The sequence below is a fragment of the Runella sp. genome (assembly GCF_965279615.1).
In the GTDB taxonomy this organism is placed as follows: Bacteria; Bacteroidota; Bacteroidia; order Cytophagales; family Spirosomataceae; genus Runella.
Genome location: NZ_OZ257252.1, coordinates 2,635,515 through 3,096,887, shown reverse-complemented (window position 1 = coordinate 3,096,887; position 461,373 = coordinate 2,635,515). Strand labels below are relative to the sequence as shown.

Genomic DNA, 461,373 nt, shown 5'->3' with positions numbered 1-461,373 from the left:
GAAATTCGTTGCGGTACATAGTTGTAAAATCTGTTTTGGTTGGGTTATTGCTTCGCCTTTGCTACAGCAGTCATGTTCACGATTTTCCATTCGTTCCCGACTTTTTCTAAAAAACGCCCTTCTACGGTTTCGGCAACCTTATTTTTTTCAATATCTTCCGAACGCTGATTGAACGTAACATAGGCGGCATCGCCTTTAATGTGTATGTTCCAATCGCTACGGGTATTGTTCACTTTTCTTGGTTTGGCGTTGGCCCATCTTTCATCCATTGTTTTCCAGAGCGCATCGCCGGTAAGTAAAATGCCATTATAGAGAAACGAGGAGTAAGGGGCTTTGATCCATTGACTTAAATAAGCTTTGTAATCGCCCGCATCGCCGGCAGCTTTTTCGGCTTCGATGGTCTTTTTAATAGCTGTGATGTCAGCCGTTTGAGCAGAAGCCACTATACCGGAAAAAGCGATTACAGAGAGAGTCATCATTAATTTTTTCATGTGTTTGAAACGTTTGATGTTGGGTATAAAAATGATTTCATTCGTACATCGCCGCCGCGATTGTTGTCCAAAAGTGCCAAACATTTTTGGTGTGTTTCAAATGAACCGAAGTGAGCAGCGTAGGATATTGAGGGAAGTAAAGGGCTTATTGAGCGAGCATGTATTTCTCTGTACTTCAGGCTTTTTGAGACGTTCCCTCACCTTGCAGGGCCTTTCACTCAAAAAAATGGAGACTTCACCCATTCGCGGTAGTAGAGTTGGCAGTGGATATGCTACATTTAGGTATTAAAGAAAAGGGAATGAGAAAATGTAATTGGATATTGATGTGGCTGGTCGGAACACAACTGAGCTTCGGTCAGTCGGTCAATGTAGTCCGTTCCCATGACAGTTTGATGAAGCTCTTACCTACTTTAAAAGCAGATACCACACGTATTGATGTATTGAAAGAAATTGGAAAGACGTGGATTTCAAGAGATCCTGTCAAGGCGTTGCACTACGTTAATGAGTCCATAGCACTTGCCCGAAAAATTAAGGATACGCATCGAGTCAAGCTGGGTTTACTCAATTTGGGGTATCAATACAGTGTCTATGGTGAAAGCGTAAAAGCGATTGAAACCTTGCAGGAAACTAGCCAATTAGCCCAAAAAGATCTTGATTCTCATACTGCTATGGTGGCAGTGGCTTTTCTTTCTACAGCATATGCCAAACAGGGTGATTTAGACAATGCGCTTCATTATGCTTGGCAGCCTTACCTTTATTTTAAAAGTCATTACCCCCAAAATATAGCCTATCAGGAGCCTTTTATTGGTGCAACAATGAATATGGGTGAAATCTATTTACACATAGGACGTTTAGACTCTGCGCTGCACTACGTGCAAAGAAGCTACATCACCCTGAAAAAAGCCACAGAACCTAACCGCTATTTTGCCTTTCATATTCCCATGTTAATGGGTGAAATTCATCTTAAACTACAAAACAGAAAACAGGCGCTGCTTTTTATCAATGAGGGCCTGAAAAAAGCGTATGTACTTAGCGATAATACGGGGATTGTGGAAGGACACTTAAATTTGGCGAAGTATTATAAACAAGTCAATCAACCGGATTCTGTTCATAATAATGCTCTTTTGGTAGTAGAAAAGGCCTGGAGATTGAAAAAGTATGAAGCCGTCAGGGATGCCGGGATATTGTTGAAAGCCTGGTGTATTGAGCATAAAAACGCCGATAAGGCTTTGTATTACAGCGATTTGGTCAATGCTGCCAAAGACAGCTTAACCAGCATTGAGAAAGTAAAACAAGGGCAAAAATTGATGTTTAGAGAACAGCAATACCAACGAGACTTGGCTAACGTGCGAGCAGATTATCAAAACCGCTTGGTGAGGTATTGGCTCATGGCCGGATTGGGAATTGTTTTGCTGATCGTAGTGGTGTTGTATCTTAATAATCGTCGCAAACAGAAGGATAATTTGTTACTGAAAAATGAAATTAAACTGCAGGAAGCAGAATTTGCCGGCAAAATTGCCGAAACGGAAATGACGGCTTTGCGCGCGCAGATGAATCCGCATTTTATTTTCAACTGTCTCAATTCCATTAAGTTATATACTCTCGAAAACGACGCGCATACTGCATCGGAATACCTGACGCAGTTTTCAAGATTGATTCGATTGGTGTTGGAAAACTCACGTTCTGAAAAAGTGGCCCTTGCCAACGAATTGGAAACTTTGCAGTTGTACATTGAAATGGAAGCCATGCGTTTTAAGAATAAAGTCAACTATGAAATGGAAGTGGACGATGAAATTGATACCCACTATATTGATATTCCACCGCTATTGTTGCAGCCTTACGTTGAAAATGCGATTTGGCACGGGCTGATGCACAAAGAAGAAGGAGGGACAGTTATCATAAAACTGCATTTAGCCCAAGAGCATCTTTTGCAGGTCAGTATTGTTGACGACGGCATTGGTCGCGCGGCGGCTTCCGAACTCAAAAGTAAATCGGCCACTAAAAATAAGTCGTTTGGCTTGAAAATGACCTCGGAACGTATCGAGCTTATCAATCAACTCTACAAATCAACTACTCAAGTGCAGATAGAAGACTTGGTAGATTCAGATGGGAAGGCCGCCGGCACGAAGGTAATCGTAGAAATACCCGTTTAAATATGAAAGCAATCATCATCGACGACGAACCCGATTGTGTAAAGTTACTGGCTTTGCAGTTGAAAATGTACTGTTCGCAGGTAGATGTAGTAGCCGAATGCAGCAGCAGTGAAGAAGGGCTGAAAGCTATTCGGGCTCAACAGCCCGACGTTGTATTTTTGGATATTGAGATGCCCAAAATGAATGGTTTTCAACTTTTGGAGATGGTGGGAGACTTAAATTTTGCGGTTGTGTTTGTGACTGCTTACGATAAATTTGCAGTTAAAGCCTTTAAATTCAGCGCGATAGACTATTTGTTGAAACCAACTGACGCAAAAGACCTGCAAGCAGCGGTGCAAAAAGTGGAACGAAGTCGCCGTACCGACAGTCGTCAATTAGAATTGCTCAGACAACAGTTGCTTTCACCTCAAAATCCAACGAAGGTATTTCCTGAAAAAATCGCTCTGCCTCACCAAAACAGTGTGGTGTTTGTTGAACTCAAAAGTGTTCTTTATTGCGAAGCCGATAACAATTATACTTTATTTTTTCTGGAGGGAGGACAAAAATACTTAGTATCCAAGACGTTGCGCGATATTCAGGATACGTTAGAAGAACGTAATTTTCTGAGAGTGAGTCGTCAACATTTAGTAAATCTTGATCGAATTGTCAAATTTATGAAAGGAGAAGGTAATTATTTGGTCATGTCTGATGGTTTCACGGTTCCCGTTGCCCGGAGTCAAAAAGAAAAACTGATGGAGCGATTTGGGTGGTTATAAACAAAAAAGAAAAACCCCGATGCTCGGGGTTTTTCTACATATAATCGATCAGGTGATTCTATCCTTTTGATTTCGCAATGACGGTTTCCGCCAAGTTGTTTGGAAGGAACTCATAGTGCGAGAAGGTCAAGTGGCAGTAGCACGACCTGACGACATGGTGCGAAGGTCGGTTACATAACCAAACAACTCTGACAAAGGTACATCTGCCTTGATAACTTGTGAGCCTGCGCGTGAGTCCATGCCTTTCATGATCCCGCGACGACGGTTCAGGTCACCTGTAATAGGACCGGTGTATTCTTCAGGAGTCAATACTTCAACTGCCATGATAGGTTCCAACAATTTTGGACCTGCTAAACGAGCGGCTTCTTTGAAGCCTAATTTCGCGGCCAATTCAAACGACAATGAGTCGGAGTCAACATCGTGGTAAGAACCGTGGAAAAGACGCACTTTCATGCTTTCCAACTGGTAACCCGCCAATGGACCGTTAACCATTGCTGCTTCAAAACCTTTTTGTACAGGTTGGATAAATTCGCGCGGAATAGCCCCCCCTACGACTTCATTCACAAACTGCAGACCTTTTTTCACTTCCTGGCCCGGTTCGTGGTCATCGCGTGGTCCGAGTTCAAATACGATATCGGCAAATTTACCGCGACCACCCGTTTGTTTCTTATAAACTTCACGGTGCTCAATACTCTTCGTGATGGCTTCTTTGTAAGCTACCTGCGGCGCACCTTGGTTTACTTCTACTTTGAATTCACGACGCATACGGTCGATGATGATCTCCAAGTGAAGCTCACCCATCCCTTTGATGATGGTTTGGCCGGTCTCTTCGTTTGATTCCACCTGAAGGGTTGGATCTTCTTCGATGAGTTTACCAATGGCTTTCGAGAAGTTATCTTGATCAGCAGTTTTCTTAGGCTCGATCGCATAACCGATTACAGGCTCAGGGAATACCATTGATTCAAGAATGATAGGGTTTTTCTCATCAGAAAGGGTATCACCCGTTTTGATGTCTTTAAATCCTACTACTGCACCGATATCACCTGCTTCCAAACGTTCAATAGCGTTTTGTTTGTTAGCGTGCATTTGGAAGATACGTGAAATACGCTCTTTGTTTTCTGAACGGTTGTTCAATACATAAGAACCTGCTTCCAATACTCCTGAATACGCACGGATAAAGCACAAACGACCTACGTAAGGGTCAGTGGCAATTTTGAACGCCAGGGCGGAGAAAGGCTCGGTAACACTTGGTTTACGAGAGATTTCAGCACCGGTATCAGGATTGGTTCCTTTAATGCTTTCTTTATCCAACGGTGAAGGCAACAATGCCATCACGTAATCAAGCATGGTTTGGACACCTTTGTTTTTGAAAGAAGAACCACAAAGCATCGGAACAACTTTCATCGCAATAACGGCTTCACGGAGAGCTTTCAAAATCTCGTCTTCGGTGATGGATGTTGGATCTTCGAAGTATTTTTCCATCAACGTATCATCGAATTCAGCAACGGCTTCGAGGAGTTTTTCACGCCATTCGGTGGCTTCTTCAAGCATATCGTCAGGAATAGGTACTTCTTGGAAAGTCATTCCTTTGTCATGCTCGTTCCAAACCATCCCACGGAAATTCACCAAGTCAACCACTCCTTTGAAGTTATCTTCAGCACCGATCGGCAATTGCAAAGGCACCGCGTAGCTGCCCAACATTTCTTTTACCTGCTTACAAACGTTCAAAAAGTCAGCTCCTGAACGGTCCATTTTATTAACGAAGCCTAAACGAGCTACGTTATAGTTGTTGGCTAAACGCCAGTTGGTTTCTGATTGAGGTTCAACACCATCTACCGCACTAAACAAAAACACAAGACCATCCAATACCCGCAACGAACGGTTTACTTCTACCGTAAAGTCAACGTGACCCGGGGTATCAATGATGTTGATGTGGTATTTGTTATTTCTATACTGCCAATCTACCGTGGTAGCCGCAGATGTGATCGTAATACCGCGCTCCTGCTCCTGAGCCATCCAGTCCATTGTAGCGGCACCATCGTGTACCTCTCCAATTTTGTGGCTTACGCCCGCATAATAAAGAATCCGCTCCGTTGTGGTGGTCTTCCCAGCATCAATGTGAGCAGCAATCCCAATGTTTCTTGTGAATTTTAAATCACGTGCCATGGTTTTTGTGATTGTTATTAAATCTGTTAAGTCTAAGTTCCTTGATTTGTGTTGATAAGCAGAACGCTTTTTGCCTCAAAATTAGGCATATACGCACAAATTACGGTACCATTCTGAAAATCAGAGCGCAAAATTAGATGTTTTGCGTGGGAAAAGCAAACTTAGATTTATACAAATTTGTAATTTGGCAGCGTAGTTTAACCCTTGATTTGTATAATAGCTGAAAAGTTGCCCATTTTTGTAAACCGGTAACCTGTTGAATTCATAAACTTAAACGACAATTTCTCATGCCGTCCATATTTACACGTATTGTTAATGGGGAGATACCATCGTATAAAATTGCCGAAACCGATGAGTTTCTGGCCTTTCTGGATGTTTTTCCCTGCGCTCCGGGACACACCCTCGTCATTCCTAAAAAGGAAGTTGATTATATCTTTGATCTGGAAGAGAGCCTGTATGAAGGTTTGATGAAATTTTCAAAACAAGTGGCCGCCGCCGTTGAAAAAGCCGTTCCCTGCAAGCGCATCGGCGTTGCTGTCGTAGGTTTGGAAGTACCTCACGCGCACGTACACCTGATTCCAATGAACAGCATGGCGGATATGAACTTCAATAATAAACTGAAAATGAGTCAGGAGGAATTGGCGGAGATTGCAGAGAGGATTCGAAGGGAGTTGTAATGAATGCGAAGCTGTTAAGTCTTTTGCCTATTGAGCCCGTGGTTTCCTTCCGTAGCGAGTTTCCCCTTGCGGCACAAGGGGAGCGCTTGTAACGATAAAAAGGAAGTTCCTTCTAATTGTAATCACCCGGAGAGCTTTCACGCCAATAAAAATAAGTGTATTTTATGTTGTTCTCATTAAGCATGCGTTCAAATACATCAAATTTCATATTCAGAAGTTGCAGTTTGGCAGCGTCATAAATTTTTTGAAAATCTAACTCAACTTTTAACAGGCGGGCAAAAGCTTGTAAATCAGCTTCTGCTATAATAATAGACCGATCTGTATAATCCACTGCCTCCCTAAGATAGAATGAATTGTCTTCAGGTTTAAAATGGAAATCGCCCCCATTTACTGTATAAGGTTTGTTGTAGTCCATCATATTCGTATTAGGCTAAAACAAAAAAACTTCTCTACTAAGTCACAATAGTTGTCCATCTAAATAGACAAGCATCCTGAAATCGTAAAGTCTAAAAGGGTGCATTTCAAAACTACGCTGCATTCCTTAAAAGTTGCGAGACATCTTCCCAGCGTTTACTTTCCTTAATAACCCTAAGATTGATCATAGCCTGCGCGCCCGCAGTGGTCCATCGTTGTCCACTGCGTTTCATTCGGGTTTGAATTACGGTTCTGTGTGCGGCCTCCATTGGGCCGCTACCAATCATAAGTCCTTGATTGCGAAATACTTTATAATTCATCCGTTGAATATTGTTTTTATAATATTGCATCAGTTTGATTTGTTGCTCTTTGGCAGTTGTTGACAAGTTTCGCAATTGGGATAGGGTATCAATAACATTTTGAGTTGAACCTTCCAACAACTCTACTTTTTGACTTTCTACCCAATGCTTCGCCTTGACTGAATCTGAAAAATGTGATTTTGCAAAATCAGCCAAGTGCTCTACTGCGTGATAGTAATCCAGTATATGCGTTGATTCTGAGAAACTTTCAGCCAGATACTTTTGAATCCAAGCAGCTCCATCCGTAATAAAGACTAATTGCTCTTTATGATTTTTGTAGGTACCTAAACTTGCCTCAAACTTTGGAATAAAATCAGTATGGGAGCCCAAAGCCCCGCTATATATAGATTCGTCGAGCTTATAACGGATCTCCCCCTGCCCTTGAGTGCCATTTTCAAGTCGACTGTCTTCTCTGAAAACACGACCGAGTTTAATCTCCTGCCAACCCTGATCCATTTGAATCATACTCCCATCCATTGAGGCGTACACCCTTTGGTCTTCTTTCAAGGGTGGATGAGCAAGTGTTCCCCTTAGATTCGCAGTTAGCTGATGCCCAAGGCAGTCAGTAACCCTATATACTTGACTTTCACAGATATTGATACCTAAAAAAGCATTCAGCAAATCATTACTTTTAGAATATACATCGCTCACTCCAGCAAGAGCCATTAAGTTCTGCAGATATGGGCTTATAAAAAAGCCGTTGCATTTGGCTTTATAGCGATGGGTTTTTGATAATTCTATTTTCCCCAAGCGGGTTTGACACTCGTTTTTTTTCGCTTATCTGAGGGTACTTTATCAAGACTGGCTTGCAAGACTTGCCCTCCCAACTCCGTCCATATCTTCACAAAACCTTCCTCAAATGCATAAAAGCTCTCTTTTGCCTGTAAATCAGCCAGTTTATCGTATTGAGAATCCACTAAGGCATGTAATTCTTCGCGCGTCATCCTATTAATATTAGGTTATTTTTCCAAAAAAGAGTACTTCTACGCTTTATTACCCGTGTATTCCTTTTTTAGTAAGATAACACTTAATCGAAGTTTTGAAATGCACCCAGTCTAAAAGGAATTTAGTAAGAAAATCACTCAGTAAAGACTCACTTACAATCAGTATAAGTGAACGTCCGGCTTTAGTCCTAACACTAGAACCGTCTGAAAATCGAGTAAACGATTGCTCCGTCAGTGGAAATCCGTTAGTGTTGTAGGTGTAGGTATACGTAGTCTCGCTGAAAGCTTTTCCTGCCACATAATCAATACGTTTTACCGCATTACCCTAGAAAATATATAACATCTTGCCTTCTTATGAGAATTGATTATCTAATTAATTATATAGAATTACTAGGTGTTAAGTTTGAGAATTTTACTGAACTGTGCAATTTGTGCTATTAAATAGGCTTATAACTTTGTGTAAGCGATGTAAGAATCGCAAAATTTTAAGACGGTTTGAAGTCTTTGTATAAAGAGAAAGGCTTTGTTGCATTGCTATGTTAATTTCTTGCGAACTGTCCTGGGCCTGCCCAATTGCGTGAACCGATTCAGACAGGCTGCTTTTATTCTCACCTCATATTGCTGATTGGTTAGCTTCCGACTTTGCAAGCGCTCTCCAAAGGTAGACTTCCAGCGGAACATCAGCGTTTCAGCTAAACTGCGTTGATGATACCTACTGTGCTGTTTCCAACCCCAAAAGCCCAACTCGTCAATCACTTTAAGGGCCTCATTACGAGGATGCTCTAAGTCGACACCCGCTTCATCAGTCCACACTATCGCATTGCTACGGGGTGGAATTATGGGCGTGATCGTTCTTTCCTGCAGTGCATCGTACACCTGTAGTTGGTCATAGGCACCGTCACCACCAAACGTACTGATAGAGGCTGTAATCTGATCTAAAAGAGGCTCAACCGCTTGAGCATCAGTAATACTATTGGTAGTCAGTTCTACCGCTTCAATCATCCTGGTTGCTACATCGTCGGCCAGGTGCAGTTTGCGCCACACACGCCGTTTTGATGCTCCATGCTTTCGCACCTTCCATTCCCCCTCGCCATACACCTTTAAGTCTGTACTGTCAACAACGATGTGTAACCCTTCATCCCCTTGAACAGAAAATAGCAAAGGCTTAATGTCAGTACTTAACTGAGCCTGTCGCCGACATAATTGGGTGTAAGAAGGCACTTTCAAGTCAATCTTCATTATGGTTAACAGGCTCTGAATCAACCCTTGTGTCTGGCGGAAGGCTAGTTTTAGAACCGCTTTGAGCGAGAGCGCACACCGTATGCAGGCATCAGAATAGCGGTAGAGTCCGCCAAGTTTATTGATGCCGTTATGGTACCACTCAGTAATAGCCTGTTGGTCGATCCAAAGCATGAGGCTCCCGCGTTGAATGAGGGATTGATTGTACTCGGCCCAATTGGCAACCCGGTAGATAGTTTTTTGTGGTTGCTGTTCTTGTGCTGGATCAAAAAAGTGTAACTTTAACATCGCATCGGAGCCGAAAGGCGGCTATTTTGTAGGTTTGGCGATCTCAAAGTTAGCTTATCCGGTGCTTTTTTATGCCCTGATACCTACAATAGCTAGAGCTATGCAACAAAGCCATGGAGATGTATTGTTATAACCTTTTGGTTGGTTAGTAATTTCCAATATTCATTCATGTCTTCGTATTTTGATTGATAATGCTCATTATTCTCTTAAATTTTCTTGCGAATAGGTATTTATTGATGAATTTGAAATATTTAGGATTTTCCTTAGTGCTGATAGCCTGCTATAAATCTCGGAATCAGTTGTCGCTATAAGTCTTATATCTTTAGTTGAATTAATTCTTAATAAAAATTGGCGCAAATTATTGCTTGGCGTTAAATTACTTGTCACCAATCTACTCAATACTAAATGTTTATAGGCTAACTGATAATTTTTTTGTGCTAAATCATTAGATTTTAATTTTTGATAAATTTGGCCAATATGGTCAAGAGCAATTCCTGCATTAAACATAGATAAGTTATATTGATTTAATATATTTGATTTTGAAGTTATACTGTCTTTATGGTATACATTATAAGCTTCTTGATAAGCGATTAATGCTTTATCTAAAGTATTTGTTTTATCATATTCATTACCTATTTTTATTAAAGTAACTATTTGCATACGAACGTAAAGAGAAGTTTTTTGTTTTTGATACATATTTAATGCATTCTGTAAATCAGGCAAGGAATGGAGATTCGATGATGAATCTATAGAATTTAACCTGTTTTTTACATTTGCTATATCATATAATGTATTTGCAATTTGTAATGTATCTTTATTATTACTATAAAGTAGATGTGCAGTATTATAAGCCTCAATTGATTTTTTTAGATTAGTAGAATTATCATAAAGACTGTAAAGAACAGCAATTTTCCTGTAATTAAGTGCTCGCTGATTAATTTCCAGTTTAGTATTTCCTTTGTTTATTTGTAGGGCTCTATTGTAATATTCTATAGATTTACTCATTATTAGTGAATCACTTGATGCCAAAAGTTTATCTCCTAATTCCAGAAATTTCTTGCTTTTTTCAAGAGAATTAGACGATATATCGACAGCATAGTTATAGTATTTAACAGCATGATTTAGTCTAATTTGTGCAGAATTCTTCCTGCCTAAATCACTTAAAAGAGCATTGGCAATTTCCTTAAATATTTTAGACTTTTCAAGAGAATCCTTAGTAGAATGTCTTAATAAGGTTGCGGCTTCTTCAAAGTATTGTATGCCTTTTCTTTCAAACTCAGGTAGTAATTGATCTTCGACATCTAAAAATGTCCCACCTATATTCATTAAAATTTTAATTCTTTCATCTGGCTTTTTATTAGATTTTCCTAATAAAGCAGCCGCTTGATTATAATATTTTAAACCTTCCTCAGTTTTGTCGTCGTCAATTAACGCTTGGCCAATTAATAAATTAACAATCATCCGTTCATCATAAGATGATTGAGGCAGTTCTTTATAGACTTGAATAAGTTTCTTGTAATTGGATAATTCTTGATCAATATCTTCTTCCTGATTTGCCGAAGCTGCTTGTGCATAATATATTCCTATTTTTGCATATGTCTTGTTGACTAATACCATAGAGTCAGATGCTTTTTTGGCAATTTTTTCCTTATTTAATGCATAGGTTGCTTCTTCTAACGCTTTTTTTAAAGCAATTCTTGAGATAATTGATTTTGTTTCGCTACGTTTAGCGGTGGCCTTTTGACTATCAGCTTCTACACGACCTGCTTCTGCCTCCTTATAAAATATAAATGTTATAATAAATAAAGAAGCAAAAAATAAAACACCTAAAATTGCTGCCAATATATTCCTATTTTGTTTTCTTATACGTTTTTTTTCTGCAATATCACGTTGTTCTTTACTTTGATTAAGATAATTTATTGCTGTTTCGTAATCCGAATTATATCGATTCGCCCATGTCTGATTAGGATTGTTTTTATTATACCAATCTAATGCTAACTGTAATTCTGGATCTGTCAACAGATTTACTTCTCCTTTCGGGTAGCGTTGAGCATCATCCACAAGCCGGAGGTATATCTTTGCAGAGATAGATTCCTCCTCGGCCCAGCTTTTTAATCGATCCCAACCCCTGATCAAACTTTCATGTGAAATGTCAATTAGCGTATTACCTTGTAAAGAATTGGAAATCGGAGGCATGAGAAATGAGCGGCCTTCTTTTCGGAAAGCGTCAATGACCGGAAAGATTACTTCTTCTTCAACTTGAGCTATTTGCATTAAGTCGTTTACAGTTGCGGGAAGTCTGCCTTCGCTAATGCCTGTACCGGTTTCAGTTAAGCGCTTAAAAATTTTTTCGGCAATAAGCTGTTGTTCTTCGTTCAGTTCATGATAGGCTTCGTCAACATGAATCGACAAGGCCTTGTCCATCCCGCCAACCTTTTCATTTTCATAATGTTGAAGGTCAATTTGCTCGTTATCATTCGCCCTGTTTTTCGTCCAATAGTCCCATGTACGCATCAAAGCATGTTGTAGAATAGGCAATCGGTCAGGATCGTCGCCGGTATCATTGAGCAAACGATTCACTAACGGTGATGAAATCATCGCATCGAATATCCTTATCGGCCCAATAATGGCTTCCCGACGTTCATCATCATTCATTCTTGGAATAAGAAACTGCCCATTATTAATGGCTTCCGGTAAACCCCAAAATTGTGCACTTTTACCAAGATACTCTGAACGCATTGTAAGCACCACATAAATTGGTAAATCCGGATTACGGGTAGCTTCGAGGAGGAGTTTGATGAAACACGATGCTTGCTCTAACTGATCCGTATTGCCCGACTCAAAACGGTATAATTCTTCAAATTGGTCGACAACGATTAGTAAGTTTTCAAAATTTGTAAATTCAGCTTGCTGAACAACATCTATTAAGCCGAGAGAGCTTTTATGTAATGTTTCTTCAATTACTTTCGCTTGATTTTGTACTGTACTTTTTTTAGGAAATACTTGAGCCTCAAATAATGCTTGAGCTAAATTAAAAATAGGATTATTGATAGGGCGCATTACGGCGATTCGCCAGTTTGAACCTGCACTTACCATAAATCCACTTTTCATAGCAGGTAATAGTCCGGCTTTTACAAGGGATGACTTACCACTACCTGACGTTCCTACAACTGCAACAAAGCGTGTTGTACGAAGCTTTTTGAGTAATGTGTCGGTCAGACCATCGCGCCCGAAGAAGATATCACTCTCCTGTGTTTCGAATGGTCTTAGCCCGGGGAAGGGATTTTTTACTCTGCGTTCCTGCGAAACCATTATTTTAATTTACTAAAGTTAATTGTTAAAAGCCTGTTCAATATCATTTACAAATTCTGCTAATGAAGATTCAAGTGCATGACTGGGAATTTCTTCGTAACAGGGAGGGAGTAGTTTAGCTGATTGTATGAATAAATTCTGTTTTTCTTCTGTTTCAGGATTTGTTATAAAAATGGCTCTGCATAGAATAGCCTCCTCGCGGCCCCATCCTTTAACCCTGATTGTAGTGTCATAAAGCCTTTCATCAACCCACCCTTTGTGTGTTTTTCCATACAGAATCAGGGTAGCGTCACAATACATCAGGTGGCTTTTGTGGTGTTGCAATGTTTCATCTGTTCTTGAAAGTTGCATTACTTCATAGCCTTTGTTATACAGATATTTACCCACATATGGAATGTAATCAAAATCCGGTTTATCGCACATTAAGTATACACGAATCAGATTGTCATTAGGCTCATTTTTAGGCTTTGCGATTACTTGAAGCATTCTTGTTTTAAAACCTTCAAACAAACGTATCAATACTTCTGCTCCGTTTTGGGCTTCAGCGTTATTCTGCAACCACTCTAAAAAGCTTTTCTGACGTTCATCAATCTGTTCTAAGGTTTGTGGTATCCAGATCAGGCGTTTAAAGTTTCTATCTGATTTGCTGTGTTTAGCCGCCCAATTATTTTGTAAATGAATAATTGATTCCGTGGCACCATCTAAAATTGTTCCATAAGATTTTCCCAGCAAATGAATTGATAAAAAGGAACGTCGCAAATAACTCTCCACGGCTTCCTTATAGGTATCTATATGGTCTTTAGGGAGTGGGTTATCAGGTAATATAGTAAAGCCACGAGCAATCAATTCATTTTTTATCCTTTCGTATTCATCTCTTTTGTCAAAGGTTGTTTCTGCCAGAAAAACTGTCTTCCGAACGTCATCCGGTGATTCATCTCTGATTTGATTAACCGTATTAAAAATTGCCCAGACAACCTCATCCAGTTTAGTTTTGTAATCCTCATACCCTCTTTCACCTGATTCTTGGCCAAATTCTAAAGGTACACCTCCCAAGTTCTCATCAATTTTGTAAAATTCTTTATAGATGTAGTTTTGTATTTCTCTCGGGCGCTGTTCTATAGGCATGTATGTTTTTACGACCGGTATTATTCGGGAGTGTTCTCCAGTAATTAGGTTGCCACTTTGATTGGCTAAACGTAAAAACTCTCTTAGTTCGTTAAGGCACCACTTTGATTGAATGTAAGCAGGCGAAGTAACGCATAGAAAAACTTTGCTCTTACTAAGTTTATCATATATCTCATCGTTAAACGGTGCGCCAACTTGAAGCCTATTATCTCTCCAAATTCTCGCTTTTCGGCCTAATAAATTAGTAAGAAGTATACTGAGCCTATCATGAAATTTAGCTACCCAACCATTATAATTGTTATTGTCATCAATATTACTGATATGTGGATAGCTAATAAATACATCGTAATCAAATGTCATATTTGTAATAGCTTAATATTGATTGGGTAAAAAACTAGTTTAACTCTTAGCAAACAATAATTATATTATGCTTGTATTGTCAAGCCAACGCCTCTAAGATTGTCAAATGAATAGTATATATAGCTGTTGTTTTAATGTCATATTGCAATATATCAGGCAAAGCCATATTGTTTGTTGTTGCAACATGAAAACTCCTCTCAAATGTATTACCTGACTTATTCTATGATCTACTGAACTCCTCATCAAACTTGGCACTTCTACCGAAACACCTATAAATAGTGTTTTGTCTACAGTTAGTTTTATTTTGATTTCGTTTAAGTCGCTTATTGACACAATTTTAACATAAAAAATGCACTCTATATTATGTAGCGATGAGTTATTTATAAAATTATCTGATTAGGGCGTTTATACTGTCGTTGGAGAGTCGATTTTTTGAAATTCTCAACGGCCACAACTGCGTTCCTGAACTCTGAAACAGAAGCTGAAAGCCTGAATTTAACTAACTATATTTATATAGTTAGTTAAATTATTATTGGACGCACAGCTAACATAGTACTCTGGTTTGATTGTCAGCTAATTGACATATAATCTTCGTATAAATATATAAAACCGATAGATTGCTATACAAGTATCCTGAAATCGTTATTTTTTTGCAAGAAAAATTAGACAATATTATCAAGTGGTCATGCACAGAGAAAAAGGAAGAAAACCCAAGAAGAAATTTAGTGAAAATTGTGCTATGAAATTTCATTTACAATTGGTATAAGCAAACGTTCGGCCGTTGGTGCCAACCCCGGAACCGTCTGAAAATCGGGTGAAGGATTGCTCCGTCAGCGGAAAGCCGTTGCTTGTGTAAGTATACGTATAGGTAGTTTCACTGAAAGCTTTTCCTGCTACATAATCAATACGTTTTACCGCATTGCCGCCGGCACCCGTGGTAAAAAGCGGAAACTTGACATAGTCGGCATAATAGCTCAGTACGCTGAAGGACCAGCCCTTGAAGGAATCATAGACGGATTTTCGGTTGTCATAACCGCTCAATTCGATGCGATATAGTTCCTGGCCGGTTTTTGTATCAACCGTAAGCGTTTCTGTGATGTTTCCCTGAGCATCTCGTTTGATCGTCGTTTGTTTTCCCATCGAATCCATCACTTTTGTGATCCGTTGATTGGCATCAGTTTCAAAGTTGAGGGTATAATTAACGTAAGCGGGTTCAACGGTTTTGGCAACCGTAAGACGGGTTAATGCGCCGCCGGGGCTATATTCCAATACCTCTTCGACTGCACCGTCTACAACTTTCACCAATCTGCCGTTTTCGTAGGTATACCGCGCCGTACTTACCGGTTTTAATTGACCGTCAGCGGTGTTTTTGGTAGATATATTCACACCCTCCGGCGACCCGGAAGTGTTATACAGGTATTCCAGTTTATAGGAATTATTTACCCCGGTTTCACTGCTTATGTTACAGACCGGTGTGGCTACGGGTATCGGAGTAGGATCCTGATTTTTGTTGCAGGAAAAAACAGCGAGTAAAGACAATAGTGCAAATCTCTTCATTGAAAATGATGTGTCGATTCGGATACGTATCTGAGAATAACCTAAACAACAACGTTGCTGAAGCGGATTTTCGTTTTCAGGCAAGGAAATTTTCACCAACGCTCAGTCGGCGTCCTTTGGTTTAGGACGTAAAAATAGAATAATGATTATAGATGAATAGGCTACATTTTCAGGATGCTGAACTCCACCCTTCGGTTAAGTTTGCGGCTTTCTTCGTTGGTATTGGGAGCAATAGGACGCGTGGGACCGTAGCCTTTGGTCTGGATTCGCGCCGCACTGATGTTTTTGGTTGTAATATAACGCTTCACTTCCTCCACCCGATCTTTGGAAAGCTGAACGTTGGCGTCAAAATCGCCCACGTTGTCGGTGTGGCCTTCAAGCATGATTTCCATACTGCCGTTTTCAGCCATCATTTGCGCAAGGCGGTCCAATTCGGGCAAGGAAGAAGGCAGCAGGTCAAACTTGCTTTGGGCAAAACGAATGGTGTTAAGTGTTATTTTCTTCCCTATTTCAATAGGCGTCAAAGGGATTTCACGGCGTATTTCGCGGTATTGTTTTTCTTTTGTCAGGTCCACGATGGTGCCGGCGGCCTGATATCCTTTGCGTTGGGCGGTAAGACCGTATTGTTTTTGGGTATCCAACACAACTTTAAAATCGCCCACAGCAGGGTCATAATCAATGCGCTGGGGAGGTTGTTTTTGGTCCAGATCTTCCACGATCACTTCGGCGGCAACGGCTTGTTTCGTGAGGTCATCAACCACACTTCCCTGAAGCATCACGGTTGGAATAGGGCGTACGGATTCAGGAAGTTTGATGCGAAAAATATCAAATTCACCCAACGAATTTTCGGAAGAACAAAAATAGGCGTACGATCCCGAAGCAGGAATCGTAAAGTGGGCTTCGTAGTCTGAGGTATTAAAGGCGGGGCCCAAGTTCTCCGGCTCTGACCATTTGGTCCAACTTTCATCGAGACGACGGCTTACGTAAATATCCATTTCTCCGTAGCCACTGCGGCCGTTGGAGGTAAAATAAATGCTTTGATTATCAGTGGCTAAGAAGGGCGTAAATTCATCATCGGCGGTATTGAGGTCGGCACCCATGTTTGCGGGCGGTGACCAAGTGCCGTCATTTTGCAAACGGGATACATACAGATCGGCACCTCCTTTTGTATTGGCATCCTGCAACGAAAGTACCATTATTTTCCCATTTGGGCTAATGTAAAATCCCGAAAACGAATGTTCGTTCACGTAGCTTTGAAGGCGCAGTTCCTGCGGAAATGTCCAACCGTTTTTATTTTTGCGACTGATCGAAACTCCTTTGGACAGTGTGCCGTCAGGACGGTAAATGTTCATCAGCAACGCCGTACGGTCATCGGGTGAAATGTAGCAGATCGAATTTTCGGCGGTATTGTTTACGGGAGTGCCCATGTTACGGGCTTTTTGCCAAACACCGCCTTTTTCTTCCGCAAACCAAACGTCATAATCTTCTTTGGTTTTAAGGTTTTCCGGATGGTCATAGCGTGTATAATAAATGGTTTTGCCGTCGGGCGAAATGACGGGGGCTACTTCGTTGGCTTTAGAATTGACGTTAGGGCCGAGGTTCTCTTTTTTGAGTTCTTTCGGTACATTTTTTGCCAAATTGATTTGCGCTTCAATGGGCGTTTCAGAAGCAGAGATCGCAACGGCATCAATTTCATTCCAATCCTTAACGCGTTTGGTATCAAGGACTATTTTGAGAGAAGTGATCTTATAAGTTGTAAGTTGGGGAAGCCACACGCGCAACATTCCTGCGCCACGTTGGGTGGTTTCGGGCTTGCCTGTATAGACGTTATATTCTTTGTTTTGAGTATCATAGGCAAAAATAGTGGTAATGCAACCGGCGCCGCTATTCTCACCGATGGCGATCTGACGTACGGCAATGGGCGTTTCAAATCCTACTTTGATCCATTCTTCGCCTTTGTCGGGCTGTTCGGGTCGCCAGGCAGAAGCACCGCTTTCTCCCTGCGGAAGTTTATTGGGTTTCCCCAAGATTTGAATGGCACGGTATTGTTGGCCGTTGCCGGCCGTATATTCAGAAGAAACCCCTAAAACGTTGGAGGCCCATTGCTCGTTTTGAGCCTGTGCACACAAGCCGGCAAGTACTAATAAAAGGCACTGGATGAGACGCATAAAAAGACATTTTTTTTACCGTCCCTCATTATTCGTGCCATTTGCTGCAATTGATTCGGTTAAATTTTAGTAACTAAAATTAACTAATTGATTATGAAGAGATTAAATGGTTCGCTTTTTAAGTCTAAAGCAACTCCGAAGCAGGATCCCAGTATACTTTTTTGAAGTCAACAATTTTATCATTTTTTACCAAAACACCTTCTCTTTCCAGCAATTCCTGCATCGCGGTGGGGCTTCCGAAAAAGTGTTTTCCGGAAAGAACGCCATTGCGATTTACCACCCGATGCGCAGGCACATCCGGCATTCCGTGGCACGCATTCATGGCCCAACCCACCATCCGCGCACTGAGTTTGGAACCTAAAAAATTGGCAATGGAACCGTAAGAGGTGGCACGTCCGACGGGTATTTGCCGTACTACGTCGTAGACATCATTGAAGAAATTTTTTGATTCCAACGGATTAGCTGACAGTTTTTAAGAAGTCTGTTTATTTTCAATTTTATCCACCAACTCCTCGTACCAAGCCGGGCCGTATTTGGTAATGAGCGGGGCTTTCAGAAACTTATAAATAGGTACACCCAATTCACGTCCATTGTGGCAGGCAGGATTGCAAATGTGCCAACGGTCGTAGTTAAGGGCATCAAAATGGTCGTATTTGGTGACCCGGATCGGGTATAGATAGCATGAAATAGGTTTACGAAAAGTGATTTTCCCGTCCAGAAAAGCCTGCTCGATCCCGCATTTAAGAATACCTTTTCGGTCATAGATGGCATAGGCGCATTCTCTGCCGTTAACGGTTGTGGTCACAAAATCGCCGTCTAAGTCCTGCTCGTAAAGACCGGTTTTTTCAATGGCTTCAATGCCTTTTTTGTTTAAATACGGCTTTACATGCGGATATACTTCTTCCAATACGGCCAACTCTTCCTTCTCCAAAGGTGCGCCAAGGTCACCTTCCACACAACAGGCACCTTTGCATTTTCCCAAGTCACACACAAAAAAATGGTCGGCTACGTCATCACTGATAACGGTATTTTCAATCACTATCATTGTTTCTTAATCTTGAGTTGTTGCCCGATCTTAACTCCTGTATCCGGCAACTCATTCCATTCTTTGATTTCGTCCACTTTCACCCCGTATTTTTTAGAGATACTGAACATTGTTTCTCCCTGTGCTACGGTATGACTTGTAAACTCATCTGCTTTAGGTTGTTGTTGTGGTATAACAGTATTGCCCACGGGGCGAATGGTCAATTTCTGTCCGCTCAACAGTTTTGCATCCTGAGGAAGGTTGTTCCAGTAAAAAATGTCATTGACTGTTACGTCATACATCTTTGATATGCTGTAAAAGGTCTGTCCGGGCTCTACCGTGTGTGTCACCGACTTGTTATTGGCAGTAGTAACGGCCGGCGTAGTGGACGCAGGAGTGGTTGGTTTAGGCTTAGACGGTTCCTGTTTGATGACTATCGGCTCTTCAACCGGCTCTTTAGTTGCAGTTGTGTTTTTTACAACCGGTTGTTGCTTGGTAGGAGCAGGTTGGGTTGTGGTGGTTTTGGCCGGTTGCTTGGCGGGTTGTCTTACCGTTTCATCGTCATTTATGATCACCACTCGGTCATCATCGTTGGGGTTAAAAGATGGCGCTCTTTTGTTTGGTTTTGCCGTTTGTGCGGCGGTTGAAGAACCTTGTTTGGGTACGCTTGTGGCGTCTGTTATTTCTACGCCCAACGATTCATTGGTATCGGCAGTCGTTTTTGCAGGAGGTGTATCGGCCATTTTTGGGGTATACACTTTACGCTCCGAAGGATTTTGCGGGATTTTGTTGGAAGCCACCGGGGCGGCACTATTTCGGGTATTTTCCTGAACGGCAGGACGTGGTTGTGACTTCCCGCTGCCCGGAACCCACTCATCCTGTGGCATATCCACAACCTCGACCGGGGTGTTTCTTGGCCGTTTTTTGGTTAGCCAAAGTACCCGGCCCGTTTGTGGACGCTGATTGCGATTGTCGATCCGGTTGTTTTTTACAATGTATTTTAACCGCATCCCGTAAACCTGCGACACTTTCCAGAGCGACTCACCTTCCCGAACCGTGTGGAACGGAACTGCGGCGTGTTTGCCTTTCTTCGCTAAATAGTAAACATCGCCCGGAACAATGGGGTCACGCTCCGACATTTCATTGTAGCGTAGAAAACTGCTGAAACTAATTTTTGCCTTTTTAGCCAGTGATTCAATATTGTCATTGCCTCCGGCCATTATACCCGGCAAGCCATTGATCTCGTACAATAACAGGTCATTGCTGTATCCTTCGGCACGGACCAGTACCGGAAACCCAATGTCTTTTTGCGCAAAATTGTCTCGTTGATTGGGTTTTTGAACAGAAGAAAGACGAGTTTTGGTGGCGGAAAGCTGATCGTTGGCAACAGGGATAATCAATGCGTACTCTTTGTCTGAAGGAATGTCACTGCTGTTAAGCCAGCGATTTTCATTGCGCAGGGTAGCTTCATCAATGTTCAGTTCAGCAGCAATGCTTTGAATGGTGCGCCCTTTTGCCTGAGGATATTCCAATAATACCGTTTGAACAGGTGATTGATAACGGTCAATGGCTGATTCTACTGCGATCTTGTGCGCAAAAAAACGCAGGATATAACGATCCGATTTTCCGGTCAATTTAATTTCTTTAGCATACGACCATTCGGTCGGAATATTTTTGCTGATGCCTCCTGCGCCCAGATAATAAGAATACAAAGAAGCGATCCAATTGTTAAACAGCGTATTGCTCTTTTTGAGGTATTTGGCTGCTGCCCGCGTAGAAGCGGTAATGTTTTTACGTTCATCAATTACATCATCCACTCTCATTCCGTAATCAACGGCGGTTTCTTTTTTGAACTGCCAAAAACCAACGGCATTGGAAGCGGAAACCACGTCGGGTTGAAGGCCGCTTTCCTGCAAAGCCAGAAATTTGAAGTCAGTGGGAACATCTTCGTCGATCAGGATTCCTTCAATGATAGGGAAGTGCATTACGCAACGATCAAGTTTAGATTCCCAGTATTTGCGGTTGCCGAGCAATGCTTTTACATCCGATTGGATGATCGCGCGAGCATCTTCATCGATCTGAATGTTCATTCCTGCAAAACCAACGCTGGTTGGAACGGTTGGAATGGCAGGTGCCTGCGCCCAAAGGGCCGAGATGGCAAAAAAAGAAATGAAGGTGATAAGGGTTGAGGTTCGTTTCATTGCTTTTGGAATCGAAAGTTAATGTTTCCACACTACCATAAGGCCGTCGCGTACCGGCAACAACACATTGCTCACCCGAGGGTCATGGTGGATTTTTTGATTAAAGTCTAAAAGTGCCTGAGTATCCTTGTCCGGTTTCTTTTCGGTCTGAATAATTTTTCCGCTCCAAAGGACATTGTCGGCGATGATGACTCCGCCCGAACGGACTTTGTCAAACACCAGATCGTAGTACAAACCGTAGTTCAGTTTATCAGCATCAATAAACACTAAGTCAAACGTATCATTCAAAGTTGGAATGAGCGTAACCGCATTGGCGATGCGAAAATCAATCTTTTTGGCAAAAGGAGACTGCTCAAAATAGGAGCGTGTAAACGTTTCCAGTTCTTCGTTTACATCAATGGTTGTCAACACACCGTCATCCGTCAAACCCTCTGCCAAACACAATGCGGAATAACCTGTATAAGTGCCGATTTCCAATATTCGACGCGGCCGAAGCATAGTCGAAAGTAACGATAAAAGCCGCCCCTGTAAATGCCCCGAAAGCATTCTGGATTGGAGTACTTTTGCGTGAGTTTCTCGGTTAAGTTGCGCCAGTAGTGGGCTTTCGGCTGACGTGTGTGCCAGCGCGTAGGCTTCTATAGCTGCGGGAAGAAATTCCATTCAATCAAAGTTATTTCAACAAATATAAACGAAAAAACGGCTAAAAAGATATACTTAGGCCGTTTTTGTCGCTTAAAATGCCTTGCCGGTAGTGTGTAATAAAGAATATACTTATCAGGTTATTCCTTCTAAAATCACTCGTTTTCAGGGATAAATGCAAGGGTACTCCATTGACTTTCATCAAACATTTCCTGTGCAATATCCTGCAATTGCGGAGCCGTAACGGCATCTATTTCGGTAAATAACTCCGACAGCGAGTCTACTTTGCCCGTGTCCAAAATACTTTTGGCCATCATGAGCATAAAGCTTTGATTGCTTTCTTCCGACATAGCCAGTTGCCCCATCAACTGCTCTTTCAGATTACGTAATTGAATGGTAGTGAGCGGTTTTTCACGCAACAATCGCAGCTCTTTATTCACCAATTGCATGGCACGTTCGAGGTTATTGGGCTCTGTACCGAAATAAACCCCCAAAAAACCGGTGTCTAAGAAGGGTGCATAATTGGCCTCGATCGAGTAGACCAAACCGTATTTTTCGCGTAAAGTCATATTGAAGCGAGAATTCATTCCCGGGCCGCCAAGCAAATTGACCAACATAAAGAACGGCAAACGCTTTTCATCCATCAACGCGTAAGCAGGACGCCCCATTGCCACTTGGGCTTGGGTCATGCCGCGCGGTGTTTTGATGATCTGCGGCACATAGATCTCGGGCGATGTACGTACCCGTTGTGTGGTGCTGTACGGCAGATCGTATAGGTATTTTTCGGCTTGTTTTATCGCTTTCTTAAAAGGTAAATTGCTCACCAACGACACTACAATGCGTTGAGTATCAAGATTGGCGGCAATGAATGTCTGCAAATCATCGCGTCCGAAAGAGCGCACCGTTTCTGATGTTCCGAGGATATTTTTGCCCAATTGATGATTTTGAAAGACCACTTCATCAAACTCGTCCTGAATGGCATCTTCGGGTGAATCGTGGTACATGGCCATTTCTTCCAAAATTACGCCCCGTTCTTTCTCGATTTGTTTTTCGGGAAAGATCGAGTGAAACGAAATATCGGAAAGCAATTCAATGGCTTTGTCGCTGTGCGAGGCAAGCAGCGAAGCATGAAAGCAGACTTTCTCTTTGGTCGTGTAGGCGTTCAACTCCCCGCCAACAGTTTCGAGGCGATTGATGATGTGATATGATTTACGTTTTTGGGTGCCTTTAAAAGCCATGTGTTCCCAAAAATGCGCTAATCCCTGCTGATACGGCAACTCGTCGCGGCTACCGATGTCGAGCATGATGCCCCAGTGGGCAATCTGAGTATGAGGTACTTGTTTGTGTACGACACGAATGCCATTTGGCAGTGTGTGTAAGTTATATTCTTCCATTCGTAATTTTTGTCACTATACAAAGGTAACAGTTTTTAGTGGATGCCGGGTTCAATGATGTATATTCCGACTATTTTTGTGCTGATAATTTTTCATTTAATCTCCTGATTTCTTAATGATTACTCCGCGTAAATTGTCGATGGAAGAACTCAATCGACTTTCGGTTGATGAATATCATCTTGCTGCCAAACATTCTTTTGTATTTGTATTGGACGATATCCGAAGTTTAAACAATGTAGGCTCTATATTTCGGACCTCTGACGCCTTTCGGGCCGAGAAAATTTACCTTTGCGGCCTTACCGGAACGCCGCCTCATCGTGACATTACCAAAACCGCCTTAGGCGCTGACGAGTCGGTAGCTTGGGAACACGCAGCGGATGTGTTGGAACTCATTGAACGCCTGAAAGCAGAAGGATATACCATTGTGGCTTTGGAACAGGCCGACGGAAGCACAAAATTACAGGATTTTATGCCCGAGTTGACTCAAAAATATGCGTTTGTGCTTGGCAACGAAGTATTTGGCGTCAACGAAGAAGTAGTCAATCAGGCAGATATTTGCTTGGAAATTCCTCAGTTTGGTACCAAACATTCGCTCAATGTGTCGGTAAGTGCCGGAATCGTGGCATGGGATTTTATAGCTAAATTACTGAAATCTTAACATAAAAATAACGAACAATTTTTGTTTTAACGAAAATTTAGTTATGTATTTGTAGATTTTTTACTTTTTACACTCACAATACTTTTATTCAAATGAAATCAGAGAACAAAAAAGCCTCAAGCGAAATTGCGCAGAAAATTGCAGCCGTCGTAGTAGGGGAAACTGTTTCTAAAAAAATAGCAAAAGCGGTTAAAAAGGCGGCCGATAAACTTGCTAAGAAATTAGATAAGATCAAGAAAAAAGAAATAAAAGCGAAAGAAAAAGAAGACAAAGAAACGGCTAAAAAAGCAAAAAAGATAGCTGAGAAAGAGGCAAAAGCCGCTGAAAAAAAAGCGAAAAAGATAAGCAAGGATAAGAAAAGCGATAAAAAAGACAAATCAGATACTAAAGCACCGAAGGAAGTGAAGGTAGTGGTATTGCCGGAAGTAGTTAAAACTCCTGCGGCAGATAAACCCGTACCTCAGGCCAAAGCTCCTGCGAAAAAAGCAGCACCTGCTCCGGTTGCCAAAAGAGCCTACGTACGTAAACCGAAACCTGATTCGACTGGTACTCCGTCAGATACAACGGGCGCTTAATTACTCTTCTTTTTTTGGCCTCATGGTAGGCTTGAATATCGGTTTAGGCTTGGGTTGTACCTCGTCTAAGTCGATATTTTTGGTTTCGGGGGTTTCGGGTTCAGAAACTTCCGGTGGTAAACTTTCCTTTGTTGGCTGTGCCGCTGATTTTTTCGGAACAAAAAGAGGCTTTGTTTTTGCTGTCGGTGGGCTGATGATTTCTTCTTTTGATTCTATCGCTGATTTTTCAACACTTGGTGCTTGGTTTTCTGGAGGAGCAGCAGGTTTTTTAGGCATAAAAACAGGTTTTGGCCTTGCCGTCTGCGCTTCGGCAGGTTGTGTTTTCGGCTCTTCTTCTTCCGATTTTTCGATAATTGGGGCTTGATTTTCTACGGGAGCAACCGGCTTTTTAGGCGCAAAAATAGGTTTAGGCTTGGGAGTAGCTTCGATGTTTGCAACGGTCTGTGGACTTTCAGGTGCCACTTGCGGATTATCGGTAACGGGTTTTTTTGGGGCAAAGACAGGTTTGGGTTTTGGTGCAGGTGCACTGCTTTCCAGCGATTGCTGACTATCGGTAACAGGTTTTTTAGGTGCAAAAACAGGCTTCGGTTTTGGCTCAACGGCGCTGCTTTCTGCATTGGCAACAGGTTCCGGGCTTTCGATCGGTGTTTGTGGATTCTCAACGGCGGGCTTCTTGGGCGCAAAGGCAGGTTTCGGTTTGGCGATGGGTTCTGCAATTGCTTCAGTGGGTTGAGGCGCTGCTTTTTGTTTCTTTAACGCTTCTTTTTCGAGCAGGAATTGCTCATAAAGGGTTTTCTTTTCGGTGGCTACTTCAGGAGTAAGGTTTGCATAGTGATAATTCATGTCTTTGACATTAAATTCACTGTAATCAAATGTTTTGGTCATGGTCAAACACTCTGTGGGGCAAACCGTAGTGCAAAGGCCGCAGTAGCAGCACTTGGCCATGTCGATGTCAAATACGGCGGCGTAAAGTCGAATCGGAGAACCATCGGAAGCTTTACCTATCTCTTCGGTTGCTTTAATCGGCTCAATATCAATACAATCCACAGGACATACTTTGGCGCATTTGTCACAAACGATGCAGTCATCCATCTCGTTATGGAGGCGATAACGGCCGTTGTCAGGAATCGGCATTGTTTCGAAAGGGTACTGAAGCGTCACCATTCCGGTTTGTTCCTGAAAATAATCGTTTTCACGGATGTTATGATTGCTGCGCCGCTTGCGCGCATCCCACAAGTGTTTGAGCGTGAGTTTCATCCCGGCAAGTGTGGTGCGGATGCCTTCGTTTATATGTTGGAAGTAGGCGTTCACTTTCGTATGGTTAGCCTTCAAATATAGTTTAATTTTTTAATCGTGGTCTTCCCGCCTTATTTTCCAAACCGTTTAAACCATTCCATCAACCGGTCTACGTCGGCGCGCATAAAAAGTTGAGTGCCTTCATTCATGGTGGCGGCCGAACCGCAGGCCACGCCCCAACGAAGCATTTCGGGGTAAGAAAGCCCCTGCGTCAGCGCCCACGTCATGCCTGCTACCATGCTGTCGCCGGCGCCGACAGTGCTGCGTTTCTGTACGGGTGGCGCAGGAATATGTTCACAAAGGTCTTTGGTGACCAGAATAGCACCTTTGGGTCCCAGCGAAACAATGACCACTTCGCATTTTCCATCGCCGATGAGGGTGCGCGCGGCCTCGTCTACATCGTCCATTTCGAGGTTGGAAGTGCCAACCAATGCTTCCAATTCGCCGATGTTGGGTTTGAGTAAAAATACACCTTCGTCACAGGCGGCTTGAAGAGGTTCTCCCGAAGTATCAAGAATGAGTCGAGCACCGATTTTTTTGGAAATGGCCGCTACTTTTTCGTAGAAATTCACATCCATTTTTGGCGGTAAACTGCCACTGGCTACGATATAATTTGCTTCTGAATGTTCTAAAGCGTCTAAAACAGCTTGGGTCTCGGCATCACTAAGCGCCGCGCCGGGCATCCCGAAACGGTACTGGGCGTTGGTGGAGGTTTCAGCCACGACGAAGTTTTCCCGCGTCCATTGCTCGGTTTCGATGATTTTTGTGTCAATTTGTTCTCGGGTCACCAAATCAGCCAATAATTGCCCCGATGAACCTCCGGCCGTAAAAATAGCCAACGATTTTCCACCCAACCGCTTGATGGCTTTGGATACATTGATACCACCGCCACCTGCATCAAAACGAGGAGTGTCGCACCGAAGTTTTTGTTCGGGAATGAGGCGGTCGATCACCGTACTTTTGTCGATGGCCGGATTGACGGTCAGGGTGACTATGTTCATTTTTTTAGCTGATTCCATTCTTCAATTTGTTTCAAAACGTCTAATCGTCCTTGCTTTGATATTGCTGATGTGACAAACGTTAACGGCAGGTCTTGCCACGTTTCCAACAACGTCTTCTTGTAATTGGCCAGTTGAGTTTGTAACTGTGTAGCCGTCAACTTATCGGTTTTGGTAAAAATGAGTGCAAAAGGTACGCCATTGCTCCCGAGTTTTTCCATGAATTCCAAATCTACCTTTTGTGGCTCAATACGGCTGTCGATAAGCACAAACGTGCAGACCAGATTTTCCCGTTTGAACAGATAATTATTGATCATTTCTCCCCAAACTTTACGATCGGTCTGTGAGACCTTGGCGTAACCATAACCGGGCAAATCGACCAAATACCACGAGTCATTGATCAGAAAGTGGTTGATTACCTGAGTCTTGCCGGGCTTTGAGGAGGTTTTGGCTAAGTCGCGCCGTTCGGTGAGGGCATTGATTAACGACGATTTCCCCACGTTAGATCGCCCGATGAATGCGTATTCCGGTCGGTCGGGTTTGGGACATTGCTCGTTGGTAGCAGAGCTTTTGACGAAAACGGACGTTTTGATTTTCATGGGGCAAAATTACGAAGAAACCGGGCGGTATTGTTTAAATTTCGTAAAACTCAATGGGTAAATCATCCGGATCGGCAATAAAAAAGAATTTCTTTTGGGTAAACTCGTCGACCCGAATCGCTTCACATTCCACGTTATTTTGTCGTAAATAAGCATGCGTTTGCTCAACATCCACTACGCTAAATGCCAAATGCCGCAATCCCAAGGCTTCGGGACGTGAAGGGCGGGAGGGAGGATTGGGAAATGAAAACAGCTCAATTTGATAAAGTCCATTGACGGCCAAATCCAGTTTATACGAGTCGCGCGCTTCACGATATACTTCTGCCAGTACCGTAAGGCCCAGAATTTGAGTATAAAAATGCTTAGAACGTGCGTAATCGCGGCAAATGATGGCTACGTGGTGGACACCTTGGAGGGAGAGCATAAACGGGAATATTAATAATCGGTGATGTTGTAAAGTAAACCACTTTTGTTCAATGCTCAAAAATTGGGATGAATAAAAGGAGGTAGTAATGGTAGCGAGGGGATAGGGGGAATTATTGAAAATGTCCCGTAGGGACTACCTGTTTGTAGAATAAAAACGAAATGATATGCCCCGCGTGCCGTAAGTACGTAACGGTCGTGGTGTACCTACGGCACACTTTAATGAATAAATGCGAATGCTTTTGCTACAAACAGGTAGTCCCTATGGGACATTGCTTTATCTACTTTCCAAAAATACTTTATCGTCGTCGATATACCGGATTTTACTTAGCTGTTCATAAGATGATATGGCTGAAAATGGTTGGTCAATTGGTCATATATTGTGCCTGTATTTGGTTCGATTTGCAGAAAAAGGATTCAAATTTTCGTAGAAAGGCGTAGTTTTGACCACAGAAAAGAACTTATTCATTACTTACTATGCCCAAACGCATTATTTATTGGTTTCGCAACGATCTGCGTCTTCATGATAACGAAGGCTTTCTGAAAGCCATTCAGGACGCCGACGAAGTGATTCCTATCTACGTTTTTGATACTCGTCAATTTGAACAAATAGATCACCTTGGTTTTCATAAAACAGGCTCGTTTCGTGCCAAATTTTTATTGGAATCGGTCCAAAATCTGCGTGATAATCTTCGAAAAAAAGGGGCTAACCTAATCATAAAATTAGGGAAACCGGAAGTGGTTATCAGTGAACTGGCCCGTGAGTGGGAAGTGGCCGCTACATACACTACTAAGGAAGCAACGCAGGAAGAAACCGATGTGGAAACTTCTCTGTCTAAAAAGCTTAAAGTGTATAATATTGATTTTGAGGTTTTTTGGAGTTCAACGCTGTATCATCCGCGTGATCTGCCTTTTTGGGTTTCGCGTTTGCCTGATGTATTTACAGATTTTAGAAAAGCGGTAGAAGGAAAATCAGCGATTCGGACGACTTTTCAGGAACCGGTGGCTTTGCGTCTGCCTGAAGGTCTTGAATTTGGAAAAATGCCCGAGATTTACGAATTGATTCTGTTTTCTCAACTTCCCGAAGTGGACAAACGCGCTGCTTTTGTATTTAAAGGAGGAGAAACCCAAGCGCGTCAACGTCTCAATTCCTATCTATGGGAAACCGATCACATTAAATTTTACAAAGAAACCCGCAATGGACTTTTAGGCGCTAATTATTCGTCCAAGTTTTCGCCTTGGCTGGCGTATGGTTGCCTTTCGCCCCGCCAGATATACGAAGAAGTAAAAAAGTATGAAGCTCAACATGGTGCCAATGAATCAACGTATTGGCTTGTCTTTGAGTTGATATGGCGAGATTACTTTCGTTTTTTGGCGCTCAAATACGGCACCCGGCTGTTTAAAACGTCGGGCATTAAGTACAACCTCGAACTGCGCTGGAATCATAATCGTGAGTTGTTGGATAAGTGGATCAATGGGCAAACGGGCATTCCATTCATTGATGCCAACATGCAGGAATTAAAACGTACAGGCTTTATGTCGAATCGCGGGCGGCAAAATGTAGCAAGTTTTCTGGCCAAAGATCTACAGGTCGATTGGACGTGGGGAGCGGCCTATTTTGAAAGCCAACTGATCGATTATGACGTGTGCAGTAATTGGGGAAACTGGAATTACATCGCGGGCGTGGGCAATGACCCGCGCGAAAATCGCTACTTCAATATTCTGACGCAATCCAATAAATACGATGAAAAGGGAGAATACGTCAAAACATGGCTCCCGGAATTGGCCGCTATTCCTGCCGAATCCATTCATCAAGTGTGGGCGTTAACACCTGAGGCACAAAAGCAATACGGAGTGGTGTTGGGGGAAAAATATCCTTTGCCGATCATGGAGGCGGAAAAGTGGTTGGTGAAATAGTTTAACGTCGGCATGGTTTTAAATCATGCCGACGTTACTCAGCCCTCGCCGACGTTGAGTGTCGATTCCTATACACTCAAAATCACCTCTTCGATCAAATCACAGGCTTCGTGTAATTGTGTTTCGGTAATGACGAGGGGAGGAGCAAAGCGAATTTTATTGCCGTGGGTCTGCTTGCAAAGCAGGCCTTTTTCTTTAAGTTGAAGGCAGATTTGCCACGCCAAGGGGCTTTCTTCGTCGGTATTGATAACAATGGCATTCAACAATCCTTTGCCGCGAACTTCCTGAACCAACGCGGTTTTGTGTTGTAATTCACGCATTCTTTCGCGGAAAACCTCGCCCAATTTTTCGGCATTTTCGGCCAATTGCTCGTCTTTGACGACTGATAACGCCGCTACCGTGACCGCTGCCGCAAGCGGGTTGCCGCCGTACGTGGAGCCGTGTTGACCCGGCTTGATGGTCAGCATGATCTCGTCGCTTGCCAATACGCAGGAAACAGGGTATACGCCGCCCGAAAGTGCTTTTCCCAAAATCAGAATATCAGGTTTTACGTCTTCGTGATCGCAGGCGAGGCGTTTGCCCGTGCGACCAATACCCGTTTGAACCTCGTCGGCAATAAAAAGGACATTGTATTTTGTGCAAAGCTCACGCACGCCGCGCAGATAACCTTCGTCGGGCACTACTACGCCCGCTTCTCCCTGGATCGGTTCTACCATAAATCCGGCAATGTTAGGATCTGCTTGAAAGGCTTGCTCCAACGCCACCAGATCATTGTAAGGAATAATAATATATCCGGGTAAAAACGGCCCGTAATCATCAGTACTATCGGAGTCAGTGGAAGATGAAATGGCCGCCAGTGTGCGCCCCCAAAAATTGCCGGCCGCGTACACGGTTTTGGCTTCGTTTTTAGGAATACCTTTGACCAAATAACCCCATTTGCGCGTGAGTTTAAGGGCCGTTTCTCCACCTTCTGCGCCGGAGTTCATCATCAGAACTTTATCATAACCGAAGTACTCACACAGAAATTTCTCACATTCTCCCAGCACAGAGTTGTAAAATGCCCGTGAGGTAAGCGTTAGTTTTTGGGCTTGCGCCACGAGGGCTTCAACAATGCGCGGATGGCAATGCCCCTGATTGACGGCGCTGTAGGCCGACAGAAAATCAAAATAGCGTTTCCCGTCGATATCCCAAACAAAAACGCCCTCGCCCCGCTCGATCACTACGGGAACAGGTTTATAATTGTGCGCCCCGTAGCGTTTTTCGAGGCCAATTAAGTACTCTGATTGTGTGATTTCGGCGGTCATGAGCGTATAAGTTGAAGGTTAACTAATAAAAGAGTATACTACTCAAAAGTAAAATATAACTTATTTTCAATTATAAATAGGTCATATTTATTCTTTAGGTCAAAAATTAAAATTATTTATTGCCGAATAGTGTAACTTTTTTAGTTGTTTTGACTTTTAATTTTTCAACAAATAAAACCAAAAACCCGGCGGCTAAGGCGCCAATGAACAAATCTATAATTATGCTTAAATACCTAACATTGCTGTCCTCTTTTGTGGCGTTGACAGCAATTGCACAAGACAGAAGACCAACGACCCCAACCCCTTCTACCCCCACTACACCTCCTCCTGCCGCTGCCCCTGCTGCCGCAAAAACAGGCCCCAAATCGTATAAAGAGGTTATTACGGACAAAAGCAAAACCACGAAAGGGTTATTTATCGTTCATAAAATTGATGATAAGTATTTCTTTGAACTGCCCGACTCGCTGATGGGTAAAGAAATGATGGCCGTAACGCGGCTTTCACAGTCAAGCACTACGCCGGGCTCGGTGGGTTTACCCGCTTACGGAGGTGAGTTGCTGAATCGTCAGGTGGTGCGGTTTGAAAAAGGGCCGGAGAACAAAGTGTTTATGCGGGCCATTGCGTATATTAATGTCAGTGAGGATGTTAACTCCCCCATTTACAAAGCCGTTCGCAGCTCCAACGTTGACCCGATCGCGATGGCGTTTGATATCAAAGCTATCCGCAAAGATACATCGACGGTGATTGAAGTGACTGATTTTTTCAAAGGTGAAAATGCCGTTATTTCGATGTCACCTGTAGTAAAACAGGCGTATAAACTGACTGCTATTCAAACGGATCGTACCTACATTCAGAGCATCAAAACGTTTCCGATGAATACGGAGATCAAAGTAGTAAAAACGTACGGAGCCATTCCGCCAATGCCTACGATTCCGTCTCCTATTCCGAGCCCTATTCCTTCGGTTAACTTGCCTGCCTCTGCCATTGCGGGAGCCGTAACAATGGAGGTGAATACATCCTTTATTGCCTTGCCGGCGGTGCCCATGAAGCAGCGTTTGTTTGATATTCGTGTGGGTTATTTTGCCAATGGCTATAGTGTTTACGGGGAAAATTCACAACGTACCGATGACAAAACGTTTGTTGTTCGCTGGCGCTTGGAACCTAAAAACAAAGAAGACGAAGCGCGCCAACGGAAGGGTGAATTGATCGAACCTAAGAAGCCTATCGTGTATTATATTGACCCTGCTACTCCCAAAAAATGGCAAAAATACCTCAAAATGGGCGTTGATGACTGGAACGTGGCCTTTGAGAAAGCAGGTTGGAAAAACGCTATCCAAGGCGTGATCTTAGATGAAAAAGATACCACCATCAGCTTGGACGACGCGCGTAATTCGGCCATTCGCTATTTTGCTTCCGACGTTGAGAATGCTTACGGACCCAACGTGCACGACCCGCGTACGGGCGAAATTCTGGAAAGCCACATCGGTTGGTACCACAACGTCATGAAACTCCTCAAAAAGTGGTACATGACCCAAGCCGCTGCCGCTGATCCAAGGGCGCGCAAAAACAAATTTGACGACGAACTTATGGGTCAATTGATTCGGTTTGTGTCGTCGCATGAAGTAGGGCACACGCTGGGTTTGCGCCATAATTACGGAGCTTCAACTGCTACACCGGTGGAAAAACTGCGCGACAAAGAGTTTACCACCAAAAACGGACACACTTCTTCCATCATGGATTATGCCCGTTTTAACTACGTAGCCCAACCCGAAGACGGTGTTACGGATTTCTTCCCACGGATTGGCGATTATGATATTTGGGCCATTGAGTGGGCGTATAAGCCAATTTATGATACCAAAACGCCCGAAGAAGACAAAGTTATTCTGAATAAATGGTACAAAGAAAAAGCGCAGCCGAACCGTCGTCTGTGGTTTTTGACCGAAACCAATCCCTATGATCCACGCGCTCAAAACGAAGATGTGGGTGACAATGCCATGCTTTCGAGCGATTATGGCATCAGGAACCTGAAACGAATTGTGCCTAATTTGCTGACATGGACCACGCAGGAAGCCGAAGATTATGAGATGTTGGAAGAAGCATACAACGAGGTAGTAGGCCAATACCGCCGCTATTTGGGCCACGTGACCAAATACGTGGGTGGTATCTATGAAACGCCGAAATCCATGGACCAGGAAGGGGTGATCTACGAACCGACGCCTAAAAAGCTCCAAAAAGATGCAGTGGCTTTCTTAAATCAGCAACTGTACACTACGCCGACGTGGTTGTTGGATGCCAACGTGTTGCGCCGTATTCGTCCGGACATGGGTGTGGATTTTGTATCAAAAATTCAGGAAACAAATTTGACAAGTCTTTTCGCTCCCGACCGCCTGCAACGTCTCATAGAAGCTTCTGAAAAAACGACCGGGGCTTATAGTTTGGATGAACTGCTTACTGATGTGCGCGGAGGTATTTGGTCAGAACTTAAAACGCGCAAAGCCACTGATACTCACCGCCGCAATTTGCAAAAGATATTTGTTGAGCGAATGATCACACTGCTGAACTTGCCAAGTATTCCTTCTTTTGGCGCTACCGGTACGGCGAAAGTGTTCGGAGCCGTGTTGCCGCCATCCGCCGATCCACGTAAAAGCGATATCCAGACCCTGATCAGAGCGCATTTGACGATGCTTCAAAGTGAGATTCAGGCGGCTATCCCTACCACTACCGATAAGATGACCAAGTACCATTTACAGGATTGTCTTTTCCGAATCAAAAAAGCATTAGACCCTAAATAATCATTGCCGCCGTTGCTTTTTGGGATATGTGAATTATTCCAAAAAGCAACGCATTTTTTTATAACCCATGGAAGAACCGTTAGACGAATACGACCGACTTATTTTACAGCAACTCGAACGGGATGCGCGTAAAGCGTACTCGGCCATTGCCGACGATCTGGATATTTCCAATACCATGGTGCATCAGCGGGTGGGAAAGCTAAAGCGCATCGGTATATTGAAAAGCACAACTGTAGTGCTTGACGAGCGTAAGTTGGGATTTGAATGGGGAGCGTTTACCGGAATCATGCTCAAAGAAGATTCGGATTCGGAAAAGATCATTGATGCGCTTAAACAAATCCCCGAAGTGACTGAATGTTATTATATTACAGGGAAATATACCTTATACATTCGGATCGTGGCACGAAGCAATGAACACATGCGCCGTGTATTGTATGAGAAAATAGACCACATCCCGGGCGTGTTGAAGACCGAATCCCTGATTGATTTTGGGGCAGCTTTCAAACGAAACGTTCCCATAGAAGAATAAGATTTACAAACTAAATAACCCTTACTTCCGTGCAAAGTACCTGGATAGGAGTAGACATCGGAACCACCAATGTAAAAGCGGTGGCATTTGATGAAAACGGCAGTGTCGTGGCACACGCGACGGGCACTTGCGTGACGTATCATCCGCGTAACCGATTTGTGGAGCAAAATCCCGACGAGATTTACCGTCTGTTTCTCCACGTACTTCAACAGGTTACTGACCAATTGCGCCACAAAAATGCCACCGTAGAAGCAGTAAGCCTGTGTTCGGCCATGCACAGCGTGATTGCGCTTGATGAACAAAATCGTCGCCTCACGCGGTCGATTCTTTGGGCTGACAATCGCAGTGAAGTGCAGGCCGATGTACTTAAACAGGCGATTGTTTTTCCCAAATTATACACGCATGTAGGTATTCCCTCGCACCCGTATGCGCCCTTGACAAAGATGGTATGGTTTCGTGAAACCCAGCCTCAGCTTTTTAAACGCATCCGACGATTTGTGTCCCAAAAAGAATATATTTGGTATAAACTTTTCGGTCTGTTTCAAATTGATTATTCGATGGCTTCGGGAACGGCGCTTTTAAACAACCGTCGATTGAAATGGAGCGAGATGGCGTTGCAATATACGGGTATAAAATCCACGCATTTATCAGAAATTGTGCCGACGTATCACATTGAAAAAATCACAAACCCTTCGCTTTGTCGAAAGATCGGATTGCCTTCGGGTACACCCTTTGTGATCGGTGCCGGAGATGCGTGTTTGGCCAATTTGGGTTCGGGAGCGCTGGCGAAAGGCGTTTCTACGTTGACCATCGGCACCAGTGGTGCCATTCGTCAAACGGCGTCTATCCCTTCCCGCGACGAAAAAAGGAGGCTTTTTACCTATGTTTTGGATGAAACACATTATGTATCGGGTGGCCCTACCAACAACGGTGGAAACGTGCTGGAGTGGCTTTCAAAACACCTGCTGTTAAAAGACCCGAATGAGTTGCTGGCGTTGGCCGAAAATGCTCCTCCCGGTGCCGAAGATCTATTGTTTGTGCCTTATTTACTGGGCGAAAGAGCCCCCGTTTGGGATGCCCATGCGCGGGGAAGTTATCAGAATTTAAGTTGGCAACATACCCAGGCGCATTTGGTACGTGCTACCATTGAAGGTATTGTATTAAACCTGAACCAAACCCGGCAAATCATTGATAGTCAACTTTCCAAGACGCAGATACTCCATGCAAACGGCGGATTTACACAATCTAAATTTTGGGTGCAGCTTTTGGCCGATATTTTTGGGATAGCGGTCAAAGTCAATCAAAGCAGTGAGAGCGGATGTTTGGGTGCTATTATGCTGGCAATGAAATCTTTAGGGCAAATTGACAGCCTTGAAAAGGGCGTTCAGAATTGCGTGCATTTTGCCGAAACCTATCATCCTGATCCTTCCAACCGACTGATCTATCGGAAAGTCAATAAAAATTTCGGGAAACTCATCGGTCAGGGAAAAGGTTGAAATGAATTATCGGGGAAAAAGCTACATAATTATGTAATAATGAATACAGTTGGCGCGGTATTTGTTAGAGAACCAAATGAAACTCAAAACCGTTAACTACCCATACTAATCTTTACTGAGAACGATGAAAAAATTAGCAATAGTTACCCTTTCTGCGACGCTTTTGGTTAGCATGATGGCTCTTAAGCCGCAAACGCCCAAGGTTGAAGAATCTAAGATCAAATGGTTGACGTTGGATGAAGCCTATAAACTCAACCAAAAACAACCCCGTAAGGTATTTATTGACCTATACACTGATTGGTGCGGTTGGTGCAAAGTGATGGATAAAAATACCTTCAAAAACGCCGAAGTAGTCGACTTTGTCAATAAGAAATACTACGCCGTGAAGTTCAACCCCGAGAAAGACGCTGATGTGATGTTGGGAAAAGTTTCGTTTAAAAATATGCTGAACGGCAAAGTGACCGGCTATCCCACAACGGTTTTTATGAGTGAGAAAATGGCGCTTATTCAGCCTGTTTCGGGCTATTTAGAGCCGCGTATGTTCCATCAGGTATTGGCTTATTTTGGTGATAATAACCACGAAAAAGAGCCTTTCGAGCAGTTTAAAGAAAAGACCTATCCCGGCAAATACACGGCAAAAGCGCAATAAAAGCCGTTGTGATCCGTCGATTTCGAGGACCAAGGCTTTTAATGGCTTTAAAAATTAAAAATGTACTTAACGTTCATTTTGGGCATATTTTGACCTGATTTGTGCTGAATTTATCAAGCGGATTGTTTGAATTCAGGCATTTATCTAAAAGATTTATGGCTTAACAACGAACCCGCTCACTTTTGCTGATGTTTAGAAATTTGTACCAATTGATTTTATTATGCAATTTTCTATATACCAACTCGACGCTTTTACGAATCGTATCTTTGGAGGAAATCCGGCCGCCGTTGTCCCGCTGACTTCCTGGTTGCCTGATGAAACCCTGCAAGCCATTGCCTGCGAAAATAACCTTGCCGAAACTGCTTTTTATGTTCCGTCCGACCGCGGATTCCATATCCGTTGGTTTACTCCTACCATCGAAGTGGACCTATGCGGTCACGCTACCCTTGCCACTGCTTATGTGTTGTTTTTTCTTGAGAATTACGGGCAGGAACAAATAAGTTTTGACTCTCGCAGCGGCGTTTTGAACGTACGCAAAGAAGAAGATTGGCTTGTTTTGGATTTTCCCGTCGACACAATGCACAAACAGCTCGTTGCACCTCCTGCTTTATTGGAAGCATTGGGCGAAGTTACTCCCGTAGAAATTATAAGAGGGAAAACCGATTTCATGGCTGTTTTGGAAAGCGAAGAACAGGTACGTTCGATTCATCCTGACGTGATCATCCTTTCTACCCTGCCGGCAAGAGGTGTAATCATTACCGCTAAGGGCGAAGAAGTAGATTTTGTTTCCCGCTTTTTTGCGCCTCAGTCAGGAATCGCCGAAGATCCGGTGACCGGTTCGGCGCACACGACCCTGACGCCTTATTGGGCCGAAAAACTGGGAAAAACCGAATTGAGCGCCTTGCAGGTTTCGAAACGCGGAGGAGTCCTTAAAACAAAACTTAACGGCAACCGGGTAGAAATAGCCGGGCAGGTACGTTTGTACTTAAAAGGGACTATTGAGATTGAGTGAGATTCATGTTCTTAATTTAGATTTTTTCCCTAAGGATATGTCGATTATCGGTATTGATACAATAACGATAAAGTTCAATGCCTTTTAGTCAGGGTGTTAACTGTCTGAAAAGAGAGTAAGTAGATTTTTTATTTATTGGGTTTTATCAGGAACAAGCCATTTTTGGATACAGAAATAGACGCTTTGGTATATGATTTTTTGGAGAATAACCCGAATTAAAATATACCCCGTAACTAGTAACAAATACCAAAACATATCTTATATTCGCATTTTCCCTACAAGATGAAAATTAAACAACTCTCTTTTCAGAATAGTACATGGAACCCTATTTCCGAAACCCCGGCTTTTGATGCTTCGCATGCCCAATTGGTTTTAGCCTTTGGTGAGAGAAAATGTTTGGAAGATATTCGGCCTTATGAATACCTTCGAGATATGTTTCCGACGGCCGATATTGTCATCAATTCTACATCAGGCGAAATTTATCAAAATTCAGTGCATGAAGGGACAATCATTGTCACCGCCATTGAATTTGATAAAACCACTGTTCGTACTACCAATGTCGACATCGAAAACCATTTTCAAAGCGCTGAAGCGGGTGAAAAAGTCGCGCAGGCCTTATTGGCAGATGATCTGGTGGCGATCTTTATCATTTCTGACGGTGGGCGTGTAAATGGAAGTGAACTCATTGCAGGTTTGATTGAGCATACCGATAATAAGATTCCTATTTCCGGAGGTTTGGCCGGCGACGAAGCTCGTTTTGAGAAGACCCTTGTTGGTCTGAATGAAAATCCTCAAGAGGGAAAAATCGTAGGAATTGGCCTTTATGGTAATTCTTTGAACTTAGGACACGGAACAATGGGCGGATGGGATGTATTTGGCCCTGAACGGGAAGTGACCGAATCGGAGTATAATGTCCTTTATAAAATTGGAGATAAGGCCGCCCTTGATCTTTACAAAGATTACTTAGGTAAATACGCCGATGAATTGCCGGGAGCGGCGTTGTTGTTTCCGCTTTCCATGAGAGCTACTGCTGATTCTGAACCCGTTGTGCGTACCATTCTCTCCATTGATGAAGCCAAAAAGTCGATGACTTTTGCCGGAGAGTTGCCCAAAGGTGCTTTAGTGCGGTTCATGAAGGCTAACTTTGATCGTTTGATCGACGCTTCTGCCAGTGCAGCCCAATATTCTCTGTCACTTTTTGATACTCCGCCCGAATTAGCTATTTTAGTGAGCTGTGTAGGTAGAAAATTAGTATTAGGCTCTCGTACCGAAGAAGAAGTAGAAGCGGCGAGAGAAATATTTGGACCACTACCTGTCATGACGGGTTTCTATTCATACGGAGAAATTTCTCCATTGAATCCCAATGCTCGTTGTGGATTACACAATCAAACCATGACGATCACTACCCTATCCGAGAAATGAGCCCTATTGATATTACGAAGTTGCATCGCTTACTGAAAAAGCAAATTAATAAGTACCTGACAGAAGATAATTTAAAAGAAGAAGACATTACTAATTTTATCAAGGCAGTCAATGATTCTTATCTCAACTTTGAGCGGGACAAGGAATTGCTTGAACATTCTGCACAGTTGAATGACAGAGAGTATGCCGAAATAAATAATAAGCTTAAAGAAGAAATCAAACAACGTAAGATATCAGTTGAAAAGCTGATTGAAGCCATCCATTCCTTAGAGATACAGGAGGGAATTCAACCCAAATCCTTTGATTCAAATAATCTTTTAGGGTTAGTCGATTTTCTTCAGATACAGATTGAAAATCGTAAGCTGATTGAAGCAGAATTGCGTCAGGCAAAAGAGACGGCAGAGCAGGCAACAGATGCTAAATCGGAGTTCCTTTCGATGATGAGCCACGAAATCCGCACACCCTTGAACAGCATTGTGGGGCTTACATACCTTATGCAACAGGAGGAAGTGTCGCCGGCCATGTCTGAAAACCTCAAGATCCTTCAATTTTCTACGGATAATCTTTACGTGCTCATCAATGATATTCTCGATTTCAGTAAGATCGAGGCGGGCAAGGTAGAGTTGGAAAGAGTTCCTTTTGATATTAAACAACTTATTTCCAACATTAAAAAAGCCAATCAGGTCAAGGCAGAAGAGAAAGGCAATAAGATCAAATTGATGATCGACGATGACGTACCTGAGGTAGTCATTGGCGATGCATTGCGTTTGGGGCAGATCATTTCAAATTTAGTATCTAATGCCGTGAAATTTACGGCAAACGGAAGTATCACGGTAGAGTTGTCATTCATCCGAAAAAATGGCAATAACGCAGTGATGGATATTTCGGTCAGCGATACCGGGATCGGTATTGCTCAAAACAAACAGGCTTCTATTTTTGAGAAATTTACCCAAGCTAACTCAGAAACTACCCGTCAGTTTGGAGGAACGGGGCTGGGACTGGTGATCACCAAGAAGCTCCTTCATCTTTATAAGAGTGATATTCAGATTGAAAGTGAATTGGGAAGAGGGTCTAAATTCTTTTTTTCCATAGAATTGGAGATCGGAACAGCCCTTAAAAATAAGGCAAATGAAGCAAGCACTGAACTGCTGAATGAAAATACCTTAAAAGGCGTGAAGGTTTTGTTGGTGGAAGATTACCCCGTAAATGTAAAAGTAGCCACTAAATTTTTGGAAAGGTGGCAAATCATGCTGGACGTGGCTGAAAACGGGCAAATAGCCGTAGACAAGTATGAAACGGGGAAATATGATGTGATCCTGATGGATATTCAGATGCCGCAAATGGATGGCTACACGGCAACGGCAAAGATCAGAGAAAAAGATGCCAATATTCCCATCATTGCCCTGACGGCCTCGGCAACGCTCAGCAATCAGGACCGCGCGTTTCAGGTAGGAATGAATGATTATGTTACAAAGCCATTTAACCCCAAAGAATTATTTCAAAAAATAGCAAAATACAGTAATAGGATTTAATGTAACTTACCGAATAAACTTATAAGCCAAAAGCGCCCCGAAACCCGGGGCGCTTTTGGCTTATAAGTGCTTTGTTGCAACTTATAAAAAGAAAAAGCAGTGGCCTGAAAATCATTTTGATGCGTAGAGAAATAACGCGACGTCCTTACATGACCATAAGAATAAGACCGACATTTGGAAAATAAAGAATAAAACAAAACAGAATGGATTTTGGCCCAAACATTCCTTCATGTACTTTGGGAGTGCAAAGTAAATTTATCTAAAAGTTGGATAATGTATTGGTTATCAGTCTCAAAACAGAGAGAGCCTTGTTATGCACTTTTAAAAGCATAATTGAGCAGGTAGGTATAGGATAGTATTTAATACACTTTTTAGAAATATTTGAATATAGTTTTGACTCTTATTGAGATGTTGAAGCAAAAGCCCTCTAAGGCGGAAAACCCTGTCAGAATAGAAACACAAACCTTTCAACGACGAATTCAAATGATAAAAACACACAATCTCAATTATTTTCATGCAGGCTTGATTCTCTTGGTATTAGTATGCGGGAGTTGTAAAGTATCCTCCACAGCTCAAGGTAAGAAAGACGGATTTGTTCAGATATTTGACGGTAAAACGCTGAATGGATGGGAGGGTGATCCCGTTTATTGGCGAGTTGAAAACGGCAATTTAGTAGGCGAGATCACGCCAAGTACATTACTCAAGACCAACTCTTTCATCATTTGGAAAGGCGGAGAACCCGCCGATTTTGAGTTGAAAGGAGAGTTTAACATCACAAAAGCAGGTAACTCAGGCATCAATTACCGCAGCGACCGTTTGACGGATGTGCCTTTTGCGTTAAGAGGGTATCAGGCAGATATCGACGGAAATAACCGTTATACCGGCCAAAATTATGAAGAACGCAAAAGAACAACGTTGGCCTATCGTGGTCAAAAAACAACGATCAATCCTCAAACCGGCACTTTTACGCCTGAAGCAGTACGGGCAAAAGTAAAAAGCAATGCCTGGACCGATCTGAGCGTGACGGGTTCGTTGGGAAGTTCGGATTCGTTGAAGACCTTAATTAAAGGCGAAGATTGGAATGAGTTTCACCTGATTGTCAAAGGAAACCGCCTTCAGCATTATATAAATGGCGTTTTAATGAGCGATGTCACCGACAATGATGCAGTAAATGGCAAGTCAAAGGGACTTCTAGGGGTACAGGTACACGTGGGACCACCCATGAAAGTACAGTATCGTAATCTCCGTTTAAAGCAACTCTAGTGTCCCATGAATAAAATTGGATTTAATGTGCTGGCTTGGTCGGCCGGAATGTCAGATGAATTGTTCCCGATTATTGCTCGATTAAAAGAAGTTGGATATGATGGAGTCGAGTTTTTTGTAGGGTCGCCTGAAGAAGCAGCTTACAAAAAAGTGGGAGATTATAGTCGCGATTTGGGTCTGGAAGTGACGGCTGTCACGGTAGTTGGTGCCGCAGAGAACCCCATCAGTGAATCAGCAATAACCCGGACCAAAGGCTTGGATCGCATTAAATGGTCTATTGATCGTGCACACGATTTGAATGCCACCGTATTGTGTGGGCCTTTTCATTCGGCTCATGCCCATTTTGCGGCGCATCCGGCATTGGACGAAGAATATGCATGGGGTGCTGAAATATTACACGCAGCCGGGGAACACGCCGCACAGGCCAATATCGTTTTGGCGCTTGAAGCACTCAACCGTTTTGAGTGTTATTTGTGCAACACCATGTCGCAGCTGACTAAATTGGTGACAATGGCCGATCATTCGAACGTAAGAGCCATGTTTGATACGCACCACGCCAACATTGAAGAGAAAAAATATGCACTTGCACTTCAGACTGTTTCCCCCATATTGAGCCACGTACACATTAGTGAAAACGACCGCGGTACTCCCGGCGATGGTCACATTCCTTGGGATGATGCCTTTGCGGGATTAGCAGCTATCAACTACAAAGGCTGGCTGACAATCGAAGCTTTTTCCAGAAATGATCCGGGTTTTGCCAATAGCATTGGCGTATGGCGTGAGTACAACGACCCTTGGCACATTGCCGAAAACGGTCTCAAATTTATCCAAGAAATGTGCATCAGGCATAATCTGTGATCTAATCCTCTTTTCTGCCCCTTTATGAAGAATTTGGAGCATTTACTGCTGTTTGTTGGTATTATCTTTTTCAGCGTCGGTTTTACTTACAAAAGAGAATCGGTGTCGAAACAGGATGTAACTGATTATCGAATCGTTTACAAAGGAGAAAAAGGTCCGGGACTTGGGAAAAATATTGTTTTTATTACTTCCGATCACGAATACCGCAGCGAGGAGTCGTTACCTGCTTTGGCCAGAATTCTGGCCAAGCGTTACGGATTTACGTGTACGGTGGTTTTTGGACTTGACGATAATGGATACATATTGCCCGGCAGTTCTGATCTCAAAGGGTTGGATGTGTTGGACAAAGCTGATCTGATGGTGCTGTTCACCCGGTTTTCAAATTTTGGAGATGAGGAAATGCAGCATTTTGATAAATACATTCGGCGTGGAGGTCCGATTGTGGCTTTTCGCACGTCTACGCATGCCTTCAGCAATAAAGGAAATACGAAATGGGAGCATTATTCGTGGGATTATAAAGGCGAAAAAAGTGCTTGGAAAGACGGTTTCGGTGAATTGGTATTGGGTGAAACCTGGGTTTCTCACTACGGTACCAATCACAAACAGGCATCAAAAATTATTCCGGAAGAAGCCCAAAAAGACCATCCTATTTTGCGGGGCGTAAAAGACATGTCGACACAATCCGGCGGCTATACCGCTTACCCTAACGGAGCAACGGTGATCGCACGCGGCCAAGTCCTGAACGGCATGACCCCCGACGCCGAACCCGACAAAACCAAAGAGTTGCTGCCTGTGGCTTGGACACGCACTTATTCCGTGGAGTCGGGGCCTTCCGGTCGCGCTTTTGTTACTACTCACGGAGCTTCGGAAGATATATTAAACGAAGGTTTTCGGCGCATGGCGCTGAATGCGGCTTTTTGGGCAATGGGGATGGAAAAAGAGATCAAAGCCAATAACTCCATTGAGTTTGTGGGGCCGTACAAACCAACTACGTTCAACTTTAACGGGTATAAAGCCAACGTAAAACCGGCCGATCTGGCAGGATGGGACTCATTGATCATGCCCGGCGAAATTGTAAAGAAAAAATAAAAACCCATCATTTCAGCTTATAAACACACAATAACGAATATGTCAGAAAAACTTCCTTTTCGCTTTGGGTCTGAGGTCTATACTTGGTTCATGAGCGGTAACGGTACCACGCATCAGGGGCGTCTGGGCCACATGATCGAGATCATCGCACAGGCAGGTTTTACGGGAATTCAACCCATTTTTACCTGGATGGGAGAATTGGTTGACCCGGACCGTTTGGAAGCAAAATTGAAAGAACAGGGTATCGAATTGGCCGCCGTGGCCTTGGCATTGGAATGGAACGGAGCGGAAGAAACGCACAATGAGCGCCTGATTGCCAACAACGCCATCAGTTTGCTGGAACGCTTTCCCGGTGCAGTACTCAATACGGTACAAATACCAACGGGTCGTCATAATTTGGAAGAGCGCCGTCGCAGTTTGGTGAACATCGTAAATACAGTTTCGGCCCGGGCAAAAGAAAAGGGCGTGCCTTGCAGCTTTCACCCAAATTCTCCGCATACTTCCATTATTCGTACCGAAGAAGATTACAAAGTGGTGTTGGAATCATTGGATACGACCGTGACGGGGTGGACGCCTGACGTGGGTCACATCATCAACGGTGATATGGACCCGCTCTCAAAGATGAAAGAATACGCGTCGTTGATCAATCATGTGCATTACAAAGATTGGGACGGAAATCCTGAATTTACCCTTATGGGCAGTGGCAAAGTAGATCTTTTGTCGATTACGCAGTGGTTGAAAGACATCAATTATAGCGGCTGGATCATTTGTGAGGACGAAGGAAAAGAAGCACTGGACGATCCTGATTTTGTAACCTTGCACGATGGTCGTTGGATCATAAATGATTTAATTCCCGGCTTAAAATAAGACTCATTACCAAAACAGGTTTTAAATCCGAAAATCGTCATTCGTCAATCAGAAATAACATGCCTTTTGTACAAACCAACGGAATCAATTTCTATTACGAAGAACGCGGGCCAAGCTCGGCGGAGCCACTCCTGCTGATCATGGGTATCACTGCTCCGGGCTCGGTGTGGGAGCCGCACGCCTCGTATTGGGAAAAAGATTTTCGATGTATCATCGGGGATAATCGGGGCGTAGGCTTGTCGGATAAACCTTCCGGGCCGTATACCACTGAACAGATGGCCGATGATTATGCCGGATTATTGGATGCACTTCAACTGGAAAATGTGCATGTGATAGGTTGCTCTATGGGCAGTACCATTGCGCAGCAGTTGGCCATTCGTCACCCCGAAAAAGTGCGCTCTTTGGTGCTGATGTGCCCTTGGGCGCGTTGCGACAATGCCGCTAAAGCCATTTTTCAGCACATGATGCATTGCAAAGCCCGATTCCGACCCGAAGAATTCAGCCTGTATATTCAGCAATTGATCTATTCGAAAGCTTCCTGGGATAATGAACAGGTTGCGGCCGAATTGGAAGCGGGTCGAAATCAGGCGGCCGTTGACCCTTTCCCGCAACCTCTTCACGGATTGGAAGGGCAGGCAGCGGCGTGCATTACGCACAACGCCCTGACTCAACTCCCCGGCGTAACCCAACCGACGTTGGTCATTGGCGGCCGAGAAGATATATTCACCCCGGTCTGGATGGCGGAAGAAGTAACGGCGGCTATACCGAATGCCGAACTTTTCTTATACGAAAAAGCCGGCCATATCTTTCATTTTGAGCAATTGGAAGATTTTAATCCACGGGTCAAAAAGTGGTTATTGGAACATTAATTGGCATACAGTAAAAGCAAGATTTAAGTAAAAATTACATTAAAAACGGTTTTCGGAAGGCTTTTTCCAACGTTGATCGTTGAATTTAACTGCAATGACTTTCTATGAATCAGACAACTATAACGGCTCAACCTTGGACAAACAAACTTTCGAATGCGGCGCAATTGGGAGGGATTGAGACGTCTGTCATAGACAATGGTTTGGGCAAAGGAACCCGTATCGCCTGGATCAATACCGGAACGGGATTACGGTATAAAATAGTCATTGATCGTGCGATGGACATCGCTGATGCATTCTATAATCAGCATAGCTTGGCGTGGTTGAGTCATGCAGGAATCATGCCGCCGCAACCTTTTTCCAACCAAGGAATAGAATGGATTCGCACCTTTGGCGGCGGGCTCCTAACGACCTGCGGCTTATCGCACGTGGGTGGGCCGGAATCAGATGCCTATGGTGAACGAGGGCTGCACGGATTGGTGAGCAACATTCCCGCTGAAATAGAATCCATTATCCAACCCGACCCTGTAGCGGGAAAAATGGACATGAGCATCACGGGAATTATCAAACAGACGCAGGTTTTCGGACCGATATTGGAATTGAGAAGAACCATTTCAGGCACCTTGGGCGAGGCGAAAATTCGGATTCATGACGAAGTACTGAATCGGGCCAATACCGCAACGCCGCACATGATGCTGTACCACTGCAATTTTGGGTGGCCGTTGGTAGACGAAGGAACCGAGATCGTATGGCAAGGTTCGTGGAAATCACGAGATAATGATCCCAATAATCCTATTTTCAGGGAAGGAAATGATTTTAAAACGTGTCCTGCACCATTAGACGAGCACAGCGGAGGAGGAGAAGAAGCCGCCTTTATTGATATTGATGCAGATGCCGACGGAATATGCCATTGTGGTTTGCGAAACTCAACCCTTGGCCTTGAAGTCGGGCTGCGTTTTCAGAAAAGCCAACTGCCGTGGATGACCAATTGGCAACATTGGGGCAAAGGCGAATACGTAACGGGCATAGAACCCGGCACCAATCCGCCCATCGGGCAGGCGAAGGCAAGGGAACAAAATACGCTTATTCATTTAGCGCCCGGCGAACGCCGCAGCTATGATCTGGAAATTGAGGTTTTGACATTGTAACTCCGTAGGGGCCCCGCCCCTACAGGTTTTCGATTATCTGCCCCCAAGGTACGGGATCAAATGAAAATAATAACGAATAACAATCAACTCTTAACTTGTGCGTGAGCACTTTATGGAAAAAATGGCAAATGTAAGTTTAGCAGCGAAAGCCTTAGAACAGGGAAAAGGGATTTTACGCTTGGCACCTACGTGGGTTCCTCGCTCATTTTGCGTACCCGGACGACGAATCAAATTACACCCCGACGATTATTACGTGTTGGGAGGTGTGCGTGGTGGTATTGACGAACGTTGGTTGTCATCAACAACACCCGCTAAAAACGGTCCTCTGACGGGGGAGCATGAAGGCTTGAGCAAAGTAGTGTTGCAGGACGGTGATAAAACCGAGCAATTCTTATTAAAAGATGCCATTGATGAGCTCAAAGGCGAGATCATCGGCGACCGTCTGTGGGATGAGTACCAAAGTTGGCCAATGTATTCAAAATTCTTTGATAACATGGGGCCTCTTCCTCACCATATTCACCACAATGACGAAGAAGCGGCTAAGATCGGCCAATTGGGCAAGCCTGAGGCGTACTATTATCCACCGCAACTCAACAACCACGGCGGCGATTTTCCCTATACATTCTTCGGCATTGCGCCCGGTACCACCAAAGAGCAGATCAAAGAATGCCTGATGAACTTTACCAAAGGCGACAATAAAATCACGATGTATTCACAGGCCTTCCCGTTGATTCCGGGTACGGGCTGGGATGTGCCTCCGGGCATGCTCCACGCACCGGGAAGCTTATGTACGTATGAGCCGCAAAAAGCCTCTGACGTATTTGCGATGTATCAATCATTGGTCAATGAGGCCATTATTCCCGAAGAATTGTTGTGGAATGGTACACCTCCTGACCGCATCGGCGATTATGACCAATTGATGGAAGTCATTGACTGGGATCTCAACACGAATCCAAATTTGTTGGAAACACGGTTTATGCGCCCCAAACCGGTCAAAGATGTGGCAGAAATGGAAGCGGAAGGCTACAGCGAAGTGTGGGTTTGCTACCGTTCGGAGGCATTCAGTGCCAAAGAACTGACCGTATTCCCCGGACAGACCGTCACCATCAAAGACGCTGCGGCGTATGGCATCATTGTGATGCAGGGCCATGGCAAGTTCGGCGTTTGGGACATTGAAACACCGGCGCTGATACGCTACGGACAACTCACCAACGATGAGTTCTTTGTGAGCGAAGCCGCTGCCAAAGAAGGTGTTACCATCAGCAATCCGTCGGCCAATGACCCGATCGTGATCCTGAAACACTTTGGCCCAAATAACCCTGATCTGGTCCTGTAATTTTTAAAATTCAAGTTATCCGATAGCAGTTATTCGTATAATAAGAAGCTGTTTTATTAGCCACAAAGGACATAATGAATCGCGCAATGAGTAATACAGTAGAGTTTGCTTTGTGTTTTCTTAATGCTCTTTGTGGTGAATAGTACGGGTTAACACATACACAGATAACACTTAACTTCACTATTAACCTTTAATCTTTTAAACAACATGCCGGAGAATAATTATCCTAAACTCCACAATGCCACTTGGCCCGGTATTGTAGGAAAAGGCCCCGATTCAGAACCGCCTATTCCACTTGATACCATGTTGGAAATGACCGCCGCTGCGGAAGTAGACGGTGTAAAATTTGATGGAGTCGATCTTGGGCTTTTTGACCCACATTATGACCTTGATATTTCAGATGACGGCATCAAACGATTGGCCGATAAAGTAGCTGCTCACGGTCTTGAGATCGGCAGTTTGGTAGCTCCTATTTGGGGTGGCCCTGCCATGGGAAGCAAAGAAGAGCGCGCTCAATTTGTGGAAATGGTGCGTAAATCGTGCCATATCGGCCAAAAACTGCGTGAATTGGGCATTCGTCCCAACGGTATCGTTCGGGTTGATTCCGCAAGCAGCCCGCAGGCGTGGGCCGTTAATCCTGCCGGAAACACCAAACTTATCGCTGAAACCTTCCGCGAAGCCTGCGATATAGCCGCCGGATACGGTGAGCGCCTCGCTGCCGAAGGGGAAATTTGCTGGGGCGGAATGCACAGTTGGAAAGATATGCTTGATACGTTGGAAGCGGTAGACCGTCCTAACATGGGTTTTCAGGCCGATATGTCGCATACCACTTTGTATTTGCTGGGATACAATGCGCCTGAGCATCGTATCTTACCCGAAGACTTTCAATGGGGTGATCGCGAAACGTTCTTAGACGGTTTGAAAAAATTAACCGCTGCACTCCGTCCTTGGACCATTGATTTTCACGTAGCCCAAAACGACGGAACGGTACACGGAACCGGCTCTCACGATAAAACGGGCCGTCACTGCCTGGCGACTGACCCCAACGGAAAATTAGACGTTGTTCATGATGCCGGTCTTTGGCTTCGCGACGAAAGCGGCGAGTTGACCAAAGCCTTCAAACACATCTGTTGGGATGGCTGTATGTTTGCCAACGAGGTAATGACCAAGCAGCAAACCTGGAATGATATTCTGGCAGTGATGATCAAGGTGCGTAAAGCGCACGGCTGGTACGAAGCATAAAACTGTTTTGTCATGCCGGAGGCATCTAAAAGCGACGAATCAGTAGTTGTTTTCTATAAAAATTTGACAAAAAAACATTCATTATGTCAACTAAAAAAGAAATAAGAATTGGGTTGGTGGGAACAGGTCTTATGGGCCGTACTCATTCCAATGGCTATAATCGCATTGCAAATTTTTTCCCTGAATTGGAATATCGGCCGGTATTGAAGGCCGTTTGCTCACGCAATGCCGAAAAAGTACAGGCATTTGCCGAGCAGTGGGGTTTTGAATCGTTTGAAACGGATTGGAAAGCGCTCGTCGCCCGCGATGATATTGATGCCGTCGATATTTGTACGCCAAACGATAGCCACGCCGAAATTGCGCTTGCCGCCGCTGCCGCCGGGAAAATGATCCTCTGCGAAAAACCATTGGCCCGGACGTTGGCCGAAGGAGAAACAATGGTGGAAGCTGCCGAGAAAGCGGGCGTTAAAACAACCGTTTGGTACAACTACCGTCGTATTCCTGCCGTAACGTTGGCCAAACAGATCGTAGATTCGGGCAAATTGGGCAAGATATTTCACTATCGCGCCAACTTCTTGCAGGACTGGACCATCAATGCCGACTTGCCGCAGGGCGGAACGGGCTTGTGGCGTATGGACGTAGATTCGGCCGGTTCGGGCGTAACGGGCGATCTGCTCGCGCACTGTATCGACACAGCCATGTGGCTCAACGGCGCCATCACCGACGTTTCGGCCATGACCGAAACTTTTGTGAAGGAACGGATGCACCAGGTGACTGGTAAAGTACAGCCCGTGGGTATCGACGATGCCTGCCTTTTCCATTGCCATTTTGCCAATGGTTCTTTAGGTTTGTTTGAATCAACCCGTTATGCACGCGGCCACAAAGCACTTTATACCTTTGAGATCAACGGCGAACATGCGTCCATTCGTTGGGATTTGCATGATTTGAACCGGCTTGAATATTTCGACCACAACGATGAATCCATCGTACGCGGCTGGCGCTCCATTCACGTCACCGACGGCGATCAACCCTACATGAATCGTTGGTGGATTCCGGGCTGCGGCATCGGCTATGAGCACAGCTTTATTCACCAAGTGGCTGATTTCCTGAAAAGCTTAGAAACCGGCGAGCCTTGCGGCCCTACATTCAGAGATGCCTTACAAACCCAAAAAGTATGCGAAGCAGTGATTGATTCAGCGAATTCAAGAAGCTGGAAAGATACGGGTGCGGAAGCGATTGGGTAATATTTTAATGTCTTTTTATACACGAAGCGCGGGGCATTGCCTCGCGCTTTTTTTGTTTGAGAGCGCCGCTTGATAAGTTTTCGTATCTGGAAAAATGTTCCATTAAAAATGGTTATAGAACTTACACCTTAATTTCAATTATCAGTTTTTTATATGTACTTTTATTTTTTCAGATTAAAATGATTTAAAATCGAGCTTTTATTAAAAAAATAGATATTTTCCTAAAATGTATCAATCAAAACAATCATGTTATACTTAATTGGATTACTCTTATTTATAATAACTTTGTTTTATATATTAAGCAAGTCGAAAAAAAATAAACAAAATGTTTCGAAATATCTTATATATAAAAAAGAAGAAATTGCCAATTTGCCATCTAATAATTTAAACAGCTATTTTAGTTCTGGTTACCACAATAAAGATACAGAGGAATTGTTATCCCAAAGCAAATCGGAACCTATTTTAGAAAAAATAAAAGTAGATTTTAGTTTACAATCTAATAATGTAAACAGCCATTTTAATTCAGATTACTACAATAATCATATAGAAGAATTACTATACAAAACCATAGAGATTAGACATTTTGCTATTCGAGGGATACGTTTTAGAGAAAATATTACTGAGAGTGATACCGGCTTTTTTGTAGGCCATGCAATTTGTGAAGATAATTATCATGATAAATATGCAGTTGCTATTTTTAGAAACGATGGCAAACAATTAGGATATACGCCTAAAAACAACAAAAGATTAGATGATTCTATTAAAAAATGGCACAGTGGGAAAATATTATGTTGGGGAATAATAGGATATGATAATTATAATAACATTTGGGGAGGAGATGTTTATATACCAGTTGGGATGCCAGAAGACACAATTAACATGATACATGAAATTATAAGACGTAAAGAGCGCTTAAGTATCCTTCTAAAGGAAAAACCAGCATCAATAGAAAATTCATTAAATGCTCTAAAAATTCATCAAGAAATCAAAGAGTTAACCAAAATAACACCGAAATTTGATGGCTTAAACCATGTTTTTCCAAAAACTCTTATACCTTCTTTATCTAAACATTTAGAAAAAGAAAAGATGTGGAGTAAACTAATAGAATTAGAGCAATATAAAGACGAAATTCAAAATTTATCCAGTGTAATGGCCAGCAGTACATTACAAAGAATAAACAAAGCAAAAGAATTTCTAAATATAAAAGAATAGTAATAGAGCCAGCTAGATTAGGCTGTATCCCCGCAGTTGCTCGCGTCCCGCGAGTGATGAATATGACAAGGCTTCCGGCCGTTTTTGCTTATCTACATTTGCTTCTTTCTCCATGGGCTGCGTCCCACAGTACTTTCATTTTGGAGAAAAAAAGGATTTAGATGCCTACGGCATGACAAAGTAGGCCGAAGTCTTCCAAAGGGTGATTTGGACCTTTTGTAAACAAAGTGCTTTTAACACGAGGAGGGCTGGAAATGCTGTTTTTCGTGTAATGAGAGACTACTATTTATTCTTTATCTGATCTCTGAAAATAGCGATAGCCTCTTTAAAATCGGTGTAATATTCATTGTCATCACGTACCAAAACAGACATATAGGTATTATCAACTTTTAAGTTATAGGCTGTTATTTGCAAGCCAAACAGCGCTTTCGGGTCTTTCTCGCGTAACCATGCGCTGAATACTCTATTTCGTGCTGCTGATTGCCTGTCTCCACCCGATGAGCAGATGTACATTAATGCTATGTCCTTATCACCCTGTAATATCTTTCGCAGAATGTCTATAATGGTGTCTTTTACCCTTGGGTCAATTCCGGATTTTGGAGTCGGTGGTAGGAGAATAGAATGGTCAACCGATGGGCCAAATCCAAAGGTGTAAGTATGATTGTCTAAGTGGGGATGTGCCGGAAAATCGCCCTGAGAATGAATGAAGTAAACCTGATATTTGATTCCAAAGTCAGTAACAAAAGTATAATCTAAGGCATTCGTACTACTCTTTCCTTCGTACTTATAGGGGTTGTACGAACTTAATTCCTCTTGCATACAATTCTTCTAAGGTGATTTCCCCCCTGTAATACCTGTCAATAGCTTCTTTATCCTCCAACTTACGTTTCATTATATCGAAGACGGAAGGTGAGGCGTTTTTAGCTGTCGTTTTTTTATGTTTTGCCGGTACCGCGTTCATGTCTCTGTTCTGCATTATTCATACAAAGATGTCAATTATATGCTGACTTTTATTCATTTATTAATGAATATTTTAGTAACTTCCCCGTTGGTCGAAGTCTTCCAAAGGGTGACTTCGACCTTTCTATATAAAGCGTGTTTGTAACACGATGATTGCCATGAGCCTATTCTATTTCGTAGCTATTTGTCTATGGGCAATGCCGCTCAACTTTGCTATTCTCCAAATTAACGCAAATTCAGAGAATGATAGGTCGGTCGCTTATTGAAGTCTGAGCTGATAGAAAAGCCCAACTATTTTACTAAAACCTTCATTTCAGCCTTTGATAGTATTATCACCGCCAATCTAATCTTGTTTATCGTTGCTTCAATTTATGCTCCTGTAATGAGTAATTTGCCCTATTTTCATTCTTACTAAACTAATTTTACCATAAAGGGCTGCCTTTACATGACCCTATATCCTGATTACATCCTCCAAGTACACGGACTTACCAAAGCATTTTCGGGCGTAAAAGCGCTTGACAATGTGCAATTGAACGTGCGCAAAGGAGAAGTACATGCGCTGATGGGGGAGAATGGCGCCGGTAAGTCAACCTTCATGAAGATTTTGATCGGCCTGCTAACTCCCGATGCCGGCGAAATTCTTTTTGAAGGAAGCGAATTAAAAAATAACGATGTCAATGAGGTGTTGAAAAAAGGCATTTCGATGATTCATCAGGAAATTCTGATCGTACCTGAATTGACCGTTGCGCAGAATATCTTTTTGGGACGAGAATCTACCCAATGGCTCTCAACTTGGCTGAACGACAAAGACATTAACCGGCAGGCAGAAATACTTCTGCAACAGATGGGCGTGGCGATAAGCCCCACCACCAAGATGAAATACCTCAGTGTGGCCGAAATGCAAATGGTAGAGATCGCCAAAGCCATCTCTAACAATGCGAAGGTGATCATCATGGATGAACCCACATCGGCCATTTCAGATAGAGAAGTGACGATACTTTTTGAAATCATCAAAGACCTGAAAGCCAAAGGAGTAGCCGTTGTTTATATCTCTCATAAAATGGATGAGATCTTCCAAATCGCCGATACGATCACGGTATTGAGGGATGGGAAATACATCGGCACAAAGCCCGCAGCGGAACTCAATAAGGCTGACCTGATCAAAATGATGGTGGGCAGAGAAATTGATACTCTTTTTGCGGCAAATACAACGCCTAAAGGAAAGGTGCTGTTGTCCGTTAAAAACCTTGGGCGACGCGGTAGTTTTTCGAATATTACGTTTGACGTTCACGCGGGGGAAGTACTCGGGATTGCCGGATTGATGGGCGCCGGTCGCACCGAAATAGCCCGCGCCATTTTCGGATTGGATGTTTTTACCGACGGTGAGATTTTCATAAAACAAGAAAAGGTAACCATAAAATCGCCGCAGGACGCCATCAAAAACGGCATTGGCTACGTAAGCGAAGACCGAAAAGGATTGGGTTTTATCCCCGGCTTGTCGGTAAAGCACAACATCAGTTTGGCAAGCCTTTCGAATCATGCAAAAGGAGGATTTATTCAGAGCGGAAGCGAAAGCGCGATTGCCACTAAGATGATGAAGGACCTACGCATTAAAGCAACCGGCATGGACCAAAAAGTGACCTACCTAAGCGGAGGAAATCAACAGAAAGTGGTCATCGGGAAAGTGCTTCTTGCAGCGCCGGAGATCATTATTTTGGACGAACCTACGCGGGGAATCGATATCGGAGCCAAACATGAGATTTATAAATTGATCCATGAACTAACGGCCAAAGGCATTGCGGTCATCATGATTTCGTCAGAGTTGCCGGAAATAGTGGGAATGAGCGACCGAATTATGGTACTGTCCAAAGGGAAACAAACCGCTCTGCTTTCGAAAGAAAATGCCACCCAGGAAACAATCATGCAATTTGCAATGCAGCATTGACTTTGAGAAGGTTAGTTACTGTCGGTTATGAGTAACCGACCCCACTGTGCAGTCGGTTGCTCACAACCGACAGTTTTCGAAAAATTCAATGTTGAAATTTCCCAAAAAAGGGCAAAATCAAACTCTAAACCAAACACCAAGAGCATTTCAAACGCGGTAAAATGAATAAATACTTTACACAATTGGGAGATTCGACCAAACGACAGGCAAAAGGCTTAGGTCAATACGGGATTTTTATTGCTTTTGTGTTGATCTGTCTTGTTTTATCGTTTATCACACCCAAATTTCTGACCGTTTCCAATTGGACCATCATCATTACGCAGGTGTCTATCAACGCACTACTGGCGTTTGGGGTTACGTTTGTCATCATTACGGGTGGCATCGACCTTTCTTTGGGTTCAATGGTTGCCGTGACGGGAATTGTGGCATCGTTGTTAGCTCATCCGGACGATTATCCGGTCGTGGTGCCTGTTTTGGCGGGTTTATTGGCGGGTGTTTTCATGGGAGCGTTCAACGGAACGATCATTACGAAAAGTAAAGTGCCGCCGTTTATTGTCACGCTCGGCACCATGACGATTGGTCGGGGACTGGCGTTGATATTGAGCAAAGGTCGCCCTGTTTCCAACCTTTCCGATTCGTTCAATTTTATCGGTGGTGGTGCCCCTTTTGGGATTCCTGTTCCTATTATCATCCTCATTGTGGCGTTTATAATCTGTTCAGTGGTGCTTAAAAAGACTGTTTTAGGACGCTATATCTACGCTGTCGGGGGCAATGAGCAGGCCGCAAAAGCTTCGGGAATTCGAGTAAATAAAGTCAAAATGGCAGTTTATACGATATGCGGCGGACTGGCTGCTTTGGCGGGTATACTGTTAACTTCCCGAATTACGACGGGTCAGCCTAATGCAGGTGCCGGTTTTGAATTGGATGCCATTGCGGCGGCGATCATTGGTGGAACAAGCACTTCGGGCGGAACGGGCACCATGACCGGAACGCTCATTGGTGCTTTGTTGATCGGCGTGATCAGTAATGGCCTGGACTTGCTTAATGTTACATCGTATTATCAGCAGGTAGTAATGGGCGCTATTATCATTGGGGCGGTGGTATTGGATAGTTGGAATCAGTCGGCAGCGCAGCGATAAAATTTACCATATAAGGCGTATAAGTTAATATAGGAAAGCTGTTCTGAATTTTGCTTAATATGTTTGACCCCATCCGGGACGGCAAACATCAAGTGAGTGATTTAAAGTAATGTTGAAGAAGCAATTAAAATAATATCACCTAAGTAACTAAAGAGTTTAATTGATTATCAATAGTTTGTAAACAAAATGTAGAAAGCCTGTTTTGCTTAATTCCTTATATAGTTTAAGAAATGATATAAACCCGGTAAATAACTAAAAATGAAAAGAGTATATATTGGATTGATTGCTTTGGCATTGCTGTCGGGATGTAGCCAAACGAATGAGAAAGGGCAGGAGAGTGGTGAGAAAAAAATGGTTATTGGTGTCACGATGCTGAGTATGCAGAATGAATTTATCGTCAATGTCAGCGACGAGATGGAGAAAAAAGCCAAGGAATTGGGCGTTGAATTGATCACCGTCGATGCCGAACGCTCGGCTTTGAAGCAAATTGAGCAAGTCGAAAGCTTTATTGCCCAAAAAGTAGACGCTATTGTCATGAATCCCTGCGAAGTTGAAGCAAGCTCACCGGCGGTGACCAAAGCCTTGGCCGCTAAGATTCCCATTATCAATGTTAACTCAGAAACGGCCACAAAACCAACCGCTTTTGTAGGGTCAGACGATGTAGAATCGGGTAGGATCGCCATGAAATTTATTGCCGAAAAACTGGGGGGCAAAGGAAATGTGGTCATGATGCACGGTTATATGGGACAGGCAGCACAGATCAAACGCGAGCAGGGAGCGCGCGAAATCCTTAAACAATATCCCGGGTTGAAACTGATCGCTCACCAAACAGGAGAATGGGATCGTGCTAAGTCCATGTCATTAATGGAAAACTGGATACAATCTTACGGCAAAGACATCAATGCGGTATTTGCCCAAAACGATGAAATGGGCATGGGAGCAGTCAATGCCCTGACGGCGGCGGGTATGAAAGATAAGGTCGTTGTGGTCAGCATTGATGCGATCCCGGACGCTTTGCAGGCTGTCAAAAAAGGCACATTGGATGCCACTGTTTTTCAAAATGCGCAGCAACAGGGGGCTAAAGCGATAGAAACTGCCGTAAAAATTTCGAAAGGACAAGCCTTCGAAAAGGAGGTACTTATTCCTTTCCAACTGGTCACTAAAGACAATGTAGCGACTTTTATGAAGTAAATATAACGAAAAACAGCCCTAACCTGTGGAATACCATAAGAGCATATACCAATGATGTAAGGCGCTTTATTAAAAAAAATAAAAGAAAAAGGCCGAAAGTTACGAACAGTTTTAGGGTCGACTATTTCCTTGGCTACAGGCTTTAATACCTCTGTTCAGCAGGTATCAATAACTTCGGAGAGTAACGTAATTGTTTGATTTATAACTCTTTAAGGAAGGCGATTGCTTTCTTTAAAGGGCTTTTTTGCTTCAACTGAGCTGGGAAAAAGCTTTGAGTACAGCTTCTGCTTTCCAAATACAGTGTGGATGGATCTTGATAGACTTTCATCATTATTCTTCTCTAGGATAATTTAAGGGTAAGTTTTGACTTTTGCAGGATGGCATAGGATAGTTGTTTTGCAGGACTTTTAAATATTTGTACAATAGAAGGGATTTATATTTTTATTTTATGAGCCTCTCTACATATTATCTATCTACTTAACTTCTAAAATCATTTTCTTATGAAAAGAAAATTTATTCTGCACAAGAGTAAATTCCGGACCTATTGTTTACTGGCGCTGGTTTTACTTTTTACATCCACTTCTTTTGCACAACAACTACAATCGGTCAAGGGAAAAGTAACGGGTCAAGATGGCGAAGCATTGGTTGGTGTGAACGTATTCGTTAAAAGCACAACTCGCGGTACCACAACAGACTCTGAGGGTAGCTATAAGATAGATGCCCCAAGAAACGCAACATTGGTTTTCAGTTACATTGGCTATACCGCCAAAGAAATAGTGGTTGGTTCGCAGGAATCAGTGAATATTACCATGGAAGCCTCCGACAAGGTTTTGAATGAGATCGTGGTCGTGGGGTATGGTAATCAGGTGAAAAAAGAAGTGACCGGTGCTGTTCAGACCATTGGCAGCAAAGAGATCAAAGACATTCCGGCCTCTCAGGTTACTCAAAAATTGCAGGGACAGTTGGCGGGCGTTCAGATCAACCAAACTACCGGAAAACCCGGTCAGGGGATGTCGGTTCGTATCCGGGGTCAATTGTCAGTTTCGGCGGGTAGCGAGCCTTTATATGTCGTGGACGGTTTTCCGATCACGGGTAGTATCGGTGCCATCAACCCCGACGAAATCGAAGAAATTACTGTTCTTAAAGATGCTTCTTCAACTTCATTGTACGGTTCAAGAGCGGCCAACGGGGTTGTGCTGATCACGACCAAAAGAGGGAAAAGCGGCCAGACCAATGTTAGCTTTACCTCTTACGTTGGGGTTCAGCATGTGCCGGAAAGGGGAAGGATCAAGATGCTGAATGCTGTGGATTTTGCCCAATTCAAAAAAGAATACTACGAAGATGCAGGTCAGGCCGTACCGGTGGAATTTCAGAACCCATCGCAGTATGAAGGTAAAAACAATGACTGGTATGCTGCCCTGTTACGCAATGCTCCTATTCAAAGCTATAACCTGACACTGACTTCCAATAAAGAAAAAGTAAATACGGCGGTTGTAGCCGGGGTTTTTCAGCAGGATGGTGTAGTGCTGAACAATACATACAAACGGTATTCACTTCGTCTGAACACCGATTATACGGTATCGGATAAAATAAAGATCGGTTTCAACCTTGCTCCGCAGTATGTATTTGACAATACGCCCAGAACAGACGGCGACCGCGGAACAGGTATCCTTTTCAACGCCTTGCACACCTGGCCTATCATGCCGATCTATGATGCCAATGGTGAACTGACGAAATACAACCAACTTCCGGGCAGTACGGGTAACATTTTTGCCTATCCAAACTGGGTAAGAGCGGCCAACGAATTGGTGAATGAAACCAGAAACATCAACGTATTGACGAATGCGTATTTGCAGTACCAGCCCATCAAAGGATTGGTCTTGAAAACGACCTTCAATGCAGAACTTTTAAACTCTAAATTTTTCTTCTTCAACCCATCGACTGCTACCAGTGCGATCAACGTGCCGATTCCGACAACAGCCGTTTCGATTCGCCAAAGCACCGATAACCTTACTTGGTTGAACGAGAACCTGGCTACCTATACAAGAAGTTTCGGAGAACATAATTTTGAATTGTTGGGTGGTTTTACCAATCAACGCTTCCGTCAGGAATCAACACGTGTTCAGGCAGATACGTATGCCGATGACCGACTGCCAACCATTCAGGGAGCCCTCAATGTGAACCGTGGCGGTACGACCAACGGGGTAAACGAATGGGCATTGACTTCCTTTCTTTCACGGTTGACCTACAATTACAAAGGCAAGTACTTATTTACTGCGGCAGTACGGAGCGACGGTTCATCGCGCTTTGGGGCAAACAACCGCTGGGGTACTTTCCCGTCGGCTTCATTGGGCTGGGTAATATCAGACGAAGATTTTCTTAAAACTATTCCTAAAATATCATTCGCGAAAGTCAGAGCAAGTTATGGTGTGATCGGAAACAACAACATCGGTAACTATACTCCTTATGCGTTGATAAACAACACGATCAACTCTGTATTTGGAAATACAGTAGCCAGTGGTGCGGTAGTAACTTCATTGGCTAACCCTAATTTAGGCTGGGAAACCACCAAGCAAATCGACCTTGGTTTGGACTTAGGTTTATTCAATGATCGCATCTCGTTTGTGTATGACTTTTACACTAAGCGTACCACCAATTTGCTTTACAGCGTGCAAATCCCGCAGGAAGCAGGTTTCACTAACTTCAATGATAACATCGGTGAGATTAAATTCTGGGGACATGAGTTCTCTTTGAATACGCGTAATACTACCGGACGTCTGAAATGGTCAACCAATGCGAACATTTCATTCAACCGCAACAAAGTGATTGCCTTGGCTGATGGTATTGATCGCGTGTATGGAACCTTCCACATTACGCAGGTTGGACAACCGTTTGGTCAATTCTATGGTATGCAGGGACTTGGATTGTATAAAAACGCCGAAGACGTTAAAAACTCTCCGATCATTCCCGGTCGCTCGGCCCCGGGTACCATCAAATTTGCTGATATAAACGGTGATGGAGTTATTACCAACGGTGGTGATAAAGATGACCGTACCATTATCGGTAATCCCTTCCCTAAATTTACGTATGGAATTGTTAATAACTTAACCTATGGCAATTGGGATATGTCTATCGTAGGTTCCGGCTCGTTTGGCAACCAGTTGTTGGTACGCCACCTGTACAGCACTGCCAACCTTGACGGTGTATTTAACTTAGTGGAAGGTGTAAAAGATCGTTGGAGATCAGAAGCCAACCCCGGCAAAGGGATGTACGGTACAACAGTGGGCGGCGGTAACTATACAGGGATCGAGCGCGACTGGATGAGTACGCACTTTATTGCCGATGCGTCATTCTTTACCATCAAAAACATCACATTGGGGTACAATATTAATGTTCCGAATAAATTCTTCCGTTCGGCAAGGGTATATGCTTCGGCACAGCAAGTATATGTATTTACCAAATATTGGGGCGGACCAAATCCCGAAACCAGTGCGCAGGGTGATGGAAACGGTGACGGCGGTAACCTGAGCCAAGGAATTGATTTATCAAACTATCCTGTTCCACGTACCTATTCCATTGGTGTGAACCTGTATTTCTAACAGGTAAATTGTTCCTTTCCATTTACATCTTTAGCTTTCTATACAATGAAAAAGATACTGATAACGAGTTTATTTTTAGGTTTTACTTTTATAAGCTGCAAGGAGGATTTCCTAACCGTAGTGCCGGAAACGGCGCTGAGTTCGGCGACTTTCTTCACCAAAGAAGCAGACTTTGTGCAGGCAGTCAACGGAGCTTATGTACCGCTGCGTGCTATCTTCAATGAAAGAGCGTGGATCTTAGGAGAAATGCACTCCGACAATACGTATTATGCCCGTAATATCCTTTTTGGTGCGGTAGATGCCACGGAAAATATTGCCGATTTCGCGGTGCCTACTTCCGGTGGAGTAACGGCCAATGATAACGTACTTCAACAATACCGCTATGATTACCAGATCATTGCCCGCGCCAATCAGGTGTTGGATCTGATCGACAAGGTTGATTTTCCGGCTGCTTCAAAAAACAATTTGAAAGGCCAGGCCTTGTTTCTGAGAGCGTTTGCTTATTTTGAATTGGTACGTTATTTTGGAAAAGCGCCGCTGCATTTAACCCCGGTCACCAACCGTCAGGAAGCGGCATCGCCATTGGCTACTGCCGATCAGCTCTACACGCAGATTGAAAAAGATGCGCTTGAGGCGTCTAAATTGCTGTTGCCCAAAGCAACGCAGGAAGCAGGACGTGCTACTTCAGGAACGGCAAAAACGCTTTTGGCTAACCTTTATCTTACTCAGAAAAAATGGAGCAATGCAGAAGCGGTAATGAAGGAAGTGGTAAACAATGATGGCTATAAATTGATGCCTGACTATAACGATGCTTTCTCGACCACTACGGGCAATAAAAATAATGCTGAGTCGGTCTTCGAGGTACAATACCTGGAAGGTTCGGCGGGGTATAACGGCAATTTGATCTACCGTATGGTTCCTACACCTATCACTGCCGCTGAATTACAGCCTATTACGGGAACTTCCAACCCACAGTCGCTTTCGGGAGAAAACAATAACATTCCTACTCCTGACATTATTGCGGCGTACGAAGCAGGCGATAAACGGAAAGACATCTCCATTGGCTATGTGACATTGAGTCAAAGTCTACGCGAAAATAAATTGTATCCTTACGTCAAAAAATTCGCCAGAGCGCACTCTTTGCACAACAACACGGGTCAGAATTTTCCTGTCTATCGCTACGCTGAGGTATTATTATTCTTGGCCGAAGCCTTGAACGAACAGGGTAAAACAGCCGAAGCCGCTACTTTTTTAAATCAAATTCGTACTCGTGCGGGATTGGCTGCTACAAAAGCCGCAACTCAGGCAGATATGCGCACTGCTATTTATCAGGAGAGAAGGGTTGAGTTGGCTTTTGAAAACAAACGCTGGTTTGATCTGGTCAGAACCGGCCGTGCCAAAGATGTAATTACCGCTTACGGCGCGCGTATAAAAGCCAATCCTCAGGATTATTATTTCCCGAAAGGTGCCGTACCTCCTCCAAATGCCTTTACTGTGTTGGACGAAGTATATGGTCTTCCGGCGGTTGAGTCAGCATTGACACCAAATTTTTAGGTTAGTTTTCATTACAAGCCGGCTTCTAAGGAAGTCGGCTTGTAATAATAAGTTTATACGGATTCAGTAAAAAGCTATTTATACATGTGATTTGAAATTATCGACAAAATATAGGAGAGCATTTATCTACATAAGCTATTCGGGAATACTATCAATACATTAAACAACAATTACACCTTAACAGAACATCATTCCTATGTACCCTAATCACCGATCTATTCCAAAATTGCTGGCAGTGGCGGCATTGTTTGTGCTGGCAGCGTCATTCACTATATTGCAGAAGACTGAGCCGGCCGTCAATGGAAGAGACAACCCTAAGACCGAGAAGTTGAAAATGCAGCCGGGGTTTAAGGCCGAGCATTTATACAGCCCCTCGGAAAATAATCAGGGTTCCTGGGTTTCAATGACATTTGACGATAAAGGACGCATGATCGTTTCGGATCAATACGGTGGCTTATTTCGTTTGAAAATTCCTGCCATTGGTGCCGGTACTGCACCTACCGAAATCGAAAAGTTGAACATCGGCAAAGCTGTTGAAACTGACACGGTAGGCATGGGATATGCACAGGGGCTGTTGTACGCTTTCAATAGTCTGTATGTGATGATCAATAACCGCAGCAATGCCAAATTTTCGAGAGGAAGCGGCTTGTATCGCTTGCAGGATACCAACGGAGATGACCAATTTGATAAAGTGACGGTTTTAAGAACATTTAAAGGTGAGGGAGAACACGGGCCGCACAGTATTATTTTGTCGCCCGATAAACAATCATTATTTGTAGTGGCGGGTAACTTTACACAGCCGGGGACGATGGATACTTATCGCCTTCCACCCGTATGGCAGGATGATAACCTGTTGCCCATGATCAAAGACCCCCGTGGGCACGACGCCGAGCCAAAAGTGCCGGCGGGTTGGATAGCGAATATTGATCCTGAAGGAAAAAAATGGGAAATGGTGGCTTCCGGCTTCAGAAACCCTTACGATATTGCCTTTAACGAAGTAGGTGATCTGTTTACGTATGATTCAGATATGGAGTGGGATTTTGGTCTTCCGTGGTATCGCCCTACGCGTATTGCCCACGTGACGAGCGGATTGGAGTTTGGGTGGAGAACAGGAACGGCTAAGTGGTCGGCAACGTGGCCGGATAACCTTCCTGCCATTGTAAACATCGGACAAGGTTCACCTACCAACCTTATTCACCTGAAAGACGCTAAGTTTCCGGCCAAATACAAAAGAACGCTTTTGGCTTTCGACTGGAGCTTCGGAATTATGCACGCCATTAATCTTAAACCTTCCGGCTCAACGTATTCCGGCGAAAGAGAAGAATTTCTGTCAGGAATTCCGCTTCCTTTGACCGATGGAGCCATTGGCCCTGACGGTGCACTTTACTTCCTGACGGGAGGGCGTCGTTTGGAATCTGATTTATACCGGGTTTACTATGACGGTCCTGAATCTACGGCACCCGTAGCTGCGGCACCTGTTAACAAGGAAAACGAATTGAGAAAAAGTCTGGAACGCTTCCACGGTGCACCCAACAAAGAAGCTGTTGCCACAGCATGGCCTTATTTGAAGCATCCTGAGCGCCATATTCGTTATGCTGCCCGCGTGGCGGTAGAGAATCAGCCGGTAGCTGAATGGCAGGATCGCGCCCTCAGTGAAAAAGATCCCATTGCCTTGACCAACGCAATGATCGCCTTGGCCAGAGAAGGTAAACCGGACCAAAAAAGCGCCATCTTTAAGGCACTGATGACCATCAATTATAAAGCTCTTTCGGAATCTCAGCAAATAGACTTATTAAGGGCATTTGAACTGGTATTGCTGCGCATGGGAGCACCTGATGCTGCCCAAGCCACTCAGGTCGGTGCTTACCTGAATCCTTTTTATCCGGCAACTAATGCAGACATCAACCGGGGTTTAAGCAAAGTATTAATAACGTTGGAAACCCCGGGTGCAGTGGCTAAAACAATTGCATTGTTGGAGGCAAAAGAAGTTCCGGCCAACACAACGGCGGGAGGATCAACGGCAACCGCCTCTGCGGAGTTGATCATGCGTAATCCACAGTATGGGTTGGACATTGCTGACATGCTAAAACACATGCCGCCTGCACAACAAACTTTCTATGCGACCATGCTGAGCGTAGCCAAAACCGGTTGGACACCTGAACTGCACGAAAAGTATTTCAAATGGTTCAACAAAGCATTTAGCTATAAAGGCGGAAGAAGCTATATTGGATTTATTGAAAGGGCCCGTAAAATGGCGTTGAAAAACGTTCCCGAAAATAAAACGGCTTATTATGATAAACTTTCGGGTGGCGAATTGTTGAATAAAGCCGGTCTTGATTTAGTGAAATTGACGTATCCTAAAGGCCCGGGCAAACAGTGGAAAATGGAAACAGCACTTCCATTGATCGAAGCAGGATTGACCAATCGAAATTTCGAACAGGGGAAAAATATGTATAATGCCATAACCTGTAATCGTTGTCATACCATGCGCGGCGAAGGCGGAAGCATTGGGCCGGACCTGACACAGGTAGGTACCCGCTTTTCGGCAAAAGATATGCTGGAGGCCATTATTGATCCCAATAAAACTATCTCCGATCAATATGCCGCTACGCATTTCACCCTCAAAAACGGGCAAACCGTGGTTGGCCGATTGACCAATGAAGATGCCAATACGTACTTCGTTTCACAAAACCCTTATGAGCCTGAGACGGTAATCAAATTGGCTAAGAAAAGTGTGGCATCGCACAAGTATTCGCCGGTTTCTATCATGTTTGGCAACCTGATTACCAGCTTGAATGAAGAAGAATTAAAAGATCTGATGGCTTATCTGATGGCCGGAGGAAATGAAAAAAATCCGATTTTTACTCCTAAAACAGAAGTAAAACAAGGCGAGAAATAAATAAAAACAGATTGATGATAAATGATGGTACAGCTCTTTTGTACCATCATTTTTTTTTGTGATACATTGATCAGGTATCTTCCCAAAAATGATAACACAGTCGGGTATAAAAGCTGTATCGGTACGCTTGCCGGTAATTGTACTGCTCAAATAAACAAATTGATCATGACTTTTAAAACCTCTTCGTTGAAATGGCCCGTCAGATAGGCCGTCGAATAATTGCCCAATTGCTGTTGATCAGAGACACATTTTGATGTGCCACTGAAGATGATCGGAATATTCCTTTCACCCTCCTCACGGTGTTTGAAATCCGTTGCCGTTACGATTCCTTATCCGTTTTCAAGAAGCGTAATCGTAAAAACAATACTGTTTTTTTCTTATTTGTAAGAATTCGGTCTATAATCAGTACTAATGTGGTAAATAAACCGACCCATGACTGAAACTGAACAAAATCGTATTTTTAAAGAATGGCTTGGTCATTATAAGGCACTGATTTTTAAAATAGTACGGGCTTATACATTGGAAAGTATGGATCAGGATGATCTTTTTCAGGAGATCATTATTCAGCTTTGGCATTCCATTCCCACCTTCAAACACCAAGCTGCCAATACCACTTGGATCTATCGTATTGCGCTCAATACGGCGTTGAAATGGGTAAGCAAAGAACGAAAATACACGGAATCCCGGGAAACGCTCGAAAACGTACTGCCGATCTTACAGGAGACTAAAATTCAGGTTGACGAACGCCTGACATGGCTCTATGAAGAGATCCACAAACTTGATGAAATAGACCGTTCCCTTACCTTGTTGCTTCTCGACGGATTCAGTTATAAAGAAATGTCCGCTATAATGGGTATCTCCGAATCAAACGTTGGGGTGAAGATCAATCGAATTAAAAAACAGCTTATCATTAAATCAAAACATCGGAATTATCATGGAATTTGACGAACTGCAAAAAATCTGGGATTCCCAGACCAAGGAACCTCTTTGGGTGATCAATGAAGCCGCATTACACAAGCGTATTGTGTTAAAAAAGGATCAGATGAGCCATATTGCTGATTTCAGTGAGTTACTCTCTATTGTTGTGAATCTTGGTGCCGGAAGCTTTGTGTTTGGCATCAATTACTTCAAGCGTTCGGATAGCCTGTTTATGTATCTGATGGCAACTTGGATGTTGATAGCCGGCCTCTGTGTTTTGGTAAGTCGAATTCGTCGACTGAAAGGCAAAGACACGTTTGATCGTTCGGTTTTGGGCGAACTGAATTATGCCATCTCAATGGCAAGCTACCAAGTCCACCTTTCACGGTTAATGCGGTGGAACATAGTGCCCATTGTAATTCTTAGCCTGCTGAGTGTTTGGGAAGGGGGAAAGTCGATCTGGTTAGCAGTGGGATTGTTGGCGGTTTTTGCCTTAAGTTATTTTGCCGCAGGATGGGAACACCGCATTTATGTGGGTAAAGAAAGAGAACTGGAAGTTCTCCGAACGAAACTGCTGAATCAATAAAACGTCAGATAGTTAAGATGCAGCCTATTTACCCGGGTCTATAATTTGGCAGAAGGTCACAGAAAAATTTGTTAACTTATTTTATTGACCAATTAAAGGCAATAAAATAAGTTAACAGCAAAACGATTTGAGACAGCATTGAGCACCTGTCATTCGAATGTTTGTAGCCGTCGTAGAGGCAGCAAATTACGATTAAGACAGTGGACGGGTCAATAAAGTGTACAGAATTCCGAGACCAATGCCGGCAATAGCAAGTTAGCTTCTTTTCTTCACAAAATAATTCTGCATTAAATGACCCGCAAACGCAAATAGCAGCCCATTCAGTATCGCTGCAATAACTACTATTCACGGCGCGAGTTCATCTTCCGGAACCGGTTCAAAAGCCGGCAAAATTGCCATAACGACACCGTTACAGTTGCAGCGATTGAACCAGAGATCGAAAGATATCGCTTGATTTGCCTCTCCTACTGCGAAAAGACGACTGACCGGCCCACAGCGAAATCAAATCAACAAGATCGTACGTTCGGGCGTATGCCCGAAGGGGAGCCGTCAGGCTGTTTTGATATGTATAAGATGGAATAGGTATTCCGGAGGTTTTCATTCGCTCCATAAAATCATTTCTTATCCCTCTTGCCCATCTTCCTGAAAAAGCTCGCGTCAATTCAGTAGATGTTTCATTTGAATGTAAGACTGCTTCTTTATAGGCATCACTCGCCGCACTTTCATCTGAAGCGATGAAAATACTGCCTAATTGAACGACCTGTGCTCCAAGTGTAAAAGCTGCCTGAATCGTTCGCTTGTCAAATAAACCACCTGCTGCAATGACCGGTATCGAAATGGCATCGACAATTTGCGGTAGTAAGGACAACAGTCCAACTTGCGGTAAAGGTTTATCCGGAAGAAAAGAACCTCGATGGCCACCTGCTTCAATGCCCTGCGCAACGACCATATCAACTCCGGAATCTGCCAATACTTTCGCTTCATTGACGTCGGTCGCGGTACCGATGAGCACCGTACCCCGTCGCTTGAACCGATCAATAATATCGGGGTTTAACGTTCCGAATGTAAAACTTACAATGGGAATATTTTCATTGATTAAAATTTCAATCTGCTCTTCATAGCTGTAAAATGTAAAATCGGAGATTTCTTTTCGCTCAAACGGTATGTTATATTCCTGAAAAACGGTTTCAAGAAAGTCCTGCATGGTATTTAATTCAGCAATGTCGACGGAAGTCGTAATTTCATGCGCAAACAGATTGACTGAGAATGGTTTTGAGGTTTTGCTCTTTGTCTCCTTAATGAGTTGGAACGTTATTTCAGGAGACAGACCACCCACCGGTAAAGAACCCAGCCCTCCTTCTTTGGCAACGGCAGCGACCATGTCCGGGGTTGTAACACCCAACATCGGTGCCTGTATAATTGGGTAATCTATCCGAAGAAGTTTTGATGCAATAGTTTGAGCGCTCATAGTTATAAACGTAGGTCATCCATTGAATATATGCTGCTGAAAAGGAAGAGAATGCAAGCGTTTGAAAGGCAGTGGCAAAAATAGCCCCGAACGACCGCTTTTCCGAATGTTTTTTGGTAACTTACTGCCATAAGTGTTGCAAAAAAACGGCTTGATGTGTCGTATTCAGCTACTAAGATTGTCGCATTCACACTGCCGGGACTTACTGTATTTTAGCGAGATTTGTATCATAATAAAACACACGATAACATGAGAAAAATAATTGTTTTATCCATGATTACATTAGATGGCGTCATGCAGGCACCCGGCGGACCTCAGGAAGATACCTCAGGCGCTTTCAACTATGGCGGTTGGTGTGCGCCGTATGGGGACAAAGTTGAGGGAGAGGTGGTGCAAAAAGAGTTGAAACAGCCGGCAGATTATCTTTTAGGCAGGAAAACGTTTGAGATTTGGGCCTCCTACTGGCCTGAACATGCAGACATTTGGCCCGGCATCAATACCGGCACAAAATACGTCATGTCTAAAACCATGAAAAAGTCAGACTGGAAAAATACTTTATTTATCGAAACTTTGGAAGATATCAAAAATCTCAAAAATTCAGAAGGGGCTGATATTCAGGTTTGGGGGAGCAGTGAACTTATTGGATTGTTACTTACGAATGATTTAGTGGACGAGCTTCGGCTCAAAATTTACCCCTTGACTCTTGGTGAAGGAAAAAAGTGGCTTGACAATGGCACTATTCCCGCTGCGTTTACATTAACAGACAGCTTGGCTACACCAAGTGGGGTTATCATTGCCAACTACAGGCGAGCCGGAGAAATTAAGACGGGTACTATAGGAAGTTGAGAGAAATAAAAAGAGAAAAGAATATGTTGAACATCAAATACCGCCCTGTTTATGGTAATACACCCGTCATTATTTTAATGTGATATTGCATTCATAAGTTGATTTCTGCTTTAAGATATAATCAGTTTCTCTACCTTTAAATCGTCTCCTGCTAAAGCTCGTGACTTCGTTTTTAAAGATTTTTAAGCTTTTTTAGTCCACTTTAAAGCATTTACTTTTCGACCTATATTATACCCCATTCGAAGTCCTTCATCGCAATCCATTCGGTAGTGAACTCCCAATAAGATACGGGAAATAGCATTCTCCTGCGCCATTTCGTAGAAATTATTAAACGAACGAGGCTTGCCGTTGAACTCCAATCGAACCTCATGGCATTTATCGGTCATGGCATAATCATACCCGTATATGCCGGACAATACCTCCGCTGCTACCGCCCCGAAGGTAGAGTGTCCTGAAGGGTAAGCCGGAAAAGGAGGGGTAACACTTTTTACTTTTAGTACGGTGTTGTCGAGTAATGTTCTCCATTTGGCGTTAATGGCTCTGTTAATGAAAGAAACAGGGCGCTCTACATTATATAAATATTTAGAATTCCAACACGCCACGGCTCCATCGCTGAGGGCAATGGCCAGTTTAGCATAAGTATAGACCGCTTTTTCCAACCCGGCTTTTTCCGATCGAATTACTTGGTTGGCGATTGCCAACCAGCGGGCGGCGGGTTCAAACGTTTGCCCAAAAATATCATCGCTCCAAAATTCGCCGATCCAACGATTTTCGTAACTGTCCGGGTAAGAGCATACTTCCAGTGCCTGTGCAAAGAATTGAGAGTTCACTACCGAGCTATAGGCCAATGGAGCTCGAGCTACTTTATCCTCAGGACTGATCACAAACGTCCGGGTAAGCCCCCAATAGGGCAACAAAGCTCTGCTGAAATCGGGAGTAGTGGGTTGCCATTTCCCGGGCCCTACCGGAGGAAGATAAGACACCGGTTGGGCATTGAGATAGGCTTCATGTCCGTTTTTATCGGTTTTCGAATACTCAAACACGGCATCTGCCACTTTCTCTCCGTAGCTTTGAGAACGCTCAAAAACGTCCTTTTCTGCTTGATTTTTTAATTCCTGTGCTGTTTTATTTCCTAAAGCATCAATCTTGGCTTTATGAATATCAGCCACATGCGGGAAAAACTTTTTCATCATTACCCAATACGTTGCGTTGAGTACCGTAGGCCAATGGTAGGTTTGACCCGCTTCCGGTTTGGGAATGGTAAGGCCCGCAAAATTGGGTGCAACTGACTGATAATCCTGCATGCCGGTTATGACTGCTTCGTAACCGGCCAGAGCAATATACGCAAGCGCTCGAGCCGCTACCGGCGGGCGATAACCCGGAGCATATTGGTCAAGATCCAAAAACAGAACTCCCCAGTTCAGGAGTATTCCGGCATCGTATTCATTCAGGCTTTTTTGGGGAGTTATCTCTTGATTTCGGTTACAGGCCACCAAAGTAAATAAGAGAAAGAGTAATAACTGTCGGGTTATAGAGTTTTTCATAAGGTTCGAAATTTAAGTTATTAGTAAGAGTGTCCTTCTCCCTATTGCAGAGGTTGACCCCTTTAAGGATAAGAAGAACAATCGGTCATTTTCAGCAATAGGGGCTACATTTCGGTAGGCAACTTCAAAAGACAAAACCGTTACGGCCGCTCCAATAGTGTAGAGCAGTAACAGTCCCAAAGAGATAAGTTTTTCAATGACGATGCGCGAAATCTAAAATATCTGCGCAAATTCCATGCCATTTATTTGTATTTTGACAACCGTTTTTTGGTTACTATTAACCAATCGGTATATTTATAAGAGCCTTCCCAAGCTTTCTAACCCTATGTTTTCAAGGCTCGAATTGATGGGATCAATCCAAAGGTTGTAGAGCATTCCGGAATATGCATATACCTGAGTGAGTCAATACAGGAAGAATTCCACATTTTAACTCCCCGGAATTGATTTCTGAAGGCGTTGATTTTGACATGGTCCGTTGTAAGGTTGAAGGATTTGACAGATGCATTTGTACATTTGTTACCAAAATAGCGGGCTGCTGCCGTGATTGAGGATCGTCTCATACCGGTTTTGAATAGAACAAGCCACTGTATTGAAGGCTTGAATCCTGATTCGAAAGTAATTCCGGTTGGTAGAGATTTTTGGGCATTTTTGCTTGTTTAATAGCTTAATTTTCAGTCTCAATTGCTTGTCAACGATGCATGATTCGTCGTTATTTGCCTCGAAGAATAATTTCCTTTTTTAGATTTGCATGATATGATTATTCTAAGGAAATAACTACATTTCCAATTAACTATCACTCCTAACCTGCAATGGATAATAAGCTTACACCAAAATTTAAAGCAAGAGCATGGTTCATTTTTGCCGGTCTCTTACTGATTATAGTAATACTGATCTGCCTGCCAAAACACACTCCTGCACACTTATCATCTGAAGAACTGAAAAATGCCCGAAGAGATAGTTTACATTATTGTTATTTGTTGGCAGAAATGCAGATAAAGGAAAGCCTGAACGATCCTGAAAGTTACATAGAACTGGGCTCTCTGAGGGGATTTAACGACAGCACCGGCATCAATAATCGTATATGGGTCAATATTTGGTACAAGGCGAAAGAACCTTCGGGAAAGTATGTCTCTACCGGTCGATGTTTTAATTTCAACAAATCAATGACTATTGTCAGGGCGGTTAAGTGTCCTTAAAATAATAGCAGCAGATCAAAAATTTATTCTATAAAAATTGTATCGTTATGGAATAAGATGTTTACACAAAAAGAGTGAATAAACAGGAATGGCTTCTTAAATTCTCTTACATCGGCCCGGCACAATGTTTTTTCAGCCATTATGGGTATTCAGATTTTTCCAATCATTCTTTGCCATACAATCCGGGTAATCAGGAATTAAAATGAAACTTAAAGCCATTATTTTCATCCTTTTCAACGGGCTTTTCAGTGCCGGTTTATTAGATCTTTCTTTCCCGTCAGGCCTAAATTCTTCTATCGCCCCTTCCACCGCTGTAAAAGGAATCATTGTATATACCGACTCCGTGATTCGTGATTATTCCAACATCGGCATCGGTATAAGCCTGAACCCCTTTACTGAGCATGGTGGCATAGTTCGGACCAGGTCATTTTCGGAGGCAGCCATGGAAATGAAACTTAAATCCTTACGCTGGCCGGAGGGAGAATTGGGAGAAAGTATATTATGGTCTCTGCCGCCCTATAAAACCTCCAATCTTTCATCGACAATGAGAGGTGGAGTCTGGCCATACAACAACACTACCGTTTTTGATACGGTAACGGGTAAGCCTAAACCAATGCTTAATTTTGACCAATTTATCGGACTTTGCCGACAGATAGGAGCAGAACCGTTTGTGATCATCCCTATTGATGCCGTTCAAAAACCCGATGGAGTACATTCGTATGTCAGTGAAGAGGAGATTTTACGGAATGCAGTAGAAATGGTCCGGTATTCAAAAGCAAAAGGATATAAGGTAAAGTATTGGGAAATCGGCAATGAGAATGATTTGGAGGTGTCGGGCACCAAGTCAAAACAACGGTGGCAGGCTTCGGACTATGCCAATTTTGTGGCCAAAATTTCACGCCTTATGAAAGCTCAGGATTCGGAAATTTATATTGGCGCCAATGGAATGACAACGATGGCCTGGTGGGAAACCGTTCTTAAAACAGCCTCGGCAGAGATAGACTTTTTGGTCACTCATCAGTATTACAACAGTAAAGGGACGAAAATATTGAGCGATGGTAACTGGTATGACAATTATCGCATCGGTTTGTCCAAAAAATGGAATTTTATTCAAAATATAACCAATGCCGGCAGAGCAATTGATCAGTTTGCGCCTGAAAAGGACAAAAAACGCCTAAAAATTGCTGTCACGGAAACAAGTGCTTATAGCGGGGAGGGAGATATCGCTTATTATCCGGAAAAAAATAATTTTGGAGCGTCCCTGATTACCTTTGAAACAATGGGTGAAATGCTGGCTAATCCAAGAATGCTGTATGCTCATTATTGGACGAGCCATTGGTTTGGAAAAAGCTCGATTCACAATGCACTGGGACCGGATAATGAAATCCTGCCTACGGGTAGAGCTATCCAGTTATGGAATGAAGCCATTCTGAAAAATAGGGTCAAAGCCACCCTAAATGACTACAGTCTGCCGGAAGATAATTCGATTTATGCTTTTTGTGATGGGAGTAAATTAAATATTCTGCTCGTCAATCGTGGTGAGACCCCTGCATCAATCCCATTGCAATTCAAGAATTGGAATGGAAAAAACAAAAGTACCAAACGAATTGTGCAGTTTAAGGGCACAGGACCGGAAGATTCAACACCTTCTTATGGGCAAATTGCTGATTTGAAGACTGATATGAACGGCACTCTTGAAGTTAGTATTCCGCCTTATTCCATTACATTACTTAGCTTTTAAGCCTTTCTAATAATCACTTTTAATAAACTGTTTATGGTTATATTTTGGGATTAAGGCTAAAATTTGTAGAGGAACTTAGACTAAGCATATAACTGAGTAAGTCGGTAAAGATAGAATTCCGCCCTCCTTATCCCACTGAATTGAGCCCGAAAGACTATGGTTTTGGCGTGGTCTGTCGTACGATTGAAGGGCTCGACTAACGTATCTGTACTTCCATTATTAAAATTGCGTGCCGCCGCGGTTAAGGACTTTCTGATACCGGTGTTGAATAGAACGCGTTACTGTATTGAATGCTTTTAATCCTGATTGACGTACTTTTCGTTCTTTCGACTATGTCTGATTCTTCATAGTTCTTCTCTTGAAGGTAAACAAGAAGCACATCCCATACAGACTTCCCGGGCATCAATTCGTAATTAAGATAGTTCCGATACAATCAGGGAAGGGATACTCCACTAAATGCGGGAAACATTCCAAAATAAATCGGATTTGATTAGCAGCACCAATTTTGCACTTGACCCCCAATTCCCCAATTGAGATTGATTTGATTTTTATACGGTTTCTAAAAATGATTTTTATCATTTATTGCTTTGTATAATTCGCTGATATTGAAATTGATACTGTCTCTTTACTCTTCTTTCTCTCGTTATATAACTCAGTTCTGATGAATGAAATTACCCATGCGGATTTCTCTAAAGAAAAGCAATTAGCCGGTGCGTTTATGGGTCGACCCATAAAAAACAGTGCCGGAAAACTGACCGATTTATCCCTTTTTTGGCAAAATCCTCAATTTAAAAATGTACCCGAATTACCCTTTCTTTCGCCTAATGTACTTCCTGTACATTTGGAAGGTATCGGCCTTGGGCTACCGGCTCTTTTTTGGCAGAAGCTTCAGTCTGATGGAAGTGTTATCTGGGACCTGACCGTTGAAAGGTCCCGCTTTGAAATGCAGGTGGTGGCAATGCAGGAATATTACCTGCTTACACTCCAACGTATCATTACAGAAGCCGCTTGTGAAAGACAGCACAATACGGTGCTGCACAAGACTTTTTTTGAATATGCCGATGTCGGCATTGTCTTTATGGATACCAACGCCTTGATCAAAGAGGTGAATCCTGCCTTGGAAAAAATGACCGGCTACCGCGCCGACGAACTTGTAAATACTGTCACGGGAGCCGCTTTGCGGGTTTCGGAGATTCATCAGAGGCAAATGAATGAGTTGCTTCCCTTTATTAAAAATAAGAATCTCACCGGCGAAGCTATCATTCTGGCTTATCTTCAGGAAAATGGCATTTTGAAACGGGAAAATACCCTTTTGAGAAAAGACGGAACGCACCTGCCGGTGTTATCAACCACGACCAAAGCATATAATGAAGCGGGTAAGTGTTTGGGTTATATCAATTTCAGCGTTGATATTTCAGAACTTAAACAGACCCAAAGCCGCCTGGACCGGACCAATCAACGCCTCAAACTGGCTACTCAGGCAGGACATATAGGGATGTGGGAGTATAATATTCTGACAGATGAATACTATTGGGATGAAGAGACCTATAAAATACACGGCGTGTTGCCGGAAACAAAGACTACCGGGGACTTTTTCTTATCATTGGTACATCCGGAAGATAAGGATTATCTGCTTTCAAATTACACAAAACAAGATGGGCCGGATTTCAATTTGGAGCCGATTCGAATTCAAAGTCCGGACGGAAGGCTACGCTATATTAAATGTATCGGGCGGAAGCTATATGATGCTCAAAAAAATCTGACAGGCGTAATTGGTGTTGTCTCTGATGTGACAGAGAGTTATTTAGCCCAGCTGTCTCTTTCAGAAAGTGAAAAGAGGTACCGGTTTTTGGTTAATAACCTGAAGGAAGTAATTTTTCAAACCGATTTGCATGGGAACTTAACGTATCTGAACCCATCCTGGAAACAACTGACGGGTTTTGAAATTGAAGATACATTGGGAACTGATTGTATGGAATTTATTCATCCGGAAGACAGGCAACAAAACAGCAAAAGATTATCAGAGTTGGTCAATGAGCAAACTTCCGAAGTGCACCACGAAATCAGACATCTCACCAAAGGCGGCACTTATCGGTGGATTGAAATGTTTGCCTGTCTGACTTTTGATGAAGACAATCAACCCAACGGAAGTATAGGAACTCTATACGATATCAGTGGCCGAAAGCAAATGGAAGAATCACTGGCCGACAGTGAGAAACGCTTCAAAGCAATCTTCAATTCCACTTTTCAGTTTATGGCCCTGACCGACAGCAATGGTAATGTGCTTGAAATGAACGATACCGTTGTGGAAAGCCGTGGAATTATCAGGCATGAAGCGATTGGGAAACCGTTTTGGGAAGTTGCTCCGACAGAAAAATATATTACTCCGCAACAGGTACTTAAAGGATACTTTCAGGAAGCCGCAATAGAGAAGTCAATTCGGAATGAAATAGAAATATTGGACAAAAATGAGCAGCCAATGGTCATTGACTTTTCCATCAAACCCCTTAGGAATGAGGGAGGGAAAGTCAATTTATTACTTATTGAAGGCCGCAATATAACTGACCGAAAACGCGCCCAAAACGCTTTGTTGGAAAGTGAACAGCGCTTTAGAGATATTGCCGAAAATGTCGACGAGATTTTCTGGAGTCGTGCCGCTAATTCGACGACATTCCTTTATGTTAACCCCGCTTATGAACGGATCACAGGTAAAACCTGCCAAAGTCTTTACGATGACCCGGGTTCGTTCTTAGAAGTAGTAGCTGAAGAAGACAGAGCCGGCCTGCTGGCGTTGTTTTCCCATGAGATCTCGGATAATTACGCCATAAACTTTCGGGTAAAAGTCAGAGACGGGACATTTCATTGGTTTGCGGCGCGGGTTTTTGTGATAAGGGATGCTCAGGGAAAAGTAATAAGAAGAGTGGGTGTTGCCGGTGACATTTCTCTGCAAAAAGAAAGGGAGTTACTCCTGACGCAGTCCCTGGAAAAGGAAAAAGAATTGAATTTGTTTAAATCTCAATTTGTTTCCCACGTTTCGCATGAATTCAGAACTCCGTTGGCAATTGTACAATCCAGTATTGAGCTGCTAAAACATTATTTTTTCAACACCAACGATCATAACGCGCCTTCAAAATATGCCTCCAAAATCAATCACCACTTTTCGATTATTGACAACAAAATCAGGTTTTTTAACGAATTACTGACAGATATGCTGACGTTACAGCAAATTGAGATCGGTAAAATATCTTTTCAGCCTCAAGCCACAGATTTAGTCGTATTTGTGATTGATTTTTTAAATGAGTTTTTCGGTGAACGCCCGGATAAACGCAGGGTGGAGTTCCGTATGGAAGGTCTGCCACGAACCGTAAGTATAGATGAGAAACTCATGACCCGTGTATTGATTAATCTGATCTCTAACGCTTTTAAATTTTCAAAGACCGATCCTGAATTACGTCTGTTATTTCGTGATAAGGAGGTGAAAATAGAGATTATAGATCACGGTATCGGCATTCCTGCTGAAGATATTCCCCGCCTGTTTTCCACTTTTTTCCGCGCAGGTAATGTGGGGAAAATCAACGGCACAGGGCTTGGATTACAAATTTCAAAGCAACTCGTGGAGTTGCATAGCGGTTGCATAACTGTCAACAGTCGGCAAAATGAAGGCACAACGATGACAATTATCATGCCTTTAACTCCAATTAAGCTCTAATTGAAAATTTTATCTCCCGCCGCTGTGGTTTTCGCATTCGCTGAGCTGTATATGTAAAGACTGTAAAATTGTGGGTTTCAGTTGCGGTGGCAGAAAATGAAAATCGGTATATCCTTCTCTAATACCGGAATGAACATTTCGGTAAGAAGGTGTATACACGTCAAAAAAGCACTAAAACGGCGATTGTGCAGTAGCATTAAGATTTGACATCCGATATTTGATAGGGGGCAGTTTATAGAGATTTTTAAAGCTTCTTGAAAAGTAAGACAAACTGTTAAAACCGCATTGAAAGGCAATATCTTCAATACTTTTATCTGTTTTTATCAACAATCCGACGGCTTTATTCAGGCGAAATTCTTTCAACAAATCGCTGAAATTCTTTTCATAATAACGACTTAAGTGTCTTTGTAAAGCTGAAACGCTCATGTTCATTTTAAACGCTACCTCACCAATGGAAAGTTCTTGATTGGAAAATAACAGCTGTAATGTCTCCTCGATCAACATTTTAAATTGAATGGTTTCTTTGTTACCCAATGGCTCTGCAGAAGGAACCAACATCATAAGATTGGAACGAAGAGATGTAATGTTATCAATTTTTAAAATTAGCTCTTTGATTTGGAAAGGCTTTGTAATATAGTCGATTGCTCCAACTTCCAGACCCATTAGTTTCTGATTATTGGAAACATGAGAAGTTAAAAAAATCAACGGGATAGATTGGTAACCTTTATTCTTTTGCTTTTCTTTTAAAAACGTAATTCCATCCATTAACGGCATTTGAATATCGCAAATAATTATATCCGGGTTAAAAACAGACAAGGACTTTAAAGCATCACTACCATTTGGTGAATATGCTATTTGATGGCCGACAATTGTTAAATGCTCAATGATATTATTCCTCAGCTCATCATCATCTTCAACTACTAAAATTTTTGCCATATTGACTTTGAGGTTTTCTGTATAATCTAAAATGTCTTAGATACCGGTCTTTCTTTTATTCTTTAGTGGCAAAATGAACTCGCCAAATGTTATTCCGACCGGTAAATTATGGGGCCTGATAAAGCGACATCTCTGCCCTTTATAATCTCGACGAGCCGATAATTTTTCTATCGCATCTTTCTGATATAAAAATAGCTTGTTCGTCGCTGCGGTATACGTTTAAACATTCCTCTCAAAAACTACTTCATTAAGAGCTCCACACCGGTTGATTCAATAAAAGAGTTATCAGTAAAATTTTCTGAGCTTCAACAAGTCCGACACTGCATGATATTCGTGACACAATTTGTTCAGCACTTTAGAGTATATCGAAACCGAGCAGACTTGTTGGATTGTGTTCTGAACAGCTAAATGTACGAATAGAATGATTCACTGACTGCATCTGTCTTCCATTTTTGTGTATTTTTAAGCACCGGCGACCATAAAGATAGATAGCTATAATTTATAGCTACTACTAATTTCCTGATTTTGTACCTGTTAAGAAATCAATTCTGCAGGGTTTTACAGCAATGAATAGAAAAAGTAATGACCAAAACAGTCACTCCATTGCTACTTTCTATTGTTAACCTGCCGTTGTTGAGAGTAATTAATTCCTGAGCAATCCATAAGCCCAATCCAAGCCCCTGCTGTTCATATTTTTCTCTTTCAAATTGAATAAACGGCCCTATTTGGTGAATTTGGTCTTGTTTAAAACCTCTTCCCTGATTCTTAATGGTAAGTGTATAGGTGCTTATCTCTCGTTTTCCAACAATTTCTACACAACTGTTATCGTCAGAAAATTTGAAGGCGTTTTCAATCAATTCTTCCAGAATTTTTTTCAGATTCGTTTCTGAAATGTTGATGACAGCTGTTTCAATAACCAGATTAATGGCTGTTGTACGTGCAAAAGTGGTTTCATAGTGATGCGCCAGGGTCGAGGCCAATTGATTTATCCAAGGTTCTTCGATTGATGTATAACCTGATGTATATTGTTTATACCACTTACTTGAAGGTTCAAGATTCTGTAAAAACAGGTGAAATTTTGTATTATCCAATGTTTTTTTCAAACGAATACATGAAAACGTAACCAATTCAAGCATAGAAAGTATCTCTTCCTTATCAAAGGATGTATAATGTTCTGATAATAAACTCAAAAAGCCCAACATACTGCTTAACGGTGTATTGTATTCATGTATTGAAACTTTGTTGAGATGATGTTGATATTCTTTTATTTGCGCATTTAATTTCTCTTTTTGTATTTTTTCTCGTTTCAGCCTAATTTCAATAGCGGCTATCAGGTTAGGAAAACTAAAGGGCTTTGTTAAATAATCATCGGCACCTATCGACATTCCTTCACGAATATCCGCAGAATTAGCCATAGACGTTAAAAAAATAAATGGAGTGGTTGCCTGAGAATTGGAATTTCGAACGGTTTCGAGGACTTGATAACCATTCATGAGTGGCATCATAATATCACATACAATTACATCAGGTTTGAAGACCGAGGTTTGAGAAATACCTTCTATACCATTAGCCGCTGTTTCAACATGATACCCGGAAAGTGATAACATTTCAGCTATATTTTCTCTAATGGCATCCTCATCCTCTATGATCAAAATTTTAGTAGCCATAAATCTTTTGATTTGTTGTTGCAAAAAAGTTCAGTCCTGATTTGTAGAAGCGCAGGAAGAGAAAAATAACATTTGATAATTATTATACGTTAAAATTGTTATTTTTTTAATATAAAAAAATGGCTATTGTCATTTTTTCTGAATTTTCTGATTAATACAATTACTTATATTTGCCTAATAGTGCAATATGAAGTAACTTATAATGACAATTGATTGTCATATTCCGGAGAAATATCTCAGTTATACTGCCTATTATTAAAAGATTATTTAAGAAAAATCCACAAAATTATCAAGGGATGAACTGTTTTTAATAGAATAAATAACAATAAAATTTTTAAAAATTATATAAATGGAACACCTTGGGACATAAAAAAAATATAATACTTTCTCTAATGGAGAAAGTATTATGGTCACTTTACCCTACTTAAATATTTTTTATAACGTTGAGTATATTGTTTTACTGAAACTCAAATTTCCTATATTATAATTTCACATTGAAGTTAAATAGCTCTCAGCTGTTTTATCTCTATGAGAGATTCCTAAAGCAAGAATCTTTATCGAAGAAAAGTTTGTAATTTTTGTATCCGTTTCGACAAGACATAAAACATTGTAAAATGGTTGAGTATTCAAGATTTTTTTCTGATACATTATCGGGACATCTTTTCTGATCAAACACCATACTGTGTTTCCATCTTTTATTCTACTTATAACCTGAAAGTCGTTATTTTTTTCAATGAGCTCATTTACATTTATCCATATCATCTTATTTTTCATAAGAGTTAATTTAAAATAAAACCTTGATTTAAATTAAATATAAAGACCAGGCCTTATACTAATATAAGTAAGCTATAAGAATTAGTTTGCATTATTTAAGATAATGGCTATTATTAGCCGGTCTTCTATGTCTACCTAAAGTAGCATGTTTGAGTTGCCGAATTATTAATAGTTATCTCTGAAATTCTTATTGGCAAAGTAAAAGCATATAATTTGTATTATCAGGTCTGTTTTTTTAAAAATGACTCGATAAACCACCAAAATTGAGGTTTTGTTCAATTTTGGATATCAAAACCGGAGATTTTGAATTTCCTTTTTGACGACAAAAGCAATGTAAGTGTGCCTGAAAATCGTACATTTACTGTAGGGTTCCCTTATTATTTTATGTCAATCATGGCTTTAATTGACACATAAAAGTTGTGATTGGCCTTAATAAATATTTCAGGTTGAAGCTTTTTTCTTTGCCCTATTTCAATTCTTCAGCCTATGAAAGAAATATATTCTCTATTCATGAAACAGCCTTTACATTTCGAGATACGAACAAACCCGTTTAACCCTAATCGACTTCTAAAAATCCTCCTCGTTTTATTGACAGCAAGCTTATCATCATTGATCAGCCGAGCACTGCCTCCCGAAAGTATCTGCCCCATCGACCGCCCTTCATCACCACCTGGAAAACCGACAATCCGGGATTCTCTGACGCTACTTCCATTACGATCCCCACCGGTGGTTTTGTTACCGGCGACTTATTGGTTGTGGCAGCGGCTTACCAAGTTGGGGGTGAGAGTTTATTACCCATGGGATTCATCTTTTTTTTTACGAAAACTTCCACGCCGGTTCTTTGTTTCTTCTGTTTATTGTTCGCAATTTTACCCGCCAACAGAGCGGAAAAGCCGGCATTTATCGTTTCTTCATTCAACGCAATCAACAAATTAAGCGTCTTAAAATCAGTCGCTTACATTCAAGGTCAATCCCCGGCCTTCCCCCATGCCAAAGGCAAGTAAAACAGAGACAAATGCATATGGAAACAAACAAAGACAGTAAATCAATTGAGAATATTGAGTTGGTTTTTCTAAAACCGGAAGATTACCGGGAGATCAAAGAGATGATGATAGAGACCTATTCCGGTATGCCCAATGCCTATTGGAAAGAACATCACATCAAAACATTGATCACTCTTTTTCATGAGGGACAGGTGGGCATAAGAGTAGACAATGAACTGGCCGGGTGTGCATTATCCATTATTGTGGATTACGAAAAAGCCGACTCTAAACATACCTATAAAGCAATAACGGGAAATTACAGTTTCAACACCCATACCAACAAAGGAGATATTTTATACGGAATTGACGTATTTATACGACCCAAATTTCGCGGTCTGCGATTAGGAAGGCGTTTATACGATTATCGAAAAGAGCTTTGTGAGAAATTAAATCTAAAAGGAATTGTATTTGGGGGCCGTATCCCAAATTATCATCACTATTCCGCTACTATCTCCCCCAAAGAGTATATTGAAAAGGTACGAAACAAGGACATACATGACCCCGTTTTAAATTTTCAATTGTCGAACGACTTTCACCCTGCCCGAATCCTGCAAGGGTATCTTGAAGGCGATAAAGAATCCAATGAATATGCCGTACTGCTTGAGTGGGATAATGTTTACTATGAGAAAAGTTCAGACCGGGCTGCCTTTAAAAAGTCAATTATCCGATTGGGCTTAATACAATGGCAAATGAGACTGTACACTAATTTTGAGGAGCTTATGCAGCAGGTGGAATACTTTGTGGATGCGGTATCGGGCTATAGGTCTGATTTTGCCCTGTTTCCTGAGTTTTTCAATGCCCCTTTGATGTCTGATTATAATCATCTCTCCGAACCGGAAGCCATACGAAAATTAGCACAGTATACGGAGCGCATTGTTAATCGATTTTCTGAGCTTGCCATCTCCTACAATATTAACATTATCACCGGAAGTATGCCGGAGGTCGTTGATAACCGTCTGTACAATGTGGGGTATTTATGCAAAAGAGACGGAGGAATTGAACGGTTTGAAAAGGTGCACGTAACCCCGGATGAAGCAAAGATATGGGGCATGCAGGGCGGTAACACCCTAAAAACGTTTGATACCGATTGCGGGAAAATAGGAATTCTTATTTGCTATGATGTTGAGTTTCCCGAACTAAGCCGCATTTTAGCCGATGATGGAATGAATATTTTATTTGTACCCTTTCTGACCGATACCCAAAATGGTTATTCCAGGGTGAGAAACTGCGCTCAGGCCAGAGCCATTGAAAATGAATGTTATGTGGCCATCGCCGGCAGTGTCGGCAACTTGCCGAAAGTTCACAACATGGATATTCAATACGCCCAATCAATGGTTTTTACCCCCTGCGATTTTTCGTTTCCCACCAACGGAATAAAAGCGGAAGCTACCCCAAATACAGAAATGATTTTAATTGCCGACGTTGATATTGACTTGTTAAGGGAATTAAATCAGTTTGGAAGTGTTCGAAATTTAAAAGACAGAAGAACGGATATTTATTCCATTATTCATAAAAACGAGATCAAAGACAATTAGTATCGGTCCCTGACACGCACCGGGGGAAATGACAGGGAAAATAGGCAGTCAAAGTCTATAACCCGCAGCAGGGTTGATTAAGGCAGATACTGATGTCCTCCAAAAACCGCCGCCTGTTCTATTTCCAAGCGTTAGCAATGACAATGAAAACAGGTTGAAAGCCGGCGAAAGTAACTCAAAACAAAACGCTGATTTCTCAAAACTAAGTAAAAAAGCGATTTAACAGAGCCACCTGAACGGTTTTTTGCGTGTCTGTTGGCTTACTCAATTCTTACCTCGAATACTTGTACCTTACCGATGCCGCTGTAGCGGCATCGGTAACTGAGGAAGAAATAAATGCACCCCTATAGCTGTCTGCCGTGGACTAAAAGCGTGTTTTATAGCTGCTTCTCTTCATCCGGAATTTTATAAACAACCGCATTCATATTGACGCCGGCACCGAGCGAGGCAAAAACGATATGGCTATCCGGCTGTAAGGTCTGATTAATAAATTGCCCTTTACCCATAAGGTCGTACATCGTAGGTAAAGTCGCCACGGAGCTGTTGCCCGGCCCTGAAATTGCTATAGACATAATAGCCGAAGAGTACGCTTTTATTCCGTACAATTCAAACAAATGCCTCAGAATAGCTTCATCCATCAGAGATGGATGAGCAGCTTATTAATCGATAGAATAGGATAAAAACTGCAAAAACCGCCAACACTTTCAATCATTGCCGGTTATTACTTTATTCCGGACCATCTATCCAAAGACGGCAGATACAGTGTATAAAACCCGGGTGCTGTATTCAATCTCCTAGTACTGTTCATACCAATTAAATTTATCATGAACGATTTGTGACTTTCGCTTTTCTAAATGGTTTAAAAATGATAGAGAAACCGGAGAGTGCTTCTTGCCTTTTAGCCATATTAAGCTCCACGTAGTCTTAATCGGCAGACCATTAACAGGGATTATTTGCAGCTCTTTAGTATGCAACTCATTTTTAATTCCAATTAAAGGCATAATAGAATACCCCAAGCCTGCTAATACTGCCTGCTTTACGGCTTCATTAGACGTTAATTCCATCTTTTTTAAGACTGATAAACTATTATGCTCAATAAAACTTTCCATAGTTTGTCTGGTACCGGAGCCATGTTCTCTAAAAATTAAAGGCAAATCTTCGAATATTTTTTTTATAGTATTATCCTTCTTAAATTTTGTTTCAGTACTTCCAACCAAGTACAATTTATTTTGAAGCAAATCAAGTTTCTCAATATTTAATGTAGTTGGCAAAATAGAAACAAGGGCAAAATCAACTTCATTATTTCCCAAACACTCGATAACTTTATTTTTATTCGTTACATCCATTAATAATTCTATTCCCGAATGTTGCTGCATAAAATCAGCCAGAAAATAAGGCATTACATATTTTCCGGTTGACACCACTGAAATCTTCAATCTGCCGGTTAATTGGCCTTTATAAGCTAAGGTCTTATAGTTGATGGCATAAACTTGGTTAATAATATTTTCAGCAGCTACCGCAATCTCTCGCCCAAAATCTGTAATATAAATTTTCCTCCCAACCACTTCCGTTAAGGGTATATCAAACTGGTCTTGAAAATTTTTAAGCTGAATAGAAACAGCCGGTTGGGTTAAGTGCAACTCTTCAGAAGCCTTTGTAACACTCTGTGTTTGAACTACTTTTAAGAATATCTGTAATTGATTTAATGTGTAATTCATAAATTAATTTAATGATTTATATTACAAATATAAATAAAAACTTATGAATACAAATATAGAAATTTGTGGCATGAAAATTAAAACACAACAAAACACTAATACAGTATCGGGGATATTTGTATTACTGCCGGGAGGTCTGATTTCATCAGGTTTATTCCTTTTAAAGCACTTTAACATTCTTTATTTGGACTTTGAAGTAATCTTAGCTCCTTTTATAGTTATCACTTTACTGGCATATGGAGACAAACTCATCATTTATCTTTTAATAAGTCCAATCAGCTTTACTGCGAAATTAATTAACAAAGTACGAAATCTACTAAATAACAATTAGCCCTATAACAATCATAGCAATGAAAGAAAAAATAAACCTTCAATTATTATTGATATCAATATTACTAATAGTTGCAGGAACACTTTCGCCATCCAATGGTGTAGACGCCAAAAGTTATAAAACACCTTTAGAGTTAATTACAACCACACTAATAACAGTTTTAGCCGGAGTGGCAGTATACCTTGTATGGAATTGGACTAAAAGCACAGAAAAACGCCAAAATAAATCATAAACCAATCAATAAAAATAGAATACTCTCTAACTAAGCAGAAACCATATGACAAGAATAACTGTAGCAAAAGGAGATGGAATTGGCCCTGAAATAATGGAAGCCACACTGGAAATAATTTTAGCGGCAGGTGCCAAAATCGAAATTGATGAAATTGAAGTTGGTGAAAAAGTTTACCTGGCAGGTAACCCTTCGGGCATCGCATCAGAATCATGGGAAATCATCAGAAGAAACAAAATCTTCCTGAAAGCTCCTATCACCACCCCGCAGGGTGGCGGGTACAAAAGTTTAAATGTTACCACTCGTAAATTTCTCGGGCTATATTCAAACGTAAGACCCTGCATGAGTTTACATCCATTTGTAAGCACCAAGCACCCTGTGATGGATATTGTTATTGTAAGAGAGAATGAAGAGGATCTATATGCCGGTATTGAACACCAACAAACAGACGAGGTAGTACAATGCTTAAAACTGATCAGTAGACCCGGTTGTGAAAAAATAGTTCGATATGCTTTTGAATATGCTAAACAACAAAACCGCAAAAAAGTAACCTGTTTTACGAAGGACAATATCATGAAACAGACCGATGGTTTGTTTCATCAGGTATTTGATGAGATCGCCAAAGACTATCCCGAAATAGAAAACGAACATTGGATCATTGATATTGGAGCGGCAAAAATGGCAGATACGCCGGAAATGTTTGATGTAATTGTTCTGCCTAATTTATATGGGGATGTGCTGAGTGATGTGGCAGCGCAAATAACCGGTTCGGTAGGTTTAGCAGGTTCTGCTAATATAGGAGAAGAGTGTTCAATGTTTGAAGCCATACATGGTTCGGCCCCAAGAAGAGCGGGACAAAATGTAGCTAATCCATCCGGTTTATTGCAGGGAGCTATTATGATGTTGAACCATATCGGTCAAACAGAGATAGCAGAGAAAGTACAAAATGCCTGGCTTAAAACATTGGAAGACGGGATTCATACGTACGATATTTTTAAGCAGGGAACAAGCAAACAAAAAGTTGGAACCACTGAATTTGCAAAAGCAGTAATCGCAAATCTCGGTAAAAATCCATCTATTCTAAAACCGGTTTCTTATGCGAATAATTCAGCGTTAAATCTTCCAAAATATAAACGTAGATCTGCTGCTGAAAAGGAGTTAGAAGGCATTGATGTATTTGTTCACTGGACCGGCAATAATCCCGGTGAGCTGGCTGATAAAGTAAAAAAAATGGAAAACAAGGGAATAAAACTAACGATGATTACCAATAGAGGAATCAAGGTTTGGCCTGACGGATTTCAGGAAACATTTTGTACAGACCATTGGAGATGCCGATTTAAACCCATTGAAGGTACAGAAATAAATAAAAGAACCATTATTGAACTTTTAAACAATGCCGTCAACGAAAACATTGATTTCATTAAAACAGAACATCTATATTCTTTCGATGGTAAAACAGGATACTCTTTAGGACAAGGTCAATAAACATACGAACATGAATATAAAGCTCATACAAGGGGAGTTTGGCCCTAAGATACGTTAGAGCTTATAACTCAAATAATCAATGTAAAAATAAAGTTGTAAGTATCCCTGTGTAACAGACAGTTCAAAATTAAACATTTTTTTCTAATTTTAAACTGTCTGTTACACAGGGATACTTACACTATCATAGCGGGTATCATTAGGGCGTTTTGTAAGAAAACCAATATATTTCCTGTCAAGATCAATGCTAAAGGCAACGCTTCCATGAGAAGGTTCATCCATTACTGCCATATTCATTAGTATTTGTTTGGTAAGCTTCGTATGCCATGTACCAAACACAGACTTGTCATTATCAGAATAATATTGTTTACCAATTGCATCTTCTTTTGAGTACTCATATTCAAAAATTTCATCCCAAGTTTGTTTAGGTAAAATATTAAATAAAGAAGCACTAGAGCTGCTTACTACACCATCACCACCTAACGTGGAACCTGTGCCAAATCCACAAGAAACCGGAACAAAAGAAGGGAACTGCTTTTGATTCAATCCTACAACATTATCTAACTTACCATTACAATTTACATCAAAATTCAAGTAATTTATCAAAGCAAACCGGAGAATATTATTTTCATCACCACCAAATAAATAAACTCCTCTATCAACTAAGGGATTAGTGTATATTTCAGGGCTTCGCAAATCCCTGACAGCTTCAGACCTTTCCTGAAAACCTTTAAATGCATTAGATAAATTACCGGTAGTTGCCATACTTCCTCCATGAGGTGTTCCAATTGTAACCAACTTGGCAACATGATGATCTTTGCCATCAATGAGCCAATTTTCGGAATTTTGCAGATATTCTCTAATTGCAAGTCCACCCATGCTATGACCGACCAATATTACTTTTTGGGCCTTTGTCGCGTTTAAAACTTTTCTAACAGCAAGCCCGATTGCAAAACCTTGTTTTACTACACCGGCTTGATTGCTGTATTCTTTAACAGAAGATGTGTTAGGAAGTTTTTCATTGTCAAAATTTACAAAAAAAATATCGTTTTCAGGATTGATTATGGAGTTATAATCATAAACATCTCCGTAAAAAAATGGACCAAGTGATCGTTTCAACTCAGAATATGAATTATTCCCATCCGCATTTAGATGAAAATCAATCAGACTGCCATCACCGGCACGCTTGTTGGCCGAATTCAAATTAACGTTTAAACCTTGGTTTTTAAGCCAATCCCCCATCCCATACCAAGTACTGTCATTGCCAACCCACCCGTGAACAAAAATAATAGGATAAGGAATAGTACGTTGAGCTTGAGTAAATAATACTACAGTGAAAAACAAAAGAAACAGTACAAATTTTTTCATTAAAGTTATTGAATTGCCTGATTAACGATATTATAAATGGTATTACGGTTAACGGCATACGTTTTGGCAAGTTGGGTCACCGGTATACCACCCTTATTATAAACTTCAATAATTTCCTTTTTTTGTTTGGGCGTTAATTTCTCCTTTCGACCGCCGACCCGTCCTCTGGCTCTTGCCGCTTTCAAACCGGCATTCGTATTTTCCAGAATGATTGCCCGGTTAAACTCATTGATTGCGGCCACAAAACTTAGATGAAGTTTACCGGCAGGTTTGTCGCTGACAAAAATTCCGTCCTCGATGCTGAGAAACTCCACCCCCATTTCGCGTAACGTTTCCAGTTTTTCAAACAGATCCTTTTGCGAACGGGAGAAACGGGAAAGGTTATAAACCACTACCGCATCTCCTTTTCGGAGTTGGTCAAACAGTTTTTGTCGTTCCGGTCGATCATCCTTAGCCCCTGACTCCTTTTCCATAAAAATCTTTTCGCAGCCCTGAGCTTTAAGTGCATCCAACTGCATGGTAAGATTTTGGTCTTTCGTACTCACTCTGGCATACCCGAATTTCATAAGCATATCATTTTAGTTGAACAATCTGCGGCAAATTGCAGATTTCATTGTAAAGCGATTTCAAACACTAATTTATGCTCAAAAATCTAAAAATTATCGGGGTTTATTGAGCATTGATTTTTGGACGGAAATTTGAGCACTTTTTCTCTAAAAAAAATGAAAAAGTTATCAAACGGCAGCATTGTGCCCAATAAACGACCGTTTATTGAACAATCGAAGAATGGTGAGCCAGTGTAATAGATTTTTGACAAAACCTTAATTATATAACTCTATAGAAGCATATAGATGGGGGCTGATATATTATTTTATGTTGAATAGAATATCCGGAATGAGTAACAGGTGTACCGATTTAAACCCTAGTTTAAATCGGTACAGTTTTACTTTACACTAATAAAATCAAGAAGTTTTGCCTATCGAAGCAAGAATTTTATGAGAGTGCAAAACAAGTAATAAAGTGTTTTATTTGTGTCAATTAAAGTTGTGATTGACACAACTTAATCAAGTTGCAAAACCTGAAGACACAAAAAAAATAAGTACCCAATGTAACCTTTTGCAAACTTTATACATCTTATAAACTTTTACCAATCTATCTAATGAAGAAGAATATAATTTTAGCAATATTTAGCCTATCTCTTATTTCATACAAAGGAATTGCCCAGGATTTTTTAAACCTTGATTTTGAGTATGGTGTTTACAAAGCTCAACCAAGAAAATGGGCAATTGAAGGTGAAGGAGAAATGTATGATGCCCGATTAGACAGCACAACAGCCAAAAGCGGCAATAAAAGTCTTTATATAACTTTAAAAAATGGAGAAGTTTATACTTTTTTATCACTCCCGGGAAAATTGATTGCAGGAAAAAGTATACAAATTGAAGGTTATATTAAGTTTAAGAATGCTGATTCGCTGGTATCAATGTTAGCATTTCGTGACCCAATCGGTGGCAAACCAAATGTATCTCAACCAATAAAAGGTATTAACAACGAATGGACATTTATTTCACATACAGCATCTTTTCCAGATAATTATTCATCGGATAGATTACTGATTGCTTTGATTGGGAGTGGAACAGGAAGTTTTTGGTTTGACAATGTAAAAATAAAAATTAACGGACAAGAATATGGAAACGGAGCCCCTGATTTTAGAGAGCCAACCAACACGGAAATCATGGATTTGAATAAGATGGCAGCACCAATAAAATCATTAGCCTCTGATGCTGACCTTACAGATTTAGTCCCTCTTAACAAAATAATCGGAAATTCCAACATTGTGGCATTGGGCGAAAACTCTCATGGTTCTTCGACAATATATAAACTCAAATTGCGCATGGTAAAATATATGGTTGAGAAACAAGGTTTTTCAATTTTTGCATTAGAATCGCCAATTATAGAAGCTGACAGGATTAACGAGTATGTATTAAATGGCACAGGAACGTTGAATGATGTGATTAAATATTTAGCCTACCCAAGTTGGCAAACAGAGGAAATGATTGACATTATTCAATGGATAAAGTCTTATAACCAAACGACTAAGAAAAAAGTAGAATTTAAAGGATTCGATATGCAAAATGGTATGTCGGCTTTTGAAGCCGTTGAAGATTTTGCCAAAGTAAATGATACGGCTTTGTTGGTTAATCTTGCTGAACTTAAGAAATGGTACGATGATGCGACAAATGGAAAACAGCAATGGAATCAAGTCTATCAAAAGTCTGAAACGATATATCAGTATTTGTTATCTAAAAATAATTCGGCGTATGCTGGCGTTGAAGTCCAGAGTTTGGCAAGAATAAAACATTATATGAATATTTTTGTGCAAAGTCTATCTTCTCAATACAAATCAGAGAAAACAAGAAGCAGAGATGAATACATGGCACAAAACATAAACTGGTTAGTAAAAAACTATGAAGGAAGAAAAATAATTTTATCGGGGGACAACACACATGTTACAAAAGCCAGCGGCAAAATGGGGAGTTTTTTAAGCGATTGGTATGGTGAAAAATATATTGTATTCGGGTTTACTTATAATAATGGTTCATATTCAGCTTACGGTCCAGAAAAATACTACGAAGTGCATCCTTCATATGTGGGAACTTATGAATATTTTTTTTCAAAAAGTAAATTTAAAAATTTCTTGCTTGACATTAGAACTATTAATGACATTCCAATCCTTAATACAACTGCAGGGTTTCGTTCAATAGGCTCTCGACCACAGGAGACAACTCAGTTTACAGAAATAAATTTAAAAAAGCATTTTGACGTGATTGTATATATTGAGAACTCAATACATACTACTCCTCTGACTAAATAAAAAATGAATAATTTATGAGGTATAAGCTAAAAGGGTTTTTCGCAGACAACCCTGTTTGACAAAGAGTCACGAACGCACAACAGGCGGTTTGGCAATATGGCGGGGCGACGAATATATGCTCAACTTTTTGTTCGTTAATCGGCTTCAGTTCCAGCCGACGAATAAAGCCAAGCAGTAGAATAAAAAATGAACTTTTATTTATAAATTTAGCAGCGGTTACAGGCTGACGATTTTCAATGTGTCAATCATAACTAGGGGTGACAAAACAAAAATGCTTATTTTTTTCGAACCCTCCGCGGCGGCGGTCCGACCTTTAGGGTGAGGAGGGATTCGAAAAAAATAATTTTAATGAGTTACAAGAATCAACGGCGTCGGCCGTCCGATTTTCGCGTAAAACTTCATAAGGAGTCCGTCCTTGTAAAGCAGAGTGAGGTCGGTGGCAATTGTAAAAAATCTCCCATTGCTCCAACCTCTGATTAATATCTATATCATCTGTATAGTCAATTAATTGGTAAAACTCCTGTATATCACGGGGCCGATTTCTATGGTTTAAACAAGCATAGGTGTATAATTTTTGTCATATTTTTCGCCTCGTGCCACCACAGCATATAGACGATGAATAAGCTTATTTCGAATGGCATTGAGTACAAGCATTTTGTTTTTACCTTCGGCAACTTTTCGCTGATAATAATTTTGTAATTCACCCTTCATACGGATTGAGGACATCGCTGCTAAATGAAAAAGAGATTTCAGTCGTTTACGGGCATGATGACTTACTCCGGGGCGCCCGCGAACACTACTTCCTGATTCATAGTTAAAGGGAGCAACTCCGGCATGACATGCCATCTTTTTAGGATCAGTAATAGCTTTTAACTCATTTGTAGCGATCACTACCTCCGTTGCAGTGGTTGTACCTATACCCGGAACAGACGTAATTAAACCGAAGAGTTGAGCCAATTGTTCATCATTGGCAATGAGTTGATCAATCGCTTTGTCAATGGATTTTCGATCAGCTTCTAAAGCTTTTAACGATGCTTGGCAACTTTTTTGCAGTTGTTTTTGCAAAGTAGGAGTAATAAAGCCCTGTTGCTCCGCTAATGGGCCGGCCAACTGGTTATACACCCCAATAAGCCGTTGGCGAGCAGCACTTAGCATTGATAATTTTTGAATAATGCCCCTTGGCGGTTCCCACAACCGTAGGTGATCTCGGAAGCGGAAGGCATATTCAGCGATGCGTTGTGCGTCAATACTATCGGTTTTACCTCGTTGTAACCCTCCTGCTTTCTTAATTTGGAGAGATGATTCTAACCAAATGGGAAAGTGTAATTTATGAAGGAAATCAAGTAAGTGTGCATTGTAGATACCTGTATGTTCCATACAAAAAACAGTTTGATGTGGATTCCAACCCGGAAGTTTTTTAAGCAGTCGCACGGCAGTCTTGATACCGGCGACAGAATTAACAGTACTGGTTTGAAACACTACTTTTTTGCCATCATAAATAGCCCAGTCTAAACTGGTTTTAGCAATGTCAATTCCGATGAAATAAAGAATGTCCATGATTATTTGTAATTTAGAGGTACCCAAACTCTACTTGCTATGCGCTCAACACCTTGCTAATGGGTCTAAATCCCAAATTTCTATTCGATCCCTACAAGTAGTGACAGAGCAGGTCCTAAATCGGCCCATAGGTCGTTAACCTTGCCCAGCGATAGGGTAACCTGCTCTGTTTTTCTTCTTATGGCAAGTTATCCAAATCTTGGAATCTTACCAGTTAACAAATCTAAAGGCCCCGCAAGTGGTCTTTACCATACGTGTTTTTCTTCTAATCAATAAATTACTATCTCTCAATAAGTTAGCTAACTTATCTCTTCCAATCTTTATACCATGGCATTGTCGAAAACTCGTTAGTTGGTAATGTAAAACATCCACCCCTATACAGGGTAAATCCAGCCGTAATCTTCGAACTTCCGAGAGTAACATTAAGTTATGAAATTCTTCTTTTTCGACTTGCTTCTGAGCATCGTACCAAGCCTGGCGACTTTTCCCAAACAGTCCGCAGAGTATTTTAATACTCACTAAGGGGTGATGCCGATTTAGTTCGGTGACCGTTTGGGACCAGACTTTTTTCTTATCGGAATCTTTAATTCTTTTTCAGCAATATTAATCATCGTCTCGAAGGCTTCCCGTTTCAGCTTTTCCTGCTGAAGAAGTGCTTCTGTTTGGGCCAATTGAAGTTTAAGGCGAATAATTTCATCAGCCTCCTTTTTCATCTTTCTACTGTATTTAGATTTAGGATAATAGCGTCTAAGTCGATAGCGCTGGTAATCTCGATTCCAGACTCGAAGTGAATTTAGAGAAATATTAAGCTCAGTCAAAATTTGGGTTTGACTCACTAACTCCAGCCGATACAATTCAATGACATGCCATCGAAAGGCTCCTGTTTTGTACTTTTTCTTTAAATCAATGAAGCTGCCGCTTCGGCGGACCGATCACTTTCATAACTTTACACAATTAGTGTCAAGCTATTTCAGGGATATACACAAATGATCAACTTAGCTTTTGATGAATATAATCAAAGTGTTGATAATTCAGGAATAGGTTCAACACTGACAAATAAAATTACAAAGGCTTGGGATCCAATCCAAATTACATTCCCTTCCAATAACAATCCTGAAGAAGTAGATGCAAATTATAACACAGTCATAACGGCGCCAACGGCTGCGGCAAGGGTGAGAGATGAATCTCAGGTACAAACTTATCGGAATACCTACGATGCAGATTTGGTAGTATGCTTTGTAGGATTCATGTATGGAACCAACGTTGGTTCCGTTACACACATTCCTGCAAATAACTATGACAATTCTTTTATCGTAACAGCGCCTTTTGCCATCGGAACAGGTATTCACACTTTTGCCCATGAAATGGGCCATATGCTGGGAGCGCGTCACGAAACCGATGCCGGCTCACCTTCCTATTCACATGGGTATCTATTCACTTCGGGAATTTCCTCTTATCGAACAATAATGCATACCGATCAAAGTGGTTCTACTCGAATTATGTATTTTTCAAATCCGAATATAAATTATAATGGTGTTCCCACCGGTACGGTTTCCACTAATCATGAAGCGCGGGTAATTTCAGAAAACAGTCCCACTATTGTAAATTTAAAGCCTTCGACTACCCAATCATTTAATGCTGCTATTGTCGGGCCTACAGGTATCAACTCATCCGGCTATTATTCCTGGGAACTTTACACCTTTTGCAGAAACTTTCTGACAACGACTTGGCAGTTCAGCACAGATGGATTTAACTATGGTTCTCCGGTCGGCTCCGGCGATGCCGTTAATTTCTATTATCTGGATAATAACAACAACGGAACACTTTTTCTGCGCTGTACCATAACTACAGACCAATATCAAACCTATGTGACAACTTCTACCATTAATGTAAACATCTGCTCCGGATGCCGTACTGCCGTTGAAGAGCCAAAGGAAATTTCAGAAGTTGCATCTTCCATTAAAGCAATTTTTCCTAATCCTGCTTATGACCGTCTCACGGTAGAATATAATTTGAGAGAAAAAACGGATCTTCAATTTGAATTTGTTGACTATCTTGGTAGGTCGCGCGGAAAAAACATGATAAACCAAGTGGATCGGGGAGTACATAAGAGCGAAATTGATATTTCCTTATTGGAAGCAGGGCCTTATATATGCCGTATCTTATTAAACGGAATAGCCGTTAATAAACCTATTATAGTTTCAAAATAATCCATAGAATTATGAAACGTTTAATGTGTTATTTTCTTCTTATCCTTTCATTGGCTTGTAATAAGGAGGAGAAATTTGATAAATACTTCTATGATGGAGCTTATCCCAGAAATATGGATGGAAGTATTATCAAAACCTATGAACCGAAAGCGGTTGGCGGAGAGGTGGAAGCGGAATTTAATGGACATGTCTGGAACCATGCGCCTTTCATGGTAGTAAGTGCGTTTGTTACACTTTCACCAACAACTAATGAGAAGCTGATATCTGTCATTATTTCCCCTTATTTGACTTATCAGGGAGTAGGGGAAAGTTGTACTTTTGAAAGTTTTACCTTTAAAATCCCTCTGACAACAGAAAAAGTTTTGCTTAATGAATATACAAAAGCTGAATTACACGAGTATAATCTGGTTAGTTTCAGATCTATTAATTGTGATGCAATAAAAGATGATTATAAACTTGATAGAGAAAGAACCAATTGGGCATTTGTGCGCACTTATGACCCGGTGACAAAAGTGGTCCAAGTAGAATTTGATGCCGGCTTTAAGATAAGCAGTCGGAATTCAAATTTTGGCCCAATTTATCCGGAACATGTCAATGTTCGGGGCAAGGCTAAAATTAACTTTAAATGACCTAATCGACTTCACCATAAAATACATTGCTTTTATAACCGACTTTAACGCCAATTGCTTCTCAATTTCAAAGAGATTTGTCAAATCTCCCTGTTAACTGGCAGGGAGTATTTTCTTTTTATTCCTGAGTATATTATCTGTAATAATGAAGGGAAATTTCAAGTCCGAAATACACAAAAGAATTTCCTAAGCAACTCCTTATGAGACCTCCCTTGGCGACGGTTGCTATCTTGGACATGCATTTAGCGGCGATTAGTGAAGTAATTTAATTTAAAATTCCCTGATTTACAGTGTCCAAGATTAGGGAAAAGGTCACAGTCAATCGCAGCTTTATTTTTAGCTGTCTGCATTATAGAGACACTTAATAATCTTTGAGAATTGGGAATTATTTACGAAGTGTCTATATTGTCAGGCAAAGCTGTGATTGACACAGTTATATGTCATTTGCGCCGTTGCTCCATTTTTTCTTTTGTTAGCCGGTATTCGACAGTTATTTTGTGGTCAATCTCTTTTAGAAAACATGGAAGAAGACAATAATGACTATATTATTTCTCAGCCCCAAAAGCCATATATCGTTCAGTGGATAGGATTGATATTTTTTACGTATATCTTTTTAAGTCTTTTAAGTCTGTCAATTGCGGATGCAAGCTGGGCTGCATTTAGTATAACCATTATAGTTTTTATGTCTTTAGTAATTTCAATGGGATTTACTATGTTCTTTAAAAAAATATACTACTTGAGTGTTGACAAAATAATTATTGCCGATTATAAGAATGAATATATTACTGATTTGCCATTTAATGAAATTCATAAATGGAACCATTACTCCGAGAAAAAAGACGAATATTTAGTTGTGTCAGGTCAAGATACAGGAATTATAATTGATAAATACAATTATAAAAATTTTGACGAACTGGTAGCTTTTTTTGCAAAGACTAATTTGGTAAAAGATACCAGTCTAAAGAGTTCAGGGATTAAAAATGAGGCAACACAGAAAGTTGCCACACGCACCTTTTATCTCTATTTATCTACAGCTTTTATGCTAAGTCTCCTGTTCTGGATCATTACCTATTCGAAAAGCGATTCAACGGAAATGCAGTATTTTAAAGGGCATATCCAAACAATAAATACTTCATCAAAAAGTAGTACTGTCAGAATCGAGCTCAAAGAGTATCCAGCGATTTCCTTCAGGACAGAACCGGAAATTGTAAAAAAGTATAGATTAAGAAATAAGGCCGATTTAATAGAGAAGACAGTTAGGATCGGCGTTTTTAAAAGTGACTATGATTGGAAGATAAAGAATAAAAGAATCAGGATGCTTGATATGAATTCTATTCCTTACCTAAATGCAGTGAGTTTTGAGTTTACACAAAAGTGAACATTCTGAATCTAGGGAAGCCTACAGTGTCAATCATACTTCTATTGGCACTCATAAATATCTAACTAAATCCTGGATAATAGGGCTAGAAGCAGGTAATACTGCACGAAAACAGTTTTATCTTTTGCGTAGTAGAAAATTAAAAACGGTCGTTTTCCCAAAGTCTTTTGGTAAAACACCGACGGGGCCACCCAGCTGAATATACTGTCCGGCAGGATTTTCAATTAAAAGATCATGGGTTTTTCCCAAATCAAATGCCGTTGTATCTACCCCGATTAATTGAGCTATATCAGTCGATGAAGGGATTAAATAAGATAATTGATAATATCCTTCGCGGTTCGATTGCCCGGTAGTGTCAAATGTAAATTCCTGCTTAAAAACCCTGGTTTCCTTTACTCCGTAAAACTGAAATTTTACGCCTTCGACCGGTTGATTGTTTTCAGCCACCACTCTGCCTTTTACAATGGTATCCCACGAATCGTACTTTTTACAGCCAACCATCCAAGCTGTTGCAGGCAGAAGCAAAGCCGTAATAAATTTTCGTCTTTTCATAACGTTCAAAAGGACTTACCGTTTCTTTATAACTTGAAAATTAATTATCGTCGTTTCGCCATAGCTTCTTTTAGGGATTGTCAGGTAACTGATAAAATCTACATACTTTCCTTCCGACTCGCGGAGTAGATCGTGTGTTGTACCAAATTTAAATTTATCATTACCTGTCCCACCAAAAACGGCTTCATCAGTGGAAGATGGAATAAGAAAAGCTACTTCATACCTGCCTTCTGAATCGGATTGTGTGTGTATATCGAACGTCGTAAGCGTACCTAAGCCCTTCCTTTCATATCCCAGAAATTGAAAACTCATCCCTTCAACCGGCTGATTATTTTCATCTACCACTTTGCCCATAACAACGGTATTCCACGAATCATATTTCTTGCAGGCCGTAAGCATTGTGAAAGGTAATAGAACTGCTATATAAAAAAAGTCCCGGCGTTTCATTGACAACAAATGGATTATATTTAAGGAGTAAGATAATGAATTTGAATGGCTAATTGGTGAAAACACCAACTAAAGCGAAATACAATTTTTCTGTATAACTGTCTATCCAACGACTCTGGTGATTGATGATGAACAATTACTTGACCGAACAAAATTCGGTTGTACTTTTAGTAGATGGACGGCCTAATCTCCTCTGGGGCGGCCAGCGCCAGACAACCACCCACGAAAAAGTACCTCAACTGCTCTGATGCACTAAAGCAAATTTTCCTTAATGACCATTAAAGCTCCAAGATGTTGATCGTTACACCGGCTATTAAATTCAACATGCTTCTCATTATTCCAAAGGATGACCACTTCGCAAAGCGGGTCAAGTTGGATACAAAACAGACCATCTACATTTTGATAAAGTGCAAAACTATCTTCAGGCTGATGATTTGTGCTTTTAAAGAACCGAAGCTGTTTGAATACATCCGGAAGTTGTTCCTTTAGCAATTGGTAAAAATCTTCCCCGAATCCTGAGTATCGGAGCAAAAAGTCGTTGTACGACTCTTCAACAAAATTGAATCCTACATAACTTGAAAGAAGCATCAAATCCATAAGTTTTGATTATTCTTGAGTTCAACCTGTCATTTGTTTCAGAAAATTGTGTCAATCACAACTTCGCCTGACAATTAAGATTAATCTTTCAAAATAGTTTATAAGAGAAAATAGTCCCAAAAATGTTCGTTTTTAAAACAAAGTAAAGTTTATTAGGAGGCTTTGTTCTTCTTCCAACTCGGTAACTTCTTTCGGCTTCTCCATGTGGAAAACAAGGCAAGTGCCCTATTAGAATAAGGCAGCCCCATAGTTCTGAGCATTTCTCCCGGTTTCATGCCTTCTTCCAGCATTTTAAGGATATCCTCTCTGCGCTTATCAAACTCAACAGGCAACCCTTTACGCACTTTTTCGGGTAACAGTCCTTCTTTTTCCAACTCCCGCCGATAAATGCGAATAGTCGTTTTAGATAAATCTGTCTTCCTGACAATCTCGTCATAGGTGTTTCCTTTCCTGATCATATCAGCAACTTTTGGCTTCAAATGCTTCTTGTTGCCTATTCCGGGGTAGGATTCTTTTTTCAAAGACGATGCCATAAACTTTAATAGTAAATCATCGGTAAAAGAGTGAATTTAACCGCTTCTAATCTATAGAAGCATTTGTGAGACTCAAAAGCAGAACGTTGAAGTATGATAGTAAGGTGGATACCTGGCATTTGTTTCCGGAGCTTCAGCTTTCAAATTTTGCCGGCAAAAAATTTTGAAACTATCACTGAGCGGCAAGTTTGATCGTCCAACGTGAAAATTGACAGCAAAAAAGGATTGATGTTATGTGTATGAATCTACAAACTTTTTAACCGTTCGCCGGTCAACTTCCAACATTCGAGCGATCACAGAAGCAGGGACTTTTTTACTGACCAGTTGTTTAACTTCGTCCTCCTTGCCGTTCAGTTTTAAGTTTACATTCCGACTTCCGACAGGCCTGCCTAATTTCATTCCCTTGGCCTTGCGCATCTGTGCTGCCTCAGAGCTTCGATTACTGATACGATCCCTTTCGATACGTGCCGCAACAGAGAAACAAAATGCCATCATTTCGCTGGCCAAATCGTCTTTAAACTCATAACCTTCCTTAATGCTGAACAGCCTGACATTCTTCTCAATGATTCGTTGTAGGGCAATGAAAGTATCAAGACTGTTACGACCGAGGCGGGAAACTTCTCCAATGATTAAAATATCTCCGGACCTGAATCGGTCAATCAGTGGTCCCAACTTTCGGTCTTCACTCTTTTTGGTACCGCTTGCTTTCTCACGTACCCATTCGGTAATTGTTAATTTTCGTTCGTCAGCAAACTTCAAAATGCCAAATTCCTGATTTTCGGTCAATTGATTAAAGGTAGAGACCCGAACGAAGGCATAAACTCGTGGTTTTTCAGCCGAAATTACCTGATTTTTGCTGCTGTTTTTGGCCATGTACATTTTAAGTTCTAAGCAGAGTATTTATGTACAGTAAATATACAAAAAAACAGCCATTTTTAGGGTCACGATACGTACATGTTTAACGTTCGTTAAATATGTACGTATTAAAGAAACCCTTGCAAATGTCTTAACTTATCTAGCAGTAATATTACAATATATAATGGCATGAAAGAGTACTGCTTTGCTTTGTAAACTGTCTATTGTATTTTTCTAAAGCTTAATTTGTAAAAGCCCACTCTTAGCTGTTACTTTCTCTATCCGTTTGCCCATTCATCCTCACTAATACTTGTTACATAGTGATAAAGAGTCGGGTTTATTATTTTCCAATATGAAAATTCACCATGCAGAAACGATTTTAAGCCCTTAATGATTTGTAAAGTTAGTTTTTGAAATTCTTCAACCCATTCCGTCAAATCGCCTTCATAAAGTTCATAGTAATAAGTGTGTCCAAATTTTTCTCTACTTTTTTTCTTTAACTCTTGGATTGATGGTATTGCATTATCTAAGTTTAAGTAAATGCACAAAAATTTATAATTTCGATGCATAGCTTCAAAATAAATTAAATCAGAGCCTTGAATTCCAAGTTGACTTTCTCTATTGTAGTGATCAATTTGGAAGTCTTGAAAATGCAGAAGATTGGTAAGGAAAAATAATAGTTCATTTTCAAATTGCTGTCTATAGTATTCATAATAGAAGTCGAATTTGAAAGCAAAAACACCATGATTGCCTTCGAAAATCGAACTTTTTTTAAACTTGTAATTAAAAGTTGACTGTTGAATAAACTCGAAAAAATTTCTCTTTATCCAGTAGTCAACTGATAACATAAATACTTCCTCTTTTTCCAAGTCAGCAAGGAAAATAAAAACTGGTACTGCAAATTTGTACCAATAATTTGAAGTAGAAATATCAATTCCTGTTAAAGTATATGTATTGTCTTTTGCCCAAGGTATTGATTGACGTGATTTTAATTGTATAAGAACGAGCTCTCCAGTTAATTCATTGTCATCATTTACTAGTTCAAGGTAACAATCAATACCGTAATCTCTTTCAGTAACCTCTCGGATAATCCAACTTTCTGGTATTTTTGACGCAAATAATTTGAAGGATGCAGCTTCTGAAATATGTTGCTTTGGTCTTTTAGGTAATTTCATTTAAAAGCTTGTATCACAATAAATTTACAGAAAAATTTCAAGAAGCTATTAAAAATAAATTACCTTTTAATCCTCCAATACAATCTTATTTTCAATAATAATACTATTGAAAGGATTAATATTGCCAATTAAATTTTCAATAGGTAGTTGGGTAAGATTTATAATATAAATATTGCCATTTTTATAAATAATAGCGATGGTATCATTTGCCTTAGCTTTTTTGCCTAAATTTTTAAGCCAAATTCTTGCATCCCCTCTATTATGTGCTCTGTATAGCGATATTTCTAACTCTTCAACGCTGCTTTCAAGAATATATCTTGCTTTTTTTATTACTTTGTACTCTGGACCATATGATTGGCCTTCATAATTATGGATATTGTTTGTTTTTAAGAACTCTCGAATAGAAAAGGTTGCATCCATTATACTCTTTTCTAGACCTGTTTTTGTTGGTATGATAGTTGTAAAAAGCACCCCCATATCCAGAAGGATTTCGCTTCTTTTCTTTTCAATTGGCACTGGTTTATTTTCTTTAACTCCTAAAACTTTTAAACTCTTATGTAAGATATTTCTAATTACATTTCCTCTATGTATTCGAGCTGCTTTTTCATGGCTGCCTTGCCTTGCAACTTCAAAATATCTTTTTTCATCTTCAGTAATAGTTTTATCATCTTCATCGTCAGAGAAATGAATATCAACCTTGTTTTCAAGGTCTAATAAATTTCGCTCCAAATCTTCCAAATTTAAATCGGCTACATTAATTTTCGATAGCTCAATAATTAATGTAAAAAGGTTTGCTTTGTTATACCAATAGCTTCTATCTGACAAACCTAAATTAGCAATGACTCTTATTGATTGCAAAAGCATTTCGAAAGGAACTTCATATAACCCAAAAGAACTATTATACTTTTCTAAGTATTCATTCACTTTTGCACTTCTACCATAGTAGTCGCCCTCCAAAAAAGTTGATACAATAAGCATAATATATTGTACATCAAACATTCTGTTTTTGTCATTTTCACTAAAAATATTATTCTTGCTAAAGAAGTCGTTCAATTCTTTCTTTTTACCTGCGTCTAATATTATATCAGTTTCATCGTGAGTCGGGTTATAAGATGAATCAACTATTTGCTTACAAAAAACCGAAAATTCACCATCTCCATAAATTGCATTAGTCCTTTCAATTGCATTTAAAGCGTATTCTGTGCTGTTGATTCTCTGGAAAATATCTTTAATATTTTCCATATCCATATCTTTTAAGTCTTTTACTGTAACAAGATAATTTAAAAAACTTCTTTTCTCGTCAATTGATAAATTATCAAATGGAGTAATTCTACTTTGATCTTTAAAATCATTGATACCCTTTATATATTCTACAATTGCTGTTAATCTTTGCTTTCCATCTACTACTATTTCTTTTGATTTTAGACTTTCTACATCCATTTCAGCACTGGCGATATAAACTTCAGGAAAAGGATAATTAAAAAGTATAGTTTCAATAAAAGCATATTTGTGTTGCTTTTTCCATACTAATTTTCTTTGAAAATCAGGACTGGTATCTAGAATTTCAGAGTCAATTTTATTATATAAGTCGATTATTTTTACACCATTCGATGGAATACTCTCTTTTAATTTCATGAGCTTACTGAAATAAAATTTAATTGAATACTTTTAATATTATTTTGATGATAAGTTTCAAAGAAGTACCATGATTTGTAAATTCCAATACTAACCTTTCTTCCAAATTTGCGTTTATAATCATCTTGCACCTTAATTACTTCTGACGATATAGAGTAATCCCTTGGTACCATATCGGGGCGTAACCAGCCCTTTATAATATATTTCGCAAAGTCTACTTTTCTATTATAAGGATAAGTTTTGTCAGTATAGCCTCCTGTGTGTTTGTGAAGATTTATCAGTTGTTGGTCAAATAGACTGCTAGATACAATAGCTATATCTAAGTCAGATTTTTCATTTTCATTATTTTTTTCAAAATAATAATCAAATTTTTTAAATAGATACAAAGAAGGATTGTCTTTATCTGGCTTTATACTAAAGCCGAGTTTCCCTGAACCAACGATTACAATATCTCTAATATGCACGTCTAAGCTATTCGCTATATCTTTTTTAAATGCAAACTCTTCTCCTTCGGGAAGAGAACGAAAAAAAAAGCTTGAGCCGTCAATTAAATGCTTTTGAACAACTATGTCGGGATTTTGATGAATGCAATCTTCCTTGAATTTATTTAATTCCATTTTAATGGATATGTTTTAATATTTCTAGCGCAATTGCTTTGGCCATTAACGGTGGTACGGCATTACCTACAAGAGTATATTGAGGAACTGTATGTTTCCTGTCCTTGCCTCCTGTTGTTCTTTTTCCTTGAAAAACAAAAGAATCATCAAACGACTGTAACCTTGCCATTTCACGAACTGTTAATGCTCTTGGGCTAGCAAAATGTATATAGTCGTCGGGTATCGTCATCACTGTAGGGCTTTGTAAGTCAGGTTTTAATACGTTATAATTTCTTTTTTCAGAATCAAGGCCTACTTCTTTTAATCGCTTTTTTGCCTGTTCATAATCTCCAGCATTTTGAATAATTTCTAACCTCTTAAGCACATCTTCATTTTGCTTACTAGTTTTATGATTATGTAGCGGTGCAACTATGTGAGTTGAACAGTTACTCAATTCGCTAAAATTTTTAACATAAAATGGGTGTTTCATATTTAGAAAACGACCATTCAGACGCCCTTTTCTAGACCATTCGGCATAGGTCATACCTTGCTTATTATCTAACTTCCCGTCAATGGCTCTTTTCCTTATTAAAAGCTCCATTTTTTCTGTTTTTCCATTGTATTTCGACTTCAAATCAATATTCTCATATGTGAATTTTTCTTCATCATTGCCTATTATATCTAAGTCATAAAGTGCTTCAAAAACAGTAACTTTTTCTTTTCCTGATACAGTTACAGGAATATCTCTTATCACCTTTTGATCTTTACGGCATCCTATAAATAGAACTCTTTCTCTATTTTGTGGTACGCCATAGTTAGAAGCTAATGCTATAAAAGGTTGATCAATATTGTATAATCTTATATGTGACAATATATCGTCGAATTCATTCTCCACCTTTTTGTTTATTGCAAAAAATCTTAATCCTTGTATGCACTCATCAAATGAATAATTATAAATCTCTATTGCAGAAATTATTTCATCAATTTCAGATTGAAACTTTCCAGAAGATTGTAAATTTGAGAAGGCTATTTTAATTTGATCTATAATAGAATCTGATTCAATCGCACTTAAAAATTCATCAAATTTGTCAACAAAAAAGTCATTATCTAAATCATTTTGTGATTTTTCATTTATGATTTTTTTTCTTATATATGCTAATTCTTTATTTCTTTTTAATAAATCGAGTCCATGTCGAATTGTACTAATATTTTTATCTGTCCGACTTGTCTTGTAGCTTACGATTTTTGGGGTTAATATCCTGAATTTGTTTTCAATATTTCCAATGTAATTATTCCTTAGTTTCTCAATATCTTTTTCAGTTGAGCTTTCGAATTGAAGCCGTAAGCTATAACAATCTAAAGTAAATGCTTTTTCAGTCTCATTTTTTCTAAGCTTTGAAAGAAATGAAAGCAATAAGTGAAAATCATTTAAATCAACTATCGACTTGATTTCTTGTAAGATCATATCTTTAACTTTTCCTCCTTCCTTCGTTAAAATACCCTTTACATTTTCCATAATAAAATATTTAGGGCGAAGTGCTCTAATAACTGTCAGATAATGCGCAAATAAATCGTCTTTTTTATCGAACTTTTTACGCTTCCCTGCTAAGCTAAAACTCTGGCAAGGAGGCCCGCCACATATTACATCAACTTTTTTGTTTTTAAGTTTTTTTAGTAGAGTGTCCAAAAAATCAGGCTCTGTAATATCCTGACGTAAAAACTCTGCATCTATTCCCAATTGGTGATTATATCTGGCTACATGAGTAAGCTCACAGTTTTCATTTATATCACTTCCCAATAAAAAATCATAAATTCGATCCCCATATTCAGCCTGCAAAAAGCCTTCACTAAATCCTCCTGCACCAGCAAATAAATCTATAAAGGAGATTTTTTCTTTATTTTCATAGACACTATTTTCACCACAAACAATTTTTAATTCTGCATTTTCTTTTCGAATATTAACTAAGGACGATATCTTTTCTTTTATATTTTTTTCTGTAAGATTTAAATGTGGCTCAGTTGCTAAATAATTTTCAGCTTCTTTTTTTAGAAAAGCTAAAAATTTATTTATTGATTTATAGTTCTCCTCTGTTTCTAAAACAACTTGATTTTTCTTGTCCCAATCTTTTTCTAGAATTTTCTCTCCAGTTGCCACTTTTAAGTTGATTTTTTGCCTAATAAAAAGATGAATAGGAGACTTTTTATTTTTATCAGCTTTATCTAAGTAATATTTAATTCGTATCATAGTTGCGGACATATTTACGGACACGGACAAAATTACGGACAAAACTGTATCTTGCAAGCCTTTTTTGAAATATTTATTCAATGAAATATACAAGGTCAAGCTAATCATGCTAGCTGTAAGCATTTTAGGGAATCTAACACTGTTAGAAGGGATCGCTCAAAAGCCCTGTAAATGAAAGAAGAAGTTGATTTTTATCAAATCGGATATGTATCTTTCAAACTTAATAAGTTAGGCTGTGCCTAAACATTAGGCTTTTTAGATGTAAGGGGATAATGACCGTAATTTTACAAAAAAGGGAGTAACAAACCCTTTCATTGACGTTCCTATAAATATACTTAAAGTATGAAACAGCGAAAAGCTTCAAAATGCTGATTTTGAAGCTTTTGCGTTTGTGCATCATCTAAATTTGACCCACATTGGAACCCAAGTTTGTTTCTTTTTATTTGCTATTACATTGGAATCCACGTAGGGGCACTTGAGACTTAGTTCTAGTGAATCATGCCAAAGTATAGACATTAATGCTCATTTAGTTTATTTAATTCAGAGAGAACTCTTCTTCGTTTGATTTTTCGGTAGGCTCTCAGGTGCTTGGTAGTAGTATGCCCCATCAGATACATTAAAGCTTCGTCTGTTAAACCAATATCATTGGAACATACATTGGCATAGGTCTTTCGAGCCCGTTTAGATGTAAGCTTCTTAAACTCTACTCCGGCAATCCGAGCAGCCACTTTTATCACACGGTTCATTTCCGGGAGTGACATTCGGGGGAGCCTATTTACATCTTTCCCGTACTTCTTCCAAATATATAGTCCAAAATCAAGAACAAAGGGTATTGCATCAGGTTGATTAGGGCGGTGGGCATTCTTTTGTCTGGGATAAGTGATCCAATAACGATCATCTTCAAAAGATAGGCTCCAATAATCGTGCAGATAATCGCAATGGTCCATAGATGAAGCAGCCATGAATAAAAAGGCATCTACTACCTTTTGCTGTCTTTCAGTATAATGGCGACAGGTGAGTAATTTGACAACCTGCTCCGCTTCCAAACCTTCGGGGTCAAAATTACTTTCATAGGAATGGGTAATGGCTAGAAAAGGGTTCCATGTGGCAAATCCATCAATAATTGCTTTATTCATTACTTTTCTGGCCAATGTTATATGATTGGAGATATGGCTGTTACTTTTAATACGTTCCTGTAAAAACTCTATCAGCTTTTCACCCATTTTAGCAGTTATATCTCGGGCTGCAATTTTGAGTATTCCTTCCTTTAGGAGAAATGCTTTCCAGTTGTTTTTCCAGGTGTTGTTATTTTTGGAAGTATTAAATGCTTTATTTTTCGTTTTTTTTTTATAAATTCTTCCATAATCTTAAAGAAGGTAGGCTCATTGGATTTCTTTGCATTGGCTTCTTTTGCCAGTTGCAGTCGCTGCTTCTTGTAGGTAATATACTTGCTTTTCAGAATAGAGGCAGAAACGTACTGTTGTTTTTCCTCCATTTCTTCTTTGAGTCGCAGCAGTTTACGTTTTTCGTTTAGGATAGCCGTGTTAAGTTGTTCGGCCAGAGGATGAGCAAGATTAACCTCCTGTGACTTTGCATTCCAAAACTCAATTGGAATGGATAGGTCAACAGAGAAATCATTCGTATGGACCCCATTAATTCGAATGTGGCAATAAAGCGGAGCATTCGTTGCTTCAGGGTGTACACAATTGGTGCGGAGCCAAAAACGGATAGTCATTTTGTTGGTGTCAAACATTGTCTTATTTGGTTGGTTTGACCCGTGGTACTATGCCAAATAAGAAAAATGTAATTATTTAAAGGTTAAACAGGAGTATAGTTATCAAGCGGTCTTCAAAGCATAGAAATGCCACGAATTCCGCTGTAAGAAATTACTGTAAGAAAAATCCGGAGTGTCTGAAAATCAACGAGAAGCAAAAGGGCTTAAAACGCAAAAAGCCCAAAGTTTTCACTTTGAGCTAATCTTACTAGTGGTTAGATGTACCCGGGGCCGGAGTCGAACCGGCACGGGTGTGACCCCATTGGTGTTTGAGACCAACGCGTCTACCGATTCCGCCACCCGGGCATCTGATTGGAAACGGGACTGCAAAAGTAGTCTCTACAGAATACTATGCAAGTTTTTAAGTGATTTTTTTTGATAAAAATCGACTATTCATAGCGTAATGCCTCGATTGGGTCTAAGCGTGAGGCTTTTATGGCCGGATAAATTCCTGAAACAATTCCGACAATAATGCAAACCAATATGCCCATAAACATCCAAAACCAAGGCACAATAAAACTGGCATTTGCGCTGATGAGCTTGGAAATCACGTTTCCGATCCCAATTCCGAGGATGAGCCCGCCGATTCCACCCAAGATGCAAACAACAATGGCTTCGATCAAAAATTGAAGACGTATAAGCCGTGGGGTGGCACCGAGCGATTTTCGTATGCCGATTTCACGCGTACGCTCTGTTACCGAAACAAGCATGATATTCATTAAAGCAATGGCCGCACCTAACAAGGTAATGATTCCGATCCCAAATCCACCGATGCGTAAATAGCCCGAGATATTCTCGAAATCTTTGGCGATGGCATCGGCGCTTTCTATTTCAAACGAATCAGCTTTTCCGATGCGGTCTTTACGGATCCGTCGCATAATGCCGCGCGCTTCTTCAATGATAAGCGCTTGATCCTCGCCGCTGTTGACGGTGGTAGTGATATCAAAGGTAAGTTGTCGATTGGCGGCTAATGCTCTGCCGTTTTCTAACGGTACTAATAAAATACGGTCATCTCCCCCTCCTGTCAGTGAGCCTTTTTTCTCAAGCACACCTACAACTTTGTATTGATTCCCCCGCACGATCACTTCCTGATTAATGGGGTCGATTTTGCCTTCAAATAATTTTTGCGCAATTTCAGAACCGATGATGGCCACATTGAGCCCATTGTCCAGATCGGTTTGTGATAAGTTACGACCGCCACTAAGTTTATATCCTTTAATGGCCATGTAGTTATCATCAATCCCGATAATGCGCGAATTGGGGTTGGTTTTTTGCGAACGGTATTTGACCTGTACGGCGCCACCCACGTTGGATGAAATAGAGACCGTTGCATTATAAGTGTCTTTAATTTCACGCTTATATTGAAGTGCTTGTCGGTAGTTGACGGGCGGGAAATCTTTTTCACTGCGTCCTGCGGAGCGGCGTCTGAATGGGCGTGGACCCATAATATCAAAAGTATTCGCTCCCAGATCAGCAAAACTGTTGTTGACTGAGCTTTGCATGCCATCAATAGCGGTCAAGATCCCTACCAATGACGTGATCCCAATGGCTATAATAAGTGCCGTCAGGACGGTTCGGAGCATATTCGATTGAATCGAACGGAGCCCTTCGCGGATGTTTTCGAGGAGATTCATTTTTATAAGTTAGAAGTCGGCAGCGAAGAGTGAGAAGGCAGTATATCATTTATTTTTATACTCGCTTCCGAAATCTGTCTCCCGGTACTTTTTCTGCACGTTTTTTGTAGTATATTCGTTTATACAAAAGTCAACATCAAAAAGTAAATCCACAAACCGATGAAACGGTGCATCCTACCACTTATCATTTTTTTTGGCTTAGTTCAGGGAGCATGGGCTTCTAAAGTCTTTATTCCGATGGATGAAGCTCAAAAAAATCACTTGAAAGCTTACGGATTGGCCTATTGGGTTCTCCGTTCGTACGATACTGAAATTGATTGGCTACTCAATTATCGGGGCGGAAGTTTTATGCTTGATTGGAGCCAACGGGTTGTTAACGAATTGGTGATCAGAGGAATTAGTTATGACGTTATTTCAGACGCGCAAAGCACCGCTATTTTGAACGAAGTAGCACAGCCTGATGCGAATATGGACAATGTAAAACTGCATAAAGCGCCCAAAGTAGCTGTCTACTCCCCCAAAACAAAACAACCTTGGGACGATGCCGTGACGCTTGTAATGACCTATGCGGAAATTCCCTACGATATTATATATGACGATGATGTAATGCAGGGAAAACTGGCCGAATATGATTGGTTACACCTTCACCACGAGGATTTTACGGGGCAATACGGCAAATTCTTCCATTTTCGGGATTATCCCTGGTACCGTGCTCAAAAGCGGGAAGCGGAAGATATTGCGGCCAAATGGGGATTCACAAAAGTGTCTAAGTTAAAATTGGCGGTTGCCAAAAAAGTACAGGAATACGTAGCCGGGGGAGGATATATGTTTGCCATGTGCAATGCCACCGATACCTATGACGTGGCCTTGGCCGCGCAAAATACCGATATTGCCGATGTACTCTACGACGGTGACGGTACCGATCCTGCCGCCCAAAAGAAACTGGATTTTACACAAACTTTTGCGTTCCAAAACTTTCAGGTCGTAACAAATCCTTATGAGATTGAATTCTCAACAGTAGACAGCCAACCCAATGATCGTGGATTGACTGAAGCAAATGACTATTTCACATTGTTTCAGTTTTCGGCAAAGTGGGATCCTGTGCCTACGATGTTGACCCAAAATCACCAGCAAATCATTAAAGGATTTATGGGTCAAACCACGGCCTTTAAAAAGCAATATATTAAACCTGAAGTGATTATTTTGGCCGAAAATCGCGCAGCGGGTGAGGCTCGTTACATCCATAGTACGTTTGGAAAAGGCTTCTTCACGTTTTACGGAGGTCATGATCCTGAAGATTATCGTCATGAGATCAATGAAGAACCAACCGATTTAAATTTGCACCCCAATTCGGCGGGTTATCGGTTGATTTTGAATAATATTTTATTCCCCGCCGCAAAGAAGAAAAAGCTTAAAACGTAGGAAATTTTTTATTACAAATGAAGGAGGCGGATCTGTTGATACCAACAGATCCGCCTCCTTCATTTGTAATGATTTGTATTTTTATTTGCGTCCGCCAAAAGCCATACGCATTTTGATCTCGGTGAGTTTACGTTTGGTATCCAGCGGGAAATCCCCTTTCATCATCCAGTCGTAATAGGCAGGCTCTTGTGTGAGCACGTCCACTACGCGCTTGCCGCTGTGCTTGCCGAAGTTAATGATTTCTTCTCCTTTGGCATTGTAAGCCATCCGATTGGCAAAGTCGACAATTTTGGAGGCTGCCAAATTATGCAGGGCTTCCATGTCATTTTGCACCGGCTCAAACAATTCTCCTTTTTCGTTTTTGATCTTTACGCCTTCGTAGCGGTCAATTTGGGCGCATAATACCTCAAACGTAGCCATCGTATCGGCATAGGCGCTGTGGGCATTTTCCAAGTCTTTGCCGCAGTAAAACTTATAAGCAGCGCTTAAATTGCGGGGCTCCATCATGTGAAAAATGCGCTGAGCATCTACGAGTTTCCGATTTTTAATGTCAAAATCAACGTCGGCACGGAGAAATTCTTCCACTAACATCGGCACATCAAAACGGTTGGAGTTAAAGCCCGCTAAATCACATCCTATTAAAAACTGGGCCAATGTTTTAGCAAAATTTTTAAACGTAGGGCAATCCTTCACGTCTTCATCATAAATTCCGTGGATCAGGCTGGATTCTATTGGAATCGGCATTCCGGGATTGACGCGAAACGTCTTACTTTCTATTTCACCATTCATCAGGGCTTTGACCACGCTGATTTCTACAATGCGATCTTTCTGAATATTGATACCGGTGGTTTCTAAGTCGAAAACCGCTAAAGGTTTTTTGAGTTTGAGGTTATGTGCCATTCAACAATTGAAATTGAACCCCAAAATTAGCATTTATTCTAAAGGGATTCCTTCTTTTTCTAAGTAAGAAGGAATATTAAGCGTAATTCTATTGAAGATTTCAATGCCTTTGCGCCAATTCGATACCAACCAATCTTGGTTGGACTCAAAGGCAATCACTTGTTTGGTTTTGGTAATGACCCATACTACTTTATGATACCTACTATTTCACACAGTGCATCGCTGTCGCTTTCGGGCAGGGGATTGCGGGCTCTGAAAAAACCATGAGTTAAGCAGAAGAATAATGCTTGATAAATATATCTGATTTTAAGAAAAATTTGTACATTTCCTGAAAAACTAAACCTTTGACGGAGATGACTTTCGATTATATCATCATCGGTGCGGGCTCGGCGGGATGTGTCTTGGCGAATCGCCTTTCCGAAGACCCCGGCAATCATGTGTTGCTTCTGGAAGCGGGCGGACCCGATAAAAAGATGGAAATCCATATTCCTGCTGCCTATGGCAAACTGAATAGAACGGAAGTAGATTGGGGCTTTGAGACTGAGCCTCAACCACAGGTGTTAAATCGCAAATTGTACCTTCCAAGAGGTAAAGCACTGGGAGGGTGCAGTTCTACCAACGCTATGGCATACGTGCGCGGCAATCGCGCCGATTATGATGAATGGGCTGCTTTGGGCAACGAAGGTTGGGATTATGAGTCGGTATTGCCCTTTTTTACCAAGTCGGAGCACAATGAACAATTTAATGATCGCTACCACGGACAGCGCGGACCGCTGAATGTGACGCGTGCGCAGGTATATCGTACACCCGTAGCAGATGCGTTTGTAAAAGCATGTATCGAAAAAGGGATTCCTGAAAACAATGATTTCAACGGTGCAGAACAGGCAGGGGCGGGGCTGTTTCAGTTTACGATTAAAAACCAAAAAAGATGCAGTACGGCTGTGGCTTTTTTGCGCCCTGTTTTGCATCGACCCAACCTAAAGATCATTACAAAAGCTCATACAAATCGCATCTTGATCGAAAACGACCGTGCAGTGGGGGTTGAATTTCTGTCGGGTAAAAATACTGTCGAAAAAGTATATGCTGAAAAAGAGGTCATTCTGTCGGCAGGGGCATTTAATTCGCCTCAGTTACTGATGCTTTCCGGGATAGGAGAGAGCGAGGAATTGAAACGGCATCGGATTGAGGTAAAAAAGCACTTGTCGGGCGTGGGTAAAAACCTTCAAGACCATTTATTTACGGGCGTCAGTGCGCTTTCTACTATACCAACGGCCAACGATACGCTCAAGCCACTGAACCAAATCAAAGGAGCAATTCAATATTTATTGTTTAAAAAAGGGCCGTTGACCATCAGCCCGTTGGAAGCCAATGCTTTTTTGAAAATCAATGACGGTGTCGATCCTGTTGATTTACAGTTGCATTTTGCACCCGTACAAATCGGTAACGACGGAAAAGCTGATTTTTATAATCCTGATACATATCCGCACGTGAGTGGATTTACCATTTTACCAACACTTCTCAAACCCAAAAGTGTTGGTTATGTTGGGCTTCGTTCGGCAAATTCACTTGATGCACCACTTATTGATCCTCGATTTTTGACTGCCGAAGAAGACCTGCTTACGCTGGTAAAAGGTACTAAAAAAGCACTGGAAGTAATGGAGGCTACGGCTTTGGAGGCGTGTAGAAAAGAGATTATACTGCCGCTTCATCGGAGTTCGGATGACGATTTGGTTTTACATATTAAGTCATTGTTAGAAACAGTATATCATCCCGTAGGAACGTGCAAAATGGGGAAGGATGATATGGCGGTGGTAGACAGTCAGTTGCGGGTAAAAGGCATTGAAGGACTCAGAGTGGCCGATGCTTCGATCATGCCGCGTATCATTGCGGGCAATACTAATGCGACGTGTATTATGATCGGTGAAAAAGCAGCAGATATGATTTTGAACTCAAAAGTTGGTCAAAAACGCTCAATTCGGGGAGAGATAAGAGTTTGAACTGTAAGTCGATTACAATAATATCAGATTCTCCAATCTGATGTAATAGGTTTCTTAAAACCGAATGATGTATAGGTTTTGAGAAACCTATGATGTCGGTTATAAGTAACCGGCACCACACGCTACCACAGTATTAATTTTTAAGCGCTGAAGCTTTGATTGATTTTTTCTTTCTAAAGCAGAAAAACCGCAAAGCACTTTTGCGGTTTTTCTGTTGTAAATTTTATATTTTTCAGCTGAAATAACGACTACGCCACCACAACTTCACGAGCCAACTCAACCAGATCTTTATCGTTTACTTCTTTTTTAATGTCTGCTACGTCCAAAAATCTTTTGTAAAGCTCGTCCAATACCGATTTTTCAAACGCAAAACCCAGTAATTCCAAACGGTGTTTCAACGCGTGACGACCGCTGCGAGCAGTCAATACGATCATCGACTTGTCGACACCTACGTCGGTCGGACTCATGATCTCGTAATTGAGTGTATGCTTCAGAAAGCCATCTTGGTGAATACCCGACGAGTGTGCAAAAGCGTTGCGACCTACAATGGCCTTGTTGGCTTGTACGGGCATGCGCATCATTTTGGAGACCAATTGACTGGTAGGATATAGTAATTCGGCGTTGATGCCTGTGTCGTAGCCCAGCTCTTTGTGCACTCTGAGCGCCATTACGACCTCTTCCAACGAAGTATTTCCGGCACGTTCTCCGATGCCGTTCATCGTAACTTCTACCTGGCGTGCACCATTCATAACGCCCGCAAGGGTATTGGCCGTGGCCAGACCAAGGTCATTGTGGCAGTGAATGGAAATCGTTGCCAAATGAGCATTGGAAGCGTGCTCAAAAATATATTTGATTCGTTCGCCGTATTGGTGAGGTAGGCAATAACCCGTAGTGTCGGGAATATTTACCACCGTAGCACCGGCTTTGATCACTGATTCTACCAAATGCGCCAGAAAGGCCAAGTCGGCACGGCCCGCGTCTTCACAGTAAAATTCTACATCTTCTGCATAACTTTTGGCATGCTTTACAGCACCAATTGCCTGCTCAACGATCTTTTCGCGGGTACTGTTAAATTTATGTTGAATATGAATATCCGACGAGCCTAAACCTGTATGGATACGTTTGTATTTAGCGTAAGCGAGGGCTTCTCCTGCGGCATCAATATCACCTTTTACGGCGCGTGAGAGGGCACAAATGACGGGTCCGCGAACGGCCTTCGAAATTTCTACCACTGACCGAAAATCACCCGGGCTCGAAATCGGAAAACCTGCTTCGATCACGTCAACACCCAGCTTTTCGAGTTCCTTGGCAACAACAATCTTTTCATCGGTGGTTAATTGGCAACCGGGAACCTGCTCGCCGTCGCGCAATGTAGTGTCGAAAATTTGAACTCTCTGGCTCATTGTTTGTAAAGAGGGGTTGATTGTTGAGTTGTACTTTTTGGGTTAAACTTTGCCAAAATTAATGTAATTTCATAAAAAACCCTTTCTCGAAGGAGAAAGGGTTTTCCTTTTCGCAAAACCTTCCTCTCTCACACCGTTTTGGTGAGTTGCAGTCGGCTTTGTAAAATGGTATATTGTATGTTCATTTGTTGTTGCGAATTTTCGCTGAACGCGTATTTCTTCTACAAAAGTAGCGGAATAATTTTTCCATGCAAAAAGTTTTTGAAAAAAATCTGTGTGCATTGCGGAGAGTAGTTGAGGAGTACTATTGTCTTACTTTTCGATAGATTTATGATAAATAATTAGCTTTGCACAGCGTATGAAAAAATCAACAGATGAAACTTCACTCTTTGGGAATCCTTTATTTCGTGTTATTTATGCAAATCTCTTTTGCCCAAAATTCTGCTTTCAACCGGGAAGGCCATCGCGGTTGCCGCGGTTTGATGCCCGAAAATACCATTCCTGCATTTCTGAAAGCGTTGGACTTGGGTGTAAATACGCTTGAATTAGACGTAGTTATCTCCAAGGACCGACAAGTAGTGGTATCTCATGATCCCTATTTTCACTCCGATTTTTCCATTGATCCAAACGGGCAGCCGGTAGCAAAAGGAGCTAAAGTAATTTTGTATGAATTAAATTATGACGAGATAAAAAGATACGATGTAGGAAGCAACGGAAACCCGAATTTTCCGCAACAACAAAAATTGAAAACCTACAAGCCGCTCTTGAGTGAGATGATTCAGGTCGTTGAAGACTATCGAAAGAAGAACAATATCCCACTGTTTTGGTATAATATTGAAATAAAAAGCGAGGAAAAAGAATACGATAAATCACAGCCTCAACCGTCCGTTTTCTCCGATTTGGTCTATAAAGAAATCATTAAATTACTGCCTCCCGACCGTATTGTTCTCCAAAGCTTTGATTTCAATATCCTGAAATATTGGAAAAAACAAATGGATGCCGGAAACTACCAAAAAGTAACTTTGGCCGCATTGGTGAGTAATTTGAAGGGAATCGAAAAGAATTTAGCCGAATTAGGTTTTACCCCCGAGGTATACAGCCCTTATTTTCAATTGCTAAGCGCAGAGAAAGTGCAACAGCTTCATGCACTGGGCATAAAAGTGATTCCCTGGACCATAAACACGCCCGAAGAAATGAAGCGGATTAAAAATATGGGAGTGGATGGGATCATTACCGATTATCCGGATAGAATTCCTCAATAAATACCGGCATATATTTTTAGTCGAATCATAGGGTATGATTCATTCGGTTCTTTTCTTTATGTTTGATAAAATAAATCAGATCACTGCGTGCCACTTCTGAACGATATACTTCTTTTTTTTATGAAACGCCGTGCCGAACGCATTGAGCATTTCAAAGCCTATCCGATTGAAGTTCAACATCAGGTTTTTCACGAACTGATCGAAGCCGCGCGCTATACGGATTGGGGAATCAAGTACCGGTATGACAGTATTCAAAACATAAAACAGTACCAGGAACGCGTTCCTGTTTCTACCTACGAAGATTTTTACCCTCACATCGAACGAGTGTTGTGCGGCGAGCAAAACGTGCTTTGGCCGTCGGATGTGGAATGGTTTTCAAAATCGTCCGGTACGACCAATTCACGCAGTAAATACTTACCCATTACTCCTGAGTCGCTGGAAGATTGCCACTATCGCGGAGGTAAGGATGTAATGACGCTCTATGCCCAAAATCGCCCAAATTCACTGGTATTTGAAGGAAAAGGGCTTTCTATTGGCGGTAGTTTGCACGAAAATCCTTTTCACGCAGATGGAGGAATGGTAGGTGATGTATCGGCGGTAATTATGCGCAATTTACCGACATGGGCCGAATATCTGCGCACGCCACCGCTTGAGGTGGCGTTGATGGATAAATGGGAGGAAAAGTTGACCAAAATGGCCGATATCTGCGCTCCGGAAAATGTAACCAGTATATTAGGCGTGCCTACCTGGACCATTGTATTGCTGGATCGCATCATGGAAGAACGAGGTGCTAAAAATATGCTCGAAATTTGGCCTAATTTTGAGGTTTTCATTCATGGCGCAGTAGCGTTTCAGCCGTATCGGGAGTTGTTCATGAAAAAATACTTTCCGAGTGATAAGATTACCTATATGGAAACCTACAATGCTTCAGAAGGTTTTTTTGCTCTTCAGGATGATTTGGCCCATCCCGGTGAAATGTTACTGATGCTTGATTATGGCATTTTTTACGAATTTGTACCGGTAGAAGAATGGGAGAAACCCCACCCGCGAGCGTTGACGTTGGAAGAAGTGGAATTGGACAAAAATTACGCCCTTGTAATTTCAACCAACAGCGGATTGTGGCGGTATCAAATTGGAGATACCATAAAATTTACCTCTAAAAGCCCGTTTCGCATCAAAATAAGTGGTCGAACCAAGCATTTTATCAATGCCTTTGGTGAAGAACTGATCATCGAAAATGCTGATTCGGCTATTACGCATGCCTGCGAACAAACCGGTGCCGTGATCAATGATTATACAGCCGGGCCGGTCTACATGAATGACGGGAAAAAAGGTCGCCACGAATGGATCATTGAATTTAGCCGAATGCCTGCTGATTGGGATACTTTTTGCGCATTGTTGGACGGACGCCTTCGCGAATCCAATTCAGATTATGATGCTAAACGCTATATGGATCTGGCGTTATTAAATCCTTTGATTCACAACGTTCCTACGGGAACTTTCTATAGATGGATGGGGCAACGCGGCAAATTGGGCGGCCAAAATAAAGTACCGCGCCTGAGCAACTCCCGCGAATATTTGGAAGGAATTTTAGAAATGATTTATGAGACAAAGTAGGGGCGGGGTTTACCTCCGCCCGGCGTATCAAAAGGTATGGTTTTAACCGAGAAATGTAAAACCGAAAAACCGAGAAATGTAAAACCGAAAAACCGCAAAATGTAAAACCGAAAAATATAAAACTGAAAAAAGAGGTAGGGGCGGGGCTTGCCTCCGCCCGGTTATTCCCAAATCATTACAATCAGTTCCGGATAATTATAATGAAAGAGAAAAAAGGCATACTTGCAACGAAAACTAACCGCTTATATAAATGTTTCAACAAAACGTTTAGCTTTGGGCAAATTTGCATCCGTTAACTAAAATGTAAACATTACCATGTCAAAAACCACAATTATTGTCGTCGTTGTTATTCTTCTTTTTGGTGCATACGGTTGTAGTACCTACAATGGCCTCGTGGGTAAAGATGAAACCGTTAATAGTGCGTGGGCAAAAGTCCAAACGCAATATCAACGCCGTGCTGATTTGATTCCTAACTTGGTCAATACTGTAAAAGGAGCTGCTGATTTTGAAAAAAGTACGCTGTCTGCCGTAATGGAAGCTCGTTCTAAAGCCACTTCTATTAATCTTACGGCAGAGCAACTTACTCCCGAAAATATTCAGAAATTTCAGGCCGCCCAAGACCAACTGAGTGGAACGTTGTCGCGCCTTTTGGCCGTATCCGAGAATTACCCCAACCTGAAAGCGAACCAGAACTTTTTGGATCTTCAGGCTCAGTTGGAAGGCACAGAAAACCGAATCGGTGTAGCTCGTAATGATTTCAACGATGTAGTGAAAGAATACAACCAATCGGTTCGTACTTTCCCCGCAGCACTGTTTGCGGGTATGTTTGGATTCAAGCAAAAAGGGTATTTTGAAGCCTCTCAATCTGCCCAAACGGCCCCAACAGTAAAATTCTAACCGGTAACCGGTAGACAGTAATGAGTAGTAAAGCAATTATTTCTGCCCAATAGTCATTACTGTCTATTCACCACTTACTCATGCAAGACCTCTCTTTTTCTAAAACTGACCAAGAGCGAATTGTCGCTGCTATACATGCGGCTGAAATGGCAACCTCGGGTGAAGTACGTGTTCATATTGAAAAGAACTGCCCTGAAACCGACGTTATGGAACGCGCCAAACAGGTTTTTGCTCAATTGGGAATGCATCAAACAGCGCTGAAAAACGGAGTGTTGTTTTACCTGGCGGTTGGGGACCGAAAATTCGCCGTCTTAGGAGATAAAGGAATTGACGAAAGCGTTCCTACCGGATTTTGGGACTCTATTCGAGACCAAATGCGTGCTCATTTTGTAAATCAAGCGTTTTCTGAAGGTCTCAGCGTAGGAATAGAACAGGCGGGTCAACAGCTTAAAAAGTACTTTCCGCGCCAGGATAATGACACTAATGAGCTTTCAGATGATATTTCTTTTGGATAACCTTCAGTGAAGGTAACGAATAAATTTCCGCCTAATGCGTCAACTCCTTTTTATCGTATATTTTTCACTTCTGACCGTTGGTCTTTGGGCACAGGATATTCCTGAACCTATGTCACCAAAGCGATTGGTCAATGATTATGTCGGAATGCTTAACGCTACTGAGCGTGAAACTCTTGAACAAAAACTGCGCGCTTACAACGACTCAACGTCCAGTCAGATCACAGTAGTTATTGTGAAAACAACGGGAGACTATCCAATTGGGGATTATGCCTTTGAATTGGGCCGTCGTTGGGGCGTAGGGCAGAAAGACAAAGACAATGGATTGGTACTTCTTTGGGCGCCGCAGGATCGTAAGATATTCATCGCGACCGGCCGCGGACTGGAAGGCGCTATTCCGGACGTCATTGCCAAACGCATCATTCGGGAAGTGATTACCCCTGAATTTAAGGCAGAAATGTACTATCGCGGTCTCGACCGCGGTACCGACGAAATCATTAAATATGCTTCGGGCGAATACAAATCTGACGGAACCGAAGGCGGTGACGGTCTCTCGTTAGGAGTTATTATCTTCTTGGTCATCGTATTTATTATCATCATTGTCATTTTTTCCCGCTCCAATCGCGGTGGCGGTGGCGGAATGCGAAGCGGTGGTGGCTGGATTCCTTACACTACTTTCTCCGGTTGGGGAAGTTCATCAGGAAACTGGGGAGGTGGCAGTAGCGGAGGTGGCAGTAGTTTTGGTGGATTTGGCGGCGGTGATTTTGGCGGCGGAGGTGCCGGGGGAGATTATTAAGCAATTAGTAGAAAAATAGGCGTGAAATTTGATACAGAACGGGAAAAACAGTAAAATTGATAATCAGTTAAAAATCAAAGGTACTATCGAAAAAGTAGTATTCTGATTCGCTCTCGGTTCTAAATGATATGAAAGTACGCCCATCAGCATTAATTATTGAAAATAACCACGTTTTATTACTACGCTATAATTACAGTGGCAACGACGTATTTGCGTTGCCCGGCGGGAATCCTGATCCCGGTGAAACTCTGCCACAGGTCATTGAAAGAGAACTTAGTGAAGAGCTGGGGATAGAAACCGAAGTCGGTGAAATGCTGATGGTTGGCGAAGTCCTGTCATCGCCTGTGAAATCGGTCAAAGGTGATGTGCTTCATTGCATTTTTCGTGCCCAGATCGTTGGCGGAATTCCTATCATTAATCCTGCACAGACTACGGCGCTCGAAATTGTTTGGCAGCCAATTGCGGCCTTGCCTCACCTTAATCTCTATCCAAACATAGGCTCCTGCATCGCCTCCATGACAGGTGGATATGTTGGGAAAATTGATCAGCCTTTCTTCGGATAAGCATACGACCCTGCTGTCATGCCTGCCAAACTTGCTGAAATTCCATAGATCAGGGACGGAAATGTTGTTTCCCACACATACTCACACATAAACCATGCGCCTAATCCTAAAATCATAGAAGCCAGACAGCCGGCAGAAGTAGCTCGTTTCCAGTACAATCCGAACGTTAGCGGAACAAACAGCGACACTAAGCTTATAGACGACGATTCGGCCACCAATTCAAAAATATCCTGCCGGGATTGCGCCATCCAAATGGAAACGAGCGTAACCAATAACACTCCACCGCGAATAACGGTTAAGAGTTGACTGTCTGTAAGTTTAGGAAAATAAGGTTTGATCAAATTTTCCCCCAAAACCGCCGCCGGTGCCAAGATCGCGCCACTGCTTGTACTTAATAATGCAGAAATCAATGCGCCGAAAAACAGTATTTGTATCCATAGCGGCGCATGTTGAAGAACCATATTGGGAATAATCATTTTTGTGTCTCCCTGCATCAGCTCAGGATATAATGACTTGGATGCCAACGCAATAAAAAGGGGGAGCAAGGCCACCGTCAAATACAAAAAACCCGCCAGAATAGATGATCTTACGGCAGTATTGGCATCTTTGGAAGACATAACCCGCTGAAAAACATCTTGCTGAGGAATAGACCCCAAACCAATGGTAATCCAAGCCGCAAGGTACTCGGCGTAGCTTTGGAAAGTTACTTCTTTGGGCACAAAGCGAAAAAAATCAGCCGGTTGCTGCGACGTTACGGCCGTTATTCCTCCCGTTTTTGTGAATAAAATCACCGCTAATACGACCAGGCCGATGATGAGAATAATATTGTGAAGAAAATCAGTAATGGAAATTGACCACATTCCACCCGTCAATGTATATACGGCAACCAAAGCAGCCCCTACCCAAATTCCGGTGGTCAGTGGCAAGCCAAAAATTACTTGTCCTACAATGCCCATTGCCACAAATTGGGCAGCGATCCAACCAAAATACGATGGAATGATCATGATTGCAGAGACGAATTCGGACGCACGCCCGAAACGGATCAGGAAAAAATCACAAAAAGTGATGATATTCCAACGGTAAAATGTTCTAGCAAAAAAAACGCCGACCAGTACCAAACACAATGCTGCTCCGAAAGGCTCTTCAATGACGCTCAAAAATCCACCTTCCAGAAAATGCGAAGGCGCGCCCATCATGGTTTCGGAACCGAACCACGTTGCAAACGTGACCATTGTAGCCATTGCCATGGGAAGGCGACGACCGGCCAGTACAAAATCTTCAGTTGTATTAATTCGACGGGAAGCCCATAGTCCCACTACTACGTTGAGTAACAGATAAATACAAATGGCGGAAACAAGCATGTAAAGAATGATGTTAGGAAGTTGTCAAAAATAAACGGTTTTGCGAACTTTGGCAAAGTTCATTTATTCATTGGTCTTTCAATTTATGTAAACAAAAGGCCGTATTTGATCCAAAATCAATCTTCCAAACAATCCAAAAATCAATATGTATCGCGAATTAGACGGTTGGCACAGTCCTTCATTGAACAAGCATATGGAAATTGCCACGTACGGGCATTATGGTTTTGCCCTTTTGATGATCCCTACGGCAGCGGCAGATTACCTTGAATACGAGCGTTTTCAACTCATTGACAGTATTAGTAAACCAATCAATGAAGGTAAAGTCAAAGTATTTTCTGTCAACAGCATCAATACCGAAAGTTGGATGAATCCGCATATGAATGGTCGTGATAAGGGCATTCGTCATCAACAATTCAATGAATATATTTACAACGAAGTCATCCCTTATATCAAAAGTAAAACCGGTCCTACTACTCCGATCATTGCCACGGGAGCTTCGTTTGGGGCATTGCACTCCGCCAATTTGTTTTTTCGTCGCCCGGACCTTATTAACGGAGTCATTGCGATGAGTGGTTGTTATGACCTGACGGCATACACCAAAGGGCATTATGACGACAATGTTTATTTCAATTCGCCCGTTCATTATCTGCGCAATCTTCAGGATGAGGCCTATCTGTCAACGTATCGCTCAAGTGGGCATATTCATATCGTAACCGGTTCCGGCAGTTATGAAGATCCGGATTCTTCACGCTATTTATCAAGCATTCTTCACGCGAAGGGCATTGGTCATGAGTTGGATGTGTGGGGGCAGGATATTCCTCACGACTGGCCGTCCTGGCGAAAAATGTTACCATATTATTTAGAAACAAGATTTTAAGTTAACTTTAAGAGGTCAAAATAGTCAGCCGTGACGTTCCTTGAAAATAGATGCAACACCCTTTCTTTTATTTGCGTAACGTGTAATAGTTAGAAAAACCCCGGAACATACGATGAAAAGGTTGGCGAAGTTGATTGGACTTTTTATTTCTTTTACAACCCTTGTTTTTGGTCAACAAGTGGATTGCGCCAACATCGGTTTTGAGTCAGGTACGACCATGGGATGGGAGTTGTCGAATGGAGTATTGGGCGTTGATGGGACCGGAACCAATGCAAAAGTGTCTTACCTAAATGAGCAAGTTGGCTCGATTAATGCCAGACACTTCATTACCGGGGTCAGCAATGGCTTTGATCCTCTTATTACCAATGAAAAGATACCTATGGTTGCTCCGGGTAGTACCCATTCTATACGGATCGGTACCAATTATTCGATGGGAGGAGGTACGTTCGACCGTATCAAAACCTCTTTTGTCGTAACCCCTGACAATACCCTCTTTCAATATCAATTTGCCCTGGTACTTCAAAATGATAACTCACATGAGGATTATCAGAAATCCGGCTTTTCGATTCATATAACCGATAGTAACGATCAGGAATTGGCCTGTAATTATTTTGGAGTGCAACTTCAAAAAGGAGGAACAGGCTCCGGGCTTAAAACGCAGCAATACACAAATCAGGGGTATTTGGAATATAAGAACTGGACTACAGGAGCTATTGATTTACGAAACTATATAGGGAAAATCATTAAAATTGAAGTGACTGTACACGGATGTACGAGAAGAGAGCATTTTGGTTATGCCTATTTTGATGCCCAATGTGTCAAATCAGAAATTAAAGTGACATCGCAGTGTCCTGATGCGCAGGGGTATATGATCCTAAAAGCGCCGGAAGGTTTTGGTACCTATGTTTGGAATGATGGACAGACTACTGCTGATGCGAGGGTAAAGGCAAATTTAGGAGATATGTATACGGTGAAGCTTTCGCCGCTGGATAAGCTTGATGCTTCCTGTCAGTTGCAATTGGACTATAAAATAAAGTACTATCAACCGGACACGACGATCACCAGAACAATTTGTGAAGGTGAAGAGGTAAAAATTGATAACGTAAGTTTTAAAACCACCGGTACCCACGTCAGGGTAATTACGCGGGCCAATGTATGTGACAGTACTGTTCGACTTAAATTGACGGTAATTCCGGCGGTACACCATATCCAAACGTTAGCCATTTGTGCCGGAAAAAGCGTTAAGGTAGGCGACTCCACCTATTCAAAGACGGGAACCTACACAACTGCCGTGCACCGTCCTTCGGGCTGTGACAGCATGGTTACTACTCATTTGGTTGTGGAAAGTCTTCAATTTCAAGTAGTTGGCGATAAAGCTATTACACAGGGAGATAGTACACGGCTCGAAGTACAGGTACAACCTGCGGGTGGATTTACGGTAGAGTGGACTCCTGCCTTGGGGCTTGCGTGCGCCAATTGTCCTGCCACATGGGCGCATCCTTCCAAAACCACACAGTATACTGTTTCGGTCAAGAATGCAAGTCAGGCGTGTCAGCAATCCGAAAAAGTAAATTTATCGGTCTTGCCATGTAACATTTATATTCCCGACATATTTTCTCCAAACAGTGACCAACAAAACGACGTGTTTTTTGTCTATGGAAATTCCTGCGTCAAACAGATCAAGGAAATGGTTGTCTATAACCGTTGGGGGGAAGTGGTGTACCGCAATGCCAATTTTGCATTCGCTGACCCCAAGCAAGGTTGGGATGGGCGGTATTTGGATGCGTTTGCCAGTGGGGGAGTGTATGCATACAAGATAGAGGTAGAATTTACGAACGGTGAAATAAACAAGTATTTAGGTTCCGTAGTGTTGGTAAGATGAGTCCATCGAAACTACCGGCATTGACGGGTTTACGTGCTTTTGCGGCTTTGTTGGTTTACGTTCATCATTACAATCCTTTTCCGAAATCTACTTTTTTACATCAATTAGCCCAAGAAGGTTACGTAGGCGTAACCGTGTTTTTTGTATTGAGCAGCTTTCTTATCACTTGGAATTATGCTGATAAACTCCGCACAACTGAGGAACGAAAGCGGTTTTATCTTTTTCGTTTTGCACGAATTACCCCTCTTTATTGGTTGCTGCTGACGGGTTATTATCTTCTTCAATGGTTTACGAAAGGAAAAGCAGACGGTTTAGAGCAGCTTTCCAATTTTCTGCTTATCAAAGGACTCATTCCTTCGCAGGTTTTCAGCGGCATTCCTCAAAGTTGGTCATTGACGGTTGAAGTGTGTTTTTATGCACTTGCACCTCTGTGGATATTCTTCGTTGTCGAGCGGCGTTGGGCAGCATTGCTGTTATTATATGCTTTCTTTGGCTTGGGACTGGTATTTTTTTATAAGACTGCACTTTCTTTTGGCAGCTTCTATACACTCTTTGGGCGGTTTTTTGAATTTGGTGCGGGAATTTATGCGGCACTTTGGTTATATAAAAAACAAGAAGTATCTGATTTTCAATTTAAAACAGCTACTGCGTTGTTATTCTCCAGCATTTTGGTGATTGCTTATGTTTTGGCCATTCATTATTTCCATCTTTTGGCGTTTTATACGGAATGGCTTCTTTATAATCTCTTATTACCAATTGCCGTTGGTTTTGGATTAGTGGGGTTAGCTACCGAGAAAAGCCTCCTGATTAGCGTGTTATCAAGTTCATTATTTCAAACTTTGGGCAAAGCTTCTTATGCGTTTTATTTAATTCATATAGGGCCTGTCGCGATTGTGCTCCAACGGTACGTTTCCGACAATAATTTGGTATTGCTGATTCTGCTGTGGGGAGTTGCGTGTGGCTTGTATCGTTGGGTAGAGAGACCTGTTTTTAAGTACCTTACAGGCTTTTCACGCAAAGACGCGGAGGAGCAAAGAAATATAAGCGACTTTCAATAGAAACTTTGCTCCTCCGCGTCTTTGCGTGAAAAAAAAAGCTATCGAATCAAGACCAGCTTACCCGTTGTTTTTACACCTTCTCCCACCGAAAGTGCCTGCCCATTCTTCTTGACTGTAATTCGATACACATACGTGCCCATTGCCAAGCCCGCCGTTGGGCTCCACACCCATTCATTTACGCCTACGCGAGGTACAAGGTTGACTTCTTTTACAATTCGGCCTGCCAGGTCAGTTACAACGATGGAGGCTTCGGTAGGAGCTTCCGTTCCCGAAACGGTAAATACAAAACGCAGAATATCCTGAAAAGGATTAGGGTTGGCCTCGACAGCTAGGATGCGTTGTTCGTTAATTACCCTGAAGGTGATTTTATAAATTCCCGTGCGATTGTTGGTGGCATCAGCGCCTTGTACCTGCAATGTATACACCCCGTCGGGAAGTGTGCCCGGACGGTATTCAATGCGCACCACGTTTTGGTTGTCGGCGGGAGTGAATTTGAGCAATGGATTGGTAAATGCTATTCGTTGGAATGTACTTTGATTGGGACGTTGCAAAAACAGAGAAATGCCAACGGTATCTCGTTTGAACAGAATTTTGTTCTCATCTTTTAATTGTACCAAGATCACCGGATTGGCCGAAACCACTTCACCGTCCTTAATTCGTTGATTGTCAAATACTACATCCAACACAGGTGCGAATCGGTCGGGAACCACTGTAAAGGGAAGATTTACAATGTTGTTTGTGTAGTTTTGTTCAGGTTGTCGACGTGGGTTAAAATTGACTAACAAACGATTATCACCACTGCGACCTAAGGTTGGAAGCGTGACCGAGAAAGATGATTCCTGATTGGGGGCGAGTTTTCCCAGCTTTCGTTCCGTAATTTGAGGTTGACCGTTAGGACTGAAAACCGTTTGTTGAACCACGACTGAATCACGGAAAGCCACCGTGGATACATTTTTGAAAGCCACATTGACCGTAAGTTGTTCCCCTTCCTGACGTTCAATGACTCCGCTTAGATTGGAAGTGGCACTTCCTTCAGCTACAGGAGTGTAAGTGACGAGCCAATTACGCAATTGCGCAGGAGTGGTGGCAGTAACATCAGGATTTGTTAAATGCAATTGTAATCGTAAGAAAGGATAACGGATAGCATCAATGCTTTTCAGATCGACCGGTTTATTGGCCGATTGGTTGGTTAATAAAGGTGTTTCTTTTCCGTTCAGATCAACGCCCAGTAACGTTAACGCTGATTGCTGTCCATTCGTTAATACCTGTTGATTTTTAAGCGATGCCCAACTGCTTGCCGGACCGATAAGTGACGAGGTAATTTCTCCGGTTGACTTAGTACTTTTCAGGATATGGTTGTCCAAATTTAAAGTGCGGAGGCTGGGCGCAATATCGTTGGGGTCAGTAGCCAATTCCAGTGCAGGTTTCTTCGCCCCTTTTTGAAGGATCAAAAGATTGGGGCTTCGCAAAAGAGCTTCATTTACGCCCAATTCTTTCAATTTAGCAAGTTGAGAAGCCGGCCATTGGTCAAAACGAACGGCTCCTACCGACATAAGGACGATCCAATCACCGTTAGGAACCGCATCCACCCACCGGCTAAAGAGTTGATTATTGATTATTTCAGGCTGACGGAGTGTATTCATCGCATAAGGCGGATTGCCGCAATTACGACTCGGCATGATCGAATACGCCTGAAGATTGTCGCGGTGTAACGCCGTCACTACGATATTTGCTTCTGCATTGGCTCCTTGAAATGTACTGCAATTGCTGCCTGCAACGAATAAAATATCGCTGATGGTGAGTTGAGTAAACTGATGACCTTGGTTAAACCCACCGACCGAACTGCCCGCGACCACCGCTTTTATGGGCACGGCAAGTGGCGTATAGCTCCAAGTCGGCTGAGCAGTAAGTGAAAGATTAATATCAAGCGGAGTGGCTTTGGTAAATTGGGCAGTTTGTCGTTGCGTCCATCCTTCACCACCGTTTTGAATATGAGTAAATGAGCTTTCGCTCCAAAGGTTGTCATTGCCTTCGGGGCGGTCGGCGTAGCGAATTCGCCAGAAATAGGTTGTACTGTCACGGGGAAGAAGCGGAACTTTCCAACTTGGCAGCAAAGCGGCCGTGATGGTTTGAGTACGCTTAAAAGGACTGTTAAATTGGGTCGTGGTATCAAGTTCAATGGTATAATTTCGGCTTGCATTTTCAATGTTTTGAGCCAATAATTGCACCGTTGGCAATCCATTTTCTACCGAAGAAACAATGGCATATTCCGCAGGAATTAAGGGATACGCGCCCGCAACGGGGAGCGTAATTTCTACTGCGGCAGTATTATTGGGTTTATTCATTTCGACGAGTGTATTGGACGGGTCCAGCACAATTTCAAAACGATTGAGCCCATTTTGAGTACGGTCATTTGGGATGAGAAACCGCAATGTATCCTGATAGGCCACGGCAGGAAAAATAGCTTCGAAAATCTGCACAGCCCCGCCACCGGAGGTGCGTGAAAGACGAACAGGAAGCTTTTCACTGCGGTATAATCCTACATTCGAAACTACAACACGAACTTCCAACGAATCGCTCAACGGCCCGATATCGGTTCCGTTTTTGCCTTTTACACTGATTCCCTGACTCGTTACGACATAATCAGGTTGCTTGGTAGGAAACAAAACGATGGCCGGGTCGCCCTGCAATGTCATTTGCTGAGCATCGGCTTGGTAGATAGGGTCATTCGGAAATAGGGCCAATGTTTTGCGTATGATTTGTTGATGAATTTCTCCAAACGGGCGACTGAGGTTAAGGCTGTCGCCAAGTAATGTTTCGTAAAATGTTGTGGCAAAATCTTTAAGCGAATGAACAAATGCGTAGTTGGAATGCGCTAAAAATAAAATAGCGCCGCGATCTTTTGTTGCGATCCAGTCAATGGGAAATGTATTGGCTCCAAAGGTGAAATTGCCTAATACGCAACCATTTGCGTAGACCAACGGATAACGGCCTTTGTTCCGAAACCCTAACACATCGTTGGAAACGTTCCCAATATTAATATCAGTGTCCTGCAAACTGGAATGCCCGAAAAGCGTAATGATGCCCGCACCTTCGTTTACTTCGTTGGCAATACCGACGTATTCTACCGCTTCATCCGTTTTTTTAGTGATGGTTGTAACACGCGCCCCAAGGTATTGACGTTGGGCTTTTTGTTTGAAATTATTGACAATTTGCAAAAACTGACTCTGTTCAAATAAGTTTGTACCGCCGCTGAGGTGTAGGATATTTTTACGCCAAAGGGCGTTCATGGGAGTCGATTCGTGCTCCTTTACTTTTTCCAGATAGTTCAATACTGTTGGGGAGTTATCGGTCCAAAGCCGCCCGGTAGGAATGGCAGCGATAAGTTGCGGTTGCCCTTTCAGTCCGTGCGAAAATAAATTATCAGAGCCCGGCCAGCCGAACGATGGCACCATATCCACTTGACTGCGAGTGGGTTTTGTACGATTAAAATCTACTTGCTCCGTTCGACCGATGATAAACATAAAACGGGGATTTCCCTTCTCGGCCATGAATTGAACAAAACGTCGGATTGCTAATGGACTGAATTCGCCGTAGTTAAATTGATTCACCAAAAAATCGGTTTCGACGGTTAGCGTATCATACCGCCCGCCCACCGTTGAAGCTCGGTATCCGCCGAATTGTCTGGCGGCATTTGCCAGATTGCGATGGGTAATGATAAGGTAATTGGCTTTGGCAGCATCAATATTCCGAAAACCAACGCGCCGGATGCTTGGCACAGACAGAACAGTTCGCGTAGCAAAAAGCGTTTTTGCGGTATTTGTTGCACGAACAATGGCTTTTAAGGTATTGGCTTCAATGGTTGCCCCGATTCGGGTAATGTTCTTTTTATCGGTAATGTCAAACAACCGAACGTCGTTGGCTGCGTTGGGAATTTCAAGGTATGATTTGCCCGACGAACTTGTATTCAGGTAAAAATATTTCTGCGTTTTATTCAACAGATCAAAGCGTTGCGGATAGCGCAGTCGATAATATGTAATGCTGTATACATCTTCGGCCTGTTCAGCAAAAGTCCCGCGCGAAACGGTGGAGACGGAAATGCGATTACTGTCAAGTGATACGTCCGAGAAAGCAATCTCCCGTTGTACCAACAAGGCACTTTGATGATTAAAACGAACTGTATCGACCAAACGATTGGCTATAAGACTGCTCCCAACTTTGATTTCGACAAAATGCAAACGATGGTCACGCCCCATCAGGTGAATTTCAAGCTGAGGCTTTGGGCCTGTCCGAACAGGATTATCAAGCTGAATTCGCTTTGAGATCACCGCGTTTTTGGTAAGCTCGGGTCCGGTCCAGCCTTCGCCGTAATCGTAATAAGAATGTTGCGCACCCTGCGAAGTCCCCAGAGGATACATCAAACCTTCGGACATGCCTATATAATTGTAGCTTGCAATATTGGAAATCAGCAGGTCTTCGCGATGGTAGGCATCAGGCGTTAGGTTGGACGTATTTTGTTCCTGATAAAAAGGCATTCGCTTGCCTAACTGCCCATCCAAACGCCACGTAATAAAGTACGCTGTGGTGTCGGAATAAAGGTTATAAATTTTGTGCGGTTGAGCGCTGTGCGGAATATACAATAATGAATCTTGAGTGCCGTCGTTGCCTTCACCGTAAAATTCCAGATAGTCGGCATCATCCCACTTGCCATCGCTTTCACCCTGCACAAAAATAGCTTGTTCTTCGCCTCGAAAAAACAATTGAAGAGAGGCGGGGTTGGTTGTGGCCACAGGGAATCCTGCCTGACGCAACTCAGCCGTCGAAATTTTATAAAGCCCTTTTTGTGCAATCGGGATCTTGAAATACGTCTGTTGATAATTGATCCATTCGTTGCCGTAAATAGTTTGGGCGTGAGTGGGAAGGATGAAAAAGGTACTGAAAAATAAGCCAATAACGGCCGCTAACCTAACTCGCATCTGATTTTATTTTACGAATCTGCCTCTAATCGTAGAAGCGGATGCAATTTACTCCGGAAATAACAAAAACCCTGAATAATAGGGAGGATTTCAGTGATGTAAGTAAAGGAAGAATAGATGTACATATTCAGACTTCGGAGAAGTCCAGCCTTTGTAGGAAACCAAATGTTAAAAATAATATGTTATGCTTGCAGAGTATTTTTTGCAAAAAAAATGTTTGTTTTGTAGTGAATAATTGCAAACTGAGAAACAACGCTTAAACCATGAACGCATATATTGTAGCGGGATACCGCACGGCGGTGGGCAAAGCCCCCAAAGGCACTTTTCGTTTTACACGCCCCGACGATCTCGGTGCGGAAGTGATCAAACACATGATGGCGCAATTGCCGCAGCTGGACCCGGCCCGCGTCGATGACCTCATCGTTGGAAACGCTGTACCGGAAGCAGAGCAGGGAATGCAGATCGCCCGTTTCATTTCACTTCTGGCTTTACCTAAAAGCGTACCCGGATTTACGATCAACCGTTATTGCGGCTCAGGTGTAGAAGCCATCGCAATTGCGGCGGCTAAAATTCATGCCGGCTTTGCGGATTGTATTGTAGCGGGAGGGGTAGAATCCATGTCGATGGTGCCAACAACCGGTTGGAAGACAGCTCTGAACTATGAAATTGCCAAAGACCACGCTGATTATTACGTTGGAATGGGCTTAACGGCGGAGCAGGTAGCCAATCAATATAAAATCAGCCGTGAGGACCAAGATGCTTTTGCGCTGGCATCGCACCAAAAAGCACTTGCCGCACAGGCAGCCGGAAAATTCGCCGGTGAAATCGTGCCGATTACGGTCAAGGAAACCTATTTCGATGCCAATAGCGGGAAAAAGAAAAATAAAGAATACGTAGTAACCCAAGACGAAGGCCCACGGGCTGATACAACATTGGAGGCTTTGGGACGATTGAAGCCCGTTTTTGCGGCGGGTGGAAGTGTCACTGCCGGGAATTCTTCTCAAACTTCCGACGGTGCAGCTTTTGTGGTCGTAATGTCGGAACGGATGGTCAATGAATTGAACCTCAAACCGGTTGCGCGCATGATGTCTTATGCTTCGGCAGGAGTAGAGCCGCGTATTATGGGCATTGGACCGGTAGCTGCAATTCCAATTGCGCTGAAACAGGCAGGAATTCAATTGGCTGATATTGACCAAATTGAATTGAATGAAGCCTTTGCTGCACAGTCATTGGCCGTTATTCGGGAAGTAGGAATTGACCCAACAAAATTAAATCCAAACGGCGGAGCTATCGCACTTGGACACGCTTTAGGTTCGACGGGCGCACGCTTGTCGGTGCAATTGTTCAACGAAATGCGCCGTCGCGAACAAAAATATGGAATGGTCACCGCTTGCGTAGGAGGTGGACAAGGCGTAGCGGGGATCTATGAATTCTTGAATTAAAAAATGCAGACTTGGAAAGTTTATAAGTTGGCTCACTATTGAATGTTCCAGCCTAAAACTTTCCAAGTTTGCATTTGTCTTTTTTAATCCTTCACTGCAATTACTGATATTTCTACATTAACGTCTTTAGGCAAACGCGATACTTCAACGGTTTCCCGGGCAGGGTAATGGCCGATAAAAAAGTGCCCATACACTTCGTTGACTTTGGCGAAGTTGTTCATGTCTTTCAAAAAGATACTGGTCTTAATGATGTTGTGGTACGTAAGGCCGGCTTCTTTCAAAATCGCTCCGATGTTGAGCATGACCTGCCGCGCTTCGTGCTCTATATTGCCTGTGACCAGATCTCCATTGGCAGGGTCAATGGGAATTTGTCCTGAAACATACAAAGTATCTCCGACCATTACTGCCTGAGAATAAGGACCGATCGGCGAGGGAGCCGCGGTAGTAAAAATAATTTTTTTTGACATGACTTTTCTGCTTGATTATTGACAATGGGTTTTAGAAGTCGGCTTTAGCCCTTAGTGTTATTTTTTCTTCAATTATACCTCCAATTCCCGTAAATACATCTGAATGGTGTTTTCCAACCCAAAATACAGAGCATCGCAGATGAGCGCGTGGCCAATGGACACTTCATCCAAGTGAGGAATTTTTTCTTTCAGGAAACGCAAGTTTTCGAGACTTAAATCGTGACCGGCATTCAAGCCAAGACCGACTTCCTGAGCCACTTTAGCCGCTTTTACGTAAGAAGCTACCGCTTTTTCGGGGTCTTCGGGGTATTCGGTTGCGTAAGGCTCGGTATATAATTCTACGCGGTCAGCACCGCATATTTTGGCTCCTTCCACCATTTTTTCAATGGGGTCAACAAAGACAGAAACACGAATCCCGGCTCCTTTAAAAATCTGAACCAAATCAATAAGGCGGTCACGGTGCGTAATGGTATCCCAGCCGGCATTGGAGGTAATGGCACCCAACGCATCCGGAACCAAGGTCACTTGCGCGGGGCGAGTGGTTAAAACTAATTCAATAAATTTAGCTTCGGTAGGATTTCCTTCAATGTTGAATTCAGTCGTTACGACTTGCTTTAGATCCAACACATCCTGATAACGAATATGACGCTCATCGGGGCGTGGATGGACTGTAATGCCTTGGGCACCAAAGGCTTCGCAATCAAGGGCTGTTTTGACGACATTAGGATTATTGCCGCCGCGCGAATTACGCAAGGTGGCTATTTTATTGATATTTACGCTAAGGCGAGTCATTTTTTAAGTGTGCGGTTAGTGCCGATAAGTAATTGAACAGTAAAGAGTGGCACGCATTTAGTGTCACTCATCCTTGACTTTCTAACTTTTAACCCCTCATAATGGTTTCAAAAGTATGCGGAAATAGTCTTTTACACAATTTTTGAATCAGAATCTTGTTATTCTCGCTTTTTGTATATATTTCGACAAAATATTTCCACATTAAACACTTTATCAACCTTGAAAGAAACATATCAAAAGTGGTATTCGCCCACGCTGGGTCGGGATATCGAAATGCTCGTCTTCGGGCATTGGGGGTATCCCATTCTCCTGTTCCCGACGTCGATGGGAAGGTACTACCAAAATAAAGATTTTGGGTTGACTGATTCGGTCAAAGGATTTGTGGACGCGGGAAAAATAAAACTGTATCTGGTAGACGGAATCGACAAAGACAGTTGGTATGCCAAGCACTTACATCCATCGGTACGGGCGCATAATCATGCTATATATGACCGTTTTTTGAACGATGAACTTGTGCCTGCGATCCGCAATGAGGCCAATGTAGATAAGATTGGCGTGGCAGGGTGTAGCTTTGGCGGTTATCATGCACTTAATTTTGCTTTCAAACATCCTGATAAAGTAGCTTATATGTTCAGTATGAGCGGAGCATTTGACATCAGAAGCTTTCTGGAAGGTTACAACGACGATACAGTCTACTTCAACAATCCCGTTGATTTCATGCAAAACGAAGAAGCTTGGAAGTACAATCACATGAAAATTGTGCTGGGAACCTCAGAATGGGATATTTGCCTCAATGATAATATTCGGATGGCTAATATTTTAAGAGCACGCGGCATAAATCATTGGTTGGATATTCGAGGTTGGGAAAGCCACGATTGGCCGCTTTGGAATCGAATGTTTCCGGAATATGTGTCGCAAATGGGGCTGTAAATTCTGAAAATAAGTAAAATCAAACCTGTAATGAACCGATTGATGCAAGGGTATGAATTTCTTCGTCGGACGAAGCATGCGTACCATAATTACTTTACTGTAAAAGCATTATCCAAAACCACTGATTTTAACTTTACGACCAATTATATTGCCGGTAATGTTGAAAATTGGTCGCATTGGTTTGCAGAATACAGGGAAAAACCGGCAGTCAAATTTTTGGAGGTAGGCTCTTTTGAAGGACGTTCAACGATATGGTTTTTAGAAAATATTCTAACCAATCCAACCTCAACGATCACGTGTGTAGATGTTTTTTGGGGAGATGGACGAGAAGCTCGTTTTGACCATAATCTCAAACGTTTTGCCAAGCAAGTGATCAAATACAAAGGGCCTTCGGAAAGTGTATTACAAACATTGGAAAAAGAACTTTATGATATTATTTACATTGATGGTTCGCATCAAAGCCTGAATGTGTTGATGGATGCCCATTTGTGTTGGAAAATACTGAAAACCAATGGGTTGCTATTGTTTGATGACTATCTTTGGGAACTGAAAAAGCCGTCGGTGGAGCGTCCGCAATTGGCCATTGACCTATTTTTAGAAGCGTATCAACACAAGCTTACCATAATTCATAAAGGGTATCAGGTATTGGTACAAAAATTGTAAAAAACAGAATTGTTATTCACATAAAAACATATTTTACCATCCTTTATTATCGGATAAAACTAAATTCGAAGAGTTGGCAAGCACAAATCCAATCGTACCGACCGGTATTGAAAATGGCCAAAAATCATAACCAATAACACAAATAGTCATCTAACACACACTAACCGTACCGGCACTCCGGTTATTTAATTATGAAAAAAATAGGAATTCTTCACGGAATGGAAAATACATTCCCACAGGCTTTTGTTGAACGCGTGAATCAGTTGGATGGTAAAAATATTGTGGCAGAACCTGTTCTGATCGATCGGGTAATACAGGGCGAAGCCACCGATTATGCGGTTATCATCGACCGTATTTCCCAAGATGTTCCTTTTTACCGCGCTTTTCTCAAAAACGCGGCTATTTGCGGAACGGCCGTGATCAACAACCCTTTTTGGTGGAGCGCCGATGAGAAATTTTTCAACAACGCCTTGGCCGTAAAATTGGGCGTACCGGTTCCAAATACGATTTTAATGCCTTCAAAAGAGCGCCCGACCGATACGTCGGATACTTCTTTCAGAAACCTGAAAATGCCGATGGCATGGGGTGAAATGTTTGAGTACGTGGGTTTTCCCGCTTATATGAAGCCGCACGCCGGGGGAGGTTGGAAAAGTGTTTATAAAATACACGACATGGAAGATCTGTGGAACAAACATGCCGAAACAGAGCAGTTGGTGATGATGTTGCAAAGCGAAGTGACGTTTGAAGATTACTATCGTTGTTATTGTTTGGGCGGGAAGTACGTGCATATCATGCCATATGAGCCGCGCAATCCGCATCACCTGCGCTATGCTACTCAGCCCAAAACGACCGGGGAGGCCCATAAAAAATTGATCGCAACGATCACCGATTACGTATTGCGCCTTAACCATGCGCTTGGGTATGATTTTAACACGGTAGAGTTTGCCGTTCACGATGGCATTCCGTACGCGATTGATTTCTGCAACCCGGCACCTGATGCGGATATTCATTCGGTGGGGCAGGAAAATTTTGACTGGATCGTGGAAAACGCCGCAAAAATGGCCATTGAAAAAGCGCAGGCGCACCAAGAAGGAAAAACAAACCTTACTTGGGGGACTTTTGTACGTGATGCTGCTTTGGGTTTGCCGCTTTCGAATATGACCAATGAAGCGGCCGCACCAACCGAAGAAAAACCAAAAAAGGCCGCGCCCAAAAAGAAAGAAGAAGAACCGGCTAAAAAAGCTCCTAAGAAAAAATAAGTTTACTGTTTGTTGTTCATTTTAAGGCCGTTGGCTTTTAGAACGAACAACAAACGGCTTATTGTAAACTACTCTGATATGCAAACTTTCACACTCGGAATTGAGGAAGAATTCCAAACAATAGACCCTGAAACCCGTAGACTCCGTTCCCACATGTCGAAGATCGTTGAAGATGGTAAGATCATCCTCAAGGAACGAGTAACGGCCGAAATGCACCAATCGGTTGTGGAAGTGGGAACCAATATTTGTACCAATATTCAGGAAGCCCGTCAGGAGGTAACGTATCTGCGGAAAATGATCATTGATTTGGCGGCGCAGCAAAACCTTAAAATTGCGGCGGCCGGCACGCACCCTTTCTCCGATTGGCAGGACGAGCTGATCACGCCCAATCCGCGCTACGACAAACTCATTGATGAAATGCGTGATGTAGCCCGGGGTAATTTGATCTTTGGGTTGCACGTCCATATCGGCATTCCCGACCGCGACACCGGTATCAAGCTGATCAATTCATTGACCTACTTTTTGCCCCACATCTATGCCCTTTCGACCAATTCTCCCTTTTGGTGCGGTCGTAATACCGGTTTTAAATCGTATCGCTCCAAAGTGTTTGATAAGTTTCCACGGACAGGAATTCCCGAATATTTTGAAACGGCGCACGATTACGATGATTATATAAATCTGCTCGTCAAAACAGGTTGTATAGACAACGGCAAAAAGATATGGTGGGATCTTCGTCTGCATCCTTTCTATAATACGATCGAATTCCGGGTCTGTGATATTCCGATGCGGGCCGATGAAACCGTCTGCCTGGCGGCGCTCATGCAGGCGCTGGTTGTGAAGATTTATAAGTTGATGAGCAAAAATTTGAATTTCCAGCATTATCGCAAAATACTTATTAACGAGAACAAGTGGCGCGCCGCCCGTTACGGAATTCATGGAAAACTTATTGACTTTGGGCGTAAGGAAGAAGTACCTTATTATAACTTGGCTCAGGAGTTACTTGAATTTGTAGACGATGTGCTTGATGATCTTGGCAGTCGGAAGGAAGTGGAATACATTCACAAAATTTTGGAAATGGGAACCGGCGCCGACCGCCAACTGGCCGTATGGGAAGCTACCCAGGACTTTAATCAGGTAGTTGATTATATTGTTCAGGAAACCGCCTACGGATTATAGCATTCAGCAGTAAGTGATTTTCGGTCATTCTGTTTTCGCTCAAAATGAGTAAAACAGAATGACCGAAAAATTTATAAGCCGGTTAAAAACGCCATCGTATCTACTCCATCGGCGTAATCAAACAGCGTTGGCTTCTGTGCATCGCCCAATGGAAGGCTGGAAGGGTAATGGCCATCCTTTGAAACAATGCATTGAATTTTTTCCGAAGATGCTTCCAATTTTGAGGTTAGATCAGCGACACTTTCATAATATTCAAAAAATAACACCGAAATAGGAGATACCAAAGCGTCGGTTTCACGCAGAATCAAAAAACCATTGTCAAGATGCGGCTCGCGGTTGACCAAATAAATGGATTTATTGTATTCATAATTATTGAAATACTTGTGGTGGTTTCGAAAAACATCCAATTGCGACTCAATAGATTCATAAAAACTCGAAAAATCATACCCTTTTGGCACAAATACTTTGGAAACATTGCGGCATCCCAATCCAAAATAGGAAAAAACATCCCGCCCAAGTGCTTCCAGCTCGTCATTTGTTTCTTCTCCTGTAAGAATTCCCACTGAAGTACGATTGCGACGAATAAGGTGAGGTTTCTTAGAAAAATAATATTCAAAATAGCGAGCCGTATTGTCACTGCCTGTGGCAATGTAGGCATCGGCGGCATTTAAGCGTTCGACGAGTGTAATTCGTTGAGCGAGAGTAGGTTCTATTTGAATCAGTTTTTCAATCAGAAATAGCATCAGAACACGGTCATCATTACTGAGTTTGGCCAATAGATGGTGACCGCTGATAAGAACACTTAACAGATCATGAAAACCAACGGCCGGAATATTCCCTGCCATGACTACACCAACTTTTTTGGAAACGAAATCAGGATGAGCGGATTGCACCTGATAATTGCCTACCCAAGTCTTTAATTTTTCTTCGCTTAAGTATTCTTCCTTAATGGCATTCAGCGCTTTAGTGACAAACTCAGGAGTAAACCAATGATTCTGTAAATACGCTTTAAAGGCGATCTCTTCCACCACGTTGGGAGTGAGCATTTTACCCAGCTCAACAAAGGGCGCTATGTGTTTGGTGCTGTTATCCATTGAAATATTTATGGGAAAAGTACAAAAAATCAAAGATTTATGATTTTTATGACCCAACCGAAACTTTAAATAGTTAAATTTGTTTTTTGATTACAAGTGCAAATATCCCAAAACTAAACGATACAGTGCAATTATGGCAATCATGATTACTGACGAATGCATCAACTGCGGTGCATGTGAGCCAGAATGTCCGAATACTGCAATATACGAAGGTGGCGTAGAATGGACATACGCAGGTGGCACTCATTTGGAAGAAATAGATTACGGTGACGGTACCGTGGTCGATGCCAAAGTAAAACAAACGCCCGTTTCAAATGAATTTTATTACATTGTTACTGATAAGTGTACTGAATGTATGGGTTTTCATGAGGAGCCACAGTGTGCCGCCGTTTGTCCCGTAGATTGCTGTGTTCCGGATCCGGAAAATGTAGAAGACGAAGACACATTGCTTGCTAAAAAAGCATGGATGCACGGTGAATAATTCCCTAACGTCTTAAAAATAAGAAGAAAAATACTTCTTTCAGAAGCCCCTGAGATTTCTCAGGGGCTTTTTTTGTGCCCTTACAAACCCATATAATCTACTTATTCTAAGGGTTTTTTATAGTTTTGACTATTGATAAAATATGAATATTCGAATGTTTTGTTTATATAAATGATAAGTTGTAAAAGAATAATATTTTGAAATTATTTAATAATACAGAATAAAATTAAAAATTGTATTTTTTACATAAATAATTAAATTTATCATGAAATACAAGTAGAAAATTACAAAAAGATTAAATTTTTATGAAAAAATACTTAAAAACAGAACCAAAAATTTGGATTTTTATAAAAATAAGACAAAGTTTGTATCGGAAAACAAAACCACATATTGCCCACCTTAAACAAAATAATATTATGAAAAAATTCAATTTACTTGTTTTATGTTTGTTTGGAACCTTTTTGGCTTTTCCTAAGGGGAACGCTGAAGGAAAGACAGATGGTAAAAAAGAAGAAACTAAAACTGAAAGTAAAACTGAAGCTAAGGCAGAGGGAAAAAAAGAAGACGGCGAAGAGAAAAAGGGAACATTCACTTTTTCAGGATATGCTGACTCATATTATATTGGAAACTTCAACAAACCGGCTTCCCGCAAAAATTTGGGAGCAACCAACGCCCGTGCATTTGATCAGAAATCCGGACAGTTCTCGTTAGGTTTGATTCAAACCAAAATGCAATACAGCAACGAGAAATCAGATGTTGTGATTGATTTGACGTTCGGGCCAAACGCAGACCTTGGAAACTATGGTAACGTATTGGGTGCATTGGGAAGTAACACCAACACGGCATTGGCAATCAAGCAGGCGTATTTTAACTGGAAAGCTTCAAGCAAATTTACGTTGACTGCCGGTCAGTTTGGTACTCACATCGGTTATGAAGTAATTGATGCTCCCGTAAACTTCAACTATTCACTGTCAAACCTTTTCAATAACGGTCCTTTCTATCATATCGGGGTAAAAGGTACTTATGCTTTCTCAGATAAAGTATCATTAATGTTGGGGCTTGTAAACAATGTTGATAATTTGAATGATAACAACCGCAAAAAAGGACTTATCTCTCAATTGTTCATTAACCCTGCAAAAGGTTGGAATGTTTATTTGAACTTTATCAACAGCAACGAAGCCAACGCAGACGACAAAGGCAATACTCCTGACGCGTTTTATCGTGTATTTGACCTCACTACTTCTTTGCAGGCAACTGACAAACTTTTATTGGGACTGAACGCAGCGTATGGCGCACAGAAAGGTGAATATCAGGGCGTACCGGGTCCTTCAAGTTCAAAGACATGGGGTGGTGCAGCAGGTTATTTAAGCTATGCCGCCAGCGATCTATTCAGCATCGGAGCCCGTTATGAGTTTTTTGACAACAGCAGTGGTGTTCGTTCGCTTCTTAACAAAAAAGGATTGGGAACCAACGTAAACTCAGTAACACTTACAGGTAACTTTACATTGGCAGATGGTCACCTCTTAATTAAGCCTGAATTCCGTTTGGATGCCTACGAAAAAGTGGCAGGTGCTGCAGAAACTAAAAATCAGCAGTTTGAAGATTCTAACGGTGACTTTACTAAAAGCTCACAATCAACGTTTGGATTGGCTTTCATTTATAAGTTCTAATACTACTCGTCGGTACAGTGTAATAGGTAGTCAGCCTTGATTGTTTGCCAATCGGCTGACTACCCGCTACTAATTCCTACTACTTAATAAAACGTACAACCAAAACCAGTCAAGTATCTTTATGAAAAATTACATCCCACTCGTAATTTTGTTGGGCGTGGCCCTTTTGGGGATTCTGATGCCTGCCATCCCTACCCAAATTGTGACTGAAGGCCTAAACTCCGGTGACATCGCCTGGATGCTCGTCGCTACGGCTTTCGTATTGTTAATGACTCCCGGCTTGGCGTACTTCTACGGAGGTATGGTAAACCACAAAAACGTAATTTCGACCATGTTGCAAAGTTTTATTGCCATGGGTGTTATCAGTATTGTGTGGGTGGTTGTTGGATTCAGTCTTGCTTTCGGAGATTCTATCGGTGGCTGGGTTGGAAATCCAATGACGTTCTTCATGTTCAAAGGTGTATTGGATGGCAAACCTTGGTCATTGGCTCCTACCATTCCTTTGGCGTTGTTTGCGTTTTTCCAATTGAAATTTGCCGTTATTACGCCTGCGCTCGTTACAGGTTCTTTGGCCGAGCGTATCAAGTTCCGCTCTTACATTCTTTTTATGGTGCTTTTCAGCATTTTCGTTTATGCACCTTTAGCTCACTGGACTTGGCACCCTGACGGTTTCCTTTTCAAATTAGGCGTATTGGATTTTGCAGGTGGTACGGTTGTTCACATGTCTGCGGGTTGGGCTGCTTTGGCAGGTGCTTTGTACCTGAAACGTCGTCGTGCACACGTTGAGGCTAACTTCTTACCTCCGGCCAACATTCCTTATGTATTGTTAGGTACAGGTTTACTTTGGTTCGGATGGTTTGGTTTCAACGCCGGTTCGGCGGTAGGCTCAGGTCCGTTGGCCGTATCTGCATTGGCCGCTACAAATACAGCAGCAGCAGCAGCAGGTTTAGCATGGGTTCTTTTCGACAATGCTAAAGGTAAAAAACCGTCAGCGTTAGGCTTTTCGATCGGTGCGGTAGTAGGTTTGGTAGCGATTACGCCGGCTTGCGGTTTTGTAACTATTCCTCAGTCGATCTTTATCGGTGCTATTTCTTCAATGGTATCCAACTACCTGGCTCACCTTCGTACCAAAACTACCTTGGACGACACCCTTGACGTATTCCCTTGCCACGGTGTAGGTGGTATGATGGGTATGTTAATGACCGGTATCTTTGCTTCTAAAGGTGTTAATGCCGCTGTTGTAGACGAAGGTTTGGCATACGGTACATTCACATTGTTCAAAAACCACCTGATCGCTTTGGTATTGGTTTCGGTATTTGCTTTTGTAATGTCTTACATTATTTTGAAAGTAACTGACCTGATTGAGCCGCTTCGCGTATCGGAAGAAGACGAAAAAGTTGGTTTGGATATCAGCCAACACGACGAATTTTTAGTTGAAGCTTAATTTATTCTTTATTCATCAGTTCATTTTGACATGATAAATAAATAAAACAAAGTATACCAATAAGACCACAGAGGGTTAGCCCTATTGACTGTGGTTTTGTTGTACTCGTTGAAGCTGCCGGCTCTGCTGGCAGCTTCATTTTTTTTATGACTTTTTGCCTGAAAGTTTGATCTGCATTCCTAAAAGTTTTTGCATAAATATCCCTTTTTATCCGGCATTATACCCTTTATAGCTTCAAAAAAAACAATTTTTTTGGCTTTTTTTCCTATTGGTTCATTTGGCATTCCAAAAGGTTTCATTCTCTTTAACTTATAAATTTCGGCTGAAATATTGATGAGGAGTAGTTGAAAACGAACCCAAAATACGGTGGCGTTCTTTAGCTCATTTTAACTCAAATAAATATTTATGCTCACGTTCTACAAAAATTCCCGCCCATTTGGAATAATGGTCATTTTATTCCTACTCGCCATCTTAAAGAGTTCAGCGCAACAGCAAACTCTTGAAAACAATCAACTATGTATGGACCCTATTGCAGGAAGGGGTGCTTACATTAATGGTACCAATACAGGTCTGTGTGTTAGCTGTACTGCTGCAAGTGGTGCCAACATTATAGACGGCAATTTAACCAATTTCGCAACCCTTACTACCGGGATCGGGGTCTTAGGGGGAGGTTCAGGAGTTTCGGTTAAAGATTCATTGCAATATTATCCTGCCGGAAATGTAGCAGGGTTTGTGGTGAAATATAACGGCGGTTTATTGAGTGCTGCTGTGCTTAACCAAATCGAAATCCGTACGTACCGCAACGGAGTTCTACAGGAAACGGCCGTATTTAACAGCGGTAGCGGGCTTTTAAGTGCTAACGTGTTGAACAATGATGGCGGAAAACAAATTTTGAAATTTACAACCACCAAAAACTTTGATGAAGTTCAACTCTATGCTCCAAGTGCCTTAACCGCTCTTAGCTCCATTGATGTCTATTATGCCTTTGAAGGCCCTGCCAATTGCGCAACCGATTGTGTAAATGCGTTAACGGGCAGCGAAGTAGGCACGCCTGCAACCGGTAGTATTTCTCTTGCAGTTCAGCTGCCTCCTTTACCTCCTATTCCTATCCCTTGTGTAGCTATAGGTACAGTTATTAGTAACGAAGCCCGGGTAACGGACAGCGACTCTGCCAATTTTGCCACTATCAATATCATAGCAGGATTATCCTGTGCCTTTTATATTGATGTACCAATGGCAAGTACAATTTCAAATAACCCATTTGTAGGGTTTGCGGTTAGTAATGCAGGCGGTTTACTCAATACAACCGTCTTGGGTGATGTACAGGTACAAACATACATGGGGACAACATTGCAAAATACATTTAGTGGAGCATCTCTGATCAGTGCAGGGGTATTAAACAGTTCAACGACATTGACCCAAATAGGTGGAAAAGCTACTCTGCCTTTCAATAAAGTAAGAATAAGAGCCGGAAGCTTAGCTTCGTTGGCGTATGTTTTACGTGTTTATTATGCTTTCACCAAAACTGATACAGATAATGACGGTGTATATGACTGCATGGACAAATGCGCCGGTGACGATTTATTGGATACCGACGGGGATGGTATTCCTAATCTTTGTGATGACAATATGGCTGATTTGGCCATCACAAAAACGGTAGATGCAGACAGCGTAGCGGCCGGTACAGATGTTACTTTTACCATCACCGTAACCCGTCAGGCAGATGCAACGGGCTTCGAAGCACCTACCGGAGTGAAAATTAAAGACCTGCTTCCGACCGGACTTACCTATGTCAGTCATGTGGAGCCAACCGGAACGTTCTATAACCAAACTACGGGAATCTGGAACGTGGGAAGTGCCCTCAGTGGACCTACCACCAGCTTGGCGCTGACGATTACGGCAAGTGCAGATTCTACCGGTGTTTTATCCAATATTGCGCAGGTTCAGTCAATGAATGAAGGTGATCCGGACTCAACACCGGGAAATGGCACAACGGGCACCGGAGGCAGTGAAGATGATATAGCGAGTGCGTGCGTTTCGGTACCTATATTCTTATGTCCGGGATCATCATTGGTAGTAGCGGCACCGTCAGGCGCTACGGGATATCAATGGTATCGCAATGGAGCTATTATTGCGGGTGCGACTGATTCGACCTATACGGTCACACAATCCGGTAGCTATACGTTTACGAGTTCGGTAGTAGGTGCGTGCCTTTCGGGTAACTGTTGTCCGGTAGTGGTTATTTACCGAGTATTGGTAGCTGATGCAGGTACTGATCCGGCACCGGTTTGCGCAGGCACAACAGTTGCTTTAACGGGTAGTGGAGCAGGAGCAGGTGGCAGCTATCTGTGGAGCACCGGCGCAACAACCGCTTCTATCTCGGTTGCGCCAACCATAACGACGACCTATATTCTGACTGTTACTTCCGTTGATGGTTGTGTTGATAAAGATACTGTAGTAGTGACAGTAAATCCGAAACCATTGATAGGTTCAGTAATAGCTGTTTGTAACAATGCCGGAACCACCGACAATGCTGCTGACGATACCTTTACGTTTGCCTTAAATCCGGGCGGAGGCAGCAATACAACATATACTGTAAGCGGAATAACACCAACAGGGCCATTTAATTACGGAGCACCTCAGAATTTCGGTCCGTTCTTAGCAAGTGCCGGTAATAAAGTTATTACTATTACGGATGCCAATACCTGTACCACAACCGTGACCGTTGTAGCTCCTGTGGGCGGATGTTCAAACTGTTCTCCTACACCGGTCTGCGTACCTGTAACGGTAAGAAAGCTTCAATAATCCTAAAAAATATTTCTATGCGATAAAAAAAAGTCGAGAAATTTGTGTTAAAAAAATAGCCTTCTATACCAAGAAGGCTATTTTTTTTATCCCAATAAAATTATTTTCTTTGTAATGAAATCTAAAAGTGCTCATATTGTCGTATATAGTATTAAGCATCCTTATGTCATTCACTAATCATCCGTACTGATGATTTATAGCTTACAACTCAGTCTCGTTTTTCTTGGTTTAGTTATTACGGTTATGTGTATCAGAGCAAACCAAGGCGTTCATTTACGCTATTTGGGCGCTTTTTTTATGATTATTACCGCTACTGAATTATTACAGTTAAAAACAGCCGGTCTACAGCAGAGTGCGTCTTTCCTCTTGGTTTTTCCTGAAACCTTAGCGTTGCTTATTCCGCCTGCGGTTGTTTGTTATTTACGGTCTTCATTAGGCTTTAAAGACCATATCTATTCAAAGTGGTTATTGATTCCGGCCTTTCTTTATTTAAAAACATTCTCTTATTTGTATGTTGGAGGGGTGATCTCCGGCAATAATTTTACAAATAGTACATTTTACGCGTGTGTTTCGGCAGAGGTAGGCATTTATAATGCTTTTGTTGGTTTATTCCTTTTTCACTTTTTATCAAAAGCGTATGCCAACCTGACCCGCTCCATTCATCCAATTACGGCTGTTTGGTTGAAAAGTATTGTAGGATTTTTGTTGTTTCACTCATTAATGGTCACTTCCAAGACAGGAATTCGCTTTTTTTACGGAGAAGATTCCAGCCAATACGTAGCGTATGAGTGGTTTTGGCTGACCGGATTAGTCGTTTGGTCATTGGGCATAATTTTTTTAATGGTCAAATACCCTTTTGTGCTGAAAACGTTTGTTCCAAATGTTCAGGTTTCTTATTGGGTGGAGGAAGAACAGGAAATTGTGCATGAAAGCAGAGAAAATTTTGAAGTCATAGTGGAAACTGAAGACCATTATGAACAGATTTCCTCTAAGAAGGACATGCCCATCGATCTCAGGATAAAGTATGTAGAGAAGATCCGTTATGAGTTGGAAGTAAGAGAGGTATTTCTTGATTCTAAGCTTACTCTCAGCAGTTTAGCTAAAAAAGTTGGCATCAGTTCTCACCAACTTTCCTATATAATTAACAGTGAATGGAAAATGAATTTTAATGAGTTTGTTAATTCGTACAGGATTACTAAAGCCCGGAATCTTTTAAAAGACATACACTTTCAAACTGCTACCATCTTTGCCATTGGAATTGATTCCGGTTTTAACTCGGAATCATCCTTCTATACTGCATTCAAAAAAGCGACGGGATATTCCCCAAAACGTTATAGAGAGACATTAAAATTGACTTCAGAATTATAATTTTGAAGTGTTTTGGCAAAAAAAGTACTTTTATTTGTTCAACACATATTTACCCGACTTTGATCTGATTAATTAATTGCAGGAATTAATTATTAAAATCTTATTCCAAATTATGGAGATCAAATTAAGTCTTAAACCATCTAAATATTGGATGGCAGAAGTCGCAGAACAGTTTGGCACTGAAGCAGAGTCTCCCACTGAATTTTATCATACAGAAGGAAATTCGTTTATTAAACTTAACGCAATGCTCTTTGACAGAGAAGTCTCTGTACTGTTGGGAGAATTGTGCTGGTATAAACCGCTTAATACTGTAAAAGAAGCACAGAATACAAACGACTATTGGACATTAACGTTCGTACAATCGGAGGATGCGCATACGTATTATTTGTTGGACAATAAAACCAAACAAAAAACGCAGACGCACAAATCGACCGTATTGTATAGTTCTAAAATGGCGATAGACACGCATTGGCCTATTGGAAAACGTTCTCGATTTGTGGCTATCAGCTTCCATCGTGAGTGGCTCTATGATAAACTTGGGATCAGCGTGGATAATCTTAACAATTATTCGCCGTTTATTAATCTGCTGACTTCTGAAGTGGGAGTTTACTTACAGGGAGTTTCATTTTTTGAGCAGTCGATATCATTGGATAAACTTTTTGAAGGCAGTTCTTCATTTACCTGGAAGCTGTTGGCGCAGGCGCAGTGCTATAAGCTGATCGCTGATTTTATTTCTCAGATAGGACGCAACGATTCAGAAATGCATTTGAACAGAATCAACCAAAACGATTTGAAGCAAATTGAAGAAATTGAAAGCCGGTATTTTATAGTTAATAAACCATTGCCTAACTTGGAGTTTTTAGCGAGTGAGGCCAACATGAGCCTGTCAAAATTTAAAAAATGCTTTAAACAGGTATATGGATTGCCTCCTTATGAATACCACCTCAACCAAAAACTGGAAGTAGCTAAAAATCAGCTCCTGCAAAACAAATGGACCGTGTCAGAAATAGCATCAAATTTGGGATACACAAGCGCCGCTAATTTTGACAAAGCGTTCAAGAAAAAGTTTATGGTGAGTCCAACACGAATGCTCAAGGAAATTTAAAATAACTTAATATCCACTTCTTTCTTCTACATTAACAATTATTATATGGTTTGGGTAATGATTCAAAGGTTCGAAGACCTTCAAGCAGACGAAAAAAATCTTCGCAGGCTCACAGGATTGAGAAAAAATGAGTTTAAAACACTCTACAATCCTTTCCATGAAGTATGGCAGTCTTACTTCTCAGAGTACACTTTTGACGGAAGCCCCCGCTTAAGACGTCAGATTTCCACTCGGAAGAACAGTCTCTTTGGAGATACACAGGATGCCTTACTTTTTGTTCTTATCTATTTAAGAGGAGGAGTTCCTCAAGAACAGCTGGCGGCCAGCTTTGGCATGGACCAGCCCAAAGTCAGTAAATATCTTTCGCTTACTCAACGGATATTGCAAAAGGCGATTGAAAAAAATCCCAGCATTATTTCGAGACGTAAGCAGAAGAAATTGTGGGAGGCTATTTCTGCCAGAACGAGTGGTCAGTTAGTAGAAGAAGTTTACTGATTGAACCGAATACCGACCGAATCGTAGGTTATTTTACCTTCTCTTAATTTATTGCGCGATAGTGTTCAAGAATAGCTATTTTTGAATACTGTCGCGCATTTTTATTGTTAAAATAATCCGTTTATGCCTTCCAAAAACGCAATTACCACTTCATTATTTGATCTTTTTAAGGTAGGTCCCGGGCCATCCAGTTCGCATACCATAGGGCCAATGAAAGCTGCGTATCTTTTTTTACAACAACTTTCACACTTGCCTGCCGAACAGGCTCAACGAGGCAAAACCATCCAAATCAACCTATACGGTTCTTTAAGTGCTACCGGTAAAGGTCACGGTACCGACCGCGCCATTGTAGGCGGCCTTTTGGGCTGGCAACCTCATACCTGCGATCCCAAACAATTGAGTGGGCTCATGAAAAAGAAGGGTGATGCGTATGAAATACATTTTCAGGGAGTAAAGGTGACCGTTTCTGAAAACAGTATTTTGTACCATAAAGGAAAAACATCATTTCCGCATCCTAATACCATGATTTTGAGACTATTGGATGAGGCAGGGGAAACACTCTATGAAGGGGAGTTTTATTCGGTAGGCGGGGGCTTTATTCAACAAAAAGGGTTTGAACCGGAAGGTACAACGCATCGCCTTCCTGCCTATCCTTATTCAACCATGGAGGAATTGCAGGAGCATTTGCGTAACAATAAACTTACGTTATCGCAACTCATGATTGAAAATGAGAAAGCGTTAACGGGTCTTTCTGAGAAAGAAATCCTGCGAAAAATAGACCAAATATTAGATTTTATGCACAAAGCCGTCAAGCGCGGTGTACGTGCCAAAGGCATTTTGCCGGGAAATATCCGCCTTCAGCGCAAAGCTCCTTTGCTGTACGAGCGCGCCAAGCAACATGCTTCCACTACCGACAGTTTCCTGATCTTTTTGAATGCATATTGCTTAGCAGCTTCGGAAGAAAATGCGGCCGGTAATATTGTCGTAACCGCTCCTACCTCAGGAGCTTCGGGGGTATTTCCGGGGTTGACTTATTTGATGAAATATCATTTTCACTATTCTCCCCAAAAAATGCGCGACGGGATGCTGGCGGGGGGCGCTATTGGTTTTTTAGTGAAACACAATGCCAGTATTTCGGGTGCTGAAATGGGCTGCATGGGTGAGATCGGCACGGCGTCGGCGATGGGCGCCGCTATGCTCATATATGCGGCAGGTGGAACGATTGAGCAGGTAGAAGCGGCAGCCGAGATCGGCATTGAGCATCACCTCGGAATGACCTGTGACCCCATCGGTGGCTATGTGCAAATTCCGTGCATTGAGCGCAATGCCATGGGAGCGGCCAAGGCCTACAATGCCTATCTTTTAGCGATAACTATTGATCCCGGGATGCAAAAAATCTCCTTCGACAGCGTAATCAAAGTGATGAGAGCTACCGGGAGGGATATGTCGAAAAAATACAAGGAAACCTCAGAAGCAGGCTTGGCATTGAGTGTGACCGAATGTTAGTTCAATGTGCCAACTATTGAGTAACTGCCTGTGGCTGATTAAGTTGATAAATACCTTTCCATTCGGTAGAATGGTACCGCTTACCCAACTCCGGAAGGCGCTTGAATAAACGAGGCATTAAATTTTCTTTATCAATAACGTAGGTAGGAGGGTCCGCTTTAAAATTGTCAAAAATACTGATGACACTTTCGTAGCTGTCTAAGTTCTCAAAATCGTAACGGGCCAACTCCCAATTGATATAAGCGGTAGCGGGAAAATTGTCGCGGTACTCGCCTTCATCTTCTCCAATGACAAGTATTTTTTGGCGAAGTATAACAGGCGGCAAAGCTTTACTTTTGATTTTCAGGTTATCCAAACGGGCCGAGCTGGTGAGAGAAATCGGATGATTGAGAAAAGATGCCTGATACCGAAAAAACAAAGTGGTCATAAAAACAACCAGAAACAGCACTTCCGCCAGCCATCTGCGCTGTATAAGCATAAAAAAATTGACCGAAAAAAAAGCCACCGGCGGAATGAAAATAATGAACTGCATCGGCGCAATGAATGGCATAAGCCCAATGGAAATAAAAGCAACGATGACCCATAATCCCATGATTTGCTGGCAACGTCCCTGATAATTGATAAATCGGGGATAGCGAATGGTTTGCAAAAAGCCCAGTCCACCTACCAAAAAAATACCTCCCATGGTTCCGATGACACCTAAAAAATCCTGAAGATTATAGCGGCGAGTGCGAAAGGCAGAGGTAAGCAGATTTTGACTAAGTTCATCAAGTGCTCCGCGAAAAAAGAAAAACAGTGCGGTGAGGGCAATGGGGAAAATATACCCAAATAATGCCAATGTATGTTGCCTGAAATTGGCTCCTGAATACAAGAGCATAGAAAAAAAAGCCCACAGTAAAAAAAGCCCCATAGGCAGATAAAACAGCGTAGCTACGCTCAGGTAAAAGCCCAGTTCAAACACTTCATCGGTAACACCTTCCCGTTGCATTTGGCGAATGAGGGTACCAAACGCCAACAAAATAAAGGTGGTTGCCATTAAAACGGGAGATAATATACTGCAATCAAAAGACACGTTGATAAAAAGCAGGTACAACACTCCGGGAACGTAATTACGCTCGGTAAACAACTGGCGTTGACTGGAGAGATAATTAAAATAAACAGCCTGAAAGAGAATCAGGACGTTAGCTATGCTTCGATGGGCAATGGGCGAACGGCCGAAAAGCTCGTCAATACCCCAATACGCCGCAGCCGATAATGGACTGAGATTATCCCATACATCGCGGTAAAGCATAAACCCTTGGCCCATTTTCTCGCCTACCAGCATCCATTGGAGTTCAGAGACCAATAGATCGGGCGCATTGATATAAAATGGAAATTGAAGCATCACCAAAATAATGATGAGACTCAAAATCTGATAAGGAGCATTGACTCTGAAAAAACTTAGCATCCTTTGAAGGAGGTTAATTGTTAACCGTTATTTGTTAATCGCGATTCGTACAGTGTATTACGGCAATTAACTTAAAAACAATTAACAAATATCCATTAACGGTTCACAATTAACCGGCACATCCGCGCCCTATTCCCACTCAATGGTAGCCGGCGGTTTTGACGAAATATCGTACACCACGCGGTTAACACCCTTGACACGATTAATGATCTCGTTGGAAACATCAGCCAAAAAATCGTAGGGTAAATGTGCCCAGTCAGCCGTCATTCCGTCTACTGAGGTGACCGCTCGCAAGGCTACCACGCGTTCGTAAGTACGTTCGTCGCCCATTACACCCACGCTTTGGATGGGGAGTAACATCGCGCCTGCCTGCCATACCTGATCGTATAATCCGCGATTTTTTAAGCCATTGATAAAGATAGCATCCACATCCTGCAAAATCGCTACTTTTTCGGCCGTAATATCGCCCAGAATCCGAATAGCAAGGCCCGGTCCGGGAAAAGGGTGACGTTTTAAGATGGCTTCCGGAAGTTTTAAGCTACGCCCAACGGCCCTGACTTCGTCTTTGAAAAGGGTATTGAGCGGCTCTACGATCTTCAATTTCATAAAATCCGGCAAACCTCCCACATTATGGTGTGACTTGATGGTAGCAGATGGACCTTTGACCGAAACCGATTCGATAACATCCGGGTAAATAGTGCCTTGGCCTAACCATTTTACATCTTCGATGAGGTGTGCTTCCTGATCAAAAATATCAATAAACGCTCTGCCGATGGCTTTGCGTTTGGCTTCGGGATCAGTAAGTCCTGACAGGACGCCATAAAAATGTGCTTTAGCATCTACCCCTTTGATATTCAGGCCCATATCCTGATACGAGTGCAACACATTTTCGTACTCGTCTTTGCGCAATAAGCCATTATCAACAAAAATACAATACAGATTTTTGCCGATGGCATGGTGCACCAAGGACGCTGCGACGGTTGAGTCGACGCCACCCGAAAGGGCCATCACAACTTTATCATCACCAAGCCGGGTTTTAAGTTCATTGATCGTACTTTCCACAAACGATGCGGCAGTCCAATCTTGCGAGCACCCACAAATATCAACAACAAAATTTTTCAGGATGCTTTTTCCTTCTACCGAATGCGTTACCTCGGGGTGAAACTGAATTCCGTAGGTTTGTTCACCCTGTATATGAAAAGCCGCTACTTTGACAGAATCGGTCTCACCGATGATCTGAAAAGAGTCAGGAACGGAAACAATAGTATCTCCGTGTGACATCCAAACTTGGGTAGTCGCTGAAACAGAATCCAACAAGGTAGAATGAGAATGATGCGTAAGCATAGCCCTGCCGTATTCGCGGTGCTTGGAGGCTTTGACTTCTCCACCGAGGGTGTGGGCGAGCATTTGGGCGCCGTAGCAAACACCCAACAAAGGCACTTTGCCTCTGAATAAGCTTAGATCTACCCGTGGTGAGCCTTCATCGCGCACTGAATAAGGACTTCCGGAAAGGATAACTCCCTTAATATCAGGCGTAATTTCGGGGATTTTATTAAAAGGATGGATCTCGCAGTAAATATTCAGTTCGCGGACGCGTCGAGCGATGAGTTGGGTAAATTGCGAACCGAAATCAAGAATCAGAATTTGTTCGGACATAGACTTGTTTCTAAGGTGCAAAGGTAAAAAAAAGGATGTACAATGCCTTATCGGTTGATATTTCTTTGTATTTTCGCTAAAAATAGACCTGTTATGGTGCCTGCAATCTCATCCGCTTTTACCTCTGAGGAATACCTTGCCTTTGAACGGGCAAGCCAGCATCGGCATGAATTCATTTATAATACCCTTATTGAAATGGCCGGAGCTACTAAAATCCATAATTATATTACCACAGCGTTATTAGGTTTACTTTGGAATTTACTGCGAGGAACTGATTTTGAATTATTTGGCAGTGATATGCGGGTTTTCAATCCTCAGAACGGCAGTTATTTTTATCCGGATATTGTGGTCAGCGATGGTGATGCTCAGACGGTAGAAAATGATAATTTAATTAATCCAATTTTGGTGATCGAAGTAGCCTCTCCTTCAACGGCCGTATTTGATAAAACGGACAAATTTATTGCCTATCGCAGCATTGAAACCCTGAAAGAATACATCTTGGTTTCGACAGAATTGCCTCAAATAGAGATATTTCGTAAAAACGACAAAGGCGAATGGAGCGTAGAAACAGTGCATGGATTAGACAAAACGGCTAACTTTTCTTCGGTTAACGTCTCGATTTTGTTGAAGGATGTCTTTGAAAAAGTCTTTTGATCAATCTCAGAATATAATAAATAAATCACATAAACTGTTTGGAATATCGAAATCAGCGTTTTCAGGTGGTCTTTTCAGGTTTTTTACTAAATCATCTCACCGTAACCATCGGCTGTTTTCAATTGATTCTATCAAAAGATTTAATGCAATTACTTCACATTCTTCGATTTTTTCGTTCGTTGAGAGATGTTTAACTTTGACTCGGCCTGTGGCGCTATACACCCAAATACAGAATACGCAAAGCAGGATTGACGCAATGATCATTGGAGAGGACTTCTTCATTCAGTGCTACTTATTTAGATCAAGAGTTAAAGTAATAATTTCCCTAAATAATTTGATTACTGTCAAAATTAAGCATCTAAAAGAAATTTGTCAGGCAGCTAATTTTAATTCTATGGCAATTGACTCCTGCAAAAATCCACAAAAGCTGTTAATTTTGAGGTTTAAGTACCTTCAAAATATGAAAAAGGATATTTCATTTACCCCTGTTACGGGCATTTATGTCACCATAGCCCGGCGTATCAATGAACTCAATGAGCCCGAATGGCACGTTTATTTGATCAACCGCAATGAAACGGCCATTACCAACGTATTTGTGACCTCGAAAGGCTATTCCGGAGATGATGCCAAAAAGAAAGAAGAGCAACAGCGTACTTCAACACTGCGGCATTATTTTACCGAAATAGAATCGGGGAAATCTGTTATCATTGAACCTATCATGCCCGATGTATTTCATTTAAATAATGAGTATTGGGTGAGTTATTACGTTGGAAGTCAGATTTTTGATAAAAAATTCATTTTTGTTCCCGATACTATCGTGGACGAAAATCTGGTTGATATTGAAGAATTAGGCCTACAGGGAGTGTTGCATGAATAAAATAGACATACCTGTTTTTTCACTCATTTAAACTTGCATTATATTATTTGTGCTTCGAAATTTTGGCAAATTCCTTCGCCAGATTGGTGGCTACTATGTTAATATCATACAATTCTTCCACCATTTTTCGGGCGTTTTGGCGAAGGGTATCTCGGTAGGCAGGCTGTTGCAGTAATTGTATCAAGCCTTTATGTACTCCTTCTACCGTAAGCGAAACTTCACAGGCGGCGTTATATTGGGCTACGGTTCCATCGAAGCCAATGCGTTCGGAAACCAACGCCGGTACGCCCGCCGTCATGGCTTCTAAAGCCGCGATCGAAAAACCTTCGGAATAGGAGGGGAGCGCAAAAATATCGGCATCGGCCAAAGCCGCCTTTTTGGTTTCGCCCGTCAACATTCCGACCATTATCATCTTGTCCTGCAATTGATTTTCTTCGATAAATCGTTCGGTTTGACCCTGATACCCATCATCAGGGCCTGCCAGAACGAGTAAGGCATCGGTATGTTGCTCCGTATATTTTTTAAACGCCGGCAGCAATAGGTCCAAGCCTTTTTTGATGTTGAGCCGCCCCATAAACAGTACCAACTTTTTATCCTCGGGCAGATTGAATTGTTTCCTGAAAGTGCCTTTTGCCGGAAGATCGGCTAATTCATCCAATTGCATTCCGTTGGGAATAATAGTCACGTTGGGATGTTGAAAGCCCAAATATTGACTGAGGTCATTCAGCTCATCGCGGTTATTGATCTGAATAAGATCAGCACGTTTTAAGAAGCGTTTCTGAAACAAAAATGAAAAAGCTTTCTTCTTCCAATACCCATGATTGAGTGCCCATTTATCCAACAGGCCGTGGATCGTGACCGCTTTGGGCGTATTATTTTTAAATAAAAAAGGCGCTACACTCCCAAAATGCCAAATGCCGTGGCAATGTACAATGTCGTATTCGTGAATGTGTTTTTTGAGAAAATTCCAGGCTTCCAACGAAAATTCAGGAAAAAAGCGGCTGATAGGTTGTGTGCGCTCACAGACAATGACGCGAGCGCCTTCAGGAGCGGGATAAATCTTGTCGCCCGGAGAGGCGGGACTTAATATATCTACCTGATGTCCCTGTTTTAAAACGACCGTAGTATGGTCATAGATAATTCGGGCCGGACCGCCTATTGCCCACGTGTAAGCGCAAATATTTAATATTCTCATGGCGCAAAGATACGAAACCAATGATTTTTTGGCATAGTCTTTGAACAGTCAATTAACAGGCCCTTATATATACCATTCAGTTCAATGCGCTCCATATTATTTATTTTCGCTGCTTTTTTGACGCAACATCTGTTTGCTCAAACTGTAAATTTGTATGGAATTTCTCCGAGTTATTCTCAACTGGGTAAGATCTCAAAGAAATGGAGCTATAATTTAAATGCAACGTCGGTCATCAATTTGGTAGACCAAACCATCGAAGCTAAAAAATTTCCTGCCGGGCATACGCATATGATCCTGCAGGCAATGTCGATCTATCAGGTGAATAAAAAATTGTCGGTTGGCGGAGGCTATGCTTTTGGTCGCCATAATATTTTCGGGTTGCGGGAAAATGAGAACCGGCTTATTGCTCAAGTTTCATATCAACACAAATTAGGCAATTTCGTCATTACGCACCGTGGGCGCTTCGAATGGCGGCAACCCATTAATTTACAGACACATATAGCCTCTCAGGCCAGTATTGGCCGGTATCAGTTTTGGGTAACATATCCATTGTATGATACGAGCAAGAAGAAAACGGGATTTTACCTGACGGCATCCAACGAAGCATTTTTATACTTTAAAGGAGCAACCAACGGGCCTGTCAGTTCACGCAACGGTTCGCTGCTTTCGGAAGATTGGATGCATATCGGAGGAGGGTACAATGCCGGCAAGACACGTGTTGAAATGGGCTATTGTTTTCAATCCCTTGTTCGAAACAAAGCCCAGGATTACCGATTTTTTAACTTGCTCCAACTCAACATTTACCATACTGTCAACTGGGATGATGTACAATATTGGTGGTATATGTAGCTTAATTGTCATAATTTTTTGATAAGCCGGACGATTTTCGGCACGAAACTTGCCCGATATTTAGTAGATTTATATACATTTGCAGTATCTTTGGATACAATATAATTATTCTGATTGAAAAAGCTAACCGCCATCGGCCTACTTTTACTGCTGCTCTACAATATGTTTGGGCTGACGGTAGCGGTATTGTTCTTTGAGGACGGTTACCAAACAGCATCGCCGATTACGAACGATGATGAGTGGCAGACGGTAAAAATGCATTTGCCCACCCTTCCTTATAATACTGCATGGGAGAATCCCGAGGGGCAAGATGGATTGATTCGACAGGGGAATGATTTTTACAACATTATGCATCAGCGCCATGAGAATGATACGCTGTACGTGACCCTAAAATCTAACCAACACGCCCGCGACCGCTTTTTTGAGTTGGCTTCCATGATTCAGGAAATTACGGACCAAACGGCAGATTCGCCTGAAAATGGGTTGAATAAGGCGGTCAAATTATTGAGTGATCTATTAAAAGTATATCTTCCGAATTCATCCGCACAATGGCCTGATCGTTCGAATGAGTTGACAACAAATCTGTCTTCTCCGTCTACGTTTGCCACTCCAAACCAAGAACTTCTGCAATCAATTCAGATGCTTCATTCTCCGCCTCCTGAACGGGGTTAGTTCATTTTTTCGTCAGGATTCAATTGTCATTACGGCAACTGTCATTCCGACATGAATTAATTGACTAATCTAACGGAGATAAAATGAAAATGGTGTTGTTTGCGGTATCAATGACCGCATTGCTTACATGCAGTGATACGTCTGTCGAACAGGAAATGTCTGCTACTTTGGGCTATTCCAATGAATGCGGCCTTTCTGAAAAAGCCAATTGCCAAGCACATTCAGGTAAAGTGTCAGTAAAAGACATTCCCCCTGTAGGTTGTGCTATTCCACTCGGGCAAGTGGCTGAAATGATAGAAAAGAACGCTCACTCGGCACAAAAGCAGCAGGATCAATAATTGATCCGACACTATTTACAACTCTTCCGGGATTAGGTACAACAGCTATCGGCTGTAATTAAAACAATCATTGTTATAACCTAATACCAACATTCCTTATGAAACGTATATTCTACACGTTATTCTCTTTGCTGTGTGTTATCGAAAGTTATTCTCAAGGCTGCGTGGCGGTTCGTCACATGAGTTGTGCAGCTACCAACTCGCTGTCATCGGCAGAATATTTTAAACAAAAGAACGGCCAGTGGCAGGTCAGCATGGGCTATCGCTACTTTCGGTCACACCGCCACTTTGTAGGCGATGTAGAACAAACACAACGGGCGGAAGCACAAACCGAAGTAGTCAATCTTTCACATGCCCTTGATTTGGGGATCAGTTACCAGCCAAATGCCCGGCTGTCATTCGGAATTAACTTACCGATTCAATACAACGACCGTTCTTCATTGTATGAACACTACGGTAATCCTGCCGCAGGTTCAGGAGTTGATCCTGCTGCGAACCGTTTTCACACGTACTCACAGGGCATAGGCGATATGCGTCTTTCGGTAACGTACTGGATGCGTAACCCTTACAAACTGCCAAAATTCAATTTTGCATTGGGTTTAGGAGTTAAATTACCCACCGGTAAGTATGACGCAACGGACAATTTTCATAAGTTAGACAAAGAAAAGCACGATTATCTGATCAATAAACCTGTTGACCAATCCATTCAATTAGGTGACGGAGGCGTAGGTTATAGCTTAGAAACGCAGGGCTATTGGCAAATCGCGAAGAAAACGACCCTCTATTTTAATGGATTTTATTTATTCAATCCTAAAGAAACCAATGGTGTTGTGCGTAGTCCGGAAGCAACCACAATCGACTTGGTAACCGGAACATTCTCCGTAGCAGATCAATTTGCAGGACGCTTTGGTTTTAGTCAATCCATTGGCAAAGGACTTTCCCTTATGTTGGGTGGTCGTTTGGAAGGAGTGCCTGCCATTGATGTTTTCGGAGGCAGCAAAGGATTCCGTCGCCCGGGATACATTGTTTCCGTTGAGCCGGGCATTGCGTATATGAAAGGTAAATTTTCGGCAGCAGCTACAGTTCCCTATGCATTATATCGCAACCGTACCCGCAGCTACGCAGACCGCCTTGATCCATTGGGAGTAAAACACGGAGACGCTGCTTTTGCCGATTATTTAGTGTCAGTTAATATAAGTCGTTGGTTTTAAAAATGCATGAAACGGCGTTTTCAGTAAGTTTTGTGAATTTAATTTATCAACATAATGGTTACACAAAATCCAATTTTCATCAATCCTTTTTCCTCAAAACAGTCGTTTGAGGAAAAGCTTTTCTTTTGGTTGAGATTTGGAGTATTAGGTTGCTTCGTAGGGCATGGCTTTTGGGGGATAGTTACTAAAAAAGGATGGGTTCCGTTTTTTAAAGTCTTTTTTATCAATGAGGCTACTGCCTTTGATTTCATGCCTTTTGTTGGAGGACTGGATATTCTGATCGGACTTGTCGGATTCTTCTATCCAAACCGGGCAGTACTCTTATGGGCTTCATTCTGGACGCTGTTTACGGCCATGTTGAGGCCTTCGGCAGGCATGGGTATGTCGGAATTTTTTGAGCGTGCGGGAAACTTTGGCGTGCCTGTTCTTTTCCTGTTGCTTTATGGTACTCCCCGGATCAGTGAAAGAAAGTTGTGGTTGGAGAAACTTACGCCGCTTACCCAAATTACAGTCCAACAAACGTATCTGATAGAATGGGTAATGCGTCTCAGTTTATTTAGCTTACTGACGGGGCATGGCGGTCTGGGATTTTTTATGAAACACCCTGTTCTTTTCAAAAACCTGACAGGTTTGGGATTGTCTATGAGCGATACCGGTTTGCAGATGTTTGGTATTTTGGAAATAATTTTGGGCTTTTTGGTGCTTTTCAAACCACGTATCCCGGGCATATTGCTGTTTATATGTTTTTATAAATTGGCTTTTGAAATGCTTTTCCCGATAGCAGGACGCCCGATAGATATTTTTGAGACCATCGAACGAATGGGGGATTACGTAGTTCCGATCATTCTTTGGGAATATTACCGGTCAGCATACTTTAAAAAAAGCAACTACCGGTTGAGAGTCAGCGATATGCAGAAGATTTAAATTCATTGGGTCAGTATAGGAAATACGCTTACTCTACGACCAAAACCAACAATCATCCTATTGATTTTAACAAAACCGTACCTATGAAAAGATTATTTACCGCTTTAGTATTGATGTGCCTGTTTTCCGGATTGCGGGCTCAGATGCCCCACGATATTCTGTATATGTCTAAGAATCAGGCCTGTTTTGCCCTTATGTATGGACACAGCAGTTGGAACCATTACTGGGAAAACACGCTCAAACGCGAAAACTTCAACATCGGCACCCATACTACCCAAAATGTAATGTTTATGGGAGCTTATGGAATCACAAGCCGATTGAATGTGATTGTCAGTTTACCGTACGTTTGGACAAAAACCAATGCAGGGAATTTATTGGGCCAAAAGGGAATTCAGGATGGCGCAGTATGGCTGAAATATAAAGCCGTTTCAGTGGGAGGATTTGGGTTGCACGGGGTAATTGGCGGCTCTATTCCGGTAGGTAATTATGTTCCGGATTTTCTTCCGATGTCTATTGGTATCAAATGCCGCACGCTTTCAGGGCGGGTTATTGCCGGCTATAAACACAAAGCATCAGGTTTATACCTTAGTGCCCACGGTACGTATACCTGGCGCGGCAAAATGAATGCAGACCGTGATGCCTATTTATCCAATGATCGTATCTATAATACAAATCAAGTGAGTATCCCAAATGCGTACGATGCGGGTGTAAGATTGGGCATTTTAAAGAAAAAATGGCAAACAGAAGTATGGGCAGAACGCTCTTCCTGCGTAACGGGAGATAATATCCGTCGCAACGATATGCCTTTTCCAACCAACAATATGCAGGCAACGGTGGTTGGCTGGTATGGCAAATTCCAACCTAAGGCTTTGGGTGTAAACGCTCGCGTGGGCTATGTTACGGATGGGCTTAATGTGGGCCAAAGTACCGGTTACATGGTAGGTGTTTTGTATTTGATGAATTTTAAGAAGAAATAACGGATAAGGGCTGCAAATTCTTGGAAGAAGTCAGATCCTTATCTTGAATACTACAACTAGTGATACAAATGAAAAAGTATTTTAACATTTTGAAATATACGGGCGTTTCGTTGGGAATGCTCTTACTTACCGTTTCCTGCGACAAAACCATTGATGAATTTCAACGGGTATCCTATACCCCTGCCAACTTGGATGAGAAGGCCGGCACTTGGAAAACATACATGTTGGCTTCTCCCGAAGAGATCAGCGTGCCGGCGCCGACGGCAATTACTTCAACGGAATACTTAGCAGAATTGGCAAGCCTGAAGCAGGCATCGAATGCTCTCACCAAAGAGCAACAGGAGCTTGTTGTGTATTGGGGAGCCGGAGCGATCTACCGTTGGAACGAAATCGGACGTGAGTTGGCGGCCCGTTATAATATACCGCCGGCCTCTAATGCAGAAGGTAAATATCCTGTTCCTGATGCCGCCAATCCATTGGCTGATCCTAAATTTCCGTTTGCGAATCCTCCTTATACTGCCCGTGCATTGGCGTATTTGAGTGTAGCTCAGTACGATGCGCTTGTAGCTGCCTGGAATTATAAATATAAATACAAACGTTTGGCACCCTCTAAAAATGATGCTACCGTTAAGGCTGCTTTGGCGGTCACTAACTTGCCTTCTTATCCGTCAGAGGATGCCGTGGTTGCGGCGGCCTCGGTCGTAATTTTAAAGGCCATGTTTCCGGGAGAAGTCCCCTATCTGGAGGCGAAATTGAAAGAACATCAGGAGGCCCGTTTGTGGGCCGGGATGAATGTGCAAAGCGATCTTACTGCCGGAGTAAACCTTGGCAATGGTGTAGCGGCGAAAGTAATGGGCCGAGCCAAAACAGATGGTATGTCTGCTGCCAACAATCAGGCATTGACACCGGGGATGATCACCAATGCTACCTCGTTGGGGATCAAAGAACCTTGGGTAAGTCAGGAAGCACCGCTTCGCCCGCCGATGTTGCCTAACTACGGAAGCGCACAAACATGGAATTTTGACAAGGCTACTATGGTTAGTATTCGTCCCAAAATGCCGTATGTGGTAGGCTCGGCAGAGTTTGAAAAAGACCTCAATGAATTGAAAAGCATTCAGAAAAATCAGACGCGCGAACAGGCCCGCATTGCTAATTATTGGGCGGATGGCCCCGGAAGTTATACACCTCCCGGCCACTGGCACCGTATTGCCGCCAATGCCTGTCACGAAGCTAAATACAGCGATGTACGTATGGCCCGGACATTGGCTATTCTGGGTACTGCCGAAATGGATGCTGCTATTGCGTGTTGGGATACTAAATACTTTTATTACACCCCAAGACCGCAGCAGTTTGGCCTGAAAACATCGGTAGGGCTACCTAACTTCCCGGCGTATACATCAGGGCATTCTACTTTCTCCTCTGCCGGGGCTACGGTAATGTCGTCTATTTTTCCTGAACAGGCAGAAAAATTTGTGGCACAAGCGAATGAAGCGTCTATGTCACGTATCTATGGATTAATTCACTACCGCGTAGATTGTGTGATGGGCTTGGAACACGGTAAAGTGATCGCAGGCTACGCCATTGCACGCGGTAAAGCCGACGGCTCAGGTTTATAAAACACAAGACTTTCCAAGACTTCGAGTCTTGGAAAGTCTTTTAAAATTTGTCATAATAATAATCTTTAAAATAAAGTCCCGAACAATGTCAGGGCCTCCTTTGTACCAATGAAAATTTTTAAGATGCTATTTTTTATAGTTATTATTAGCTGTACAAGCGTTTTTGCACAAGACACTCCCAAACAGGAAGTAGCCCAACAGCTTACAAATTGGCACGCCGGACTGGTAAACGGTGATTTAGAGGGGGTTATGGCACAATACGCCAGCGATGCGGTATTTTTTCCAACATTCATCAACGCTGCCCGCACTGCCGACGAACGCAAAGCCTTTTTGCAAACGCTTATTGCCAAAAAGCCGACTGCCGTAATCAACAACGACCAACGTATCCGGTTGTTTGGCGATGTAGCGACTTGCTCAGGTACTTGGTTATTTGACGTCAATGCCGCAGATGGCAGCCGTGAAAAAAAGCCGGTACGTTACCTGTTTGTTTTTGAAAAACGCGCCGGTAAATGGCTTATTATCGAACAACACGTTTCTGCATTTCCTGAAAAACCTAAAGCATAATTAAATCTGCCGGGTTGGTCCCGGCAGATTCTAAAAAACAACATTCGCTTGAAAAGACTTGTTTCCATACTGCTCGTCAGCCTTTTGCTCTACAACATGGTAGGCTACTCGGTAGTCTATTGGCTGGGAGGTAATGTGGCATTGGAAACGCAGCAGGAAGAAACGCAAAAGCCATTAAATCAGGAGTATATTACCGTAAAAGTTCCCGTTTCATTACCTTATCAGACCAACTGGACGGCACCTCAATCGGTGCAGGGGAAAGTGCAGGTAGGAAATGAATTTTATGAAATGGTAGAGCAAATTATGCTTAACGATACCATTTACATCACCTGCAAACCCGACCGCGATGCGCGCGCCAATTTTTATGCGCTGGCGGAGCACATCAATAAACACATCCACGACCATGCTGCCGATGGCCCCAAGTCCTCCAAAAGCATGTTTGTACAATTACTGAAAGAATACGTTTCATCCCAACGTACTCACGTATTTTATGTAGTAGAATGGCTGACCGATGCCACACCATTGAAAGAGTATTCCGACTTTATACTTCTTGCCCGCGCATTGCGCGTGGTTTCTCCTCCTCCCGAGTTAGCGTGATTTTTTAAGGTTAAAATAAACGCCGATCCCTGCCTGCCGGGGATACTGTAAGACGTATATTTTTTATTGTCCTAAAAATCAACGCTTTCTAATTAATGCCACATATTCCACTTCCTGAGCACTTGCCCGGCATTACGGGTTTGCTCGAATACCGTTTGGACACGGCCATGCCCATTCGTGACCTGACCCAGATCCTGTTGCGCGGTGAGTCTACGCTTACCCAAGGCGAACGTGAGCTGATTGCGGCGATTGTGTCGTCGCGTAATTGCACCAATTTTTGCGAAGCCGCCCACACCAAAGCAGCTGATATGCTGTTGGGTGATCCGGAAACAGCGCGGTTGGTAAAACAGAATTTTGAAACGGCGCCCGTCAGCGATAAGATGAAGGCGTTGCTCAACATTGCTGTACTTACCCAAAAAAGCGGTAAAGCCGTCACGCCCGAAGCCATAGAACGTGCCCGTCAGGCAGGCGCTACCGATCTCGAAATCCATGATACAGTGTTGATCGCGTCCCTGTTTTGTCTGTACAACAAGTACGTGGATGGACTGGCTACCGTGGCTCCAACCGACCCCGCGTATTATGAAACGTTGGGAGAACGCATCGTTGGACGCGGTTATTTACGACCTCCGGGAGGGCATCCTGTTTCAAACAGGTAAAATTTCAATTTTTGTTTTTACCGTACCCTGTTTTTGCGCTTTAAGCACATGCAGATGAATTACCGTGCTTTCAGGAAGCATAACCCACCTCTTTTACCAAAAATTTACTACCGTAATCAATGAAAAAACCTTTATATTTTTTGATGATTCTTGCATTTGGATTGATTGCTAATCATACCATTTATGCGCAACAAATACGCCTCTCCGGAACGATAACTGACCCCGACACACAACAGCCGCTGGCGGGAGCCTCAATAGCTGTGAAAGGAAAAGTAATAGGTACAGTAACCGATTCTAAAGGAAAATTTGAGCTTACTGCCAATGTTCCGGCCACGTTGATTATTTCGATGATCGGTTATGAACGGCAGGAAATCAACGTACAAAATAATACTGTGCTGAATATCTCATTAAAAGAAAGCGCCGCTGATTTGAATCAGGTCGTAGTGTCGGCGTCGCGGATTGAGGAGAGTATTTTGCGCTCTCCCGTGACGGTAGAAAAGTTGGATGTACGTTCCATTCAGAACAGTCCCGCGCCTAATTTCTACGATGCCATCAACAACCTCAAAGGGGTCGATATGGTGACAAGCAGTTTGACGTATAAGCAAATCAATACGCGTGGATTCAATACGACGGGAAACAGCCGCTTTCTGCAATTGGTAGACAACGTTGATAACCAATCGGCGGGTTTGGGTTTTGCAATGGGTAACCTCTTTGGCCCGCACGATCTGGACTTGGAAAGTGCCGAATTGATTCCGGGCGCGGCTTCGGCGTTGTATGGGCCGATTGCTTTCAACGGGATGTTGAGCATGAAAACCAAGAATCCGTTTTTGTATCAGGGCTTAAGTGTTCAAACCAAAGTAGGTGTAAATCATATAGCTGACGGCACAGATTTCGGCGCAAAACCAATGGGTGATTTTGCCATTCGTTATGCCAAAGCCTTTAATAACCGTCTGGCATTCAAGGTAAATGCGTCGTATTTGACCGGTACAGACTGGTATGCCAATGACTATACTGACATTGATCCCAATACCGCGGAGGCAAGTCGTGGTCCTAACAACCCCGGAAAAAATTCGTTGAATATTTACGGTGATGAAGTAGCCCGCACCATTGACAAAATCGGTCGGGTATCGCGCACAGGATATGAGGAGAAAGATTTGGCCACTTATGGCGTATACAGCCTCAAACTCAACGGCGCAGTGCATTACCGCATTACTGACAATCTGGAAGTGATCTACGCTTACAATCGCTCGCAGGGAACTGCACAATACACGGGAAGCGGTCGCTTTGTTATCAACGATTTTGTACTTAATCAACATCGTTTAGAATTGAAAGGAAGCAATTTCTTCATCAGAGCGTATTCAAATGCGGAGAATTCTACCAATTCTTACAACACACGCTCGTTGGGACAACAGATCAACCGTACATGGGTGCGCGATTTGAGCGGCAACGTAGTAACGCCTGACAAAGCCGATGCCACTTGGTTTGAGCGCTATGAGGCAGCTTTTAACGGAAAAATAAGCGGTGTAACGGGACAAAGTCACCAACTGGCGCGCTCTTTTGCCGACCAAGGTCGTGTGTTGCCGGGCTCAGCAGGATTTGATACTGCCAAAGAAACCCTCATCAAAACCTACGGTATTCAGGGGGCGGGAGTGCTGAGTAAATGCGGTTTGCGCCACATTGAAGGAATGTATGATTTTACCTCACAACTCAAATTTATGGGCTTGCAGGTAGGCGGTAATTACCGTCAATATAAATTGGATACGGGCGGAAGCTTGTTTGATGATAAAGACAAAAACCTGACCAATACCGAGTACGGTGTATTTGCGCAAGCGTCTAAATCACTTTTGAAAGATCAATTAAAAATAACACTTTCAGGACGTTATGACAAGAATGAAAACTTCGACGGTCGGTTTACGCCCCGCGCTTCGGCGGTATTTTCACCCAATGAGAACCATCATTTCAGAGCATCTTACCAAACAGGGTTTCGTAACCCAACCATCGGCGATCAATACATTAAGCTAAACGTTGGTCCGATCATTATTTTAGGAGGAGTTCCGGTCAATGCTGCCGGCATGAATGCGTACGAAAACTCGTATACAGCCGCATCGGTAGGGGCATTTGGGGGAGCGGCCGGCGCACAATTGGGACAAGGGGTACCTTTTCCGACGGCGATTGCCAATAACAAAGACAAACTCGTAAAATCGAACGTGCCTTACATTAAAGCGGAGAAAGTAAAAAGTTTTGAAGTAGGTTACAAAGGGTTGCTGAGTTCGAAACTGATGTTTGACCTGAATTATTATTACAGCCAATACACCGATTTCATTATCAATACCGTGGTTATTCGCCCCGCAAGCAACGTGACTTTGGCGGATGGAACGATCAACCCGGCCGCCGCAGGCGACATTTTAAGTGGTAAAACGCAGGCATTTCAACTCTATACCAATGCCGCTGACCAAGTATCCATTCAGGGCGTAAGCGGTGGGCTTTCTTATTCATTACCAAAAAATTATCGTGTGAATGCCAACGCCACTTGGACAGCCTTCAATCTGGGCAATGCCAATGCAAGCAACATTCCGCCTTTTAATACGCCGACCTGGAAAACCAATCTGACATTTGGTAACGCTAAATTGACCGACAAGCTCGGTTTCAACGTGGCTTGGCACTGGCAAAGTGCTTTTGATTGGTACGGAACCTTCACCGAAAACCGCCCGGGGCGTATCAACGCCTACAGTTTATTGGATGCGCAGCTAAGTTATAAACTGTCAAGCTTAAAAACGGTCGTAAAAGTGGGCGCTTCCAACCTCACCAATACCTATATCATGCAGGCCTACGGCTCGCCGGCAGTGGGAGGATTGTATTATGTGAGTTTGAATTTTGATGAACTGTTTCGGTAAAACATATCACTTATGAAAACCTTGGAAATCAACACAATTGCTCCACAGACGGACGCTAAAAATAACTTGGCTTTTGCCTTGTGCATGATCAGTTATTTATTTGGCGGAACGGTGGCTACCCTGATGTCGGTCTATTTGCCGGTAGCCGTGCCGGAATTGCTCGGCGAGGCCAACATCAACGAAGCCCGTTTGGGCGAAGTGGGCGCTTATATCGGCGCGGCGTTCCTATATGGCTGGGGCGTAGGAGGGTTGACCTTCGGCGTTGTCAGTGACCGTATCGGACGCAGGAAATCCTTAACGCTCGTTACGGGATTATACGGTCTGGCCACGTTGCTGACGGTTTTTGTTCCCAACTGGTATGCGCTCATGGCGTGCCGTTTTGCGGCAGGCATGGGCATTGGCGGTGTATTGTTGATCTCAACGGTGTATTTGTCCGAAATATGGCCGGTGCGTACGCGTCCGATTGCTTTGGGCATTTTGGCGGTAGCATTTCCGATTGGCATTGTGGCCACAGGTGGGTTAAATGTACTCTTTGCCGATTGGCGTCAGGCTTTTTGGTTGGGCATTGTTCCCATCATAACGTCCCTGGCCATGAGTCAATGGTTACCTGAATCAGTCGCGTGGGCAACCGGTCGCCAATCGTATAAAAAAGATACGTCAGAATTGTGGGATGCCGAGAATCGCCCCAATCTCATTAGAGGTACTATCATTTTCGGCTCGGTACTTATCGGGTTATGGGGCATATTTTCATGGATACCCACTTGGGTACAATCGTTGCTTCCCGTGGGTCAAAACGGCCAACAGCAGCGGGGTATTACCATGATGCTTCTCGGCTCGGGCGGGATTGTCGGCGGAATAATTTCAGGCTTTTTAATTAAAAATATCGGCATTCGCAAAACCCTCATTGTTACCTTTTTAGGTTGCGCTTCAGTGTCGTTTGTTTTGTTTTTGACCAATAAAAGCTTTAGCTCCGTTGTGTACGTTGAAATGGCGCTTTTGTCATTGTTTTTCGGAATCAGCCAGGGATCGCTTTCCAGCTATATACCACAGTTATTCCCGACAGTGATCCGAGCTACTGCCACCGGATTTTGTTTTAACATCGGGCGTTTCTTTACCGCCACTTCGGTATTTTTTGTGGGAGCAATGGTTGCCTTTTTCGGAGGACTCAGTAATGCGTTGCTTACCTTTTCCATCGCTTTTTTAGTGGCTTTGACAGGGGCATTTTTAAGTAAACATAAAGAATCAAAAAACGTATAAAGATGGCATATATAAATCTGCCCGAAAACGCGGTTGGTATGCGCGGTTTGATGGCCTTTCGGCCGCATTTAGCACCGCATTTGGGGGCCTTTACGGAAGGAATTCTGAGTATTGATGAAGGCCTGACCAAAGCTGAGCGTGAATTGATCGGTATGATGGTGTCGCGTTGGAATGAATGCGACGGCTGCGAAGGCGTACACGGAGGAGTGGCCGAATGTTACTTAAAAGACGATGGTACGCTAACGGAACAAATTAAACTTGATTACCGATCAGCACCCATTTCGGATAAATTCAAAGCCTTGCTTGCGGTTGCACACAGCGTTCAGCAGGGCGGAAAACAGGTAACGAATGGGCAGATCGAAGAAGCGAGAAAATTGGGAGCAACCGACATTGAGATCCATGATACGGTCTTGATCGCCGCGACCTTCTGCCTGTTCAATCGCTATTTGGATGGACTGAACGTCTGGGACTCTCAGGCCTATACGCCCGAAATGTACCGCGAACGAGGAAGAATGATCGCCGAAGGGCTTGGGTATGCCCCAAAACATTGACGCGTTTTAGGTTAATAAGCTATTGAAAATAAAGATATTACTAAATGATAGGTTGATGATTGGTAAACAGGCCTGTTGCTTGATAGGCCTGTTTTTTCTAAACCCGTAAAAAGCTAAACATCACAAAACTATGCCACATATAACACTTCCCGAAGGTTTTCCCGGAATTCGCAGCTTGGCCGCTTATCGTCCTGATACGGGTGCTGCTTTATACGCATTGGCCGAAGCACTCCTGCGCGGCGATTCGTCGTTCACGCAAGCCGATGCCGAGTTGATCGCCACGTTTACTTCGTCGCTTAATGAATGTGTTTTTTGTACGAGCAGTCATGCGGCGGCGGCGCGGTACCTGTTCAATACCAACAAAGATGTGGTAGACGCGGTCATTGCTGATTATCAGACTGCTCCGATCTCCGAAAAAATGAAAGCGTTGCTGACCATTGCCAAATGTGTACAGCAGGATGCCCGTACGGTTTCGGAAGAGATCGTGGCCAATGCCCGTTTGGCAGGGGCTACCGACCGCGAAATCCATGATACGGTCCTGATCGCAGCTACTTTTTGTATGTTCAATCGCTACGTGGATGGGTTAGCGACAATTACGCCTACCGACCCTGCGGTTTACGAACCCATGGGGGAGCGCATGGGAACATTGGGCTATGTGCCTCCAAAACCAACGGTCTAAATGATAAAGTAACCCATACGTTGAAAGAGATTATTCATAAATTAAAATGGTAAAAAAAATGAGTATGATAGCCACGGAACCCATTGGAAGTATTCCTCTTCCCGCTTATTTGCAACAGGCCAAACGTTCAGTAACTACTTAGAAAAGACAACTATGCCACATATTCAATTGCCCGAAAATGCGCCCGGAATTCTCGGGCCGATGAAATTCAGCCCCCAAACGGCGGCTCCCATGAACACGCTGGCTAACGCCCTTTTGCAAACCGACGATGGTTTGAGTCGCGGGGAGCGGGAGTTGATCGCGACCTATGTTTCGTCGCAAAATGACTGTATTTTCTGCCAAACCATTCACGGAGCGGTGGCGAGTGAGTACCTCGGTGACGACGATTGGTCGTTTGTGAAAGCGGTGAAATGTGATTACCAACAAACGTCATTGTCTGACAAAATGAAAGCACTTTTGGCGATTGCCGGGAGTGTGCAAAAAGGCGGAAAAAATGTGACGGCAGAGCAAGTGGAAACCGCTCGCCAACACGGCGCTACCGACAAAGACATCCATGATACGGTGCTGATCGCGGCGGCGTTCTGCATGTTCAACCGTTACGTAGATGGTTTGGCAACGGTTGCACCTATCAATCCTGACGTATACCGTGGCCGTGCGGCAAATGTTGTTAAAAATGGATATTCAGCAGAAGGGCAATATGCTCCCGCTCCGATTATATCATAGGTTGAAGTGACGTAAAACCCCCGGCATCTTTTGTCGGGGGTTTTTAAAAAGTTATTTTTGAATTCAGTTAACGATACATTTTGAACCGACCTGAACATTGACTAACCTATGAAAAAGCTTTTCTACATTGGCATTATCGGCCTCATTTTGTTTGAGATCGCCAATGTCTATTTTATTATGCCCATGCCCGGAAGTCAGCGCATGAACAGCATTGATGCCGCGTATTTCTTTTATACGTGGCGGTGGGTGTTTCGCGGCGTGTTTGGTTTATTGGCACTCATTGGCATTCTGCCTGCTTATCGGGCGGGAAAATGGGCACCTTATGGGGTTGGATTGGCGTTGTTGGCGGTTGCGGGCGTAGCCTATGCCACCAATTATGAAATGGCTGCCGATACCATGTTTTACCAACCCTCGGTTTTAACGCTTAAAAATGCTGCCGAAAACAAAGTAGGAAAAGAACGTTTAGTGATTGGCGTTGAGGTCAACGGTCAGGCTCGTGCCTACCCGATTCAATACATTGGTTACCATCACCAAGTACGTGATACGCTGGGCGGTAAGCCTATCATTGTTACCTATTGTACGGTTTGTCGCACCGGTCGTGCATTTGAGCCTATTGTAAATGGAAAATTGGAAACGTTTCGACTCGTAGGAATGGATCATTTCAATGCGATGTTTGAAGATAAGACCACCGGAAGCTGGTGGCGACAAGCCAACGGTGAGGCCATCACCGGAAAATTGAAAGGACAAACGTTACCCGAACTTGATATTACCCAAGTTTCTCTTGATAAATGGCTGGCATTACATCCCAACAGTTTGGTCATGCAGCCTGATGCGAAGTTTCAGGAAGAATACGACTCACTCAGCAATTACGAATCCGGAAAACGCAAGGGTAAATTGACCAAACGCGACAGCGCCTCGTGGCAGGACAAATCGTGGGTAGTGGGTGTTGAAGTAAGCGGCGGCACGAAAGCCTACGATTGGAATCAACTGCAAAAGAAACGAATTATCAACGACATGATCGGGTATTTACCCGTTTCGGTAGTGTTGGCTTCGGATAATAAAAGCTTTGTAGCGCTGCGCCGCGCCACCCCCGGACAAAAGTTTGTTATGAAAAATGATTCACTTTACGATGAAGGCGGCTCGGTCTATGATCTGCTTGGCAAATCACACAAATCGGGAGTTCCGGATTTGGTAAAAGTCAATGCGTATCAGGAATATTGGCATAGTTGGCAAACATTTCATCCTGATACCAAGCAGTTTAGATAAGTTTTATGTATTGTTTTAATCCCATTAGATGCAGGGAAACGTGAGATACAAAAAATAAAAGCATATTAATGCGAAACCCAAAAATGATTTCTGCCTCAGGGATCATTTTTTATTTGAGACTATTATGATGGTAATTTGGCATAATAATTGACGATACCCAAAATAAGTTTTTAACGTTTATCCGTGAACTGCATCATTTTATTAAGCCTAACATTTATGAAAAAGCTTCTATATTTTGTCTTTAGTGTTTTGTTTATTATAGGTTGTACAAACGTAGGAGTAGAGCCTACCAAATCCAATGACGTAGCCAATTACTCGGCAGACTTCCTGAGGGAGTGGTTTAAACTCGAATGCCGTATTGTGAAAGAAACAGCCGGTTTTTTGCCTCCTCAGGCTTCCCGTGCATTTGGGTATGTTGGTGTTACAGCGTATGAAGCAGTATACACCGGTATTTCGGATGCCAAACCCTTGGCCGGGCAACTCAATAAATTGATCCCGGCAAGTATGCCTGTGCCATTGACTAAAAGTCTGGATTACCACTGGGGAATCGTGGCCAATGCGGCCGTAGCCGATATGATGCGCTATATGTTTGACAAGAACCTAAGCCCTGCCAATCTTCAAAAAATCAATGATTTAGAGGCAAAATATGCGGCTGAATTCGGTGAGACCCTTAACAAAGCTACTGCTAAAACATTGGCGGAAGAATCGATAAAACACGGAAAAGCAGTAGCACTGGCTATTTACGAATATTCAAAGACGGATGGCGGCCATGAGTCGTACCTTAACCCTTTTTCCCGTCCTTTTACCCCCGTTACCGGGGTAGACAAATGGGTGCCTACAGACGCAAAAAACGCTACGCCGTTGAGCCCTTACTGGTACAAATGCCGCCTTGCGTTGACGTCTAATGCCGCTTTTATGACTCCCGATAAGCCTATCGCCTTTTCGATAGAGAAACAATCTGTCTTCTATCAACAGGCATTAAAGGTCTATAATCAGGTAAAAGGCAATACCGCAGAGCAGGTCGAGATCACTAAATTCTGGGCCGACGATCCTTTTGCCACCTGTACGCCCACGGGACATACGTTCAATATCATGACCCAACTACTGGAAGAAACCAATGCTACATTGGCCAAAGCGGTGGTGGGGTATGCCATGTTGGGAATTGGCGAAATAGACGCGTTTATTGCCTGTTGGAAAGCCAAATATGATTATTCACTGATTCGCCCGGTATCATACATTCAAAAATACATTGACCCTGCTTTTACGACCGTTATTGGAACCCCCGCTTTTCCGGCGTATACTTCCGGACACGCCACAGAAGTAGGGGTAGGTGAACGAATTTTTACGAGCCTCTTCACCAAAGGCGACGGAGCTTATGTGCTCACCGACCGCTCGCAGGTTCAACACGGTTTTGCACCTCGGAAGTTTACAAATTTTGCTGATATGGCTCTGGAATGTGCCAATTCGCGCCTTTATGGAGGAATTCACTACGATATGGACAATATCAACGGCCTGAAAATGGGGCGTAGCATTGGTGATAATGTGGTAAAATCCATTCAATGGCCCTCACTATCCACCCTTAAGTAATTGTTTAAAGAATGAAAGTTAAGAACAGTATTTGTTTGATAATCACTGCATTGTTTCTGGGGCGCTGCGGAAAAGATGAAAAAGTACAGTTGGAAAAAGACGCGCAGCTGATGGCCGTTCTGGAGTGCGAAGCACGGCAATTGAAAGAAGAACGCTTTGATGCGGCCAATGAAATTCGATTCATGGAAGATTCTCTTGCCAAGCATCATATTGCGCTTACGGCTTCGCAAAGCAAACACATTGATTCGGTCAAAAATGAATATACCCTGCGCACCGGCCAATTGGCAAATAAGATCACAAAGACCATGGACAGTCTCTTTGCGGTGAGCTACCAAACGCCCGAACAACGCCAAACGTTTGACGCAGCGGTTGAAAAAAGGTTGCAGGAAGTGTGTAAATAAGCCTTAAAGAATGGCAATTTTGTCCCGTAAAGCTCGTTAATAAGTCATTTTTAGAAGGATTTATTAACGAGTTACAAATGAAAAAATTGAATCTATTGATCGCTGTAATTGCCTTAGCGGGACTTTTTCAGCGTTGCGCAGTTACCAGACAAATATCGGAAGCCAAAACCCTGGGCGATTGCAAATACAATATCGCTTCGGCCGATAAAATTACGCTTGCAGGAATTGATATTCAGCAATTCAAAAACATGCAGGACTTTGACCTATCCAAATCTCCCCGGTTAGCGTTGGCATTGTTGAGCAAAGACGTACCGCTTAATGTGCGACTAAATCTTGACGTGACCAATCCCACCAATCAATTGGCCGGAATCAATCAATTTGAGTACAAAGTATTGTTGGCTGAAAACGAGATCTTCACCGGTTTTTGGGATCAACGCATTGACGTACAACCCAACGGCGGTACCACGCGTGTTCCGATGCAGTTGACGACCAATGCTTACCACTTACTTACCGATGCCAAAACACGCGATTCTTTTGTCGCCATGGTTGAGAATCTGTCGGGTAAGCAAAATACGCAACCTACCAAGTTGATAATCAAGCTTAAGCCAACTTTGGGGATTGGAAATTCGCAGGTCAATTATCCGGGTTATATTACAATTGAAAAAGAAGTAACGGCCAAAATGTTGGCAGGAGAGTAATTTTCCATTACAATCTATTCACGCCAAGGCGCAAAGAAAACGTATCTTCTTTGCGCCTTGGCGTGAATAGATGCCGTTCGATAATGTTTCGCTGAAAAATTATTAATTTTGTAAAAAATGGGCGCAATGGAAAATCTGCTTGAAAGAATAACAATTGATGAGAAAGTTTGTAATGGAAAGCCTACAATCAGAGGTTATCGCATTACAGTAAAAACTATTCTTGAATATATTGCTGCAGGAGAAACCTTTGAAAATCTTTTGATGGCATATCCATTTTTGGAGAAAGAAGATATTAATGCCTGTTTACATTATGCAGTACGAGCTGTAGATAACGAAACTCACTTTCTTAAAGCGGCTTGATTCAAATGCCTTTTTATAAATTTTTGGTTGATGTAAATCTCCCCAAACACTTTTCATTCAGACAACTTTCAATTTGTAATTGATATCAATGGCAAAGCCGATGATCGTGATATTTGGGAGTATGCAAAAGTGCATGATTTAGTAATTCTTACCAAAGACTCGGATTTTTATGATCGTTGTCTGATTGATGCAGGTTCACCTAAAGTTATCTATTTTAAAGTAGGAAACATGCTACTAAAGGAGTTGTACCAATTCTTTCATCTGTATTGGGACCAAATTATCTCCTACCTTCCAACGGCTAAAATGATTATCGTAAGCCAGGCACATATTGAAATAATGCCTTTATAATTTGAAAACATTAAAGGGTAATAACACGCCAAGGCACTAAGAAAGCTTATTCTTCTTAGCGCCTTGGCGTGTTATTATGCGGTCTTGGCTTGGAGTTTCTTATAAAAGAAATACGACACTCCGAGAACCACTAAAATCACCAGTGGCATAACGAAGGGAGTGTTGGTAGCAATGTGAGTCCAAATGGCGCCAATGAGCGTAAATCCAAAACCCGCATATGCCAATTCCTTTAGGTTGTTAAACCAAGGATTCAACAATGCCAGTGAGCCTAACAATTTGAAAATGCCAAGCATGGTGACGAAGTAAACAGGGAACCCTATCTTCTGAAAACCTTGCATTAAATCAGGGGCTTTTGTTAAGTACATATAACTGCTGAATAAAAACATCAGGGAAATCAAGCCTGTTGTGATCCAATAAATAATCTTGTCGCGTTTCATTTGTGTAAAAATTAATTGTTCTATTGAGCGACAAAGGTGAGAAAAGTTACTATACAAATGTAAGTACTATATCAGAGTATAGTACTATACTCTGATATAGTACTTACGAATCGGCTATTCAAACAGTTGATGATGGATGCACCATTTTTGAATTATCGCGATGAATCGTTTGAAATAATCTTCGCTGATGAACAGGTTACCCCAATCATCAAATCGTTGGCACTGAATGCCGAGGTAGAAAAACCAAATACTTACAGCAAGGTAGGGGATAAAGCCTTTTTCTTCGTCGGAAATCTTAGTAATAGTCTCATACCCTTCGAAAAAGCGGTTAAGTTTGCGGCGGTATTCTTCAGGGTCAGGCTCAATGTTGAACAGTTGAACGTTGAAATAGGCCAAATCAAGGCATTGCCAACCATTGCCGCAAAAGTCAAAGTCAAAAAGGGTAATGTTTCCGTTGGTATCAATGTGCATATTGTCGTACCAAATATCCAAATGAACCGTCCCGACCCTAACATTGGTCCGGCTTATTTCTTTGAATTTTGAAGCCAATGCGTATGTTGTCGATTCCACAAAAGTCATGGTTTCAGAATCTGTTGCAAAAAATGTTTTTGCCCATTGGAGCGGCGCAAACAGCAGTGTATCAGTGTTATAAGTGACGCGTTTTAAGGCCAACTCCTGCGTGATCTTGTGAAAACGAGCCATTGCCGCGCCCACATTGAAACTGATCTCATCCGTAAAAATTCTGATCTTTTGACCTTCGGCAAACGAGAATAACACACCATAACGAAGCCCCTCAGGCGCAGAAATTTCCTGGATAAAATTCCCTTGTGCGTCGGCAATGGGGTAGGAGACAGGCGCGCCATTGTCTTTCAGAAGATTGAGCAAACGAAGCTCTTCCTCAATTTCGAGTTTTGTGCGCCAATTAAAACTGTAAAGTCTGAAAATCCGCTTGTTCACGCCATCATTCAAAAGATATGAATGACTGATTCCTGTTTTCAGAATACGACAATGGATCGGATCATTGAGTTGGTAGCATTCCTGCAAAAAGGCACCTAAATGCGAAGCCGAAAGCCTCGAATCATATACGGGAAAAGAATTCATGAAACCGAAGTTTGCGGTAGAACAAAAGGAAGAAAAACGCCGTCTAAAAGCAAAACGGGGCGCAAAGATGCACTTTTTTTGTTCATTTAAGGAAATTGCCCTCTGAAAAATAAACCAATTCTATAGTTTGATCGATGTTAATAACCGGGAAGCATCAATACATGCCCAAATGGTATTTCTGCCGGCAGTTGATTTCATCTTTCTTTGTAATTGAAAAATAAATCCATACAGTCATGCTGCAAAATGAATTAGAAAACTTTGAGAATATTCTCCAAAAAGCCTTTGAACAGGGAGTGAATTTTCTGGAAACCATTGATCAACGGCCAACTTCTGCCCCTCATACGGTTGCTTTGGTGAGCGAGTTGGAAGAAGAGGGAAAAGGAACGATGACGGTTTTAGCGGAATTTAACCAACGTTTTGATCCGCTTATTGTCGCCTCTTCGGGGCCGCGTTCGTGGGGATTTGTGACGGGCGGTGCTACTCCCGCGGCTATCGCAGGGGATTGGCTGGCAGGTGTTTATGATCAAAACCCTCAATCTGTTCAAGGCCAGGGTGATCTGTCGGCGTTGATCGAAGTGGAAACCATTCAGTTGTTGTTATCTCTTTTTGATTTGCCGGATTCGTTTGGTGGTGGATTTGTAACGGGAGCTACGTTGTCCAATTTTACGTCATTAGCCGTGGCGCGTCAGTGGGTTGGCAAACAACTGGGACGTGATATTGCCAAAGAGGGAGTAACGAGTGGTCTAAAAGTATTGAGCGCAACACCCCATTCATCGGCCGTAAAGTCGTTGGCAATGCTGGGTTTGGGGAGCCGGAATTTTATCAAAGTACATACCTTGCCGGCCAATCGGGAAGCGATTGATGCAGCTGATCTGGAAGAAAAGATAAAGGCGCTTTCAGGCGAACCTTTTATTCTGATTTCGAGTGCAGGAACGGTCAATACCGTTGATTTTGATGATTTCGAAGCCATCGCCCGTTTAAAAGAAAACTACAATTTCTGGTGGCATATCGACGCGGCTTTCGGCGGCTTTGCGGCCTGTTCGCCGCACTATAAACATTTACTCAACGGTTGGGAAGGCGCCGACAGCATCACCATCGACTGCCATAAGTGGTTGAATGTACCTTATGAAAGCGCGTTTTTTTTGATAAAGAAAGAACACGGCCTATTGCAAGTGGAAACCTTCCAAAACTCCAATGCACCTTACCTGGGCAATCCGCTTGAAAATTTCAGCTTCCTCAATTTTTTGCCCGAAAATTCGCGGCGGTTGAGGGCCTTGCCCGCATGGGTTTCGTTGAAAGCGTATGGTAAAAAAGGGTATTGCGAAATTGTAGAGAACAGCATTGCTATGGCTCGGTTGCTGGACTCGTTCATTCAACAAAGTACTGATTTTGAATTGCTGGCGCCGACGCGTTTGAACAATGTTTGTTTTACATTGAAAGGAGAAGAGAATCAGGACAAAGTGCATTCGTTCCTGACCCAATTGAACCAACGCGGAAAGGTATTTATGACGCCAACGGTTTACAACGGCAAAAAGGGAATCCGGGCCGCGTTTGTGAATTGGCGTACAGGCGAAAAAGACATTGAAATTGCCATTGCTGAGATGAAAGCTGTATTGGCTCCTTCAGCCTGATCCGTGAGTCAGTGAATTCCGTGAGTCAGGTTGCTCACAACCTGACTCCGGTGATAACTTCGGTTGTGAGCAACCGAAGGCACACTCTTACAACCTGACTCCGGTGATAGCTTCGGTTGTGAGCAACCGAAGGCACGACGGTAAACTTCATCTTTCGCTTTGTTCAACGGCATTTCTCAAAAATAGTACGACATTTGCGGCGTTATTATTTTCTCCAACGTCACACTGAACACATATGTTTACTGCTGAGCAACTCAAAACCTTTACCCAACATATATTTCAAAGCATTGGTTTTTCGGAAGCGGATGCCCAATTAGCCGCAAAAACCCTCATTTCGGCAGATCTGCGCGGCGTAGATTCACACGGGATTGCCCGTTTGGCAGGGTATGTACGCCTCTTCGACCACGGCCGGTTGAATCCCAAACCCAACATCCGTATCGTTCACGAAACTCCCAGTACGGGCGTGGTAGACGGTGATGCGGGCGTAGGACTCGTTGTGGGGCCAAAAACAATGGAGATCGTTATTGAAAAAGCCAAAAATGTAGGTTCCGGTTGGATTTCAGTACAAAACTCCAACCACTTCGGCATTGCGGGTTATCATGCCATGATGGCATTGGAGCACGATATGATCGGTATGGCCATGACCAACGCTGCGCCGCTGGTTGCACCCACGTTTTCGTTGGAAAAAATGCTCGGCACCAACCCCATTGCGGTGGCCGTACCTGCCAATGAAGAGCCTGCTTTTGTGGCCGATTTTGCCAGTACGGCGGCTGCCTATGGTAAATTTGAGATTCTCCAACGCAAAAACCTGCCTGCACCTTTGGGTTGGGCGCAGGATGTCAATGGAGAAATAACCACCGATGCTAATCCCATCAAAAATGGTGGAGCATTATTGCCGCTCGGCTCCGACCGCGAACACGGCAGTCATAAAGGATATGGTTTAGGAGCCATTGTAGATATTTTTTCGGGTGTACTGTCGGGCGCAAATTACGGCCCTTGGGTGCCGCCTTTTGCCACGGCGGGTTTTATGGCGGCGGCTGAAGGCGTGGGCCGGGGAACGGGGCATTTCTTCGGGGCAATGCGCGTTGATGGATTTCGGCCGGCTGATGAATTCAAGGGGCACATGGATAATTGGATTCGCCGGTTTCGCAGCGCGCAGGCGGTGGAAGGAAAGCAGGTGTTGGTGCCCGGCGATCCGGAGCGCGAAATCGAAGCACAGCGCCTGCAGGAAGGTCTTGATTTGCTTGATCCGGTCGTTAAGTCGCTGGAAGAATTAGGGAAAAGATTTGGGATTATTTTATAAAATCTTAAATTGCTTTATAAAACAGCTCGTTGGATATAACTGACCTTTGTCATGGTTTCTCTACAGGTGTATGTCTAAACTTGCTTTTTAACTCAAAACCGGTTTAAGCCGTCATTCAATCTGAAATAACATAAGTCATGACAAGAAATACCTATAATGAGCTTATTAATGAGGTACTTATGCACCAGTCGGTTACAGAACGTCTTGAAGATTTCAGCGGAAAGAACCGTATCGAATTGGACAATGAACTGATAGAGCTGATCCTGGATCTGTACAACGATGATCAGGATTTCCCTTATCAAAAGATCAGGAAGTTTTCGATGAGTGATATTTTGGCCTATTTACAGGCAACACATCGCTATTACCTGACCAAGAAACTTCCTGAAATTGAGCAATCACTTTTGCATATTTTCAGTAAATACGGACAAACCCATGAATTGTTGGCAGAGTTGTGTATGTTTTTCAATGATTACAAAAACGACCTCATTGAGCATGTCAAGATGGAAGAACGTGCGTTTTTTCCTTATATTAAAAAGTTAATGAAGGCGGATACCGGAGAGTTGTCTCAGGCCGAAATCAGGGAACTATTGAGCACGACTTCCATCAAACAATTTACGGAGCACCACGACTCAATTGAAGATGAGTTGAAAGAGGTAAGTCAAATCATTAAGCGCTATTCTCCCGTGGAACGCCCACCGATGCCCTACCGGGTTTTCCTGAATCAAGTGGAATTTTTTGAATTGGAACTTCGCAAACATGCCATCATTGAAGACCATGTATTGGTGCCAATGGCCATAGAGTTGGAAGAACGTCTCCGAGCCGAACTCTGATAGTGCCCGTCAGACGGTTATTGTTACGGCGATAACCAACCGTCTGACGGGTAATTTATTTTTATTGCCCTACAAAAGCGAGTTTTTGAGCTTTGGGATCGATGGCTAAACGTGTGATCTGTTTGATACCCAAACTGCTCCAATCCGCGGCCAATTGCCATTCCTTATCATATTGACTGTTCCATTTGTATAGCTTCGCGCCTTGCGCCATGAACAACGTCCCGTCCGATGCCCAGGCACAATCTTCACTGCCTGTGGGCGTCTTGATAAGCGTTTTTGTTTGTAATGTGCTCATATCCAATTGCTCCACCTGCCATTCGGACGCCGATACTTTATGTACAAAACTGACCGCTTTTTGAGATGGAACCCGCAGCAATGAGCGCCCGACGTTGGTGGTGATCGTTTGCCCCTTATCCGTCGAAACGCGCGCTAATTGGAGCATATTAGGTTGACCTAACACAAACAAAACCAGCGAGTCAGACCCAAACCAGCAATGATACCCAACGGGTTTGATACTTGGCAAAATGACTTTCGGGTTTTTGCCCGTTTTCAATTCAAATTGCCAAAGTCGTTGCGTTTGGTCGGGCTCTACCCGAATCACCGAAAAGTGCTTTCCATCGGGCATAACCGTGGCCGAATATTCACTTTCGGGCGTTTGGGTCAAGGCAGTTGCCGTTTTCTTTCCTAAATCATACGTCCAAATATCGGTTTGTCCATTGGCCTGTTGAGTATAAAGCAGTTTTTTTCCATCAGGAGTGAAAGAAGGCTGATTGTCGTAACCTACCCGTTTGGTAATATTAGCCGGCTTCCCGAGAGTGACATTTCCCGACGAAATGTTTAAGTCTGTCACATAAATTTCGGTGTCAGGTATGGTGGGGGTAAAAGCTTCCAATACTCTTTTTACAATACCATCCAGGGCATTGTTCTCGATCCACCGCACCACCATCACGAGTTCATGGTCGGGGTCAACGTAGACGATGTTGTTACCGTTTCCTACGTGATAATACACATTGGCCGGCGCACTCGGGATCGGCTTCTGTCCGGTGTTCAAAAACCAGTTCATGTACCCATAGGTAGGTTGGGCGGGCGTAGGCGTAGTGGCCTGTTTTACCCATTGTTCGGAAAGCAATTGCTTGCCGTTCCAGTTTCCTCGGTTGAGCGTCAATAGTCCAAACCGAGCCATGTCAAAAGCATTGATAAACATCCCGCCGCCCCAATGGCCTCCGCCGCTGACCGACTGCACCGGTTGCCCGTCCAACACGATCCAAGCGTTGCGGTAGCCCGTCCAACGCCATGTATTGGACGCGCCGATAGGGTCCATAATATGCTCTTTCAACACCTGCGGCAATGGCTTCCGCCATACACTTGTAGCCGCCAGTGCCAACGCATTTACTCGCACGTCGTTGTATTCGTATACACTCCCCGGGGCATTGCGGGGGCGCGTAAGCCACGTTGCGGCATCTTTGTCGGGGCGGTCGGCCCATTCAGGTTTTCCCCAGAGCGTTCCTTCCCAATCGGACGTTTGACGAAGCATATTATCCCACGTAATACGGCGATTGTGGGGCGTGTCGAAAAGATTCAGCAATTCGGGTTTACCATATTCATCGGCAGGGCGTTGCACAGGTTGACCATAAAGTTCGATTGGCGGCACATACGATGCGACGGTATCGTTTACGTTCCGAATCAATCCTTTATCAACGGCGATGCCTACTACGCTCGAAAGAAAGCTTTTAGTCACGCTGTGCGTAATATCGCAACGGGACGGCTCTCCCCATTGGGCCACAATGTAGCCTTTATAAACGATGATGCCCGTTTGGTCGCCGCGATCCGCAAACGGCCCGACCGCAAATCCGTACGGTTCCTTGCCAAAGCTCTGATAATGAGATTGCTCCATGCTGCGCGGATTTTTGGACTCACCGGCTTTCGCAAAGGCAATGGCTTCCTGAATCTTGGCGGGATTCAGCCCCATTTCCGTCGGTGTTTTTTGCGCCCATGTATGCGCAGGAGGAAAATAAAGCGTTGATTTTTGTTGGGCTGAAACAGGCGCAGAAACCAAAAACAGTGTAGACAAAAGAGCAGGTAATAATAGATTGCGTCGGTAAACAGCTTGGTTTTTCAGTAGAAGGAAAAGGTAGGTCATAAGGAGTAGTAAGCGTTGAATGAAGTGAGACGTAACAAAGATAAGTACTGCGGATTACTTTTTTTGCGCAGATTTTTAATTACTGGGCATACTGTTATTTTTGTCACTCATTCCATTTCAAACCATACTTACTTACCGATTAATGAAACAATTTTACACTACGCTACTTCTTCTTTGTTTCTTTTTCCCTTCTCATGCCCAGCAATTATTAAAAGATGTTTACAGCAGCAATGGCAGCACGTTAGACTTCGCATATTCTGTGACTATTGGAAATGCTGTTTATTTTACAGCTTCGAGCAATTCTTATCGTGAAAATAATTTATATAAAACCGATGGCACAGCTGTAGGTACCCTACTACTAAATACAACAAATACCGGTAGTAAATTTAGAGCAATAAATAGTTTGTTGAGTTTTAATGGGAAAGCAGTTTTTAAGGCTGTTGATAATACATCCGGTTATTATGCATTGTTTATAACTGATGGCACAGTTGCCGGGACTGTTAAACTCATAAACCTTCCATCAAATTATGATATATATGCATGCTGTATCCTTAATAACGTACTCTTTTTCCGTGATTATAATACGAATATGGGGGAAGAACTATGGCGCACTGATGGAACGGTAGCCGGAACATATTTTTTTAAAGATGTAAATCCGGGTAGTGTTGACAGTGTTCCTTATTATTTTACAGTCGTTGGAAATGTTGCTTACTTCAGGGCTTTTACAAACTCTTCAGGCTTTGAACTTTGGAAAACGGATGGTACTCCTGAAGGGACGATACAGGTGAAAGATATTTATTCGGGAAGCTCGGGCAGTGAGTTGGAAAATTTTACTTTGATGAACGGCACTTTGTATTTCACTGCTACCGACGGTGTAAACGGAATAGAATTATGGAAAACGGATGGTACAGCTGCAGGGACGATGATAGTCAAAGATATATATACAGGAAGCAGTAACAGTTCACCCTCCTATTTAAAAACACTTGGGAACAAGCTTGTTTTTATGGCAAATGACATTTATGGACGAAGAATTTGGTCTTCGGACGGTACTTCAGCAGGAACAAAGGTGATTAACAATTCTTTGTATTTTCTCCCATACTATACTTATGTATGGGAAATTTTAAACAATAATATCATTTTTTGTGCTTCTGATGGTTCAAATGGAGTGGAATTATGGACGTCGGATGGTACAGAATCAGGTACGACTTTATTAAAGAATATCAATTCAGGTTCTGGCTCATATTCTAATCAGACCTTTAATCAGGAACCAAATTTTACAGTAGTAGGGAATAATTTATTTTTTTTAGCTAATGATGGAATCCATGGGGGAGAGCTATGGAAAACGGATGGAACCACTGCAGGAACAACATTAGTTAAAGATATTAATAACTCGCCCGCTAATTCGGACTATGAATTTTTGTCTTTTGAAGGAGTTGGTACTAAGGCTGTCTTTATGGCTCGCTCTTCCGAGAATGATAAAAATGAGATGTGGATATCGGATGGAAGTGAGGCCGATACTGTTAAAGTAAAAGATATTCAGCCGAATTTAGAAATAGAATTGGCTCGCTCCGTGTCATTTTCTCTCGGAAGTACTATATTTTTTTCAGCATATCATCCCGTAACAGGACACGAGCTATATAAAACTGACGGAACTGCTGTCAATACATCTTTAGTAAAAGATATTACCCAGACTTCCGGTTCTTCATTAGGTGAAGAAAACCGTTTTGTCCATTTTAATAACCTTACCTTTTTTACCGCGAATGATGGAAGAGTAGGGGGAGAGTTATGGGTAACCGAGAATACGGGGGAAAGTACCTCTTTATATTATGATTTTACTCAAAGCCGTTTCGATGCCGGAATATATGAGTTGGGGTCTACGTATTTCTCTACTTTGTTTAATAATTTTACTGTATTCAATAATGAGTTGTATTGGACAACAAATGGAAGCTATTTGTGGAAAACAAATGGATTGACTGCGCCTGCTAAAGTTTTTTATACTAATGGTTCTACCAATGGAAAAGCAATCTTTGGACAACTGAATAACGAACTCTATTTTTTAACAGGATTAAAACTTTATAGAGGCAATGGAAATCCTAATGATATTAAAAGTTCCTTTAGCTTGGTAAAAGATCTTCTGTCTCTTCCCTTTTGGGATAATTATGTTTCAGACTCAGTAGCCCGCATGATACCTTATAATGGACAGTTGTATTTTGTAGCCAATGGGTATAACAATGCAGGATATGAACTGTGGCGGACGGATGGAACAACGGCCGGAACGGTCATGGTAAAAGACATTTATGCAGGCTCTTCGAGTTCTAATCCTTTTGGTTTGACGGTCTATAATGGAAAATTATATTTCATAGCTACTAATGGAATAAATGGGTACGAACTCTGGCAATCAGATGGTACGAGTGCCGGTACGAGTATGGTAATAGATTTAAATCCCGGTTATAATAACGGATTTCTCACATCTCCATTATCAAGTGATAAGTACGGAGTCTTGGTGGCATTTAATAATAAGTTGTTTTTTCGGGCAGATAATGGAACTTCAGGGCATGAATTATGGCAATCGGATGGAACGGCAGCAGGTACTTCAATGGTCAAAAATATAATGACCGGCTCAAATCATTCTTACCCTAACGGACTTGTTACGAATAAAAATCGACTCTATTTCTCAGCATATACCCCTCTTAAAAACCAATTGTATAGCTCAGATGGGACTGAATCAGGTACACAATTGATAAAGCCTGAGGTAGAAATCAATAGCAGCTTATTAAAGGGAGATTCTTCCATCTATTTTCGAGGCAGTAACTTTGATGTCAGTTCAAACGCAACTCCAAAATATTATTACCGTTCAGACGGTACAAGTGCCGGTACTGTTCGCATTACAAATAGTGACTCGACGGTCAATACCACATATAATCCCGTAATCATGAGTTACTATAACGGAAAACTTTATTTTTCAGTCTGGCATTCAAGAATAGGCCGCGAACCTTGGATACTCCGCCCTGATTGCCCCGACGAATATTCCTTCAGTAATCCCGGTGAAACCACGCCTTCGGGAAGCTCCTATCGTTTCAAAGCAGCAAAACGCATTGAAGCATTTAATACGTTACAAACCAATAGCAATGTAGTGTATCAGGCCGCAAATTCGTTGGAATTAAAGCCGGGCTTTTCGGTAAGCAATGGAGCAATGTTTAAAGCGCAGATCGGCGGGTGCGATACTGATATCAATGCGTTGAGCAGTCGAACTGCCGTCAAAGATTTGAAAAAATTGTTGACAACACCCGCAGTATCAGCAACTGAAGAAAAAGAACCAATGCAATTGCCTTTAATGGAGGAGTTTTTACAGCAGCCGGGAGGAGAAGAAATAAGGCATTTGATCGAACGACAACGCATAGCGAAAGCATCTTATGAGTCCTTACCTATGGCGGAACGCATCAGCCGGAATCCTGTAACGGAGCCAAACGTTACCATAGAATATGTGCGAACGGAGGGCCAAGAAAAAGTATTTCGGATGCGTGTACAATTGAATGAACAACTGCGAGCGTTGGAGTTGAGAAAAAGGATGTAAGTCGATAAAAATAAAAAAGAAACAGCCTCGCCAAGCATTGCTCGGTGGGGCTGTTTCTTTTAGAAACTTCTTAAACTATTCCCCAAGCACAGAAAATTTTACCCTTTATCGTAAAAAAATCAATGTCCTCGTCAGACGACTTAAAGAAGCGCGTCAATGGTTTGGAGGGAAAAAAGCCTGATTTTAGATTTTAAGGCTATTTAATGGTTCTGGTTTTTTTTCTTTAAACCTAGAAATGTATGATAGAAGAAGAAGTTTAAAGTCGTGTTTTAGTGTATATTAGTAATGTTTATAGGTATTAACGAGTGTGTTTATGGAATTTGAGGGGCTTTTAGTTAAATATCATGAAACAGTTTTCTGCACCAATCTTATGTCTTCTTTGCTTTTTTCAATCGTATGCCCAACAACTTCTCAAGAATGTTTACGGCACTAATGCAAGTACGTTGGATGTGGCCAATGCCGTAAATATCAACGGGGCAGTTTATTTTACCGCATCCAATGCCAATCAAACATTATTGTACAAAACCGACGGGACGCCCAACGGAACGGTCTTGCTCAATATGGCAAGTACCGGCGATCAGATACAATCGCCTACGAATTTGGCAAATCTTAATAACTCGCTCATCTTTCTGGCGTATAAAAGCGGGAGTGGTTATAGCCTGTTCAAAACCAATGGCTCTATTGCAGGAACTCTTGAATTGTTCAGTACTGCCTCTGACGCCTCGTTCATGAATGTATTGGGCGTAATGAGTAATGTGTTATACTTCAGTTTTTTACAGGATACTACGGGGGTAGAATTATGGCGAACGGATGGCACGCCTGCGGGTACCTATATTGTAAAAAACATCAACGCCGGAAGTGCGAACAGTAGCCCTGCCTCATTTAAAGTCATTGGAACAAAAGCGTATTTTCAGGCTAACAACGGCGTGAATGGCGCCGAACTTTGGCAAACGAACGGTACGGCAGCGGGAACCGTTTTGGTAAAAGATATCTATGCCGGTGCTTCAGGCAGTTATCCCACGAATTTTGCGGCAGTAGATACTACGCTGTTTTTTCAGGCAACAAACGCTGCGAACGGCAGTGAATTGTGGAAGTCCAATGGGACGGCGGCCGGTACGCAGTTGGTGAAAGATATTCGTGTCGGAGCCGTTGGGAGTACGCCGAGTTCATTACAAGTGCTTAATAATCAGTTGTATTTTACGGCATATGATAGTCTCAGCATTCGATTGTGGAAATCGAACGGTACGGCGGCGGGGACGCAGTTGGTGAAAGATTCATTGCGTAATGTCACAAATACGGTGGTATTCAATAATCAATTGTTCTTTACTGCTTCCGATGGAGTGAAGGGGTTTGAACTGTGGAAATCAACCGGCACTGCTGCCGGGACTACATTGCTGAAAGACATTCATCTAAGTTCGGGAGGGTACGATGAGCTGGCTTTTGGCTCCAATCCCGTTTTGACAGTTGCCGGAACGACGCTCTATTTTTTCGCAAACGACAGTATAAATGGACGAGAATTGTGGAAAACCAACGGTACACTTGCGGGAACAACATTGGTGAAAAATATAACGGCTTCGACCGCAAGCACTTATTTTGAAACGGGAACTACGTTTGCCGTTGGCAATAAAATAGCCTTTATGGCAGGCTCAACGCCGAATGAAATCACGGAAATGTGGCTTTCGGACGGCACAAATGCCGGGACGGTTATGGTCAAAAACCTGAATCCGAGCCTGACCATTGAGCAGGCGCGGACGGTGCCGGTGGTGTTGGGTGCCGGCGTTTTTTTTACGGCCTACAATTCGGTGTCGGGTCATGAATTGTACCGAACAGATGGCACACTTGCCAATACACTGTTGGTCAAAGACCTGAATACCGAAGCCGTAAATTCTTCCGTAAATCCTTTTGGTCGGGTGGTTCATTGGAATAATAAAACGTTTTTTACCGCCGACGACGGTAAATCCGGTAATGAGTTATGGATGACCGACAGCGCAAGGGTCACTACGATACTGTACCGTGATTTTACCAAAAATAGGAGTGAAAGTGTCGCGCAGTCTCTAGGGGCAACGTGGTTTTCGACGTATTTTAACAACTTTACCGTTTATAAAAATAGCCTTTATTGGATGGTTAACGGGCGCTATTTGTGGAAAACAGACAGTACCAATTCTCCCGTGAAAGTATTTGATACGTTTTCTCCCACTGCCCAAAAAGTGTTGTTTGCGACGTTAAACAATGACCTTTATTTTTTGAGTAACGGTCTCTACAAAAGTGATGGTAACGATTTCAAAAAAGTGACCCATAAAATAGCCGGTATACCCGCAAGAAACTATTCAGATGCGGACTCTTCCGTTAAAATGATCGCTTACAATGGATTTCTGTATTTTTCGGCAAGAGGGTACGATACAAAAGGGGATGAGTTGTGGCGAACAAACGGCACCGATTCGAGCACCGCATTGGTGAAGGATATTAATCCGGGCGTTTCAAGTTCAAGCCCTTATGGTTTTGTGGTGTATCACAATAAGTTGTATTTTATTGCCAAAACCGACAGTTTGGGTCATGAACTTTGGCAATCAGACGGCACTGCGGCAGGAACTAAATTGGTCAAAGATATCAATGTCGGTGTCGGTAGTGGATTAGGTAACGGCCTTCATTTTGAAGAATCATATGGGACGTTGGTCGTGTATAAAGACAAGCTCTACTTTAGGGCAACCAATACCGCAAACGGCACCGAACTTTGGCAATCAGACGGAACAAGCGCAGGAACCGTTTTGGCCAAAGATATAGTGAGTGGTGCAGGCAGTTCCAATCCCTTTTCGTTGGTGCCGTTGAATAATAAACTCTATTTTATTGCCAATAACCAACTCTGGCGATCTGACGGCACCGCTGCCGGAACACAGCCTGTTAAAAATTCCCTGTTTTCGGATTATCGAATAACGAAGGGCGATTCTTCTATTTATCTTACGGCCTACGAAACCGCGCCGGCGCCTATTTTACAACAAAAAAGTTATGAATTATATCGTTCGGATGGCACCAATTCGGGTACCGTGCCGCTCACCGATATTGATTATGGCTTAAGCAGCTCATTACCGCAACTGATTTCGGCGTATAACGGTCGAGTTTTTTTCTCGGCTTACCGTTCAGATATTGGCCGGGAACTGTGGAGTATTCGTCCGGATTGCTTGCCGGCCTACTTTTTTTATAATCCGGGAGAAACAACTGCCACGGGCGCGAAGCATTATTTCAAAGCAAGCAATAAGATTGAGGCCGTCAATACATTACAATCCAACAGCAACGCGATTTATCAGGCAGGCAATCAAGTAGAGTTAAAGCCGGGGTTTGAGGTCAAAGCGGGGGCGGTATTCAAAGCGCAGATCAATGGCTGTGATACGGACTAAATACTTGATACTTGGCTATCTGAAAATGAAAGCCTTTCAGAAGTTACAAATAATAGGATCATAGGTTAAAAACGACAAACTCACGGTTGACAGGTTTGTCGGGCAGGCGATGAAGAACAGAATTTCTTCTGTTCTTCATCGCTTGTTGAGTAGTTATATTATCAGGCAACCAATCGCTCGTTGTCTGCATTATCTCGGGAATTTAATTTTTTCAATAACTTACCACACCGTAAACTAACGCTTCTGGGGGTAAGGGGTTTGTAAATCTCATAAAGGTATTGCTTGCCTTCCGCCACCGTTTTTATCTGAGTAAAGGTAGCTTCCATGTGAATCAGACACATTCCGTTTGGGGAAGTGAAAGTACCTTGCTGGAACCAGGATTTACCCTGTTTTTGTCGGGGTTCCCAATCAGTATGCCCGCCATTTAAGTCTCTCGTCTGTAATTGATCTGACAATCTGTTTTTCATTTGCTGCTATTGGTGTTAAAAGCTGATATAGATGCATTTGTGCTGAAATTTCAAGGAAAAACGGTCGCATTTTTTTTGTCGTTTTTACTATCAAATTTACGAAAATTTCAGGTAAAATCAAAGGCCAAAAAAGCCTTGAAATCACCCTTTTTACCTCGGTGAGTTTACAATTTTCAGTCTAAAATATGATCTTATAATCAATGTGTACACGGTAGCTCAGAAAAGGTCTTTAAAAAATAAAAAGCCCCGTCAAAGACTCTTTTCGTGGAGCTTTTTATAAATGTGTGTCAATCTTTTTGATACCGGGATTTGACTTATGTGTACCTTTTTTCAACCTTTGACTATCAATAACCATCAACGCCGGCATTCTTGCGGAATTACATGAAAAAGCTTCTGTTCCTACTACTCTTATTGACATTTTGCAGTACAACTTTTGCCCAAACCACACCTCCCTTTTTACAACATCCCAATCAACGCTGGATAGACTCGGTTTTTAACAGTTTGACACCCGATGAACGCATTGCTCAACTCATCATGGTGGCGGCGCACGGTTATCCGACCAATCCCAAAAGGGTGATCATTGACACGACTTTTTCTAATCCGCGCGTGGTGGCGCAATACATTCGCGACTATAAAGTAGGTGGCGTTATTTTCTTTCAGGGCGGCCCGGTGCAGCAGGCGCAGCTGACCAACTATTATCAATCGATCTCTAAAGTACCGTTGTTGGTTGCGATGGATTCCGAATGGGGTTTAGCCATGCGCTTGGACAGTGCGGTGCGGTTTCCGTATCAAATGACAATGGGGGCGATTCAGGGCAATGACGAACTGATCTATAAAATGGGCCGCGCACTGGCGGCTCAGAAAAAACGACTGGGTGTACACATCAATTTTGCTCCTTCGGTAGACGTCAATAATAACGCCAATAACCCCGTCATTAATTTTCGTTCGTTCGGTGAAAATCCCCAAAAAGTGTTTGAGAAATCGTACGCTTACATGAAAGGAATGCAGGACGGCGGCATTTTGAGCTCGCTGAAACACTTCCCCGGTCACGGCGATACGGGCGTAGATTCGCATTTTGACCTGCCGGTTATTCCGCACAATCGTGCGCGCCTGGATTCGGTCGAATTGTATCCTTTTCGTAAGTTGATCGAAAAAGGTGCTGATGGGGTGATGATGGCGCACTTAGCGATTCCTACCTTTGATACTACGCCAAATCTGCCGTCAACGCTTTCAAAACCCATTGTAACGGGTGTATTGAAGGACCAGCTGCACTTCAATGGTCTCATCTATTCCGACGCTATGAACATGAAGGGGTTAACCAAATATTTCCCCAACGGCACAGGCGATGCGAAAGGCCTGGAAGCGGGAATGGACATATTGGAGTTTAGCCCTAACGTGCCGGCTGCCATTGCCGAGATCAAAAAATCCATTGCTGAAGGTCGTATCAGTCAGGCTGAGATAGATGCGCGGGTCAAAAAAGTATTGGCCGCAAAAGCGTGGGTCGGATTGGATAACTTCAAACCCATTGAGACCAAAAATCTGATTGCCGACATCAACGATAAACAGTCTGAACTCCTTAACCGTTTGCTCACCGAAAACGCGCTGACCGTATTGAAGAACGAAGGGTATATTCTGCCCATCAAGCATTTGGACAAAGTAAACATCGCTTCCGTTTCACTGACCGATGCCCCTGCCGCCACAACGGCTACCAAAGACGGCGTGGTGGCGCTTGGTACTCGCAATGAAACCACTAACACCGGCGACCTCACTACCTTTCAGAAAACACTTTCATTGTACACCAACGTCGATCATTACGTAATTCATCCTCAAACGCCCGACAGCGTGCAGGCCAAAATTCGTACGGCACTGAAAAGCTACGATGTAGTGTTGGTGGGAGCACATCTCAATAATATTCGTCCCGGAGCGAATTATGGCATTACGCCCACCACGGCGGCTTGGGTGAAGGAACTGGCAAATAATGGTAATTCAGTCATTACGGTATTCGGCAATGCGTATTCGCTCAATAAACTGGAAGATGTTGCCAATGCAAAAGCGCTGGTGATGGCATATCAACTGACGCCTTTTACCGAGGAATTGTCTGCACAATTATTGTTTGGGGCCATTGCGGCCAAAGGCAAACTGCCGGTGAGTGTCAATGCCCGATTCGGCTACGGAGCGGGGCTTGATATTCCGGCCATTGGCCGCCTTAAATATACCATTCCGGAAGAAGTGGGATTGGACAGTAAATGGCTTTCGTTCAAAATTGACTCCTTGGCCAACAATGCCATTGCCCAGAAGGCAACCCCAAGTATAGTCGTTCAATTGGCCAAAGATGGAAAAGTATTTTACCGCAAAGCGTACGGTACGCACGTGTATGCTAACCCCTCCCCTGTAGGGAGGGAAGATTCTACTCCCCTCCATCAAAGGGGAGGGGCAGGGGGTGGGGTTCCGCCGCGTCCCGTTCAGCTCACTGACTTATATGATTTTGCTTCGGTAACTAAAATTGCGGGTTCGACTATGGCGTTGGCGCGGTTGCATAGCGAAGGTAAGTTTAATTTGGACGGGACGATGAAGGATTATTTGCCCGATTATAAAAATTCCAACAAAGCAGACTTGGTGTGGCGGCAAGTGCTGACGCATCAGGCGGGCCTGAAAGCGTTTATTGCGTTCTGGCGCGATACTAAAAATGCCGACGGAACATGGAAAAAACGTACGTTCAGTTGGGGTAAAACGTCGCACGGCCCTTACACAGTTCAGATAACGGACAGTCTGTGGCTACACAAAAAATACCGTAAGACCATTTTTAAAGCCATCAGAGAATCGCCGCTCAACGAGAAGAAGGACTATATTTATTCTGATCTCTCCTTTATGCTGTATCCGCAGGTGGTTGAAAACATTACCGGTGTGCCGTTTGAAGAGTATTTAAAAACCAACGTTTATCGGAAAATCGGTGCCAATTCGTTGACGTTTAACCCAAGACGGTTTTATGATCTAAGCAAAATCGTGCCCACAGAGCGTGATACCTTCTTCCGTCAAACGCTCGTTCATGGCCGCGTACACGACGAAGGAGCCGGTATGTTGGACGGACTCAGCGGTCACGCGGGGCTTTTTGGTAATGCCAACGACCTGATGAAAGTGACCCAATTGTACCTCCAAAAAGGCAGTTACGGCGGAGAATCATTTATTTCCGAAAACACGATGAACGAGTTTACAAGCTACCAATTCCCCGAATCACGTCGCGGAATTGGCTTTGATAAACCGTGCCGTGTGTATTGTGGTAACTCGCCAAAAAGTGCCACTGCGATGAGTTACGGGCATACAGGCTATACGGGCATCATGATCTGGAACGACCCCGCATACAACCTCAATTATGTATTCTTATCCAACCGCGTGTATCCAACCCGCGACAATAATAAGATCTCAACCCTCAACGTCCGCACGGCCATTATGCAGGTGGTGTATGAGGGATTGGGAAAATAATGATTGAATTTTCAACCTTTCCAAGTCTGAGCGACCCCGTCCGGGCGACCCCGTCTTAAAGACTTGGAAAGGATTTTTTATGGTGAACCCTCCATTATCTTTACTTTACCCTCATGACCACTAAAAAGAAAATCCTCTACACAATTTTTGCCCTATTGCTCATTGGCATAGTCTACGCCGCCAATTATGCCTATCGCTATGCGCTGATCGGCGCGGGCTACAATGCCAAGACCATTTGTTCGTGTGTGTATGTATCCGGGAGAAGTTTGGAGTCGGTGGTAGCGGAAGATTTATACAGCATTCCGTTTGGTACCAAAACCATTGATACAGTGGCCAAAACGGCCACCGCAACCATCTTTGGAATTGCTTCCAAAACCGCTGCTTTTCGCCCCAAATTAGGGTGTACGATTTTGAATGACATTACCGCCGAAGAACTGCGGCAACAACCAAAAGTGGAAGAAATGACTTCTCAAACTGAGGTGTTAACCGATTCCATTTTACCGCAACCGCAGCAGGAAACCCTCAAAAAAACGTTGAATTGGGCTTTTGCAGAACCTGACCCTAAGCACCCCGTCAGGACGCGAGCCGTGGTAGTGCTGCACAAAGGTAAAATAGTGGCGGAGCGCTATGCAAATGGAATTACGTCCACAACGGCATTGATGGGATGGTCCATGACCAAAAGCGTGACCAATGCGATGGTGGGAATGTTGGTGAAAGACGGGAAACTGGATGTTACTAAACCGGCTCCCATCGAAGAATGGGCCAACGACACCAGAAAGGTGATTACCACAGATGATCTGCTCCGAATGAGCAGCGGACTTAAATTTGGAGAAATATACAGCGGCATCAGCGATGCAACCAAGATGCTTTTCGCGGCACCGGGTGCGGGAAAATACGCCATCCAAAGCTCGGTAGAAGTGCCACCCGCGACCAAATGGTATTACTCAAGCGGAACGAGCAATATTTTACAGGAAATCATTCGTCGTCAATGTAAGACCCGGACTGAATACCTGAATTTCCCGCATCAACGATTGTTTCAAAAGCTGGGCATGAACACCGCAGTCCTTGAACCCGATGCTTCGGGAACGTTCGTGGGCTCGTCGTTTATGTACGCTTCGGCGCGTGATTGGGCCAAATTTGGACAGTTGTACGCACAGGATGGCATTTGGAAAGGCGAACGTTTGCTGCCCGAAGGTTGGGTAACGTATTCGTCGCGCGAAACGCCTCATTCGGAAGGTAGATATGGGGCGCATTTTTGGACCTATGTTCGCAAAGACGGCTTGCCTGCGGATAGTTTTACGATGAATGGTTTTGAAGGGCAGTTTGTACTCATTATTCCATCCAAGCAGTTAGTGGTGGTACGTTTGGGCTGTAGCCCTGAAGAAAAATATTTTAATGAGGTGCGTTTCTTCAAAGAAATTGCGACAGCATTTTAATAGGCATATACAGTAGAGACGCAACACATGTTGCGTCTCTACCGGTAATCACCGCAAAATGTGCGGTTCTATTTTGATTTATTTTTTGAATGTTGCTCGGCGCCTTTGTTGGGGAAGCCGCTTTTATAATTGGATTCCGTGTAGGTAGTGGCCGGATCGCTCGGTATTTTGGCTCCCTGTCCCTCTTGGCTTTTCGGAGAGATCTTGTTGTCCTGTGTTTCTTTTTCCTTTTTCATGACTTTGATCGTTTAATTGAAAATCAATTGGAAATACAATTGACTTCTCAAAAGGTTTATGCCATGCGTTTACTGATACAAAACGATCGAAAGAATGAGGCCGTTTTTACTCAACGAGGTTGAGCCTGCACATTTTTACCCAACTAAGAATTGATTGTTTTAAAGCGGCTTAAATTTCAACGTCAGTTTGGTTACGCGTGGCGGGTCGTATACACTGCTGCGGGTTTCCATTTCAAAACTGTCTTTGTAAACATTGCGCGGATAGATGTTCCAGCCACCTGTTTTGGTGGCGGTGTCGCGTAAGGCAATCACGTTTTGCTTAACATAGGCCTCCCACTGAAATTTTTGGGTATCTTTTGCGCCGTTAAAATGTCCTTCAAAGCTGCCATCGGGTAAAAAACGTACCCATTCCATGTACGAATCGAACTGCACGCCACTGATGTGCGGGATGTGTTTCCCATTTTTAAATAAGGGGGCCTCGTCCATCAATATCTCCTGAATTTGCCATTTAGGCACACTCGTCAGACGTTTTTGGGCTTCCTCAACATTATCTGCGGGCCGATTGCAGGCAGTGAGTCCTAAAGTAATGACAAAAAAGAACAGAAATTGGCGTGAAGTCATGGAATTTTAGGAATTTTGAAAATCATACCCAATACTATAACGGAATCGGGAGTTTGCAAAATGTTCCTGCGAATTCAGCCTTTCATTTGTTTTTCAGCTATTCCTCTTACTCATGAACCGTATCGACCGCCTTACCGCTATTTTGATTCAGTTACAATCCAAACGCGTCGTAAAAGCGCAGGAAATAGCCGACCGTTTCGGCATGAGTTTACGCACCGTATACCGAGACATACGAGCGTTGGAAGAAGCCGGCGTACCTATTGGCGCGGAAGCCGGCGTGGGTTATTTTCTGGAAGATTATCATTTGCCGCCCGTTATGTTTACCAACGAAGAAGCGAGTGCATTGCTTTTTGGGGCCAAATTGATCGGTAAAATGGCCGATGAGTCGCTGCGTGAAGGGTTCGATTCTGCGTTTTACAAAATAAAATCGGTGTTGAAACGCAATGACAAAGAGCACTTGGAAGATCTGGAATCACGGGTGGCCGTGTTGGCGCGTCATCGGCAGGAACCTTTTTCGGTGCATTTGCTCAACCAGATTCAGCAGGCCATTGTGCGCCAACACGTTTTGTGCATTGATTATGTAAACAATTTTCATAAGCAAAATACACAGAGGGAAATAGAACCCATTGGCTTAGTATATTACAGTTCTCATTGGCATTTGATCGCTTTTTGCCGATTACGCGGCGATTACCGGGATTTTCGAACTGACCGCATTCAAAATCTGACCAATACCGAGCGATTTTTTCCAAAACAGAATCTGCTTACCCTGCAAGCTTACCTCGACCAACTGCGGGTACAGGAGCACCTCGAAGAAGTGACACTTTGGGTGCATAAGGGGGCGGCATTGTTTATGCAGGAGCAGCGTTATTCGTGGGGGTTTATCTCGGAGGAAGTACACGAAAAATATGTCAAAATGACCTTTATGGCGCAGCACTTTGAAGGCATGGGTCGTTGGCTTATGACCTACGGGAAACATATCACCGTAGAGAATCCGCCGGAGATGAAAGCAATGATGCAAAAATTGGCGCTCGAAATTCAGGAACATTATCTTCAACCCTACTGACATACCGTTGTCACTTGCCGGTCGTATCTTTGTTTCAGTAATAAAAACAATCATTTATTTATTCTTAAACAAAAAGCAACCATGGCAGCAATCAATCCTTATCTCAACTTTTTAGGGAACACGGAAGAAGCATTTAACTTTTACAAATCCGTCTTTGGCGGCGAATTCCTGGCAGTTCAACGCTTTAAAGATACACCCGAAGGTGATAAGCTATCGGCAGAAGACAATGAAAAACTCATGCACATAGCGCTGCCAATCGGCAACGGCAATGTATTGATGGGAACCGATGCCTTGGAATCCATGGGACATACGCTCACCTTTGGCAACAACTTCTCTTTATCTATCTCGGCAGACAGCAAAGAAGAAGCCGACAAAATCTTTAACGGATTGTCTGAAGGGGGAGATGTAGAATTGCCGCTTCAGGATATGTTCTGGGGAGCGTATTTCGGAATGGTGAATGATAAATTCGGCGTAAAATGGATGGTGAACTACGATTATCCTAAAAACTGATTTACTTAACTAAACCCCAAAATTCAACAGCCATGATTATCAAAGAAACGCAACCTTTTAACGCGCTTACTTTCACCACACAAGCCAGACTTCCTGAACTGAGTAAGTATGGCTTAGTCGGTCAGAAACTATGCAGTGAAGCCGACCGACTGGGCATCCAACCCGGCGGTGCTCTGCAATGGAATTACTTCGGAATAGACGGCCGCCCCGAAACGGTTTTTACGTTGGTGATCGCCTTACCTGTTCAGGAGAAAGCGGCAGAAGTTCAAGGTTTTGAAAGTAAGCAGATCCCTGCACTCAAATGCCTTTCGCTTGTTCATGAAGGGCCCTGGGAAAACCTCCCCCAATCGTATGGAAAAGCAATGGGCTATCTTTCGGCCAATGGTCTTACCATGACCGGTGAATGTCGGGAAATTTATGCAACGATAGATTTGGAAGAAACCGCCAATAACATTACCGAAATTCAGATCGGAATTAATTAACCGCAACTTACCCCGTAAAATAAAAAAGTGTGAAGCAGGAGAGAGGAGTTACCTCTTTCTTACTTCGCACTTTCGTTTTTTCAGTATTGTTTTAATTCATTGCCATTGCCCTTTCTTCCGCTTTTTCTTCTTTCCAGTGCTTCCAACGGGCGCCGAGGAGCTGGTTCATTCCCTTGTCCACCACAAAATGACGGGCAATGTTAGACAACCCCCGAAGTCGGGTAAATACACTGTCGTTGGCGCGGAGCGATATCGAGAATCCACCGTCTACGTATTGGATAAAATGCCAGAAAGTAGAAGGAATGAAGATCGTTTCGCCATGTTCCAGCACGGTATCCCAACCGGACGCTTTTTGAAAAGCAGGATATTTTTCATAATCGGGATTCAGCACGTCTATGTGACTCTGTACCGTAAAAGGATGTTGATACAAATAACGGCTTTGGTCCGGAGCAAACAATATAACGCGTTTGCGCGTCTGAAACTGGGTCAGAAACACCGAAGAGCAGTCGATGTCATAGTGCAGTTTTACCACCGCGCCCTGTCCCCCGAAAAACATAAAAGGATATTCTTTCACAAAACCGGGCATAATGGTAGGTATCTTAACATCGTTGACCAATTCGGGTGCATGCAGGAAGATGTTGTACAAAAACATCCGTAATTCGGTAGGTCCCGCCTGAATCAGGTCCAGATAATCTCCAAAAGGCATATGGACTTTAGGGGCCATGTAGCCTTTGCCGGCATCATGGAAATCATTGCCGAAAAGCGGCACTTTCAAATGCCCATGATTCCGTTTTAAATAATCAAATGTCCATTTTTGCGTAGCGGGCCAATCAGCAGCCAGGTCACGAAAAACAACAGGACGACCCGGTAAAAGGTATTGTTCTCTAAATTCTTCGGGAGTAAGCCCGGCGCGCTTTTCAATCAACTGTAATTGCATTTTAATCAATGGCTATTATGTAAATAAAAAGAATTTCAAAACTAATAATTCTTAAAAAAAATCGTACCAACGGTACCTCTAAACGTTCTCTTTTTTTCATAGACAACCCAATCGCCGCAACCACTTTTTAAAACGTATTTTTTTGTGAATTTGTGCCGATGATTTGCCGGAATTTATAAACTCTCAATAAATAATAAGTAATTACGCTCAGTAGTAAGGAATTGTAAAGCACTTGCCTGCTATTTTATTGCCTAAAATACGGTTTGAATAAAACATAAAGTTGCAAGATTCAGGCGAGTCATTAAATTTGGGGACGTTTCCCCTTTTTTATTAAAAATTGTAAATCCAAAACTCGAAATTTTATGCTCGAAGCTGCTGTACAAACCAAAGTAGACCAATGGCTTAGCGGTAATTATGATGCCGAAACAAAGGCTGATATCCAACAACTGGTTGATAAACAAAACTTTACTGAACTTACTGATTCGTTTTATAAAGACTTGGAGTTTGGAACGGGAGGATTGCGTGGGTTGATCGGGATCGGGTCCAACCGCATGAATCAATATACCGTGGGAGCGGCTACGCAGGGATTGGCCAATTATTTAAACAAAACGTTTTCGGGAGAAAAAATAAGCGTTGCCATTGCCCACGACAGCCGCATCAAATCGGACGAGTTTGCGCAGGTAACGGCCAATATTTTTTCGGCCAACGGCATTGATGTCTATCTCTTCAAAGGCCTGCGTCCTACGCCTGAGCTAAGTTTTGCCGCCCGTATTTTGGGCTGTAAAAGCGGCGTGGTCATTACGGCTTCGCACAACCCGAAAGAGTACAATGGCTATAAGGCTTATTGGGACGACGGCTCGCAGGTAGTGGCTCCGCACGATAAGAATATCATTGAAGAAGTGAACGCCATTCACTCCATTGATGATATTAAATTTGAAGGCGATGCGTCCAAAATTCATCCCATCGGCGAGGAAATTGACGAAAAATACATTGCTCAGATTTTGTCGCTCTCGATCTCGAAAGACGCCATTGCCCGTCAAAAAGACCTGAAAATCGTGTACACTCCGCTACACGGTACGGGCGTAACATTGGTGCCGCAGCTGTTGGCCAAAATGGGTTTTGAAAACGTAACGATCATTAAAGAACAGGCTGAACCTCAAGGAAACGGATTGTTTCCAACGGTTGTCTATCCCAACCCCGAAGAATCAGAGGCAATGTCGATGGCGGTAAATCGCGCCAAAGAAATAGACGCTGACTTGGTCATGGGAACCGATCCGGATGCCGACCGTGTAGGGATTGCGGTAAAGAATCATCATGGCGAAATTCAACTCCTGAATGGAAACCAAACGGCTACATTGTTGATCTATTATCTCCTGCAGGCGTGGAAAGAAGCAGGAAAATTGACCGGCAAAGAGTTTGTGTGCAAAACCATCGTAACCACCGATCTGATCGACAAAATGGCGGCGAGCTACAACGTACATTGCTACAATACCTTAACCGGTTTTAAATACATTGCACAGGTAATCAGAGAGTTGGAAGGACAGCAGCAATTCATTGGCGGCGGTGAAGAAAGCTACGGCTACCTCATCGGCGATGCCGTGCGCGACAAAGACGCCATTGCAAGTTGCGCCATGATCGCCGAATTGACGGCCTATGCCAAAGATAAAGGATTGAGTCTGTTTGATCTGTTGATGGAAGTATACAAACAATTTGGCTTCTACTACGAAGGCCTGATCTCATTGACCAAAAAAGGCAAAACCGGCGCAGAAGAGATTCAGCAAATGATGGCTGATTTCCGTGCCAACCCGCCTCAGTCGATTGCAGGATCACCGGTTGTTCGTATTGACGATTATAAATCGTTGAAACGCACCGAAAACGGAGCTACTGTAGATATTCCGTCGGGAAGTATGGGGATTGAGCCGTCGAATGTGCTTCAATTCTTTACCGCCGATGGGACCAAATTTACGTGTCGCCCTTCCGGTACAGAGCCCAAAATCAAGTTTTATGTAGGCGTAGTGGCCAAATTGGAGCGCAACGAAGACTTCGACGACGTGTACGATTCGCTGAAACAAAAAGTAAAATCCATCGGCGAAGAACTGAATTTGAAATAAGCCCAAATAAACTTTTTTGAAAAAAAGTTTGTAAGATTAAAACAAAATAACGTATATTCACGTTACGTTTGAAGTTCCGAATCATACTTCTGAACTTTTCATCATAGGTTAAGTGTGAGAAAAGCCATTCGCATATAGCGTGATGGCTTTTTTGTTTTAAGGCATCTTCTTATTTTTACGTTAGCATTGGCCTCTCAACAATAGACACGTTAAAATTGTTTTTAACTTTGGCTCCTGATTTACCCCACTAATGTTTTTCTGATGAGAAAATCCCTTCTGTTGATTTGTCTTTTTCCTTTCATGTTGCATGCCCAAGGCGTTGACGCTACTTATGAACGCGAATACAAGCGAGGAGTAGCGTTGTACAAATCGGGTGATTTTGCGTCGGCTATCAGTGCGCTTACCCCGCTCACTGCCCGTAAATATACCCACGGACTAGCTCCCTTTGCGCACTATTATTGGTCGTTGGCGACACTGAAAACCAACCGCTTGGCCGAAAGCCGTCAGATGTTGATGCAATTGCGGGAACGCTTTCCCGATTGGAAGAAAATGGACGATGTGCGTTATGTGTTGGCCGATATTGCTTTTCAGGAAAAGCAGTTCGGCGAGGCGTTGGATTACCTGGAAGAAATTTCGAACGCGTCTGTTAAAAAAGAAACAGAGAGCCTTAAACGCTTTTATGTCAATAAATTACAGGACATAGCTTACCTCAAAAGCCTGAACCGACAGCACCCATCTGATAAGACTGTTGCGTTGGCGTTGATCGACATGATCCAGCGTACCTCTAACGAAAAGTCAGATTTGGAACTGTCCGACCAATTGACCAATCGTTTCGGAGCGGTGGCGTCCAAGCCTTCTACGGCGGTTTCCCCCGTTCGTCAGGGAGGAAACAATCTTCAAAAAGGATATTATAATGTGGCCGTAGCGCTGCCGTTCCGTTTACAGGAATTCAATCCCAACCAACGGGCACGCAGCAATCAATTTGCCTTCGATATGTACGAAGGAATGAAATTGGCCAAAATGAAATTACAACAGGAAGGGATTTTGGTCAATCTGTTTACGTATGATGTGGGTAATGATCCGGAAGATATGCTCAATGTGGTCAACAACGCAAACTTTGTCCAAACGGATCTTCTGATCGGACCGGTATACAATGAACCCGCCAAACTGGCCGCCGATTATGCCGAGACCAATAATGTGTTTTTTATTCATCCAACGAGCCTTGCAACCGATATTTTGGTCAATCACCCCAATACATTATTGCTGCAACCTTCTTTTGAACGACAGGCGCAGCAAGGGTTCGATTTCATGCGTTCGCAACCTTCACCCATTCGCAAAGTTGCCATTTATTACGGTTCTACCCGGCGTGATTCCACCTTGGCGGCCGCTTACCGGATCAAGGCCACCGATGCAGGTTACCAAACCATTGATTTCCGTAAAACGCGGGAAAAACTGGACTCTGCGGCCACGATAACCGAGCTCAATAAGCCCGGCCACGTGGCAGTTTTCAGCAGCACCGAAACGGACGGAACCAAAGTAATGAATATGTTGACCAAACGGCGGCTTACGGTTCCGCTTTTGGCGAGTTCATTGGCCTTCAATATGCAGAACATTGTTCCTGCGGCGTTGGCAGGGCGTGAGGTATATATCATTGATACTGAATTTATTGACACCTCAAAACAGAGTGTAAGAGACTTCCAGATGAACTATTTGACCAAGCGAAATACGATCCCTTCGGTATATTCGATGCAGGGATACGATGCTGTTCTGTTCTTCGGGCGTTTGTTGCACAAATACCGCAATCAGGTTCGCAGCGGGTTGGATACGCGCACCTATAACGACGATTATCTGCTTTCGGGCTTTAACTATAAGAGTTCCAATGACAACCAAATGGTGCCTATTGTGAAGATGGACGATATGCGGTGGATTTTGGCCAATGGACAATAGGAGATTTTTCAATTTAATCAGTAAGAAAAACGAATGCAACGTACACAAAGTCAGGAACTTTTTGAAAAGGCAAAACAATACATTCCGGGTGGGGTAAATTCTCCCGTCAGAGCGTTCAGAGCGGTGGGCGGTTCGCCGATCTTTATCAAATCGGCCAAAGGCCCTTACATCTATGACGAAGACGGAAATCAGTATTTAGAATTTATCAACTCGTGGGGGCCGATGATCTTGGGTCATGGGCATGAATTGATTGAAAAGGCCGTTTCGGATGCGATTCAAAATTCGTTTTCGTTCGGCGCTCCTACGCGCAAGGAAGTGGAAATGGCGGAGTTGATTGTCAGCATGGTGCCTTCGGTCGAGAAAGTGCGGATGGTCAATTCCGGCACAGAAGCGACCATGTCGGCCATTCGCGTAGCGCGCGGCTACACAGGGCGTGACAAGATCATTAAATTTGAAGGCTGTTATCACGGCCACGGCGACAGCTTTTTGATTGCCGCCGGCAGTGGCGCCGTGACGATGGGCGTACCCGACAGTCCGGGCGTAACCAAGGGCGTGGCCAATGACACACTTACGGCACCATTCAATGATTTACCGGCGTTGGAGCAACTTGTTGATACCAACCGAGGCCAAATCGCAGCGCTGATTTTGGAGCCGGTGGTTGGAAATATGGGTTGTGTATTGCCCAATGAAGGTTATCTGGAAGCCATTCGAACTTTGTGTACCAAAGAAGGAATTGTTCTGATTTTTGACGAAGTAATGACAGGATTCCGTTTGGCCAAAGGCGGCGCGCAGGAGCGTTTCGGTATTATGCCCGATATGACGACCATGGGCAAAATTATCGGCGGCGGTATGCCCGTAGGCGCTTACGGTGGCAAACGCGAGATCATGGACTGTGTTTCTCCCGCAGGGCCGGTGTATCAGGCAGGTACGCTTTCAGGAAACCCGATTGCGATGTCGGCAGGACTGGCGATGTTGCGTTATTTGGAAGCACATCCGGAAGTATATACCCGTCTGGACGAAGTAGGGAATATCATTACCGCCGGTTTCAAAAGCTCACTTCAAAAATTGGGTTTGAATTATACCATTAATCAGATCGGGTCGATGTTTACGCTTTTCATGACCGACCAACCTGTTACTGATTTTACCTCCGCCAAAAATTCGGATTTGCCATTGTTCGGACGCTATTTTCAGGCTATGCTCAAGCGCGGAATTTACTTAGCTCCTTCGCAGTTTGAAAGTCTGTTCTTTTCTTATGCGCTGGAAGACAGTCATTTACGGCAGTTGATTAAGGCTAACGAAGAAGCTTTAAAAGAAGTGATGTAAGATAGGGTTTACCAAATAACCTTCAACCCTTCGCTCTCATATTTGTGTACATTTTCATCACAACTTATGAGAGCGAGGTCATGTTGAATAGCTTGCCAAATCAGCATTTTATCAAATGGGTCACGATGATAAGAGGCTCTGAGGTGATGATATGTACTAGTGGTTTCGGCGGTTAAAGGAATAATCTTGAAGCCCGTTGCTATGGCGGCTTTCGGAAAATCTTCGGGTATATAACCCTCCAATGTTAATTTGCCAATGGAATACTTTAATGAGATTTCCCAAAAGCTGACAGCACTTACCAAAATCTCATTTTCAGCATTAATAAGTACTTTCTTTGCGGTAGCAGATAACTTCTGCGGCTCTGTTATCGCCCAAATAAGCGTGTGAGTATCAAGTAAATAACTCATAGACCTAAGAATTCTTCTTCGGTCATGCTAAAATCATTTTGAAAGGTGACTTTTCCTTTGTTGGCCAGAATGCCTAAAGAGCGCTTTGTTGTCTTACGGGCTGATGTTGGAATCAGATAGGCAACAATCTCCTTTTTTTTACCAAAAGCAACGGCTATTTCCTCTCCTGCCTGTACTTCCTGGAGTATTTCAGAGAACCGTGTTTTTAAGTCTCCAACGGTCATTATTTTCATTGTTACTTATTTTTTATTCAAATGTAGGTTTTTCTTGACAACTTGTCAAGAAAAACCTACATTTGAAATCTTTGGTTAATTCATCCCCAACACAAATCCATACTTCCCTTTTTGGGCCAATGCCTTATTGGTCAGGATGATGCGCTGTACGGGATGATTGTCCCATTTGGTTTTGAAACTGACGTATTCCATGCCGTCGGTAGAAGGAAGGTCGGTGGAAATGCTCCAAAGCTTAGGGTCGTATTGCAACGTAACGGTTTGATTTTTCCACGTTTTCAAAATGACTTTTCCCGGAGTGGCGATGTCAATGTCACAAACGGTCATGAAGACTTGTTGCAATGAATTTGGCTTTTGATTGAGTGCGTAATCGTCGTTGATCTCTATTGTATTTTTGGCTCGGTTCAGTTTTACCGTCCGGTTCCACGTTGCAATGCCTGCCTCTTTGTCGTAGCTTGGGGCAATGTTCATGCTGAGGGAAGACTCTTTATCGTTGACCGTACTTTTTACGTTTGTGGCTTCGTAACTGCGACCCGCGATTTGCCCTAAACCGTTAATAATGGGTAAATTATGGTATTGTGATTGCGTAAACCACAACTCATAGCGCTTCGAAGAAAACGTACGAGCGGTGTAATTGCCGCGTCCGGCGTCAATAATGACGGGCTCGCCGTTGGCATAAAGCAGAAAATCGCCCACATCATTATGATTATGACTTTCGGCATTGTGACCGCCGTGAGTAGCCATGTAAAAACCGTTGGCGGCGCGGGTTGTTAATACCTGAATGTCGTTGAACCATGCATTTTTAACCGGCTCGTAGCTGTTTTGTGCGGGTTCAATGTTTTTGACCGTTAACAGATTTTGAATTTTTCGCATCCGATGAAAACCGTTGTTGGAAATAGCCGCCGGGTATTTTTCAACTGCCCATTTGCCGAATTGCTTCAACTGCGGATCGTTGATTTTTTGTCCGAAACGATACAACATGATTCCGTCGGGTTTGAGCTTGGGGTCAGCATCGGCAAAATTGACGAAATAATCGTCCGAAATGTGGGTTTTGTATACGTACGAGGCCATTTTTTGAATCAATGGTTCATCGTAAATGGCTACTTTTCCTTTGGTGGATTCGTCGAGCAGTTCGAGACAATCAAAAACGCAGGCACCGGCGGCAAACCAATAACTCGGCCCTTCGTCGCAACCACCGTCTTCGCCCAAACCGTTTAAGTACAGGTCTAAGCCCACCATTGATGCATACAACGATTGCGCACGGCGCGTTTCGTCTTTTTCCAATAATAAATTGGCGGTCATCCAGTTGGACATGATCCACGGATTCCAGTTGTTAACGGCATTTTTTTTGCTCATCCAACCATAACGATCCGGATTTTTGAGCATGGGTTCAAAGATGCGGTTGTTGGTTTCGTAATAGATCCGTTTGCGGACGAGCTTGTTGATCTTGTCCAGTTTTTCGCCCGTAAAATAGTCAGCAAAAGCCAAAACGGAAGCCGTTTCGGCGGCAAAAAGATCCACAATGCGGTCTTCTACGTTAGGCAATCCGGTGCCGCCGATATGAGCGGGAACGCCCCAAAAGCTTTCTTCGCAGATCGACCAAACACCGTTTAGAATAGCTTCTGTAAAACGGCCTTTGTCTTCGATACTTTCTGCCAAAACCATATCGATCAGCGCATTCCGTTTGCCAAATGAAATTTTGCTGTGCCGTTCGCGGTCGCCCGAACGGACAAAATCGAGGGAGAGTGTGGCGGAAATGGGTTCAAATTTGTAATCCAGTACGGCTTCGCCGGCCTTGATGGTTTTGGTAATAACAGAGTCGGGGAGAGCGGCTTTCCATTCTGCCGTCGTTTTGGGATAGGGTTTGAACCGGTTCTGTGGAACCAAGGCTTGTTTGACCGATTCCAAAGAATATTTATTCCCCAAAATGTTGCGTTGGGTAACTTGTGTATGGGCATCAATCTTCCAAAATAGAAGCAATGCGATAGAAAGGGTGAACTGTTTGATCATGAGTTGGAATATAGGTTTATGAATAATCGAATAGTATTGGATGGCAACAATGAAGCTTAAATACTTGATTTGCTTGGAAATAATTGAGTAGACGGTTCGCCGCCGCGATTTCAAATCCGAAAGAGCACGGAGCAGAGATTTATACCCTAAAGTACAAATTTTAGAACGGAACCGTAGGACAGTAAACTAATTTGCTTATTTTTGGAATAAGTGAAGTGGCACTACAAAGAATACCAATTGATTAGACTTGTATTACAGTTCTCAGATAAACCGGCGTCGGTAGTTGCCTATGCATAAATCTGTTTCTTTTGAGTATCAGTTGTTTGACAATGACAACGAATTGGCTCCCGACTTAAGAGCGCTTTTGCAGGCGGCAAATGAAGCTGTTCGGCTTTCTTACGCCCCTTATTCAAAGTTTCATGTCGGGGCCGCGTTGCTGTTGGCTAATGGTGAAATAATCAAAGGGAGTAATCAGGAAAATGCCTCTTTTCCGGCGGGTATCTGTGCCGAACGGGTGGCTTTATCGGTGGCTTCTTCCACCTTTCCTTCAGAAAAAATAACGGCAGTTGCCATTTCATACCGAAACGGAACGGACCCGGATTCGTTGGATCATATTCTCTCTCCCTGCGGAATTTGTCGCCAGAGTTTATTGGAAACCACCCAACGCCAACAACGCTCCATGCGGGTAATCTTAAGCAGCCCATCAGGCCGAATTATTTATTTGGAGAATGCGGACAGTCTGCTTCCATTGGCATTTTCTTCTTATCACTTATAAGTGTTTCTTTCAACCATTACCGTCACTATCGTCGCTATTCGGGATTTTAAATCCCGAATCAGTTTGCTTTCGGATTTCAAATCCGAAAGAGCTGGGCTAAAAATCTGATTTACCATAAGTAAAAACCGATAAGTAGCCGTTTTACTTAGTCATATCGTTAAATTTGCTTCTCTCTAACACAAAACGTTCTATACCCATGCAGTTAAATAAACAGGCTAAGATTCAGCTTTCAGCATCGCTTGGAGTAGCCTTTTTGGTGGTTTCGTGCATGAAGATGCCACGCAGCAGCCAACCCGTTATGATCAGGGAAAACCCTGCCAAGGCGTTGAGCAACGCCAGGGAAATTCGCGAAAAAACGGCCGTAAAATTGGCGGACGGCCTTCAACTCAATCTTTGGGCATCGGATTCTCTGGCTCCCGATCCCGTGGCAATGGCCATTGATGATCAGGGAAGGGTTTACCTCAACCGTACCAATCGTCAGAAAAATTCTGAGTTTGACATTCGCGGTCACCGCGATTGGATGACCGAATCCATTGGTTTACAAACCGTAGAGGATCGCCGGGCTTTTTTGCGGAAAACCTTCTCGCCCGAACGTTCTACGGAAAATGCGTGGTTGGCCGACTTGAATGAAGACGGTTCGCACGACTGGAAGGATTTGGCCGTAGAGAAAGACGAAGTATGGCGCTTGGAAGATACCGACAACGATGGTATCGCCGATGTTTCGTTACGGGTTTTGGAAGATTTTTATGAAGAAGTAACCGACGTAGCCGGCGGAATGTTGGTTCGCGCCAAGGATATGTTTGTGGCCATTGCCCCTGATCTTTGGCGATTGGAAGACCGCAACGGCGACGGAATTATTGATAAAAAAACGTCGATCAGTCACGGCTACGGAGTGCATATTGGTTTCAGCGGTCACGGAATGTCGGGCGTAACGGAAGGACCTGACGGACGTATTTACTGGAATATCGGTGACATTGGCGCCAATATCACCTCTCCGGACGGCAAAAAACATGAGCACCCCAACTCAGGGATCATTGCACGCTCCAATCCCGACGGCAGTGATTTTGAAATCTTTGCCCACGGCTTGCGCAACACCCACGAGTTTGTGTTTGACGAATACGGCAATCTTATTTCATCCGATAACGACGGCGACCACCCCGGCGAAAGTGAGCGTCTGGTACACGTGGTACAGGGCTCAGATGCGGGCTGGCGTTCCAACTGGCAATACGGTAAATACACCGATCCCAAAAACAATAAATACAAGGTATGGATGGACGAAAAACTATTCAAACCCCGTTGGGACGGACAGGCGGCCTATATCATTCCTCCCATTATGAATTACCACAACGGTCCTACGGGAATGGTTTATAATCCCGGTACGGCGTTGGGTTCGGATTGGAAAAAGAAGTTTTTCCTGGTGGAATTTGTGGGAACGCCTACACGCTCGCACATCTGGTCATTTGGCCTCAAACCCAAAGGCGCGTCGTTTGATCTGGACGGAGAAAAAGACATCGTAAGCGGTATTTTGCCTACAGGTATCAAATTCGGTCCCGATGGTGCGCTCTACGTAGCCGACTGGATCAACGGTTGGGATACCAAAAACTACGGCCGCGTGTGGAAACTCGACGTGACCAAAGAGAAGAATGATTTGGCAACTGTTCGTCAGGAAACAAAACGGTTGATCCAACTGAATTATCCTTCGCAAACGGAAGATATGCTGTACTCGTTGTTGTCCAATGCTGACATGCGTATCCGTCAGAAAGCGCAGTTTGAATTGGTAAGTCGGGGCAAAAAAGGTGTACCGATGTTGACCAAAGCCATTGACCAAACCCAAAGCCAATTGGCGCGGGTGCATGGCATTTGGGGAGTAGGCCAATTGGCTCGTATCGACAAAGCCAATGCGTCGTTGTTAATGCCTTTGTTAAAAGATAAAGATTTGGAAATTGTAACGCAGGCCGCCAAAATGTTGGGCGATGCCCGCATCGCAACCGCCGGTAATGACCTGATTCCGTTGTTGAAAAGCCAAAGTCCACGCGTACGTTTTTACGCGGCAGAAGCATTGGGAAGGATCGCCTATGCGGATGCCGTAACGCCGTTGATCGAGATGATAGGAGCTAACAACGACGAAGACGTATACCTTCGCCATGCGGGTGTGTTGGCGTTGTCGCGCATTGGAAAAGTGGAACCTATTGTTGCCTTGGCTAATCACCCAAGCAAAGCGTTGCGTACGGCCGGTGTATTGGTGCTGAGAAGATTGAAAAATGATAACATAGCCTTGTTCCTCAACGACAAAGACGAATACATCGTGGCGGAAGCGGCGCGCGGTATCAACGACGACCTGTCGATCATAGGTGCGTTGCCGGCATTGGCGGCTAAATTGCAGGACAAAGCCATCACTTCTGAAGTGATTTTGAGACGCGCCATCAACGCTGCATTGCGCGTAGGCGGCGACAAAGAATTGGATATGTTGGTTTCCTTTGCTACCCGTACCGACCTGAAAGATGATATTAAAGCCGAAGCATTGGCAACGTTGGGCACGTGGGCAGATCCTTCCGTGATGGACCGCGTGGATGGCCGTTATCGTGGCAAGATCGAAAGAGATCCTGCCGGTGTACGCGCCAAAGTGATGCCACACATTGCCGCCTTTTTGAAAGAAACAAATCCTGAAACATTGATTGCGGTGGCAGGTTTGTTGTCGGATCTGAAAATTTCGGATGCCAATGCGCAATTAGTACAACTCTACGATGCTACCGAAAACGCCAAAGTAAAAGCGGCGATTTTGCCTGCGTTAAACCGATTGAGCTATCCTCAAATGGACGCCCTGATCAAAAAAGGGATGGACGATAAAGACGAAAGTGTGCGTACGGTAGCGTTGGGATTGTTGGATAATAAAAACATGACGAAAGAGACCTTGCCCCTCATTGTAAGTTCGGTCTTTACGAAGGGAACAGTGCGCGAACAGCAAAAAATGCTGGAAGTATTGGGTAAAATGGACGCTGACAAAACGCAGGTGATCTTGGGTGATCTGATCGACCAACTCGCCGCTAAAAAACTGTCGCCCAACCTGTCGTTGGAATTGAAAGAAGCTGTAGATGCATCGGGCGTCGCGACCTTAAAAACCAAAATGGCGTCGCTCAAGCCCGGCGCTTCGGTCTTGGACGAATACGCCGAAACAATGTACGGCGGCAATCGCTTTCAGGGACGGAATATCTTCAATACCAACTCTACGGCTCAGTGTGTGCGTTGTCACGCGATTGGAGGAACGGGAGGTGCCGTTGGGCCATCGTTGACGCACATTGGTGATGCACTCACCCGCGAACAATTGTTGCAGGCGCTCATTGAGCCAAGTGCGCGTATTGCTCCGGGCTTTGGCTCAGTCTCGCTTACGCTCAAAGACGGACAAACCGTAAACGGTACATTGGCGAAAGAAACCCCCGAAGAATTGACCATCAACACCTCTGATGCCGAGCCATTAGTAATTCCGGTAGCGCGCATCACTAAGCGCGAAAATATGCCGTCAGGCATGCCGCCAATGGGCTCATTGCTTTCAAAACGTGAGATTCGTGATGTGATCGAGTATTTGGCAAATCTGAAGAAGTAGTAGGGGGCGCTATCGGTGGACCGTTAATTGTTAACCGTTATTCGTTCAAAAAACCGCCGCAGAGCTTGGGCTTTGCGGCGGTTTTATTTAATGGCATTGGAGGTTTGAAATCAATCGCTTTTATCCGTGTTCCATTTAACGACAATAATGGGACACGGATAACACGGATCCCGAAAGCGTTCGGGAGCACGGATTATACGGATTTTTTCAGTTTCTTTTTGTCATTGTCGAATAGTTTGCGGCGGAGTTCAGGTCTTTTGCCGAAGTTCAGCAGTAAACCTACTTCAATAGTAGTGGCTCGAAGGTAGTTTACTAATTGATTTTCAAAGACTTCTACGATGACTTCGGCGGCTTTTAGCTCTAAAATGATGACATCGTTTACAATCAAATCGGAATAATATTCGCCTACTTCATAACCTTTGAAATGTACTTTTATCTGTTTTTGGACTTCTACTTTGAAGCCTCTGTTTTTGAGTTCCAAATATAGGGCGTTTTGGTAGACTTTCTCCAAAAATCCAAAGCCCAATTCGTTGTAAACGTCATAAAACACTTTGATGATCTGCTCCGTCAGTTCGTTATGTTTTGTTTCTTTCAGCATAAGAATAAAATTTTTAAAATCTGTGTTGCTTGCATCCGTGTCATCCGTGTGCTAAAAAGAATGGAACACAGATGACACGGATGTTTCAACACGGATTTAGACGGATTTAATTACTGCACGCCACATTGGCCCCGATCTGAGCCTTAAAATACTTACTCACGCCGCTCGCCTCGAAGCCAGGGTTAAGCGTTATCGAATTGGAGGCTTTAAAATCTATCGCACCTGCGGGAGCGATGATTTTGGCGGTGGAAGTGATGGATTGTGGCCCCGTACCCGCGTACGTGCCGGAGGTGATCGCCCCTGCGATAGCTGCGTTGCCGGTACCGGAGGGGGTATTGCCCAAATACTCGTACGCGCCTATATCGTAATTAGTGTTAAAAGGAGTGGGGGTTCGGTCCAAATCCAGTGGTAACTGCCCGGCATTGTTACCTGTAGTGGGATTGATGCCCGCATTGATGAGTGTAGAACACCATTTCAGGTGAAAATCACCCGCTGTGGTGGGCGCCGAAGAAAATGCCGGCAGATCCATAAAGTTGGGGTTGACCGTATTGCCGTTGAGGTTGCCCGTTCCGGTAGTTACGCCTTGGACCAAGCTGTAGATAATGGTAGTAGAGGTGCTGCCGCCACCGGAATTGTTGGTAATAATACCGTCTCCGTTGCCGTGCAATACTGCGTTGGCTAAGGGGATGTTTACTGTCCCTCCTTGGCCTTCGTTTCTCATCCCCTCCGGATCATTGCCTGCAATGGTGCAATTTGTGTAGGATATGTTGTTCACCGCTCCCATACTGCCGGCCTTGTTCAGCACACCTCCTCCTGCCGCAATAGCTTTATTGCCCGTAATGAGGCAGTGCAGCACGCGCGTGTTTTTTGTGCCGGTGGTTACAGTGAGAAAGAATCCGCCTCCAACGTTGGCCGAGTTACCCATGATCATACATCGGCTTAGAAGTATATTACTGTTAGTGAAATAGGCACCGCCCCCGGACGAGGCCTGATTATCCGTCAGCTTACACCGGTCAACTTGCACCGTAGAGTTATTGATAACCATGCCTGAATTGGCAGCACCTCTCACTTCAAAGCCGTCAAGGATATTCCCGGACACATTTAGCATGGTTACTACCTGTTTGGAATTATCGCTGCGATTGCCAAAATTGGGCGTATCGTTGCCCGATAGATCTCCGCTGAGTCGGGTGAGATTGGTCGTCAGCAGCAAGGCCGGGTTTCGCTGATTGATGCTTGCTTCCGTTCCGGCAAAGCCGCCGTAGAGCCGATAAGCCGAAGGAATGGTAAAAGCCGCGTTGACATCGTTGGGGTGGGGCTTGTAGGTGCCTTTGGCCACCCACACGTCCATTAGGTCATTGCAGGTTGAGCCGGCAGGTACGGCCAGGGCACTTTGCAAACTCGTATAGGCATTGGCCCACGAAGAACCGTTGTTGGCTCCAACGGCATCGGCTTTGACGTAGCGTACCTTTCCCGTGACAAAATTGGAGGAGTCGCCCGTTTTGGCCATATTGGTCAGGGTGCCGTGGTTGTTGCCCGTAATATTGTTGACCTGCGTCAGCAATTCGTTGTTGCCGTTAGGTACCCCTTCGTTGAAATTGTAAGCGGCCGGCAGATTGGTCAACGAAGGCGATTGGCAATACATATCGTTTTGGACTTCGGCTTCGGTCAGTGCCACGTTGCGCAGGCGTACTTCGTCGATCTCGCCTTTGAAATGATTATTGCCATCGCCTCTTCTGCCCAAGAAAAGCGGCGTGGTATTGTCGGTGGCATTGGGGGTGATATCCGTAAAAGTGCTTCTGAGAATCCCGTCAATGTATAGCTTAAAAGTGATGCCGGATTTGGTGAGGGATACGTGGTGCCATTGGCCGTCATTGATGCTGACGCCCGAAAAGCCGTAGGAGAAATTGGCTCCGTCCCATTGCCCCGCAAACACTTGACCTTTACTGTCGGGGTGATTTTCGTTGAAATACCGGATCACAAAAGGATAGTTGCCGTTGCCATCCCATTTGCTGATAATGTCGTTTTCGGTGCTATTGATTTGGGTGGCATTGGGTTTTACCCAAAGTGATACGCTGAAGTCCTGCGCCGTGGTAAAGTTTCCTACGGTATTCGGAATCACAACGTGGTCATCCACTCCATCAAGGTTCAGGGCCGTGTTTTGGGGTTTATCATCTCCTAAAATGAGGTTGTCTGCCGAAGCCCAAATAGTACCTGTTACCGGTGGAGTAAAGACAATGGAGGTAATGTATTCATTCTCGCCCGTGACCTGAAAACCCGCAAAGCGGTTGTTCAGGTCACAATTCAGTGTACCGGTATAGCCCAAGTTGGTCGTCGCCGTCACCTGAACGGTACCGGCAATGGGAGTACCGCTTTGACTGCTCCCAAACACCTCTGCCCCAAACTTGCGGATGTTATTGCCGAGGAAAGTCATGCTTATGGGTGTGCGTAGGGCGTCGGTTGATAAAGCCCCCCCTGCATTGTAGATTCCTCCGGAAGCAGTGGCAGTGAAGGAAATGGGAGTTTCGGGAGAAGCGCCGGAGCGAACGTAGTTAGCAAACGGCCCGCCGGTCGGAAACTCCGTTTCGGTGTAGGCATAGCCGCCGAGGGCCATAAAAGCGGCCTTTTGGGCGTTGGAAAAGGTACTTAGCTGAGCGTGAGCGGAAGTAAAGGCGGCGGCTGTGATGGCCGCCGCCATGAATGGAAAGAAAATGAACTGTTTTTTCATGAGATTGAATGTAAATGACAATGAAGGACTTGTTAATTACACTCATTGTTCCATTTGGGAGCCACGAAGGTGCCATAGGTTTTGATACAGACCTTGGGGGCAGCAGTGTACTTTTGACTGAAAATATCGGCCCATTTTACCACTGTGTCGCATTGTCCGGTGACCATGATATCGGTGGCATCACTTGGGATGGGAAAGGTGACTTTGTTTCCCAAGGACAGATTATCGGTAGCTTTTACAAAAGGGAGCTTCACACCATTGACCACTTGGAAATAGTGCAGGAAATACCGGGCTACATAGCCGCCTTCGTTGAAAAATGTCACGTAGCCATCTTCTTTAGGTACAGCTACGGGAGTGCTTGGTTTAGGCGTGAAAAGGGGGTATTCACCAATATTCTCCCGTTTCACAACCCCATCTGCACTGGTTACTTTTTCAACGGTCATTTTATTTTTGTCAAATTTTGTCAGGAGGTAATGGTTGTAATCGGCAGAGCCGGAATAAAACAAGGGCACGCCTGAATTGCGATAATCTCTTGTGGCTAAGCCGTGATTTTCATGAACGTGCCCTCCAAAAACTGCCGACACCTGATAGGTTTTGAGGAGGTTGGTAAGTTCGGTAGATTTTGCATCGGCATCATCTCGCTTTTTTAGAGTTGCGCCCTCCGTTTTACTCCCTTTTATATATAAGTCGCTCCAGTGTTCGTAAGGGTCGTGGAAAAGCACAATAATGGCTTTTCCGGCATTACGGGCTTTGGCCAAATCGGCAGCCAGCCATTGAAACGAGTTCGTGATTTTTACCGTTTTTCGTTTAGCCGCTCCAATGGTCACGTAGTTGCTCCATTCCCGTTCGTAAAGCGGATAGTATTGCAGTTGCACAAAATGGACATTCCCTTCATCCCACGAATAGGACAAACTCCCCGAAATTTCGGTGACGAGTGTCCCTTCAAAAAAATCACGCACTTTGTAGTCGGAATTGGGATAGTTTTTGGCTTTCAACTGTTCTGTCATGTACTCCACCATGGTATTGGCGGCGGCATTTTCGTAGGTATCATCTACATTATTGGCGTAATCGTGATTTCCCAGAGATACATGCATGGGAGCCTTGAGGCCGCTGTATATTTCTTTAAATCTGTCCAGTTGCCATTTATGACCAAAATTGGTTAAATCCCCATTGAAAATTACCCCTTTCACGTTTCCCAATTGGCTTGTCAGTTCGTTCATCGTTTTCAAAAACTCTTGGTTGTATTGCTCGGATAATCTCTTTGCTTTATCAACATCATTGGGTTCTTTAACGATATTCTGAAACCAGGGATATTGGGTATCAGAGGCTACGATCATGTGAAAATCATCAGTGGTCACCGTTTTCCACTGAGCACTCCACCAGCCGGGGTTTCCCAAAGCACCCAGTTCCAGCGGGCCGTTTTGATTGTGCAGATAAGTGCCTTTCCAACGGTTAATGATTTGAAAATGGCCGTCTACGGCATTCATTGTCCATTGGGCGCTCCACCATCCCGGCTGAATGGCTCCTGCTTCGAGCGGCCCGTTTTGATTGTGCAGGTACGTGCCGGTCGTTGCGTTTTTGAGGAGTACAAAATTGCCTTCCCCCGTTTTTTCAATGACCCATGTGTCGGTGGCCGTAGCAGTGCTTACGGGCTTACCGTTGATGATACCGATGGCTTCGTTTTTCCATCGGTTGACCAGTTTGACGGGCTGGGCCTGAGCCCGTGAAACGCCGGTCAATACAAACCATAGTGTCATCAGGCTCATTACCTGCAGAAAATTAAATGCTTTGTTTTTCATTATTAAGGGTTATTTGGAGAGTAAAACGATAATTGAACGCCACAAAATTGCCCGAAATCAGAAGGCTGAACAATCACCCCGAAAGGTGAAAAATGAAGTGAGTTTTTTGTGCAAAATCACCCGACAGGGTGATAGCTTTCTACGCAGCCACGTTTTACTTTTGTCTAAATTTCCTAACGTATGACACCTGCCAAAATCAGCATTATAGAAGACAATAAAGTCATCCGGGACAATGTGTCCAAGTTCATCGGCTTTCATGAAGAATTTGAAGTGACGATGGTACACGCTTCCGTTGAATCGTTTTTTCGAGCGCTCGACCTTGACCCGCGCCTGACGATGGATATTATTTTATTAGATATCGGTTTGCCCGGCATGTCGGGCATTGAGGCTTTGCCTTACATATTTGAGCGCCTGCCCGATGTTAACGTTGTAATGCTGACGACCTACGAAGAAGAGGACATTATCCTGAAAGCACTATGCTCAGGAGCATGTTCATACATATCTAAGAAAGCCGGCCTGACGGAAATCGTAGATGCGTTGCGGATTGTCGTCAATGGCGGATCGTACATGTCGCCGTCCATTGCCCGCGAGATCGTCAATCATCTTATGGGCGGCCGCGTAAGTAAAGCCAGTATTTTAACCGATCGGCAAAAAGAAATTCTGGAAATGTTGGTGGATGGCAAAAGCTACGGGGCTATCTCTGAAAAGTTGTTTATTTCGGTTGAAACTGTACGGTCGCACATCAAGAAAATGTATAAAGTGTTGCAGGTCAATAATAAAACGGAAGCCATTACAAAGTACATGAAGGGGCAGATCGGGTAAATAAATTCGACTTAGTTAAGGTAAAGAAGCAACTGTTTCCTATCTTTGGTAATACCACCTTAGCCCTTTGCTTTACTTTGAAACGTGAAAAATCTCTTTCTCGCATTGTTTACCTTGTGCTGCTTCACCTGCTGTATTCCTGTAATCAGTCAGAACGTCAGGATAGCTCCGCTCCCGCTTCCGGAGTAATAAGAACGAAAGGCCGTGTCATTGCGACCGACACCTTGCCGCCTCCGAAGGTAATTTCGTTAGGTGCTCAAAAATCAGTGACTGTAGGGAAACCTGCTGTATTCCCGATCAAAGACCGTAGCCGACCCGCCCATATTGTCGTGGCAGTTGTCGGAATTCCCGTCGTAAAGACACCCGGGCAGGATTCTTTTCTTCTGCCTGAAGTCGTTCCGGCTATTCCTGTAACCGTTTCTGCAAAGCCGCCACAGGTGGTATCGGCGCAGCAGCCCTATACCAAAGAATATAATCCGTATAATTTTATTCTCTTTGGATTATTACAAGGATTAGTGGAAACCCAAATTCACACCATGTGCCGGGATAAAGCAGGAAATATGTGGTTTGGAACGTTTAACGGAATTTCGAAATATAATGGGAAGACCTTTGAAAACTACACGACCCGTCAGGGGTTGATAGATAATTTTATAGAATGGATCTTCGAAGACCGTGCCGGAAACATGTGGTTTGGGTGTCGGGATGGCCTTTCTAAGTTCGACGGAAGAACGTTTACCAATTATACCGTCAGGGGAGGATTGAGTGATAATCATATCACCGGAATTTTGGAAGACCGCCAAGGCAATATTTGGCTTTCCACGCAAAGCAACGGGGCCTCTAAATTAGATAAATCGGGAAAAACCTTTACTCATTTTACAAAGAAACAGGGCTTGGCGGTGAAAGTATTCACGATGGCAGAAGACCGCTCGGGAAATATCTGGTTTGGAACGCAGGCCGAAGGACTCATCAAATACGACGGAAAAAGCTTCTTTCATTATACCAAAAAAGAAGGGCTAACTGACAATTCCATTATGCATTTGACAAAGGACAGGGCCGGCAACCTTTGGCTGGCTACCTGGAGCGGCGTGACCAAATTTGATGGTAAAAATTTTTACCACACCACAGGGCTGATCGGTAGTTGGATAAATAATGTTTTGGAAGATCAGGCAGGTACAATTTGGTTTGGGGCGCTGCCCGGCGGGGTATTTAGTCTCGATAAAACGGGTCGTACTCTCACCCATATCACGTCCAAAGAAGGACTGATTGACGACGAAATTTCGTCTATCGTTGAAGACCCTGCCGGTAACCTTTGGTTTGGGAGTTATAAAGGGCTCGTAAAATACAGTAGAAGGTTTAGTACCCTTACCAAGCAGGATGGCTTAGTGAGCAATACGGTCAGAAGCATGATTGAAGACCGAAATCATAATATTTGGGTGGGTTCGGAAGCGGGTGGTGGATTGACCTACTTTGATTTTGGCCAAAAAATAATCACCAATTATACTCCGAAAGAAGGACTCAGCCACGACAGCGCACTTACTTTATTGGAAGACAAAGAAGGCAATATTTGGGTAGGTTCCTTATACAATGAGATGGTACGGCTTAATGCTGACCGCAAAACCATCACCCACTTTCCCGAAAGCGGCAGTTTTGTTGTCTGTATTTTTGAAGACAGGGCGGGAAATGTATGGTATAGCTCCCGCGAAACGGGAGGCGTATTTCGAATCAATCAGGGTACTCAAACGCGGACGCATTTTACGGTGCAGCAGGGGCTTTGTCATGACCAAGTCATTCGGATCTTTCAGGACAGAGCCGGGAATATGTGGTTTTGTACATTTGGGGGTGTTTCCCGATTGGATAAAGACGGCCGTACGTTTACGAATTATACCGAAAAAGAAGGCATGAGTTTCGGTATATTTGAAAGTATTGTGGAAGATCAACGAGGAGATTTTTGGTTTGGCACCTTAGGCGGAGGAATTACCCGTTTGGATGTACGTAATCAAACCTTGCGGCATTTTACCGAGGCGGAAGGTTTGAGCCACAATACAGTATTTGGTTTGCGGGAAGACAAAGCGGGAAATCTCTGGATTTCCGCGCGTACGGGATTGGATAAGTTGTCCAAAAAAGAATTGGAAAAAATGGCTGCGAATCCCTACGATCCGGTACAACCTTTTTTCAAACAATATACTCCCGAAAACGGGAATACGGGTTTTGCTGAAGGACGGTATTATCTCCTTGAAACAAAAAACGGCGATCTCTGGATACCCAAACTGGATCGTCTGACGATTTATCATCCTCGGCAAGACAAGCCAAATCCCGAAGTACCTACCGTTCAGCTTACCGATATAAAACTGTATAATGAGGCTATTGCGTGGAAAAAGGACACCAATTTTGTCTTAAAAAATGGATTTGCCGTCTATGACTTTACGTTTGAAAGATTATCTCAATGGCAGAGGATTCCTGAAAAATTGAGTCTGGCGTACAATAACAACTTTCTTACCTTCGAGTTTGCAGGTACCAATACGCATTCTCCGCAAGCCATTAGCTATCAGTATCAGTTGGAAGGATTGGAAAACAACCCGAGTGCAATCACCCGGCGTTCGGAAGCAACTTACGGCAACTTATCGCCCGGAAACTACACGTTCAAAGTAAAAGCCATGAACGAAGAAGGAGTGTGGAGTAAAGAAGAGGCCTATTCCTTCACCATTCGTCCGCCTTGGTGGAAAACGTGGTGGTGTTATTTGCTGTATACCGTTGTCATTGGTGGATTGATCTATACTTTTATCCAATATCGGATCTTGCAGGGAATAGAAAAGATCAGAGCGATGGAAGTGATTCGGATGAAAATCTCCAGCGACCTGCACGATGATGTCGGTTCTATTTTGGGCGGTTTAGCCATGCAATCTCAGATGATGGCATTAACTGCCAAAGAAGAGCAAAAAGAATCATTGAACGAACTCAGTAGCATGAGCCATGATGCCATGGAACGCATGCGTGACACGGTTTGGACGATTGATTCCCGAAAAGATAAATACGAGAACCTCATTGATCGTATGCGGGCATTTGCCGAAAAAAGCCTCAACAGAAAGCAAATCACGCACGATTTTATCATTGATATTGATGATGCCCGAAAATTCATTGATCCTCAAAGAAGGCAAAATATCTACCTGATCTTTAAAGAAGCTATCACCAATATCGTGAAGCACTCCGACGCTACACATGTCGCTATTTTGTTTACTGAGCAAAAAAACCGCCTTCATTTGCTTATTCATGATAATGGCTCCCAATCCCCAACCGCCACGTCGTCGGATGGGCTGGGCCTCAGCAACATGCAGATGCGCGCATCTCAATTGGACGCAATCCTGACCGCAACGTATGACAAAGGTTTTAAGGTGGAATTGAAATTGGGATAAAGGCTTGAAGCAGAGAATCTATTGAGTTATTGACCTGCGATTAATTAGTTCAAAAGATAAGGCAGGTGTTTGGAATACTCACCCCAAACACCTGCCCAACTCATATTTATGCTGTTTACACCAATTGCTTACTTCAAAGTTGGCCCACCCCGGCTTTGGATTGGGAACAGGTTTTTGTAGAAGTAAAAGCTCACAGATAAAGCAATCCTCTACAGATCCTTTGCCTTTAACTGCTTCACGGTGTAGTCTGCCGCGCGGGCGGTGAGGGCCTTCCGGCAACAGGAGAATCATCCCTCCTTAGAGTTGATGAGTAATAAATTTATCGACCAAAAATTGTCTTATATACACGATAATCCTGTAAAAGCAGGATTAGTAGATGAGCCGTGGGAATACAGGTATTCTTCAGCACGAGATTACATGAGCAATCAAAAAGGGCTTTTAGAAATAGAATTATTATGAAAGTAAGATGCTTGGCGAGTTTGGTTGGCTTGGAAGGGCCGTTATAAACGGCCTCTTATATTCAGTACGCAGTGTTCTACCGAACACTACGCACAACGGAAGTTGTGATATCCTCTCGAATATTCATGTTTTAGTCCTAACGTCAGCGAGGTTTCAAAAAGGTACTAAAACGCCAGTGTAAACGCTGTCCCACGTCCGACGGTGCTTGTCACATCAATTTGCCCGCGATTGAGTTCCACCAACTCCTTAGTCAATATCAAACCCAAACCTGTACCTTGCTCTTTTGATGTGCCTGCACGATTGGTGTTTTTATCTATTTGAAACAGTTGAGACATGATTTCGGACGACATACCGATACCGTTGTCTTGAATCATCAGCCTTTTACCCCCCTTACCAAAGGAATCATTTTCGGCTTTGAAAACGACAGCACCTTGAGTGTGTGTGAATTTCAGAGCATTTTGTAAAAGATTCCTGATGATGAGCACAAAATGGTTTTTATCCACTTCTAAGGTGATATCATCGGGAATAAATTGCTGTATTTCAATCTGTTTGCCTTTGGCTATTGGCTCTAACAGACTAATTTGTTCATTGATGACCGCTGCTACGTTTATAATTTCGACCTTTGTTTTCATGCCTTCCATCTGCGTAATTGCCCAATGCAACATATTTTCACAGGTACTGTACAGATTGTGCGCTTTGATACTGAGGTCTTTGACAAGGGTTTCAAACTCAGCTTGACTAATCAAGCCCCAAGCAGGCAGCATCAAAAGTGCTTTAAAATTGGCAAGTGGCGACATCAAATCGTGGCTAATGAGGGCAAACAGTTTGTCTTTTGCAGCATTAAGTTTGGCCAATTCTTGTTTTGTCTTTTGTTCGCGTTTATAGAAATAATAAACAACGAGGATGCCCAACAACATGACAACAGCTATACAAAAACCTGAAATCGCCAACCACCTTTGTTTATCTACTTCATTTTGTTTCACCAAAAGGGCTTTTTCAGATTCCACCATCAGTACTTTTTCTCGTGACTGATTCTTCAATGCAGTCGTCATAAAGCCAACTCTGGCTTCTGCATATTCTTTGTAGTGTTTGATACTGAGTGGGTAGTTGCCCAGCATTTCGTAGGCTTCTGCCAGATATTTATGACCGTCGGCTTTGAATTCCTGTGTTTTACGATTTGTTTTTAAAGTCAATAATTTAGTTGCTAATTTTATAGTCATATCGGGGCGATTGACATCTAAACAAAAAAAAGCAACATTGTCAATATCAGCAACATTATTACCCAAGTCTATTGTATCAATCATTGCCTGTATTTTATGGGTATAAACTTTTACTGCTTGCGTTTTATCGGGCATTTTTTTTAAGACCCGCAAAAAATAACCATAAAACTGCAATTTATCTTTTGCTTTGAAATAGCCTTTTTTTTCGAGCCGCGTCAGTTTTTCACCCACTGCATAAGCCTCGTCTATGCGATTGTCAGAGGTATAATGGTACAATAAAGTAATGAAATAGTGAGGATGTGGAAAATCGGTTTTTTCAGCAAAATCAATTGATTTTAATTGATATTCATACATTTTATCCCGAAAACCTTGATGGTAATAAACAAAACCGATGCTGTTACAAACAGAGGCACAGGTTTCATGATAGGCTGCTTTTTCGGCCACATTCAAAGCTTTTTGATACCATTCAAAAGCCTCGTATTCGTTCAATTTCCCAGCCTGATAGAAATTCGCAATGTCAAGCATGAGTTGTACTGTTTTTTTGTTATCGCCCATTTGTTGCGCTATTTGCAAACCTTTTTGATACAGCACGAGGGCTTGGTCGGTTTGCCCTAAGTATTTTTCATAATTTTCGTTAAGCAGTATAGCCACCCGTTCTTTGTCGGAAGCCGCCGCATGAAAAGCCTTTTCCAAACTAGCAGTTGGCGTAAGTTGGGCAACTTGTGGTGCGTTTTTTTGGGCGCAAATGGAAGACATAGAGACCCAAAGCAATGCCCAAATAGTAGAAATTCTTTTCACTATTGATCTATTTTTAGTTGACTGTGTAGATATCTTACTTTATATTGAGGGGGCTGTTAACCACGCAGAACCCTGTAACTCTCAATATGTTTTTGATTGATTTTATTGCGGTATTGGTCGCCAATCGGGATTTCTGTGCCATCGGTCAAGACAATTTCGTTTTTGTTGATACGCGCAATCGCCTCGCGGTGCACCAAAAACGAACGATGTACCCGCAAAAAAATATCACTTTTCAGTTTCTCTTCCAATTTCGATAGTGTCAAAGTGGGGGTATAGGTGTCGTCTTTTGCGACAATGTGTATGGTGTTGTTTTTTGCTTCCATGTACAATATATCGTTGTAGCGCACTTGTACATAGCCGTTGCTGTCTCTGATGAAAAAATAAGGACTAATAGCCGATGTTTCGGGTGCAGTGTCTAAGTGTAGGCGCACTTTTTCGATGGCTTTAAGAAAACGGGGCAAGTCGGAGGGTTTGAGTAAAAAGTCAATCGGTGCCACCTCGTAACAGTCCAGTGCATAATCTCGGTGCGCCGTAACAAAAATAACTAAAGGGGGCGATTTCAGGCTTTTTACAAACTCCAAACCCGACATCTCGGGCATTTCGATGTCGCAGATAAGCAAATCTATTTCTTTCTCCATCAATAGGCCGTAAGCCTCCACGGCGGAATCACAGCTGCCAACGACTTCGATTAGAGGATTTACACCGGCAAATTTTTCAAAGACCAAACGCCAATGTGGGTCATCGTCAACAATAAGGGTGTGGATTTTCATAGAATCTTCATTTATATTTTAAAGCAGTGCTAAGATGGATTGTCTATCCGTTGATTTTTTCGCTGCGGATTTACCCCGTTTTATTGACAAGAAAAGCCTTTCTACGTACAGTGATCTTCTGCATTTGGACACGACCTGTTCAATCGTCTACTTTTATAGTACAAAGGCAAAAATAATTTTTTAAAAGCGACAAAAGAACCAAAAAGACATATAAAAAAAACAAATCATCGAAGAATTGGACAAACGACGGGCAATCAACGTGTATTCAACTGATTTAAAACGCAAGCCTCGCTATTGAGGGATAATCATTCAATTTATTTCACTTATTACCTATTTTATTAAAATGGCAGACAAAATATTAATCGTTGACGAAGTCGCGGCAATGCGCCGTAGTGTGCGCAGCTTATTAGGACAACTTGGATTAAACAATGTAGAAGAATCAAACAGTGGTGCTTCAGCATTAGAGAAGTTACGTAGCAGTAGTTACGACCTTATCATAGCGAATCACAAAATGGAGTCAATGACAGGCTTACAACTATTTGCAAAAGTTCGCGCCGACGAAAAACAGCGAGGTACCTCGTTTATTTTGATGATGGGTGTCAAAAATCCGGACGTCATTGCTGCTGCAAAAGAAGCAGGCGTAGAGGCTTTTCTTGTAAAGCCTTTTAAAAGCAATGATATTAAAAGCGAAATGAACAAGCTGGGTTTATAAAGGTAGAAAAAGGTAAAGTCTCGTATTACCACATTTGTACTACAAGGCTGTTTTCTCAAAACAACCAAATTGCAAACAACGCAAAGCCAAAATGCGATAAAAGCGGCACTATTCTCTTAATATTTTATTTAAAAATCATTTAACGATGACAGAAGTTACAGATAACAACTTTGAAGCTGAAGTATTACAGTCCCAAGTGCCCGTAGTAGTTTTTTTCTACATGACTTGGGCTGGTCCCTGCAAAGTGCTCAACCCCATTGTATTAGAATTGGAAAACAGCCACCAAGGAAGAGTAAAATTCGTCAAATTAGACATTGAAGCGAATGTAGAAGTAAGGAGCAGGTACGGAGTCAAGAGTGTGCCGTTTCTTATGAAATTTGAAAATGGGGAACAACAGTCACAAACGCGACGACAAATAAGCGGCAAATTTGATATTATACATGATTTGAGTTTATAAGCGTATCCAAAGCAGGGTGTTGGAAAAATTTTCAGCACTGTAGAGTAAATCCTTTTCTCCTGCTTGGTAGAGATGTGCCAAAGCTGTTCAAACAATGTAGGTGCAGGTTAGGCAGTTGTACCTACTATCTTACCCGTTTTTAACGCGTTTGTTTATTCAGTTTGTTGTATTAACCCCCTCAGTATTTCACACCATTCAGGCACTAAAGCAAAGCCAAAATACGATAAAGGCGGCACTGTTTTTCACATTTAAAAACTTAATTATTATGGCAATTGAAACGCTCGACGGCGGAGTCGCCTATCGGAAAGAAGATGGTTCTATCTTTATTCTGGGAAAAATGCTGAATTATCCTCTCAGATTCGCAGATATAACGGATGTTACTCTGACTCAACGCGGCTCATTATTTTCTTTTGGTCGTGTTGAATTAGACACAATAAGGGATGTGACCTCCGGAGTGAGTGGCGGCAGCATCAGCACAGCCTATCTTGCCGATATTGAGGTAATACCACCCTCTGAATATGTAGGTAGTGTGCAAATGGAACCTGACGGACTCAAAGGATACATCACGTTGACAAACTATGATGATATCAAAATGGCATTTGAAGCACAGGATTTGTCCACCGAACTGCAAAAACAAAATATGGAGGGAAAATTGGTGAGTTTTCAAAAAATCAGATTCACCGACCATCGCGTGTATGCTACTAACATTCAGATTTGTACTACACCTGTTAGTGCCAGGAATAGTAGCCTTTTGGCAAGAGTAGATGAGTTTTATGCAGAAGAGAATTTACTTTATCTTGATATTTTTTTTAATGAAAAAGTTATGTCCGCTGTCTATGATGTGAGCGAGAATCCCAACTTTCAAGAAAACCAAATTATCACAGTCAAAGCAGACATAAAGTACAATCATGCTACCGTAAAAGAACTTCATAGCATTGTAGATAGACGAAAAGGGCTATTGAAAGAGTTTAAAGATGCAACAAAACGTTGGGCTTGTATCATAGATGAGTCCAATGCCGCTATTGGATTTTGGTTTAATATTGCTGATGTTGAACCAAGTTCATTGACCAAATTGGCAGGCGGTAAGACCGTTTCCTACAATTTAAAATGCGAAAATTCAAAACTGATTCCTTACAATATTCGAATCGAAAATTAATGGTACTTCCGTACTCAGGGTGGAGTTTTTTCTCAAAATCATCCGATTACTAACAACGCAAAGCCTCCGAATACTCGGGGCGATAAAGGCGGCACTGTGTTTATCAATTCAATTTCATCATTTTATTAAAAATTTTCAATCATGGAAAACAACATAATTTACAAAGTCGTGATAAATCACGAAGAAATGTACAGTATCTATCCTGCTGACAAACCCAATGCATTAGGTTGGAATGATGTAGGTTTTTCCGGCACGAAGGAAGCCTGTATGAGTCATATCAATGAATTATGGACAAATGAAAGACCAAAGAGTTTAAGAGATAAAATGAAAGGAGATTAAAAGTGACTTATAGCAGTGATAAGCTGAAAAACTTTATAGAATCCATTCAAAAAACGTTTCTATCACTTCGCTGAGGGGGTGGCGTTTTTCTCTCACATAATTAAAATATTTAACAATATGGCATCCTACAAACGAATCATGCTCATTGATGATAACGAAACTGACAATGTCATCAACGAAGAAATCATTAAGTCTAACTCATTTGCTGACACAATTGATGTATTTAACACAGGACAGGCAGCATTGGATTATCTTCAGGCACATGCCACTCCTGAGCTTGAAGGCAAATTACCTGAAATCATTTTTTTAGACATTAACATGCCTATTATGAATGGATTTGAGTTTTTGGAAGAATTTGAAAAATTTAATTTAACTGTAACCAATAAATGTAGAATCATTATACTGACTGCATCGGTCCAGTCTAAAGACATTGATCGCGCAGCAAGCAGTAAGTATGTGAAACTGTACTTGGGTAAACCATTGAATATAAGGCATTTGAATGCGATTGATATATAGTTTGAAATTACAGCAGGCGACACTGTTCAACAATTGTTTTATTGCCTAAGCTATCCCTCAATAAAACAACCTTTTTGACAACAACGCAAAGCCAAAATGCGATAAAGGCGGCACATTTTATTTTCTTTTTTTTTTAAATCAAAACAAAATGAATTTACCAGTTGTAATAGTTATTCCATCAGATATTTGGATGGAGAGTAATAATTATGGCATTGATAATGCAAAAGGAATGTTTGAACCTGATTACACAAGGGCTTTTCAAAATGACCCTGATTTATTATTAGCAATGTCAAAAATAAATATTATACTAGGCGAATGGAGATTTGCATACTCTTAACCGCTTAAATATTTGAACTGGTTTGAGCTTAACCGGAACAAAAATGATAGGCGATTTAATCAAGAATGTAAGGTTAACCGGTAATGGCAGAAATTGATGGCTTACGACAACTTCCGTTAGACTTACCCCAAGGGTCAGAAGCCTATTTAGACAGTGGCTTTACTGACTATTTGTTGGAAGAAGACCTTAAAATTGCCGATGATATTCAATTATATGTTGCCGGAAAATCAAACTCTAGAAGACCGCATCCGCCTTGGATCAATTTCCTGATAAAACATCATCGTAAACCCATTGAAACTACATTTAGTGAAATCACCAATTTATTCCTCAGAAAGATTCATACAGTCACTCAAAAAGGATTCTTACTTAAAGTGGCACTGACACTATTTACTTTTACTTTAGTGGAATCGATTAACTGGCAACTTAGATTAATTAAACACTCTCCCAATCGTTTCTTTATACATTTCCTCAATGGTTTTATTATTGTTACCTGCTCAAATATTTTAAGCCGTTGTTGATATCCCCCACTTCCCACTTTTTCTCACAGCAAAATACTGTAAAAATCAAATATTTAAAAATCAGTGCGTTGGCAGTAGTTTTCATCAACTGAGGCTATGAATTACGTCAAATACGTTGTTGATGAAAACATAATGCAAAAGAGCGAAGCAATGCCTCGCTCTTTTTTGTTTTGATTGACTTCGCTACTACAAATTCTTCGCCTTCAACTGCTTCACAGCGTAGTCTGCCGCGCGGGCGGTGAGGGCCATGTAGGTCAGGGATGGGTTTTGCGTGGAGGTAGAAGTCATGCAGGCGCCGTCGGTAACGAATACGTTTTTGCAGGCATGAAGTTGATTGAAATTATTCAGCATCGATGTTTTAGGGTCTTTTCCCATGCGGCAGCCACCCATTTCGTGGATGTCGAGGCCCGGCGCTTTGGTTGGATTATCGTTGGTTTTGATGTTGGTAAAACCTGCTTTGGTAAACATCTCCGTCAACTGTTCGTGAAAATCTTTGATCATTTTCTCGTCGTTGTCGTCGTAGCTAACCGAGATTTTCAATTGCGGAATACCCCATTGATCGGTCAATTTTTGATCAAGTGCTACATAATTGGTTTCCTTAGGAATGGTTTCGCCCATAATGTGCGACCCGACTCGCCAATTGCCGTATTTTTTCTCGGCCAAGCTGTTTTTCAAATCTTCACCCATGCCTGAGCGGTCGTTGTACGTCATACGATTGGCGCTGAAACCGGCTGCGTAACCACGCAAAAAGTTGGTTTCCTGTTTGAACACATTACGGAAGCGGGGAATATAGCTACTGTTGGGACGAATTCCTTCGGTCGTTGTATCCAAAAACCCTTCGTATTCTCCCGAAATATTTGTGCGGTAATTGTGGAAGGCCACGTATTTTCCCAATACACCGCTGTCGTTCCCCAAACCATTTTGGAAACGATTGGACTTGGAATTCAACAGAATCAGGTTGGTATTGAGCGCCGCTGCATTTACAAAAATGACTTTGGCGTAGTATTCGGTCGCTTCTTTTGTTTTGGCGTCGATTACACGCACGCCCGTAGCTTTGTTCAGTTTTTCGTCGAAAATGATCGAATGCACAACCGAATCAGGCTTGAGCGTCATTTTGCCGCTGCGTTGCGCCCACGGAATAGTGGAAGCATTGCTGCTGAAATACCCACCATAGGGGCAGCCCCGCTGACACAATGCCCGGTTTTGACACTGCGCACGGCCTTGGTCGTAGTGGATTTGATTGGGCTTGGTTAAGTGCGCACAGCGTCCGATAATGATGGGACGAGCGCCATTATAATGCTTCGCCATTTGCTCACTGAAATACTTCTCCACGCACGATTGCTCATGGGGCGGCAAAAATTCGCCATCGGGCAATTGCGGCAAACCGTCTTTGTTTCCCGAGATCCCGGCAAATTTTTCTACGTAGCTATACCAAGGGGCGATTTCATCATAACTGATCGGCCATTCTACCGCAAATCCATCGCGGGCCGGCCCTTCAAAATCATACTTCGACCAACGTTGCGTTTGACGTGCCCAAAGGAGCGATTTTCCACCCACCTGATAGCCGCGAATCCAGTCGAACGGTTTTTCCTGTACGTACGGATGGTCAGCGTCTTTCACAAAAAAATGCGCCGCATCTTCGTTGAATGCATAACATCTGCTTACAATCGGGTTGGCATCTTTGATAGCTTTGGGCATTTGACCCAAGTGGTCAAACTCCCACGGATTTTTCAGCGTGGTTGGATAATCCGTAATGTGCTGCACATTGCGCCCGCGTTCGAGCACAAGCGTGCGTAATCCTTTGCCGGTCAACTCTTTGGCCGCCCAGCCTCCGCTAATACCCGAACCGATCACGATGGCATCGAACGTGCGGTCTTTGATAGAATCTATATTGAAATAAGACATTTTTTGGATTAAATAAATGGTTCACTTCGGGCTTCTTACCGGTCTGTTTTTTTCTCTGCCTTTCCCTGCGCCTTGGCGATGGGAACACATCCGTGATAAAAGCCGGGAGCCATGTTGTACTTCTGAATATTGACCATCACATATTCCGAGTTCTGGTACCCTTGGATCGTAAGGCCTTTGATCATGTTCACAAACTGTTTTGCGGCAGGGTCTGTAGATTCTGACATCTTTTTAAGAACGTCCAACCGTTGCTTGGGCTCAATTTCGGCAAATGCCTTTCCATACGCCTGTTTGGCCGCCTCGTCGGTGGTGGTGAGGCCTTGTTTCAATCCTTTTTGAGCCGTTTCTCCATAACAATCGTTGATCATCCGCATCGCAAATTGATGTACTTTCAGTGATTTCGCGCCGGGCGTGGTTGTTTCGGGAATGATCGTCTCTACAATTTCGGCCAACGTGCCTTCTTCACTGATAGATAAAGTTGAAAGTTGCCCAATGGATTCGGGTGTCCATCCCGCTGCCCAAGTCGGAAGGCTTATAAGTCCTCCAACGGCCATGGTTAAATTCCTGATTGCTGAACGTCTTTGCATGATTGCATTTCGTTATTAAATGGTTATCTGTTAATCGTTTATGATTCTTTATTAAAGTACTTTACTGAGGTTAAATTACCCATCAAAATAAAATAAAAAGCGTGACACATCAACTGACTTTTTTCTTGGAAGGCATGGATGACTCCCGCACCATCAGTTGGGTAGACAACGTCACGGTCTCAGGTACAGAGTGTTCCGACTCCAATTGTTTCAACAGCAGTCTCACTACCTGCGACCCCATTTCCTGAATCGACTGATTGACACTCGTCAATGAAGGCGAAAGATACACGCAGGTAGGTTCATTGTTAAAACTGACCACTGCCACATCTTCCGGAATGCGTATTCCTCTTTGTTTAAGGGCATACATGGTCGAAAAGGCAATGCGGTCGCTCATGGTCAAAATGCCGTCGGGTGGTTCGGGTAAGCTCATCATACTGAGGGCCTGCATCATGATATTTTCCTGCGTAAAATCGCTGTGAAATATATAACGCTCTTTGAAGGGCAGATCATATTGTTGCAGCGCTTCCTTAAATCCCTCCAATCGTTGATTGCTGATCAAAAGATTGGGCGGTCCGGCTAAGCATCCCAGTCGTCGGCAGCCGTTTTCGATAAGGTGTTCGGTAGCTTTAAAGGCGGCCAACTTATTGTCCACGATCACTTTGGAGGTTTCTATTCCTTCTGCGTACCGATCAAAGATCACCACCGGAATTTGCTTCCGTATCAACCGGTTAATATGGTCAAGATCCTGCGTATCGCGCGCCAGTGAAATAATGAAGCCTTCTACTTGGCTATTGAGCAAATTTTGGATCTGCGCCACCTCACGCAGGTACGATTCATTGGTCTGACACACCACCACGCTGTAGCCGGCCTGCATGGCGGCCTCCTCAATGCTGTTGAGAACCGAAGAGAAAAAGTAATAACTCAAGGTCGGCAAGATCACGCCAATGGTTCGAGTCCGGCTTTTTACGAGGTTCTTCGCCAGTTGGTTGGGTTGATAGTCCCATTCCTGCGCCAATTGCAGCACCGCCTGCCTCGTTTCGGGATGTATTTCGGGCATTCCGCGCAAAGCTCGGGACACGGTAGAGGCGGATAGATTCAGCGCATGAGCAATGTCTTTGATCGTAACGGGAGTATTCTTGGTCATGGGGCAATGGAAATATCATTTTTACAATATAATGGTGCTTGTCAATCCAAGGCTCAGGCTGAAAAAATGTGATTTTTTATACGTTTAATAGTACAAATATAATTTAATTTTTTGAAGACATAAAATTCATTTTCAGAAAAACCGCAAACGTTTGCGGTTACGTTTGCAAACAACCACAACACGTATTTTTAATTTTTTTTGCCTTTTTTCTGGCTTAAATAGCAATTTCCCCTTAGTTTTAAAGCAGGAAAAGACCTATTTATCATTTAGTCTAAAAAAGCGCTCATTTTCGAGTGCATTATTTATTAAGTTAAAACTTGTACTTTTCCCATTTTTACACCGTTTTTCCTTTTAGCTAATTTAACGATCTCTGTTAATGAAAAAAGTAATCCTGCTCTGCCTCTGTGTGATGGCCTTTTCGGCTTGGAGCCAATCAAAAATTGATGTAAAAAAAGAATTTGAGTTTGCCGCCAAGCAATACGAAGGCATGCTGGCCGCTCACCCTGACCTGACCCAATTTCCGCAATCTACACTGCCTGATGGTTCCCCGCGCGATATGAAATCCAGTTGGTGGTGCAGTGGATTTTTCGGAGGCTCACTTTGGTATATTTATGAGTACACCAAAGCCCCGCAATGGAAAGAGGCCGCCCACAAATGGACAATGGCCGTTGAAAAAGAACAATACAATACGGGCACGCACGATTTGGGTTTTATGATTTATTGCCCCTTCGGCAATGGCTATCGACTGACCAAAAACGAAGCCTACAAGCCCATCATGTTGACGGGTGCAAAGTCCCTTGCAACACGTTTTGACCCCAAAAGAGGCGTGATCAAATCATGGAACAGCTTCAAAGGCGGATATGATTATCCCGTTATCATTGACAACATGATGAACCTTGAGTTTTTGTTTTGGGCCGCGCGCGAATCCGGCAACAAAGACTTTTATAACCTTAGCGTAACACACGCGGACAATACCCTCAAAAACCATTATCGTCCCGACCACAGCGCCTACCACGTATTGTGTTACGGTCCCAACGGGGAAGTATTGGCCAAGAAAAACCACCAGGGCGCTGCCGACGAATCGGCTTGGTCGCGCGGACAAGCGTGGGGATTGTATGGATATACTGTAATGTACCGTGAAACCAAAGACCCGAAATACCTTCAACAGGCTCGCGATATTGCCGGCTTTATTTTAAATAACCCTACGCTTCCCGCCGATAAAATCCCTTACTGGGATTATAGCAAACCCGGCGAAGAACGCGATGCTTCGGCAGGAGCCATTGCGGCTTCGGCATTGCTGGAGTTGAGTACGTATGGCGGCAAAGATGCCAAAACGTATTACAACTCAGCGGTACAAATGCTTGAAAGTCTTTCAAAGCCACCGTACAAAGCCGAATTGGGCAAAAACAACCATTTCATTTTGCAACACAGTACAGGTCATAAGTTGGGCAATTCAGAAATTGACGTTCCGCTTGTCTATGCCGATTATTACTATCTGGAAGGATTGCTCCGTTACGCTGCGCTGAACAAAGGAAAAAAATAACTTGCTTCACGAAAAACTGCCGTCAAAGGCATATTCCCGAGAGGGCTTCGAGAGGAACCAATAGGATGAAACTACCTGACAATCAATCGACTTTCTCTGACCTTCAACTCTGGATCCAGTTGAAGAACGGAAACGAGTTGGCTTTGGGCAAGCTTATCAAAAAATATTTCAATCCTTTACAGAATTATGGCTACAAGTTTGTGCGCGATGAAGATTTTGTAAAAGATTGTGTACAGGAGGTATTCATTGAAGTATGGCAGCGCCGCGATCGCCTCAGTACGCCCGACAGTGTTCGGGCGTACCTGCTGAGTTCGGTTCGCAAACGCGTAGTACGGGAAGGGTTTCGCCAACAGATCATAAAAGAGGATGAACCTGTCAACCTTGAAAACGATTGGAATTTTGCGGAACTCTCACACGAGCGTTTTTTGATCGACGAAGAGAGTGAAGCGCAGCTTAAATATAAGGTAAGCAGTCTGCTCAACCGACTTCCCAAGCGACAAAAAGAAGCGGTTTATTTGCAGTTCTATCAAAATCTGGAGCGGGAAGAAATCGCTCAGATCATGGACATTAACCCACAATCAGTCTCGAATCTATTACAAACAGCTTTCAGGTTATTTCGGGAAAATTGGCAGGTGGTTTATACATTGTTGGGCATGCAGGAACTATTTATTTTTTGAAGAATAAGTATTTCTCCTACATTTCCGCTATCTATAAACAGATGACGACTATCTACTGCCATATTAAACGAAATACCCCTTATGTCTACTTTGTACCGAAACTACCAATTCGAGGATTTCGCCCGCGACAGGCGTTTTCGTCAGTGGGTGCTTGATAATGACCCCGAAAGCGCGCGTTTTTGGAGTGAATGGCTTGGGCAAAATCCCGATTGCGCCGAAAATGTTCACCTTGCCAAAGCGCTTTTGCTCGCCCTTGAAGAAACCGAGACGTTGACCGACGAAGACGAGTTGGAGGCTATTACGCAACGTATCCTATCCGAGCCTGAAAAGTCGGCAACCGTTTTTTGGAAAAGTAGTGCCTTTCGTCTGGCTGCTTCCATTCTTTTGGTGGTGGGCGTTGGTTTCGGTCTTTATACGTATTTTAACGCTGAATCCAACCTTCTTACCGGCATTGAAGAATCGTTTACTCCTCAAATCGCCGACAATTACCTTGAAAGGATTAACCAAACCGATGTGCCTCAGCAGCTTAAGCTGGAAGATGGCAGTACGATAACGTTATACCCTAAAAGCAGCATTCGTTATCCTAAACCCTTTGCTGCTGCCCAACGGGAAGTATACCTGAACGGGAAAGCGTTTTTTGACATTGCCAAAAATCCCCAAAAACCCTTTTGGGTGTATACGTATCATATTTCTACCCAAGTATTGGGAACAAGTTTTATGGTAAATTCATTTGCCGATGCGAAAGAAGCAAACGTAGAGGTGAAAACCGGAAAAGTGTCTGTCTATACCCGCAAGGATCTGGAAAAAGCCAAAGAAACCAACCAAAATGCGATGGCGGGCGTAATCCTTACACCTAATCAGCAAGTGGCTTTTTTAAAAAACGAAGAGCGTCTTTTAAAATCGATCGTTGCGGCCCCTGAGATTGTGGTTGAAGCGCCCAAGCAGGAATTCATTTTTGAAGAAGCCCCTGTTTCTCACGTCTTTAGCTTTTTAGAAAAAATTTATGGCCTCTCGGTCATTTACGATGCCAAAAACATGGAATCCTGCTACCTCACGGCCAATCTTTCCGACGAATCGCTGTTTGATAAACTTGATCTGATATGCAAAATTACCCATTCTACCTACGAAATGGTTGATGCTCAAATCATTATTCATAGTCGAGGATGTAAATAGAACTTTTTCAAAAAAAACTTTGAAAAAACAAGTATCTTAGAGTTATGTCCGCTATCCATGAGAAAACCACTATTTCATCATGGATATATTCTACAAGAAACCCCATTTTTTCCGAACACTCATGAAACTCTCGGTTACACAGATGCTGATTGCCATTCTGTGCATGAGTGTGTCTTATGCACACGACGTGGTCGGTCAGGAAATGCTCGACCAGAAAGTCACACTCAAACTTTCCAATGAAGACCTTAAAACAACGTTGGGTGCTATTGAACGTACCACCAACGTGCGTTTTATCTACAACCCAAAGGAAATCAAAGCAAATCAAAAAATTAACATAAACGCCCAAAACGAGAAATTGAAGGAAGTGCTGGAACAGGTTCTTGCACCTCTCAACATCAGTTTTGAAGCCAAAGGCAAGCAAATAGCCCTCTACAAAAAAGCGGTGGGGTTTATCGAAACGCCCCAATCAACGCCAAACGTTCTGCCTACGCAAAGCATTGACCAAAACGTAACCGGAACGGTCACTGACGAAAAAGGAGAAGCGTTGGTAGGCGTAACCGTACAGGTAAAAGGGACCACTCGCGGAGCTACCACCGATGCCAAAGGAGCTTTCAGGATCTCCATTGTTGACAGTAAATCGGTATTGGTATTTTCGTACATTGGCTACACCAAACAGGAAATCACGGTGGGCAACCAAACCAATTTCAGCATTAGTTTGGTCATTGACGACAAAAGCCTTGAAGAAGTGGTCGTAGTAGGATACGGTACTCAAAAGAAAGTAAATTTGACCGGTGCCGTTTCAACCATTGATTCGAAAGCCATCGAAAATCGCCCCGCCAGTAACTTAGCTACTGCCATGCAGGGAACTTCTCCGGGATTGATCATTACCCGTACAACCGGCCAGCCCGGTGAAGAAGGTGTAAATATCCAGATTCGCGGAGCAACTTCGGCCAACGGAAACGTAGACCCATTGGTCATTGTGGATGGGGTAACGGCTCCTTCCAATACCCTTCAAACCATCAACCCCAACGACGTAGAAAGCATCAGTGTATTGAAAGATGCCGCTGCCGCCTCTATCTACGGTGCGCAGGCAGCGGGTGGGGTTATTTTGATCACGACAAAAAAAGGAAAATCAGGCAAAGTAACGTTTGATTATCTTGGTCAATACGGTACCGATTGGTCCATCAACGTTCCGGGCCGGATGTCATTGTTGGAAGAAGCTGAATTTGCCAACCTTGCCCAAAAGAACGCGGGTAGCGGCGCAGCGTATTCAGATTTTGACTTGGAGCAAATCCGTAACAATGTGCCGTACACGATCAACCCTACCGACACAACAACTTACAATTATTACAACCAAGTACCACTGACCGATCAGATCCTACGGAGATTCACCGCCATGCAAACGCACAACATCACGGCGCGCGGTGGAACGGACAAGCTCAACTTCCTGATTTCAGGCGGATATTACGCCAAACAAGGTGTTTTCAAAGTAGGCCCGGACAACGTAAAACGGTATAACTTACGCATCAACTTAGGTGCTCAATTGACCAAGCATTTGTCGTTGGATTCACGTCTTGCTTACACCTTGCAGGATCAGGAAGCATCTTCGGCCGGTTTGAACGGTCAGGGATTGTTGTATCAGATCTATCGTCTTCGTACCCGTACGCCTTTCTTTACGCCCGAAGGTCGCTACAATGGTGCCGGTTCGGCCGCTACGGCTTATGCCTCGCTCGAAGCAGGTGGTTACAACAACTATTCACGCAATTTCTTTGACGGAGTATTTACCGCAAAATTGGCCGATGTTGTAAAAGGCTTGACCCTTCGCGCCGTAGCGGGTACGCAATACCGTCGCGGGGATCGTGATATTTTTGCCCGTACCGTACCTCTTTGGGGACGCAGCCGCATCTTGAGCTACCTCAACCAAGTGAACTCGTACTCAATGACCCGCGAATTGACCAAGAATACCAACCTGCAATTTCTGGCCAATTATGACTTAAAAGTGGGCAGCAAACATACCTTTGGATTCTTTGCCGGGTATCAGTGGGAAGATTACCGTTTTGACGCTCTCACCGCCGGCGCCAGCAACTTGGTAAGTAACGACCTACCTACGCTCAACCTTGGTAACGATTTGACCAAGAGCAACAGTCAAGACATTCGTACCTACGCTTTCCAGTCAGTATTCGGACGTTTCAATTATAATTTCTCCGATAAGTATTTATTTGAAGCTACCTATCGCGTAGACGAAAGTTCTAAATTAGCTCCCGGCTTGCGTACCAAAGGATTTGCTTCCGCTTCGGTCGGTTGGAATGTACACCGTGAATTGTGGTTTGCCAAAGCGCTGCCTTTCTTCTCTGAATTCAAATTGCGCGGTTCGTGGGGACAATTAGGTGGTTCATTGGGCAGCAACTTGGGTAACTATGATTACCTGAATTCGCTTTCTCGCGGTTCGGCACTGGTATTGGGCGATTCGCGCTCTTCGTATATCTTCCAAAACAGCATTCCTTCCACAAGTCTTTCGTGGGAAACCATCGAAACGTCAAACCTTGGTATCAACCTTGGCTTATTATCTAACCGTCTACAGATCACGGGTGATTATTACGTAAAATACAACCGTAATATGTTGACGCCTCAACAATTGCCCGGCACCATTGGTGTAGGTACACCACGCGTTAACAACGGAGAATTGAAATCATGGGGTTGGGAAACCGAAGTACTTTTCCGTGATAAGATCGGTAAAGACTTTACCTATTCAGTTGGCTTTAACTTATCGGATAACCAGAACGAATTGCTTGATTATGCAGGTCGCGTAGTAGTAGCTGCCGGTGTTAACAGTTTGGTTCAGGGATATCCATTGAATACCATTTGGGGCTACCAAACGGCCGGTTATTTCCAAACGGCTGACGAAGTAAAAGCATGGGCTTTCCAAGATAACCGTACCGGCGCCGGTGACGTAAAATACGTTGACAAAGACGGCGACAACCGCCTGACCGTTGGACAGGGAAGCGTTGCCAATCACGGTGACCTTGTGTATCTTGGTACTACAAACCCACGCTATTTGTTTGGAGCTAATTTAGGATTTCAGTGGAAAGGATTGGATTTCTCCATCTTCTTCCAAGGAGTTGGTAAACGTAAATACCGTCCGGTGATCGAATCCATCGCGCCGCTTTTGGTTACCTGGAAACAGGCATTGGCCATTCACCGCGATTACTGGACTCCTGAAAATCCCGATGCGCTTTATCCTCGCCCTTACGTAGGTGCTACCCACAATTACGTAGCTTCTGACAAATGGATATTGAACGCGGCGTATATGCGTCTGAAAAACATTCAGTTGGGTTATACACTACCTGCTTCCCTGACAAACAAGCTCAAAGTATCACGCGCTCGTTTCTTCTTCTCAGGTCAGGACTTATTCACAATTTCGGGATTGGGTGCTTTCCAAGGCTACTATGACCCTGAAACCCGCGACGGTGTAGAAAACGATTATCCGTTCTTCGCAACGGCATCAATTGGTTTAAACCTGTCGTTCTAAACAAATTTGATGGCAGAGGTTAATGAATATCCTTCAACGTCTGCCGTCTAACGTCAAATTTTAATTTTTCGGAATAATGAAACATACATTCAAACATATCTCTTACGCCTTTGTACTGCTGTTGGGACTGTCGGCCTGTGAGGTCAACCGTTTGCCCGAAACATCGGTCAGTGACGAAACCTTCTGGAAGTCAGAAAGTGACCTCAAAACGGCTTGTAACTACCTTTATACATTTTTGCCCGGATTTGGAACCATTGACCAAGTCAATTATGGAACAGAAGATGTATGGTCTGATGATGCTATCGGCTTAGCTTCCAATGGTATCAGCGACGGCTCACGGTTAGCTCCTGCAACCGATCAAAACTATCTTTCTCCTTATCGACTGATTCGGGCGTCTAACAACATCATTGAAAAATCGCCTCTTGCGCTTCCCACCACGGCACAAGCCACTATAGATCGTTATGTGGCAGAAGCGAGATTTTTCCGCGCATGGGGTTATTTCTCATTGCTCCAAAAATTTGGCGGTGTTCCGCTTATTTTAAAAACGCTTACCGATGCTTCTCCTGAACTCAATGCTCCTGCCGCCTCGCGCGATCAGATCATTGAGCAAATTTATCAGGACCTGGATTTTGCGGCGGCTAAATTGCCTACGCCTACCGTATTGGGAACTGCCGATTATGGTCGTATTTCCAATACAGCAGCATTGGCCTTTAAAGCCCGCGCTGCGCTGTTTGAAGGTACTTGGGCTAAATTCCGTAATTCCGGCGACCCTGTCAAACACCTTACTGCGGCTTATACTGCGGCAAAAGCGGTGATAGACAGCAAGCAACATGATCTGTTTGCAGGTTCTTATTTCGACCTGTTCCAGTATGCGGGTGAAGGTCGCGCCAATCGTGAGAACATCATCGTTCGTCAGTACGGAGTAACAACGACCGACCGCGTCAGTGTGCATAATTACTACCGTGGTTCTCTCGAAAACGGGAATGAAAGCCCAACCAAAAGCTTAGTAGATTCTTACCTGATGGTAGACGGTTTGCCGATCACTAAATCGCCATTGTACAAAGCTCCCACAAATACGCTTGAAATTTTCACCAACCGTGACGACCGTCTTAATTTGACGGTGATGAAACGTGGCGACCCTTACCGCAGCACTACGCCTATTTTCACCATCGCTCCTTTGGTATTCAATAAAACGGGCTATATGTTCCGTAAATTCGCCAACCTCGACGACTGGAACACACAGGCATCGTTGATCGACCGTCCTTTGCTGCGCTATGCTGAAGTGTTGCTTACCTACGCTGAAGCACGTTATGAACTGGACGGCAAAATCTCTGACACTGACTTGGAGTTGACCATCAACCGTCTGCGGGCGCGTGGTAAGATCGCAAAATTGACCAATGATTTTGTTACAAAAAACGCCTTGGACATGCGCGAAGAAATTCGTCGCGAGCGTCGTGTGGAATTGGCACAGGAAGGTTTCCGTTATTGGGATCTTCTCCGTTGGAAAACCGCTGAGATCGAAATGCCGAAGCCTATTTTGGGGATGTACTTCTTCAAAGATGAATTTGGAACAACGGTAGCTTCCAACTTAACTCCTGATAATTATATCTTGGTACAGGCATCAAGTTTCCGCAAGTTTGACCCTGCCAAAGATTATCTGTGGCCGTTCCCGATCAATGAGATGGCTCTTAATCCTGCTCTGAAACAAAATCCGGGCTGGTAAAATGCAACCGCATAGGCACATAGAACACATAGTTTTGCTATATGCCCTATGTGCCTATGTGGTTTGTATAAAAACTCTTCATTACACCAATAGTAAATGCAGGTGAATAATATCTTGAAGCATTAACAAGGAATAAAAAGTTTACTCTAACATTCTTACTAATGCGAACCATCATGAAACCTGTCATTACTTCCACCAAATTAGTTGCCTGCCTGTTGGCTCTCATTGCCATCGGGAATTTCTCCTTCTCGCCTTCAAAAAAGAAAGAAAAAGAAGATTGGATCTCATTGTTTAACGGCAAAGACATCAAAAATTGGACGGTAAAGATCCACCACTACGAAACCGGCGACAACTACGCCAATACCTTTAGGGTAGAAGACGGCCTGATAAAAGTCCGTTACGACCAATACGACAAATTCAATGAAAAGTACGGTCACCTGTACTTCAACACGCCTTATTCTTATTATCACCTTAGTTTAGAATATCGTTTTACGGGCATTTGGCGCAAAGATGCTCCAAGTTATACAGAGCTGAACAGCGGCGTAATGTTCCATTCGCAAGACCCCAAAACCATGCCCAAAGAGCAGGATTGGCCGATCTCGGTAGAGATGCAGTTTTTGGCCGGACTCGCTGACGGTAAACCTCGCCCAACGGGCAACATGTGTTCACCGGGTACCGACGTGATTTTTGAAGGTAAAAAAGACCCGCGTCACTGCATCAATTCTACCTCCAAAACCTATCCGAAAGAAGAATGGGTGAAGGCCGAACTCATCGTTTTGGGCGATTCTCTGATTACGCACATGATCAACGGCGAATCGGTGCTGCAATATTCCAAACCGCAAATTGGCGGTGGGGTAGCCAATCGCTATGATCCGGCCCTTAAAATTGATGGGAAGTTGCTCAAAGAAGGCTTCATTGCCTTACAGAGCGAAGGGCAGGAAATTGATTTCAGAAACATAAAACTGTTGAATCTGGAAGGATGTACAGACCCAAAATCCAAAGCTTATCGCAGCTATTTTGTCAAATCCAACGGTAAATGCAAATAACTGTCTGACTATGAAACGACTCGTCTATTGCCTGTTATTGATCGCCTCTCCGCTGGCAATAGCCTCGTGTCAAAAAAAGGAAACGACTGTTCCCATGCCTGAATTTACGGGCATTTTGAAAAACATTAAAGCCGAGCATCCCCGTTTGATGCTTTCCAACGAACGGGTCGAAGAACTCAAAACATTACGAAAAACCGACGCTACGCTCGACAAATACATCAATGCGGTAGTAGCAAGTGCCAATGCAATGATCACCAAAGCGCCCCTTCAACGAGTACTTGAAGGCCCGCGCCTGTTGAGTGTCAGTCGTGAATTGCTCAATCGCGTCACGCATCTGGCCTTAAGCTACCGACTTACCAACGATAAAAAATACCTGACCGCCGCCCTCGATAATCTCAAAACAGTCTGCGCGTTTTCCGACTGGAATCCATCCCATTTTTTAGATGTCGCCGAAATGCTTCACGGGGTTGCTATTGGTTATGATTGGTTGTATGCCGACATAAGCCAGGCAGACCGTGAAGTACTTCGGGCGGGCATGAAAAAGCATGGACTGGATGAGTACCGCAAACGCTACAATTCAGAATGGTGGCACAATGCTGAAAACAACTGGAATCAGGTCTGCAACGGCGGCCTTATCGTGGGTGCGTTGGCCATAGCCGAAACCGACCCTTCTTACGCAAGCGATTTTATTCCGTTAGCCATTAAAAACCTGCCAATAGCGCTCAAAAACTACGCTCCCGACGGACTTTGGTACGAAGGCCCCGCCTATTGGAGCTACGCCACGGAGTATTTGGTCTACGGCATGGCGGCGCTGCAATCGGCATTGGGAACAATGGGCGATCTGGAAAAATCGGCCGGCCTGAAAGAAACGGGTTTGGTTCCGATGATCTGTACTTCCCCTACGTATGGCTTTTTAAATTTTGCCGATGCGGGTGAAAACATTAAATCCGATGCGTCAAAAGCATTCTTTTACTTGGCACGGATTTACAATAACCCTAACATTTCCAATTATTTACACGAAGTCATTAAAAGTCGTGCTTTGTTAGCTCAGCCGCATCATGTGTTGTGGTACAAAGCGCCTACCACCGATGCTCCCGTTCGAAGTTTGGATAATTATTTTAAAGGAAAAGTAGAACTGGTCACGTTTCGGAGTGCGTGGAACGATCCCAATGCACTTTGGTTGGGTATCAAAGGCGGGGTAAACGGCTCAGAACATTCGCATCTTGATCTGGGAAATTTTGAATTGGAAGCAGGCAGTGTACGATGGGCAAGAGATTTAGGATCGGATGATTATAATTTGCCCGGTTATTGGACGATGGGCGTAGGCGGACAACGTTGGTCGTATTATCGCCTCAATTCTTTCAGCCATAATGTGCCATTGTTGGGCAATAAAAACCAATATGAATTGGCAAAAGCGAGTTTTTCAGCAACCGATCTCAATAATTCAACGCCTTCAGCTACGCTTGATCTGACCGAAGCCTATCGTGATTTTTCGTCTAAAAGCACCCGCAAGATCAGCATGATCGACAACCGAAAAGCTTTTCTGATTGAAGATAATCACGCCCTTACCAAATCGACCGAAGTAGCGTGGGGCATGACCACGGCCAATCAAATTGAAATTGTAAAAGGTGGAAAAGCCGTTTTGCGGAACGCGACGATCACGACCCGAACCCTTGAAGCTGAGATCATTTCGCCCGTGGGCGCTGAATTTACGGTGGAATCGGCGGTACAAAAAGCGCCTGAAAAACTCAATACGGGCAACAGTCGCCTGATGCTCAGGCTTCCCAATCAGTCGGGACAGGTAAAAATAATTATTAAACTGACGCCTAAAGGATAAATCCGGGGCTTTTATCTTTTTTATCTATCTCACAATTTCTGCTATTTATGAAAAAGATAATCCTGTTACTGACGCTCTTTGGCCTTTCAAAAGCATCTTATAGCCAACAAACGCCCGGCCTCGGTTTTCCTAATAAATACATTTCGATCATACCGAGTGAAAGTAATCCTCAACTCAATCGCATTGAAATTGCTTCCGACGTAGACACGAGTTGGTACCGATGGAAGGAAAGAGGCTATAGCTTTGGATTTACACCTTCTGTCGCGCCCATGTACACAACGGTTAACGGCATTTTATCAACTCCTTACATGATTCAGGTAAGAGGAAATGCCGAAGAACGGAACAAAAAACGGTGGGGCTATCACGTTTTTGAAGGTTACGCAAAGGATGATAAATCGCGGATCACAATGTTGGTCAATAAGCACGTTGAACTGGAAAAACCCGTAGCCGAACTCTACTATTACGGCACCACTTACAACCATTCCGAACAGGCTTACAATTGGTTTAAAATCGGCTCTGACGTACGTCAACATTCCTTTTTGTTTGGTCGGGACAAGGCAATATTCTACGGTTCATTGCGCCTGACAAATGCCTTCACATTGGGCGCAATCGGCAAAGAAGATTTATCCGAAACCAAGCCTCAGGGTGATGACGAGCCTAACTATCAGGCCGATGCAAAATACGTCAATTTCAAGGAATTAAAAGACAGTTCTGACGGTACGATGTTCTACGACAAAGACAACAAAATCGTAGTCATAAAGATTGAAGGCAAATGGATGAAACTGAAAGTAGAGCCCCTGCCGGCAGGCGTTGAATATAAATTCTAATTAGTCTAAGTACCTGTTCAAAATTAGTTTAAATTATTTGCAGGTTGTTTGACCCCATCCGGGACGGTCGGCCGTTGCCGTCACATATTTGTAGAGAATATGCTGTTTTCTACAAACATCTGACCCCGGATGGGGCGGTCGGCCGCTGCCGTCAAACAAAATAATGCAAACAGATTCTTATGGTTTACTTATAACACTTACATTCTATCTCAAAAATGAAGCATTTTTTGACGATTATACTAAGTTTGGCGGTTTCCGTTTCGGGAATGTGCCAACAGGTTTCTGAACTCGTATTGATGGATGGTAAAACGTTGGCGCAAAACAAAAAACGAATCGCTTCCGGTGATACTGCGTTGGCGACAGCTTATAAAAAATTGATCTTAGAGGCTGATCGTTTAGCTAAAAAGGAAGAAGTGTATTCGGTGATGCACAAAACGCAATCCCCGCCAAGTGGCGACAAACACGATTATATGTCGCAGGCGCCCTATTGGTGGCCCGACCCTGCCAAGCCCGACGGAAAACCATACATCCGCAAAGACGGTGACAGAAATCCCGAGATCAACGGCATCACCGACCATGACCAATTGGGCGAACTTATCAGCGAGACCGAAATTTTGTCGTTGGCTTATTTCTATACGGGAAAAGACCAATACGCCCAACGCACGGCACAATTAATAAAAGCTTGGTTTTTGGACGAAAAGACTAAAATGAATCCGCATTTGAATTTCGGTCAAGGCATTCCGGGCATCAATACCGGCCGGGGCATCGGCATCATTGAAACCCGCGAATTAGGCAAAGTCTGCGACGCCACTACGCTCATTTCAACGTCCAAATATTGGGACAGCAACGCTCAAAAGCAGTTCAAAGCGTGGATTGGAGCGTATGATAATTGGTTGGTTACAAGTGCAGTAGGCAAAGACGAGGCCGATGAGCACAACAATCACGGAACGTATTACAGCGTGCAGGTAGTTGCTTTTTCTCTTTTTACGGGTAATACTTCATTGGCGAAAAGTCAGCTTGATACGGCTAAAGTTCGTTTGCAAAAACAACTGCAACCCGACGGAAGTCAACCGCATGAATTGGCCCGTACGCTCCCTTACAACTACGCAACCATGAATTTGAGAGGGTTCTTTGAATTGGCAACGATGGCAAAAAAGCTGAACATCGACCTCTGGAATTACCAAACGTCCGACGGAAAAAGTCTGAAGAAAGCCTTTGATTGGTTTTCTCCTTATGTAACGGGAGAAAAGAAATGGGAATATAAACAGCTCAAAAGCCCCGTTCAGGACCAAATGGTGATTCTGTTAAAAATGGCCTCCAAAGCGTATCAACGTCCCGAATTTGACAAGTGGGGCTATAAAGTTTCACCCAAAGAATACGCCGAAGCAACGGCTCAATTAAAATATTAACGATCTATCATTTGAACAAAACCACACGTTTTTACCATTTCATACAATGAAAAAATTGCCGCTTTCTATCTATTTATCAGTGTTTTGCCTGTTGATGACAACCACTGTTTTTTCTCAACTTAAACACCTCACCAACGTTGGTAAACTTCCCGATCATCCTCGCATTTTGCTCTTGAAAGGGGAAGAGAAAAGCATTCAGAAAAATTTTACGACGGATAAAAATTGGGCGAAGATCCACGGTGTCATCCTTAGTGAATGCGATAAGCTCATTGCTACACCCACATTGGAACGCATTCAGATCGGCCGCCGTCTGCTTGCGACCTCGCGGGAGGCGCTGCGCCGTATTTTCTTTTTATCGTACGCTTGGCGCACAACGCACGAAGAAAAATACCTCAAACGGGCTGAATCCGAATTGCTGGCCGTTACGAGTTTCAGCGACTGGAACCCTTCCCATTTTTTGGACGTGGGCGAGATGACCATGGCCGTATCCATCGGGTACGATTGGTTGTATCACGACCTGCAAAAATCCTCTTTGCCGATCCTGAAAGAAGCCATCCTGAAAAAAGGCATTGAGCCGTCTTTTGATTCAAAATACAACAGTTGGCTGAAAGTCACCAATAACTGGAATCAGGTCTGCAACGCCGGCATGTCTTACGGTGCGTTGGCCATTTATGAAGAAAATCCTGAGTTGGCCAAGCAGATCATTGACCGCGCCATTGAGTCCATAAAATTACCGATGGAAGATTACAAACCCGACGGCGCTTATCCCGAAGGTTATGGTTATTGGAATTACGGAACGAGCTTCAACGTCTTGTTTATCAGCGCTATTCAAAAAGTATTGGGCAGTGATTACGGTCTGTCAAGTGCGCCCGGTTTTCTCAATACAGCGGCTTATCTGGAAAACATGGCAGGCCCGTCGGGCAAAAATTTTAATTATTCCGACAGTGGCAATGGATTGAGTCTCAGCCCGGCGATGTTCTGGTTTGCCAATCGCACCAAAGATTATTCGTTGTTGTACATCGAAAAAAGTATGTTGGAAAAAGGCGAAAATTCAATGGCCGGAAACCGAATTTTGCCCGCCGCCATGCTCTGGGGAGAAGGGATCAGTTTGGATAAAACCAAAGAGCCGAAGCAGTTATTTTGGACAGGGCAGGGCAAAAACCCCGTTGCTATGATGCGGTCGTCGTGGAGTGATCCCAATGCCATTTACGTCGGCCTCAAAGGCGGCTCTCCCTCCGTCAGCCACGGCCACATGGACATTGGCTCGTTTGTGATGGATGCCAACGGCGAACGCTGGTCAATGGATTTTGGCATGCAGGATTACGAGACCTTGGAATCAAAAGGCGTAAAATTGTGGGGCAGAGAGCAGGATGCCGAGCGTTGGCGCGTATACCGCTACAATAATTTCGCACACAGCACCCTTACGTTCAACAACGAATTACAACGGGTGGATGGCTACGCGCCCATTTCGGGAAAGGTCAACAAGCTTTCATTCTTGGGTGCTATGACCGATATGACCGCTGTGTATAAAAATGTGATTACCTCCGCCAATCGCGGCATTGCTATTGTCGACGAAAAATATGTAGTCGTCAAAGATGAGATTACCACCACCGACAAGCCAACTACCGTAAAATGGGTCATGCTGACTCCTGCCGAGGTACGCATTACCGAAAACGGAACGGCGGAATTGACCCAAAAAGGCAAAAAACTCCAATTGAAAGTGCTGGAACCCGCCAACGTGACGCTTAAAACATGGTCTACTCAACCGCCGAATGACTACGACGCGGCCAATCCCGGCACCATGCTCGTAGGTTTTGAGGTAGCTTTACCCGCCAATACTAACAGTACTGTCAATGTTTTATTAATTCCTGAAGGAATCACCGTCAACAAAGACACCAAAATTCCATCGCTGAAAGATTGGAAAAAATAAAATCGCCAAAGCTCAATCCTTTATTCATGAAAAAGTGGCTTTTTGTAGTCCTAACGTCGGCAGGGTTCCAAACCCTGCCGACGTTTCTTAGCGCACCCGTACACGCCCAAACCCTTAACCAAACGGATGATGGTTTTCGAGGTATTTGGTATTTTATCGGGAAACTCAACAACGAATACGTCCACAAATACAGCGGGGGCTTGGGCACGTATCCTTCCAATCACAGCCCTTTTGCGGTTTACAGCCCGGAAGCAAAAAAGACCTTTTTTTGCTTCGGAGGAGCCTCAAAAGAGGCTAGACCAAGCCTGTTACATGAGGTTTCATATTTTGACCACGTTACGGGAAAAGTAGCGCGACCAACCATTATTCTTGATAAAGCCACCGACGACGCCCACGATAACCCTGTGCTGAACATAGACGACAAAGGTTATATTTGGCTATTTTCGACCTCGCACGGTGTGGAGCGACCTTCGTACATGCACCGCAGCCGAAAGCCTTTTGATATCAGCGCCTTTGACAAAATCAACCCTACATACATCAAAGAAGGGAAAGAAATGCCTTTTGACAATTTTTCCTATTTGCAAAGTTATTATCAAAAAGGGAAAGGGTTTATTCATTTAATGACCCACTACGAGCGTGGAATGCTGAAATACGGAGCGACCAAACTGCGTCGTACCATTGGATATGTCACAAGTAAAGACGGCGTCAAATGGTCTGAGATCAAGGACATTGGCGTCATTGAAGAAGGTCATTACCAAACCAGTGGGCAATGGAAAAACAAAGTCGGCACCTCTTTTAACATGCACCCTGATACCGAAAAGGCGGCGGGTTTGGACTATCGAACCAACCTATATTATGTAGAAACGAGTGATTTTGGAAAAACATGGCAAAATGCGCAGGGCGAGCAACAGCAATTGCCTTTAAGTACTCCTCAAAACGGCGGTTTGGTCAAAGAATACCGTTCGGAAGGATTGAATGTATACATCAACGACGTGGCTTACGACGGCAATGGACATCCGATCATTCTGTACGTCACGAGCAAAGGCCCCGACCCCGGCCCGCAGCAAGGGCCGCATACGTGGCGAGTAGCCTATTGGAACGGTAAAACGTGGGAAATAAACGCCGTTACTATCTCCGACCATAATTATGACATGGGCTCTTTGTACGTCGAAAATCAGACTATGTGGAAGATCATCGGCCCTACCGAAGCAGGTCCGCAGCCTTACGGAACGGGTGGTGAATTAGCGGTTTGGATAAGTGAAAATCAAGGTAAAACATGGAAAAAACAAGGTTTATTGACCAAAGACAGCGCTTATAACCATTCTTACGTGCGTCGCCCGCACAATGTCCACCCTGATTTTTACGCTTTTTGGGCCGACGGAAATGCGCGCCAGGCATCGGAGTCATCGCTTTATTTTTCCAACCAAAAAGGAGAAGTATTTCGTTTGCCCCGTCGAATGAAAAATGATGTTGAGAAACCTACGAAGTTAAAACCATGAGTACGTTTTTTCTTAAACAAACCATAAAGGTTTCTGCCCGACAAATGACCATCAGCACAAAACTTGCGACCATTGCGTTATTTTTATTCGCGGAATTTAGTTTCGCTCAATCATCTGCCAATCAACAAAAAGAAAGCACTTTCAACCAAGCTCTCGCCAATGGCAAAGCCGCCAACGAAGCTTTTCGTCGAAGCCACCGTTTTTTGTTGGGATGGCTCACCAAAGCTGATTCTGTGACGGGACTCATTCCGCGAAATCTTACCCAAAGCACCTGCATCTGGAACGCCTGGGATGCTGCTGCCGACAATTATCCTTTCATGGTGATGACCGCCGCAATGTTGAACCGGCCGCTTTTTGAAGGAAAAATGCGTCAAATGCTCGCTACTGAAACCTACCTAACCTCGCGCATCGGACGATTACCGGATACCTATTCTTTTTGCAAAAAAGGGTTTGAGAATTCCATCATTGATACCAGTCAAGTGGTGTTTGGCAGTGCTGAATACATGAAAGATGGCCTTATTCCACTTACCGAATGGCTCGGGCCAAGTCCCTGGTCGGAGCGGATGTTAGGGATTTTGGAGGATTTGGACAAAATCGTGGATGTGCCGACCCAAATCAAAGGCAGTTTTTTTGGAAACAGCGCCGTTGTGGAAGTGGGCGGTGATTTGTTGCAGGTGCTGGCGCGTATGTATTGGCTCACCCGCAATCCCAAATGGCTGCAATGGGGCATACAGATCGGTGATTATTATTTAAGCGATGCCCATTTGCCCACTCGTACCCTGCAACGATTGCGACTTCGTGATCATGGCTGCGAAATTGTATCAGGTTTGGTCGAACTATATGCGGTAGTGGCTACTGCAAACCCTGCCAAAAAGAAACAGTGGCAGCCCTACGTTCACGAAATGTTGGACACCATTTTGGCGAAAGGTCGCAATGAACACGGCCTTTTTTACGACGAGATCAACCCATTGACGGGCGAGATCATCCAAAAGCGATTGGCTGATAATTTTGGTTATACCCTTAATGCTTTTTACACGGTCTATCTGATCGACCACGTGGTGGCCTATCGGGAAGCCACTTTAAAAACACTCGGCTCACTTTCTGCTCATTATCGTAACCACGATTGGGAAAGCGGCAGCGCCGATGGTTATGCCGATGCCATTGAAGGAGCGTTGAATCTGTATTTGCGGGAGCCTGTGACAAGCACAAAAGACTGGCTGGAAAGCGAAATAAAAGTGCTCTGGAATTTTCAAAAACCCGACGGCATCATTGAAGGTTGGCATGGCGACGGCAATTTTGCGCGCACTTCCCTGATGTATGCCCTTTGGAAAACCGCAGGAATTCATATTTCTGACTGGAACGCTGACATAATCTACGGTGCAGTGTCCGACAAAAACAATGTGTACGTAACCGTTACTTCTTCCAAAGCGTGGAAAGGAAAATTGATATTCGGTTCCAAATGGCACAGTGAGCATCTGCATATGCCGTTTGATTACCCTCGTATCAATCAATTTCAGGAGTGGTTTCCAATTGAGAAGGACAAAAATTATAAAGTAACCATTGGAAGCCAAACCCGGACAGTTAAAGGGTCAACCCTGATCGCAGGTTATCCTGTTGAACTGAAAGCGAATGAAGTAATCCAACTGCGCTGTGCACGTTAAGCATTGAGGTTGTGAGCAACCCGGTTGGCGGTTTTAAGAATTGCAGCGGCGCACCGCCCGCCGGCACAGCAGCACTGTTTGTGCAGCAGGTTTCTCAAAACCTGCATTGAGGTTGCTCACAACCTCGTTTAAAAATTAAACTGCGTACGAAAAGTAAACACTCCATCTTTTACATCATTTTCATAACCTTTAATAGCTGTTTTTTCGTTGATGGGTTGGTCATACCAGAAGACCAATTTTAAGTATTGATTGACGTAATAAATATAGCCGCCGCCAAAGGTATCAAAGCGAATATCAGCGCCCGAAAAGCCATTCTTAGCATCAATTTCTTTTCCTTTCACATTCGTATTGGGATTATACCAATCGTACTTTAAGATGAGTTGGTGGTTTGGGCTGCCGAGGTGTTGAAGAAAATAAAAATACGCACCGTCAAAGGCCCGCGTATAAAGCGGTTGAGGGGCTCCGGCACTCGTTACAGGATAGCTGCCCGGCGTTGTGCTTGATGCGGCGGTGGCAGTTTGAGAACCCCGCATGTATTCTGCCCGAAACTCTGTTTGCCCTTTTTTATTGGGAAAAATAAGTTGAACATCCGCCCCGAAATATTTACGACCCGCACTTCGACCAATGTTTGAGGAAGAAGAGTCTTTTTCAACAACCGGTTTTCCATCGTATGTTTTAGTGGAATACATCACGGCGCTTTGGCTCGTAATTCCTCCGAAAAAGCCGCTGAGTCCCCACGATATTCGAGCACCGGATGAGCCTATGGCACGGCGCTTTGAGCTGATACGTGCTATTATATCCTTATGGTTATCGTATTCGGCAGTACCCGTTAAGCCTTGTCCATCGTAAATGCCCACATCGACGGCCAGCCATTTGAATTTTGAGCCGGCTTTTCTGGGGTTCAAGCTAACCATCATGCCCAGATCACGCTCAGTAGGCATCAATATCTGTGACATCCTCCCACGCTCGGGCGACTCTCGAAAAGCAGAAGACAGCAACACTTCATGTCCAAACGGACGCGCCATGACGCCCGTTGAAAAATGAAACAATTCCCATTTGTTTTCGTAGATACGTCCCCAAAAATCGCGAATATTTACACCGCGTTCAGTACCGTCAAACTGAAAGACGAAATACACTGACGGTTTACCATCGTCGGTAAAATGCGAAAAATCCGTCCGAAAGCGACCTCGACGAAGACGAAAACGACTATTAACATACGGCCCGAAATCGCCTCCCGCAAAGGTATTTCCTGCCGCTCCTTTTGACTCCGCCCACTGAAACTGTGGTTGCATATAGGCACTAAAGCCTATTTTTCCAAAACGGCTGTTGAGCGAAAGCATACTTCTTCCGATCCGCGTAGTAGTATCAATCATGTCGGTGAGAAGCCCACCGCTGTTATTATTGATGTTGCTTATTTGTCCAACGGAATGAAAACTGTAAAGAGAAATTGAGAAAAGAAATAGGAATTCTTTAAGGCGCTTCACCGGGTGTCGTTTTATCTAATGCCGCAAAATACCACTCCTGCGACTTAAAAAATTAACACAAAAGTAAAGATTTCGTAATAATGACTGAAACAAAGTTATTATTACGGCTACCAAGTGACCTATTTTACTTACTGCTTTACTCGAAAATAGGCAAAAGCGTGAAGTGAAATAGGAACCCCAAGTGCCAAAATAAGCACACTCGTTGCAATGATCTTGTTGGTCCAGTTGATGGCGCCACTTTGAGGCAGACGTGAAAGCGGCAATACCACCAACTCCATTACCAATGAAATAAAGATACCAACCAGAAAAGCCGTAAAGTATTTATTTTGTTGCAGAAAACTAATTTTAGGGAAGATCAGAAAGAAAAATAAAGTGAAAGAAAAGGCAATGAAATAATGAAAAAACAGGCCCAACCCCATCATTTCAACACCGCCTTTCATGGAAGTTTCCAGGCCGAGTGCGCCTCCGGCAATGTAGTGCAGAAGTTTCGTGGGAAAGTTGCCGGTTTTTAGGAATTGGACCAAAAAGGCCGATGCCAAGTCTAAAGTACCTGCAATAAGACCCGTTAAAAGAACGGTTTTAGTAAAGGGTTTCATGGTTTTAGTAGGTTTAGAAAATCGCTGAAACATTAATTTTGAACAAAAATCGGCACAGAAAACGTAATTTTAAAGCCAAAAGACGTTCAAAAAGCATTCAAAATCCATGACCGACCGCGAGTTAATTCAAACAAGTCTTTTTGAAATAAGCAGTAAACTGGGCTATGCTGATGTCCGGTCGCTCAAACAACGGGATCTGGAATTTATCTCTGCCGAAATAGAGAAGAAAACCACTGTCCTCATTAGCCTTTCTACTCTCAAAAGGTTGTTCAACGGTCAGTTCAGTAAACTTCCGCAAACGGCTACATTGAATGCCATTACTGCCTATTTGGGATATGAAAATTGGCAGGATTTTAAGGTCAAAAAACGGGAAGAAATACCTGTCAATGAAACGCCGCATCACGTTTCTAAACCGCAAAAACGTCAATTTTCCTTTAGCATTATCGGCATTGGGAGCGCGATCATTTTCTTGATTTCAGTGGCTGTCTTTATTTATAAAATCAGTCAAAAAGCTACTCCGCCGGTTGTATTTACCATCAAAAAGACCACACCCGACGCCATTCCCAACACGGTCGTTTTTACGTACGATGTGAGTCAAGTGGAAGCCGACAGTTTTTTTATTCAACAATCTTGGGACAAACGCAAAAGGGTAAAAATCGACAGAAACAGCCACACCTTGACCGACATTTATTACGAGCCCGGTTATCATACCGCAAAACTTATTGCCAATGATAAAATCATCAAAACCATCGGCGTAAGCATTCCCACGAAAGGATGGTTTTTTTACGCAAAAAAAACGTTGTTTCAGGAAATTCCCTCTTATCTACAGTTTGAACAACCCACAAAAACGGGAGTAATGGGCTTAACGTTGGAAGGTCTGTTAAAAAACGACATCAATCCTGCATCGGAACGATATTATAACTATGCATTTATTTCCAATCCTCTTTCGTTTCCCGCCGATAATTTCAGATTTACGACGAAAGTACGGGTAAAAAATATCCAAAAGAATGCGTGTCCGATCGTGATGTGTGAGGTGTATTGCCAACATCACTTTTTGTTTTTTTCAAGCACGCCCCCGGGCTGCGCCCATACACTGAACGCTCAATTTGGAGAAACGATTTTGCGCGGACAAACCAACGACCTTTCTGCCCTTGGAAGCGACGTTGAACAATGGCAGCTATTTGAGATGCTGGTTAAAAATAAGATAGCGACCGTAGTTATAAATGGCAAAAAGGTGTTGTCAGCGCCATTTAAGGAAACGACGGGCAATATCACCGGAATGGGATTTATTTCCAATGGATTGTGCGAAGTTGATTTTGTAAAATTAGAGACATTGAATGGAGAAGTAGTTTATGCCGATGATTTTACGAATTAAACCTATAAGGTCTGTTTATCGTCACAAACAGACCTTATAGGTTTTTCCGACAAGCAAAAAATTATTCTTTTATCTCAAATGAATATTCGCCTGAAACCAGTGGAAGTACAATATTTCCATTCTCCTGTTTAATGCCTTTCCATTGGGCAATACTTTTGCCGCTTTCAGTGATTTGGCTGACACTTTTGGCAGGTAAATAAAGTGTAGCCGACGTATTGGGCGGAACGGTGGTTTTGTACGTCCATTTTCCGTTTTCCCATTTCCATTCACTATTTATCTTACCATAGACAGAATCATAATAACCTTTTGCCCAAGTCATTACTTTGTCAGGGTCGGGCGTTGGCTTTAGGATAATTTGTTTGAAAGCCACACTTTCGGGACTTCGCTGAATACCTAACGAGTAATTATACATCCACGACGCCACCGCCCCAAACGAATAGTGGTTGAAGGAATTCATGCTGTTGTTGCCGCCAAATCCATTTTCTACGGTGTATGAATTGAGACGTTCCCAAATCGAAGTAGCTCCGTTGACCACCGAATACAGCCACGAAGGATAATTGCGTTGCTGCAACAGTCGGTAGGCCATGTCGTGATTGCCATTTTCAGAAAGCGCTTCGGAGATAGACGCCGTGCCGATGAAGCCTGTCATCAACGAATATTCTGGGCGTTCGATGCCTTCATCGTCTTTGTTTTTTCGTTGAATGGCTTCGTTTAAATACTTGACAGCGAACGGCTTATTTTCTTCATTGAACATCCCCAATGCCAACGAAATGGCGTAAGAAGCCTGCGTATCCACCAACTGTCCTTTATCCGATTTTTGTTCAGCCTGTTGTTGTCCGGGAGGGCCCATACGCGCCGCTTTTACCCCCGATTTAATAGTCCTGTGGGAGGTTTTATCCACATAAATTTCATTAAAAACCTTCTTAATTTCATCACGCCTTGTTTTGAAAGCAGTGGCATCTTCGGTTTTATTCAGAACGGACGCTACTTTGCTCATTATATCCAAATCGTATGCATAATACGACATCCAAAATTGCGTATTATCATTTTTGCCATTTTCAGGACTTAACCAATCACCCAACGGGCCTTCATTCAGAATGCCATTTGTTTTGTCAACTTTTGTTTCCAAAAATTGTACATACTTCTTCATGGCGTCGTAATGCTCTTTCAGCAATTGTACATCGCCGTATTGCTGATACGTTTCCCACGCTACCACGATGCCCGCACTTCCCCAAAGGGTGCCGCCAAAACCGCCGCCCATTGGGGCCACGTCGGTAAAGCGACCGCTTTCGGCCTGCACATCGCGCATCGCCAAGAGGTGTCTTCTCAGAAACAGATCGGCGTTGGTCAGGTAAGTGGCGCTGCGTGAGAACACCGAAATATCACCGCTCCAACCCATACGCTCATTGCGAGCCGGTGTATCGGTGGGGATGGAAAGAAAATTACTGCGAAGCGACCACGTAATGTTTTGCCAAAGTTTATTAACCAACTCATTGGAGGTTTCATAACTTGACGAGAGGCTGTTTATCGAACTGATGACCAAGCCTTTTACATCGGTTGCCGCAACGGCTTGGTCAATGCCCGTAATTTCTACATAACGATACCCGTGAAAAGTGAAACGAGGTTGAATGGTTTCATCGCCGCCTTTCAGAATATAAGTGTCTTGTGTGAGCGCCGCACGGATGTTTTCCATCATCACCATTCCTTCATTGCCTTTGTAATCAGGCAATTTCGGGTATTTTACTTCGGCATAACGCAGGATGATCTCCTGTCCTTTTTTACCGTTTTTTATCTGAATTTGCGGCACACCTACCATGTTTTGCCCCATATCATAGACAAAAACTTTGGGGCGAACCTCTTCTACACTGCGGGCAGTCAGCGTTTTGACGATGCTTGCATTATCGCCCATTTGCCCAATTAGTTTGAAATCTTTATACTCCAACGAAGACTTTCTGCCCATAAAATCAGTAAAAGTCCCGCTATAGGCTGTACCTTCCAAAGGTACTTCTACGGCCGATTTCCAACCTTTATCATTGTAGGAAGCCAACGACCAATCTTTTACCAAAGCTTCTTTACGGGCATCATACACTTCTCCCTGAAAAAAACTTCCGTAGCGAATCGGGCCATCGTTAAAGAACTTCCAATCTGTAGGATTTGAGGTGATAAGCTGCTCAGAACCATCGGCATACGTAATCACCAATTTGCTCAATAGCGATTGACGGTCGCCGAAGTAATTCCAACTTTCACCACTGAACGTAATATTTCCACTCCACCAACCTTCGCTCAACCAAGCGCCAACGGCATTTTTTTCTCCCTGTTTTAAAGCACTTGTCACATCATACGTTTGGTACATGTGGTTTTTGTTGTACTGCGTCAGGCCCGGGTTGAAGTAATCATTGCTCACGCGTTTTCCATTCAGGTACATTTCGTAAATTCCCCGCGCCGTTACGTACAAACGAGCGTTTTTGATGGGCTTTGCCTGTGTTGCAAAAGTGGTTCTGAGCATGGGCGCGGCGTTTTTGCTTGGGTCGGCCAAAATCAGGGTACTGCCTTTGATCTTATACGCGCCATTTTCAACTGTCAGATTAGCGGATTTGAAAATACCCGTATAAGAAGCCGCATTAAGTTTTTCAGTGAACAAGGCATTGGAAGGGAAACGATAATTCCTGATAACAACTTCCGAGAAATGTGCTGTTTGATTATCCCCAACCCGAAAGCCAATATCTGCCAACATCGGAAAACTAATGAAGTTATTTCCACTTCCCACGGGGTTTAGGTTAAAGCCCCGTGCAGCAAAAGCAGACGATGGCCCGGCGGTTTTTTCTTTCAGTTTATTGTCATTGGTATTTCCATCAACGAAAATCTCAAACAGACCGAAATTGCATTCTACAACTACTTTATGCTTTTCGTATTTATTGGCATTGTTGATGAGTTTTTGCGGAATTTCAAGGCTTTTGAAAGGTACATCGGCTTTATCATTCGGTGTATAACCTACTCGAAATATATGGAGTTTTGCCAATCCTTCGGGTGAATCGCTCACGCCTGAAATGTCCAATTCAAACGCGATATAACTTTGATTTTGAGCGTTTTCTACGTTCAACAAATTTAAATCTTTCTTCATCAGGCGTTTGTCATTTCCACCAAAAACAAACGCCGCTTTGGTCGAATTTGAAGCCTTATCCAACTGAAGACCGTATTCAAATTTAAACACCGATAAATAATGCGAATAGAAAACCAGATCCTCATCACCTCCGCCAATCCATCGGGCAACGTCTTGCTTGGCCCCCGACCACGCCGAAATGTCGGGATTCATCAGGCCCGTTTCAAACCACGAACTAGTTGAGACTGTTGCGTTAGAATTGTCCCAAACTGTCACTTTCCACGTATAGCGCGTGGTGGCTTTCAAAGGAGTTCCGGCATATTCGATGCCATTGGAAAGGTCTGAATTTACTTTTTTAGAATCCCATACGATCTGATTACCCGCATCGGTCACCACAATTTGATAGGCTTTTTGAGAATACCCTCTTTTGGCGTCCAATGCCTTCATTTGCCAACTGAAATGCGGATTGGAAATATCTATTCCCAACGGTTTTTCCTGTTGATCCACTTTTAAATTTTCAATGACAACACCGGCAAACGCATTGCCGATAAGGAATAACAAGAGGAGGGAAGCAATGACAATTTTCTTCATATAATTTTGATTTTTTCAGAAGCAGAATACAAGTATAGCGAATCCGGATTCTTTTGTAAGTTCAAAATTATAATCGTTTTATACTATCCCTGTCCTGTACAATCACGTTATTGTCTCAAAGTGGTACAATATAAAATACAATCATTGGTTACAGGAATAGGCTCACAATTAAAGCAAACATCCTGGCACATAAGAAAAGGCGCTGTTTGACGCATTTCATACCATAAACAACGGCTTCCGTACCAAATCAATCCATCCAAAACCTATTTTCAGTAGCTTTGAAGTATGTCAAAAAAAGGAATAGAAATAGCGGGCAACAGTGCATTTTGGATCGTTACGGGTCTTATTATTATCACTCATTATACGACTCATACGATCGCCGTACAAACCATCAATGGCCATGACACGTTCGTCACTACCCGAAATGAGGCCATTTTTATAAAATTACTGGCGCTGATCGGCATTTCCTGTGTGCTGTTTTATGCTAATTTCACCCTTGTTTTGGGCTTGATGCGCGGCAAAAAAATGGGCAACATTATTCTAAAATCATTGCTGCTTTTCGTGGCTGCCAATTTTGCTTTCAACATTTTCCAACATCATATCTTCGGCATCCATCAAAAATCGGTGTCATTGCTCTTAAGCAGCGGTATTATTATTTTCTATTTTACGGCTTCCATTACGTATGCCACCGGTAAAATTTGGATCATTACGGAAAGCAAAAATCAAAAATTGGAACTGGAGAAAACGCAGGCAGAACTGAATCTTCTCCGCTCACAGTTGCATCCACATTTTCTATTTAATGTGTTGAACAATCTGCTTTCAATGGTCAATCAGAAAGAAAACCCTGCGTTGGCAACGGCTTTTGAGCGTCTATCGGGATTATTACGGTACGTGGTAGTAGACACGGCCGATGAAAAAATCCCCATTCGGAAGGAAATAGAATTTATCCAAAACTTTGCTGAATTACACGCATTGCGGTTTGAAAAAGAAGAATTGGATTTTCAATTACAGGTGCTCGGAAACAACGAAATGCTGTTGATCGAACCCGCCATTTTTATTCCCTTCATTGAAAATGCGTTCAAATACGGCGTTGAACCCGAAAAAATATCTAATATCAAAGTCGTTTTTGATTTGACAGATGACCAAAAAATCAAATTTAGCTGCATCAACCAAATCCACGAAACCATGCAGCAATTGAAAGGCAGCGGCATGGGAATCGAATCTTCCAAAAAGCGATTGAATTTGGTGTATCCTCATCGGCACCATTTGGAAATAAATCGGAACGGAAACTTTGAAGTTTTGTTAGAAATTGAAGTAGAAAACCCCTCCTAAATCCTCCCCTGTCGGGAGGACTTTACCGGATAACAACCTCGGTATAAAACCCCACTAAATCTCCCATACAGGGGAGACTTTAATGGACTGGCAACTAAATAAAGTCCTCCCGACAGGGGAGGATTTAGGTGGGGTTCTTCAAAACACCTGGTTCAAAAGCGCATTCGAACTCTGTTTCACTTTGGTGTAACTATACAACCAAATGATTGAAGTCAGAATCAATAAAAGCAGAAGGATGGAGATAATGAGATAAGGTACATTGATCAATGCCACAATGGGTGAGCCTAAAATCAACGTCCCCAAAATGTTTCCCCAAACTGACGTAAGAACCAAAGAAAGAACAACGCCAAAAGCGATAGAAACAACTGATACCGCGCCATATTCAACCAAAATAAGCTTTGAAATATTACTTGCGGTTCCGCCCAACGCCTTCATAATGCCCGTTTCCCGAATACGTTCCTGCAACGAAAGACTGATGGCAATCAGCATTCCTATTAATCCTACGAGTATGGTAAAAATGCTCGTGGCCGCGATGATTTTCATAGTAGGTTCCAAATGATTTTCCAGCGCAATTCTTCGGGTAGTTGCGTCTGACATCGCCCTTACTTCTACCTTATTTTTCAAACACACCGTATCTATTTTTTCTTTTGCCATTTCGAGCGAAAAACCGTCTTTTACTTTAACTGCCAACTCTCTATATGTTCTATTTTTTACATCATTAAATTTGTAAAGAGAAGGAGAACCGGTGCCAATATCTTTTACTACTCCCGAAAAGATATACGCCTTTTCTTCTCCATTTGCATTGAACAAAATGGTATCTCCCAAGGCTGTATTCTTAAAATCGGATTGGTATTTCATGGAAATATAAACACAGTTGTGGCAGTCTTTTTTCACTTTTCCTGAAATCAACAGGGAGTTTGCCAGCACATAATCGGGTGGAAGTAGTTTTAACCCGCTGTTTTCGGGAAAGGCTTGCCCCTGCAATCGGAAAGATCCGCTTGTTCTTGAAATGTAAGAAACCGCTTCTACGAACGGGAGTTTTTCTACAAAAGCCAAATCGCCCTGAAGTGTGTCTTTTAAAAATACATTTATGTTATAATAGGCGTTTTTATTAAGGCTGTCAAAGTCTTCTTTGATGGAATATTTCAAATTGGCTCCCGTAATAAATAAGCCAAAACCAATGATCAATAATAACGAAATAAGCACCGTGCGCACACTGCTCCTAAACAAATTATTGATTCCGTATTTGAGCGAAACGGCCGGCAAAATCGACTGAGTAATTTTAAATAAGGCTCGATTGGGAATGTGAAAAACCTGACTCAACGCATTTTGAACCGTCATTCTTGAAGCATTCACCAAAGGAATAGCCGCCACTAAAAACGGCAAAACAAACGAGACAGCCACAGCTAACAAGTGCATTTTCAGCGGTAACATTGTTTTGACAGGTGTGAAATTTTGAATCTTGGCAATCATTCCGCTGTACAATTGCCCCACTTTGTAACCCAACGGCAAACCGATCACCAAGCCAGTGCCAATGATGATCAAAAGCACCGTAAAGTAGCTCAACAGAATGGCTTGGGTAGAGCCGCCTAACGTTTTGATAATGCCGATATTGGAAATTTGCGGATGAAGCCACGTAATCAAAATGAGGGAAAGCAGAATAATGCCCAAAATAGAAATGATAAACCCGAATATTTTCAATAGAAAGGAAATACCATTCACAATGTTTTGATGCGGGTGCTCTCCCGGCGGCGGAATAAGCAGCGCTTTTACCACACCACCCTTGTTTTTGACCAATGCTGCCAACTCTTTTCCGATGCGCTGCAAGCCGGCTTTGGTGAGGCTCTGCGGTTTTACTTTTACCAGAAAACGTTGCTCGCTAAACTGTACCAAACTGTCCAAATTCTTGAGTGATGTATAGCCATAAACGGCTTGTTCCATCGTTCCGGGAGGCAGGCCCGCATCGTGTACCTTGCCCGTATTCAGAAACGTAACCGATTGATGGCCTGACAGTTGAATCTCCAGTTTCTCTCCAATGTCGTTGACAAATTGGGCGCAGCTTTTTTCAATAAATAACCAATTTCCCGAAGTGGCTTTTTTCTCCTGAATGTCAAAAGTGCTGATACGAGGCTTTTCGATGTCTTCCACACCGTAGAGCGTCAAAAACATCCAATTGCCTGAGTTGTTTTTGATTTTTCCTGAAAGAGTTTCTCTTCTTTCCAACGCGGCTACATTTTTGTTTTGCTTCAAATCAGTAAGCAAATCGTTGGTGACACCGTCCAAATGCAGGACAATATCGACGGGATTGGTTTTTGCAAAATTCTCTTTGAAATCCCTTTCCGTCATTTCAAAACTGTAAATAACACTGCTGATGCCAAGGGCAGAAATAAGGGCCGAAATAAGACACAAAAACAATTTTCCTTTGGTCAGCCAAAAGCTTTTTATCAGAAATAGAACGATGTTTTTCATACAGTTGCTTTGAAATTATTGAGAATCCCGTCCTGAATGGTAATGACATGGTCAAATTTTCGCTTTGAAATGTCTTCGTGCGTTACGATGATCAGGTTTTTACCTTTTTCTTTCAGGCGTTGAAACAACGAATAGATTTGTTCGCCCGTTTTGCTGTCCAAATTGCCCGTAGGTTCATCAGCAATGATGATCGGCGGATCATTGGCCAACGCCCGGGCAATGGCTACTCGTTGCACTTCCCCGCCCGACAACTCATTGGGGAATTTATGGGCTTTTTCGGCCAATTCTACCTCTGCCAATAGGGAAAGAGCGCGTTGTTTTCGGTCTTTTTTAGGAATGCTGTTGACCATATCCATCGCAAAAACAATATTATCCATTGCCGAGAGTGTGGGCAGCAATTGATAAAATTGAAAAACGATGCCTACATTTTTACCACGCCATTTTGCCAATTGGTTTTCGTTGAGCGCCAACAGATTTTCACCGTTGATGGTCAATTCGCCCGACTGCGGGCGATCAATTCCCGACAAAATATTGAGTAAAGTAGATTTTCCACTGCCTGATTTACCGATGATCACGGTGCTTTCTCCGTGTTCGATTTGAAGCGTAACGTCTTTCAACGCGTGGACTTTTCCTGCCAATCCATCATAAATCTTATTGATTTTGTTGAGGTTTATCATGCCTTTTGCTTTTAATAAATGAAGCTTTAAAACAACGATTCTTTAACCCTATTTTCTTTCAAAAGGTATGAAATGCATAGATTAGGCTCTCAAAAGCAACTAATTTGACAAAAGAAAATTTTATCGGGATTCATACCAAAAAACGGCAATTTCATACCGGTTCTACAGTAGAAGAAGGGTTAATTTGTAGTTTTGAGAAGACTTGTAAATAACCCCCACTAAATCTCCCCCTGTAAGGGGAGACATAAAAACGACAAATGAAGGCAATTATAGTAGACGATGAACCCAAAGCTATTGAACTAATTCAGAGTTACCTGAGTCATTTCAGCGTCATTGAATTGGTCGGTACGTTTAGAAACGGGATCAAAGCTTTCCAATTTATGAGCAAAGACCCGGTCGATCTATTGTTTCTGGATATCAATATGCCGCATTTGTCGGGCATTTCGCTTTCCAAAATGGTTAATAAAAATACTAAGATCATCTTCACTACTGCCTATCCTGAATACGCCGTAGAAAGTTATGATGTAGAAGCCGTTGATTATTTATTGAAGCCCATCAGTTTGGAACGATTTTCAAAAACAATAGGAAAATTGCTGCAAAACAGACCGGAAGCCCCGGAAAATAACAAAAGTATATTGATGATAAAAAGCGGCACCAAACAATACAGAACGTCTGCCGGTGATATTTTTTATCTCGAAAAAAGCGGCAATTACATGGAATATCAATTGGCGAATAAAACCATATTGGCCAGAGAATCCATCAACGAAGCTTTAGCAGTACTCCCCGAATATTTTATTCAAATTCATAAATCCATCATCATCAACCTCAACAAAATTGAGTTTATTGATAAAGAAAATGTTTCGATAAACGGGAAATTATTGCCGATAGGGAGCTCTTTCAGGGAAGTGTTGGGGAAAAGATTGGGCTAAGTATTTTGAAGTGGTGAAAAACATCGCACGTGCGACCCCGCAACTTTGGCAGAAGTAGGACAAGTTTGTTTTGAGTGTATTCGGATTATAAATCCGATACAGTTTAGGTCCGGATTACAAATCCGGACCGGCACTCGCTCGTCCGAATTTGTAATTCGGACGCTTCCTGTTGCCGATTTGCAATCGGCACTCTCTAACTGCTTTGATTCAAGTTCACGCCTTTCATTGCTTCCTCTTTGGAGAAAGGCTGATTATAGAGTCGTTTTCCCGTTGCTTTAAAGAAAGCATTTGCCAGAGCCGCTGCGGCCGGCGGAAGGGCAGGTTCTCCCAAACCCGTTGGATTTATGGCGCTGTCTATAAAATAAACCTCTACCTCCGGTACCTCCTTCATCCGGATCAAGCGATAGGTATCAAAGTTTTTTTGATCGGGCACACCGTCTTTGAGGGTTACTTCGCCATACAGCGCGTGTCCTAAACCATCAATGATTCCACCTTTTACCTGTTGGTACGCGCCGCTTAGGTTTACAACCACCCCACAATCTACCGCTGCATACATTTTTCGCAACACCGCATTGCCGTTTTTCATTTCTATCTCGGCTACTTGCGCGATATAGGAACCATGCGAAAAATAGGCACTGAAGCCTTGAAATGTCTTTTTATTCTTACCCCAACCCGACTTTTCTGCCACTAATGTAATTACACCCTTCATGCGCTCAATATCATACTTTACGGCTCCTACGGGCGATTTTTTTGCTTTGTCAAGATATGCCAATCGGTATTCGATGGGATCGCGATTGGCAGCGGTGGCTATTTCGTCAAAAAAAGACTGCTCAGCAAATCCTAAAAAATTCTCGGAGGGCGCCCGCCACGGACTCGTTGTCACCGGTGATTTATGGTCAATGGAGTCCACCAGAAAATTCGGTACGGCTCCTGCCGGAAAATGATCCGGACGAGTGCTGTTGCCTGAATTGACACCCACTCCACGCATCTTATATCCGATCCAATTCCCTTCAGCATCCAACGCCGCCTGAAAACGATAGCGCATCGCCGGTCGGTACTGTCCGCCCCTCATATCGTCTTCCCTGGTCCACATCACTTTCACAGGCGCTTTTACCAGACTTGACAATTCTGCCGCTTCCATCGAATAATCAGAACGCTGTCTTCTTCCAAAACCGCCACCCATACGTGTCATCTCAAGCGTAACTTTGTCAATATCAACACCCAGTAATTTTGCGACATTTTTTCTTGTGTCTTCGGGCAGTTGCGCCGGGCCAACCAATTCAACGCCATCCGTGCGCACATGCGCAAAGAAGTTCATCGGCTCCATGCAGGCATGGGATAAAAATGGCGCTTGATATTCGCGCGTGATTACCTTTGCCGCTGTTTTAAATACGGCATCTACATCACCGTCTTTGCGTGAGGGTTTTACATCTCCTTTGTCCAACAGTTGTTTCATCAAACGGTCGTGGTCGGTCGTGCTTTCCACCGCACCGTCGGGCTCGTATTCCACTTTCAGCAACTTCCGGGCTTTGGTTACCTGCCACGTTGATTTGCCCAAAACCGCTACTTTGTCTTTGAACGTAACCACATCCACGATCCCCGGCATTGCCTTGGCAGCGGCAGTGTCTACTGATTTTATTTTTGTACCAAACGGAGGACGTTCAATCATGGCAAGCAACATTCCTTCGCGGTAAATGTCCATCCCATACAAGGGTTTACCCGTAATCATCTGCGCATTGTCGACGTTATGAATGGGTTTTCCAATCAGCTTGTAGTCTTTTTTCTCTTTCAGTTTTACCTCCGCAGGCACCGTCATTGTTGCTGCTTCCGTGGCCAATGCGCCATAGTTTAATTTTCGCCCGGTTTCTTTGTGCCATACAAATCCGTTTTCAGTAGTCAATGCAGTGGGTGAAACATTCCAACGTTTTGCGGCGGCTTCCATCAACATGATTCGGGCAGTAGCACCGGCTTTGCGCAGTCGATCCCACGAATGCTGCATGGCACCACTCCCTGCCGTGGCCTGACGGTTGAATTTTTGCGTATCCAAGTTGGCCTGCACCACTTTTACTTTTGTCCAATCGGCATCCAACTCTTCAGCCACGATCATCGGGAAAGCCGTTTTAATGTTCTGCCCTACTTCGGGATTAGGCGCAAAGATGGTAATGACATTATCAGGAGAAATAGAAAGGTAACTGTTAAAAGTAATCTCCTCTGCTACCGCTGGTAACGAAGAGGCAAGCGAATCGCTCCATCGAAAACTCAAGAAAAGCCCTCCTCCCGCGATGGCCGAGGCCTTTATAAAATCTCTCCTGCTTGATCTTATAGACATGGTGTTTGCTTATTTAAGTTTTGAAGCCGCAAGCGCAACGGCTTCCCGGATACGATGGTATGTGCCGCAACGACAGATATTTCCATTCATGGCATCTTCAATCTGAGACGGCGAAGGTTTAGGGTTTTTACTGAGCAATGCCGACGCAGTCATGATCTGACCGGCTTGGCAATACCCGCACTGGGGCACATCTATTTCCGACCAAGCTTGCTGCATCGGATGCTCGCCATTGGCCGACAGGCCTTCAATCGTGGTCACTTTCTTAGTACCGATTGCCGACACCGGCAACACACAAGAACGTACGGCCGTACCGTTCAGATGCACGGTGCAGGCGCCGCATTGGGCAATACCGCAGCCGTACTTGGTGCCCACCAATCCAAGGTGATCGCGGAGTACCCACAGCAAGGGAGTGTCTTCTTCGACATCCACACGGTAGCTTTTGTTATTGATTTTCAACGTGTAATTAGCCATTTTACGGTCGTATTGACGGTTTAAATCTACTTTATGAAAAAGTCAATACACCAAGAGATATACCGCTTCTTTTCAGTGTTGACTGAAAAAGTATAGCTACCGGGAAAAACAACGGACGTGTGAAATCAGCCGGGTCGGTTAAGAAAATACCAACGCCTACTTCTTTTTATCAAATCGAATGTTCTTTATACGACCGCCTGAGAGATTAAATCCGGTTACGTTTGCCTGCTTATCCTTAAAAAACCGGATCGAACCAATGTTGCCACTAAATTGATCTTCACCGGTCGGATCTGTTTCGAGCTTGAATTCTCCTAACCTGAAATGCTGCATCATAAGTTGACCATTACTATTTTTAATTACATATTCCGCACCCAGTTCTTCGCTGTAATATGTCCCGTCGTATAGGCTCAACTGCTTGGAATCAGGTTGCCGGGGATTAATTCTTTTGGCCTGGATATTTTTATATTTAAGCAGGTTTACGTCGCCTTTACTATCTTTCACAAAGGTCATGGAAGCACCATAAGCATTGATCCAACATGTCGAATCTGATTTGGTTTCCATCGGAAACTTCGCTTCTCCATTGGCCTGCGTCATTAATTGACCGTTTTCCAACGTAATCGTAACCGCCCACCCGGGGCCCAACTGATAAACACCGGTATATTTTTGCAGTAAGGCTGCGTTTACTTTTACCGTGGGTTGGTCTTTGATCGAAATCGGTTTTTTATCTTCGGTTTTTATTGGATATTTCAGCAAGAGTCGGGTCACATCATTAATGCTTCTGGTCAGATCAAAATCGCCCGCATTGCCCAGTATAATCAATGAAAGATGCTCAGTGGGATAGTTGATAATCGTAGTACGATAACTTGCCCATCCGCCATCGTGCGAAATGGTTTTTAATCCTTTATCGGTTCCGTTGGCCAGCCCATATCCATAATGCACCTTATCACCGTTGTTTAATACACCTTCTTCCAGCATTCTTAAATACACTGGATTCCCGGCGGCAATCTCTTTATTGAAATGAATGACCCATTTGCTCAGGTCTTCTACGGAAGTAAACAGGGAGCTTGATCCATAGGCAGTTAAAGCACTAAGGCTTTTCTTAAATCCATTGCTGCTTGGATAATACGAATACGCAAGATTCTTCACCACCTCGGTATAATCTTCCATAAAATGAGAAGAATGCATGCCCAAAGGCTTAAAAATGTTCGAATCTGTCCATTGCCTGAACGATTGACCGCTGACTTTTTCAACAATGGCCGCCAGCAGATTATAACCTGTATTGGAATAAGAATACCGCAAGCCGGGCTCAAAATCAAGGTCTTTCTGATACTTTACCATTCGCATGATATCTTGAAAAGAAAAAGCCTCGTCCCATCGCCATCCTGCGGCATGAAGTGTTTGTGGCCAATCTCTTATACCACCGGTATGATGCAGCAGATGCCTGACGGTAATCTTCTTCCCAAAATCAGGCACATCGGGTAAATAGCGGCGAATATCATCGTCCAAAGCAATCTTTCCTTCCTGGACTAAGGCAGAAACGGCAAAGCCCGCAAACTGTTTGGAAACCGAAGCAATGTCAAAAACACTGGCCGGCGTAATAGGAATATCGTATTCCAGATTGGCCATACCATAGCCTTTTTTAAAAATGAGAGAATCATTTCTGATGATACCCACAGCGCACCCGGGTCGGTTTGGTAGATCATATCTTTTGAAAACAGCATCTATTTTTATTGCCAATGAATCTTTTTGGGCAGATAATTCAGACGTAAATAAGAGCAGTAAAATAATCCAAAGAGAGGAAATAGAGCCGTTTTTCATAGTTTATGGTTTTTTCGGAAAAGAGTAAGTAACTAACAGATAGGGTAGTAACCTCTTATGTTGCATCCACCGGAAACTATTTTCCACCGTTGCCTGAATCTGATCACTGATTCAATAAAATTACCATTGAGTCCTACTTGCTAAATTATATCTTGAAACTGTACTTAACAACAATAACAAGGTAAGCTTTTCCGAAAAACCGGGATCGTTCATTTTAGTATTGCCGGGATTTAACATCTTGCCTTTGCAGGTGAAGAAACTGCAAAAAATGTTGGCGATGATAGCACTGCCAACTGTGTAAATTCCTTTTATTCCTTGATCCTTTTGGCAGTGGCTTCAAAGCTCATCAAGCTGCCTTTGAGGTTATTATCATCTATTTTATCCAGATCAATGGATATTTCGCCGGCCTGAGAGGATTCAAAGTAAATCACCAATTTCTTGGCGCTTTCTTCAATTTTGGTAATGGGGCGTTTGGCCTCTGTTGCATCGGCAGGATTCGCCAGCTCGCCGGTTAGCTTACCATCTTTACGAACAAGATTCGTAACAAATTTTATATCTCCTCGAGGAGAGCCTAAAACGGAGATCTCCCATTTGCCGGCGTAAAAATCGGCGGGTGCAGTGCTTTGAGAAAAACCTTTGAGTGCAATTCCGAAGAATGCTACGAAAAGAATGAGGCTCGCTTTTTTCATTGTTTTTGCGTTTGGTGCGTCAACACGCCGTCGCCACGTTTGTTTTAAAATTAACTGATTGGTTTGAAATGTATAAAAGTTCGCTACTTGCGCTGAGTCTATGGTTTCTTTCTCGTGGCCACTACTTCAAATCGACCGTTGTAGAATGTACCCGTCGCGGTATTGTCGTCTTTTTTGGTCAAAACAACTTGTACCTCATGGCCTTGTCCCTCAATAATAAAGGTGAGTTTGTCGCCTTCCAATTCTAAGGAGCTCAATTTAATTTGTTCAGTTTCGGCCGTTTTTTCCAAATAGCCTACCATTTCTTTTTTGCCCGAAGCATCTTTTGCCATTTCAAAAAGCAACGGATGATGGCCGTCACCTTGGGGCAAATCCTTGACCGACATATCCCATTTACCAATGAAATAGTTTTGTTGAGTTTGCGCAAAAAGAGTCGTGTTTGTCAAAAAGCAAAAGAGAGCAAGAAGGGTACAAAGCGTCCATTTTTTCATGATTTTTGATAAGTTTAAAATGATTGAAACTGTAAAAAACAACGTTGAATTTTCGAATCACATCACCACTTTCTTCATCATTTTTCCAATGAAATTGGTGGCAAATCGGGGGTTGAGTCGGTAAAGAATGTCGAGCATCGTGGCATCTTTACCCACTGTTACTCTAAACTTGTTTTTCTCCATTGCCCTGATGATAATTTCGGCGGCTTTTGTGGGCGAAAGCGCCATTTTAGCGGCTGCACCGGCATTTTTAGGATCGTTTGGGTCTATTTTAGGCTTGCCCAAACCTGAGTTTTCAGTGATATTGGTCGCAATGGCTCCGGGATGAACTACCGTAACACGCACATTTGTCTCTTTGAGTTCGGCATAAAGCCCTTCGGTAAAGATTTTCACCGCCGCTTTTGCTGCCCCGTAAATGGTTTGCTTCGGAAAAGGTATAAATCCTCCCATGCTCGAAATATTCACAATATGTGCTTCGGGGCGTTCTAAAAAAAAGGGTAAAAAGGCTTTGGTGAGGTAGACCGTTCCATAGAAATTTACATTCATCACGCGGTTGATCTCTTCGATGGTCAGGTCATTGACGGTAACAAATTTCTGGATGATACCTGCATTATTGATAATGCCATCTACTGAACCAAAATGGCTGATCACTTCTCCGGGCAAAGCGTTCACTTTTACGTTATCGGTAATATCCATTACAAATCCTTTAAAACGGTCATCGCCAACACCCGCTATTTTTTGGGTTTCAGCAAGGGCATTCGAATGAATATCAACTCCTACGACATTGGCTTGTTTTTGTAATAACTGCAAAGTCAATTCTCTGCCAATGCCGCTTCCGGCACCCGTAACTATGATTGTTTTGTTGACTGCCTGCATTTGTTTGTAAAATTTTGCACACGGATGACACTGATGTTCCAACAAAGATTGGCACGGATTTAAAAATATGCATTCTAATAAGTTGGCAGCATTTATTTCACCACTACCCGCACTCTATCCAAATTCTGAATACGTGTGAAAGGCGTTTTTGTATCGCCATCTCTTTGCGAAGCTACTCTTAGCGTTGGAAAATAAGTTCCCGGTTTTGAAAATTGGTAGGTCATTTTTAGTGTGGTACGGCCTATTTTTTCGTCAAAAACAATGTCTTTTTGCTTGACAGGAAACGTCCCTGTCCCATCAAAATCCCACTCGGCCGATACGACCCTGCCTGTGTGTAAGGGCACTTCTACGAGTGCCGTCATTTCAAATTTTTGACCAATTTTCACAGTCGTTTTCTTATTTCCATTTATGGTAACGCTTACCACCGGCTGAATACCTTTGCGTTCGACTGCGGCGACCGGAACGATGACTTGGCTATCTTCTATTTTGTAATTGGTAGATGCAGGTGGCGTAGTCCCTTTTTCGCACCACGCACTCAAATCACGCAGGGCTTGCTGCAATACGCCCAAGTAACTAACCGTCCGGGTGGCGTACTCCTGTTTGGATAAATCGCCATGCAATGCTTTGTCTGTATACCAGAGTCTGAAATTTTCGTCAGTTTTATCGCCCAAATGTGCTTTTACTTTTTCACGATAAAAATCTCCTTGCCACGCAAAAGCCTCTCTGTCCCATAATGAACAAAGCAAAATCATTTTTCCCTTAAATTTACCTGTGGGCAAAACCCCGGCTGCCCCTCTTGTAAACAAAGGCCCTAACAACATGGGGCGTTGCGGATACATCGGTTTACCCTCACTGTCACGGAACTGATCCCAAGCCTTATATTCTTTGTCAGGCACTTGGTGACGATGGTAGGTTTGCACCGCCAAAAAGTTGGAATTGTCAATAAAAACTTCATCGCCCACCTTTATTTTTGACAATACCGATAAGTCAACAGGGCCAAAAACCACTTTATCTCCTGCGATACCGGCCAATTGAAGGGTTTTGTCAGCCGCCGCACCCGTTTTGATGACCAAATCTCCGCCCATAAAATTGACATCGGGCAATATATCCTCAATTTGGAAAGCCACCGGCATTTGTCCCTCTACGCCTCCCATGCTTTTCCACGCCAAATCTGCCGAGCCTCTTTCCCCTGCAGTTTCGGACTCTTTCAGTCCCAATTTCACTGCCTCGTCTGAGGTAATATTCGCTTTGATTTTACTTGCTTTTTGAAGACGGGCTTTCAGAAGCGACTCCGTAGGATTTGCCCCCAAATAGCCTTTTACTTTCCAAAAATCTTCAAAAAATTTCGCATCCGCCATTCGCATACCTTGATACAGTGCGATAAACCCATGAATTCCCATTGTTTTATAACCAAACCATGATTGCGGCGGAAAACCCAATTTGGTAGCTTCTCGCAAGGCTTGTTTTTCTTCTTCGTTCAGCCCTGTATACATATCACCACTGCCGCCCGCATCCAAGGCATCTATGATTTGCGGAAGCTTATCGTGTAAAATACGCATGGCGTTCATTCTCACGGCAAACACGTTGGGAATGGCCATGGGCGAACCCAGTACATAAGGTACTACACCGTCCCATACGTCCTCGGTGTTTTCGATACTGCCAATGGTGCGATAGGCTCCCCCGCTTCCGCCGAAGGCATACCCAAAAGGGCTATTTCCTCCCAAAATTGTTGTGGCAACAATACGGGAAAATGCTGCCGATGCTGCATTGGCCCTGAATGCTCCAATGGTTGGGTCTGAATTGAAAGAAGGTTTCGAAAAATCCACTTTTCCTCCGCCATTGGTTTCAATAAAATACGCCCCGCTACTGATGGTAAAGCCTATTTTATCATCTTCACCCGTGGCTCCCTGTGATAAAAATTCGTTGTCGGGAAATGGAGTAATATACTGAAAGAAACGCCCTTGGTAAGTTTCTTTTGTTGGGAAATAGAAAGAAAAACGCGTTTCAGTACCTTTAAAACCGCCGTGCACATAGCGATGTTTGACGGGTTTCTCACGCCATTCGTCTATGTCAATGTAGGGCGTTTTGAAAATCGTATCTTTTGTTGAGAACTTTTGGGCAAGTTCCCGGCTCAAATTGGGTAAGTTATTTTGTGCTTTTACTTCCAAAGTTCGCCCCAAACTACACAGTACGATCCATGTAGCCATGAGGGTATGCAGGGTTTTTGCTTTCATCTTAATTCCTTTATTTATGCTTTTAAATCTTCTCAAACGTAAGAAACAGGATACTGTGGGCAGGCAACTGCACTTTTCCCGCTTTCACCTTCTTTCCTTCCAAGGCAGGAACTTCATCTTTTGGAGTAAGTTTAAGCGCTTGCCCATTCAGTTTCACTTTTTTGGTAAGCAACTCACCGGCCGTTAGCAGGTATTGGATCGCGTTGGCAGGAAGGATGACAGAAGCTTCCGTTTCATTGGTATTTAAAATCAGAATCGTTCTGCCGTCAGGTTTATTTTTTAAGCTATGGGCAAACATATCAACGCCCGGGGCGAGGCTTCCGGCTTCATATACTTGGGTTCCCATCAACCTATTCCAAAGCAAGGCTGCCCAGTAGTTAGGTCTGGGATTGTGCGTGTCATGATCCAGCAAGGCATATTCGCTGCGGGCAAGGGTATTGTGCATCACTACCTGAACCCCTTTTTTCGCCAGTCGGCCCAATTGTTCTAAATACCGAAAGCTGTCAATATAGGTCACCGCCCAAGGATTTCCCCCGCAAGCGGTTTCAGCAGTTTCGGTATTCCAGATAGGTGCCCCCGGACTGTATTTATCTCTGGCGTTTTGGTAAAACTCCAACCCTTTTTCTGTCTTGCTCAACCATTCGGCCGACAGCGCATTGGCAGGTTTTTGCGCTCCCATGCAGCGTTGGGAGACCGTCCCGTAATAATGGTATGTAAATACGTCAAATACAGGCTTTGGAGTGGCAGACAATAACTGATCTACCGACAGGTCTAACCCCGACGGAAGTATGCCGCCCTCTCCCGTAGAGCCCGGGCCAATGATCTTCATGTTTGGTGCCGCTTCAGCCGCAAAGGCCCTAAAAGCCGCAAAGTCTTTCGCAAATCGCGCACCGTTGTAGCCTTTGGGGGCATCGCCATGAGAAGCATGTGAAGGTTCATTAAACAGTTCTGCCGCCGCTATTTCTCCCCCGATGGAGCGGGTATAGTCCAAAATAGATTTGATGTGCTTTGGTGTCCAGTTTCCGTCTTTGTCTCTAATCCCGTCACTGATCGGAAAAGAACTAACCAATTTGCCATCTACCGCCTTACAGAAATCGACCACCCCTTTCCACTGTTTACGGGTAAGAATGTTCTTAAAGCCCTCCGGTGGAGTGGGCAATGCAGCTTCGTCATTGTCTTGAAAATAGATAGCATTGGCCCATGTACCACTTACCCGCACATACGTTGGTCCTAAGGCAGCGGCCAGATTTCGCAACTTTTTCTCATACAAATCAATGGGTTCAATTTTCCATTTCAGGGCATCTATTCCCTTTCGGTTGGAATGTTTTCTTACCGAATCTATTAACTCGTAAGGTATCCAAAAATCGCCGCCGATCACCTCACACATTTCTACATTAAATGATTGATACCGCTCGTCAACTTTACCGATCAAGCCCATTTGCTTCAGATTTATTTCGTTTGAAGGAGTACTTTGGGTAAAGGCCAACAGAGGTAAACAGGCCAGAAAAGTTACAAAAACATTCAACCGTTTTTTTTTCATTGTATTAAGGATTAATGCGCGCAGGTGCAAGCCAATAAAAATCTGATTGTCAGTCCGATAATGTTTATATAACAATACTTTAATGCGACTGATACAACAAAGGTAAAGAATATTTTATTATTGTATATTTTTTATACAATAAATTTTATTCAATTATATACCTTTGTAGTACAATTGATATTGTGCCTGTTTTTTCAGAGAACTATATTAAAGTGATCGGTAGCATTTCATGCAGCATTTCTAAAAGCATCCCTTAATTTTGCAGATAGCAGAAATTATTTGGCGAGATCTGTACTGTTTTTTAACAATTGATTTTAAGGCAAAAAGATGAATAACGAATTATCCACACCACCTACTGAAGCATCATCAAGATGGCTTAATCTAAGTCAACAGAATTATATCCATCAAGTATCCATTGACTGCGTCATTTTTGGCTATGAAGACAAACAGATCAAAGTACTGATTCCCAAAATTAATTTTAAAGGTGACTTTTGGGCAATACCCAGCGGATTTGTCTATCAAGATGAAGATGTTGACCAAGCGGCGGAACGAATACTGCGGGAAAGAACAAGCCTCCGGGATATTTATTTGGAGCAATTTCGGGTATTTGGCAAAGCGGATAGAAGCGGTAAAGAATTCATGAATCGCCTCATAGAACTCAACCTTGACAAAGTAACAGAGAAGCAGGAGGGCAAAGAAATCAAAGGAGATTACGACTGGTTTACCAAACGATTTATCTCAATCGGTTACTATGCATTGGTAGATATTTCTAAAGTAATCCCTCAAAAAAGCTTCATCGATGAGTCCATCGGCTGGTATACTATCCACGAATTGCCTGATATGATCATGGATCACAATCAAATTGTAGAAAAAGCGCTAAAAGCGCTCCGAAGCGACCTTGACGAAAAATTGATCGCTTTTAACCTGCTCCCGGAAACATTTACGATGAAAGAAGTGCAGGAACTGTATGAAGCCATTTTTAATAAAACGTTTGTCCGCACCAATTTTCAAAAGATGATTCTGGATCTTAATGTATTGGAACGGCTGGAAAAGAAGTTTACCGGAGCAGCCAATAAAGCCCCTTTTTTATATAAGTTCAAAAAATAAAAAGCAGATTGTTGTGACACGGCTCTTTATTTTTTTACCTGAACTGATTGGAAGTGATAACACCTCCAATGGCATTATGGCATTAAATCCGTGAAAATCTGTGTTAGAATATCTGTGTCATCTGTGTTCAATGTTATTTCACAAGATCAACGGTACGTAATCTATCTCCAAAAAATCCTCTACCGTATTCAACCAAAAATGCTGCACAAAATAGACATGATCGGGATGATTAGAATAGTAGTCATATAATTCGGTAGTATCAAACTCCATTGAAATCCCGTACTCATAGTGATTTTTAGGACTGACCTGCTTTAGCACTTCAAAATTTTGAACACCGGAAATGGCAGCTAATGCATCTACTGCATCAAAAAAGGCCTTCTTTTGGTCTTCCTCAATGTTGCTTTTAAGCTTAAAAATGACGGAGTGGCGAATCATTGGTTATGTAAGTTTATTTAAATATATAAAGAAGGCTCTTTTTCCGGGTAAAAAAGAAGGGACTTCCACTCTTTTAACACTTTCAGTAAAAAGCCATTCATTGGCAAAATCAACTCATTTTTCAAAATAATAGCAAAAAAACGGGAGGATTGCGTCAAAAACAGTAGAATACCAAGAAATATTTCAATTTTAACCCCAAAACAACAGTAAATTTGGTGTGATTGAGTATTGCACTATAAGTATCCTATAAAACAAGTTTCTAAATCTATCACTATGCGACACATTATTTCCGGTTTATTCATTTTTACCATTCTTATCTGCAACAGCATTGCTGCAAATGCCCAATACAACAGGGTGGCTATGGATCGTGAATACATCATCTCTTTAACATCGCAATGGAAAGGAGAACGTCTGCCTGATGGAAGGCCCTTTGTATCAGACGATTTGCTTGAAAGACTCAAAAAAGTTGTTTTGACGCACGCTTGGGGCGGTTTAAAAAAAAATAAATTCAACAACCAGTATCAAGGCAATTGGGTGATGGTCAATCCCGATAAAAATACCATCATGACCGGCCGGGCCGTGACGGCGCAATACATGCCGCTACGACCTGATTTTGGCGATGTCATCAGAAAGGTAGGATTGGCGGAAGGACATGGTGAAAAAGCGCTGTCGAATGTATGGCCGATAGAAATGCTTAAAGATGGAGATATCTACGTTGCCGACGGTTTTGCAAAATTCAACGAAGGAACATTGATCGGCGACCGATTAGCCAACTCCATTTACTCAAAATCAAAACGGGGAGTAGTATTTTGGGGGACTGTACGGAATTTACAGGAAATACAGAAAGTGGAAGGTTTTAACGGGTGGATATTGGGAAATCACCCTTCGGCCATCAATGAAGTAATGCTTACTTCGATCAATGCACCCATCAGGATCGGCGATGCTACCGTTTTACCGGGCGATGTTGTGTATGCAAGCCCGTATGGTACCCTTTTTCTACCCGCCTACCTCGTGGAAGGCATCGTATTGGAAGCGGAGATCAGCAACCTTCGTCACGTATATGGCATCATGCGTAATAAGGCAGGCGATTGGACTACCGGTCAGATAGACAGCGATTATACCGCACAAATGAATAAAGAATTCCATGATTATTTGCGCGGCTTACCGGACAACAAACTGCCCATGCCCCGCAAAGAACTGAATGCCTATTTGGATGGTAAAAAATAAGACGCTCCTAAAAAAGGCCATTGTAAACTGAAAAATAACGGTTTTAAGTAGTTGCACTAAATTAGTCAATTTGTTTGACCCCGGATGGGGTCATATATCTGTAGAAATAAAGGCGTTATCTACAAATATGTGACCCCATCCGGGGTCAAACAACACGCGAATAACTTAAAGTATTTTTAATACACACTTAGGTTGTGCGAAGGGTTGCTCACAACCGCGCGGCAGACCGTCCGACTGACCATTCCAAATACCTTAATATCCGAAACAAATTACTTCTTCAACGCTTCTGCAATGGCTTTCTCGGCCAAAGGTGCCATGATCTTATACCCTGCCAAGGTTGGATGGACACCGTCGGCCGCTATTTCAGGACTCATGCCGTTGCGGCTGTCTTTCATGGCCGAATGATAATCCAAGTAGACCAAGCCATTTTCTTTTGCATAGGCTTTTAATCGCTCGTTAAACTGAATGATCTTATTGGGCACATCGGTCACTTCTTTCCGCCACGGAAATTCAAACGCCGGGTGAACCGACGCGATCACTACTTTGATCTTGTTCGCCTTGGCAATTTCAACCATAGAAGCAATATTACCCATCGTAAAATCAGGATCATAAGGCCCCGTATTTTCGGCAATATCATTAATGCCAATATTGATAACCACCACTTTAGGTTTTAAATTTACCACATCAGGACGGAAACGAAGCAGGTTTTGGGGCGACGTTTGTCCGCTGATACCACGACCGATGTGTCTGCCGCTTGCAAAGAATTCAGGTTGCACCCTCACCCAACCCTGCGTAATTGAGTTACCCAAAAACACGACGCGGTTTTCATCCGCTTTGGGAATAGGCAGTTTCTTATTGTCTTCGGCATATCGACTCAAATTACTCCAATCGTTCCGCTGAAAATTGGCGACCTGTTCTTCCGAATACAGCTGTTCCAATTTTGACGGATGCAATTTCTTTAGATACCCCTGCAATTTCATCCATTCCCCAAAACGTTCATACCACATATCAGTGGGGAGCCCCTGTTTTCTCATTCCGAAGCCGTGTCCTCCTTTTTGGTACATGTGCAACTCCGCGATTTTTTTTGCCGCGATCCAGGCATTGTATAAAACGACAGAATGCGGTGCAAGCCCCAATTGGTCGTCAGCCGCCGCGCAGATCCACGCCGGTGGTGCGTCAGCAGGTACTTTTATTTCACCGAAAATGTCGGTTTTAGGATAAATAGGAGCAATAAAATCGGGACGATTGGCGGCTGTATAACTCAATCCCACGCCCAACGTCAATGCACCGCCTGCCGAAAAACCCATGAGGCCGATTTTGTCGGGAAGAATGTCCAACTCTTTGGCGTGACTGCGTACATATTCAATGGCTTTTTTACCATCGGCCACGGCCATTTCCACCACGGGCGCATTTTCTTCGTCCAGTTTTTTAAAGTCCCGCATTTTGGGACCTAATTCCGCTACGGGGTCGTCGGTCATACTGCGCACCAATCGGTATTTGAGCACAAACGCCGCGACACCTTTGGAATTCAGCCATTTAGCTACATCAATGCCTTCGCTGTCGATAGAAAGTAAATGAAAAGCACCGCCCGGAGCCACAATGACCGCTGTGCCTGTCGCCAGGTCGGGTCTGGGCAAATAGGCCGTCAACGTGGGTTGCGATACATTATAGATCGTGCGCGTTTTGAAAGCATTGTTAACCCTTTCCTGCTCGCTCCATGTCCAGTTTTCAGAACCCGGCGCTTTGCCATCGTACAATTGAATCACCTGTTGGGTATACCCCGTTACTCCGGTCAGAGAAAGAAGCGAAATGAGCGTAAAAGCAAGTAGTTTCATTGTTGAATTTAGGGGGATATTTTATACAAAACCGGCAATACATACAGAATTACTAAAAGGCAAATTCAATCTCTTTTTCCTTAAAATTCAGTGCTTTTTAAAGATGATTTTCTGACCACTACGTTGGTTCTCAAAACATTGGAAATTGAAATCCTGTCTTCTTTTGGATTTTTGATGAGATTGATCAACAATTCCGCTGCCGAACGGCCCATTTCAAAAGCAGGCTGGGCCACGGTACTCAAAGGAGGATTCAGCAAACGAGCGATGGGCAAGTCAGAGAATCCGATCAACGCTATATCCTGCGGCATGGACAAACCTGCTTCTGAAATAGCGGCATGGCAACCAATGGCAATATTGTCGCTGGACGCAAAAATGCCGTCTACTTTTATTGAATTATTCAACAACCTTCGCGTCGTGATGAACGCATCCTGCGAGTCATACGCAGAAGACATGATTATCTCCTCAATAATGGGCATTTTATAATCCAACAACGCCGACCGATACCCGTGCAAACGCCGCCGACTAATGAGCAGATTAGGAGGACCGGTAATATGTGCAATGGTTTTACAGCCTTGCTTTATCAAATGCTCGGTGGCTTGGTAAGCGCCTCCAAAGTCGTCTACGGATACTTTGTGGGTATCTATTTCATCACAGATTCGGTCAAAAAATACGATTGGGAATCCTCTGTCGTGCAGGGCTTTGAAGTGCGTGTAATCTTGGGTTTCGGTTGCCAGTGAGACCAACATCCCATCTTTCCGGCGATTGGCAATGTGCCTGACGTTCATCACTTCACGCTCATAATTATCGTGGCTTTGATAAATAACTACGTGGTAGCCTTGGGCAAAAGCCACATCTTCAATACCCGCAATGACCATTGCAAAAAATGGATTGGAAATATCCGGAACAATGACCCCAATATCGTTGCTGTGACTGTTTAACAAACTCAGCGCCACCGGATCGGGGGTATAATCCAGTCGTTGCGCCAACTCCATTACTTTTTTTTTTGTATCGGCACTTATTTCAAAACTATCTCTCAGTGCTCTGGAAACGGTGGATGTCGATAAATTCAGCTCCCGGGCAATGTCTTTGATGGTAATTTTTTTCATTACGCTAACATCTAAAAAAAATCCTATAAGCCCTTGAACCACTCGATTTCTGCATTGATGTAAATGTAGAGGCCATTTAGGTATTTTTATATTTTTTGTCGAAATAGTTTTGTTTACGCAAGCGTTCCCGAAAACGTTTGCGTAGAAATTAATCAAAATAAACGCGCTTTTTTTTGCAATATACCATCAATAAATATAAACTCAGCCTATGATCAAGCCTTGATGCCCGGACATTTTAGGGCTAAAACTTGGTTTAGTTACACTTAACCTTTCTAAAAACTGCTAACCATGAGGTTTTACCGACTTACCTTATCACTTGTATTGCTATCGTCAATAACGAACGCTGTAACGGCACAGATAAAATCACAGCCCAAACTCGGCCACAGATCAGCAAAAGTTCTGACAATTAATAATTTACAATTCAAAGATCTAAACAAGAACGGCAAACTTGACCCCTATGAAGATTGGCGCTTACCCAATGATGCCCGAATCAAAGACCTGCTCTCTCAAATGACCTTGGAGGAAAAGATCGGCTTCATGATCATCAGCACCACTCGCCTGAAAGGCGATCAGGCATTTCAGGCCAATGCGCCAAGGGCAGAAATGACGAGCGATTTCAACGAGGAAGACTTGGTACAGCCCATCAATATGTTTACCCGCAAACCTTTGCCGGTTCCAATGATGTCGTCGGCGGGCACTACCAAAGGAGTGATGAACTTCCACCTTCGCCATTTTATTTTACGAGCGAATACCTCGGCGAAGATCATGGCCGATTGGGCAAATAATTTACAGGCTTTGTGCGAAACTTCTCGTTTGGGTATACCGGCCATTGTTGCCTCCAATCCTCGCAATCATGTTACGGTGGATGCCGCCGTCGGCCTGAGTGTAGGAACAACCGTGTTCTCCAAATGGCCGGGCGAATTGGGCTTAGCTGCTATGCGCGATCTGAAACTGACGCGTGAATTTGCCGAAATTGCGGCCAAAGAATGGTCGGCGGTAGGTTTACGCAAAGGCTATATGTACATGGCCGATCTGGCCACCGAGCCTCGTTGGCAACGCATCGAAGGTACCTTTGGCGAAGATGCCGATTTGGCCGCTTCCATGATTCGGGAAATCGTGTTAGGCTTTCAGGGTGCTAAGTTGGGTACACATTCTGTGGCGATGACCACCAAACACTTCCCCGGCGGCGGCCCGCAGGTCGATGGACAGGATTCGCATTTTGATTGGGGCAAATTTGCGCATTATCCGGGCGGGCAGTTTGAGTACCACTTGAAGCCTTTCAAAGCAGCCATTGCCGCCGGTACTTCTTCCATTATGCCCTACTATTCCGCCCCTAAAGATAAGAGTATGGAAGCCGTGGGGTTTTCGTACAACAAGGCCATTATCAACGATCTGTTACGTAAACAGCTGGGCTTCAAAGGCATCATCAACTCCGATACCGGTCCCATTGACATGATGCCATGGGGGGTGGAAAACCTTTCTATCATTGAACGCTACCAAAAAGCCATCGACGCCGGGGTAGATATTTTCTCGGGCGGAGCCGATCCCGCGTTGCTGCTCGAAACCGCCAAAAAAGGATTAGTGACGGAAGCACGCATCAATGAATCCATTACCCGACTGTTGAAAGAAAAGTTTGAATTGGGTTTATTTGAAGATCCGTATGTTGATACCGACGCCGCAATAAAATTGGTCGGGAATTCAGAGTTTCAGAAAAAAGCAGACATTGCGCTTCGCAAATCCATCGTGTTGCTGCGCAATGAGGACAAACTTCTTCCCATCCAAGCCAAACGCACCAAGGTTTATTTTGAAACGTATTACAATAATGGCAGAAATCCCAATCCCATTACCGTCAATAAACCGACGATGCCTAATGCCAACATAGAATTTGTATCTACCAAAGAGGAAGCCGATGTGGTTTTGTTGTGGTTGATTCCTACGGGCGGTTCTTTATTCAGTTCGCAGGGAAAACCGATTGAGTTGAGTTTGTCGAAAAACAAGATCGACGTAGCGCATGTCAATGAGATCGTCAATGCCAAACCTACTGTTGTGGCCATCAATTTTTCAAGCCCGTGGGTCATTGACGAAATTGACAAGGGAAAAACAAAAACGGTTTTGGCCACTTTCGGCACCACGCAGGAGGCTTTGTTGGACATCATCAGCGGCGCCTTCAAGCCGACCGGCAAAATGCCGTTTACAATCCCTGTTTCTTCACAGGCGGTTTTGGACAATAAATCAGATGTACCGGGTTCATTGGAAGCAAAAGGATATGCTTTGTTTAAATTCGGCGACGGCATCAGTTATTGATTTTTCAGCCTATCTGCATTTCCAACAACGCATAGCTTAGGGTTTTGCCATGGGCGTCGATGGCCAACGAGGTAGTGACGCCCGTGAGCAGTGCCTGCTCGCAAACAAACAACAGCGAGGAAATTCCGGGCAATTCGTAACGCGTAATGCTACCTGCAACAATGTCTTTCAGGTGCGCCGCTACGCGTTCTTCCGTGATTTCCCGGCACAAAAAAGCGTAATCTTCTTCTTTGTACGGAATCAGCGAAAGCGTTAGGGTATTGCCTTTATCGCCGGCACGGCTATGAGCTATATCGTAGAGTTTCATTTTAGATAAGTAATCTCCGTTTGATTTTTTTTTAACACTCAAAAAGGGTGATTTTAGGAATAACTTTGTGTCTGTCAATCAAAACCGACACCATTCCAATTACTTCAGTAATGTATTTTCGGGCTCCGCCACCGCCTGCAGGGCCGTTAGTATATAGCGCTTCAACCTCTTCTCCGATCAATGAAGCTTTTGCAGCACTCGGCGCATTGGCCGCTACTCTTAAACGCACTTCGTAAGGTTCTATTTGGCGGTCAAAATCTGTTCGATGGATAGCCGAAACACCAACGTAATCAATGCGCAAATCAGGAAAATCGCTTTTGAGGCGTTTTTCAATAATATTCCCTGCCAGTTGTGCCCTCGCGAGTGCATTGCTGCCGGCATAAGACATTTCCCCTTCTCCCAAAAAGCCTGCCTGATAGCCTACACTTACTTTGAGCGTTGATGGTTTTGGCCTTCCCGTCCCTCCACTTACTTTTACTTGATTTTCACCTTCTTCTTTCAGAAGAACCGTCGTAAAATCAGCCGAAACGTCGGGAGTAAGATAAGCATGCGGATTAACGACTTCGTACAATAATTGCTCTTTGGTCGTTGCCAACGTAACGATTCCACCCGTTCCTTCTACCTTGCTGATGATGGCCGAACCGTCGACAAAAACATCCACAAACGGGTGTCCCAATGTATCCAAATCGGGTACCGTTTTTTTACCGGCATCGGCAAAATAGCCGCCGGTCACCTGTCCCGCGCATTCCAATAAATGTCCGATAACTGTCCCTTTTGCCATTAGATCACAGTCATCGGCAGACCAGCCCAATTCGTGCATCATGGGAGCCAAAAACAGCGAAGGGTCAGCTACGCGTCCCAGAATAATGATATTTGCGTCCGATGCTAAGGCTTCCAGAATCCCCTCTACACCCATATAAGCATTGGCAGAAAGGATATCATAATTATCCAACGGCAATCCATTCTCTAAAATCTGTACTTCTGCAATCGTCTTTCGAACTTCCTCAAATACATCATCGCCGCTTACTGCGGCTACCTTTATTTTAACTTCCTGTTTTTGAGCAATTTCAATAATTTTCTCTGCGGCCGCTATCGGATTGGCAGCGCCCATATTGGTAATGAGTCGAATGTTGTTTTTAACCAAAAGCGGTAAGAGCGATTCTATTCGTCGTTCCAATAACGGGTCGTAGCCTTTGGTTGGGTCTTGGCGTTTACGCTTTTGTGCCAGCGCGATGGTGCGCTCCGCCAGACATTCCAACACCAAATAATCTAACTCTCCCTTTTCGGCCAAAACAACCGCCGGCTCCAATCTGTCGCCCGAAAAACCTGCTCCGCAGCCTATTCTGATTTTTTGTCTCATCAGCTAAAAATTTATCGTTGTTCCAATTTGTAGGGTTGTTCTCAATATAATCCTTGATTCGTTGGTATTCATTGTTGTTTCGGATAATATGGTTATGGAATCCGGACTGCCAACCAACTGATTGCAAATCGTGCTTCAAACCCATCCGATTTGAATGTTTGGTTACTGCCGATTTGTAGCAACCAATGATGGATGAAACCGTACAAACAGTAACAAAATAGGCCCCTGACCACCCATAATTCCACCACGCTGCCCGTGCGGATGCAATACGGTATTTGTGTTGAAATTTTTCGGCCATAGTTATAGATATTTATAGAAGAATCGAACCCGTCAATAACGCCACAATCGTCATCACAATCGTGGTGCCCCACACCCATTTGAAAATAAAACGCTGATGGTCGCCCAAATCTACTTCCTTCTCCATAAGCATCATTTGTTACGTAATAAACCGTAAATTTGTAAAAAAAAATAGCGCATGAAATTACAAGCTCCATTATCCAATCTGCAAATGGAACTGCTCAAACTTTACAGTGCGGGAGTTTCTGACGAATACTTAGACGAAATCAAGGTATTAATTGCTAAATTCCTTTTTGAAAAAGCCCGTGATCGTGCTGATGCCATTTGGGACAGCAAAGACTATACAGACGAAAAAATTAATGAGATTATAAAGCAAAACCCCTGAAATGATTCGAGTTGTCATCGACACAAATGTAATTGTCAGAGCTATTTCAGGACGTTCATTCTCTAATTTCATTTTTGATTTATTGTTCACAAATCAAATCACCTTGTGCGTTTCTACCGATATCCTTCTGGAATACGAGGAAATTATTACGAAAATTTATGATGCTCAAACAGCTGAATTAGTCATTGGTGCCTTGCTTCTCCTTCCTAATGTACACCGCACCGAAGTATTTTTTGACCTTCGCCTGATAGCGCACGATGCCGATGATGACAAATTTGTCAATTGCGCTTTTGCCACCAACGCCCATTGCATCGTAAGTGACGACCGGCATTTTAATGTACTGGAAAAAATTCCCTTTCCAAAAATCCCTGTTTTAAAATTCTCGGAATTTAAGGAATTTATGAAAATCTGAGATTAAATATGAATCGAACCCGTCAATAACGCCACAATCGTCATCACAATCGTGGTGCCCCATGCCCATTTGAAAATAAAACGCTGATGGTCGCCCAAATCTACTTCAGATAAACCCACCAATAAAAACGTAGATGCCGTCAGCGGACTGATGGGAAAGCCTACCGTCATTTGTCCCAGCAAGGCTGCCCGTCCGATTTCGAGCGGGTCAATGCCAAATTGAGTAGCGGTTTGGCTCAAAATCGGGACTACGCCAAAATAATAGGCATCGGGCGTAAAAAGCATACTGGCAGGCATACTCGTCAGGGCCGTCAGGGTAGGCAATAATCCGGCATGTTGCTGCGGAATGAGCGAAACCAGCGCCGTTGCCATCGCTTCTATCATCTTAGACCCCGTCAAGATCCCCGAAAATATCCCCGCCGCGAAGATCATGCTTGAGACCATAAAAATATTATTGCCGTGTCCACGCAGGATTTTTTGTTGGTCGGGCAGTTTGGGATAATTAATCATCAAGGCCAACATACTCGCCACCACAAACAGCGCCGGAGCCGGCACCCACCCTTTCATCAACGCCACAATCAGGGCAAGGGTCATCAGGGCATTCAGCCACAGTAACTTAGGCCGACGCAGGCTTTTTTGGGTTTCGTTTAAACTTTCTCCGTGGTTATAGTCAAAATCAAGGATACCCAGACGTTTGCGCTCTTTTTTTCCAAACCAATACGCCACAAAAAGCACCCAACAGACACCACCGATGATGGCCGGAATATTGGGATTAAAGATGTGTGGCACATCCGTTTTCAACGTCGAAACAGCCCGTGCCGACGTACCCGACCAAGGCACCAAGTGCATGGGCCCCACGCTCAGCGCCACAATCCCCGAGAGCACCAACCGATTGATATTTAGTTGTTTATAAATCGGCAAAAAAGCCGACAGTACGATCATAAAGGTGGCGGTACCATCGCCGTCCAAGTGAACGATCATGGTCAAAATGGCCGTACCCAGAATTACTTTCAGGGGATCACCTTTTACGGATTTGATGATGAATGCAATGACAGGATCAAACAATCCCACATCGAGCATTGTGGCAAAATACAACACCGCAAACATCAGCAAAATGCCCGTAGGTGCTACCTGCTTTATGCCTGCAAGCATCATTTCTCCTAATTCTTTTACCCCAAACCCGGCTAAAAAACCAAACAGTAAAGGTACAAGTACCAAGGCGGTGATGACCGAAACACGCTTGGTCATAATTAAGATTAAAAATACGGCAATGGTCAAAAAACCGAGAAGAGCGAGCATAGCGGAAAGTAACAATTTTTACGTAAAGTTAAGGGATAACGGTCACAATCACCCTTTTATACCTACTCAAAGCAGGTGTTCCTTTATCTGTCACCTTTAAAATAAAATGAATTGTTTTAGCCGATTCTACTTTTGGGGCCGTAAACGGAACACGGTACATATTGGCAGCGTAGGGTCTAAAACTAACGTTGGCAGGATATGTGCCGGCCTCACGGTACTGCATCCAAACATAACTTAATGCGTCGCCGTCAGGATCGGTTGTTCCTTTGGCATCCAGAAAGAATTGTTCACCGGATTTTACCGTAATGTGGTCAGAATGATTCAGTTTAGGGGAGGGGGGATGGTTTGCTTCATGGAAAGACTTTGTTGTCCAATCCATTCGAGCCGCAAAATCATTTTGAAAATCTTCCCGCCAACGTAAGATCGTCTCTAAATTACCGGCATGGCTTTTTTTGTCGATCAGCGAAAAAAGGGAGTCGTTGGCATTCGTCCATATTGGGCGCGTTTCGGGCTCTTCCGTATGCGGGACTTTAAAGTAGGGGTTTGGTTTCGGCGCTTCAAATGTTGGAATATACAACTCATAGCGACCGCCCCAACCTCCAAAATTAGGATTTTCGGGATCATTTAAACCATTGGGAATCAAACCCATGAACGTAGGCGTGTCGCCTTCCATACCATACGCCACATCGGGGTACATGGTACCCAAAATACTATGTCTCTGTTGAATATTATCCGTAAGCCATTGATTGGAAAATACTTCATTGTTGAAACCTTCCGCTTTGGCATTGATACCTCTCCAAGTCGCATTTTGATAGGTATAACCCGGCGAAACCACGAAGAAAATACGGGGAAAGGTCTTGCGAATCCACGGATTTGAATCGTCTTGGTCAGAGATCGTATACACCCGTAATTTTTTGTACAGTTTTTCCGCCTGTTCCCCCGATTTTGTTTTTTGGATTTTCCATAATGCCTGCGCCAGGCAGTTGGACCCACCCCAAACACAGACCCAAACCGGTCTGGCGTCGTTTGTTTCGAGTACTTTGATGATCCAATCGGAACCTTCGGAGTCTTTACCTTCTCCCACGCCTTCCATTCCGTATTTTTCAAGACCTTTCTTGATCTTTGTTTTTAAGAAAAGGGCCGTTGGATAACCGCTTTCATGTTTGAGCAGATTGGGTTGCACTTTTCCGTACGCATCTACAATTGTATGGATGGTTTCAACGGCGGCCCAATTTTTCTGGTGAATGGAAGTGGTCGCAATAAGCCCTTCAATGTCCCACTGACTGGAATAGGTCAAAAAACGCACCAACGATTGCGCATCGTCCGGGTCGGCTTCAATGTCTGTCAATACCAAAACGCGGCGTTTTTGGGCGTTCGTCTCATGAATTACTAAAAAAAATAAACAGAGTAAAAAATATAAGTATTTCATAATCACCATGTTTTCGCTATTTTATCTTTCCATTCGCTGTAACCTTTGTTCGCAGTTATATTTGTTAAATCAGGCAAAATGGTAGCTGTCTTTGCCTGATTGAGCAATTGAAGTTGAGCAATGCTTTCAAAAACTCCGCTCTTCAACCCTGCCAAATAAGCAGCGCCCAAGGCCGAAACATCGGAATTTTGTTGTTTTTTGAGGGGCAATGCCAACAGGTCAACCAAAAATCGAATAACAAATTGATTTTTGGTCATACCACCATTGACCGAAATGCTTTTAAGCGGCGATCTCATATCCTGTTCCATTGCCATAATGACATCTTTGATCTGGTAGGGAATACTTTCCAAAGCCGCCCGTACAATATGATTTTTGGTAGTACCAAAGGTCATTCCTTCCAACGACGCCCGCCGGCTCATTTGCCAATGCGGCGCGCCCAAACCACTAAAGGCCGGAATCAGGTATACGCCCGCATTATCGGCCACCGAAACGGCCATAGCTTCCGTTTCTGAAGCCTCTTTAAAAAGATTTAATTCGTTTTTCAACCATTCTATCGTCGAGCCGCAGGAAACAATGGCGCCTTCCAACGCATAATCCACGCGATTTTCGGTGCTCCAACAAATCGTTGTGAGCATTCCGGCAGATGATAAAATCGGTTTGGCGCCACTATTCATCATGATCGAACTGCCCGTACCGAGCGTCACTTTGGCAGTGCCCTGCTCAAAACACCCTTCTCCGAAAGTGGCGGCGTGAGAATCTCCGATAAGGGAAGTAATCGGGATTGAGAATGGGGGATTTGGGATTAACGATTTTGGATTGGGGATTGAGGAGGTATTTATTTCATCAAATCTAAAATCGTAAATCTCCATTCCCAAATCCAAAATCCCAATTCCAAAATCGAAAGAGGAAGGACAAACTTCGGGTAAATTCAGCTTTTCCAAATCCCAGAGGGCCAGAATTTCATCATCCCACGTAAGCGTATGAATGTTAAAAAACAAAGTGCGGGAGGCATTGGTATAATCCGTTTTGAACGATTTCCCGTTGGTTAGTTTAAACAATAACCAACAATCAACGGTCCCGAAAAAGAGTTCTCCGGCCTCTAGTTTTTCTTTCAGATCGGCATCGTTTTCCAACAGCCAAAGCAGTTTTGTTCCCGAAAAATAAGGGTCTAACAACAAGCCCGTTTTTTGTCGGATCAGCTCTTCCTGTCCTTTTTCCTTTAATTCCCGACAAATAGCAATCGAACGTTTACACGCCCATACTACCGCCGGGCTAACGGCTTTGCCGGTGTTGTCCCAAAGAATGAAGGTTTCGCGTTGGTTGCTTATGCCGCAGGAGGCGATTTCAGCGGGGTCAAAGCCTTTATTTATGAAATCGTTAAGGCATTCATTGACCGACGTCAGCACATTTTGAAAAATGCCTTCGGGATCCTGCTCTACAAATCCATTGTCAAAATAATTGGTTTTCAACTCTACCGAACCTTTGGAAACGGCTTCTCCATTGGCATCAAAAATGATGGTTTTGGTGCTGCTTGTTCCTTGGTCAATGGCTAAAATGTAGTTCATTTCTTGCTTTTTCTATCAATGATCACCGCCAATAAGATCACTCCACCTTTGACCACTTGCTGCCAAAACGGCGAAACATTCAGCAGTACCAATCCGTTATTGAGCACGCCGATAATAACGGCTCCAATGACCGTTCCGGTGACCGAACCTACACCGCCCGAAAGCGAAGTGCCGCCAATGACAACGGCCGCAATGGAATCTAATTCATAACTTGTGCCGGCATTGGGTTGGGCTGAATTTAAACGTGATGTTACCAAAATGCCTCCTATCGCCGCCATCATTCCCGCGATTCCATACACGCCTAATTTGATGCGATTGATATTGATCCCTGACAGGAAAGCGGCCTTTTCGTTGCCGCCAATGGCGTAAATATGTCGGCCGAACGTCGTTTTTTGGGTGATAAAAATCATCAGTAAAACAACCGCCACCGAGATCCAAACGGGAACCGGAATACCAATAAGCCAACCCGACCCAATGAATTCGAAGTTGGTTCCTAAATTTGAAATGGGAATCCCCTGTGAATAAAGCATTGTTCCACCACGCGCAATGGTCAGCATGGCAAGCGTAGCCACAAAAGGCGGAATGGAGAATTTGGTGATGACCCAACCATTGAAAAGACCCAGCGCCAATCCGATAAGCAATGCCGACAAAACCCCACCCAAGGTGGTAAAACCAATGAATACATCTAACGACTCAATCGCAATACCGTTTTTCAATAATCCTGCACACACTACCGACGTAAACGCCAACACCGACCCGACCGACAGATCAATGCCCGCCATCAAAACTACCAAAGTCATGCCGACCGAAATGCAGACATTGACGGAAATTTGTCGCAATACATTCCATAAATTATTGGTTGTCAAAAACTTATCTGACAACAAACTGATCACTAAACACAGCAAGAACAATGCGATGAGTGACTGTGATTTTTTGAGTAAATCTTTGTTCATGTTTTGGATTTAGGAATTTGGAATTACGATTTTGGATTTAAATGCGCTATTTCTGAAACCCAAAATCGTAATTCGTAAATCAAATTGCTGCTTTTAGTAATGTATCTTCATCCGCTTCACCGGCTTGAAGTGATGCTTTGATCTTACCTTCGGCCATTACCAAAATCCGGTCTGAGAGGGCTAAGATTTCGGGGATTTCTGACGAAACCAACAGGATGCTCAGCCCCTCTTTTGCCATTTTCTTTACCAATTGGTAAATTTCATTTTTGGCGTTAATGTCAATTCCTCGCGTAGGCTCATCAAGCAGCAAGATTTTCGGATGCGTTGCCAGCCATTTGGCCAATACTACCTTTTGCTGATTTCCGCCGCTCAAATTCACGCAGGCCTGATTTTCGGAAGGCGTTTTAATATTTAATTGCTTGATGTAACCCTGAGCGTTGGTTTTATCCTTTGCAGCATTCAAAACCCCGAATTCAGGTAAAGTGGTCAGGCTGATATTTTCGGCAACGGACATTCCCAACACCAAGCCTTCCGATTTACGGTCTTCGGTCACAAAAGCAATGCCGTTTTGAATGGCTTCTTTGGGCGAACGAACTTGCCGACGCTCGCCTTCAATTTCCAAAATGAAATGACTTTCAGACGGATGTGTTCCAAAAATGGTTTCCAACAGTTCTGTTCTACCCGCACCCATCAACCCAAAAATGCCTACGATTTCCCCCTTTTTTACTTCAAATGAAATGTCTTGCAGCATGTTCTTATTTTTGAGAGAAGGGTGTTTGAGGGTTAGCTTTTCCACTTTTAACATCGCATTCGCAACAGAATCAGAGGTTTCCTTCTTAGTGATCTGCACTTCTCGGCCCACCATTTTTCGAATCAATTCCTGCTCATTGGTTTGACTCATTTCACCCGCATCAATCGTACGACCATCGCGCAGCACCGTATAGCGGTCAACGATCTTGAACAGCTCATCCATTTTGTGAGAGATGTACACGATCGTTTTGCCTTCTCGTTTCAGTTCCCCGATGATTCGATGCAGGTCTGTGATCTCTTTGTCGGTGAGGGCCGAAGTGGGCTCATCCATCAAAATGATCTGCGCATTTGTCAGCAGCGCTTTTGCGATCTCAACCAGTTGTTGTTCGCCTATTTTCAGTTCCTGAATCAGCGTTTTAGGTGACACATTCAATTGCAGCTTTTCGAGTAATTCCTGCGCTTTTCGGTGCATTTTTTCGGTTTCCGGCAGACCAAAAGCATTGACCGTTTCGCGACCTAAAAACAGATTTTCGGTAATGTTCAATTGGGAGATCAGGTTCAATTCCTGATGAATAATGGCAATTCCCGCTTGTTGCGCTTCTTTGATAGTTTTAAATTTGACAGGTTGGCCATTCAACCGAATTTCACCGGCGTATTCCGGGTAAACGCCCGTCAGTATCTTCAAAAGTGTTGATTTTCCCGCGCCGTTTTCGCCCAAGATCGCATTTACTTTGGCAGGATAAAAAACAATATTTACCTGACTGAGCGCTTTCACGCCCGGGAATTCTTTTGATATGTTGATGGCTTCGAGCATTTATTGATTTTCGAATTGGGATTTTTTCTTTAATTTCTTTCTTTCGTTATCAAATATCTTGCGTTTTATTTCGGGCTTTTTGCCAAAATTCAGTAGTAGCCCTATCTCAACATCCGTTGCTCTCAAATAATTAATGAGTTGATATTCAAATTCTTCCACAATACATTCAGCAGCTTTTAATTCTAAAATAATGCAATCATTTATTGTCAGATCAGGGTAATATTCGCCCACTTCAAATCCTTTAAAATGTACTTTAACCTGCTTTTGTGCTTCTACTTTAAACCCCTTTGCTCTTAATTCAATGTACAAAGCATTCTGATATACTTTCTCTAAAAATCCATAGCCCAATTCATTATATACATCGTAAAAGGCTTTGATTATTTGTTCTGTAAGCTCTTTGTGTAAAACTTCTTTTTCCATTTTTCTCTATTTTTTTTGGAACACAGATGACACAGATTCCTTCGGAAACACAGATAACCACGGATGTTAAAATCTGTGTTGCTTGCATCCGTGTCATCTGTGTTCTAATTGTACGGGTAGTATAAGTACCTCTACGATCTCTTTCTTGCTCAATTTTAAAGCACCAATAAAACTGATTTCCTCCCCGACGTGCAATTTTTGGACGAGAGGCGGCAAAGCCTTTTCACGAATGACTGTATTCAATGCCTCAGATACTTTATTAAAATCAGCATTGGTTTTAAAATCGGTCAGTTTGACCAAACCCGAAGCATCGCGAATCGCATTGCCGAAAACGTATTTAGTATCAATGGAAATAGCCCCGGTTTTTTCATCCATAAGCGTTATCATTCCGTCTTCGATCCTGCTGATTTTCCCTGAACTTTTCACCATGAAAAAAGCAGAATTTCCAATACCCAGGCGATTGCCATATCGCTTAAAAGCTGAGTCAGGACTTGATCGCACCAAATCCAATAATTGACTCAGGTCAATAGCTTTATCACTTTTTAAAATGCCTTTGTAATAGAGAGAACCTACAAAGGCCACAAAGTCAAAATTGCCTCCTTTTTGCTTTCTAATGTCGCTTAATTTCCTGAAATAGACAGAGTTATAACCCAACAGCAGCATTATCGGTATGAGTATCAGTTTTTTCATTCCTCTATTATTTTAGAACACAGATGACACAGATTTTAAACGCTGCTCAATTAATAATTTTTGGCATTTGAAACCGTCACCAGTTCCACTTCTACGGGTACGCGTTGGGGAAAATCCCGCCGACCTTTGAAATACTCATCCGCATAGCGAGCGGCCGTTTGGGCCATTACCTTGGGGTATTGCATTCCGGTTGCCACGATCTTTTTCTCTTTGATTTTCTCGACCACATCAGCGGCTCCGTCGAAGCCAAATACTTTGACTTTATCAGCTTTTCCCGCCGATTGCAGCGCCTGAAAAGCACCCATTGCCATGGCATCGTTACCACAAAAGACCGCCTCAATTTCCGGTTGCGCCTGCATGATGGTTTCGAGCACTTCCATGGCTTTATTGCGGTCAAAATCTCCGCTTTGCTGCGCCACCATTTTCAGTTTTGGAAATTTATCCACCACCGAATGAAAGCCGCCCGACCGTGCCCATGTATTATTATCACCCACCAAACCGATAATTTCCACGTATTTGCCTTTTTCGCCAAGGGCTTTTACAAACTCAATACCGATCTCGACACAACCTGAATAATTATCAGACAATATCTGACTCGTAGCCGCATCATCGGCATTGACTTCCCGATCCATGCAAAAGACCGGAATTCCTGCCGATTTGGCTTTCAGAATAGTGGAGATCGAGCCATCAGCATCGGTGGGGTTGAACAAAACAGCATCGAAACCCGAAGAAATAAGGTTTTCAAAGTTGTCGGACTCGGTGGAAGGATTGTTTTGGGAGTCAAATATCTTGGCTTCATACCCCAATTTTCGGGCGTTTTCTGCGGCAGATTCCGCTAAAACTACAAACCAAGGATTGTTGAGCGTCGAAATGACTACCGCAATTTTGGGTTTTTCCTCCATTTTTTTAGAAGAACATCCCCAAAGCAAGACCAATAAAACAATGCCAATCCTCTTCATTTTGATTAATATCTTTAAGACTTGACTATTGGGATATTTCAGTGATTCTTAAGGCAATATAGGGTTTCAACGGCAACCGTATCCTTCGATTTTCTTTATCGTACATTCGGTAGTCGTTTACATCGCTTATTTCAAAAGTGGCAGGCACCGGTTGAATGCTCATGTCCCACGTATCAATGATCTCTACTTTGTAGCGATTGCCTTTTTTCGGCTTTTCAAAATTTGAATTTTTAGCGGGCAGATTAAAGGCCCAGCTTTCGTTGATGTCTTTTCCAAAATAGATAATATAACTTCCTTTGCCATTCGTGGTCGTTATGTAGTCGCGGCTCACATCTGCCGGTTCGATGGGTCCGGTTTCCTCCATTATTTTTCTAACAAACGCAATTCTCTTCCAACTGCTGCCTTTAAATTCCCCGCCTTTGGCCCAAAAGATGGTATCTCTGTTGTCTTTGAATGAGTACGATTCTCCGTGTGTGACATAGGTGCCGCCAATGAGTCCCATCCAGATCAGGTGGTTCATTTCTTCGCCGCTGTAGCGCCCCCATCGCTGTTTCAGATTTCCTTCGTAGCCCACTTCATCGTAAATAATGGGTTTATTGTAAATATTTCGGACAATAGAAGCCGCGCCCAAATGCATCACGGGCGCTTCGTCCTGAATGGACGCATGGGTAAGTTCGGGTTTCCAGTACTCAAAATACTTGGCGGTACTGCCGTGAATGGAACACAAATGCCGATAGGGATCGTTTTGCACAACGGCTTTGATCAATGTATTCCAATCGGCATCCGATTTACTTTTTACATAATCATATTCATTGGCCAACGACCACCAAACATTGCGGAAAGAAGCCAGCCGCGCCGTCAGGTAGCTAATGTACCGAAGGTTTGCTTCCATCGGCATTTCGTCAAAACCCCAACGCCCTTTATCGTACGGGTGAAAAAGAATCAGGTCGGCTTCAATGCCCAAGGCGCGTAAATCATCAATTCGTTTCTCTAATTTTTGAAAAAATACCGGATTGAACTGCGTGTAGTCCCACACCTTCAGGTCGTTTCCTGACGGCCCTTTTTTTACTTCCTTAACGAGGTAAGGATACACTTCGGGTTCTTCTTTGACCAGATCATAGTTTTTAGGAAAAACGCCCATTCTTATCTTATTGAATCCCGCGTTTTTCAATGTTTTAAGCGTCATTTCCTGCACGCCATTTGCCATGTGTGTCCAGGCGTAGGCCGTGGTGCCAAACGGAAAATAGTCTTTGCCGTCGGCATATTTGAAATGGTAAATATTGCTCACTTTTACCGGTCCATGATTGCTGCCGGTCGCTTTTACACACTCAAATGAGCCTTTTTTGTTGTTCAGTTCGGGAATGGTACTATGAGTGGTGAAGTTCCAAATCCCAATTTTTTGGGGCATAAAACGCACAACAAAATTGTTGTTGCCATCATAGAAACCCGCAACGGTTTGAGTGGTGTCTTTTGTGGAAAAGGTGGCCGTCAGCGTGACCGTTGCAAAGCCGTTCTCTTTGGGAGTGTGCTTAAACGATACTTCAAATCTATCCCATTGCTCCACTTTTGATTGGGCAAAAATTGGCAGCTGTAAGCATAAAAAAAGACAGGTCAATAAATGAATCTGTAGTATGCGTTTCTTCATCGCTTTAGTGTTCAAGCATGGTTAAAACTGTTTTTGTAAGCCCTTCGCCCGAAATTCCGTAATGGTCGAAAATCTCCGTTTGCGAACCTGAGACGGTATGATCGTCGGGCAAACCGATAATTTTGAACTTGTTACGAAAGCCATTCTGGAACAATAAAGAAGCAACGGCTTCGCCCAATCCTCCATGAACGGAATGTTCTTCCACCGTAATGATCGGTTTTTCATTGGCCGCTGTTTTCAGGATCAGTTCATTATCCAACGGTTTGACGGTGTGCATACTGATGATTCTGCACGAAATTCCGTGGTTTTCCTGCAAGATTTCGGCGGCTTTTACGCAGGGTAAAACGCCTTCGCCCGTGGCTATAAAGGTTAGATTTGAACCTTCTTTAATTACTCTACCTTTACCGAATTGGAATTTTGGATCGGCGATTTTGGATTGCTGATTTAATCCCAAATCGTAAATCCCTGATCCCAAATCCCTGATCCCAAATCGTAAATCCGCATTCATCGCTTTTTTGCCGAATCGAATATAGACCGGGCTTGCCATCTCGGCGGCTTGTCGGATAGCTTCATTGGTTTCAAAATTATCGGCAGGAGCAACGATGGTAATGTTGTTGATGGCTCTCAAAACGGCAAAATCGTGTAAGCTGTGGTGTGTACTGCCCAATGCTCCGTAACTCACGCCCGCCGAGATCCCGATCAGTTTGACCGGATTGTCGGAATAACAAACGTCATTTTTGATCTGCTCTAAACTGCGAGCGGTCAAAAAACACGCCGGCGAAACGGCAAAGGCTTTCTTGCCCATGCTTGCCAATCCCGCCGCTACACCCACTAAATTCTGTTCGGCAATGCCTACTTCCACGATTTGGTCGGGGAATTTTTGTCCAAACGCCACCAACTTTCCCGAACCGCGCGAATCGCTGGTCACGACCACTATATCACGATCTTTTTCAGCCAAGGCTTGAAGCGTTTCGGAGAACACTTCAAGGTTAGCCTTCATTTGAGTTTTTTCGATGATCATTTCATGTTAAGATTTTGGATTAGGGATTTACGATTTTGGCTTGCTGATTTAATCCAAAATCGTAGATCGTTATTCGTAAATCAAAAATCAATCTAATTCACTCATTGCCAACGCATACTGCTCGGCACTTGGCACGCCGTGGTGCCATTTGAGCACATTTTCCATGTAACTTATGCCTTTACCTTTAGTGGTATGAGCAATCACAAACGAGGGTTTTCCTGCCTCAAACGGCAGGCTTTTAAGGGTTTGTGTAAGTTCTTCCAAATCATGCCCGTCTACATGTTTGACGGCCCACCCAAACGCTTCGAGCTTTTTGTCAATGGGTTCGAGACCCATTACTTCGGCATTGGGAGCGGTGATCTGGAGTTTGTTATAATCCAAAATGGCGCATAGATTATCCAGTTTGTAGTGAGCTGCAAACATCATGGCTTCCCAGTTGGAGCCTTCGGCCATTTCGCCATCACCCAAAACCGTGAACACTTTTACCGGTGAATTGTCTTTTTTTGCCGCCAACGCCATGCCCGAACATATCGGTAATCCGTGGCCTAATCCGCCGGTGTTTTGCTCCATGCCGTTGATGTATTTGGTCGGGTGCCCGATGTAGGGCGAGTTGTATTTACAGAGCGTCAATAGGTCTTCTTCCGGAAAAAATCCCTTATCGGCCAATACCACATAAAGAGCTTCCACGCAGTGACCTTTGCTCTGAACGTATCTGTCGCGCAGATTGGAATGAAAATTTTCGGGCGAAACGTTCATTATCTCGTTATACAATACATTCAGAATATCAACAATCGACAAACTACCGCCCGTATGCCCTGCTTTGGCGTGATAGATGTACTTAAGGATTTTTCGCCTGTAAATCCTCGATCTCTCTTTTAATTCTTCTGTTGTCATTTAAAAACCATTTTGGATCAACGATTGGGGATTTTGGATTTACGAATAACGATTTACGATGGTTTATTTAATCCAAAATCGTAAATCAAAAATCTCAAATCGCCTAATGTTTATACACTTCCCAACCCATATAATTCTGCAAGGCTTCTTCCAAAATGCCCGCCGTTTTTGACGCGTTCATGACCACATGGTGCTCAAAACCATTACGGCACACGTATTTCATCAACTTCTGTAGATCAGGTATCTGAGCAACGGCGCGATTCCCAAACGTACTGAGTGGGTCGTTAGTCAATTCACCTTCGCCAATATACGCTTTGATGATTCCTTTGGGGTCGTCGGTACTGATACGTCCGTAGGTTAGAGGCATGGCAGGCGTGCGCCCGTCCAAAGCTCCGTAGGTATTCTCTACCCCGACCGTAGTGCCGAGAATTGGCGCATTGCTGATCTGAATATCAGGCAAAAATGATTTGGCCCAGTTGCCGCAGTGAAACAAAACACATTTGTCCTCGTCGTCGGCGTAATTGTTATTCCAGTCCACCAACGCGCTCGGCGAACCCGAAGCCAATTGCATGGCGTACATACTTAGGGTTCCCGTCACATCTACTTCACAGGCGCTCGGCAGCATATTTTCGGACATGATACTCATGCTCGTGCAAACATTGCAACCGTAATTTTGCTGCAAAGAAGTCCAACACTGAATGGCCGTGGCATCGAGGGCGTATTCTTCCATGAATTCTTTCAGGATCACATCCAGCTTGGCAATTTGGATCATGGCCTCATTGGGGGTTTTTCCTTTCGGAGCATAGGCATTGATGGCTTCTAAGTGCTGTTTTACGGAAACATCGTCTTTGGTCAGTTTATTGGCTTTTCCCAAAATTTCGGATAAGTCAACGGTGGTAACGGTGATGCCGTTTCGTTGTAAAATTTTCTCCGAATACCGCACCGTATTAAACGCACCCGGTCTTGCACCTACCGCGCCAATGCGTACATTACGAAGCCCTTTAACCACCCTGCACACCGCCACAAAATCTAACAGATCCTGATGAAAACGCGGGTCAGCCGGACTGATAACGTGCTGATCGGTAAGCGAATATTTAATTCCGTATTGGTACAGATTATTGCAGACCGAAATCTTCCCGCACCATGAATCACGCCGATTGATGACGTTCATTTTTGACAATTCATCGGGGTACGCCTGCACCAGCACCGGCACATTCAGGCCCGCTAATTTCAAAGTGTCGGCCACGCCTTTTTCGTCACCGAAATTGGGTAGAAGCACCAACACGCCGGCAATCTCTTCCCGATGTGCTTTGAACAATTCAGCGCATTTTTGGGCTTCTTTGTAGGTTTCTACGCCGCCAAGTTTGGTGTCGGAGCTATCCAACAGAATGGGTTTCAGCTTTAACTGTGCAAAAACTTCAATGATCTCCGTTCTTGCTTTTTCCACCAAACTATCGGGAAAGAAATCCCTGTTTCCAATGATGATTCCTAAGGTCATTTATATGTTATTGATTGATAGTCTTTGATTTTGGATTAGGGATTTACGATTTTGGATTGCCGGTTTACTCCCAAATCGTAAATCCCAAATCGCAATTCCCTATTCGTACATCACGCCACGATCACTTCTATCTCATTATCTCTGAAAACCTCCTTGTGTTTTTCTTCGATTCCGGCATCGGTAATGATGTAATCGATCAATCCCAACGCTCCCAAACTTGCCAGCGCACTTTTGCCGATCTTGGTACTGTCGGCCACCAAATAGGTAACTTCGGCGGCATCGATCATGGCTTTTTTGACCACCAGATCACTAATGCTCGGATACGTCAAACCCGATTTTAAGGAGATGCCGGCCGTTGCCAAAAACAGTTTTTGCACATTGAGCCCTTTAAAGAAATCGGCGGCTTTTTGTCCGGTCAATGAAAGGGTCGGCGGTTTGAATTCTCCGCCGGTCATAATTACCTCAATCCCGGATTCGGTTCCTAACATCAACGCAATATTCAACGCATTGGTAATAACGGTCAGGTTACGGATACCCGAGTTTTTCAGCTTTTTGGCGATTTCGGTCGTAGTGCTGCCGGAATCCAAAATGATGGTATCGCCTGTTTCAATAAACTCCAGGCATTTTTGAGCGATAATGGCTTTTTTATCCAAATTCTCCTGGTGTACCAACGAAAAACTCCGCACTTGGTCTTCTACATTTTTCAGGAAAGCGCCGCCGTGTTCCTTAATAATTAAGCCCTCACTTTCCAGCTTTTCCAAGTCCTGCCGAATGGTTACTTCGGTCACTTTAAAGAGTCGCGCCAAGTCCACAACTTTCGCTGAACCGTCTTCTTTCAAGAGGTCTAATATCTTTTCCCGACGCTGATTTGGTAGTATTGCCATAACTTTGATTCAAAACTAAAAGATAGTAATCGAAAATAAAAATAAATAATCGAAAATAATTGAAAACATTTTTATTGTTTTTAACTTCGCAAACTGAATTTTATTACATTATTTCTTTGATAGAGAAAACAGTTCGTTAAAAATACAAACAAAATGAAAATAATAGTAAGTCATTTACTTTGGGTGAGTTTGCTTGCTTTGTTCCTAACCGGAAAAGCAGTTTCTCAATCCAATCCGAAGCCCCGTACCATCGTTACGACCGACGGCGAGCTTGATGATGTGGATTCTTTTATACGAATGTTGCTTTACGCCAATGAATTCAAACTTGAGGGATTGGTCTACAGCAGTTCACAATGGCATTACAAAGGCGATGGCAAGGGCACGAAAATGACTTCCGAAATCGAAATGACCGCCAAACGATACGGTGAGCGCACCGAACTCCGCTGGCCGGGCACCACTTGGATGCAGGAATTATTGGACGAATACCAAAAAGTGCAACCCAACTTAGCCAAACATGCCAAAGGATATCCCACTGCCGGGGAGCTGAAAAAGTTGGTCAAAGTAGGAAATATTGACTTTGAAGGCGAAATGGAGAAAGAAACCGAAGGCTCTGAATGGATAAAAAAAGTACTGTTGGATGAAAACCCGCAACCCGTCTATTTACAAATCTGGGGCGGCACCAACACCGTGGCCCGCGCGTTGAAATCCATTGAGGAAACGTACAAAACCAAACCCAATTGGAAAGATATCTACGAAAAAGTTTCCAAGAAGGCCATCATTTACGCTGTTTTGGATCAGGATGCTACCTACAAAAAATACATTGCGCCGAATTGGGGCAAGATCCGGGTTTTCTATAATTCCAATCAGTTCTGGTGTTTGGCTTATCCCTGGACACGGGTAGTACCGGCCGAATTACAGCCCTATTTGAGGGGAGAATTCATCGCTAAAAATATCATTCAGAATCACGGGCCGCTGTTGGCAAAGTATTATTCGTGGGGCGACGGGCAAAAAATTGCCGGCGATCCGGAACATACCCAGGGAACTGAGGAAGATATGCAGAAAAACAAAATGACAAAGTATGACTTTATTTCGGAAGGCGATTCTCCCGCCTATTTTCAGCTATTGGAAGTAGGCCTGATGAATCGCGACAATCCCGAATACGGCGGTTGGGGTGGCAGAATGACGCAATCTCCCACTAATCCCTACCGCTGGGAAGATGCCCGAACGCTGACCGATTATAATCACTTTACCAAAAAAGAGGATGCGTCGTTTCCGCAAACCCGATGGATAGATGCGCTGCAACTGGATTTTGCCGCGCGAGCTGATTGGTGCGTAAAAGGCTATAAATCAGCCAATCACGCGCCTATCATTTCGGTCAAAGAAGGAAATAGCATCAACGTAAAAGCCGGACAAAAAATAGCACTAACTGCCAATGCGACCGACCCCGACGGTCATACCGTTTCTTATACATTTTGGCACTACCGGGAAGCCGGTACCTCGCCCGAAAAAGCAAACATTGAGGTAACGGGCGCTAAAGCAGCCGTTCAAATTCCTCAAAATGCAAAATCAGGTGATACGATCCATATCATTGTAGAAGGCAAAGACAATGGAGAACCGGCGCTGATCCGTTATCAACGCGTGATCTTAACAGTATCTTAAGCAGTAGAGCAAAAGTTCTTCGAATTTTCGCAAAACAAATAAAAAACAGCCTCGGCAACGGGATGGTTGTGAGCAACCAGACTTTTTCTGTTAATTGCTCTGCTCAACGAATTGAAAATTCTATTGTTGAGTTATTTTTCCGGCCCAGTAAATGGCATTATCAAGCAATTGAACCAATTCCGGCTTGGAAAATGCCTCGCCTGTGTGCCCGATGGAGGTATAAAACGTGCGTCCTTTTCCCGTGTCTTTGAACCATGCTACCGGATGATCTTTGCCCATCCCGAAATTTTTATCTTTGATCCAAAGCAAATTGCCGTTAGGAATGATCTTATCGCCGTTGATGGTATAAATGATGTTAAACCCTTTGCTGCGTGGGTTTTCAAAAAAGACGTACCATTCATCGGTATGCGACCATTGACCGGGCAGTTTTTTCAGTAATGTACTGTCGGTCAGAGGTTCCAGAAAAAGCGTTGCTTTCTGCAATTGAGGTTTCAGCGGATGGTGCGAAAACTTGGCTCCCAAAAGGTTCTTTTCGTACCACTCCCAATGATGAGAATCATCGCCCGAACCATGAATGCCGATGAGGCCGCCGCCGTTTTCCACATACTTTTCCAATGATTTCTTTTGCTCGTCATTGATGACTTCACCTGTGGAGTTGTTGAAAATGACAACGTTAAACTTCGCCAGTTGCTCCGCATTAAATGCTCCACCTTCTTCGGTTTCATACAAAGACCAGTGATTTTGCTTTGCCATATCGGCAAACATCTTTTTGGAAGCATCAATGGATTCGCCGTGTCGAAATCCCGTTGTTTTTGAAAACAATAAGACAGCAGGTTGATTTTGAGGAATGTTCAGTGCAGGCTTTTCCGTTTCGTACGATACCGGAAAGCCGTTCTTCACTTTATAGATAAAACCCGCCAACAACCCACCCAAAAGCACTACGATGCTTACAATACTTATCAGAACAATTTTAAGCCATTTTTTCATAGGTTAAACAGGTGTTTTTAATGTAAAACCGAGAAATGCAGAACTGAGAAACTGAAAAATAATAAACTGAAAAATGTAAAACCGAACCTTGACAGTATACGAAATGTAAAAGTGATATTTTGCCAACCGGTATTCTGTTTTTGGACCCATTCCCTTTTACATTTTTCAGTTTTACATTTCTCGGTTTTTCGGTTTATAAATAACCATTAATTACTGCTCAACAGTTCAAACAGCTCTTTGTCCATTTGCGGCTTTACAACACACTGATTATCAAAGTGCATCGTAGCGGTATTGGTAGCATTGTACGCAGGCCAGGCAGGCAAACCTTTGTGGCTTGGGTTGCCGGTACGGGCAAAGTTGATCCACGCCTGACTTACTTTATCGGCCAAAGCGTAGGCTTCTTTCGTACCGCCTGTCATTTCTTCGCTGCGTGCGATGTTGTTGAACACAAACGGCAGGTCTATGCAGTGGATCGCTTTGTATTTTCCACCCATCACCGGCGATTGCCACGTAAACAGGTACATATAGACCGGTGCGCCGCCCGCTACTGCCGATTTCGTATTGGCCTGTACCACCGCCCCGGGACGAAACATGGCATCAATGTCGATCAGATCAGAGGGTTTGGTATCGTTAGGGTACGCTTTCTTGGCGGCGGCTAAAAAAGCATCAGCCTTTGCACCATAGCGTTTTTTGACAAAGTCCGTGACTTGTTCCGTAGTACCATTGCTTAAACCTGCACCCAATGAAGCCATAAATTCATTTTTAACCGTCCCGATCAGCAACGGAATATTCTTAGACAGTTCAAATGCTTCGTTTGAAAAAAGTTGGTAAGGCAATATTTCACCGTCACGGCTTGGGCCCCAACTCAACCCAAATCCAACAACGGGCTTGCCTTCGGCTTTCATTTTATCGGCTACAACTTTCAGGGCTTTTTTGCCGGCGGCGCTGAGTTTGTCAAAAGGTACTTTCTGTAAACTATCGGCCTGATTGGGTTGAAGTCCGAGCGCATTCAATACTTCGGCAGTAATGCGTTGTGTTTCTGATTTTTCCAGCATCGCTGTTCTGAACGCACCGCTTTCGTTGACCGCTTTGTGAAACAATCCTTTAGCAGAAGGCATTGCCATAAGTGTATTCACCTTAGCCCCGCCGCCCGACTGCCCGAAGATCGTTACGTTGTTAGGATCACCGCCAAAATTCTCAATATTGGTTTTTACCCATTCCAACGCCACTTTCATGTCCAGTACGCTCAAATTAGCGGACTGTTTGTATTTTTCGCCGTAAGCCGATAAGTCTAAGTAGCCCAAAATATTCAAGCGATGATTGATGGAAACCACGACCACATCACCTTTTTTAGCCAAATTTTCACCATCAGTCGAAGGCAACTCCTGCGACGAGCCTGAGGTAAAACCACCCCCGTGAATCCAGAAAAGAACGGGGCGTTTTTTGCCGTCATTAATGCCCGGCGTCCAGACATTGATGCGCATGCAATCTTCGTTAGGATAACCCCAATCGTGGTGAAATACAAATTCCACTTCGTCCTGTACGGAAGTGGTTGGGTCCATCAAAGGAGCCACCGGCCCGTAAGACAAAGAACTGCGTACCCCTTGCCACGGTTTGGGTTTTTGAGGTGCTTCAAAACGTTTGGCTTCGGCATACGGTATACCCTTATACGTAAAGATGGCGTTATGAATGTAGCCGCGTACTTTGCCGGCATCGGTAGTGGTCACGGCGACATTTTCACCCGTTGTGATTTGGGCCACTGCCGGTTGAAGCAATGAGCAGCCGGCTATTCCAAGCAGAAATAGGTTGTTTTTCATAGATTACAGGAAAGTTTTGACTATGTATTAGACTTGGAAAGTTTTTGAAACTTTCCAAGTCGGGAAAAAATCAGCTAACCAGAATATTTTTGGCATAGGCCACACATTTGGCTACTTCTTTGACAGCATTAGAACCGGCGGGAATTTCGTATTCCAATTCGACGGTTACCGGAAATTTATATTTTTTTGCTTTGAACATCAACAACATTTCCTTGATGGGCGTATCGCCTTTGCCCCACTCCAAATTCCCTGCTCCGTGTTCGGGAGTGGTGCGGTCTTTGATGTGCATGGTCGAGATACGGTCGTGTTTTGCTTCCAGAAAAGCCATGAGCGATTCTTTGGTGTTTTTGCCGCCCGCTGCCAAGTAGTGTCCGCAATCGAAGTTAATGGAATTGTAAGGCGACTGCGCCAATGCCGTATCCCAAAGGGTATCGGTAGCTTGGGTATGGTTGTGATATCCCATATATACTTTATTCTTGGCTCCCAGATCACCCAGACGTTGGGTTTGAGCGGGATCGGTTGGAAGTTCTACCGTCACACAATTGGCACCTAAGGCTTTCGCGGCTCTCATGCCGTATTCGACTTCCGCATCGGTGTTGGTTGGCGAAAAGGCGTTGGGCTTGAAAGCATAGATGGTGATGCCGGCATCGTTGTATTTCTTCCGAACTTCCTTGAATTTATCCATCGAAACGTTAGCGCGCCATTCGGCTACCTGCTTGTTGTATTCAGCAAGTTGGGCTTTTTGCTCGTCGGTCAACGGCGGTCTTCTGCCTCCTCCTGCGGGCGGCGGTCCCATTTGAATGGGCGACTTGGGTTTTCCGGCAAATGCTTCCACAGAGTCGCCCATGAGTTCGATGGCCGAGACGTTGGAATCAATGCAAAATTGCAGCAATTGGTCAACGTCGTGGGGCATACTTCGGTATGAATACGTAATAACGCCGATCTGAACTCCTCCAAATTTGGAATTGGGCTTTTCCAACCAACGATTCATTGCATTGCCGGCAGAGCTGAAACCCAACATCAAGCCGACCGTCGCCAACGGCGCTGCGGTCATAAACTCACGACGTGAAACTGTTTTTTCCATGATCCATTTAAAGGTTTAATTTTCTTCAATAAGCCATAATAACTCCGCCTTTACTTATTTCCGTACGCCTTATCCAAAAACTGATACCGAGCATCATTTACTGCTTTTTCAGCTTTTGATTCGGTATCCAAAATCATGACGGGAGGCGTAGCATCACCCGCTTTGGCTACCGGCCATTCGGGTAGCTTATCTCCGTTCGGATTTCCTGTTTTTACGAAATTGGCAAAATAATTCAGCATCGTTTCCGACACTTTATAGTCATCGGCAGTCCAGGCGTAATCTTTCACAAGGTGCAGATTTCCCATGCAATATTCGATCTCGCACGCATGAGGAGCTCCTACGGCTTTGGGTGCTTTCGGAGCGGGCCCATCGGCTCTTACGGTTCCGCCTGCCAGTCCGGAAGACAGTGATTTATCCACTAATTCAGGGCGAAGTTTGCTGTATAAATACCGATAGACGGGCTGTGAACTGTTGTTACGGTGCAGATCAAACCATTTCCACGTGCTGTAGGAGATAAAACGGTCGGCGGCCAATGCCGTGGCTGAAAGTTCAATCTCTTTTTCTGAACCATGAGGATAGAGTTTCAGCACTTCTTCAAAATCGTTTGGATATTCCTTCTTGACCCGTGCTACGAAGTTTTCATCCTTATACGGTTGCCCCTGCATGAAGGCCATGCCCGGGATTTCGGCGGAGTTCCAGCCCAACAACAACGGTACCTGCGCCTGTTCTTTGGCCGCGAAGATCTGAGGTATGGTTTTAGGTAGAAAATAGCCGTCAATTACGATGGGAAAACCAAACATTTTTGATTCATCAAACAATTCATACACATCTCTTGACGATAGCGCCCTTAATTGTTTGATGCCTGACATACCTGATTTTTTCAGAAAATCTACGCCCATTTTTTCGCCATCAGCCAACGGAACGGGAGTCATGGTAGGATTGATACCGGCACCGCTTTCACCGATCGCTCCGGCGATAAGACCTCTTGACAGTGGCGACGACATCTGCATACTGACGGCGATCGAACCTGCTGATTCGCCGGCAAGGGTTATTTTCTTAGGGTCACCGCCAAAAGCGGCAATGTTTTTTTGTACCCATTTCAGGGCCGCAGCCTGATCCAACATTCCGTAATTGCCCGATGCTTTGTAAGGGGCTTCGGCAGAAAGTTCAGGATGGGCCAAAAACCCAAAAATATTGAGACGGTAATTGCAGGTAACAACCACAATTCCTTTTTTAGCCATGGCCTCACCGTCATAGCGCGGCTCCGAGCCATCGCCGGCGGCATTTCCTCCTCCGTAATAATATAACAGAACGGGCAGTCCTTTAGTGTTACGTTTGGCAGGCGTCCAAACATTCAGGTAAAGGCAATCTTCGCTCAGGCCGTTCGAGCGGGAATTCATATCGCCGAAAACGATTTTCTGCATGGGGCGCGGACCAAACTTTTTGGTTTCTTTTACTCCCTGCCAATGATCGGCCGGTTGCGGTGCTTTCCAGCGGAGATTACCGACGGGGGGCTTGGCAAACGGCACGCCAAAGTAAGTTTGAATGCCCGTTTTTGTATCGTAATTTCCTTCAATGATACCGTTTTCAATGGTTGCCTGTACCGCAAATGCGTTGTTTCCCTGCGCCATTACAGCACCGCTCAGCAGGCAAAGCAAGCCTAACAAATAGCCTTTTCTTTTCATTTTTTTGGGTTAAATTTATTTATTGTCTCATTTTGTGACAATAATAATTCACTTTTTGAAATATCCCTAGTTAATTTTGAAAAAATTGGTAGATTGCCGCAAAAAATTGAATTTAATCCGGTGAATTGGTGAACGAGAAAGATTATTTGGAGCATATTGCCTTTGATTCAGTGGTTTTTGGTTTTTCGGGGAATACGCTGAAAATTTTAATTATGGAATACCATAACACCGGATTTTTTGCGTTACCGGGTGGTTTTGTTCATCGAAACGAGAATCTGAACGATGCTGTCAGAAGGGGACTGAAAGAGCGCACCGGACTGGACAATATCTATCTGGAACAATTTTACACCTTTGGCGACACGGCACGCTACCGCCCCGAAGTAATGAAGACAATTCTGGAAGCCAATGGTCATATGACCGACAATACGCATTGGATGCTCGACCGTTTTATTTCGGTGGCTTATTACGCGTTGATCAATTATAAAGACGTAGTTCCCCAACCGGATGCCCTATCGGATTCCTGTGAATGGTATGCGGTTGATGCGCTTCCGCAGCTCATTTTGGACCACAACGCCGTTGTCGCCAAAGCTCTGCAAACCCTTCGCGACAATTTGGATCGTAAATTGGTAGGAGTGAATCTGTTACCTTCCCGTTTTACCATGAATGATCTGCAAAAAGTATACGAAGCCATTCTGGGTGAAAAGCTGCGCCGTACCACCTTCCAACGTAAAATGCTCAGCTTGGGCATTTTAAACCGCCACGAAAAGCAGTATTTGGGCAAAGCGCACAAAGCGCCGTTTTTGTATAGTTTTCAAAGTTAATGTTGGAAAGCAAACGTCGGCAAGGTTCAAAACCTTGCCGACGTTTCAGGAATTGATACAGACAGCTCATATCACTCCGTCAACTTCTTAATTGGCGTCAACGCTACTTTTCGAAATTCCACTTCTGCGCCTTCTGCCTGTAAGGCTATGTGGCCTTTTTGGGCAGTGCAATGAAAGCCATGATTGACCATGTCGCCGTTAACCCATACTTTGATGTGGTCGTTCAGGCATTCAACGATCATGGTATTCCATTCGCCCAAGGGCTTTTCGGAGTTATCGGTCAGGTTTTTTACACGGCGCTCTTTGCCGTCGACCGTTCCCCAATTTTCTTTCGGGCCGCGTCTTGTTTCCATTTCAGGTACTTCAATGTTTTCGACGATGCACCAAAAATCACCCGCATTTTTGTGCATCATCTGCGATTCGATGGATTTGGGGAACATACCGTACAATGCACGTGGCGTAGAAGCATGGAGCAACAGACCACAGTTGCCGGGCGCGCCGGCAAAGCGATATTGGATTTCTATGCGGTAATTTTCATGAACGGCATCCGTGATCAAATGGCCCTGAGGCTCGCCCAAACTTACCAACATGCCGTTTCGGATGATGAAGGGATTTCTCAGTTTAGGGTCTTTGTCCATTGCCGGAACGTCGATATGCCAACCCGTCAGGTCTTTACCGTTGAAAAGGCTTTTTTCCTGAGCAATTGAAGTGAAAACCGGGATGTTGAAAAGAAGAAATAAAAAGATGGTTACTTTCATGGATTTTAGTAGCTTTTACTTTCATAAAGAGACTCAAATTCTGTTTTTACCGAATAAATTTATTTACTGAAAAAAAATGCTGGAATAACCTATATTATATTTTGGTAAAGTCCTGTGAATGTATCATTTAATGCAATAAATTTCGCATGAATCATGTACATTTACAGAAAAGACCTTTAGGAGTTATCAGCCTTTTAAAAACAGCCATTTTATGCAAACAATCCTCGGATCAGGTGGGGCTATTGGCGTTGAGTTAGCCAAAGTGTTACACCAACAGTACACCAAAGAAATCAGACTGGTCAGTCGAAATCCTGAAAAGGTCAATCCGACCGACGAACTTTTTGCGGCGGATCTGTCCAATGCCGCCGATGTTGACGCCGCCGTGGCGGGCTCGGAAATCGTATATGTAACCATCGGATTTGAGTATAAACTCAGCGTTTGGCGCGAAAAATGGCCTACTTTCATACGTTTGCTGATCGATGTTTGCGCCCGACACAAAGCCAAACTGGTGTTTTTCGACAATGTATACATGTACGACCCTAAGGAGATTCCACACATGACCGAAGAGTCAAAAATGAATCCCTCAAGTGAAAAAGGCAAAGTACGGCACCAACTTGTCGATATGATCTTCGAAGCAGTTAAAGCTAAGAGAATCAAGGCGCTCATTGCCCGTTCGGCCGATTTCTACGGACCGGGCATTGGTACGAGTATGTTGCAGGAAACGGTGTATAAAAACCTGCAAAAAGATAAAACCGCCCAATGGATAGGAGGGGTGAATTATAAACATTCAGCTACTTACACGCCCGATGCGGCGCAGGCCACGGCATTATTGGGCAATACGCCTGATGCTTACGATCAAGTGTGGCATTTGCCTACTTACCCTGATCCTCCAACAGGCAAGCAATGGGTGGCTCTGTTTGCCGACCAAATGCATAAGAAAGCCAAAGTAAGCGCGATCCCTAAATTTATGTTGAAGATTCTGGGCTGGTTCATTCCGATCTTGGGTGAGGTGTATGAAATGACCTACCAATACGAACAGCCTTATTTCTTTGACAGCAGCAAGTTCATGAAACGTTTTCCCGATTTTAAAATAACAAGCTACCAAGAAGGAGTAAAGGAAATTGTAGCCCAAGGCTAAAATCTATCGTTTCTGTAACCAATGGGCGATGGGATCAATCCATTGCCTGTATCCTTATATCCCTTTACGAATAATTTGCGTTAACAGGCAGTAATTCAGATGCAAGTTGCCTTTTTTAGGTAAAACCATACGATAGATCGGTAATCAAAAATCAGCTATGACCTACTTAAATATTGATTCCATCAAAGACCGCACGTTCGACGCCATTGTGGTAGGTTCGGGCATCAGCGGCGGTTGGGCAGCCAAAGAACTCTGCGATAAAGGACTCAAAACCCTCGTGCTGGAACGTGGACGGGACGTAAAACACGTAACCGATTATCCCACTACCTTGATGAATCCTTGGCAATTCGATCACCTGAACCAACTGCCGAAAGCTGTCTTGGATGCCAACCCGATTGCCGGTCGTTGTTATGCGTTCAAGGAAGATTCGGCGCATTTTTTTGTGAAAGATGCCGAGCATCCTTACGTGCAGGAAAAACCGTTTGACTGGATTCGGGGGTATCAGGTAGGTGGAAAATCATTGATGTGGGCGCGGGGAACGCAGCGTTGGTCGAAGTATGATTTTGAAGGGCCGGCCCGCGACGGCTTTGCGGTTGAATGGCCGATCCGTTACGAAGAATTGGCTCCTTGGTACAGCCATGTCGAGACCTTTGCCGGAATTTCGGGAAATAAAGACGGTTTGGAACAACTGCCCGACGGAGAATTTTTGCCGCCTTTTGAGCAATCGTGTGTGGAAAAGCATTTTGGCCAACAGATGTCGCAGCATTACAAAGGAGCGCGTCCGGTGATCGTGAGTCGTTGTGCACATTTGACCAAGCCTAAGCCCATTCACTATCAACAGGGCAGAGCACAGTGCCAACAACGTGACCTTTGCGTGCGCGGTTGTCCATACGGCGGTTATTTCAGCAGCAATGCTTCGACGTTGCCGTGGGCGGCGCGGACCGGCAAAATGACCTTGCGACCTGATTCGGTAGTTCATTCGGTCATTTATGACGAAAAGCTCGGCAAGGCTACGGGGGTGCGCGTAATTGATGCCAATACCAAAGAAGCCGTTGACTACTACGCCAAAATCATTTTTCTGAACGCTTCGGCGCTCAATACCAACCTGATCCTGTTGAATTCTAAGTCCAATCGTTTTCCAAACGGTTTGAGCAATGACAATGGATTATTGGGTAAATACATCGCGTTTCACAATTTTCGTTCTACGATCTCAGGAGAGTACGAAGGACTTTTGGATACAGTAACGGAAGGAAAACGTCCCGGCAGTAGTTATATCCCGCGTTTCAGAAACGTATTTCAGCAGGACAAAGTGGATTTTTTGAGGGGGTATGCCGCAGGGTTTTCGGGAGAGCGGGCCATGTACCGTGATACCTCAGACATGGGCGAAACCCTAAAGGAGAATTTGGCAACACCTAAATACGGAAACTGGCGCGTAGGTTCGTGGATGATGGGCGAGACGATCCCGAAAGAAAGCAACTTTGTTACCCTTGATACCGGCCTTACAGATGCCTGGGGTGTTCCGCTGTTGAAAGTATCGGTGGCTTACGACGACAACGATCATAAAATGGTCAACGATTTTCAGGAACAAATGACCGAAATGCTTACGGTTGCCGGGTTTAAGAACATCAGAACCAATGATGTTCCGAGCAAAGCGCCGGGCCTTGACATTCACGAAATGGGCGGTGTACGCATGGGCAAAGACCCCAAAACATCGCAGTTGAACAAATGGAATCAATTGCACCATTGCAAAAATGTTTTTGTAACCGACGGCGCCTGTATGACTTCCAACTCTACGCAAAACCCGTCGCTCACGTACATGGCCATCACCGCGCGAGCCGCCGATTATGCCGTGAAGCAATTGAAAGCAAAGAGTTTATAAGCGTCAGTCGGTTGAAATTCGCGCGCTCAACCGACCGAGGCTTAACCGGCAGACCCTTCCTGAAATCAGCATCAGTTGGCTGATAGCCGCGATGCACAACCGACTGACGTTTAATGGAAGTTGGAAGAAAACCACTTGCCGGTAGGCCAAATCCGAAATCGAAAATCGAAGATCCAAAATCGCAACTGCGATAAAAGTCATGAGATTACTGTAAAAATACCCTCCCCCCACTATATTTGCAGCCTAAGCGACGACCATAGCCTTGATTAGGTCGTCAAGCCATCTTAAATCGCGGCGGTGAGCCGTTCCTTAATTTCCGTAGAATGAAAGTCCTCAAATTTGGCGGCACCTCGTGCGGCACAGTCGAAAGCATCCAACAAGTCATTCAGATTTTAAAAGATAATATTGCCAACGAAGAGCGCATTGCCGTTGTGTATTCGGCGATGGGTGGAGTAACCAACAAGTTGATCGAAATAGGCCGCATGGCTTCCAAAGGCAATGCTGAGTATTTTGATGCCCTCAAAGCCGTGGAAGAACGCCATTTTGCCGCCATTCGAGGATTGATCGACATCAAGAATCAAAGCAGCTCGATTGCTAAAGTGCGGGGCCTGGTCAACGAATTGGAAGACCTTTTGAAAGGAATTTCGCTGATTCGTGAGCTATCGGCCCGGACGCTTGATCTGTTGATGTCTTTTGGTGAACGCCTTTCCACGACCATCATCACCGAAGCCCTCAAAGGCCGGGGCGTCAAAGCAGAGTTTTGCGATGCCCGTAACCTGGTCCGCACCGACGATCATTTTGGCTACGCCGAAGTGGATTTTGAAGTAACCAACGCGCAAATTTTATCACATTTTGCCAAAACCGATGCCTTACAGTGCATCACGGGTTTTATCGGTTCCACGTCTGAAGGCATTACAACCACACTTGGACGCGGCGGCTCGGATTATACAGGATCTATTTTCGGGGCCGCGCTTGATGCTGACGTCATCGAGATATGGACCGACGTAGACGGCATGATGACTGCTGATCCGCGCAAGGTTTCCACCGCCTTCACCATCCCGACCATTACGTACGCCGAAGCGATGGAGTTGAGTCACTTTGGAGCCAAAGTGATCTATCCGCCGAGTTTACAACCTGCGTTTGTTAAAAATATTCCTATCAAAGTATTGAATACCTTCAATGTAGCTTCTGAAGGAACAACAGTACATAACACTTCTGACGAAACGCCTTTTGCCATTACGGGTATCAGCTCCATTGACGATATTGCCCTTGTCAACGTGCAGGGCAGTGGTTTGATCGGGGTAGCAGGCGTGTCGGCGCGCTTGTTTTCGGCGCTGTCGCGGCACAAGATCAGCGTGATCCTGATTTCGCAGGCCTCGTCGGAACATTCCATTTGTTTTGCCATTGACCCCAAAAATGCCGACCGCGCCAAAGAGGTTTTAGACCAAACCTTTGCCCCCGAGATCAACGCCGGTGACATTGACCGCGACGGGATTCAAATCCAGAAAAACGTTTCCATCATTGCCATCGTGGGCGAAGGAATGCGCCGCAGCACGGGGGTTTCCGGGAAGCTGTTTACGGCTTTGGGTAAAAACGGTATCAATGTCATTGCTACCGCACAGGGGTCTTCGGAGTTGAATATCTCGGTGGTGATTCAGAAAAACGATCTTTCCAAAGCGCTTAACGCTATTCACGGCGTGTTTTTCCAGTCAGAAGTAAGGACGCTGAATTTGTTCATTGTAGGTACGGGTTTGATCGGCAGCACATTTCTGAAACAATTGTCGGCGCAGTCGGAGTATTTAGCGAAGGAAAAATTCCTGAAGATCAACGTGGTAGGATTGGCGCGCAGCAAAAAAATGTGGCTAAATCCCGCAGGCATCAGCCTTACGCAATGGAAAAATGAACTGGAAGAAAACGGCAAAACCACAAGCCTGCCCGCGTATGTGCAGCGTATTCGGGAGTTCAACTTACCCAACAGCGTTTTCATCGACTGTACTTCCGATAAAGATATTATTCAATACTATCATCCGTTGCTCGACGCCAGCGTGTCGGTCGTAACACCCAATAAAGTAGCCAATTCCAGCAGCTACGCCGAGTACCGTCTTTTGCAGCAAACTGCCGTACGCAAGGGAGTGAAATTTCTCTACGAAACCAACGTAGGTGCAGGGTTGCCCATCATCAACACCATTCAGGGGTTGATGGCGAGCGGCGATAAATTTGCCAAAATTGAGGCCATTTTATCCGGAACATTGTCGTTCATTTTCAACAGCTTCGTGGCGGGCACGCGCTTTGTGGACATTGTCCGGGAAGCCAAAGAAAAAGGCTACACTGAACCCGACCCTCGCGATGATCTGAGTGGCTTGGACGTAGCGCGTAAAATCCTGATTTTGGCGCGCGAAACGGGTGTAGGATTAGAAATGAGTGATATTCAGATCGCCCCCATTTTGCCCGATAACTGCCTGCAAGCGCCTACGGTAAATGATTTCTTTACTGAATTGGAAAACTCTGACGATTATTTTGCGGCCCTATTGCAATCAGCCACCGAAAAGGGCGAAAAATTGCGCTACATCGCCACGCTCGAAAACGGAAAAGCCATGCTTCAGTTGCGCACTGTTGATGCCGATCATCCGTTTTACTCGCTTTCGGGCGCTGACAATATTGTTTCATTTACCACTGAGCGCTACAATACCCGTCCGCTCGTGGTCAAAGGACCCGGCGCAGGTGCCGAAGTGACGGCTTCCGGCGTATTTGCCGATGTGATGAGCATCAGTAGTTATTTGTCGTAAAAAAATCAAAGTCAGCAAAAGAAAACGTCGGCGAGGTTCCAAACCTCGCCGACGTTTTTGTTTTTAACCAACCTGAAAACGTACAATGCGTTTAAAATAATCTTCTATCTTTGTTTTTGATGAACTCTTAACTTTATGAGTATGAAAGCGATTACCTTAATGCGCACAGTGTGTTTCGTGCTGTTGGTAACTGCTGCTTTTGCACAACAAAACCCCGTTGACAGTCTTAAAAAATTGCTTTTACAACCCATGCCCGATACGGCGCGGGTACTGCTGTTGGATCAGTTGGGGTACCGACTGATGTACTCAAAACCCCTGATTGCGATGGAATACGCCCAAGAAGGGTTGAGTTTGGCCGAAAAAAGCAGCTTTTTGAAAGGAAAGGTGAGAAGTATGAACCGCCTCGGGGCCATCCTTCGATTCACGAGTAACTATGGAAAAGCGTTGGAAATGCATTTTGGCGCGCTGAAATTGGCCGAAAGCATCAATGACCGGGAAGGTGCCGCCAGAACGCTCAATAACATTGGAATTTTGTATTCGGAGCAAAAAGAATCAAAAAAAGCGATCGAATATTATTTCAGAACTAAAGCCATTGCCCAACAGATAAATGACCCAAACCTTATCCAAATCGCTTTGATCAATTTGGGCACTGATTACGCGCTTTTGAACCAACCCGATTCGGCACGCTTTTACACACAGAAGGCGTATGAAATGGCCCTTAAAAATAAGAGCAATAATGTGCACGTGCTGCTGATGAACTTGGGCAACATTGACTACCGAATGGGACATTATTCCTTATCGTTGGGATATTACCGCTCGGCTTTACCTTACCTGAAAGCTTCCGGAAATAACCGCCTTTTAAGCCAAACCTATTTTGAAACAGCGCAGGTATTCAAAGCATTGGATCAGCCTGATTCCTGCCTGTATTACGCCAAAAAATCATTAGCGCTCAGCCGGGAAGTCAACAATGTGAAGTACATTTTTGAAGCAGGATCAATGCTTGCGTCGTTGTACGAAACTACGGATAAAAGTAAGGCGTACGACTATTTTAAAATGGCGGCCGCTGCCAAAGACAGCATGTTTAATGAGGAAAAAGTAAAACAGGTACAAACGCTGAGTTTCAACGAGCAGTTGCGGCATCAGGAGCTGATCGCGGCCCAAAAGGCGTTTGAGAATCGGCAGAAAGTGTACGTGCTGTTTGGGATATTGGCGGTTATTCTGGTCATTACCGTAATGCTGTACCGAAACAATCGCCTGAAAAACAAGGCGAATGCCCTGTTACGTAAGCAAAAAGAAGCCATTCAATCCCAAAAAATTCAACTTCAAACATCGCTTCAAACGCTTAAAGAGACCCAAAATCAACTCATTCAAAAAGAGAAATTAGCCGGTTTGGGTGAACTGACCGCCGGCATTGCGCATGAGATCCAGAACCCATTGAACTTTGTCAATAATTTTGCCGACATCAGTGTGGAGTTGGTGCAGGAATTGCGAGAAATAAAAGAAGAAGGAAAAGACGAGGCTTCGGAAGCGGAGCTTCTGGAAGATATTGAAAAAAACCTGCAAAAAATACACTTTCACGGCCAACGCGCCAGCGGTATCGTCAAAAGTATGTTGGAGCATTCACGCGCGAGTACCGGCGAAAGGGTTATGACTGATATCAATAAACTTGCCGACGAATACCTTCGTCTTTCATACCACGGTATGCGGGCCAGAGACAAAAGTTTTACGTCAGGGTATGAACTTAGTGCCGATAAAAATCTGCCTCAGATCAACATTGTTCCGCAGGATATCGGGCGCGTGCTGTTGAACTTATTTAACAATGCATTTTATGCCGTTGCTTCAAAAACAACTCACTCCGGCAGTAAAAATGACGATTTTATGTCAATATTGGCAGCTTACCAACCCAACGTAACGGTGAGTACCAAAGCATTGGATGAACAAGTTGAAATACGTGTAAAAGACAACGGGCCGGGGATTCCGAAAGGTGTGAAAGAGAAAATATTTCAGCCTTTTTTTACCACCAAACCCACAGGAGAAGGAACGGGATTGGGGCTTTCGCTCAGTTATGATATTATTACAAAAGGCCACAGAGGTACAATCGATGTGGAGACGGAAGAAGGAGAAGGAACAACATTTATCATTCGATTACCCATTCATTCAGCCTCTTCCGAAGAACAGAGGATTGAAGAGGAATAATACTTATTTTTTGATTATATTTAGCTGTCTGTTAAACCCTTAACTCACTTTCAATATGAAAAGATCTCTTTTGTTTATGTGCCTTATTGTATCAATGGCAACACGCTCATTTGCGCAGGGGCACATAGAGACCGAAGGCGGCACGATAGATACCAAATCAATCATTATCGGCGTGGTAATTGGCTTGGTTATTGGGTATTTATTGGGTTCGCGAATGGGGAAAAAATCGTAGCCGAAAGGAGGAAGTTGTAACCTTACAACCTCCTCCTTTTAACATGTTTCAGCGTAACCAATAAAGGAACAATAAGTCCTTCGTGTTTTTGCCGCAGCTCAAATCCCATTTTCTTGGTTTTATATTCCACTTGGTCATATTTCAATAATTCAGGCCCGAATACTTCCTGCACCCGCTGCGTGAAAGTGCCTTGACGTGTATTGATCTCCGTGATGCAACTGTCGATTTTAACTTCTTTGTCCGAAAATAAAAACAGCCAATATTCCTTGCCTATGACTTCATTGAGGGCATATACATGATCTTCTGACGGAAGTATCACTTTCGTGTTGGCCCCGATCATTGGACTGATGGAATCGACGGGAAAGAGTTTGTCAACCGCTTGCTGCGTGTTATTGGCTCCGAGTACATATAGATAAGTTTGTTTATCAACGTTGATCTTAAATTTATATTCAGTGTCGGTAGGTTGAGGGTTGCTGAGAGCGTACGTTACCATTTGTTCGTTGGGGGAGTTTTCCGGAAATTGTCGCGCAAAGAGCAGATCCGCCGAACTCAAACCTGCAAGCTCAATGGAAATATCTCCTGAGCGAATCGCTTCTGTTGTGTAATTTTTGGCCGATAAATACGCCTGAAAAGCGTATTTGGTATGTTTTGTGTAATCTTGGTAGCGAATCCAGAAAAAACCCTCATCTCCCCAGTTTTCTCCCCGACTGTTTACGACGTGAAACGCCCCGCCGAATTTAGCATCGTCGTACCCTACTACGCACACCGCGTGTCCGCCGCGTAATTTTTTCGATTTGGCAGGATTCCATAGACCGAATTCGTCGTCGGTATCAAAGCCAAACCACCGCAACAACCGTATCCACAGCTTATGCCAAAAACCGAGTTCATCCAATGAAGGAGTGGTTTGAATGGCAATAATGACGGGTGTTCCTTCAGCCAAAGCTTTTTTTGTGGAGATAACGACATTTTCCTGACGATTATTCAACCCAAAAAGACGGATATAATCCATGATTCTGGAAGATTCGTCGGGCTGTAACGATTTTTTTGGAGTACAATCAGGATAGCGTTGTTGGGAAAGTTTTGCTACTCCTTTGTTTTTCATGAATTCGAGCGCGGCGGCTACCTCTGCGCCTCTTTTGCAATTTTTATCAAGCGAATCTTTGATGGCATTGTAAAGAAAAGAAGGCGAAAACCGCAGCGCATTGATGGAGTCTTTATCGGTGATATTGAGCCGTTTGGCTTCCAATATCGTGCGCATATAGTAGGCCGTTGAAATACCTACGCAAGTGCCGAGCGTTCCTTGATTAATGACCGTTGGCACGTACATTGACAGATCTACTTTCGAGGGCAGTCCTGCGATATTGACCACCAGATTCGATTTTTTTTGTGGTACGCTGCGATAAGCGGAATCGTTAAAATTTAATCCCTGCGCATACAGCATGCGGCTGCTCACTATCAACAACATGACTACAGCGGAGATTTTTTTCATACGATTGACGGTTGGGTTATCGGGCAGCTCGGGCAGCGGGGCGGGGAGGAGCAACCCGGCAACTGATCGGCACTTTGCTCAGACCCGTATATTCGGGGATAAAAGCTTTGGTGATCTTGTTTATGCGAACCAGAAGGTTGTCCAAACTCACCTCTTTCAGGTTTTTTACGTACAGCATATCCTCGAAAGCTTCGGTGAGAGAATAGGTAAAAACGGAGTTGCGCTGAATGGCAAATGCCGGCTTCCCCTTTTGGGCACTGGCTATTTTCAGGATTCGGCAGGATTCTCCCAGAAACAGTTTTTTCAGGATCTCTTTCGTTTGGTCTTCCTTCACAATTGTATTTCTGGGAATAGGAGTCGGATAACGGGTGGTAATTTTATCCCGACAATCGGCCATGACCATCCCAAGCCGAATGCCTTTTGCCTGAAGCGCGCCGGCAACGTCATCCAATGGCAGTAAGGTGTATTTATCAAAACTCAGCAAGCTGTTATTGTTCAATTGCAAAGAAGGTAGGGTGCTTTTGGCCGAATACGTTCCGAAGCCGGAGTAATAAAAAATAACGATGTCGGTCGAATGAATAGAGGTATCATTGATGGCATTCCGAACGGCGCTGCCGGTAAAACCGTCTTTGGTATTTTTGTTAATATAAACGGTCTGCACATTGTACCCGATCTGACTGCCGATCTTATTGAACATTGTACCAACCATCTCTTCGTCCTTAAGGCTTATCATTCCAAAATCTTTGTTCTCATAATCAGAGGCAAGAATGAGGTGGAGTGTTTGGGCACAACTGATAAAAGAGTTGCCGACGAAGAACAAAAGAAAAAGAAGATTTCTCATAAGCAGGTCAATTCTTGCGGTATTTGGTCATTAACGCCTTAAACTCCGGCATTTCTCGCACAGAATCAAAAGCGGCATTTTTATTGATACTGTCAAAATTGGTATATCCTTTTTCCAAAGCTTTGCCTAACCAGTCAATTGCTTCGGTGGGTAGGTTTTGGCGCCCTTTGATGATAGCCATGTTATAATACGCCCGGAAATAGTCAGCGTTGATTGCAATAGCTTTTTTATAGACCGTTTCCGCTTCGGGCAAACGATTTAGGCTTTCTAATAAGCTACCGTAATTATTGTACAAATTGGCGTCATTGGGGATCAGTTCCAACGCTTTTTTGTAGTTGGTTTCAGCTTCTTCAAAACGATTTTGGCGGGCAAGTAAATTTCCGTAATTGCTGAAAACCAATCCATTGGCGGCACTTAGTTCAATGGATTTCTTATAAGCCGCTTCGGCATCGGGCAAACGATTCTGAGCCGCCAGCAAAATTCCGTAGCTGTTGTACACGAAAGGGTCTTCCGGGTTGAGTTCAATGGCTTTTTTATAGTTCACTTCGGCTTCTTCCGGGCGATTGCGCGCGCTTAGCAGCATACCGTAATTTTTGTACACTTCGGCATCTCCCGTTTTTAGCTGAATGGCTCGTCGGTAAGACGTTTCCGCATCGGTAAGTCTGTTCAGGTTTTTAAGTAAAATGGCGTAACTTTTATGAACATTGGCATCCGTGGGGTTCAATTCTATAGACCTTTTGTAGGCTGCTTCCGCCTCTTTTTGTCGCCCCTGCCGAGCCAATAAATTGCCGTAATTTCCGTAAACAATGGCGTTGTTAGGACTTAGCTCGACGTATCTTTTGTACGCTTTTTCCGCTTCGGTCAAACGATTCTGGGCTGCCAACAACACCCCGTAACTATTATAAACAATGGCATCATTGGGATTTAGCTCAATGGATTTTTTGTAAGCCGTTTCGGCCTCGGCCTGACGGTTTTGGGTAGCCAGCAATATTCCGTAATTAAAATAGGCCTGTGCATCGTTGGGGTTTAACTGAATGGCTTTTTTAAACGTAAATTCCGCTTCTGCCTGACGATTTTGCACCGCCAACACAATGCCGTAATTGCTGTATACCTGAGCGTTGTCGGGATTTAGTTCAATGGCTTTTTTATACGCAGTTTCGGCGTCATCGTATCGTTTTTGTGCGTTTAGGAGCATTCCGTAATTATTGTACGTTTCCGGGTCGCTGCCGTTGAGTTCAATGGATTTTTTATACGCTCCTTCTGCTTCTTTTGCTCTGTTTTGCCCCGCCAGCAGATTACCGTAATTCTTGTAGGCAATGGCATCGTCAGGTTTTAGTTCGATGGCTTTTTTATACGCCGCTTCCGCCTCCGGCCATTTATTTTGGACGGCCAGTACCATGCCGTAATTCAGGTACAGAAAACTCCAGTTCGGCGCAAATTGAATGCCTTTTTCAAAGATCCCCTGTGCTTCGCTGAAGGCTTTTTTGAACAACAGCAAGCGCCCGGCGTCATTATAGGCGGGAGCAAACGTACTGTCGGCCACAATGGCCTGTCGATAATTCAGCAAGGCCTCGTTGGGGTTTGTTGGTTCTGCCATCATGCCTTTATAATAAAATACCTGTGCCCGCAGATTTGGGTACAAAAAATGGGATTTGCCCAAAATTTGCGCGGCTTTTTCTAAGTAGCGAATATTTTTTTGGTAAGCATTTCCTACTACCGTTGTACTCTTATTGCTCAAAAGTCCGTTGAAAGCTTTCGCGGATTCTTCCAACAATGCCGCCGCAAATTCACGTTTGATAAAAGGATGAAGCTCCTGAATGGAGGACGATGCCAACAGTTTTTCGTAATAAGTATCTGCATTATTGGCTACGTCCAACAGTTGCTTTTTATCGATCGCTTCGTGAAAATCAACGTATGATTTTCGCAGGTCGGGGGTTGTTCCTTCCAAAATAGTTTCGGTAAATCCTTTACCCTGCACCGTCGCAAAGGCGGGGGACGGCATATTTTGACGCACGGCTGCAAGTGTAGGAAGGTCAACCTTGACCAAGGGCAGGGATTTGTCGGCGGCCAAGAGCAGCGGATTTTGGCGATTGGGGGCGGCTTCGGCGGTTACACGGTCTTCCAGATAGCGTTCCAGTTCCCGTAGGGTAACGGTTTTATCTCCATCGGCATCGGCCAATCCCTGCATACCCCGGATGAGATGATAGCTGAACAGCCCGCGTCCGCCGCCCCATTGGTATCCTTCGAGGGATAATTCATTTGCCTGACAGGCCATGAATTTTACTTCATTACCTACCTGTTTGAGCAATTGCTGCCCGGTCAGTTGTACGCCGCCGATTTCGCTTCCTGCCAATTTCCCGGCCCGGCACGCATCCAAAAACATAACTATCTGCGCTTGATTTTTGGTTGAAAGTGTAGCGATGTAATCCTGAAGATACAGTACTGCAAACGCAGTAGAGTTGTAGTTACTGCTGAATGTATCGTAGGTGAGCAAAAAGCCACGTTGAGCAATGGTCTTGGATTCCTGGTCACCATGACCGGAAAAATATAAAAATACGCGGTCATTAGGCTTTACAAAATCCAGTAAATTTCCCATGGCTCGGTCAACTTGTCCCAACGTTGCTTTTTCATTCAATAAAAGCTGAATATTGGCTTGTGGAACCGAACCGCCGGCGGGCGATAGCAGGTAGTTGTAGAAAGCGAGGGCATCATCACCGGCAAATCGGAGAGAGTTAATGTGTTGATATTGTGATACACCCACGATCAATGCCCAGGTTTTGCCAATGGTTTTCGAGGCTGTTTTTTCGGTATTTTGTCCTCGTTCTTCCTGTGCCGAAAGTCGGCTTGCAAGCCCTCCAAAAATTAAAAACAGTAATACGAATTTTTGAAGTTTCATGGTAAGTAAGGTAGGTCAGCGTATGTCAAATTAGATTAAGGAGTTTCAAAACCAATTGATAAAAAAGCCGGTCGGTACAGACATACTTTAAAGTAAATGCAACATTTTTATTTACCCTTTAAAGTATTTGATAACGTATTTTTGGGGCATTTGTTTTTCTTTTAAAGGCATGTTATTTATTCTAAGTCGTATCTGTTTTTTAGCTTATTTTATATTCCAAAAGAAAAAAAGTATTCTCTCGTAAGATTTTTCTCAAAAATACCGGGAATTGGTAATTTTCCAAGAAAATCTATGCGTTTTTATTAGGTCTGATCAATTGCCAACGGCTGATACTAACTGTTTGAAAATGAGATTTAACCTACTGCTATTGGCGTACATTCAAATCACTTCCAATCATGTGGATACTATCTGAAACAGTCTTTCTCAAACAACTGCCCGGATTTTTTATTCATAGGAAGAGAGCATATTACCGATAAATGGTCTGACGATAGTCCTGCCCGTATTCACAGATAGAAAAAACCGGTACAAATAGAAAAAAGTCAACAATGAACTTGGTAAAAGACAATCCAACAGCTATTTCAGAAATTGTAAATCTGTTTGATTTTGAAAGGCTTGCGGCTGAAAAAATGACAAAAATGGCCTACGAATACGTAGCAAGCGGAGCCGCCGATGAGTTTACCCTTCGATGGAATCGACAAGCCTTTAATGCCATAAAACTCAATCCAACGATACTCACCGACGTCAGTCAAATTGATGCCGGCATTTCTCTTTTGGGGCTTGATCTGCCCTATCCGATTCTCATTGCTCCGACGGCCTATCACAAGATCATGCATCCCGAAGGCGAACTTGCCACGGTTCGCGGGGCAGGGGCAGCTTCAGCTCTGTACGTGGTCAGCTCATTTTCCACGACACCGCTGGAAGAGATAGTCAAAGCCGCCACCCAACCGCTTTGGTTTCAACTATACGTAAGAGACGACCGGGAATTGACCAAAGCATTGATTCAACAGGCAGAAGGGTTGGGATTCCGTGCACTTTGCGTTACGGTAGATACGCCCGTGGCAGGCGTTCGCAATCGGCAGGATAAAGCCCGTTTTGCTTTACCCGAAGGTGTAAACACACCTCACATGCCCGGTGGATTGGCGGAGAAAAAGCCTTTCACTTGGAAGGACATTGAGTGGATACGATCATTCGCAAAAATCCCTGTTTTACTCAAAGGAATTTTAAATCCTGCCGATGCCGAAAAAGCCGTTGAAGCAGGCGCATCGGGAATCATTGTATCTAACCACGGAGGACGAAATTTAGATACTGTTCCGGCGACCATCGAAGCCCTTCCGCGCATTGTCGAGAAAGTAAACAAAAAAATACCGATATTGATGGACGGCGGCATTCGACGCGGAACAGATGTACTAAAAGCCCTTGCCTTGGGGGCAACTGCTGTCTTGGTCGGCAAACCCATCTGCTTCGGATTGGCATGCGGCGGTGCCGAAGGCGTTACGAAAGTGTTGGATATCTTGCGGCATGAACTGGAAGTGGCGATGATCCTCACGGGCAAAGCCACGATTGCCGAAATAGACGAATCGGTGATTTGGAAGTAATTTAAGGGGCATCGGGTCGGTGAGGACACCGACCACGGGCCGGTGAGAGCACCAACAACGGAAATAATAGAAATAACAATTGAAACATCAACAAACAAAATAGGAACCGTTAAAAACCAACTATGAAAAATTGCCCAATTACCTGCATCATCTTTAGTTTATTTTTCTGCCTTACCCTAATTTCTAATCCTACTTTTGCTCAAGATCTGGATGCCGGCAGAAGCGGGAAAGTAGAGCCTCAGTACCTCAAAGGAGTAGAGCAATTGACCAAGAATAAGCAAATACAAAAGGCTTTTCAATCGATCTTGGCGCAACAAAAGCGAAATCGTGAAGAACTCATTTTGCTTACCGAAATTCCTGCACCGCCGTTTAAGGAAGAAAAACGAGCGGCCCGGTTCTCGACCATCCTCAAAGAAGCAGGTGCCGATTCGGTATGGATCGACAAAGTGGGAAACGTGCTTGCCTTGCGCAGAGGGAAAAATTCGAAACGACGTGTGGCACTTGACGGTCATTTAGATACTGTTTTCCCATTGGAAACGGACGTAAAAGTTAAAATAAAAGGCGATACCCTATTTGCCCCGGGCGTAGGCGATGACACGCAGGGATTGGTTATTGTTGCGTCCGTTTTGAGAGCATTGGAAGATGCAAAGATAGAGACCGAGTCCGACGTTTTATTCATTGGTTCAGTGGGCGAAGAAGGATTGGGCGATTTACGTGGGGTAAAACACCTTTTCAGTAATCAAAGCCCACGGATAGATTCTTGGATCTCGATTGACGGCGGTGGCATCGGAACATTGGGAATCATGGGATTAGGCTCGTATCGGTATCGCGTTACCTTTAAAGGTCCGGGCGGGCATTCATGGGGAGCGTTCGGATTGGCTAATCCGCAACATGCTTTGGGTTCAGCAATCCATTATTTTTCAAAAGCCGCCGATAAATTCACCCGGACCGGAGCGCGTACCAGTTACAACGTGGGAAGGATCGGTGGTGGTACTTCCGTCAATTCCATTGCCTTTGAATCGTGGATGGAAGTGGATATGCGCTCAGAAATTCCCGAAAATCTGAACCTGATCGACTCTCTTTTAAAATCTTCCGTTCAACAGGCTTTACTGGAACACAATGCCATGAAAAGAATGGGTCCGGCCCTAACAGTAGATATTGTGAAAATTGGAGACCGCCCTTCCGGTGAACTGACGCAGGAAATTCCTTTGATTCAACGGGCAATGGCTGCCGCCACGTATTTCGGCGAATCACCAAGAACGGGCAGAGGTTCTACCAACTCAAATATTCCCATTTCGAAAGGTATTCCTGCCGTTACCATAGGACGTGGCGGCAAAGGCGGCAATGCCCATGCGCTCAATGAGTGGTGGTACGATGAGGAGGGTTATAAAGCGGTTCAGATGGCCTTGCTGACGTTGGTTTCTGAAGCGGGAATGGTCAATCCTTGATTTTTCTAAATCCTAAACCTTTTTCAACATGAAAAAAAAGACCCCCTTTTGTATCGGTTTCCTCTTGTTTTCTTTACAAACAATGGCACAAACGCCGGAGGAAAAGCTCAAAGCCCTGAACATCGAACTACCGGCGGTCAAAGCTCCTATTGCCAATTATGTACCCGCCGTCAGGACAGGCAATTTGCTTTATTTGTCAGGAACAGGCCCAAGCGACGCAAATGGTAATGCGATAACAGGCAAGGTCGGCAGAGATCTAACGGTGGAGGAAGGGCAAAAAGCTGCCCGTTCGGTAGCCGTTGCACAAATTGCGGTTCTGAAAAAGGAGCTGGGTGATTTGAGTCGTGTCAAACGCATCGTGAAAGTATTTGGTATGGTTCAGTGCATAGACACTTTCACGGAACACCCAAAGTCATCAATGGCTTTTCTGATTTAATGGTGGAAGTATTTGGAGAAAAGGGCAAACATGCGCGTTCGGCGGTGGGTATGTCGTCTTTACCGAGAAACATTGCTGTTGAGGTAGAGCTGATTGTGGAATTGGAAGAGGAGGTAATTCCTGCTAAAAACAAAAAGAAGTCGAAATGAAAAACTATATACTTCTCTGTTTAATACTCACTTTCAGCCAAGCCAACGCCCAATTTTTCAAAAAAGACAATGGCTTGGCACATACGTTTTCGATTGTGGCTCGCGACGAGAAAACGGGCGAAATCGCCGTTGGTGTTCAGAGTCATTGGTTCAGTGTCGGCACCTCAGTTTCCTGGGCTGAAGCGGGAGTTGGGGCGGTAGCAACCCAATCATTTGTCAACAAGTCGTTCGGGATCAGAGGGCTTGCGTTGCTGAAAGAAGGAAAAACCGCCCAACAGGCGCTGGATATTCTTCTTTCAGATGATCCGGGTAAAGAAGTTCGGCAAGTCGGCATTGTGGATGCTAAGGGAAATGTGGCCAATTTTACGGGTAAAAGCTGTGTGGACTTTGCAGGCGATCTGAAAGGAAAAAACTATGCCGTGCAATCAAACATGATGCTGACCAATGAGGTCCCGGCGGCTATGGCAAAATCATTCGAAGCTAACCCTCAACTGCCTTTGGCAGAGCGAGTTTTGGAAGCCTTAAAAGCTGCCCAAAAAGTCGGTGGCGATATTCGTGGCAAGCAATCAGCGGCCATTTTGGTGGTAAAAGGTGAAGCAATGGGAAAACCGTGGGACGAAAACCATTTAGTGGATTTGCGGGTAGACGACCATTCTGAGCCGTTGGCTGAAATGGAACGGCTATTAAAAACTCACCGCGCTTACGAGCACATGAATAACGGCGATCTGGCCATTGAAAACAACAACATGAACTTGGCTATGCAGGAGTACGGAGCGGCCATGAAAATGTTTCCGAAAAATCTGGAAATGCAGTATTGGACTGCCATCACGTTGGCCAACAGCGGCAACGTACAAAAAGCTTCTCTGATGCTGCAAGCCATCTATGCAAAAGAACCCAACTGGCGAAAAATGACCAAAAGGCTGCCCAAAGTCGGATTGTTGACCGTAGGGGAAAAAGAATTAACGCTGTTGTTGAAATAGATATCCCGGCTGATGCGAACACCATAGCTATCGAAGGAATCAAAAAGTACTTACACTCATCAATCTAAACTAAAATGACAAAAAGTTTATTCTTACCCACCTCAACTACTCGGTTGCTGACCATAGTTGGTATAAAAAAACGTCGATCGCCGGCAGCAGGTAAAAGGACGCTTCTTTTTCGAGGAATAACGTTCCTGTTTTTATGGCTTGCCCATTCAACAGATGTCTCCGCTCAGGTAAAAGCCCTCTATTTTGGAGAATTAATTGACGGACTTGGCAAAAAAATAACCAACGCTGTGGTGATTATCAATGCCGACCGCATTGTGGGAGTTGGGAAGGAAAAGGAATTGATTATTCCTGCCAATGCCGAAATCATTGACCTGAAGGCGTACACAGCCATTCCCGGATTGATCGATGCCCACACGCACATGACCTATTATTGGGACAAAAACCGTCCCGGCGATCCGTGGACGCAAGGGCGAACGGTACAGCCCGCCGTCAAAGTTTTTTTAGCACAGGAAAACGCAAAAAAATCTCTTGAAACGGGCGTAACTACAGTACGGGATTTAGGAGCAGGTGACAATATGAGCTTTGCCATGCGCGAATTGATAGACCGAGGAGCCATGAAAGGACCCAGAATGTTTGTAGCAGGACAAGGGTTAAGCATTGGCCGAACGAAAGGTGTTGTGGATGTACAGCAATTTGCCGAAAAACAGCTCGCCTTGGGAGCCGATTGGATCAAAATGTTTGGTTCTACCGGCAGCGCAAAGGATGTAACGGGTTTTCAGACGTATAGTTACGAAGAAATGAAAGCAGCGGCGGAGGTAGCTCATAAGGCAGGAAAACGTCTGGCGGTTCATTCCTATGGCCCCGATGGTGCCAAAGCGGCCGTAAAAGCCGGCGCTAACACCATTGAACACGCCACGGATGTTGACGATTCTACCTTCATAGAGATGGCTCGGCGCGGGATTATCTATGTTCCCACCGTTGACCATAACCGTTATTATGCGGCGCATAGAGAGGAGTATGGCTATGATTCAACCGCCGTATTTGGGTTAAATCTTTTTGTAAAACGAAATTTTGAAAGCCTCAAAAAAGCTGTGAAAGCCAATGTGAAAATTGCGATGGGATCAGATGCAGTATTTACGGGGTTTGGTGAGAATACCCGCGAATTGGAATGGTTTGTCAAAGCAGGAATGACTCCCGAGCAGGCACTGCAAACCGCTACAACAACGGGCGCCCAAATGCTCGGCAAAGAAAAAGAACTGGGTGCCATCGCGCCCGGGTATTACGCTGATATCGTGGCGGTGAAGGGCAATCCTCTCAAAGACATCAATGTCGTCATTCAGCAGGTAAAATGGGTGATGAAGGGTGGCAAAGTGGAAATTGATAAAACTACAGCATTGAAGAAATAAAGGCTATCATCATCAACAACCTAAACTGAAATGACAAAAAAAACACCCCTAATCCTTGCAGTCATCCTGTTGCTGAGTGTAGTTGGATTTCGACCAAACGCTGACGTAACTGCCCCAAAAGCAGCGCCCATCAACGTAGAAGAATTGACCATTGCTCAAATCCACGCTGCTTATAGGAAAGGCGCTTTTACGAGTCAACAATTGGTGGCGGCTTATTTGGAGCGCATCAACCAATTTAATACCCAAGTCAACGCCATTTCCACTATCAATCCACAGGCATCGGCCATTGCCAAAGCATTGGACGAAGAATACAAAAGAACCAAAGTCCTACGGCCGCTTCATGGGATTCCGATCATTGTCAAAGACAATATCAATACCAAAGGACTCGCCACCACGGCGGGAGCGTTGGCGTTGAAAGATTTTGTGCCTGATGCCGATGCTTTCATTATTGATAAATTAGTAAAAGCCGGTGCCATTATTATTGCCAAATCCAATATGGCCGAATGGGCTTTTACCCCTTGGCATTCGTTCAGTTCTACGCACGGAGCCACGCTCAATCCTTATAATCCGGAGTATGTTCCCGCCGGTTCGAGCGGAGGTACAGGTGCTTCTGTGGCTTCCAATTTCGCCACCGTTGGACTCGGTACCGATACGGGCAACTCTATTCGCGGCCCTGCTTCGCATTGTTCATTGGTAGGCTTCCGAACTACGCTGGGATTGATCAGTCGTGCTGACATTGTGCCGCTCAATTTCAGAAATGATGTCGTAGGACCCATGTGCAGAAGCGTTGAAGATGCTACTCGAGTAATGGAAATCATGGTGGGTTATGACCCCAATGACCCCATCACCAACTATTCAGAAGGAAAGATTCCGAAGAATTATACGCAGTTTCTCCAAAAAAACGGACTGAAAGGAGCACGAATAGGCGTCTTGCGTGAACTATGTGAAAATCCTCCTACTTCCTCCGTAGCAGACCCGGAAGTCAAAGCGTTATTTGAAAAAGCAATTTCTGACATGAAGGCCCTGGGGGCTGTCATTGTTGACCCACTTACTGTTGCTGATTTCTCCAACCTCCGAAAAGACGTGGTCTGTTTTGATTTCAGAGGTGATCTGGAAGCCTATTTGGCGAAATATGTCAAAAATGACACCATAAAAACCTTGGAAGACATTGTCCGAATAGGAAGCAAATCGAAGTCGGCTGAAGCCCGAGTGATAGCCAACCTTACCGTCCGAAACCCCAACTGCCCGGATGTCTATACGTCTCCCCGACGGATCGCATTTCGGAAGGCCATTGAAGATAAAATGGATGAGTTGAAATTGGATGCCATTATATATCCGACCTGGAACAATAAACCCGCCAAGATCAATAGTTACAATGAAGAACTGAAACGGGTAGACTATTTTGGAGACAATAGCCAAATCATTGCTCCGCACACAGGCCAACCGGCTTTTACCGTCCCGATGGGTTTTACGTCGGGCAATTTACCCGCCGGGCTTCAATTTTTGGGTAGAATGTATGCAGAGCCTACCTTAATCAAATTGGTTTATTCCTATGAACAGGGTACCAAACACCGAGTGCCGCCAACTCTCAAAAAATAACCGAAATGACCGGAAAAATGCTGTTGCTCTTCGCCCTCACTCTACTGATAGGGCCTGCCTATTCGCAATCACCCCAACGCCCTGACTTTCTGATAAAAGACAGTATTCAATCCTCTTTAGATCGAAATGTACAGGTTTTTTATTACGATAAATCCACAGCCTCTTCGCCACAGCCTTTAGTGGTGGAATTGCATTCTTGGAGTAACTCGGCTGATTCTCAAAAGGATATGGTGGCAGTGCAGGCTCACGCTAAAGAATGGAATTATATTTTCCCCAATTTCAGGGGCGTCAACAATCACCCAAAAGCCTGTTGCAGTGAATTTGTGATTTCGGACATTGACGAAGCCATTGATTGGGCAGTGAAAAACATGAAAGTGGATACCAAACATATCTACGTAATCGGCACCAGCGGCGGAGGTTACGCTACCTTAGCCATGTATATGAAGTCGCGGCATACGATCCATACATTTTCCGCTTGGGCTGCTATTTCAGACTTGGAAGCTTGGTACGGCGAATCGTCGGAACGAAAGAATAAATACGCCGCTGAGATCGTCAAATGCATTGGTGCCGGCGAAACATTTGACGCCCAAAAAGCGAAAGAACGTTCGCCGCTATTCTGGAAAACGCCCGTTAAAAAGCGCAAAAACAGTCAGTTACAAATCTACGCCGGCATCCACGACGGCTATACGGGTTCAGTGCCGATTTCACACTCCATCAATTTCTACAACAAACTCCTGACCGACAATAACGAAAAAGATAAGTCTCACTATGTTTCAGAAACAGACGCAATTACTATGCTCAAAACGCAAACTTTCCCGACTTCAAATCCGCCTGAAATGATAGGTGATCGAGCTATCTTGTACCAAAAATCATCCAAAAAAATCACGTTGACAATCTTTGAAGGTACGCACGAGATTTTGAAGAACGTGGCTTTGGAATTGGTTGAAGCACCTAAATCCTGAAGGATTGTGGTACGGACGGCCCGTCCGTTAGCAGCAATCTCAACCAAATTAACGGAAAAACAACGGCAAAGGAATGCCGGAAGTAGTTAAACCTAAACTCGTCCATCCCCTTTTTCATCACCAATGTCATCGGTTTGGAATTAAGTTTCGCGTGGCTAAAGGACAAAGTAAAACCCTGAAAGCACAGAAGGAGAGGTAAGCATTTTTACGATAGCATTTTTTATAAGAACTTTCTCAATACGCAAGTATGAAATCCGGAGTTATATCCTATCTTACCATTTGGGCAATGTGTTTGCCTCACTTTTGCCAATCGCAGCAATGGAGCATTAAAATTAAGACTCTAAGCGCACAATTGACCGCTCATCCTACACGCTCAGGTTATGATTCTCTGCATTTTATAATGACCGAACATTACCAACAATTAACAACTGATGAGCGAACCAAAGTAAGAGCTATACTCGAAAAACAAGCCAAATGGACGAACGAAATCCTTTGTACCAACAACGAAAAAGGAACAAAGATTACTATCAAAGGCCGCCTTTTGGATGAGCACCAAAAACCGATTCCGAATGCAAAATTGTATATTTTTCACGCGGATAGTAAAGGTTACTACGCACCAACGGATTCTGCGCTGAAAAGAATGAACGAAGCGGAGCCGCGCCTTTTTGGTTTTTTAACGACCGATCAATCAGGTAATTACTCATTTCAAACGATTCGGCCTGCGAGTTATCCCGGCAAATACAACGGCCGTACCATACCCCAACACATTCATATCAACAGCACAGCAACCGGCTACCAATCGCGAAATATACAAATGGTTTTTGATGACGATTCGGCCATGAAAGATGCGCATTGGCGCGATTGGGCCAAGCAACAAAACTATCCTGTCGTCAAATTGCTGTTCGAAAAAGACAAAGGCCTTTATGGCATTTGTGACATTGTTTTGAATCAATGATCGGGAAGGTTCTTTCTGAGTTTTTGGAGAAAGAATTTTTTGGGTGTAATTAGACTATTTGGTGAAAAAAATGAATTAATTCGGGTAAAAAATACCTTGATCACCATTTTATTACCAATTGCTACGGCACCTAAACCAAACACTCTTCTTCTTAATAAAAGATGAAAAATTTCGCTCCGCTCCACAACAAGGCGATTACACTTACTACGGGCTTATTGCTGCTGTACGCGCAGGGCTGTAATGTCCCTCAAAAAAACGCAGCCAAGAAAGATGTATTTGCGGATCACGTGCGAACCACCGATTTTCGAACACCCGAACAGGAAAGAAGAGGATTTAAATTGCCGCCAGGTTTTGAAATTACCCTTTTTGCTTCAGAACCTCAGATCACCAAACCGATCAACATGGAGTTTGATGATCGCGGTCGGCTGTGGGTAACGCATTCGTCAGAATACCCGATGGCGGCTGCGCCCGAGAAAGGCAATGATAAGATCACGATCCTGGAAGATACCAACGGCGATGGCAAAGCCGATACATTCACTGATTTTCAAGATGGATTAAATATCCCAATCGGCATTATGCCCGTGGCCGACGGAGCCATTGCGTACAGCATTCCCAACGTATACCATTTTGCCGATACCAACAACGACGGGAAAGCCGACAAACGAGACGTGTTATACGGTGCATTTGGCTATAAAGACACGCACGGCATGGTGAGCAATTTTATGCGTGGCTTTGACGGTTGGGTGAATTCGTGTCATGGATTTACCAATACTTCCAAAATAGCCGGCACCGATGGCGACTCTGTCTCAATGACTTCGGGCAATACGTTTCGGTTCCGGACCGACGGCCGTCGGGTGGAGCAAACGACGTACGGGCGGGTCAATCCGTTTGGCTATGCGTACGATGAGCGAGGCTTTTTGTATTCGGTAGATTGTCATTCCAAACCTATTTATCAACTTATTAAAGGTGCCGATTATCCGCATTTTGGCAAGAAACCAACGGGCATTGGATTTGGCCCCGAAATGATGAGTTATGAATTGGGTTCTACGGCACTTTCCGGATTGGTATATTATGTAGGAGAACATTTTCCTGCCGAATACCGCAACAGCTTTTACAACGGCGATGTGGTCACCTGCAAAGTGAATCGCAATACCATGACCTTTAAAGGGTCTACGCCTGTTTCCAAAAAAGAAGCTGATTTTCTGGTCAGTGAAGATCCGTGGTTTCGGCCGGTCGATGTGAAAGTCGGCCCTGACGGCGCACTTTACATTGCTGATTTTTACAACCGCATTATCGGCCATTATGAAGTGCCGCTCAATCACCCCAAACGCGACCGCACGAGCGGACGAATTTGGAAAATCACTTACAAAGGCGATCAACCTCACCGCGATATTCCCGTCAAAGATTGGTCAAAAGCAACGATGGATGAACTCATTGCGGGCTTACAACATCCTCAGCTGAACGTACGACTGAAAGTAGCCGACCGCTTGGCGGATGTTTGGAAAGAAAAGGCCGTTGAGCCGGTAACAAAAATGATGAATTTGCCGGCGACGGACGCGCGGGCGTTTGTGCATGGCCTGTGGGTGCTGCAACGGTTGCGGGCATTGCCTGAATCACTTTTAAACAAAGCACTCATTCATCCTGATCCCACGGTGCAGGTTCACGCGTTTCGGCTTTTTTCGGAAGCGGAAAGCCTTTCGGAAGCTCATCGTACCTTAGTGGTGGAAGCTTTGGCTAATAAAGATCCATTTATACAACGCATTGCAGTCGAAGTACTTACGCGGTTTTCGAAGGTGGCCAATTTACAGCCGCTGATGACGTTGTACCAACAGACACCGGAAGAAGATTCGCATTTGAGGTACGCAACGCTGTTGGCTATTCGGACGAATTTAGCGGCTAAAGGTATCATTCAGCAAGTGGCCGCGATGCAATGGAAAGAAGATAAAGAAGCCTTGTTGGTAAAAGCAGCCCTTGACATTCCTTCGCCCGATGTGGCAACTTTTGTCCTGAATTACCTGACAGCGCATGAATTGCCCGCGGCAGAGTTTGACAAAAATCTTGAATACATTGGTCGTTACGCAACGGCTGTCCAATTGAATGAGACGATCCTGTTGCTGAAAAAACGTTTCGGCAATGAGGTAGACGTACAATTTGCGTTATATAATTCACTCCGCAGGGGTGTGGCTCAAAGCGGCTCAGCGGTCACGCCGCAACTACAGGATTGGGGAGTAACGATGGCAACGCATTATTTGGAACTGCCAACCCGAGAGAAAGAACCTGCCGCGTTGATCACTCGCCGCACACAGGCGGCAGACATTGCCGGGGAATATAAGATCGCTGCTTCGGAGCCTTATCTGCAAAAACTAATTGTCGCAAAATCAGCAGATTCTAAAGTGCGTTTGGCGGCCGCCAATGCATTAATGAGCCTTTCGCCCCAAAATAATATTTCACTCATTGGAGAAGTATTTCATGATCGTTCGGAGTTGGTTGCTTTGCGGGAAAAACTGGTTGTCACGTTAGCGCGCACTCCGTCGCCTGATGTTTTTGCGTTGTTAGAAAAAGGGTTTATTGGCAGCGCCCGAAGTTTGCAGGTGGGCATTGCGGCTGCTTTGGCCAACTCCGAATCAGGAATTGATTATCTTATAAAAGCCTTAAAAGAAGAAAATGTAAACGCCGACGTATTGACGGAAGTGGCGGTAAAAGAGCGCCTTGCGGCCAAAATAAAAGCAGCTCAACAAGAGCAATTAAATCAACTGACAGCGGGCGGGTTGAATGAATTTGAAGAAAGACAAAAACTGATTCAAAGCCGTTTGGCAAAATTTGAAGCCTCCAAAGCCTCCACAGAAGCGGGAAGGGCGGTGTTTACGCAAAATTGCAGCACCTGTCACCAGATCAAAGGAATAGGCGGCCTGATCGGGCCTCAATTGGACGGCATCGGTAACTGGGGACAAAAAGCCCTCACCGAAAAGATACTGGACCCGAATCGGAATATTTCGGAAGCGTTTCGCAGTTACAATATCACGTTGAACAACGGCCAATCCATGACCGGACTGTATCGCCGCACTGAAGGCCAAACAATGGTCTTTGCCAATCCGTCGGGTCAGGAATTTTCAGTAGCTAAAAATGATATGAAAGAATACAAAGCCTCAAAATATACCCTCATGCCCGATCAGTTCAGAAGCGTTATTCCTGAAAAGGATTTTTATGCGCTGTTAGGGTTTTTGCTCAAAACCAAATAAACGTTGATGCCGCATAATCAGTGCGTGCAAAAAGCGTAGCCATTTCTTCTGTGCTTTTTCTATTTTTGCGTTCATGAACCTTTCACTTTACGCAAAACAATACCGTCAGGACCTGCTGCAACGACTCATTCCTTTCTGGACGGAGTTTAGTTTGGATACGGTTCATGGCGGGTATCTATGCGCTATTTCGGCAAAAGGTGAGCCTGTTACGTTTGATAAATGGATAAAATGGCACGGCCAACAAGCATGGGCATTTGGAAAATTATACCAATTGACCCAACACGCCGACCACCTTCAATATGCTCTTCAGGGAACAGATTTTTTACTTCATTTTGGAGCAGATACCAAAGATAATTGGTGGGAAATCGTGGATTGTACGGGCCGGGGTGTGCTTGATGTCTCAGATACCTGCGCGGAAGCTGCAGCGGTGGCCGCCTGGAGCTTGGCGCATGAATTGACCAATGAAGAATCATACGCTGAATCGGCTAAAAAAACGTTTTTGAAAGCCGTACGTCGCCGTGAAAAAGCATTACAAAAGCGCACGGAAGCGGTGCTTTCGGGCAGGCAACTGAAAAATATCAGCGAATTAAGCGCTTTAGCGAAGGCCTTGACAGCTTCTCAAAAATTAATGAGTGAAAAAGCATTTCGTGAAAAAGGCGAAGCCTTATTGCACGAATTGACCAAGCATTTTTGGGAACCGCGCGCTAATATCATGCTCGAAAATGTGTTTTCGGAAGGCGGTTATTCTGACTGCCTGTTGGGAAGAAGAATTCATCCGGGGCGCGTATTTGAGGCGTTTAATGCCTTTTATGAACTGACTAAAGTGTTAAATAAACGCCGCATTCGTCAGCAATTGGCGCAACACGTAGCTTATTTGGCCGAAACCACTTGGGACGAAGCGGCCGGCGGGTATTTTCATTGGTTGGATGTAAAAAGCCTGCCACCTTCCGAACCTGATGCGTATTATAAATATGCATGGGTGCAACTCGAAGCCTGTACAGCCTTGTTGCGCGCCTATCAAGTGACACAGGATCGCGCATTGTTAAAACATTGGCAACGGGTGAGTGATTATCTATGGCAACATTTTCCCGATAATTCCAAAGAGGGAGAGTGGGTAGGCGTATTGAGCCGCCACGGTGAACCGCTTTTCAACCTCAAAGCAACTTCCGAAAAAAGTGCCTATTATCCCATTAAAAATTTGCTCGAAAGTGCTGATTTACTGGAGATATTGACCTAATTGTAGGGGCAGGCCTCGCGTCTGCCCGAAACCGCGTACCTACCCGAAATCGTGTCACTGGAAATGCTGAAATTTTCGCTCGGAATCGCGTTGAAGAGGGTGGAGGTAAACCCCACCCCTACAATTGGCGGCTTTATCGGCATTGATTTTGACGGATTGGAGGGTAGAGGTAAACCCCACCCCTATAATTGCCGTCATTTCCATCAAAACGTAATTTTTCTTCCCGTATCGTACAATGTATTCAGCCCGTTTTCGCGGATCAATACAAGCAATCCATAGTTGCCCGGCACAACCGATGCCCGATGGATCGTGGCCGAAAAGCCTCTGTCCCAATACCATCCTCTACGAAAAAAGGTCTTCAAAGGCAGGGCCTGTTGCGTGCCGGCAGCCATGTAGGTATGCGTCGCAGATTGAAGCATAACGTACGCACCGTCGTCAAAATCTCGGGTTGGGCGAACAAAATCTTTTTGGTAATCCACATGTAATATATCGCCTTTAAAATAGACAGAGTCAAGAGAGAATATTTCTTTGGGCATGGCCGTTTTCGGGGTTGTTTCAAAAAACAGATCGGGTTTATAAAGTGCCTGAATTCGCTTAAAATCAGCCCCCGTCAGGTCAAACATTTTTAATCCCAACAGATCTTCGTTGTACATGGAATTAAATTCCTGAACCACCGCCGCCCGACGATTATTGACCGCCGGAGCAACGGCATAATACAAAATTAATAAGTTAAAAAGCAGGCTCAAACCGAATGTTAAGGGCAAAAGCCATTTTTTGGAATCACGCAGCCAATGAATCAAAACCAGGTAGCCAATCACCAACAACCATGTAGGATACATCCGATAACGACCCTTGAACATCCCGATGAGACCATCTCCCTCGGCGCGTTTATAAACCACGCCCAACGCCGATAAGCACACAAACAGCAAGAGAAATAACGCAAAAAACTGTACTTCACTCATTTTTACCACAACTTCGAAATGGCGAATTCTCAGTCCGGTATTTTTCAAATTTATGGACTTCAATATTAACCATAGTATGCCGCCCAAAAGCAAAACGCCCCACAACACCGACCCCCAAACGGCAAATGTTGAAGGCGAATAGACGTCAAAATTGACCGATGAGCCAATAAATGCAAAGAAACAGGCAAGAGCATGACCATAATTGCTTGGCTCGGTGAGATCTAAGCCGCTCGGAGAAGCGTGGGCGCGGGTAAGTCCATAAAGTAACATGGTCAAAACAAAAGCGCCCGCCGTAATTCCTGCCGCTTTCCATCGACGCAGGAGAACAAGCAGAAAGCCGCCGATCAAAAAAGCCAATAAGCCGTTGCCGTAGGTAAAAGTCGCAAAAAAAGAAAAAAGAAGTGCCGGAAATAATCGGGCATTGTTGGAGGAATCAGTATAAAAATAGCCCGCAACCATGACGAAAAACAGCAGCCCGAAGTTTCCTAAAGAACTGGTTCCCCAAAAAATATTCTCAAACGAATGAACACTCAATACGATCCAGCAAAGAGGAATAAAGTACGCAAAAGAAAGCAGCCGCTGAGAAGACGACGAGGTGATTTTTCGAAAGATCAAAAACAAAATCCCCAATTGTCCGACCCATAAACCATTGCTGATCATCATCAGCGATTTGAGATTGACATGTCCGGTCAACCAATACGAAATAAGCACAACAGCGCGCGTAAACACAATGCGATGTTCGGGGAATCCGACCGTCAGCCAATCCAATTTTTCCTGCCAATTGGCCGCCTGTTGCCACTGTTCAATGATCTGTAAGACGTGCGTGTCATCGTAAGCGACGTAATTTACATTGAGCGCAATGGCTTGAAAAAACAGCATGTACAGAATAAGCGGCAACAAACACAGCGTGCGTACAACGGAACGATTTTGGAAAAGGCGGTCGAAAAATTGCATACAAAAAGTTAAAAACGGCTAAAATTAGTAAGTTAGTAGCCGTTAAGGAACAGAAAAATGATAAACTGATAAATGTAAAATGTAAAAGTGTTGATTATAAGTGTTTTACGTTTAAAAAGGCGGCTTTCCAATAAAACTGTTTCTTTAAAAAATTCATCATCGAACTACTCAACTTTCCGAATGAAATTTTTTACACTTCTTTTCTTTGTTTCTTTATTGATGATGGCAGAATCTCGATCGCAAAATCCGTACTTAACAACGAAAAACGAGCAATTGGAACTCACACCGGCGGGGGCGTCCTTTTTGGCAAAACTGCCGCTTCATTGCATCAATATCGAATATCCCAATAAAACGGGCCATACGCTTGAAGCCGAAAAAGATGCCCGTTTGACCCCCAAAGAATTGCATCCGTCTTTTTATGGGTGTTTGGACTGGCATTCATCGGTACACGGTCATTGGATGTTGGTGCGTTTGCTGAAAACATTTAAGAACCTTCCGGAAGAAACGCATATCCGACAAATACTCGCAGAAAGTTTTGCAGCCGATAAACTGAAAGCAGAAGCCGACTATTTTATTAAATATCCGTTGGCGAATACGTTTGAGCGCACCTATGGCTGGGCATGGTTGTTGAAGTTGGACGAAGAACTTTCTACGTGGAACGACCCACAAGCGCGGGAATGGCATCAAAATCTGCGCCCGCTGACCCAACAAATGCTGCGCCTTTGGACGGCTTTCCTGCCAAAACAAACGTATCCAAATCGTACAGGTGTCCATCCCAATACGGCATTTGGATTAGTGTTTGCCCTCGACTATGCTCGAACGGTCAAAAACATCGCCTTTGAAGCGCAGATCATTCAGAAGGCCAAGGATTTTTATTTGAAAAATACCAATGCACCCGCTTTTCAGGAGCCTGACGGTTCTGATTTTCTGTCACCAAGTCTGGAAGTGGCCGATTTGATGCGTCGTATTTTGCCGCAGGCGGCATTTGTGAAATGGTTCAACACATTTTTGCCTGCCGCAGGTCTTCAAAATGTGATGAAGATGCCCGTAGTAAGCGACCGTAATGATATGCAGATCGTACACTTGGATGGTTTATCACTGAGTCGGGCGTGGTGTATGAAGGGGATTGCACAGGCATTGCCAAAAAATGACCCACGCCGTGCGTCGTTACTTAAAAGCGCTCAGAAGTTTATTAACACTACATTGCCGCAAATTACCAACGGAGGGTATGGCGGAGAGCATTGGTTGGCGTCGTTTGCCGTTTATGCGCTGAGCCAAGAATAGAGTACTAATATACGGCAGCGTAATCAATGATTATATCTATTTCCTCCCATTTCCCTTTTTGGATATGAACGGGATTGATGTTCATGGCATCGTCGAATAAGTTGGCGTAAAGGCCTTTTTCTTCTTTGATGAATAATGAATAATAACCGGCAGGCAGAGAAACGGTAAACCGTCCTTCCTTGTCGGAGGTTACTTTTTTGATCAGTTTTGTATGAATAGTTCGATAAAAACCGCTCTCTTCTGCCGGTTCAACCTTCGAATTATCGGCAAGTTCATAGATCAAAATTTCCCGTACAATGGGCGAGCCTTTTCGGTTAGACGTTTTTGCATCAGGAGAAGGCATCAAATTTCCGGAGCGCCAAAGTACCGTACCCGATATACCCTGACTTCCTTTTTTCTTCTGAGCGGCACAGCCTGAGGTTAGTAAAAATAACCCAAAAAGAAGAATACAGACTGATGGTTGCAAAGAATAAAGGGCTGATTTTGACATACGGTTTATGGATTCAGAAAGTTAAATTCCTGCCTATAACGCCAAAATGAGCCGGGAATTATGCCATTTCCATAGAAAAAGCGTCGGATACTTCTTCGAGAATTTCAATGATCTCTTCATACGTATGTGCTTCTACCAATCGCATCCGATAAGGTTTGAAATTGTTCAGACCTTTAAAATACGTGGTATAGTGACGACGCATTTCAAATACGCCTGTTTTGGCACCTTTCCAGCGAATGGAAAAATCCAAATGTTTACGACAGACACGAACACGCTCGGCGGTGGTGGGCGGGAGTAAATGCTCGCCTGTGCGTATGAAGTGTTTTATTTCGTTGAAAATCCAGGGATATCCAATGCTCGCGCGACCGATCATAATGCCGTCTACGCCAAAACGATTGCGGTATTCAAGGGCTTTTTCGGGGCTATCAATGTCACCATTGCCGAAAATGGGAATTTGAATGCGCGAATTTTCTTTGATTTTGCCAATCAACGTCCAATCGGCTTCGCCTTTATACATCTGCACACGCGTACGGCCATGGATGGTAAGCGCCTTGATACCAATATCCTGAAGGCGTTCGGCCACATCCTGAATGTTTTTAGTGGACTCATCCCAACCCAGACGCGTTTTTACCGTGACGGGCAAGTGCGTGGCTTTGACCACAGCTTCCGTCATTTTTACCATTTTAGGAATATCCTGCAACAACGCGGCACCGGCCCCTCGGCACGCCACCTGTTTGACGGGGCAACCGTAATTTATATCGATCAGATCGGGATGAACATTGGAAGCAATGCGGGCGCATTCGCCCATGGTTTCGATGTCGCTGCCAAACAATTGAATGCCAATAGGGCGCTCATATTCAAAAATATCCAATTTCTGAACACTTTTGGCCGCATCCCGGATGAGCCCTTCCGACGACACAAATTCAGTATACATCAGATCGGCCCCGCCTTCTTTGCATACCGCCCGGAAGGGAGGGTCACTTACATCCTCCATTGGAGCCAACAACAGCGGGAATTCACCCAATTCTATGTTTCCTATCTTTACCATTTTAATTTTTTATAGCTATTGGAATATATACTTCATGTAATTGTCTACAGTCCAACGTTCGGAGTCAATCATATTTAAAGTGCAAATTTCGTCTTTTTTTCTTTATCTCTGAAAATAACCTATTTTTGCGCCTGATAATTCAAAACGATCTATCGCCCATCCACCTGAGCAGACTCGTTTCTAACGATAAATTAAGCTTCACAGCAATTAATATACATCTTAAAATTCGTTCGTAAACTCATACTTTGTAAAATCGGAACCAATAATGTCTTATTTATTCACTTCAGAATCTGTGTCGGAAGGTCACCCCGATAAAGTAGCTGACCAAATTTCAGATGCGCTCATCGACCATTTCATGGCCTTTGACCCTAAATCAAAAGTTGCCTGCGAAACCCTCGTTACTACCGGACAAGTGGTATTGGCAGGAGAAGTAAATACTAAAACGTATCTTGATGTACAACAGATTGCCCGCGATGTGATCGCCAAAATCGGCTACACTAAAGCAGAATATATGTTTGAAGCCAAATCGTGCGGGGTTCTTTCTGCGATCCATGACCAATCGGCTGACATTAATCAGGGAGTTGACCGCCAAACGGCAGATGATTTTGAAAGTAAAGCCAACGCGCAGGGGGCCGGTGACCAAGGGATGATGTTTGGTTATGCCACACGCGAAACCGATAACTATATGCCATTGGCATTAGACCTGTCGCACAAGATTTTGGAAGAATTGGCGGCCATTCGTCGCGAAAATAAACGCATCAAGTATCTTCGTCCCGATGCCAAATCGCAGGTGACGATCGAGTACTCTGATACCAATAAGCCTATTCGCATTGATACCATCGTGGTTTCTACGCAGCACGATGATTTTGCCGCTGATGAAACGATGTTGGCAACGATCCGCAAAGACATCATTACCTATGTGATTCCCCGTGTAAAAGCGAAGTTGAAACCTTCATTACGTAAATTATTTAACGATCAAATCACTTACCACATTAACCCGACGGGTAAATTCGTGATCGGCGGACCACACGGTGATACAGGTTTGACGGGACGTAAGATCATCGTAGATACCTACGGTGGTAAAGGTGCACACGGTGGTGGAGCTTTTTCGGGCAAAGATCCTTCGAAAGTAGACCGTTCGGCGGCCTATGCTACGCGCCACATTGCCAAGAACCTGGTAGCAGCGGGAGTTTGTGACGAAGTATTGGTGCAGGTTTCGTACGCCATTGGGGTGGCTACGCCGTGTGGATTGTACGTAAACACGTACGGAACGGCCAAAGTAAGAGGTGAAAACGGTAAGAAATTGAGCGATGGTGAAATTGCCAAACTGGTAGAAAGCGTATTTGATCTGCGCCCGTACGCCATTGAGCAACGCCTCAAATTGCGTAACCCGATCTATTCGGAAACGGCCGCGTATGGTCACATGGGTCGTGAGCCTAAAACAGTAACTAAAGTTTTTGAGAACGCCGGTCAGCGTGCTGAAGTGACGGTAGACCTATTTACTTGGGAAAAACTTGACTACGTAGACGCGGTGAAATCGGCGTTTGGTTTGTAATTGATATATTTCAGGCCGGCAACTTCAACGTTGGCGAGTTTAACGTCGGCAAGGTTCAAAACCTTGCCGACGTTTTTTTTATGTATATTCCCGATTAGGGAGGACCAAACAACATACCGGCTATTTCCCGTATAGATTTGGCCCGACGCACATCACGAACAATGTCTCTCCATTCGTGAAAATTCAGGTAAACCACATTTTGCGATTCAACAGGTTTCGTAATTCCATATACAGGCGGTTCGGTTTCTTCCTGAAAGGTCCCAAACAGTCGGTCCCATAAAATAAACGTTGTCCCAAAGTTCTTATCCATATACAATTCATTTTTACCGTGATGGACGCGGTGGTGTGAAGGTGTTACAAAAATAAATTCAAACCAGCGCGGCAACTTATGAATCAATTCGGTATGAATCCAGAATTGGTACAGCAAATCAATTTGGTAACAGGTAAATGTAATGACGGGATGGATTCCCGATAACCACACGGGCAAAAAGAAAATGATTTTGATGTGTTGCGTCCAGGAATTTCGAAACGAAGTGGCCAAATTGAAATGCTCCGACGAATGATGGGTAACGTGGGTTGCCCACCAAATACGCTGTTTATGTGCGATGTAATGTGCAAAATAATTGCAAAGATCAATGCCTAAATAAGCCAATACCCACGACCACCACGTATTGGGTAAGTGCCACGGAACCAATTCATAGCAAAACAGGCTCAGACCGACAATGAATGCTTTGAAAATACCATTGATAATCAGGCTGCCGAGACCAATTCCTACCGATGCCTTTAAATCATCGGGATCGTAATGATGGCCATGATCGTGTTTTATGCTCCAATACTCAAGGAGTATGCACACAAAAATAAGAGGAGCTGCATATAGTAACAGCGGCTGCAGGTCCTGTTCAAACTGCTGAGGAGTCATTCCAAAAAAGGGTTATGTACTGTGGGAGAAATAAACGCCTGAATGCTAATTGATGTAGATCCTTTCTGAAACAGGCTGATTTTTGGCATTCATGTCCACACCATATAAATCTATGTAGCGCACTTTGGGAATAAAGCTATTTGTTGAGGCCAACTGCACAAAAATCTTCTTTAATAACGATCTATGGCCGCTGATTTGAGTGACAGCAACGGGTCTGCCTTCATGATAAAAGACATGTAGCGTACGATTTCGAAAAGAGTTCAAACTTATCTCAATGAAATCATTTTCATTTTTATTTAAATGTTGTTTATAGCCATAGGCAAGTTGCCATTGTATAGCAGATAATTTCTCCTTTTGCCCTTTTTCGGCATAACGTATCCAATATACGTTAATAGGCAATTCGGTATTCAAGTGCTTATCGGGAAGCACATTGGCTTCGTACATTACTGTATTGGCATCATTGCTGCGCTGAATATAAAACAAATGATTTTCCGTGATTGGCGGCTCAGGAAATGAGCTTTTAGGATGATCTGTAGGGGCATCGAATGAGGATAGCGCCACCGATAGGAGGAATAGAGTGTATAGTTTCATGGCTGTATAATGAGGGTGATTGCTGATACCCTCTGCCTAAAAGACAATTCATTGAAAGCTTCCCCCTACCATAGAAAAGAAAATAATTTAGTGATCCATTAAAAGCCGATTTAAAAGAAAACCTTTAATTGGCCTGATATTTTAGCGTGGCTGCTATAAACACGTTGCTAGGACAGGTACCGATTTGGGAAACCCAGCTGCGCCATTCAGAGGCAAATACTCGCGAATAGGTTTTTGCACTACATACTTTTGAGGTAGTTTTCAAAGAAGGCTTTACTAAAGAATCCGCTTTTACGTGAGAAGCTGAGGAGGGTTTTTGTTTGGGCATTTCAATCCAATCAAAACCTACAAAGCAGCCTTCCATGGGAATGGGAATTTTGTAAGACTCAATGTCGAACAAAAACTGGCTTGAAGTGACCGGAACAATGACATTTTTGGTCAACAGATCGTTGAAAGGTTCTCCGGTAAGTGGATTAACGGAAAAAACTCTTACCCGCAATTTAGTTTGAGAAATGCTTTTTCTGCCAAAATTTGCATGTATTTTACTCAAAAGAGCTTCTTTTTTTGCTGAATTTTCAATTTTTATGACAACACTTTGCCCACGTACAGTAGTAAAGACAGCATTGGAAGGTTGGTCAAAAATTCCTTCTTTGGATGAATATTGAAACGAACCTGAATTTTCAATGGTCAGTGCTTGGAAATTTTTTTTAGGGGAAAGATAAACAAAGAAAGGAGATAATATCATCGCATTATTCATACTGATTACTGAAGGCTCAAAACCGGGTGAAGAGACGATCAGTGTGTCGTTTGAGGCTACATTTAACCGATAATTCCCTTTTTCATCGGCAATGCAACCTTCGGCCTTATTCTTCAGTGAAATCATTGCACAAGGGATGCCGACTTTACTGTTGTCTCTTATAATGCCCTTTATCTCAAGATTTTGGCCAAAGACTACTCCGGATGAAACCACCAGAAGGAGAAAAAATGCTTTGAAAGTAATGCCCATGGATTATACTGAATATAGTTACGAGTTTTGCCGGTATAGCAACTTTCTCTTAGACGATTGTATCAGTCAGGAGTCACTATTAGTGAAAATAAACAAAATATAGTAGTGGTTAAAGCACAATAATATGCTGTTTAATGATTGCAGAAAAGCATACTTTTTTAACAATTAAAGAAAATAAAGCCATATAGCAATGGCTTTTCTTCAAAAATTATCAAACGGTATAAATATATTTTAGGGTGTTTAATGGATGGATTATATCACTTCACCGCTTACGTTTATGAAAAGTATTTTTTAGCACCTGAAAAAGCGAAAAACAGGAAAGAACGTGCATATAGAACTGATTTTGCACTAAATAGTTTTAAAAATTATAACCGGAGAATTTATAATGTCCTTTATGAATAGCTTCGGATTAGCTATTGAAAATCAGTTGGATATTACTTTATTTTAGATAGTAAAACGGAATGTAAAGCCTGCTTCCGTTTTAGACCGCCTTAAATTTGGAGGATAGGCGCTTAGTTTAGGCTTGTTTTTTCGTTTTTTAGAGACACTTTTGATCTAAAAATTGTTACCAGTACAATAACACAATCAAGAACTAATCCGTCGAATAGTGGATTCGGAGTCACATATTACATCGCAAACAGTTTTGCCGCTTCATGGTTGGCAGTCAGCTTATGAACTTGGATACGCCGCTGCTTTATGGCGCTTACCACGGCAAAAAGATAAACACCTCATTCTCAACTTTGGAACGGGTGTTTCTACAACTAAAATTATTCCGGAAGACCTCCCATCGGGTTTTGCGATCAGTCCCTTTTTAAATTTGGAAGGGGAAGATTCGCTGTTTATTAAAGCGGATGTATATTTTCGATTTAATGAAATGGGAGAAATGGTTACTGAAAGTAACAAATCGGCAGAGTACGGTTCTTTGAAAGAACAATGGGAAAGTCGTTGCCGAACGGTTGAATTATCGGCTCTGAATAAGAACAATACTTCTGACAGTTCAACCCATACAACCTATTCATCGCATTTGCAATCGGTCAAAGAAGCGCTTGCGGCGATTGAGGCGGGTGAATTCCAAAAAGTAGTACTTTCCAGATCGAAGCACGTTACGTTGCCTTCTCCATTTTCTGTAACGAGTATCTTTGAACGTTTGTGTGATAAATACCCCAACGCTTTTGTATCGTTGGTGTACCTGCCTCACTTAAATCAAATTTGGCTGGGTGCCACCCCCGAAACGCTCGTCAGTGTAGATAAAGAAGGTATTTTCAGAACGGTAGCACTTGCAGGTACACAGTCTGCATTTGATACTGCGGGCCAACCTATTCCACCGAAACAAGCCCTCTGGACTCAGAAAGAGATTGAGGAGCAGGCATTGGTGAGTCGGTATATCATTTCCTGTTTTAAAAAAATTCGTGTACGTGAATACATCGAAGAAGGCCCCAAAACGGCCGTTGCCGGCAATTTAATGCATTTACGGAGTGATTATGCCGTGGATACCAAAGCCATCAATTTTCCTGAATTGGGAACGGTGATGCTGGGCTTACTGCACCCTACATCGGCGGTTTGCGGCATGCCCAAATTACCTGCTTTGCAGTTTATTCAAGAGCATGAAGGATATGATCGCGAATTTTACAGTGGCTATTTGGGGCCGGTCAACATTGATGCCGAGACCCATCTGTTTGTAAATCTGCGTTGTATGAAAATAAGCAACGGTGTAGCAACGCTCTACGGCGGCGGCGGAATTACGGAAGATTCAGTTCCTGAAAAAGAATGGCAGGAAACCGAGCTGAAATGCCAAACCCTGATGGCGGTGCTAGAGTAATCATAAAACAATATGGCTTATATTTAGGGTTTTATCTCTAAATTTGCGGCACGAAAAAGGTCGGAAGGTCAATTTTGTCCATCATTTTAAACTGTCCATACATTCATGCTGACGATCAACGACACGGTATCGCTTCAGGACGCCATTACGTCGTATAAATATAGCCAATCACTTACAGAATACATACGTCGTAAAACCATTACGGTCAACGTCGGTGATATACCAATGGGTTCTGAGCATCCGATCCGGGTACAATCAATGACGACCGTGGATACAATGAACACGGAAGGTTCTATCGAACAGGTGATTCGGATGGTAGAGTCGGGATGCGAATATGTACGTATCACCGCTCCCAGCGTAAAAGAAGCTCAAAATTTAGAAAATATTCGGAAAGGATTACGCGCCCGTGGCTACACTGTTCCGCTTATTGCTGATATTCACTTTACCCCCAATGCCGCCGAGTTAGCCGCTCGCATTGTTGAGAAAGTACGTATCAATCCCGGTAACTATGCCGACAAAAAACGCTTTGAACTGATCGACTATACCGAAGACGAATACCAACGCGAGTTGGAGCGGATTCGTGAAAAATTTATTCCGTTACTGAAAATATGTAAAGAATATGGTACGGCCATGCGGATCGGAACCAATCACGGCTCACTTTCTGATCGTATCATGAGCCGTTATGGTGATTCACCGCTTGGGATGGTGGAGTCGGCTTTGGAATTTTTACGGATTTGCGAAGAATTCAACTACTACGATGTCGTTCTTTCGATGAAATCCAGCAATCCCGTCGTAATGGTGGAGGCATATCGATTGTTGGCCAATCGTTTGAGTGCCGAAGGACTGAAGCCTTATCCGTTGCATTTGGGCGTAACGGAAGCCGGAGAAGGAGAGGACGGACGCATCAAATCGGCAGTAGGAATCGGTACATTGCTGGAAGATGGCTTAGGGGATACCGTGCGGGTTTCATTGACCGAAGATCCCGAATTTGAAGCGCCGGTAGCCGCCGCGCTCATTGCCCGTTATACACATCGCGCTGAGCAAACAACGCCCATTCGCCCGATTGAGGCGGCGCCGGTAAATCCATTTCAGTACAGCCGTCGCAAAACAAAAGAAGTATTCAACTTTGGGGGTGGAAATGTTCCGCGCGTCATTGCGGATTTTTCACACATTGAAGTAACCAAATACGAAGATCTGCGGAGCGTCGGACATTTTTATTTGCCCGTGCCCGACAAATGGAAAATGAATGATATTGGTGTGGACTTTATCTACACCGGCGCACGGCCTTCGACGTTCATGTTGCCTATGGGTCTGAAAGAAATCATTGATTATAACGTATGGCAAATCGCCGGAGACCGTGAGCATCAATTTCCGCTCTTTACGTTGACTGAATTTGAGCAGGCAGAAACCAAAAGTGCGGTATTGAACTTTCTTAAAACAGACGCGGCAACTCAACTTACCAAAGCACAACTTGCCGGTATTCCAACCGTTTTAGTGTTGCAAACCGGCAATGCGCACGCCATGCCGGCGCTGCGTCGATTTATGATGGATCTGGTGGAGAAAGGGATCGATTGCCCCGTAGTGATACAGCGAACATATTCAACGGAAAACGCGGATGAGCTTTCGCTTTTTGCGGCAACCGATTGTGGAGGACTTTTGGTGGATGGGTTTGGCGATGGAATCATGCTTTCGACTCATTACAATGCTATTGTTATCAATGATGAACGCTTAAAATACGCCACACAGCAAAACAGCATTGCGTTTGGAATTTTACAGGCAGGCCGTACCCGGATGTCTAAGACCGAATACATTTCCTGCCCTTCGTGCGGACGTACATTGTTCGATTTGCAGGAAACCACCGCGTTGATTCGGAAGCGTACCGACCATTTGAAAGGCGTTAAGATCGGTATTATGGGATGCATTGTCAACGGTCCGGGTGAAATGGCGGATGCTGATTATGGGTATGTTGGCATCGGAAAAGACAAAATTGCGCTTTATCGCGGGCAACAGGTCGTGAAGAAGTCGGTCGTAGCCAATAATGCCGTCGATGAACTCATTAATATTATCAAAGAAGACGGTAAATGGTTTGAGCCGGAGGCGATTGAGCTTTGATCTTAAAGGGGCATAATTCAAATTAAAATGCTCCCTTGCGGGAGTCATCTATATGAAACGTTTCGTTGAATTTTTTCAGGTAAGTGAAGTGTTCGGGTATTTTATCCGGGTTTTTAAGAAACCTGACCCTTCACGTCCCAATACGTCGTCGCTCCGGATGATGCATGGGATCAATCGTATTTCCATTATTATGTTTTTGTTTTGTATTGGGATAATGATCTATCGTTTTCTGACCCGATGAATATCGAATCATTTCAAACCTATTGCCTTTCCAAACAGGGAGTTACGGAAGAATTTCCTTTTGGCGAAGAAACATTGGTGTATAAAGTGATGGGTAAAATATTTGCATTGACATCGCTTGGCAGTATACCACTGACCATCAATCTGAAATGTGACCCTGAAAAAGCCGCTCAACTGCGGGAAGAATACGATTGTGTACTGCCGGGGTATCACATGAATAAAAAACATTGGAATACAATCACGGTAGATGGTTCGGTGAAAGATATAATTCTTCGCGAATGGATCGATCATTCATACAATTTAGTGGTACAGTCATTGCCACGTAAAATAAAGGAGCAAATGATATAAAGCCGGTGCTTCCCTCATACTCAATCATCATTTCTCATGGATGTTACAGCCACTCGCGAAGATTTACTACAGCAACTCCGGCAAATAAAGCAGACGGTAAAGGAGGAGTTTGAGACGTTGTCAGAAAATCAGATCCAGTGGAAACCTGCTCCTGAAAAATGGGGCGTCTTGGAATGCCTTATCCATCTCAACATAGCCAATCAGTACTACGTCAATCAGCTTAAGTTTAAGGTAGAACATGCTCCCACTAATATTCTTCCTTCTTTCAACTTTGAAATGAGTTTTAACGGCCGACTGATGTTAGGGATTTTGGATCCTAAGTCTACGCGCAAAATTCCGTCTCCCGGCATGTTTAAGCCAAAACCGTACCATCTTGATACTCAAAAAGGCTTGATTCGCTTTTATGAAATTATCGGTGATCTGGAGCAGGTTTTGGAAGCCTCTGATACACTGGATTGGAATACTAAAATAGTTTCTCCCTTTACTGCATTGATCAAATTTCGTTTGGGAGATGTTTTGCTGTTTGTAACAGCACATTATCAACGTCATTTAAATCAGGCGCGTCGGGTAATTCTGCAACCCGACTTTCCTATCTCCTAATGTTTACTTAAAAATGCCCTTTTTAGGCTTGTATGGGCATTTTTCAAAAAAAAATGTAAAAAAAAGTTGAAAATCAAATAGATTATAACATACTGATAATCAATGTGTTAATATTTTTGTTGTACTTGTTTTATTAAAAATTGCATTTTTTTTATTGTTTTTTTTTGCCTACTACTTGTGTTTAATGGTTTAATCGCTAAATTTCGGCCAAATCGCGCTGATTTGAGCGTTTTTAGACCATTTTCTAACTCAAAACTTGTTAACACTATGGCAAAATTTGATGAAATCAAAAATCTGGTACTGAGCCTTGAAGGAGACTTTGATAAGTTTTACAACAAAGGTAATCAGGCTGCCGGTACACGTGTGCGCAAAGGAATGCAAGACCTTAAAAATGTAGCTCAGGCTATTCGCGCTGAAGTGCAAAATTCCAAAAACACCAAGGAATAATCTATTCCAAAAGACATTAACCAAAGAACCCGGCCCTGTGTCGGGTTCTTTGGTTTTTAGGGATTAGCCGCCAAATGTTTGGGCTATTTTCATGGCTACCCCCATATCTCCGTCGATTTTGAGTTTGCCGGTCATATACGCCATCATCGGGTTTAAGCTTCCGCTCAAAAGGTCAAGTGCATCGCTTGTGGCTATTTCCAGCGTGCAATCAGTAGGTGCATCTTCGTTGCTAACGGCATTAGGAACTTGCTTGGCATCTACCACAACAACCCCTTCATCCGTTACGAATTTGACGGACGCATTCAGACCGCTGTCGGTGCCTACGATGGTTTTGATTTGTTCAGTGAGTGATTGGAGGCTCATGCTGAAAGTTGGATTTTAAGGTGAAAAAGACGAATTTGGGGAGCAAGTTAGGTTACTCAATCGTCAACAAACAATAGCCCATCGAATTTTTATGAAAAAAAGTAGTTTTACCTTTATCGTGATGCTTATGGCCATAATGACTTTTGCCCAAAAATCAATCATTAAAACCGATCAGGCACCAAATCCAATCGGACCTTACAGTCAAGCCGTTGAAGCAAACGGGTTGGTTTTTGTGGCAGGCCAAATTGGCCTCAATCCTGAAACACGTCAACTGGTGGCGGGTGGAGTAGAGGCAGAAACCGCACAGATAATGGAGAATATCAAGGCGATTCTGCGTGAGGCCAATCTTTCAATGGACAACATTGTGAATACAACGCTTTATGTGAAAGACCTCGCCAATTTTCCCAAAGTAAACGAAGTATACGGTAAATACTTCACCGGCAATTTTCCCGCACGTGCTACGATTGGAGCTGACAATCTTCCGGGAGGCGCCGGCGTTGAAATAGCCGTGATCGCGGTGCGCGGCCCTCGAAGAAAATAGATTTTTGCCTGATTATACGCCTGACGGTTCGTAACCATCGGACGCGCAACGCCTCAATTTTAGCAAAAGCATTCCTAAAATTCGTATCATTAAAAGTATTACTAAAAAATTAGTTCATTTATTTGTAAAACTAAAATTTTAGTTGTTACTTTGTATACACTTAATAACCAGGGTAATTTGAACGAAGGTTTCGGATCGCCAAATCGTATAATTGTTAACACAGTCAATTGTTATTAAAATGAGAGAACTAACCAAAGCAGAAGAAGAGATAATGCAAATCCTTTGGGATTTAGAAAAAGGAGTTGTTTGGGATGTCATTGAGCATTTGCCGGACCCAAAACCTGCCTATAATACCGTCTCCACCTTTATTCGTATTCTGGAGCAAAAGGGCTTCATCGACCACCGTGCCATCAGCGGAAAAACCTACGAATATTTTCCCGTAGTGACCAAAGAAGAATACCGTGCTCAGGAAGCCAATAAGTTGGTGAACAACTACTTTGAAGGCTCATTGAAAGAGTTGGTGTCGTTTTTTGTACAAGACAAAAACATCAGCCTTCAGGACGCTGACGAGATCATTAAAATGTTAAAACGCTAGGAAGCCGGTCCGCTAATTGCCAACCTTAAACGTTTCAAAAATCATGGAATCGTTCATATATCTTCTCAAAGCAAGTGCAGGGATGGTAGCCTTGTACACACTGTATTGGCTCTTGTTACGCAAACACACCTATTTTGCCTTCAATCGTTTCTACCTATTAACAGCCGTTTTGGTGGCGTTGGCGGCTCCTTTCGTGGTCTTGACCGAAACCGCACCCGAAGCATTGCCGATCACAGAAATCACCATTGAGCCAATAGCGGTGGTTTCTCAGCCCACACCTGAACCCTTTATGACAACAGAGCAGGTACTATTGCTTGTATATATGTTGGGAGTTATAGTAATGCTCGGAAGATTGGGCTTTCGTCTTTGGCAAGTAGTACAAATCATTCGTGCCGGGGAGCGCCAACGCGCCGGAAAATATATTTTGGTGCGTGCCGCTGATGAATCCATTTCATCATTTTCATTTCTTAACTATTTAGTAGTGAGCCAAAAAGATACTGAATCTTATGGCGATGTGGTGCTTCGGCACGAGTTGGTGCATATTCACCAACGCCACAGTTGGGATCTGTTGTGGCTGGAATTGATTCACCTGTTCTGGTGGTTCAACCCGATTTTGATATTCTATAAACGCTCACTCAAAGAAGTGCATGAATTCATCGCCGATGAATTGGCGACCAACGGCGATCGTTTGGAATATGCACATACGTTGGTAGGCTATGCCTTTGGCGTGTCACCGAATGTGCTGACCAATAGTTTTTTTGACGCCACTCAACTTAAAAACAGAATTGCTATGCTAACCAAAAATCGTAGTTCACGTTGGGTATTGGGCCGTTATTTACTGGCTGTTCCCGTTGTAGGTATATTGGTGTCATTTGTTGCGGCACGTACCGTAGAAGTAATTGAACAACAACCCGAAATGATCGTGGAAACAAGCGGGAGTTCCATGATCGTAAAGGGTAAGATCGTAGATAAAAAAGATAAAAAGCCGTTGCCGGGCGTTGAAGTTTCGATCAACGGAGTCGAGCTGGGTACGACCACTGATAGCAAAGGAGACTTTGTCTTGGCGGGTGTGCCAATAAAGTCGGAATTGTTGGTGAGTTTTATTGGATTTAAAACAAAAATAATCCCGCTGACGGGAAAGGATAAGTCAACGCATTTTGTAAAAATAGAATTGGAGCAGGGACAAACGCTACCACTTTCTGCTTCTGCTTCCAATAAGGCTACAACGCCCCCTAAAACAATCATCGTTGATGGCGAAGAAGTAATGCAGGTGGTAGATACGCATCCCCAATTTCCCGGCGGATTAGCGGCTATGGGGAATTATTTAAGTAAAAATATAAAATACCCGGAAGCCGCTCGGCGAGCTAATGTAGAAGGGAAGGTTTTTGTGAGTTTTGTAGTAAGAAAAGATGGCAGTATCAGTAACGTTGAAGTGATAAAAGGATTGGGTTTTGGATGCGACGAGGAAGCTGTTCGAGTGACTGAAGCTATGCCGCGTTGGAAGCCGGGTATGGACAAAGGAGCAATCGTAAATGTAAAGTTTAATCTGCCCATTAGGTTTGAACTGGGGAAAAAAACAGCTAACAAAACGGGTTCAGTGGACATCAAAAAAGCAGCTGATTTTACAACTCCGTTACAAGGCAACTCAATAGGTGTAGCACAAAAATCGGGTGAAAGCAAGTATAGATTTAATCTTAGAGGAACCTCTAAAACCGGCGTTGAGCCATTGGTTGTACTGGATGGAGTTGCTATGACAAACGGAATGGAAGAACTTAAAGAAGATAACCGTCTAAATCCTGATGATATATCAAGTATCAGTATATTAAAAACGGAAACAGCAAGAAGTATCTATGGGGCAAAGGCAGAAAATGGAGTGATAATTATTACGACAAGAGCATATGCAAAAGCCCAAAAGAGTATTGAAAATGTTTCAGTAAAATACCGCACTCCCCTTACTCTTTTCGAAATCAACGGCGTTGATCCTAAATTGCCTCCTTACTACGTTTTGGATGGAAAAGAAATTGCGGATGAAAAGGTGAAAACGATCGATCCTAACAGTATCCAAAGCGTACACGTGTTGAAAGGAGAGGACGCTACCCAAAAATACGGCGATAAAGGGAAGAACGGGGTAGTGGAGATCACGACCAAAAAATAACCCGATAAGGCATAATAAATAAGAGTTAGTGCTAAACCCGTCGGATTTCGAAAATCTGACGGGTTTTTTGTTTTATTTTGTGGCCAAAAGATTTTTGACTGAAAATGATTGAAACCCGTGCTTATGCCCGCGCCGGCTTGTTAGGAAATCCTTCCGACGGCTATTATGGCAAAACCATTTCTATCTCGGTTCGTAATTTTGGTGCTTCCATTACGCTCCACGAATCGCCTGAGTTGCAGATCGAGCCTCAAACGCAGGATTCCAATGTCTTTAAAAATATATTCCATTTGCGTGATACGATCAGTACATTGGGATATCATGGCGGGATTCCCCTGGTAAAAGCCGCGATCAAGAAATTTTTAGAGTATTGTGAAACCGAAAAGATCAAGCTCTCCAATCAAAACTTTACGATTCGCTACCGAACCACAATTCCACGTCAGGTAGGATTGGCGGGGTCGAGTGCAATCGTTGTAGCTACGATGCGGGCACTGATGCAGTTTTATAAAGTGGAGATTCCGTTGCCAATATTGCCTACACTGGCGCTCAAAGCCGAGGTAGAGGAACTGGGCATTACCGCAGGCTTGCAGGATCGCGTTATTCAATGTTATGAAGGTTGCGTTTACATGGACTTTTCGCGTGACCTGATCGAAAAACAGGGCTATGGCTACTACGAGCCTATTGACCCGCGGCTGTTGCCTAAGTTATACATTGCCTATAAAACCGATCTGAGCAAAGTATCCGGGAAGGTATTGAATAATATTCGTCAGCGTTGGGAGCAGGGCGACGCGCACGTAGTAGGCACGCTGCAAAAAATTGCGGGTGTAGCCGAAGAAGGTCGCAGTATAGTGAAAGAACAGAACTATGACCGCCTGAATGAATTGGTCAACCAAAACCTGGACCACCGCGCCGAGATCATGACCATCACCGACCGCAACCGCGCCATGATCGAAACGGCCCGAAACTGTGGTGCGTCAGCTTCTTTTACGGGCTCGGGAGGTTCCATTATCGGTATTTATCGCGACGAAGAAATGCTTAATCGTTTGTTTGTAGAGCTGAAAAAACAAAACGCCCGCGTTATAAAACCTTTTATTGTTTAGTGTTCGCCGACTTTTCAAGTTAAACGGTGAACTTGGAAAGTCGGCCGATAAGAAACAGTTTAGGTAATTCGGTTGTTCTGTCAATAAACGCCGAGTTACTTAAATGAAAACCCTTGTTGCTTCCCGCATTTTTGATGATACTTTTCTGAATCCTTATCGCCAAACGGGTGATGCGGCGGCAGATGCCGTTATAGAACAATTGGCGGCCGAACAAGGAAAAAAAGGCCTTGGTGATTTTATGCAGTTTCTGGGAAATTTCAGCCAACTTACCATTACTCATTTACCTCCTTTTGTTCAAAACTTCTTTGAATTGTATTCCCGACTCCCTGCCTTTGCTCATCGTGGAAAAATGGACAAAGGGATGGCTTTTTTCTGGAAATACGACCAACAAATAGCGTTGCTGTTAGGCTGTTATTCACTACCGTATTGCTATGCCGCTGCCGACGGTGCGCAGGTGCTTTGGCTTTCACAACGCATTAAAAATGATACGTTTAAGCGATTGGAAGAAACGGGCGAGTTTGTGTTTGGCATTATGCAGGAGCGCGACTGGAAAAATGGACGGAATACCCTCAAAATCCTGAAAATTCGTTTAATGCACGCGGTGATCCGCTATTTTACCAACCATTCAGAACAATGGGATCAGGTTTGGGGTTTGCCGATCAATCAGGAAGATATGGCAGGTACTAACTTGGCTTTTTCCTACGTAGTGATCAGAGGCCTTCGAACATTGGGAATACAGGCCAATACCGCCGATGAAGAAGCTTATTTGCATTTTTGGAATGTGGTCGGAAGCCTGTTAGGATTGCAGAATGCGCTGCTGCCGCTCAATTTGCGCGAAGCGTATCACCTTGATCGTGCTATTGTTCGACGCCATTTTAAAACCTCAGAAGCGGGAACCGGATTGACAAAATCGTTGACCAAAACCCTTAAACAACAAACTCCTGAACCTGATTTACAGAATTTTCCGGTAGCGCAAATGCGATTCTTACTGGGCGATTCAGTCGCTGATCTATTAGCGATTCCACGGGTTCCTTTTGAAGAAAATGTAATTCGAATGATCAATCGCTTTCCTATGTTCAGCGCCCTTTTCCGTTCTCGGAAAACCTCTTCGGGGGTAATAGATAAATATAGCCGGAATTAGTATGTTAGCTGATAACTACATGTTTAGTAAGTAAATTTTGGTGCAATCGGGTTTTATAAAGGAAGCGCAGATTTTGCCTGTACCTTCCGAACATTACCCAAAAAGCTGATTTCCTATGTATACGCTCCGCGAAATTGCCAAGATGATCGACCACTCTTTGTTGCAACCCAATCTGACCGATGCCGATCTGTTGGCAGGTTGTGAATTGGCGCGACTGTACGATACGGCTTCGGTATGCATTAAACCCTACGCGGTCGGAATGGCCAAAACAGTGCTGCAAGGCTCCGGTGTGGAGGTGTGTACTGTCGTGGGTTTTCCGCACGGCAGCAGTACCATACCGATAAAAGTGGCCGAAACGCGTCAGGCCTGCAAAGATGGAGCGACCGAAATAGATATGGTGGTAAACATCGGAAAAGTATTGAGTGAAGACTGGCGGTACATCAAAAAAGAAATTTATGCTATCCTGAAAGAGTGCCGTAAACACGGTGCTATCCTGAAAGTCATTTTTGAAAATGATTTGCTTCCCAAAGACCGATATAAGATTAAACTTTGTAAAATTTGCAGTATATTAGGTGTAGAATTTGTTAAGACTTCCACCGGGTATGGGTATACCAAACAGCCCGATGGCAGTTACAATTATAAAGGCGCAACTGCTGCTGACCTTGCATTGATGCGTAAATACTGCGCGCCGCAAGTACAGGTGAAAGCCGCAGGAGGTATCCGAACATTAGACGAGTTACTGAAAGCAAAAGAACTTGGCGTAACGCGTATCGGTGCTACCGCTACCGTGGCGATACTGGAAGAAGTCAAAAAGCGGTTGGGGATTGAGGCAGATATGGCCGCTGCGAACATTATTACGAGCGACGGGTATTGAGCAACGGTAAAGTGGATTCGGGTGTGAGCCGGTTAAAAACCGGTTAAACTTTTGAATTATAGGGACAGTAAGCAAACGAATTTTGCTTGAAAATAAATAACTTCGTGGGATACAGGGGCTTTTGTTAGCAGATGTGGCCTTTTTTACGAATTCAGGGAAGGGATTTAGCTATGAAAATCTTTACTTTTTTGGTTGTGTTAAGTTGGTTCATTGTGGGAGAGGCCAACGCTTTTTCTGCCGATTCGGTAGGAACGACCATACACCGTAGAAGTTTTCCCACTCACGACGAAGTGGTCACGTTTTACGATAAAAAAAAGCGCTTTGCCACGCTCCGGATCTATGATAAAGCCGGGCGGTTGCTTACCGAAACCAACTTCAAAGACTATCGTGAAGGAATTCGGCAAGGTTTTTCAAAAGGGTTTTATCCCAATGGAGATCTTTATTGGATCTCTGACTACAAAAACAATGAAAAGTTCGGAGAATTTAAAGTCTATTACCCCGACGGCTCTATTAAGCGCCGTGAATGGTATCGTCATGGTATGCGAAAAGATAAACATTGTTATGACATAGACGGAAATGAAGTGGCTTACTATGAGTTTTCGGCAGACCCTATGTTCCCGGGAGGTGACTATGCGTTGCAAGGGTATCTTCGAAAGAAACTGAAAAATCTCCCCAATTCAGCAACGGAATTTTATTCATTTGTTTTAACGATTCAGGCAGACAGTGTAGCCATTCTCAATACGTTTAAAAACAGTTCTTTTGTAACATTGGAACAATTGTCGGACATTATCAAAGGAATGCCTCGTTGGATTCCCGGTCACTTTGACGGAGTAGCCTCCGATAGGCTTTATGCGGTCAATATGATTCTGCGTTCGGGAGATGTGTTTTTGAGTCATTTGGTTCCTAACATGGGAAACATGGCTCAAAACAAAAAAACAATTCCATCACCGCCCACAACCCCGTCACTCTTACCGACTACCACTCGAAGGAGACAATAAAAAAGGAGCACTTTTCAGTGCTCCTTTTTTAGTACTATCCGTTTTGCTCTGCCAGCACTTCGGACAGCGGTCGAAAGCCTGCGGGCACTTTCTGCGCGTCATCTTCCGGAGAATACGGAACCACTTCCAAAATAGAAGTTAGATTTACGTCAGTGATCTCGTAAGGGACGAGCATAGTTGCCAAGCTCTTTTCAATGCGCTCAATGGCCTGTTTGGGGCTCTCGGCATTAACGAGCATAAAACTCACGATCTTCTTTTCTTTCGCGGAGCCTTTGCTGTCGTCGATGGAGACGTAAAACGTCTTGCACTTAAACCACTTTTCACCACCTTCCTCTTCAAAATGAAACACGTCCGACAATTTCATGCGCGTCAGACTACTGATCTGAAAATCAGGGGTATTATCGGCTACAACTCCGTACAATCGCGCTTCGGCGTCGGTGTACGAAACGGCATCGATCAAATACGCTTCTGAAATAGATTTAAGCGCACCGTTCTCCTGCTCCTGTTGATATTTGATCTTTCCTAAGTACCAGCTTGGCATAATGTATTTGTTATGATGTTGGATTTACAATTTAGAAATTTAATGCTGAAAAATCGGGTTACAAAGATAGCAGAATACAAAGAGCATATAGAACTTCATTGATAATAATAGCTGCCGAATAGGTAGTTACTAAACAATTATCGGTTTGAGTATACCGGAAAACTACTGTCAGGACAGGAGGAATAAGTCAAAAAATACTGTCTAAACGCTACTTTTTTATATATACCTATAAGATAATTTTGTCATAAAAAAATATAGGTAATGAGTGCTTGTTTTTTAGGTCGTATCTTCTCAACTTATGGGTCTAATCTAACTGACGCGTCAGGCACTATGTCTGTAATCAAAATTCTCATTGCCGACGACCATCAATTAGTGGCTGACAGCCTCCGTATCCTTCTCGAAACCATTAGTGATTTTGAAGTAGTTGGCATCGTCAATGACGGTTTACAGGCAATCCGTTTTTTGGAAAATCATGAGGTAGATGTGCTGCTGGCAGATTTGCATATGCCCTTACTTAACGGAACAGGACTGGCTTTGCGTGTGCATCGGCACTATCCGAAAACTAAAGTTATTATGCTGACAATGAGTGAAGAAGCTGTGCATATTCGCGAAGCTTTGCAAACAGGAATATATGGCTATGTAATGAAAAGTGCAGGGCGTACAGAGCTTCTCCGCGCTATTCGGACTGTAGCGGCCGGAGAGCATTACTTCAGTGAAAAAGTTGTTAAAAAATTGGCTGAATTTCCAAATGAGGCTAATCCTGCGGGAAAAACGATGCCGAATGATATTCATCCGCTTACCAAACGTGAAATGGATGTACTGAAACTGATTGTGCAAGATTTAAGTAACCAATCCATCGCAGAGCAACTTAATCTTAGTCTTACTACGGTTGAGACCCATCGCCGTAATCTTCTGAAAAAAGTAGGAGTCAGCTCAGCCGTAGGACTTCTTCGTTGGGCATTGAAACATAAATTGGTGGATGAATTGTAACCCTTTAAAATTTTATAAAACAATGATAATTGATGATGTAAAAACAATCGATGATTTTCGAAATTTTATTGCATTAGTTGAACTTTCAGCCTCAACCGACAAGGATTCCAAAGACTTTAAATGGGCTATATGGAACTTTCAAAATATGGAGAGTGAAGAAGAAAACGCTATTAGAACACGCTACACCCAGCTAACTTCTGAGCCACATTTCTTCTACTATAAAGAACTGCAAAAAGACGATAGATCTTTTACATTGGGTATTGTATTTCCGATTTCTATTGTTGTAAATGCCGATATTAATGTTGAGAGTAAGACAATGAAAGTTTTCGTTACAAAGCAGAGCTTTTATTGGCAGTATAGCCGAGAAGACGCTAAAGCTATAAGACATCTTTTCAGTGAATTTAAAGACTTTGATGAAAGTACTATTCAAGCAGAATTAGCAAACCCTGCGAAAATGGATTCACAGTCACCCAGCCATCCACCAACCAATTAACTCCAATACTGCTATGTTATTTTCCGGTTACCAGCTTGGTCTTCACTTACTTAATTCCACTCTGCTTACTATTACTCTTAATCGAAAACAGATAATACAGGAGAGACGAGGGTGTAAAATTTTTGAAAATCAGCTTAAGAACTTTGTTACAAGCAGAAACAGTGTTTTTATTGCAGAATTACCTGACGATGAAAATAAAGTCAGAAAATATTTAATAAAACAGCCCAAAAGCCCTGAATTTAATTTTATTTCTACTCTACTAAATGAAAAGTATATATATGATATTTTTCATTTAGCAGATATTAAAGAACTGGATAATTTGAGAGGGTTTGATCAGTTTCAAAACCTGCTTTTCTTGAGATATATTGAAACTGAAAAAATTAATATATCAGGATTACAGCCAAAAGGTTACTTAAGTATACTGTTAAAAAACTTGGCTTCAATTTTCAATACTGTTCATTCAATAACTGTAGAATCTTTTAATTATAAGGATTACCCCGATAAATTTGGCTATCGCAAACCCATATTGCTTGTACTTAATAGAAGAGATATTGAAGAAAGGTTTGATAAAGCTCCTAAATATAGAAAAGAAATACTTACATTACTTAAAACAGATAATAAGGTTTTTGAAAAAATTAAACAAATTGAATGGAAAGCTGAGAGACTGATTCATTTTGATTTTAAATTTGAACATGTCCTGTTTGATGAGAATCATACTGTTAAAAGTGTAGTAGATTGGGAAATGGGAGATATGGGTGATTTGCACTGGGATTTGGCATCAATATGGTACGAAGTACTAATTTTACAGCTTCATGAAAATGCAGATATACAAGTACTATTGAAGGAATCTTTTGTTGAATTTAGTGGATTTTTGAAAGAATATAAATTAGGATACAATGGTGAAAAAATTAAAAAATATTTAGGTATTTATATTTTGCATAAACATTATTATGGTTTATTTACTCAGACAGGAATTAGTGACGATTATGCATTGCAATGGATTCAGACGGCACAACAATTAATTAATGAAGAAATTCCGCTTCCCGTTAGCTCATCTAATAAGATTAATACTGTCCAATTTTCGGAATTGACTTTTCAGGAAGAAGATATAGCCTTTCATTATACAGAGAGTAGAGATGGGCATGGACCCGGAACTTATAATCAGTTTGACGATTTGAGCGCTAAAATCTGTAATAACCCTGATTTTCAGAAAGAAAAGCCTGATTTATCTACTTTGAGAGAGTTTATTTATGGATGGTTTCATAGCTCACATGATCCTGATGGTATTTTAGAGAGGCAACTTATTAATAAAAAAATACGGATTGCTACCCCGGTTCTTAAAGGAAAAGAAACTTTTATTGAAGATAATTGGTGGGAATTAGAAGAGGAAATTACCACAAATACCAATACAATTATTAGAAAAAACAGTGAAAGGCGGATGGCTGAGCCGGGAGAATTTGTCTTTGTAAGAGCACAATCTAAAAATAGTGATGGGGAGTTATTGAAGAAAAAATATGTAAAGACCATATACCCTCAATTTATCATTCGCCCTAATGATGCAAATCGTAGCAGCGAAGATCTATGGATTTTCAGTAAAAAACAGGTTAGACAAGATGATGCCAATTGGATACGCTTTTATTTTCATCTTAATGAAAAAAGGGAAGGCATTCATTTATTTATCAATAAAATGAGCACCTTCTTAAACGAGCGTGAAGTGCCTTTTCAGTTAAAATTGAGGAATTCACTGTCGAGTTATTATAGGTCAGATGTAGCAATTTTGTTTGTTCATCGCCTTCATTTCAAAGCTTGTCTGGATGTAGTATTATATGTTTATAGCTTTTTGGAAAGTGACTACTTAAGGAATTCTACACCGAAGTTTACGAGGGCTTTGCGCAGGGGTATAGACGGTGAGAAGCTTAAAGGAGTTGCTTTTGGTGAAAACCCTGTTTCATCTTCTGAGAGTTTTGGGAATTGGCGTGCGCGATTGCTGGCCGAAATTGCATTGTCTCACTGGAATTTAATGGGTGACGCTGAGAAAATGACAAACAAGCTAAGGTCAGGGATGGCAGAACAGGGTTTTAATGTGTATGAGATGTATCGAAACCCATTCCCCAGTGCTAATGAATTTAAATATAATACCTTAAATAATAATTTCGATAAACTTCCTAACTTAGATTTTGCATTTAAAGGTTCAGAACTATATTTGCCAAGCTTGCGGTATTTTAATGCTGCTCGCAAAATAGCTTTTATCATTTGCCGCGAAGCGGTATGGTATGGAAAACATTGCACATGGTTCTCTTATAAAAAGGACGAAAAAAAGGCTGAATTTTTTGAAACACTTACCGGACCGGAATTACATGGAATAGCACTTTTTTTGAGTGGCCTTGCTACAATATATCCTGGTGATTTATTTTTAATAGAATGCGTAGATGGCATATTTCAAAACGAGGATGCTTACATAATTAATAGTAGACCGGAGGAAAAATATGATTGGGTTTATAATACAATAACCGGAGAGAATTTGTTTCCTGCGCCTGTTAAGTTCCAATTTGAAAAAAATATAGGTGAATTTGAAATAAATAATTTAGGAAACAATCCGGAAGATGCAATGAGGCGAGGTGATGCTATTATTGAACAATACCTTGATAATAATTTGCCGCTTCCTAATGCCTACGGGAATAAGCATATTTTTAACTCAGAATTTAATCCAACAATAACGCGTGGTTTGGCTGCTATAGGCTATTTCTTTTTGATGCTTGCTGATGTCGGCACTGATCGTATCAAAGCCTTTCAGTCAGTTTGATTTAGTTGGCAGTCAGTTTTCTTTAGCCGAAAAAAATAGCAGCCGGAATTTGAAAAGAAACTTGTAAACCTCCTTGGTTATCGAACTTCAGATTATGAGTATCAGTAATTGATGAAACTCGATTCCAAATATTTTTTAACCCTTTACCCTCTGAAGGACCGCTCAAACCTCTGCCGTTATCCTGAATCAGGCAAAAGACAAAGTCATTTTCTTTATTCAACGTAATCAGGGCTTCTGTTGCCATGGAATGTTTTAAAATATTTGTGATCAGTTCGAGAAAAATACTATATAATTCAATGGCTACCTTGGGGTTTATCTGCCCTTCAATATCATTGACTTTTAGATTGATTGTAATTTTTCCATCTTTTGAAATATCACTGCACAACTGCTGTAAAGCCCCTATTAATCCTCTTTTCTCAAACTGAGACGGAAGCATATTGTGTGAAAGATTTCTCACATCACTGTAAGCATTTTGAATCATAGACATTATATTGTCGTATATGTTTTTTTCGCGATTACTCAGGCTGTCATCGTCAAGAGCGGCAAGCTGCCATTTGATAGCAGTAAGTGTTCCACCTAAATTGTCGTGTAGTTCAGAGGCTACACGTTGGCGTTCGTACGTTTGTCCTTTAGCCATAGCCCCTTTTATTTCATCATAAGCTTTCTGAAGTTCTTGAGTACGTTCAGCTACTTTTTGTTCAAGTTCCTGATTAAATTTAGAAAGTTGGGAGTTTATACTTTCGATTTGCCTGCGTTGTTCTTCTATTTCTTTATTTTTTATTTTAAGGAGCCAAAAACTCCTTAAAATAATTAAAATCAGAAATAAAGCTACCCCAATACCTATTAAAAGAACTCGATTTTGTTGGCTTTGATTATCAATTTCCAGCTGTTTTTTCTTGTTGTCAAATGATGCCTGAATTCCTTCAATGCTTCGCTTTTGGAGTTGCTGATCGTTGATATTCTTAAGCGAATCATAAACCTCTTTTGCTTTTAAAGCAGGTATAGGCAAGCCATTAGCTTTGTAAACTAAGTAAGCAGCTTTATTGATGTATGATCCAAAATAAGGAGTGCCGTTTTGAGCCAGATAAAGCGCCTTCTGAATTTCTTTTAAAGCCATGGCAGGTTGATGAAAACCCAAATACGAAAGCGCTATTTCACTATGTGTAAAAGCCCGGTTTTCAGCAGACCTGCTCCCGAAATATTTTAGAGCTGTTTGTAAATTTTTAAGTGCCTGATCGTATTGGTGGGTTTCTTTGTGAGTAGAACCCAAATTTGAATAATACCAAGCCAGCCCGGTACTATCGCCCAATAAATGACTTATTTTAATAGCTTCCGAGAAGGACTTTATTCCTAAATCATGTCTTTGCATTCGGTTTTGGCACAATCCTATATTGCTTATCATTAAGGCAATGTTCCTTTTACTTAATTTATCAAATCGTTTTTGATATATTTGTTTAGCCTTAGAATAATACTCAATAGCAAGGGAATCTTCTTCCAGTACAAAATAGGCCGAGCCAAGCTGGCGATAACAAAAACACATCAATTTTTCATTGGAGAGAGACTGTGCTATTTCTAGAGCATTCAATAATTCATCTATGGACTGATAAATAAGATTTTGTCCAAACAAAACCATCCCTCTGTAAGAGGCTTCTCGGGCAATACCTTCTTTCCATTTACGATTTTGGGCAATTCTTTTCGCATTATTTAGCCAGTATTCTACCTCTATTGAGCCATTGCCCGCCCATGCCATTTCACATAATACTCCTACCCTTGCAGTATCGCCTACATAGCTTTGACCTTCTTGAGGCAGTTGAGCCAAGAGATTTCTAAGACTGTCAAGTTTTCCCGACGATTGAGCATTAGTACTAAAGGAAATAATGCAAAACAGTAAAAAGCCGTAGAAATTTCTCATTGATATATGAACTTGGGCAAAGACAGATTGTTAAAACAAATTTCTTGTTCTCATAATATATAGCAGATCGTCGATATTTTGTCGAAAAAAATTGGATCGCTTGGCATAAAATAGTCAAGCGATCCTGCAGTTATTAGAAGATAACGGAAATTCTATTTGAGGTCTTTTAAAATCTCTTCGATGGCTTTGTCGAGTTGCGGGTCTTTGTCGTTGAGGCGATCGGTAAATGTTTGTTTCACATAAATGTCCGGCGTAGTCCCTTCTTTCTCAATGTTTTTGCCATCCAAGGTATAACATCCCCACGAAGGCAGCCGGTAAAATGAACCGTCAACCAACCCTTTGCCTGAGGTAAAAATAATCCAACGATACGTTTCTGTACCTATGATCTTGCCGAGTTTGAGGGCTTTGAAACCGGTAGCGGTCATTTCGGCGTCTGACAGCGATTGCTCATTGATCAATAATACAATCGGCTTGGCCGATACACCGAAATTAGGCTGTGGTGTCAATGCTCCTTCGCGGTATTTCCATTGCAAATACGGTTTTTGAGCCAAGAAGTTTAAGACCAGATCATGTACGTTACCGCCTGTATTGTAGCGCAGATCAAAAATAAGTGCGTCTTTTTTGTACCAATCGCGGGTCATATCCTGTACAAAACGATCGTATTGTCCCAAACCCATGTCTTTCATGTGAACATATGCAATACGGTTTTTCGATTTGTCGTCTACGTATTTCTGGTTCCAATCCATCCATTCGTCGTACAGATTTCCCGAAATAGAGTACTGCGGATGCACGCGTACGGTATAGGCCGTGTCAGCGCCTTTGCGACGGAAGGTAAGCTCCAGTTCGGTATCGTTGGAAGGTTTGGTGAAATAAAAATCACGATTTTGGAGTGTATCTACTACCTCACCGTTGACGTGCGTCAGCAGATCTCCCGCCAGGATTTTCTTACCGTGTTTGTCGGCGGCGCTGCGTTTTATAACACGTTCTACTACGTAAGGACGTTGATTATCAAACAGAACACCCGTTTCCATGGTCTGTGATTTGTAAAAAACGTCTTCTTCTTTACCATTGGAATAAAAGCCTAAGTGAGACGCATTCAGCTCGCCCAGCATGTCGTTGAAAAGCGTTCGGAAATCCTCCCGACGATTGAGATAAGGAAGGTATTTGGCGTATCGATCACGCAGGGATTTCCAATCGGCACCGTGAAACGTTTCATTATAAAAATTCTCCTCTACACCTGCCCACGCTTCGTAATACATTTGACGGAACTCCTCTTCCAAACTGCGGCGAAATGTATAATTGTTGATCTCAATTTCTTCGATTTTATTGGTCTCAAAATTGAGTTTTTTGATTTTTCCATCGGCCAAAAGGTAGTATTTTTCTCCCGTCTGCACGATTTCAAAATTGCCCGCATCGTCGGCCTTTTCGGTTTTCGGACGTTGGAAAGGCTCATAAACGGTACGCCACAGTTTACCGTTGCCCTCCTGATGGTCAGAAACGTAATAAACGTAGGTTTTGGCATCTTTTTGAATTACATAAGGCGTACCCTGTTGCCCAAAATTCGGTCCTACCTGCTCCATACGTTCCCATAGATCGGCCAAATCTATTTCAATAGGCTTTTCCTCTTTTTTGGGTTTTTCTTCTTTTGGTTTCTCGTCTTTCTTGCCTTTTTTCTTTCCCTTGTCATCGTCTTTTTTATCCGTGGCAGCATCTTTCTTTTTTTCTTCCGGTTTGAACAGATCATCAAATTTTTCGATGCGATACGGGTCTTCGATTTTGGTCAATGCCAAACGGTAAAGCTTTTGTTTTCGCGGTCCGAAAGGATAACTTGGATTATTGCGGTCGGAGGAAAAATAAATGTATTTGCTGTCGGGCGACCAAAAAGGCTCTGATTCAGAAATACCCGTATTGGTCAAATTGATGGTTTCATTTTTCTTGAGATGATGCAGGAAAAGGTCTTTCTCAAAATCACGATAAGCGGTAAATAACACGTACTCACCATTGGGAGAAAAATAGGGTACATCATTATAAAAACCCCAAAGTTCTTCTTTTACAATGGTTTTGCTTTCCAACGTTTTGAGGTCAATGGTTTTGACTTCGTTGCGGCCGCTGAAATAAACGCCCAAAGTGCGGTTTTTGTTGAAGGCGATTTGGCGGTTGGATTGGGTATCTTTGGTCAATTGTTTAAGCGTTCCTTTGCCATCAGCTTTGATGGTAAACCAGTTTTCATAGCCGCCTACCGTTTGCCCGATCAGCAACGTCATGGTATCGGCAAGCCATTTTACTTCCAATACGCGTTCGTTAGGTGTGGTTTTGAGTTGTTTGATAAACTTCCCGTCTATGTCAGAAACAAACAATTCTCCCCGGGAGATAAAGGCCATTTTCTTATTGTCGGGTGCTACATCAAACGTCGAGATGTTGCCGCTTACTTTGAAATCCTGCCATTTGGAAAGCGTAAAATTGCGGACAATGTTGAGTTTTATCGGCTCTGCGGCTTTCGTGGCTACGTCATAGATCCACGGTTGGTAGTCTTTTTCAAATACCACTTTGCGACCGTCGGCGCTCACCTGCGGGCGTTTGATGGATTCTTTGAAGGAAGTCAGCGGCGTTTTTTGCCCGTTCACAAATGTGTACAGGTTATACTCCCCGTTGGCTTCGTCCGAAACAAAAAATAGGTTGGAATTTCGGTCAACGGTTGCCCACATGTCTTTCCCTCGGTAATTGGTATAACTTTTATAGGCATTGGTTTTGGGGTTATAGGATTGAATATCAGGGTTAAAATCGCCTTTGTATCCTTTGCGCATCGCTTGGTTGTCGCTTTCCCAAGTATCATTGAAGAAAAGTTCTCCCGAAGGGCTTTCGGCTACATTGTGGGTGCGGTTGAAGTAATGTTTAAAAACGCGTTTAGGGGTGCCGCCTTTGATGGAAATGGTGAAGGTGGTTCCTCCGTTTTGATTGCCGGATTCAAAATAAATGGTTTGTGAATCCCACGACCATGCTTCTACCAGATCGTACGTGCTGTGAAAGGTGAGCTGTCGGATGTTGCCGCCTTCAATTGGCATGAGGTACACGTCACTGTTTCCGTTTTCGGTACCGGTAAAAGCCAGCCATTTACCGTCGGGTGAAATGCGCGGATTCGATTCGTTGCCCTGCATAGCGGTGAGTCGCGTGGTAAGGCCTGAAGCCAAATCTGTTTTCCAAAGATCGGATTCATACGCAAAAATGACCGTTTTAGCGTCCGGGCTGAGGGTTGGATGAGTGGCGAAATAAACGCCCGTTTGAGCAATGGAAAGCAGGGGTGTTAATAAACAAATGGCTGTTGAAAGAAATACTTCCAAAAAAGGTTTGGACATGGCTTTGTAAAGAGTTATAAGTTATGAATGTTGAGAAGCCAAAAATAGCTAATAAATCATTAAAAGTTTTGTGCATTTGGAATGCAATTTAGACCCGTTCCTTGCATCCGGCGGTTGGGACGCATTAATTTTGAAGAATGCTTTTGTTTTTGATTCACAAAAAGCCAAACGGTACAAAATAGCGTAAGCATTCAGGATATTTTTTTGATGAAAACAGGTAGGAGCTAAAGAAAATGAGCGAACATAAAGGCATTGGAAGAAAATGCCAAATTGTATTATTTGGATAACTTGTTCTATCTTATTTGGAATAAAGACTATTCTTTAAAATTAAATTTTACCGAAACTTGATATAAGAAGTATATAGTGCCATCTTTAAAACTTTTTATTTTGTCGTTCCCGTTTTATCTTAACCTAATCTTAACTATGCACTTCAAACAACTATTAAAACCACTCATTGTTTCCTGTGTTACGTTCTCCGCAGCAGCGGTTTATGCGCAGCAAATTGACGAGACGTACAACCAAAAAATCAGGGAATACACGACCGATACGCGCTTTTTGCCGTCGTCGGTACTCAATTTATTGGATGATCCTAAGGTGCCTTCACCGCGTAAGCATTTCGGCACGATCATCGGTGCTCCGGGTGTATTACACCACACCACTGAGATCTATGGATACTTCCAAAAACTGGCTCAATCGTCTCCGTACATTACAGTACAGCAACAGGGTACGAGCGAAGAAGGTCGGCCTATTCAGTTGGTAGCCATCGGCAATGAAGATGCCATCAAGCGGGTAGCACATTACCAAAAACAGTTGGCATTATTGGCCGATCCGCGTAAAGTAACCCCGCAGGAATTGGAAAAAATGCTTGGGGATACTAAAGTGGTCTATTATATCAACGGCGGACTTCACTCACCCGAAATGGGTTCTCCCGAGATGGTAATGGAATTGGCGTATCGTCTCATTACGGGACAAACCGAAGACATCAAAACCATTCGCGAAAACATCATCGTGATCATCAACCCGGTCTCCGAACCTGATGGCTGGGACAAGCAGGTGGATTGGTACAATCGTTACACTAAAAACCGTAAGGATTACGAAGACGGGTTTCCTCGCGTACCATATTGGGGCAAATACACGTACCACGACAACAACCGCGACGGTCTGCAAATGTCGCAGGCATTGACAAAAGCCATGTACAAAATTTATTTTGACTGGCACCCCACGGTTATGCTTGATCTGCATGAGTCGGTGCCGTTGTTGTATATCTCTACCGGGACAGGTCCTTATAATGAAGCTGTTGACCCCATCACGATCGGAGAATGGCAGACAATGGCTAACCACGAAATGACGGCATTGGCCGCGCAGGGCTTGCCGGGCGTATTTACGTGGGCATTTTACGATGGTTGGAATCCCGGCTACGCGTTCTTTATCGCCAACAATCACAATTCGGTCGGTCGTTTTTATGAGACCTTCGGCAATGCGGGAGCAACTACGTATGTGCGTGATCTGGGCAATCAAAAATATTCAGGTGATCCTGTAACGAGCAAAGAGTGGTACCGGCCTAATCCGGCTACGGAAAAAGTGAACTGGTCGTACCGCAACAACATTAACTACATGCAGGCGGGTGTGTTAGCCGGATTGACGTATGCCGCCAATAACCGTCGCTTGTTGTTGACCAATTTTTACCAAAAGGGTGTTAACGCCATTAAAAAAGGGAAAGAAGAAACGCCGCGCGCGTTTGTCATTCCCGCCGCTCAGCGTGACCCCGTAATGACGGCTTATTTGGTCAATCAACTTAAAGGCCAGGGCATTGAGGTACATAAGGCCAATTCAGGTGAGTACGTAGTTTTATTGGATCAGCCGTACCGCAATTTGGCCGTATCGTTGTTGACCAAACAGAATTATCCGAAAGACACCAAACAACCATCCTACGATGATATTGCGTGGACGCTGGGGTACTTAAATGGTGTCGATGTAAAAGCACTTGACAATGTTACCTATACCGCAAGCGACCTTAAATTACTGACTGAAGACGCAAAATATACGGGTAAAGTAGAAGGAGAAGGCACGAATTATGTGATCAATTACAAAGCACAAAACACCGTTCTGTCTGCTTTGTATTGGTTAAAAGTGCAAAACAAAACGAGCAAAGCCATCGTATTGGATGCTAAAACGACCTTGGCCGGCATAAAAGATACGTTGGCTGCAGGTTCCGTTGTATTGCAGGGAATTACGGCCGACCAAGCCAAAAGCATTACGGCGCAGTTTGGGCTTGATCTGGCCGCTACCAAAGCTACTGCCACCGTTAAGCAACACGAAGTGACACTGCCACGTGCGGCCATTTACCATAGTTGGTTCAACACACAGGATGAAGGGTGGGTGCGGTTTACGTTTGACCAACGCGGTATTCCTTATGCATCCATCGAAAAAGATGATCTGAAAGCGGGCGATCTGCGCAAAAAATACGATGTGATCGTAGTTCCTAAAATGCGCGGTACGGGAAGTGACTTTATTCATGAGATCGACAAAAAATTCGGTCCGCTGCCCTATACTAAAACGCCTGAATTTCCATCGCATGGTTTTCCTGATGCTACCGCCGACATGACCGGCGGTCCCGGCTTTGACGGTATCAATCAGTTGAAATTGTTTGTAGAAGCCGGTGGTGTGTTGGTAACCTTGGACAATTCTTCAACGATGATTGCCGAAACGGGCATTACCAGAGATCTGGATAAAGTAGAGACTCCCGGGCTGTACCATCCGGGGTCGATTGTGAATGTCAAAATTCGCAAATCAGACAGTCCGATCGTATACGGTTTTCCGGAAGTCTTCCCCATTTTTAAAGGCATTTCGCCGTTGTTGCAAACCAAAAAGTCTAACCGCGACATGATGGTGCTCCAATACGGTACCAAAGGATTGAAAGATGAAGAAGAATATACCGGACCCATTATGGGATTGCCTGCTCCAAAACCGGCCAAAGAACCGGTGGTCGCCAAAGCGAAGAAGGAAGAGCCGTACGTAGTTTCGGGCATGGTCAGAAACGAGCAGACCATCGTTGGTCACGGCGGTATTTTTAACGTACCCGTTGGGGCAGGACGAGTGGTTGCATTTACATTCAATCCTTTGCATCGCTACATCAATCTCCACGATGCGCCTATGGTTTGGAATGTGCTCATCAACTGGAATCAGTTGGGATTAGGGGCTGCGATGCCTACCGGAACCGAAGGTAATAAATAACTCTTGCTTCAATACGAGACTTTCCAAGTTTCAAAAACGGGGACGCCCAGTCTTGGAAAGTCTTTTCAATTTTGTCATGCTCCTAACCTAATCATTCTATGAAGTCATTATGCTTTCTTTTCCTGTTCATTATTTGTCTTTCTTTTTCGTCCGTCTTGGCGCAACAAATTGACGAGCCCTACAACCAAAAAATCAAGGAATTTACCACCGACCAGCGCTTTTTGCCTTCGTCGGTGTTGGATTTGGTCAACGACCCTAAGATTCCCTCACCTCTGAAGCAGTTTGGGCAAATTATCGGTGCGCCGGGAACCCTGCACCGTACGGCAGATATATATGGGTATTTTCAAAAACTGGCGCAATCCTCGCCCAATATTGTGACGGAACAGATCGGGACGACGGAAGAAAATCGCCCCATTCAAATGGCGGTCATCGCCAATGCCGCTACCATCAAAAAGCTCGACCACTACAAAAAACAGTTGGCACTTCTCGCCGACCCGCGCAAAGTAAGCCCCGCCGATGTGCAAAAAATCGTGGGCGACAGCAAAGTGGTTTATTTCCTGAACGGTGGGATGCACGCTTCCGAAACAGGCTCGCCCGAGATGCTCATGGAACTGGCTTACCGGCTCGTAACGGGCCAAGCCGATGAAATAAAGGCCATTCGAGACAATTTGATCGTAATTATCAACCCCGTGTCGGAACCTGATGGTTGGGATAAAATGGTGGATTGGTACTACCGCTACACCAAAAAACGCAAAGACTTTGAAGACGGAATGCCTGCTTCACCACCGTATTGGGGCAAATATGTCTTTCATGACAACAACCGCGACGGCCTGCAAGCGTCGCAGGCCATCACGAAAAGTATTTTCAAAGCCTATTTTGATTGGCACCCTACCGTAATGCTCGACCTGCATGAGTCAGTGCCATTGTTGTACATTTCAACGGGAACAGGCCCATACAGCGAGGCCGTGGACCCCGTGGCAATTGGCGAATGGCAGATCATGGCTGACCATGACATGACTACGCTTGCCGCACAGGGTTTGCCGGGAGTATTCAATTGGGCGTTTTACGACGGTTGGTTTCCGGGCTACGGAATTTGGGTTGCCAACAATCACAACTCCGTAGGTCGTTTTTACGAAACATTCGGCAATGCAGGAGCCAATACCTTTATGCGTGATTTAGCCAATGCCAAATTTGCGGGCGACAACGTGACGAGTCGGGAATGGTATCGTCCGTATCCGGCTACCGAAAAAGTGTATTGGTCATTCCGGAATAACATCAACTACATGCAGGCGGGGGTATTGGCTTCGTTGGGCTACGCAGCGGCAAACAGCAAATTATTGTTGAAGAATTTTTACACAAAGAGCCTTAATAACCTCAACAAAGCCGCGAAAGAAAACCCCAAGGCGTTTGTGATAGGCAAAGACCAACGTGACCCCGCAATGGCGGCTTACCTGGTGAATCAGCTACGGACGCAGGGGATTGAAGTCCACAAGGCTGAATCGGGTAAAAATCAGGGAGATTATGTGGTGGTGTTGAACCAGCCTTATCGCAATTTGGCGGTGTCTCTTTTAACCAAACAAAATTACCCCAAAGAAGCTAAATTTCCCCCTTACGACGCCATCGCCTGGACGTTGCAATACCTCAACGGCGTGACCGTGACCCAACAGGATACCCTCAAATACGACTTTGCCGATCTCAAAATGCTCACTTCCGACGCCAAATTTGAGGGTAAGATAGAAGGTGAGGGCAGTCACTATGTATTAAATTATAAGGCACAAAATACAGTTTTGCCGGCGGCTTATTGGGCAAAATCCCAAAACGCTAATGCAAAAACCATCGTATTGGATGCCAAAACTACCCTTGAAGGCCGCAAAGATACGTTGGCGCAGGGAGCAGTAGTGTTTACGGGTATTACTGCCGACCAAGCCAAGCAGGCGGCGGCCAAATTTGGTTTTGATTTGATACCCACCAAAAACCTCCCCACCGTGAAGCAGCACGAAGTAAGTTTGCCGCGCGTGGCGATTTACCACACGTGGTACCAAACTCAGGACGAAGGTTGGTCGCGCTATACCTTTGAGCAACGGGGCATTCCTTATACATCCATTCACAAAGACCACCTCAAAAAAGGGAATCTCCGTTCGCAGTTTGATGTGATCTTGATCCCGCGTGTCGGTGGTACGGGTGCTACCTTCCTCCACGAAGTGGATAGCAAATTTGGCTCCATGCCTTACACCAAAACCACCGAATTCCCCTCGCACGGTGCGCCCGACGCTACCGACGACATGACAGGTGGCCCGGGTTTTGAAGGCGTAGCTGAGTTGAAGAAATTTGTGGACGCAGGTGGGGTATTGATTTCGTTGGATAATTCATCGAGTATTATGTCCGACCTCGGCATCGTGCGCGAGTTAAGACGTTATGAATCACCCACGTTATTCCATCCGGGTTCGATTGTGCAGGTGAAAGCCCGCAACCGCAACCACCCCATCATGTACGGTTATCCCGAAGTTTTCCACGTTTTTAAAGGCCAAGGCCCATTGCTTCAAACTGAAAAACGCGACCGCGACATGATGCTGATGCAGTACGGTACCAAACCGCTCAAAGAAGAAGAGGAGTACAAAGGCCTTGTCATGGGGATGCCTGATAAAAAAGAAGTGAAAGACGCCAAGCCGGCAACGCCCAAGGCCGACCCTCCTTATGTACTGTCAGGCATGGTGCGCAATGAGCAGACCATCATCGGTCACGGCGGTATTTTCAACGTACCCGTGGGCAAAGGTCAAGTGGTAGCCTTTACGTTTGATCCGTTGCACCGCTACCTCAACCACCACGATGCGCCCATGCTTTGGAACGCGATTTTGAATTGGAATGCGTTGCGGTAGGAGTTGAGTTGAAAATTAGCGTAGTATCAACCTCCCGAAACGTCAATCTTTCGGGAGGTTTTGTTTTAGAAAGAATACAGAAAATTTGCATTTGCCCCTCATTTGTTACAAAATTTCTGAAAATTGCCCCTCATTTGTAACAAATTAAGGTCTTTTAAAAGAAATGAGGTAATTATTAAAACTTTTACAATCCGCGAAGGTATACTGTTTCAGTTGCTCAATTTACCTTATTTTACATCAGGCAGTCTCATGAAAAACCTTAGCAGAATTACCTTTAATCCCGAACAATGTGGTGGTAAACCTTGTGTGCGAGGTATGCGTATTCGCGTGACCGACGTATTGGCTTTGTTGGCAAACCACCTTACGTTTGAGCAGATTTTAGAAGAAATGCCTGACTTAGAGGAAGAAGATATACAGGCCTGTATTGAGTATGCCATCAAAAAAATAGATTATCCTGTACTACGAGCGGCATGAAAATTATTCTAACTATCAACTTTCTGGGAATAAACGCTTTAGTTGAGATTGGTAATTGAAGCGTAGGAAAGGTAGTGCTTTTATATTTGTCCCGTTTCATAGCTATTTATGCAATGCGGGATAAAGAAGAGATATATTTACCTCACTTATATTTTACACAATTTCTACTTTTTTAAGTTTGACAAAGTAGAAATGCTGGAGATTTATTGTGGGCAAATAAAAGTTATGTTCAAATAAAAGAAAGTTAAAGCGGATAAAAATGAGTGAGAAATATGTTAAACAACATATAGTTCCAGAAACATATTTAAAACATTTTTCTCTTAATGAAGATGGAAAAAGAATCTTTGTGATAGACAATCACGATAAATATAGAAAAGAAATTCAGGTCAAAAATTCTGGAGATAAAATTTTTTGGGAAAAGAAGTTTTATAATTCTATACAATTCAAAACCCCAACTGCTCTGGAAGAATTCTTTGGGCAGTCAGTAGAGTCTTTTTATAACGAATTAATTTTAATAATTAAGCAAGATCAAGAAATTATTGAATGGGAGGTTAAAGAAAAATTAATTACTTGGATATTTACCTCAATACAAAGAACTCCACAACAAAGATTCTTATTTCGAAGAATTTTAGATTTTAAACTATGGATGAAAAAAGTTTGTCCAGATTTAGATTATCCAACTGGTGAAGGTATTAATCTTGATAAGGTTGCTAAAGAACAACACCTTAAACAATTTGCTGATGCAGAAACTTTGAACTCAAACCTTGAAGAATTTGCAAACTTTGTAATGATAAAGAAATGGGAAATAATGAAATGCCCCAAAGATTCCTATTGGATTACAAAGGATAATCCTGGATTTCTGATATCTTATAATGGAGAGAATGTGATGGTAGACCCTTCATGGAATTATTCCACATCGGACGGGTTATTTTACCCATTGTCTAAAGATTATGGAGTTTACATTTTTCCATACAGTAATGAAGATAGTCCAGAATTAAATTTAATGAATACACCAATTTCAAGAAGTAATAGTACTATTGACATAAATAGGTTATTCAATAGATTTTCTTTTGCTTCAATGCACAGATTATTGATTTCACCAAATAAAGAAACCTTTGTTGAATTGGCTAAAAACGTATTGGGGAATTGAAAAGAATTGCTAATTGTGCCAATTTGCGTTTGCCAAACAAAAAAGCAGGAGACAAAGCATACCCCTGTTGTGACATAAACGGCAGATTACGCACGCAAGATAAACCGAGTGTTTGTAACATGGTAAATGCCAAACAGCCGTGGTTTTAGGAAATAGATAAGAAAGTATCCTCTCCTTCTTTAGAGGAGAATTCTTCATTGGCACACTTGGCAAGGAAGAGGCTGTCAATATTACCAAAACTCCCCGATTTTATCGCAAAATAACCGCTTTTTATCATCAAAACCCTTCCAAATACCCCCTGAAGTATTCAACTTCCCCCATTTTCTTTTTACTTTGTGCCGTAAATTAGATAAAACATCAACCATCGTAACAACAAACTAAACAACTGAATGAGAAAACTACTCCCACTTTTTATCATCTTACTTTTGTGCAACATTGCCTGGGCACAAATTCCTTCCCCCAAGGAGCATTTTGGGTTTAACATCGGTGACGACTACATGTTGGCAACGTTCACCCAAACTGAAGCTTATTTTAAAAAACTGGCTGCCTCTGACCGGGTGAAGCTGTTGACCATCGGTAAGACCGAAGAAGGCCGTGATCAACCCATGATGATCATTACTTCTCCCGAAAACCACAAAAAATTGGCGCGTTTTCAAGAGATTTCCACCAAACTGGCCCGCGCTGAAGGCCTTACCGATGCCCAGGCGAAAGCAATGGCCGAAGAAGGCAAAGCAGTTGTGTGGATTGACGGCGGTATTCACTCCAACGAAACCGTAGCATGGATGCAGCTCATCGAAACCGCGTACCAGTTGACGACCCGCAAAGACCCGGAAGTAATGCGCATTCTTGACAATGTGGTTATCCTTTTGACCCACATCAACCCCGACGGACAGGAATTGGTAGCTAACTGGTACATGCGCAATCCAACAATCGAAAAGCGTACCTTGGATCACCTTCCTCGTTTGTATCAGAAATACGCCGGTCACGACAACAACCGCGATTTCTTTATGCTGCAACTGAAAGAGACGCAGAACGTCGGTCGTCAGTTGTTTGTGGACTGGATTCCGCAGATCATGTACAACCACCACCAACGCGGCCCGGCCGGTTCGGTATTGGCAGGGCCACCGTACCGTGACCCTTTCAACTACGTATTTCACCCGTTGATGATCACCGGTATCGACGCCCTCGGCGCGGCCATGATCAATCGACTTATTGCCGAAGAAAAACCGGGCTTTACCCGTTTGGGCGGTTCGGTGTTCTCAACTTGGTATAACGGCGGTTTGCGTACCACCACGCACTTCCACAATCAGATCGGTCTTTTGACCGAGATCATCGGCGGACCAACGCCTGAAACCATACCCGTGGTTCCTAATCGCTTGATTCCGAATGGAAATACGCCATTCCCGGTCATGCCGCAGAAATGGTATTTCAAGCAATCCATTGATTATTCAGTATCGTGTAACTATGCTGTATTGGACTATGCCGCTCGTCACCACGATGAGTTATTGTACAATATTTATGTGATGGGGAAAAACTCCATCGAGCGCGGAAGCAAAGATTATTGGACAATTTCTCCCAAACGTGCTGAGGCGATCACTCAAGCTCGCAACAACGACCGTAGCGCCAAACCTGACTCAAACCTGGCAGCCAATAATCCATTTGGATTGGGTAACGGTATTGCACAAAAATACTATGATGTGGTGCTTAAAGATCCTGCCGGTCGTGACGCTCGCGGATACATCATTTCGGCGAAACAACCTGACTTTGCCACCGCAACAAAGTTTATCAATGCCTTGATCCGTACGGGAATTCAAGTGCAGAAAGCAACGGCTGAATTTACGGTTGAAGGTAAAACATACCCTGCCGGTTCATACATTGTCAAAACGGCGCAGTCGTTCCGTCCGCACGTGTTGGATATGTTTGAACCACAGGATCACCCTAACGATTTTCCGTATCCGGGCGGCCCTCCAACGCGTCCTTATGATGCGGCGGGTTGGACATTGGCGTACCAAATGGGTGTTCAATTTGACCGTGTGCAAAACGCATTTGACGGTCCTTTCCAACGCATTCCTTACGGTGAATTGCAAACTCCTGTGGGTAAAGTGGATGCTGCTGCTCCGGCAGGATATACATTGAGTGCCCGTGCCAACAACTCCTTTATCGCGGTCAATGATCTGCTAGGTGCCGGTATTCCGGTATTCAGATTGCCGCAGGGAAGCGGGACTACCGAAGCGGGAGCGTTTTATGTGCCTGCTTCACCAAAAGCAAAATCCTTATTGGAAAAATCGGCGAAAGAATTGGGCCTTGAAGCATTGGGCGTAGCTAAAAAACCAATGGGAAGTATGACGAAGGTAGCACCGATGCGGATTGCACTGTGGGATACTTATGGCGGTTCAATGCCATCAGGTTGGGTGCGTTTGTTGATGGAGCAATACCATTTTCCAATGGAAGTGGTTTATTCTCAAACAATTGACGAAGGTGATCTGAAGAAAAAATATGATGTGATCGTGTTCGTAACCCGGGCAATTCCGGCGGTAAGCACAGGTCGCGGCGGTGGCGGCGGCGGTGAAGGTGAAGGCGGTGGATTTGGTGGAAGAGAGCCTAAAGTAGAGGAGATCCCTGATAACTTCCGCCCTTCATTGGGACGCATCACGGCCAATAAGTCTATTCCTCAAATTAAGAAATTTTTGGAAGAGGGCGGAAAAGTGGTGACTATCGGAAGCAGCGCCAACTTAGCGTATCATTTGGGGCTTCCCGTTCGTAATGCGCTTGTTGAAATGACCAATGCCGGTACCGAGCGTCCGTTGCCTGCCGAAAAATATTACATTCCGGGCAGTATCCTGCGTGTAACGCTTGACTCTACCCAAACAGCTACGTGGGGTATGGCTGCGCAAACCGACGTATATTTTGATTCCAGCCCGGTATTCAAATTAGCTCCGGATGCCATTGCCAAAGGCCAGGTGAAACCACTTGTTTGGTTTTCGACCAACAAGCCGCTCCGCAGTGGATGGGCGTGGGGACAAACCTATTTGCAGGATGGAATCACCGCTTTTGAAGCGCCGATCGGAGCAGGTAAATTGACGGTGGTAGGTCCTGAAATTACCTTCCGTGCGCAGTCGCAGGGAACGTTCAAGCTGTTGTTCAACCAACTGTATTCAACGGCTCCATAGCAGGATATCTTTTTGCTGTATAAATTTTTAGGGCGCCGAGCAGTTATAAACTGCTTGGCGCTTCTTTTTTAAGATATGAAAAACCTAACAAAGAAATATTTTCTCCTCGCCCTGTTCCTGATGGGCATTTTATCAAATAACTCATTAAAAGCGCAGGCAGTAAACCAACCTCAACCTCCTGTTGACAGTCTGTCGCTGTTCAGAGATCAAATTGATGCACTTGATGCTGAGATCATTAAACTCTTGGGTCGCCGGATGCAGGTGGCGGAGCAAGTAGGAGCCTACAAGGCCCGACGCAATATGCCACCATTGCAGCAGGGGCGGTTTGAAGCCATCCTGAAAAAGAACATCGAACTTGGCAAGGCGGTAAATCTCTCGGAAGCCTGTATCACTGAAGTGATGAATGCCATTCATAAAGAAAGCCTTTCCAGACAACAGGTAAAAATGCCGGGCCACTGACAGGCGTTCACGATTCTCTTCTATTGCTTTTATTCTTTTGTTTCCCCGTTTCATGATGCTTTTTTCATGGAACGGGGATTTTTTAGCTTACCCAATGATGCATGAAATAAAAGTCATTTGAATTGATCCTATATTATTTTAATAAGTTCTAAATAAAAAGAAGTAAATAGTATACCATTCTATCAAATCGTTTAAATAAACTGCATTGATTCAGTATTGAGCAGTATTTAGGTAAAACAGTTATTTATATATAGCTGATAAGTATAAAATTAATACTACTTACGGAATAATAAATATATCCTATTGGAGTACTTAAAGCGCCATATTGGATATAATAATTGTATAATACCAAAAAAATATTGTAAAAAATAAATAATTATTTATTGCTATTATCAATAGTTTAGGGTACATTCGTGTTACTTAATGAATAACTCTCCTTCATGAAAAGACGTGCTTTTATTGGTAACACTCTATCGGTATTGTCGCTGACGGTGCTGGAGTATCAAATTGCAGGCGCGCAGCAGCTAAGTTCCGGTTTGAATAAAAATGTGACGGAACGGTTTGTTGAAAAATTTGATTTTGAACTTTTCAAAGATTGTTGGTCTGATGATTCTTTTAAAAAGTTATACGAAGAGACCTCCGGAAGCTTTCTGAAAAGCAATTATCAATTGCCTGATAAAAGTGCTTTTTTATTGACCCGATTCAATTTGGTGGTTATTCCTTTGGAGTTGAAAGTGCCTTCATTAGGTTGCATTGATCGGGGATTGCTGTTTTACGAACAACTTCCCAACGCTGAATGGAAGTATGTAAAATCGATCAATGCCTACGAAGCGGAAACGCTCGTCCGGGCTGTTGATGCGATCACTTCTCAACTTCCGCAACAACAGGCCGCCGCTTGCCTGCTGCCTCATTACAGTAATGAGCAAAAGCCCCGCAGTTATACTACCCGAACCGGTCATGTAGACATGAAAATAACAATGGATGCCTCAGGTATGGCGTCCAATATTCAGGTATGGGATCGGCAGGAAGCTTTTTTTCAACAGACCTATGATCTGTCTCATGGGTTAGAATTGGCAGTATAATAGTGTTTAAGAAGTTTTAGCTGAATAGCTTGATTTGATGTATTCCTAAAATCGTATCAATATGGCAGAACCTTTCCTTTCCGAAATCAGAATGATGAGTTTTGTCTTTCCTCCCAAAGGGTGGGCGTTGACCAATGGACAATTGCTGCCTATCAACCAAAATCAGGCCTTGTTTTCTTTGCTGGGAACAACCTTTGGCGGCGATGGCAGGGTCAATTTCGGCTTGCCGGATTTTCGGGGCCGTACGCCCATTCACGTAGGTAGCGGGCATACCTTGGGCGAGCGGGGCGGAGAGCAGGCGCATACCTTGAGTATTGCCGAAATACCGACACATACACACGTACTTAAAGCAACTTCCAATTCGTCAGGTAACGTAAATACCCCAAGCGGTAATTTTTTGGCAAATTCCGCGCCTGCTGAAATGTACAAAAATTCAGGTGGGTCATTGGTTGCGTTGAATGCCGGGACGATCACTAACACAGGAGGCAATCAGGCACATCTTAACATGCAGCCTTTTCTAACGATAAGTTTTTGTATCGCGCTTCAGGGAATCTTTCCATCATCGACTTAATGTAGCTCAACTCTTTAATTTTTACAGACATGGCTCAGCCGTACGTTGGTGAAATCAGAATGTTTGCGGGCAATTTTGCCCCTGCGGGTTGGATGTTTTGCGAGGGACAATTAATTCCTATTTCTGAATATGAAACACTGTTTCAACTCATTGGCACTACCTATGGAGGAGACGGGGAAAGTACTTTTGCGCTTCCTGATATGCGCGGCAGATTACCGCTTCATCAGGGAAATAGCTTCATCTTGGCAGAAACGGGCGGAGTGGAAGAAATTACGTTGACCATTAATCAACTACCTGCTCATAGCCACCCGATGTTAGCCACAAATACGGTGGCGAATTCTCCAAATCCCGGTTCTAATCAGATAGGACTTTCTTCGCAGGTAAGCGCTTTTTTCGGCGACCCGCCGAATGTTAATATGAATGCGGCAATCATAGGATCGGTGGGAGGGAGCCAACCACATACTAACTTTCAACCCTATCTGTGTATAAATTTTATTATTTCCATGTTTGGCATTTTCCCTTCGCCTACCTAATGATAACAGATCAATTGAAGCATTAACGTTAAATAGAAAATACCATGGCAGATCCGTTTGTAGCCGAAATTCGCATGTTTCCGTTCAATTTTGCCCCTAGAGGTTGGGCATGGTGCGATGGACAACTCTTGCCTTTATCACAAAATACAGCCCTGTTTTCTTTGCTGGGAACTACATACGGGGGAAATGGGAAATCCAATTTTTCTCTGCCCGATTTGCAGGGGCGCTCTCCCATGCAGCCGGGACAAGGGCCCGGGCTTTCGCTCCACGATCTGGGAGAGACCGGTGGCAGTGAGACCGTTAGCTTGTTGGAATCTGAAATTCCGAGTCATTCCCATACGATGAAAGCGGTAAATGATGTTGGTGATGTAAATATCCCCACCGGAAATGGATTGGCTCGCTCTGCCGGTGCCGCGATCTATAATGCGACCAATGCCAACCTTGTGCCAATGGCAGATAACAGTTTGGCTCCGGCCGGTGGAGACCAACCCCATAATAACCTCATGCCTTACCTGACCGTTTATTTCTGCATTGCCTTACAAGGTGTTTTCCCGCCGAGAACATAATTTTTATCACCCAATGATGAACGTGAAAATGACCGATACCTCTATTCGACTTCGCTCCATTGGAGGAAGCGATCTGCCGTTTTTGGGTCAGGTATACGCAAGTACCCGTACCGAAGAAATGAAACGGGTGCCCAATTGGTCGACTGAGATGATAAATGCTTTTTTGGAGAGCCAATTTCAACTCCAACATGAATACTATCAGAAAAATTACACAGGAGGGAATTTTTGGGTGATCGAAAAAAAAGGAAAGAGCATTGGCCGCTTGTATATCCACGAAAATTTTCAGGATCGTGGGGTTCGTATCATTGATATCACGTTGTTGCCGGCATGGAGAAATCAAGGCATCGGGCAGAGCATATTACGGGACATTATGCGGGAAGCAAGGGAGCTCAACCGCCCTTTGACCATTCACGTAGAGTCGTTCAATCCGGCCATGCAACTTTATAAAAAATTAGGTTTTCAAAAGATCAGCGAAACCAACGGTGTCTATCATTTACTGGAATGGAAATCAGCCGTAGGCGCAGAAACTTCAATCATTGACCGACAAAATGACTATGACGCACGATTTACAAACACTCACGATTGAGGATTTCAGGCCTTTGTTAAATCAAAAGATCGGAATTCGTTTTACGGCTGATGTACGGCTTGATGCCGAATTGATTGAACTAAAGCCGTTTCAACTGTATACACCGCTTGAACGTGAACCTTTTTCGATGGTTTTGCGAACCGAGCAATGGAATGAGTATTATTCACAATCCATATTTATCGTTGAGCATCCCACTAAAGGTGATCTGCCCATCTTCTTAGTGCCCATTGGTTTGGCGGCGCAGGGTATGAGGTATGAAGCCATTTTTTCCTAATAAACTACTTTTTAATTACCTGAAATAAGTAAAAATATCCAAAAGTTTCAGTCCTGTCAATTCAATACAGGAATACGTTGTTTCGATTATACAGACCGCTTTTAGTTCGCCTTTCCTACCCACTTTCTCGTTACGTTGCTTACTCGTTTGTTTAAACGTTGGAAAACTATTTTGTTATGAATAAACTATACCTTCAGTCGCTGATTGTACGCTTCTTTAGTTGTTTTTTAGGGGTTTTAGGAAGCATTGTTTTGCCGATTTTGTCACAGGCACAAACGGTCCCGACCCCTACGCAAACGGGTACAATTATTATTGATAACGGCACCTCGGGCAAAGCCGACCCCAATGACCGGATACGCTACAAGGTCACCATCCAAAACACAGGAGGGGCAAGTGCCACAGGCGTACAGCTCAACGCCGTACCGGATGCGAAAACAACCCTTGTGAACGGTTCTTTCAAAACCTCTCCTTTAGCGCTTGATGATGCCTATGCCTGCACGGGCAACGTAGGTATCAGTGTGCCTGCCGCAAGCGGTTTGAAAGTCAATGACTACGATGATGCCCCGGCAGGGCTTACCTGCACGGCTGGTACTTTTTCTACCCTTCATGGTTCTATCACCATTGCAACCGATGGTAGTTTTACCTATACTCCGACAGCAGGATATACGGGCACGGATACCTATAGTTATACCCTCAACGACGGCAATGCCGTAAGCGGTGTAACGGCCACTGACCAAGCCGTTATAACCTTCACTATCAGTAATATGATCTGGTTTGTGGACAATACCGGCGGCGGCAGCGGCGGCACCGGTACATTGGCTACTCCTTTCAAGACCATTGCAGATTTTAATGGTTCAAGCGGACCCCAAACCGGGCAGGTGGTCTTTATCAAAGAGACCGGAACGAATTATGCGGGAAACCTTATTCTGAAAGCAAACCAATTGTTATACGGCACGGGGCGTACAGGTGGCAACAATCTGGCCGATGCCGGCGTCCTACCTTTTACGCTTGCGGCAAACAGCCCGACATTGCCGGCCATTAACGGTACAAAACCGATTATTGCAGCATCGAGCGGAGCGGCTATTACATTGGCTGCAGGCAATACCGTGCGTGGAGTTGCGACGAGTGGAGGAGCTAACGGTATACTCGGAAATGCGGTTGCAGGATTCACAATGACTGAAACTGCCGTGAGCGCTGCCACCGCTGAAGGTGTGAAACTCACCAATCCAACGGGTACGGTAAGTGTTACATCCAATACCATTTCTGCCACCGGGAACGCCGTTACGACTACAGCAAACGGTACGACCAGCCTTGATTTCAGCAACAATACACTTACCTCCGGCGCCATCGGAGCCTCCATTGACGGAACAGGAGGGACGCTGACCATCACCGGATTTGCTAATAATACAGTAAGCGGAACGACAGGAGGTACAGGAATTAGTGTTACTGCTGCCAAATTTGACGCTACCGCCGGCAATCCATTCAATACCGTTTCGGGCGGTACAACGGTCATTGGACAATCGGGGAATGGCGTAGGTGCTTCGGGATTATTGTTGACCAACGTGACCGGTGATTTATCTTTTACGGATTTAGATATTTATACTGACGGAGGGACGGGACTTTTGGCTTCAAGTACGGGAACCTTCAATGCAGGGAGCGGTACAGGTTTTCGAATAGTTGTGGGAGCGAGTGTTTCTATAATAGAAGCCACGGGAGGCCCGGCGGTCAATTTAACAAACAGTACAATTGATTTACAACTGTCAAACCTTAAAAGTACTAACAGTACCACCACGGGAACAAGCCTTGTAGGCGTAGCGGGTACTTTTTCGGCACCGAGTGGTAGTACAATTACCAATGCCACCGGCACAGATATGAATATTGATGGAGGTACAGCCAACATCACCTATAACGGTACCATTACCGACGATGTGGGTCAACTGGTTTCGATTGCCAATACGACAGGAGGTACAAAGTCATTTACCGGGGCGATTACCGATGGAGATGATGGAGATGGCAGCGGCATTTCACTAAGCAGTAATACCAACGCTACAATCAGTTTTACCGGGGGAGTTACCTTAAGTACCGGAGCCAATGCCGCTTTTGCGGCCACAGGAGGCGGAACAGTAACCGTGACAGGCGCTACCAATAAAATTACAACGACAAGCGGTACCGCCCTAAATGTAGCCAATACGAACATCGGAGTAGGCGGATTGAATTTTCTTAGTATTTCAGCCAATGGCGCTTCCAACGGCATTATACTTAATACTACAGGCTCAAACGGTGGACTTAGCATAACCGGCACCGGGACTACAAATGGTTCAGGAGGTACAATTCAAAATATTGCCAATCGAGGCGTATCAGTTGTAAGTTCTTCTAGCCTGTCGCTAAAAAACATGACGTTTACCAATGCCAATACAACAGACGGCGTCGGGCCCTGCGGTGCAGCTGATAATTCCGGTTGTAATGCAGCAATTCACCTGAATACGGTAACAACGGCAACGCTTGATAATGTGGATATTAACGGTACCGCCGAACAGGGAATCAATGCACGCGAAGTAAGCGCTTTCACGCTGACAGGAAGTACGTTAATTAATTGCGGGACCGCAAGTTCGGGAGCAGATACCGAAGAAAGCTGTTTATATGCGATCAATCTTTCAGGAGCATGCTCAATTACCAATTCTTCGCTGACTGTTCCGAGTGAACGCGCCGCAGTGATCTATAATACCAGTAAAACGATGGCATTGACCGTAACCGGCTCAACCTTCGGCATGAATCAGGCGCAGGCACTGGGAGCTGATGGTTTGGAGATCGACAGTTACGGCGCATCAAATACTACCATTGATATCGTTAATTCAACCTTTGTGCAGCCAAAAACCAATGGTTTGCAGGTGATTACAGAGGGTACTTCTACTACCAATGTGGATATTACGGGTTCAACATTTGACCCCGGAACCGGTCTTGCGGCGGCGATTGATCTCGACGTGAACAATACGGCCAATATGAAATTTAACATCGTCAATAACCCCACCATTAAGGGCAAAGGTATCAATATTGTCAATGTATTTGCTTTCCCCGATGCCACTTTTGAAGGGCGAATAAACGGCAATACAATTACTCATAATGGCTCAACCGGAGACGGCGGAAGTGGTGCAGGTATCCGAGTGGTTAATCAGGGAAATGGAAACAGTAAAGTAGAGGTTAAAAATAATACGGTAACCGGTGCGGACGATTACGGAATTACATTGACATCACTAGCCGGGTCCGGACGATTGGATGCAACAGTGACCGGCAATACGGTATCTGTCAAATCGGGCGGATTCTATGCAATCCATGCCGCTGCCGGTACCTCAGGCAGTACGTTTACAAATAAATTGTGTGCGAATGTTGCTAATAATACTACTACGGGCGTAGCCGCAGGAGCCATTGGCAATTTTCAGGCGCGGGCAGCCACGGCAAGTCATGAGATTTTATTGCAGGGCACCGGAGCAACTGTTGCCGCGATATGGAATGCGAATAGCAACTTACCGGCGTCACCCCCGGCGATCACCTCACAATCCGGAGCGGGGGTATTTACGTTTGGCGCGACATGTCCGACCCCTACTAATCCGGCTCCTTAACACTTGTTTTATAAAAGATTGTCCTAAAGCACTTTGAGGGACCATCTCTTCAACATATAAGCTTGGAATTGAAATTGACAATTATGAAAAATATTCTACCATACCTCCGGTGTCAAATGATTGCCTTGGCATTGTTGTGTTTCGGGGCAGTTTCCCTGCAAGCCCAAACCTTTCCTACTCCCACAGGGTTTACGCTGCCGGCCGGCAAATCCATCATCATCACGTATGATGTGGATGTGAATGCGGGGGCGTGTCCTACGGGTACAGTCCCCGGTACCACAAACATTACCAACCAAAGTAATGTATCGGGCACCAACTTTGCTACCGTGCAGACTACCTCTACAACAACCCCTTTCAGTGTTTTATCATTAGGTAATCTGGTCTATAAAGACCTCAACCGAGACGGCGATTACGATTCCGGTACCGATACAGGTATAAATGGCGTACTTGTCAGACTCTATCTTGATAATGGAGACGGCGTGTTGACGGCAGCCGACGGCGCAGCCATCGCTACCACTACTACCGCCGGAAGTGGCCTCTACAGCTTCAATGTTTGTCCGGGCAGCTACATTGTTGAAATTGCTGCATCCAATTTTAACATTGGCGGTCCGCTTTACGACAACAGCCTGAGCACCGCTCTCATCAGCAGCCCGATCGGTGGGGCAGCCGATCCTGACAATGACGTTAATAATGACGACAACGGTGACCCGGTAGCAGGTTTTGGTGTGGCTTCACAGGCCATTACGATGGCTTATGGCGCAGAACCTACCACCGATGGTGATGCTGATAATAACACAAACCTTTCCTTGGATTTCGGTTTCAAAGCACCAACTACCGTTTCAATCAATGATGTAACATTGGCGGAAGGAACAGGGGGAAGTACAACTTCCTTTAGTTTTACCGTTACGAGGAATGATAACGGCGAAGCCTTCAGTCTGGCGGTAAATACTGCTGATGTCACTACTGCCGCTTCCTCAGACTTTACGGCTATCACCGGTGGGACAGTCAACTTTACAGCGGGAGGAAGTCTAACCGCTACGGTAACCGTATTGGTTAATCAGGATAATATAGTTGAAGCCAATGAAACCTTCAACGTTGTACTTTCCGGAGCGCCCGCAGGAGTTATTTTGACAGATGCTACCGGTGTAGGCACCATCACCAACGACGATGCAGCGACGGTGACACTTACAGGTGGCATTGCGCAAAATGAAGGCAACAGCAGTACGACGAGCTATACCTTTACAGCCACGCTGAATGCTGCGGTGCAGGGAGGATTCTCAGTAGCCTACACTACTTCGGATGGAACGGCCACGGTGGCCGATGCCGATTATACCGACAACGACGCAAGTTTAAGCTTTACCGGAACGGTGGGGGAGACCCAAACAATCACGGTATTGGTCAATGGCGATACCAAAGTGGAACCCAATGAGGCCTTTACGGTAGCCTTGGGTGCTATTTCAAGTGCCCCTGCGGGAGTAACCGTAGGCGGAACACCGCAAACCGGCACCATCACCAATGACGATGCATCTGCAATTTCCATCAACGATGTAAGCGTAAATGAAGGAAATACCGGCACAACCGCCTTTACGTTCACCGTCACCCTCAGCCAACCGATCAGTTCCACCGTGACGGTGAATTATGCAACCGCCGATGGAACCGCGACGGCAGGTTCGGACTATACCGCAACTTCCGGTACGTTAAGTTTTCTCCCTAATGCTGCATTAACGCAGACCGTCACGGTGCTCGTTAATGGAGATTTAGCCGGAGAGCCTAATGAAACCTTTTTTGTCAACTTGAGTAATCCTGCGGGCGGCCCCGGCGTTACCTTGGCGGATGCTCAGGGACAGGGAACGATACTGGACGATGATCTTTCGTTTTCCATCAATGATGTGACCCTTGCCGAAGGAAATGCAGGGACAACGAACTTTACCTTCACCGTCACCCGTACAAGTACGGCTACTGCCGAAACCATTAACTTTACAACAGCAAACAATACCGCCACCACGGGCGACAATGACTATGTACTGAACAGTGGCACGCTCAATTTTGCCATCGGCGATGATAGTGAAACCATCACGGTGGTCATCAATGGAGATCAAAAGGTAGAACTTAATGAATCGTTTTTTGTCAACCTCAGCAATGCCAGCAATGGCAGTATTGCCGATGCGCAGGGGTTAGGTACCATCACTAATGATGATCAGGCTGTCCTAAGCATCAATAGTGTGTCTAATACAGAAGGCAATGCGGGCACCCAAACCTATACTTTCACGGTTACTTCGGATAAAGCTGTAGATGTACCCTTTACGATAAATGCAGGTACAGTAAACGGTACAGCTACTACCGGCGATAATGATTATGCCCCCAATAGCGCCACCTTGAATTTTGCAGGTACTGCGGGCGAAAGCCACACCTTTAGTGTAACTGTCAACGGTGACTTGAAAGTAGAACCCAATGAAACCTTTACGGTGCCGCTGAGCACAGTAGTTGCTTCGGGGCGAAATGTAGTCATTTCGGAGCCTTCCGGTACAGGTACCGGCACCATCACCAACGATGATGCCGCCACGATTTCCATCACGGATGTAAGTCTGGCCGAAGGCAATGTCGGTACGACCAACTTTGTGTTCAACGTTACGCTCAGCCAAGTAGTCAGCACAGCCGTGACGGTTGATTTTGCCACGGCCAACGGAACCGCCGGAGCGGGTGATTACAACACTAATTCGGGAACCCTGACCTTTCCGGCCAATGGAGCCGGACAAACCCAAACCATTACGGTACAAGTGATTGGAGACCTAACCGGCGAAGCCAACGAAACTTTCTTCGTGAATTTGAGCAACATTCTGGGCAGCTCGAGTGTGACCGCGCCCGATGCTCAGGGACAGGGAACGATACTGGACGATGATCTTTCGTTTTCCATCAATGATGTGAGCCTTGCCGAAGGAAATGCCGGGACGAGCAATCTGACCTTTACGGTCACCCGTACAAGCACGGCTACTGCCGAAACCATTAACTTTACAACAGTAAACAATACCGCCACCACGGGCGACAATGACTATGTACTGAACAGTGGCACGCTCAATTTTGCCATCGGCGATGATAGTGAGACCATCACGGTGGTCATCAATGGAGATCAAAAGGTAGAAGTTAATGAATCGTTCTTTGTCAACCTCAGCAATGCCAGCAACGGCAGCATTGCCGATGCGCAGGGGGTAGGTACCATTAACAATGACGATGCAGCAACGGTGACGTTGACGGGCGGCGTTGCGCAAAACGAAGGCAACAGCGGCACAACGAATTATACTTTTACGGCCACACTCAATAATCCGGTGCAGGGCGGTTTTTCAGTAGCCTACACCACTTCGGATGGTACAGCCACGGTAGCTGATGCCGATTATACCGATAACGATGGAAGTTTAAGCTTTGCAGGAACGGCGGGCGAAACCCAAACCTTTACCGTATTGGTCAACGGCGATACGAAAGTGGAAGCCAATGAAACCTTTACCGTCGCTCTGGGTGCCATTTCGAGCGCACCGACAGGTGTTACCGTCGCAGGTACTTCGCAAACGGGAACCATCACCAATGATGACGCGGCAACGGTAACCTTAACAGGCGGCATTGCGCAAAACGAAGGCAACAGCGGCACCACGAGTTACACCTTCACAGCCACACTCAATAATCCGGTACAGGGAGGTTTTTCAGTAGCTTATACCACCAATGATGGTACAGCGACGGTGGCAGATAATGATTACACCGACAAAGATGGAAGTTTAAGCTTTGCAGGGACATCGGGCGAAACCCAAACCTTCACCGTATTGGTCAACGGCGATACGAAAGTGGAAGCCAATGAAACCTTTACCGTCGCTCTGGGTGCCATTTCGAGCGCACCGACAGGTGTTACCGTCGCAGGTACTTCGCAAACGGGAACCATTACGAATGATGACGCGGCCACGCTGACGCTTTCGGGGGGCATTGTGCAAAACGAAGGCAACAGCGGTACCACAAGCTACACCTTCACAGCCACGCTAAGTGCAGCGGTGCAGGGAGGTTTTTCAGTAGCTTATACCACCAATGATGGTACAGCGACGGTGGCAGATAATGATTACACCGACAAAGATGGAAGTTTAAGCTTTACGGGAACATCGGGAGAAGCCCAAACTATTACGGTGTTGGTCATCGGTGATCACAAAGTGGAAGCAGACGAAACCTTTACGGTAGCTCTGGGGAATATTACAGGTACAACATTGAATGCATCAATCACCAAAGAAGGCTCACCGCAAACCGGTACCGTGACCAATGATGAAATAGATTTTGGTGATGCGCCGACGGCGGCTCAAAGTGGTTTTACGAATAGCTATCCAACATTAACCGCCGACGCAGGAGGAAGTCATGGAACAATAGCAGGGATTTATTTGGGCAGTACGATTGATGGTGAAGACAACGGACAGCCCACGGCCACGGCCAACGGTGACGGTAGCGACGATGACGGTGTAACTTTACCGGCGAACTTAATCACAGGCACGACGGCAAACATTACTGTTAACGCTTCCGTCGCAGGCTATATCAATGCATGGATAGACTATAACCGCGATGGTGACTGGAATGATGAAGGAGAAAAGATCTTTAGTGCTCAGAGCGTTACGGCAGGGAATAACAGTTTAAGCATTGCGGTGCCGGTGGGCGCATCGGTCGGAACCTCGTTTGCTCGTTTCAGATTCACGACTTCAAGTGAATCAATTTCCTTCTCCGGTAAAGCCGTCGACGGGGAAGTGGAAGATTATCAGGTGACGATCTTGAATACTCAGTTTTCGGTCAACAGCCCATCAATTGCAGAAGGCAACAGCGGTACAAAATTGTTAAAATTCGTGATTTCACGTAATCAAAACGGCAATGCAGCTTCGGTGGATTATACCGTAGCCGGAGTAACCGCTACTTCCGGCAGTGATTTTCAACCGGTGGCTTCGGGTACCCTCAATTTCTCGGCGGGCGGTGCGTTGACCGATACGGTGCGAGTAACCATCAACGGCGATGTACTGGTCGAAGACAACGAAACGCTTACCGTGACCTTATCGAATCCGGTAGGCGGCGGAATCAGTACGGGAACGGGCACAGGAACGATCACCAACGATGATACAGCCACGTTGACCTTGACGGGCGGTATTGCGCAGAATGAAGGCAACAGCGGAACGACGAACTACACCTTCACCGCTACGTTGAGTGCGGCAGTGCAGGGCGGTTTTTCAGTTCCTTACACCACCAACGATGGTACAGCCACGGTGGCGGATGCCGATTATACCGACAACGACAATACGTTGACCTTTACAGGAACGGCGGGTGAGGCTAAAACGATCACGGTGTTGGTCAACGGAGATACCAAAGTGGAATTGAACGAAACATTCACGGTTGCATTGGGAGCCATAACGGGGCTGACACCTGTACAGTTAGCCGCTACAACGGTAGCAGGCAGCCCCCAAACGGGTACGATCACCAATGATGATGCGGCCACGGTAGCCATAGCCGGAAACATAAATCAATCGGAATCGGCAACCCCGCAAACGTTCAGCGTTACCTTGAGCAACCCTGTCGATGTAGCGGTAACGGTGAAATTCTCCACGTCAGATGGCACGGCTACTGCTGCGGATAATGACTACACGGCCATTACCAATCAATTAGTGACTTTCCCTGCAGGAACCACTACGGCTCAATCGGTCAACGTAACAGTGGCCAATGATGCGAAAGTGGAAGCGGATGAAGCATTTAATGTTGGATTGTCAGATCTGTTGGCTTCGAGTCGTAATGTAACCTTGGGCACAAGCACCGCAACGGGTACGATCACTAACAACGATGTTGCTACGTTGACCTTATCGGGCGGTATTGCCAAAGCAGAAGGAAATAGCGGCACAACGGCTTATACCTTCACAGCTACTTTGAATGCCGCTATTCAGGGTGGCTTTACCATTGCTTATACAACAAGTGATGGCACCGCAACCGTGGCCGATAATGATTATGCCGACAATGATAACAGTTTAAGCTTTACGGGAACAGCAGGTGAAACAAAAGATATCACTGTCTTGGTAACGGGTGATCAGAAAGTGGAAGCCAACGAAACCTTTACGGTAGCTTTGGGGGCATTTTCGGCCACTACACTTGATGCTTCGATTTCAAAAATAGGAACACCTCAAACCGGAACCATCAACAACGATGAAGTGGATTGGGGTGATGCACCGGATCCAACCTACCCAACCCTTTTAGCCAATAACGGCGCACGTCACACGGCGGTGTTAGGTATGTACTTGGGAACTGCCATAGACGGAGACAACGACGGTCAGCCAACGGCCACCGCCAATGGAGACGATACCGACGCCGAAGGCGATGATGACGACGGCGTCACCTTCCCACTGCATTTATTGACAGGAATCAATGGAACCATTACCGTAACGGCTTCTGCAGTAGGGAAACTTGATGCTTGGATCGATTTCAACCGCGATGGCGATTGGTCCGATGCAGGAGAACAGATCGCAACATCGCTTTCGCTGACCGCCGGCGCTAATCAGGTTACTTTTGCCGTACCAACCGGCTCCCCCGATGGCAATGCTCCGGCACGCTTCCGCTTCAGCAGCGCGGGTGGTTTGGCCGTAACGGGCTTAGCTGCTGATGGAGAAGTGGAGGATCATTTAGCTCCGATCATCAATACCCTCCGCATTTTTGTGAATGTGGCCAATGTAAATCCTACCCAAAACGGTATGACGTGGGCTACGGCATTTGCAAGTCTGCAGGCGGGTTTAAGTGCGGCGGCCAATTCTTCTCTGCCCGATATTGAGGTGTGGGTAGCGCAGGGCACCTACAAACCGGGTACTCTTCGTAAAGATGTATTTGAGATTCCGACCAATATCCGAGTCTATGGCGGCTTCGACGGCACCGAAAATGACCTGAGCCAACGTAATTGGAAAACTAAAGTAACCACGCTCAGCGGCGAGATCGGCACCAATGCTCTGACCGATAATTCACAACACGTGGTGCTGTTCCGGGCTACCAACGCTGCTACTCGATTGGATGGCTTTACCATCGAAAAAGGGTATGCTGAATTTTTTACCGGAAATTCAACGTCCGATGTATCAGCACCGACGCTACAGACGTCGGGCGGGGGAATTCTGGCCCTTAATAAGAGCAAAGGAGTGATTGCCAACTGTACCGTTACCGGCAACAAAGCCACGGCGGGAGGTGGTATCATGGTGCGTGACACCAGCGATATGATCATCAGCAAAACCGCCATTTGGGGCAATGAAGCTACCTTCGGCGGCGGAGTCTATGTGCTGGACGGCAGCAAACCACGATTTGAGAACGTACTGATCGTGCAAAACAAAGGCTTGGGCGGGGGCATATATGTCAATCGCAGTCAACCGGATATTATCAACAGCACGATTGCGTCCAATCTGGGGACAAACGGCACGGCAGGCGGTGTTTTCAATACCAATTCAGTGACCACCGTGAAAAACAGCATTGTGTGGGGCAACTCTTCGCCGCAAACAACGGCGGGAAGCGTAATCACGTACAGCATTGTGGAAGGCGGTTATGCCGGAACGGGCAACAGTAGCCTGAACCCATTGTTTGTCAATCCTACGCCGAGCGGTCTGGCGCTGATCGGCCCTTTGGGTGATTATCATTTGCAGGCCTGCTCGCCGGCGATCAATGCGGGAGATAATACAGGTGCGCCGGCGGAAGACCTTGACGGAGCCGTGCGTCCTTATGCCGTGGGTCTGGCCATCGTAGATATGGGAGCGTATGAAAGCCAAAGTGCGGGTGGCAGCGGCCCGGCCGAACTGACTGTGACGGAGCCAATTACAAGCGGAACGGTGTTGAAAACGGCGGGCAAAATCACGGCTACTAATCAGATATCGGGCGCCACGGTGACCTATCAGGCAGGACAGTCGGTGACCTTATTGCCGGGCTTCACGGCTACGGGGAGTACATTTCAGGCCGTGATCGGTAATTGTCCCAATTGATTGAATAGAAAGAATGGTGAAACAGAAAACCGGAAAGCAGGATGAGTGTAGGGATGTCTTCTGAAAATTGTTTAATGAAATTACCGCGTTTTCGCGACAAAAATGGGCAGGATACGATAGCCATTGAGCGTATCCTGTACCTGAGTGCCGGGGGAAATTATACCGTTTTTCATTTGAAAGAAGGAGAAAAGATCGTAACGTCTTTGTCGCTGAGCAGTTACGCTCCTTTATTGGAACAACACGGATTTTTGCGCGTTCATAAGTCGTATCTGTTGAATACGGATTATTTGCGTGAATGCTTAAACATCCGGAACCATTTTTTGATCTTACCTGATGGTGAAAAAATAGAAATAGCCCGGCGGCGGCGCAGTGCGTTAAGGCAGCAGAGTAGATTACAACGGATTGAGTAGCCTTTTCTCTTCCATTGATTTTTGGGTCGGGGCATTGAATGCCCTGACTTTTTTATGTTTAACTAATGCCTGACCCGGCTAAAATAATAACCATCCTACAGATTAAAGTATATATTTGAAGGATATAAATGCAGAAACGGCCCTCCGAAATGTTTGACCGGAATTTTTCAACACCTATTAACTTTGGCACTCGGATTTCATAATCCAAAAAATGGATGAAAGCTAAATTATACCTTTTCCTTTTCCCTTTCTTTTTCTGCTTTTCCGGCCACGCCCAACAACCGATCATTGTCACGGATAGTGTGGCGGCAGTGAGTGTGGGTGAATTTGCTTCCGTTTTTAAGGACAAAGAAGGTACGATGCCGTTTGAAAAAGTGCAACAGCAGGCCTTTTTGCCCAACCAAGAGGCATCGTTTCGGTTTTATTTCTCGCCCGGTGTTTTTTGGTTTCGGTTTCGGGTCGACAATCAAAGCCGGCTCAACCAAAACAACTGGTATTTTTTATGGAGCGACGGCCTGAATAACCACGTTGATCTATACTTGCCCCAACAAAATGGAAGCTATAAAGTGTTGAAGGGAGGCATTTTAGCAAAGGCATCCGAGAAAGCATATCAAGGACTGTTTCCTCTTTATACATTGGGGGCACTTCCCGACAGTACTGTTCAGACATTTTATGTAAGGTTGGAAGCAGGTGGCTCGCTCAACGGTCAACTGACCTTAATGACCCATCAGGCTTTTATTGATGTCATGCCAACTATGTTGGCAATGGTATGGTTGGTCATTGGTGTTCAGTTGTTGAGAGTGCTCTACAATATAATTTTGGCCCGTTACATTCGCAACATTGCTTTTCGGTGGTATAGCTTTCATACAGTGATAGTTACGCTTTCTGTGTTGGGTTCATTTGGGGTAACAGGCAATGTTTTGAGTCATTATCCTGAATGGGGTGGTTTTTTCAATTCGATATTTTATCAACTAATGCCCGCTACCTATACGCTTTTCATCTATGCTTTGCTCAACATACGTGTTAATTACCCTCGCCTTCGCGGGGTATTCTTTTTCATCATTGGCAGTAGTTTTCTTCAGGTGCCTTTGTATTTTGTAGTGCCTCAAACCAATCTTCTCATATTTCATAATTATCTTTTTTTATTCACCGAGGCATTTTTGAGTGTTATTTGCATTTATTCATTAGTCAAACGACTTCCAATGAATAAATACCTGTTGATTCCATGCTTTTTTACGTTGATTCCCTTTGCGTTTTTAAACTTAAGTGCACTGGGTCACATCAATTATAGCTGGATTTATCCGATGATTTACATTACCAATTTTCTGGAAATCTTAGCACTTGCCTTGGTATTGGGGAAAATTATCGAAGCTACCGAACAGGAAAAGCTCAAGACGCAACAGGCGCTTTTGGTAGAAAAATTAGAAGCCGAAAAGCTGCAGGAATTGGATGCTGTCAAATCACGTTTTTTTACCAACATCTCGCACGAGTTTCGGACGCCGCTCACGCTTTTGGTTGGACCGCTCACGGATATGGGCAAAAAATATCCCGCCGAAAAGATCATTCCTGCCATGCAGCGGAATGTAAATCGGCTGCAAAACCTTATCAATCAGTTGCTCGATCTGTCAAAGTTGGAAGCCAAACAGCTAAAGGTAGAATGGGTCGAGAGCGATCTGTCCGTTTTCCTGCAACAACTCCTGGCATCGTATGAATCATTGGCCCAAAATCGAAAAATTCTTTTTAACTATTCGCAAAACCGAACCACCTTCCGTACCTTTTTTGATGCCGACAAAATAGAGAAGATCGTCACCAATCTGTTGTCCAATGCTTTCAAATTTACCCCCGAAAACGGCCGCATCATTGTAAATGTAAATCATTCGGAGAATTGGCTGACTTTAAAGGTACAGGATTACGGCATCGGAATTGAGGCCGACCGTATTCCGCACATTTTTGATCGTTTTTATCAGGTACAGACCGATATTCAGCGCAATTACGAAGGAACAGGCATCGGATTGGCGTTGGTCAAAGAACTCGTGGAAGTGCTCAACGGTCGGATTTCGGTCGAAAGTAAACCCGGCCGGGGAACAGCATTTACCGTAATGTTACCTCAAGCACCTGCCTCGATGCCCCGAACACAGCCGGGAGATGCCGTTGGTCAACCGTTAAAGCCACTGTTTATCGGGCAGGAAGAGCGCCCGGAGCAGATAGCTTCGGCGGAGCCGTTGGGCGAGACAGACCGTAGCGGGCAATTGCCCATTTTATTGATTGTAGAAGATAATTCCGATCTGCGGGCGTACGTGCGCAGCATCTTTGAGCATAATTATCAAATCATTGAAGCAATCGATGGAGAAATCGGTCTGCAAAAAGCCTTTGAATATGTGCCCGATGCCGTGGTGTGTGATCTGATGATGCCGCGATTGGACGGTTTGGCTTTTTGCCAAACATTGAAGTCCGACATTCGAACCAATCATATTCCGGTAGTCATGCTCACCGCCAAAGCGACCCTCGACGACCGCCTCGAAGGCCTTAAACTGGGAGCCGATGATTATCTTTCCAAGCCGTTCAACCGTGAAGAATTAGAGATACGAATACAAAACCTTTTGAAGCAACGGGAAACCCTGCGCCAAAAATATGCCCTGAAAGTGAGAGAGATTGACGCTGAGAACGAAAAAGAAGCAACACCCGACGACCCGTTTTTGCAGAAAGCCCGGGAGATTGTCAAAGCTCATTTGAGCAATAGCAGTTTTGACGTTGAGCAATTCTGTAAGCTAATGGGGATGAGTCGCACCAATTTACACCGCAAATTGAAAGCGCTTACCGAAACTTCCACCACGGAGTTTATCCGAGTGATACGTTTACAGCGGGCGGCCCAACTCCTCCGACAACGCGCAGGAACGGTGTCGGAGATTGCTTACAAGGTAGGTTTTGAAAGTTTGCCTTACTTTTCAAAATCATTTCAGGAACAGTTTGGCATATCGCCCTCCGAGTGGGCTCATCGGGTAGATTCCGCTTCGTGGAAAAGGAGTGAGGAACTGTAGAACTGCAAAATGTAAAACTGATAAACTGAAAAACTGCAAAATGTAAAACTGAAAAAGGGTAGAGAATCTAAAACAGGTAAATCGTAAAATCTAAAACTGTAAAATGTAAAACAGGAAAAGCAGGATACTTTTATAGCAATGAACCAAACAACCGCCTTCTGCAAAGAGGCGGTTGTTTGGTTTTGTAAGTTATTGATAATCAATGATTGAAACATTGGAGTAAATGAAGTGAAACAATAGAGGAAACAATTTTTCAGGGATGGAACATAAGGGCAAGAAAACGGAACATACCTGCTAACGCCCGCAAAGAAGTCGAAAATACCTTTGTGTAGATTCTTTGTACAGGTTTTCAGCAATGATCTATAAACCATTCTCTGCCTTATGAAAAGCTTTACCTCAGGACTTATCGCTGGATTTTGTTTCTCTTTATCCGCCTATTGTCAGGAACTCACCTTGCAAAAACATTCCGTCTCCACTTCCGAGGGACTCAGCATCGCGGCAGCTTTTTCGGGACACCGCACCAATCCCGACGCCGTCACCAATCCCGTTCCTGACGGCCCTTGGCTGCGCCAATTCTCTACACTTTTATTGGAGCGTATTTCGTACCCGGAACGCGGCAAAGCATACGACATTGAAGGAAAAATGTTTGTCACCGTTGGCATAGATGCTCGCGGCAAGGTGCAGGTACTATCGTTTGACCAAAGCCTGGGCGCCGATTTTGAACAGGCCATCCGCGCGGCTGTGGGGCAGTTGTCGCGATCAAAGATCAGACATTTGGCGTTGCCCTTGGGCGGCTATATTCGCTTTACCCTACCCATCTGTTTTAAAGAATAAACATTGGTTTCTGCCCGGTTCAGGTCATTTTTTCTTTGTAAGAGGGGTGAAGTATATTCTTGATAACTCATTGATAATCAACAATTGGAACATGTGAGTAAAGTGGTTGGAACATTAGAGGAAAAGATTCTTCAACGCCGGAACATGTAAGCAAAGGATTGAAACATATGTGCTAACACTCCCGGCCGACGGCCGGTAATTTTGAGCCTGACGTTCTGATAACCCTTTACGATATGATAACTCCATTGATTTTGTCGCTATCCCTGCTTGGCCTGTGGATCGCTTATAAAAAAGCCAATCGACGGCATAAGGACTTGTACGCTCCGGTACATTACCTCCGGCAATTAAGAAAATCTTCCAAAAACCAATAAAAAAATGTACTCAACCATGGACGCTTTTGCCCAAACCCGGCAGGATATATTGGGCGCTCAATCGGCTGTTTATAAAATCCAATGGCCGACACGATTGGCAGTATTTACGTGTTGGATCGTCTTTGCCGCAGCCGGTATTTATTTCCCTCTTACGGTTGGAGCAGCGCTTTTCAGCATCGGGTTTCTGAACTATGTATTTTTACTTAGTTTTCGAATCAGCAACAACTTTTTTTCCAAACCCCCAACGCTCCACAATGAGGTGCCCAAAGAAGCACGACGTTGGCCGACTTTCTCCCTTTTAGTGCCGCTCAAACACGAAGATGAGGTCATTCACGCCACACTTCAGGCTATTGAAGCCCTCGAGTACCCCAAACATCTCGTGCAGGTCATCATTGTGGTGGAAGAAACCGATATGCTGACCCGCCGGAGCCTCAGTACATTGACGTTGCCGGATTATTTTCAACTGCTGTTGATCCCTGAGCTTCCGCCCTATACCAAAGGAAGAGCGTTATTGCACGCGTTGCCGATTGCCACGGGGCAATACCTTGCAGTCTACGACGCAGAAAGCCGCCCCGAAGCAAGCCAACTCCGAAAGGCCGCGCTTGCCTTGGTGCAGGCCAACGGGCCTACCTGTTTTCAGGCTAAGATCAGCATTTCCAATGCCTCGTCAAGTTGGATAAGCCGTCAGTTTGCGGGCGAATACAGCGAATGGTACGAGCGCCACATGAGCGCGCTTTCGGCGCAGGGATTGCCCTTTGGTTTGGGTGGCAACTCGTTTTTTCTGGCCCGGGCTGAATTGGAAAAGGCCGGTGCGTGGGATCCTTTTAACGTAACGGAAGATGCTGATCTGAGCGTAAGGTTGGTAGAACAGGGTGTTAAACTACGTTTGTTGGAAAGCATCACCACCGAAAGTTGTCCCGAAACGGTTGTCGGGTGGACCAACCAACGGACGCGTTGGAACAAAGGGCTGTTCATTACGCAGTTGGTACATCTGCGTCGTACGCTGTTGCGCGGAGGATTTGGCACAGAAGGCTGGTGTAGTTTTTGGATGCCGATGATGAGCGCGGCGGTCATTCCGTTTTTCAACCTTTATATTCCTTTCTACATGGGAATGAGCCGATTACCCTATAGTGCAATCTTGCTGATGAGTGTGAGTTTGTGGCTGCTGCTGGGCTTTAATTTGGGTTGTTCCTGGGTCATTAATGTAAAAACCTACCGCCGTTTGGGCATACACCGGTCGTCCTTTGGGGTGCTTTCAGACTCTTTCTTCTATTTGTTTCTGCACTTGGGAGCGGGTTTTAAAGCCTACTTCGAATATTTTTTGGCACCGATGCATTGGCATAAAACCGAGCATGTGGAGCAGGAAAAGCCAAAACTGCAAGTTGCTTCCCTTGAAACTCAATTTTCCCTGACGTAATCCATATTTCCTAAATCTTACAGTTATGGCATCTTTAAAATATTTCCTATGCGCTGTTGGACTGCTGTGTGCGGGGATTTTATCAGCTGCGCCCACAAAAAGCCCCGGCAAACATCGTTCAGTACCCGTAGCTACTGTTACTTGGATAGGTGGAACGGCGGGTTTTGAGCACGACTGGAACAGGGCTTCCAACTGGTCCACCAACACCGTTCCCGGCAGTGGTGATAATGTGACCATCCCGGCGGTAACCATATCCAATGATCCGGCTCTCACTACCAATGTCACTATTCAGTCTTTGGAGGTGCAGACAAACGGCTATCTTTCTACCAATGGCTTTACCCTCACTATTTCAGGGGCCGGCACAAATCTCAGTTTGTATTGTATGGGAACCATAGTGAACGCGGGTACGATCAACATTACGGCGACCTCGGATGCTCTGCAATTGGATGGCAACGCCGATTTTTTTAACAACGGCACCCTCAACGTAACAACCACCGGCAATTATGGCATTAAAATAGGCGGCTCCGCTTTATTGAACAACGGCGGGACCATCAACAGCACAGGCAATTCGGGCTCGTTGTTTTTGTCGGGCAATAATACGCCCGTGGAGATGGTGAAGAACTACGGCAAAATGAATTTGACCAACCAGATTGAAAAATACTCCGACAAGCTTCACAACTATCCTTGCGGAGTCATTTACCTTACTGCCGGAGAAGTGTATAATAACGGCGGGCAAATAATCAACGAAGGTTTTTTCAGCGCACCGGCTAATTTGAATGGTCCGGCGGCTGATTTTATCAATAATGGTATCCTTTACGTCGATGGTTCGGCTTCGTTTACAAATAATAAAATTCAGCTCAATAAAAACCCGACAGGCACAACAATTTTCACCTTTGCAGGGAGCAATGACTTAACCGTCGCCGGAATTTACAGTAATGCCGCTGCTACCACATTGGCAGGAGGATATACGCAGGCAACCAATACATTTACGCATTTTGGTTTGTCGGCCGGTTCGCAAACACTCTACGCCAAAATCACCCGCCCGGGCGGAGCCTGCTCCCAAATAGTACCGTTTACGTTTGAGGTAGAAAATACTTCCGCTTTCACTACTCACCCCACCGGCCAAACGCTGTGTCCGGGGAGTTCTGCCGTATTTACGGTGGCAATTGCGGGGGCTTCCGGTTACCAATGGCAGCTCAATACAGGAGGGGGTTGGAACAACGTGCCGGCCACAAGCCCATATTCCACTACTGCCACTCCTACGCTCACTATCAGCAACGTCACGGGCTTAAATGGCTATCAGTACCGCTGCGTAGCGACAGGTGCAGGCGGGGCAAGTGTTACGTCCAACGCCGCCACTCTGACTGTCAGCGCCGGAGGCGGCTCAAGCCCTACCGGCATTCTCACCTGGACGGGTGCAGTGGATACGGATTGGAATACGCCCTGTAATTGGTCTCCTTCAAGCGTTCCCAGGGCCACCAACGACGTGGTGATTCCGAATACGACCAACAAACCCACCATCAACACCGCCGCCGTGGCTCAATCGGTAGAGGTACAAATGGGGGCTATGCTTACTATTGCGGCAACTAAGAGTGTGACTGTCAATGGCTCAAGAACTGTGGCGTCTCTTCATGCTGGATTTCATAATGCAGGGACGGTTCATAACAACGGTCAGCTTATTCTGGGAAATGTAAGCAGTGTAGGTGAGTACGGACTTTTCAGCACAGGCACTTTCAACAACAACACCGGCGCAGAAATTACGATAGACCGAGCAACGAGTAGAGGCCTGAGCAATGGTTTAGGAGGGATCTTTACCAACGCAGGCAAAATTACCATTGGAGCTACGGCAAGTGTGGGGGAAAATGGAATTTTTAACAACGCAGCTTTCAACAACAATGCAGGTGGAGAAATCAACATTAATAACTCAAGAAACTCGGGCTTGTATAATTTTAGTGGCACTTTCACCAATGCCGCTACCATCACCATTGGAGCTACTGCAAGTGTAGGAAAGTCTGGAGTTTATAATTCCACAACCTTTAACAACACAGGAGGAGAGATAAAAATTGATAGGTCAACTTCTTTCGGTTTGAGTAATGATTTTGGGGGTACTTTTAACAATAATGCCACCATCACTATTGGAGCTACTGCAAGTGTAGGACTGTATGGAATTTATAATTCCTCCACCTTTAACAATACAGGAGGAGTGATACAAATTGATAACTCAACAACTACGGGCTTGGTAAATAGTTATGGTACCTTTACTAACGCTGCTACCATCACCATCGGAGCTAACGCAGGTGTAGGGCTTTACGGGCTTTATAATTCCTCCACTTTTAACAACACAGGAGGGGAGATAAAAATTGATAGGTCAATGAATGTTGGTTTGAGTAACGGTAATAACCTTACCAATGCTGCTAAAATTACCATTGGAGCTACGGCAAGTGTGGGGACGTATGGGCTTACAAACGATGGAACAATCAATAACAACGCCTGCGGCAAACTCATTATGGCGTCGGGCATTGCCCAAAACAATGCCTCCGGAACCATGATCAATGCGGGACTGGTACAAGTAGCCAATAACCTTAAAAATGACGGCACCTTTACCAATAACGGCGTTTTGAAATACGGCTCCCTCACGGGCTCCGTGACCAACGGCACCAACCCATCGCTCATCGTCAACAATTCTCCGACGCCTATCTTCACCTATGGCGGTACCTACGATGGCGTCATCAACGGGATTTTTAAAGATTCTTTGGCTACCCTCTCGGCAGGGACATTTACCGCTCCTAATACCTTTACGCCTTCGGGTTTGCCCGGTGGCAGCCAAACCCTGTACGCCAAAATCACCCCGGCGGGCGGAGCGTGCAGCTACGTGGTGCCGTTCCGTTTTGTGATTGCCCAAGGCGTGTATACCTGGACGGGGGCGTTGTCTAAAGAGTGGAATACCCCCGGCAACTGGCTGTTGGAAGGCAGTATTCCGACCGTTGCCCCGACATTTGGTTCAACCTTGGGTAACCATACGCTGATTCCCGTGGTGGCCAACGGCAATTATCCCGAAGTGAGTGCCGCTTCGGGTGCCCGCTCCGTCACGATTGCTGCCAATGCCTCGCTCACGGTCAAGAGTACCGGCAATTTGAAAATTGTGGGCAGTGATCTGGACGGCGTAACCAACGCGGGTACGTTTACCAACAACGGAACGGTGCTGATCGACTCTTCGTACAACGACGGATTTGCGAACCAAACGGGCGCATCACTCATCAACACCAATGCCCTGTCGATTCAAAAGGGAACGGGCAATCGCCTTGAAAACTACGGCAGCATCAACAACAGCGGTACGTTTACCGTAGGCGGAGGCCTGGCCACGGCCATCCTCAATCACCCCGCAGCCACCCTGACCAATACCTCCACTTTTGAGGTAAGCGGCGGATTAACGGGAGGCATCCTCAACCAAGGGACGGTAGATAATTCCGGGCAAATGACTTTCAGGGGCGGTGTTTCCGAGACTCTGTTTATCAATCAGGAAACTGTCAAGAATCGCCCCGGGGCTAATATGACCGTATCCGGCCACAAATTGCTCCTATTTGACAATCAAAAACTGGTGGAGAACGAGGGTAATTTTAATGTTACAAACGGAGGAGATAGGGGATTTGACAATCGCTCAGGGGCAACGCTGCGGAATAAGGCCGGTGCTGTGTTTAAGGTTTCCAATACTGAAAAGAGAATTTTTACAAACAGCGGATACATTGAGAATTACCATACATTCAGTATAAAAGACAGTAAAGATTCCTGTCTGTACAACACAGCAACGGGCGAAATTCTTAATCAGGGCAGTTGGGAGATTGCGGGATCAAGTCAAATTCTCTTTTATAATTTAGGGAAATTTACGCAGGGCAGTACTCTACTATCGTTAACCGGTACCGGTAAAGCAGGGTTAGTTAATGCGGGTACTTTTTTGAGCAGTACCGGTTGTATTATAGGGGGAAGTGCATTAGGGGGAAGTCACATTTTGAATACCTCTACGGGTCTATTTGAGAATAACTGTACTATATCATTTGCCGGAGCCGGCAGTCCTTTTATCAAGAATCAAGGCCGCTATACTCACTTGAGTGGCAATATTAATGCGAATGGCATTAACCTTTTTTTTGAAAACGAAAACTATGCCCATATCAACGTACCCATGGTTGCAGGGTCGATGAATAAATTATTTATAAACAGTGATACCCTTATTTTAGGCCCACAAGCGAGCATTACTTCTACCAGTGGTGGGAACGGTATTTCTATCACCAACACAAGTACGGGTTATGTACATTCAGAAGCTGATTTTGCCATTATATATTCAACCATCATAGATAATGCAGGTAAAATGGTCTTGGGCAGTCAGTCTGCCATTAGTGGAGTGGATATGGATACGCCCATCATCAATACGGGCAATCTTACCAACGAAGGCAGTCTGAACTTTACACGCTTTGGCGGCTATGGCATTGATAACTCGGGGACGTTCAGCAACAAAGGGCGTTTTGAAACGGCCAACAGCGACAAGAGCATCCACAACAACGGCGGTACCATCGAAAATTCCGGTGTCATGGAAATCGATTCCGTTTTTCGGGATGCGGTCTTGCAGGAAGGCAGCGGCAGTAGTTTTACCAACACCGGTACGGGGCAGATCAACGTGGATTTTGTGTTTGGCAACGGCATCAACAACACCGCCGGCAGTTTTGTCAACAACGGTGAAATTATGATTGCTCAGACGGACACCGTTGCGCTGTCGGGCATCAACAATGCCGGTACGTTCCAAAACAACAAACTCATGCGCATTGGCGGCGTGGGTAAAATCAAACAGCACGGAATTTACAATACGGGTACGCTGACCAATACCACCAACAGCCGGATAATTCTCCAAAGTGCAGAGGGCTCGGGCATTACCAATCAGGGAGGAGCGGTGACCAACCAAGCCTGTGCCTACATCGAATCAACGCCCGTGATTCTCAACGCCGCAGGAACGTTCAGCAATGCGGGTATTATCACCAAGCATTCGGATAACCTCATGGCAGTCAGCACTATCAGCAGTAACACGGGCACCATCGTCAATGAAGATGCCGATGCATTTACCGTGACGGGCACCAACAGCGGCGTGTCATTGGGCGCAACCTCCATTGCTTATAACGGCTCTCCGTATGGGAATACCGGTACGGCCTCGGTCACGCTGACGGGAGCCGTCGGAGGGGTTTTCAGCGCAACACCGTCGGGGTTGTCGCTCAACACCTCCACCGGCGCCGTCGATTTGGCGGCTTCTGCGCCTCAATCGTACACGGTTACGTATACCGTCATGGCGGCCGGCGGCGGTTGTCCGGCCGTGACCGACACCGCGAACTTGGTAGTGGTGGCTCCAACGCCGGGAAAGCTATATGTGTGGACAGGTGCCGTAAATAACCAATGGCACACCACGGGCAACTGGCTGGTAGATGGCAGTGTCCCGACGACATTACCCGCTTTTGGGTCAACGTTGGGTAATCCGGTGCAGATCCCTGTGGTAGGCAACGGGCGCTATCCGGAAGTAACCACGGCCGCCGGTGCCCGTTCGTTAAGTATTGCGGCCAACGCCTCACTCACGGTCAAAAGTACCGGAAACCTGAAAGCGGTTGGCAGTGATACCGATGGCGTAACCAACGCGGGTACGTTTACCAACAACGGAACAGTATTGATTGACTCTTCGTACAACGACGGATTTGTGAACCAAACGGGCGCTTCACTCATCAATACCAATGTTTTGACGATTCAGAGGGGAACGGGCAACCGCCTCGAAAACTACGGAAGCCTCAACAACAGCGGTACGTTTACCGTAGGTGGAGGCCTGGCCACGGCTATCCTCAATCACCCCGCGGCTACCCTGACCAATACCTCCACTTTTGAGGTAAGTGGCGGGTTAACGGGAGGCATCCTCAACCAAGGGACGGTAGATAATTCCGGGCAAATGACTTTCAGCGGCGGCGTTTCCGAGACTTTGTTTATCAATCAGGAAACCGTTAAGAATCGCCCCGGAGCTACAATGACCATACGTAACCATGGTTCACTGCTTTTTGATAATCAAAAATTAGTGGAAAATGAGGGGACTTTTACTATAAAGGATGGATTTGAAAGGGGGGCTATTAACCGACAAGGCGCGACGATACGGAACAAGGCAGGAGGAACACTGAGTGTGAGCGCGATTTATAGAGCCATTTTTAGAAACGGCGGTCTTCTTGAGAACTACCATATAGTGTCTTTTTCCGGTTCTCCTGATACCTGTTTCTATAACCTGCCAACGGGGGAAGTTAAGAATGAGGCTAGTTTTAGCCTGAGTAGTGCCGGTTCGAGTAATAATAATGGGGAGATGATTAACTTGGGGAAATTTACCCATGGTTCGGTAGGAGCTTTAAGTTTCAATGGTGTGGGTAGTGTAGGATTTAAAAACGGCGGTATATTTTTGAGTAGTGTAGGTTGTGTGATTACTTACACATCTTCCACTGACCTACTTCTGAACCTGCCAAATGCGGTATTTGAAAATAAGTGTGCTACTACATTTAACAGTTCACGAAATCCTATTGTGAATCAAGGGCGATACACGCATACAGCCGGTAGCTTTACTGTGGCGAATATGAACATTGTACTGCAAAATTCAGGTTATGCAGAGATCAATGTGCCTTTTATTCAAACAGGCCAGATGGGTCAATACTTTGTCAATAGTGATACGTTGATTTTAGGGCCTCAAACGGTTGTTAATACGAACAATCCTCCTTCTCATGGCACACCACTGACCAATACAAGTACGGGTTATGTACATTCAGAGGCTGATATAAACATTATTGGTACCACTACCATCATAGATAATGCGGGCAAAATGATATTGGGCAGTCAGTCTTCCATTAGTGGGGTGGATATGGATACACCCATCATCAATACCGGCAATCTTACCAACGAAGGCAGTCTCCATCTGACCCGCTTTGGCGGCTATAGTATTGATAACTCAGGAATTTTTTCCAACAAAGGAAGTTTTGAAACGAGGAACAGCGGTAAAAGCATCTACAACAACGGCGGTACCTTCGAAAATTCGGGTACGATCACTATAGACTCGGTCTTTCTTCATGCGGTGTTGCAGGAAGGAAGCGGCAGCGGTTTTACCAACACAGCCACGGGGAAAATCAACATTGATTTTGTGTTCGGCAACGGGGTCAACAATACCGCCGGCAATTTTATCAATAACGGTGAGCTGCTCATTGCCCAAACCGATACCATTGCGCTCTTGGGCATCCATAATGCAGGCACATTCCGCAACAATCACCTGCTGCGCATCGGCGGTAAGGGTAACATCAGACTGAACGCCATCACAAATACGGGTAATTTTGCCAATGCCGGCTCAGGACAAATGTATCTCAAAAGTACGGCAGGATTCGGTTTTTATAACCAAGGCGGAAGCATGGAGAACTGCGGTTCTGTTGAATCTGTACCTGCGATTGTCAATGCTTCGGGAACGTTTGTCAATTCGGGTACTATCCTGAAAAAAGAGGACGGCATCACGCAGGTAAGTAATATCAGCAACAACGTAGGAACCATCACCAATCAGGATGCTGATGCTTTCAATGCCCCAACTTCGGCGGTTGTGACCAATACCACCAACGCAGGCCCTATGTGCGTGAGTGCCACCCGCGCCCTGACGGCCACCCCAACGGGTGGAGTATTCAGTGTGATAGGTGCCGGCACTATCAACGCCGGTATTTTGACCGCTACAGGCGTAGGAACTTTAAAAGTGATTTATACCTACTCATCGTTGGGGGGCTGTACGTTTACCGACACGGTAGCAATAAATGTAACAACGCTCTCTGTGCCAACAGCTACACTCACGCAGCCGACCTGCTCGGTTTCGACGGGCACTGCCGTCGTGAATGCCACCGGTAGCGGTTCGTTGGAATATTCCAAAGACGGCACCAACTGGGTCAGCAGCAGCACCTTCAGCGGATTGGCTCCGGGTAATTATACATTCTCGGTTCGTTTGCAAAGCAGCCCCACCTGTGTATCTACATCGACGCAGCAGACCATCAACGCGGTTGTCAGTCCAAGTGCGAGTATCGGTTATGCGGGCAACCCTTACACAAATACGGGTACAGCTTCGGTGAGCCTGACCGGTAGCGCAGGCGGTGTTTTCAACTCCACTACGGGCTTGTCCATCCATGCCGGCAGCGGAGAAATTAATTTAGCCCTGAGTACGCCGGGCAATTATACAGTGACCTATACCATTGCTGCCAACGGCAGTTGCGCACAGTTCCAGACCACGGCATCGGTGCAGATCAACTCCTCGGTGCGTGTTGTTTACGTCAATGCGGGCAATACCGCTCCGGCTCAGGACGGCAGCAGTTGGGCCAAAGCCTTCGCAGGTTTGCAGGCAGGCCTGAGCGCGGCATCAGTGTCGGTGGGTCAGGACGTTCAGATTTGGGTAGCCCAAGGTACGTATGTTCCGGGCACGTTGCGCCGCGATGTGTTCGAGATTCCATCAGGGGTGCAGGTATATGGGGGCTTTGCCGGCGGTGAAACGAGGCTCGCTGATCGCAACTGGAACACGCATAAGACCATTCTCAGTGGGGAGATCGGCAGCACTGCCCTGAATGACAACGTCAACCACGTCGTGGTGCTGAGTGCCACGAATGCCGCCACGCGTCTGGACGGTTTCACGATCGAAAAAGGGTTCGCTGATTTTGTAAGTCCCACTCAGAACACCGAGCTGACCGAACCCACTATTTTATCGTCCGGTGGGGGTATCTTGGTGATCAATAAGAGCCGTGGGGTAATTACCAACTGCGTCATTACCAACAACCGTGCCATTGCAGGGGGCGGTATCCTGTTGCAGGACAGTAGTAAAGTCAGCATCACTAAGAGCGTCGTTTGGGGCAATGAAGCCACTTTTGGCGGGGGAATCTATGTGTTGGGAGGCAGTCGTCCTGAGCTTAATAATGTGCTGATCGTTACCAACAAAGGCATCGGAGGAGGAATGTATGTTAATCACAGTGAGCCGAAGTTGTTGCATTGTACACTTTCGTCGAATCAGGGCAGCAACGGCACGGCGGGCGGTATTTTCAACAGCAACGCTTTGACGAGTGTAAAGAACAGCATTGTTTGGGGCAATTCATCGCCCCAGAGTACAGCGGGCAGTGTGGTAAGTTACAGTTTGGTGGAAGGCGGTCATGTGGGAACCAATAACGTGAGTCAGAATCCGCTGTTTGTCAATGCGACGCCGAGTGGGTTGGCTCCGATGGGCGGTTTGGGGGATTATCATCTGCAAAACTGCTCGCCGGCGATCAATGCCGGGGATAATGCGGGCGCACCGACGGAGGACTTGGAAGGCACTATTCGTCCTTATGCGTTGGGTACCGCGATTGTGGATATGGGTGTGTATGAGAGTCAAAGCACGGGTGGTGCCGGCCCTGCCCTCCTGACGGTCAGTGAAAACATCACAGGCGGTACGGTATTAAAGTCCGGTGGCAGGATCACGGCGACCAATCAAGTGTCGGGCGGAACGGTAGAATACCGAGGGGGAGAATCGGTGACGTTGTTGCCGGGTTTCGGTGCTACGGGTGCGGTTTTCCAAGCAGTGATCGGCGGCTGTCAGACGAATGTGCCAACCAATAAGATAGGAGATACACAAAAATAGCAGAGAGAGTGTTTTTTTTTAGCAGCAAGTGACAGGCAGAGAGATACTGCCTGTCACTTGCTTTTTTATAGTCTTACATAATTATATATTTGGGATTCTGAGCAATTTATAGATGCACTAATGCCTACAGGTTGTTTTGATTTACCCTCTATGAAAAACCTCTGCTTTCTCTTCATTTGTCTGCCGCTATGGAGTAGCAGTCAGACGCTTGAACTTGTTAAAACTTCTGAATCTTACCCGATTACGCCGGTAGCGGGTTTGTACAGAGATGTTACCGGCCAACTTTCGTTTGAACAGATCCAAAAACAAAAATTTGTGCCGATTCGGAAAAGAGGCCTTCTTTTTCCTTTTGGCGATGCAGCCTCCTGGCTTAAAATAACACTGACCAACCGGCACCCTGAACGAAAACAGTGGGTACTGGAATGGGATAATCCAATGGCGGAAGTCGTCGATTTTTATGTCTCCGACAATACCGGCAACTATCAGGTCAAAAAAACGGGGGTTGTCATAACGGGTAATCGGATCTTAATGGCCGAGAATAAGCCTTATTTTGAATTCGACCTGGATTATGAGGCTACCAAAACTGTTTTTATTAGGGTCAAAGGACAACGGGCACATTTTGCTTCGGTCGCGCTCTTTTCGGAAAAAGCATATTATCGTCATGATTTGATACAAAGCAATCTCTACGGTTTTTTGTCGGGAGCGATGGCTATTCGCCTGTTCTATGTATTTCTGTTAGCCATATTTGCCGTCAAAGACAAGGATTTCAGGCAATATTCGGTGCTTTTGGTGGCTCGTTCGATTGCGTTTTGGGGGTTGCACGGTATTCTTGGCAACTTTTTTTTAAACCCTAATTCTGCCCTGATCGTCAGTTTTCTTTCGTTTCATATTTTACCGTTGGGCCTGATTGTAGCATTTAGAGTGATTTTTCCTGGCAAACGGTTCCCTTTGTGGGTCGATAGAATACTTCAATTGATCATTGTGATCAACATTCTTCTGGCAGTTTCGGTCCTGTTTGGATATCGTTGGCAACTGCTTTTAGCCAGTACCTACTTAGTGATCGTTACCCAATTGTTTATTTTGGCGATGTATGTATTTGCCATTATTAAAAAATACCCGATCAATTGGAATTACTCAGTGGCGTATTTATTAGGGCTCGGCAGTTATATTTTTATACAAATGCGGTTGGTAGGCTGGGTAGGTTTTGCATGGATTTCTCCTGTAGCCCTGCTTTTCTTTATGCTTGAATTTCTCGTTTTTGGCTATTTTTTGGGGCGTATTGTGATTGATTATGAACGCAATAGAGCGCTATCGTTGCAGGAGCTGTCGTTTACTAAAGAGCAGGCGGTTCGGGTACAGGAATTGGACCGTCTCAAAACGCGCTTTTTTACCAATATCTCTCATGAGTTCCGAACGCCACTTACACTTTTGAGCGGTCCGCTGGAAGAGATTCGGCAAAAATACCCGAAAGAGGGAATGATACCTATGATGCAGCGCAACGTAAAACGCCTGCAGGTACTGATCAATCAATTATTGGATCTGTCAAAACTGGAAGCGGGTGAATTCAGGGTCGAAGCCCAACACGGTGATATTGCCACGTTCTTTTCATACATTTTTTCTTCCTTTGAATCACTGGCCCAAAATCAAAATATTCATTTCAACGTGAGTCAAAGTCATCGTTCTTTTGAAACGTATTTTGATGCCGATAAAATCGAAAAGATCACCACCAACTTACTTTCCAACGCCTTTAAATTTACCCCTGCCAACGGCCGGGTTATGATAAAAGTTATGTATGAAACCATAGGTTTCGAGTGCAGGGCGGTATTGGAAGTACAAGACAATGGCATCGGAATAGACGCTCAACAGTTGCCTCTGATATTTGATCGTTTTTATCAGATAGACGATACGGCTCTACGCAATTATGAGGGCACCGGCATCGGGTTGGCATTGGTCAAAGAGTTAGTGGATCTGTTGAAAGGAACTGTTACGGTAAAAAGCGATGTAAACAGCGGAACAACTTTTAGGGTTGAATTGCCTTTGCCAAAACCAACGCAGGAAATAACAACGGACTTTAGCCCCAACTCACCGCTTGATTACCAACCGGAATCAGTGATTAAGGTATCTACGGAAGGGCCCGCCGTTGTGAGTCTTCATTTATCTGAAACACTCCCTATTCTGCTGATCGTGGAAGATAATCCCGACCTTCTGCTGTACTTGAGGGGTATATTTGAGCCTTATTATCAAATAGTTGAGGCATTGAATGGGCAAATTGGCCTTGAATTGGCTTTTGAAATCGTTCCGGATATTGTCGTGACCGATCTGATGATGCCGAAGCTCGATGGATTTGAATTGTGTCAACAACTGAAATCCGATCAACGTACCAGCCATATTCCCGTGGTATTGCTTACCGCTAAAGCTACCTTGGCCGACCGTCTGGAAGGGTACGAACTTGGCGCTGACGATTACTTACAAAAGCCGTTCAATAAAGAAGAATTATTGGTAAGGGTCAAAAATTTGGTCCAACAACGCGCATTATTGCGACAAAAATTCAGTCTGCTGTCTCCCGATCCTTTGGAGCAATCCACCACGGCCTCTCAAGATCAGGAAAAGCAGTTCATTCAAAAAGCTCATGCGATTGTAGAAGCGCATTTGAGTGATAGCCGTTTCGATATAGAGGACTTCTGCAAAGAAATAGGGATGAGTCGTACCAATCTTCACCGTAAACTGAAAGCACTGACAGGTGTTTCAACCACTGAGTTTATTCGAAAAATACGTTTAGAAAAAGCAGCACAACTCTTGCGACAACGTAACGTAACGGTGTCGGAGATTGCTTACCGGGTCGGATTTGAGAGTTTGCCTTATTTTTCAAAGTCATTTCAGGAACAATTTGGAATGTCGCCTTCAGAATACGCCCGAAACGCCTAGATATCCGTGTCGGTTTGCTTAGGTGTCTTTCCGGTACTCTTCCGGTAACAGGCAGTAATTCAAGGTTTTCTGCCTATTGCATTTCTGAAAAAGGGTATAAAGTCTATCCGGATGTCGATTCAATGCTCGCTTGATAATTATTTGGTGACAGATGTTAAAAAAGAATGCTCAATTATGTAGGTTTACGTCTTATACCCATAACATATAGTATTCTATCAAACCCGTACAGCACTGTTGTACGGGTTTATTGATGTTATAGGGCTTTCTTATAAAGTTACCGAATCAGCTGATCACTATACTTCTTTTTACACAAAATGCCATACGATCTTCAAGTCGTATGGCATTTTGTGTATTACTGAACGGCTCGATAATTATGAAAAAAAAGGACGCCTGATAATACCGCAAAAAGCAGTTGGTAATAAAACAGTCGTCACTCTCAGGCGGATTATTAATTTTATATATTACAAAATCAATTTTTATAACCTATTGATAATCAATGAATGGAACATGTGAGGAAAGGGTTTGGAACATTAGAGGAAAAGATTCTTTAACACCGGAACATATTAGCAAAGGATTGGAACATACGTACTAATCCCGAGAGGGGTTCTCCCGGTAGCTTTGAGGTATAAAAAATGCCAAATAAACCCTGCCGATGAAAAACCTTTTCTACCTCTTTGTCGTGTTATTGTTCAGTCAAACAACCGTTGCTCAAACCAAGACCTGGACCGGAACGGAAAGCACCGCCTGGAATGCCGCCAACAACTGGTCACCGGCCGGAGAGCCGGCTGCAACCAATATTGTTGTGCTCCCCGCCTCTCCCGCCAACCAACCCACCATCAGCACGGCCGCCGTGGCCAAGTCAGTAGAGATACAGGCAGGAGCCACGCTCACCAACGCCGCAACCGGCAGCCTGACCATCAACAGTTCAAATTTCTATAACGGACTGGGAACCTGTGGTTTCTACAACGCCGGGACAGTTCAAAATAACGGACAGCTTGTTTTGGGAAATACCGCGGCAGTTGGGAGTTATGGACTGTATAACTTAGCTGTTTTTAATAATAATACCGGGGCTGAGATCAGGATTGACCGCGCAGGCAGTATCGGCCTGTACAATTCAACCGGCGGTACGTTCACCAACGCCGCCGGCATTACCATTGGTGCGGTGGCAAATGGGACAACCGGTATTTTCAACAACGCCACATTCAATACGACCGGTTGCGGAAAAACCATCGTTGTTCGGGGGAGCATTCAGAATTATGTATCTATTACCAACACCGGTTTGATGCAGGTCGCCGGCGAACTCCGTAATTCGGGAACGTTTACTAACCAAAGCGTCTTAAAATATGTTACACTCACCGGTACCGTGACCAATTCCGCTAATTCGGCGGTTATTGTCAATAATACTCCCACGCCCATCTTCACCTACGGAGGTGCCTTTACCGGTACCGTCAACGGCATTTTTACCGATGAGGCCGCCACGGTATCGGCGGGTACTTTCGCCGCGCCCAATTCATTTACGCCTTCCGGCCTGTCGGGCGGTACGCAGACCTTATATGCCAAGATCATACCTTCCGGCGGAGCGTGTAGTTACATTGTACCGTTCACGTATTTTGTTGTTCCTGTCAGCTGGACCGGAGCTGTGAGTACTGATTGGGGAAATGCGGCAAACTGGTCACCGGCAACGGTGCCAACGGCACAGGATGATGTGATGATACCGGCAGCTCCCGTCAACCGGCCCACCATCAGCACCGCTGCTTTTGCTCAATCGGTGGAAGTACAGGCGGGAGCGGTACTTACCAATGCCGCATCGGGCAGCCTGACCATCAATGGTTCAAGGACACAGACAATAAGCGGAAGCAGTCGTACCGTTGGTTTATACAGCCCGGGTATCATTCACAACAACGGCAGGATTGCAATTGGCAATGCCGGTACAATAAGAGATTATGGTCTTTGGACCAACGCCGACTTCAACAACAATGCAGGCAGTGAGTTGGCCATTGATAATTCAAACTATATAGATTTGAACACTACGGGTGGTGTTTTTACCAATGCTGCCACGATCAGGATCGGACAAACGGCAAGTGTGACGAACACCGGCATTAGAAATCAGGCGGTATTTACCAATAACGTCTGCGGCAAAATCATCATGAAAGGCAACCTTCAAAATGACGCGTCCAAAACCTTCACCAATGCCGGTTTGGTGCAGACAACTGCCTACGTGAATAACGGAACGTTTACAAATCAAGGTGTTTTGAAGTATGGATCACTTTTCGGCAGTGTGACCAATACGGCCAATTCAGCGGTGATCGTTAACGATACTCCCACGCCCATTTTCACGTATGGCGGTACCTACGACGGTATCGTAAACGGTATCTTCACCGATGCCGCCGCTACCGTATCGGCGGGTACTTTCGCCGCGCCCAATTCGTTCACATCTTCGGGCCTGACGGGCGGTACCCAAACCTTATACGCCAAAATTACCCCTTCGGGCGGGGCTTGTAGCTATATCGTGCCGTTTACGTATGTATCGCCCGGCTTTACTGCGCAACCAATCAGCCAACTACTTTGTCCCGGAAGCATTGCTGCTTTTACAGTAGCCGTGACCAACGCCACCTCCTACCAATGGCAGCTCAACAACGGAAGCGGTTGGACGAATGTACCGGCCACGGCTCCTTACTCAAATGTGACCACGACCGCGCTCGCCATCAGCAATGTGAACGGTTTGTCGGGCAATCAGTACCGATGTGTGGCCACCGGTCCCGGTGGAAGCACCAACTCCAATGCCGCAACCCTCACCATAAGTGCTACGGCGGTCAGTACCCCCACCGGTACTATCACTTGGACGGGTACCGCCGGTACAGATTGGAATGCCTTCTGCAATTGGTCGCCTACGAGCGTGCCCACGGCCGGCAATGATGTCGTGATCCCGGCGGCACCCGTCAATCAACCCACCATCAGCACGGCCGCCGTAGCCAAGTCGGTAGAGGTACAGGCGGGAGCTACGCTTACCACTGCCGCGACCGGCAGCCTGACCATCAACGACTCAAAGAGCTATCTGATCAGCAGCGTTACTTATACGATTGGATTTTATAATGCCGGAACGGTTCACCACAATGGCCAATTGATTCTCGGCAATACAGCGGTAATAGGTCAATATGGGCTTTTTAATACCGCTACTTTCTACAGCAATGCCGACGCAGAGATCAGTATTGACCGATCCACCCATACCGGTCTGCACAATACGCTCGGCGCGACGTTTAACAATGCCGCCGACATAGTCCTCGGAGCCGCAGTAAGTACCGGATCTTATGGTTTGGGCAATGTCGGAACATTTAACCATACCGGCGGAGAGATCCGTATCGACCGCACAACGCAGGCCGGTCTGGCCAATTCGTACAGTGGAGGAACTTTCACCAACTCAGCCAAAATCATCATCGGTGCCAACGCGAATGTGGGTTTATATGGACTTGATAACACTAAAAACTTCACGAACGCCGCCGCCGGAGAAATTACCATTGACAGAAGCACTTCGGTTGGTTTGAAAAATGACTACAGTACAGTCTTTACAAACGCCGGTAAGATAACCCTCGGGGCCACCGCAAATGTGGGAAACTATGGGATAGGCAATCTAGGGGCATTTAACCATAATGCAGGTGGAGAACTCACGATAAATCAGGCTACCGTTGGCGGCATAAGCAATGGCTTTGGTACGTTTACCAATGCGGCCGTTATCACCATAGGAGCAACGAACAGCGTGGGAACCTACGGAATTAATAATACCGGAGGAACTTTTAACAACAGCAATTGCGGGAAGGTCATCATCGCAAACGGGAATCTCCGAAACAACTCCGCATTTACCAATGCCGGACTCTTTCAACTTGCCGACAGTCTAAAGAATACGAACACATTTACCAATACGGGTGTATTGAAGTACGGCACACTTACGGGCAGTGTGACCAATACGGCCAATTCGGCGATCATTGTCAATAATACGCCTACGCCCATTTTTACCTACGGCGGTACCTACGACGGTGTCGTGAACGGTATCTTCACCGATGCCGCCGCTACCGTATCGGCGGGGACATTCAGCGCTCCCAATGCCTTCACTCCGGCTCTCGCCCTGCCGTCAGGTTCACAAACCTTATATGCCAAGCTCACCCCGGCGGGCGGAGCGTGCAGTTATGCAGTGCCCTTTATGTATGTGAATCCTGCGGCCGTTGCGGATTACACCATCAGTACTGCAGGGGGCACGATTATCCTCACCGATGTGTCCGGTGCGGGCGAAACCCTGAGTGTCAGTGAGAGCGGCTCCAACATTCGGTTTGTGGTGACGGGCAAAACCTATAGCCTGAATGGCGGCGGCATTACCTCGTTCTCCATTACACCTGCGACTATTGGCATTGCCGGCAAAACGGGCATTGTACTCAACGCCGGCGGGGGCGATGATGTGATTCAGGTAGGCGCTTTTATGACGGTATTCCCTTCACTGACCATTAACGGCGGTACGGGCAACGACCAAGTGTTTATGAATGGTAGCATCACGTTTGCGCCGGGAGCAATATTGGATCTGGACTTACACAACGACGAGGTTGTTCCGGGGCTGGATTCCGTCACGATTTCGACGGGAGCCAACCTGATACTGTCGGCGGCAACGCTGGGAAGGGCGGTAATCATGGTAAAGTGATCAATGGTTTCAGGGTTGGTGCAACTATAAAATTATGTCTTCTAAACTATTGATAATTAACTATTTAAACATTAGAGGTAAGGTTTTGGAACATTAGAGGAAAAGATATTTCAGCAGTGGAACATGAGAGCAAAGGATTGGAACATACGTGCTAACCCGATCACTGCTCTTCCCGGTAGTTTTGAGATATCGAAAAACACTTAATAAATCCTTAATCAACATCTCTTATGTACAAAATGTACTTCCCCAAATTAGTATTCATCGGTCTTTTATTCTTTTATCAGATTTCGCTTGCAGCAAGCATTACCTGGAATGGAAATGTAAGCACCGATTGGCACACCGCCGGCAACTGGACCGGCGGCCTGCCCGGTGCAGCTGACAACGTCAGCATACCTGTTGGAATGCCGAGGTACCCGGTGTTGTCGTCAAATGTTACGGTGCTTTCGCTTACGTTGGGAAATGCCATTGCTTTTGTGATTCCTGCCGGCATTACATTCAGTACGACCGGTAAACTTACCTGTAGCGGAAATATTGATAATTTCGGCACATTAGACGTAAATGACGGGACAGTAATGACCGGCAACGGCATCATTACCAACAAAAGCGGCGGTTTGTTTGATTCTTATATTTCCCCTGGCAACGGCAGTTACGGGGTTTCATTGACCGCTACGTCCATTCTTACCAACGAAAGCGGCGGTGTCGTCAAAGTGACCGGCGGTTCAGCGGCAGTATATATCAATGGTTCCGGCACAAACGTGACCATGCTGAGCAATTACGGAAAAATGACGCTGACCGCAGGGATTGAAAAATACAACAACTACGTGGTCAATGATGCCTGCGGAGAAATGTATTTAAAATCGTACAGTAATTTTTATTCGGGCAAAATAATTAATCAGGGCGGCGTTGTGACCAACAACGGATACCTCGATATTCAAAGAGAATTGACCAACAATGCGGGTGCCGGTAATTTTGTGAACAATGGCCTGATCAAAATCGGGGGGACTGTCGGCACCTATACCAACACAAAGTTACAGCTCAAAAATAATCCCGCCAATACGGCTTTTATGGTCATCGCTGCCGGTAACGACATGGTAGTGAACGGTGTTTTTACTGATTCGTTGGCTACCGTTCCGGCAGGAACGTACAGCCTTGCAACCAATACTTTTACGCCCGGTTCGCTGCCGACGGGCTCTCAAACCCTGTACATTAAGGTGACCGGCGGAAGCTGTACGTACATTGCGCCGATCTCGTACGTGCCCGTACCCGTTTTTACGTCCCAATACACCGACCGAAATCTTTGTGCCGGAGCCACCGAAACCCTTACGCTTTCGGCTACGGATGCCATTAGTTATCAATGGCAAAAATCATTTTTTGCCGACATGAGCACCCCAACCAACTTATCTACCACGGGCGGTTCCACCACCATTACCGGTGATAATACTTTCAATAATTACTACCTGAGATGTCGGGCAAGTAACAATACCGGTTCTGTACTTTCGACGGTTTTCAGGGTATTTGTATCGCCTGCCGTCAGTACGCCGTCCGCTGTCAATTCCAATAAAAACAACATTTGTACCGGTATAACTGCCTCGCTTTCGGCTACCTGTGCCGTTGGAACGGTAAAATGGTACGACCAGACTGCCGGTGGGACATTGCTTGCTACCGGCTCTCCTTATTCCGTTAGCCCGGCCACCACCACAACGTATTATGCGGCCTGCGAAAATACCGCCTGCTTCAGTAGCCGGGTGGGGCAATCTATTACGGTCGTCAGTGCCAACCCGGTGTTGACCTTACTAAGCCCTGCCAATGACATCACTACAGATGTGGCCACTTTACTTGCAGGAAACAACATAACGGCGAGTAACAAAGTAGAAGTGACCGGTAAAGTTACCTATCAGGCAGGCAAATTTATAGAGCTGACACCCGGCTTTGAAGCAAAAAACGGAGCTGTTTTTCAGACCCTATTGCAAGCCGTTTGTACTAATTGATTGTTGATAATCAATTAGTTATTATGCTTACTGCCGGAATGAACTTACGAAGTCCTATTTAATGCCGCCCCTTTTACCTCTTTGCAGTGGTGCTTTTCAGTCAATGGGCAGTTGCTCAAACAAAGACTTGGATAGGACCGGAAGTTGCTGACATGACCATTGGAGCGGCAGCAAGTGCAATCCAGTCCTGTACGGTCTTGCAAACAACGCGACTTTTATCCACACCGGCTTTTACTAAAGTATCCATGCACTGCGTGCAGATTAGGAGCAAGCGTATTTAGACAAAGATCCAAGATAATTTATAGAGAAGAAAATGAGTGCAACAGCAGGATTGTATGTATTCGAAAACGGGGTAACCTTGCCCCGTTTTCAAACCAAAAGAGGTGACCGTGTCATTGACCCGCGACGAATAATATACCTAAGTGGGCAAGGGAATTATACCATCTTCCACCTGAATGACGGCGAGCAGGTAGTGACATCTCTATCGCTGAGCAGTTATGCCCCCTTGCTGGAAACCTGCGGTTTCATCCGGGTTCATAAGTCGTATTTACTGAATGGATATTATTTGGACAAATGCCGTTTGGATCGGTATAGCGAACTGACGTTGCCTAATGGAAAAGTCATCGAAATAGCCCGCCGACGGAGAGGGTTATTGAAGAGAATAGTAAAAGATAATGGGCTGATATTTAGAAGATTAGTTGAGGTTTGAGAGGGTAGTTTAAAAAAAATAATATACCAATTCGCACGAAAAAGAGAAGTTTTGGATACGATAGCACGATTTTTGTTCAGGAAAATCGTGGGAAATTCAAACATTACCCTTTGTAAGGTCGTTTAATTTTAGTTGCTTCGGCCTGAATTTATGAACAAAATGCGATTTACTTGGATATTTTATTTGTAATCATTGTCTATTTTTGCTCAAAATAACCTCCGGCAGCTCATTACACTATTAGAAAAATGGGCGCATGGAATGGTATATAATTTCATGCAAGACCGAAAGGTGGGTATGTTGATCGCAATGAAGAATGGTTTGAATCGCTGTGACGGCTGCAATTTCAACGTATCTGCCCACCTTAGACGACATTATGAAAAAAAAACTACTGATCTATTGCTTCATTTTCGCCTGTTACCCTGAAGCGCTGTTCGCTCAAATCATCCTGTCAGACAGTGCAGCTATTTACCCTATTACCGCATTAACAACGGTTTTCGAAGACAAAACCGGCAAAATGAGTTTTGAAGAGGTACAGAAACAATCCTTTACCAATAGATCGAACCCCGATCGTCTGAAAGGGCAATCTCATTCTGTATTTTGGATCAAATTAACGGTAAGAAACCAACGTCCGGATAGCCTGAAAAGATGGCTGTTAGCCATCGAAAAAAATTACTACCTGAGCGATCTGGATCTGTATTTCCCAACCAGGGAGGGAGGTTTTTCCATCACAAAAATAGGTAATGCGGCAGCGTTCAGTAAGCGTGAAATCAAGTCCAAAGACTATGCGGTTCCATTGGCCTTAGTTCCGCAAAAAACGCAGGTCTGTTATTTACGGCTCAAGAGCCTTTTATACATCAATCATGATCTTGTCATCTACGATGAACTTACTTTTTACAAAAGTTTTCAAAAAGAAGATAACGCCTTTTTTCTGGTCAGTGGTTTACTGCTGATGCGGCTGTTTTTTTGCATAGCATTGCTTTTCTTTATCAATGACACTAAGTTCAGAGCCTACTGCTTTTATGGAATCACCGCAAGCAGTACGATGTATTTGGGTACAGGTGGCAGCGGCTTTACCTTCCCTCAGTTTCCCGCTATTGCCAATCATCTTTGGATCATTCTCTCCAATATTCACCTCGTAGCATTAGCTTATTTTGTATATCAGGTATGTCAGGTGAAAACCAAAATGCCGGCATTGACTCCCGTGTTTTGGGTGTTGGGAAGCATTGGTGTTGTGCACGGAATTGCAACGCTGGTGTATCGCCCTTCGGTTTACTTCATGCACTTTTACACCCTTAATAATTTCATTATCCTCTGCATTCTTTTTTATTCATTATTGAGAAAATACTACGCCTCAATTTGGTACATCATACCGGTAATGGTTTTTGCTGTCTATCATATTCTTTCCCAATTGAACAATCTGGACATCATTTACCTGCCCAACATCATTAAATACGCAAAAAATCTGGCGCTTTCGTTAGAATTATTGGGAGTGGCTCCCGTAACGGGCTATTTGTTGCGATCGCTGTACGAGGAAAAATTGGCAACGGCCAAAGACCTGATCCTCAAAAATCAGGAATCCCAAAAATTTCGCGAACTTGACCGGCTTAAGACTCGGTTCTTTAATAATATCTCGCACGAATTTCGTACGCCGCTTACGTTGATCCTCGGACCGTTGGACGAGCTGCAGAAGAGGCTGCCCAATGAAAGTATTCTGCCCATTATGCAACGCAACGCCAAGCGGTTGCTGGCCTTAATTAATCAATTGCTGGATCTGGGAAAACTGGAAGCCCGCGAAATGCAGGTGGATCTCCAAAAAGGTGATGTGGCGGCATTCCTGCAACAACTCTTAGCGTCGTTTGAATCCTTGGCGCAAAGCAAAAATATCATCTTTCAACATGAACAAAGCCACAGCCACAAAATAGTTTATTTTGACGTTGATAAACTGGAAAAGATCGTAACGAACCTGCTTTCCAATGCGTTTAAATTTACGCCCGAACAGGGGCGCATCAATGTGAGGGTCAGTTATGAAGAGCATCAGGTTATGATCCGGGTGGAAGATTTTGGTATTGGCATTGATGCTGAACGACTTTCGCGTATTTTTGACCGCTTTTATCAGGTAGATACCGGCAATCGCCGCGATTATGAAGGAACCGGCATTGGCTTAACGTTGGTCAAAGAATTGGTAGAAGTTTTGCAGGGCAGCATTGACGTAAAAAGTCAGCCCGGAAAAGGGAGTGTGTTTACGGTGACACTCCCCTGTACCACTCAGCCGCCGCAGTTGGCCGCAAACGAAGAACCGATTGTTATAAAGCCGACGGAACCGGTATTGTCGACAATTACAATGCCCGATCCTAACGAAGTGCGTGCTGAGCATCTCCAAAATGAGTTACCGATGTTGTTGGTCGTGGAAGATAACCCGGACCTGCGCACTTATGTACGTGGTATTTTTGCGGAAAGCTATCAGATCATCGAAGCCATTGACGGCCAAAACGGCCTTGAAAAAGCGATTGAATTTGTGCCGGATGTAGTGATCTGTGACCTAATGATGCCTCGTTTGGACGGTTTTGGTTTCTGCAAAGCCCTCAAGACAGATACGCGTACCAACCACATCCCGGTGGTGATGCTGACGGCCAAAGCCACCTTGGAAGATCGGTTGGAAGGGTTTGAATTGGGCGCGGATGATTATCTCTCGAAACCGTTTAATACCGAAGAGCTTCAGACACGGGTCCGAAATTTGGTGGTGCAACGTCAGTCTTTACGCCAAAAATACAGTCAGCCTTTTGCCATCAGTGTCAACGGATCGGAGGCAATAGAAACGAAGAAAATACTTTCCATGGACGAAAAATTCCTGCAAAAAGCCAACGGCGTGCTACATCGTAACCTTGCCGACAGCGGTTTTGACGTAGAGAAATTTGCTTCTGAGATGGGAGTCACGGCGCTGCAACTACGTCGTAAACTCAAAGCACTGACGGGCCAAACCGTCATTGAATACATTCGAAGTTGCCGTCTGGAAAAAGCCGCCGAATTGCTTCGCAACAAGGCAGGGACGGTCTCCGATATTGGCTATCAGGTAGGTTTTGAAAGCCTGTCTTATTTCTCAAAAGTGTTTACTGAAAAATTTGGCAAGGCTCCTTCGGAGTGGAATTGATCAGCCATCTATACTTCATACCATGAAACGATTTCTGCTTTACGTTCTCTTTTCTTTCGGATATGTCGGCAGCGTAGTTGCCCAAGTTATTTTATCAGATACCTTAAGTACGTACCCGTTAACGTCAAAAACCGAACTCTTTGAAGATAAAACGGCGGCATTGTCTTTTGAACAGGTACAAAAACTGCCTTTTACGCCCTTCAGAAAGCCTAAATTCCTTTTTCCTTTTTCGACTTCAGTATTCTGGGTAAAAATAGCCTTGAAAAATGTCGACCCGCACCAAAAAGCGTGGATGCTGGTATGGGATAATCCCGTCGGAGAATCCATTGATTTTTATGTTCCGAACACGAAAGGAGTATATCAGGTAAGCCGACAGGGAATCGTGGGCGAAGAACGGAAAGACAAGCTTTCGGAGAATTTGCCGCACGTAAGAGTCTTTATGGATCTCAATGAACAAAAGACGATTTACATTAGGGTCAAAAGCCAAAAAGGATTTTATTCAACAGTAAGGGCCAAGACCCTCGATGTATATACCGAAGATAAACTCACGAGTAACACGCGGGAAGGTTTCTTTTCCGGCTTAGTACTTATTCGACTGTTTTACGTGTTATTACTGGCCGTTTTTGCCGTGCGCGAACTGACCTTCCGTTTGTATACCTTGGTACTTATTATTCGCTCATTAAGTTTTTGGGGATTAATGGGTATTTTCGGCAATTTCCTATCCGGTACGCCATTAGCAGCCGTTACTGTTACTTTTTTGTCCTTTCACTTTATTCCCATCGGGCAGGCGTTGTTTGCTAAAGATATTTTGCCCATTAAGCGATTTCACCCGGCCGTTCGCTTTGCAATGAACATGGTGCTGATCCTAACGGCAATCTTGGGAGTATTGATCGCTTTTAACTACCGTTGGTATTGGCTTCTGGCGAGCACGTACGTCGGTATTTTCGGCCAATTGCTGACGTTTGGAATGTATATAGCGGCGGTCATTCGACGCTATTCGATCAATTGGTATTATTCCGTTCCGTTTTTGTTGGGCAATGTGAGTTATACGCTTATGCAAATGCGACTGGTTGGCTGGCTTGACCATCCGTTGATCATTGCGTTTGTGTCGCTTTGTTTTATTGGCGAGATCTTTGTGTTTGGAATATTCTTGGGCAGGATCATTATCAGTCACGAAAAAGCCAGAGCTGACTCAGAAAAGCAACTGCGTTTTAACCTGGAGCAAACCACCAAGTTGCAGGAACTGGACACGCTCAAAACGCGCTTCTTTGCCAACATCTCGCACGAGTTTCGTACACCCCTTACGCTTTTGGTGGGGCCTTTGACAGACCTTAAGAAAAAGTACCCACAGGAAGGCATCATTCCGTTGATGCAGCGTAATTTGGGGCGTTTACAAACACTCATCAATCAACTTCTGGACCTGTCAAAGTTGGAAGCGGGTAAGATGGAACCGCATATTCAAAAAGGAGATCTGTCACAATACTTAAACCAACTCTTTGCTTCTTTTGAATCATTGGCCCAAAGTAAAAAGATCATTTTTCAGCATGAGCAGGGCAAATTGCCGCAGGAAGCCTATTATGATGCTGATAAACTGGAAAAGATCATCACCAATCTGCTCTCGAATGCTTTTAAATTCACGCCGACCGGTGGACGTATCCATGTACGGGCAGACTATAATGAGCGCCGGTTTACACTGCAAATAAAGGATTGGGGCATTGGTATTGCCGCCGAGCGGTTGCCGTTGATCTTTGACCGTTTTTATCAGGCCGATACGGGCAACCGTCGTGATTATGAAGGTACCGGCATCGGTTTGGCACTGGTCAAAGAGCTGGTGGAAGTCCTCCGTGGGCACATTACCGTTGAAAGTCAGGTAGGACAAGGCACTGTCTTTACCGTAAAAATTCCTTATGACCAAGCTACGTGGCAGCAACATTTGATACCGGATCCGGAATCAAAGGAAATAAATAGAGAACAGATAGCCTTTGAAATTACGAAAGAAAAAGAGGTGGTCGCTCAGAACCTCCAAAATGAGTTGCCGATCCTGTTGATCGTGGAAGATAACTCAGACCTGCGCAGCTATATAAGCGGTATTTTTGAAGGGATTTACCAAGTGGCAGAAGCACAGGACGGACAAGAAGGTTTGGAAAAGGCCATCGAACAGATACCGGACGTAGTGATCTGTGACCTGATGATGCCTCGTTTGGACGGTTTCGGTTTCTGCAAAGCCCTCAAGACTGATATTCGTACCAACCACATTCCCGTGGTGATGCTGACAGCCAAAGCCACCTTGGAAGATCGTTTGGAAGGGTTTGAATTGGGAGCGGATGATTACCTTTCGAAACCGTTTAATACCGAAGAACTTCAGGCACGGGTTCGAAATTTGGTGGCGCAACGGCAGGCCTTACGCCAAAAATATGCTCAGCCATTGGTGTTGAATGTAACCGAATCCGTGAAGGCAGAGCCCAAAGAAGCCACTATTGACGAGCAGTTTCTGCAAAAAGTCAATGCGGTTATTGAGCGCTTTGTGGCTGACAGTCAGTTTGATGTCGAAACCTTTGCGGCTGAGGTGGGCATGACGTCGGTGCAGTTGCGCCGTAAACTCAAAGCATTAATGGGCCAAACGGTGACGGAATACATCCGCAATTACCGTTTGGAGAAAGCGGCTGAACTGTTGCGGAAGAAAGCCGGTACGGTCTCGGAGATCGCGTACCGGGTGGGTTTTGAGAGCCTTTCCTACTTTTCCAAAGTGTTTGTGGAGAAATACGGCGTATCGCCGAGTGAGTATATTGTCAACCCTTAGAAAAAGGTACAGCTGAAAGAAAAACACTTTACGAATGAACAGGATTTTTACCTTCGCAGGAAGAACCGTTATGCCGGCCAAAAGAAAATACAAACTGATAATCAGTTTTTTGCTGTTGTTGATTGGGGTAACTTCTGCAGCAGTTGCTCAAAAAAAAGTGAGCGACTTTTTCAACCTGAAAGGACAGGCTCGGCTGGACAGTCTTGAGCATTACTCTGCCTCGGTTTTGCAGAAAAAAGACAGTATTGGAGAAATGACGGAATTCAATGCCATACAATCCTATGCTGATAAAACGCAGGACAGATTTTTGATTCTTTTTGTGGAGTTCCTTCATATACGGTACCATGCGTTCGGGAATCTGAGAAACCAAGAGTATCGCTACCGTAGTCTGAAGGCTGTTCAGGAAAAGTTGAAGCAATTGGAGCCAAGTCCGCTGACGGAACGTCTGAATGCTGACATTGAATTTGCGTTGGGGAATATTTTATATGACCAACGTGCCAACTCTGTTACGTTGATCAATCACTGCCTTTCCGCTGATCTGGTGTATCGAAAATTCGGTTATCAAAATATCCTGTTCGCTTATTATAAACTTGCCCGTTTAGGCTTGTATTACATGAATCAGGTGTCTGATTTCGAAACGGCTCTTCGCTATTTTAAGGAAGCTGAGCGTTACGTCGGAAAAGATCCTGTCGACAAATACCTCATTGAGTTCTATAAAAATTACGCCAATTGTCTGGTAGAACTCAAACAGTATGCACAGGCCATTAAATACAACAAATTGGCCATTGCGCACGTGCATGAAAAAAGAGACAGTTTAAAAATAGGGACCATTAATGGCAACATTGCCGAAATAATTCTGAATACTTTTCCTAACCCGGTTCAGGCGGAGCCCTATTTTCATCAGGAATTGGTGTATAGAATGAAGTATAAACCTCATGGATTGGGTGACATTGCGAAAGTCTACGGGAATTTGTGTCAGGTAGCGGGCGTCAAGAAAAACCGGGAAGAGGTCATTCGTTATTTTAATAAAGCCATTCATACGTTGGAATCCGACCCCGATAAGCGTGATTATCAGGCATTGGTGGCTTCATTGTATAAAAACCGGATGATTGCCGATACGCTCTTGGGCGATTATAAAAGTGCTTTTAAGCACGAGCGGGTGTATTTTGAAGCGCTCATCGCCAGCAACGCCCAGGATTTGAAAGAGGTTACCTCGGAGGCGTCGGTTCGGTTCGATGTTGAACGGAACAAGTTGCAGGCCGAGCTTGCCAACCAACAGGCCCAAAATTTTCGCTCGGGCATTATTTTGATCTCTTTGTTGCTGGTCATTGCCGTGATCGGTGGTTATTTTTTGTATTACCGTCAGCGGGTTCGGAAAGAAGAACTGGCCAGGCAATTATCGTTTGAACAAAAAGAAGCCGAACGGTTGGCCGAACTGGATACGCTCAAAACCCGTTTTTTTGCCAATATCTCACACGAGTTCCGTACACCTCTCACGCTGTTGGTCGGTCCGTTGGCCGATTTTCAGAAAAAATACCCTGCCGAAGGCATGATTCCTTTGATGCAGCGCAATCTCTCCCGCCTGCAAATCCTCATCAACCAATTGCTGGACCTCTCCAAACTGGAAGCCGGTAAGATGGAGCCGGTGATATATTACGGCGACCTGCCTCAATTCCTCAACTACCTGTTTGCGTCTTTTGAGTCGTTGGCCCAAACCAAAAGCATTATTTTCCAACGGTCGCAAAGTCATACCAACCTGATGGGCTATTATGATGAAGACAAACTGGAAAAAATAATCTCCAACCTGCTCTCCAACGCCTTTAAATTTACTCCCCCAAACGGTCGAATTGCCATCCGTGTCGACTATGTCCCCGCGAAGGAATCTAAGGGCGGGGCAATGATGAACCTGACCGTTACCGACACGGGCATCGGTATTGACGCGGAGCGGCTGCCCCGCATCTTTGACCGGTTTTATCAGGTCGACGACAGCCAACGCCGTCACTACGAAGGTACCGGCATCGGACTGGCGTTGGTCAAAGAGCTGGTTACGGCCCTGCACGGAACGATCACCGTGGAAAGTGAGCCGAACCTGGGGAGTACATTTGTGCTGCAATTGCCCTGCGATCAGGCGCATTGGGGCGCATACGTCACCGCACATGAACCCATGACATCCCCCGCAAAAATCCTTCGGCAATCGATCATGGAGGAAACGCCCGTAACGTCGCCGGAGGTTATTACGGCAGAGTTGCCGCTTTTACTGATCGTAGAAGATAACCCTGACCTGCGGGCGTATGTACGCGGTATTTTTGAAGGGAGCTATCAAATACACGAAGCTCGGGATGGGCAGGAAGGTCTGGAAAAAGCCATGGAATTGGTGCCGGATATCGTCATCTGCGATCTGATGATGCCGCGTCTGGACGGCTTCGGATTTTGCAAATCCCTCAAGACCGATATGCGTACCAACCACATTCCGGTGGTGATGCTGACGGCCAAAGCCACGCTGGAAGACCGGCTGGAAGGTCTCGAACTGGGCGCGGACGAGTACCTGTCCAAACCCTTCAATACCGAAGAACTTCAGGTTCGGGTTCGCAATCTGGTGCAGCAGCGACAGGCCTTACGACAGAAATACGCTCAGCCGTTGGGAATGAATGTAACTGACTCCGTGAAGGAAGAGTCCAAAGAACCCACCATCGACGACCGGTTTCTGGCTAAAGCCAACGCAATCATTGAGCGTTTCCTGGCCGAGAGCCAATTCGGCGTGGAAGCGTTCGCGGCCGAAATGGGCATGACGTCGGTGCAACTGCGGCGCAAACTCAAAGCGCTGACGGACCAAACGGTAACGGAATACATTCGCAATTATCGTTTGGAAAAAGCGGCTGAACTGTTGCGGAAGAAAGAGGGTACGGTCTCGGAGATCGCCTACCGGGTGGGTTTTGAAAGTCTCTCTTACTTTTCCAAAATGTTTGTGGAGAAATACGGAAAAAATGCTTCAGAGTGGGGCTAAAAGCCCGTTTTGCTCAAAATGAGCAAAAGAAAGTTCATTTTGAGCAAAGGAAATAGTGATTTTATGTTAAGAGAAGAGCCCAAGCTCTTCTCTTTTTTGTTTAAAATGAGCTAAAGATTGTGCGTTTTAGGATAACACCTGCCTGTATATACTCACGACCTTTGTTTTACCCGGCAGCCATGATGGCGTCGGTCAGGCAAAGACCATTTCGTGTACCTTAACACTTTTTCAAGACCATGAAAACACATCATTTACCCTCGCTCGTAAGCCCTTAATTCAACACGTTACCCACTGCTCTATTGATTATGTCTTAAGTCATCCGGACAGGATGGCCGGGCGATAGCCTTGCTCTTTTCCATTGACCCGGATCGGCAGCCAACCTTTCATGGTAGAAAGAGGAAGGAGGAACCGGGGAGGGTTTGACGAAGCTCTCCCGCCTCCTTTTGCTTCGGCTGCGAAAGATCAACTTAACATGTTTTACTTTTTATCTTCTTCTACCCATGAAAAAACTCATTAAGTACTTGTTGTGCTTTTTATGTATTGTTTTTTGCAGTACAACAGCCATTAGCCAGACGATGTGTGTGAACACAGGCTTCCCGCCGAGCTCAAGCGGAGGCGCAGTAACCGATTTTGCCCAAAGCATTACCATGAGTGGTGGCTGCAATGGTGAATTTGCCGGACTCATTGTTTCTGTTTCCGATATTGTTAGTGATGGTAGCCCTGTTTGGAATTTGAACATTTATCAAGGGGATGGTTTTAGCGGAACCTTACAATATTCTCAAACAGGTATGGTATTGACCCAAATTGGAAGCTACCTTTTTATCGAAATTGCCGGAGGTAGCGGATCCAGGGCCTTCACTAATGGTAATCAATACACCTTTCGGGTTTCCACAACGGCCCCAATGAATTCTTTTACACCTTTTCAAAATGCTACCAGTTTTTACGCAGGTGGACAAGCATATGTCAATGGTACTCCGATTAGTGTTGGGGGAGACTTCTCAAGAGTAGGTGTGTTTACTCAGTCTGCTACCGGTTCCTGCGGAGCAGCAACCCGCCTTTATGTCAAACACAATGCCGGCGGTGCCAATGATGGGACTTCTTGGACGAATGCCTATACCAGCCTGCAAAGCGCCATTGATTATGCACGAGGGTGTACCAATATTCAAGAGATCTGGGTTGCGGCAGGCACATATAAACCATCTAAGGATAAAACCGGAAATGCCAGCCCTGGTAATCCTAATGCCAAGACTTTTTATGTCAACTTCCCGGTGGACATTTATGGTGGCTTCGCTGGCACAGAAAGTATGCTTTCTCAGCGAAATATTTCCTCGAACCAGACCATTCTTAGCGGGGATATTGACAATAATGACAGCGCCAATCCGGCAGTCACTGCTGCCCATGTACAAGGCACAAATTCTAATATTGTTTTACATATTCAGAATGTGGCACAAGGGGTTACGGTAGACGGGTTCACCATTACGGCAGGGAAGCTTGCTTCCGGTTTTTCAGGAGGAGGGATTCACAATGAAGGAATAGGCTTTCCATTCGCTTGTAATGCTGCCGTCCGCAACTGCAAAATCCAGGGGAATGACGGACCTGCTGTATTCAATAGTGGCAACCTTGGCTCAAACTCCAGTGGAAAGGCTATTTTATTGCTTGAAAATTCTACCATCTCCGGGAACAGCGAAGATTTTTATGCCCCTGGAATTTATTCTAATTCAAATGGAGGGAAAACCATTACTACGGTTACCAATTGTACTTTCTCAAACAACACCTCCACCGGAACCGGCAATAGTGGGGCTTACAATGAATATGCACCAAGTGGAAATGGAGAAGCAACTTTTTCCAAGTGTATTTTCAAGGACAACAGCACTACGAGTAATGGCGCAGCAGTTCATGTCAACGGGTCATTTTCAGGCAGAGTAAACCACAGCTTTACCAACTGTATTTTTATGAACAACACTGCCGGGGATAAAGGCGGCGCTTATTATGCCAATGGTGCTTCCAGCGGGCGGATCACTTCAACATTCACCAATTGCACCTTTTATAATAATGCAGCTACTAATGGCGGTAGCGCGGTCTACCACACCACAAGTGTTGCTCCGACCGGCCCCATGCTGCTCCGCAATTGTATTTTATGGCAAAATACCAACGAAATTCTGCTCGAAGGCATGGCCACGATGACGCTTTCCCATAGCCTCATCAATGGCACCGGCGCCCCTGCAGGTGTTACTGCTGATAACGGCCTTTTTAACACCGATCCAATTTTTGTCAACGCAGCAACGGGCGACCTCCGCCTGCAACCCGGCTCCCCGGCTATCAACGCGGGCAATAATACCTTCATTCCCAATGGTGTAACTACTGACTTGGACGGAAATTTCCGCATCTTCAACAACGGTACAGTGGATTTAGGAGCCTATGAGCTTCAGGAAAATCCGCCCGCCGACATGAGGCCCTTTATAACCACTTGGAAAACGAATAACCCCGGCACTTCTAACAGCACTTCCATCACCATTCCTGCCAACGGGACCTACGATGTCGATTGGAACAACGACGGCACCTACGACCAATTGGGCGTGAGCGGAGCCGTGACGCACAACTTTGGAACGGCCGGTACCTATACCGTGGCCATCCGAGGAGGGCTTACGTCCATACAATTTGGCGATGGAGGAGACAAAGACAAAATCCTGTCCGTGAATCAATGGGGGGGTATCGGCTGGATAACAATGTACAGAGCATTTCATGGTTGTTCCAATCTGAACGTGCTGGCCAATGACAGCCCCGATTTAAGTAACGTGACCAACCTGCAAGAAATGTTTCGGAATGCCACTTCTCTCAATGCCAATCTGAACGGTTGGGATGTGAGTAGTGTCACGAATATGTATGGTGTGTTTTCGGAAACCTCCTCTTTCAATCAGCCCCTTTCCAATTGGAATGTCAGTCAGGTCACTGATTTTAGAAGCATGTTTGAGGAGGCATCGGTCTTCAATCAACCTTTAAATACCTGGACTCTCAATACGACTCCGGGCGCTAATGTCAACATGCAGTTTATGTTTACAAACGCCGGGGCCTTCAATCAGGATCTGAATTCGTGGAATGTGAGTCGGGTCACCAACATGGGTTACATGTTTTGGAATGCGGTTGCTTTTAACGGAAACATCACCAATTGGAACGTAGGTAACGTCACTGCAATGGATCAGATGTTTCGCGGAGCCAACTCATTTAATCAACCCATTGGCGGTTGGAATGTCAGTAATGTGACGAATATGTATGCGATGTTTGCCAACAATACAGCCTTTAATCAGCCCCTTTCCAATTGGAATGTCAGTAAGGTAGCTGATTTTGAGATTATGTTTGGGGAAGCCACTGCCTTCAATCAACCCTTGAACTGGACAATCAACACAACCCCGGGTGCTACGGTCATTATGAGGGGTATGTTTAGTTTAAACACGGTTTTCAATCAGGATCTGAATTCGTGGAACGTGAGCCGGGTTACCAACATGAGTAAAATGTTCGAGAATGCTACTGCTTTTAACGGAAACATCACCAATTGGAATGTGAGCAATGTAACCGCAATGGATGAAATGTTTCACAATGCCACATCATTTAACCGAAATGTAGGTAATTGGAACATTGCGAGTGCCACCTCAATGACTGATCTATTTCTTAATTCCGCTATTTCCGGGGAAAATTATGATGCGATACTGATTGCTTGGAATACCGCCGGCTATACCAACAAAAATTTGGGCAGCGTTTCGCCCTTACAATACTGTGCGGGGCAGGCCGCCCGAACCAATCTGATTAACAACAAAGGATGGTCTATCATGGGAGATGCCTATACGAATGTGTGTTTTCCTGCGGAAATCAACCTCAAAGGCAATGGTGTTTCCATTGTCAACGGCGATGCTACTCCTTCTGCTGCTGACCATACCGATTTCGGTTCACAAAATATAAGCTCGGGCACCATCGTCCGCACTTTTACCGTCGAAAATACAGGCGCGGGAACATTGAACCTTTCAGGCAGTCCTTTGGTAAATATCAACGGGACAAATGCGGGAGATTTTACCCTGACGGCCTTGCCCGCAACGCCCGTGGCAGCCACCAACGGAACTACGACCTTTCAAATCACTTTTGATCCTTCGGCTTCGGGGGTGCGCACCGCTACGGTGAGCATTGTCAACAATGACACCGACGAAAATCCCTACACCTTTAACATTCAGGGGACGGGCGATGCAACATGCTCACAAGTAGCCACCGCCACCGAAGCTATGACATGGACAGGCTCAGTAAGTACCGACTGGGCAAACCCCTGTAACTGGACACCTAACGGTATTCCTACCGCTACCAATGCAGTAACCATTCCTGCTGTGACCAACGACCCCATTATAGTATCAGGGTCTATGGTAGCCAAGCATATACAAATAACCGGCTCGGGGGCGAGCCTCACCGTCAATAACGGCGCCGGTCTTACGGTTTCATCTACGGATGGTGGATTGACTTTGGCCAGTAATGGACTTTTAACCAACAGGGGTACAATAAATGCGACCAATAGCAATACAAACTTTGTCAGTACCTACGCTTTAGGTTTAAACAGCAATACAACCTTTGACAATTATGGCACTTTAAATGTAACATCTTCGCAAAATACAGGATTAGAGGTAGGTAATGGCAGTACAGTTCATAATTATACAGGTGGATTGATTTCGATAGCGGCCCGTGGCGGAATTAGAGGTGAAGGGCCATTGATGAATGATGCCGGTGCAACCATTTCGATCTCAGGAACTAACTCGGCCATTCAATACAACGGCTCAGTGAGTAATTCAGGTTTAATAGAGGTAACCGGCCAAATAGAAGCCAATAGCGGAGCACAAATCAATAACAATGCCTGCGGTACGATTAAGCTTACGGCGGACTATTTTAACGGACTTTTGGCCACAACTATAAATAATGGTCTCATATTAATAGGCGGCACGTTGCATAGTCCGTCAGGAGGTACTTTTACCAACAATGCTGTTCTGAAATACAGGGCTTTGAATGTTTCGTCCATTTTAACCAATTCCGGTAATGCTTCAATCGTAGTCAATAATACCCCAACACCAATTTTTACTTATGGTGGTACATACAATGGTACCGGCAGCAGCACCGTCAATGGTATTTTTGCCAATTCCACAGCAACTGCTTCAGCAGGTACATTTACAGCACCAAATACTTTCGTGCCGGATGTTTCGCTGCCGGCCGGCTCACAGACGCTTTATGCCAAAATCACGCCGAGTGGCGGGGCTTGTTTTTATGTGGTGCCGTTTACCTACATAGTTAATATCAATCCCACCATCACGGCCGCAGCCCCTGTTACCCGTCAGGAGAGCAATGCCGGTTCAATAGCTACCATCGCCACGGTCAACGACTCGGAAACTCCCGCAGGAAGCCTAACCGTCACGGCGACGACGGTGCCGGCGAATATCACCGTGACCGGCATTACCAATGTTGCCGGTACTGTCACCGCCACCGTGAAGGCAAATTGCGGAGCCACTGAAGGAAGTAATACGGTGGTGTTGACGGTGACCGATGCCAACGGCGGGACGGCCACGGCCAACTTTACGGTCAATGTGACAGCCAATACGGCACCAACGCTGACCTATAACAATGCCTTTTTTAGCCCGGGAGCAGGCGGCACTATTCTTCCGGCTAGCGGCCCCTCCGATAATGGCGAGGTCTATGTTTCCCTACAGAGCGTTTCTCCTTCTCCATCTCCGGCCACCATCACGGTGAATAATATAACCGGTGCAGTGACGGTGCCCAACACGATTCCGGTGGGTATTTACACCATCACGGTCGTGGCTACAGATGCCTGCACGACTGACACCGTTGTTCCCATAATGCTGAGTGTGCAATCAGCTGATTACAGCATCACCACCGCCGGAGGCAACGTAGTTATTACCGATATAACCGGTACGGGCGAAACCCTTGAAGTATCGCAAAGCGGCAGCAATATTCGTTTTAACGTTACCGGCAAAACATACAGCATAAATAGTGGTGCCACAACGCCGTTTACCACGCCTGCCGATATTGCCCTTGCCGGCAAAACCGGCATTACCATCAATGCCGGCAATGGCAATGACTTCATCAATGTGGCAGCGTTTAGCTCAACACTCCCTTCGCTCACTATCAATGGCGGTACCGGTGACGATCAAGTGTTTATGAATGGCGATATTGTCTTCACGGTCAATGCCAACCTTGATCTTGACTTGCAAAACGACGACGCTACTCCCGGGGTAGATGCCGTCACGTTTGCCGCCAATGCCAATCTGAACCTTTCGGGTACGGGGGCTGCTACGGTTAAAGTGAGCAAAAACGTAACATTTAATACAGGTAGTACGCTTATAACGGTCAATGGTAATCTCACCGTTGAGGCCAATCAGCAGGCGAGCCCAACCTCCGGCAATTTTATTGGGGTGCTTATCACCGGTACAAGTACCCAACTCCAAACTACCCCTAATGGCACCCTCACTGTGAAAGGCAGAGGCGGAGATGATGCGTCAGGAAACCAACAGGGAGTCAAACTGGCGGCGGGAGGGAAAATCCTCGGCGGTGAAGGGGCCAATGCCGTTACGGTCGCAGGAACCGGTGGAGTCTCCGGAGGCAGCAGTAATTATGGTGTTTGGTTAACCGATGCCAATTCCAGTATATTTTCGCTGGGCGGCCCGGTCAGCGTAACCGGCACCGGTGGCGGCTCAGGAACGAGCGGCGGGAATGTGGGGGTACGAGTGACAAACTCCGGGGAGATTACCTCTGCGGGGGGCAACGTTACCGTCGTCGGACAGGGTGGATTAACTGCTACAGGCAATTCCAATTCGGGAATATCGGTGCAGGCTTCAGGTAAAATTACTTCTAATGATACCGGTGGCAATGTCACGATCACCGGCACAGGAGGAGGCTCGGGGGCAAGTGGATTAAATTCGGGCATTTATTTAGCCGGCGGTGAACTGTCCGCGGGTGGCTCCGGAACAGTCGATATCACCGGTCAAGGTGGGAGCGGCACCGACATTTCCAACAATGGATTGTCCCTTGAAGGCTTAGTCACGTCGAAAGGCGGAAATATCACATTGACCGGCAAGCCCGGCGGCGGAACCATTCTTACCTATGGTTTATACATGTCAAAACAAACCTCGGCTCCCGTATCAAGCATTCTGACCAATGTCCACGGCGGCAATATCTCCATCATTACCAACAGTTTGCGCATTGTAGATTTTCCCGAAATCAGAACCAATGCCGCCGGCAGCGTGACCATCAAACCTTTTACCGCCGGCAGGGAGATCAGTATTTCTAATGGGTTAGATGCGGTCACTGACCCTCTCATGCTGTCCGATCTTGAACTTGATCAAGTTTCTACCGGGACCCTTATCATCGGCGATGCCAACAGTGGCAATGTCACGGTTTCTCAAACCGTCACCCGCCCTGCAAGCACCAATGTACGGCTGGTCAGCGGTGGGGATATCCTTCTCAGTGGGGATGTCCTTATCAGCGGTGGTGGATTCAATACCGGCGGTGGCACCTTATTGCTCGACCCGGGCACCTCGCCTGCGGCGGTGAAACCTATTTTTAACGGCACTGACGTAACGGCAAGTACGCTTTCCTTCGCCGGTGATTTAAGCATCGCCATCAATGGCGCAACGGCGGGAGATGGTACCGGCAGCACCTACTCTCAACTCAAAGTGGCGGGCTCGGTGAACCTGACGGGCGTAGCTTTGCTTTTTGAGGGCGCTTATGTACCGGTGGCGGGCAATACGTTCACCATCATAGATAATGATGGCAGTGATGCCGTCACGGGTACCTTCAACGGCCTGGCGCAGGGAGCGAACCTTCCTAATTTCCTGAATAGTAGCCTCAATGCCACTATTTCCTACACCGGCGGAGATGGTAATGATGTGGTTCTTACCGTGGCCTGTCCGGCTTTTGCCGCCCCCACAGCGAGTGTGACGGCGCAGCCAACGTGCACAACGCCGACTGGTACGATCGTCATCACGGCTCCGACAGGGGCGGATATTCAGTACAGCGTCGGTGGGGCGTATCAGGCCTCGGCGACCTTCAGCGGCTTAGCGGCCAACACCTATTCGGTGACGGCTAAAAATACGACGACGGGCTGCGTTTCCTCGCCGTTGTCGCTGACGGTGAATGCCGTACCGACTGCGCCTTCTGTTCCCACAGCGAGTGTGACGGCGCAGCCGACGTGCATAACGCCGACGGGCACGATCGTCATCACGGCTCCGACAGGGGCGGATATTCAATACAGCGTCGGCGGAGCCTATCAGGCTTCGGGGACTTTCAGCGGTTTGGCGGCCAACACCTATTCGGTGACGGCGAAGAATACGGCTACGGGCTGCATTTCCTCGCCGTTGTCGCTGACAGTCAATGTGGTACCAAATGCACCTGCTGTTCCCACAGCAAGTGTGACGGCGCAGCCGACGTGTACGACACCGACGGGTACGATCGTCATCACGGCTCCGACGGGGGCGGATATTCAATACAGCATCGGCGGAGCCTATCAGGCCTCGGCGACCTTTAGCGGTCTGGGGGCCAACACCTATTCGGTGACGGCGAAGAATATGACGACGGGCTGCATTTCCTCGCCGTTGAGTTTAACGGTAAATACCATACCGGGCAATCCTGCCACGCCAACGGCTTCGGTGACAGCACAACCGACGTGTTTGGTCAATACAGGAACAATTGTGGTGACGGCACCGACCGGGGCGGATATTCAGTACAGCGTCGGTGGGGCCTATCAGGCCTCGGCGACCTTCAGCGGCTTAGCGGCCAACACCTATTCGGTGACGGCGAAGAATACGACCACAGGTTGTATCTCCTCGCCGTTGAGTTTGACGGTCAATGCCGTACCGAATGCGCCTGCCGTTCCCACAGCAAGTGTGACGGCGCAGCCGACGTGCACAACGCCGACGGGTACGATCGTCATCACGGCACCGACGGGGGCGGATATTCAGTACAGTGTCGGCGGAGCCTATCAGGCCTCGGCCACATTTGCCAATTTATCTCCCAACACCTATTCGGTGACGGCGAAGAATACGACGACGGGCTGCATATCATCTCCGTTGAGTTTGACGGTCAATGCCGTACCGACTGCACCTGCTGTTCCCACAGCAAGTGTGACGGCACAACCGACGTGTACGACACCGACAGGCACGATCGTCATCACGGCTCCTACAGGGGCGGATATTCAGTACAGCGTCGGCGGGGCGTATCAGGCCTCGGCGACCTTCAGCGGCTTGGCTGCCAACACCTATTCGGTGACGGCGAAGAATACGACGACGGGCTGCATTTCCTCGCCGTTGTCGCTGACAGTCAATGTGGTACCAAATGCACCTGCCGTTCCCACAGCAAGTGTGACGGCACAGCCGACGTGTACAACGCCGGCGGGCACGATCGTCATCACGGCACCGACGGGGGCGGATATTCAGTACAGCGTCGGCGGAGCCTATCAGGCTTCGGCGACCTTCAGCGGCTTAGCTGCCAACACCTATTCGGTGACGGCGAAGAATACGACGACGGGCTGCGTTTCCTCGCCGTTGTCGCTGACAGTGAATGTGGTACCAAATGCACCTGCTGTTCCCACAGCGAGTGTGACGGCGCAGCCGACGTGCACAACGCCGACGGGCACGATCGTCATCACGGCTCCGACAGGGGCGGATATTCAATACAGCGTCGGCGGAGCCTATCAGGCCTCGGCGACCTTCAGCGGCTTGGCGGCCAACACCTATTCGGTGACGGCTAAAAATATGACGACGGGCTGCGTTTCCTCGCCGTTGTCGCTGACGGTGAATGCGGTACCAAATGCACCTGCCGTTCCCACAGCGAGTGTGACGGCACAACCGACGTGTACGACACCGACAGGTACGATCATCATCACGGCACCGACGGGGGCGGATATTCAGTACAGCGTCGGCGGAGCCTATCAGGCTTCGGCGACCTTCAGCGGCTTAGCGGCCAACACCTATTCGGTGACGGCTAAAAATACGACGACGGGCTGCGTTTCCTCGCCGTTGAGTTTGACGGTCAATGTGGTACCAAATGCACCTGCTGTTCCCACAGCGAGTGTGACGGCACAACCGACGTGTACGACACCGACAGGTACGATCGTCATCACGGCACCGACGGGGGCGGATATTCAGTACAGCGTCGGCGGAGCCTATCAGGCTTCGGCGACCTTTAGCGGCTTGGCTGCCAACACCTATTCGGTGACGGCGAAGAATACGACGACGGGCTGCATTTCCTCGCCGTTGTCGCTGACAGTCAATGTGGTACCAAATGCGCCTGCCGTTCCCACAGCAAGTGTGACGGCGCAGCCGACGTGTACGACACCGACGGGCACGATCGTTATCACGGCTCCGACAGGGGCGGATATTCAATACAGCGTCGGCGGAGCCTATCAGGCCTCGGCGACCTTTAGCGGCTTGGCTGCCAACACCTATTCGGTGACGGCGAAGAATATGACGACGGGCTGCATTTCCTCGCCGTTGAGTTTGACGGTCAATGTGGTACCAAATGCACCTGCCGTTCCCACAGCAAGTGTGACGGCACAGCCGACGTGTACAACGCCGACGGGCACGATCGTCATCACGGCTCCGACAGGGGCGGATATTCAATACAGCGTCGGCGGAGCCTATCAGGCTTCGGCGACCTTCAGCGGCTTAGCTGCCAACACCTATTCGGTGACGGCGAAGAATATGACGACGGGCTGCATTTCCTCGCCGTTGTCGCTGACAGTCAATGTGGTACCAAATGCGCCTGCCGTTCCCACAGCGAGTGTGACGGCACAACCGACGTGTACGACACCGACAGGCACGATCGTCATCACGGCACCGACGGGGGCGGATATTCAGTACAGCGTCGGCGGAGCCTATCAGGCCTCGGCGACCTTTAGCGGCTTGGCTGCCAACACCTATTCGGTGACGGCGAAGAATACGACGACGGGCTGCATTTCCTCGCCGTTGTCGCTGACAGTCAATGTGGTACCAAATGCGCCTGCCGTTCCCACAGCAAGTGTGACGGCACAGCCGACGTGTACAACGCCGACGGGCACGATCGTCATCACGGCTCCGACAGGGGCGGATATTCAATACAGCGTCGGCGGAGCCTATCAGGCTTCGGCGACCTTCAGCGGCTTGGCTGCCAACACCTATTCGGTGACGGCGAAGAATATGACGACGGGCTGCATTTCCTCGCCGTTGAGTTTGACGGTCAATGTGGTACCAAATGCACCTGCCGTTCCCACAGCAAGTGTGACGGCACAGCCGACGTGTACAACGCCGACGGGCACGATCGTCATCACGGCTCCGACAGGGGCGGATATTCAATACAGCGTCGGCGGAGCCTATCAGGCTTCGGCGACCTTCAGCGGCTTAGCTGCCAACACCTATTCGGTGACGGCGAAGAATATGACGACGGGCTGCATTTCCTCGCCGTTGAGTTTGACGGTCAATGCGGTACCGACGCGGAGCGCGGCATTCAGCTACGCAGGAAGTCCTTACACAAATACGGGCACGGCCATGGTAAGCTTTACGGGAACAACAGGCGGTGTGTACAGTTCCACAGCGGGACTTTTGCTTAATGCCTCCACAGGAGAGATCAACTTAACTGCCAGTACGCCAGGCACGTATACCGTCACCTACACGTTGGCGGCCACGGTCGGTTGCCCGGAAGTACAGTCTACGGCTTCAGTGCAAATCACAGCTCTTACCCAAATCATTTATGTGAACGCATCCAACGTCAATCCTACGCGGGATGGCAGTACCTGGACGAAAGCCTATGCAAGCCTGCCGGCAGCACTGAGTACTGCGGCCCTGCAAAGCCACTCCGTGCAGGTATGGGTCGCACAGGGCACCTACAAACCCGGCACCCTGCGCAAAGACGTGTTCTCCATTCCTTCGGGCGTAGAGGTTTACGGCGGTTTTTCAGGGACAGAGACCCAACTCGACGAGCGCAATTGGAATACCCATAAAACCATTCTCAGCGGCGAAATCGGCACTTCGTCATTGAGCGATAACGTCAACCACGTGGTCATCTTCAACCAAACCAACGCCGCCACACGGCTCGACGGCTTTACCGTCGAGCGGGGCTTTGCCGATTTCGTCAGCCCGACGCAGAGCACTGAGCTGACTGAGCCTTCGATACTGTCTTCGGGCGGCGGCATTGTGGCCATCAACAAAAGTCAGGGACTGATCACGCATTGTGTTATTACCGACAACAAAGCCATTGCCGGGGGCGGGATCCTGTTGACTGACAGCAGTCGGGTGAGTGTGACCGAGAGCATAATCCATGGCAACGAAGCCACCTTCGGGGGCGGAGTCTATGTGTTGGGCGGCAGTACATCTGATTTGGTCAACGTATTGATCGTGAGCAACAAAGGGTTGGGGGGAGGTCTGTACATCAACCGCAGCTCACCTCAGATTATCAACAGTACGATCGCTTCCAATCAGGGCATCAGCGGTACGGCGGGAGGCATCTTCAACACGAATTCCTCGAGTACGGTGAAGAACAGCATTGTGTGGGGGAATTCTTCGCCGCAGAGTACGCCGGGAATTGTGATGAGCTACAGTTTGGTGCAGGGTGGCTTTGCGGGGACGGGCAATATCAGTCAGGATCCGTTGTTTGTCAATGCCTCACCGAGCGGATTGGCACCTTCGGTATCGTTGGGGGATTATCACGTGCAGGTATGTTCACCGGCGATCAACGCGGGAGATAATACGGGCGCGCCGACGAAGGATCTGGAAGGCAACGCAAGACCTTACCCTGCGGGTACTCCTATTGTAGACATGGGGGCGTATGAGAGTCAAAGCATGGGTGGGGGCGGCCCGGCGACGCTGACGGTGAACGAGCCGATTGTGGAGGGCACGGTGCTGAAGTCGGGGGGTAAGATCACGGCGGTGAACCGAGTGAGCGGTGGCGTGGTGGAGTATCGGGGTGGTGAGTCGGTGACGTTGCTGCCGGGCTTCAGCGCTTCGGGGGCGGTGTTTCAGGCCGTCATCGGTGGGTGTAATACCGCCTCACCGACTTCAGTTCAGGGGATTAATCCTAAATAATACGGTCTTCATGTGTCTCTTTTGAAAGTTCTTTTTAGGTGGCGGATACGGGGTGTTTGCCGGATGTGCCACCTAAAAAGAAACTTTTCAACGCCTTTAAAAAGATGAGAGCCTCTTCCATCCAATGCGCCCGTCATGTCGGTGTAGTGTACGCTTCTTTTAGTTACGAAAAAGAAATACAGCGAGCGGAAGAAGAGGGGCAGTAGTTCTAAAAACAGCGTTTTTTCTCTCAAAAAAGGCCGGTTATTCAAAATGAGCAAAAGATTGCTCAAAATGAGCTAAATAATTTCAAAAATACCTTGATAGAACACACAAAAAAAGCAGGCATTGTTCGAAATGAGGAAAAGAAAGTCCAATTCGTGATAACACCTGCCTGTATATACTTACCAATTTTGCCTAACACATCTGCTGCCGGCAGACACGTGTTCCGCTCATTATTTTCAACACATTTTCAACTCCTATTTTAGTATGAAACAATTTATCACCTTCACTCTCTCAGCACTGCTTTTTCTGACAGGATGCTCTGAAAACGACACCCCGGTGGCGCCTACTTATAAAGGTGCCGAGCAGGCACTGGGCAACGGGAAAGCCTACTCCTGGGTTAAATTCTCGACCGACAACATCCCGACCTCTATCGGCTTTACGCTCACCAAAGGAGCCTTGGACAACCTGCCCCACGGAGGCGTGGCGCTGGTATTGAGTCTCCCTACGGAAGCTGTGGGCAAAACACCCTTCGACCACATCATGTTGGATTACCTGCACACAGGCCATGAGCCGCCGGGGGTGTACGATGTGGCCCATTTTGACATGCACTTTTACATGCAGTCGTTGGCTGAACGTAAAGCCATCCCTATTTATGATGCGGCAAAGGCTAAGTTTGATAATCTGCCGGCCGCAGGATATATTCCTTCTCCCTACATTCGTTTGCCGGCAGGTGTACCTGAAATGGGCGTGCATTGGGCCGACCCCCGCTCAGCGGAATTGGCCGGTACAGGTAAGTTTACCGAAACGCTCATCTTCGGCTCGTACGATGGAAAGGTAACCTTCATTGAGCCGATGGTAGCGTATGAGTTTTTGAAAAGCAGTCCCAACCTGACCAAGGCCGTTCCCACACCGACGAAGTTCGCCAAGGCGGGGTATTTTCCCATGAAGTACAGCATTAAACAGGTAGGCGATGAAATCGTTGTCAGTCTGGATGACCTTATGATGATGCAATAGCCTTAGATCAGGATAACCTTAAAATACAACGGAGCATGAAAAAAATAGGAATGCTTGTTCTCAAAATAATGGCCGGTTTGGCGGTCATAGGGGTCATTGCATTGTTGTTCGTCAACTTCAGGGGCGTACCTTCCTATGAAGTTAATATACCCGATAACATTAAAAATGTAAATGTAGAGGTAACACCTGAACGGGTGGCACGCGGAGAAAAAATCGCGCTCATTATGTGCAATGCCTGTCACGCCAACGGAGAGAATCGGCTGGTAGGAAAGCATATCGCCGACTTACCCGCGGAATTCGGGAAGGCTTATTCGCTCAATATTACCCGGGACGCAGAAGACGGTATCGGCAGTTGGACCGATGGAGAGATCATATATTTTCTCAAAACGGGCATCAAGCGTACGGGGCAGTATGCGCCTATTATGCCTAAGTTTCCGCGCATGGCCGACGAAGACCTGAAGTCAGTCATTGCCTACCTGCGCTCGGATCGTTTTCCGGTACAGGCAACCAAAGGGGCAGGACACGAACAGGAACCCAGTTTTCTGCTCAAAGTGTTGACCAATACGGTCATGAAGCCCATTGAGCCCATTACCGAACCCATCTTGGTGCCTGATTCGACCGATAAAACGGCGTTTGGAAAGTACATCGCCAACGATCTCATTGCCTGCTATGGTTGTCACTCGGGCGACTTTGCCAAAGAAGACCCGCTCCATCCCGAAAAATCGTTTGGGTTTTATGGCGGAGGCATCAAAATGCCCGACTTGGAAGGCAACATCATCCCTTCGGCCAATCTGACCTTTGACGAAGAGACGGGAATCAGTAAAAAGTACACGGAGGAACAGTTTGTGCAGGCCGTAAGGCTGTGTAAAAAACCGGACGGAACGCTTTTGCGCTATCCGATGCAGCCGCACCTTACCCTGACCGACTATGAAGTGAAAGCAATCTATGCTTACCTCAAAACTGTTCCTAAGATCAGGAATAATGTTAATGCGCAATAAAGAGGCCGTTTTTGGGCCTTTTAAGATTCTTTCGTGGTAGAAAGAAGAAAAGTTGGGGAGAGGTTTTAGCTCCTGAAATTGATCCCCGCTTTTCCGTTTTTCTGCCCGAGATCAGCAGTTAGTTCTCAGCGTTTATTAATTTCTTTCTACCAATGAAAAAACTCTTTTCTCTTTTCATGGCTTTACTCCTAAGCCAACACCTTATGGCCCAGACCAAAACCTGGAACGGCTCGGTAAGCACCGATTGGTACACTGCGGCCAACTGGACACCCTCCAACGGGGCTATGGCCGGCGCTCCTACCGCAATTGACAATGTGGTGATCAACATTGCAAGTCCCGACCCGGTCATTGCATCCGGAAATGCCGTTGCCAAATCGATCAGTTTGGACGTGGTCGGCAGCGCATTGACCATCAGCAACGGTGCAACCCTAACCGTCTCCGCGAGTTCGGGCAAGGTCATCAGTGTAATAGGCGGCACGATCACCAATAACGGTACGCTTTCGATCACCAATTCGAATGGCAGTTATGTCTCAGCAAATGAAGCTCTTTCCCTGACAAGTGCAGGTACCCTAATCAATGCCGGTACAGTCACCATCACCGGCGGAGCAAACGTGGCCATCAGCGTGGTAGGCGGTACTTTTACGAACCAAACCGGTGGAAATGTTACAGCCAATGGCCGTGACGTAGTGCGAATGGGCAGCACGGGTACGAGTTTCACTAACGCCGCCGGAGCCACATTGACCGGAACAGGCTCCAACAATGGATTTTTTGTGCAACCGGGTACAATCTCCAACTCAGGTATAATTGATGTAACAGGACAATCGGAATTTTACAACAATGCATCTCTGACCAACAATGCCTGCGGAAAGATCAAAATTACGGGCGATTTCTACAACCAAACGGGCAGCACAACGTCCAATGCGGGTTTTTTGCACGTGACGGGTGCTTTGTCCAACAATGGTAGCGCTACCAATACAGGGGTTCTAAAGTATGGTTCTTCCTCAAGTACTTTTACCAATTCCGGCAACGCATCAGTGAGGGTGAACAATACGCCAACACCTATTTTTACCTACGGCGGAACGTACAACGGTACCATCAACGGGATTTTTACCAATACCGCAGCCACCACTTCGGCCGGCACTTTTACGGCACCCAATACCTTTGTGGGTTCCAATACATTGCCGGTGGGTTCGCAAACACTCTATGCCAAGATCACTCCTTTCGGTGGCGCCTGTGAATACATCGTGCCTTTTACGTATGTGTACACACCGCCGCCTTCTTTCACGACCCAACCTGCCAATGCTGCCGTTTGCAGCGGAGCCTCTGTTTCATTTACGGTCGCTGCTGACGACGCTACGGGGTATCAATGGCAAATAAGCACGAATAGCGGAACAACGTGGACGAATCTTTCCAATAATTCGAACTATACCAATGTGACCACCACGACTTTGAATATCAACAGTTCAACGGGTTTGGGTAGTTCTATTTACCGCTGCGTAGCTACCGGCCCCGGCGGCTCCACTAACTCCAATTCCGCCTCTATTACCCTAAATCCATCCACTACACCCTCTGTCTCCGGCACAATCACCTGGACCGGGGCCATCAGTACGGACTGGAATACGCCCTGCAACTGGTCGCCGGGAAGTGTCCCCACGGCCGAGAATGACGTAGTGATTCCCAACGTGGCCAATGACCCCGTCATCGCAAACGGTATAACAGCCACCACGGGCTACCTGACTTTAAATACGGGTGCCGTATTGGTCGTGAATGTGGGAGGGATTTTGAATGTAAGAGGAAAACCGGAGGATGGAATGATGCTGACTTCAGCAACATTTACCAATAACGGTACAACCGATATTCAACGTCCCGGCGGTTTGCCCTTCTCCTCAGGCGGTATTTACGCGGCGGTCGGCTCCACCGTCAACAACTCCGGAACGCTGACGGTGAATGCAAGTGTGTCGCCCATATCTAACGGAAGCACATCGCTTGCCGTCAATAATAATACAGGTGGTGTTTTGAACGTGATCAATGGGAATGCCTTTACATCAATCGGTGGCAGCACGAATCTGAACATTACAAATGACGGTATCATTAATGTTAACAGTACGACAATGAGTGGTTTTAAACTTTTAACCAACAATGGTACGGTCAATATCAATGGTGGCGGTATTGAGGTTTTAAGCGGAAAAACGGTCACTAATAATGTATGCGGTAAAATCTATGTAAATGTAGGAAGTTATTCAAATAACGGAACTACTACCAATTTTGGCTATATTCAAATAACCAATGAATTGGCAATCGGCTCAGGGTTTTCTAACAGAGGTGTATTGAAATACGGTACTTTGTCAGGAACAGTTATAAACACCACTGCCGCCGCCGTCATCGTTAAAGACAGTCCTACGCCCATTTTTACGTACGCAAGTTCGTTCAGCGGTACGGTAGACGGTATTTTTACAAATGCCGCAGCGACCATTTCGGCCGGTACCTTTACGGCACCCAACACTTTTACACCGTCAGGATTACCCTTGGGCTCGCAAACACTCTATGCCAAAATTACACCAAGTGGCGGGGCCTGCTCCTACATTGTTCCTTTTATTTATATAGTGTTGCCCAACTTCACCACACACCCAACCAATGCGACGGTGTGTGCACCACAGGCAACTTCTTTCACCGTTGCCGCTACAAATGCCACCTCTTTGCAGTGGCAGATCAGTACCGACGGTGGCACTGCCTGGACAAACATTGCCGCAGCAGGAGTTTACTCCAACGTCACCACAACGACCCTCAATATCAGCAACACGGCCGGTCTTAATGCCAATCAATATCGTTGCGTAGCCACAAACGTAGGAGGAAGTGTCAACTCCAATGCCGCTACATTGACCGTCATTACCTCGGTTTCAACCCCAACGGGTACCCTTACCTGGACAGGTGCGATCAGTACGGATTGGAACCTGGCCTGTAACTGGTCGCCGGCAAGCATACCCAGCGCCGGTAACGACGTAGTGATTCCCAATACAACGAACGACCCCGTTATTGGAGCCGGAATTGCGGCATTGGCAAAAACAGTAGAGGTTCAAACCGGTGCGCTGTTTACCATTGCCGCCACCGCCTCTCTTACGATCAATGGCTCAAAATCAGTTTCTTCCATTGTCTCTGCCTTTGATAATAACGGCACGGTAAACAACAACGGCTTGATCAGCATTGGCAGCACCACAAGCTCAGGAGCGTATGGAATGGTCAACAGAACCACTTTTAATAATACGGGCGGAGAAATCAAAGTAGATAACGCCACCTCCGGAGGAATCTACAACCGTACAGGTACGTTTACCAATGCGGCAAAAATCACCATTGGCTCAATCAGCTCGATAACCGGTAGCGGAATTTTTAATGACGATACTTTTAATAATAACGCAGGCGGAGACATCAAGATCGACCAAGTCACAAGCAATGGAATATTCAATCGTACGGGTACTTTCAATAATATCGCCAAAATCATGATCGGTACAACAAACTCCGTTTCAACGGGAATGCTGAACGATGCTACGTTTATCAATAACACGGGTGGAGAAATGACGATTACCGGTACCACCTCAACGGGTTTTTACAATAGAGGAGGTACTTTTACCAATGCCGCATTATTTGTTATTGAAACGAATGGCGTTTTAACCAGAGCTACATTAAATAATCAGGCTTGTGGGAAAATACTGATCAGCGGTGGTGCACTTCAAAACGACCAGAGTGGAGTTACTTATACCAATCTGGGATATACAGAAGTGACCGGTTCGTTGAGTATTACAGGCGGCGCTATCTTTACCAATAACGGTACGCTGAAATATGGTTCGGTAACAGGAGCTGTAACCAACAATACCGCTTCATCTGTTATTGTCAATAACAATCCTACGAATTCTACGATCTTCACCTACGGAGGTGTGTACAACGGCACCATCAACGGTATTTTCACCAATGCGGCGGCCACGACTTCAGCCGGTACGTTTACAGCACCTAATACATTTGCACCGTCAGGGTCATTACCTGCCGGTTCTCAAACGCTTTATGCCAAAGTTACGCCAAGCGGCGGGGCCTGCTTTTATGTAGTGCCGTTTACGTATGTAGTGGCAACGCCTGCGCCCTCATTCACCACCCAACCCACCAATGTGAGTGTATGTAACGGTGCAGCGACTTCGTTTACGATTGCAGCCACCAACGCCGTGTCTTATCAATGGCAGATCAGTACCAACAATGGCAGTACCTGGACAAACATTACAGCGTCAGCGATTTATACCAACGTGACCACAACGACGCTCAATATCAGTAACGTAACAGGCCTTAATGGCAACCAATACCGCGCTGTGGCAACGGGCTTGGGAGGTAATACCAACTCTAACGCGGCGACATTGTTGGTGATTCCAACTACTTTGATGTTGATTAGCCCGGCCAATGATATCAGTACCAACGCGGGTACGAAACAAGCCGGGCAAACCATCACGGCCACTAATAAACTGACGGCTGCGGCAGTTGTAACCTACCGGGCAGGTGATTCCATCACGCTCAATCCCGGATTTCTGGCGGATACCGGCGTAATTTTCATTACTCAAATGGCAGGGTGCAATTAGTTTTGAGACCTTCCAATCAACTCCCGGATACTTTGAGTATCCGGGAGTATTTCTCCAACCATTCAACGGAATTTAAGATCATGAGCGGAATTACACTTATCCCAAATGTTGAAGGCACGTTGCGTTTGCCGCGTTTTCAAACCAAATCGGGCGAACGTATCATCGACTCGCGCCGCATTATCTACCTGAGTGCGCAATTGAATTACACGATTTTCCATTTGGCCGACGGTGAGCAAGTGGTTACATCGTTATCGCTAAGCTTCTATGCTCCTTTATTGGGAGCCTGTGGATTTATCAGAGTGCATAAATCCTATATGGTCAACGGATATTATTTGGGCAACTGCCGGTTGAAACAAAACCGAGAACTTCGCTTGCCCAACGGGAAGGTGATCGAAGTAGCCCGCCGACGGCATACAGAACTGAAACAAAAGCTGAAAAGTCAATTGATAATGAGGTGATTTGAGGCTGAATAAGAATATAAAAAACGTTATTGTTCATGCAACGCCGCAGAGTGGCGGTCCACCGCTGCGGAAAAGATGGAAATGCATGATGCTCATATTGTTAGCATCTTGGCAGCTTTGTGTGATATTTAAAATAGAGGCGTATGAGTAATTAACATTTTTCGGAGGATAGAATATTAAAAAGGGGGCACCTGAGAGATGCCCCCTTTTTAGTTTTTTAAAGAAAAAGAGTATCATTGACACTCCCTTTACCCCATTCCTAAACCCTTTACCTTATGAGATACAATTACTGAAAAAAATCATTCCGGGTCTCAATAATCCTAAAAACACCTTCTTTTTTCGGAAATTGGAGAAATAATTGCCCAAAATGATCCGGGAAGTGATGCAATACCGGGAAATATTTTCTCAACTACTTTTTTCCCCTTCAAGATATGCGTTTCATAAGCCGTGATTATAAATCAACGAACCAACAAAAAGTGCCCACACAGGGTGCAAAACAGTAGGCCGTTTACCGAGCTATTTTATTGATTTATCGGGATATTTTTAAGTACAATTGCTGCCATGTCGCCGCGAATTAAAAACAGGCTATAACTGCATGAAAAGAACGTGAATAAGCACATGACTAAAAAAAATGCTGACACAGGTTCGACGGCGTATTGTTTTTCCGGATATACTTCTTTTTGGGCCTAAGGCCGTTAATTGGCATGTTATTTGTTGGGAAGTAGCTTCCTGTTTTTTTTCTTCTTTTATATCTCCATTTAGCAAAGGACTTTAACCTTATTTTTTTTGCTAACCCCTGATTTAGGCCAAGTTAACGAATGGTATATTTTTGATTCGAAATTGGTATAATTATTGCCCTTCGGATTTGCGTGAAAAACCAAACGCCAACTATCATTTTTAGTGCCTTACCTTGCTGCACCGGTAAAGGGAAATTCTACTTGAATACTTATTAATTAGACTCCGTTATGAACAAATTGGTTACCGCCTCATTGCCTGAATTACGTACCGGTCTTTGTTGGTTATTGTCAGGGATTTTTAATTTACTATGCTTTTCTGTTGCGTATAGTCAATGTTCAATCACCATCAATAAAGTCTTGGTGTCAGGATGTTATGTGGTCAACGGTGCCGGTAAATCCACCGTTAGTGTTGAAGTTGGCTGGATCAATCCGAATTCTGACAGCATCAGTGTCACCTTGGGTACCCAAGTACGAACCATCAAGCCCGGAACATTTCCGGTTGATTACAGTTATGGCGGCATTTTGGCTCCCGGCGGCAACCAAACCATTGTGACACCTCAGGTAGTAGCTTTTGAAATTGACGCTAATGGCGCACCCGGAACCATTACCGCAGCTTTCTTCTCTGACGCCAATTGTTCTGCTACCGCTTCTTTTACCGCTCCGGCAAGCTGTTTACCGCAAGTGTGTCAGGCCGGTTGGTTGGGAGGGCGCGTCTTTAATGATTATAATGCCGACGGAGTGATACAATCAGGCGAAACCAACGGAGTAGGGGGTGTTACGGTGACGATCTATCCCTGTACGGGTAGCCCCGTAGTGGCCACTACAGATATTTTCGGTACATGGACTACCGGCGCATCACTTGCTTATCCTGTCCGGGTAGAATTTACCACTATTCCTGCGGCTTACAAAGGCAGTACTACGCTACAGGGAAGTAATAGCCGTACCAGTGTGCAATTTGTAGAGTCCGGACGTTGTGATGTTGATCTGGGGATCAGTGACCCGCAGGATTATTGTGAGGACGATCCGTTGATCATTGTTCCGACCTACATTATGGGCGATCCTTTAGCGGTCGGGAATTCATCTGATGCCAATGCACTCATCGGTTTCCCTTATTCTTACGGTGGCGCTGCGCCGCTTCCCAATACGTTAACTGTCAGCGCTAAATACATTGGAACTACCTGGGGACAGGCCTATAACCGAAACGCGCGGGTATTGTTCAGTGCCGCTACCGTAAAACGGCATTCCGGTTTAGGTCCGGGCGGAATTGACGCTATTTACTTAACGGATATAAGCGATCCTTCCAATCCCTCTATTCCCGAATATATTAATTTGGGGAGTGCTCCCTTTAACATAAATGTGGGCAGTATCGCCTCTAACAGCGACCGAGACCTCCACGGTGAAAAAGCATTCTCTTCCCGAGATGATCAGGCATTTGCGGCTGTTGGTAAGATCGGTATCGGAGGAATGAATTTATCTGCCGACGGCAACACGCTGTATATGATGAATTTGTACGATAATTCATTGTATGCATTGGATCTGACGGCTTACAATGCCGACCCATCTCATAATAAATCGTTGATCACCTTAAAAGGCGGGCCTTATGCGGTTCCGAGTATAAGTTGTACGGGCAGTCAACAACGGTCTTGGGCCGTTAAATTCTACAAAGATCATGTGTATATCGGTTCCGTTTGCGATGCTTCGATCAGTCAGTCGCGTTCTGATCTGCGCGCTGCCGTTTTTGTATTCGATCCCGCTACTTCCACTTTCAATGCCACTCCGGTTCTTGATTTTCCATTGACCTATCCAAAAGGCTTCAGCAATCATGAACTGCCCAATTCGACAGGATGGTATCCCTGGACCGATGATTTCAATACATTTTTGGCGCTTCAGTCAAGTTTTATTTCCTACCCTACACCCATACTTAGTGACATGGAATTTGATATCGACGGTTCATTGATTTTGGGGTTGATGGATCGTACCGGTATGCAAACAGGATTTAAAAACTACAGTACTGATCACAATGATCACAATTTGTATAGTGGTCAGGTAGGTGGCGATCTTCTGAGAGCATATGCTAAAAATGGTGTTTTTGTGTTGGAAAATAACGGCAAGGCCGGCCCTTCCATTGGCTATGGAGCCAACAATAATCAAGGGCCCGGTTTTGGCGAATTTTATAACGACAATGCAGGAAGCGTTGAGACAGGCAGATTATATCATGCCGAAAACGGCTTAGGAGCGCTGGCGTTGCGTCCCGGAACGGGCGAAGTAGTGGCGGGGGTAATGGACCCCACCGGAAGCGGAACCCCTCATGCGTTTGCTCCCTGGTCCGGCGGAGTTCGATGGATGAACAACCAAACGGGTTTGACCAATGATGCCTATGCCATTTACCTTACTCCTTTTGACAATAACTTAGACGGTACTTTCGGAAAGTCAACGGGATTGGGTGGTTTAGATCTGGCCTGTAACCTGCCGCATTATTTAGAAGTTGGGAACCGTGTTTGGATCGACACCAACAAAGACGGTATTCAGGATGCCTGTGAATTGGCACTGGCAGGGGTCAATGTTTCGCTATACAAAGGCAGTACCCTCATTGCTGCCACGACCACCGATGCCAAGGGAGAATATTATTTCTCTTCCAAAAGCAAGATCGGCAGTGGCAGTTGGAGCGGTACGGGCGCAGATACTGCTTTATTACCTGTTACTCAATATGTGATTTTGTTCGGAACAGGTGGGCAGTTTGCTAATAATGCATTGACTGTTAATGGATTGTCTTATGGGCTTACCATCCTAAACAGCTCCGTTACCCATGCCAATGATCTTAATGATTCAGACGCACAGGTGATCACGTTGGCCGGAAATACGGCACCGGGTATCACGTTTACCACCGACGACTATGGTGTAGTAAATCATACGCTGGATATGGGAGTGCTCTGCACTCAGCCGCAAGCGGGCAGCGATCAAACGATCTGCGCACCATCCACCACAACTACGTTGATCGGATTCAGTCCGGCGGGAGGTACCTGGTCGGCGGCGGCGGGAAATCCCGGTACTGCTACTGTAACCAATCAGGGAGTTGTAACTGGTCTGACAAATGACGGCGTCTATCGGTTTGTATACACAATTATGGGAGGGTGTACCGATACGGTTTCGGTGACGCGTACAACCGGCGGTCCTGACTGTATTGTAGATTTGGCGCTCAAGAAAAGCATTAATAAAAAGATAGCACAGCTTGGAGATACGTTGACATACACCATCAACGTATGGAACGAAAGCGGTACCACCGCTACAGGAGCAGAAGTAACGGATTCTGTGGCTACTACGGTACAGGTATTGGCCGGATCTTTTGTGGCAAGTCGCGGAACGGCGGGTATTTCAGGTCATGTCATTACGTGGAATATCGGAACCATTGAAGCCAATGGAGATACGGTTACACTGACCTATCAGGTAAAAGCTACGCAGGTGGGTGTTCACCCCAATACGGCAGAAATTTCAAAAACCAATGAAAAGGACATAGACTCCACGCCAAAGAACGGAAAAGATAACGAAGATGATTTGGATCGCCAATGTTTTAGCGTTCCGTTTGCGCTCTGTCCTACTGAAAAGGTACAGGTCAGCGTTCCGGCAAAGTATACAAATGTGGAATGGTTTAAGGACGGAAGTCCAACGGCTATTGCGCAGGGAAATTCTGTATTGTTAAGCGAAACGGGAACCTATACTTTCACCGCACAGAACAGTACTTGCCCCGCCGGAGGATGCTGCCCGATCATTATCGTTTCGGGGACCAATTGTTGTCCCGACGACCTGTGTATTCCTTTTGTGATCAAAAAAGTGAAATAATCATTCATCTCCTTCATAAAAACACTACCCCGAAACAGTTTCGGGGTAGTGTTTTTATCGGGATTTTGTAAATTCATTTGTTTCAAATTCTCTCAAAAAAAGTATAAAATCTAAAAATTGCGTTTTGATTATATGCTTACATCGCTTTTCGGAAACAGCATAAAATTAACCAAAACCACTTTTTATTCATAATGATTCGAATCCTTTTTTGGGGCTTATTTCTAGCAGTAATTCAGACAAACAGCAACGCCGACCGGGCAACTCCTTTGGCAATGCCTATCCCTGTCATTTTAGATACAGACATGGATTCCGATGTTGACGATGCGGGCGCTTTGGCGATGTTGCATGCTTATGAAAAACAAGGCAAAATACGCATACTGGGCGTGATCGTCACCAGCGATGAAGCATACAGTGCCGGTTGTACGGATGCGATCAATACTTATTTTGGACGTAAAAATATTCCGATCGGGGTTAGTCAACGCGACTCGCTGAAGACTTTTTCAAAATACACCCAACAAATTACGCAATCATTTCCGAACCGGTACCCTACCAATGCCGCCGCCGAAGACGGCACCGCAGTCTATCGCCGTTTACTTGCCGCCGAAAAGGATGGTAGCGTAGTTATCATCACCATTGGTCACTTGACGAGTTTGAGCCGGTTGCTGGATTCGGCCCCGGACAGGATCAGTAAACTCAGCGGCATTGAATTGGTCAGAAAAAAAGTAAAGCGCTGGTCATGCATGGGAGGACAGTTTCCGGCAGGAAAAGAAGCCAATTTCTACCGACCTGACCCTGCTTCAACCGTTAATTGTCTTGCCAAATGGACGCTGCCCGTCACCTTTGCCGGTTGGGAAGTCGGCAACCAAATCATCACGGGCGGTGCGCTCTTCAAGGCGGCCTGTCCACCCGACAGTCCGATCTATCGCGCTTACGAGTTATACAACAATTTCAAAGGCAGAGCCGGTTGGGATCAGATCGCTTTATTGGAAGCGGTGGAAGGCGCAGGATCATTTTTTACGGTTAAAAAAGACGGTCATTGTTATGTAGCTGCCGATGGAAGCAATCAATGGAAATCACCTTCCAATACGATCCACGGGTATTTGGTCATTCAGGCTTCCATCGACCGGATACGTGAGCATATTGACGAATTAATGTTGGTCATGCCTTTACCGGTTTATAAAAAATCTGGCGGAAGACCGTAGTTTTTCTCAGGAAAAGTAACAAATTCCCGTTGCATAATCAGAATTTTGTTTGCCCCGGATGGGGTCAGACGTTTGTAGAAACAAAGGGCATTCTCTACAAACGTCTGACCCCATCCGGGGGCAAACAACAGACGAATAATTTCACGTAATTTTGAAAATTAATAACTGCTTTTATGAAAAATGTAAATGGATTTGTTCTATTGCTCGCCACGCTTGTATCATGTGTGGCACCAAAGGAAAATGAAGATAAAAAGGTACCAATCGTAGGTACATGGCAACTCATTACCGGAACGCTTATCGAAAAAGGGGATACTGTTGTGACGGATTACACCAAAAACAGCTCCTTTATTAAGATCATTAACGAAACTCATTTCGCTTTTTTGCACCATGATTTGAAGAAAGGCAAGGATTCAACGGCAGTTTTTTCTTCGGGAGGAGGCACGTATTCACTCAGTGGCAGTGTCTATACCGAGCAGTTGGATTATTGCAGCGCCCGGGAATGGGAGGGAAACAAATTCATCTTTGCCATCGACATTGCCAATGATACGCTCATTCAGCGCGGAGTGGAGAAAGTGGAAAGTGCAGGAATAAACAGAATAAATATTGAAAAGTATGTTAGGGTGAAAAAATAAATTCCCCTTTTAGAGCCGGGAACGCCGCCGGAACATATTACCCTGATTCCTTACAGCTGTACTACGCTGCGTATTGCACAGTTTCCGATCGTGGATGCGCATAAGTGATGGAAAAGTGCAGCGTTAGACACATTGGCAATAACTCCCCGGCGCGTTACATTGCTTTCCTGAAAAGATACTATGCGGTGTTCAATGCAGCAATTTGCGGCTTATAGGCCTCCGGCAGGAGCATATTTTTGAGGTAGTTCTCCACTTTCAGAAACCGTAAAAATTTATAGGTGATAATCACTGATGCAAAAATAGGAGTGTTTCCTAGCCGCAGAAGCTTGTTTACTCTTTGGGGAACGACTAAAATTTGAGCTTGTTTGAGAATAAAAAACCGAATTGTACCTAAATGTTTTTTATACTGTCGGTAAAGATCAACGGTAAAAGCGCTCGCCAGTAAATGCTCCTGAATGTGTTCCTCACGCATTTGTTGCCAGCTATGAAAGTTGGTGGGTAAGCCACTGATTCCCATGCCGGACCCTACCCGGTAAAATACATCAAAGATATCTTCTTTTTCTTCCGGGGTTAGTTTTCGTTCTAATAATTCAAAAGATCGTATGGAATAATCTATCAGCATGAAAAGGACATCACGATAAGCCCAATCAGGAATTTGGGCGGCCCGTTTTTGTTCAACGGCCTGATGGATAGAAGTAATTTTATTAATGGCAAAAAGCGCCTGATCATAGTCAGCAAAAATGATCTGACGGGCGTAAGAAACGGTTGAAAATAAACGCCCCAGCGGATCGGAAGGTAATTTGCCGGTGAAATAAAGCCAGTCCACTGCCTTGTTTAAAGCAAATTCAGCCGATGCCCCCGCAAAGATGAAAAGTATCGTATCATCTTTTCCCCATATTTTCCTGACAATGGAATCAGGCGCTACAAAATAATTCATTTTGATAATTTTGGATTAAATCTTGTTTCAACAATCAGCACAAACAGCGCACCGGCGGTATAGGCAAGTATATCCTCCCATGCAAAGTAGGTACCTATGACAACCCTCGCAATGTTGATTTTTTCCAGTCCCAGCATCTCTACAATGTTGAAATACTGCAAGGTTTCCAGCACATAAGAAAAGAGCAAAACACCTATCAATGTTTCGTATAACTTGAAACTGGTAAATCCCCGAACGGTAGTATATAGTAAAATAATAACCAAAAAGTCGCCGCCGATGGGGCGTATAAAAGTATCTTTCACAAAGAGGGCGATTAAAATTTCGGTTACCAACAATACAAAGGCAACGATCAGGTACGGCTTATGTAAAGTCATTTAATTATTTAAAAGTACTTTTAAATGCAAAGTAAATTAGAAATAATGATTTTGTCAATAGGAGAAATGAATTGGCATACTCTAAAGGCTAAATTTTTCGCTGCCTTTATCCCTGACGCTGATTCAGCTCACTGTTTTGTGAAGAATCTTCGTTTTGGACTGTCGTTTTTTAATAAATCCCTGATGGCTTCGGCTACTTCAACGGGATAATCCGATTCTATGATGGAAGCGCCGTCTTTGGCAATGGAAACATAGGCAACTTTTCTTTCTTCCGCATTTTTTAACTTATCATAAGATGAAGCGGCTGAAATCATGCACATCGTTCCTTTTTTATTCAACGCGTCATACAATTCCCGATTTTCAGGTTTTACAAGAGGGCCGATGTAAGCGATCAATTGGGTGAACGGAATCGCGGCTTTTTCATACTCCTCCAGTTCTTTATTGGATTTTATAAAAGCGGAAAACATGCTGTTCTTGGCAGCATCCATATAAAATCGGGCCTCTTCCGGCTTGTGGACCGTCAGCATAACGAAGGCGTGTGCATTGTGTTTACGTATCAGTGCGGCGGTCATTTTTAGAGGCACATCTTTATGGTCAAGGTTCAGGATCGTTTTGCCGCGCGCCCATTCTATCACTTCCGACAACGTTGGAATCTCATAATCGGTTATGGTTCCTTCGGCATCTTTCAGACGGAGTTTTTTCAGTTCTGCATACGTGTAATCGGAGAGCTTCCCTTTGCCGTTGGTAGTGCGGTCGAGGGTTGCATCGTGCATCAGTACTATGACGCTGTCTTTGGTGAGTCGGGGGTCAATCTCAAAAAATGCCGGTGTATGCTGAAGGGTATGTTCAAACGAAGCAATTGAATTTTCGGGAAATCCTTTGGCAAGGCCTCCACGGTGGCCCGCGATCAGTAAGATGTCATTGCCGGTAAATTGAAAAAAAGAATGAAGGTCTTTGGCCGTTTTTAAGTTGATCACCTTCAGGGCGTTCTGTGCTTTCACAGGCATTAAAATAACACCAAACAAAAATGTGAGAACTGACAGTAAATAAGGCGTACGATTTTTCATATTCAAATTAATCATTTTTAACAGGTGAAAGTCCGGCGTTTGGTACACCAATTAAGCGAATTCAGCGAAACTTCTATACCTTTTAAATGAAATAATAATTACTTATGCAATACGGCACAATTATTCACGCAGAGTGTGCGGCAAAGAGTCAATGAACATCTTAGCGTCTTGGCGACTCTGCGTGGTATTTAAAATAAATGCGCACGAGAACTTAATATGAAAATAAGGGTGTATTCATATTTTTACATGATGAAATTACAATAATACTAAAGTGAAGTGCCCGATTCGATAGTGTTCTACTACCGAATCTGGCACTTTAGTGACGATAATTGTTGCTACGCAGACCTTTATAAGACAGTGCCGGAGCTAAAGTAAGCTTTGAAGACAAACGCCGAAGAGGCACATTTCGGATATGAACATATCAGGGGGTATAAGAGGTCAGGACATCTGCGGTAGAACCGGCTTTCATTGTAAGCGTTGTTACTTTACCTATTTTTTTCAATTTAGGAGATTGATATTTCCTTTTGGCGGAGCGATTGATCGGTTTCATAAATAGTAATGGATAATATCATTCAAACTATGTTTTTGACTTTTTCCTATTCACACAGGAATAGTATAAAGGAATGATATGCTTTATGGTTGATTGAATTTTGATAATTTTTGAATGCAAAGCAGAGAATAATGCTGTATTTGGGGGCGGCGTTATTTGATAATGATTTTTTTTGCCAGAGATCTTGTAGCATTCTTAAAGTGAATCATATACACTCCGGGAGTTAAAACCGCTTTGGGCACGAGTTCCATTTTATCTTCCTCTACAAAGCGCTTTGTACCTGAAAGAGTGCGGCCTTGCATATCCATCAAATTTACTTCCATTGAGGACAGTTCTGCCCCCATTATTTGAATGGTTTCGTTGGAAGTGGCCGGATTGGGATATATTTTGATCTCATCATTCTGCTCTATACCTTCCATAACAGCGGCAACCCAACGGGAGGCTTCTTGACGGCCGTCCAAATCGACCTGCATCAGTCGATAATAGTTTACTCCTAACTTAGGCCAGCTATCGGTAAAGGTGTATTGAATTTTTTCTTCGGAATTGCCTTTTGCTTTTACTTCTGCGATGTGCTGAAATGACTTCAATTGGTCTGTACTTCGATAGAGTGCAAAGTGACTGCTTCCGGATTCTTGCGAAGTAACCCATTTCAGATTTACCTGATTATTTTCAGGGTAAGCATTAAAAGAAACAAGTTTTACCGGCAAAGGATTGTTTTGTATACTATAGGTACAGGCAGCGTCATTGGTTGGGTCCATGATATTGAGCACGACCAACCGGGCAGGTAATGCCCCGCAGGGGGTATAGCCTGAACCGTTAACGATGCCGATGCCGATAAAACCTTCATTGCCGGCCGCTCCTCGGTTATCATTATAGCCCGTATTACCGCTTGCGTCGACATTCTGAATCAAGGCTGCTTCCCGGTGCCCCCACGATGAGCCTGCGTCACGATAGATCCACCCAAATAAGGCCTGCTCAACGGCAAATGTAGTTGAGCCGCCACAGGCTCGGTAAATATTTTCGGCTCTTCCCATAAATTCGCGACAATTGGCCGGGAAAGCGGCATTGATTCGGTCAGTTGGAGTACTGCCGCCGGCGCCGATATGTCCAAAGAGGTTGTTATCGAAAAGGTACTGGGCAAAAGATTGGGCTACGCCATCCAAGGTATTTTCCACCCCTTCTACGGGTTTGCCGATGGGAGTAACGGTAGCGGGAACCGTATAGGTTTGTCCCCCTCTTGCCATTCTTTCAGCATTGAGGATATAGAGGCCCTTTTGATCGTCGGATAACGTGCCGTAGGTGGCGGGAAGGGTTAAATTTCCCAGGGAGTTGGCAGGAAGCCCCAATTGGGTTTCTTCCGCTCTTCGGGCAAAATTAAACGCATTGACAATTTGAGTGGTCGTCGAAAAAAAGGCACCCGGAGCAAAATCGGTACACCCACTACAGGATGTCAGATCAACATTGGAGGTTAAATTTGGAGGAGCTTGTGCGCTTAAAAATGTGCTCCCAGCTATGCTTATTAAAATAGAAAAAAAATAGAATTTAGGCTTCATATTGTAATTTATATTAGTGATTTTTTATATTTTATTGATAATTATTTATGACATTTTTTGTTGAAAAAAAGTTACATAATTTTATGCTGTTGTACACATTGTACTTTGGAAGGTTATGAAGTGCTATAAATGGAATTGGATTTAATTATCAGAATCATGAATTTCGGATTTACCGATTTAATCAGCCAATAAGCTGAAATAGATTGATTATCTATACGGCCTTTACAAGCTTCGCAAATTTTTATCTTTTGGCAAAGGCAATTTGCTCGGGCAGGGATGTTTATACTACGTAATGCTTAATAAATTCAACGAAATGGTATTTGGGGCTTATGTTTTGTTTTTGTTAAAACTGCCTGCTGATAGAAATAATGGAAAGTTGGATGGTATTTTAATAAGGCTGTCGTAGGACAATCAACCGCTTTTGCATTCTTTCGTGTGTTATCGGTGATAATTTTTAACGTATATGTACCTACGTTAAAACAAATCAAACTTAATTCCAATACCATAAAAAGCCTGCACTCATGACATTTTGCAGCTACCGGCCGTAGAATGCGGCATTTGAGATAACGTCATAGCTTCGGATTTTACCGATTTTATACTGCATTGAAGAAATAGTTGAATGACAAAAATTACCGAAAGAGGCTTTTTTATACTTGATAAAATTATTTGGTGTGACCACATTGCTGATGACGCAGTCTTAAAGGCAGGAAGGATTAAAGAAAGGTGCGGGAGTAAACGCATCGATAATGAAAAATAAGAGAGCATGACTACTTTTCTTAGTACTACCCCGTTTGAAAGCATGGTGAATTTGCCGCGCTTTCAAACCAAAGACGGTGAAAATAGGATCGATCCTAAGCGGATTTTGTTTTTGAGAGCTCAAGGGAACTATACGTTGTTTTATTTAGAGACCGGCGAGCAGGTACTTACTACATTGCCCTTAAGAAGTTATGTCCCATTGTTGGAATGGCATGGTTTTGTCCGTATTCATAAGTCGTATCTTGTGAATTTAGGTTATTTGCAGCACTGTACGATCGATCGAATTAGTATAACATTTCCAAATGGGAAAATCGTCGAGATCGCACGTCGTAGGAGGAATAAATTGATAGAACTGTTTAAAATGCATAAAGTATTTTTTCCTGCCGAATAACAGTTAATGATCCCGGTAATTTTTACATTTTCTTGTTAATCTTTACCGAACTGATTTTGCCAATGTGTTCTCAAAAAATAAACATATTGCGTCGTAAAACACAAACAGAATGCCGTAAATTTTTAATAGCATCCTGTTTGTGTGTCGAAAATCTAGAGTTTAGGATGCTTTTTGTGCCACGAAGTAGCATCCTGATACACCTTGGCCGTAGCCAATAATTTGGCTTCCGCATATAACTGTGCCGTAAAAGTAATGCTGCCGGGAAGTCCGTTTTTGTTGAATCCATTAGGCAGACAAAGGCTTGGATGGCCGGAAAGATTGGTATAAGTTAAGTTACCGCCTGCATACGTTGGCGTGATGTAAACATCAAAACGTTCTTTTTTCAGTACTTGGAATAAATCCTGAATCATTTTAGTGCGGACACGCTGGGCTTGAACGTATTCTACCGCCGGGATATATCGTGCTGAACGAAACCGATTTGGCCATGCATTTTTAGTTTGGCGTACTATTTGATCGTCTTTGTCAGTCAATGTTAGTTCGTCAAAAGCGGCTCCGCTTTCAACACCGATGGTAATTGTCAAATCTCCAATGGGGTAGGAGGGCAGGTCAAACGGAACTAACTCAGCACCTAATGCATGTAATTTTAGCAATGTAAGTGAATCATTGGCACGATTGGGATAATTGGACTCAAAGGCTTTCTTTAAATACCCGATCCGAATTCCTTTTAATGTTTTTAACGGTTCGTAGTTAAAAGGCAAATCCTTTACCGTAGCATCCTTACCGTCAGGGCCTTGAATAACATTAAAGATCAATGCACAATCTTCGACGGAACGGGTCATCGGCCCAATTTTATCCATGCTCCAACTTAAGGCCATAGCTCCAAAACGGCTCACCCGTCCGAATGTTGGACGTAAGCCTGTAACGCCATTGACGGTAGAAGGAGATACAATAGAACCGAGGGTTTCGGTTCCAATCGCAAAAGGCAGACAGCCTGCCGAAACCGCTGAACCTGAACCGGCCGATGAACCGCTCGCACCGGTTTTAGTATCCCAAGGGTTGCGCGTCATACCGCCAAACCAAACATCACCCATGGCAAATTCTCCCAATGACATTTTGGCAATCAATACAGCGCCTGCTTTTTCAAGTTTTTGGATAACCGTAGCGTCATAAGGTAATTGCTGATTTTTATAGATATTGGAGCCC

The 461,373-nt window shown here is 44.1% G+C and carries 333 protein-coding genes, 1 tRNA gene and 1 pseudogene (2 of these 335 running past the window's edge); 204 read left to right on the top strand and 131 right to left on the bottom strand.

Translation table 11 applies throughout. The features are described from left to right. Both ACQY73_RS13220 and ACQY73_RS13215 read right to left on the bottom strand, forming a co-directional pair. On the bottom strand, positions 1-19 hold the 5' portion of the coding sequence (locus ACQY73_RS13220) for a cupin domain-containing protein (protein WP_428666662.1). 584 nt of this gene lie to the left of the window's left edge; 19 of the gene's 603 nt are visible here — the first part of the coding sequence; the start codon lies at positions 17-19; the stop codon falls past the left edge of the window. A gap of 25 nt (positions 20-44) precedes the next feature. Beyond that, positions 45-491: a hypothetical protein gene (locus ACQY73_RS13215; RefSeq protein WP_428666659.1), complete on the bottom strand. Its 447-nt coding sequence runs from the start codon at positions 489-491 to the stop codon at positions 45-47. A 299-nt stretch (positions 492-790) separates the two neighbouring features. On the opposite strand from ACQY73_RS13215, the gene ACQY73_RS13210 reads away from it, so the two are divergent. Together ACQY73_RS13210 and ACQY73_RS13205 are read left to right on the top strand one after the other, a co-directional pair. Next, positions 791-2,644: a tetratricopeptide repeat-containing sensor histidine kinase gene (locus tag ACQY73_RS13210; RefSeq protein WP_428666656.1), complete on the top strand. Its 1,854-nt coding sequence runs from the start codon at positions 791-793 to the stop codon at positions 2,642-2,644. Between the two features lie 2 nt (positions 2,645-2,646). Beyond that, positions 2,647-3,399 carry a LytR/AlgR family response regulator transcription factor gene (locus ACQY73_RS13205; RefSeq protein ID WP_428666653.1) on the top strand — a complete coding sequence of 251 codons (753 nt, stop codon included), beginning with the start codon at positions 2,647-2,649 and terminating at the stop codon, positions 3,397-3,399. 58 nt (positions 3,400-3,457) lie between these two features. On the opposite strand, the pseudogene fusA reads toward ACQY73_RS13205, so the two are convergent. Continuing rightward, positions 3,458-5,565 (bottom strand): annotated as a pseudogene (gene fusA / locus ACQY73_RS13200) (elongation factor G). A 287-nt stretch (positions 5,566-5,852) separates the two neighbouring features. On the opposite strand from fusA, the gene ACQY73_RS13195 reads away from it, so the two are divergent. Further along, positions 5,853-6,242, top strand: a complete 390-nt coding sequence (locus ACQY73_RS13195; protein ID WP_428666650.1) for an HIT family protein — start codon at positions 5,853-5,855, stop codon at positions 6,240-6,242. Positions 6,243-6,354: 112 nt separating this feature from the next. Here the strand turns inward: ACQY73_RS13195 and ACQY73_RS13190 are convergent, their stop codons facing one another. From ACQY73_RS13190 to ACQY73_RS13130, 13 genes are all read right to left on the bottom strand, one after another. Next, positions 6,355-6,660 carry a hypothetical protein gene (locus tag ACQY73_RS13190; RefSeq protein ID WP_428666647.1) on the bottom strand — a complete coding sequence of 102 codons (306 nt, stop codon included), beginning with the start codon at positions 6,658-6,660 and terminating at the stop codon, positions 6,355-6,357. Between the two features lie 109 nt (positions 6,661-6,769). Beyond that, positions 6,770-7,765 (bottom strand): UPF0236 family transposase-like protein, encoded by a 996-nt coding sequence (locus tag ACQY73_RS13185; protein WP_428666645.1) that lies wholly within the window; start codon positions 7,763-7,765, stop codon positions 6,770-6,772. Further along, a complete protein-coding gene (locus tag ACQY73_RS13180; protein WP_428666642.1) occupies positions 7,753-7,959 on the bottom strand; it encodes a hypothetical protein in 207 nt (68 codons plus the stop codon). Before ACQY73_RS13180 ends, ACQY73_RS13185 begins: the two co-directional genes overlap by 13 nt. Before the next feature lie 534 nt (positions 7,960-8,493). Continuing rightward, entirely contained in the window at positions 8,494-9,486 is a 993-nt protein-coding gene (locus tag ACQY73_RS13175; RefSeq protein WP_428666639.1) for an IS5 family transposase, read from the bottom strand. Positions 9,487-9,684: 198 nt separating this feature from the next. Beyond that, positions 9,685-12,798 (bottom strand): hypothetical protein, encoded by a 3,114-nt coding sequence (locus ACQY73_RS13170; protein ID WP_428666636.1) that lies wholly within the window; start codon positions 12,796-12,798, stop codon positions 9,685-9,687. Positions 12,799-12,816: 18 nt separating this feature from the next. Beyond that, the gene (locus ACQY73_RS13165; RefSeq protein ID WP_428666633.1) at positions 12,817-14,283 is read right to left on the bottom strand and encodes a toll/interleukin-1 receptor domain-containing protein; all 1,467 of its coding nucleotides are present in this window, start codon (positions 14,281-14,283) and stop codon (positions 12,817-12,819) included. Between the two features lie 747 nt (positions 14,284-15,030). Further along, positions 15,031-15,840: a hypothetical protein gene (locus ACQY73_RS13160; protein WP_428666630.1), complete on the bottom strand. Its 810-nt coding sequence runs from the start codon at positions 15,838-15,840 to the stop codon at positions 15,031-15,033. A 161-nt stretch (positions 15,841-16,001) separates the two neighbouring features. Next, positions 16,002-18,008, bottom strand: coding sequence for an OmpA family protein (locus tag ACQY73_RS13155; protein ID WP_428666628.1), 2,007 nt, complete (start codon positions 18,006-18,008; stop codon positions 16,002-16,004). 124 nt (positions 18,009-18,132) lie between these two features. After that, positions 18,133-18,462, bottom strand: a complete 330-nt coding sequence (locus tag ACQY73_RS13150; protein WP_428666621.1) for an MGMT family protein — start codon at positions 18,460-18,462, stop codon at positions 18,133-18,135. Between the two features lie 18 nt (positions 18,463-18,480). Further along, a complete protein-coding gene (locus tag ACQY73_RS13145; RefSeq protein ID WP_428666618.1) occupies positions 18,481-19,053 on the bottom strand; it encodes a DUF3109 family protein in 573 nt (190 codons plus the stop codon). Then, positions 19,050-21,233, bottom strand: coding sequence for a LysM peptidoglycan-binding domain-containing protein (locus ACQY73_RS13140; RefSeq protein ID WP_428666615.1), 2,184 nt, complete (start codon positions 21,231-21,233; stop codon positions 19,050-19,052). Before ACQY73_RS13140 ends, ACQY73_RS13145 begins: the two co-directional genes overlap by 4 nt. Before the next feature lie 18 nt (positions 21,234-21,251). Beyond that, positions 21,252-21,893 (bottom strand): O-methyltransferase, encoded by a 642-nt coding sequence (locus tag ACQY73_RS13135; protein ID WP_428666612.1) that lies wholly within the window; start codon positions 21,891-21,893, stop codon positions 21,252-21,254. Positions 21,894-22,027: 134 nt separating this feature from the next. Next, entirely contained in the window at positions 22,028-23,266 is a 1,239-nt protein-coding gene (locus ACQY73_RS13130) for a M16 family metallopeptidase (RefSeq protein WP_428666609.1), read from the bottom strand. 115 nt (positions 23,267-23,381) lie between these two features. Here ACQY73_RS13130 and ACQY73_RS13125 point away from each other — a divergent pair, with 115 nt between their 5' ends. Continuing rightward, positions 23,382-23,924, top strand: a complete 543-nt coding sequence (locus tag ACQY73_RS13125) for an RNA methyltransferase (protein WP_428666607.1) — start codon at positions 23,382-23,384, stop codon at positions 23,922-23,924. A gap of 92 nt (positions 23,925-24,016) precedes the next feature. Then, positions 24,017-24,499 carry a hypothetical protein gene (locus ACQY73_RS13120; RefSeq protein WP_428666604.1) on the top strand — a complete coding sequence of 161 codons (483 nt, stop codon included), beginning with the start codon at positions 24,017-24,019 and terminating at the stop codon, positions 24,497-24,499. Here ACQY73_RS13120 and ACQY73_RS13115 read toward each other — a convergent pair whose 3' ends face one another. Genes ACQY73_RS13115 through gloA2 form a run of 4 tightly spaced genes read right to left on the bottom strand, consistent with a single transcriptional unit; the run spans position 24,500 to position 27,816 of the window. Next, complete coding sequence (locus ACQY73_RS13115) at positions 24,500-25,810, bottom strand: 4Fe-4S binding protein (protein ID WP_428666601.1); 1,311 nt, start codon at positions 25,808-25,810, stop codon at positions 24,500-24,502. A 56-nt stretch (positions 25,811-25,866) separates the two neighbouring features. After that, positions 25,867-26,796, bottom strand: coding sequence for a 1-phosphofructokinase family hexose kinase (locus ACQY73_RS13110; RefSeq protein WP_428666598.1), 930 nt, complete (start codon positions 26,794-26,796; stop codon positions 25,867-25,869). After that, positions 26,793-27,392: a ribosome biogenesis GTP-binding protein YihA/YsxC gene (gene yihA / locus ACQY73_RS13105; RefSeq protein ID WP_428666595.1), complete on the bottom strand. Its 600-nt coding sequence runs from the start codon at positions 27,390-27,392 to the stop codon at positions 26,793-26,795. The genes ACQY73_RS13110 and yihA overlap by 4 nt, the downstream gene beginning before the upstream one ends. Positions 27,393-27,426: 34 nt before the next feature. After that, positions 27,427-27,816 (bottom strand): SMU1112c/YaeR family gloxylase I-like metalloprotein, encoded by a 390-nt coding sequence (gene gloA2, locus ACQY73_RS13100; protein WP_428666592.1) that lies wholly within the window; start codon positions 27,814-27,816, stop codon positions 27,427-27,429. Positions 27,817-28,292: 476 nt separating this feature from the next. Here gloA2 and ACQY73_RS13095 point away from each other — a divergent pair, with 476 nt between their 5' ends. After that, on the top strand, positions 28,293-29,732 hold the full coding sequence (locus tag ACQY73_RS13095) for a DASH family cryptochrome (protein WP_428666589.1): 1,440 nt from the start codon (positions 28,293-28,295) through the stop codon (positions 29,730-29,732). A 68-nt stretch (positions 29,733-29,800) separates the two neighbouring features. Here ACQY73_RS13095 and rocD read toward each other — a convergent pair whose 3' ends face one another. Then, on the bottom strand, positions 29,801-31,036 hold the full coding sequence (rocD, locus tag ACQY73_RS13090; RefSeq protein ID WP_428666586.1) for an ornithine--oxo-acid transaminase: 1,236 nt from the start codon (positions 31,034-31,036) through the stop codon (positions 29,801-29,803). Between the two features lie 221 nt (positions 31,037-31,257). On the opposite strand from rocD, the gene ACQY73_RS13085 reads away from it, so the two are divergent. From ACQY73_RS13085 to ACQY73_RS13005, 17 genes are all read left to right on the top strand, one after another. Next, a complete protein-coding gene (locus ACQY73_RS13085; RefSeq protein ID WP_428666583.1) occupies positions 31,258-33,828 on the top strand; it encodes a zinc-dependent metalloprotease in 2,571 nt (856 codons plus the stop codon). 67 nt (positions 33,829-33,895) lie between these two features. Then, positions 33,896-34,357 carry an Lrp/AsnC family transcriptional regulator gene (locus ACQY73_RS13080; RefSeq protein ID WP_428666580.1) on the top strand — a complete coding sequence of 154 codons (462 nt, stop codon included), beginning with the start codon at positions 33,896-33,898 and terminating at the stop codon, positions 34,355-34,357. A gap of 29 nt (positions 34,358-34,386) precedes the next feature. Beyond that, positions 34,387-35,853, top strand: coding sequence for a gluconokinase (locus ACQY73_RS13075; protein WP_428666577.1), 1,467 nt, complete (start codon positions 34,387-34,389; stop codon positions 35,851-35,853). 124 nt (positions 35,854-35,977) lie between these two features. After that, positions 35,978-36,502, top strand: a complete 525-nt coding sequence (locus tag ACQY73_RS13070) for a thioredoxin family protein (RefSeq protein ID WP_428666574.1) — start codon at positions 35,978-35,980, stop codon at positions 36,500-36,502. A 220-nt stretch (positions 36,503-36,722) separates the two neighbouring features. Further along, a complete protein-coding gene (locus ACQY73_RS13065) occupies positions 36,723-37,514 on the top strand; it encodes a PhzF family phenazine biosynthesis protein (protein WP_428666571.1) in 792 nt (263 codons plus the stop codon). 282 nt (positions 37,515-37,796) lie between these two features. Further along, positions 37,797-38,936, top strand: a complete 1,140-nt coding sequence (locus ACQY73_RS13060; protein WP_428666568.1) for an FIST signal transduction protein — start codon at positions 37,797-37,799, stop codon at positions 38,934-38,936. Then, positions 38,933-40,468, top strand: coding sequence for a response regulator (locus tag ACQY73_RS13055; protein ID WP_428666565.1), 1,536 nt, complete (start codon positions 38,933-38,935; stop codon positions 40,466-40,468). Before ACQY73_RS13060 ends, ACQY73_RS13055 begins: the two co-directional genes overlap by 4 nt. A 483-nt stretch (positions 40,469-40,951) precedes the next feature. Then, positions 40,952-41,731 (top strand): 3-keto-disaccharide hydrolase, encoded by a 780-nt coding sequence (locus ACQY73_RS13050; protein WP_428666562.1) that lies wholly within the window; start codon positions 40,952-40,954, stop codon positions 41,729-41,731. Positions 41,732-41,737: 6 nt separating this feature from the next. Continuing rightward, the gene (locus ACQY73_RS13045) at positions 41,738-42,589 is read left to right on the top strand and encodes a sugar phosphate isomerase/epimerase family protein (protein ID WP_428666559.1); all 852 of its coding nucleotides are present in this window, start codon (positions 41,738-41,740) and stop codon (positions 42,587-42,589) included. A 24-nt stretch (positions 42,590-42,613) separates the two neighbouring features. Continuing rightward, positions 42,614-43,678, top strand: a complete 1,065-nt coding sequence (locus tag ACQY73_RS13040) for a ThuA domain-containing protein (protein ID WP_428666556.1) — start codon at positions 42,614-42,616, stop codon at positions 43,676-43,678. A gap of 39 nt (positions 43,679-43,717) precedes the next feature. Further along, positions 43,718-44,545: a sugar phosphate isomerase/epimerase family protein gene (locus tag ACQY73_RS13035; protein ID WP_428666554.1), complete on the top strand. Its 828-nt coding sequence runs from the start codon at positions 43,718-43,720 to the stop codon at positions 44,543-44,545. A gap of 59 nt (positions 44,546-44,604) precedes the next feature. After that, positions 44,605-45,414, top strand: coding sequence for an alpha/beta fold hydrolase (locus ACQY73_RS13030; RefSeq protein ID WP_428666552.1), 810 nt, complete (start codon positions 44,605-44,607; stop codon positions 45,412-45,414). Positions 45,415-45,518: 104 nt separating this feature from the next. After that, the gene (locus ACQY73_RS13025; protein ID WP_428666550.1) at positions 45,519-46,559 is read left to right on the top strand and encodes an aldose 1-epimerase family protein; all 1,041 of its coding nucleotides are present in this window, start codon (positions 45,519-45,521) and stop codon (positions 46,557-46,559) included. A gap of 112 nt (positions 46,560-46,671) precedes the next feature. Next, positions 46,672-47,895: a hypothetical protein gene (locus ACQY73_RS13020; protein ID WP_428668461.1), complete on the top strand. Its 1,224-nt coding sequence runs from the start codon at positions 46,672-46,674 to the stop codon at positions 47,893-47,895. Between the two features lie 207 nt (positions 47,896-48,102). After that, a complete protein-coding gene (locus ACQY73_RS13015; RefSeq protein ID WP_428666548.1) occupies positions 48,103-49,137 on the top strand; it encodes a sugar phosphate isomerase/epimerase family protein in 1,035 nt (344 codons plus the stop codon). 83 nt (positions 49,138-49,220) lie between these two features. Further along, entirely contained in the window at positions 49,221-50,381 is a 1,161-nt protein-coding gene (locus tag ACQY73_RS13010) for a Gfo/Idh/MocA family protein (protein ID WP_428666546.1), read from the top strand. A 246-nt stretch (positions 50,382-50,627) separates the two neighbouring features. After that, entirely contained in the window at positions 50,628-51,593 is a 966-nt protein-coding gene (locus ACQY73_RS13005; protein ID WP_428666544.1) for a hypothetical protein, read from the top strand. A 282-nt stretch (positions 51,594-51,875) separates the two neighbouring features. Here the strand turns inward: ACQY73_RS13005 and ACQY73_RS13000 are convergent, their stop codons facing one another. Next, positions 51,876-52,412, bottom strand: a complete 537-nt coding sequence (locus tag ACQY73_RS13000; RefSeq protein WP_428666542.1) for a DUF6169 family protein — start codon at positions 52,410-52,412, stop codon at positions 51,876-51,878. Positions 52,413-52,998: 586 nt separating this feature from the next. Between ACQY73_RS13000 and ACQY73_RS12995 the strand changes: the two genes are divergently transcribed. The 8 genes from ACQY73_RS12995 (at position 52,999) to ACQY73_RS12960 (ending at position 66,384) form a co-directional block, all read left to right on the top strand. Further along, on the top strand, positions 52,999-54,498 hold the full coding sequence (locus ACQY73_RS12995) for a sugar ABC transporter ATP-binding protein (protein WP_428666540.1): 1,500 nt from the start codon (positions 52,999-53,001) through the stop codon (positions 54,496-54,498). Between the two features lie 161 nt (positions 54,499-54,659). Further along, positions 54,660-55,637, top strand: coding sequence for an ABC transporter permease (locus tag ACQY73_RS12990; RefSeq protein WP_428666538.1), 978 nt, complete (start codon positions 54,660-54,662; stop codon positions 55,635-55,637). Between the two features lie 258 nt (positions 55,638-55,895). Then, positions 55,896-56,828, top strand: a complete 933-nt coding sequence (locus ACQY73_RS12985; RefSeq protein WP_428666535.1) for a sugar ABC transporter substrate-binding protein — start codon at positions 55,896-55,898, stop codon at positions 56,826-56,828. A 500-nt stretch (positions 56,829-57,328) separates the two neighbouring features. Then, positions 57,329-60,427 (top strand): SusC/RagA family TonB-linked outer membrane protein, encoded by a 3,099-nt coding sequence (locus tag ACQY73_RS12980; protein ID WP_428666533.1) that lies wholly within the window; start codon positions 57,329-57,331, stop codon positions 60,425-60,427. 45 nt (positions 60,428-60,472) lie between these two features. Then, a complete protein-coding gene (locus tag ACQY73_RS12975) occupies positions 60,473-61,981 on the top strand; it encodes a RagB/SusD family nutrient uptake outer membrane protein (RefSeq protein WP_428666530.1) in 1,509 nt (502 codons plus the stop codon). A gap of 196 nt (positions 61,982-62,177) precedes the next feature. After that, a complete protein-coding gene (locus ACQY73_RS12970; protein WP_428666528.1) occupies positions 62,178-64,880 on the top strand; it encodes a c-type cytochrome in 2,703 nt (900 codons plus the stop codon). A 432-nt stretch (positions 64,881-65,312) separates the two neighbouring features. Next, positions 65,313-65,825 carry an RNA polymerase sigma factor gene (locus tag ACQY73_RS12965; protein ID WP_428666525.1) on the top strand — a complete coding sequence of 171 codons (513 nt, stop codon included), beginning with the start codon at positions 65,313-65,315 and terminating at the stop codon, positions 65,823-65,825. Further along, entirely contained in the window at positions 65,815-66,384 is a 570-nt protein-coding gene (locus ACQY73_RS12960) for a hypothetical protein (protein ID WP_428666522.1), read from the top strand. The genes ACQY73_RS12965 and ACQY73_RS12960 overlap by 11 nt, the downstream gene beginning before the upstream one ends. Positions 66,385-66,793: 409 nt before the next feature. Here ACQY73_RS12960 and ACQY73_RS12955 read toward each other — a convergent pair whose 3' ends face one another. Further along, the gene (locus ACQY73_RS12955) at positions 66,794-67,852 is read right to left on the bottom strand and encodes an NAD(P)H-dependent flavin oxidoreductase (protein WP_428666519.1); all 1,059 of its coding nucleotides are present in this window, start codon (positions 67,850-67,852) and stop codon (positions 66,794-66,796) included. Between the two features lie 249 nt (positions 67,853-68,101). Between ACQY73_RS12955 and ACQY73_RS12950 the strand changes: the two genes are divergently transcribed. Then, entirely contained in the window at positions 68,102-68,698 is a 597-nt protein-coding gene (locus tag ACQY73_RS12950; protein ID WP_428666517.1) for a dihydrofolate reductase family protein, read from the top strand. A 182-nt stretch (positions 68,699-68,880) separates the two neighbouring features. On the opposite strand, the gene ACQY73_RS12945 is transcribed toward ACQY73_RS12950, so the two are convergent. Beyond that, positions 68,881-70,242, bottom strand: a complete 1,362-nt coding sequence (locus tag ACQY73_RS12945; protein WP_428666514.1) for a vanadium-dependent haloperoxidase — start codon at positions 70,240-70,242, stop codon at positions 68,881-68,883. A gap of 809 nt (positions 70,243-71,051) precedes the next feature. Between ACQY73_RS12945 and ACQY73_RS12940 the strand changes: the two genes are divergently transcribed. The 3 genes from ACQY73_RS12940 (at position 71,052) to ACQY73_RS12930 (ending at position 76,888) form a co-directional block, all read left to right on the top strand. Next, a complete protein-coding gene (locus ACQY73_RS12940) occupies positions 71,052-71,438 on the top strand; it encodes a hypothetical protein (RefSeq protein WP_428666511.1) in 387 nt (128 codons plus the stop codon). A 202-nt stretch (positions 71,439-71,640) separates the two neighbouring features. Further along, positions 71,641-73,179, top strand: coding sequence for a hypothetical protein (locus ACQY73_RS12935; RefSeq protein ID WP_428666509.1), 1,539 nt, complete (start codon positions 71,641-71,643; stop codon positions 73,177-73,179). Between the two features lie 661 nt (positions 73,180-73,840). Beyond that, positions 73,841-76,888, top strand: a complete 3,048-nt coding sequence (locus ACQY73_RS12930; protein ID WP_428666506.1) for a PAS domain S-box protein — start codon at positions 73,841-73,843, stop codon at positions 76,886-76,888. 171 nt (positions 76,889-77,059) lie between these two features. Here ACQY73_RS12930 and ACQY73_RS12925 read toward each other — a convergent pair whose 3' ends face one another. The 3 genes from ACQY73_RS12925 to ACQY73_RS12915 all read right to left on the bottom strand — a co-directional run bounded on the left by ACQY73_RS12925 (position 77,060) and on the right by ACQY73_RS12915 (position 80,265). Continuing rightward, positions 77,060-77,824, bottom strand: coding sequence for a response regulator transcription factor (locus ACQY73_RS12925; protein WP_428666504.1), 765 nt, complete (start codon positions 77,822-77,824; stop codon positions 77,060-77,062). 542 nt (positions 77,825-78,366) lie between these two features. Then, complete coding sequence (locus ACQY73_RS12920) at positions 78,367-79,491, bottom strand: hybrid sensor histidine kinase/response regulator (RefSeq protein ID WP_428666501.1); 1,125 nt, start codon at positions 79,489-79,491, stop codon at positions 78,367-78,369. A 489-nt stretch (positions 79,492-79,980) separates the two neighbouring features. Then, positions 79,981-80,265: a hypothetical protein gene (locus ACQY73_RS12915; RefSeq protein ID WP_428666499.1), complete on the bottom strand. Its 285-nt coding sequence runs from the start codon at positions 80,263-80,265 to the stop codon at positions 79,981-79,983. Positions 80,266-81,286: 1,021 nt separating this feature from the next. Between ACQY73_RS12915 and ACQY73_RS12910 the strand changes: the two genes are divergently transcribed. After that, positions 81,287-82,843, top strand: a complete 1,557-nt coding sequence (locus ACQY73_RS12910; RefSeq protein WP_428666496.1) for a GNAT family N-acetyltransferase — start codon at positions 81,287-81,289, stop codon at positions 82,841-82,843. Positions 82,844-83,220: 377 nt separating this feature from the next. Here ACQY73_RS12910 and ACQY73_RS12905 read toward each other — a convergent pair whose 3' ends face one another. Then, positions 83,221-83,481, bottom strand: coding sequence for a hypothetical protein (locus ACQY73_RS12905; RefSeq protein ID WP_428666494.1), 261 nt, complete (start codon positions 83,479-83,481; stop codon positions 83,221-83,223). A 156-nt stretch (positions 83,482-83,637) separates the two neighbouring features. Next, a complete protein-coding gene (locus tag ACQY73_RS12900) occupies positions 83,638-84,561 on the bottom strand; it encodes a LysR family transcriptional regulator (protein ID WP_428666491.1) in 924 nt (307 codons plus the stop codon). Positions 84,562-84,911: 350 nt separating this feature from the next. Here ACQY73_RS12900 and ACQY73_RS12895 point away from each other — a divergent pair, with 350 nt between their 5' ends. Next, on the top strand, positions 84,912-85,124 hold the full coding sequence (locus ACQY73_RS12895) for a hypothetical protein (protein WP_428666489.1): 213 nt from the start codon (positions 84,912-84,914) through the stop codon (positions 85,122-85,124). Positions 85,125-85,169: 45 nt separating this feature from the next. Continuing rightward, entirely contained in the window at positions 85,170-86,606 is a 1,437-nt protein-coding gene (locus ACQY73_RS12890; protein WP_428666486.1) for an NADP-dependent isocitrate dehydrogenase, read from the top strand. Between the two features lie 159 nt (positions 86,607-86,765). On the opposite strand, the gene ACQY73_RS12885 is transcribed toward ACQY73_RS12890, so the two are convergent. After that, a complete protein-coding gene (locus ACQY73_RS12885) occupies positions 86,766-87,971 on the bottom strand; it encodes an alpha/beta fold hydrolase (RefSeq protein ID WP_428666483.1) in 1,206 nt (401 codons plus the stop codon). Between the two features lie 5 nt (positions 87,972-87,976). Then, on the bottom strand, positions 87,977-88,537 hold the full coding sequence (locus tag ACQY73_RS12880) for a recombinase family protein (protein ID WP_428666481.1): 561 nt from the start codon (positions 88,535-88,537) through the stop codon (positions 87,977-87,979). Between the two features lie 593 nt (positions 88,538-89,130). Here ACQY73_RS12880 and ACQY73_RS12875 point away from each other — a divergent pair. After that, complete coding sequence (locus ACQY73_RS12875; protein WP_428666479.1) at positions 89,131-90,843, top strand: erythromycin esterase family protein; 1,713 nt, start codon at positions 89,131-89,133, stop codon at positions 90,841-90,843. 313 nt (positions 90,844-91,156) lie between these two features. Here ACQY73_RS12875 and ACQY73_RS12870 read toward each other — a convergent pair whose 3' ends face one another. From ACQY73_RS12870 to ACQY73_RS12860, 3 genes are all read right to left on the bottom strand, one after another. Continuing rightward, complete coding sequence (locus ACQY73_RS12870) at positions 91,157-91,324, bottom strand: hypothetical protein (protein WP_428668459.1); 168 nt, start codon at positions 91,322-91,324, stop codon at positions 91,157-91,159. 68 nt (positions 91,325-91,392) lie between these two features. Next, positions 91,393-92,400: an IS110 family transposase gene (locus ACQY73_RS12865; protein WP_428666477.1), complete on the bottom strand. Its 1,008-nt coding sequence runs from the start codon at positions 92,398-92,400 to the stop codon at positions 91,393-91,395. 536 nt (positions 92,401-92,936) lie between these two features. Next, the gene (locus tag ACQY73_RS12860; protein ID WP_428666474.1) at positions 92,937-93,113 is read right to left on the bottom strand and encodes a hypothetical protein; all 177 of its coding nucleotides are present in this window, start codon (positions 93,111-93,113) and stop codon (positions 92,937-92,939) included. A gap of 273 nt (positions 93,114-93,386) precedes the next feature. Here ACQY73_RS12860 and ACQY73_RS12855 point away from each other — a divergent pair, with 273 nt between their 5' ends. From ACQY73_RS12855 to ACQY73_RS12845, 3 genes are all read left to right on the top strand, one after another. Continuing rightward, positions 93,387-94,610, top strand: a complete 1,224-nt coding sequence (locus ACQY73_RS12855; RefSeq protein ID WP_428666471.1) for a M12 family metallo-peptidase — start codon at positions 93,387-93,389, stop codon at positions 94,608-94,610. A gap of 11 nt (positions 94,611-94,621) precedes the next feature. Beyond that, a complete protein-coding gene (locus ACQY73_RS12850) occupies positions 94,622-95,239 on the top strand; it encodes a hypothetical protein (protein ID WP_428666468.1) in 618 nt (205 codons plus the stop codon). Between the two features lie 520 nt (positions 95,240-95,759). Beyond that, complete coding sequence (locus ACQY73_RS12845) at positions 95,760-96,617, top strand: hypothetical protein (protein WP_428666465.1); 858 nt, start codon at positions 95,760-95,762, stop codon at positions 96,615-96,617. A gap of 117 nt (positions 96,618-96,734) precedes the next feature. On the opposite strand, the gene ACQY73_RS12840 is transcribed toward ACQY73_RS12845, so the two are convergent. The 13 genes from ACQY73_RS12840 to ACQY73_RS12780 all read right to left on the bottom strand — a co-directional run bounded on the left by ACQY73_RS12840 (position 96,735) and on the right by ACQY73_RS12780 (position 108,660). Then, a complete protein-coding gene (locus ACQY73_RS12840) occupies positions 96,735-97,169 on the bottom strand; it encodes a hypothetical protein (RefSeq protein WP_428666462.1) in 435 nt (144 codons plus the stop codon). Positions 97,170-97,184: 15 nt separating this feature from the next. After that, positions 97,185-97,568 (bottom strand): hypothetical protein, encoded by a 384-nt coding sequence (locus ACQY73_RS12835; protein WP_428666459.1) that lies wholly within the window; start codon positions 97,566-97,568, stop codon positions 97,185-97,187. Positions 97,569-97,868: 300 nt separating this feature from the next. After that, positions 97,869-98,204, bottom strand: a complete 336-nt coding sequence (locus tag ACQY73_RS12830; RefSeq protein WP_428666456.1) for a hypothetical protein — start codon at positions 98,202-98,204, stop codon at positions 97,869-97,871. A gap of 161 nt (positions 98,205-98,365) precedes the next feature. After that, the gene (locus tag ACQY73_RS12825; protein ID WP_428666453.1) at positions 98,366-98,746 is read right to left on the bottom strand and encodes a hypothetical protein; all 381 of its coding nucleotides are present in this window, start codon (positions 98,744-98,746) and stop codon (positions 98,366-98,368) included. Between the two features lie 231 nt (positions 98,747-98,977). Further along, entirely contained in the window at positions 98,978-99,619 is a 642-nt protein-coding gene (locus ACQY73_RS12820; RefSeq protein WP_428666451.1) for a recombinase family protein, read from the bottom strand. Between the two features lie 260 nt (positions 99,620-99,879). After that, complete coding sequence (locus ACQY73_RS12815) at positions 99,880-100,776, bottom strand: DUF4365 domain-containing protein (protein WP_428666448.1); 897 nt, start codon at positions 100,774-100,776, stop codon at positions 99,880-99,882. Positions 100,777-100,842: 66 nt separating this feature from the next. Beyond that, complete coding sequence (locus ACQY73_RS12810; protein ID WP_428666445.1) at positions 100,843-102,411, bottom strand: DUF262 domain-containing protein; 1,569 nt, start codon at positions 102,409-102,411, stop codon at positions 100,843-100,845. Further along, positions 102,408-103,028 (bottom strand): hypothetical protein, encoded by a 621-nt coding sequence (locus ACQY73_RS12805; RefSeq protein WP_428666442.1) that lies wholly within the window; start codon positions 103,026-103,028, stop codon positions 102,408-102,410. Before ACQY73_RS12805 ends, ACQY73_RS12810 begins: the two co-directional genes overlap by 4 nt. Before the next feature lies 1 nt (position 103,029). Then, positions 103,030-105,252, bottom strand: a complete 2,223-nt coding sequence (locus tag ACQY73_RS12800; RefSeq protein WP_428666439.1) for a DNA cytosine methyltransferase — start codon at positions 105,250-105,252, stop codon at positions 103,030-103,032. 515 nt (positions 105,253-105,767) lie between these two features. Further along, entirely contained in the window at positions 105,768-106,607 is an 840-nt protein-coding gene (locus ACQY73_RS12795) for a phage integrase SAM-like domain-containing protein (RefSeq protein ID WP_428668457.1), read from the bottom strand. Next, the gene (locus tag ACQY73_RS12790; RefSeq protein WP_428666436.1) at positions 106,520-106,987 is read right to left on the bottom strand and encodes an Arm DNA-binding domain-containing protein; all 468 of its coding nucleotides are present in this window, start codon (positions 106,985-106,987) and stop codon (positions 106,520-106,522) included. The genes ACQY73_RS12795 and ACQY73_RS12790 overlap by 88 nt, the downstream gene beginning before the upstream one ends. 261 nt (positions 106,988-107,248) lie before the next feature. Continuing rightward, positions 107,249-107,332 (bottom strand) — tRNA-Leu (locus ACQY73_RS12785). Positions 107,333-107,415: 83 nt separating this feature from the next. Continuing rightward, the gene (locus ACQY73_RS12780; protein WP_428666433.1) at positions 107,416-108,660 is read right to left on the bottom strand and encodes an ABC transporter permease; all 1,245 of its coding nucleotides are present in this window, start codon (positions 108,658-108,660) and stop codon (positions 107,416-107,418) included. A 159-nt stretch (positions 108,661-108,819) separates the two neighbouring features. On the opposite strand from ACQY73_RS12780, the gene ACQY73_RS12775 reads away from it, so the two are divergent. Further along, positions 108,820-110,082: an asparagine synthetase B gene (locus ACQY73_RS12775; protein ID WP_428666430.1), complete on the top strand. Its 1,263-nt coding sequence runs from the start codon at positions 108,820-108,822 to the stop codon at positions 110,080-110,082. An 81-nt stretch (positions 110,083-110,163) separates the two neighbouring features. Here ACQY73_RS12775 and ACQY73_RS12770 read toward each other — a convergent pair whose 3' ends face one another. Further along, positions 110,164-110,982, bottom strand: a complete 819-nt coding sequence (locus ACQY73_RS12770) for an exonuclease domain-containing protein (RefSeq protein ID WP_428666428.1) — start codon at positions 110,980-110,982, stop codon at positions 110,164-110,166. Between the two features lie 33 nt (positions 110,983-111,015). Beyond that, entirely contained in the window at positions 111,016-111,141 is a 126-nt protein-coding gene (locus tag ACQY73_RS12765; RefSeq protein ID WP_428666425.1) for a hypothetical protein, read from the bottom strand. Between the two features lie 194 nt (positions 111,142-111,335). Here ACQY73_RS12765 and ACQY73_RS12760 point away from each other — a divergent pair, with 194 nt between their 5' ends. Then, positions 111,336-112,979: a GMC family oxidoreductase gene (locus ACQY73_RS12760; RefSeq protein WP_428666423.1), complete on the top strand. Its 1,644-nt coding sequence runs from the start codon at positions 111,336-111,338 to the stop codon at positions 112,977-112,979. Between the two features lie 248 nt (positions 112,980-113,227). On the opposite strand, the gene ACQY73_RS12755 is transcribed toward ACQY73_RS12760, so the two are convergent. Beyond that, a complete protein-coding gene (locus ACQY73_RS12755) occupies positions 113,228-114,382 on the bottom strand; it encodes a 2-isopropylmalate synthase (RefSeq protein ID WP_428666420.1) in 1,155 nt (384 codons plus the stop codon). 416 nt (positions 114,383-114,798) lie between these two features. On the opposite strand from ACQY73_RS12755, the gene ACQY73_RS12750 reads away from it, so the two are divergent. The 6 genes from ACQY73_RS12750 to ACQY73_RS12725 all read left to right on the top strand — a co-directional run bounded on the left by ACQY73_RS12750 (position 114,799) and on the right by ACQY73_RS12725 (position 120,029). Next, positions 114,799-115,644, top strand: a complete 846-nt coding sequence (locus ACQY73_RS12750) for a glycerophosphodiester phosphodiesterase family protein (RefSeq protein ID WP_428668455.1) — start codon at positions 114,799-114,801, stop codon at positions 115,642-115,644. A 120-nt stretch (positions 115,645-115,764) separates the two neighbouring features. Then, a complete protein-coding gene (locus tag ACQY73_RS12745; RefSeq protein ID WP_428666418.1) occupies positions 115,765-117,261 on the top strand; it encodes a GH3 auxin-responsive promoter family protein in 1,497 nt (498 codons plus the stop codon). A gap of 315 nt (positions 117,262-117,576) precedes the next feature. Further along, entirely contained in the window at positions 117,577-118,158 is a 582-nt protein-coding gene (locus tag ACQY73_RS12740; protein ID WP_428666415.1) for a LemA family protein, read from the top strand. 80 nt (positions 118,159-118,238) lie between these two features. Further along, positions 118,239-118,673: a TPM domain-containing protein gene (locus ACQY73_RS12735; protein ID WP_428666413.1), complete on the top strand. Its 435-nt coding sequence runs from the start codon at positions 118,239-118,241 to the stop codon at positions 118,671-118,673. Between the two features lie 34 nt (positions 118,674-118,707). Next, positions 118,708-119,466 carry a TPM domain-containing protein gene (locus ACQY73_RS12730; RefSeq protein WP_428666410.1) on the top strand — a complete coding sequence of 253 codons (759 nt, stop codon included), beginning with the start codon at positions 118,708-118,710 and terminating at the stop codon, positions 119,464-119,466. Between the two features lie 128 nt (positions 119,467-119,594). Next, on the top strand, positions 119,595-120,029 hold the full coding sequence (locus ACQY73_RS12725) for an NUDIX domain-containing protein (protein WP_428666407.1): 435 nt from the start codon (positions 119,595-119,597) through the stop codon (positions 120,027-120,029). On the opposite strand, the gene ACQY73_RS12720 is transcribed toward ACQY73_RS12725, so the two are convergent. Then, on the bottom strand, positions 120,011-121,390 hold the full coding sequence (locus tag ACQY73_RS12720; protein ID WP_428666404.1) for a sodium:solute symporter family protein: 1,380 nt from the start codon (positions 121,388-121,390) through the stop codon (positions 120,011-120,013). The two genes, ACQY73_RS12725 and ACQY73_RS12720, sit on opposite strands and share 19 nt — an antisense overlap. 145 nt (positions 121,391-121,535) lie before the next feature. Here ACQY73_RS12720 and ACQY73_RS12715 point away from each other — a divergent pair, with 145 nt between their 5' ends. The 3 genes from ACQY73_RS12715 (at position 121,536) to ACQY73_RS12705 (ending at position 125,207) form a co-directional block, all read left to right on the top strand. Continuing rightward, on the top strand, positions 121,536-122,267 hold the full coding sequence (locus tag ACQY73_RS12715; protein WP_428666402.1) for an esterase family protein: 732 nt from the start codon (positions 121,536-121,538) through the stop codon (positions 122,265-122,267). 112 nt (positions 122,268-122,379) lie between these two features. Next, the gene (locus ACQY73_RS12710; RefSeq protein WP_428666399.1) at positions 122,380-124,149 is read left to right on the top strand and encodes a gliding motility-associated C-terminal domain-containing protein; all 1,770 of its coding nucleotides are present in this window, start codon (positions 122,380-122,382) and stop codon (positions 124,147-124,149) included. After that, positions 124,146-125,207, top strand: coding sequence for an acyltransferase family protein (locus ACQY73_RS12705; RefSeq protein ID WP_428666396.1), 1,062 nt, complete (start codon positions 124,146-124,148; stop codon positions 125,205-125,207). The genes ACQY73_RS12710 and ACQY73_RS12705 overlap by 4 nt, the downstream gene beginning before the upstream one ends. A 38-nt stretch (positions 125,208-125,245) precedes the next feature. Here the strand turns inward: ACQY73_RS12705 and ACQY73_RS12700 are convergent, their stop codons facing one another. Continuing rightward, complete coding sequence (locus ACQY73_RS12700) at positions 125,246-130,183, bottom strand: C25 family cysteine peptidase (RefSeq protein WP_428666393.1); 4,938 nt, start codon at positions 130,181-130,183, stop codon at positions 125,246-125,248. A gap of 263 nt (positions 130,184-130,446) precedes the next feature. On the opposite strand from ACQY73_RS12700, the gene ACQY73_RS12695 reads away from it, so the two are divergent. Next, on the top strand, positions 130,447-131,625 hold the full coding sequence (locus ACQY73_RS12695) for an acetyl-CoA C-acyltransferase (RefSeq protein ID WP_428666391.1): 1,179 nt from the start codon (positions 130,447-130,449) through the stop codon (positions 131,623-131,625). A gap of 83 nt (positions 131,626-131,708) precedes the next feature. Here the strand turns inward: ACQY73_RS12695 and ACQY73_RS12690 are convergent, their stop codons facing one another. After that, positions 131,709-132,092, bottom strand: a complete 384-nt coding sequence (locus tag ACQY73_RS12690; protein ID WP_428666388.1) for a RidA family protein — start codon at positions 132,090-132,092, stop codon at positions 131,709-131,711. A 72-nt stretch (positions 132,093-132,164) separates the two neighbouring features. Beyond that, positions 132,165-132,884, bottom strand: coding sequence for a pyridoxine 5'-phosphate synthase (locus tag ACQY73_RS12685; RefSeq protein WP_428666385.1), 720 nt, complete (start codon positions 132,882-132,884; stop codon positions 132,165-132,167). A gap of 219 nt (positions 132,885-133,103) precedes the next feature. On the opposite strand from ACQY73_RS12685, the gene ACQY73_RS12680 reads away from it, so the two are divergent. The 4 genes from ACQY73_RS12680 (at position 133,104) to ACQY73_RS12665 (ending at position 136,912) form a co-directional block, all read left to right on the top strand. Further along, entirely contained in the window at positions 133,104-133,814 is a 711-nt protein-coding gene (locus tag ACQY73_RS12680) for an esterase family protein (RefSeq protein WP_428666382.1), read from the top strand. A gap of 30 nt (positions 133,815-133,844) precedes the next feature. Next, a complete protein-coding gene (locus tag ACQY73_RS12675) occupies positions 133,845-134,477 on the top strand; it encodes a class I SAM-dependent methyltransferase (protein WP_428666379.1) in 633 nt (210 codons plus the stop codon). A gap of 191 nt (positions 134,478-134,668) precedes the next feature. After that, entirely contained in the window at positions 134,669-135,736 is a 1,068-nt protein-coding gene (locus ACQY73_RS12670; RefSeq protein ID WP_428666376.1) for an ATP-grasp domain-containing protein, read from the top strand. A gap of 78 nt (positions 135,737-135,814) precedes the next feature. After that, positions 135,815-136,912, top strand: coding sequence for a carboxylate-amine ligase (locus ACQY73_RS12665; RefSeq protein ID WP_428666373.1), 1,098 nt, complete (start codon positions 135,815-135,817; stop codon positions 136,910-136,912). 71 nt (positions 136,913-136,983) lie between these two features. Here ACQY73_RS12665 and ACQY73_RS12660 read toward each other — a convergent pair whose 3' ends face one another. Next, complete coding sequence (locus ACQY73_RS12660; RefSeq protein ID WP_428666370.1) at positions 136,984-138,006, bottom strand: acyl-CoA reductase; 1,023 nt, start codon at positions 138,004-138,006, stop codon at positions 136,984-136,986. A 133-nt stretch (positions 138,007-138,139) separates the two neighbouring features. Between ACQY73_RS12660 and ACQY73_RS12655 the strand changes: the two genes are divergently transcribed. The 8 genes from ACQY73_RS12655 (at position 138,140) to ACQY73_RS12620 (ending at position 148,880) form a co-directional block, all read left to right on the top strand. Then, entirely contained in the window at positions 138,140-138,487 is a 348-nt protein-coding gene (locus ACQY73_RS12655) for a 4Fe-4S dicluster domain-containing protein (RefSeq protein ID WP_428666367.1), read from the top strand. A gap of 416 nt (positions 138,488-138,903) precedes the next feature. Further along, a complete protein-coding gene (locus ACQY73_RS12650) occupies positions 138,904-140,157 on the top strand; it encodes a porin (protein ID WP_428666364.1) in 1,254 nt (417 codons plus the stop codon). Between the two features lie 121 nt (positions 140,158-140,278). Further along, the gene (locus ACQY73_RS12645) at positions 140,279-141,601 is read left to right on the top strand and encodes an ammonium transporter (protein ID WP_428666361.1); all 1,323 of its coding nucleotides are present in this window, start codon (positions 140,279-140,281) and stop codon (positions 141,599-141,601) included. 519 nt (positions 141,602-142,120) lie between these two features. Beyond that, positions 142,121-144,406: a DUF11 domain-containing protein gene (locus ACQY73_RS12640; RefSeq protein ID WP_428666359.1), complete on the top strand. Its 2,286-nt coding sequence runs from the start codon at positions 142,121-142,123 to the stop codon at positions 144,404-144,406. 189 nt (positions 144,407-144,595) lie between these two features. Continuing rightward, positions 144,596-145,774, top strand: a complete 1,179-nt coding sequence (locus ACQY73_RS12635) for a helix-turn-helix domain-containing protein (RefSeq protein ID WP_428666356.1) — start codon at positions 144,596-144,598, stop codon at positions 145,772-145,774. A gap of 112 nt (positions 145,775-145,886) precedes the next feature. After that, positions 145,887-146,879: a helix-turn-helix domain-containing protein gene (locus ACQY73_RS12630; RefSeq protein WP_428666353.1), complete on the top strand. Its 993-nt coding sequence runs from the start codon at positions 145,887-145,889 to the stop codon at positions 146,877-146,879. Positions 146,880-146,924: 45 nt separating this feature from the next. Beyond that, a complete protein-coding gene (locus ACQY73_RS12625) occupies positions 146,925-147,374 on the top strand; it encodes a helix-turn-helix domain-containing protein (protein ID WP_428666350.1) in 450 nt (149 codons plus the stop codon). Between the two features lie 123 nt (positions 147,375-147,497). Beyond that, entirely contained in the window at positions 147,498-148,880 is a 1,383-nt protein-coding gene (locus ACQY73_RS12620; protein ID WP_428666347.1) for an L-serine ammonia-lyase, read from the top strand. 13 nt (positions 148,881-148,893) lie between these two features. On the opposite strand, the gene ACQY73_RS12615 is transcribed toward ACQY73_RS12620, so the two are convergent. Together ACQY73_RS12615 and guaA are read right to left on the bottom strand one after the other, a co-directional pair. Continuing rightward, positions 148,894-150,327 (bottom strand): hypothetical protein, encoded by a 1,434-nt coding sequence (locus ACQY73_RS12615; protein WP_428666344.1) that lies wholly within the window; start codon positions 150,325-150,327, stop codon positions 148,894-148,896. A 129-nt stretch (positions 150,328-150,456) separates the two neighbouring features. Beyond that, the gene (gene guaA / locus ACQY73_RS12610) at positions 150,457-151,983 is read right to left on the bottom strand and encodes a glutamine-hydrolyzing GMP synthase (RefSeq protein ID WP_428666341.1); all 1,527 of its coding nucleotides are present in this window, start codon (positions 151,981-151,983) and stop codon (positions 150,457-150,459) included. 93 nt (positions 151,984-152,076) lie between these two features. Between guaA and ACQY73_RS12605 the strand changes: the two genes are divergently transcribed. Continuing rightward, the gene (locus ACQY73_RS12605; protein ID WP_428666338.1) at positions 152,077-152,637 is read left to right on the top strand and encodes a Uma2 family endonuclease; all 561 of its coding nucleotides are present in this window, start codon (positions 152,077-152,079) and stop codon (positions 152,635-152,637) included. Between the two features lie 460 nt (positions 152,638-153,097). Beyond that, on the top strand, positions 153,098-153,514 hold the full coding sequence (locus tag ACQY73_RS12600) for a hypothetical protein (RefSeq protein WP_428666335.1): 417 nt from the start codon (positions 153,098-153,100) through the stop codon (positions 153,512-153,514). A 43-nt stretch (positions 153,515-153,557) separates the two neighbouring features. On the opposite strand, the gene ACQY73_RS12595 is transcribed toward ACQY73_RS12600, so the two are convergent. Next, the gene (locus ACQY73_RS12595) at positions 153,558-154,709 is read right to left on the bottom strand and encodes a glycosyltransferase (RefSeq protein WP_428666332.1); all 1,152 of its coding nucleotides are present in this window, start codon (positions 154,707-154,709) and stop codon (positions 153,558-153,560) included. Positions 154,710-154,793: 84 nt separating this feature from the next. Between ACQY73_RS12595 and ACQY73_RS12590 the strand changes: the two genes are divergently transcribed. The 21 genes from ACQY73_RS12590 to ACQY73_RS12490 all read left to right on the top strand — a co-directional run bounded on the left by ACQY73_RS12590 (position 154,794) and on the right by ACQY73_RS12490 (position 173,877). Next, the gene (locus ACQY73_RS12590; protein WP_428666329.1) at positions 154,794-155,558 is read left to right on the top strand and encodes a DUF2490 domain-containing protein; all 765 of its coding nucleotides are present in this window, start codon (positions 154,794-154,796) and stop codon (positions 155,556-155,558) included. A gap of 114 nt (positions 155,559-155,672) precedes the next feature. Beyond that, on the top strand, positions 155,673-156,230 hold the full coding sequence (locus tag ACQY73_RS12585; RefSeq protein ID WP_428666326.1) for a hypothetical protein: 558 nt from the start codon (positions 155,673-155,675) through the stop codon (positions 156,228-156,230). 83 nt (positions 156,231-156,313) lie between these two features. After that, positions 156,314-156,568, top strand: coding sequence for a hypothetical protein (locus ACQY73_RS12580; protein WP_428666323.1), 255 nt, complete (start codon positions 156,314-156,316; stop codon positions 156,566-156,568). A gap of 98 nt (positions 156,569-156,666) precedes the next feature. Further along, complete coding sequence (locus ACQY73_RS12575; protein ID WP_428666320.1) at positions 156,667-157,779, top strand: transporter; 1,113 nt, start codon at positions 156,667-156,669, stop codon at positions 157,777-157,779. A 54-nt stretch (positions 157,780-157,833) separates the two neighbouring features. Next, positions 157,834-158,703, top strand: coding sequence for a hypothetical protein (locus ACQY73_RS12570; RefSeq protein ID WP_428666317.1), 870 nt, complete (start codon positions 157,834-157,836; stop codon positions 158,701-158,703). A gap of 83 nt (positions 158,704-158,786) precedes the next feature. Next, positions 158,787-159,680: a hypothetical protein gene (locus ACQY73_RS12565; protein ID WP_428666314.1), complete on the top strand. Its 894-nt coding sequence runs from the start codon at positions 158,787-158,789 to the stop codon at positions 159,678-159,680. Positions 159,681-159,748: 68 nt separating this feature from the next. After that, complete coding sequence (locus tag ACQY73_RS12560; protein ID WP_428666311.1) at positions 159,749-161,296, top strand: phosphatase PAP2 family protein; 1,548 nt, start codon at positions 159,749-159,751, stop codon at positions 161,294-161,296. Between the two features lie 108 nt (positions 161,297-161,404). Then, entirely contained in the window at positions 161,405-161,860 is a 456-nt protein-coding gene (locus ACQY73_RS12555) for a DUF4440 domain-containing protein (protein WP_428666308.1), read from the top strand. A gap of 48 nt (positions 161,861-161,908) precedes the next feature. Beyond that, entirely contained in the window at positions 161,909-162,457 is a 549-nt protein-coding gene (locus tag ACQY73_RS12550) for a hypothetical protein (protein ID WP_428666305.1), read from the top strand. A 95-nt stretch (positions 162,458-162,552) separates the two neighbouring features. Then, positions 162,553-163,113 carry a carboxymuconolactone decarboxylase family protein gene (locus tag ACQY73_RS12545; protein WP_428666303.1) on the top strand — a complete coding sequence of 187 codons (561 nt, stop codon included), beginning with the start codon at positions 162,553-162,555 and terminating at the stop codon, positions 163,111-163,113. 119 nt (positions 163,114-163,232) lie between these two features. Beyond that, the gene (locus ACQY73_RS12540; RefSeq protein ID WP_428666300.1) at positions 163,233-166,007 is read left to right on the top strand and encodes a TonB-dependent receptor; all 2,775 of its coding nucleotides are present in this window, start codon (positions 163,233-163,235) and stop codon (positions 166,005-166,007) included. A gap of 12 nt (positions 166,008-166,019) precedes the next feature. Continuing rightward, positions 166,020-167,264 carry an MFS transporter gene (locus ACQY73_RS12535; RefSeq protein WP_428666298.1) on the top strand — a complete coding sequence of 415 codons (1,245 nt, stop codon included), beginning with the start codon at positions 166,020-166,022 and terminating at the stop codon, positions 167,262-167,264. Between the two features lie 2 nt (positions 167,265-167,266). Next, positions 167,267-167,815, top strand: a complete 549-nt coding sequence (locus tag ACQY73_RS12530) for a carboxymuconolactone decarboxylase family protein (protein ID WP_428666295.1) — start codon at positions 167,267-167,269, stop codon at positions 167,813-167,815. Positions 167,816-167,945: 130 nt separating this feature from the next. Then, complete coding sequence (locus ACQY73_RS12525) at positions 167,946-168,494, top strand: carboxymuconolactone decarboxylase family protein (RefSeq protein WP_428666292.1); 549 nt, start codon at positions 167,946-167,948, stop codon at positions 168,492-168,494. Positions 168,495-168,647: 153 nt separating this feature from the next. Beyond that, on the top strand, positions 168,648-169,217 hold the full coding sequence (locus tag ACQY73_RS12520) for a carboxymuconolactone decarboxylase family protein (protein ID WP_428666289.1): 570 nt from the start codon (positions 168,648-168,650) through the stop codon (positions 169,215-169,217). A 108-nt stretch (positions 169,218-169,325) separates the two neighbouring features. Continuing rightward, entirely contained in the window at positions 169,326-170,483 is a 1,158-nt protein-coding gene (locus ACQY73_RS12515) for a DUF3179 domain-containing (seleno)protein (RefSeq protein WP_428666286.1), read from the top strand. A 216-nt stretch (positions 170,484-170,699) separates the two neighbouring features. After that, positions 170,700-172,070 carry a vanadium-dependent haloperoxidase gene (locus tag ACQY73_RS12510; protein WP_428666283.1) on the top strand — a complete coding sequence of 457 codons (1,371 nt, stop codon included), beginning with the start codon at positions 170,700-170,702 and terminating at the stop codon, positions 172,068-172,070. Between the two features lie 11 nt (positions 172,071-172,081). Further along, a complete protein-coding gene (locus tag ACQY73_RS12505; RefSeq protein WP_428666280.1) occupies positions 172,082-172,471 on the top strand; it encodes a hypothetical protein in 390 nt (129 codons plus the stop codon). A 77-nt stretch (positions 172,472-172,548) separates the two neighbouring features. After that, positions 172,549-173,169 carry a hypothetical protein gene (locus tag ACQY73_RS12500; protein ID WP_428666277.1) on the top strand — a complete coding sequence of 207 codons (621 nt, stop codon included), beginning with the start codon at positions 172,549-172,551 and terminating at the stop codon, positions 173,167-173,169. A 126-nt stretch (positions 173,170-173,295) separates the two neighbouring features. Then, positions 173,296-173,529 carry a DUF433 domain-containing protein gene (locus ACQY73_RS12495; protein ID WP_428666274.1) on the top strand — a complete coding sequence of 78 codons (234 nt, stop codon included), beginning with the start codon at positions 173,296-173,298 and terminating at the stop codon, positions 173,527-173,529. Positions 173,530-173,565: 36 nt separating this feature from the next. After that, a complete protein-coding gene (locus tag ACQY73_RS12490) occupies positions 173,566-173,877 on the top strand; it encodes a DUF5615 family PIN-like protein (protein ID WP_428668453.1) in 312 nt (103 codons plus the stop codon). A gap of 74 nt (positions 173,878-173,951) precedes the next feature. Here the strand turns inward: ACQY73_RS12490 and ACQY73_RS12485 are convergent, their stop codons facing one another. Then, positions 173,952-174,314: a DoxX family protein gene (locus ACQY73_RS12485; RefSeq protein ID WP_428666272.1), complete on the bottom strand. Its 363-nt coding sequence runs from the start codon at positions 174,312-174,314 to the stop codon at positions 173,952-173,954. A 114-nt stretch (positions 174,315-174,428) separates the two neighbouring features. Continuing rightward, positions 174,429-175,415: a phosphotransferase gene (locus ACQY73_RS12480; protein ID WP_428666270.1), complete on the bottom strand. Its 987-nt coding sequence runs from the start codon at positions 175,413-175,415 to the stop codon at positions 174,429-174,431. 233 nt (positions 175,416-175,648) lie between these two features. On the opposite strand from ACQY73_RS12480, the gene ACQY73_RS12475 reads away from it, so the two are divergent. From ACQY73_RS12475 to ACQY73_RS12465, 3 genes are all read left to right on the top strand, one after another. Next, positions 175,649-177,046: a pyridoxal phosphate-dependent decarboxylase family protein gene (locus ACQY73_RS12475; protein WP_428666267.1), complete on the top strand. Its 1,398-nt coding sequence runs from the start codon at positions 175,649-175,651 to the stop codon at positions 177,044-177,046. Between the two features lie 235 nt (positions 177,047-177,281). Next, positions 177,282-178,349 (top strand): Ldh family oxidoreductase, encoded by a 1,068-nt coding sequence (locus tag ACQY73_RS12470; protein ID WP_428666264.1) that lies wholly within the window; start codon positions 177,282-177,284, stop codon positions 178,347-178,349. A 137-nt stretch (positions 178,350-178,486) separates the two neighbouring features. Next, positions 178,487-179,179: a hemerythrin gene (locus ACQY73_RS12465; RefSeq protein WP_428666261.1), complete on the top strand. Its 693-nt coding sequence runs from the start codon at positions 178,487-178,489 to the stop codon at positions 179,177-179,179. A gap of 61 nt (positions 179,180-179,240) precedes the next feature. Here ACQY73_RS12465 and ACQY73_RS12460 read toward each other — a convergent pair whose 3' ends face one another. Further along, positions 179,241-181,319, bottom strand: coding sequence for a serine hydrolase (locus ACQY73_RS12460; RefSeq protein ID WP_428666258.1), 2,079 nt, complete (start codon positions 181,317-181,319; stop codon positions 179,241-179,243). Positions 181,320-181,461: 142 nt separating this feature from the next. On the opposite strand from ACQY73_RS12460, the gene ACQY73_RS12455 reads away from it, so the two are divergent. Next, positions 181,462-184,893, top strand: a complete 3,432-nt coding sequence (locus ACQY73_RS12455) for an ELWxxDGT repeat protein (protein WP_428666255.1) — start codon at positions 181,462-181,464, stop codon at positions 184,891-184,893. Between the two features lie 344 nt (positions 184,894-185,237). Then, on the top strand, positions 185,238-188,285 hold the full coding sequence (locus ACQY73_RS12450; protein WP_428666253.1) for an ELWxxDGT repeat protein: 3,048 nt from the start codon (positions 185,238-185,240) through the stop codon (positions 188,283-188,285). A 161-nt stretch (positions 188,286-188,446) separates the two neighbouring features. Here the strand turns inward: ACQY73_RS12450 and ACQY73_RS12445 are convergent, their stop codons facing one another. Then, positions 188,447-188,752, bottom strand: a complete 306-nt coding sequence (locus tag ACQY73_RS12445) for a hypothetical protein (protein ID WP_428666250.1) — start codon at positions 188,750-188,752, stop codon at positions 188,447-188,449. Between the two features lie 381 nt (positions 188,753-189,133). Here ACQY73_RS12445 and ACQY73_RS12440 point away from each other — a divergent pair, with 381 nt between their 5' ends. Together ACQY73_RS12440 and ACQY73_RS12435 are read left to right on the top strand one after the other, a co-directional pair. After that, positions 189,134-192,232, top strand: coding sequence for a glycoside hydrolase family 3 N-terminal domain-containing protein (locus ACQY73_RS12440; RefSeq protein ID WP_428666247.1), 3,099 nt, complete (start codon positions 189,134-189,136; stop codon positions 192,230-192,232). Between the two features lie 113 nt (positions 192,233-192,345). Further along, entirely contained in the window at positions 192,346-193,668 is a 1,323-nt protein-coding gene (locus ACQY73_RS12435; protein WP_428666244.1) for a serine hydrolase domain-containing protein, read from the top strand. Positions 193,669-193,736: 68 nt separating this feature from the next. Here the strand turns inward: ACQY73_RS12435 and ACQY73_RS12430 are convergent, their stop codons facing one another. Beyond that, the gene (locus ACQY73_RS12430; protein WP_428666241.1) at positions 193,737-193,904 is read right to left on the bottom strand and encodes a hypothetical protein; all 168 of its coding nucleotides are present in this window, start codon (positions 193,902-193,904) and stop codon (positions 193,737-193,739) included. Between the two features lie 159 nt (positions 193,905-194,063). Further along, complete coding sequence (locus ACQY73_RS12425) at positions 194,064-194,525, bottom strand: hypothetical protein (protein WP_428666238.1); 462 nt, start codon at positions 194,523-194,525, stop codon at positions 194,064-194,066. Between the two features lie 112 nt (positions 194,526-194,637). Between ACQY73_RS12425 and ACQY73_RS12420 the strand changes: the two genes are divergently transcribed. The 3 genes from ACQY73_RS12420 (at position 194,638) to ACQY73_RS12410 (ending at position 196,580) form a co-directional block, all read left to right on the top strand. Further along, the gene (locus ACQY73_RS12420; RefSeq protein ID WP_428666235.1) at positions 194,638-195,588 is read left to right on the top strand and encodes a helix-turn-helix transcriptional regulator; all 951 of its coding nucleotides are present in this window, start codon (positions 194,638-194,640) and stop codon (positions 195,586-195,588) included. 81 nt (positions 195,589-195,669) lie between these two features. Further along, entirely contained in the window at positions 195,670-196,098 is a 429-nt protein-coding gene (locus ACQY73_RS12415) for a VOC family protein (RefSeq protein ID WP_428666232.1), read from the top strand. A 32-nt stretch (positions 196,099-196,130) separates the two neighbouring features. Beyond that, positions 196,131-196,580 (top strand): GyrI-like domain-containing protein, encoded by a 450-nt coding sequence (locus ACQY73_RS12410; RefSeq protein ID WP_428666229.1) that lies wholly within the window; start codon positions 196,131-196,133, stop codon positions 196,578-196,580. 91 nt (positions 196,581-196,671) lie between these two features. Here the strand turns inward: ACQY73_RS12410 and ACQY73_RS12405 are convergent, their stop codons facing one another. After that, positions 196,672-197,517, bottom strand: a complete 846-nt coding sequence (locus ACQY73_RS12405; protein ID WP_428666226.1) for a cupin-like domain-containing protein — start codon at positions 197,515-197,517, stop codon at positions 196,672-196,674. A gap of 362 nt (positions 197,518-197,879) precedes the next feature. Between ACQY73_RS12405 and ACQY73_RS12400 the strand changes: the two genes are divergently transcribed. The 3 genes from ACQY73_RS12400 to hemL all read left to right on the top strand — a co-directional run bounded on the left by ACQY73_RS12400 (position 197,880) and on the right by hemL (position 202,898). Beyond that, positions 197,880-199,628, top strand: coding sequence for a phospho-sugar mutase (locus tag ACQY73_RS12400; protein ID WP_428666223.1), 1,749 nt, complete (start codon positions 197,880-197,882; stop codon positions 199,626-199,628). Between the two features lie 261 nt (positions 199,629-199,889). Then, on the top strand, positions 199,890-201,575 hold the full coding sequence (locus ACQY73_RS12395; RefSeq protein ID WP_428666220.1) for an ABC transporter substrate-binding protein: 1,686 nt from the start codon (positions 199,890-199,892) through the stop codon (positions 201,573-201,575). 33 nt (positions 201,576-201,608) lie between these two features. Continuing rightward, complete coding sequence (hemL, locus tag ACQY73_RS12390) at positions 201,609-202,898, top strand: glutamate-1-semialdehyde 2,1-aminomutase (protein WP_428666217.1); 1,290 nt, start codon at positions 201,609-201,611, stop codon at positions 202,896-202,898. Positions 202,899-202,906: 8 nt separating this feature from the next. Here the strand turns inward: hemL and ACQY73_RS12385 are convergent, their stop codons facing one another. The 3 genes from ACQY73_RS12385 to ACQY73_RS12375 all read right to left on the bottom strand — a co-directional run bounded on the left by ACQY73_RS12385 (position 202,907) and on the right by ACQY73_RS12375 (position 205,545). Beyond that, complete coding sequence (locus ACQY73_RS12385; RefSeq protein ID WP_428666214.1) at positions 202,907-203,305, bottom strand: type II toxin-antitoxin system VapC family toxin; 399 nt, start codon at positions 203,303-203,305, stop codon at positions 202,907-202,909. Next, positions 203,302-203,538 (bottom strand): type II toxin-antitoxin system Phd/YefM family antitoxin, encoded by a 237-nt coding sequence (locus ACQY73_RS12380; RefSeq protein WP_428666211.1) that lies wholly within the window; start codon positions 203,536-203,538, stop codon positions 203,302-203,304. Before ACQY73_RS12380 ends, ACQY73_RS12385 begins: the two co-directional genes overlap by 4 nt. A 75-nt stretch (positions 203,539-203,613) precedes the next feature. Then, the gene (locus ACQY73_RS12375) at positions 203,614-205,545 is read right to left on the bottom strand and encodes a heparinase II/III domain-containing protein (protein WP_428666208.1); all 1,932 of its coding nucleotides are present in this window, start codon (positions 205,543-205,545) and stop codon (positions 203,614-203,616) included. Between the two features lie 289 nt (positions 205,546-205,834). On the opposite strand from ACQY73_RS12375, the gene ACQY73_RS12370 reads away from it, so the two are divergent. Both ACQY73_RS12370 and ACQY73_RS12365 read left to right on the top strand, forming a co-directional pair. Then, on the top strand, positions 205,835-206,320 hold the full coding sequence (locus ACQY73_RS12370) for a cytidine deaminase (RefSeq protein ID WP_428666205.1): 486 nt from the start codon (positions 205,835-205,837) through the stop codon (positions 206,318-206,320). 196 nt (positions 206,321-206,516) lie between these two features. Next, entirely contained in the window at positions 206,517-209,921 is a 3,405-nt protein-coding gene (locus tag ACQY73_RS12365) for a PVC-type heme-binding CxxCH protein (RefSeq protein WP_428666202.1), read from the top strand. Between the two features lie 193 nt (positions 209,922-210,114). Here the strand turns inward: ACQY73_RS12365 and ACQY73_RS12360 are convergent, their stop codons facing one another. From ACQY73_RS12360 to ACQY73_RS12350, 3 genes are all read right to left on the bottom strand, one after another. After that, complete coding sequence (locus tag ACQY73_RS12360; RefSeq protein WP_428666200.1) at positions 210,115-210,519, bottom strand: GxxExxY protein; 405 nt, start codon at positions 210,517-210,519, stop codon at positions 210,115-210,117. A gap of 106 nt (positions 210,520-210,625) precedes the next feature. Next, positions 210,626-213,244: a LamG domain-containing protein gene (locus tag ACQY73_RS12355; protein ID WP_428666197.1), complete on the bottom strand. Its 2,619-nt coding sequence runs from the start codon at positions 213,242-213,244 to the stop codon at positions 210,626-210,628. Between the two features lie 32 nt (positions 213,245-213,276). Then, positions 213,277-215,043 (bottom strand): metallophosphoesterase, encoded by a 1,767-nt coding sequence (locus ACQY73_RS12350; RefSeq protein WP_428666194.1) that lies wholly within the window; start codon positions 215,041-215,043, stop codon positions 213,277-213,279. 180 nt (positions 215,044-215,223) lie between these two features. Between ACQY73_RS12350 and ACQY73_RS12345 the strand changes: the two genes are divergently transcribed. Both ACQY73_RS12345 and ACQY73_RS12340 read left to right on the top strand, forming a co-directional pair. Further along, positions 215,224-215,865: a response regulator gene (locus ACQY73_RS12345; RefSeq protein ID WP_428666191.1), complete on the top strand. Its 642-nt coding sequence runs from the start codon at positions 215,224-215,226 to the stop codon at positions 215,863-215,865. A 77-nt stretch (positions 215,866-215,942) separates the two neighbouring features. Beyond that, positions 215,943-219,275, top strand: a complete 3,333-nt coding sequence (locus tag ACQY73_RS12340; RefSeq protein ID WP_428666188.1) for a sensor histidine kinase — start codon at positions 215,943-215,945, stop codon at positions 219,273-219,275. 623 nt (positions 219,276-219,898) lie between these two features. Here the strand turns inward: ACQY73_RS12340 and ACQY73_RS12335 are convergent. Continuing rightward, positions 219,899-221,752: a tetratricopeptide repeat-containing sensor histidine kinase gene (locus ACQY73_RS12335; RefSeq protein WP_428666185.1), complete on the bottom strand. Its 1,854-nt coding sequence runs from the start codon at positions 221,750-221,752 to the stop codon at positions 219,899-219,901. 56 nt (positions 221,753-221,808) lie between these two features. After that, the gene (locus ACQY73_RS12330; RefSeq protein WP_428666182.1) at positions 221,809-222,522 is read right to left on the bottom strand and encodes a LytR/AlgR family response regulator transcription factor; all 714 of its coding nucleotides are present in this window, start codon (positions 222,520-222,522) and stop codon (positions 221,809-221,811) included. Between the two features lie 343 nt (positions 222,523-222,865). Between ACQY73_RS12330 and ACQY73_RS12325 the strand changes: the two genes are divergently transcribed. The 7 genes from ACQY73_RS12325 (at position 222,866) to ACQY73_RS12295 (ending at position 226,557) form a co-directional block, all read left to right on the top strand. Beyond that, entirely contained in the window at positions 222,866-223,234 is a 369-nt protein-coding gene (locus ACQY73_RS12325) for a response regulator (protein WP_428666179.1), read from the top strand. A 145-nt stretch (positions 223,235-223,379) separates the two neighbouring features. After that, entirely contained in the window at positions 223,380-223,691 is a 312-nt protein-coding gene (locus tag ACQY73_RS12320; protein ID WP_428666177.1) for a thioredoxin family protein, read from the top strand. A 265-nt stretch (positions 223,692-223,956) separates the two neighbouring features. After that, entirely contained in the window at positions 223,957-224,847 is an 891-nt protein-coding gene (locus tag ACQY73_RS12315) for a hypothetical protein (protein WP_428666174.1), read from the top strand. 141 nt (positions 224,848-224,988) lie between these two features. After that, positions 224,989-225,186: an MbtH family protein gene (locus ACQY73_RS12310; protein ID WP_428666171.1), complete on the top strand. Its 198-nt coding sequence runs from the start codon at positions 224,989-224,991 to the stop codon at positions 225,184-225,186. 117 nt (positions 225,187-225,303) lie between these two features. Next, entirely contained in the window at positions 225,304-225,702 is a 399-nt protein-coding gene (locus ACQY73_RS12305; RefSeq protein WP_428666169.1) for a response regulator, read from the top strand. A gap of 148 nt (positions 225,703-225,850) precedes the next feature. Further along, a complete protein-coding gene (locus ACQY73_RS12300; RefSeq protein ID WP_428666166.1) occupies positions 225,851-226,039 on the top strand; it encodes a DUF6175 family protein in 189 nt (62 codons plus the stop codon). Between the two features lie 83 nt (positions 226,040-226,122). After that, positions 226,123-226,557, top strand: a complete 435-nt coding sequence (locus ACQY73_RS12295) for a hypothetical protein (protein ID WP_428666163.1) — start codon at positions 226,123-226,125, stop codon at positions 226,555-226,557. A 186-nt stretch (positions 226,558-226,743) separates the two neighbouring features. Here the strand turns inward: ACQY73_RS12295 and ACQY73_RS12290 are convergent, their stop codons facing one another. From ACQY73_RS12290 to ACQY73_RS12280, 3 genes are all read right to left on the bottom strand, one after another. Beyond that, a complete protein-coding gene (locus tag ACQY73_RS12290) occupies positions 226,744-228,462 on the bottom strand; it encodes a GMC oxidoreductase (RefSeq protein WP_428666160.1) in 1,719 nt (572 codons plus the stop codon). 35 nt (positions 228,463-228,497) lie between these two features. Next, positions 228,498-229,049 (bottom strand): gluconate 2-dehydrogenase subunit 3 family protein, encoded by a 552-nt coding sequence (locus ACQY73_RS12285; RefSeq protein WP_428666157.1) that lies wholly within the window; start codon positions 229,047-229,049, stop codon positions 228,498-228,500. 109 nt (positions 229,050-229,158) lie between these two features. Next, entirely contained in the window at positions 229,159-230,193 is a 1,035-nt protein-coding gene (locus ACQY73_RS12280) for a LacI family DNA-binding transcriptional regulator (RefSeq protein WP_428666154.1), read from the bottom strand. Between the two features lie 376 nt (positions 230,194-230,569). On the opposite strand from ACQY73_RS12280, the gene ACQY73_RS12275 reads away from it, so the two are divergent. From ACQY73_RS12275 to ACQY73_RS12220, 12 genes are all read left to right on the top strand, one after another. Next, positions 230,570-231,736, top strand: a complete 1,167-nt coding sequence (locus tag ACQY73_RS12275; RefSeq protein WP_428666151.1) for a glycoside hydrolase family 88 protein — start codon at positions 230,570-230,572, stop codon at positions 231,734-231,736. Between the two features lie 65 nt (positions 231,737-231,801). Continuing rightward, a complete protein-coding gene (locus ACQY73_RS12270; RefSeq protein WP_428666148.1) occupies positions 231,802-232,413 on the top strand; it encodes an RNA polymerase sigma factor in 612 nt (203 codons plus the stop codon). Between the two features lie 81 nt (positions 232,414-232,494). Beyond that, entirely contained in the window at positions 232,495-233,586 is a 1,092-nt protein-coding gene (locus ACQY73_RS12265) for a FecR family protein (protein WP_428666145.1), read from the top strand. A 79-nt stretch (positions 233,587-233,665) separates the two neighbouring features. Continuing rightward, positions 233,666-237,115 (top strand): TonB-dependent receptor, encoded by a 3,450-nt coding sequence (locus ACQY73_RS12260; protein ID WP_428666142.1) that lies wholly within the window; start codon positions 233,666-233,668, stop codon positions 237,113-237,115. A 76-nt stretch (positions 237,116-237,191) separates the two neighbouring features. Then, positions 237,192-238,838 carry a RagB/SusD family nutrient uptake outer membrane protein gene (locus ACQY73_RS12255; protein ID WP_428666139.1) on the top strand — a complete coding sequence of 549 codons (1,647 nt, stop codon included), beginning with the start codon at positions 237,192-237,194 and terminating at the stop codon, positions 238,836-238,838. A 161-nt stretch (positions 238,839-238,999) separates the two neighbouring features. Then, positions 239,000-239,884, top strand: a complete 885-nt coding sequence (locus tag ACQY73_RS12250; protein ID WP_428666136.1) for a 3-keto-disaccharide hydrolase — start codon at positions 239,000-239,002, stop codon at positions 239,882-239,884. Between the two features lie 10 nt (positions 239,885-239,894). Further along, positions 239,895-241,721, top strand: coding sequence for a DUF4962 domain-containing protein (locus tag ACQY73_RS12245; protein ID WP_428666134.1), 1,827 nt, complete (start codon positions 239,895-239,897; stop codon positions 241,719-241,721). Between the two features lie 47 nt (positions 241,722-241,768). Beyond that, positions 241,769-242,548 (top strand): hypothetical protein, encoded by a 780-nt coding sequence (locus ACQY73_RS12240; RefSeq protein ID WP_428666132.1) that lies wholly within the window; start codon positions 241,769-241,771, stop codon positions 242,546-242,548. A gap of 215 nt (positions 242,549-242,763) precedes the next feature. Continuing rightward, positions 242,764-243,957 (top strand): alginate lyase family protein, encoded by a 1,194-nt coding sequence (locus ACQY73_RS12235; RefSeq protein WP_428666129.1) that lies wholly within the window; start codon positions 242,764-242,766, stop codon positions 243,955-243,957. A gap of 46 nt (positions 243,958-244,003) precedes the next feature. Further along, complete coding sequence (locus ACQY73_RS12230; RefSeq protein ID WP_428666126.1) at positions 244,004-245,887, top strand: heparinase II/III domain-containing protein; 1,884 nt, start codon at positions 244,004-244,006, stop codon at positions 245,885-245,887. A gap of 26 nt (positions 245,888-245,913) precedes the next feature. Then, the gene (locus ACQY73_RS12225; RefSeq protein ID WP_428666123.1) at positions 245,914-247,386 is read left to right on the top strand and encodes a BNR-4 repeat-containing protein; all 1,473 of its coding nucleotides are present in this window, start codon (positions 245,914-245,916) and stop codon (positions 247,384-247,386) included. Further along, positions 247,383-249,047: a hypothetical protein gene (locus tag ACQY73_RS12220; protein ID WP_428666120.1), complete on the top strand. Its 1,665-nt coding sequence runs from the start codon at positions 247,383-247,385 to the stop codon at positions 249,045-249,047. Before ACQY73_RS12225 ends, ACQY73_RS12220 begins: the two co-directional genes overlap by 4 nt. A gap of 128 nt (positions 249,048-249,175) precedes the next feature. Here the strand turns inward: ACQY73_RS12220 and ACQY73_RS12215 are convergent, their stop codons facing one another. Next, positions 249,176-250,531, bottom strand: coding sequence for a porin (locus ACQY73_RS12215; RefSeq protein WP_428666118.1), 1,356 nt, complete (start codon positions 250,529-250,531; stop codon positions 249,176-249,178). Positions 250,532-250,659: 128 nt separating this feature from the next. Next, positions 250,660-251,127 carry a DUF1440 domain-containing protein gene (locus tag ACQY73_RS12210; RefSeq protein ID WP_428666116.1) on the bottom strand — a complete coding sequence of 156 codons (468 nt, stop codon included), beginning with the start codon at positions 251,125-251,127 and terminating at the stop codon, positions 250,660-250,662. 106 nt (positions 251,128-251,233) lie between these two features. On the opposite strand from ACQY73_RS12210, the gene ACQY73_RS12205 reads away from it, so the two are divergent. Then, entirely contained in the window at positions 251,234-252,502 is a 1,269-nt protein-coding gene (locus ACQY73_RS12205) for a hypothetical protein (RefSeq protein WP_428666114.1), read from the top strand. A gap of 61 nt (positions 252,503-252,563) precedes the next feature. Here the strand turns inward: ACQY73_RS12205 and ACQY73_RS12200 are convergent, their stop codons facing one another. Continuing rightward, a complete protein-coding gene (locus tag ACQY73_RS12200) occupies positions 252,564-256,193 on the bottom strand; it encodes a family 78 glycoside hydrolase catalytic domain (protein WP_428666111.1) in 3,630 nt (1,209 codons plus the stop codon). A 285-nt stretch (positions 256,194-256,478) separates the two neighbouring features. On the opposite strand from ACQY73_RS12200, the gene ACQY73_RS12195 reads away from it, so the two are divergent. Next, positions 256,479-257,525, top strand: a complete 1,047-nt coding sequence (locus ACQY73_RS12195; RefSeq protein ID WP_428666108.1) for a sensor histidine kinase — start codon at positions 256,479-256,481, stop codon at positions 257,523-257,525. Between the two features lie 138 nt (positions 257,526-257,663). On the opposite strand, the gene ACQY73_RS12190 is transcribed toward ACQY73_RS12195, so the two are convergent. Then, positions 257,664-259,994, bottom strand: coding sequence for an FtsX-like permease family protein (locus tag ACQY73_RS12190; RefSeq protein WP_428666106.1), 2,331 nt, complete (start codon positions 259,992-259,994; stop codon positions 257,664-257,666). After that, positions 259,991-260,671 (bottom strand): ABC transporter ATP-binding protein, encoded by a 681-nt coding sequence (locus tag ACQY73_RS12185; RefSeq protein WP_428666103.1) that lies wholly within the window; start codon positions 260,669-260,671, stop codon positions 259,991-259,993. The genes ACQY73_RS12190 and ACQY73_RS12185 overlap by 4 nt, the downstream gene beginning before the upstream one ends. A 257-nt stretch (positions 260,672-260,928) precedes the next feature. On the opposite strand from ACQY73_RS12185, the gene ACQY73_RS12180 reads away from it, so the two are divergent. Next, positions 260,929-261,600, top strand: a complete 672-nt coding sequence (locus tag ACQY73_RS12180) for a LytR/AlgR family response regulator transcription factor (protein ID WP_428666101.1) — start codon at positions 260,929-260,931, stop codon at positions 261,598-261,600. A gap of 193 nt (positions 261,601-261,793) precedes the next feature. Here the strand turns inward: ACQY73_RS12180 and ACQY73_RS12175 are convergent, their stop codons facing one another. The 8 genes from ACQY73_RS12175 to ACQY73_RS12140 form a co-directional block, all read right to left on the bottom strand. After that, positions 261,794-263,929, bottom strand: coding sequence for a molybdopterin cofactor-binding domain-containing protein (locus ACQY73_RS12175; protein ID WP_428666098.1), 2,136 nt, complete (start codon positions 263,927-263,929; stop codon positions 261,794-261,796). A gap of 9 nt (positions 263,930-263,938) precedes the next feature. After that, the gene (locus ACQY73_RS12170) at positions 263,939-264,400 is read right to left on the bottom strand and encodes a (2Fe-2S)-binding protein (protein WP_428666096.1); all 462 of its coding nucleotides are present in this window, start codon (positions 264,398-264,400) and stop codon (positions 263,939-263,941) included. A 156-nt stretch (positions 264,401-264,556) separates the two neighbouring features. Beyond that, positions 264,557-266,218: a serine hydrolase domain-containing protein gene (locus tag ACQY73_RS12165; protein ID WP_428666094.1), complete on the bottom strand. Its 1,662-nt coding sequence runs from the start codon at positions 266,216-266,218 to the stop codon at positions 264,557-264,559. Positions 266,219-266,526: 308 nt separating this feature from the next. Continuing rightward, complete coding sequence (locus ACQY73_RS12160; protein ID WP_428666092.1) at positions 266,527-266,907, bottom strand: hypothetical protein; 381 nt, start codon at positions 266,905-266,907, stop codon at positions 266,527-266,529. Between the two features lie 98 nt (positions 266,908-267,005). After that, complete coding sequence (locus ACQY73_RS12155; RefSeq protein ID WP_428666089.1) at positions 267,006-267,398, bottom strand: hypothetical protein; 393 nt, start codon at positions 267,396-267,398, stop codon at positions 267,006-267,008. A gap of 57 nt (positions 267,399-267,455) precedes the next feature. Beyond that, positions 267,456-268,274, bottom strand: a complete 819-nt coding sequence (locus ACQY73_RS12150) for an SDR family NAD(P)-dependent oxidoreductase (RefSeq protein ID WP_428666086.1) — start codon at positions 268,272-268,274, stop codon at positions 267,456-267,458. A 92-nt stretch (positions 268,275-268,366) separates the two neighbouring features. Beyond that, positions 268,367-270,508: a hypothetical protein gene (locus tag ACQY73_RS12145; protein ID WP_428666084.1), complete on the bottom strand. Its 2,142-nt coding sequence runs from the start codon at positions 270,506-270,508 to the stop codon at positions 268,367-268,369. A 22-nt stretch (positions 270,509-270,530) separates the two neighbouring features. Continuing rightward, the gene (locus tag ACQY73_RS12140) at positions 270,531-272,048 is read right to left on the bottom strand and encodes a hypothetical protein (protein ID WP_428666081.1); all 1,518 of its coding nucleotides are present in this window, start codon (positions 272,046-272,048) and stop codon (positions 270,531-270,533) included. A gap of 327 nt (positions 272,049-272,375) precedes the next feature. Here ACQY73_RS12140 and ACQY73_RS12135 point away from each other — a divergent pair, with 327 nt between their 5' ends. Next, entirely contained in the window at positions 272,376-273,155 is a 780-nt protein-coding gene (locus tag ACQY73_RS12135; RefSeq protein WP_428666078.1) for an NUDIX hydrolase, read from the top strand. Positions 273,156-273,293: 138 nt separating this feature from the next. Here ACQY73_RS12135 and ACQY73_RS12130 read toward each other — a convergent pair whose 3' ends face one another. Further along, entirely contained in the window at positions 273,294-273,590 is a 297-nt protein-coding gene (locus tag ACQY73_RS12130; protein WP_428666075.1) for a Dabb family protein, read from the bottom strand. A gap of 273 nt (positions 273,591-273,863) precedes the next feature. Here ACQY73_RS12130 and ACQY73_RS12125 point away from each other — a divergent pair, with 273 nt between their 5' ends. Further along, on the top strand, positions 273,864-274,817 hold the full coding sequence (locus ACQY73_RS12125) for an RraA family protein (protein WP_428666072.1): 954 nt from the start codon (positions 273,864-273,866) through the stop codon (positions 274,815-274,817). Positions 274,818-275,086: 269 nt separating this feature from the next. Here the strand turns inward: ACQY73_RS12125 and ACQY73_RS12120 are convergent, their stop codons facing one another. Continuing rightward, the gene (locus tag ACQY73_RS12120; protein ID WP_428666069.1) at positions 275,087-276,652 is read right to left on the bottom strand and encodes a GDSL-type esterase/lipase family protein; all 1,566 of its coding nucleotides are present in this window, start codon (positions 276,650-276,652) and stop codon (positions 275,087-275,089) included. An 80-nt stretch (positions 276,653-276,732) separates the two neighbouring features. Further along, a complete protein-coding gene (locus ACQY73_RS12115) occupies positions 276,733-277,758 on the bottom strand; it encodes a LacI family DNA-binding transcriptional regulator (protein WP_428666066.1) in 1,026 nt (341 codons plus the stop codon). A gap of 288 nt (positions 277,759-278,046) precedes the next feature. Here ACQY73_RS12115 and ACQY73_RS12110 point away from each other — a divergent pair, with 288 nt between their 5' ends. Further along, positions 278,047-280,062: a glycoside hydrolase family 3 N-terminal domain-containing protein gene (locus ACQY73_RS12110; RefSeq protein ID WP_428666064.1), complete on the top strand. Its 2,016-nt coding sequence runs from the start codon at positions 278,047-278,049 to the stop codon at positions 280,060-280,062. 4 nt (positions 280,063-280,066) lie between these two features. Here the strand turns inward: ACQY73_RS12110 and ACQY73_RS12105 are convergent, their stop codons facing one another. Further along, positions 280,067-280,369 (bottom strand): AtuA-related protein, encoded by a 303-nt coding sequence (locus ACQY73_RS12105; RefSeq protein ID WP_428666061.1) that lies wholly within the window; start codon positions 280,367-280,369, stop codon positions 280,067-280,069. A gap of 31 nt (positions 280,370-280,400) precedes the next feature. Further along, positions 280,401-281,729 (bottom strand): acyclic terpene utilization AtuA family protein, encoded by a 1,329-nt coding sequence (locus ACQY73_RS12100; protein WP_428666059.1) that lies wholly within the window; start codon positions 281,727-281,729, stop codon positions 280,401-280,403. Between the two features lie 475 nt (positions 281,730-282,204). On the opposite strand from ACQY73_RS12100, the gene ACQY73_RS12095 reads away from it, so the two are divergent. Further along, a complete protein-coding gene (locus tag ACQY73_RS12095; protein WP_428666057.1) occupies positions 282,205-282,411 on the top strand; it encodes a hypothetical protein in 207 nt (68 codons plus the stop codon). Position 282,412: 1 nt separating this feature from the next. After that, positions 282,413-282,823: a putative toxin-antitoxin system toxin component, PIN family gene (locus ACQY73_RS12090; RefSeq protein WP_428666054.1), complete on the top strand. Its 411-nt coding sequence runs from the start codon at positions 282,413-282,415 to the stop codon at positions 282,821-282,823. 2 nt (positions 282,824-282,825) lie between these two features. Here ACQY73_RS12090 and ACQY73_RS12085 read toward each other — a convergent pair whose 3' ends face one another. The 13 genes from ACQY73_RS12085 to ACQY73_RS12025 form a co-directional block, all read right to left on the bottom strand. Beyond that, positions 282,826-284,121, bottom strand: coding sequence for a CitMHS family transporter (locus ACQY73_RS12085; protein ID WP_428666051.1), 1,296 nt, complete (start codon positions 284,119-284,121; stop codon positions 282,826-282,828). Between the two features lie 28 nt (positions 284,122-284,149). Continuing rightward, entirely contained in the window at positions 284,150-285,550 is a 1,401-nt protein-coding gene (locus ACQY73_RS12080; protein WP_428666049.1) for a nucleoside hydrolase-like domain-containing protein, read from the bottom strand. A 2-nt stretch (positions 285,551-285,552) separates the two neighbouring features. Next, positions 285,553-287,115 carry an FGGY family carbohydrate kinase gene (locus tag ACQY73_RS12075; RefSeq protein WP_428666046.1) on the bottom strand — a complete coding sequence of 521 codons (1,563 nt, stop codon included), beginning with the start codon at positions 287,113-287,115 and terminating at the stop codon, positions 285,553-285,555. After that, the gene (locus ACQY73_RS12070) at positions 287,112-288,068 is read right to left on the bottom strand and encodes an ABC transporter permease (protein ID WP_428666043.1); all 957 of its coding nucleotides are present in this window, start codon (positions 288,066-288,068) and stop codon (positions 287,112-287,114) included. Before ACQY73_RS12070 ends, ACQY73_RS12075 begins: the two co-directional genes overlap by 4 nt. 79 nt (positions 288,069-288,147) lie before the next feature. After that, positions 288,148-289,632, bottom strand: coding sequence for a sugar ABC transporter ATP-binding protein (locus tag ACQY73_RS12065; RefSeq protein WP_428666040.1), 1,485 nt, complete (start codon positions 289,630-289,632; stop codon positions 288,148-288,150). Next, complete coding sequence (locus ACQY73_RS12060; protein ID WP_428666037.1) at positions 289,633-290,052, bottom strand: GxxExxY protein; 420 nt, start codon at positions 290,050-290,052, stop codon at positions 289,633-289,635. A gap of 93 nt (positions 290,053-290,145) precedes the next feature. Then, complete coding sequence (locus ACQY73_RS12055; protein WP_428666034.1) at positions 290,146-290,742, bottom strand: DUF2291 domain-containing protein; 597 nt, start codon at positions 290,740-290,742, stop codon at positions 290,146-290,148. Between the two features lie 50 nt (positions 290,743-290,792). Then, entirely contained in the window at positions 290,793-291,701 is a 909-nt protein-coding gene (locus tag ACQY73_RS12050) for a D-ribose ABC transporter substrate-binding protein (RefSeq protein ID WP_428666032.1), read from the bottom strand. A 25-nt stretch (positions 291,702-291,726) separates the two neighbouring features. Continuing rightward, on the bottom strand, positions 291,727-293,346 hold the full coding sequence (locus tag ACQY73_RS12045; protein WP_428666029.1) for a DUF5060 domain-containing protein: 1,620 nt from the start codon (positions 293,344-293,346) through the stop codon (positions 291,727-291,729). Between the two features lie 4 nt (positions 293,347-293,350). Next, positions 293,351-294,367: a transketolase family protein gene (locus ACQY73_RS12040; RefSeq protein ID WP_428666026.1), complete on the bottom strand. Its 1,017-nt coding sequence runs from the start codon at positions 294,365-294,367 to the stop codon at positions 293,351-293,353. Positions 294,368-294,454: 87 nt separating this feature from the next. Further along, the gene (locus ACQY73_RS12035; protein WP_428666024.1) at positions 294,455-295,261 is read right to left on the bottom strand and encodes a transketolase; all 807 of its coding nucleotides are present in this window, start codon (positions 295,259-295,261) and stop codon (positions 294,455-294,457) included. A 103-nt stretch (positions 295,262-295,364) separates the two neighbouring features. Beyond that, positions 295,365-296,759 carry an L-fucose/L-arabinose isomerase family protein gene (locus tag ACQY73_RS12030; protein ID WP_428666022.1) on the bottom strand — a complete coding sequence of 465 codons (1,395 nt, stop codon included), beginning with the start codon at positions 296,757-296,759 and terminating at the stop codon, positions 295,365-295,367. A gap of 110 nt (positions 296,760-296,869) precedes the next feature. Next, entirely contained in the window at positions 296,870-297,637 is a 768-nt protein-coding gene (locus ACQY73_RS12025; protein WP_428668451.1) for a DeoR/GlpR family DNA-binding transcription regulator, read from the bottom strand. A 159-nt stretch (positions 297,638-297,796) separates the two neighbouring features. Here ACQY73_RS12025 and ACQY73_RS12020 point away from each other — a divergent pair, with 159 nt between their 5' ends. Beyond that, a complete protein-coding gene (locus ACQY73_RS12020) occupies positions 297,797-299,302 on the top strand; it encodes a nucleoside hydrolase-like domain-containing protein (RefSeq protein WP_428666019.1) in 1,506 nt (501 codons plus the stop codon). A 120-nt stretch (positions 299,303-299,422) separates the two neighbouring features. Here the strand turns inward: ACQY73_RS12020 and ACQY73_RS12015 are convergent, their stop codons facing one another. From ACQY73_RS12015 to ACQY73_RS12000, 4 genes are all read right to left on the bottom strand, one after another. Further along, positions 299,423-300,289, bottom strand: a complete 867-nt coding sequence (locus ACQY73_RS12015; protein WP_428666017.1) for a ThuA domain-containing protein — start codon at positions 300,287-300,289, stop codon at positions 299,423-299,425. 206 nt (positions 300,290-300,495) lie between these two features. Next, a complete protein-coding gene (locus ACQY73_RS12010) occupies positions 300,496-302,106 on the bottom strand; it encodes a carboxylesterase/lipase family protein (RefSeq protein WP_428666014.1) in 1,611 nt (536 codons plus the stop codon). Between the two features lie 70 nt (positions 302,107-302,176). Further along, positions 302,177-303,190, bottom strand: a complete 1,014-nt coding sequence (locus tag ACQY73_RS12005) for a sugar phosphate isomerase/epimerase family protein (RefSeq protein WP_428666011.1) — start codon at positions 303,188-303,190, stop codon at positions 302,177-302,179. A 50-nt stretch (positions 303,191-303,240) separates the two neighbouring features. Further along, entirely contained in the window at positions 303,241-304,875 is a 1,635-nt protein-coding gene (locus tag ACQY73_RS12000) for a carboxylesterase/lipase family protein (protein WP_428666008.1), read from the bottom strand. Positions 304,876-305,003: 128 nt separating this feature from the next. Between ACQY73_RS12000 and ACQY73_RS11995 the strand changes: the two genes are divergently transcribed. Further along, on the top strand, positions 305,004-305,696 hold the full coding sequence (locus tag ACQY73_RS11995) for an NUDIX hydrolase (RefSeq protein ID WP_428666005.1): 693 nt from the start codon (positions 305,004-305,006) through the stop codon (positions 305,694-305,696). A gap of 71 nt (positions 305,697-305,767) precedes the next feature. Here ACQY73_RS11995 and ACQY73_RS11990 read toward each other — a convergent pair whose 3' ends face one another. Next, positions 305,768-306,454, bottom strand: coding sequence for a 3-keto-disaccharide hydrolase (locus ACQY73_RS11990; protein WP_428666003.1), 687 nt, complete (start codon positions 306,452-306,454; stop codon positions 305,768-305,770). 211 nt (positions 306,455-306,665) lie between these two features. Between ACQY73_RS11990 and ACQY73_RS11985 the strand changes: the two genes are divergently transcribed. The 5 genes from ACQY73_RS11985 (at position 306,666) to ACQY73_RS11965 (ending at position 314,685) form a co-directional block, all read left to right on the top strand. Next, positions 306,666-307,592: an NAD-dependent epimerase/dehydratase family protein gene (locus ACQY73_RS11985; protein WP_428666001.1), complete on the top strand. Its 927-nt coding sequence runs from the start codon at positions 306,666-306,668 to the stop codon at positions 307,590-307,592. A 157-nt stretch (positions 307,593-307,749) separates the two neighbouring features. Further along, positions 307,750-309,471 (top strand): GMC oxidoreductase, encoded by a 1,722-nt coding sequence (locus ACQY73_RS11980; RefSeq protein WP_428665998.1) that lies wholly within the window; start codon positions 307,750-307,752, stop codon positions 309,469-309,471. A 323-nt stretch (positions 309,472-309,794) separates the two neighbouring features. Then, positions 309,795-312,257, top strand: a complete 2,463-nt coding sequence (thrA, locus tag ACQY73_RS11975) for a bifunctional aspartate kinase/homoserine dehydrogenase I (RefSeq protein WP_428665995.1) — start codon at positions 309,795-309,797, stop codon at positions 312,255-312,257. A gap of 141 nt (positions 312,258-312,398) precedes the next feature. Beyond that, a complete protein-coding gene (locus tag ACQY73_RS11970) occupies positions 312,399-314,453 on the top strand; it encodes a tetratricopeptide repeat-containing sensor histidine kinase (protein WP_428665993.1) in 2,055 nt (684 codons plus the stop codon). Positions 314,454-314,508: 55 nt separating this feature from the next. After that, the gene (locus tag ACQY73_RS11965; RefSeq protein ID WP_428665991.1) at positions 314,509-314,685 is read left to right on the top strand and encodes a hypothetical protein; all 177 of its coding nucleotides are present in this window, start codon (positions 314,509-314,511) and stop codon (positions 314,683-314,685) included. A gap of 22 nt (positions 314,686-314,707) precedes the next feature. Here ACQY73_RS11965 and ACQY73_RS11960 read toward each other — a convergent pair whose 3' ends face one another. The 3 genes from ACQY73_RS11960 to ACQY73_RS11950 are packed head-to-tail and all read right to left on the bottom strand — an operon-like array spanning position 314,708 to position 319,911. Beyond that, entirely contained in the window at positions 314,708-316,174 is a 1,467-nt protein-coding gene (locus ACQY73_RS11960) for a C1 family peptidase (protein ID WP_428665988.1), read from the bottom strand. A gap of 16 nt (positions 316,175-316,190) precedes the next feature. Beyond that, complete coding sequence (locus ACQY73_RS11955) at positions 316,191-317,015, bottom strand: caspase family protein (RefSeq protein ID WP_428665985.1); 825 nt, start codon at positions 317,013-317,015, stop codon at positions 316,191-316,193. Between the two features lie 7 nt (positions 317,016-317,022). Beyond that, positions 317,023-319,911: a tetratricopeptide repeat protein gene (locus tag ACQY73_RS11950; protein ID WP_428665983.1), complete on the bottom strand. Its 2,889-nt coding sequence runs from the start codon at positions 319,909-319,911 to the stop codon at positions 317,023-317,025. A 545-nt stretch (positions 319,912-320,456) separates the two neighbouring features. Between ACQY73_RS11950 and ACQY73_RS11945 the strand changes: the two genes are divergently transcribed. From ACQY73_RS11945 to ACQY73_RS11895, 11 genes are all read left to right on the top strand, one after another. After that, the gene (locus tag ACQY73_RS11945) at positions 320,457-321,506 is read left to right on the top strand and encodes an alpha-hydroxy acid oxidase (protein WP_428665980.1); all 1,050 of its coding nucleotides are present in this window, start codon (positions 320,457-320,459) and stop codon (positions 321,504-321,506) included. Positions 321,507-321,628: 122 nt separating this feature from the next. Beyond that, positions 321,629-322,954, top strand: a complete 1,326-nt coding sequence (locus tag ACQY73_RS11940; RefSeq protein ID WP_428665977.1) for a M20/M25/M40 family metallo-hydrolase — start codon at positions 321,629-321,631, stop codon at positions 322,952-322,954. A 28-nt stretch (positions 322,955-322,982) separates the two neighbouring features. Continuing rightward, positions 322,983-323,390: a RidA family protein gene (locus ACQY73_RS11935; RefSeq protein WP_428665974.1), complete on the top strand. Its 408-nt coding sequence runs from the start codon at positions 322,983-322,985 to the stop codon at positions 323,388-323,390. Continuing rightward, complete coding sequence (locus tag ACQY73_RS11930; protein ID WP_428665971.1) at positions 323,390-323,539, top strand: hypothetical protein; 150 nt, start codon at positions 323,390-323,392, stop codon at positions 323,537-323,539. The genes ACQY73_RS11935 and ACQY73_RS11930 overlap by 1 nt, the downstream gene beginning before the upstream one ends. Further along, the gene (locus ACQY73_RS11925; protein ID WP_428665968.1) at positions 323,536-324,519 is read left to right on the top strand and encodes a DUF1028 domain-containing protein; all 984 of its coding nucleotides are present in this window, start codon (positions 323,536-323,538) and stop codon (positions 324,517-324,519) included. The genes ACQY73_RS11930 and ACQY73_RS11925 overlap by 4 nt, the downstream gene beginning before the upstream one ends. Positions 324,520-324,593: 74 nt before the next feature. Next, positions 324,594-325,934, top strand: coding sequence for an amidohydrolase family protein (locus ACQY73_RS11920; RefSeq protein WP_428665965.1), 1,341 nt, complete (start codon positions 324,594-324,596; stop codon positions 325,932-325,934). Positions 325,935-325,964: 30 nt separating this feature from the next. Beyond that, a complete protein-coding gene (locus tag ACQY73_RS11915) occupies positions 325,965-327,533 on the top strand; it encodes an amidase (RefSeq protein WP_428665963.1) in 1,569 nt (522 codons plus the stop codon). A 5-nt stretch (positions 327,534-327,538) separates the two neighbouring features. Further along, positions 327,539-328,495: an alpha/beta hydrolase family protein gene (locus ACQY73_RS11910; RefSeq protein ID WP_428665960.1), complete on the top strand. Its 957-nt coding sequence runs from the start codon at positions 327,539-327,541 to the stop codon at positions 328,493-328,495. 247 nt (positions 328,496-328,742) lie between these two features. Beyond that, entirely contained in the window at positions 328,743-329,450 is a 708-nt protein-coding gene (locus tag ACQY73_RS11905; RefSeq protein ID WP_428665957.1) for a hypothetical protein, read from the top strand. Between the two features lie 161 nt (positions 329,451-329,611). Continuing rightward, positions 329,612-332,689: a PVC-type heme-binding CxxCH protein gene (locus ACQY73_RS11900; RefSeq protein ID WP_428665955.1), complete on the top strand. Its 3,078-nt coding sequence runs from the start codon at positions 329,612-329,614 to the stop codon at positions 332,687-332,689. A 73-nt stretch (positions 332,690-332,762) separates the two neighbouring features. Further along, the gene (locus ACQY73_RS11895) at positions 332,763-333,926 is read left to right on the top strand and encodes an AGE family epimerase/isomerase (protein ID WP_428665952.1); all 1,164 of its coding nucleotides are present in this window, start codon (positions 332,763-332,765) and stop codon (positions 333,924-333,926) included. A 203-nt stretch (positions 333,927-334,129) separates the two neighbouring features. Here the strand turns inward: ACQY73_RS11895 and ACQY73_RS11890 are convergent, their stop codons facing one another. Continuing rightward, the gene (locus tag ACQY73_RS11890) at positions 334,130-335,842 is read right to left on the bottom strand and encodes a hypothetical protein (RefSeq protein WP_428665949.1); all 1,713 of its coding nucleotides are present in this window, start codon (positions 335,840-335,842) and stop codon (positions 334,130-334,132) included. Between the two features lie 180 nt (positions 335,843-336,022). On the opposite strand from ACQY73_RS11890, the gene ACQY73_RS11885 reads away from it, so the two are divergent. Further along, entirely contained in the window at positions 336,023-337,126 is a 1,104-nt protein-coding gene (locus tag ACQY73_RS11885; RefSeq protein ID WP_428665946.1) for a DUF2891 domain-containing protein, read from the top strand. A 4-nt stretch (positions 337,127-337,130) separates the two neighbouring features. On the opposite strand, the gene ACQY73_RS11880 is transcribed toward ACQY73_RS11885, so the two are convergent. After that, positions 337,131-337,616 (bottom strand): hypothetical protein, encoded by a 486-nt coding sequence (locus ACQY73_RS11880; RefSeq protein WP_428665943.1) that lies wholly within the window; start codon positions 337,614-337,616, stop codon positions 337,131-337,133. Between the two features lie 58 nt (positions 337,617-337,674). Continuing rightward, positions 337,675-338,664, bottom strand: coding sequence for a tRNA dihydrouridine synthase DusB (gene dusB / locus ACQY73_RS11875; protein ID WP_428665940.1), 990 nt, complete (start codon positions 338,662-338,664; stop codon positions 337,675-337,677). A gap of 265 nt (positions 338,665-338,929) precedes the next feature. Here dusB and metK point away from each other — a divergent pair, with 265 nt between their 5' ends. After that, positions 338,930-340,219: a methionine adenosyltransferase gene (metK, locus tag ACQY73_RS11870; RefSeq protein WP_428665937.1), complete on the top strand. Its 1,290-nt coding sequence runs from the start codon at positions 338,930-338,932 to the stop codon at positions 340,217-340,219. 94 nt (positions 340,220-340,313) lie between these two features. Here metK and ACQY73_RS11865 read toward each other — a convergent pair whose 3' ends face one another. The 3 genes from ACQY73_RS11865 to ACQY73_RS11855 form a co-directional block, all read right to left on the bottom strand. Then, positions 340,314-341,138, bottom strand: a complete 825-nt coding sequence (locus ACQY73_RS11865; protein ID WP_428665934.1) for a sterol desaturase family protein — start codon at positions 341,136-341,138, stop codon at positions 340,314-340,316. Between the two features lie 45 nt (positions 341,139-341,183). Continuing rightward, a complete protein-coding gene (locus tag ACQY73_RS11860) occupies positions 341,184-341,729 on the bottom strand; it encodes a DUF4833 domain-containing protein (protein WP_428665931.1) in 546 nt (181 codons plus the stop codon). Between the two features lie 124 nt (positions 341,730-341,853). Then, the gene (locus tag ACQY73_RS11855) at positions 341,854-342,735 is read right to left on the bottom strand and encodes a carboxypeptidase-like regulatory domain-containing protein (protein WP_428665929.1); all 882 of its coding nucleotides are present in this window, start codon (positions 342,733-342,735) and stop codon (positions 341,854-341,856) included. Positions 342,736-343,342: 607 nt separating this feature from the next. Between ACQY73_RS11855 and ACQY73_RS11850 the strand changes: the two genes are divergently transcribed. The 6 genes from ACQY73_RS11850 (at position 343,343) to ACQY73_RS11825 (ending at position 348,301) form a co-directional block, all read left to right on the top strand. Further along, entirely contained in the window at positions 343,343-344,554 is a 1,212-nt protein-coding gene (locus ACQY73_RS11850) for a chorismate-binding protein (protein WP_428665927.1), read from the top strand. Positions 344,555-344,659: 105 nt separating this feature from the next. Further along, on the top strand, positions 344,660-346,666 hold the full coding sequence (ispG, locus tag ACQY73_RS11845) for a (E)-4-hydroxy-3-methylbut-2-enyl-diphosphate synthase (protein WP_428665924.1): 2,007 nt from the start codon (positions 344,660-344,662) through the stop codon (positions 346,664-346,666). A 52-nt stretch (positions 346,667-346,718) separates the two neighbouring features. After that, positions 346,719-346,907 carry a DUF6728 family protein gene (locus ACQY73_RS11840; RefSeq protein WP_428665922.1) on the top strand — a complete coding sequence of 63 codons (189 nt, stop codon included), beginning with the start codon at positions 346,719-346,721 and terminating at the stop codon, positions 346,905-346,907. Further along, the gene (locus ACQY73_RS11835; RefSeq protein ID WP_428665919.1) at positions 346,904-347,254 is read left to right on the top strand and encodes an MmcQ/YjbR family DNA-binding protein; all 351 of its coding nucleotides are present in this window, start codon (positions 346,904-346,906) and stop codon (positions 347,252-347,254) included. The genes ACQY73_RS11840 and ACQY73_RS11835 overlap by 4 nt, the downstream gene beginning before the upstream one ends. Before the next feature lie 36 nt (positions 347,255-347,290). Continuing rightward, positions 347,291-347,854 (top strand): DinB family protein, encoded by a 564-nt coding sequence (locus tag ACQY73_RS11830; RefSeq protein ID WP_428665916.1) that lies wholly within the window; start codon positions 347,291-347,293, stop codon positions 347,852-347,854. 267 nt (positions 347,855-348,121) lie between these two features. After that, a complete protein-coding gene (locus ACQY73_RS11825; RefSeq protein WP_428665913.1) occupies positions 348,122-348,301 on the top strand; it encodes a histone H1 in 180 nt (59 codons plus the stop codon). Between the two features lie 63 nt (positions 348,302-348,364). Here ACQY73_RS11825 and ACQY73_RS11820 read toward each other — a convergent pair whose 3' ends face one another. Beyond that, positions 348,365-348,664: an SCP2 sterol-binding domain-containing protein gene (locus ACQY73_RS11820; protein WP_428665910.1), complete on the bottom strand. Its 300-nt coding sequence runs from the start codon at positions 348,662-348,664 to the stop codon at positions 348,365-348,367. Between the two features lie 91 nt (positions 348,665-348,755). Between ACQY73_RS11820 and ACQY73_RS11815 the strand changes: the two genes are divergently transcribed. From ACQY73_RS11815 to ACQY73_RS11785, 7 genes are all read left to right on the top strand, one after another. Beyond that, complete coding sequence (locus tag ACQY73_RS11815) at positions 348,756-349,205, top strand: RidA family protein (protein ID WP_428665907.1); 450 nt, start codon at positions 348,756-348,758, stop codon at positions 349,203-349,205. A gap of 238 nt (positions 349,206-349,443) precedes the next feature. Next, positions 349,444-349,800 (top strand): BlaI/MecI/CopY family transcriptional regulator, encoded by a 357-nt coding sequence (locus ACQY73_RS11810; protein WP_428665905.1) that lies wholly within the window; start codon positions 349,444-349,446, stop codon positions 349,798-349,800. A gap of 43 nt (positions 349,801-349,843) precedes the next feature. Continuing rightward, on the top strand, positions 349,844-351,955 hold the full coding sequence (locus ACQY73_RS11805) for a TonB family protein (protein ID WP_428665902.1): 2,112 nt from the start codon (positions 349,844-349,846) through the stop codon (positions 351,953-351,955). Between the two features lie 104 nt (positions 351,956-352,059). Then, a complete protein-coding gene (locus tag ACQY73_RS11800) occupies positions 352,060-353,052 on the top strand; it encodes a mevalonate kinase family protein (protein WP_428665899.1) in 993 nt (330 codons plus the stop codon). A 103-nt stretch (positions 353,053-353,155) separates the two neighbouring features. After that, the gene (locus ACQY73_RS11795) at positions 353,156-354,193 is read left to right on the top strand and encodes an oxygenase MpaB family protein (protein ID WP_428665896.1); all 1,038 of its coding nucleotides are present in this window, start codon (positions 353,156-353,158) and stop codon (positions 354,191-354,193) included. 115 nt (positions 354,194-354,308) lie between these two features. Next, the gene (gene deoC, locus ACQY73_RS11790) at positions 354,309-355,067 is read left to right on the top strand and encodes a deoxyribose-phosphate aldolase (protein WP_428665894.1); all 759 of its coding nucleotides are present in this window, start codon (positions 354,309-354,311) and stop codon (positions 355,065-355,067) included. Between the two features lie 170 nt (positions 355,068-355,237). Then, on the top strand, positions 355,238-356,065 hold the full coding sequence (locus tag ACQY73_RS11785) for a toxin-antitoxin system YwqK family antitoxin (RefSeq protein WP_428665891.1): 828 nt from the start codon (positions 355,238-355,240) through the stop codon (positions 356,063-356,065). A gap of 34 nt (positions 356,066-356,099) precedes the next feature. Here ACQY73_RS11785 and ACQY73_RS11780 read toward each other — a convergent pair whose 3' ends face one another. Continuing rightward, positions 356,100-356,606: a DUF4494 domain-containing protein gene (locus ACQY73_RS11780; protein ID WP_428665888.1), complete on the bottom strand. Its 507-nt coding sequence runs from the start codon at positions 356,604-356,606 to the stop codon at positions 356,100-356,102. Between the two features lie 330 nt (positions 356,607-356,936). Between ACQY73_RS11780 and ACQY73_RS11775 the strand changes: the two genes are divergently transcribed. The 3 genes from ACQY73_RS11775 to ACQY73_RS11765 are packed head-to-tail and all read left to right on the top strand — an operon-like array spanning position 356,937 to position 360,892. After that, on the top strand, positions 356,937-357,596 hold the full coding sequence (locus tag ACQY73_RS11775) for a response regulator (RefSeq protein WP_428665885.1): 660 nt from the start codon (positions 356,937-356,939) through the stop codon (positions 357,594-357,596). A 22-nt stretch (positions 357,597-357,618) separates the two neighbouring features. Next, on the top strand, positions 357,619-358,089 hold the full coding sequence (locus ACQY73_RS11770; protein WP_428665883.1) for a hypothetical protein: 471 nt from the start codon (positions 357,619-357,621) through the stop codon (positions 358,087-358,089). A 13-nt stretch (positions 358,090-358,102) separates the two neighbouring features. Next, a complete protein-coding gene (locus ACQY73_RS11765) occupies positions 358,103-360,892 on the top strand; it encodes a T3SS effector HopA1 family protein (protein ID WP_428665880.1) in 2,790 nt (929 codons plus the stop codon). A 22-nt stretch (positions 360,893-360,914) separates the two neighbouring features. Here the strand turns inward: ACQY73_RS11765 and ACQY73_RS11760 are convergent, their stop codons facing one another. Together ACQY73_RS11760 and ACQY73_RS11755 are read right to left on the bottom strand one after the other, a co-directional pair. Beyond that, the gene (locus tag ACQY73_RS11760; RefSeq protein WP_428665878.1) at positions 360,915-362,804 is read right to left on the bottom strand and encodes a tetratricopeptide repeat-containing sensor histidine kinase; all 1,890 of its coding nucleotides are present in this window, start codon (positions 362,802-362,804) and stop codon (positions 360,915-360,917) included. A gap of 152 nt (positions 362,805-362,956) precedes the next feature. Beyond that, positions 362,957-366,157: a S41 family peptidase gene (locus ACQY73_RS11755; RefSeq protein WP_428665875.1), complete on the bottom strand. Its 3,201-nt coding sequence runs from the start codon at positions 366,155-366,157 to the stop codon at positions 362,957-362,959. Positions 366,158-366,580: 423 nt separating this feature from the next. Between ACQY73_RS11755 and ACQY73_RS11750 the strand changes: the two genes are divergently transcribed. The 34 genes from ACQY73_RS11750 (at position 366,581) to ACQY73_RS11585 (ending at position 454,542) form a co-directional block, all read left to right on the top strand. After that, on the top strand, positions 366,581-369,391 hold the full coding sequence (locus ACQY73_RS11750; RefSeq protein WP_428665873.1) for a M14 family zinc carboxypeptidase: 2,811 nt from the start codon (positions 366,581-366,583) through the stop codon (positions 369,389-369,391). A 98-nt stretch (positions 369,392-369,489) separates the two neighbouring features. Beyond that, positions 369,490-372,267, top strand: a complete 2,778-nt coding sequence (locus ACQY73_RS11745) for a M14 family zinc carboxypeptidase (RefSeq protein WP_428665870.1) — start codon at positions 369,490-369,492, stop codon at positions 372,265-372,267. Between the two features lie 249 nt (positions 372,268-372,516). Further along, positions 372,517-372,741 (top strand): DUF433 domain-containing protein, encoded by a 225-nt coding sequence (locus tag ACQY73_RS11740; protein ID WP_428665867.1) that lies wholly within the window; start codon positions 372,517-372,519, stop codon positions 372,739-372,741. A 259-nt stretch (positions 372,742-373,000) separates the two neighbouring features. After that, a complete protein-coding gene (locus tag ACQY73_RS11735; protein ID WP_428665864.1) occupies positions 373,001-373,891 on the top strand; it encodes a DUF4238 domain-containing protein in 891 nt (296 codons plus the stop codon). A gap of 389 nt (positions 373,892-374,280) precedes the next feature. After that, on the top strand, positions 374,281-377,061 hold the full coding sequence (locus tag ACQY73_RS11730) for a M14 family metallopeptidase (RefSeq protein WP_428665861.1): 2,781 nt from the start codon (positions 374,281-374,283) through the stop codon (positions 377,059-377,061). A 75-nt stretch (positions 377,062-377,136) separates the two neighbouring features. Further along, positions 377,137-377,520, top strand: a complete 384-nt coding sequence (locus ACQY73_RS11725; RefSeq protein ID WP_428665858.1) for a chorismate mutase — start codon at positions 377,137-377,139, stop codon at positions 377,518-377,520. 440 nt (positions 377,521-377,960) lie between these two features. After that, positions 377,961-378,602, top strand: a complete 642-nt coding sequence (locus ACQY73_RS11720; protein ID WP_428665855.1) for a hypothetical protein — start codon at positions 377,961-377,963, stop codon at positions 378,600-378,602. Positions 378,603-378,663: 61 nt separating this feature from the next. Then, entirely contained in the window at positions 378,664-379,173 is a 510-nt protein-coding gene (locus tag ACQY73_RS11715) for a phage tail protein (RefSeq protein ID WP_428665852.1), read from the top strand. A 29-nt stretch (positions 379,174-379,202) separates the two neighbouring features. Continuing rightward, positions 379,203-379,706, top strand: coding sequence for a phage tail protein (locus tag ACQY73_RS11710; RefSeq protein ID WP_428665849.1), 504 nt, complete (start codon positions 379,203-379,205; stop codon positions 379,704-379,706). Between the two features lie 44 nt (positions 379,707-379,750). Further along, a complete protein-coding gene (locus ACQY73_RS11705; protein WP_428665846.1) occupies positions 379,751-380,272 on the top strand; it encodes a phage tail protein in 522 nt (173 codons plus the stop codon). Between the two features lie 13 nt (positions 380,273-380,285). After that, entirely contained in the window at positions 380,286-380,858 is a 573-nt protein-coding gene (locus tag ACQY73_RS11700) for a GNAT family N-acetyltransferase (protein ID WP_428665843.1), read from the top strand. Beyond that, entirely contained in the window at positions 380,827-381,132 is a 306-nt protein-coding gene (locus tag ACQY73_RS11695; protein ID WP_428665840.1) for a DUF6916 family protein, read from the top strand. The genes ACQY73_RS11700 and ACQY73_RS11695 overlap by 32 nt, the downstream gene beginning before the upstream one ends. A 176-nt stretch (positions 381,133-381,308) precedes the next feature. Continuing rightward, positions 381,309-384,749, top strand: coding sequence for a beta strand repeat-containing protein (locus tag ACQY73_RS11690; RefSeq protein ID WP_428665838.1), 3,441 nt, complete (start codon positions 381,309-381,311; stop codon positions 384,747-384,749). An 83-nt stretch (positions 384,750-384,832) separates the two neighbouring features. After that, positions 384,833-392,746, top strand: a complete 7,914-nt coding sequence (locus tag ACQY73_RS11685) for a Calx-beta domain-containing protein (RefSeq protein ID WP_428665835.1) — start codon at positions 384,833-384,835, stop codon at positions 392,744-392,746. A gap of 74 nt (positions 392,747-392,820) precedes the next feature. Further along, positions 392,821-393,156: a LytR/AlgR family response regulator transcription factor gene (locus ACQY73_RS11680; RefSeq protein ID WP_428665832.1), complete on the top strand. Its 336-nt coding sequence runs from the start codon at positions 392,821-392,823 to the stop codon at positions 393,154-393,156. A 215-nt stretch (positions 393,157-393,371) separates the two neighbouring features. Next, entirely contained in the window at positions 393,372-396,194 is a 2,823-nt protein-coding gene (locus tag ACQY73_RS11675; RefSeq protein WP_428665829.1) for an ATP-binding protein, read from the top strand. Between the two features lie 381 nt (positions 396,195-396,575). After that, on the top strand, positions 396,576-397,028 hold the full coding sequence (locus tag ACQY73_RS11670) for a hypothetical protein (RefSeq protein ID WP_428665827.1): 453 nt from the start codon (positions 396,576-396,578) through the stop codon (positions 397,026-397,028). A gap of 375 nt (positions 397,029-397,403) precedes the next feature. Then, a complete protein-coding gene (locus tag ACQY73_RS11665) occupies positions 397,404-398,816 on the top strand; it encodes a glycosyltransferase (RefSeq protein WP_428665824.1) in 1,413 nt (470 codons plus the stop codon). Between the two features lie 25 nt (positions 398,817-398,841). Further along, a complete protein-coding gene (locus ACQY73_RS11660) occupies positions 398,842-408,495 on the top strand; it encodes a 3-coathanger stack domain-containing protein (RefSeq protein WP_428665822.1) in 9,654 nt (3,217 codons plus the stop codon). 150 nt (positions 408,496-408,645) lie between these two features. Beyond that, positions 408,646-411,420, top strand: coding sequence for an ATP-binding protein (locus ACQY73_RS11655; protein ID WP_428665819.1), 2,775 nt, complete (start codon positions 408,646-408,648; stop codon positions 411,418-411,420). 652 nt (positions 411,421-412,072) lie between these two features. Beyond that, complete coding sequence (locus ACQY73_RS11650; protein ID WP_428665816.1) at positions 412,073-416,104, top strand: beta strand repeat-containing protein; 4,032 nt, start codon at positions 412,073-412,075, stop codon at positions 416,102-416,104. A gap of 227 nt (positions 416,105-416,331) precedes the next feature. Continuing rightward, positions 416,332-418,092 (top strand): immunoglobulin domain-containing protein, encoded by a 1,761-nt coding sequence (locus tag ACQY73_RS11645; protein WP_428665814.1) that lies wholly within the window; start codon positions 416,332-416,334, stop codon positions 418,090-418,092. Positions 418,093-418,405: 313 nt separating this feature from the next. After that, complete coding sequence (locus ACQY73_RS11640) at positions 418,406-418,801, top strand: LytR/AlgR family response regulator transcription factor (RefSeq protein ID WP_428665811.1); 396 nt, start codon at positions 418,406-418,408, stop codon at positions 418,799-418,801. Between the two features lie 373 nt (positions 418,802-419,174). Continuing rightward, positions 419,175-421,949 carry an ATP-binding protein gene (locus ACQY73_RS11635; RefSeq protein ID WP_428665809.1) on the top strand — a complete coding sequence of 925 codons (2,775 nt, stop codon included), beginning with the start codon at positions 419,175-419,177 and terminating at the stop codon, positions 421,947-421,949. 22 nt (positions 421,950-421,971) lie between these two features. Continuing rightward, positions 421,972-424,749, top strand: coding sequence for an ATP-binding protein (locus tag ACQY73_RS11630; RefSeq protein WP_428665806.1), 2,778 nt, complete (start codon positions 421,972-421,974; stop codon positions 424,747-424,749). Positions 424,750-424,783: 34 nt separating this feature from the next. Next, positions 424,784-427,753 carry an ATP-binding protein gene (locus ACQY73_RS11625; RefSeq protein ID WP_428665803.1) on the top strand — a complete coding sequence of 990 codons (2,970 nt, stop codon included), beginning with the start codon at positions 424,784-424,786 and terminating at the stop codon, positions 427,751-427,753. 500 nt (positions 427,754-428,253) lie between these two features. Continuing rightward, on the top strand, positions 428,254-440,844 hold the full coding sequence (locus tag ACQY73_RS11620) for a BspA family leucine-rich repeat surface protein (RefSeq protein WP_428665800.1): 12,591 nt from the start codon (positions 428,254-428,256) through the stop codon (positions 440,842-440,844). Positions 440,845-441,312: 468 nt separating this feature from the next. After that, a complete protein-coding gene (locus tag ACQY73_RS11615) occupies positions 441,313-442,062 on the top strand; it encodes a DUF5602 domain-containing protein (RefSeq protein ID WP_428665797.1) in 750 nt (249 codons plus the stop codon). A 35-nt stretch (positions 442,063-442,097) separates the two neighbouring features. Then, the gene (locus tag ACQY73_RS11610; RefSeq protein ID WP_428665794.1) at positions 442,098-443,060 is read left to right on the top strand and encodes a c-type cytochrome; all 963 of its coding nucleotides are present in this window, start codon (positions 442,098-442,100) and stop codon (positions 443,058-443,060) included. Between the two features lie 152 nt (positions 443,061-443,212). Further along, the gene (locus tag ACQY73_RS11605; RefSeq protein WP_428665791.1) at positions 443,213-447,673 is read left to right on the top strand and encodes a beta strand repeat-containing protein; all 4,461 of its coding nucleotides are present in this window, start codon (positions 443,213-443,215) and stop codon (positions 447,671-447,673) included. 32 nt (positions 447,674-447,705) lie between these two features. Then, the gene (locus ACQY73_RS11600; protein ID WP_428665788.1) at positions 447,706-448,131 is read left to right on the top strand and encodes a LytR/AlgR family response regulator transcription factor; all 426 of its coding nucleotides are present in this window, start codon (positions 447,706-447,708) and stop codon (positions 448,129-448,131) included. A gap of 968 nt (positions 448,132-449,099) precedes the next feature. Then, the gene (locus ACQY73_RS11595; RefSeq protein WP_428665785.1) at positions 449,100-452,708 is read left to right on the top strand and encodes an SdrD B-like domain-containing protein; all 3,609 of its coding nucleotides are present in this window, start codon (positions 449,100-449,102) and stop codon (positions 452,706-452,708) included. A 191-nt stretch (positions 452,709-452,899) separates the two neighbouring features. Next, complete coding sequence (locus ACQY73_RS11590; RefSeq protein ID WP_428665782.1) at positions 452,900-453,910, top strand: nucleoside hydrolase; 1,011 nt, start codon at positions 452,900-452,902, stop codon at positions 453,908-453,910. Between the two features lie 173 nt (positions 453,911-454,083). Beyond that, positions 454,084-454,542, top strand: coding sequence for a hypothetical protein (locus ACQY73_RS11585; protein WP_428665779.1), 459 nt, complete (start codon positions 454,084-454,086; stop codon positions 454,540-454,542). Between the two features lie 178 nt (positions 454,543-454,720). Here ACQY73_RS11585 and ACQY73_RS11580 read toward each other — a convergent pair whose 3' ends face one another. From ACQY73_RS11580 to ACQY73_RS11560, 5 genes are all read right to left on the bottom strand, one after another. Next, positions 454,721-455,479 (bottom strand): oxygenase MpaB family protein, encoded by a 759-nt coding sequence (locus tag ACQY73_RS11580; RefSeq protein WP_428665776.1) that lies wholly within the window; start codon positions 455,477-455,479, stop codon positions 454,721-454,723. After that, positions 455,476-455,853 (bottom strand): DUF2809 domain-containing protein, encoded by a 378-nt coding sequence (locus ACQY73_RS11575; RefSeq protein ID WP_428665774.1) that lies wholly within the window; start codon positions 455,851-455,853, stop codon positions 455,476-455,478. Before ACQY73_RS11575 ends, ACQY73_RS11580 begins: the two co-directional genes overlap by 4 nt. Before the next feature lie 128 nt (positions 455,854-455,981). After that, a complete protein-coding gene (locus ACQY73_RS11570) occupies positions 455,982-456,920 on the bottom strand; it encodes a glycerophosphodiester phosphodiesterase family protein (protein ID WP_428665772.1) in 939 nt (312 codons plus the stop codon). A gap of 421 nt (positions 456,921-457,341) precedes the next feature. Next, entirely contained in the window at positions 457,342-457,470 is a 129-nt protein-coding gene (locus tag ACQY73_RS11565; RefSeq protein ID WP_428665769.1) for a hypothetical protein, read from the bottom strand. Positions 457,471-457,622: 152 nt separating this feature from the next. Continuing rightward, positions 457,623-459,023, bottom strand: a complete 1,401-nt coding sequence (locus ACQY73_RS11560) for a T9SS type A sorting domain-containing protein (protein ID WP_428665766.1) — start codon at positions 459,021-459,023, stop codon at positions 457,623-457,625. A gap of 763 nt (positions 459,024-459,786) precedes the next feature. Here ACQY73_RS11560 and ACQY73_RS11555 point away from each other — a divergent pair. Next, positions 459,787-460,170 carry a LytR/AlgR family response regulator transcription factor gene (locus ACQY73_RS11555; protein ID WP_428665763.1) on the top strand — a complete coding sequence of 128 codons (384 nt, stop codon included), beginning with the start codon at positions 459,787-459,789 and terminating at the stop codon, positions 460,168-460,170. Between the two features lie 152 nt (positions 460,171-460,322). Here ACQY73_RS11555 and ACQY73_RS11550 read toward each other — a convergent pair whose 3' ends face one another. Then, positions 460,323-461,373 carry the 3' portion of an amidase gene (locus tag ACQY73_RS11550; protein ID WP_428665760.1) on the bottom strand. It continues 614 nt past the right edge of the window, so only the last 1,051 of its 1,665 coding nucleotides appear in the window; its start codon lies off the right edge, out of view — the gene reads right to left on this strand; its stop codon occupies positions 460,323-460,325.

Bases quoted from the DNA above. Each gene is read 5' to 3' on its own strand.
- ACQY73_RS13215 (WP_428666659.1), bottom strand. From the start codon at position 491: ATGAAAAAATTAATGATGACTCTCTCTGTAATCGCTTTTTCCGGTATA.
- ACQY73_RS13210 (WP_428666656.1), top strand. From the start codon at position 791: ATGAGAAAATGTAATTGGATATTGATGTGGCTGGTCGGAACACAACTG.
- ACQY73_RS13205 (WP_428666653.1), top strand. From the start codon at position 2,647: ATGAAAGCAATCATCATCGACGACGAACCCGATTGTGTAAAGTTACTG.
- ACQY73_RS13195 (WP_428666650.1), top strand. From the start codon at position 5,853: ATGCCGTCCATATTTACACGTATTGTTAATGGGGAGATACCATCGTAT.
- ACQY73_RS13190 (WP_428666647.1), bottom strand. From the start codon at position 6,660: ATGATGGACTACAACAAACCTTATACAGTAAATGGGGGCGATTTCCAT.
- ACQY73_RS13180 (WP_428666642.1), bottom strand. From the start codon at position 7,959: ATGACGCGCGAAGAATTACATGCCTTAGTGGATTCTCAATACGATAAA.
- ACQY73_RS13175 (WP_428666639.1), bottom strand. From the start codon at position 9,486: ATGTTAAAGTTACACTTTTTTGATCCAGCACAAGAACAGCAACCACAA.
- ACQY73_RS13170 (WP_428666636.1), bottom strand. From the start codon at position 12,798: ATGGTTTCGCAGGAACGCAGAGTAAAAAATCCCTTCCCCGGGCTAAGA.
- ACQY73_RS13165 (WP_428666633.1), bottom strand. From the start codon at position 14,283: ATGACATTTGATTACGATGTATTTATTAGCTATCCACATATCAGTAAT.
- ACQY73_RS13160 (WP_428666630.1), bottom strand. From the start codon at position 15,840: ATGAAGAGATTTGCACTATTGTCTTTACTCGCTGTTTTTTCCTGCAAC.
- ACQY73_RS13155 (WP_428666628.1), bottom strand. From the start codon at position 18,008: ATGCGTCTCATCCAGTGCCTTTTATTAGTACTTGCCGGCTTGTGTGCA.
- ACQY73_RS13145 (WP_428666618.1), bottom strand. From the start codon at position 19,053: ATGATAGTGATTGAAAATACCGTTATCAGTGATGACGTAGCCGACCAT.
- ACQY73_RS13140 (WP_428666615.1), bottom strand. From the start codon at position 21,233: ATGAAACGAACCTCAACCCTTATCACCTTCATTTCTTTTTTTGCCATC.
- ACQY73_RS13135 (WP_428666612.1), bottom strand. From the start codon at position 21,893: ATGGAATTTCTTCCCGCAGCTATAGAAGCCTACGCGCTGGCACACACG.
- ACQY73_RS13130 (WP_428666609.1), bottom strand. From the start codon at position 23,266: ATGGAAGAATATAACTTACACACACTGCCAAATGGCATTCGTGTCGTA.
- ACQY73_RS13125 (WP_428666607.1), top strand. From the start codon at position 23,382: ATGATTACTCCGCGTAAATTGTCGATGGAAGAACTCAATCGACTTTCG.
- ACQY73_RS13120 (WP_428666604.1), top strand. From the start codon at position 24,017: ATGAAATCAGAGAACAAAAAAGCCTCAAGCGAAATTGCGCAGAAAATT.
- ACQY73_RS13110 (WP_428666598.1), bottom strand. From the start codon at position 26,796: ATGAACATAGTCACCCTGACCGTCAATCCGGCCATCGACAAAAGTACG.
- yihA (WP_428666595.1), bottom strand. From the start codon at position 27,392: ATGAAAATCAAAACGTCCGTTTTCGTCAAAAGCTCTGCTACCAACGAG.
- gloA2 (WP_428666592.1), bottom strand. From the start codon at position 27,816: ATGCTCTCCCTCCAAGGTGTCCACCACGTAGCCATCATTTGCCGCGAT.
- ACQY73_RS13095 (WP_428666589.1), top strand. From the start codon at position 28,293: ATGCCCAAACGCATTATTTATTGGTTTCGCAACGATCTGCGTCTTCAT.
- rocD (WP_428666586.1), bottom strand. From the start codon at position 31,036: ATGACCGCCGAAATCACACAATCAGAGTACTTAATTGGCCTCGAAAAA.
- ACQY73_RS13085 (WP_428666583.1), top strand. From the start codon at position 31,258: ATGCTTAAATACCTAACATTGCTGTCCTCTTTTGTGGCGTTGACAGCA.
- ACQY73_RS13080 (WP_428666580.1), top strand. From the start codon at position 33,896: ATGGAAGAACCGTTAGACGAATACGACCGACTTATTTTACAGCAACTC.
- ACQY73_RS13070 (WP_428666574.1), top strand. From the start codon at position 35,978: ATGAAAAAATTAGCAATAGTTACCCTTTCTGCGACGCTTTTGGTTAGC.
- ACQY73_RS13065 (WP_428666571.1), top strand. From the start codon at position 36,723: ATGCAATTTTCTATATACCAACTCGACGCTTTTACGAATCGTATCTTT.
- ACQY73_RS13060 (WP_428666568.1), top strand. From the start codon at position 37,797: ATGAAAATTAAACAACTCTCTTTTCAGAATAGTACATGGAACCCTATT.
- ACQY73_RS13055 (WP_428666565.1), top strand. From the start codon at position 38,933: ATGAGCCCTATTGATATTACGAAGTTGCATCGCTTACTGAAAAAGCAA.
- ACQY73_RS13050 (WP_428666562.1), top strand. From the start codon at position 40,952: ATGATAAAAACACACAATCTCAATTATTTTCATGCAGGCTTGATTCTC.
- ACQY73_RS13045 (WP_428666559.1), top strand. From the start codon at position 41,738: ATGAATAAAATTGGATTTAATGTGCTGGCTTGGTCGGCCGGAATGTCA.
- ACQY73_RS13040 (WP_428666556.1), top strand. From the start codon at position 42,614: ATGAAGAATTTGGAGCATTTACTGCTGTTTGTTGGTATTATCTTTTTC.
- ACQY73_RS13035 (WP_428666554.1), top strand. From the start codon at position 43,718: ATGTCAGAAAAACTTCCTTTTCGCTTTGGGTCTGAGGTCTATACTTGG.
- ACQY73_RS13030 (WP_428666552.1), top strand. From the start codon at position 44,605: ATGCCTTTTGTACAAACCAACGGAATCAATTTCTATTACGAAGAACGC.
- ACQY73_RS13025 (WP_428666550.1), top strand. From the start codon at position 45,519: ATGAATCAGACAACTATAACGGCTCAACCTTGGACAAACAAACTTTCG.
- ACQY73_RS13020 (WP_428668461.1), top strand. From the start codon at position 46,672: ATGGAAAAAATGGCAAATGTAAGTTTAGCAGCGAAAGCCTTAGAACAG.
- ACQY73_RS13015 (WP_428666548.1), top strand. From the start codon at position 48,103: ATGCCGGAGAATAATTATCCTAAACTCCACAATGCCACTTGGCCCGGT.
- ACQY73_RS13010 (WP_428666546.1), top strand. From the start codon at position 49,221: ATGTCAACTAAAAAAGAAATAAGAATTGGGTTGGTGGGAACAGGTCTT.
- ACQY73_RS13005 (WP_428666544.1), top strand. From the start codon at position 50,628: ATGTTATACTTAATTGGATTACTCTTATTTATAATAACTTTGTTTTAT.
- ACQY73_RS13000 (WP_428666542.1), bottom strand. From the start codon at position 52,412: ATGCAAGAGGAATTAAGTTCGTACAACCCCTATAAGTACGAAGGAAAG.
- ACQY73_RS12995 (WP_428666540.1), top strand. From the start codon at position 52,999: ATGACCCTATATCCTGATTACATCCTCCAAGTACACGGACTTACCAAA.
- ACQY73_RS12990 (WP_428666538.1), top strand. From the start codon at position 54,660: ATGAATAAATACTTTACACAATTGGGAGATTCGACCAAACGACAGGCA.
- ACQY73_RS12985 (WP_428666535.1), top strand. From the start codon at position 55,896: ATGAAAAGAGTATATATTGGATTGATTGCTTTGGCATTGCTGTCGGGA.
- ACQY73_RS12980 (WP_428666533.1), top strand. From the start codon at position 57,329: ATGAAAAGAAAATTTATTCTGCACAAGAGTAAATTCCGGACCTATTGT.
- ACQY73_RS12975 (WP_428666530.1), top strand. From the start codon at position 60,473: ATGAAAAAGATACTGATAACGAGTTTATTTTTAGGTTTTACTTTTATA.
- ACQY73_RS12970 (WP_428666528.1), top strand. From the start codon at position 62,178: ATGTACCCTAATCACCGATCTATTCCAAAATTGCTGGCAGTGGCGGCA.
- ACQY73_RS12965 (WP_428666525.1), top strand. From the start codon at position 65,313: ATGACTGAAACTGAACAAAATCGTATTTTTAAAGAATGGCTTGGTCAT.
- ACQY73_RS12960 (WP_428666522.1), top strand. From the start codon at position 65,815: ATGGAATTTGACGAACTGCAAAAAATCTGGGATTCCCAGACCAAGGAA.
- ACQY73_RS12955 (WP_428666519.1), bottom strand. From the start codon at position 67,852: ATGAGCGCTCAAACTATTGCATCAAAACTTCTTCGGATAGATTACCCA.
- ACQY73_RS12950 (WP_428666517.1), top strand. From the start codon at position 68,102: ATGAGAAAAATAATTGTTTTATCCATGATTACATTAGATGGCGTCATG.
- ACQY73_RS12945 (WP_428666514.1), bottom strand. From the start codon at position 70,242: ATGAAAAACTCTATAACCCGACAGTTATTACTCTTTCTCTTATTTACT.
- ACQY73_RS12940 (WP_428666511.1), top strand. From the start codon at position 71,052: ATGGATAATAAGCTTACACCAAAATTTAAAGCAAGAGCATGGTTCATT.
- ACQY73_RS12935 (WP_428666509.1), top strand. From the start codon at position 71,641: ATGAAACTTAAAGCCATTATTTTCATCCTTTTCAACGGGCTTTTCAGT.
- ACQY73_RS12930 (WP_428666506.1), top strand. From the start codon at position 73,841: ATGAATGAAATTACCCATGCGGATTTCTCTAAAGAAAAGCAATTAGCC.
- ACQY73_RS12925 (WP_428666504.1), bottom strand. From the start codon at position 77,824: ATGGCAAAAATTTTAGTAGTTGAAGATGATGATGAGCTGAGGAATAAT.
- ACQY73_RS12920 (WP_428666501.1), bottom strand. From the start codon at position 79,491: ATGGCTACTAAAATTTTGATCATAGAGGATGAGGATGCCATTAGAGAA.
- ACQY73_RS12915 (WP_428666499.1), bottom strand. From the start codon at position 80,265: ATGAAAAATAAGATGATATGGATAAATGTAAATGAGCTCATTGAAAAA.
- ACQY73_RS12910 (WP_428666496.1), top strand. From the start codon at position 81,287: ATGGAAACAAACAAAGACAGTAAATCAATTGAGAATATTGAGTTGGTT.
- ACQY73_RS12905 (WP_428666494.1), bottom strand. From the start codon at position 83,481: ATGGATGAAGCTATTCTGAGGCATTTGTTTGAATTGTACGGAATAAAA.
- ACQY73_RS12900 (WP_428666491.1), bottom strand. From the start codon at position 84,561: ATGAATTACACATTAAATCAATTACAGATATTCTTAAAAGTAGTTCAA.
- ACQY73_RS12895 (WP_428666489.1), top strand. From the start codon at position 84,912: ATGAAAGAAAAAATAAACCTTCAATTATTATTGATATCAATATTACTA.
- ACQY73_RS12890 (WP_428666486.1), top strand. From the start codon at position 85,170: ATGACAAGAATAACTGTAGCAAAAGGAGATGGAATTGGCCCTGAAATA.
- ACQY73_RS12885 (WP_428666483.1), bottom strand. From the start codon at position 87,971: ATGAAAAAATTTGTACTGTTTCTTTTGTTTTTCACTGTAGTATTATTT.
- ACQY73_RS12880 (WP_428666481.1), bottom strand. From the start codon at position 88,537: ATGAAATTCGGGTATGCCAGAGTGAGTACGAAAGACCAAAATCTTACC.
- ACQY73_RS12875 (WP_428666479.1), top strand. From the start codon at position 89,131: ATGAAGAAGAATATAATTTTAGCAATATTTAGCCTATCTCTTATTTCA.
- ACQY73_RS12865 (WP_428666477.1), bottom strand. From the start codon at position 92,400: ATGGACATTCTTTATTTCATCGGAATTGACATTGCTAAAACCAGTTTA.
- ACQY73_RS12860 (WP_428666474.1), bottom strand. From the start codon at position 93,113: ATGAAAAAGGAGGCTGATGAAATTATTCGCCTTAAACTTCAATTGGCC.
- ACQY73_RS12855 (WP_428666471.1), top strand. From the start codon at position 93,387: ATGATCAACTTAGCTTTTGATGAATATAATCAAAGTGTTGATAATTCA.
- ACQY73_RS12850 (WP_428666468.1), top strand. From the start codon at position 94,622: ATGAAACGTTTAATGTGTTATTTTCTTCTTATCCTTTCATTGGCTTGT.
- ACQY73_RS12845 (WP_428666465.1), top strand. From the start codon at position 95,760: ATGGAAGAAGACAATAATGACTATATTATTTCTCAGCCCCAAAAGCCA.
- ACQY73_RS12840 (WP_428666462.1), bottom strand. From the start codon at position 97,169: ATGAAAAGACGAAAATTTATTACGGCTTTGCTTCTGCCTGCAACAGCT.
- ACQY73_RS12835 (WP_428666459.1), bottom strand. From the start codon at position 97,568: ATGCTTACGGCCTGCAAGAAATATGATTCGTGGAATACCGTTGTTATG.
- ACQY73_RS12830 (WP_428666456.1), bottom strand. From the start codon at position 98,204: ATGCTTCTTTCAAGTTATGTAGGATTCAATTTTGTTGAAGAGTCGTAC.
- ACQY73_RS12825 (WP_428666453.1), bottom strand. From the start codon at position 98,746: ATGGCATCGTCTTTGAAAAAAGAATCCTACCCCGGAATAGGCAACAAG.
- ACQY73_RS12820 (WP_428666451.1), bottom strand. From the start codon at position 99,619: ATGGCCAAAAACAGCAGCAAAAATCAGGTAATTTCGGCTGAAAAACCA.
- ACQY73_RS12815 (WP_428666448.1), bottom strand. From the start codon at position 100,776: ATGAAATTACCTAAAAGACCAAAGCAACATATTTCAGAAGCTGCATCC.
- ACQY73_RS12810 (WP_428666445.1), bottom strand. From the start codon at position 102,411: ATGAAATTAAAAGAGAGTATTCCATCGAATGGTGTAAAAATAATCGAC.
- ACQY73_RS12805 (WP_428666442.1), bottom strand. From the start codon at position 103,028: ATGGAATTAAATAAATTCAAGGAAGATTGCATTCATCAAAATCCCGAC.
- ACQY73_RS12800 (WP_428666439.1), bottom strand. From the start codon at position 105,252: ATGATACGAATTAAATATTACTTAGATAAAGCTGATAAAAATAAAAAG.
- ACQY73_RS12790 (WP_428666436.1), bottom strand. From the start codon at position 106,987: ATGACTATCCGTTTTTGGCTCCGCACCAATTGTGTACACCCTGAAGCA.
- ACQY73_RS12780 (WP_428666433.1), bottom strand. From the start codon at position 108,660: ATGAATCTCCTCGAAAACATCCGCGAAGGGCTCCGTTCGATTCAATCG.
- ACQY73_RS12775 (WP_428666430.1), top strand. From the start codon at position 108,820: ATGAAACGGTGCATCCTACCACTTATCATTTTTTTTGGCTTAGTTCAG.
- ACQY73_RS12770 (WP_428666428.1), bottom strand. From the start codon at position 110,982: ATGGCACATAACCTCAAACTCAAAAAACCTTTAGCGGTTTTCGACTTA.
- ACQY73_RS12760 (WP_428666423.1), top strand. From the start codon at position 111,336: ATGACTTTCGATTATATCATCATCGGTGCGGGCTCGGCGGGATGTGTC.
- ACQY73_RS12755 (WP_428666420.1), bottom strand. From the start codon at position 114,382: ATGAGCCAGAGAGTTCAAATTTTCGACACTACATTGCGCGACGGCGAG.
- ACQY73_RS12750 (WP_428668455.1), top strand. From the start codon at position 114,799: ATGCAAATCTCTTTTGCCCAAAATTCTGCTTTCAACCGGGAAGGCCAT.
- ACQY73_RS12745 (WP_428666418.1), top strand. From the start codon at position 115,765: ATGAAACGCCGTGCCGAACGCATTGAGCATTTCAAAGCCTATCCGATT.
- ACQY73_RS12740 (WP_428666415.1), top strand. From the start codon at position 117,577: ATGTCAAAAACCACAATTATTGTCGTCGTTGTTATTCTTCTTTTTGGT.
- ACQY73_RS12735 (WP_428666413.1), top strand. From the start codon at position 118,239: ATGCAAGACCTCTCTTTTTCTAAAACTGACCAAGAGCGAATTGTCGCT.
- ACQY73_RS12730 (WP_428666410.1), top strand. From the start codon at position 118,708: ATGCGTCAACTCCTTTTTATCGTATATTTTTCACTTCTGACCGTTGGT.
- ACQY73_RS12725 (WP_428666407.1), top strand. From the start codon at position 119,595: ATGAAAGTACGCCCATCAGCATTAATTATTGAAAATAACCACGTTTTA.
- ACQY73_RS12720 (WP_428666404.1), bottom strand. From the start codon at position 121,390: ATGCTTGTTTCCGCCATTTGTATTTATCTGTTACTCAACGTAGTAGTG.
- ACQY73_RS12715 (WP_428666402.1), top strand. From the start codon at position 121,536: ATGTATCGCGAATTAGACGGTTGGCACAGTCCTTCATTGAACAAGCAT.
- ACQY73_RS12710 (WP_428666399.1), top strand. From the start codon at position 122,380: ATGAAAAGGTTGGCGAAGTTGATTGGACTTTTTATTTCTTTTACAACC.
- ACQY73_RS12705 (WP_428666396.1), top strand. From the start codon at position 124,146: ATGAGTCCATCGAAACTACCGGCATTGACGGGTTTACGTGCTTTTGCG.
- ACQY73_RS12700 (WP_428666393.1), bottom strand. From the start codon at position 130,183: ATGCGAGTTAGGTTAGCGGCCGTTATTGGCTTATTTTTCAGTACCTTT.
- ACQY73_RS12695 (WP_428666391.1), top strand. From the start codon at position 130,447: ATGAACGCATATATTGTAGCGGGATACCGCACGGCGGTGGGCAAAGCC.
- ACQY73_RS12690 (WP_428666388.1), bottom strand. From the start codon at position 132,092: ATGTCAAAAAAAATTATTTTTACTACCGCGGCTCCCTCGCCGATCGGT.
- ACQY73_RS12685 (WP_428666385.1), bottom strand. From the start codon at position 132,884: ATGACTCGCCTTAGCGTAAATATCAATAAAATAGCCACCTTGCGTAAT.
- ACQY73_RS12675 (WP_428666379.1), top strand. From the start codon at position 133,845: ATGAACCGATTGATGCAAGGGTATGAATTTCTTCGTCGGACGAAGCAT.
- ACQY73_RS12670 (WP_428666376.1), top strand. From the start codon at position 134,669: ATGAAAAAAATAGGAATTCTTCACGGAATGGAAAATACATTCCCACAG.
- ACQY73_RS12665 (WP_428666373.1), top strand. From the start codon at position 135,815: ATGCAAACTTTCACACTCGGAATTGAGGAAGAATTCCAAACAATAGAC.
- ACQY73_RS12660 (WP_428666370.1), bottom strand. From the start codon at position 138,006: ATGGATAACAGCACCAAACACATAGCGCCCTTTGTTGAGCTGGGTAAA.
- ACQY73_RS12655 (WP_428666367.1), top strand. From the start codon at position 138,140: ATGGCAATCATGATTACTGACGAATGCATCAACTGCGGTGCATGTGAG.
- ACQY73_RS12650 (WP_428666364.1), top strand. From the start codon at position 138,904: ATGAAAAAATTCAATTTACTTGTTTTATGTTTGTTTGGAACCTTTTTG.
- ACQY73_RS12645 (WP_428666361.1), top strand. From the start codon at position 140,279: ATGAAAAATTACATCCCACTCGTAATTTTGTTGGGCGTGGCCCTTTTG.
- ACQY73_RS12640 (WP_428666359.1), top strand. From the start codon at position 142,121: ATGGACCCTATTGCAGGAAGGGGTGCTTACATTAATGGTACCAATACA.
- ACQY73_RS12635 (WP_428666356.1), top strand. From the start codon at position 144,596: ATGATTTATAGCTTACAACTCAGTCTCGTTTTTCTTGGTTTAGTTATT.
- ACQY73_RS12630 (WP_428666353.1), top strand. From the start codon at position 145,887: ATGGAGATCAAATTAAGTCTTAAACCATCTAAATATTGGATGGCAGAA.
- ACQY73_RS12625 (WP_428666350.1), top strand. From the start codon at position 146,925: ATGGTTTGGGTAATGATTCAAAGGTTCGAAGACCTTCAAGCAGACGAA.
- ACQY73_RS12620 (WP_428666347.1), top strand. From the start codon at position 147,498: ATGCCTTCCAAAAACGCAATTACCACTTCATTATTTGATCTTTTTAAG.
- ACQY73_RS12615 (WP_428666344.1), bottom strand. From the start codon at position 150,327: ATGCTAAGTTTTTTCAGAGTCAATGCTCCTTATCAGATTTTGAGTCTC.
- guaA (WP_428666341.1), bottom strand. From the start codon at position 151,983: ATGTCCGAACAAATTCTGATTCTTGATTTCGGTTCGCAATTTACCCAA.
- ACQY73_RS12605 (WP_428666338.1), top strand. From the start codon at position 152,077: ATGGTGCCTGCAATCTCATCCGCTTTTACCTCTGAGGAATACCTTGCC.
- ACQY73_RS12600 (WP_428666335.1), top strand. From the start codon at position 153,098: ATGAAAAAGGATATTTCATTTACCCCTGTTACGGGCATTTATGTCACC.
- ACQY73_RS12595 (WP_428666332.1), bottom strand. From the start codon at position 154,709: ATGAGAATATTAAATATTTGCGCTTACACGTGGGCAATAGGCGGTCCG.
- ACQY73_RS12590 (WP_428666329.1), top strand. From the start codon at position 154,794: ATGCGCTCCATATTATTTATTTTCGCTGCTTTTTTGACGCAACATCTG.
- ACQY73_RS12580 (WP_428666323.1), top strand. From the start codon at position 156,314: ATGAAAATGGTGTTGTTTGCGGTATCAATGACCGCATTGCTTACATGC.
- ACQY73_RS12575 (WP_428666320.1), top strand. From the start codon at position 156,667: ATGAAACGTATATTCTACACGTTATTCTCTTTGCTGTGTGTTATCGAA.
- ACQY73_RS12570 (WP_428666317.1), top strand. From the start codon at position 157,834: ATGGTTACACAAAATCCAATTTTCATCAATCCTTTTTCCTCAAAACAG.
- ACQY73_RS12565 (WP_428666314.1), top strand. From the start codon at position 158,787: ATGAAAAGATTATTTACCGCTTTAGTATTGATGTGCCTGTTTTCCGGA.
- ACQY73_RS12560 (WP_428666311.1), top strand. From the start codon at position 159,749: ATGAAAAAGTATTTTAACATTTTGAAATATACGGGCGTTTCGTTGGGA.
- ACQY73_RS12555 (WP_428666308.1), top strand. From the start codon at position 161,405: ATGAAAATTTTTAAGATGCTATTTTTTATAGTTATTATTAGCTGTACA.
- ACQY73_RS12545 (WP_428666303.1), top strand. From the start codon at position 162,553: ATGCCACATATTCCACTTCCTGAGCACTTGCCCGGCATTACGGGTTTG.
- ACQY73_RS12540 (WP_428666300.1), top strand. From the start codon at position 163,233: ATGAAAAAACCTTTATATTTTTTGATGATTCTTGCATTTGGATTGATT.
- ACQY73_RS12535 (WP_428666298.1), top strand. From the start codon at position 166,020: ATGAAAACCTTGGAAATCAACACAATTGCTCCACAGACGGACGCTAAA.
- ACQY73_RS12530 (WP_428666295.1), top strand. From the start codon at position 167,267: ATGGCATATATAAATCTGCCCGAAAACGCGGTTGGTATGCGCGGTTTG.
- ACQY73_RS12525 (WP_428666292.1), top strand. From the start codon at position 167,946: ATGCCACATATAACACTTCCCGAAGGTTTTCCCGGAATTCGCAGCTTG.
- ACQY73_RS12520 (WP_428666289.1), top strand. From the start codon at position 168,648: ATGCCACATATTCAATTGCCCGAAAATGCGCCCGGAATTCTCGGGCCG.
- ACQY73_RS12515 (WP_428666286.1), top strand. From the start codon at position 169,326: ATGAAAAAGCTTTTCTACATTGGCATTATCGGCCTCATTTTGTTTGAG.
- ACQY73_RS12510 (WP_428666283.1), top strand. From the start codon at position 170,700: ATGAAAAAGCTTCTATATTTTGTCTTTAGTGTTTTGTTTATTATAGGT.
- ACQY73_RS12505 (WP_428666280.1), top strand. From the start codon at position 172,082: ATGAAAGTTAAGAACAGTATTTGTTTGATAATCACTGCATTGTTTCTG.
- ACQY73_RS12500 (WP_428666277.1), top strand. From the start codon at position 172,549: ATGAAAAAATTGAATCTATTGATCGCTGTAATTGCCTTAGCGGGACTT.
- ACQY73_RS12495 (WP_428666274.1), top strand. From the start codon at position 173,296: ATGGAAAATCTGCTTGAAAGAATAACAATTGATGAGAAAGTTTGTAAT.
- ACQY73_RS12485 (WP_428666272.1), bottom strand. From the start codon at position 174,314: ATGAAACGCGACAAGATTATTTATTGGATCACAACAGGCTTGATTTCC.
- ACQY73_RS12480 (WP_428666270.1), bottom strand. From the start codon at position 175,415: ATGAATTCTTTTCCCGTATATGATTCGAGGCTTTCGGCTTCGCATTTA.
- ACQY73_RS12475 (WP_428666267.1), top strand. From the start codon at position 175,649: ATGCTGCAAAATGAATTAGAAAACTTTGAGAATATTCTCCAAAAAGCC.
- ACQY73_RS12470 (WP_428666264.1), top strand. From the start codon at position 177,282: ATGTTTACTGCTGAGCAACTCAAAACCTTTACCCAACATATATTTCAA.
- ACQY73_RS12465 (WP_428666261.1), top strand. From the start codon at position 178,487: ATGACAAGAAATACCTATAATGAGCTTATTAATGAGGTACTTATGCAC.
- ACQY73_RS12460 (WP_428666258.1), bottom strand. From the start codon at position 181,319: ATGACCTACCTTTTCCTTCTACTGAAAAACCAAGCTGTTTACCGACGC.
- ACQY73_RS12455 (WP_428666255.1), top strand. From the start codon at position 181,462: ATGAAACAATTTTACACTACGCTACTTCTTCTTTGTTTCTTTTTCCCT.
- ACQY73_RS12450 (WP_428666253.1), top strand. From the start codon at position 185,238: ATGAAACAGTTTTCTGCACCAATCTTATGTCTTCTTTGCTTTTTTCAA.
- ACQY73_RS12445 (WP_428666250.1), bottom strand. From the start codon at position 188,752: ATGAAAAACAGATTGTCAGATCAATTACAGACGAGAGACTTAAATGGC.
- ACQY73_RS12440 (WP_428666247.1), top strand. From the start codon at position 189,134: ATGAAAAAGCTTCTGTTCCTACTACTCTTATTGACATTTTGCAGTACA.
- ACQY73_RS12435 (WP_428666244.1), top strand. From the start codon at position 192,346: ATGACCACTAAAAAGAAAATCCTCTACACAATTTTTGCCCTATTGCTC.
- ACQY73_RS12430 (WP_428666241.1), bottom strand. From the start codon at position 193,904: ATGAAAAAGGAAAAAGAAACACAGGACAACAAGATCTCTCCGAAAAGC.
- ACQY73_RS12425 (WP_428666238.1), bottom strand. From the start codon at position 194,525: ATGACTTCACGCCAATTTCTGTTCTTTTTTGTCATTACTTTAGGACTC.
- ACQY73_RS12420 (WP_428666235.1), top strand. From the start codon at position 194,638: ATGAACCGTATCGACCGCCTTACCGCTATTTTGATTCAGTTACAATCC.
- ACQY73_RS12415 (WP_428666232.1), top strand. From the start codon at position 195,670: ATGGCAGCAATCAATCCTTATCTCAACTTTTTAGGGAACACGGAAGAA.
- ACQY73_RS12410 (WP_428666229.1), top strand. From the start codon at position 196,131: ATGATTATCAAAGAAACGCAACCTTTTAACGCGCTTACTTTCACCACA.
- ACQY73_RS12405 (WP_428666226.1), bottom strand. From the start codon at position 197,517: ATGCAATTACAGTTGATTGAAAAGCGCGCCGGGCTTACTCCCGAAGAA.
- ACQY73_RS12400 (WP_428666223.1), top strand. From the start codon at position 197,880: ATGCTCGAAGCTGCTGTACAAACCAAAGTAGACCAATGGCTTAGCGGT.
- ACQY73_RS12395 (WP_428666220.1), top strand. From the start codon at position 199,890: ATGAGAAAATCCCTTCTGTTGATTTGTCTTTTTCCTTTCATGTTGCAT.
- hemL (WP_428666217.1), top strand. From the start codon at position 201,609: ATGCAACGTACACAAAGTCAGGAACTTTTTGAAAAGGCAAAACAATAC.
- ACQY73_RS12385 (WP_428666214.1), bottom strand. From the start codon at position 203,305: ATGAGTTATTTACTTGATACTCACACGCTTATTTGGGCGATAACAGAG.
- ACQY73_RS12380 (WP_428666211.1), bottom strand. From the start codon at position 203,538: ATGAAAATAATGACCGTTGGAGACTTAAAAACACGGTTCTCTGAAATA.
- ACQY73_RS12375 (WP_428666208.1), bottom strand. From the start codon at position 205,545: ATGATCAAACAGTTCACCCTTTCTATCGCATTGCTTCTATTTTGGAAG.
- ACQY73_RS12370 (WP_428666205.1), top strand. From the start codon at position 205,835: ATGCATAAATCTGTTTCTTTTGAGTATCAGTTGTTTGACAATGACAAC.
- ACQY73_RS12365 (WP_428666202.1), top strand. From the start codon at position 206,517: ATGCAGTTAAATAAACAGGCTAAGATTCAGCTTTCAGCATCGCTTGGA.
- ACQY73_RS12360 (WP_428666200.1), bottom strand. From the start codon at position 210,519: ATGCTGAAAGAAACAAAACATAACGAACTGACGGAGCAGATCATCAAA.
- ACQY73_RS12355 (WP_428666197.1), bottom strand. From the start codon at position 213,244: ATGAAAAAACAGTTCATTTTCTTTCCATTCATGGCGGCGGCCATCACA.
- ACQY73_RS12350 (WP_428666194.1), bottom strand. From the start codon at position 215,043: ATGAAAAACAAAGCATTTAATTTTCTGCAGGTAATGAGCCTGATGACA.
- ACQY73_RS12345 (WP_428666191.1), top strand. From the start codon at position 215,224: ATGACACCTGCCAAAATCAGCATTATAGAAGACAATAAAGTCATCCGG.
- ACQY73_RS12330 (WP_428666182.1), bottom strand. From the start codon at position 222,522: ATGAAAATCCACACCCTTATTGTTGACGATGACCCACATTGGCGTTTG.
- ACQY73_RS12325 (WP_428666179.1), top strand. From the start codon at position 222,866: ATGGCAGACAAAATATTAATCGTTGACGAAGTCGCGGCAATGCGCCGT.
- ACQY73_RS12320 (WP_428666177.1), top strand. From the start codon at position 223,380: ATGACAGAAGTTACAGATAACAACTTTGAAGCTGAAGTATTACAGTCC.
- ACQY73_RS12315 (WP_428666174.1), top strand. From the start codon at position 223,957: ATGGCAATTGAAACGCTCGACGGCGGAGTCGCCTATCGGAAAGAAGAT.
- ACQY73_RS12310 (WP_428666171.1), top strand. From the start codon at position 224,989: ATGGAAAACAACATAATTTACAAAGTCGTGATAAATCACGAAGAAATG.
- ACQY73_RS12305 (WP_428666169.1), top strand. From the start codon at position 225,304: ATGGCATCCTACAAACGAATCATGCTCATTGATGATAACGAAACTGAC.
- ACQY73_RS12300 (WP_428666166.1), top strand. From the start codon at position 225,851: ATGAATTTACCAGTTGTAATAGTTATTCCATCAGATATTTGGATGGAG.
- ACQY73_RS12295 (WP_428666163.1), top strand. From the start codon at position 226,123: ATGGCAGAAATTGATGGCTTACGACAACTTCCGTTAGACTTACCCCAA.
- ACQY73_RS12290 (WP_428666160.1), bottom strand. From the start codon at position 228,462: ATGTCTTATTTCAATATAGATTCTATCAAAGACCGCACGTTCGATGCC.
- ACQY73_RS12285 (WP_428666157.1), bottom strand. From the start codon at position 229,049: ATGCAAAGACGTTCAGCAATCAGGAATTTAACCATGGCCGTTGGAGGA.
- ACQY73_RS12280 (WP_428666154.1), bottom strand. From the start codon at position 230,193: ATGACCAAGAATACTCCCGTTACGATCAAAGACATTGCTCATGCGCTG.
- ACQY73_RS12275 (WP_428666151.1), top strand. From the start codon at position 230,570: ATGAAAAAAGTAATCCTGCTCTGCCTCTGTGTGATGGCCTTTTCGGCT.
- ACQY73_RS12270 (WP_428666148.1), top strand. From the start codon at position 231,802: ATGAAACTACCTGACAATCAATCGACTTTCTCTGACCTTCAACTCTGG.
- ACQY73_RS12265 (WP_428666145.1), top strand. From the start codon at position 232,495: ATGTCTACTTTGTACCGAAACTACCAATTCGAGGATTTCGCCCGCGAC.
- ACQY73_RS12260 (WP_428666142.1), top strand. From the start codon at position 233,666: ATGGATATATTCTACAAGAAACCCCATTTTTTCCGAACACTCATGAAA.
- ACQY73_RS12255 (WP_428666139.1), top strand. From the start codon at position 237,192: ATGAAACATACATTCAAACATATCTCTTACGCCTTTGTACTGCTGTTG.
- ACQY73_RS12250 (WP_428666136.1), top strand. From the start codon at position 239,000: ATGCGAACCATCATGAAACCTGTCATTACTTCCACCAAATTAGTTGCC.
- ACQY73_RS12245 (WP_428666134.1), top strand. From the start codon at position 239,895: ATGAAACGACTCGTCTATTGCCTGTTATTGATCGCCTCTCCGCTGGCA.
- ACQY73_RS12240 (WP_428666132.1), top strand. From the start codon at position 241,769: ATGAAAAAGATAATCCTGTTACTGACGCTCTTTGGCCTTTCAAAAGCA.
- ACQY73_RS12235 (WP_428666129.1), top strand. From the start codon at position 242,764: ATGAAGCATTTTTTGACGATTATACTAAGTTTGGCGGTTTCCGTTTCG.
- ACQY73_RS12230 (WP_428666126.1), top strand. From the start codon at position 244,004: ATGAAAAAATTGCCGCTTTCTATCTATTTATCAGTGTTTTGCCTGTTG.
- ACQY73_RS12225 (WP_428666123.1), top strand. From the start codon at position 245,914: ATGAAAAAGTGGCTTTTTGTAGTCCTAACGTCGGCAGGGTTCCAAACC.
- ACQY73_RS12220 (WP_428666120.1), top strand. From the start codon at position 247,383: ATGAGTACGTTTTTTCTTAAACAAACCATAAAGGTTTCTGCCCGACAA.
- ACQY73_RS12210 (WP_428666116.1), bottom strand. From the start codon at position 251,127: ATGAAACCCTTTACTAAAACCGTTCTTTTAACGGGTCTTATTGCAGGT.
- ACQY73_RS12205 (WP_428666114.1), top strand. From the start codon at position 251,234: ATGACCGACCGCGAGTTAATTCAAACAAGTCTTTTTGAAATAAGCAGT.
- ACQY73_RS12200 (WP_428666111.1), bottom strand. From the start codon at position 256,193: ATGAAGAAAATTGTCATTGCTTCCCTCCTCTTGTTATTCCTTATCGGC.
- ACQY73_RS12195 (WP_428666108.1), top strand. From the start codon at position 256,479: ATGTCAAAAAAAGGAATAGAAATAGCGGGCAACAGTGCATTTTGGATC.
- ACQY73_RS12190 (WP_428666106.1), bottom strand. From the start codon at position 259,994: ATGAAAAACATCGTTCTATTTCTGATAAAAAGCTTTTGGCTGACCAAA.
- ACQY73_RS12185 (WP_428666103.1), bottom strand. From the start codon at position 260,671: ATGATAAACCTCAACAAAATCAATAAGATTTATGATGGATTGGCAGGA.
- ACQY73_RS12180 (WP_428666101.1), top strand. From the start codon at position 260,929: ATGAAGGCAATTATAGTAGACGATGAACCCAAAGCTATTGAACTAATT.
- ACQY73_RS12175 (WP_428666098.1), bottom strand. From the start codon at position 263,929: ATGTCTATAAGATCAAGCAGGAGAGATTTTATAAAGGCCTCGGCCATC.
- ACQY73_RS12170 (WP_428666096.1), bottom strand. From the start codon at position 264,400: ATGGCTAATTACACGTTGAAAATCAATAACAAAAGCTACCGTGTGGAT.
- ACQY73_RS12165 (WP_428666094.1), bottom strand. From the start codon at position 266,218: ATGAAAAACGGCTCTATTTCCTCTCTTTGGATTATTTTACTGCTCTTA.
- ACQY73_RS12160 (WP_428666092.1), bottom strand. From the start codon at position 266,907: ATGAAAAAAGCGAGCCTCATTCTTTTCGTAGCATTCTTCGGAATTGCA.
- ACQY73_RS12155 (WP_428666089.1), bottom strand. From the start codon at position 267,398: ATGAAAAAATGGACGCTTTGTACCCTTCTTGCTCTCTTTTGCTTTTTG.
- ACQY73_RS12150 (WP_428666086.1), bottom strand. From the start codon at position 268,274: ATGCAGGCAGTCAACAAAACAATCATAGTTACGGGTGCCGGAAGCGGC.
- ACQY73_RS12145 (WP_428666084.1), bottom strand. From the start codon at position 270,508: ATGAAAGCAAAAACCCTGCATACCCTCATGGCTACATGGATCGTACTG.
- ACQY73_RS12140 (WP_428666081.1), bottom strand. From the start codon at position 272,048: ATGAAAAAAAAACGGTTGAATGTTTTTGTAACTTTTCTGGCCTGTTTA.
- ACQY73_RS12135 (WP_428666078.1), top strand. From the start codon at position 272,376: ATGAATAACGAATTATCCACACCACCTACTGAAGCATCATCAAGATGG.
- ACQY73_RS12130 (WP_428666075.1), bottom strand. From the start codon at position 273,590: ATGATTCGCCACTCCGTCATTTTTAAGCTTAAAAGCAACATTGAGGAA.
- ACQY73_RS12125 (WP_428666072.1), top strand. From the start codon at position 273,864: ATGCGACACATTATTTCCGGTTTATTCATTTTTACCATTCTTATCTGC.
- ACQY73_RS12120 (WP_428666069.1), bottom strand. From the start codon at position 276,652: ATGAAACTACTTGCTTTTACGCTCATTTCGCTTCTTTCTCTGACCGGA.
- ACQY73_RS12115 (WP_428666066.1), bottom strand. From the start codon at position 277,758: ATGAAAAAAATTACCATCAAAGACATTGCCCGGGAGCTGAATTTATCG.
- ACQY73_RS12110 (WP_428666064.1), top strand. From the start codon at position 278,047: ATGAGGTTTTACCGACTTACCTTATCACTTGTATTGCTATCGTCAATA.
- ACQY73_RS12105 (WP_428666061.1), bottom strand. From the start codon at position 280,369: ATGAAACTCTACGATATAGCTCATAGCCGTGCCGGCGATAAAGGCAAT.
- ACQY73_RS12100 (WP_428666059.1), bottom strand. From the start codon at position 281,729: ATGAGACAAAAAATCAGAATAGGCTGCGGAGCAGGTTTTTCGGGCGAC.
- ACQY73_RS12095 (WP_428666057.1), top strand. From the start codon at position 282,205: ATGAAATTACAAGCTCCATTATCCAATCTGCAAATGGAACTGCTCAAA.
- ACQY73_RS12090 (WP_428666054.1), top strand. From the start codon at position 282,413: ATGATTCGAGTTGTCATCGACACAAATGTAATTGTCAGAGCTATTTCA.
- ACQY73_RS12085 (WP_428666051.1), bottom strand. From the start codon at position 284,121: ATGCTCGCTCTTCTCGGTTTTTTGACCATTGCCGTATTTTTAATCTTA.
- ACQY73_RS12080 (WP_428666049.1), bottom strand. From the start codon at position 285,550: ATGAAATACTTATATTTTTTACTCTGTTTATTTTTTTTAGTAATTCAT.
- ACQY73_RS12075 (WP_428666046.1), bottom strand. From the start codon at position 287,115: ATGAACTACATTTTAGCCATTGACCAAGGAACAAGCAGCACCAAAACC.
- ACQY73_RS12070 (WP_428666043.1), bottom strand. From the start codon at position 288,068: ATGAACAAAGATTTACTCAAAAAATCACAGTCACTCATCGCATTGTTC.
- ACQY73_RS12065 (WP_428666040.1), bottom strand. From the start codon at position 289,632: ATGCTCGAAGCCATCAACATATCAAAAGAATTCCCGGGCGTGAAAGCG.
- ACQY73_RS12060 (WP_428666037.1), bottom strand. From the start codon at position 290,052: ATGGAAAAAGAAGTTTTACACAAAGAGCTTACAGAACAAATAATCAAA.
- ACQY73_RS12055 (WP_428666034.1), bottom strand. From the start codon at position 290,742: ATGAAAAAACTGATACTCATACCGATAATGCTGCTGTTGGGTTATAAC.
- ACQY73_RS12050 (WP_428666032.1), bottom strand. From the start codon at position 291,701: ATGAAGAGGATTGGCATTGTTTTATTGGTCTTGCTTTGGGGATGTTCT.
- ACQY73_RS12045 (WP_428666029.1), bottom strand. From the start codon at position 293,346: ATGAAGAAACGCATACTACAGATTCATTTATTGACCTGTCTTTTTTTA.
- ACQY73_RS12040 (WP_428666026.1), bottom strand. From the start codon at position 294,367: ATGATCATCGAAAAAACTCAAATGAAGGCTAACCTTGAAGTGTTCTCC.
- ACQY73_RS12035 (WP_428666024.1), bottom strand. From the start codon at position 295,261: ATGACAACAGAAGAATTAAAAGAGAGATCGAGGATTTACAGGCGAAAA.
- ACQY73_RS12030 (WP_428666022.1), bottom strand. From the start codon at position 296,759: ATGACCTTAGGAATCATCATTGGAAACAGGGATTTCTTTCCCGATAGT.
- ACQY73_RS12020 (WP_428666019.1), top strand. From the start codon at position 297,797: ATGAAAATAATAGTAAGTCATTTACTTTGGGTGAGTTTGCTTGCTTTG.
- ACQY73_RS12015 (WP_428666017.1), bottom strand. From the start codon at position 300,289: ATGAAAAAATGGCTTAAAATTGTTCTGATAAGTATTGTAAGCATCGTA.
- ACQY73_RS12010 (WP_428666014.1), bottom strand. From the start codon at position 302,106: ATGAAAAACAACCTATTTCTGCTTGGAATAGCCGGCTGCTCATTGCTT.
- ACQY73_RS12005 (WP_428666011.1), bottom strand. From the start codon at position 303,190: ATGGAAAAAACAGTTTCACGTCGTGAGTTTATGACCGCAGCGCCGTTG.
- ACQY73_RS12000 (WP_428666008.1), bottom strand. From the start codon at position 304,875: ATGAAAAGAAAAGGCTATTTGTTAGGCTTGCTTTGCCTGCTGAGCGGT.
- ACQY73_RS11990 (WP_428666003.1), bottom strand. From the start codon at position 306,454: ATGAAAGTAACCATCTTTTTATTTCTTCTTTTCAACATCCCGGTTTTC.
- ACQY73_RS11985 (WP_428666001.1), top strand. From the start codon at position 306,666: ATGCAAACAATCCTCGGATCAGGTGGGGCTATTGGCGTTGAGTTAGCC.
- ACQY73_RS11980 (WP_428665998.1), top strand. From the start codon at position 307,750: ATGACCTACTTAAATATTGATTCCATCAAAGACCGCACGTTCGACGCC.
- thrA (WP_428665995.1), top strand. From the start codon at position 309,795: ATGAAAGTCCTCAAATTTGGCGGCACCTCGTGCGGCACAGTCGAAAGC.
- ACQY73_RS11970 (WP_428665993.1), top strand. From the start codon at position 312,399: ATGAAAGCGATTACCTTAATGCGCACAGTGTGTTTCGTGCTGTTGGTA.
- ACQY73_RS11965 (WP_428665991.1), top strand. From the start codon at position 314,509: ATGAAAAGATCTCTTTTGTTTATGTGCCTTATTGTATCAATGGCAACA.
- ACQY73_RS11960 (WP_428665988.1), bottom strand. From the start codon at position 316,174: ATGAAAAAAATCTCCGCTGTAGTCATGTTGTTGATAGTGAGCAGCCGC.
- ACQY73_RS11955 (WP_428665985.1), bottom strand. From the start codon at position 317,015: ATGAGAAATCTTCTTTTTCTTTTGTTCTTCGTCGGCAACTCTTTTATC.
- ACQY73_RS11950 (WP_428665983.1), bottom strand. From the start codon at position 319,911: ATGAAACTTCAAAAATTCGTATTACTGTTTTTAATTTTTGGAGGGCTT.
- ACQY73_RS11945 (WP_428665980.1), top strand. From the start codon at position 320,457: ATGAACTTGGTAAAAGACAATCCAACAGCTATTTCAGAAATTGTAAAT.
- ACQY73_RS11940 (WP_428665977.1), top strand. From the start codon at position 321,629: ATGAAAAATTGCCCAATTACCTGCATCATCTTTAGTTTATTTTTCTGC.
- ACQY73_RS11935 (WP_428665974.1), top strand. From the start codon at position 322,983: ATGAAAAAAAAGACCCCCTTTTGTATCGGTTTCCTCTTGTTTTCTTTA.
- ACQY73_RS11930 (WP_428665971.1), top strand. From the start codon at position 323,390: ATGGTGGAAGTATTTGGAGAAAAGGGCAAACATGCGCGTTCGGCGGTG.
- ACQY73_RS11925 (WP_428665968.1), top strand. From the start codon at position 323,536: ATGAAAAACTATATACTTCTCTGTTTAATACTCACTTTCAGCCAAGCC.
- ACQY73_RS11920 (WP_428665965.1), top strand. From the start codon at position 324,594: ATGACAAAAAGTTTATTCTTACCCACCTCAACTACTCGGTTGCTGACC.
- ACQY73_RS11915 (WP_428665963.1), top strand. From the start codon at position 325,965: ATGACAAAAAAAACACCCCTAATCCTTGCAGTCATCCTGTTGCTGAGT.
- ACQY73_RS11910 (WP_428665960.1), top strand. From the start codon at position 327,539: ATGACCGGAAAAATGCTGTTGCTCTTCGCCCTCACTCTACTGATAGGG.
- ACQY73_RS11905 (WP_428665957.1), top strand. From the start codon at position 328,743: ATGAAATCCGGAGTTATATCCTATCTTACCATTTGGGCAATGTGTTTG.
- ACQY73_RS11900 (WP_428665955.1), top strand. From the start codon at position 329,612: ATGAAAAATTTCGCTCCGCTCCACAACAAGGCGATTACACTTACTACG.
- ACQY73_RS11895 (WP_428665952.1), top strand. From the start codon at position 332,763: ATGAACCTTTCACTTTACGCAAAACAATACCGTCAGGACCTGCTGCAA.
- ACQY73_RS11890 (WP_428665949.1), bottom strand. From the start codon at position 335,842: ATGCAATTTTTCGACCGCCTTTTCCAAAATCGTTCCGTTGTACGCACG.
- ACQY73_RS11885 (WP_428665946.1), top strand. From the start codon at position 336,023: ATGAAATTTTTTACACTTCTTTTCTTTGTTTCTTTATTGATGATGGCA.
- ACQY73_RS11880 (WP_428665943.1), bottom strand. From the start codon at position 337,616: ATGTCAAAATCAGCCCTTTATTCTTTGCAACCATCAGTCTGTATTCTT.
- dusB (WP_428665940.1), bottom strand. From the start codon at position 338,664: ATGGTAAAGATAGGAAACATAGAATTGGGTGAATTCCCGCTGTTGTTG.
- metK (WP_428665937.1), top strand. From the start codon at position 338,930: ATGTCTTATTTATTCACTTCAGAATCTGTGTCGGAAGGTCACCCCGAT.
- ACQY73_RS11865 (WP_428665934.1), bottom strand. From the start codon at position 341,138: ATGACTCCTCAGCAGTTTGAACAGGACCTGCAGCCGCTGTTACTATAT.
- ACQY73_RS11860 (WP_428665931.1), bottom strand. From the start codon at position 341,729: ATGAAACTATACACTCTATTCCTCCTATCGGTGGCGCTATCCTCATTC.
- ACQY73_RS11855 (WP_428665929.1), bottom strand. From the start codon at position 342,735: ATGGGCATTACTTTCAAAGCATTTTTTCTCCTTCTGGTGGTTTCATCC.
- ispG (WP_428665924.1), top strand. From the start codon at position 344,660: ATGCTGACGATCAACGACACGGTATCGCTTCAGGACGCCATTACGTCG.
- ACQY73_RS11840 (WP_428665922.1), top strand. From the start codon at position 346,719: ATGAAACGTTTCGTTGAATTTTTTCAGGTAAGTGAAGTGTTCGGGTAT.
- ACQY73_RS11835 (WP_428665919.1), top strand. From the start codon at position 346,904: ATGAATATCGAATCATTTCAAACCTATTGCCTTTCCAAACAGGGAGTT.
- ACQY73_RS11830 (WP_428665916.1), top strand. From the start codon at position 347,291: ATGGATGTTACAGCCACTCGCGAAGATTTACTACAGCAACTCCGGCAA.
- ACQY73_RS11825 (WP_428665913.1), top strand. From the start codon at position 348,122: ATGGCAAAATTTGATGAAATCAAAAATCTGGTACTGAGCCTTGAAGGA.
- ACQY73_RS11820 (WP_428665910.1), bottom strand. From the start codon at position 348,664: ATGAGCCTCCAATCACTCACTGAACAAATCAAAACCATCGTAGGCACC.
- ACQY73_RS11815 (WP_428665907.1), top strand. From the start codon at position 348,756: ATGAAAAAAAGTAGTTTTACCTTTATCGTGATGCTTATGGCCATAATG.
- ACQY73_RS11810 (WP_428665905.1), top strand. From the start codon at position 349,444: ATGAGAGAACTAACCAAAGCAGAAGAAGAGATAATGCAAATCCTTTGG.
- ACQY73_RS11805 (WP_428665902.1), top strand. From the start codon at position 349,844: ATGGAATCGTTCATATATCTTCTCAAAGCAAGTGCAGGGATGGTAGCC.
- ACQY73_RS11800 (WP_428665899.1), top strand. From the start codon at position 352,060: ATGATTGAAACCCGTGCTTATGCCCGCGCCGGCTTGTTAGGAAATCCT.
- ACQY73_RS11795 (WP_428665896.1), top strand. From the start codon at position 353,156: ATGAAAACCCTTGTTGCTTCCCGCATTTTTGATGATACTTTTCTGAAT.
- deoC (WP_428665894.1), top strand. From the start codon at position 354,309: ATGTATACGCTCCGCGAAATTGCCAAGATGATCGACCACTCTTTGTTG.
- ACQY73_RS11785 (WP_428665891.1), top strand. From the start codon at position 355,238: ATGAAAATCTTTACTTTTTTGGTTGTGTTAAGTTGGTTCATTGTGGGA.
- ACQY73_RS11780 (WP_428665888.1), bottom strand. From the start codon at position 356,606: ATGCCAAGCTGGTACTTAGGAAAGATCAAATATCAACAGGAGCAGGAG.
- ACQY73_RS11775 (WP_428665885.1), top strand. From the start codon at position 356,937: ATGTCTGTAATCAAAATTCTCATTGCCGACGACCATCAATTAGTGGCT.
- ACQY73_RS11770 (WP_428665883.1), top strand. From the start codon at position 357,619: ATGATAATTGATGATGTAAAAACAATCGATGATTTTCGAAATTTTATT.
- ACQY73_RS11765 (WP_428665880.1), top strand. From the start codon at position 358,103: ATGTTATTTTCCGGTTACCAGCTTGGTCTTCACTTACTTAATTCCACT.
- ACQY73_RS11760 (WP_428665878.1), bottom strand. From the start codon at position 362,804: ATGAGAAATTTCTACGGCTTTTTACTGTTTTGCATTATTTCCTTTAGT.
- ACQY73_RS11755 (WP_428665875.1), bottom strand. From the start codon at position 366,157: ATGTCCAAACCTTTTTTGGAAGTATTTCTTTCAACAGCCATTTGTTTA.
- ACQY73_RS11750 (WP_428665873.1), top strand. From the start codon at position 366,581: ATGCACTTCAAACAACTATTAAAACCACTCATTGTTTCCTGTGTTACG.
- ACQY73_RS11745 (WP_428665870.1), top strand. From the start codon at position 369,490: ATGAAGTCATTATGCTTTCTTTTCCTGTTCATTATTTGTCTTTCTTTT.
- ACQY73_RS11740 (WP_428665867.1), top strand. From the start codon at position 372,517: ATGAAAAACCTTAGCAGAATTACCTTTAATCCCGAACAATGTGGTGGT.
- ACQY73_RS11735 (WP_428665864.1), top strand. From the start codon at position 373,001: ATGAGTGAGAAATATGTTAAACAACATATAGTTCCAGAAACATATTTA.
- ACQY73_RS11730 (WP_428665861.1), top strand. From the start codon at position 374,281: ATGAGAAAACTACTCCCACTTTTTATCATCTTACTTTTGTGCAACATT.
- ACQY73_RS11725 (WP_428665858.1), top strand. From the start codon at position 377,137: ATGAAAAACCTAACAAAGAAATATTTTCTCCTCGCCCTGTTCCTGATG.
- ACQY73_RS11720 (WP_428665855.1), top strand. From the start codon at position 377,961: ATGAAAAGACGTGCTTTTATTGGTAACACTCTATCGGTATTGTCGCTG.
- ACQY73_RS11715 (WP_428665852.1), top strand. From the start codon at position 378,664: ATGGCAGAACCTTTCCTTTCCGAAATCAGAATGATGAGTTTTGTCTTT.
- ACQY73_RS11710 (WP_428665849.1), top strand. From the start codon at position 379,203: ATGGCTCAGCCGTACGTTGGTGAAATCAGAATGTTTGCGGGCAATTTT.
- ACQY73_RS11705 (WP_428665846.1), top strand. From the start codon at position 379,751: ATGGCAGATCCGTTTGTAGCCGAAATTCGCATGTTTCCGTTCAATTTT.
- ACQY73_RS11700 (WP_428665843.1), top strand. From the start codon at position 380,286: ATGATGAACGTGAAAATGACCGATACCTCTATTCGACTTCGCTCCATT.
- ACQY73_RS11695 (WP_428665840.1), top strand. From the start codon at position 380,827: ATGACGCACGATTTACAAACACTCACGATTGAGGATTTCAGGCCTTTG.
- ACQY73_RS11690 (WP_428665838.1), top strand. From the start codon at position 381,309: ATGAATAAACTATACCTTCAGTCGCTGATTGTACGCTTCTTTAGTTGT.
- ACQY73_RS11685 (WP_428665835.1), top strand. From the start codon at position 384,833: ATGAAAAATATTCTACCATACCTCCGGTGTCAAATGATTGCCTTGGCA.
- ACQY73_RS11680 (WP_428665832.1), top strand. From the start codon at position 392,821: ATGAAATTACCGCGTTTTCGCGACAAAAATGGGCAGGATACGATAGCC.
- ACQY73_RS11675 (WP_428665829.1), top strand. From the start codon at position 393,372: ATGAAAGCTAAATTATACCTTTTCCTTTTCCCTTTCTTTTTCTGCTTT.
- ACQY73_RS11670 (WP_428665827.1), top strand. From the start codon at position 396,576: ATGAAAAGCTTTACCTCAGGACTTATCGCTGGATTTTGTTTCTCTTTA.
- ACQY73_RS11665 (WP_428665824.1), top strand. From the start codon at position 397,404: ATGTACTCAACCATGGACGCTTTTGCCCAAACCCGGCAGGATATATTG.
- ACQY73_RS11660 (WP_428665822.1), top strand. From the start codon at position 398,842: ATGGCATCTTTAAAATATTTCCTATGCGCTGTTGGACTGCTGTGTGCG.
- ACQY73_RS11655 (WP_428665819.1), top strand. From the start codon at position 408,646: ATGAAAAACCTCTGCTTTCTCTTCATTTGTCTGCCGCTATGGAGTAGC.
- ACQY73_RS11650 (WP_428665816.1), top strand. From the start codon at position 412,073: ATGAAAAACCTTTTCTACCTCTTTGTCGTGTTATTGTTCAGTCAAACA.
- ACQY73_RS11645 (WP_428665814.1), top strand. From the start codon at position 416,332: ATGTACAAAATGTACTTCCCCAAATTAGTATTCATCGGTCTTTTATTC.
- ACQY73_RS11640 (WP_428665811.1), top strand. From the start codon at position 418,406: ATGAGTGCAACAGCAGGATTGTATGTATTCGAAAACGGGGTAACCTTG.
- ACQY73_RS11635 (WP_428665809.1), top strand. From the start codon at position 419,175: ATGAAAAAAAAACTACTGATCTATTGCTTCATTTTCGCCTGTTACCCT.
- ACQY73_RS11630 (WP_428665806.1), top strand. From the start codon at position 421,972: ATGAAACGATTTCTGCTTTACGTTCTCTTTTCTTTCGGATATGTCGGC.
- ACQY73_RS11625 (WP_428665803.1), top strand. From the start codon at position 424,784: ATGAACAGGATTTTTACCTTCGCAGGAAGAACCGTTATGCCGGCCAAA.
- ACQY73_RS11620 (WP_428665800.1), top strand. From the start codon at position 428,254: ATGAAAAAACTCATTAAGTACTTGTTGTGCTTTTTATGTATTGTTTTT.
- ACQY73_RS11615 (WP_428665797.1), top strand. From the start codon at position 441,313: ATGAAACAATTTATCACCTTCACTCTCTCAGCACTGCTTTTTCTGACA.
- ACQY73_RS11610 (WP_428665794.1), top strand. From the start codon at position 442,098: ATGAAAAAAATAGGAATGCTTGTTCTCAAAATAATGGCCGGTTTGGCG.
- ACQY73_RS11605 (WP_428665791.1), top strand. From the start codon at position 443,213: ATGAAAAAACTCTTTTCTCTTTTCATGGCTTTACTCCTAAGCCAACAC.
- ACQY73_RS11595 (WP_428665785.1), top strand. From the start codon at position 449,100: ATGAACAAATTGGTTACCGCCTCATTGCCTGAATTACGTACCGGTCTT.
- ACQY73_RS11590 (WP_428665782.1), top strand. From the start codon at position 452,900: ATGATTCGAATCCTTTTTTGGGGCTTATTTCTAGCAGTAATTCAGACA.
- ACQY73_RS11585 (WP_428665779.1), top strand. From the start codon at position 454,084: ATGAAAAATGTAAATGGATTTGTTCTATTGCTCGCCACGCTTGTATCA.
- ACQY73_RS11580 (WP_428665776.1), bottom strand. From the start codon at position 455,479: ATGAATTATTTTGTAGCGCCTGATTCCATTGTCAGGAAAATATGGGGA.
- ACQY73_RS11575 (WP_428665774.1), bottom strand. From the start codon at position 455,853: ATGACTTTACATAAGCCGTACCTGATCGTTGCCTTTGTATTGTTGGTA.
- ACQY73_RS11570 (WP_428665772.1), bottom strand. From the start codon at position 456,920: ATGAAAAATCGTACGCCTTATTTACTGTCAGTTCTCACATTTTTGTTT.
- ACQY73_RS11565 (WP_428665769.1), bottom strand. From the start codon at position 457,470: ATGAAACCGATCAATCGCTCCGCCAAAAGGAAATATCAATCTCCTAAA.
- ACQY73_RS11560 (WP_428665766.1), bottom strand. From the start codon at position 459,023: ATGAAGCCTAAATTCTATTTTTTTTCTATTTTAATAAGCATAGCTGGG.
- ACQY73_RS11555 (WP_428665763.1), top strand. From the start codon at position 459,787: ATGACTACTTTTCTTAGTACTACCCCGTTTGAAAGCATGGTGAATTTG.